Raw genomic sequence first — 450,364 nt, 5'->3', positions numbered from 1 at the left:
GCCAGGAGCCGGAGGGCCGTGGCCTGGCCGATTCCGGAGGCGCCGCCGGTGAGCAGGACGCGCTTGCCGGTGAATCGCTCCATTGGTCCGGGTTCCTTTCGTGGAGTCAGTTCTTGCTGAGTTCGATCAGTTCGGCGAGGGCGTCGTCCGGCAGGTGCGTGCCGACGGAGGTCAGGAAGTGGGTGAACTGTTTCATGGGCAGCGAGGCGATCATGCGCATCGAGTCCGGCATTTCCTCGGCTTGTTTCGCCTGACCCGAGGTCATCGATTCGGTGATCTTGCTGGTGATCAGCGGGCCGACGACGGGGTGGCCGAACCAGTGCTGCACCGGTGAGTCGAGGCTCAGCACCCGCTTGACGACCTCGCCGGCGAGAGTGATCGGCGCCTCGGCGACGATGTCCGCGGCACTGTGTCCGATTTGGACGGTATAGTCGCCGGGGGCGACCAGCCACCGTGCGAATTCGACGTCGTAGTAGGCGAAGGCGCGGTGGCCAAGGGCGAGGTCGACCGTCCGGGATTCGCCGGGTTCGAGGGCGACCTTGGTGAAGGCGCGCAGTTCGCGGGTGGGCCGCCGGACCGGTCCGGCGCCGGTGGCGACGTAGACCTGGACGACGTGTTTCCCGGCGACGGGCCCGGTGTTGGTCACGGTGGCCGAGACGGTCGCGGTGTCGTCGCCGGTGACGCTCACGGAGAGGTCGTTCGTCTCGAAGGTGGTGTAGGACAGGCCGTGGCCGAAGGGGTACCGGACGCCGACCTCGGCGGTTGCGTAGTAGCGGTAGCCGACCATCACGCCTTCGCCGTAGCGGACGTGGCCTTGTTCGCCGGGGAAGTTGAGGTAGCTGGGGTTGTCCTGGAGCCGGAGCGGGATCGTCTCGGCCAGGTGCCCGGAGGGGTTGGCGATGCCGTAGAGCAGGTCGGCGAGGGCGCTGCCACTGGCTTGGCCGAGCAGCCAGCCGTCGAGGATCGCGTCGACGTCGTCGTGCCAGCCTTCGAGGGAGACGACTCCGCCGTGGGACAGCACCACGACGGTGCGGGAGCTGACCGCGGCGACGCGGCGGATGAGGTCGATCTGCCCGTCCGGCAGGGCGATGGTGTCGCGGTCGTAGCCCTCGGACTCGTCGATCTCCTTCAGCCCGGCGAACACTACGGTGACATCGGCTTCGCGGGCGATCTCGACGGCGTTGTCGTCGAGCCCGCGCGCGTGGCTGACGGAGGTGCCCAGGGCGCGGATGGCGTCGAGGGCGGTGTCGACGCGGGTCGGGTTGACGTGCGAGCTGCCGCCGCCCTGGAACCGTGCCTCCACGGCGAACCCGCCGATGACGGCGACCCGGGCTTCGGGGGCGAGGGGCAGCGTGTTCCGCTCGTTCTTCAGCAGGACCGCGCACTCGGTGGCGAGTCGTCTCGCCAGGGCGTGGTGGGCCTCGACGTCGAGGGTGCCGGTCGCGGGCGTGACCCGTTCGGTGAGGGCGAGCACCCGCTGCACGCTGCGATCCACCACCGCTTCGTCGAGTTCACCGCGCTGCACCGCCGCCACGATCTCGGCGTCGGTGACCCCACCGCTGCCCGGCATTTCGAGGTCGAGACCGGCTTCAAGCGCGGCGACCCGGTCGTTGACGGCGCCCCAGTCGGAGACGACGACGCCGTCGAAGCCCCACTCGTCGCGCAGGACGTCGGTGAGCAGCCACCGGTTCTGGGAGGCGTAGACGCCGTTGAGCCGGTTGTAGGAGCACATCACGGTGGCCGGGTACGCCTCGGTCACGACCTTCTCGAAGGCCGGGAAGTAGATCTCGCGCAGGGTGCGTTCGTCGACGTCCGCGCTGATCCGCATGCGGTCGGTTTCCTGGTTGTTGGCGGCGAAGTGCTTGACCGACGCGCCCACGCCTTCGCCTTGCAGACCTCGGACGTGTGCCGCGCCGAGCGTGCCGCTGAGCAGCGGGTCTTCGGAGTAGTACTCGAAGTTGCGGCCGCACAGCGGTGACCGCTTGATGTTCACCCCGGGACCGAGGTTGACGGTCACCCCGGCGACCCGCGCCTCACGGCCGATGGCCGCGCCGAGCTCGGCGGCGACGCCGGGATCCCAGCTGGAGCCGACCGCGGCGGCGGTCGGGAAGCACGTGGCGGGCCGGCTGTCGTGGAGTCCGAGGTGGTCGGCTTCGGCGTCTTGCCGGCGCAGGCCGTGCGGTCCGTCGACCAGGAACATCGACGGGATGCCGGCCTCGTCGATCGCCTTGGTGGACCAGAAGTCCTTTCCGGACAACAGGGAGGCTTTCTGTTCCAAGGTGAGGTCGGGGCGGGGCATCAGAGATTTCCTTCCTGACCGCCGACGGCGGCCACCAGATCGTTCTTCAGTTCGGTCGAGGCACCGGGGACGTGGTCCAGGACGATGTTGAGGGAGATGCCCGCGGCTTCGGGTGCGGAACCGTCGAGGGGAATCCCGGGGAAGTGCTTCGCGAAGACATCCGTGACCGCACGCCACACCTTCGGGTCTTCGGAAAGCGTTCGAAGTGGGGTGTCCATGGTGTACTGCTTCGAAGCCGCGCTGTCGTCGACTTCGTACTGCCAGGAATGTTCTCCTGCGGTCACCTGGACGACGAGCTCGTCCGGGTGCTGCGGCAGGACCACGGTCGCTTCGGCGCCCTCGGGGATGGTGACGTCGAGCTGCATCCGGCCGTCGTCGATGCACCAGGCGACGGTGGCGCGGCCGTGGACGGTGTCGTGAGTGACGGTGGCGTGGGTGAGGTCCCCGCCCGGACGTGGGGCGATGCGCATGGTGCGGTAGCCGGGCTCGGCGGGGGAGAGGCCGCCCACGACCCGGTGCAGCCAGTCGGCGATCGCGCCGAGGGCGTAGTGGTTGAGGGAGGTCATCCCGGACGGGTTGATCGTTCCGTCCGGCCGGATCGAGTCCCAGCGCTCCCAGATCGTCGTCGCGCCCATGGTGACCGGGTAGAGGAACGACGGGCACCCGGTTTCCAGCAGCAGGAGGTAGGCCTCGTCGAGGTGGCCGGTGCGGCTGAGGGCCTCGGTGACGAACGGGGTGCCCGCAAAACCGGTGGAGATCCGGTAACCGGCCCTGGCCACCACTGCGGCCAGCTGGTCGCCTGCCTTGGTTTCCTGGGCCGGGTCCAGGATGTCGAAGCAGATCGCGAGCGCCAGTGCGGTCGCGGATTCATTCGCCAGTCGGCCGGACGGGGTGACGTATTCGTGCCGGAACGCCTCGCGCACGCGGCCGGCCAACGTCCCGAAACGCTCGGCGTCTTCGGCCTTGCCGAGCAGCGCCGCGGTCTTCGCCAGCTGTGTGGTGGTGCGGCACAGGAACGCCGACGCGACGAGGTGGCGGTCGGTCTTGCCGCCCGCCGGGTTGTCCATCGGGGCGTCCGGATCGAGCCAGTCACCGAACTGGTAGCCGGAGTTCCACAGACCGGCGTCGTCCAACCGGGACTCGACGTCCCGGATGAACGCCGCCATCGAGTCGTAGTTCTGCCGGAGGAGGTCCGGGTCGCCGTACTCGGTGTAGAGCGTCCACGGGAGACTGACCGCGACGTCGCTCCACAGCGCGGTCGGAGACGACGGGGTGGGCAGCACATCCGGGACGACCCAGGGCACGTACCCCTTTTCGCAGTGCTCGGCGCCGAGGTCGGCCAGCCAGGAGCCGAGGACGCCGCGCACGTCGTAGAGGAACGCCGCGGTGGGGGCGAACGCGTTGATGTCCCCGGTCCAGCCGAGGCGTTCGTCCCGCTGCGGGCAGTCGGTGGGTACGCCGACGAAGTTGTCCCGCATGGACCAGACGATGTTGGCGTGCAGCTGGTTCAGCAGCGGGTTCGAGCACTCGAACCACCCCGTACGGGTCATGTCGCTGTGCACCACGACCGCGGTGAGGTCGTCGGCGGTGACGGTGCCCGGGTAGCCGTCCACTTCGGCGTAGCGGAAGCCGTGGAAGGTGAACTTCGGCTCCCACGTCTCGCGGTCGCCGCCGCGGAGGGTGTACCGGTCGGTGGCCGCGGCGGTGCGCAGGGTTTCGGTGTCCAGCTCGCCGTCGGTGAGGACCTCGGCGTGGCGGAGGGTCACCGTCCGCCCTCGCTCGCCGTGCACGCTCAACCGGACCCAGCCGGAGATGTTCTGTCCGAAGTCGACGATCGTCTTCCCGCTCGGGCTCCGCGTGATCGAGACGGGCTTCAGTTCTTCGATCCGGCGGATCGGGGGAGCGGCGGGCGTCACGAGGGTCGACAGGTCCCAGTCGTACAGCTCCACCGGCTCCCACGAGTCGCCGAAGTCCGGCTGGGCCCAGCCGGCCGGTTCCAGCCGGGCGTCGTGCTCCTCTCCGTCGTACAGGCTGTTCGCCAGAACTGCGCCGGTGCCGGTGGTGAACGATGTGTCCGTGCCGATGGCCTCGGTACGGCCTTGGTACTCGAGTTCGAGTTGGAGGAACAATGCGGGCCGGTCGGCGTAGTGGTGGCGCTTGCCCTCCCAGCCGAGCCGCCCGAGAGCCCACCCTTCGCCGACGATGGCACCGACGGCGTTCGCGCCGGGAACGATCCGGTCGGTCACGTCGTAGGAGCTGACCGCGAGGCGATGACGATAGGAGGTCCAGCCGGGGGCCAGCACCTCGTCGCCGACACGCTCGCCGTTCAGGTGGGGCTCGACCAGCCCGATCGCGGTGACGTGCAGGGTCGCGCGGCGGGGCGTGCCGTCGACGGTGAACTCGCGCCGGAAATACGAGGCCGGCGCTCCGGCCTCGGTCCGGCTTCCGTACGCGGGCGAGATGAACCTGGCCTGCCAGGTGGGTGACACGGTAGATCTCCTCTATCGGACGGACTTGACGCGCTGCACTGCTAGTCCACTGAGGACGGTGCAGGCGGCGGCGACGATGAACAGCAGGGTGTAGTTCTTCCCGGTGGCTGTCGCCCCGATGGTCAGGAACACCGGCGCGATCAGCGGAGCGACGGACTGCGGGATCGAGGTGGCGAAGCCCATGATGCCCATGAAGCGGCCGGCCTCCGTCTCGCGTTCCGGGAGGACGTCGAGGGCGAGCGCCTGGTCGACGGCGGAGAACATGCCCAGCCCGACCGAGGTCGTCAGCGAACCGGCGAACAGCAGGGGCACGCTGGACGCGAAGGCCATGACCACCGCGCCGAGTGCGAAAACCGCGCCCGCGACGAGGACGAACACGCGGCGCCGGCGGAGCTTGTCGGAGAGGAACCCGCCGCCCAGCGCGCCCGCGGACGTGGCCAGCACGCCGAGTCCGGCCAGCGCGGCGACGGTGCCGGCCACCTCCGCCACGCTGACCCCCAGGCGTGCGGCGAGGAAGAACGCGACGAACGTCGTGTTGAGCGTCAGTCCGAAATAGAACAGGAAGCGGCTGAGCCAGTTCCACGAGTAGTCGGGGTACCGGCGCGGCTTGAACGTGTACTTGGCGGCCAGGCTGCGCGCGGTGAGGGGGGCGCCGTGGGGCAGCGTGCGGCTGTCCTGCTCGTGGATCAGGCAGACGAAGAGCGTCACCAGCACGACCCCGACCGAGCCGGGGACCAGGAACAGCAGCAGAGCGTCGCCGACGAACTGGCTGGCGAGCACGACCCCGCCCACCGGGGCGATGAGGGTGGCGAAGCCGACGAGCCCGGCGACCTTGCCGCGCTGTTCCTCGGGCAGCCGATCGGCCTGCGAGTTCGTCAGCGCGCCCAGGACCTGCCCCCAGCCCAGCTGGGCCAGCACCCAGCCGAATCCGAGCACGAACACGCTCGGGGCGGTCGCCATGACCACCAGCGACACCACGCCGAGCAGCATCCCGCCGATCATGAACGGGCGGCGGCGGCCCAGCTTGCTCCTCGTCCGGTCGCTGAGCACGCCCAGAAGCGGCCCGAACAGGAGCACCGTGCCGGCGCCCGCGCCGGTGATGTAGCCGAGGTACTCCTCGTGACCGGGGGCGAGCTGGGCGACCTTCACCGAGAGCGAAATCCCGAGCGGGGTGATGAAGGCCAGGAACACGCCGAACTGGGCCAGGGCCATCAGCCAGATGTAGCGAGCGGACACCTTGGGCAGGGCCGGAGCGGGCGTGGGGGCCGCCGCCGGAGGCGATGGCGGGACAGCAGATTGTTGACTGTCGATCATGGAAGACTCCGTTGTCCGTAAGCTCAGGTCAGACGTGGTATCACGTGCTAGCAAGCGCTGACCGGTGATGCTAATCTCCGCGAGCTAGCACGTGCAAGCTTTCTGAGGTGAAACGTTGCAACAAAAGCTCGAAGTGCTTCGTCAGGGTTTTGCCGATCGGTGTCCTGACCGCCTGGAGAAAGGGAGATGATGCTGAACATCGAGGACGCCGAAGTCCGAGGACGGCACGGCGTGGTTCCAGTGCGCATCTACACGCCACCCGGTGGGGCGGCGGAAAACGCCGCTCCGTTCGTGTGGGCGCATGGTGGCGCCTTCGCCTGGGGTGACTTGGACATGCCCGAGGCGCACGCGGTCGCGATGGCCGTCGCGCGGACCGGTCGCGAAGTGGTGAGTGTCGACTACCGCCGCGTCCCGCCGTTCAGCTGGGTGCGCCGGCCGCCGTCCGGCAAGCTGTCCGGGATCCGGTTTCCGATCCCGCTCGACGACGTCGCCGACGTGTTCACCTGGGTCCAGGCGCGGTCGGCGGGTGCCCGGACCGTTCTGGGCGGTGCGAGCGCCGGTGCGTGTTTGGCGGCGGCAGCGACACTTCGCCTGCGGGATCAAGGGCAGCCGGGACCGGCCGGGCTTGTGCTGGCCTATGGGACGTTCCACGCGTCGCTCCCGGCTCCGTCGGCACGCCTGGCGTCCCGGATCCGCGGGTGGCACCGGCTGGGGCAGTTCACGCCGGGCGTCGTCGACAAGGTGAACCGGAACTACGCCGGCACTGCGGAAGCGTTGCGGGACAGGCATGCTTTCCCCGGTGGCGGCGAGTTGGGCGGGTTTCCGCCGACTCTCGTTCTCGACGCCGACCGTGACGCACTGGGCGCGTCCGGGGAGGCCTTCGCGGCCGAGCTTGCCGCCGCGGGTGTCGATGTCGTCCACGCGAGGGTTCCCGAAGCTCGTCACGGCTTTCTGAGCCGGCCGAAGCAGCCTCACTTCGGGCTCGGCGTCCGTGTCGTCACCGACTGGCTGTTGAATCGTTCCAAGACGGTCGGCGCTGACGATTGACCGGACCGGTCGGCTATTCGCGCAGGCGGTCGACGATCGCGGCCGCGACGGCACGCATGCCGTTCGCCTTCGGGTGGAACGGAGCGCACCCGGCCAAGTCCCGCAGGCGGGCGGGCATGCCGGTCACCCAGGGATCCGCCGAGCCGAGGGCGTGGCTCGCGCTGAGCTCCCGCATCGGGACGAGGGTCGCGCTGGTTCGGCCCGCGGCCAGCGTGAAGACTTCGGAGACCGTGTCGCCCAGGCGGCGAAGCATGTCGAGCGTCGATGCGGGGAATGGGGTTTCGCCGGAAGTGGTGGTGTGCTCGCCGATCACGGTCAGGTAGTCGACCAAGACGACGCGGGCACCTGCGGCACGCTTGGTCACGGCCTCGACGATGCGCACGAGGTTCGCCGCCGCCAGCTCGACTTCGTCGGGGGAGGGCGTCGGTACGCCGACTCGGGACAGCAGCGAGGAAAGCGGTCTGGTGAGGGCGTTCCCGGCCAGCCGGGCCGCGAAGGCGAGCCGTGTCATCGCGCCGATGTAGTTCAGGTCGTTGCCACCGGCGGTGATCGTCACCAGGTCTGCGATGCCGGGCAGCCCGTCGAGCTGGGGCGGGAACTTCCGCAGCAGGCTCCGCTGTGGCGTGTCGATGATGGTGGCTGTCGTCGCGCCGGCGACCGTCAGGTCGGTGAGTGCCGCCCCCAGGGTTTCCGCGAGCAGGTGCGGGTAGTTGCGAGCGGATCGGCGAGCCGCACGGTCCTCGATCGGTTCGATTCCCGGGCCCGAGGCGAACGAGCTGCCCAGCGCGGCGACGTGGCGGTATTCCGGATCGCTCACCGCCCCCGCCCGCTTGGTTCGGTGGATTCCCGGGCCACCACGGTCGCCGCGGCATCGACGTCGCCGGCCGGCAGGGGTTGCCCGGCGGCTTCGTGCAGGGCGAGGGCGGCCAGGTGCCGTCCGAGGCCCGCGTAGTCGATCCGGATACTCGAGATCGACGGGACGAACAGCTCGGTGTAAGGGTTGTCGTCGTGCCCGATGACGGCGAGGTCGGCCGGAACCCGGTGGCCCGCGCGCACGGCAGCCCGGATCACCCGGGCGGCGCTTTCGTCGTTGTAGGCGACGACGCCGGTCACGCCCGCGTCCAGCCAGTCGTGCACTGCTTGCCCGGCCGCGTCGGCATGGTCGTCGACGTGCCGGACCACCAGCGGCGGCAGGTCGGCGGCCGTTTCCTGGGCCGTTCGCAGCCGTGACTCGACCAGGCCGGCCAGGCGAGGATCGGCCGTCGCGGCGAAGCCGAGGCGCGTGTGACCGCGTCCGCGCAGGTGCTCGACCTGCAGGCGCGGCCCGTCCTGAAGACCGAGCGGATCGGGCTGCTGAGGGATCAACGAGGACCCGGGGATGATCTTGGTGATGCCGCAACCGCGCATCGCGGTCAGCTCGTCCGGTGTGAACGGTGTGAACCCGACGACCACCTCCGGGTCGAGCAGTTCCCAGAGCGGGCGCGCGGTGCCCGCGGGGTGCCGGGTCTGGGTGACGAGCGAGTACCCCGCCTCCTCCAGCGCGTGGGAGGCTTCTTCGACGCACTTGCTGATGCTGAATTCCACCGGCCAGTCAGGGACGACCAGCAGGACCAGCTTGCTGCTGCCGCGGCGCAGGGCCTGGGCCGCGGTGTGGGGCCGATAGCCCAGGCGAGCCGCCTCGGCCAGGACACGTTCCTTGGTCGCTTCGGAGATGCGCTGCTCGGACGTCCCGTTGAGCACGAAGCCCACGGTCGCCCGGGACAGCCCGAGTGACCGCGCGACGTCGGCGGCGGTCACCCGTTTGCCCGCCTTCGTCCCCACCCGTACCTCGTTTCGCCGGAACTGGCAGCTTGCACGTGCTAGTCCGGACTTTAGCATTCACATGTGCTGGCATGATCTGCGGATGCTTGTCCTGCTGGTGGAAGACGACCAGCCGATCGCCGATTCGCTGCGGCGCGGTCTGGTGCGGGACGGCTACTGGGTCCGGACCGGCGCGGAGGCGCTGACCGAGTCCGCTGACATCGTGTTGCTCCCATGATCTGCTCCCTGGTCATCGTCGCTCCGGAAGCCTCGGCAAGGAATGAGAGGAGGTCGTACTCCTTGGGTGAGAGCGCGAGCTCGGCTCCGTCCAAGCCTCCGCTGGTGGCTGATCGCCATCGGGTTTGGTGTGGCGCTGCCGCTGGATTACCTCCTGTCGGAGACCGGTGTGTTCCCAGCCGAATTCAGCGGCTTCGCCCGCTACGGCACCGCGGCCGTGGTGGCTCTGGGCATCCTCGCGTCGGTGGGTGAGTTCTACCGCAGGCGCAGGAAGGTCGGTCTTCGCGGCTGGCTGCTGTCTTACGTCGGGCGGATGGCGTTGAGCTGCTATCTGCTGGAGAACGTTCTCGGCGTGCTGGCCCAGTACACGGTGGTCAGGCTGCAGTGGACACGGGGTGCCGTCGTCCTCTTAGACGGGACCGACGGCGGGGTCGAAGGCGCGCGCGTTGAGCATGCCGCCGTCGACGGCGAGCAAGTGCCCGGTGATCCAGCCGGCATGGTCGGAGAGCAGGAATGAGGTCGCGGCCGCGATATCGGCCGGGAGCCCGAGCCGGCCCATCGGGATCTGGCGCAACAGCGCGGCGCGCTGTTCCGGGGGCATATGCCGCGCCATATCGGTGTCGATGAACCCCGGAGCCACGGCGTTGACGCGGACTCTCGGGGCGAGCTCGGCACTCAGTTGCTTGGTGAGGAACGCCAAGCCGACCTTGACGGAGTTGTAGTAGCCGGTGTTCGGCGATGGTGAGAGCCCGCCAACCGAGGCGATGTTCACGACAGAGCCGCCGTTGGCTCCCATCCAGACCTGGTGGGTGAGCTTGGTCCACAGCAGCGGCGCCCACAGATCCACCTCCGCGAGCTTGGCGGCCATCCCCGCGTCGACTCCGATGGTCGGCCCCCATTGCGGATTCGCGGCCGCGTTGTTGACGAGGTAGTCGACACGCCCGTGGGAAGTGATCAAGTCCTCGATGACCTCGGTGGCGCGCTTCTCGTCGGCCGTGTGGCACAGGCGGGCGACGCACCGGGGACCAAGCGACGCTGCCGCGGAATCCAGCCCCTCCTGCTTGCGTCCGATGATGAGCACCGTCGCGCCTTGGTCGAGCAGCTCACGGGCGATGGCGAACCGATCCCCCGGGATCCGCCGGTGACGATCGCGACTCGACCCTCGTGGCTCACCTGCACGCCGGGCACCCTCTTCCTCTCGTGGTCACTTCGTTGCGGTGTCAGCCGGCCGAGATGCCCCCGTTGACGCTGATCACCTGACCGGTCACCTTGGCCGCGGCCTGGCTGGCCAGCCAGAGCACGGTCTCAGCGACGTCGTCGGCGTTCGGCACGCCGAGTTGGGCCTTGGCTTTGGCCTTCTCGAAGATATTGGCGCCGAAGTCCTCCGAGAGGAGGCGCTCGGCGGTGGGCGTCCCGGCGATGAGGCTGGGCGTCACGGTGTGGACGCGGATGCGGTGACGCTTCACCTCGAGGGCAAGGGTTCGGGAGAACATCGCGATGGCTGCCATCGCCCCGCCGGCCACGGACTCGCCGGGTGTCGGGACCTTCGCCGCGTCGGAGGCGATGTTGATGATGGTTCCGCCGGCGTCCTGCATGTACGCGAGGACCGCGCGGTTCATCTGCATGACCGGCAGGACCAGCCCCATGAGGACGCGCTCCAGCTCGTGAGGATCTTGGCTTTGCAGGGGCCCCAAGTGTCCCCTGGGTGCGACTGCCGAGACGAAGGTGTCGATACGCCCTCCGAGGAACTCTGCCGCCTCTGCCGCCAGCCGCGTCGAGTCGTGGGGGTCGCCCGCGTTGCCGGCTACGAAACGGACCTCCGCCCCTGCTGTGGCGACGCTGCGTTCGGCCTGGATGCCTCGCTCGGCGTTGCGACCCACCACGACGATTCGCTCCGCGCCGGCGGCGGCAAACCGGGTGGCTGCAGTGAGACCGACGCCGGAGGTGCCGCCACTGACGAGGACCCGGCACCCCTGGAACACACGCGAGGATGATCCTGGCGGCTTGGTGGACATCAGTCTCCTCAGGTTGACGATAAGGCGATGCGGAGATCTCGTCGGACTACGTGATCGGGGCGAACTGTGCGACGACGGCACCGTCGGCGCGGTCCTCGAAGACCAGGCGCACCCGCCGCCCGATCCACGCGTCCTCGGGGCCGGGGTTCAGGATGTTGGCCATCAGCTGGGGGCCGGCGTCCAGGCCGATGGTTGCCAGCACGTAGGGCAGTTCGGTGGCGTAGCCCTCGCTGGGCTGGAGGTGGACCCAGGAGAAGGACACGATCTCGCCTTCGCGGGGCGCCGGCGACCAGTCGAACGGTCCGGGCCGGATCGCGTGGATGGGCAGGAAAAACTCGCCGGTCTCGGCGTCGCGGGGCAGCAGGAATTCAACGTATCCTCGCCGACCATCTGCTACCGGGCCGCGACGCGTTCTGGGGCCAGATCGATCTCGACCTCACAAACGCGAACCTGGTCGACTTCAACCTGGGCAACTGCCGGATGCGCAATGTCCGCTTCGGTGGTGCGACGTTCATCGGGGACGCTGCGTTCGGCGGTGCGACATTCACTGGAGACGCACGGTTCGGCGGCGCGACGTTCACCGGAAACGCTCGGTTCGGCGTGGCAACGTTCGCGGGCACTGCCCAGTTCGGCGGAGCGAGCTTCATCGGAGATGCTCGGTTCGGTGTTGCGAAATTCTTGCGTGCCGCCTCATTCGGTTCGGCGACGTTCGCTGGAAGTGCTCAGTTCGGTGATGCGGCCTTCGCCGAAAACGCGCAGTTCGGTGGTGCCGTCTTCGCGGGCGATGCACAGTTCAAGAGCGCGACGTTCGATAGCAACGCCGGATTCGCTGACGTTACCTTCAATCTTCGGGCCGGGTTCCGTGCGGCTCTGTTTGGTGGTGAGGCCAGGTTCCGCGACAGCATCTTCGGGGGAGATGCTGCGTTCATCGGGGCGGCCTTCGCCGGCGACGCTTGTTTCAGACACGCGACGTTCAGCGGCGGATCCGCATTCGATGAGGTGACTTTCGCGCATCGGGCCAGGTTCGGCGGTGCGGCGTTCGCCGGTGGCGCGGGGTTCGACCGGACGACTTTCACGGCCTACGCGGGGTTCGGTCGCGCGACGTTCGTGGGCGACGCTCGGTTCGGCGGAGCGGCGTTCGGTCGCGGCGCCGGGTTCGGCAGCGCGACGTTCGCTGGGGACGCGTGGTTCGATCGGACGGGCTTCACGGGCCGAGCGGAGTTCGGCAACGTGACGTTCGCGGGTGACGCCCGATTCGATAGTGCGGCGTTCAACGACGGCGCCCTGTTCGACGCCGCGACGTTCGACGGCGAGGCCCGCTTCGAGGGCACGAAGCTGAGTGGTGGTGACCTCACGTTCGACCCGTGGCGGAGACGGAAGAACTCTGACCTGCAGGACAACGCCCGCCCAGCAGGTGACGGTTCCCATCCGTAGCGGCTGACCGTCGTCGTTATTGCGGTCGTCCGACCATTACGCCGCTTTGATGCCGCCGGCGCACACGTTGTGCCCGCGGGATCAGCCGTACGGCACCGAAACCGTCAAAATGGTACCGAGCTTGGCGATGCGTTCGAGACGGCTCGCTGGCTCATGCCGAGCCGGCCCGTTGCCGCCGAAGCGCCCGTTCCTCGGCGCCGTCTACGAAGGCGCGAACCGCGTCGAGGTCCAGTTCCATCTGCCTCCTTCCACAATCCGGCATCGGCGGCCCCGCCCTCAGCGGTGGGCACGCTCTCGGTGCTCACGTGCGCTACCGGGCGTCATACCCCGTACTGCTCCGCGCCGGAGGTGGCTGCCTGCACGGCTCGGCGCGTCCAGCGACGGCGCAGTCGAAGCCCTCCATAGGAGAGCCCGCAGCCGCCGAGCACGCTGACGGCCAGTGCACGGGCAATGGCGTTGTCCGCTGCCTCCCGCACAGGCGGGCCCAGCGCGCCGGTGATCGCGCAGACGATCGTCACCACGGCGATCAGTACCATAGCCAGCGCAATCAGCGTGTCCCGGCGGATCTTGTCGTTGTGAACCCAGCCGTCGACGACGTTGCTCCACGGCGCCACCGGAGCCGCGCGCGCCCGAGGGCGCGCCGGCTCACTGCCGGTGGCCGACGACCCCAGAATGGGGGGCTGGGCCCTGGCGATGTCGAGCCGGCGGCGAACCCGCTCCTCGCTGTTGTCCATGTTCTGGGATGTAGGCGCGAAATGCCTGGTCAGCCCACGAAAGACTTTCCGCGAAAAGTCGTGGGGTTGTCGGAAGCGGGGGGCCTAAAAGGTCGTTTACGTGGTCCGCACGATCCGACGGAGGAGCGATCGGGGTGGTGGCCTCGTAGACGAGCCCTGATCGGGGTCGTCTCTACAACGAGGAGATGCAGGTGCCGGAGGCCGGGCAGTCCGCAGGCGGTCAGCCGCCGCGGCGCTCGAGCGCACGCCTACAACCCAAGGTACATCCAACCGACCTGTTCGCCTTCATGGGAGAGGTTCTGGAGCAGTTCGACGCCGACGCTGAGACCACTAACGAGGAGACGCGGGAGGCCGACCGTGCGAAAGCCCGCCTGGCGCGCCTCGGCGATGACGCCGAGCTCTACCAACGCCTCGCCAAGCAGAACTTCACCGGGATCGAGTACGAGCTGTTCCGCGCCGAGTTGGCTGCCTACGCGCTGCCGGTTCTGCGTTCCTTTATCCGGCGCAAGATGATCTACCCGATGTGTCAGCGAGCTCGGCGCCCGGCGAGCGCGACCGACATGGTCCGCGAGCACCTGGCCCGCGATGTCGATGATCGGCTGGAGCTGGCGTGCGAGACCGTCGCCCGCGGCCTACGGCTGTTCGAGCGCTACGCCCTGCACGGCGGGAGCTGGTCACCGGAGCGCGGCGCGTCTTTGAAGACGTTCTTCGTCGGCGCGTGCGTGCGTAGCTTCTCCGTCGCCTTCAAGTGCTGGGCCGCTGAGCACGACCATCCCGACGTCCGCGCGGTGACATTGGACGCTGCCGACGACCACGGCACCGGCCACGACCCGGCCGACGAGGTCGTGGGCATGGAGCTGGTCAAGGATCACCTCGACGGGATGAAGCCTGTAGCCCGCGACCTGGCCGCGCGGGTGACGCTATTCGGCGAGACCTTCGAGGAGGCTGGCCAGCCGCATGGTCTTTCCGCACGTGCGGTCGAAGGCCACTTCTACCGGCATCGCAGGGAAGCCCAGCGCCGTGCCGAGAAGAAGCGAGGTGGAATATGAGCGACGAGCCTGACCAGGGCGACGACGTCGACGAGCGGCGCCGTCTCCAAGCGACCGTGCTCCACCTCGTCCCGGTGGTCGAACTACTGGCCGAACAGGGTGCCGGCTCCTGGATCGGCGCGCTCGAGGTGGAGGCCGTGCGCGCGCTGCGCGACCAGCTCGTCCACGGAGGAGCTGAGCGGCCACGGCCGTTCGACCTCGCACAGGCCGTAGAGTCGGTGACCGGGCTCCTCAAGCTGATCGAGCGGTCGTCACTTGGCACCCCGGCCTCACATCGGATCCGCCGTCTCAGCTCGGCCCGCGATGTCGCCGCGATCCTCGCCCGGGCCGAGGAACTTGACGACCGCGATAGTGCGAATACGCAGCCTGCGGCGGTCCCGGTGCCGTCGACCGAACTCGACACCGTCGAGCAGATCGCGATCTCCGTCGGTGCGGAACGAGGTGCCGTGCCCGTCGCTGACGAACTTGCGGTGGAGATGAGCTGGCTCAACACGGTGGTCGGAAGTAAGCGTATGGCCACTATCGGTGCGCCTTTGCCTTCGCATTCTTCAGTCCGGGTCGCCACCACAGACCTCTGGTTGGACAGTGCCCACGTCCAAGATCCCGAGGCCCACGAAGACGGTTTGCTCCGCGACCTCGCCACGCTGCGCCGTGACGCGGGCATGGGCACACCACAGCTGCGCGGCAAGCTCGGGCCGCTCCTGTATGGCTGGTGCGGCATCCACCGGACCGCGGACGACCGTGAAGCACGCCGCGAGGTGCGTAACGCAATTTCCGCCGCCATCGCGAAGTTTCCGGCCGACGAGCGTCTGGCGGTCACCGTCGCGTTGGGCATCGCCCCCGGAACGCAGCACGTATTGCTCAACGAGCGTATCGGCGTCCTCGCAGACCAGTTGCGCATCTCCGAACGTACTGCCCGGCGCCGGATCGACCGGTCTTTCGCTCGCCTGGCCGCCGAGATCGAAGCCGGAACGCGACGCAGCGGCGATGCGCCTGATCCGGGCCGCGGCTGGTCCGTCCAGCGGCTCAAGGTGCTTGTGCGGCTGGATGTCCCCCAGCCGGAGCTGATCGAAGAACGGCAGATCGTCGCGACCCGCGACGGCCTGCGCCGGATCTCCGCGATGTTCACTGTTCCTCGCGCCGAAGACGGCCGTGATGTCGAGCGGCAAGTGGTCGCTGACGCGCTGCACGGCGCCCGGATCACCGACATCGAGCTGGAAGGGAATCGACACTTCCGCTGGCTGCTTGACCTGCCGCGGCCCCTCGCGTGCGGAGAATCTCACACCTTCTCGATGGCCTACCGGATCCGTGACGATCTGCCTATCCGCCCGACGTACACGTTCGTTCCGTTGGTGCCGTGCGAGTCGTTCAGCGTGCGAATCCGCTTCGATCGCCGGAACCCGCCGTCGGTGGTGTGGCGGGTCGACGGGGTGTCGCCCTCGGTGCTTAGCGAGCCCCCACAGCCAGGAACGCCGCTAGCGGTCGATAGTGCGGGCGAGGTGGCGGAGGACTTCTCCGGGCTGCGGCTGGGCAACGCCTACGGACTGCGATGGCTGCTCTGACGTGGGCTGACATAAGTCCGGTTATCGGCAGTTCGCTCGGGCTTATGCGTCAACCAGTTGAGGGGGAGCGCTGGCCGTCTACGGCCAGGTGCGGACATCTTGCCTGAAGCTGGACTGGGCCGATTCACTCGGCGATGTCCGTGGCTGGGCTGTTGTCTTCATCCACGTTTTGCCGCTCTAGCCTGCGTCTTTCATGCGATGTGATGTAGATCAGGGTCTGAAAATGGAGGGAGTGCCTGTCCTGTAAGGGAAACTTGGGCTTGCGACGGTCCAAGATTCACCAGGCAGGAAGGCACTCCCTTGGTGCAGAGTAGCAAGGCGTCATCGGTGCGGGTCAGCGCGGACGGTGAGGGGCTGGTGTCGCGGGCGGGGGTGGCGTTGCTGCGGGAGCTGACGATCAGCACGGGCCTGGGAACCGGCTGGTCGGAGGCACTTCTGGACACCTATGACGGGACGCCGGTCCACCTGCCCGGCCGCGTCCTGGCCGACCTGGCGGTGATGATCGCTGACGGTGGTGACGCGCTGGCGCACCTGGCGACACTGCGGGACCAGGACAAACTCTTCGGCGCGGTGGCCAGCGACGCCACCGCGTGGCGGGTGCTGGACCGGGTCGACGACGAGCACCTGGTCCGCCTGCAGACGGTCCGCACGTCAGCCCGGGAACAGGCCTGGGCCGCCGGAGCAGGTCCCGACCTGGCGGCTGGGTTGACGATCGACATCGACGCGACGATCAGCATCGCGCACAGCGAGAAAGAGAACGCGGCGAAAACATGGAAGAAGACCTTCGGGTTCCATCCGCTGCTGGCCTACCTCGACCGGCCGGATATCTCCGGCGGGGAAGCACTCGCCGGGATCCTGCGACCCGGCAAAGCCGGGTCCAACACTGCCGCCGACCACGTCAAGGTCCTCACGATGGCACTGGCCGCGCTCCCCGCCTGCGCCCGGCCCGACCCCGATGATCCCGACGCGCCGCGGGTGCAGGTCCGGACCGACGCCGCCGGCGCGACCCACGCCTTCGCCGCGGCGGTGCGAGCGGCGGGATGCGGGTTCTCGATGGGGTTCCCGATCAGCACCGAGGTCCAGGCCGCGGTCCTCGCCGTCCCTGACCATGCGTGGGTCCCGGCCTACGACATCGATGGCGGGCCCCGGGAGGGGGCGTGGGTCGCGGAGATCACCGGCATGCTCGAGTTGACGAAGTGGCCGGACGGTTCGCGGGTGTTCCTGCGCCGGGAACGCCCCCATCCTGGTGCGCAGTTGCGGTTCACCGACGCCGACGGGCACCGGTTCACCGCGTTCATCACCGACACCGCAGGCGGGCAACTCGCCGACCTCGAAGTCCACCACCGCTGCCACGCCCGGGTCGAAGATCGGATCCGTTGCGGCAAAACCACCGGGCTACGGAACTTTCCCTGCCGCGGCTACCCGGAGAACAAAGCCTGGCTGGAACTCGCCCTCACCGCCGCCGACCTGCTCACCTGGACCCAGGCGTTGTGTTTCACCGGTGACCTCACCCGAGCCGAACCGGCGACCTTCCGCTACCGCATCTGCGCCATCGCCGCCAAACTGACCCGCACCGCGCGGGTCACCACCCTGCACCTGGACCAGGACTGGCCCTGGGCACAGCACCTCGCCACCGCCTTCACCCGGCTCCGCGCAGCTCGCTGGCCCGGCTGAAACCCTGCTCCTGCCCCTACAACCAAGGACCTCGGACCCGCCCGCCGACGCGACAGCCGGCCCACAACCCTGCCCCCACCACGGTTTCCAGCCAAAACCCCGGCTACGACACGAACCCCCACCGAACGCCACAGCCCCATGCAAGATCGAGGCTAGCAGGCGTTCACCGCCGAGCCTCGGTAAGGGAAGCTCAGAGCTTGACCAGCAGGCGGGGGCGGTTCGGTCGAGTTCTGCCCGCCAGTTTGAATGCGGCGAAGAAGACGAGTTCGATCAACCAAAACACGCCCAGCCACACCAGAATCACCACGGCTGGAACGAAGACGAAGGCTGCGGCGGGAAGGGCAATCAGCAGCCAGATGACTCTTTCGCGCCGCGTTGCGCCGCTGAGTCCGGAGCCGGCCCGGACTCCCGCCCACATGAGCCATCTCCGCAGGAACGCCACATCGAGGTCCGCCATCGACTCCCTGAAAATTCGATCTGCCTCGACCCGCTTCACCTCATGGCTCCGGTGTCAACGGTCATTGGGAACTCCGGGCGGGCGGACAGCTGGTCTGCGGGCTGGCGGACAGTACTTGTCCGGGCTGATGGACAGCGGTTCTCCGGATCTTGGTTAGGTCAAGGGGACCACCCCCTTGCCCGCGATGGCTTCGGCGAGGCGGTGGCTGTCGCCTTTGGTGGTGACCAGGTGGGCGTGGTGCAGTAGCCGGTCGACGGTGGCCGTGGCGAGGGTTTTCGGCATGATCGAGTCGAACCCGCTGGGATGGATGTTGCTGGTCACCGCGATCGAGCGGCGTTCGTAGGCGGCGTCGATGATCCGGTAGAACGCCTCGGCGGCGTCCTGCCCGGCGGGCAGCATCCCGATGTCGACGACGATGAGGTCGCAGCCGCAGATCCGGGAGATCGTGCGGGCCACCGAGCCGTCGACCTTGGCTTTGCCGACCGCGGCGGTCAAGGTTTCCAGGGTGAACCAGGACACCCGCATGTCGTTCTCGATCGCCGAGTGCGCGAGGGCTTCCACGAAGTGCGACTTCCCGGTGCCCGACGGCCCCGCGACGGCCAGGTTCTCTTGTCTTCCAATCCATTCCAATGTGGACAGTGAGTTCTGGGTAGCCTCGGAGATCGAGGATTCCTCGGCGCGCCAGGAGGAGAACGTCTTGCCGGTGGGGAAGTTCGCGGTCTTGCGCCGCATCCGCCGGGTCGCGGCGCCGCGGCCGGTGACCTCCTCGCCGAGCAGGACGCGCAGCACCTCGGCGGGATCCCAGCGTTGCGCCCGCGCGGTGGCCAGGACGTCGGGTGCGGCTTTGCGCAGGTAGGGCAGCCGCATCCGGCGCAGCACCAGGTCCAGTTCCTCAGGCAGGGCGGGGGCTTTGGGGCTGCTCACTGGCCGAACACCTCCCAGCCGCTGGTGCCCGGTTGCGCGGAGTGGGCCTCATCGGCCACCACCACGTCACTCGGCGGCCCGGAGGAGGTCAGGTGGTCCAGGATCGAGGCGAGGTCGTCCTCGGCGAACCGGCCCGCGATCGCCGCCAGCCCCAGCGCGTCGTCGACCCGGCCGGCATCCAGGATCGCCGCCAGTTCCACCGCGCGGGCCATCTTGACCCGGATCCGGGTCACCCCGGTCGCAGCGGCTTCGACCAGCCACCGGCGAGCACCCTCGCCGAGGGCGAGGAACGCGACCTCCTCCGGAGTGCGTGCCCTGACCTTCGGCGGGCGAGGCAGATTCCCGCCCGGATGGTGCGGGTAGTGCGCGTCGTCGATGCGCGGAGAACCCGGAGTGGACAGCACATGCCGGGCGATCTCGGTCAGCCCGGCGGTGGTGTCGCCGACGATGACCAGCTCGTCGCCGGTGACGCGGGCCCAGACCTTGCTGCCCTGGTGCCCGTCGGGGGTGGAGTAGCGCACCGACCCGAACCGGATCGTCTGGTCATCGTCGACCAGGCGCTCCTCGCCGAGGGCGATCGCGTGCGGTTCGGCGGGCAGGACGTGCAGATGCTGCAGTTCGGTGGCCAGCCGGACATCCGGAGCGGCCCCGGTCTCGCGGTGGGTGCGGGCGTTGACCCGCTCGCACCACTCGACACACGCGTCCGCCAGGTCGGCGAACGTCGAGTAGGCGGGCAGCAGGTTCGCCGTGGTGGGCACCAGGTCCGCCTTGGCGATCTTGACGGTGTGCTCGGCGCCGCCCTTGGACTCGGGGTCGAACGGCTCACACGTTTCGACTTTGCAGCCGTAATACCGGCCCGCGGCGACGATCTCAGGGTGACGTACCGGCACCCCGGCGACCCGGTCCATCGTCACCGTCCGGGGGTTGTCGGTCAGCAGATATGTTGGTGCGCCACCGATCCGACGCAACGTGGCATCCACACAGGACACCAGAGTGCCCAAGGTCTGGTCCCATGCGGGCAGCACCACGCGGAAGCGCGACCACGACAGCCACGCGCAGAACAACTGCGTGCGCCGCCCGCCGACTCGAGGGCCCTCACCCCAGTCGAACTGCATCCACATCCCCGGCTCCGGGGTCCACGGCCGGTACTTGCGGCGGTGGCCGGCCTTCCACGCTGCTTTCGCCTCGGCGACCGCGCGTCGGGTTGTGCGGTCGGTGCCGGTGAACCCCATCGCGACCAGCCGCTGATGCACCACATCGGCGCGGACCCGGCCCTGGGAGTTCGCCACCAGTTCCTCGATCTTGCCCAGGAACGGGTCGATCCCACGAGCCCGCCGCGCCGGGGTGAACGGGTCACCACCCGCGTCGCGGATCGCGACATAACGGGCGACGGTCTTCTCATCCACCCCCGCCAGCTCCGCTGCCGAGTGCGCACAGCGTGTCAAATCGAACGCTTCCAAGATGTCCATGATTTCCCTGTCAGACTTGGTCAAGGGACTCCTCCGGCCGCACGGGCGGGCAACTGATCAGCAACCAGAGCCAACCCCGCCGGAGGGGTCCCTACCTGCATTGATGTCAGGCGTGTCCCGGAGATCTCATGTCCATCGACCCGGAGATTTCATGTCCGCCCACCCGGACCGAACTGTCCGCCCACCCGGATTTTTTCATGTCCGCTGGCATCCGGCAGAGGTGGTCATGGAGGACGGCAGACTTCGTGTATCTCCCGTAGCGGGGGATGAGCCAGACCAGAAATCTCGGCACGGATGCGAAGTCTGACCGGGAGCCGTCCGGCACCGTAAAGTTCTTGTACTTCATCGCCTTCGTGACGATCCACTCTTCGCCGACGGCGTTTGCCTGGCGCACCGCCAGGGTCGCGTCGACGAAGGCTGTGTACTGCGCTGGTGACGACAGTCCCGCAGGATCCGGAGATATCGACATGGCAACCTCCTTCAATGAAGAGTCGGTCGCCTCCTAACCGGCATTATCGGATCTGCCTTTTGGTTAGCGATCCGTGACTAAAATGGCGCTTCAAGCGCTACCTGACCACGCCGGGGCATGCCTGGCGATTGGCGCCATGTCAACAGCTCTGTGGCGAGCCTTTTTCTGCAACGATCGAAGTCGGTGCGTAACGATGGGCTTGCTGCAACGACTAGGGGTGACGGATGTCGGGAGGTGATGATGCCCAGCCGGTTGCGGCGCGAAGAAGCGCGTCTTCTTGCGGCGGATCGAGCTGCCCTCGCCTCTGCGCGCTCAGGCGTTCGCGCGGTCGGCAAGTCGCTGCGCAACTACGACACCTCGAGGAGTGGCGTGCCAACCCTTCAGGCGTCCGTGACGGTTTTTGACCAGCAATCCCTGCTCGGTCAGGGCTTTACCGCTGCGGCTTATTTGAGCTTCATGCGTCTCGAGCGTGGTGACGATCTCGGCGCTCGTGATGTGCGGCTGGTCGTGCACGAGGATCAGCATGCGCGCAGCCCACGAATTCGGGTCGAGAGCGTCGACGACTTCGTTCTGGCGGGCGCGGTCAAGGCCGGCGCGAGCTACTTCCGCCAACGTGACGACTGCAGCTTCGAGCCGGGCGGTGGGGCCCTCGGGATCGAGTCGCAGGACGGCCTCGCGCAGGATCTCGACCGCGGCGTGCAGGTTCGGCGTGTCGGCCAGAAGTGCTGCATCCACGATCCACCGGCTTACCGCCGAAGCCCAGCGGTCTACCGTCGCCTGCTCGCCGAGAACTTTGCCGTCCCCGGTCTCCTCTTTGAGCCGGGATGCCCAGACATCGAGTCCGCGCTCAAGGCCGGTCGTAGCCCGCTCGCCAACGGCCCTCACGGCCGCTTGCGAGCGACTCGTGGCCGCCTGGACCTGCGTCGCTCTCGTCCAAGTCACCATGTTCCCCGCCTCCATAATCAAGGAAGTGTTAAGTATGGATCCCGCTGATGCATTCGTCAACCTCTATGACTCACTGTGCTGGGTTGACGCCGATCTGCTAACCGCGTGGTCCGAGACCGAGGAAGTACAAGAGATCGCCGGCCGTGTGCGCCTGGAGGTCGAAGTGACCAACGTGCTCGGATCGTGGTGGATGCCGCCCAATCTGAGCGACAAATCACAGCTCTTCGGCGTGCTCCTCGGCCTCGATCTGGCTCTGCTGCACGCGAGCAAGCAGCTCGGTTACCTCGGGTCCGGGGTGCTCGATGATCTCATGGTCCGTCTGACCCAGACCGGACGGCTGAACGATCAGACAAGTGGGTTGCTATTGTTCAGGAGGACTTCATGGTTGCGTCCCAACGAGGACCGCGAATACCTCGACGGTTTCCTCAATCTGCTGCGGGTGCCACCGCCGCTCAGCACTGACGTGCACATCGAGTTCGTGCCCGAAGCCTACGATTTGCCCGATCGAGAAGCCCTTCACAAACCGGGCGATCTCGACCCGCCTCCTCCCGTCACCGTGGCGCAGTTGCCCTTCCTCGCCGAGCGGGACGATGTGGAATGGACGCTGACGGAGACTGGTCGCCAAGGGTTCTACACCGTGGGGCCAGCTAGCGAGCGGCTTCGGCCTCGCGTTCGCGACGCGTTGGACGCCTTGGATAGCAGTGGTGCGGCGATCGGCTTTCTCCCGGAAGCCAGCCTGGATGACGAGCTGCTCATGGTGTGGCGTGAGCTGCTGAAGAACACTCCGCGTCCGGACAAGAGCTCCCTCACGTGGTTGCTGCTCGGTTCGGGGCCGGTACTGAGTGTGGGATCACAGCCGCACACTGACCGGTTGACGAACCGCGCGGTAGTACTGCATCGCAACGGCCGGGATCGCCCGCTTCTGATCCAGGACAAGGCATCAGGGTTTTGTTTTACGACCCAGAAGCAGGAGGACTTCAAGCTCGACCTGGGGTGCAAACGAGACGAGCGGATCCCGCACAGTCGAGCGGTCGCGTTGCTGGAGTCGCGATCCGGACGTTTTGGTGTCCAGATCTGCGAAGATTTGAATCGGCTGGAGCATCAGCAGTACGTCGTCGCCGCCGGCGTCACCCATCTCCTGGTGCCAGTTCTCGCCGGCGCCATGTGGCCGGGTGGATGGCAAGCGAATGCCGGGCAACAGCTGGCGCTCGCCACCGGTTCAAAGATCGCGGTGGGGAACAGTTTGGTGCTCGAACGGTTCTTCGAGGACAAGTCGGCTCCGACGTTGCTGACCATCGGAGGGCCGGCGAGTCCGCCGTCGGAGTACTTGTCCACCGACGACCTGGTGCGTGGCTACCCGAATCCCGTCGCGACAGTAAGTGAGGCGAGTGAGGCGATTGATGACGCACTGACAGCAAGGGTTGCCGATTGGTGACCGCGCCGCAGAAGGGGTGACGGGGCCGGTGATTTAGAGGACCTTGAGCCTGCTCGCCGCTCTCACACTTCCCGCGACATGCGCGATCAGCGCCGAAATCGGAGGCTTGGAGCGGGGTTTGGCCGATACGATGTTCCGCTGACCGGCACCGCGCTGAAGACGGGACCGACTATGCGCTATCACGAGCCAGTCCACAAAGCACTCAAAGCTGCCGACGACCTGACGGCCCTGATCCAGGCCGACTTCGACCTCACGCGAGGGGGCTGCGCGTGGTGGCACGGCTACGGCCTCGACATCGACGCGGTCACCGGAATCATGGACTACCTCTACGGTCTAGTCTCTGGCGTCAGAGAGAACCTCCGCATCGGAGCGATTCACCTCTATGACCTGCGTCAATGTCGGTTCAGTGACGACCGCTGGACCATTGAGCAGTTCAAGAACGGCGCTGGTCGGAGCCGAAGCCTCGTCCGGGGCGATCAAGAAGCACGCCGCGAAGCACGGATCGATGCGCACACCGCTGGCGTTCTGCGAGCAGCCGGATCCGCGCTGGACAACCTGGCTGGCATCGTCGTCGCGGTCGGCGGGTTCGACACGGAGCTCGTGAAGGCCGACCTCGGCAAGCTGCTCCCGTTAACCGACGGGCCGGACTACCCCGGCCCGGACGTCCGAGGGCAGCTCAAGCTGCAGAAGCGGAAGGTTCTTGACCCGACCGACAAACAGGGAGTCCTCCTCCGCGCTGTCAGGTCCTCGCTTCAGCACGCCGGCCCCGAAGGATGGCTTGACTGGACGCGATGGAGCCGCAACGACCGCGTTCATCGCGGCGCTCGCATCACGGTCAACTACATCCACAAAGACAAGATCGCTCGCCCCTTGCCAAGGCAGCCGGACTACCCCGAGGCGCACGCCTACCGGACAGCTCGCGACCCCCACAAGCTATTCCTGGAAGAAGACGCACTCGACACGCTCGCCGGTATCGTCGATTCCCTGAACAGCGCGATCGTCGGCAGCTTCCTTGCCTGCGAAGCGCTTTGGACCTATCGGCGGGACCACCCGGACCAGATCGTTCAACCAGCTGGCCAGTGGTCGAACAAACCTCCACGTGACGTGGCGTTCAACGGCTACCAGCCCGGCTCGGCGACCTTGCCCAAGGACTCCGTTGCGCTAGTTTCGCCGGAGACGGGCGCCCGCTTCCAGGCGAGCCGGTTACTGGACGGTCAAAGCCCAACCAGGTGACGTCCCGAATGGTGTTGGTTCGTTCCCGTGGCTGTTCCTGACCGGTAAATGGTACGGGGGCAGGTCACGTACTCTACTGTGCGGAATTCGACGAAACCCCATCGCTCCTGCACTCCTCAATATCTCACGAGCCGAACGTCTGGGTCCTCTGGCGATCGTGAGGCCCGAACCGGTGAGCAGCTGCAGCGCCACGAAGCCGTTGCCTCATGAGACATACGGAATCTGGAGAACACCAGCGGCGCGGTCAGACTCCGGCGTGGGCTGCCAGCGCAGGGAGCGTGGCCGGGGTCCGGCCCGGGGCGTCGAGCATGGTGGTGATCAGGTCCCGGACCGAGGGCCGTTGAAGTTCCTGCGGCGCGCAGGTGAGGGCCCGGTTCAGCGCGCTGGTGGCCTGGTCGGGGTTGCCGTGGGCGTTCCACGCGCGTGCGCCGTCGACGTAGGCGCGTGCCCGGCGTTCGGCGGTGGGCAATTGGCGGGGCTCCACGGAGTCGAAGTAGCTCAGGGCCTTCGCGGCGTCGCCAAGCGCGGTGTGTACGCCGATGCGGTAGACCGCGACGGTCGTCTCGCTGAACTGCGCGCTGCCGGCCACGGCGGTGGCGGTTCCGGGCAGCCGGTGGGCGGCGTGCTCGGCTTCCTTGATGAGCCCGACGGCCTGAGCGGTGTTGCCGTTCTGGGCGGCGGCGTAGCTGGCCGTGCACAACAGCGATCCGTAGGTCGCCAGCAGCAGGACCTGCGGGTCGCCGTGGTCGGCTTCGAGGTCGAGCGCAGTCTTGGTGAGCATGGTGATCGCGCCGTTCAGCCCGGCCTCCCGGTCCATCCGCTCCGGCGCGTCGAGAGCGTGGCGGCGCATCGAGATGGCGATCGCGCGCGAGCTGGCCGCGATCGTCAGCGGGTCGCCGCTGGCTTCGGCGGCGGCGTGGGACCGATCGGCGGCGACCCGGGCGACGGTGTCGCGGTTGCGCTTGGTGGCCAGTTCCGAGCCGAGGAGGTAAGCGCGGGCCAGGGCGGCGGACATGCGTTCCCGCAGCTGGCCGGCGGCCGCGTCGCGGCTGGCGTGGGCAACCGCGATCAGCCGGGGCAGCGCGCTGGTGAGTTCGCTGTACTCGCACCGCTCGAAGGCGTGCTGCGCCTGGCCCAGCGCGTGGTGAAGGGTCACCAGAGGCACGGGCGCCGCGGGCAGCTGTGACTTCGCGAGCAGCAGCGCTTCCAGCGACTCCTCGCCGGATGCTGCGCGAGCCGTGCCAGGCAGAACGCCGGCGATCGTGAAGCCAGCCAGCCCCGCGAGAACCTGTCGTCGCCGCATCGCCTCGTCACCGCCCTGTCCGCTGCCGGAGCTCGTTGCGCCGACAGTAACCGTCCGGGCACGGTCTTGCTCTTCTGCCGCGCCGGTCACGACTGGGGCCAGTCCGAAGAGGTGCGGCGGGATCGCGAGGACGTCGGACAGGGCGCGCAGGTAGTGGACGTCGCTGAGTGTGCGCTGACCGGTTTCCATCCGGGAGAGGGTGCTCACCGACAGATGGCATTGGGCGGCGACCTGCGCCAACGTCCAGTGCCGGGCCTCCCGCACGGCTCGGGTCAGCATGCCGTAGCGGCCGTCGGCGGCGGCGCGTAAGACCTCGGGCGACGTCCAGAACGGGTGCTGAGCGTCCATCGGAACCTCCTCACCGATCGTCCCTCATCAGACACCCTGAGCGACAGCCTGAGGTTGCGTGTTGCCGTTTGACAGTTCCGCAAATCCGTTGCCGATCGCGCACGTACCTCTGCCGCCGGTACCGGTCGCGCGCGTTTCATGAAGGTCCCAGCCCCGATCGAGCATGTTCAAGGGAGAGCGTCGTGACACACCCTCGGTACCGCGTCCCCGTCGCCCCGAGTCTGGCCACCGTCCTGGCTGAGAACGATCTGGCCATGGACGGCCACAGCTGGGCCGTGTCCTGCGTCGACTCCGCCCAGGCCAGCCTGCGGACGGCCGGTGCCGCGGTGGTGCACGGCCTCGCCGACCGGCTCGCGCTGGACGGCTGGGCGATCGCGGCGCTCCCGGCGGAGCTGCCCGACGAGCTTCTTCGCCGCGTGGCCGCCGGGGTGCTGGCCGCGGTCGGGACGCCGTTCTTCTCCATCGACGGCGGCCGCGGGCTGTGGCTGGACGGGTTGTCCGGGCCCGAGCGGGCCCCGCACAGCTTCGGCGGGTTGGCCGCGCAGGCCCTGCACATTGACGCGCCGAACGTGACCGCGCCGCCGGACTACACCAGCCTGCTAATGCTGCGCCCCGATCCGGCCGGCGGCGGGCACTCTGTCCTCGCCGATCTGCGGGCGGCCGCGGTGCTGATCGCCGACGACGACCGCGAGCTCTTGCGGCGGCCGGTGTTCTTCGAAGGCCGCGCCGAGCGGCTGCACGGCGTCGGCGAGCCGCTGCTGCCGTTCCCCGTCCTCGAGGACGGGCCACCCGGGAACGCGTGGATCCGCTGGGCCGGAAAGCTGCTGACCGACGAGCGCAACATGGCCCATCGCCTGGTGCTCGAACACTTCGCGTCGCTGCTGGGGGACACCGCGCAGCGGGTGCGGATGCGCCGCGGCGACCTGCTGATCGCCGATCAGCGCCGGGTCGCGCACGGCCGCACCGCCCTGGGCCGCCAGGATGGCGTCGCGCCGTCGGCGCGGCGGTTGCTGTGCCAGGCCAAGGCCCGGTTCGACGCGGCCGCGCCGGCGCACCAGGTGTTGCGGCTGCGGAGCGCGGCATGACCGTCCAGGCGGTCGACGTTGCCGTGATCGGCACCGGGGTGATCGGGCTTGCGGCCGCGCATGCCCTGCTCGCCCGCGGCCTCACCGTCACCGTGTTCGGGTTGCGCCCCGCCGCGGCGCCGGGCCAGGCCAGCGCGGCGGCGGGCGCGATGCTGTCACTGTTCTCCGAGGTCGACGCCGACCAGTCCGCAGAGCGGGTGGAGCTGGAGGTCGGCCAGCGGCTGAAGAGCTTCGCGCGGTACCCGACATGGCTGGACGGGCTCGCTGCCGCGTCCGGCCAGCCGCCGGTTCGGCTGGTGGACGGGACCTGGGTCGTGGCCACCGACGCCGAACGCGCCGACGTCGCCGCGATCGCGCGGGCCGCGCACGCGGCAAGCCATCCGGCCGAGTTCCACCAGGGCGCCGCCGTCGACGGCCTGCAGCCCGAGCTCACCCCGGCGACCGCGTTGTGGCTGCCGACCGAGCCGAGCCTCGACATCACCAAGCTCCTGGTGGCACTCGCCGCGGCCGTGGCCAGCCATCGCAACGCCCGCTGGTCCGAGCCAGCAGTGACCAGCGTGACGCCGGGCCACGCAGCGCTCGGGCTCCAATGCGTGGACGGCACGGTGGTGACCTGCGCGCAGGTCGTGCTGTCCGCCGGTGTCGGAATTCCCGCGCTGCTCGGCGACCGCGCCGGAGAACTCGGGGTGCCGCCAGTGCTGGCTGGGCGCGGCGTCAGCATGGTGCTGGGCACCCCGGTGGCTGTCGAGCACACCGTCCGCACGCCGAACGCGGCGTTCGCGTGCGGCACCCACCTCGTGCCCCGCGCCGGGGGAGCGGTCTACCTCGGCGCGACCAACCGGCTCACCCTCGCCCCGAAGCTGGACGGCGCGGCGACGCTGGACGAGGTCGCCACGCTGATCGGTGACGCCACCCGCATCATCGACCACCGGCTCGCCGGGGCCGAGTTGCTGCGTACGCAGGTCGGGTACCGGCCTTACACACTGGACCACCTGCCGTTGGTCGGGCCGACCGCCGACCCGCGTGTTCTGCTGGCCACTGCGACCTATCGCTGCGGGGTGCTGCTCGCTCCGCTGCTGGCCGACCTCGTCGCCGACGAGGTCACCGAACCCGGCTCGCTGGCCTGCCATCCCTACCGCGCCGATCGTCCGATGCCGGTCCCCAAGCTGCCTGACCTGCTGACTCCGGCGATATTGCGCGGGCTCGCCGACCATCTCGCCGGGCCCGGCGCCCGCCCCGGTGGCGCCGGGTCACGGCAGCTGCCGGCGTTGCTGGCCGCCGCGTTACCCGCCGCCCTGGCCGAGCCGGACCCGACCGGGGCTGCGATGGCCCGGCTGTTCGCACGCGCCCCGGTCCCCGAGATACTCCCGTCCCTGCTCGCCTTAGCCGAACGCCTGGAGGCCCGCCCATGTCACATCCCGCCACCGCGGTCTTCCTCGCCGCAGCCAGTGTCCGCAGCCTCTACCCCGGCGACCTGACCCGCGAGCACCGCCTTGACGGGCTCGGTTTCGACTCGCTAGATCGCATCACGCTCGCTGTCGCCATCGAGCGCGCCACCGGCCGGGTCGTCCCGGACCTGGTGCTGGCCACCGCCGGGACGCTCGGCCACCTGATCGACCAACTCACCACCGATCTGGAGGGCACGCCATGATCACCGGCACCGAGCGGTTCGTCGAAGCGTCCGCCGACGTCGCCCCCGGAGCACGGATCGGGGTCGGCACCCGCGTGTGGCACCAGGCGCAAGTCGCCGACGATGTCGAGATCGGCGCCGGCTGCACGCTGGGCAAGAGCTGCTACATCGGCTCAGGCTCGCGGATCGGCGCTAACGTCAAGATCGGTAACCACGCCGACGTTTTCGGCGCGCAGCTCGACGATGACGTCATGATCAGCCCGCAGGCCGTGCTCACTGAAGACCGCACGCCCCGGGCCACCCGCCTCGACGGCCAGCGCCAGGGTCCCGGTGACTGGGCCTCGACGCCGGTCATCGTGCGCCGCGGCGCGACCGTCGGCGCCGGTGCCCGCGTCGCACCCGGCATCGAGATCGGACCGTACGCCCTGGTCGGCATCGGCGCCGTAGTCCTGCGCGACGTTCCCGCGCACGCCCTGGTTCTGGGCAATCCGGCCCGCGCGGTCGGCTGGGTCTGCCGCTGCGCGGGCACCTTGGACGACCGGCTGCGGTGCCCGCGATGCGACCGGACTTACGAATTGGCCGCTGACCTGCTGACCGAGATTCAGACCGGCCGGTAACCCGACGCCGGTCACCGTCGACCTCGGCGGGGTGGGTAGCGTCGCCGCGCATGACCCAGGGATGGTTACCGCCCGCCGAGTACTACGCCACGCTGCCCAAGCAGATCGCCAGCGCCGGCGTGATCTTCCGCGACGCCGAGGGCCGTGTTCTGCTGGTCGAGCCCAGCTACGGCGCCGAGACCTGGGAGATCCCCGGTGGCGGACTGGACGAAGGCGAGTCCCCGTGGGCGGGCGCGCGCCGCGAGATCAAGGAAGAACTCGGGGTCGACTTGCTGCCCGGCCGGCTGCTGGTCGTGGACTGGGTTCCGCCGCAGCCGGACGGCCGCCCCGCCCTGACGAACAACCTGTTCGACGGGGGCATCCTGGGCGAGGACCAGATCGCTTCCCTGTGGCTGGCCGACGGCGAGCTGAAGCGCTCAAAGTTCGCCACCCGCGCCGAGGCTGCGGGAATGCTCCGGCCGCACATGGCGCGCCGCGTCGCGGTGTGCCTCGACGTCGTGGACACCGGCCGGACCGCTTACCTCGAGAACGGGTTTGATCCGCTCGGGCCGGGCGACGTCTCCTAGGCACCGGCGCTCAGGGCGGGGCCGGGCAGCCGGGTCTGGCACCAAGCGCAGCTCGCCGACGGAGTAGGGGTCGGTTCCAGCTGCGTCCTCGGCAAAGGCGTCTACCTCGAGCACGGCTTCGAGCCGACGACCTCCTGCTCAGGACGACGGCGAAGGAGGACGACGAGTTCGGCGGGTTGGAGGTCGCACAGTTCGGCCATGTGACACAGCGCTGCCAGATCCAGCTGGACGTCGTGACCCGCGCCGGGCTGAGGGAGCCGCTCCTCGGCCCAGTGACGCAGCGGCGCAAGGTGCGGCTCGACAAGGGCCGCAAGCGAGCGCACGTTCACCCTGATGTCGCCGCGTTCTTCGACGGCGACACGCTGATGCACTCTCGCGATCAGATGCTGCGGGAGTTCGTCCATCGCAAGACACAGCTCGACCAGGCGCACCACCGAGCACTGCCGGGAACCCAGCTCGTACGTGGCCAAGGTCTGCACGGAAATGCCGCTCGGCAACTGCTGTTGCAGTTCCTTCCGCGTCCAGCCGCGCCGGCGTCGCAGCCTCCGGAGCTCGTCGCCGAGGGCTCGCTGATATACGTCCGCATCAACCCCGCTGGCCTTCGATCCCAGCATCAGAGCGGTCGGTACGCCACCACTACCCGCAACTGTGTCCCGAGATGTCGCCTCGTTCGACAAGCTGAGTTCCGTCGTCGCGGGCGCGGGCGGTAGCGGGGCAGGGTGCACAAGCTCTCTGGATGCGTGCAGGTTCTCGGTGCCGAGAGCAGCGAAGCCGCGCAGTTCGTTCATGGCACCGGAAGCTCGACACCCTGGGCCTTCAGGACTTCCCAGACCTGCTGCTCGGACATACCGTGACGCTGTACGAGCGTCGAGACGCTGACGCCCGAGCGGAATTCGGCGGCCACGACCTCAGCCGATACGGACTCCCGCGTGACATCAACGAGTTCCCGCACCCACCTATCGACATCGGACGGCGATGGTGTTTTCGTGGACGTAGCTGTGAGCGCGCCGCGATGGCGGAGAATGCGGTTCCCAACGGCGGAAAAGCTCATTCCTGCCACTGGCCCGATTTGCCTCAATGTCCACTCGTCGTTCTGCGCGGCTATGAACGTTTGGGCCACTTCCGCGGTGACCATCTTGTTCATGGCCGCAACCCAGCGACGCCACCCCTTCTCAAGCTCCACCACGCCCAGGATCCGCGCCCGATGCGGCAGCTCAGCCAAGGCGGCACTCTGCTCTCGCACGACCGCGACCATCAGCTCTGCACCTCGAGCCACACGCGCCAGCGCCTGCAGTACCTCAGGGTCAACCCGGACGGACTGTCGTCGTCGAGGTTCCCATACCGTTTCCTCTGGCACGACTATGTGGTCGTGTTCTTGCGGTGCCACAAGCGATGCCTTCCACTGGATGTGTTGACTAGAAGAATTTGATGCCGCGTAGAACGCGCTCCATGACGTCGACCTCCGGGCCGCTGGCGGCTGGACGTCGCGGATACGGCACTGTCGGCCAGCGCGGTCGCACTGGGCTGACTTCCTCCACTGCCGAATAGGGCCGAGATCGCGCCCGACACCCCGTTCCCGATCAACGTCGGGATGAAGAGAATCACGGCGATCACGATGGCGCCGACTTTCAGAATCATCGGGTACTCACCGCCTGCCTGTGCTCGGCCCGCGTGAGATTGCGGCCGGGGGCATCGGCGCGGGCGCCGGGGCCATCAGCGCGAGCGTCGAGTCCGGCGCGAGAGCCGACTCGCTGTCCGTGCTGGTGCTGGGTGGCGCGACGTGCGGCCAGGCGTCGAGCAGCCGGTGCAACTCGCGCCGGGTGCTCACCGCGTTGCCGCTGGTGGTGTCCAGGGGGAGCCAGACCTCGTCGGCGGGGCTGGGGTGCGCAGCCTCGGGGTTGAGCAGTTCGGCCGAGGCGGTGGCGACGGGGACCGAGCGCGGGTCGTCGAGCTCGCGCCAGGCCCGCGCCAGCAGCCGACGGGCGGTGGCCTCGCGCCGCGCGGTCGGCAGCCACACCAGCAGCAGAGTGGTGATCCCCGTGGCCTCGGCGAGCGCGGCGTAGCCGGCCAGTTTCCCGGCGACTTTGGCCAGCACCTCGGTGCCGAAGTCGTACTCGAGGAAGAACTCGATCTCCCCACCGGCGCTGGCCCACCGGCCGTAGGCGTCAGGCTTGATCAGGTCCCCGAAGTGCCGCGCGCAGCTGGCCTCCGACCACCACGCGCCGAGCGTGCTGTGCTCGTCGGCGTCGCTGTGGCGGGCGCGGTCGACCAGGGCGGTGAACCACTCGGCGACACCGACGGTGTGCGCGAGCCGCAGCGAGTGGGCTACCCCGAAGGCGCGGTCGTGGCGGTAGCCGAGTTCCTTGATGTCCAGGCCGTCCTCGGTGGCCAGCACCGCGGCCCCGGCAGGTGCGAGGACGTAGTGCATCGGCGCGGTGCCGACGGTGATGAACGGCTGGAACCGGTCCACCACGCCCCACTGGAACAGTTCCCGCAACCGCATCCGGCCCGAGCGGAACGATGGGAACGCGAGCGCGGTGATCTGGTGGGCGGTGAGCACGCGGTGCTCGTGCAGCATCCGGATGATCCACCGATCACGCGGGGTCAGCCGCCACGCCAGCACCGCCTGGTGATCGGCGTTGTTCGCCGCGCGCGGGGTGGGCCGGGTTGCCTTGTGGCCTCGAAGAGTGCGCTGCCTGGTGGGATTGGTGATCATGACGCGAACCTCCGAAAAGTTGTTGAACGGAAAGGACTTCCACCCGTCTTTGCGAGTGCGGCCGAGTCGGGTCAGGACTGCTGACGGCGCGGGTCGGCGCTCCGCGCCCGGACGCCGGACTGGCCCCGGCGATCGCCGCTGGTCGGCCGCGTCTGCCCTGACGTCCCGGCGGGCCGCTGCGTAGGACGGGTTGGTGCCTGCGCACCGGACGCGGTGGCACCGGGAACTCGGCTGCGCAAGGCGCGGCGGGCGATGCCGCGAATCTCCCGTGCGCGGCCGGGAATCGCGCGAGGAAGCGGCTGGGTGCGCATGGTGAACGGCTGCGCCTCTTCCCCGTTCAGCACGAGCCGTACGGCGGCGTGGTAGACGCCCAGGTGGGCCAAGTCGTGGTCGGACAGCCGGGGCGCGGTGTGCCGCGACAGCTCGCGAGAGTCTTCCGGGGAGGCGTTGAAGAAGATCTTGCTGCGAGCGTTGGTGGACATGCCTTCCCGCAACTCACGGGGAAGCTGGCCAAGATGCTGATGCGCCAACGTCATCGCGACCCGGAAGCCCCGTGCCTCGGCCAGCATGTCCTCGATCGGGTACGGCAAATTCAAGAAGTTGTGACACTCGTCGATCACCATCGACGCGTCCCGGCGCTGGCGTTGCGGCGTGCGGGCACGGGCGGTGGTGGCCTGCCAGGTCCGGGCGACCACCAGCGACCCGACCAGCCGGGTGGTTTCCTCACCGAGCGAGCCTTTAGGGATGCGCACCAGGCAGATCCCGCCGTCGAGCACCTCCGCCATGTCCACTGTGGAATGACCGCCCGCGATGGCGTCGCGCACGAACGGCCGCAGCAGGAACGCCCGCAGCTTGTTCATCAGCGGGCTGATCACCTGGCTTCGGGAGGAGTCGGTGAGTTCCTCGTACCAGGACCAGAACCCGCGCAGCACCGGGTCGGTGACCCCGGCGGTGACCCGTGATCGGAAGGCAGGATCGGCCAGCAGCTTCGGCAGGTCGGCGAGGGTGGCGACGCCTTCCTGGGTGCGCAGGGTCAAGCAGGCGGCGCGCATCACGTCGTCGGTACGCGGCCCCCAGAACGCGGAGTACACCCGCCGGAACACCGAGACGAGGTTGTCGACGGTCAAGTCGGTTTCGCCGCCGTCCAAAGGGTTCAGGCAAGGCGGCCGGGTCTTCGAGTCGGCGTCGAAGATCACGACACGATCCGCTACCGAGCGAGGCAGACGGGAGAGCATGTCGGTGACGAGGTCGCCCTTGGGGTCGATCAGCACGATCCCGCGTCCGGCTTCGGCGTCGGCCAGGATCATGTTGCCCAGCAAGGTGGACTTGCCGGAGCCGGTCGCGCCGATGACGTGCAGGTGGTGCCGCGCGTCCGGGACGCGCAGTGCCACGGGACGTTCGTGTCCAGTGTCGGTGACGCCGATCGGCTTGGCCTCCGGGCCGGGCGTGGCGATGCCGGGTGGCGGGGAGATCGCGCGGGCGCCGGCACGCTGCACGCCGGGGATCGCCTCGTCGGTCGGCAAGTGCGCCAGCGCCGCCAGCTCGGCCACGGACAGCAGGTCGCCCTTGCCGAGCCGCCGGTCGGCCAGCACGGGGCCGGGATGGCGGACGCGGTGGCGGGTGTAGTGGTTGTGCTCGGTGTAGGAAGCGAAGCTCGCGGCCAGCGCGTGTGCCCGTCCGCGGGCGACATCCCGCGCCTGGCGGACCTCGCTCTCGGCGGCGTCGGCGGGCAGGAGGGTGGCGACGGCGTAGCGGATGATCGTCTCGTACTGCGAGCCGCGCTGTTTGGCGACGATGGCGCGGTTCTGCGCCGCGTACTCGATCGAGGTCTGCGGATCGCTGTGCAGCGCCCCGGACTTCGCGGTGTTCCGCGTGGACCTGGATTTCATGCCGGGAGTGACCATGTCGAGCAGGCGGCCGACCACTCGGGTGGAGCCGCCGGTGTGCACTCGCCGCGCGGAGCGGCGGGCTTTGGCGACCCGGCGGCCGGTGACCGGGCGGGCGAGGATCTGGACGCAGGCGTACTCGTCGCGGCCGAGGCCGACCGGGGCGCCGATCAGGGCGCGGAGTGGGTCGGCGTCGAAGTCGGTGCGGATCGGCAGTGCCTCGGAGCGGGCGAGGCGGAGTTCACCGCCGACGACCAGCCGCCGCTGTTCGGCTTCTGGCGGTGGCAAGGGTGGGTCGGCGGTGCCGACCCGTGTGTGTGAGCCGGGCCAGGCGGCCTCGATGGCGCGTTCGACCAGGCCGGGTGGGATCACACCGGGTACCCACAGGCGGATGCCGACCCCTGCCTCGGAGAACATGTACTCGCAGGCCACATGGGGCTGCCCGGTGAACCACCGGCGCCAGGCCGGGCGCAGCAGCCCGACAAGGTTGGACCACAAGGCCGCGCCGCTCGCGGGATCCACGGTGGGCGGCGCGAGCACGGTGACCTGGCGGGCGTCGGCGACCAGCCTCGCGTGACAGCGCCGCACCCACCGGCGCCGGCCGATCACGAAGCCCGCGATGCCGACTGCGAGCACCGGGGCGACGATCGGCCCCCAGGTGATCGCCCAGTCCCGCAAGTGACCCAGCAGGTGGGTCAGCTCGCGGGTTTCGCCGTCGACGTCGTCGAGCAGGCGGGCCCGCGATTCGGGGGTGAGCTCGGCGAACCGGCGCAGGACGCTGGCGTTGGTGCGGAGGCTGGTCAGGGGCGTCCGCAGCTCGTGGGCGGCGTCCTGGACCAGGCGGTCCTGGTCGGCGCGGGCGTCGGCGAGCCGGCCCAGCATCCGGTCGAACGACGTGGCGAGCCTGCCCACCTCGTCACGGCCGCCGGTGGGCACGGCGACGTCGTCGAGGCGGCCGTCGCTGACCTGTTCGGTGACGTCGGTCAGCCGGACCAGCCGCCGGGTGATCTGCCGGGCCAGCAGCCAGCCGGCCAGGGCCGCGACGGCCAGTACCAGCGCGCTGACGCCGGTGATCCGGGCGGCCAGTCCCTTCAGGACGTACCGGGACTCGTCGACGTCGACGGCGAGCTGGACGGCGCCGCGGCCGGGCCCGAGGGCCACGGTGATGACCCGGTAGTCGTCGCGCCCGGCGGTGAAGTTCGTGTAGCGGTGGTCGGCGAGAACGCCGGTCGCGGCCAGCGTCCGGTCGTCGCCGCCGACGGGGAGGGGCACCGGGCGGCCGCCGAGCGGGCGGACGGTCCCGTCCGGCGCGATCGCCTGCGCCACCATCGGTTGGGCCTCGTCGTGGTCGTCATCATCGGGGCCGCGGGTGACCGGGCTCGGCGCGAGCACCTGCGTCGCCCCGGCCGCGATTTCCGCCGAGGTCGTGAGCAGCGACCGGTCGAGTTCGGCGTTGATGCGCTGGGAGGCGGCCTGGTAGCTGAAGACCCCGACGAGGATCGCCGCCGCCGCACCGACGCCGGCGAAGGCGATGGCGAGCTTGCTGCGCAGGTTCACGCCGGCCGCGCCTGCCGCACGGAATAGCCCACCCCGCGCACGGTGTGGATCAGCTCCGCGGCGCCGGCCTGGTCGAGCTTGCGGCGCAGGTAGCCGATGTAGACGGCGAGGTTCTTGGAGTCCGCGCCGAACTCGTAGCCCCAGATCCGCTGGTAGATCGTCGTGCGGTCGAGCACGATCCCGGCGTTGCGGACGAGCAGTTCCAGCAGGTCGAACTCGGTTTTCGACAGCGTGATCTCGGTGCCCTGCCACCACACCCGCCGGGCCGCCGGGTCGACCGCGAGCTCACCCAGCCGCAGCGTGCGCCGCGCTTCGGGCTCGGGTGACGTGCGGCGCAGCAGGGCTCGCAGCCGTGCGAGGAGTTCGTCGAGTTCGAAGGGCTTGGGCAGGTAGTCGTCGGCGCCGGCGTCCAGCCCGGCCACCCGGTCGGGGGTTTCGACGCGGGCGGTGAGCATGAGGATCGGGGTGGGGTCGCCTTCGGCGCGCAGTACGCGGCACACACCGAGACCGTCGACGCCGGGCATCATCACGTCGAGGATCAGCACGTCGAAGGGGGTCGCGGCGCGCTGTGGCGAGGGCGCTGACGCCGTCGGTGACCTCGGTGACGTGGTATCCCTCGAGGTCGAGGGCGCGGAAGAGGGACTCGCGGATGGCGCGGTCGTCGTCGGCGAGCAGGACGCGGTGCGGCATGGCCGCCATGATGCCCGTGCGTGGGCTTCGCGTCCTGCCGGGTTTTCGGGACGCCGGCGGCAGGTTAGCAGTCGGTAAAGCACGGCTTCCGCGCCGTCATGGAAGCCCTGATTCCGTCATGTCGTCCGCGCCGGGCCGGAGGGCGAGCAAGCGGCCCTCGATCCGGTCGACGCCGATCCGCAGCAGCCGGTCGCGCGGTGGGGGAGCCCACGAGCGCAGTTCGGCGCCGAGCTGGGCGGCCACGGTTTCGACGTCCGTGATGAGGGCAGCTGTCCCGGTGACGATCACGCTCCAGCCGGTGTGGCCGCCGGGGTCGTGTGCGTCGGCTTCGAAGGTGACCGGCTGCCCGTTTAGCCGGTCGGCCCAGGAGTTGCGGCCTGACCGCAGCCAGATCGCGTCGGCCGCCACGGTGAAGTTGACCGGCCGGATCACCGGCCGTCCGCCGTGGACGAAGCCCAGGCGGCCGAGTGGGACGGAGGCAAGCAACGCGTGGCAGCGGGCCGGGTCCAGCGGACGCAGATCAGGGACGCTCATCGGTCTCGGCGCCGTACTTGAGCTTGGCCAGCCGTGTCGCGGCGAAGATCGCCGCGACGGCGATCGCGCCGAGCGTCGCCACGAGGCGGTTCACGTCGACGGCCGGCTCCCAGCGGAGCTTGCCGTCCTTGATGACGTACACCCCGACCGGTTTGGCCGACAGGCCGAACCCGGCGCCTTCCCCGGAACGGCCTTTCTCGTCGCGGCTGTCGCCGCCACCTCCGCCGGTGCCGACGGTCGACGCCACGATCACCGTGACCCCGTCGACTTCGTACGGCTCGCCGTAGACCAGCTTGGTCTCCAGCCCGTCCTTCGCCTTCGTGAGCAGTTCGTCGACCTTCATGCCACGAAGTCTCGGCGCGGCGGCGCGGCTGTGGGAGAGCCGATGGTCCCTTCCGCCGGTGACCGACGGCCCCGGGCACCGATGGCGTTCGCCAGCGGCGGGGGGTGAACTCGTCCCGATTTGCTGGATACACCACGAATCAGCGACTCCGGAGGCCGCATGGCTCACGCCCCGCACAGGCCGAGCTCGGGCTGAAGACCGGCGAGAAGGCGCGGCTGCACCGCATCCTGCACGGGCACGGCCGCGGTGACTTGTGGCGAAGACCAGGAACGGAAGGCCGCGCAGTGAAGACCACCACCCATTCCGAGGCGCTCCACGCCCGGCCGGCGACCGAGGTCGCCGAGCAGCTCGGCGTGGACCCGCAGCGGGGGCTGAGCACCGGAGAAGCCAAAGCTCGCTTCGAGCGCTCCGGCCCCAACGAGGTTCCGGCGGAAGCCGGGCCGGGGCCGCTGCTCCGGCTGCTGCGCCAGTTCCACGACCCCCTCATCTACGTCCTGCTGCTCGCCGGCGTGGTGACCGGGCTGTTCGGCGGCTACGTCGACGCCGGGGTCATCGGCGGGGTCGTGGCGCTGAACGCCCTCGTCGGGTTCGTCCAGGAGTCGCGGGCCCAGCGGGCTCTCGACGCGCTGTCGAAGATACTTCCGGCCGACGCGACCGTTCTCCGCGACGGCGTCGCCCGGCGAACCCCCGCGGTGCGGCTCGTGCCGGGTGACGTCGTCGAGCTCGTGGCGGGGGATCGCGTGCCCGCCGACGTGCGCCTCCTCGAGGTTCGCCTGATGGAGGTCGACGAGTCGGCGCTGACCGGGGAGTCGGTGCCGGTCCGCAAGTCCGCCGACGCCGTCGACGGGAACGCCGTGGTCGCCGACCGGGCCGGCTGCGCCTACTCCGGGACGCTGGTGACGCGCGGCTGGGCGCGCGCCGTGGTCACGGCGACCGGCGGCACGACCGAGCTGGGCGGTATCCAGCACCTGGTGGCCACCGCAAAGGTCGGCGCCACCCCGCTCACGCGCAAGCTCGCCCGGTTCTCCCGGCAGCTGAGCGTCGCGATCGTCGCGGTCGCGGCCGGGGCGTTCGTGCTCGGCGTGGTCCGGGGCACCCCGGTGCCCGAGATGTTCACCGCGGTCGTCGCGCTCGCCGTCGGGGCGATTCCCGAAGGCCTCCCGGCCGCGGTGGCGATCGTCCTGGCCATCGGCGTGGTGCGGATGTCGCGGCGCGGCGCGATCGTGCGGAACCTGCCCGCGGTCGAGACCCTCGGCGGTACCACGGTGATCTGCACCGACAAGACCGGCACGCTCACGCGGAACCGGATGACCGTGACGACGCTGGCCGTTGCCGGCCGGGCGGTTTCCCCGGAAGAGGCGCGCGAGTGCCTCGTCGCGGGCGTTCTCTGCAACGACGCCCAGCTCGACGAGGGCGACCCGACGGAGATCGCGCTCCTCGAATCTGCTCTGGCGGCCGGGCTGGACCCCGAGGCGATCCGCGCCGCCGCGCCGCGCACGGACACCGTGCCGTTCGAGTCGGAAACCCGCACGATGACGACCGTCCACGGTGACGTCGGCTACCTCAAGGGCGCGGTCGAAGAGGTAGTGGCGCGGTGTGAGGACGAGCTGGTGACCGACGGCGTCCGTCCGCTCGACGCGGCGGCGCTGGACCGGGTGCACCGCGAGCTGACTGCGCAGGGGCTGCGGGTGCTCGCGTTTGCGCGGTTCACGCCGGGATCCGCGCCGGTTTTCCTGGGCCTGCAGGCGATGCAGGACCCGCCGCGGCCGGAGGCGGTCGCCGCGGTGGGGGCGTGCTGGAGTGCGGGCATCGAGGTCAAGATGATCACCGGCGACCACGCCGGGACGGCCCGGTCGATCGCTGCCCAAGTCGGGCTGGTCGACGAAGCCGCGTCGGCGCGGGTCCTCACCGGAGCCGAGCTGGCCGCGCTGCCCGAAGCGGCCTTCGACGAGACGGTGGCGGCCACGCAGGTGTTCGCCCGGGTGTCGCCGGGGCAGAAGCTCGAGCTGGTGCGGGCGTTGCAGCGGCGCGGGCACGTGGTCGCGATGACCGGCGACGGCGTCAACGACGCACCCGCGTTGCGTCGCGCGGACATCGGTGTCGCGATGGGACGCAACGGCACCGACGCCGCCCGGCAGGCGGCCGACATGGTGCTGACCGACGACGACTTCGCCTCGATCGAGGCGGCGGTGCGGGAAGGCCGGAGCGTCTTCGACAACCTGCGCAAGTTCATCGCCTGGACGCTGCCGGCCAACATCGGTGAAGGCATGGTGGTGCTGGTGGCGATCCTGCTCGGCGTGACGCTGCCGATCGTGCCGGTGCAGATCCTCTGGATCAACATGACCACGGCGGTTTTCCTCGGCCTGACGATGGCGTTCGAGCCGACGGAAGCGGGCATCATGCAGCGGCCACCACGCCCGCCGAAACGTCCGCTCTTCACCGGCGCCTTACTGCGCCGGGTCGTGCTCGTGTCGCTTCTGCTCATCATGGCGGCTTTCGCCGCCTACCAGGCTCAGCTGGCGGCGGGGGTGTCGCTGGCAGCGGCGCGTACGAGCGCGATCAACGTGTTCGTCGGGGTCCAGGCCGCGTACCTGCTGAGCTGCCGGTCGCTGGACCGGCCGGTACTGCTCGCGTGGCCCGGCCGCAGCCGGATGTTCGCCCTCGGCGTCGGGCTCACCGCCGGGCTGCAGCTGGTGCTGACCTACGTCCCGGTCATGAACACGTGGTTCCACACGGCGCCGGTGGGCGCCGGCTCCTGGCTGTGGGTGCTGGGTGCCGCCGTCGTGGCGTTCCTCGTGGTGGAAGCGGACAAGTTGGTCTGGCATCGGCTGGCGGCGCGGCTGCAGGTCAGCCCAGGCCCGGCAGCCGCCGGACGGCGAGTGCGGTGACCGCCGACGTGGTGGCCGCCATCAGGAAGCCGCCGAGGACGCCGATCGCGATCGTGACGGGCAGGTTCTGGCCGGGCTGCCACAGTGGCATGGTCACGCCCAGGAAGACCCGAGGCCGAGCAGCCAAGCGCCGGCTGTCGTGGCGATCCAGCGCGCTGAACGGCGGATGTGGTGGCGCAAGACCAGCCACTGGGCGAAACCGATCGAGCACAGGAGCGCCAGGCCGAGGAGTCCCGCGGCCGGCCAGAGGACCAGGGGCGGCCAGCTGCCCAGCTGGGTGGCCCACGTGCTCGGCGCGAGGCCGGCGAGGTAGGCGAACGACGCTGCCGCCGCCGTGGCCATGGCTCAACGGCGGGCATTCAGCGAGGGAATGGCGCGCGCCGGAGGAGGAGTGCCTGGCCGGCGCCCAGCACGGCTCCTTCGACCGCGCTGGCGACGAGCAGGACGGGCAGGGCGACCGCGGAGTCCACGGTGAGCGCGCCGGCCACGGCGGGGACGGTGAATCCCAGGAATTCGGCCGGTGTGACGGTCACGAACCAGGCCCGGGCGAGCCGTCTGCCCCGGAGCGGGAGCGCCCGGCTCACAGCCAGTCCCGCCGTTTGAACAGGACGTACAGGGTCGCCGAGATGACGAGGATGGCGAGCGTCGAGACCCACACCCCGGACGCCTGGGCGAACCCGGGGTAGGGGATGTTCTGGCCGTAGAAGCCGGTGATCGCGGTCGGCACGGCGATGATCGCGGCCCAGCTGGTCACCTTCTTCATGATCGTGTTGAGCCGGTTGCCCTGGATGCTCAGCTGCGTTTCGCGGATCGTCGCGAGCAGGTCGCGCAGCGACTCGGTCCACTCCGTGACGCGCAGGACGTGGTCGTAGACGTCCTGGAAGTAGGGCAGCAGGGTGTCGTCGACGGACCGGACCTCGCGGCGCATCAGCGAGCTGACGATCTCCCGCATCGGCAGAGCCAGGTGCCGCAGCCGGCTGAGGCTCTTGCGCAGCCGCAGGGAGCGGCGCTGCAGATCCGTCGTGTCGGCTTGGTCGGCGAAGACCAGGTCCTCGAGTTCCTCGACCTGGTCGTCGAGGGCCTGGAGTGCGTCGAAGTGCCCGTCGACGAGCAGGTCGAGCAGGCCGTGCAGCAGGAAGCCGGCGCCGCTCTTGGCGAGCTCGGGGGTGCTGTCCCAGCGCGCGGTGAGGGCGTCGATGTCCGCGGTGTTGTTGCGGTGCAAGGTGACCAGTATGCGGTCGGTGACGAACGCGTCGAGCTCCGAAGCCCGGAGCACGCCGTCGCCGGGGTCCAGCCGGACGGCATAGGCGGCGAGGAACGAGTGGCGGTCGTAGTGGACGAGCTTCGGCCGCTGGTGGTCCTCGTCGAGGACCGACGCGACGGCGAGGGGGTGCAGCCCGAGTTCGGTGGTGAGCGCGGCCAGGTCCGCCGCGGTGGGGGCGTCGAGGTTCAGCCAGAGCGTGACGGCCGGGTCGGCGAGGTGCCGCGTGGCTTCGGCGACGGAAAGGTTCTCCTGCTCCAGGACACCACTGCGGTACAGGCGGCTCCGGCTCGCGGACATCAGCGGTCGGCCGCGGTGGCCAGGCTGGCGCGGCACGCGCGGACGAGCTGGCGGGTCGCGCGGGTGGCCGGGGTCTCGCCACAGGACGGGCAGTGCACCGCGACGTCGCCGGCCAGTTGGTCGATCGCGACGTTCAGCGCGCATTCGCAGTTCCGGCACCAGCGCGTGCCGGTGACGATGACGACGTGCAGCGGTGACGACACGCAGTCGTGCAGCCAGCGGCGGTGCGTCCGGCACGTGACGCGCTCCAGCGGGTCCAGACCGTCCTCTTCGGACCGGTCCTCGGCCGTCAGCGTCCGCGCCAGGCGGTGGTCGGAGACGTCGGTGTAGCGGGGGGCGACGAAGCCGGCCGGCTGCAGCGCCAGGCGGTCCCGGCGGTTGCGGCGGGTGGTCTCAGACGTCGGCTCGGCCGTCGTCGCCGGGGCGAATCCGCGGGGGGAGTCCTGGCTTTCCATGATGTGCCTCACTTTCGTCTGGATCCAGACTCCGCCGCGGGGGGGCGACGAGGGCCGGACCGCCCCGGTTCGCGGGGCCTCCAGGCCCCGGAGCCGGAAGGGCGAAGGCCGGTCGAGGTGAGGACTTTCGGCCGTCTCAGGCGCCGCGGACCAGGTAGACCGGACAGGCCGAGTTGTGCAGCAGGGCCTGGCCGGTGGACCCCAGCAGGAGCCCGGGGAACCCGCCGCGGCCCGGGTGCCGAGCACGACCAGCTGGGCGGTCGCGCTGCGCTCGATCAGCTCGCGGCGCGGGTGCGCCTGGACCACGGCCTCTTCGACCGTGACGCCTTCGACGTCGCGGTCGGCCAGCAGCCGGTGGTCGGCATCGGCGAGCGCCGCGCGGTCCTGTTCGCGGGCTGGGGGTTCGTCCGCGGCCGCGTGGACCACGATCAGCGGGGCGTGGCGCGTGCGCGCTTCGGCGAGCGCGGTCGTGAGGATCCGTGTGCCGGCTTCGCCACCGTCGACGCCGGCGACCACCGGCCGCTCCGCCGCGCCTGGCTCGTCCCAGGTGTCGCCGCGCACGACGACGGTGTCGCAAGCGGCGTGCGCTCCCACGGCCGAGGCGACCGAGCCGGCCAGGAAGCCGGTCAGCTTGCCGAGTCCGCTCGAGCCCACCACGAGCAGCGACGCCGTGCGGGAGGCGTCGATGAGCGCCTGGGCGGCGCGGTTGGAATCGAGCCGGGTGGCGGCGTCCGGCACGCCTTGTGCCGCGGCGAGCTCCGCCGCGGCACGCAGGTACCGGCGGCCGCGGACACGCAGCACTTCCTTCATCTCTTCCGGCGGCGGGATGACACCGCCGGCGAGCAGAGCGGAGAAGTCGAGGGCGTACCAGATCTCCAGCGGCGCGCTGTGCAGGTGAGCGGTGCGCGCGGCCCAGCGGACGGCGTCGAGCGACTCGACGGATCCGTCCACTCCGGTGACGATCGGCGGGATGGCTGCTGCGGCGCTCATGGGCGGCTCCTGACGCGGTCGGGTGTTCCGACCGTAGGCTCGCGGCACGGCCGGTCGCCGCGGCCGGAAGTCACCGGCGAGAAGGACTTCCGGCCGCAGGTGAGCACCCGAGCCGACGCGCGGGGATTCCTGCTGGACCGAGCCGGACGGTCATGGACGTCCGGCCGGGGCCCGCAGGTGCCGAACGGTCGAGATCACCCACAACGTCGTGACCAGCGCGATCAGCACAGCGAGCGTGACACTGTTGCCGGTCACGAGCGTGAAGACGGCAATTAGCAGTGCGGCCGCACCGAGCGGGGCACTGAGCCATCGCGCCACGCCGGTCCACAGCCACGAGCCGAGCACGCAGGCGGCCAGGCCCAGTACCAGTGCGGTGGCCGCCATCGCGCGGGGCCCATGCACCCACAGGGTGCTCCCGTCGGCCAGGTATTCGATGTACAGGGCGATGGTGAACAGGACCGGTACGGTCGCCACCGCGTCTCGCCATTCGCGTTGCATCGCACGACACCTCCTCCCGCTCACCATGCGCCCGCGGCCTGGTCGCCGGGAGCTGTCGAAAGTCCCCGGACGCGGGGACGAACGACCGCATCCGCCGGCCGCCGCCGCGTCCTACCTTCGGATCGGATGCGTGGTCCGCGCACCGGAACCCGGAGGAAACACGTCATGAGCGCAACCGGAAACCCGCCGATCGTCGTCGCCGTGGACGGTTCGGAGACCGCCGCGGCGGCCGCGTTGTGGGCGGCCGGGGAAGCAGCCCGCCGGCACGCGTCCCTGCTCGTCTACACCGCCTACGGCTTGGAGGACGTGGCGTTCGGCGGCAAGGTCTATCCGCCGTCGGACTGGCTGGCGGTCAAGGAGGCCGAAGCAGACCGGCTGCTGCGGCAGACCTGGGCCACGCTCGAAGCCGCCGTGCCGGGGCTGGCCATTGCGACCGAGGCGAGTGACCGCGGCCCGGTTCCCGGCCTGCTCGAAGTTTCGGAGCGAGCCCGGATCCTCGTCACCGGCGAACCGGTCGGGGCGATCGCGGGCCTGTTCAGCGGCTCGCCCGATGTCGACCTCGCCGCGCGGGCGCACTGCCCGGTCGTGGTCGTCCGCGGTACGGAGAAGCCCGGCGGCCCGGTCGTCGTGGGTGCCGACGGCAGCCCTTTGAGCGAAGCGGCGATCGCCTGGGCCTTCGAGGAGGCCTCGATCCGCAACGCCCCGCTCGTCGCCCTCTACACCTGGCACGACGGCGACACCGCCGGCCTGTTCAGCGACGGCAATGTCGCCTTCCAGGGTGAATCCCTTCAGGACTCGGGCCGTCGCCTGCTCGCGCAGCGGCTCGCGGGTTGGCAGGAGAAGTACCCGGACGTCCAGGTCGAGCGCCGCGTCGAGCACGACAAGCCCCGCGCCCGCCTGCACGAGGTGAGCCGTGACGCGCAGCTGATCGTCGTCGGCAGCCGTGGCCGAGGCGGCTTCACCGGGCTGGTGCTCGGCTCCACGAGCCAGGCTCTCCTGCACCACGCGGCCTGCCCGGTCATGGTCGTCCGTACCGAGAAAGAGGTTTGATGATGAACGCCGGCAAGGTGTCCGCGGTGATGACCGCCAACCCGATTACCGTTTCCCCGCAGACGCCTTTCAAGGACATCGCCCAGCTGCTCACCGGCAACGGGATCAGCGCGGTCGGCGTGGTCGACAAGACCGGCGCTTTGGTCGGCGTCGTCTCCGAGGCGGACTTGCTCCCGCACCTGTGGGAGGAGCGCAAGCCCCGGTGGCGCGACCGCCGGCTGGCCCGCAAGGCCACCGCGTGCGTCGCGAAGGACCTGATGACGAGCCCGGCCGTCACGATCGACGTCGAGGCGACACTCGCCGCCGCCGCCGCGCAGTTCGCGCACAGCGGCATGCGCCGGTTGTTCGTGCTGCGCAACGGGAAGGTGGCGGGTGTGGTGTCCCGCCGTGACCTGGTGGCGGTCTTCACTCGCGGCGACAGCGATCTCGAGCGCGAGGTCAGCGAACGGGTGCTGCGGGATCAGCTCGGCCTCGGGCCGGACCGGGTCCGCATCGAGGTGCGGGCCGGGATCGTCACGGTCGTCGGACGGGTGGAGCGCCGCAGCGACATCGACCCGGTGACCCGGCTGATCCAGGAACTGTCCGGGGTGGTCGAGGTGCGCAATCGCCTGGACTACGTGTGGAACGACGTCGCCTGAGCCGTGTACGACGAAGGGCCGCCGTCCACCCAGGACGACGGCCCTCGTCGTAGTGCAACTCGTTCAGTGCTTGTCGCGCGGCGGATTCGGGTCGTGTCCCTTCGGAGAAGTGTCCTTCTGCCGGATCTGGCCGTCTCGGCCGTGGACCACGGTTTCCCCGCCGGTGTTCGCGGTGATGCCGCGAGCCCGTGTCGTAGCCTCCGCCTGGGTCCGAGTGTGAGCACTTGCCCGGCTCGCGCCCGGCTTCTTCACATCCCAACCGCCTTCGGGGTTGGGTACGACGTGACGGTCTTTGTCACTCATGCCGATTCTGCTCCTTCCGCAGACGTTCCCCGCACTGTCGCGGGTAGGTCGTTGGTCAGAGCAGATCACTCGGAACCCGTTGATCACAACGTGTTTCTGTGGGAGGCACCTCCGGCGCGGTCGGCGGTCGGGTGCCGTGCTTAAGAGGTACGAGGGAATCTCTCCGCATCACCGGCCGCGCAGCTCGGCCGGCACCGGAAGCCCCACGCCGTACGGGTGGGCGAGCGGCCGCAAGACCTCACCGATCGGTCGCCTCGGGGTCGCCGGGAGCGGAGCCGCGCCTTCGGGGAGATACCCGACGCGTACGACGAGCTGGGGTTCTAGGGCGCCGCCGAGGACGCAGTCGCGGATCAGGCCGCGGGTGCTGGTCAGCTCCAGCGGCTCGCTGATCAGGCAGCTCGCGAGGTTCAGCCGGGTCGCCGTAAGCACCACCGCGCTGGCCGCCTCGCCCGCGCGGAGCCGGTCGGCCGGTTCGTCACCCGTCGTGGCCAGCACGGTCAGGACGGCGCCGTCCTGACCGGCGGCGTCGGTGAGCTGCGCGTCGGCGAAGTCGCGGACCCGCGGTGCGGAGGCGACCGCCCGGACCGCGTTTTGTGCGGGCACCCCGTCGGGGCTGTAGCGCTTGCCGCTCCAGGCCGCGAGTTCGATGCCATAGTCCGCGTCGGCCCGGTGGAGTTCTTGGGCCGCTGCGGCTGCGCGGGTCAACGCCGACAGCTGCGGAGCGTCGTCCAGGAAACGCAACAGCGCGCCGTGGTCGGTGGCGCTCTTCGCGAGGAGCACCTCGTCGCGCGCCGGCAGCGGGCGCCCGGCGAACCGGCGGCGGTCCGAGCGGCGCCGGGGGATCGCCGCGGCCAGTGCGATGGCCGCCCTCACCGTGTATGCGCGGGGCAGGTGCTGGTCCATCGCTCCTCCTCGGGTCGGGTTGCCTCCATGCTCGTCCGGGTCGGTTGCAGGCCCCAGAGCCGAATTGCTTCCACCACAGGCCGGGGTTGAGGCCCTTGGACTCTTTCCCGCTCGTGGTCGGCGGCCGACCCTGGACGTCCGATCCGTCCGCCAGGAGGTAGCCGTGCCGCACCCGACCGATCCGTTGACTCACCCGGGGAACGCCACGCGCTCGACGAGCTCTGCTCACCGGGACAGCTCGGCCCCGTCGCGGCTCCGGGAGTTCGCGCTGCTGGCGACGGTGCTGGCGCTCGTCGCGGGCGGGGGTGCCGCGTGGTGGGCGGGTGCGGGTACCGCCGCGAACATCGTGTGGGCGGCCGCGGACGCTGTCACGCTGGTGCCGGCGGTCGTGTGGGTCGCCGCCGATCTGCGCGCCCGTCGCTGGGGTGCCGACCTGCTCGCCGTCCTCGCCCTCGCGGCCACCGTGGCGGTCGGCGAGTACCTCGCCGGCGCGATCGTTGCCGCGATGGTGGCCACCGGCCGGGTGCTCGAGGCCGGTGCGCAACGGCGGGCGAGCCGGAACCTCACGGCGCTGCTGGACCGCGCGCCGCGCGTGGCCCACCTGCGCACCGCGGCCGCGGACCAGGCTGCCCGCACGGCGACCCGGCTGCTGACCGAAGAGCTGCTGCCGCACGAACAGGCCGAGGAAACCGAGCTGTACCCGGCGTTGGCGCGAGCGCTGGGCGGCCCCGAGGGCACGGTCACGATGAGCCGCGAGCACGCCGAGATCGGCCGGCTGGCCCGGCGGCTGCAGCGGCACCTCACCGAGGCGCCGGACGGGATCCAGGCCGACCAGGTCGACGACCTCCGGGCCACGCTCTACGGGCTGGATGCCGTGTTGACGTTGCACTTCGCGCAGGAGGAAGAGGCGTACTTCACACTGCCGTCCTCATGAGTCCAGTTTACGGGTGTTTGGTTCCTTGCAGTGGCATGTGGCGACCAGGGCAACCCGCGCCGACACGACACTGCCACGGTGAACTATCGCCTGTCGACTCTGTGTGGCTCGGTCGGGCCGGCTCGGCCGCCCACCACGAAGAGGCGTTGGCCGTGACCTTCTTGCGGAGCTGCTCGAAGCTCACCAGCTGCTCGGTTCCTCAACTGGCCTCCGTCCAGACTCGCCGACCAGTCGTTCCGAAGTACCTACCGTTCATGCTACTAAAGGATTTGCAGGTTCGTTACGGCAGCATTGATTTGGCGGAGGGCATCGGCCATCTCCGGAGCGATCTCACCGACTCGGTGGGCTGACGCGAGTGAACGAGATGAAACGGACTTCTTTCCTTGGGTCTGCAGCCAGTCGTTGAGGCGAGCGATAACCTGCTTTGCAGGGCAATGGTAGAGGCGAAAGGTTAGATCGGTCCATTCTTCATCGAATTCTGTTTTAAATTTTGCCGTCACATCCACGGCATGTCGGGAGCCGCTCTTTTCTTCCTGAATTCGGTCGCCTAGAAGGCGGCTGAAGACATCGTTCTCCATCGCGAGCGTGGCGTTTGACAGCGCCTCTGTCGCCTCTGCCTCGGTGAGGCCGGAAAGGCGCGCAATCACAGACGGTGTTAATAGGTAACTTTCCAACTCCTTGCGTCGCCAGATGTGTGCAGATATACCGGCTTCATCGAAGTCTTGCTCGATACCCGAGATTGCTGCATTACTTCGGTAGTCTCGGTCCGGTAGAATGTGTACCTTGATTGCCTCTGGTAGCAGCTCGTCGCGCAGCCACGTGAAGGGTGCTACGTGGTTGAATCTTGAGAAGCCCTCGAGCTTGATTACGGTTATGCCTTTTTCCAGCTCGATATTGGCTAGCCGAAGGGTTTTTGAGAATCGACGAATGACTGCCATGTCCTGCCCTTCGACAAAAAGGACTACTCGTGATCGCAGGGCGCGTGCGAGTCTTAGGTTGAAGGCTGTTCCTAGTGTTGAGGAAAGCTGTTCGAGAGTGGCCTCGTCGCGAGCTCTTCGAGCGTTCTTTCTTCCTTTTTCGACAAGCGTGACCAAGCGGGGTTCGGCTTCGGCGGCGATCTCCGATGAGTGTGTTGCGACGATTATCTGCCTGCCTGTTGCTTCCAGTAGATGGACAAGTCTTCGTTGAAGATCGGGGTGAAGGTAGACCTCGGGTTCGTCCAGGATTATTGTGTCGAAATCGCGGACGCGGTAGATGTGGTAAAGCAGTTGAAGCCAGACCTGGATCCCATCTCCGGCCCAAACAAGCTCTTTTTCGGCACGACTGCCCGGCTCGGTGTGGTAGACGTCGAGGACTACGCCTTCCGAACCTGATCCGAGATGCTGACCGAAATTCGTAAACTGGATTCCATCAATCCATGGTTCAGCGAATTCCAAGAATGAATCAAGTTTGTTGGATTTATTGAGCAATCGCAACTGATTGCGAAAGTGACGGCTACTAAGGCGACCGGAAATGTTTCGCTCGACATAGCCGTCTTGCAGTTGACTTTCCGTATGGTCAATCGGGTTTAGAATGGGAATCACACCCAATTCAGGGAATGCCTCTCGGGCCTGCTTGACATCCCTGACCGGTAGTCCAGGCTTCCGCTCTAGGTAGAAGAAGGGTTCGCTAGTCTCGTCGTCTTCCTTTGGCCACACTGCGACCAGTCTGGCGCCGCTTTTCCAGGTCAGTTCAAGCCGTGCTTCATGGCCACGGAACTCATATCTCACGCTTTCACGCAAAGCCGGAAATTCCGTCAGGGGAATTGGCCATATTGGATATTTCCGATCACCATCCACTCTGGCGTCGTCGGGCTTCCGTCGTCGGGCAAGGCGGATCAGTACATCGGCGACACGGAGGGCGGTGAGTATCGTGGACTTTCCGGCATTGTTCGGGCCGATGAGGTAAGCGCCGCTGCCAAAAGTCAGTCGAAAATCTTGGAAGGCGCGAAAATTACGGAGTCTCAGGTCTTTCAGTATTTCCACGTCGTCAAACCCGCAGATCGATTGGTCGAGCTGGTCATCGTGTGTGCTCCGTAAGTCTGCTCTGTTCATTCCTGGAGGTGGATGGTACACCCGCGGTAATCGTCGGTGGGTTCTATTGGTACTGAATTAGCCAACGTATTCTCAATGATGTTGGTGTTCTGCCAACCAGTGATCGTTGTGGTCGGCGGCCAAAGTGGATCACGACGAGGTGTCCTACCTGGAAGGACGTGAGGTGCGTCAGGTGGCAGCAGGTGTGAAAAGGGTCGATGAGTTGCTGATATTCACTCGACTGGGTGAACATTGATCAAGTGTCCGTTGTTGGCTGTCCGCGGTCGAAGATCGTTTGACCATGTTGAACGTGGACCGGCGACGGCGACCGTGAACACAGTCCTGGGATCCGGCGGTTCGCCGGGCATTGCGGTGCTGCCGCCGAGCAGGCACAGCGTGATGTGGTCGACGATGAGCCCACGGTTACGCGCCACGAGTGCGTCGCTGAGTTCGTACGCCAGCAACGACGCGAGGAACACCGCGGACCCGGTTAGGCCGGTCGCCCAGTAGACGAGGAGGGACGACCCGGCGCGGCTTCCGGACTGCGTCAGCACCTGGGCAGCAGGCCCATTATCAGGAGCGTGGACCAGTGCGCGCCGTTGCGGATACCGGCCAGGCGCCCGAGCGGGAACGTGACATGCGAGCCCACACGATGCTCCCCGCGGGCGCGGGTGGAGAGAGCCGCACCGCCTCGATGTGAAGGACTAAAGGCCCCCGCAGCGCCGACGTCGGACCGCAGACCGCTGCTCGGTGGCTTCGTAGCGTCAAGAGCATGGCGGGTAGGAAGAAGACGCGGATTCCGCGCGAAGTCTACGAGCGGGAGCTGCTGCGCCTGCAGGCCGAGCTGGTGAAGCTCCAGGAGTGGGTGCGGGCCCAGGGGGCGCGGCTGGTCGTGGTGTTCGAAGGACGGGACGCGGCCGGCAAGGGCAGCACGATCAAACGCGTCACCGAGCACCTCAACCCGCGGGTGGTGCAGATCGCCGCGCTGCCGAGCCCGACCGAGCGTGAGCGCACGCAGTGGTACTTCCAGCGCTACATCGAGCACCTGCCCGCGGCCGGGGAGATCGTGCTGTTCGACCGCAGCTGGTACAACCGCGCCGGCGTCGAACGGGTGATGGGCTTCTGCACGCCCGAGGAACACCGCCGATTCCTGCAACAGTGCCCGATCTTGGAACGCCTGCTCATCGACGACGGCATCCTGCTGCGCAAGTACTGGTTCTCGGTCAGCCTCGACGAGCAGGAGCGCCGGTTCCGCGCCCGGATCGACGACCCGATGCGCCGCTGGAAGCTCTCGACCATCGACCTGCAGTCGGTGACGCACTGGGAGGACTACTCGCGGGCGAAGGACGACATGTTCGTCCACACCGACACCGCCGAGTCGCCTTGGCACGTGGTGGAAAGCGAGGAGAAGCGGCGGGGCCGGCTGAACATGATCGCGCACCTGCTCTCGACCGTGCCGTACTACGAGGTGTCCCGCCAGGCGGTCTCGCTGCCGCCACGGCCCGAACCGACCGGCTACTTTCGGCCGGACCGGCGGCTGCAGACCTACGTTCCCGACCACGCGGCGAGCCTGTTACCGCGCTGAACCGAGGAGGAAAACCATGGATGCCAAGGAGAAAGCGGTCATCGAAGCCGAGGCACGCCGGGACGTCGCCGAACGCGGCCGGCACGGTCCGAAAGTGTCCCGGTACCTGCACGTGGTGGAGCACCACGCGGTCAAGGAGAACGAGGAGGACGTCGTCCCGGCCGCCGAGGACGAGCCTCGGCAGCCGGTGGGGGAGCGTCAGCCCTGATCGGTGCGCGCGTAGGCCGCGAGTGCCCGCGCTGCCGGGCGCTCGCGGCGACTGTGCGGACCAAGGCTGTGTGCACGGCACCGATCGCCGGTCGGGCGACGCGCCAGTAGCGGCGGAACTTCAGCCAGCTCTCCGGGTCGGTCATCGCGACCCTCGTGTGCACGGTCAGCAGCGTGCGGTGCGGGCCGTACGGGACAACCACCACGGCCAGGACGATCTTGCCGTAGCCGGGTCCCTCGAACTCGGCGAAGTCATCGGCCTCGACACGCCGCCACGGGCTCACCGGCTTCCCGGACTTGCCCGCGACGCCGAGGGCGAACTCGCTTCCCGGCCGGTCGCCGAGCAGGACCCACGGCAGCGTGCGCACCCAGCCGGCGACGGACACGATCCTGCCTCGGACATCGGTGAAGTCGAGCTCGCGTGCGGCGGCGTAGATCTCCGCCACCGGCGCTTCCACGATGGCGGTGCGCGCCAGCTCGAAGTGCGGGTGCGGGAGGAAGTGATCGATCAGGAGGCCAGGTCCGGTCATCGTCCCAGCGTCGGTGAACGGCGGCCGGGAGGCAGGCGGATTTGGTCCCCGGTGAAAGGGACTTCGTGCTCTGACCGGTGAGTACGTCCGCGCGCGATGCTGGCCGCAGGAAATCGCGACGACAGGAGGACACCGATGAGCGCAACCACGACCCGGCCGGTGGTCGCCGGGGTGGACGCCTCGGCGGCGTCGCTCGCCGCGATCCGGTGGGCCGCCGGCGAAGCGGCGTATCGCGCCACGACGTTGCAGTTGCTGCACGCCTGCATCTTCGAGGGCGCGCCGGCCCGGGCGCACGACGAGTCGGAACTCTTGCTCGAACACGTCCACCGCGCGCTCCGCCGCGGCGCCGAGATCGCCCGCGAAGCGGCTCCGGGACTCCAGGTGGAAACCCAGGTCCAGGTCGGCCTCGCGGTCGACCTGCTGGTGGCCGGGTCGGCCGGCGCGGGCCTCGTCGTGGTGGGCTCCCACGGCCTGGGTGGTCTGCGCGGCGCCCTGATCGGCTCAGTTGCCCTGCGGGTCGCCGCGGAAGCGGCGTGCCCCGTGGTGGTCGCGCGGGGGCATTCCCGTCCGGGTGGCCCCGTGGTCGTCGGGCTGGATGCGACCGACTCGAGCGAGCATGCGCTTCAGTTCGCTCTCGACGAGGCCTCGGCGCGCCGCGCGCCCGTGCTCGTCGTGCACGCCTTTCCGGACGGCACCGACGACATCGAACAGCGCGGCCTGGAAGCGCGTGTCGCGACCTGGGCCCGCAAGTACCCGGCGCTGGAGATCACCGCACGGGCCGTGCGGGATCGGATCCCGTCGCGTGCCTTGTTGCACGCCGCCGAAGACGCCCTGCTGGTCGTCGTCGGCACCCGTGGCCGCGGTCCGGTCGCCGGCGGGGTACTGGGTTCGACCGGGAACGCTCTGCTCGCGCACGCGGCCTGCCCGGTCGCGGTCGTGCACTGAACCGAAGTGAGGAACCGCCATGAAGGCACGCGACATCATGACGAGGCCGGTCGTGCGGGTCGGCCCGGGAACCCCGGTCCGCGAAGCCATCGTGATGCTCACCGAACACTGCGTCGCCGCGTTGCCGGTGGTGGGCGAAGACGACGCGGTGCTGGGCGTGTTCACCGAAGCCGACGCGCTGCGCAGCGGCGTTGCCGGAAAGGGGCCGTCTCCGGACGTGCTGGTGGCCGCAGTCATGACCACGCCCGCGGAGACGGTCGGCCTCGACACCGACGTCACCGAGATCGCCCGGCGCATGCTGGGCGACCGGCGGCGGAGCATCCCGGTGGTCGACGACGGCGTGCTCGTCGGCATCGTCAGCCGCCGCGACATGCTCAGCCCGCTGGTGCGCCAGGACGATGCGATCGCTGCGCACCTCAATGCGCTGCTGTCCGACTACGCCGGTCATCGCGACCGGTGGGCGGTCTCCGTCACCGGCGGGATGGTGACGATCCGCGGCACCTTCACCGACGAAGCCGAACGCCGCGTCGTGACCGCGTTGGCGAAGACGGTCTACGGTGTCGTCGGCGTCGGGCTCCGGGAAGAGACCTCGGTGACTTTCGGCGAGTCCCGCGGGGCCGTTGGCCCCTAAGCCGAGTGGCCCGGCCGCGCGAGGCTTGAAGCATGAGAATCCTCGTCGCGGTGGCCACCCGGCATGGCGCCACCAGGGAAATCGCTGAAAACATCGCCACCGCGGCCACCTCCGCGCTGACCGACGCCGGGGTCTGGTCAGAGGTCGAAGTCCGTGACGCGAGCTTGGTGACCTCGACCGACGGCTTCGACGCCGTGGTCGTCGGCTCCGCCGTCTACATGGGACACTGGCTCGACCCGGCCACGAAGTTCGCGGAAGCGTTCGAGGTCGAACTGCGCCGCGTCCCGGTCTGGGTGTTCTCCAGCGGACCCGTCGGCGATCGGGACCACCCGACAGACGAACCGGCCGGCGCCGCCGACATGGTGATGCGGCTCGGCGCCCGGGGGCACCGGCTCTTCGGTGGAAAGATCGACCGTCACGCCCTGCGCCTCCCGGAACGTGCCATGGTCGCGGCCCTGCGGGTCAAGGACGGCGACTACCGTGACTGGCCGTCGATCCGGGCGTGGGGACGCGAGATCGGCATGAGCCTGGCGAAGGCCGAAGTGGCGGGGAGCGCGTCATGACCACTCCTCGCAGTTATCCGGTCCGGGTCGAAGCGACCCTGGACGAACCTCTTTCGCGCGGGTTGTGGCTGGTGAAGTGGCTGCTGGCCGTCCCGCACTACTTCGTCCTGGCGTTCCTGTGGTTCGCCTACCCGTTCGTCACGATCGCGGCCTTCTTCGCGATCCTCGTCACCGGCCGGTATCCGCGGCCGCTGTTCGACTTCACCTCCGGGGTGCTGCGCTGGAGCTGGCGGGTGCAGTACTACTCCTACGCCGCGCTCGGGACCGACCGGTACCCGCCGTTCACCTTCGCCGACGTCCCGGATTACCCGGCCCGGCTGGAAATCGTGTATCCCGAGCGGCTTTCGCGCGGGCTGGTGCTGGTCAAGTGGTGGCTGCTGGCCATCCCGCACTTCATCGTCGTCGGCTTGTTCGCCGGCGGTGGCAGCTGGCTGGCCTTCCGTTCGGGTGACGACAACGGCTTCGACTGGGCTGCCGGTGGGCTCGTCGGCGTGCTGGTCCTGGTCGCGGGCGTGGTGCTGCTGTTCACCGGCCGCTACCCGCGGCCGATCTTCGACTTCGTTCTCGGTATGGACCGCTGGGTGCTGCGGGTGGCGGCGTACGTGTCGCTGATGACCGACGAGTACCCGCCGTTCCGGCTCGACATGGGCGGCGCCGAGACCGGCCACGAGCCGCCCCACCCGCAGCCCCACCCGGTCCGGCCGGGAAGCTGGACCGCCGGGCGGATCGCCGCCCTGGTGTCCGGGGCCGTGCTGGTGCTCGGCGCGATGGGCCTGCTGACCGGCGGCGGCACGCTGCTGTGGGCCGACCGCACCCAGCGGGACGCCGACGGCTACCTCGCCGGCGCTACGACGCTGGTGGCGAGCGGCTACGCGGTCACGACCGATCCAGTGCAGCTGTCCGGCGCGCCGGACGCCGTGGCGGTCATCGGCGACGTCCGGATCCGCGCCACCGCCACCGACGGCCGCCCGGTCTTCGTGGGCATCGGCCGCTCCGCCGACGTCGCCGGCTACCTGGCCACAACCGAATACGCGACGGTGAGCGGCGTGACCGGCAACCGCGCGAGCGACCGGGTGCACCCCGGCGGCTCGCCGGCCACTCCGCCCGGCGACGCCGGGGTGTGGACCGCGGCCGCGTCCGGCCCGGGCACGCAGAGCGTGTCCTGGCCGGTGGGTGCCGGGCAGTGGACCGCCGTCGTGATGAACGCCGACGGCTCGCGTGGGATCTCCGTGCGCGCCGAAGCCGGGACGACCGCACCAGGGCTGGGTTGGATCGCCCTCGGCCTGCTGCTCGCCGGCGCCGTGGTGCTGGCCGCCGGTGCCCTCCTGATCGGGATCGCCGTGCACCGCGCCTCGCGGCGACCGGGCACTCCCACCACGCCCGAGCAGTCCACTGTGGATATTTGAGGAAGGAACACCATGCACGCACAGCCGGGCGACTGGCTCGTCATCAAAGGGCCGCGGGTCGACGCGTCCGACCGGCGGGGCCGGATCCTCGAGGTCCACTCGGCCGACGGCACGCCCCCGTACGTCGTCCGCTGGACCGCCGACGACCACGTGTCGACGGTCTTCCCCGGGCCCGACGCGGTCGTGTTGACCGCCGCCGAGGAGCAGGCTGCCGAAGAGCGGGCCCGCACCCGCCTCGACCGGGTTCAGCAGCTCATCCACGAGGAGGACAGCGATGTCCGGATTCGTTGACGGCGCGATCGTCGCCGGGATCGACGGCTCGAGCTCCGCGGTGCAGGCTGCCGTGTGGGCCGGTGCGGAAGCGGTCCGCCGCGGGCGTCCGCTGCGGCTGGTGCAGGTCTACGCGCTGCCGCAGGTGAAGGCGCCCGTCGCGTTCGGGACGCACGAGCAGGTCCGGGCCGGGCTGGCCGAGCGAGCCGAAGGCTGGCTGGCCGAAGCGCGGAACGCGGTCTTGGCCGGGTACGTCGGCCTCGACGTCACCACGGCGGCCCGGGAGTGGAGCCCGGTCACCGCTCTCGTCCAGGAGTCGCAGCACGCCGAACTGGTCGTGCTCGGCTCACGCGGGCTGGGTGGCTTCACAGGCCTGCTCGTCGGCTCGACCGCCGTCGCCGTGGCGGCGCACGCGCACTGCCCGATCGTGGTGGTCCGAGGCCGGACCCTGCACGACGCGCCGCCGGACGCCGGGCCAGTGCTCGTCGGCACCGACGGTTCGGCCGACAGCGAGGCCGCGATCGCGTTCGCGTGCGAGGAAGCGCGGCTGCGCGACACCAGGCTCATCGCGGTGCACACCTGGAGCGACATCCTCGCCGACGGCATGCTCCGGGCACACCCGCTGCAGGAGGATCCGGCGGAGATCGCGGCAGCCGAGCGCGTCAAGCTGGCCGAGCAGGTCGTTGGCTGGCAGCGCAAGTACCCGGAGGTGGCGATCGAGCTCGAGGTCGTCCGTGGACGACCGGTGCGCACGCTGCTGGAGCGCGGCGAGAACGCGCAGCTGATCGTGGTCGGCTGCCGCGGCCGCGGCGGGTTCACCGGGATGCTGCTCGGCTCGACGAGCCAGGCGCTGATCGCGCACTCGCCGTGCCCGGTGGCGGTCGTGCGGCCGCAGCGGACCGGGAGCGGGACATGACCACGCTGCGGACCCGGGCTACGATGCGCCTGCTGGCCGTGTTCGAGACGCTGTTCGCAGCGAGCGCGGTGTACGGCGGGATAGCGCTGATCGCCGGCGCGCCGGGCTTCACGATGCCGGTGGAGTGGCTGGCGCCGCTGGGGCTGACCAGCTGGGTACTGCCCGGGATCGCACTGGCGCTCGTCGTCGGCGGGACATTCGCCGGGGCCTCGGTGTTCGCCTGGCGGGGCGATTCCCGCGCGCCGGGCACCGCGCTGGCCGCCTGCGCGGTGCTCACCGCTTGGCTGGCGATCCAGTTCGGCGTGATCGGCGTGCGTGCTCCGGTGCAGTGGATGACCGCGGGGCTGGTGGTCGTGCTGCTCGGGCTCGCGCTGCTCGCCCGACGCCGGTTGGCGCCATCATGACCGCGACGGTCACCGACACCGCGTTCTTCGACACCGATTTCCTGCGCCTGCTGCGCGGCGGCCTGGCACTGAGCGTGCACGCCGGTGACTGGCGGCTCGACACGCCGGACGGCCCCGTACGGTTCGCCGGCTCGGACCTCGGTGTCCCGCCGGCCCTTTTCCGGTTGCTGCGGGCCTACACCCGCGACGACGAGCTGGTGCCGGTGGCGCACCTCTCCGGAGGCGGGATCAGCCGGCTGCGCGAGGCGGTGGGGGATCGGATCGTTGCGCCCGCTCGTCCGCCGGACGGTGCCGCCCGCGGTGTGGTCCTCCGGCACTTCCGCACGCAGCTGGCCGCGCTCGCCGCCGCGGATCTCGCCGTCCGGCAGGGCCGCCCCGACGCGGTGCACCGGATGCGGGTGGCCGCGCGACGGCTGCGAGGCGTCCTCTCGGCGTACTCGGAAGTGCTGGGCGGGCGGAAACTCGTGCGGGAGGTCAGCCGCTCGTTGCGCTGGCTCGGCGGCGAACTCGCTCCCGCCCGCGACACCGAGGTCCAGTGGGCGCGTTCGTGCCCTTGGGCGGACGAGCGTTCGGACGCCTACTCCGTGGCTCTCGCCGAGCAAGCCGGCGCCTGGACCCGGTGCGCCCTGGACAGCCGTCGCTACGTGCAGCTGATGAACGCACTGGACGTGCTCGAAGTGGTGCTGGCCGAAGAGCCGCGGCGCAAGTGGCGGAAGGCGGCCCGCCGCCCGGCCGCGAAGGTGCTGCCCGGCTTGCTCCACATCGCGGCCACGGACGTCGACGAGCGGGTAGCCCGGGTGTCTGCGCTCCCCGCGGGGCCGGAGCGCGACCACGCCGTCCACGACGTCCGGAAGGCCGCCAAAAAGGCCCCGCTACGCGCTGGAGGCCGCCGGTGCGAAGCCCGCTCTGCCCGGGTTCCAGGACCTGCTCGGCGAGTTCCAGGACGCCGTCGTCGCGCGGGAGCACTTGCACGCGCTGGGGGTCCGGGAAGGCCCGGTTCACGATGGCGAGGTTGCCGCGGCCGCCCGCTGTGTCCAAGCATTGCCTGCGGCGTGGCACGCGCTACGCGGGGGCCTTCGTCCTTTGTGGACGTGATCCCGCGAAGGGACGTAAGTCCTCACGACCGGTGACCGACGCCAGCGGTGACCCGGGCTCCGCCTTCCTACGTTGGGAGGTGACACGAAAGGCAGGAACCCCCGATGCGAGCACGCGACCTGATGACCGCGCCGGTGATCACCGTGCACCCGTGGACGTCCGCGAAGGAAGCGGCCGAACTGCTGGCCGCACACGGCTTCACCGCCCTTCCCGTGGTCGACGACGACGATCGGCTGATCGGCATCGTCACCGAAGCCGACCTGATCCGCGGCCGGATCCCGGTGGATCCGCGGCACGCCCACGAGCACCACGAAGCCGCGCCCGCGGGCAAGACCGTGGGGGACCTGATGACCAGTCCCGTCACCGCGATGAGCACCGGGACCGACGTCGTCGACCTGTGCCAGGCGCTGGTGGACGCCCGGATCCGCGCGATGCCGATCGTTGACGGCTCGGCCGTGGTCGGCATCGTGACGCGTGGCGACATCGTGCGCGTGCTCGCCCGGGAGGACGTCGAGATCGCTCGCGACGTCAAGCACCGCTTGGAGATCTACGGCGGCAGCGGCCGCTGGCAGGTCGACGTCCACGACGGGCTCGTACACATCACCGACCAGTTCGACGACGACACCGACCGGCACGTCGCCCAGTTGCTGGCGCTCGCCGTACCCGGGGTCGTCGCCGCAGAGACCGCTTACGCGGGTGAGGAGCAGACACGATGAGCGCCACCGAACCGAGGATCACCGTGGGCGTGGACGGCTCGGCGGGTTCGACCGCCGCCGTCGCCTGGGCGGCGAACATCGCTTCCCGGCGTCACCTCCAGCTGAAGATCGTGCACGGGCTGCAGATCGCCGGCCTCTACTACGGCGGCGGGATGACCGGCATCGGCGCGGCGACGCTGTTCGAGGCGGTCCAAGCCGACGGGGAACGCGCCATCGCCGATGCCCGCGCCCTGGCCGCGTCGGTCGACAAGGACTTGGTCATCGTCACCGACCTGCCCAACGACCCGCCGGTGCCGATGCTGATCGACGAGTCGCGGAACGCCCGGATGCTCGTCGTCGGCCGGACCGGCACCGGTGGGTTCGCGGACATGCTCGTCGGTGGCACCGCGGCTTCGGTCGCCGCGCACGCGCACTGCCCGGTCGCCGTCGTCCGCGGGCGCCACGACTCGACGGATGTCCCGGAGTCGGGCCCGGTCGTGGTCGGCGTCGACGGCAGCCCGAACAGCGAGCAGGCCTTGGCCGTCGCGTTCGAGGAAGCTTCGCTGCGCGGCGTGCCGCTGGTCGCGGTGCACGCCTGGAGCGACATCACCTACGAGGACACCCGCGCCACCGCCCGCATCCTCACCCAGCCGGAAACCCTGGAAGAGGGTGAGCAGCGGCTGCTGACCGAGCGGCTGGCGGGCTGGCAGGAGAAGTACCCCGACGTGGAGATCGGCCGGAATCTGGTCCGTGACCGGCCGCGGCACGTCTTACTCGAGGAGAGCGAGACCGCCCAGCTGATTGTCGTCGGCAGCCGGGGCCGGGGTGGGTTCACCGGAATGCTGCTGGGGTCGACCAGCCAGGCGTTGGTGCAGCACGCCGGGTGCCCCGTGCTCGTCGTCCGCCCGGAGCCGACGAAGTGACCGCGCTCGCCGCCCGCCCCGCGGTGCTCGGCAGCACCGAACTCGCCCAGGTGGACGCCCTCTGGCGGGCCGCGAACTACCTCTCGGCCGGCCAGATCTACCTGATGGCCAACCCGCTGCTGCGCGAGGAACTGCGGCCCGAGCACGTCAAGCCGAGGCTGCTCGGGCACTGGGGCACGTCACCCGGCCTCAACTTCGTCTACGCGCACCTGAACCGGGCGATTCTGACTCATGACCTGGACGCGATGCTGGTCACCGGCCCGGGCCACGGTGGTCCGGCGCTGCTCGCCAACACGTGGCTGGAGGGCAGCTACACCGAGGCGTGGCCCGAGGTGACGCGGGACGCCGAGGGCATGCGGGAGTTGTTCAAGCAGTTCTCCTTCCCCGGCGGCGTGCCGAGCCACGTCGCCCCGCAGGTGCCCGGGTCGATCCACGAAGGCGGGGAGCTGGGCTATTCGCTGGCGCACGCCTTCGGCGCGGCGTTCGACAATCCGGATCTGCTCGTCGCCTGCGTGGTCGGTGACGGCGAGGCCGAGACCGGTCCGCTGGCGACGTCGTGGCACGCGAACAAGTTCCTCGACCCCGTCCGCGACGGGGCCGTGCTGCCGATCCTGCACCTCAACGGCTACAAGATCGCCAACCCGACCGTCCTGTCGCGGATCCCACCTGCCGAGCTGGACGCACTGCTGCGTGGCTACGGCTACGCCCCGATCTACGTCGAAGGCTCCGATCCGGAGTCGATGCACCAGGCGATGGCCGCGGCGCTGGACTCGGCGGTCGCCACTCTCGCCGAACGGCGCGGTGTGTGGCCGATGATCGTGCTGCGCAGCCCCAAGGGCTGGACCGGTCCGTCCGTTGTGGACGGAAAACCGGTGGAGGGCACCTGGCGTGCCCACCAGGTGCCGCTGGCCGAAGTCCGCACGAACCCGGAGCACCTGAAGCAGCTGGAGGAGTGGCTGCGGTCGTACCGCCCGGAAGAGCTGTTCGACTCCCGCGGGCGGCCCGTCGCCGAAGTCATGGCGACGGTCCCGGCGGGGGAGCGGCGAATGGGCGCCAATCCGAACGCCAACGGCGGCATCCTCCTGCGGCCGCTCACCCTGCCGGACACCTCGGCCCACACCGTCGCGGTCCCGAGTCCGGGGGTGACGGTGGCCGAGCCGACCCGGGTACTGGGCCGGTTCCTGCGGGACGTCTTCGCGCTCAACGCCGACCGGGCGAACTTCCGCCTGTTCGGCCCGGACGAGACGGCGTCCAACCGGCTCGACGCGGTCTACGACGTCACCGGCAAGCAGTGGCAGGCCGCCGTCGAACCGGTCGACGAACACCTCACGCGGGACGGCCGGGTGCTGGAGGTGCTCTCGGAGCACCTGTGCCAGGGCTGGCTCGAGGGCTACCTGCTGTCGGGGCGCCACGGGCTCTTCTCGTGCTATGAGGCGTTCGTGCACATCGTCGACTCGATGGTGAATCAGCACATCAAGTGGCTGCGGGTGCACCGGCAGATCCGGTGGCGGCGGCCGGTGGCGTCGCTGAACTACCTGCTGACCTCGCACGTCTGGCGGCAGGACCACAACGGCTTCTCCCACCAGGACCCCGGGTTCGTCGACCATGTCGCGAATAAGACCTCCGAGGTCGTGCGGGTGTACTTCCCGCCGGACACCAACACCCTCCTGGAGGTGTCGGCACACTGCCTGCGCAGCCGCGACTACGTCAACGTCGTCGTCGCGGGGAAGAACGACACGCCGAACTGGCTGGACGCCGAGCAGGCGGCGCTGCACTGCGCCCGCGGGGCGAGCATCTGGGAGTGGGCGAGCACGCACACCGACCGCGAACCGGACGTCGTCCTCGGCTGTGCGGGCGACGCCCCGACGCTGGAGGTCCTGGCGGCAGCGAAGATCCTGCGACAGGAACTGCCGGAGCTGGCGGTACGGGTGGTGAACGTCGTCGACCTGATGCGCCTGCAGCCCGAGGCCGAGCACCCGCACGGGCTCGGTGACCGGGAGTTCGACGCGCTGTTCACCCCGGACCGCCCGGTGATCTTCGCCTACCACGGCTACCCGTGGCTGATCCACCGGCTGGCCTACCGGCGCACCAACCACGCGGGCATGCACGTGCGCGGCTACACCGAGCACGGGACGACGACCACGCCGTTCGACATGCTGGTGCTCAACCACATGGACCGCTTCCAGCTGGTGATCGACGTGATCGATCGGGTCCTGGGGCTGGTGGCGACGGCCGGCCTGCTTCGGCAGAAGATGACCGAGGCTCAGGGCCGGCATCGCCAGTGGATCCTCGCCAATGGGGAGGATCTCCCGGAAGTGCGCGACTGGACCTGGGAGGGCTGAGGCGTGACGACCGCGGCCGTCCTGGCCGCGGCGCACGGTTCGGTCAAGCCGGCCGCGCCCGGGTCTGTGCCACGATCGAGGCCAACGGCAGCAGGGTGAACTCGGGGACCCTTGTCCACCCCGGATTCGTCCGTTCCAGCCAGTCGTCGGCGACGAGCACGCGGCAGCCGAGGTCGAGCAGTGCCTGCGTCTCCTCCTGCACGTCGATTCGATAGCGGCACTCCCGGACCGGGTGCGCCGGGGCGTCCGTCAGGACGAGGACCGTTCGGGGCCCGATCTCGGTGACGAGTTCGCGGCAACGTCGCATCGCGTCTTCGAGAGCTTCTTCGATGTCCCAGCCGTTCCCCAGAGGGAGGTCCTCCGCAGCGCTGAGGGCATCGGCGAGGGTGGGAAACGGCCCGAGCGAACGGAGGAGGAAGGGTTCGTCACGGCGGTGGTCGGTGTAGGCGATGACACGGAACTCGTCGTAGGCGGCGTCGAGGACGCCGTCGAGCAGTGATTCCCGTGCCCGGAGCAGTCGGCCGTCCATGCTCGCCGTCCGGTCCACCACCAGGACGAGGCCGGTGAACGGCGATTGCCTCGTGCGGCCCGGCGGGGTGACCACTTCCTGAACGGTCTTCAAGAAGGCCTCGGGAATGTTGCCCGGCCGGAACTGCTCGGCAAGCCGGACTCGCGCCCACGCGCTGCCGTACTCGGCATCGGGATCACTGCCCTGGCGGTAGTCGCAGTGGTTGACCACCCAGGTCACCTCCGGCCGGAGGTTTACCGCGTAGCGGTCGGCGACGCCAAGGGCGGTCGAGGGGCGGGTCTCACCGGAGTGGCTGCCGCGTGGCATCTTGATGCGGTCCTTGGCCTCGACGACGACCAATTCCCGGCGGTACGGCGGCGGGGTCGACACGGTGACGTCCGGTGTCAGCTCGCCGTCCGCGGTCCGGCACCGAGGCTCGTGCCACACGTGCAAGGTCAGGTTCGGCTCCTTGCCGTGTTCCAGCCGGCAGGCCGGCTCGTCCGCGGCTCCCCGCGACAGCACCCACACCCCGTCCGGCCCGGGCGCACCCACCAGGTGCGGCACCCAGCCGCCTTGTTCGCAGACGTCGATGGTGGTGCAGAGCACCCATACCTCGTAGAGCAATTCCCGCTGTCGCCAGAGCGGGAGGTTGAGGAATTCTTCGAAGGATTCCAGGACTTCGGTGGCGTCGGCGGACCCGGTCGGGTGGAAGACCGCGGAAGCCAGCCAGTCGGCCGCTTCGCGGCTCGCGTCGGCCAGCGTGGTCAGCCAGACCGTGAGGGCACCCGGATCGGCGAGGAATTCACGTTCGAGCTCCGGACGGGATCGCGGTCTCCACTGACCGCGGCGCCATTCCGCGACGAAGCCCGCTAGGCCACCGACAGCCGTCCCATAGCTTCCCGCTGCCTCCACGATGACCGGCCGCAGGTCGTTATCGAGGCCGACATCCATGCGACCTTCGATGTCCGTGACCGACATCGACTCCGCCGCGGTGGTGACCACCCGGGAAATCCGGTAGCGCTCGACCTCTGCTTCGACCCGTCGGGCAATGTCGTGCGGCGATTCGGTGATGAACAGCTCACCGGTGAGGTCGGAGGTGTCCGTCGGCAGGGAATCGAGGTGCGCCAGGTGGATTCCGACGAGCCACCGGGCGACCGAGACCAGCTGCTCACCGGCCGCTGTGGCGGCTGCCAGGGCGTCGACCGCACTTTCCCAGTCCCCGGAGGGGAAAGTTTGTTCCGTGCGGGCGCCTCCGGCCACGCGAGAAGCGACCTCGGACCGGATCCAGGCGAGGGCCAGCAGACCGTCCAGAAGCTGGATTCCGTTCCTCGAACGAACCGGCCAGCTTCCGTAGAAGGCACCGTTGTCGACCACGATGAACGACCGGAGCGCATCGTGGTCGATCCGGCCGATCTCGAAAGTCGTGAGGCGTCGCTCGAGCGTTCGGATCCGTTCGATGAACTGCGGGCTGATCTCCAGCTGTTCCTCGTCCACGTCGGCTCGTCGGAGCCGGAAAGTTTCGCTCGTTCCGCTGGTTGTCGCGGAATAGCGGGCCAGGTGCTGGTAGATCTCGTCGACCATGTCGACGAAACGACCGCCGCATCGCACGACCTCGCTGAGCAGAGCACCCGCGGTGGGCGCGGCGCCGGCCAGCCGCTCGGCGGCAGCTTCCCGGAGAACCGTGGCACGGTCGGTCGTTTGCCGAGGTACCCCGCGGTCCAGGGCGGCGAACTCCATTCCGAACGCCGAGAACAGGTCGTCAATAACGTCCCGCTCATTCTTCCCGGTGCCCAATTCCAGTGCCTCGACGACCAAGGTGGCCAAATCTCTTCGGATTTGTTCGTCGCTCATGGCGGGATGATAGCCTTTATTGCTGGTGTCCCGCACCGGTGAGCACGGATGGAGGGCCGCATGGTGGCGGAAGAGGGAGCGTGCGTCGCGCGCCGTAAACTCGCTGTCCCGGCGGATGCGGCGTGGCAGGTCCTGAGCACCCGGGCGGGAATGCGGCGGTGGCTCGCTGAACCGTCCCATCCGGGGATGGTGGTCGGCGCGCCTTTTCCCCGCAACGGGAGCATGCCGGGACAAATCGAGGAAGTCGGGCCGGGCGCGGTCTTCCAGGTGAGTTTCCCCAGAGGGGAACGCGCCTCTTTGGCAATCCGGGCCGACGGGGAACGCAGCGAACTCGTCGTGACCGCCCGGGGTGGCGATGCCGCCGCGGCGGAGGGGTGGTCCGCGGTCCTTACCGGAGCTCAGTATCTCATCGACGAGGTACGGAAAAGGCGCCACGCGAGGCAGGCCGTGGTGGTTGTTCACGGAATCGGGAACCAGCGGCCGATGGCGACCCTCAGGCGGTTCACGGCTGCGCTGGCCGGCCCCGGTGAGATGTGGAGCAAACCGGACCGGGTATCCCGCTCGTATGAGCTGCGGCGACATCAGCTGCGAGGCACGCACGACCGGCCCAGCACGGACATCTTCGAGCTCTACTGGGCGGACAAGGTGCCCGGGACGAAGCTGAAGCAGATCACCGCGTGGCTCCGTTCGCTGATGCTGCGCCGCCCGGCCGACGTCAGCCGGCGGCTGCGTCCGGTCTTCTACCTCTCCTACGGTGTGCTCCTCACCTTGGTGATCGCGAGCGTGCTGCTGGCCGTCGCCGTAGGTGTCGACGGGGTGAGCCGGCTTTTCTCCGGTGTCGCGGGTCTCGCGAAGATCGGGTGGGTCAGCTTTCTGCTGTCGGTTGCCGGCGCAGCGGTGAACACGGTGATCATCTCGACTCTGGGGGACGCGGCTCGATACTTCGACGACGTACCGGACAACATCGCCGTCCGCCAGTCCATCCGCGACAGTGGGATGTCGCTGCTGCGCAGGCTGCACACGGAAGGAAAGTACGATCGGATCGTCGTCGTGGGCCATTCACTGGGCAGTGTGATCGGCTATGACCTGATTTGCAGGTACTGGCTGGAGGTTCATCGATCACACGGCCGGCCGCCGATCGTCCAGCAAGCAGCTCGGCAGGAGTTCACCGGCTGGCTCGGCAAGTCGATCGACACGCAGGCGGATTCGAACGGCTACCGCGAGGCGCAACGAGACCTGTGGCGCGAATACCGCCGACTGGGCCAGCCTTGGCTCATCACGGATCTGATCACCCTGGGCAGCCCGCTGACCTTCGCGGATACGTTGCTGGCCCGGTCGCCGGACGACCTGCAAACCCGAGTCGCCCAGTTCGAACTGCCGGTGTGCCCGCCGCGATACGACGCCGGCGAGCTCACCGTGAACGAAAAGTACCTCGTGGACGGGCACATGCGGTCGATCAAGATGCTCAATCACGGAGCGCCGTTCGCGGTGGTGCGCTGGACGAACCTGCACTTTCCGGCGCGGTGGCTGCTCTTCGGAGATCCGATCGGCGGGCCGCTGGCGCCGGTTCTGGGCTGTGGGATCAAGGACGTCCCGGTGACCACGTCACCCTGGATCCGCCGGCGGACACCGTTGGCACACACAGCCTATTGGCGTCGGCCGCCGGACGACAAGAGTCGGTCGGCGGACGACAAGAAGCCCGAGGCCACGCGAGCGCTGCTCGACGCGATAGAACTGGATTCGGGCCGATGGCTCGACAAGCACATGGCCCAGATGCCATGGCAATACTTCATCGCCGAGGAGGCCGGCGTGTGACGTGAGCCGTGACGAGGTCTCCTATCACTATAGTCACGATCCGGAGAGCGACAATCCGGGCGGAGTGAGGTCCACGGCGGGCAGGGCCGCGAACTCCGGCGGCCGGTGCGTCACGACCAGCGCCGAACGTCCTTCGGTGGCCGCCAGCACGTCGGCCGCCAACGCCGCCGCCGTGGGCGCGTCCAGGTGCGCCGTCGGTTCGTCGAGCAGCAAGATCGACCGGTCCGACAGCAGGGCCCGGGCCACGCCGATACGCTGGCGTTCGCCGCCCGAGATCGGGGTGCCGTGGACTCCCAACGCCGTGTCGAGGCCGTCCGGCAGCCCGCCGAGCCACGGCCCCAGCTGGGCCAGCTCCAGTGCGGCCTGCAGGTCGGAGTCGTCGGCAGACGGCCGGGCCAGACGGAGGTTCTCGCGCAACGTGCTGTCGAACAGGTGGGTCTCCGGCCCGCACCAGGCGATCCGCTCCCGCACCGAGTCGCCGTCGCACGTCAACGTGTCGGTGTCGTCCAGCAGGACCTGGCCCGCCGAGGGGTCCAGGTAGCGCATCAGCGCCGCGATCACCGTACTTTTGCCCGCGCCCGAGCGGCCCGTCAAAGCGAGCCGGCGCCCGTGGCCGATGTGGAGGTCCACGTCCTGGACCGCGTCGGCGGTGGCCTGCGGCCAGCGCACCGAGAGGCGTTCGGTGGCCAGCTCCACGGCAGCCGGGGCAGGATCCGCGGAGACGGTGTGGGGTGCGGGAAGGGCGTCCAGGCCGGCGAGACGACGTGCGGAAGCGGAGCCTCCGAGCAGCCGCTGCGCCGCCTCCGGCAGCCCGGCCACCAGCTCCGCCGTCGCCAGCGGAACCAGGGCCAGCACGGCGAGCGCGGGGCCGGGGATCGTCCCCGCGTGCACCGCCAGGATGCCCAGGGCCAGGCACACCACGGACGTCAGCCCCACGCCGAGGCTCGCGATTCCGCCGCCCAGTCCCCGCCACGCGGCGGACCGGCGCTGGAGCGACGTCACCGCGAAGTCGAGTTCGCGCAGCCGCGCGTGACGGCGGGCCGCCGCGTCGTGGGTGATCAGGTCCGCCGACGCCCGGAGGAGTTCCGCCGTGCCCGCCGTGAGGTCAGCGCGCAGCCGGGCCGTCTCCCGCTGGGCTCGGCAGCCCGCTGTCGCCGCGATGACGGGAGCCAGCACGCCCGCGACCGCGAGACCCACCACTGCCGCGAGACCGGCACCCGGGAGGATCACACCGAGGGTGACCGCGGTTGCCGACAACACCAAGAACGTTGCCACACCCGGGACCAGGCCGCGCACGAGCACGTCCTGCTGGTTGTCCACATCGGACACGAGCCGGTGCAGCAGATCACCCCAGCGCAACCGCGCAGTGCCCGCCGGGCCGATCCGGACCAGCTGCGCCCACACCCGCACCCGCAGCTCCGCCAGTGCGCGCAGGGCGACGTCGTGGGACAGCAGCCGCTCGATGTAGCGGAAGATGCCCTTGGCCAGGCCGAACGTTCGCACCGCGACGATCGCCACCATCAGGCTCAGCACGGGTGGGTGCAGCGCCGCGCTTGCGATCAGCCAGGACGACGTCGCTGTGAGCGCGACCCCGCAGCCCAGCGCGGCGGTCGCGGCGAGGCAGGCCAGGGCCAGCCGCAGCCGGTGCGGCCGGATCGCGTCGAGCAACGGCCGCCACTTCGGGCCGGCCGAGTCGATCGTGGCTGGTGTCGCCGCAACCGGCGAGGCGGCACGCACGGCCGGCCGGGAGACCGCGGACGGCGAATCCGCGGAGACCGGCACCGTGCCGCCGAGGGTGATGACACGGTCGCAGCGGGCCAGAACGGCCGAGTGGTGGCTGACGAGCACCGCGGTCCAGCCGGCAAGGACCTTCGGCAGCCGTTCCAGGATGGCTGCCTCGGTCTCCGCGTCGACGCCTTCGGTGGGTTCGTCCAGCAGGATCAGCGGCCGGTCGAGCAGCACCGCGCGGGCCAGCGCGACGCGGCGGCGCTGCCCGGTGGAGAGCCCGGCGCCCAGCTCACCGACCACGGCGGACAGCGGCACGTCGAGCGCTGCGGTGTCGGCGGCCGCGAGCACGGCGTCGTCGCCGGCGTCGGGGGAGCCCAGGCGGATGTTCTCGGCCACGGTTCCGGCGACCAGGTGCGGCTGCTGCGGTACCCAGGCGATGCGGCGGTGCCAGGTGGCGCGGCCGATGTCGGCCAGGTCGGTGTCGCCGATCAGGATCCGGCCGCCGTCGGGCCGCCGCCAGCCCAGTAGGAGGTCGATCAGGGTCGACTTGCCCGCGCCGCTCGGCCCGGTCACCCCGACCACCTCACCGGGCGACACCCGGAGGCCGAATCCGTTCAGGATCGGCCCGGAGCGGCCCTCGACCGTGACGTCTTCGCAGCGCAGCGCCACCCGGGTGAGGTCGGGAACCGCGCGGGTACCGGTGTCGCCGGTGGGCGTGTCGGCGAGGGCGATGATCTCCTCGGCCGCGGCGAGGCCTTCGGCACTGTCGTGGAACCGCGCGCCGACGGCCCGCAGCGGCAGGTAGACCTCCGGCGCGAGGATCAGCACCACGAGCGCCGTCTGCAGGTCGAGTTCGCCGGCCTGCAGCCGGAGCCCGATCGACACGGCGACGACCGCGACCGACAGCGTCGCCAGCAGCTCCAGGGCCAGTGCGGACAGGAACGCGACGCGCAGCGTCCGCATGGTGTGCGCGCGGTACTTCTCGGTGATCTCCCGCAACGATCGGATCTGCGCGCGAGCCCGGCCGAACGCGGTCAGCTCGGCGAGCCCGGCGACGAGGTCGAGGAAGTGGTTCCCCAGTACGGAAAGGGTCTTCCACTGCCGCCGGACGTCGCGCTGAGTGTAGAGGCCGATGAGGATCATGAAGATCGGGATGAGCGGCACCGTGAAGCCGACGATCACCGCGGCGACCCAGTCGGCGAGCAGGATTCGCACCCCGACGACCAAGGGCACGACCGAGGCGATCAGCAGCTGCGGTAGATAGCGCGCGAAGTAGGCTTCCAGCCGGTCGACGCCGTGGGTGGCCAGCGCCGCGATCTCGGCGGGGGACCGGTCCGTTTGCCGCGGTCCGATGCGCAGCGCTGACGCGATCACGGTCTCCCGCAGCTGCGAGAGAGCGCGGGCGGCGGCGCGGTGCGCGGTCGTCTCGGACAGCCAGGTGATCCCGGCCCTGGCGAGCACGACGAGCAGGAGCATGCCGACCGGCACCAGCAGGTCCCCCAGTGCGAAGCCGTCGAGGAACGCCCAGGTGATCGTCTTCGCCAGCAGTTCCGCCTGGGCGAGCACCAGCATCGCGGTGAGGACGCCCAGGGCGGCGCAGGCGAGGACGAACGGCCGGACCGCGCGCGCGTGGCGCAGCAGCCGCGGGTCGAGGGGCTTCACCGGCTGGCCGCGGGCAGGCCGCCGCCGGCGGGGATCGAGTCGCGGCTGATCCGCTTGCGGAACACCCAGTACGTCCAGGCCTGGTAGGCCAGCACGATCGGGGTGAAGGCCACCGCGACCCAGGTCATGATCTGCAGCGTGTACGGCGTCGACGAGGCGTTCGTCGTGGTCAGGCTGAACGCCGGGTCGGTCGTCGAGGGCAGCACGTTCGGGTAGAGCGACCAGAACAGCGTGAAGGTGACGGCGATGATCGCGCCGGCGGTGCTCGCGAAGGCGAACCCGTCCCGTTCACCCGCGGTGAACAGCACCCCCGCGACGAGCAGCAGCGCGGCCAGCGCCGACGTCAGCCACGCCCAGCCGCCGTGCTCGACCGCGGTGTAGCCGAGAAAGACCCCGCCGAACACGATCGCCGTGCCGCCGAGCGCGCGGGCCAGTGTCCGGGCCCGGCCGCGGATCTCACCGGTGGTCTTGAGGGTGAGGAACACGGCGCCGTGGAAGGTGAAGAGGCTGAGCGTGGCCAGTCCGCCGAGCAGGGCGTAGGGGGTGAGCAGGGTGAAGAACGTGCCGGTGAAGTGGTGCTGGGCGTCGAGCGGGACGCCGTGGACGATGTTGCCGAACGCCACGCCCCACAGCAGGGCGGGCGCGGCGGAGCCGAAGACGATGATCCAGTCCCAGGTGTTGCGCCAGCGGGGGCTGTCGAGCTTGCCGCGGAACTCGAACGCCACCCCGCGAAGGATCAGCGCGACCAGCACGAGCAGCAGCGCCAGGTAGAAGCCGGAGAACAGGCTCGAATACCAGAGCGGGAAGGCGGCGAAGGTGGCGCCGCCGGCGACGAGCAGCCAGACTTCGTTGCCGTCCCAGACCGGGCCGATCGTGTTGATCAGCACGCGGCGGTCGGTGTCGTCGCGGCCGAGGACGCGCAGCAGGGTGCCGACGCCGAAGTCGAAGCCTTCGAGGACGAAGTAGCCGGTCCAGAGGACCGCGATGAGCAGGAACCAGATGTCGGTGAGGGCCATGGCGGTGCTCCGTCAGTAGGCGAAGGCCGCAGGGCGCGGCTCGTCGGTCTCGGTGTCTTCGCTGGGTGCTTCGGGTGGCGGTGGTCCGGCTTTGGCGTAGCGGACCATCAGGACGCCGTCGACGACCGCGAGGACGCCATAGAGCAGGGTGAAGACGATCAGGGACGTCAGGACGCTGCTCGCGGGGACCGTGGGGGAGACCGAGCTGGCGGTCTTGAGCACGCCGAACACCGACCAGGGCTGGCGGCCCATTTCGGTGAAGATCCAGCCGACGCTGTTGGCCAGGAACGGCAGCGCGAGGCCGGCGGTGGCGACGGGGAAGAACCAGCGGGCGCGCGGGATGCGGCCGCGGCGGAACAGCCAGAGGCCGACGAGCGAGATGAGCAGGCAGAGGAAGCCGAAGCCGATCATCAGGCGGAACGTCCAGTACGTGACCGGGACGTCCGGCCGGTACTCGCCGGGGCCGTAGGCCTGCTGTTCTTGGGCCTGGAGGTTGTTGATGCCTTCGACGCGGCCGTCGAACTTGCCGGTGGCCATGAAGGACAGCACCCCCGGCACGCGGATGCTGAACTTCTCCTGCGAGCCGTCGAGCGAGCCGATGGTGAACAGCGAGAACGACGCAGGCGCGACGGTGTCGTAGAGCGCTTCGGCGGCGGCCATCTTCATCGGCTGCTGCTCGGTCATCAGCCGGGCCTGCAGGTCACCGGTGACGATGACGCCGAGGCTCGCGATCAGCACGGTGACCAGGGCTAGCTTCATCGACGGGCGGAAGACGTCGGCGTTCCTCTGGCGGCGCAGCTGCCAGGCGCTGATACCGACGACGAACATGCCGGCGGTGAGGAAGCACGCGGTGATGGTGTGGGCGAAGGCGCCGACGGCGGTGGAGTTGGTGAGGACGGCGCCGAAGTCCTTGAGCTCCGCGCGGCCGGTGGCGGGGTTGACGATCGAGCCGACCGGGTGCTGCATCCAGGAGTTGGCGGCGAGGATGAAGTAGGCGGAGAGGACCGTGCCGATGGCGGCGAGCCAGATGGTGGCCAGGTGCAGCTTCTTCGGCAGCTTGTCCCAGCCGAAGATCCACAGGCCGAGGAACGTCGACTCGAGGAAGAACGCCAGCAGGCCCTCGATGGCCAGCGGCGCGCCGAAGATGTCGCCGACGAAGGTGCTGTAGTCCGACCAGTTCATCCCGAACTGGAACTCCTGCACGATGCCGGTCGCCACGCCCATGGCGAAGTTGATGAGGAACAGCTTGCCCCAGAACTTCGTCATCCGGCGGTAGCGGTCGTTGCCCGTGCGCACCCAGGCCGCCTGCATCCCGGCGACCAGGAAGGACAGTCCGATGGTCAGCGGGACGAAGATGAAGTGGTAGACGGTGGTGATCCCGAACTGCCATCGGGCGAGGTCCAGGGCGCTCATCCGGTTCTCCTGCTCGCGCGGACGCTGTTGACCACGGAAGCATCCGGTGCGGAGGCCGTCCCGGCTTAGGGTCCTTGGTCACTTCCCGGATGGTCCCGGGTCCCTGCCGTCGAGGGTCTTGCGGTCGTACCCTGATCTCCGTCAGGGTCGTGACCAGGGAGGTCGGAATGCTCCGCGTGTTTCTCGTCGACGACCACGAGGTCGTCCGTCGTGGTGTGGCCGACCTGCTGGACGAGGACGAGAACCTCACCGTGATCGGGCAGGCCGGCAGCGTGTCGCAGGCGCTGGCCCGCATCCCGGCGCTGAACCCGGATGTCGCGGTGCTGGACGTGCGCCTGCCGGACGGTAACGGCATCGAGCTGGCCCGCGAACTGCGGTCCAAGCTGCCCGAGCTCAAGTGCCTGATGCTGACGTCCTACACCGACGAGCAGGCGATGCTCGACGCGGTGATGGCCGGCGCCAGCGGGTTCGTCATCAAGGACATCAAGGGCATGGACCTGGTCTCGGCGGTGCGGGAGGTCGGCGCGGGGAAATCCCTGCTCGACGCCCACGCGGCCGCGGCGTTGATGGCCAAGCTGCGCGACAGCCAGGCCAAGAAGGGACCGCTGGCCGACCTCTCGGACCAGGAGAAGAAGCTGCTGCAGCTGATCGGCGAAGGTCTGACCAACCGCCAGATCTCCGAGCGCATGTTCCTGGCCGAGAAGACGGTCAAGAACTACGTCTCCCGGCTGCTGACCAAACTCGGCATGGAACGTCGCACCCAAGCGGCCGTTCTCGCCACCGAGCTGCGCAAAGAGAACGGCTGACGCGGTCGTACGGTTTCGGAGCTGGATAGCCGTAACGCGATGCCTCGAAAGTCCGATCTTGAGTAGGTGGATGGCAAGATCTGAATGATTGTCGGCGCCGGAAGCGCGAAACGCCGATTCGGGTGCCTTGCTCGATGAGATTGGCCTTATCCGTACGGCTGGCGAAACGTTCGCGAGGTGGAGCACGTGGCATCGCGACCTCGATTCATGCACATGGTCGACGCTTCCCGGGACGAAGCCCAGCTGGCTGTGCGGCTGTACAACGACCCGGCGGAGGCCCGGTCGTTCGAGGGTTTCGTGGTCCACATGCATTTGGCCTGGCTCTACCTTCTGCACGGCGAGTTCACTCGAGACGGCGTCGACTTCCGGTACTGGCGCTTCCAGCGGCGGGCTCGACGCGTCGAGCGGATCGACGGCGAGCCGAAGCGCTGGGACCTGGCCACCTGTGTACGGCATCGGTGGTCGGACGAGAAGGAACCCGTCCGAGCCAATCTCGCCTTCTTTATCGGGCTGCGCAACAAGATCGAGCACCGGTACGCCCGCCAGCAGGAAGCTCTCACGGCGGCCGTCGGAGGTCAGAGCCAAGCGCTTCTGCTGAACTACGAAGAGGAGCTCACCGGCAAGTTCGGGGTCGGAGCTTCGCTCGCTACCCGCCTGCGTTTTCCCGTGTCATCGGGAGCTTCACCGATCAGGGGGAGCGAACGCTGCGCCGGCTGCGCTCGGAGCTGCCCGCTGCGCTGAGGACCTTCATCGCCGAATACGACGCCGGCCTCGACGAGTCGACTGCCAGGGACCCGAGGTACGACTTCCGGCTGCGCGTCGTCCAGGAACTCGCGGCCAAGGACCCCGACGCTCTCGCCGTGCAGTTCACTCGCTACGACGACCTGAGCGACGAACAGCGCGCGGCCGTCGAGGCGATCGGGAAGAAGGGCTACGTCGTGGTCCGCGAACGCAAGCGACCGGTCGTCGGCCATGGACTGGTGAAGCCGCGCGAAGCTGCCAAGCAGGTGCAGGAGCAAATCCCCTTCTGCTTCAACACCAATCTTTTCGCCAAGGCTTGGAAGAAGCTGGGAGGACGCCCGGCGACCGGCGACGCGCATCCGGAGAAGACTGACGAGAAGTACTGTCTGTATAACGAACTGCACAACGATTATGGTTATACGCCTGCCTACGTGGCGAAGCTTGTCCGGGAGTGCGCCACCGAGGCTGGTTTCCGGACGCTCGTCGGGACGGCACCCAAGGACAAACTGACGGGCAATTGGGTGGGCCCGCCGCCCGCCGGCGTCACCCCACCGTGGCGGCAAGCAGGCTCACTGCCCTTGGAGATGGTGAAAGACGTGAGTGCGTGAACGCCCGGGCCACCGTCAGCACTAGGCATTGAGCTGGTGCTGCTCCAGCAAGACATCGGCCATGGAGCGCCGCGGCGTCCAAGGTACGGGCGCACCCCGTCCGAGGCGCAGCACAATCTGCGGCCACAGCCCACCGCCGAGGAGACTGCGCAGCTCCGTCCGTATTGCGGGCACCTCGACCGGCTGCGAGATGAACGACGCATCGAGCCCGGCCACGGTGGCGGTGAGCAGGACCCGCTGCATAGCCTGACCGGCCCGGATCCGGTCCATCCGGGTGTCGTCGAACGAGCCGATCACCACGACCAGCGGCTCGGAGTCGTCGGTTCGGCGGCGTCGATGCGAGCCGAAGTCCCGCAGAACCCAGCCGCCGTTGTCCGAAGGCATTGCGCCGGCCGCGTACTCCGGGACGCCGTCGCGGCTGTCCCGGTCGCGGGCAGTCCAGTAGCGCCACTCGGCGAGGAAGGCGGGATCGGCCACCTGGGCGTGATGCCCCTTGTGCACGAGCTCGCGCAGCTGTTCCAGCTGGTGTGCGTTCAGCCGGGGCAGCCAGGCCTGTTCGACCTCGGCGGCGTGGCGCAGGGCGGCCACGATGGAGGCCGGGATGGCGACCGCTTCGAACGGGGTGCGGTTGGTGTGCCGGCGGGGGATCGCGTCGGCCAGCTCGACCAGGCGGGGATCGGGCCGGCGGGCCGCGAACGGCCGCACCACCGCGAGCAGCGTCGGGTCGTCGCGCCGGGGGAGCAGGGTCGTGGCCGGGTGGGCGCCCAGTGCGTGGATGGCGGTGCGCAGATTGAACAGCGCGGCACCACACGAGAGGAGCAGTTCTCGCTGGTCGGCGTCGGCCGCGGGCAGGGCGCGATCGGGATCGGCATGCACCTCGAGGCCCTCGGGCGTGCAGCGGAAACGCCAAGGTTGCGTGTTGTGCGTCGACGGAGCGAGTACCGCGGCGCCGATGACGGACTTCACCTGATCGGAGTCCAGCAGGCCGATCGAGGTGATCGGTAGTGTCATGGTTTCCCCTCGGGCACCGCCACGCGGCACACTGTGTGTTTCCTTGAGCTTCTCCCGAGAGTCTCCCGCCGAGGAGGCCTGCGAAAAGGGGAAAAGGTCACCAGCGGCGACGGCCGGGAGCGGACGACGCGGGAGGTTGTGGGCGAGGTGGCGGTGAACGAGTCCGGCCGGCAGCCGGAGTACGCGTCCCGGCGGATGGCGGGGACACTGTCCGGCCTTCGGCTGCGCGAGGTGCTGCGCGACCTCCAGGACCGGATCGAGCTGCTGATCGGCACCCGGGACAAGATGGACGGCCTGCTCGACGCGGTGCTGGCCGTGGCGTCCGGGCTGGAGCTGGACACCACGCTCCGGCGGATCGTGCAGGCCGCGATAGAACTCGGCGAGGCGACGTACGGCGCCCTCGGAGTCCTCGCCGACGATGGTTCCATGTCGGAGTTCATCTACATCGGCATCGACGACGAGACCCGCCGGCTGATCGGTGACCTGCCGACCGGCCACGGGGTGCTGGGCGTGGTGATCGACGAGGCGAAGCCGTTGCGGCTGGAGGAGATCTCGTCCCATCCGGCGTCGGTGGGCTTCCCGGCGCACCATCCGCCGATGCACTCGTTCCTCGGGGTGCCGGTCCGCGTCCGCGACGAGGTGTTCGGACGGCTCTACCTGACCGAGAAGAAGAACGGTGAACCGTTCACCGACGACGACGAGGTCGTCGTCCAGGCCTTGGCCGCGGCGGCCGGCATCGCGATCGAGAACGCGCACCTGTACGAGCAAGCGCGGGTGCGCCAGCAGTGGCTGGCCGCCACGAGCGAGGTGACCACCGAGCTGCTCGGTGGCACCGATCCGGCCGAGGCGTTGAACCTGATCGCCAGCCGGGCGCTGGAGCTGACCGGCTCGGACGTCACCATGCTGGCACTGCCGAACTCCGGGCGCCTGGACGTCGACGAGGACTGGGGTGACGACGTCGACGACCTCACCGTCACCGTCAGCGCCGGCACCTGGGCCGCGGAGCTGTCGGGGATGCACATCGGTCTCGACGAGAGTGTGCCCGGTGCGGTGTACCGGGACCGGACGCCCCGCAATGTCGGGGAACTCCAGCTGCCTGACTACAGGTTCGGCCCCGCGCTGGTCGTCCCGCTGCGGGCAGGGGACAGGACGACCGGCGTGCTGATCGCGGCCCGGGAGACCGGGGCCGGGTCGTTCGAGTCGGCTCAGCTGTCGGTCGTGGCGTCCTTCGCCGACCAGGCGGCACTCGCGCTGCAGCTGGCGGCCCAGCAGCGGGCGGCCCGGGAGCTGGACGTGCTCGGCGACCGCGACCGGATCGCCCGTGACCTGCACGACCACGTGATCCAGCGGTTGTTCGCCGTCGGGCTGTCGATGCAGAGCACCCAGCGGCGGACGAAGTCCCCGGAGCTGCAGAAGCGGCTCGGGGACAGCATCGAGCAGATGCACGAGATCGTCCAGGAGATCCGCACGGCCATCTTCGACCTGCACGGCGGCGCCGCGGGGGAGACCGGCCTGCGGCTGCGGCACCGGTTGCACGACGCGATCGCCGAGCTGACCGACGACGCGCCGGTGCACCCGACGGTCAGCATGTCCGGCTCGATCGACACCGTGCCGGCCCAGCTCGCTGAGCACGTCGAAGCAGTCGTGCGCGAGGCGGTCAGCAACGCCGTGCGGCACGCGGAGGCATCGACGCTGTCGGTGTCGGTCGCGGTCAAGGACGACGTGCTGCGGATCGTGGTCGTCGACGACGGCCGCGGGCTGCCCGAGGACGTCTCGCCGAGTGGGCTGGGCAACCTGGGTGACCGCGCCGAAGCAGTCGGCGGCGCGTTCACCCTCGGCCGCGGCCCCGATGGAGGCGTGAAGGTGGAGTGGTCGGCGCCGGTCGGTTGACCGTGGCCTTCGCGGTCGGTGCGCTCCATCCCCCTCGGCCAGCCCGCCGCCCGTCGCAAAGCCTCGGCCGGTTGAACCGTCACGTGTGCTGTGTGCGCCCGGCCTCGGCGTCCAATTCCGCGGTCGCGGCCTCCACCAGTTCCTCCGTCAGGTCCGACAGCGCGCGACCCAGGGCCAGATAGCTCGCGACTTGCTCGGGTGCCGTCCGGAGTGCCAAGCCCACTCCGGAGAACTCCTGCCCGTCCGGGGCGCGCAGCACGATCTGGGCCCGAGTCCGGTTCGGCCCGTGCTCGATGGCGGCGTCGAGACTCCACTTCCTCGTCGGCAGGTCCATCTCCATCTCCTTCTCCGTTCTCCCGTGCCGCGACGGTGACAGCGGAGCCGGCCGGAGTACAGGGCCGTTGGTCCCCGGGTGGACTTCGGTGACCAAGGTCCTCGCGGTTCGGGTAGTCCGGCCGCGTCGCGGGCGCCGGTCCCCGAGGTCTCCTTGTGGTGCGGCGCCCGTCGCCGCGAGGAAGGAGCGAAAGGATGACTGCCTTGGTGCCGGGTTCGCGCCTGGCGTTGCCGAGCATCGCGGCGTGGCTGGAGAACCCGTGGCCGTTCGCCGAGCACAACCCCGTGCGGATCGAGGAGTCCACCGAGGACGGCAGGTACCTCGTCCGCGCGGAGCTGCCCGGCTTCGACCCGGAGAAGCGCATCTCCGTGACCACGCACAACGGGCTGCTGACCATCTCCGCCGAGCGTGAGGCGAAGGAGAGCGCGGAAGGCCGTAGCGAGTTCTTCTACGGCACGTTCAGCCGCACGGTCAGCCTGCCGGCCGGGGCCGACCCGGCGAAGGTCAAGGCGGCGTACACCGACGGCATCCTCGAAATTTCGATGCCGGTTTCGGAGCACCCGCGCGACAAGCACGTCAAGATCCAGGTCACCAAGAACTAGGTGACCGCCCCTGCGGTGGGCGCGGCGCGTTGTCGGCCGCGCCCACCCTCATGCGGACGGAGAAGCGATGGGCGTGGAGGTGGGCTCCCGGGCCCTGCTCGCCGGCGGTGACGTGGTGCTGGTGCGCCCGTTGCGCCCGGCCGACACCGCCGAGGTGCTCGCCCTGCACACCCGGCTCACGGAGCGGGACACCTATTTCCGGTTTTTCGGCGCCCGTCCATCCACTTTGGACAAGCTGGCGGCGGAGATCGCCGCCGACCCCGGGCCGGGACACTACGCGGTGGGTTGCTACCGGCACGGTGAACTCGCCGGGGTGGCGAACTACGAAGTACTGAAGGACTCCACCGATGCCGAGGTCGCCCTCGTCGTGGACGCGGCCCTGCGCACGCAGGGCGTCGCGACGCTGCTGATGGAACACCTCGTCTCGCACGCCCGGAAGTCGGGGCTGAAGCGGTTCCTCGCCGAGGTGCTGGCCGAGAACGCCAAAGTGCTGCACGTCTTCGCCGACCTCGGACTGCGGTTCGAAGCCAGCATCGGCGGCCCCGAACGGGACGTCGTGATGATCCTCGGCGAAGACGCCGCCTACTTGGACGCCGTGCTGGAGCGCGACTTGGTCGCCGACGCGGCCAGTCTGACCCACCTGTTCAAGCCGTCCTCGATCGCTGTCGTCGGCGCGGGACGGCGCCCGGGCTCGGTGGGCCACGCCGTTTTGGCCAACCTCGTCGCGTCCGGCTACCCGGGGCCTGTCGAAGTGGTGAACCCGCACGCCGGGGAAATCCTCGGCGTGCCGAGCGTTCCGTCGGTGGCGGCGCTGAGCCGCACGCCCGAACTGGCCGTGGTGTGCCTGCCCGCCCCGGCCGCCGCGGAGGCGGTCGAAGAGTGCGGGAAACACGGCGTGCGCGCGGTCGTGATCATCTCCTCGGGCCTGACCGGCACTGTGCACGGCGAGCGGGTCCACGCCGCGGCTCGTGAGTACGGCCTACGGCTGGTCGGCCCAAACTGCCTCGGCGTCCTCTCCACGGACCCGGCCTGTCCCTACGATCTGACCTTCCTGGGCAGCCGCGTGCAGCCCGGCAACATCGGCGTCGTCACCCAGTCCGGCGGAGTCGGCATCGCGCTCGCGGAATCCCTCGGCGACCTCGGCCTCGGCATGTCCACCCTGGTCTCCACCGGGGACAAGTACGACGTCAGCGGCAACGACCTGCTGATGTGGTGGACCGCCGACCGCCGCACCGAACTGGCTGTCCTGTATCTCGAATCCTTCGGCAACCCCCGCAAGTTCAGCCGGCTGGCCCGCCGACTCGCCCGGACTCGGCCGGTCCTGGCCGTCCGGTCCGGCAGCGGCGACACCGCCCAACGTGCGGCGGCCTCGCACACCGCCGCCGCGGCGACCCCCGCGGTCACCCGGGATGCGTTGTTCGAGCAGGCCGGGGTGATTGCCGTCGACACCGTCGCCGAGCTGGTCGACGTCATCGCCGGGTTGTCCTGGCAGCTCCTGCCGGGCGGCCCCAGAGTGGCCGTGCTCAGCAACGCCGGTGGTGCCGGGGTGCTGGCCGCCGACGCCTGCGAGCGCGAAGGCCTGGTGATGGCCGAGCTGTCCGAGGACACCCGTGAGCGGCTCGCAAAGGTGCTTCCGGCGGAGGCGGCGGTGCGCAATCCTGTCGACACGACCGCGGCCGTCTCCGCGGAGGTGTTCGCCGAGGCGCTGCGTACCGTGCTGGCCGATGACGGCGTGGACGCGGTCATCGCGGCGACCGTGCCCACCGCGGTCGGTGATCCCGGCACGTCGCTGGCGGCGGTGCTCCCGCCGGAGTACAAGACCGTCTTCGCGGTCCGGCCGGGCCAGCGGGCCCGGGTCGCGCCGCTGGTGCCCGGCACTGGAGTCACGGCCTGCTACGACGACCCGGCCGCGGCCGCCGCGGTGCTGGCCCGGCTCGTCCGCTACGAGCAGTGGCTGAACCGCCCCGAACCCGAAAATTCCCTGACTCCGCTGGAAAATCCTGAGGCTCTGCAGGAATTCGCCGCCGGACGCGCAGGCTGGCTGCCGCCCGCCGAGGCCGTCGAGCTGCTGCGGCTGGCCGACATCCCGATGGTGGAGACGCACTACGTCGAAGCCGGTGACTCGATGGACGCCGCGGCCGCGAACCTCGATGCGCCGGTCGTGCTGAAGGCCGACGCCGACGGCCTACTGCACAAGACCGCCGGCGGCGGTGTCCTGCTGAACGTGCACGGCGCGGACCGGATCATGGAGGCTTTCCGCACCCTGCGGTCCCGTTTCGGGTCGGCCCTGCGCGGGGTCACGGTGCAGCCGATGGCCGAACCCGGCCGCGAACTGCTGGTCGGGGTGCGGTCGGACCCGGTCTTCGGGCCCTTGATCGTGTTCGGCCTCGGCGGCGTCGACACCGACCTGATCGCCGACCACGCCGCCCGGCTCGCGCCGCTCACCGGCGCCGACGCGGACCTGCTGCTCGACGGCCTGCGCGCATCGAAAGCGCTGTGGGCCGGGCAGCTCGACCGGGCCGCAGTGCGGGAGCTGCTGCTGAAGGTCGGCCGGCTCGCCGAGCTGGTGCCCGAACTGGCCGAGCTGGACCTCAACCCCGTGCGTGTGCGGGCGGACGGGTGTGTCGCGCTCGACGTCCGCGCCCGGTTCGAGCCTGACTCGTCCGCCGACCCGTTCCTGCGCCGATTGCGGGACTGACTTCCCCAGGAGGAAAGCCGTGCGTGTCCTGACCCTGAACCCGGGCTCGTCGAGCATGAAGGTCTCGCTCGTCGCCGACGGCACCGCCGTCGGCTGGACGGCGTGGGATCTGGCCGACCCTGGTGCGGTCGCTCAGGCGATCCGCCGCTGGTCCGACGTGGACGCCGTCGCCGTCCGGTTCGTGCACGGCGGGTCGCAGAAGGCACCCGCGAGGGTGGACGACGCCCTGCTGGTGAATCTCGACCGGCTCACGTCGCTGGCGCCGAACCACCAGCCGCTGTCGCTGGAGGTGACCCGGGAGGTCCGTCGGCTGCTGCCGGAGGCCCCGGTGGTGGCCTGCTTCGACACGGCGTTCCACGCGCGGATGCCCGAAGCCGCGGCCCGGTACCCGCTGCCGCGGTCGTGGACGGCCCAGAACCGACTGCGCCGCTACGGTTTCCACGGCCTGTCGTGCCAGTACGCCCTGCGCCGCACCGGCGAGCTGCTGGGCCGGGCGCCGGAAGAGCTGCAGCTGGTGTGCGCCCACGTCGGGGCCGGGGTGTCGGTGACGGCGATCCGCGACGGCCACGGCGTCGATACCAGCATGGGCTTCACCCCGCTCGAAGGCGCCATGATGGCCACTCGGTCGGGCTCGGTCGACCCAGGTCTGCTGTTGCACGTGATGCAGACCGTGCCGATGAGCCCGGCGGAGATGGCCGATGCGCTGTTCCACCGGTCGGGGCTGGCCGGGATGACCGGCACCAACGGCGACCTGCGCCGGGTGCTGGCGGCGGCGAACCGCGGCGAGCGGGACGCTTCGGTGGCTCTCGATGTCTACCGGCACCGGCTGCAGCGGGAGATCGGTGCGGCGGCGATGAGCCTGGCGGAGCTGGACGCGGTGGTGTTCACCGGCGGCGTCGCCGAACACCAGCCGGAGCTGATCACCTCGGTCATCGACGGGCTGGGCGTGCTCGGCCTGCGGGCGGGCGAGGTGCCGCACACCGACGTCGACCGGATCGTCACCCTGCCCGCTTCGCCGGTGCCCGCGTTGATCGTCCTGCCCCGGGAAGACCTGGAGCTGGCCCGTGGCGCCGAAGCGGCGCTCGCCCGAGTTTCCGTGAGGTGAAGCCATGCACGTCCTGTTGACCGAGTCTTCCTTCGGGGACGCCGACTTCCTGCTCCAGCCCCTGCGGGACGCCGGCTGCCTGGTCAGCCGCTGCCACAGCCGCGCGGGGCTCTGCCGCGCGCTCGCGGTGGGCGGCCGCTGCCCGCTCGACGAACCGTTCGCCCAGCCCGACCTGCTCGTCGACGTCCGCGGCCAGGAGCCGGAGCTGACCGCGCGGGAGTTCGGCGTCGTGTGTGCGATCCGCGACCACGTGCCGGTCGCGCTGGTTTCCCCGGACCCGGATGTGCAGGCGGAAGTCCCACCGGGCCTGGAGCACCGCGTCACCGTGATCGACGTCGAAGGGCTCCTGGCCACCTGCCGGGCGGCCGCGAGACACCTCGGCGGATGACCACGCCAGGGTTCCGCTGGGACCAATCGACCCGGGCCGTGCTCGCCGACGCGCTGGTACGGCTTGGCCCGAACCGGTGCGTCGCCGAAGTCCGGCCGGACGAGGTCGTGCTGACCGAGCCACCCGCCCGGCGTGACCGGGCGGGCACCGCCGCTCTGCTCGAGTGCGGTGCGGTCCTGTCCACGATCTGGACGGTCGTCCGGGTGCTGGGCCGCGAACCCGAGCTCGCCTTCCCGGACGATCCGGACCGCCCCGACGTCGCGGCCGTCGTCCGGGCCGGGGGAGTGCGACCGCCGTCCAGCAGCGAGTGGGCGCGGTACGCGGCGCTGCGCAAGCTCGGCACCGACGGGCAGCTGCGGCCGGTCAGCCTGGCCGTCCTGGGCGCGCTGGCCTCGGATGGCTTCTGGCCGGACACGGCCGTCCGGATCGTCCGCCCGGAGTGGGCGCCGATCCTCTCGCACCTCGGCACCGACGTCACCGGGCAGTCGTCGTTGCTGATCACCACCCCCGGTGACCGGCGTAGCCACCACGTCCTGGCCGGCGCCGCGCTGCACTCGACCCGGCTCGCCGCGGCCGTCCGTGGGTTCTCATCGCGGCCCCTGCCGGTCCGACAGCCCGGGCAACGCGATGTCGTGGAGTCGCTGTTGCCCGGTGTCCCGCAAGCCGTTCTCCTGGTCGGCCTCGCCACCCCGAAGCGAAGGAACTCCTGACGATGACCATGCACCTGAGGGCGAAACCCGTCGCGGACGCCGCTCCCGAAGTCGACGCGCGCGAGCCCGTTTCCCGCCTGCTGCGAGATCTGCGCACCGACGTCACCGGCCTGACCGCCCGCGAAGCCGCCCGCCGGCTCCAGGTGAGTGGCCCGAACGCGCTGCCGTCCCACAGCGGGGCGAAGTGGCCGCTGGCGCTGCTGCGGCAGCTGATCCACCCGCTCGCCCTGCTGCTGTGGGTCGCGGCGGGACTCGCCTGGTTCGCCGGGACGACGAACCTCGCGATCGCGATCGTCGGGGTCATCGTGCTCAACGGCCTGCTGGCGTTCGTCCAGGAGCAGCAGGCGGAGAAGGCCGTGGAAGCGCTCGGCCGGTACCTGCCCGACCGTGCGGCGGTCCTGCGCGACGGCAGCGTCTGGCACGTGCCGGCGACCGAGATCGTGCCCGGGGACGTGCTGGTGCTCGCCGAGGGCGACCGCGTCCCGGCGGATGCCCGGCTGGTGGAAGGCACCCTCGACGTCGACGCGTCGATGCTGACGGGAGAGTCGGCACCGGTAACGCGGATGGCCGACGTTCATGACGACGCGACGCGGCCGTTGGAGTCGCCGGTGCTCGTGTTCAGCGGCACGGTGTGCGTCGCCGGCGCCGCCCACGCGGTCGTGCACGCCACCGGGCGGCACACCGAGATCGGCCGGATCGCCTCGCTCTCGGCCCGGGTGGGGCGCGAGGAAAGCCCCCTCGAACGGCAGGTGCGCCGGGTCGCCTGGCTGATCGCCGGCGTCGCCGTCGTGGTCGGCATCGGGTTCCTGCCGCTGGGCTGGCTGGCCGGGCTGTCGTGGTCGGCGGCGTTCGTGTTCGCGATCGGTCTGCTCGTCGCCAACGTTCCCGAAGGCCTCCTGCCGACGATCACGTTAGCGCTGGCCGCCGGGGTGCGGTCGATGGCCAAGGAGGGCGCGCTGGTCAAACGGCTTTCCGCGGTGGAGACCCTGGGTTCCACGACGGTCATCTGCACCGACAAGACCGGAACCCTGACCCGCAACGCGATGCACGTCGAAGAGGTCCAGGACGGGGTGGGCGAGCCGCTGGACGACTCCGGCGTGCTGGCTTCGTCGCTCGCGCGCTGCAGCACCGCCGACCTCGCCTCGGAGAGCGGCGATCCGACGGAACTGGCCCTGCTGGGCTACGCGGCCGACCACGGGACCGCGCTCGACCCGGCGACCCGGGAGGCCGCGCGGAAGACGCTGTACTCGTTCGACCCCCGGCTCAAACGGATGTCCACTGTGGACCTGATGGGTGGGGTGCTGTTCGTGGCCACCAAGGGTGCGCCCGAACAGGTGGTGCCGCGGTGCACCTCGGCGCTCGACGCGACCGGCGCGGAGGTGCCCCTGACGGACTCGCTGCGCGAGCGGATCATCGAGCGCGTCGACGAAATGGCGGGCCGGGCGCTGCGTGTGCTGGCCGTGGCCCGGCGCGAGGTGCCGTCGGTCCCGGGGAGCCGTGACGAAGCGGAATCGGATCTGTGCCTGCTCGGGCTCGTTGGCTTGGTCGACCCGCCGCGACCGGAGGTGGCCGCCGCGGTTGCGGACTGTCATTCGGCGGGGATCACCGTCCACGTGGTGACGGGGGACAACGGCTTGACGGCCGCGGAGATCGCCCGCCGCGTCGGGATCGGCGCCGACCGGGTGATCAGCGGCGACGAGCTCTCCCGGATGCCGGAACCGGCCCTCGACGAAGCGCTCACCGCCGGCGGCGAGATCGTGTTCTCCCGTGCCGCGCCGGAGGACAAGCTGCGCATCGCCGACGCGTTGCGCGACTGCGGCGAAGTCGTGGCGATGACGGGCGACGGTGTCAACGACGCCCCGGCATTGCGTCGTGCGGACATCGGCGTGGCGATGGGCGTCGGCGGCACGGACGTGGCCAAAGAAGCGGCGACGGTCGTGCTCACCGATGACAACTTCGCGACGATCGTCGCGGGTGTCCGGGAAGGGCGCCGGGTGTTCGACAACGTCCGGAAGTTCGTGTTGTACATCTTCGCGCACGCGGTGCCGGAAGTGCTGCCGTTCCTGTTGTTCGCGGTGTCGGGCGGGATGATCCCGCTGCCGCTGACGGTGCTGCAGATCCTCGCCATCGACCTGGGCACGGAGACCCTGCCGGCGCTGGCTTTGGGCCGCGAGCCCGCGGAGCCGGGCCTGATGTCCCGCCGGCCACGACGCCGGTCCGAAGGCGTGGTCACCGGCCGGATGCTCCTGCGGGCATGGGGAATCATGGGCCTGCTGTCGGGTGTTCTGGTGCTGGGAGCGTTCTTCGCGTTGCTGTACGCGGCGGGCTGGCACCCGGGCGCGGACGTCTCGGCCGGCGCCCCGCTGCACCACGCGTACCTCCAGGCGACCACGGCCAGCTTCGCGGCGATCGTGTTCTGCCAGATCGGCACGGCGTTCGCGTCCCGCATGGAGCGCGTCTCCCTGCGGGCCGTCGGGTTGACGACGAACCGGCTCCTGCTGGGCGGGATCGCGTTCGAGCTCCTCTTCGCGGCGGCGTTGATCTACCTGCCGCCGCTGCAGTCGCTCTTCGGGACGGCGGCGTTGCCGGCGTGGATGATCGCGCTGATGCTGCCGATGCCGGTCCTGGTGTGGGGCGCGGACGAGCTGTTCCGCTGGGCCACCCGTCGGCACCTGCGGAAGGGGTAAATTGCCAGCCAACCCAGGAGGTCACTTGGCGGCCAGTGGATCCGATGCTGAGACAGCGCGGCTGATCTCTTTCCCTGCACCTGCGTTGTGCCAGGGTGCCGACGAGGACTTGCTGATAGAAATCTGTGCGATTCTCTTCCCGAGCTGTGTGATGCGGCAGGCCGGTGAGAACGGCCTGCGAGTGTGGGTCGTGGGAGTGCCCACCGACCCAAGGCGCGAGGGAGCAGGCGCGAGCGCGATTCCAAACCGGCCTGGGAGTTCTCCGTGCATGGCGTGCCGGTGCTGGAGAGTTGAAGGACGAACGCTTGTCCGGTCTCGGCGAGGGAAGCGTCCGCGACGGTGCCGGTAATGTCTGGGTGATGGCCGGTATCGCCATCGGGTACGGCATCGTGGGCAACGACGTCGCCGACTTCGCCGAACTAGCCAAGCGCGGTGTGCAGGCCAGCGACAGTCTCAAGAACGCTCTTTGGCTGAACGGGAGGTTCGGGCGCACCGCAGCGGACTTCTACATGATCTACGAATACTCGTCCGAGGAGTTCGGCGGTAGTAAAGGGATCGCTGCCGCTCTGGGCCTGTCGGTGTCCTCGCAGAAGCGCTTGACGCAGTCGGCAAACAATCTCTCACCGCTGGAGGGTGGCCGACACGTGCAGCAGGAGGTTCCAGCGGCGATGAGCCTGGACGAGCAACAGAAGTATGTAGCCGACCTGCTGCGACGGTGGATCGCAACATACCGGTAGTCCAGGCGTCGAGTGCAGAACCCCATCGTCGATCAACCAGCTGCTGGGCACGCCCCGAAGGTCGATGCCCAGCAGCCAGTTCGACAATCAGTCAGGCCGAGATCAGGTGGCGGGCCGCCTCCGGGGTTATGACCACAACCGGGCAGCGGGAGAACCGGACGCACTCGCGCCCGACGCTGCCCAGCACCAGGTCCGACACCGCGCCGCCGCGGTGGGTGCCCAGCACCAGCAGGTCCGCGTCGGCCGATGCGGTCACCAGTTCCGTCGCGGGGTCGCCGTGGACCGTGCGGGTTTCCACCGACGCTGCCGTGTCGACGCCCAAGCCGGCGATGTGGTCGTCCAGCGAGTAGCCTGCCTCCGGCACTCGGCCGTGCGGCTGGATCGCGAAGGACGTGCCCGGCAGCAGCGAATCCCGCGGCCGGACCAGGATCGCGCGGACGACGTCTCCGGCGTGCGCGCCCACGTCGAGCGCCCACCTCAACGCCGCGTCGCCGCGGGGAGTGCCGTCCGTCCCGACGACGATTACGCGGCCCGTGTGCGGTTTCGGCGAAGTCATGGCAGGTCTCACTTTCTCTTTGGTGTCACGGCGATCGTGCGCCACCCCCGCGAAGGCCGGTAGGGGCCGAATTCCGCCGGAGCCGGGGACTTTGTGCTCCGGTGGCCGCGCACCGCGACGTCCCACCATGACGAGAGCGGAGCGCCCGACTCCGCGTCCGGGAGTGACCGCGATGACCGCCGCAGCACCGGCAGCCTTGACCCACGAGCAAATCGGCGTGCTCGCCCGCGCGGTGAGCCGCGCGCCCTCGGTGCACAACAGCCAGCCGTGGCAGCTGCGGGTACGCGGGACCGAGGTGGACCTGCTCCAGCGGCGGGCCGTCGAGTTGCGCCGGCACGACCCGTTCGGCCGTGACCGGCTGATGTCCTGCGGTGCCGCGCTCACCAACCTCGAACTCGCGATCCGCACCCTCGGCCGGGACTGCCACGCCGAGTTCCAGGACGGCGACGACGTCGTCGCCACGGTGACGATCGGCCGTCCGAAAGCCGCTTCCACCCAGGACTACACGCTGTTCCAAGCCATCGCGCGCCGCCGCAGTCACCGGCGTGCGTTCTACCACGGCCGCGTACCACCGGGCGTCCGCGCCGCGCTGGTCGTGGCAGGGGAGACGACGGGAGTGCACGTGGCGGCCCCTGCACACTTGGACAAGCTGGCGGAGCTGCTGGGCTTCGCCACGCGCGTACTTCGCGACGACCGTGGCTACCAGCGCGAGCTGGCGATGTGGACAGCGCACACGACGGTGACCGGGGACGGCGTCCCCGAGGAAGCCCTGAGTTCCGAGGCCCTGCCGGTGGCGGGGCTAGTGCGAACCGATACTCCGGTGCCTGACGACGTCGTGCTGGCCGACCGGCTGGCCGCGGAGAACCTGCTGGTCGTCTGCACCGACGGCGATACGAGGGCCGAGCACCTGGCCGCCGGGGCCGCCTTGCAGCGCATCTGGCTGACCGCGACGGCGAAGGCGCTCGCCGGGTCGGTCATCACCCAGCCCCTGCACCTGACGGGATTCCGGGCCCGGCTGGTGTCGGAAGTGGTCCTGCCGGGAGTGCCGCAGGCGATCTTCCGGTTCGGCTATCCCGCGGTCCCGGCCGCCCCTTCCCCGCGGCTCCCGCTCGGCGAACTGTTCCGCAACGAATCCTCAGGAGGACTCCGATGACGTACGTACGCGACCTGGCCGAAATCCGGCTCGTCGACGATGAAACCGTGGGCGGGAAGGGCGCCAACCTCGGCGAGCTGATTTCCGCCGGCTTCCCCGTTCCCGGCGGATTCGTGATCTCCCGTGACGGCTACTGGGCCGCGCTGGAGCACGCGGGGGTCCGTACGGAGCTGGCCGACCTGCACGCCAAGGCACTGGTCAACGTGGACGACACCGCGGCACTGGCCGAGGCGTGCGACGAGATGCGCGACCTCGTCCGGCGCGCCGGGCTGACCGGCGAGCTGCACACCGAGATCACCGAGGCGTACCGCGGGCTGGGTGGGTCGACGCCGGTGGCGATCCGGTCGTCGGCCACCGGGGAGGACGGCGCGGAAGCGTCCTTCGCCGGGATGAACGCCACCTACACCAACATCTGGGGTGACCACGCGGTCGCCGAGCACGTCGTCGACTGCTGGACGTCGCTCTTCAGCCCGCGTGTCGTGAGCTACCGGGCAAGCCGTGGGTTCACCGGCGAGCCCGCGATCGCCGTCGTCGTCCAGCGCATGATCCAGTCGGAACGGTCCGGCGTGATCTTCACCGCCGATCCGCGGACCGGCGACCGCGATCGCATCGTCGTCGAAGCCGTCTTCGGCCAGGGGGAGGCAATCGTCAGCGGGGCCGTCGAGCCCGACACCTACGTCATCGGCAAGAAGGACCTGCTCATCCACTCGGTCCGGATCGGCAGGCAGACCCACAAGATCGTGGCCGACGCCAGTGGCGGCGACGTCACCATCGAGCTCCCCGAGCCCGCCGGCGGCCGCCGGGTCTTGAGCGAAACCGCGGTGCTCGAGCTGGCCCGGATGGCCTCTCGGGTCGAGGAGCACTACGGCGTGCCGCAGGACATCGAGTTCGCGATCGCCGACAACGAGATCTCCCTGGTGCAGTCCCGGCCGATCACGACGCTGCCGCCGGTCACGCCGGTGACGACCGAGGCACTGGTGAACGGGCTCGGAGCGTCGCCGGGTGAGGGCAGCGGCGCGGTCCGCGTGCTGCACGACCCCGTCGAGGCGAAGCACCTCCGCGACGGCGAGGTCCTGGTCGCGCCGATGACCAACCCGGACTGGGTGCCGGCGATGCGCCGGGCGTCCGCGGTCGTCACCGACGGTGGCGGGATGACCTGCCACGCGGCCGTGGTCGCCCGCGAGCTGGGCGTGCCGGCCGTGGTCGGCACCGGCGACGCCACCCGCGTCCTGGCCGACCGCAGCCTGGTCACCGTCGACGGCACCAAGGGCGAGGTCCGGCCGGGCGTGGTCAAGAAGGCGCCGGCCCGCACCGAGGCGGTCGCTGCGCCCGTGGCGCCGGAAGCCATCGGCACCAAGCTGTACGTCAACCTCGCCATGCCTGAGCACGCCGAAGAGGTCGCCGCGCAGGCGGTGGACGGCGTCGGCCTGCTTCGTGCGGAGTTCCTGCTCACCGAGGCCCTCGACGGCCGCCACCCACGCGACCTGCTCGCCAAGGGCGAAGAACGGTCCTTCGTGGACAAGATGACCGAGTCGCTCCTCAAGATCACGCGTCCGTTCGGTACTCGTCCGGTCGTCTACCGCGCGACCGACCTGCGGACGAACGAGTTCCGCGGCCTGGCCGGCGGGGAAGAGTTCGAGCCGGTCGAGAGCAACCCGATGATCGGCTACCGGGGCTGCTACCGGTACGTGCGCGAGCGCGACCTGTTCGCCCTCGAGCTGGAGACACTGGCGCGAGTGCGGGAGCAGACGCCGAACCTGCACCTGATGATCCCGTTCGTGCGGACGAAGTGGGAGCTGGAGGAGTGCCTGGAGCTGGTCGACGCGAGCCCGCTCGGCCGGCAGCGCGGCCTGCGCCGCTGGGTGATGGCCGAAGTGCCCTCGGTCGTGCACTGGCTGCCCGAATACGCGGGCATGGGGATCGACGGCGTGTCCATCGGCAGCAACGACCTCACCCAGCTGGTCCTGGGCGTCGACCGCGACTCGGCCGTGTGCGCCGAGCTGTTCGACGAAGCCGACCCCGCCGTGCTCGACGCGATCGAGAAGATCGTCCGCATCGCCCGGCACCGCAATATCACCTCTTCGCTGTGCGGCCAGGCGCCCTCGACCAAGCCCGGCTTCGCTGAGCACCTGGTGCGCTTCGGCATCACGTCGATCTCGGTCAACCCCGACGTCCTCGTCCCGGCCCGTGCGGCCATCGCCTCGGCAGAGCGCCGGATCCTCTTGGAGAGCACGCGATGAGCGCCGCGATCGAGATCCGGGACCTCCGGAAGACCTTCGGGCACACCAAGGCGCTTGACGGGCTCGACCTGACCGTCCGCACCGGTGAGGTGCACGGTTTCCTCGGGCCGAACGGCGCCGGTAAGACGACCACCCTGCGACTGCTGCTGGGCCTGCTGCGCGCCGACTCCGGCGAGCTGGGGCTGCTCGGCGGCGACCCGTGGCGCGACGCGGTGTCGCTGCACCGGCGGCTGGCCTATGTCCCCGGTGAGGTCTCGCTGTGGCCGAACCTCACCGGCGGCGAGGTCATCGACCTGCTCGGCCGCCTGCGCGGTGGCCTGGATCCGAAGCGCCGCAAGCGGTACCTCGACCTGTTCGAGCTGGACCCACGCACTAAGGGCCGGGCGTACTCGAAGGGCAACCGGCAGAAGGTCGCCGTGGTCGCCGCACTGGCCTCGGACGTAGAACTGCTGCTGCTCGACGAGCCCACCAGCGGGCTCGACCCGTTGATGGAGCAGATCTTCCGCGAGTGCGTCCGCGAGGAACGCGAGCGGGGCCGCACCATCCTGCTGTCCAGCCACATCCTGTCCGAGGCCGAGGCCCTCTGCGACCGGGTCAGCATCATCCGAGCCGGCCGCCTGGTCGACTCCGGCAGCCTCGACGAGCTGCGCCACCTCGGCCGGACCACGATCACCGCACGGCTGTCCGGCACTGTGGACGGCCTCGCCCGCTTACCGGGGGTGCACGACTGCACGACCGAAGGCGACCGCGTGCGGCTGACCGTCGACAACGCCGAACTGGCCACGGTGCTGGGCCTGCTGAGCCGGCACGGGGTCCGGAGCCTGACCAGCAACCCGCCGACGCTGGAGGAGCTGTTCCTGTGGCACTACCGCACCGAAGACGTCCGGACGGCGGTGCCGGCATGAGCTCCCTCACCGGCACCGGCGCGCTGGTCCGGCTGGCTTTGCGTCGGGACCGGATCCGGCTGCCGGTGTGGACCGCGGTGTTCACCGCCGTGGCAGCGTCGTCGGCCGCGGCGACGGCGGCGATCTACCCGGCCGCCGGGGACCAGCGGGGCGCGGCCGGCAGCATCAACTCGGTTCCGGCCCTGGTGGCGCTCTACGGCCCGGTGTACGAACCAACCCTCGGCGCGACGTCCGTCTTCAAGCTGACCGCGTTCGGCGCAGCCCTGATCGCGCTGCTGATGATCTTCACCGCGGTCCGGCACACCCGGGCGGAGGAGGAAGCCGGGCGGCGGGAACTGCTCGGGTCCGCCGTGGTCGGACGCTTCGCCGGGTTGGCGGCGGCAGTGGTCGTGACGACCGTGTCGAGCCTGGTCATCGGACTCTTCAGCGGCGCCGGGCTCGCGGCGGCGGGGTTGCCGGTGGCCGGATCGCTGGCCTTCGGCCTCGGCTGGGCGGGCTCCGGGCTCGTCTTCGGCGGGCTCGCCGCGGTGACCGCCCAGCTGACCAAGAGCGCGCGAGCGGCGTCGGGGCTCGCCGTCGTCGCGCTGCTCGGCGCATACTTCCTGCGTGCGGTGGGCGACTCCGCCGGCCCGCGCTGGTTGTCCTGGGTGTCGCCGATCGGGTGGACCCAGCAGGTCCGGCCCTTCGCCGGCGACGTCTGGTGGGTCTTGGCCCTCCCGTTGCTCGTCGCGGTCGCGCTGGTCGTGGTGGCCGTCGCGGCGGTCAGGGCCCGCGACCTCGACGCCGGGCTGCTGCTGGACCGGGCGGGCCCGGCTCACGCCGGTCGCTCGCTGACCGGCGCGTGGGGCCTGGTGTGGCGCCTCAACCGGGCGAACCTCGGTGCCTGGCTCGCCGGGTACGTCCTGCTGGGACTGGTCCTGGGCGGCCTCGCGGGCAACGTCGGGAAGATGCTCGACAGCGCGGGTGCCCGGGCGCTGATCGCCGCTCTCGGCGGCGAGCAGGCCATGGAGGACGCTTTCCTCGCGGCCGAGTTCTCGATGGCGGCCGTCATCACCTCGGCGTACGCGATCACCGTCCTGGTCCGCTTCCGGAGCGAAGAGCGGGCGCTGCGCGTCGAACCGCTGCTGGCCACCGCGCTCGACCGCCGCCGCCTGATGGCGGGATATCTGCTGCTCGCTGCGGGGGCACCCGTCGTGCTGTTGACGTCCTTGGGCCTCACGGCCGGGCTGGCGTACGGGGTCCGCCTCGGCACGCCCGGCACCGAAGTCGCCCGGTTGGCCGGCGCGGGACTGGCCCAGCTGCCCGCCGTCTGGGTGCTCGCCGGGATCGCGGCGGCACTGTTCGGCTTCCTGGCGCGGGCGGTCGCGTTCGCCTGGGTCGCGCTGACGACGTTCCTGCTGCTCGGCGAGTTCGGCACGTTGCTGAAACTGGACCGGTGGGTGCTGGACCTCTCGCCGTTCACCCACTCGCCGAAGTTGCCGGGCGCAGCCGTCCAGGCCGCCCCGCTGCTCTGGCTCACCGCACTGGGCGCGGTGCTGGGCGCGGCGGGCGTGGCGAGGTTCCGGCGGCGTGACGTCGCCGGCTGAGGGGGAAGGGAAGGACACGATGTCCGAGGATCCCGGGCGTCCGTGCGCTACCGCACCAGCCCGTGGCCGGGGACGCCGCACGTGGCCGGTCACCGGCCGACGTCCGGCCCCGATCCGGTCCTAACCTTCCTCGGCGGCCCCACCGGCGCCCGCAACCTCCTCGAGTTGCCCGGCACGCGCATCCTGGTCGGCTGCGGCCTGTTCGCCGGCCCGGACGCGTTGTGGCGGCGCAACTTCTCGCCCGTACCGGACGAACTGCACGCGGTCGGCGCGGTGCTCCTGCCGAGCGCCGACCTCGGCAGGAGCACCGCGGGCTTCCTGCCGCAGCTGGTCGCCGAAGGCTGGCACGGCCGGTGTTCGCAACGCCGGGAACCGCCGCATTGCTTCCGCTGGCGTTGTCCGACGCCGCGACGCAGTTCACCGAAGACGCGCTCGCCGCCGAGGCGGGCGGATGGGCCGGACCCGGCCCGGCCGTTCCGCCGTTCCGCGCGGAAGACGTCTCCCGAGCGGTCGCTCTGGTGCGGCCGGTCGAGTACGGCACGCTGCAGGAATTCGGCGGCGCGGAGTTCGAGTTCGGCCGCGCCGGCGGCCGGCTCGGGGCGGCCTGGGTGCGGATCCGGGCCGGCGGCCGTTCGGTCGTGTTCGCCGGCCCGCTCGGCGCGGCGGAGCATGCCCTGCTGTGCCCGCCGGATCCGCGGCCGCGGTCGGACGCCCTTGTGCTAGCCGCTCCGTCCCCGGCCGGCGACGGGCACCTGGCCGGCCGGTTCGCCGCGCGGTGAACCGGGGCGGCAGTGTCCTCGTCCCGGCGGCCGCGGTCGGTGCCGAAGGGCTGCTGACGATGGTGGACGAGCTGATGGCCGCGGGGGAGATCCCGAAGCTGCCGGTGGTGCTGGACAGTCCCGCCGGGCTCTCGGCCGTCGAAGTCCACCAGCGCGCCGAGCGAGAGCGCCGGCCCGAGCTGCATCGTGGCGGGCGCGTCGGCGTTCCCGCCGGGCTGGTCGAGCAGGTGTCCGATCGGCCGTCGATCGTCGTGGCCGGCTTGGCGACGGCGGACTCCGGCCGCGTGCTGCGGCACCTAGCCGAGATGCTGCCGGACCCCCGCAACGGGGTGGTCCTGCTAGGGCCGCCGGCCCCGGGAACCCGCGCCGCACAGCTCGCGAGCGGAACCCGCCAGCTGAAGGTTCGTGGCCGGTACGTGCCGGTCCGGGCGGAGGTGACGGCGCTGGGCAGCACCGGCGAATTCGCGGGACCGGCGGAGACGCTCGATTGGGCGACGGCGACACGGCCACCCGAGACGGCTTTCGTCATCGAAGGGGAGGCGGTCGCTTCAGAAGCGTTCGCGAAGACCTTGCACGCCGAAGCCGGTTGGTGCGCGGTGGTCCCGGAGGACGGGGAGCGTGCTGTGCTGAGCGCTACCGGTCGAGGGTGAGCTGCTGCCGGTGGAACGCGAAGTGGAGGCTCGGGTAGCGGTAGACGTCGGCCATCGTCATGGTGGGCCGGAAGAAGGGATCCCACCGCGTCGGGTAGTGCATTCCGCGGGCGAGGTCGGCCTCGGTGGCCCGGTCCAGGCTGCGGTGCAATGACGCGATGATGTGGTCCAGCCAGGCGGCCGCGCGCTCGGGGCCGAGCAGTCCGCCACCGCAGGACCCGAGGTAGTTGATGACGTGGAAGGGGGGAGTGGCCGCGTTCAGCGCGGCGGCGAACCGGCGGCTGACGGAGTCGGGTAACCGGCCGAAGAGGCGGACCAGCACCAGCAGGGCACGCACGATCTGGTAGCCGAACACGAGGTGGAACACCAGCTGCCCGTTGGTCCACCGGGTGCCGGCCGACCGCCGGCGGAGATCGGCGGCCGTCACGGCGGCCACCAGTTCGTGGAGGGTGGCGCGGTCGCGTTCCCACTGCTCATGTACTGCTCGCCGGTCCATGGGGCGGCCCTCCGATGGCGTCGGCCGAGCATCCCACCAGCCGGCTGAAGCCGGTCTCAGCGAAGGGCGCCGAGAGGTCTTTAGTCCCTCCGGGTCGTGACGCGCGACCGTCGCCGCCGGGCGGGGCCACCGGTGAAGCTGGGTGTTCGCCCCCGAGTGACCCGGAGCCCTTGATGAGCCGACCACTGCCCACTGTGTTCGACCAAGCCCTCGCCTCGGCCGTGCGCGCGCCCTCACCGCACAACACCCAGCCCTGGCGGTTCGTCGTCGAGCACGAGGTGATCGAGGTCTGGCTGGACCGCGATCGCGTCCTGGACATCGCCGACCCGCTCGGGCGCGAAGCCCGGCTCGCCTGCGGTGCGGCCGCGTTCAACCTCGTCATCTGCCTGCGGGCCAACGGGCTCGCCGCGATCGTCCGGATGCTGCCGGACCCGGCCGAGCCGGACCTGGTCGCGGTGATCCGGCTCGACGGCAACCAGAAGGCCACCGCGGCGGAGCGCAAGCTCGCCGAAGCCGTCTTCCGCCGGCACACCAACCGCCGTCCGATGCTGGACAAGGAGGTGCCGTCCGCGGCGCGGACCGCGCTGAAGTCCGCGGCGCTGCAGGAAGGTGGGCAGATCGAGTACCTCAACGTGTCCGGCCGGTACAGCACGGTGGCGTCGCTGGTCCGGCAGGCAGAGACGCTGCAGTCCGACGATCCGGCCTTCCGGGCGGAAGCGGCGTTCTGGACCCACCGGGAGCCCGGCAGCCCCGACGGTGTGCCGCGGGTCGCGGCCGGGCCGCCCCCGTACGGGCCGGGAGTCGTGACGTTGCGCGCGTCGCACGAAAACGAGAACCTGCCGCCGCGCGAATACGAGCAGGAACCCCTGCTCGGCGTGGTCCTGACCCGGGACCGGGGGCCGCACGCGGAGGTCCGGGCCGGGATGGCGATGCAGCGGGTGCTGCTGACCGCGACCGTCGAAGGCCTGGCGACGTCCTTCCTGTCCCAGCCGTTCGAAACCCCGCGGACGCGGGAGGCGCTCGGCCGGATCTTCGCCGGGCTGGGTCAGCCGCACACGCTGCTGCGCATCGGCTACGGCTCGCCGACCCGGCTCACGGCCCGCCGCCCGATCGAGGACGTGCTGACCCACCGCGCCGGACGGGACGTGCCGGCGAGCTGAGCGTCAGCTCCGCCGGCTGCCGGTGAGCGCGCGCAGCACGTCCTGGAAGGTCACCATGCCGACGACGTGCCCGCCGTCGACGACCGGCGCCGAGCGCACGTCGGCGTCGGTCATCAGGCTGGCCACCTCACGTACGTCGAGGTCGCCCGGCACGGCCAAGCCGTGCTCGCGCATCACCGAACCGGCCGTGCGCGGCCCACCGCCGAGCATCACGCCGGTGTCGGGATCGCCGGCCGGGACCGGGGCCCGCAGGATGTCCGCTTCGGACAGCAGGCCGAGCAGCCGCCCGTCGCCGTCGATCACCGGCATCGTCGTGAAACCGTGGCCGGTCATCATCTCAGCTGCTTCTTCGAGCGTCGCGGACGGTGTCAACGCGAAGGTCGGGATGGTCATGATTTCGCGGGCGCGCATGGTCGATGCTCCCTTCCGTGGGGTCTCCGACCATCCCGTCGGTGCCCGGCTGCGGTACAGGGTCCTAAGTCCTCGGTGCGTCGTCGGAGGGCCTCGCGAGGAGTGTGGGCCGGTCCCCACACGCCGGGGTCCAATTCCTCTTCGGGCGGCGCCGGAAATCGATGATTCTGTTCGTAGCCAAGACTTCCGACCGGAGAGGACCGGACCCATGAGCACGTCGTCGAATTCGATCGCGCGGATGTGGCGCACCGTGCTGTCCCGCCGCGGGTCGGTGGCGCGGGCCTCGGACCGGTTCCAAGCGGGCCTGCTGATCTTCGTGGCGCTGCTCGCGCTCGCCGCGCTGCCGGTCTCCGCCGCCCTCGGTTCGGAAACCTTCGTGCGGCAGCAAGGAGAGTCGGCGCAGCAGGTCAGCGAGCGCATGCAGGTGACCGCCACCCTGCTCGCCGACGGGCCGGACATCACGGTCAACTCGCGCGCCGGTGTCGTCGGAAACGGCCGGCCCACCGACGCAACCTGGACGCTCCCCGACGGGACGCGCCGGGTCGGCAAGATCGTGGCCGACGAGGGCAAGCTCAAGGGCGAAACGCTGACCGTCTGGGTGGATCGCACCGGCAGCCCGGTGGATCCCCCGCTCAGCGGCGCGGGTGTCGTCATCGACGCCGTGGTCCTCGGGCTCGGTCTCTGGCTGGGCGCACTGGCGCTGCTCGCCCTCGCCTACCGGCTGGCCGTGTTCTCCCTCGACCGCTTCCGGTTCGCCCAGTGGCAGCACGAGTGGTTCCGCGAGCTGGACCCGAACACCCATTCTTGAGAACAGGAGAAGGTGAATTCCCATGACAACGGCAAACCAAGGCGACATCGTCGTCGGCGTGGACCATTCGGCGGTCAGCGTGGCCGCGCTGCGCTGGGCGGTGTTCGAGGCCGCGCAGAGCGGTCGTCAGGTCGTCGCGCTGCGTGCGTGGTCGTTCGAGCCGGTCGCCGACCTCGGTGCGGCGGTCGCCGGATCGCCGGAGACGGTCGCCGACCGGGAGCGGCGACAGCTCGAAGACGTCGTCGGCGAAGTGCGGGCGGAGCACCCGGGTGTGGCCGTCCGGGCCGAGCTGGCCGAGCACTCGGCCGCGGTGGCACTGGAGGAGGCGTCGAAGACCGCGGCGATGCTGGTGCTCGGCAGCCACGGCCGCGGCCGGCTGCTGAAGCTGCTGGTCGGTTCGGTCGCCGAGCACTGCCTGCGCGAGGCGAGCTGCCCGGTGGTGGTCATCCCGGCGCGGACGGTCCCGGAACCGGAGAAGGAACCGGCGGCGGCGTCGGAACCCGTGGGCAGCTACTACCCCGGACCGCTGCTGTGAAGGAGGTCAAGATGCCCAGCCGCCGCAAAGTGGGTTCGGTCATGACGACCGAAGTCACCACTGTCGGGCCGGACACGCCGTTCAAGGCGGTCGCGCTCCTGCTGGCCACGTGGAACATCAGCGGCGCACCCGTGGTCGACGAGGACGACCTGGTGCTCGGGGTCGTCTCGCAGGGCGATCTGCTCGAGCGCGAGGCCCCGCACGGCCTGCTCAAGCCCGGTTCCCGGCAGGCGAAACGGAAGGCCGGCGCGGCGTTCGTCGCCGACCTGATGACGACGCCGGCGGTCACCGTCCACGCGGGCGACGACGTCACAGTGGCCGCGAAACTGCTGGAGGAGCACCATTTCCACCGCTTGCCGGTGGTCGACGACGAGGGCAAATTGGTCGGCGTGGTGTCCCGTTCGGACCTGCTGCGGGTGTTCCTGCGCACGGACCACGTGATCCGGGACGAGGTCCGGGAGGAGGTGCTGCTGCGGGAGATGGCCATGGATCCCGCGTCTCTGTACGTTTCGGTGCACAACGGCATCGTGACCCTCAACGGCACCGTCGAGCGGACGAGCATGATCCCGGTCATCGTGGCGCTGGTCCGCCGGGTGGATGGAGTCGTTGAGGTGCGGCAGACGCTGCAGGGCCGTTTCGACGATCGAGGTGTGTCCCCGGTTCCGCCGGGGCCGGTCGGGATTCTGAGCTCGCACAAGCCGCGCAGCTGAATCCGCGGTCAACGGGGAAGCGGCCACCATCCGATCCGGATGGTGGCCGCTTCTTGCTCGGTCAGCTGCGGAACAGTGCGACCTTCAGCGCGTTGCTGTCCTGGGGCTGGGCGAAGACGTCGTAGGCTTCGTCCATCTCATCGAGCCCGAACCGGTGCGTGATGAACCGGCTCGTGTCCAGCCGGCCCGCGGCGAGCATGCGCAGGAGCATCGGGGTGCTGGAGGTGTCGACCAGGCCGGTCGTGATGGTGACGTTCTTGATCCACAGTTCCTCGAGGTGCAGGGTCGCGGGTGCGCCGTGGACGCCGACGTTCGCCACGTGCCCGCCCGGCTTGACCAGCCGCGTGCACAGCTCGAACGTCTCCGGGACGCCGACCGCCTCGATCGCGACGTCTGCGCCCAACCCGCCACTGGCCTCGGCCACCGCGGCCGCCGCCTCGCCAGGCCTGACCAGCACATCCGCACCGAACGACTTCGCCGCGTCGAGGCGGGCCGGTTCCTTGTCCACCACGATGATCGTGCTCGGGGCGAACAGCTGGGCGTTGGTGATCGCGGCCAGCCCGATCGGCCCGGCCCCGACGATCACCACCGTGTCGCCCGGCTTGACGCCGCCGTTGCGGACGCCGACTTCGTAGGACGTCGGGACGATGTCGGCGAGCATCAGCGCCGACTCGTCGCTCACCCCGGACGGCAGCACGTACGTCGAGGTGTCGGCGAACGGGACGCGCGCGTACTCGGCCTGGACGCCGTCGGTCGTGTGCCCGAGTATCCAGCCCCCACCGCCGAGGCACTGGCCGTAGGCGGCCTGCCGGCAGTACTCGCAGCGCCCGCACGCGGAGATGCAGGAGACCAGCACCTTGTCGCCGGCCTGGACGGTGGTCACCGCGGAGCCGGTCTCGGTGATCGTGCCGACCGCTTCGTGACCCAGGATCCGGCCGCGCTCGACCTCGGGCACGTCGCCCTTGAGGATGTGCAGGTCGGTGCCGCAGATGGTGACCGCGTCGATCCGGACGATGGCGTCCGTCGGTGCGGTGAGCTCGGGGTCGGCGTGCTCGGTCCAGCTGCGCCGGCCGGGGCCGTCGTACACGAGTGCCTTCATCGTTCTTCCTTTCGGGCAGGGGAAAGGGCGCCCGCCGGTCGGCGGGCGCCCTGGGGCGATGTGGTCAGCGCAGCCACGTGCGGTCGCCGACGAGGGCGGCCCAACGCCGGCCGAGTCCCCACGTGTTCCCGGCCGCCGCGGCGGCCAGCACGATCAGGACGAGCGCGTAGATGATGTGGTAGTCGATGATCGGGTTGGTCGAGTGGGTGGCTTCGCCGGTGCTGGTGCTGAGGGCGAAGGGCCATTCGGCGGCCCACATCATGAGCATCATCAGCGCACCGGCGGCGGCGGACAGCCGCAGTCCGATGCCGGCGATGACGGTGATGCCGACGCCGGCCAGGCCGAGCATGAACAGCGTGTCGGCCCACCAGGTGCCGGCCCAGGCGTGGAACATCGACTCGAAGGGGCCGACGTGCACGCTGCTGAGGAAGCCCTTGGTCGGCGAGCCGCCACTGATCCAGGCGCCCTTCGCCGGGGTCGCGTAGCCCAGGCCGAATAGCTTGTCCACGAACGCCCAGAGGAACACGAACCCGGTGGCGACGCGCAGGACGGCCAGGGACTTCCCGGCGACGGTGGGGCCGGCGACGAAATCGGGGATCGGCGCCGGTTCGGTACCCCGGTGAACCGAGGTGGTCTTCTTCTCATCCGGTCGGATGGACATGGGGAAACCTCCAATCTTTTCGGTGCTGCGGTCAGTTTCGGCCGGTGCCGCCGGAAGTTCTGGGGTCGAAGGTCCCCGGCCGGGAGGCCCTTGGACGCCGGTTCCCGGGGACCACGCGGAACTGACCAAAGTCCCTCCGAACCAGGGCGGAAGCCTCGCGCCGGGAGCGGCTTCGGCCGCTTGACTTCCGGATGGCGATGAGCCGGCCGGTCGTACCGGCAGGCCCTGAGACGTCGTTCAAGGAGTTGGTTGCCCTTCTGGCCGAGCACGCCATTGCCGCGAGCACGGTGGTCGACGAGCACCGTCACCCGATCGGCGTCGTCGATGAGGCCGATCTGCTGGCCCGCCACGGCCGCGACGCCCGGCAGGAGCGCGGGGCCAGGTGGCTCCGGGTGTGGAGCAAGGCGCAGGGCCTGACCGCCCGGGAGCTGATGACCCGTCGCGTGCCGACCGTCGCCAAGGACGAACCCCTGGTGGCCGCGGCGAGGCGGCTGGTGGAGACGAACCTGCGCTGCCTGTACGTCGTGAACGGTGCGGGTCACCTGGTGGGTGTCCTGGCGCGCAGGGACGCCCGCGGTCGTTCCTGCGTCCGGACGAGGAGGTCAAGGAGACCGTCGAACGCGAGATCCTGCAGCGGCCGATCGGGACGGGTGCCCGCCGAGGTCGCGTCACCGGCGGGCACCCGCGGCAGCGGAGGCTACAGCGAGCGTCCAATGAGCTCCACGAGCTCGACCGTGCGGGTCGCGTAGCCCCATTCGTTGTCGTACCAGCCGAACACCTTCGCCAGGTGCGAGTCGGCCTTCGTCAGCTGGGCGTCGAACACGCACGACGCCGGGTCGCCGATGATGTCGCGGGACACGATGGGTGCCTCGGTGTAGCGCAGGATGCCTTTGAGGTCACCGTCGGCGGCTTCGGCGAACGCGTGGTTGACCTGCTCCGCCGTCACCGGGCGCTCGAGCTCGACCGTCAGGTCGGTCAGCGAGCCGTCTTCGACCGGGACGCGGACCGCGACGCCGTCGAGCTTGCCGGCCAGTTCCGGGAGCACCAGGCCGATCGCCTTGGCGGCGCCGGTGCTGGTGGGCACCACGTTGACCGCCGCGGAGCGGGCACGGCGAGGGTCCTTGTGCGGGCGGTCCAGCAGAGCCTGGTCGCCGGTGTAGCTGTGGATCGTGGTGAGCAGGCCGCGGCGGATGCCGAACGCCGAGTGCAAGACCTTCACCATGGGTGCGACGCAGTTGGTCGTGCAGGAGGCGTTCGAGACGATGTGGTGGTTCGCGGGGTCGTAGTCGTCTTCGTTGACGCCGAGGACGATCGTCGCGTCGACGTCCTTGCCGGGCGCGGAGATCACGACCTTCTTCGCGCCGGCGGCCAGGTGCACGCCGGCGGCTTGGCGGGTGCGGAACTTGCCGGTCGATTCGACGACGACGTCCACGCCGTATTCGCGCCAGGGCAGCTGCGCGGGGTCCGCGGTCGAGGTCGCTTGGATGAGGTGGTCGCCGACACGGAGGGCTTCGCCGTCGACGACCTCGACCGGGATGCGCAACCGCCCGTAGGTGGAGTCGTGGGCGAGCAGGTGCGCCAGCATCTCCGGGGACGTGATGTCGTTGACCGCCACCACTTCGATCGGGCTGTCCGGCGTTTCCAGCACGCACCGGAGGATGTCGCGGCCGATCCGGCCGAAGCCGTTGATGCCGAGCCGTACCGTCATGGCTTTCTCCCTGTCGTAGTCACTTCCCGTCGATGGTTCTCCGGCGACGCGGACGGCTCGTAGAGCCCAAGGTCCCCGCAGCTCGGGAAGAACGGCCGCTTCGCTTGGCGCGCCGAAAGAATCCGCTGAAGACGACAGGGTCCTCGGCCGCGCGGGCCGGGGACTTCCGGCCCTTTGCGCGGGCTTCGGTGCCACCGCACAGTGGAACGGTGCCGAACACGAGAAAACCGGCCGGACCACACCGCCGGATGCCGGCGCAGGACAGCCTGTGGCTGCACCTGGACCGGCCCGAGAACCTGATGGTCGTCACCTCGGTGCTCTGGACGCGGACACCGGTGGACCCGGCGCAGCTGCGGTCGCTCGTGTCCGATCGCCTGCTCGCGCGGTACCCGGTGTACTTCCAGCGACCCGTGCGGCACGGCCGCGCCCTCTACTGGGAAACCGATCCCGGCTTCGACCTCGCCGACCACCTGGTCGTGCGGGACCTCCCGGCGCCCGCGGACCAGGCGGCGCTGGAGAAGTTCGTCGCCGCGCGACGCAGCGAGCCGCTCCACCCGAAACGTCCACTGTGGACCATCGATCTGCTGCAGGGCTATCACGGTGGCAGCGTGCTCGTCTGCCGTACCCACCACGCGATGGCCGACGGGATCCGGCTGACGCAGGTGCTGTTCAGCCTTCTGAACCCGGTCGAGGGCGCGACGGTCCCGCACGCGAAGGTCGGCGGGGCCGGACCCCACCGCGAACCCGTGGCCCAGCCCGTGGCCCGGCTCGGCGCCACCGTGTTGCGTGCCCTCGGTGACACCGGTGCCAAGGTTCAGCTGCAGGCCGCGCGCGTGCACCCGGTGCTGGAGTCCGCGGTCGCCCTGCCGTTGCTCGGTGCGACCGCGGCCGTAGGTGCCACCGGTGCGGTCGCCGGCTTCCTGTCGTCGACCCTCGACGGCGGTCCCCGGCGCGCGGCCGACACGGTCGCGAGCACGGCGACGACGCTCTGGCACAGCCTGACCGGGACCGGCGACCTGCTCGGCCCGTCGACCGCCACCGGCCTGTGGGACGGTGAACCGGGTGTCGAGAAGACCGCGGCGTGGGGTGACCCGGTCCCGCTGATCACCCTCGGCCGGATCGGCCACGACACCGGGACGACGATCAACGACGTCTGCACCGCACTCGTCGCCGGGGCGCTCGACCGGTACTTCGCCGCGCACGGCACCGCCCGCACCGAACCGTCGGACCTCGGCTGGCTGATCCCGGTGAGCCTGTCGGCCTTCGACGACGAGCTACCCGCGACTCTCGGCAACCACTTCTCGCTCGTGCTCGCCCAGTTGCCGCTCGGACGCCGGACGTTCGCCGAGCGCCTCGCCGAGGTGCACCGGCGGGTGGCCCGGATCCGCGACTCGTTCGAACCCGTGCTGACCTTCGGGATGCAGTACGCGATCGCCCAGAGCCCGGCCCCGGTCGGCCTGCCGCTGAGCCGGTTCTTCGCCGGCAAGGCCGTCGGCGTGCTCACGAACGTGCCGGGCCCGCGGACACTGATGACGCTGGCCGGCGCCGAGGTCGACGGGATCGTCGGCTGGGCGCCGTGCAGCGGCCGCCAGGCGATCACCATCTGCATCTTCAGCTACGCCGGTCAGGTGCGCTTCGGGTTGGGCAGCGACCGCAAGCTGATCCCGGACCCCAGGCTCCTGGTGGACGCGCTGGCCGAAGAATTCGCCGAACTGGCTCAGCGAGCCTGACCCGGCGCGGTGGTGATGCGCCGGACGTGGGCGCGCGCGTACGTGGCCGCGTCGTCGAAGCTGGTGAAGAGGTGGCCGCCGGTACGGAGGGCGCCGGTGGTGGTCAGCAGGTGCTGGTGGTGGGCCTGGACTCCCTTCAGCAGCACCGCGATGCCCCGGCCTTCGAGCTCCTCGATGGTCTCGCCCAGCGCCTTCGCGCCGGTCGCGTCGAGCAGGTGCAGGCGGGACAACCGCAGGATGACGACGAGGACGTCGTCGGCCGCGGCCGCGATTTCGGTGACGACGCGTTCGGAGGCGCCCCAGAACATGGCGCCTTCGAAGCGGAAGACGGCGATGTGCTCGTCGCCGTCGGTGGCCGGGCCGGGGAGGGTGTCGAGCCGGGCGCGGGCGGCGTGGGCGAGGTGGCGCAGCGCGAAGAACGCGGCGGCGAGCAAGCCGATCTCGACCGCGAGGATGAGGTCGGCCGCGACGGTGACGATCGCGGTCACGGCGAAGGTGACCGCGCTGGAGCGGCTCGCCCGGACGACTTCGCGGACCGTGGCGAGCGGCACCATGCGGAGGCTGGTGACCAGCAGGACGCCGGCGAGGGCGGATAGGGGGATCCGGGAGACGAGCCCGGTGGCGGCGTAGATGACCGCGAGGATCACCAGGGCGTGCGCGATGGCGGCGAGCCGGGTGCGGGCCCCGGAGCGGACGTTGACGGCGGTACGGGCGATCGCGCCGGTGGCGGGCATTCCGCCGAACAGGCCACTGGCGATGGAGGCCAGGCCCTGGCCGACGAGTTCGCGGTCCGGGCGGGTGGGCCCGATCGGCGGGCCGCCTCGGGTCATCGTCGCGGCGACCCGGGCGGACAGCAGGGATTCGATGGCCGCCAGCGCGGCCACGGCGACGATCGCGCCGGCGAGGTCGTGGACGACGCCGAAGCTGAAGTGCGGCAGCGAGGGGGTCAGGTTGTTCGGCAGGTTCCCGATGCGCGGCACCGGGGCGTGCGTTATCTCGGCGGCGACGGTCGCCACGGCCACCGCCACCAGCGAGGCCGGAATCCGGCGGTGCAGCTTCGGCAGGAGGAGCATGGTGGCCACCACGACGGCGACCGTCGCCGCCGTCCAGCCCGCCACGCCGCCGCTGGCACTCGCGAGCGCGGCTCCCGCGCCCAGCAGCGGGTTCCGGCCCGCCGGCGCGGTGGTCCCGACGGCCGCGGGGATCTGCTGGAGGAAGATGATGCAGGCGATGCCGAGCGTGAAGCCCTCGACGACCGGCCAGGGCAGGTAGCCCACCAGCCGGCCCAGCCGCGCTGCGCCCGCGACGAGCACGACCACGCCGCCGAGGATCGAGACCAGTGCCACCGACGCCGTCCCGTGGGTGGCCACGATCGGCGCCAGGACGACGGCCATGGCGCCCGTCGGGCCGGACACCTGGACCGGTGAGCCGCCGAAGACCGCGGCCACGATCCCGGCGACCACGGCGGTGATGAGCCCGGCCGCGGCGCCGGCGCCCGAGCTGATGCCGAAGGCCAGCGCCAGGGGCAGGGCGATGACTCCGACGGTGAGACCGGCGAGCAGGTCCGCGCGCAGCACCGGCGCGCGCAGGTCGTAGTCGCCTCGCCCGGGGAGCAGCTCCCGGGTGCTCGCGAGGCGGCTCACGCTTTGGCCGCGATCGCGTCGAGGATGGCCTGCGGGCTGGCCCCGGGCAGTGGGGGCAGTTCCTCGGCGGTCCGGAGCCGGTCGGTGTCCGGAGTCAGGCTCGACAGGAGGAAAGCCCTGGCCACCACGAGGAGTTCCGCGACGAGCGGCTGGGCGAGCCAGTACTCGACGGCGTTGCCGGTGCGGGCCGAGGTGACGACTCCGCTGCGGCGCAGCACGGCGAGGTGCTGGGACAGGTGCGACGCTTCGCAGTCGGTCACTTCGAGCAGCCGGGTGACCGGCGTGCCCTCCTCACCGGCCGCGGCCAGCACCTCCAGGACCTGGATCCGGATCGGGTGGGCGAGGCACTTGAACAGATCGGCTTTGATCCGGTACAGCGGCTCGGTAGTGCGGGATCGGGCGGGCATCGGCACCTCCTGGATTGATGATTCTATCAATCCATCAATCCAGGAGGCCGGCGGGTGGTCAGCGGGCCGCGGCGAGCAGCGCCGGGAAGTCCCGCTCGATCGCCTTCGCGAGCACATCGGTGTCCGGGACCGTGTCCGCGTCGGCCGTGATCCCGAACGTCACCTCGCCGGCGTAGCTGAGCATCGCCACGCCGATCCGCACCCGAAGCGCGATAGGGACGTACGGGTGGATCCGGACGATGCGGCGGCCGAGCGCGGACATCGGTTCGGCCGGGCCGCGCACGTTCGTCGTCACCGTGACGATGTTGCGCTGCGGCAGGTGCGCGGCCGCCCGGATCGCCCACGCGACCGGGGCGAACGGCTCGTGCGCCGCGGTCGCGGTGAGCAGTGCGCCGGCGTCGGCTTCCTTGGCCGCCTTCAGCGTGCCCAGCCGCCGGTGCACCCGGACGAGGCGCTGGGCCGGGTCGGCGAGCTCGACCGGTAGCAGGGGCAGCAGGAGGGACACCTCGTTGTCGAGTGCGGTTCCGGTTCGCACGGACACCGGTACCAGCGACCGCACGCTGTCGGCGGCGGGCGTCTCCCCGCGCTGCAGCAGCAGTTCCCGGAACCCGCCGGTGACGGCGGCCAGCAGGACGTCGTTCACCGTGACGCCGAAGGTCCGGGCGACGGTTTGGACGTCGGCCAGCGGAACCGAGGCGGTCGAGTAGCGCCGGTCGCGCCCGAGCGGCCCGGTGAGCGGGGTGGGCGACACCGGAAGCAGCGCGGACGTCATCGCCGCGAGACCGCGTGCGGCGTCGTTGACGCGGCGGGCGAGCCGGTTCGGGTGCAGCATCTCGCGCGCGACGAGGCGCGCCTGGTGCCAGGGACTGCTCAGCAGTGAGCCGACGGCTTCCAGCACTAGCCCGGCAGCACCGGGATCGGCCGCCGCCGCGACGGGACGGGTGTCGGCCGGAGCGTCGCCGAAGAGGACGGTCTGCAGCCGGGTCGCGGCGAGGCCGTCGGCGAGCGCGTGGTGCACCTTCGTCAGGATCGCCCAGCGCCCGTCCGGCAGTCCTTCGATCACCCAGAACTCCCACAGCGGCCGGTCGCGCTCGAGCCGCTCGCTCATCAGCAGGGCCACCAGGTCGTTCAGCGCCGACTCGTCGTGCGGCGTCGGGAGCGCGACCCGCCCGAAGTGCGCGGGCGGGTCGAACGCCGGATCGTCGACCCAGGCCGGCGGACCGAGGTCGAACGGCACCGTGCGTACTTTCTGCCGGGAGCGCGGGATCCCGGCCAGCCGCGCGAGCACGGCGGCGATGAACTCGTCCTGGCCCGGGGCCGGCCCCTCGGCGATCGCGACCGAGGCGATGGCCAGCGACGAGCTGGGGTCCTCGTCCTCGATCTCGAGGAAGGCCGCGTCGAGCGGGCTGAGCCGGTCCATGACGTCCTCTCAGTGGGCGATGCCGACGACCACGCGCCGGACCTGGTCCTGGGGCCCGAGCTGGGTGAACACGCGGAACGGCAGCTGCGCGCGGATGCCGACGGCGAACGTGCTGAGCCCTTCGAACGAGCCGGCGAAGCGCACGGCCCGCAGGGAGGGCCAATCCGGGGTGCTGACGAGGGTGTCCCCGATCGCGGCCAGTACCCGGCCGGGCTGGTGCCCGGAGTCGTCGGTGCCGAGTGCGGGCGCCCGGACGACGACCTCCAGGGCCGCGGCACCCGGTACCGGCAGCGGATCGCCCTTCGGGTCGGCCGTGACGACCGCGACGTAGTGGACCGCGTACCCGGCTTCCGCCGGCCCGTTGACATCGAAGACCACGCGATCGAAGCAGCCGTGGCGGCCGGCCCGGACCAGGTACAGCGCGTCCCGGCTCATCGGGTGGGAGCCCCGCGGTCCGGTGCTCCAGCCCGAGTTCGCCGCGCAGGAGGGCGTGGCCTTCGGCAGCGTCGTCGATGCGGTCGGTCGCGGAGGAGCCGTTGTCGTACCCGGAGTGGGAGCGGCCGACGTCGCGGTGCCCGGCGGCGTGGCGGTCGCCGGTGTCGCACCTTGGTCGCTCCCGCACCCGGCGAGGGCTCCACCCGCAGACCAGGACCGCGAGGATCGTCCTGGCACGCAGGGTCATTTCGCCCGCGTCAGCGCGTCGCGGCGGCGTTCGTATTCTTCCTGGTCGATCTCGCCGCGGGCGAACCGCTCGTCGAGGATCCGCCGGGCGGTGTCACTCTGCCCCGGCAGCTGTGGTGCCCGGCGCGCGAGGACGACGACAAGGGCGACCAGCGCGGCGAGCACGAGCGCCATCAGCACGAACATGCCGACGCCGCCGAACCAGCCCATGTTTCCGGAGTGGTACCAGTACGGCATGACCGGCTCCTTTCTAGTGCGCTTGGAAGTGCTTCGGGGGAGCTTCGAGCGGCTGCAGGACGTCGGCGAGGGCGCGGCGCGGCGTCGCGGTCAAAGGGTCGGCGTTGGCGGGCGCCCAGCCGATTCGCAGGACCATCTGCGGGAACGACCCGCCGGTGACCCGTTCGGTGACGGTGTCGCGGACCTCGGGGAGTTCGAGCGGCTCGGTGAGCGGGCACGCAGACAGACCGAACGCGGTGGCGGTCAGCAGGGCAGCGCTGGTCGCCTCGCCCGCGCGCAGCCGCGACATCCGGTCGTCGGAGGCGGTGCTCAGCACCAGCAGCACGGTCTCGTCGTCCTCGGCCTTGGCGTCGGGCGGCTGGGTCAGCAGCGGGTCGGTGAACGGCCGGGTCCGCAAGGCACCCGGGGTGTCGTCCGGTGCCGGGGTGTTGCGGGCCGGGACGCCGTCGGGCGAGATGTGGCGTCCGCTCCAGGCCGCCAGTTCCGTGCGGTAGGCCGGGTCTGTTTCGTGCCGCCGCGAAGCCTCTTCGACGGCGGTTGCCAGGTGGTAGCGCGCCGAGTTCTCGGCGACCTGCAGCACGGTGCCTTCCAGCGCCGCCGCCTTGGCCATGGCTTCGACGTGTCCGCGCGGCACGTTCCACGAGCTGTGCCGGCGCCGGTCCGTGCGGCGCCGGGGGATCGCGGCGGCCATCGCGACCTCGTCCTGTGACGGCTCGTGCTGCTGCAGCGTGATCGCCGCGAGGTGGTCGGGCTCGTCCGGGTTCGGCAGCCGGTGGACCTCGGCGGCCCAGCCGAGTGCGGCGAAAGCGATCCGGAGGTGGTGCAAGGCTGCGCCGCAGCTGAGGATCAGGTCCCGGCCGTCCGGGTCGGTTTCGCGCAGCTGCCGGTCCGGGTCGGCGTAGAGGTGCAGGGAACTGTGTCCGATCCGCCAGTTCCATGGCTGGGAGTTGTGCACGGACGGCGCGCGGACCGCCATGGCCACCGCGGTCTTGACGGTGTAGTCGTCCGGGAATCCTCGCTCCATCATCGGCCTGCCTCGGGTTCGGGGTGTTCTGCCGGTATGACCCTGGCACCGCCCGGCAGGCCCGCGGGAGGGCCGGAATGCCTCTGGGCCGGGGACTTTCGGTGCTCGGGCAGCAGGGACGCCACCGCCCGCAGGATCGACTCCCGCGGCGTCCCGGTCGTGAGGAGGGGGTGCGCCTCCGGCCACGGGTCGGCGTCGGCGGCCATCCGGTGCGCGATCTGGGGAGTGGCGTCGGAGAGTTCGGGCGTCCGGGCGGTGATCCGCTGCGCCGCAACAGTCTCCGGCACCTCGCACCGCACGGCGATGACCGGGCTGCTCGCCCGCTCGGCGGCGTTCGCGGCGAGCCTGCGGTGCCGGGTGGCCGACCAGGACGCGTCCAGCACGACGGTTTCCCCGAGCGACAGCAGGACCTCCGCGCGCCGAGCCAGCTCGGCGTAGGTCGTGTCGGTGTGGTGGCTGTCGTAGAGACCCTGCCGGTAATCCTCGGGGGCCCGCGGGGCGGGCGTCAGCCCCGCGAGCTCCTTGCGCAGCCGATCGGACTGCAGGAGGGTGCCGTCGAGCCAGTCCGCGAGCCCCCCGGCGACCGTGGACTTGCCGGTGCCCGGGGCGCCGCCGACGAGGATCAGCCGGACGCGGCCGAGCCGCAGGTGGCGCAGCGCGATGCCGGTGTAGTCACGGGCCAGTTCCGCGGCCGCGGTGTCGCCTTGCGCGAAGCGCAGGCATGCGACTTTGGCCCGGACGAAGGCGCGGTAGGCGAGGTAGTGGTGCAACAGCGCCGGGGGAGCGGGGTCGCCCGAGAACTCGCGGTAGGCGGTGATGAGCTGCTCGGCCGGTTCCGGTGCGCCGAGCCGTTCGAGGTCCATCGCGAGGAAGGCGACGTCGTCGAGCACGTCGACGTGCCGGAGGCGATGGGTCTCGAACAGCGTCCAGGCGTCGTCGATTAGACCGATATGGCCTCGAAGCTGTCATCCGATCACCGACCGCCCTCTTTGCCCGGTGAGGCGACGGGCGGGTGTCACACTTGTCGGCCGGTAGCAGTCATGGAATCGTCACACCATCGTCCTGGCTCGAGCACGAGTTGTCCGCCACGTCGCGCCGCTTGACGTGCACCGAATGGACCAAGCGTAAGCCGTCGTTGTCGAGCGTGGCCTGGCTATGTGCCGTCTCCCTGAACGATTTCTCGTCATAGTGAGCAAGTTTCCTCTCGGGAACCTCGTAAACACGAATATAAAACTCGGCGCCGAAGTCTTCATCGGCGCCGACGTATAACGCCCATGCATACCAGTCGTAACCCGTAGCCCTGGCCGCTTTGGTCTGCCGCGTGACCCAGATTCTTCCGTCGATCGTGGAAGCGGCGATCCTGAATTCGTACCCCGAGGTAGGATGTCCAACTCCCTCGACCCGTACGCATTTGCTCACGAGCGCGCTTTCGACCGGCCTCGAGATACGGCCACTGCCTAAGCGAGGCGTTGTTGTCAAAGGCCAAGATGGAGAATGAGTCGGCGGTTGCGGTTGTGTCGAGCTTGGCCATCCGGCCGAATTGACCGAATTCCCGGCGGTCGAGATTACCATCGCGATGACCAACGCGGCGACCGCGGCGCCGGTCGCGACGATCGCTGTCCTGACCTGTTTTGACCAGGTCGACGGCGGCTCAGGGGCGGGCATCGAACGGCCAGGAACCATGATCCAGGCGACCCGCTCGTACGACGGCTTTTCGGCGTCGGTCACGATCGCGCGGCGGTACGCACGAGCGTCGAGATGGCGAACGCCACGCCGAACGACGTCCTGGTATACGGGGTCGTCGACGATCACGACCATGGGGTGTCCCTGTGCATTGGCCAGCTCGTTACGGCCGACGCGCGAGTTGACCAACCGTGCAGCGTGCACCGGAGCTGCCCCGACCAGCCCGTAGTCACCTTCCTCGGAGATACCTGCTGTGATCGCCAGCCGTAGCCGAATCTGCCGGTCGGCTGCCAGGTTCCGGTTCAGGTTCAGTAGTTCCCGGTACACGGCCGGGACGTAGTCGGCCAGAACGTCCGGGGAGGTCACGGTCTCGGGCCATCGCGTCAGATCGCCGTCTCCGGCGGGCTGCAGGATGGCGTTCTCCCGGTCGACGCGGGCAGCCCTGGCCGCGCGGGCGAGGACCGTGTTGAGCTGTGACTGGACGAAGTGCTGGTCTTCGTGAAGAAATGTGCTGTACTTCTCGACGTCGCAGGAAGTATGGACCCGATGGACGGGGCCGGGGGCGGTACTGTCAGGCAACGATGGTCTCCTTGATCCGCGGATGCGGTAGCTTCCTCGACCCGTCCGTTATCCGTGCTATCGGCCGTCAGGTGACGGCGACCCCGTCTCCGCGCGTGATGGCCGTTAGGCCGTCAAGATTTTTGACGATGAGCCGTCGCCCACTGACTTCGACGAGCCCGTGTTCCCGGAGGACGCGCATCGCGCGATACACCGTCGCTTCGCTGCTGCCGATCAGCTGCCCCATTTCCTGCTGGGTCAGGTCCAGGGCGATCATCCAGGCCGTCGGGGCGATATTTCGCCCGTAGTCACCGGACAGATCCACGATCAGCCGGGCCAGCCGCGCGAGTGGGGCGACACCGACTGTCCGGCGGCGCCGGGTCGCCGTCCTCAGCTTAGCGGTGACCGATGCCGTCACGATGCGCGCGGCGACGCCGTCCCGGTCGAGCACGGTGAGGAAGTCCGCACGGTCGAGTTGGCACGCCGTGATTGACGAGCGCCGGCTCACGACGACCGTCGCTGAACGAGGTCCCGCGTCGAGGGCGGCAATTTCGCCGACGAGGTCACCGCCGATCCGGACGGCCAGCAGGGTCTTCTCCCCGGAAGCAGCGATGACCTTCACACAACCGGAGAGCAGGAGGAACACCGAGGTATCGGCTTGTCCCTCGTGGATTAGAGTTTCACCGCCGCGGAAAGTTCGAAACCCCCCAGCTTGCAACCAGCTTTCGAGGGCGGCTTCGGACACCTGCGCGAGAACACTTTTCGCCGGCCACTCCGCCCGTAGCCGTGATAGGCGCTTCTCGTACACCCGCTCATCGCCGCCCTTCCGCCCTGGTACGCCTGCACAATCGTCAACCGTGACGTCCAGCATGACGTTTGCGGTAACAGTTCACTCGTTCGGACTGTCGGGTGACGCTTGCGGCACCGTTCTGAAGGCGTGGTTTCGACGTGAATTGGCGACACAGAGAGCAGATTGGGGGAAACATACTGAGCGCTCGTGAAGGCTGGGGGCCTCCGCCTCCCGCATCGTCGTCGTCACCGACCGCGACCGCGACCGCGATGGCCGACGAGGTATGTTCTCCTCCACCGTGCGCCCGCCGCGACCCGGCGCTACCGGATGGCGGGCCTCTGCTGTACCCGCAGATGTGCATGGTCGGTCAAGCCGACCAGTCCATGCTTCCCGCCGTCACCGATCTACGGGAGGAAGAGCCGACGATGTGGCCAGCTACCGCCATCCCCGCCTCGCTTAACAACACTCTAAATGAATGCAACTGCTCATGGGGCCGCCGGTCATCGGGAGGACAATGTGGCGAAGCCTGAGGTTCACCCCGGGTAGTGGACACCGAGTTAGCCTCGATCTTGCATGGGGCTGTGGCGTTCGGTGGGGGTTCGTGTCGTAGCCGGGGTTTTGGCTGGAAACCGTGGTGGGGGCAGGGTTGTGGGCCGGCTGTCGCGTCGGCGGGCGGGTCCGAGGTCCTTGGTTGTAGGGGCAGGAGCAGGGTTTCAGCCGGGCCAGCGAGCTGCGCGGAGCCGGGTGAAGGCGGTGGCGAGGTGCTGTGCCCAGGGCCAGTCCTGGTCCAGGTGCAGGGTGGTGACCCGCGCGGTGCGGGTCAGTTTGGCGGCGATGGCGCAGATGCGGTAGCGGAAGGTCGCCGGTTCGGCTCGGGTGAGGTCACCGGTGAAACACAACGCCTGGGTCCAGGTGAGCAGGTCGGCGGCGGTGAGGGCGAGTTCCAGCCAGGCTTTGTTCTCCGGGTAGCCGCGGCAGGGAAAGTTCCGTAGCCCGGTGGTTTTGCCGCAACGGATCCGATCTTCGACCCGGGCGTGGCAGCGGTGGTGGACTTCGAGGTCGGCGAGTTGCCCGCCTGCGGTGTCGGTGATGAACGCGGTGAACCGGTGCCCGTCGGCGTCGGTGAACCGCAACTGCGCACCAGGATGGGGGCGTTCCCGGCGCAGGAACACCCGCGAACCGTCCGGCCACTTCGTCAACTCGAGCATGCCGGTGATCTCCGCGACCCACGCCCCCTCCCGGGGCCCGCCATCGATGTCGTAGGCCGGGACCCACGCATGGTCAGGGACGGCGAGGACCGCGGCCTGGACCTCGGTGCTGATCGGGAACCCCATCGAGAACCCGCATCCCGCCGCTCGCACCGCCGCGGCGAAGGCGTGGGTCGCGCCGGCGGCGTCGGTCCGGACCTGCACCCGCGGCGCGTCGGGATCATCGGGGTCGGGCCGGGCGCAGGCGGGGAGCGCGGCCAGTGCCATCGTGAGGACCTTGACGTGGTCGGCGGCAGTGTTGGACCCGGCTTTGCCGGGTCGCAGGATCCCGGCGAGTGCTTCCCCGCCGGAGATATCCGGCCGGTCGAGGTAGGCCAGCAGCGGATGGAACCCGAAGGTCTTCTTCCATGTTTTCGCCGCGTTCTCTTTCTCGCTGTGCGCGATGCTGATCGTCGCGTCGATGTCGATCGTCAACCCAGCCGCCAGGTCGGGACCTGCTCCGGCGGCCCAGGCCTGTTCCCGGGCTGACGTGCGGACCGTCTGCAGGCGGACCAGGTGCTCGTCGTCGACCCGGTCCAGCACCCGCCACGCGGTGGCGTCGCTGGCCACCGCGCCGAAGAGTTTGTCCTGGTCCCGCAGTGTCGCCAGGTGCGCCAGCGCGTCACCACCGTCAGCGATCATCACCGCCAGGTCGGCCAGGACGCGGCCGGGCAGGTGGACCGGCGTCCCGTCATAGGTGTCCAGAAGTGCCTCCGACCAGCCGGTTCCCAGGCCCGTGCTGATCGTCAGCTCCCGCAGCAACGCCACCCCCGCCCGCGACACCAGCCCCTCACCGTCCGCGCTGACCCGCACCGATGACGCCTTGCTACTCTGCACCAAGGGAGTGCCTTCCTGCCTGGTGAATCTTGGACCGTCGCAAGCCCAAGTTTCCCTTACAGGACAGGCACTCCCTCCATTTTCAGACCCTGATCTACATCACATCGCATGAAAGACGCAGGCTAACTTCACGGCCTTGCATCTAGTCCGCGGCGCTCCCGACGCACGCGTTTTCCGCAGCTCCGGAGGTGAGGGTGGGTCGTCGTCTCACAGACTCGCCGCCAGCCAGTGACAGTGAGCACTCATGTCGTAACTCAGCTCGGGACGACGTCGTCCCACGTCTCCACTTGCTCCGAACGAGTGAACTTGAAGTTTCAAGTTTATTACCCTAGGTAACGGTGGTGAGTCAGTCGCTCACTGCGGTCACCAGCGGAAATGATCGTGAACATCGTCGGCTGAGTCCTTTTCGTGACCGGAAGCGGCTTTCGGGCACTGTTACGCGCGGGATGCGGATGTCGACGAATGCCACAGAGCGTGACGCGTTCCGTTGCGTCGCCGCTGGACTGAAAGAGGCAGCCCCGTGTCTTACGCCCCCATGCCGCCGTCGGTGCCGATGCCGGTGGCGAACCAGCCCAAGAACGGCCTCGGCACGGCCGGGTTCGTGCTCGGCCTGATCGGCCTGATCTTCGCGTTCATCCCGATCATCGGCATCGTCGCGTGGCCGCTGACGATCCTCGGGCTGATCTTCGGCATCGTCGGGACGCTGCGCGCCAACCGGGGCCAGGCGAGCAACAAGGGGCTGGCCATCACCGCCGTCGTGCTGTCGGCGATTGGGCTGGTCATCTGCGTGCTCTGGACCGCGGCCTTCGGCAAGGCGGTCAACGACGCCGCCAACGGGATGCCCGCCGCTGCCCTGACCAGCTCGGTCGCCGCGCCCGACCACATTCAGACCACCAGCCCCAACCTGAACGACGCCGCCGCTTCGGCCGCGGCCACTGCTCCGGTCGAGCCGCCGGCACCCACCACGAGCGAAGCACCCAAGTTCCCGCCGCAGGTCGAGCAGGCCCGCGCCTCCGCCCAGAACTACCTGAGCTTCACCGCGTTCTCGCGCAACGGCCTGATCCGGCAGCTGTCCTCGTCGGCCGGCGACGGGTTCCCGAAGGATGTGGCGACCCAGGCCGTCGACAGCCTGTCGGTGGACTGGAACGCGCAGGCGGTCAAGTCGGCGGAGAACTACTTGAGCTTCACGTCGTTCTCTTGCTCGGGGTTGAAGCAGCAGCTGTCATCGTCGGCGGGTGACGGCTTCACGAAGGCCCAGGCCGCCTATGGGGCTGGCCAGACTGCAGCCTGCAAGTAGATCCGCCGCAACCAACGGGAGTAACGGATGTCCTCACCCATACGACCTGTCGCGGAATTGGTCGCCGATCGTCGCCGAGCACGGGAAGTCGAGCGTCTCGCGCCGGGAAGCGGGTAAGGCGTTCCAGCAACGCAGCCGGCGTCTTCCATGGGGGCGCGTCGCGTTGACCATCGCCTGATGCGTAGCCGGAAGTAGCGGGCGGGGTCCTCGCGGAGGCCTCAGATAACGGCGACGATAGTCATACTCTGTGACGCATGGCTGGCCGTCTCAGGGGCACCTGGATGTGCCCGGTCGTCAGTGGTCGGGCGGTTGAGTGTGCACCCCGAGCCGAACCCGGACCGACTGGCGCAGGACCGGCGTTCGTTCTACGTCGGGCTCATCCGGGCCAAGCGAGCGCTTGTGCTGGTCTACGGTTCGTTCTGGGAGACGGATTGGGGTTCGAAGAACGAATACGGGGTTTCCCGGTTCGCTCGAGACGTTCTTCGGCACCTGGGCGTGGAATGAATCGGCGGCCGGGCTGCGGTGGCCACCGAGTGGGAGAGCTCATTCGCATCATCTGTGACCTGCCCGGCCCGCGGAGGCCTCTCGGACGGTGCAGTCCGCTTGCGGGCGACAGCCCCGGAAGTGCGGGTTACGGTCGAAGCCGCTCACACTGCGCGTACGGCGACCAAGGCCGCCCCAACGGAGGGGGAACCATGCGCGGGTGACCGGTGATCACTCGCAAGAGTTCATCGGTACCGCCCGGCTTGAACGAAACCGGGTACCTGGTTGCCGCGTGGGGCTGCAGGAACCGTGGGATCTCGTCGATCCCATGCCCGGGCAGCAGGACGGGCAGGATGCGGGAGTGCCAGTGTGCCCGCCGGCCCGTGAGCAGATCACGCAACATGGCGGCCTCGTACTGCGAACCACAGCCCTCGTCGTCCGTCAGCTCCTCGGATGCCCGGCGGAGGTACTCCAGTGAGGCGATGACCAGGACGTAGTCGGCGGCGGGCAGGTTCCGGTCCACCCACAACGACCAATCGATCCGTCCCCGATCGGCCCACTGGTCGAGCCGGACGTCGATACCGGAGCGACGGAGGTGACCCGCGAGCCGCACAACGTGCCGCACGTGAATATCGGTGTCATGCGCGTAGGACACGAAGACGACGGGCGGACGCTTTTCTGGTTGCATGCGGTCGAGCGTGAGGGCTTCCGGGGGTGTCCCGTAACGAGTGGGACAACACCGGCGACATCCGGGGGACACGTCCGGGAGGAGTGCGTGACTGACTCGAACGGCGGACCGAACGTCCCGTCGGACCAGGAGCGGTTGTTCGCTGTCGAGGTGTCCCGGGCCCGCGCGACGGCGAAGGTCAGCCAGGACTGGCTGGGGCGCCGGATCAACCTCTCCCGCGGCAAGGTTTCGGAAGTGTGCGGCGGCTGGTATCTGCCTTCACGCGAGACAGTCGCGCTGCTGATCGAAGCGCTGGGCATGGAGCGCGAACGCACACTGCGACTCTGGCAGGACGCGCGGGATGCCGCGGAGCAACGCCGGAAACTCGAACGGTTCCGGCGGCGGGCAGGCACGCCGGTCGGCTGGGATCGGCGTCCGGTCCTGCCGGCCGAGGTGTTGTCCCTGGTCCGGGCGCAGGTGCAGGTGGGCGAGGAGTTCCCGTACCGGCTGCCCGGCGCCCGGCAGCCGTCACTGGCGACTGTCTACGTCCGGCAGGAACTCGGCAGCGAACCGGAAGAGCCGCAGCCGGTCAGGAGGAGCACCTCGGCGTGGCCGGCACCCACCGAGGGGGGCGACCACGATCGGCTCACCGAACCCAGGCCGGGCGGGGACACCCGGCCTGGGCCCCTGGCGCGACGAAGGGCGATGCGGGCGCCGTCCCTGGCGGTGCGCGAGGCGCTCGATGGGAGCGAACACCTGCTCGTGACCGGCGGACCCGGACAAGGCAAGTCCACGCTGACCCTGCGCTTGGCCGCGGACATCGCCCGGATCTGGGCCCAGCGGGACGAGGACGTCGAGACGGTGACCGCCGGCGAATCGCCTCTCGATGAGCCCGTGATCCCGCTGCGCGTGCCGGCAACGGGCGGCGCGTGACGGTGAACCGCGCCACGTTGTTTCTGGTAGCGCTGACGCTGGTTGATTTTCACAGACGGTGGGACCCGTCGGATCGCGTCCAGCAGAGGGCTCGCGGGCCCCGTTGCTCTGGAGCGGGCAGGATGTGGTGCAGGGGAGTCGTGCTTGTCGGACGCGCGACCCGAGGATTGGACGCGTGATGGGACGCTTGTCGGTGTTCACCTTCCAGTACATCGCCATCGACACGGAGGCTGGTGTTACGCCGGAGGAGTTCGAGACCTTCGTGCGTGGTGAAGGCGTTCACCTGCCCTTGTACCCGGCGTGGCGGTGGACTCTGCTGCGCGGGTTGCGTGGAGAGCGGACCGGGCAGTACCTGATGTTGTACGAGATCGAGAGCGCCGAGCAGCGTGATCGCTACGTCACGGCCCGGGGTGAGCAGACCGAGCTGGCCCGGCTGTTCTGGGCGCGGCACCCGGAGGCGGAGGCGGTGCTGGCGCGGTGGCGGCGGCTGGGCACGTTCGGTGAGCTGCCGACGTTGTTCACCGACTACCGGCTGCTGGCCGACAATCCGCGGAGCACGGTCACGCCCGGCCCCCGCTACCGCGACCGCCCGGGGGAGGAGCCCGTCGCCCGGGTCGTCGGGATCCACAACCTGGCGTTGCGCGCCGGTGTGACCGAGGAGGTGTTCGACCGCTTCATCGCCGAGAACCACCACCGGATCGACGACTACCCGGACTGGCGGTTCCACGTGCTCAAGGGCGAGCGGGGCAACCGCCTCGACCAGTACGTGATGATGATGGAGATCGCGAGCTTGGAGGCGTTGGACGTCTTCTACCCCGAGCCCGACATCGCCACCGGCGAGGCTGCGGAGTTCGCGGCTGCCCACCGTGACACCAAGCAGATGTACGAGGAGTGGAAGCAGCTGGCTTCGTTCTCGGGCTCGCCGCAGATCTACACGGACTACCTCGCCGTCGCGGAGAACCCGGCGTAGTCCCGCAGGACTGGGACGGGCCCGGGATCAGGTGGTGGTGGGTGCGGAGCCGGTCGAGCATGGCGGTGGTGATTTCGGCGCGGGTGGTTTCGTTGAGGATCTCGTGGCGGGCGTCCGGGTAGGTGACGACGGTGAGGTCGGTCAGATGGTTCCGGCGCCCCGGCACCCCCATCTGACGCACACCCGCTTCACCTACTGATCTCACGAACGGCCCTTTCAGGCCGCGTGGGAAAGGCAGAACCTCATGCGCGCAGTCCGCTATCGCGAGTACGGCGGTGTGGAGACCCTCGTGGTCGAGCAGGTGCCGGAGCCCCGTCCCGGGCCTGGCGAGATCCGTATCCGTGTCGCAGCGGCCGGCGTCAATCCCATCGACTGGAAGTTGCGTTCCGGTGCCGGGCGCGAGGTGCTCCCCGTCGACCTGCCCGCGATTCCTGGGCGTGAGGCCGTCGGTGTCGTTGACCAGATGGGTGAGGGTGTGCAGGGGGTGAGCATCGGTGACCGTGTCTTCGGGCTGGGCGGCCTCACCGGCGCGACGGCGGAGTTGGCCGTGCTCTCGGCCTGGGCCCACGCGCCCGCCACGTGGACCGACGAGGAGGCCGCCGGCGCCGCTCTGGCATCCGTGACCGCGATGGGCGGGTTGAAGGCCCTCGGTCCCCTGCGGGGCCGCACTCTTCTCATCGAGGGCGCCGCCGGAGGCGTGGGCAGTGCCGCCGTCGAGATAGCGGTGGCTCAGGTCGCCTCCGTGATCGGGACGGCCAGTGAGCGCAACCACGCGTTCCTCGTCTCGCTCGGAGCCGTTCCCACCACCTACGGCACCGGCCTCGCGCAGCGCCTCGCCACCCTGGCTCCGGGCGGAGTCGACATCGCGCTCGACACCGCGGCCTCCGGTTCCCTGGCCGATCTCGTCGCGATCGTGGGCGACCCCGCCCGCGTGTCGACGATCGCCGACTACGCCAACGCGCATCGCCTGGGCGTGCACCTGGCCAACGTGCGGAACGACTCCACGCTCCTCGCCGAAGCGGGCGAACTCGGCCGACAGGGCCGCTACACCCCGCGCATCGAGCGGACGTACCCGCTCGAACAGATCGCGGAAGCGCACGCATACGCCGAACGCGGACACACACGGGGAAAGATCGTGGTCCGCGTGTGAGCAGCTGAGCCTGCCCCACCGCTCGGGGTCCTGCGGCTCGGGGTCCTGCGGCTTCGGCCGCGGGCAGCTGGTCGCCCGGGTCACTCCGGATGGGCAAGCGTCACGCGAAACGGTCCGACCACGGTAATAACCGGCTTCCTGTAACAAACCCGTTGGCCGCTCATGGCCTGAAAGTCGACAGGCTGTAGCGACAATTCACAAAGAGCCTCGCCAGCGATCCGCTGTAGCTCAGATTCAATCTCGCAAAGGGCTGTGACGAAGTCCCACGAAGTGGACATGAAACTGCCGACACCAAGGTCGTAATCCTCCCGCCAAGGCAGCGATCCTCTTCCGGCGCCGTGGTCGGCCGGCCGGCGCGCGGCAAGATCATCCCCCTGCGGACTTTACGTTGATGCATACCGGGCACCCCGGATCGAGAAGACGGCATGTGACGGCGTCGACTCTCCCTGAGATCGTCAGCTGAAGTGTCCCAGATGTGTGGGACCTCAGATCGTGCCGCGTGGGAGCAGTCCCCCCAGCACGAGGTTGGCCAGGCCTTCAAGTCGCCGGGTGAGGTCGAACGGGTGCTCGTCGCCGGCCCAGCGCAGGACGGTGGCGAAGTAGCCGGCGGCGAGGACCTGGCCGGCGAGGGCCGGGTCGGCGTCGGGACACAGTTCGCCGCGGTCCTGGCCGCGCCGGATCACGTCGGTCAGCTCGACTTCGAGTGCCGGGCCGCGAAGGGGACTGCCGAAGCGCAGGGACGCGTCCATCAGGGCGGCGGTCTCGCGGCGGGCGCCGGTGTTCAGCTCGGCCATCTCGCGCAGGTAGTGCCGGAGCTGCTCGGGGCCGGGCAGGTCCTGGACGTGGTCGCCGACGAGGATCTCGGCGACCCGGGCCCGGCGCCGTCGACCCCATTCCTCGAGGAAGGCCGCCTTCTGCGGATAGTGGTTGAACACCGTTGCGCGGGCGACGTCGGCGCGTTCGGCGATCTCGTCCATCGTCGTGGCATCGAAGCCCTTGTCCACGAACAGCGCGAGCGCGGCCTCGTAGAGCTGGTCGCCGACGTTCTTGCGCTTGCGCTCCCGCCGGGTAGGTGTCGCTGGCATGCCCCCCAGTAAACACGTCCCTTGACACGCGACCATCCTCGGATCCACTCTTATATCCAAGTCCAAAGTTGCACTTGAGTCTAGGAACGGATCGCCATGGCTCCCACCTTCACCGCCGGACACGCCGACCTGGCCGGCGGCTGCCATGCGTGGCTGCAGCCGGATGGTGGCTGGGGTTTGAGCAATGCCGGGCTGGTCTCGGGTCGCGGCGAGTCGCTGCTGGTGGACACCCTGTTCGACCTGCGCCTGACCGGCCGCATGCTGGCCGGGCTGGCGCCGGTGACCGCCGACGCGCCGATCACCACCGTGGTCAACACGCACGGCAACGGGGACCATTGGTTCGGCAACCAGCTGCTGGCCGGCAGCCGGCTCATCGCATCGGCGGCGACCGTCGAGGACATGCGGGCGGTCGGGCCCGCGGAGGTGCGTGCCCTGCTTGCCCATCCCGGCTCGGCCGGTGTCGTCGCTCGCCGGATCTTCGGTGCCTTCCACTTCGGCGAGGTGACCCCCGCCCTTCCCGGGACCACGTTCGAGCGGGAGCTGAACCTGCGCGTCGGTGGAGTCGAAGTGCAGTTGACCGACGTGGGGCCGGCGCACACGGCGGGTGACACGATCGTTCACGTGCCCGCCGCCGGCGTCGTCTACACCGGGGACATCGTGTTCGCCGGTGGCACCCCGATCGTGTGGCACGGCCCGATCGCCAACTGGCTGCGGGCGTGCGACCTGATCGCCGCGCTCGGCGCGACCACGATCGTTCCCGGCCACGGCCCGGTCACCACGACCGCGGCCGTGCGCGCGCAGTCGGCCTACCTGCGGTTCGTGCAGGAGGAGGCCGCACTGCGGCACGCGAAAGGCATGACCTTCACCGAGGCGGCGCACGACATCGACCTCGGCGGCTACGCCGCCCTACCGGAGCGGGAACGCCTGATCGTCAACGTGCACGCGGTCTACCGCGAGCTCGATCCCGAGACCCCGGCGCTCGACGGCCCCGCCGTGTTCGCGTGTCTGGGCGAATTCCTGGAGGACCTGCTGTGATCCCCGATGTCGTGGAGAAAACCCCCAGCCGCCTGTCCGCCGGTACCCTGATCGCCGGCTGCGTCGCCGTGTTCCTGGCACAGACCGGACTCGTGCTGCCTGCCGCCGTCAACGGCGTCATCCAGCAGACACTGCATCTGTCCGGCTCGCAGCTGACCTGGGTCAGCGACGCGTTCCTGGTGCCGATCGCGATGTTCAGCCTCACCTTCGGCGTGTTCGGCGACCGCTATGGCCGCAAGAAAATGCTGGTCATCGGATCGCTGCTGATGCTGGCCGGCTACCTCGTCTCGGCGGCGGGCGGCCCGGTCCAGCAGTTGTGGACCGGGCAAGCGCTCTGCGGGATCGGTGCCGCGGCGCTGTTCCCGTCCTCGTTGGCGATCATCATCGCGTCCACGCCCCGGCCCGCTGATCGCGCGAAGGGGCTGGCGGCGTGGACCACCGCGCTGTCCGGCGGCGCGCTGGTCGCGCCGCCGCTGGCCGGTGGCGCCGTCGAGTTCGGCTCGTTCTACTGGGCGTTCGGCGCGGTCGCGGTGCTCGCCGCGGCCAGCGCGCTGCTCACCGTGCTGCTGACAACCGACTCGAGCGCGCCCGAGGGCCGATCGCTGGACTGGCCCGGCCAGATCACCATCGCCGGAGCGCTGCTGGCGCTGCTGTTCGGCGTGATCGAGGGGCCGGGACGCGGCTGGGGCTCGACGGTTGTGGTCACGGCGTTCGTGCTGGCCGCCGCGCTACTGGCCGCGTTCATCGTCGTCGAGAACCGTACCGAGCGACCGATGCTCAGGCTGGACCTGTTCCGCATACCGGCGTTCGCGGGGGCGGCGGTGGTCGCCGTGGTCGGGATGTTCGGCTTCCTCGGTGGCGCCTATGCGCTGAGCATCCGGCTCGGCGTCATCGCCCACCAGACGCCGCTGCAGGCGGCCGTGCCATTCCTGGTGATCCAGGGCGTCACCCCGTTCGTCTGGCCGCTGCTGGTGCGGCTGCTGCGCCGGGTCGGCCCACGGATCATGCTGGTCGCCGGCCTGCTCGCGATCGCCGCCGGTTGGGTGTGGCTGGACGCGCTGCCGGTGGCCTCCTCGACCCTGCTCGCGATGCTGCCCGCCCTGCTGTTGCTCGGGTTCGGTTTCGGACTGCTGGTCTCGGCCATCACCGCGGCGGCGGTCAACGTCGTGCCGATCGAGCTGGCCGGGATGGCCAGCGGAACGACCAGCGTGGTGCGCGACCTCGGCCAAACCCTCGGGCCGGCCCTGATCGGCAGCATCGCGCTCAGCCAGTCGGCGAGCATGCTCGCCCCCGAACTGGCCACGCTGCCGCTGCCGGACGCCGCGCAGCACGCCGTCGACGCGGTGTTCGCGGCGGGCGGGCCACTGGCAGTGGCCACCGCGCCGCTCGGCCAGGCGTCCACTGTGGTCGGTCCGATCGCCAGGCAGGCGCTGGAACACGGCTACGGCATCGGGTTCCAGGTCTCCGCCGCCGCATGCGTGTTCGCCGCGATCGTGGCCGCGGTCTTCATCCGAAAAGGACAAACCGTGGAGACACGCTGATGCGACTGGCCACTTTCTCCCAGAACGGCACGCCCAGGGCGGCCGTAGTGGTGGGCGATGAGCTGCACCCGCTGCCTGACGGCGTCACCGTGCTCGACCTGATCGAGCAGGACAGGCTCCCGGAAGCAGGCGCCCGGCACGAACGTCCGATCCCGCTGGACTCGGTGCGCCTGCTACCCCCCTTGCAGCCGATGGCGATCCGCGACTTCATCACCTTCGAGGAACACGTCGAAGGCATCGCCGGCGGCTTCGGCGACGAGGTGGCCCCGGAGTGGTACCAGGCACCGGCGTTCTACTTCACCAATCCCCACGCGCTGCTCGGCGCACACGACGACGTGCCGATCCCACCCGGCTGCCAGGCCTTCGACTTCGAACTCGAGGTCGCCGCCGTCGTCGGCCGCGCGGGCCACGACCTCACCCCGGACCAGGCCCGCGACCACATCATCGGGTACACCATCCTCAACGACTGGTCCGCCCGCGATCTGCAAGCCCGCGAGATGCGGGTCAAGCTGGGTCCCGCCAAGGGAAAGGACAGCGCCACCACCCTCGGCCCCTGGCTGGTCACCACCGACGAGCTCGAGGACCGCCGCAACGCCGACGGCTTCCTGGACCTGAGCATGACCGTGACACGCAACGGCGGGCAGATCGGCCAGGACACCCTCGCCAACATGGCCTGGACCTTCGAGGAAATGCTGGCCTACGCCTCTCGCGGCACCTGGGTGCGACCCGGCGACGTCCTCGGGTCAGGCACCTGCGGCTCCGGTTGCCTCGCCGAGCTCTGGGGTCGTCGCGGCAGGCAGGATCCACCGCCTCTGCAGCCCGGTGACGTCATCACGATGACCGTCGACGGGCTCGGCGCCATCACCAACACTGTGGTGCCCGGCCCGCCCCCCACGGCGATACCACGAGCCCGCTCTCGACGCCACTCAGGAGCCAGCTGCAGTATCCATCGTGGTTGACCGGTTGTATCGTTCGACTCTCCATTCGTCGGGTCAGTGTGAAACCACTATCAGCACGCGACCGTGACCTCCGGCGTCGACGCGGTCGTGAGCGTTGGCGATGCCATCGAGCGGGTAGCGGTCACCGCGAGGGCGCCGACGGCGGCTGCTGCGGTGAGATCCCGCGCGGCCTGTCTCTTGACGTCGGCGGGGAAGTCGTCGCTTCCGCACAACCGCAGGGTGACGTTTGCGAACAGCAGAGGCCAGAAGGGAAACTCTGTCCGGTCAGCACTCGTGCCGTAGGCGGCGATGATCGCGTCGCTGGCGACCACCGCGGTGTCCAGGTCGGCGTTGTCGGACAGGGCGACCTCGATGATCCGGTCGACGCCGCGTGGCGCGAACTTCCGGATTGCCGACGCTGGGTCGTCCTGGTCGAGAGCGACGGCGTGGGCCACTGCGGCACCGTCGATTCGCTTCAGGTCTTCGCTACGCCGGACGGTGCCGAGGACGGTCGCCCCAGCCCAGCCGGCGAGTTGTGCGGCGATCGAGCCGACTCCGCCGAGCACGCCATGCACCAGCACGACCTTGCTGTCGACCGGCCCGTCGGAGCAGTGGCCGGGCACTGCTTATCCGTGGCCGACACTCGCGGCTCCGCCGTCCCGCACCGGATTCGTCGGCTTCTGCGCGGGGCGTTGCTCGTCATGCTGCTGCCCGGTGTCGGATTCGTTGCTCTCGGGACCGGGCTGGCGGAAGAAGATGGTCCAGATGATCGTGGTGACGACGGCGACTCCGATGGGCACCAGCCAGAGAATCGTCCAGCTGCCGGCGCCCGCATCGGGGTGGCTGACCACTGTGTTGTTGTAGATCTCGCCGCCGAGCAGCGAACCGAGGAAGATGCCGGCTCCGGAGGAGATGAACACGAAGACGCTCTGTGCCTGAACCTGGAGTTCCTTGGGCGCGGCTCGGTCGAGGTACATGGCGCCGAGGATGAGGAAGAAGTCGTTCGAGATGCCGTGCAGTGCGATGCCGACGATGGCCGGCCAGGCCTGGCCGCCGGTGGCGACGGCGAAGAGGGCGAATCGGATGCCTCACATCGCCATACCGGCCAGCAGCGCGTACTTCATGCCGATCTTGGCCAGCACGAACGGGATCGTGACGATGAAGACGACCTCCGACACCTGGCCGATGGTGAGCACTCCGGCGACGTTCTCGATGCCGACAGCCGAGAGGAACGAGGAGGCGTACGAGTTATACATCGGCAAGCGCGACGGCACCCTGTCCGGGGTGCACGCGGCCGACCCGTCGGCGCACGTGCTCACCGCACTGGTGAAGCGCACCGGCATCGATCCCGGAACTGTGGACGACGTGCTCTGGGGCTGCGTGACGCAGATCGGCGACCAGTCGAGCAACATCGGCCGGTTCGCCGTGCTCGCCGCGGGCTGGCCCGAGCACGTGCCGGGCGTGACGATCAACCGTGCCTGCGGCTCCAGCCAGCAGGCGGTGGATTCGGCCGCGCACGCGGCCATGGCGGGGCAGTACGATCTCGTGGTCGCCGGCGGCGTGGAGACGATGAGCCGGGTGCCGCTCGGCTCGCGCCGGACCACGGGGCAGCCGTACGGCCCCGCGGTGCTGGCCCGCTACGACAACTTCGAGTTCAACCAGGGCGTCGGGGCGGAGCTGATCGCCGAGCGCTGGGGGTTCACCCGCGAGCGGGTCGACGAGATCGCCGCCGGTTCACACGCGAAGGCCGCCGCGGCGATCGACGCGGGCGTGTTCGACGACCACGTCGTGCCGGTCGAGGTCGATGGCACAGACTTCACCACGGACGAGGGGCTACGCCGTGGCACGTCGGTGGAGACCCTCGCGCGGCTGAAGCCGTCGTTCAAGCCCGGCGGCGTCATCCACGCGGGCAATGCGTCCCAGATCTCCGACGGCGCGGCCGCGCTGCTCATCACGACTTCCGAGCGGGCCGCCGAACTCGGCCTCACGCCGATCGCGCGCTACCACGGCGGGGCGGTCTCCGGCGCGGACCCGATCACCATGCTGCTCGGCCCGATCCCGGCCACGGAGAAGGTCCTGCGCAAGGCCGGGCTGTCCATTGCGGACATCGGCGTGTTCGAGGTGAACGAGGCGCTCGCGCCGGTACCGCTGGCCTGGCTCGAGGAGACCGGCGCGGACCCGGACCGGCTCAACCCGCTGGGCGGCGCGATCGCGGTCGGCCACCCGCTGGGCGGCTCGGGCGCGATCCTGATGACGTGCCTGCTGGCCCGGATGCGCGGCGAGAATCTGCGCTACGGCCTCCAGGCGATGTGCGAAGGCGGCGGCACGGCCAACGCGACGATCCTCGAGCTGCTCACCTGACTCGGTCGTGAGTGGCAGTTCGGGTTCCAGCGTGATGCCGTGTTTCAGGACTTAGTGGTTGGTTTCGGAAGTTCTTCGGGGGTCGTGACGCCCTCCGGTCAGTAGGGGTTGTCGAGGTAGAGGCGGCAGGCGCAGTCGAGGGCTTCTTCGGGGCTGCCGCTGGGGAATCCGGAGGGCAGGGTCTGGTTTTCGTAGCGGTTGCTGCTGGCCAGGTAGAGCCCGAAGCCCCAGTGCCGGGCTGAGCCGCCGTAGCGGAGCCGGATCAGGGGTTGCACTGTCCCGTCGGGCAGGTGCGCCTCGACGTAGACGAACGCGCCCCGGTAGCGGAACTGCAGCTCACCGGCCTGGGGCCAGTGGGTCGCGGCGTGGGCACGCAACCGTTGCCCGACAGAGATCTTCGTGGACTCCGGTGGGGTGGCCATGACCGACATCGTGCCCCACCGCCATCCTGGGCGCCCGTCTTGACTCCTCGATCTTGAAACGAGCCGTGTTGCGATGCCCGTGGTCCAGGCCTGTCCAGTGACGGTGACCGGCGCGATACGGCGGGTGCTGACCCGTCGTTCCCGGGGGCAGAAGACGCCGTATCGGGACAAGGTTAGGGCGCAGATCGTGCTGCTGGCCGCCCGCCGGTGGTCCAACACGGCGATCGCAGCAGCGGTGGGGGTCAGCGTGGACACGGTCCGGACCTGGCGTGGCCGGTTCGCGGAACTGGGGTTGGCGGGGCTGGTGGATCTTCCCCGGTCGGGGCGGCCGTCGCGGTTCACGCCGGTGCAGGTCGCTCAGGTCAAGGCACTGGCGTGTCAGTTGCCGGCCCGTGTGGGGGTGGCGTTGTCGCGGTGGTCGTGTCCGGAACTGGCCCGGGAGGCGGTGGGTCAGGGCATCGCGGAGGCGATGTCGGTCTCGACGGTGTGGCGGTGGCTGGCTCGGGAGGCGATCAAACCCTGGCAGTACCGGTCCTGGCTGTTTCCGCGTGATCCGGACTTCACGGCGAAGGCCGGGCGGGTGCTGGACCTCTACGAACGCCGCTGGACGGCCGGAGGCTGGGGCCGGATGAGTTCGTGATCTCCAGTGATGAGAAGACCTCGATCCAGGCCCGCTGCCGCTGCCATCCCACCCTGGCGCCGGGGCGGGCGCGGATGATGCGGGTCAACCACGAGTACGAGCGGGGTGGCGCGGTGGCGTATCTGGCCGCCTACGACGTGCACCAGGCGCGGGTGTTCGGGCGGTGCGCGCCCTCGACCGGGATCGTGCCGTTCATGGCGCTGGTCGAGCAGGTCATGACCGTCGAGCCGTATGCCTCGGCGAAGCGGGTGTTCTGGGTGGTCGACAACGGGTCCTCCCACCGCGGCCAGGCCGCGATCGATCGGCTGACCGCACGGTTCCCCAACGCGGTCATGGTGCACACCCCCATCCACGCATCCTGGCTAAATCAGGTGGAGATCTTCTTCTCGGTGGTGCAACGCAAGGTCGTGTCTCCCAACGACTTCACGAACCTGGACGAGGTCAAGCAACGACTCGCCGAGTTCGAGCAGCGCTACAACGCGACCGCCAAACCCTTCCGGTGGAAGTTCACCCGCCGGGACCTTCGCGACCTGCTGACCAGGATCAGCGACCACGAACGCCAAGACATCCCCACCGAACTCCCACACGCAGCATGACCACCCACGAAGAACTTCCGAAACCGACCACTTAGTTTGACGGCCGCCGCCTCGGCGAGCCCCAGCGTCTCATCGACGATTTCCTGCGAAAACCTTCCCGTTACATCTTGACGCGGCCGATGTCATCGTTCAGAGTCCAATGGTGCGTTCAGTCACACCGCCGTTGGCTACCTGACACCTATACCCCTCAAATTTTCTGCCCGGATCGTCCTCGAAAATGTTAACGCTAACATTCCGCTTGTCGACGGTGCCGTTGATGAAAGGGAAGATGCTCTATGCCGGTTGGGTTTGCGCGGACCGCGAGGTGGCGTCGTCGGTGGCGGTCGGGGTTGGCTGCTGCGGTAGCTGTCGTGATTGCGGGCGGGCTGCTCATGGGGGTCCCCACGTCGGCGTTGGCCGCCACTGTGGACACCGCTGCCTGGTATGTGCTGGTGAACCGCAACAGTGGCAAGGCCCTCGACGTCTACAACTTTTCCACCGCCGACGGCGCCGACGTCGTCCAGTGGAGCCGCACCAACGCCGACAACCAGCAGTTCCAGTTCGTGGATTCCGGCGGCGGCTACTACCGGATCAAGGCGCGGCACTCGGGCAAGGTGATCGACGTGTCCAGCTGGTCGACAGCCGACGGTGCTGCCATCCACCAGTGGACCGACCACGGTGGCGCCAACCAGCAGTTCCGGTTGGCCGACTCCGACAGCGGCTACGTCCGGCTGATCAACCGCAACAGCAACAAGGCGGTCGAGGTCCAGAACGCGGCGACCAACGACGGCGGCAACGTCGTGCAGTACAGCGACTGGGGCGGCAGCAACCAGCAGTGGCAACTCGTCCGCGTCGACGGGGGCTCCGGCCCGTGTGACATCTACGGCGCAGGTGGTACGCCCTGCGTGGCGGCGCACAGCACAACGCGCGCCCTCTACAGCGCCTACAACGGAGACCTGTATCAGGTCAGACGCTCAGACAACACAACCCGCAACATCGGCGTACTGACCCCTGGCGGCGTCGCCGACGCGGCGGCCCAGGACTCTTTCTGCGCAAACACCACGTGTGTCATCACGGTCCTGTTCGATCAGTCCGGGCGTGGCAACGACCTGTGGTACCAGGGTTCCAGCGTGGTCCCAGGCTCACCACAGAGCCGCCCTGCCGCAGCGACCACAGAATCGCTGACGGTCGGTGGCAGCAAGGCCTACTCGCTGTACATCAACCCCGGGACCAGCTACTGGCGCGACGGCCACCTGACGGGTGTCCCGACAGGCAGCGAACCCGAGGGCATGTACATGGTCACCAGCGGTACGCACGTCAACAGCGGCTGCTGCTTCGACTACGGCAACAGCGAAACCACCCGCAAGGCCGACGGGCCAGGTGCCATGGACGCCATCTACTTCGGGACGAGCTGCTGGTTCGGCGGCTGCTCCGGAACCGGACCCTGGGTGCAGGCCGACCTCGAATGGGGCCTGTTCCCCGGTGGCAGCAGCACGTGGAACCCGAACCAGCAGGCGTTCCCCAGCAAGTTCGTCACGGCGACACTCAAGAACAACGGGACGTCGCGATTCGCGATCAAGGGCAGCAATGCCCAGGCCGGAAGCCTGAACACCCTATGGGACGGCGCGCTTCCCGACGAGCCCAACGTATACAGCCCGATGAAGAAGCAAGGCGCCATCGTCTTGGGCAGTGGCGGCGACTGCTGCTCACCCGAAGTAGGCAATATCAACGATAGCGCGGGCACGTTCTACGAGGGTGCCATCGTCTCGGGCTACCCGTCGGATGCGACCGAAAACGCGGTCCAGGCGAGCATCGCCGCCGCCGGCTACCGATGAACCGGACCCGGCCGCCGGCCTGACGGGTACAAGTGGTGCCGCCGCTCCAAGGCGGCGGCACCGCTTCGCCCAGATGTGCCGATGAACCCTGCGCAGGTTGAACCACGCGGAAGGGGGCGGGCGCGGACGTGCCTGACCCCTTCCGCGCAGTTGTCCGTGCGCGGGTGTCGTCGGCATGCGCCGATGCGGCCCGTCTCATGTCGGCGATCCCCATTGATGAAAGGGAAGATGCTATGTCGGTTGGGTTTGCGCGCGCCGCGAGGTGGCGTCGTCGGTGGCGGTCGGGGTTGGCCGCTGCGGCCGTCGTGGCGTTCGTGGGCGGGTTGCTCACGGTGGCCACGACGCCGGCGGCGGCTGCCACTGTGGACACCGCTGCCTGGTATGTGCTGGTGAATCGCAACAGTGGCAAGGTCCTCGACGTCTACAACTTTTCCACCGCCGACGGCGCCGACGTCGTCCAGTGGAGCCGCACCAACGCCGACAACCAGCAGTTCCAGTTCGTGGATTCCGGCGGCGGCTACTACCGGATCAAGGCGCGGCACTCGGGCAAGGTGATCGACGTGTCCAGCTGGTCGACAGCCGACGGTGCTGCCATCCACCAGTGGACCGACCACGGTGGCGCCAACCAGCAGTTCCGGTTGGCCGGCTCCGACAGCGGCTACGTCCGGCTGATCAACCGCAACAGCAACAAGGCGGTCGAGGTCCAGAACGCGGCGACCAACGACGGCGGCAACGTCGTGCAGTACAGCGACTGGGGCGGCAGCAACCAGCAGTGGCAGCTCGTCAAGGTCGGCGAGGGCAGCACCGACACCTGCACGCTGCCGTCGACGTACCACTGGACATCGACCGGCCCGCTGGCAACCCCGAAGGCGGAGTGGGTCTCGCTCAAGGACTTCACCAACGTCGTCTACAACGGACAGCACATCGTCTACGCCACAACGCACAACACCCTCACCGGTGATCAGGGGCGCTGGGGATTGACGACCTTCAGCCCCTTCGCGAACTGGTCCGACATGGCCACCGCCACCCAGAACACGATTCCCTTCGATGGCATCGCGCCGACGCTGTTCTACTTCGCCCCGAAGAACACCTGGGTGCTCGCCTACAATGGGGGTTGGCCATACACCTTCTCCTACCGCACCTCGAGCGACCCCACCAACCCCAACGGCTGGTCCGCGCAGCAGGAGCTGTTCACGGGCACCCTCCCGATTGGGGGCCCCCTCGACGTGACCCTCATCGGGGACAACACGAACATGTACCAGTTCTTCGCCGACGACAACGGCGGCATCTACCGCGCCAGCATGCCCATCGGGAACTTCCCGGGCAGCTTCGGCTCGTCGTACACGAAGATCATGAGCGACACGGCGGCCAATCTGTTCGAGGCGCCGGAGGTCTACAAGGTGCAGGGCCAGAACCAGTACCTCATGATCGTCGAGGCACAGGACTGGCGCGGCCGCTTCTTCCGCTCGTTCACCGCCACCAGCCTGGACGGCACGTGGACACCGCAGGCCGACACCCAGAGCAACCCCTTCGCCGGCAAGGCCAACAGCGGCGCCACCTGGACCAACGACATCAGCCACGGCGATCTGGTCCGCACCAACCCCGACCAGACCAAGACCATCGACCCCTGCAACCTCCAGTTCCTCTACCAGGGGCGCGACCCCAGCACCGACGGCATGGACTACGGCATCCTGCCCTACCGGCCGGGCGTGCTGACACTGCAGCGCTAAAGGTCCGGCTTCTGGCGGCCCGCCGACGCCACCCTTCATATCCCAGCAGAATAAGGGACTCGAACAGTGAGATTCACACTTCAGCGGTCGTCGAAACGCGTCCTCGCCTTGACGTTGAGCCTTCTATGTCTGACGACATTTCTTCCGAATGCAAGATCTTTTAGCCTCGATCTTGCGCGCGACCAGCAAACTGGAGGTGGCTTGGTGTAGGTGATCTTTGGTTGTCAGCTCGTCGTCGCTTGCCGGTGTGAGTCCGGTCCGGGTAGCTGTCAGGAGGCCCGGTAGCAGACTGGCGGTTTTGTGGGGAAACCTGCGGGGTCGAAGCCCAGTGTCGAATGCCCTTGTTGGGGGAGCAACTGAGGGGTCCATAGCATCACGCGAAGCCTGCGGCGTCGTTAGAGGTCCCGCCCTTCGGGTGGGGTGTAGGGAGTGCCGAGCCCCCGTTAACAGGGTGAAGGCCATGGAAGACGCTGAAGACCTGGATGTGCAGGCGTCGAAGGACTCCCCGGCGTATGGGGCGCGGAACGTTCAGATAGTGACGGCGGGAACTGGTGAGGCCCTCCCCGGCCCGGTGACCTGCGGATGGTGTTGCCGGAGCGTGGCGCTCTATAACCGATCAACTCGGGAAATGAGTTGCTGGCCGGAAGTATCGCTGTACTGGCGATTGTCGACCTGGTTGAGGTAGTAGCTCGTCGGGCCGGAGAAGCCACTAGCCGAGAGCGAGTCGACGAGCTGGCGGTAGAGGTCATCGGGGAGGACATCGCTGTCGCGCGGCACGTCGGGCACGTTCTCACCGCCGCCGAACCATCCGCCCGCGACGGTGATGAACGCGGTGAAGGCCGGCTGGCCGACCTCGGCGGCGTCGCCTCGGCGGAACAGTAGCCGAACCACCTGCTCGGTGTGTCGGTCGAACAGCGACGTCACACCCGCGGCGTTCTGCTCGTAGTAAGCCATGTAGTCGAACTGCGCGTGCGGCATCGTGGCTTCGGGGTACAGGTCACGGTCGACCAGGTTCAGCATCTCGGTGTAGCCGCGCTCCAGCGAGCGATAGGGAACGCAGGCCGCTACGACACCTTGGCAGAGCTCTGGATGGTGCGCGGCGAGCCCCCACACTGTCGCGGCACCCCAATCGTGACCGACCCAGATTGCCGACTCATGACCCAAATATTCGATGAGCGAACGCATATCCGCGACCAAGTGCCGTTGAGCGTATGCGTCCGCGTTATCCGGCTTGGAGGAGCTGCCGTACCCGCGCATGTCCGGGGCCGCCACCCGATAGCCCGCGGCGGATAGCGCGTCGATCTGTGGTCCCCATGTCAGGGCCGGGGCCGGCCACCCGTGAACCAGCACGACTAGCGGACCGGAATCGGGACCAGCTATCAGATATGAGAGGTGGCCCGCCGCCGTTGACACGCTCTCGCGCGTGACGCCAGTGTTCGGGCTGTAGTCGGGGTGGCGCTCGGCCGACTCGCTCAGTCGGCCCGCCAGGTTGCGGGTGCGGTCTTCGGGCATGGGCTTCTCCTGGATCGTGGTGGCGCCCCTAGACGAGTGATTCCGTGAAGATCGCGTGAAGGGGGCTGCCGTGAAGGCCGTGTCGCCCACGGTGACCTTGCGGGCCGGGGCTTGGGCGTACGACGTGATGACGAGTTCGTTGTTGTCATTCATGGCTAGCTCCTCGGCTGGCGCCGGTGACCAGCGCTGACGGCCTCTGGTTGTTCACTGCCTTCATGGGGCGGTGGCCAGGGTCACGGCGTTGGCATACGCCGCTTCGAGGATGCGGTCGGAAAGCTCGGGGTCGGTGACGGCGCGAGCGGCCTGGAGCGAGCCGACGAGCAGAGTGAAGAGCCCGATGGCGCGCTCGTTGGTTCGTTGCGGATCGCCGTCGTCTTCGAGGTGGCGCGCGATCGCCTGGATCATCGCGCTGGCACCGTCGGTGTAGGCCTCTCGGACTGCCACGTCGCACCGGCCGATCTCGTCTAGCAGGGCAGCTGAGGGGCAGCCTCCGGCGAGGCGTCGCGGTGCGCGGGGGACAGGTAATCACGGAGGTACGGCTCGATCGATGTGAGGCCCATGGGAAGAGAGTTGACGACGCCGACCTGGTCCGCGAGCTGCTGGGTCACCACCGAGGCGACCAGGTCGTCCTTCGAGGCGAAGTGACCGTAGAAGGCACCGTTGGTCAGGCCGGCATCTGCGACCAGGGTCGCGATGCCAGAGCCGTCGATGCCGTCACTCTTGAACCGGCGACCAGCAGTCTCGATCATCCGGCGCCGTGTCGCTTCCTTGTGTTCCGGGCCGTATCTCGCCATGGCGTAGATCTCCTAATCGGGGGCTTGCCTTCATCGTAGCATTATGCTCATACTATTACGACTGTACGGCAAATATGAACTGGAGCATCTCATGGCCTCGCTCGCTGACCCGCTCGACCTGCCGTCCGGCGTACGCCTGCCCAACCGCATCGCCAAGGCGGGCGTTGAGCGAGGCCCTGGGCGACGCCGACAACTCGCCTGACGACAGGATCGTCACTCTCTACCAGCGGTGGCCGCCGGGCGGCTACGGCTTGCTGATCACCGGCAACATCACGGTTGACCGTGCCCACCTCGGCGAGCCCGGCAACATCGTGATCGAGGACGATCGCGCGCTCCCTCAGCTCACCGCTTGGACGAAGGCGGCTCACGACGGCGGAGCGGCAATCTTCGCCCAGCTCAAACACCCCGCCGGCAGTCGAACCTGCTGAACATCGGCCACGAGCCGGTTGCTCCCAGCGCCGTACCGCTGGCCCTCCCGGGTGCTGCTACCCCGCGGGCACTCACGAGCCCCGAGATCGAGGAGATCATCGAACGGTTCGCGACCGCTGCAAAGGTCTGTGAGGACGCTGGTTTCGACGGCGTCCAGCTCCACGCGGCCCACGGCTACCTGGTCACCCAGTTCCTCTCGCCGCTGACCAACCTGCGCGACGACGCGTGGGGCGGCGACGCGACGCGGCGGATGCGATTCCTGCTTGAGGTCGTACGCCGCGTCCGTGACCGGGTCAGCCCCAGGTTCGCGGTCGCGGTCAAGCTCAACTCTGCCGACTTCCAGCGCGGTGGTTTCACCGAGGAGGACTCCCGTGCGGTGGTCGCGGCCCTGGCCCATGAGGCCATAGACCTGATCGAGGTCAGCGGTGGCAACTACGAGGCGCCGGCGATGTCGGGCTCCGAGTCGCCCTCGACCTGGGCGCGCGAGGCCTACTTCCTCGACTACGCCCGGTCGGTCCGCGACGCGGCCGGCGCAGTACCTCTGGCCGTGACGGGCGGGTTCCGCACCCGGGCCGGCATGGACGATGCGCTCGCCGCAGGTGACTGCGAGGTCGTCGGGATCGCCCGACCGACTGTCACCACCACCGACGCGGCCTCAGCGATCCTCGGCGGTCGCACAGACTTCCTGGCCACCCACGAGATCCAGGTCGGCATGCGACGGGTCATCGGCCGGTTCGCGGACCTGAAAACCCTCGACGGACTCCTGAACCTGACGTGGAACACCGACCAAATGCACCGTCTAGCCCGAGGTCTGGAACCCGACCTGGACCGCGGCGCGTTGGCCTCGGCGCTGTCGATGATCCGACGCAACGGACGGATCTCCCTCAAGCCGCGGCGCGGTGTCGCATGAGCAGGACCTCCTTCGACCTCGACGGGAAAGTCGTCCTGATCACCGGAGGCAACGGCGGCATCGGCAGCGCCACGGCGCGCGAGCTGCTCAACCGCGGAGCCAGGGTGGTCATCGCGGACCTCGACCTCTCTACGCCGCAGCGCGCCACCGAACTAAATATCCAACGCGCGCTCGGCTGCGTCGCCGATGTCCGAGACCGGGGGTTCGCTGGACGAGGCGGTCGCTCAGGCCATCGAGCGGTTCGGGCGCCTCGACGTGGTGATCGCCAACGCCGGCCTCCTCGCCAAGGCGGCGACCCTGCGCAACACCCCGATCGGTGACCTCGAATCGACTCTCGCGGTCAATGTCACCGGAGTTGTCAACACGGTGGCGGCCGGACTTGAGGCGGTGATCGCGAGCCGTGGTCAGATCGTGCTGATCAGCTCGGTCTTCGCCTTCGTCAACGGTATGGGGACGATCCCGTACGCCATGAGCAAGGCGGCCGTCGAGCAGCTGGGGCGCGGATTGCTCGTGGAGCTCGCCGGGCACGAGGTGTCTGTCCTCACGGCGTACTTCTCGTTAGTGCAGACCGACATGATCGCCCACGGCGTGGACGAGGATCCGATGGTGCTGGAGCTGCTCGGCACCCTCCCGGCGCCGTTGCTCGCCCGGATCACCCCGACCGCCGCAGCGACCGCGATCGCCGACGGGCTCGAACGCCGATCCAGCCGCGTGATCCGCCCGGCGCTGTGGCGTCCGGTCTCGGCGTTGCGCGGCCTGCTCGGCCCTGCCCTCGATGCCCGGTTCGCCGCCGATCGCCGGATCCTCGACGTCCTTTCGCGGCTCGATGCCCGCGGTGCCTCGTCGCGCAACCTCACCTCCACGAAGCCATCCACCCGAAAGAAGGAACGCGCATGACCACCTGGAAGACCACGCCCACCAAGACGATCGACGTCGACGGCACGTCGTTCGCCTACCGCGAGCTGGGCACGCCCGGTGGCGTGCCGGTGGTGTTCCTGCACCACCTGACGGCCGTCCTCGACGACTGGGACCCGCGTGTCCTCGACGGTGTGGCTGCGCAGCACCATGTGATCGCGTTCGACAACCGGGGTGTCGGGTCGACCGGGGGCCGCGTGCCTACCGACGTCGCACAGATGGGCGCGGACGCGATCGCGTTCATCCGGGCGTTGGGGTACGAGCAGGTCGATCTGATCGGCTTCTCCCTCGGTGGTGGCGTGGCGCAGATGGTCGCACTCCAGGCTCCTGACCTCGTCCGCCGGATGGTGCTCGCTGGTACCGGACCGCGCGGCGGCGGTGGAATCTGGAAGATGCCGTTCATCGTCGGTGGCGCCTACACCAAGGCGTTCCTGGCTCGGAAGGACCCGCGCCACTTCTTGTTCTGCCCGCGCAACGCCGAGGGCAAGGAGGCGGCAAACGCCTACTTCGACCGGCTCGCGGAGCGCACCTCGGACTTGAGCAAGCCGATCTCCCGGCAGGCCGGCCTGGCGCAGGTGCGTGCGATTACCAGCGCTGGCCTGCATCCCGCCGACGACCTGTCGAAGGTCAAGATTCCGGTGTTCGTCGCGAACGGTGGCAACGACCTGATGGTCGCCAGTGAGCACTCGAAGGACATGGCAGCCCGTCTGCCGGACTCCCGCCTCCGGATCTACCCCAACTCCGGCCACGGCGGTGTCTTCCAGTACCACCACGAGTTCGTGCCCGAGGTCCTCGACTTCTTGGGTGCGAAGTGATGGGTGGACCCGACTTCCTCACCGTCGACGCCTTCGATCGACCGCCAGGCGGTCGGATCAGGTCGAGCCGAGATGTCGCTCGAGCGATCGACAATGGCATCGAGGGGCTGCGCGGGGCAACGGTGAACTACGCCAACAACGGCACCCACGCCGTGCTGCCGAACGTCGTCCCGGGCGGTCGAGCGCTCGTCGCTGCCTGGGAGCCAGCCGACGCGGCCGAGGCGGCGTTCGCCGGCCCGCTGCGCCGCGCACTCGACGGTCCCGGACGGTTCAGCATGGACAGCGAGATCGTCCGGGTGCGGATCGACTCGGAGTCCGAGCGGGAAACCTGGCACGGCTGGAAGCCCAGTGCTGAGGGAACCGAGCCCCTGGTGAAGGAAGAACCCATGGTCGCGATCGTGCACGGCATCCTCCGGCGCGGACGCCTCGTGGAGTTCGTGCGTAACAACGTGCACGCGGCGAGCCGAGCCGCTCACCACCCCGGCCACCGCGGCAGCATCGACATCTCCAGCCAGCTGCCGTACGAGCACACCTCGATCAGCCTGTGGAAGACCTACGACCTCGCCCAGGACTTCGCCTACAAGAAGGGCGGCCACGCCAGCGCCATGAAACACTCGGTGAAGGAGAAGACCCACCGCGTCGGCGTATTCCTGCAAGCTCGACCGTTGGTCTGCACCGGAACCCTTGGAATCGGGCAGACGCCGTTCCCTCAGCTCCCCGAAGCGCGGCGCGCAGGCCTGTAGGCGGAGGTGCAGGCCTTGAGCATCCTCAAGCGCTCGTGGGATCTGGAGATCGTCGCATGCGGGGCTCTCGGCGTCTGCAGGTTTGATGACCTCCAGAAGCATCTGGGGATATCCCGCAAGGTCCTCTCGGAGCGTCTGAAGGTACCCCAGGGCGAGTGCGAGCGCTTCCTCGCGTTTCAGGGGTTTGCACGTCTTCGAGGTCGGAGTGGGTGACCTTGGTGTAGTGCTCGGCCATGCGGTCGCTGACCTGGCCCAGGTAGCGGCGGATGTGGGCGAGGCTGGCGCCGGCGCGCAGGAGGTTCGTCGCCAGCGTATGCCGGGCCTGGTGCGGGACGGCGGATCCGAGTGCCAGTCCGGTCACCCAGAGCTTGTCGTGGTCCGCGAGAAGTTGCAGGTTCTCTTCATCAGCCAGGGCGCGGGCGATCTCGTCGCTGAAGGGGCTGCGTGATCGCTTCGGGTCTGTGCCGCCGGGTGGAAGCGCGTTGACGAACGCCGCGTCGAGCTCGATCCGGTCGGCCTGGCCGTGAGTAGCCCCCGGTGACAAAGCTTGCGAACATAGCTGAACGTCATTCGAACGGTACTGTCAGTGACGGTGGTCGGCGTTCGATCCCGACCAAGCTGGCCGAGCGAGGGAAGGCCGTGCCGCCCTCGGTGACGTTGGTCTGCGACGAACCGCTGGGCATGTTCCTCGCCCAGCAGGCTGGGGACGTGCCCTCTTTGCTGGGCATCGACCTCGAGGAAAGCGCTCAACTCGTGTGTCGATCGACGAAGTTGCTCGAAGGTGCTCCGTCGGCGTGGGCAACGCGGGGAGCGCAAGATCTCGGCCAAGTGGTCCCAGAGCATGTCCCGCAGCCACCGCTGAGAGACGCCCGTGATGTCGAAGTGGCTCACCGCGTCGATAAAGCGGCGACCGAAGTGATCGGTTTCGGTGAAGCCAGCGTCGCAGGTGTCCAGGGGGCTGTAGTAGACGCAGCGGAGGCCGTCGACGACCTCGCGGGAAATCATCCGCAGCATGTGCTGGCTGTGGTGCGACGCCGGCCAGTTCGCCGCGGCGGAGCTCAGCCTGAGCTCCCTCTTCGCCGACTGCGAGACACCGGCCGGTCCGGAGCACCCGGGCACCCTCGCCGTCCTCGGCCTCCTGGGCTCCACCCAGTTCCGGCGCGAGCGGCTGCCCGAGTCCGCGCGCAGCCACCGGGAAGCCCGCCGCCGGGCGGTCTCGGCGCTGGGGCCGGATCACCCGAAAACCCTGAAGTACGGCCACAACCTCGGCTGCACCCTCTCCCTGCTGCGGGCGTGGGGCGAAGGCCTGCCGGTCCTGCGGGACGTGCTGAGCCGTCGCACGCGGAAGCTGGGGAAGAAAGCACCCCGACACGATCGACACCGCCAAGACGCTCGGTGCCGCGCAGTACATGACCGGGGACAAGCAGGCTGCCGCGGTGACCCTCCGGGCGGCGTACCAGGCGGCGCTGAAGGCGTTCGGAGCCGCAGACCCGCTGACGGAGGAAGTGGCGCGCAACCTGGAGATCGTGCTGCGCAACCAGTGACCGGCCGTCTTCGAACCGATTCGACGGCCTGCTCGGTTGCGGCGTAAATTTCACGTCCCGCGCGGTCCCGCCGTCGGGGAGTGGCTGCCGGATCCGTTCGGGCACACTCGCCGATATCGAGACGGCAGAAGGGATCCATGGCGATCCCCGGGCTGCGGCGACGTCCGGCGGATGATCACTTGCCGCCGTCGGGCGCAAGACGTCGTTGACCTGCCGCCGACCGGGTTTGTACCATCCTGGCGAACCCATCGAGCGAACCGGTTCGACGCCGACTGCTCCCGTGGAGAGGGCACCGATGTCCAGCTCACCGCACCAGGTTCCGAGGTGCCAGGCGAACCGGCCGCTCGCCCTGCTCGTCGTCCTGGCCGGCGTTCTCGTGCCCGCCGAACGGGCGCACGCGGCGACGAGCACGTTCACCCTCGGCGTCACCCGCACCGACACCGCCGGCCGTGCGCTGCAGTTGCACGGCCTCGGCATCGTCCAGGTCGGCACCACCTGGTACGGCTTCGGCGAGGACAAAACGGGCCAGACCACGGCGAACACCGCCTTCCAGGGCATCCCCTGCTACACCTCGACCGACCTGGCGAACTGGACCCACCAGGGGATCGCACTGGCGAAACAGGGCAGTGGCGACCTCGGGCCGAACCCGCATCGTCGAACGGCCCAAGGTCATCTACAACGCCACCACCCGGACGTACGTGATGTACCTGCACATCGACAACATGAGCTACTCCGATCAGCGGGTCGGGGTTCCCGACCGTTGAAGAGCCCGCGCCCCAGCCGGATGTCGCGCGGTCGGCCACCTCGAACCCACCCCGCACCGACGATCCCGGTGCCGCTGGTGGTGCCCGCGTTGGGCGATGTCGGAGCACAGCCCGGACTGAACCGGCAGCGGAAGCTGCGGACCTGACGCCGCCATCACAGTTCCACGCACTCACGGGAGACGATGATGATCGACCCGCAGGACCAAGGACGATCCATCCGCCGGCGCACGGTTCTCGGCGGGGGGCTCGCCGCTTTGGGGGGCGTGGCCCTGCCGGGCGGGATCGCGTCGGGCGCGCCCGGCGCGGCACCCGGAGTCGCGGCGGCGTGGGTGGACCCGCCCAACGGTTACCCCGAGTGGAACAACAACATCGGGATCTTCGAGGTCAACTCGGAGCCGCCGCACGCGACCTCCATGCCGTACGCCGACCTCCAGCAGGCGCTGGACGCCGACCGCACCACGTCGCCGTACCGGCTCGACCTCACCGGGACGTGGCGGTTCAAGCACGTCGCCAAGCCCGCCGACCGTGACCTGAACTTCCACCGCACCGACGTCGACGACACCGCCTGGCCGACCATCCCGGTGCCCGCCAACTGGCAGCAGCACGGCTACGACTTCCCGATCTACACCAACTTCACCTACCCCTGGTGGGGTGTCAACGGGCAGAACGAGAACGCCCAGCCGCCGTTCGCGCCGACGCGGTTCAACCCGGTCGGCCAGTACCGCCGGCGGTTCGACCTCCCGGCCGCCTGGCAGGGGCGGCGGGTCCACCTGCACTTCGAGGGCGTCAAGTCCGGGTTCTACCTGTGGGTCAACGGAACGAAGGTCGGGTACCGCGAGGGCTCGTACACGCCGGCCGAGTTCGACGTCACCGACTACGTCCGGGCCGGCTCCAACCTGGTCGCGGTCGAGGTCTACCGGTTCCCGGACGGGGACTGGATGGAGGACCAGGACATGATCCGGCTGTCCGGGATCTTCCGGCCGGTCTTCCTGTACTCGATGCCCGCGGTGCACCTGCGCGACTTCACGCTCACCACCCCGTTGCGGGACAACTACACCAACGCCGACCTGGCGGTGAAGGTCGCGGTGCGCAACCGCGGCGCGCAGCAGTCGGGGACGTACTCGGTGGAGGTCCAGCTCTACGACGCCAACCGGCAGGCCGTCTGGCCGTCGCCCCTGCGGGTACCGGTGAACGTGGGCGCGGTGCCGGTCGGGCAGGACGCGACGGCGCAGGGTTTCCAGGCCGTCCAGGGCCCGAAGCTCTGGTCGGCCGAGCACCCGAACCTCTACACCGCCGTGCTGCAACTGCGCGACCCGTCCGGCGCGGTCACCCAGACCGCGTCGGCACGGGTCGGCTTCCGCGAGTTCACGCTCTCGGGCGGCCTGATGCGGATCAACGGTCAGCCCGTGTCGTTGCGCGGCACCAACCGGCACGAGACCAACCCCGACCGCGGGCAGGCGTTGACCCGCGAGGACATGGTCACCGACATCAAGCTGATGAAGCGGCTCAACATCAACGCCGTCCGGACCTCGCACTACCCCAACAACGCGGTGTGGTACGACCTCGCCGACGAGTACGGCATCTACGTCATGGACGAGGCCAACCTGGAGACCCACGGCGTGCGGGACAACTACCCCGGCTCCAACTCCGCCTGGACCGCGGCCGTCGTGGACCGGGCCGTCCAGATGGTGCACCGCGACAAGAACCACCCGTCGGTCGTCATCTGGTCGCTCGGCAACGAGGCGGGCGGCGGCAGCAACTTCGTGACGATGCGCAACGCGATCCGCTCGGCCGACCCGACCCGGATCGTCCACTACGAGGGCGACAACCGGCGCGAGGTCAGCGACATCCGGTCCCGGATGTACGAGAGCCCGTCCACGGTCGAGGGCCGAGCCAGGGACACCTCCGACACCCGCCCGTACGTGATGATCGAGTACTCGCACTCGATGGGCAACTCCACCGGCAACTTCAAGGAGTACTGGGACATCGTCCGGCGCTATCCGGTCCTGCAAGGCGGGTACATCTGGGACTTCGTCGACCAGGGCCTGCGCCGGCCGATCCCGTCGGGCGGCAGCGGGACCTACCTCGCGTACGGCGGCGACTGGGGCGACAACCCCAACGACGGCAACTTCTGTGCCAACGGCATCGTCACCGCGGACCGGCGGCCGGCCGGCAAGGCGGCCGAGGTCAAGCGGGTCTACCAGGCGATCACCGTCTCGGCGGGCGCGGACGTCACCAGCGGGGTCGTCAAGATCACCAACGAGAACCTGTTCACCAACGTCAACGAGTTCACCGGCCGGTGGGCGCTGGTCGCCGACGGCACAGCCATCCAAAGTGGAGCGCTCACCGCCGCGCAGCTCGACATCGCGCCGTTGACGAGCAAGACCGTGCAGCTGCCCGTGCAGCGGCCGACCGCCCCGGCGCCGGGGGAGGAGCACTTCCTCGAACTGTCGTTCACCCTGACGACCACCACGGCCTGGGCCGACGCGGGGTACGAGGTGGCGCGGCAACAGCTCCCGGTGAACTTCTCCAGCCCGCCCGTCGTGCCGACGCCGGTGGCGGACGTGCCGGCGTTGACGGTCACCGAGGCCAGTGACCGCGTCACCGTCGCGGGCACGGACTTCACCGTCGTCTTCGCCAAGGCGACCGGCACGATCAGCTCGTTCGACGCGATGGGCGTGCGGCTGGTCAACTCCGGCCCGGTGCCGAACTTCTGGCGCGCGCCCACGGACAACGACCGGGGCAACGGCCAGCCCAGCCGCAACGGCACCTGGCGGCGTGCCGGCCTGGACCGGACCGTGACCGGGTTCTCCGTCAGCAAGCCGTCGGACCGCGCCGTCCGGATCGCGGTCACCGGCACCCTGCCGACCAGCACCACGTCGACGTACACCACGACGTACACGGTGTACGGCAACGGGGAGATCAAGGTGGACAACACCCTGCACCCCGGGGCGACCAGCCTGCCGTACATCCCGGAGGTGGGCACGATCCTGTTCCTGCCCGCGGACCTGGAGCAGGTGCGCTACTACGGCCGTGGGCCGGAGGAGAACCACTGGGACCGCAACAGCGGGTCCGACGTCGGTGTGTACTCCTCGACCGTCTCGGGGCAGTGGACCGGTTACATCCGGCCGCAGGAGAACGGCAACAAGACCGACGTGCGGTGGGTAGCGTTGGTCAACGGCAGCGGCCGTGGCCTGCTCGCGTTCGGCGAACCGCTGCTGGAGGTGAACGCGTCGCACTTCACCCCGGAGGACCTGTCGACCGGTGCCCGGCACGACTACCAGTTGACGCGGCGTTCGGAGGTCGTGCTGCGGCTCAACCACTGCCAGATGGGTGTCGGCGGCAACGACAGCTGGGGCGCGCAGACTCTGGACCAGTACAAGCTGTTCGCCAACCGGGACTACTCCTACACCTACCGGCTGCGGCCCCTGCCGGATGTCGGCCAGGCCCTGGCGCTGTCCCGGCGACCGGTGGAGACGGCGGGCGGCGGCAGCGGTCCGCAGACCGGCGTGTACTACCGGCTGGTGGCCCAGCACAGCGGCAAGGCCGCGGACATCAACGGCGCGTCCACCGCGGCCGGCGCGCTGATGATCCAGTGGTCGGTGTCCAGCGGGCTCAACCAGCAGTTCGACTTCGTCGACTCGGGTAGCGGCTACTACCGGATTCGGGCGCGGCACAGCGGCCTGGTGTTGCAGGCCGCGAGTTCGAGCACCGGCGCCGACATCAGCCAGCAACCCGATTCCAACGCCGCGAGCCAGCAGTGGCGCGTGGTGGACCAGGGCGGCGGCACGGTGAGCCTGGTCAACCGCCAGAGCGGCCTGGCGATGGACGTGTTCAACGCGTCGACCGCCGACGGCGCCCGCATCTCGCAGTGGACCCCGGGCGGCGGTGCCAACCAGCGCTTCGCCCTCCAGCGCGTGTGAGCCGGTAGTCCGGGTGCGGACCGACCTGGCGCAGGTACCGAGGTACCTGCGCCAGGTCGGTCCCCGTTGACCCACCACCCTGTTCCGAACAATCGCTCAACCCGCGTCGTCAGGTGAGGGCTTGAAGCCCTTGGCGATCAGCCACACGCCCAGTGGGAGCTCCCACAGTGCGATCGGAAGTGCCGCGAGCCTGCGGGTCGGATCAGCCTCCCAACACATCGAATCCGTGTCGTCGTGTGGAGGGGGGTCATACCGCGATGCGTGAACTGCTGCCGGTGAATCGGAGCAGCTCCCCAAGCCCGGACGCTTTGCGCAGAGCACCTTTGAAGGTCGCGTTCGCGTGCGGAGAACGGGAGAACACTACGTGCGGTGTGACGACGACGCCGCAGATCTCGCCGAAGGAGCTGAAGTCGTAGTTGTCGCCGATCGGATGGCGTCGAAGCGTCGCGATGACCCCATTGAGGTCTTCAGTGACGAGCACGCACCCTTGCGTCAGGCTCGTCGAGCCTTCATGACCTGGCTCGGCGACGCGCGAACGAGCAAGCAACGGGCAAAGCACCGCATCCAGTGGCTACAACATGCACGCCCCCTTCAGCGTTCGTGACACACGACCTGGACAAACATCAAACCCATGTACTCCATTGCACGGCTCTTACAGACACCCAGCACGGGGGGCTCCCACGGCGAGCAGCGGGTGGGCAGCACTTGCCACCACCCCGTCCGGGCATGTATATATTACAGTCGTAAGACGAACGGTCGTAATGTCACTGCGCGGAGCCACGGTCCTCGCGCCGTAGCCGATGGGGTCTCAGATGAAGACGACGAAGAGCATGACGTGGGTCGACGTGCCCACCCGCACGATCGACGTCGGCGGGGTGCCGTTCGCGTACCGGGAGCTCGGTCCGGCTGGGGGCGTTCCGGTGGTGTTCCTGCACCACCTGATGGCTGTCCTTGATGACTGGGACCCCAGGGTCATCGACGGCATCGCCGGCCATCGCCGGGTGATCGCGTTCGACAACCGCGGGGTCGGCGCGTCCGGAGGATCCGTGCCGGACACCGTCGAGGAGATGGGCCGCGATGCCATCGCCTTCATCCGGGCGATGGGACTCCAGCAGGTCGACCTCCTCGGGTTCTCCCTCGGCGGCGGAGTCGCCCAGATGGTGGTCCTGCAGGCACCCGAACTCATACGCCGGATGGTCCTGGCCGGCACCGGCCCCCGCGGAGGCGGCGGCATCAAAGAGATCAACAAGGTCGTGGTCAAGGCCTATGCCAAGTCCGCGCTCACCCTGAAAGACGCCAAGACATTCCTGTTCTTCCCGCGCGACGCCGAGGGCAAGCGGGCCGCGAAGGACTACCTCGCCCGGCTCAAGGAACGCACCCACAATCGCGACAAAAAGATCTCCCTGCAGGCTCGACGCGCGCAGGTGAAGGCCATCCGCGTGGCCGGACTGGACCAACCCGACGACCTCTCAGTGATCACCCAGCCGGTCTTCGTCGCCAATGGCGATCACGACCTCATGGTCGCGAGCAGCAACTCCACCGACATGGCCCGCCGGATCCCCAACGCCCGGCTGAGGATTTACCCCAACTCCGGGCACGGCGGCGTCTTCCAGCACCACCGGCAGTTCGTCTCCGAGGTTGTGGGGTTCCTCGATGCCTGAGAGGTCCGACAGGTCGGTCGCCGGGAAGGTCGCCCTCGTCACCGGCGGCGGCCGGGCCTGGGGGCGGCGACCGCGCGGTCGCTGACCGCCGCTGGTGCTCGAGTGTTCGTGGTCGATCTGCATCGCCCGGCCGCGGGCGAGGTGATCGACGAGGGGGTCACCTTCCTGGTCGGTGATGTGACCGACCTCGGCGACGTGACCCGGGCGGTCGAGACCGTGGTCAGGAACGCCGGCCGTCTGGACATCGTGATCGCGAATGCTGGTGTGGTCGCGCGGGGCGTGACCCTTCGGGCGTCATCGGCTCCGGTGGTCGATCGGCTCTTCGACGTGAACGTCGGGGGTGTGCTCAACACGGTACGTGCTGCCCTTCCGTGCCTCATTGAGAACCGTGGTCGGCTCGTACTGATCTCGTCCGTATTCGCGTTCGTCAACGGTGTCGGCACGATCCCGTACGCGATGAGCAAGGCAGCCGTCGAGCAGCTTGGCCGTGGACTGCGGGTCGAGCTCGCCGCTCATGGCGTCAGCGTCACGACCGCCTACTTCGCGATGATCAACACAGACATGATCAGGCAGAGCATCGACGAGGATCCAGCAGCCCAGGCGCTGCTCGACACCCAACCGAGGTTCCTGCGTAAGCGCATCAGCCCCGAACAGGCTGCGGAGGCCATCGTCGAGGGTCTGTGCCGCCGGGATGCGCGGGTGTTTCGTCCGCGTAGGTGGACAGTGATCTCGAGGGTCCGCGGCATCGTCGCACCCGCCCTGGACTCCAACCTGACGCGGGATCGCACGGTCCAGAACATTCTCGGACGCCTCGACGCGCGCGCAGGCGAGGACTTCCTGACCAGCTGAGGTCAGGAACAACACGGTGCCCGACCACGCACAGACCAGGAGCCATTGATGACGAGTTCGACATCGATGATCAACATCACTATCTACAACAGACTTCGGTTATTTCACGGGCTCTTAGATTATGACCGCCATCACAGTGGTTGACTTTTTAGATTACGACCATAATCGTATTGCTCACCCACTACAGAGAGGTCAGGCCATGAGTGACACGCACCTGACTGCGCCGACTCGTTTCATCGAGGTCGACGGCGACCGATTCGCCTACCGACGCTGGGGCAAGGCCTCCGGTGTCCCGCTCTTCTTCGTCCCGCACTTCCGCGCCGGATTGGACCACTGGGACCCCCTGCTCACCGACGGCCTGGCCGAAGGCCGTGAGGTCATCCTGTTCGACGGGCGCGGCATCGCCTTGTCATCCGGCAAGCCGCGTAACCGGATCGAGGACATGGCCGACGACATCGCCGCGGTCATCCAGGCGCTGGGGCTGGAGCAGGTCGATCTGCTCGGCTTCTCGATGGGCGGTTTCCAGGTACAGGAGGTCACGCTGCGCCACCCCCAGCTGGTGCGCAAGCTCCTCCTGCTCGGCACCGGCCTGCGCGGCGGGGACCAGACGATGGACCCCAAGGTGCCTGAGGTCGCAACGCATCCGGATCTGGACCTGGAGGACTTCCTCTTCCTGTTCTTCGGCCGCTCGCAAGCCGCGCGGGAAGCGGGCCGGGCCTTCTGGGAGCGACGTCATCAGCGGGCCGACCAGGACTCGCCGAGCTCGCTCGAAGTCGCACAGGCACAGCTTGAAGCGTTCGCGACCTACACGGAACCGCTGCCGGGCGAGAATCCCTACGCCTACCTGAACGCGATCACCCAGCCGACGCTGGTCCTCAACGGCGAGAACGACGTGATGATCGCCTCGATCAACTCCTGGCACCTCGCCCAGAACATCCCCAACGCTCAACTGCTGATCTACCCCGACGCCGGGCATGGAGCGCAGTTCCAGTATCCCGAGCGGTTCCTGAAGCACGCCCTTCAGTTCCTCGACGAGTAACACCTGCGGGGCTTCGGTGTAGTCGCTACTCGACTACACCGAAGCCAAGCCTGGACGCGGCGACAGTCGAGTTCGACCCGGAACGTCTCAGGTTTGCTGACCAGCACCGCGTCGCGATACCCGGCGCGCACGGCGATCGTCTTCGGTGGCGATCAGATCTCCTACGCGGAACTCGATGCGGCATCCAACCGGGTGGCGAACCTGCTGATCGAGCACGGCGTTCGCGTGGGCGACAATGTGGCCCTGTCCTGTCCGAACATCCCGCAATTCACGCCGATCTACTTCGGGATCCTCAAGGCCGGCGCGGTTGTCGTGCCGTTGAACGTGCTCCTCAAGGCACGTGAGATCGCCTACCACCTCAACGACTCCGACGCAACGGCGTACTTCGCCTTCGAAGGCAGCTCGGAGCTCCCGATCGGGCGCGAGGCCTGGTCGGGCTTTCAGGCCGCCGACCGGGCCACACAGTTCTTCCTCATCGGCAGCGGCGCATCTGTGGACGGCCTCATCCCGGACCAGATCTATGCCGCCGCTGTCGCCGGGCAGCCAGAGACGTTCGAGACGGTCGAGCGTGCCGACGACGACACCGCGGTCATCCTCTACACCTCCGGCACCGCCGGACAGCCCAAGGGCGCAGAACTCAGACACCGCAACGTGTACGACAACGTCCAAGCCGGTGTCCGGCTCTTCGAGCCCGACCCCGCGGCACTCGACGTCTACCTGTGCGTCCTTCCGCTCTTCCATTCCTTCGGCCAGGTGGTCATCCAGAACGGCGCCATCGCCTTCGGCGGAACCCTCGTCCTGCAACCGAGGTTCTCCGCCCGCGAAGCCCTCCAGCTCATGCTCGAGCATGGCGTAGCCTTTTTCGGCGGCGTACCGACCATGTACTGGGGACTGCTCGAGGCACTCGACGACAGCGTTGACGTTGCCCGGCTCGTCGCCAAGCTCCGCATCGCCGTGTCCGGTGGGTCGGCGCTCCCGGCCAAGATCCACCAAGAGTTCAGGAAACGTTTCGGCGTGACGATCCTCGAGGGCTACGGGCTCTCGGAAACCTCGCCGGTCGCATCATTCGCCAAGTACGGCGAGGAGCCCCGGGTCGGATCGATCGGCCGGCCCATCGCCGGGGTCCGGATGGAGCTCATCAACGATGACTGGTCCGATCTGGACGACACTCCCGGCGCGGTCGGGGAGATCGCGATCAAGGGCCATAACGTCATGCAGGGCTACTACAAGCGCCCCGAGGCGACGTCGGAGGCCATCAACCAAGGATGGTTCCGCACCGGAGATCTGGCTCGCAAGGACGCGGACGGCTTCTACTTCATCGTCGATCGATCCAAGGACATGATCATTCGCGGCGGTTTCACCGTCTACCCGCGCGAGCTCGAGGAGGTGCTCATGGAGCACCCCGCAGTCTCCCTGGTCGCCGTCATCGGAGTTCCACACCTGAGTCACGGGGAAGAGATCAAGGCCGTCGTCGTCAAGAAGGCCGGCGACTGTACGACTGAGGCCGAGCTGACAGCCTGGGGAAAGGAGCAGTTCGCCGGCTACAAGTACCCGCGCATCGTCGAGTTCGTCGACGCCCTGCCCATGACCTCCACCGGGAAGATCCTCAAACGCAAACTGTCCTAGAAAGCACGGCCCTCGGTCTACCGCGCCTGGCCGAGACGGACGCCGCCGTGAAGATGCTCGCCGACCAAGATGGGGTCCGGGTCTATCCCGTGATCGGTGTTTCCGGCGTTGTTGATCAGTAGGTTTCGGCTCCCGGCCAGCGGTCACCGAAGGTGATGGCGAACGCGTTGATCACTGGCTTCCACCGCATCGTCCATCGAGCGCGGCCTGTCCCGGTCGGGTCCAGGCTGCGAGTCACAAGATACAGGCACTTCATCGCGGCCTGCTCAGTCGGGAAATGCCCCCGCGCGCGGATCGCCCGCCGATAACGGGCATTCAGCGATTCGATCGCGTTCGTGGAGCAGATCATCGTCCGGATCTCGACGTCGTAGGCGAGGAACGGCGTGAACTCATCCCAAGCGTTGCGCCATAAACGAATCACCGCTGAATGCTTCGCGCCCCATTTCTCTTCAAATTCGTCGAGAGCAGCCACCGCAGCGTCCGGACTGGATGCGGTGTAGATGGGTTTGATGTCGCGTTTCACCGCGTCCCAGTCCCGGCGGGACACAAGCCGGAACGTATTCCGGATCAAGTGCACGATGCAGGTTTGCACAACAGTTTTCGGCCAGACGTTCGTTACGGCATCGGGCAGCCCTTTGAGGCCGTCGCAGACGAGGAAGAACACGTCGGTCACGCCGCGGTTCTTCAGGTCGATCAGCACGCTCATCCAGAACTTCGCGCCCTCGCCGCCGGTGCCCATCCACAGCCCCAGGACGTCCTTGTGACCGTCCACGGTGACGCCGATGGCGGCGTAGACGGGCCGGTTGGCGACCTGCCCATCACGGACCTTGACGTGGATAGCGTCGATGAACACGGCCACGTACACCGGGTCGAGCGGGCGGCTGGCCCAGTCATTCATCTCGGCGACGACCTTGTCGGTGATCCGTGAGATCGTTTCCTTGCTGACCGAGGACCCGTAGATCTCGGCGAAATGCGCCGAGATATCCCCCGTCGTCATCCCTTTCGCATACAACGACAGCACGATCTCATCCACTTCGGTGAGTCGACGCTGCCGCTTCTTCACGATCTGCGGCTCGAACGTGCCCTCCCGGTCTCGCGGCACGTTGATCCCAACCTCGCCCGCGGCGTCCGAGATCACCGTTTTCGGCCGGGTGCCGTTGCGCACGTTCGCCGACTCGCGATCCGGGTCGGCCTGGTTCTTCTCGTGCCCGAGGTGCTCGGTCATTTCCTCGTTGAGCGCGGTTTCCAGCACGTTCTTGGTGAACAGCTTCAGCAACCCGCCCGGGCCGGTCAACGCCAGCCCGCGGGCCTTCGCCTCGGCCACCATCGCCGCCGCGGCGGCCTGCTCCGGCGACAGCTCCCGCGCCGGCTTCGACTCACTCTTGCGTGGACTCACAAGCTCCGATGTCATCACTCACAGTGCCCATCTCGCCGGACCTCAGCCCGGCGTGTCGGGCCGGAAACACCGATCTTGGGACAGTCCCTGGGGTCCCGGTAACAACGGCCGTGAATCCCACGATATTGCTGCTGACCTACGCAGACTCTTCGATGAACAGGGTCACGCAGGCGGCGGGGCACGCTGTATTCCTGCAGGTCAAAGGTAGGTCTGTTGGATTTTCGGCCGTGCTACCGAGGCCCCTCGAAGGCGGCCAACCATGGTATTATGTACGTCAGTCAACAGGCTGGGCTTGGGCGCGAGGCAATGGCCCTACGGAGCGAATGGAGGAAGCTCGTGGTGCGCTACGCCAAGGAGCACAAGCAGGTGACGCGGCAGCGGATCATCGAGAAGGCCGGGCATCGGTTCAAAGCCGACGGCATCGATGGCTCGGGCGTTGCCACGCTGATGTCGGATGCCGGGCTGACCAACGGAGCCTTTTACGCCCACTTCGCCTCCAAGGACGACCTTGTCGCCACCGTTGTCGCGGAGGAACTGCGTATGCAACTAGCGCCGTTCGACACTCTGCGGCCCGGCCGCCCGGGACTCGAGGATCTCCTTCACGCCTATCTGTCGGTCGAGCACCGGGACAACCCCAGCCTTGGATGCCCCTCCGCCGCTCTCCTCGACGAGATCGGCCGCTGCGGGGAGGCGACCAAACAGGCATACGCCGACGGCGTGAAGTCCATCGTGGAGGAGATCGCCGCCCGCCTGGAACCTGCGGATCCGCAGTCCGCTCGCGGCAAGGCCATCGGGCTGTTCACCATGATGGTGGGGACGTTGCAGCTGTCCCGCGCCCTGTCCGACCGTAAGTTCTCCGATGAAGTCCTTGAGCACGGGATCGAGAACGGCCTCACCTTTATGAGCTGAGGGAAGACTCAGCCCAAAGGACGTCACTGCCCTGGGCTCAGCCGACGACCGTGTTCGGCGCCTGCTTCCGTTCGAGCTCACCGAGGCGGGTCTTCTCGTGCGGACCGAAGGCGTCGCTGAAGGGGTCCCGCCCTGAACCGGCGTCCGGCCGTCTCGATGATCCACCGACGGGTCACAACCTTGTGCTCCTTGTCGTACCGCACAAAGCCCCTCGTTCAGGACGAGCCAGCGGCCTGTCCGCCGGCCTGCACTCACTCTTTGACAGTACGACCGAATCTAATTCCGGCGAGACCCTTGCTCTCTGCTTGCGTCTCAGGTTATGGTCGTATGATCATAATCCAATAGATTCAGGAGCCTGTGATGGCAACAACTCGGCAGGTAGCGCTCGTGACGGGCGCCTCCTCGGGCATCGGCAAGGCGGCCGCGCTCGCGCTCGTGGCGGCGGGCTTCACCGTGGTCGGCACGAGCCGAGACACCTCTCGGGTCGCCCCGAGCGGCGGCGTGACGTTCCTCGACCTCGACGTGACCAGCACCGAGTCAGTCACCACCGTGGTCCAACAGGTGATCGAGCAGTCCGGACGAATCGACGTCCTGGTCAACAACGCCGGTCTCGGCGCAGCGGGAGCCGCCGAGGAAAGTTCCCTGGCTCAGGACCAGAGGCTGTTCGACGTCAACGTCTTCGGACTCATCCGCATGACCAAGGCCGTCCTGCCACGCATGCGGGCGCAGGGAGGAGGCCGCATCATCAATATCTCCTCCGTGCTCGGGTTCCTCCCCGCTCCTTACATGGCCAGCTACGCCGCGTCCAAGCACGCGATCGAGGGCTACTCCGAGTCCCTGGACCACGAGGTCCGCGAGCACGACGTCCGGGTCCTGCTCGTCCAGCCCGCCTACACCAACACCGAGTTCGAGGCGAACAGCCTGCGGGCCGACAGCCCTCTGCCGGTCTACGCGCAGCAACGGCACATCTTCGACGACATGATGGCGGCGGCGATCAAAGACGGTGACGATCCCGCCATCGTGGCCAAGGCAGTCGTCTCGGCCGCCACCGACCCGAAACCGAAGCTGCGCTACACCGCCGGCCCGACCGCCGGACGCGTGAGCACACTACGCCGCATCATTCCCGCCCGGAGCTTCGACAAGCAGATCCGCAAACTCAACCGGCTGGCCGGCTGACGCACCGGAACTGACCAGTTCGGTCCAGCGCGCGGCTCGGGGTAGCAGGTCGGCGATGAGCGCCCAACGCGCATCGGTCAGGTCGGACGGGTAACCACGGCGAGGCGACGACACCGGACCTGAGTTCCCCCCGCTTTGGCGGAGCGGTGGTTACCTGCCTCCGGTCGGAGCAGGGGTGAGGTTATCTGGCTCGGTGCAGGCGTGCCAGGTGGTCTCGAATTCGTCCGGGCTGAGGTAGCCGAGTTCTTTCTGGATGCGGCGGGTGTTGTACCAAGCGTCGATGTATTCGAAGATCGCGTTCTCGGCTTCGTCGCGGGTCCGCCAGCTCGTGCGGTAGACCAGCTCGATCTTCAGCGTGGACCAGAAGTTCTCCATCAACGCGTTGTCGTAGGAATCGCCAATCGACCCCATGGACGGCCGGATTCCGTTGTCTTGCAAGCATTGCGAGAAGCGGAAGCTCGTATAGTTCCGGACACCGAAATCGGTGTCGGCCGCCTTGACGAACACCGTGCCATTCGTCCCGGTGACGGTTGCAGCTATCTCCGCGTGGTCACCAGTCACGGCGCGGTACTCACCCCCGAGACCCGTCACATCGGCCTCCAAGACTCAGCCGCGGCGCTCCACGACTCGCAGGGCGCGCTGGAGCCGGCCCCCGGCCAGTAACAGCGGCTCTACGGGCGATATTGATCATCGTGCACCTCGGTGCTTGAGGCGAGTTCGGGTCGAGGGCAGAACGCAGTCGCCCGGCACCGGTGACGAGTTTGAGGCTGATCTGCACTCGAATGGCCGCATTGCCGCTCGTACCACCCGTGTTGCACTGTAAGTGGTCGACCTTTGTCCGTGGGTAGCCATCGGGGAGGCGTCGGATGTCGACCTTGGTGCTGTACACGCCGCAGAATCGGCTGCTCGACCTGACCAAGCTCACCGAGCGTGACTTCGCGCTGATCAGCTCGCTGCAATACACAATCAAGCGCGGCCACCGGACCTTGCTCTGTCAGCGGGCTTCGCTTGAGGACGAGGGAGCCGAGATGTTCGTCCGGCTCAAGAACGGCCGCTACGCTGCGGTGCATTTCCGAGGGAGCGAGTGCACGCAAACCCACGAAATCGCCGTGGAGTCGCCAGAGCGCCGACGCCAGAAGGACTATTGGCAGCGGGCTGCCGAGGATGCCGGTTACCGAACGTCACAGGAGGTGCGGACTGGGGCCGGCACGATCCTAGACGTGGCGATCGACGGTCCTCGCCGAACGGGTATCGAGGTCCAGCATTCGCAGCTGCAGTCGCAGCTGGCCAAGTCGCGGACTACGAAGTCTTTCCGGGCCGGCTGGCTACCTGTCTGGTTCCTGGACTCCGACCGGACACCACCGTGGTTTCACGAAGTTCCGGCACTCGGCTCGAGACGGGCATGGTGGGTCTCAACCGCGGCTACGTGTCCGACCCGAGCGCGCCCTTCGGGGGCATGAAGCAGTCCGGCATCGGCCGGGAGGGTGGCAACACCGGGATCGACGAATACCTGGAGCAGAAGTACATCGCCATCCACATGGGTACTCCTCAGTCCGGGGAGAGCGGCCGATGACCGGCAGCACCGTTTTCGACTCTTCTTGTTCCGGGACTTGTTCGGGACAGCCGAGATGCGGGCGGTCTTCGAAGATCGGTCCTATGTGGACCAAGTTGTCCGCGTCGAAGTCGCCTTGGCGCAGGCCGAGGAACGTCCGGGAGACGCCGGCGTCGCGGGCAACGGCCGCGAAGGTGACCTTCCTGTGGTCGCGGACCGTACGGCCTGACGTCGTGCGGATCCGGTCGAGCATCGCCTGGACCGTGCTGTGCCGAGCATGGTTGGCGGCCGCGGTCTGCGTCCTGGTGGTCGAGGCGCTCATGCCTGTTCGTCCTCGATCGGATCGGTGCAGTCGAGGTCGGCCAGGTCGTTGGCGCGGAAGTTGGTGCTCCAGATGCGGTGGAAGTAGTCCTGCGGCCGGCGCAGGTCAAGGGCGAGGGCCTCGTCGAGGAGCCCGAGACTGGCCAGCGCCTTCTCCAGGCCCTCGATCGCGCGGGCGGTCGGCTCGAAGACCTGGTGCAGATAGTTCGCGGTGGCGTCGTCGGGCGCTCGTTCGGCGATCGAGCGCCATTGCTCCTGTTTGCGGCGCCAGTAGAGCAGGTCTGCGCCGGAGAGGACGAACTTGTCGCAGTTTTCGCAGTCGAGTTTCCAGGGGCAGGCGGCCCCGTTGACGACGGGCTGGAAGGTGCAGAAGCCGCCGTCGGCCGGGGTGCTGCGGCGGGAGAGGTCCAGGGCGAGCGCGAGCGCTTCCTCGCGTTTCAGGGGCTTGGAAGCACCGGCAAGGAGTTCGCCGGGGTTTGTGGAGCCGGGCCCGGCGACCCAGACGGCGTTCAGCACGTCTTCGAGGTCGGAGTGGGCGACCTTGGTGTAATGCTCGGCCATGCGGTCGCTGACCTGGCCCAGGTATCGGCGGATGTGGGCGAGGCTGGCGCCGGCGCGCAGGAGGTTCGTCGCCAGCGTATGCCGGGCCTGGTGCGGGACGGCGGATCCGAGTGCCAGCCCGATCACCCAGAGCTTGAAATGGCCGTTGAAGAACGTGTAGGAGACCGACCGAGCCCCGTCCCTGTTGCGGGCCTTGGTCGGGAACAGTGCCATCGCCTCTCGCTGCTCAGGGCTCGGCTGGTAGCCGTTGTTGTTTTCGAACAAGCGCAACGACTTGGTCCGTCGTTTGTCGAGCCGGGCGTAGAGGACTTCCGGGATGCGGATCGCCTCGTTGTAGTTGCCGACCTTGGTCTGGTCGTGCCAGAGCATCGGCAGGCCGTGGTAGCGGCCGATGCAGTCCAGGCGCAGCTTGAGTACTTCGCCGCAGCGCTGAGCCCCGACCAGCTGGCCGACCTCGACACGATCCGTGTCCACGGGGCGCGCTCCGAAGAAATGGGGGCGATCCCGAACTGGTACGACGGCGTCACCCCGCCGCGGGTCGCCTGACCTCGCTCAGCCGCGGCAGCCCGCACCGCTGACGAAGCTCGCATCCGCAGACGCGGGGAAGGCCGCCGCGGTGCCTCATCCACGGGCGGCTTGCAGCGCGCTGCTGTGCATGAGGGGGAGCACGCGCGCGGTGGGCGAATCGGGCTCGACCGTGTAGATCACCAGTTGCTGGTCGGAGCTCTGGGGGAGGGTCACCGCTTCGACGCCGAACTCGAGCGGCCCGCCGGTCGGGTGGGCGATGCGCTTGGTGACCGAGGTGCGGTCGGTGACCCCCTGGTCGTGCCACCAGCGATCGACGTCGGGGTCCCGGGCGCGCAGGTCCTTGATCAGCGCGGCGAGCGCCCGGTCGTGCGGGTACCTGCCGAGCTCGTAGCGCAGCGCGCCCACGGCGGCACGCGCGTAGTCGGTCCAGTTGACGATGCGCGCGCGGGCGGCTTCGTCGAGCAGGAGCCACCGCACGAAGGACGTTCCCGCTTCGAACGTCACCCCCAGAGTCTCCGCGAGCAGTGCGTTGGTGGCCAGGACGTCGGAGCGCCGTCCCAGCAGGAGTGCCGGCAGGTGGTCCAGTGCGGTCATCACGCGCAGCAGCCCCGGTTCCGGCTGCTGCGGGCGGTCCCAGCTGCCGCGACGGGATCCGGGGTCGGCCAGGGACCGCAGGTGCTTGCGCTCGACGTCGGTGAGGTTCAGCGCCAGCGCGAGCGCCTCGCACAGGTCGTCGCTCAACGTGCGCTGGCGCCCCTGTTCCAGCCGGCTGTAGTGATCCGGGCTGATCCCCGCCAGGCCGGCGACCTCCTCCTTGCGCAGCCCCGGCACACGCCGGAGGCCGGGCACGGGGTGGAGCCCGGCCTGGGCGGGGGTGAGCCGATCCCGGCGGGAGCGGAGAAAGGCACCCAGAGCCACGTTGGGCCTGCTGCGTCGGTCTGTCGTCGGGCGCGGGTCGTGCATCACTCCATTCGAGCAGACCGCCGCGCGTCGTGCCTGGTCAAGCGAAGACCAGGCACCGGTCGGCCTGGTTGCGCCGCAGGGACGGAAATAGCGTGACCAGGCATGAACACCTCGAGTCCGGCGCTGGTCACCACCAGGAGGTCCCATGACCGGCACTGTCGCTCGTCCCCCTTTCGATCCCGAGCTCCAGGTCGTGCTCGGCCTCATCGAGGGTCAGCTGCCGGTCGGGCTGACGGCCGAGATGATCCCGTTCGCCCGGCAGGCCGCGGGGGCCGACGCCTCCGTCGACGACGTTCTCGCGGAAGCGGGCGTCACGTGACGCGATGTCACGATCCCCGGGCACGAGGGGGCCGACATCGTCGTGTCGGTCCTCGCGCGGGCCGACCACGCGGGCCGCGGACCGGGGATCTTCCACACGCACGGCGGCGGCATGATCATCGGCGACCGGTTCCTCGGGCTGCCGCAGATCCTGCCGTGGATCGTGGATCGTGGAGCACGACGCCGTGGCGGTGACCGTCGAGTACCGGCTCGCCCCCGAGTACCCCGACCCGTGTCCGGTGGAGGACTGCTACGCCGGGCTTCGCTGGACCGCCGAGCACGACGAGGAACTCGGGATCGACCCCGGACGGCTCATCATCGCGGGCGCGAGCGCCGGCGGAGGCCTCGCGGCCGGGACCGCGCTGCTCGCGCGCGACCGACAGGGGCCGTGCCTCGCGGGACGGGTCCTGATCTACCCGATGCTCGACGACCGCGGCCAGTCCGTCTCGATGGCGCAGTTCGACGGCATCGGCGCCTGGGACCGGGTGAGCAACCGGACCGGCTGGACCGCCCTGCTCGGCGACCGCCGCGGCACCACGGACGTATCCGGCTACGCCGCCCCCGCCCGGGCAACCGACCTGTCCGGCTTGCCGCCCGCCTTCATCGACTGCGGGTCCGCCGAGGTGTTCCGCGACGAAGACGTCGCTTACGCGTCGGCTCTCTGGGCGGCCGGCGTGCAGGCGGAGCTGCACGTCTGGCCCGGCGGCTTCCACGGATTCGACGTGCTGGCCGCCGGAACGGAGCTCGCGCGGGCCATGACCGCTACCCGGAACGCGTGGGTGGCGCGCCACATCGGCACGTGACCGCCGCGGGCCGATCCCGCTCGGAACACCCCACCGCCGTCGCCGGACGGCCGACCCCATCAGGAGGTTCTCCCATGTCCCCCACTGAGTTGCGCGTAGGAATCATCGGGGCGAACGCCCGAACAAGCTGGGCGCAGGTTTCGCACGTCCCGGCGATCCGGGCCCTCGACGGCATCACGCTGGCCGCGGTCGCCACCCGGCGGGAGGAGAGCGCACGCGAGGCCGCGGCGGCCTTCGACGCACCGACGTGGCACACCGACCCGCTCGCCATGATCCGGGACCCCTCGATCGACATCGTCACCGTGGCGGTCAAGGTCCCCGACCACCGCGACCTCGTGCTCGCGGCACTCGACGCCGGGAAGGCCGTCTACTGCGAGGCGCCACTGGGAAGCTCTCCCGCCGAGACGCAGAAGCTCGCGGAGGCAGCGCGGTCCGGGCTCGGCGTCATCGGTCTGCAGGGCCGCGCCAACCCGGCGGTGCGGCGCGCGGCCCGGATCATCGCCGAGGGCGGTATCGGACGACCGCTCAACGCGCGGGTCGTGTCGACCTCGTCCGGCTTCGGCGCGGTGACCACCTCGGCGTACGAGTACTTCGAGAAGGAGGAGTCAGGCGCCGCGCTGCTGACGATCACCGCCGGCCACACCCTCGACCTCGTCGAGGCGCTGCTCGGTGAAATCACCGAGGTGGACGCCCGCGCCGAGACCCTGTGGCCACACCCCGAACTCCTCGACACCGGCGGACAAGCACATCGGGAAGTACCCGACCACGTCGACGTCTTGGCCCGGACGGCTACCGGCGCGGTCGTGACCGTCGACGTGGTCGGCGGTGTGCCGCCCGAGGACGCGGACTTCCGGTTCGAACTGCGCGGCACCGACGGATGGCTTTCGCTCACCGGCGGTTCCCTCTACGGAGTGCAAGGAGGGGACCTCAACCTGGCGTCCAGCGTCTCCTTCGACGCTCCCGACAAGCCCGCGGCCCCTGCCACCGCGGAAAGCCCCGCGCTGAACGTCGCCGAGGTGTACGCCTGCCTGGCTCGCGACCTACGGACCGGCACCCGGTCCGCACCCGACTTCGCCCTCGCGCGGCACAACACCGACCTCATGGCGGCCGTGTCCCAGGCTGCGAAGTCCGGACGCCGGTGGAGGTCGGCGAACAGCTGAGGATCGGTGAACGCCGAGCCCGCCTTCGAAGTCGCGGGCGCCGGCATCGCGGCAGGCGGCCCGGTCAAGGGAGGAGCGGGCAGTGGATCGTCACAGCCGACGGCACCGCCTACTTCCAGCCTGCCGACGGCGCCCTTCGCCCATCCCTGATCGCCGCGCACACTCTGCGCGAACGCCCGACCTGGGCCCAAGTCACCCCTGGGCTAGAGCCTCCGCGGGCCGCAAATGAGAGCTGACGGACCACAGCGGCTCGCGCGAAAAGGCCAGATAGTTTGACGCCGGCGCCTGCCGGGGCGTCAGGTTACCTGTCGCGCTGCTGGTCGGCGCCCTGTCCTTGGCCAGCACAGCTGTCGCTTGACAGGCGACGGTGTACGAGGTCGCAGACCGGCCGTCGATCGGCGGTGGACGCTGGTACGCGTGGCCTGCCGACACGACCTATTTCCGGCCGACGTAACGCGCTGAATTGCATCGAACGCAACATTGCGCCGATCGGCGTGGTGGTGAAGCTGCTGGTCAGGGCGCCGACCGGAGAATCTCGACGACGACGAGACGCGTCAACTCGCCGACATCCGGTCCCGCTGCCCACACCTGGACCGCCTCGCGGAGCACGTCAAGGCATTCGCCACGATGATGGTCCAGCGGGAAGGTGAAAACCTTGATAGCTGGCTGTCCACAGTGGAATCAGACGAGCAGCCCGAACTGCACTCATTCGCCATCGGCATCCGCCGCGACCACGCCGCCGTCACCGCCGGACTGACCCTGCCCTCCAGCTCCGGCAAGGTCGAGGGAAACGTCAACCGGATCAAGGCCATCAAGCGCCAGATGTACGGCCGAGCGAAGCTCGACCTCCTCCGCAAACGAGTCATTCTGGCCTGACCACCGCGAAACTCACACCCGGTAACGGGACCACGGAATCCGCGCCAGAGCCCATCTCGCAGAGCGCCGTCACCAAGGTCTGCATCGCCCAGACCATCATCCGCAAACTCGTCGACAACAACGGAAATGCGGCGACACGTCAGGTTCCAATACGGTAGGAAGCCGGGAGCTCGAACCCGAACCGTGCACTCATCGCCTGAACATCAAGCCGATCCTTCGCCGCAGGCGGATAGGCAGTCTTGAACTGGAACATCCGTTCCGGGTTGATACACCGCACCTGCTCACCGCCGATCACGCCGACGCCGGAGAATGAGTCGTTCGGGTACTCGATCCCATAGATGCAGTTGCCGTCCTCGTCGAACTCGAAAACATGGACATCAACCGACCCACCGCCATCAGACCTTGCCATCACGAAGTTCCACTCCGTCGCACCGTCTCGGTTCTCAGCCGCGTAACCGAGCATCGCAAGACATTCCCGCAGCCGGGAGACCTCCTGGCGGCTGACCGCAACATCAAGATCGTTGTGATCCCTCGTCCGTCGACCGAGTAGCGCATCGACGCACCACCCGCCATCGATCCAAATCTCGATACCCGCAGCTTGGCACTCCCGCACGACCTCGAGGACCTCTGCCGTCTCCACGCCGACAGCCTAACCACCAGAGTCACGCAGCACTGGCGGATCGCGCGAATGCGGCGCAGTGTCCGTGCGACCCATACGTTGCGAGCGTTCGTTGCCGCCTGCGCGAGGCTAGTGTGCGGCGCGACCAGGTCGAAGACGTGGAAGCCGCCGGGCCACACGTGCCGTTCCGTCGGCACGCCGGCCTGCCGCAAGGTGGTGGCGTAGGCCATGTCTTCCGCGCGGAATGCCGTGGCGCGCGACATTATCGCCGCGCCGCACCAGGAACGCGGGCAGGCGCAGTTCATCGACCGGCCACCAGTGGTGGCAGCCCGCGCCGGGATCGGCGAGACCCTGGAATGGGCCCTGCAGCACCTGAGCGAACCGCCGACGTCACCGACCTCGCCGCGCACGCCCGGATGTCGGCCCGCAGTTTCGCCCGCACCTTCACCCTCGAAACCGGGACCAGCCCCATGAAGTGGCTCAATGCTGCCCGCGTCGACCACGCCCGCGAACTCCTCGAAACCACCGGCACGAGCATCGACGACATCGCCGTCCGCTGCGGCACCCCGGCCAACTTCCGGCAGCACTTCCGCCGGGCCACCGTCGAGTGAGTATCGCCGGATGTTCGCCGCTGCTTGCGCCGGTCGAGGTGCTGATCAGGGCAGCCTTTCGTGAAAGTGGTCCCCGAGGTCGGGTACCAAGGGAGATGGGACGGACCGGCGGCGGCTGCCCGGTAGCCTCAGGAGTGGAACCCCCGGTAGCACCGCCGGCCCTGGACGCGGGACCGGTCCGCGGCCCCGGCCGCGGTGGTGAGCCCCCGCGTTCCAGTGGCCGGCCCGGTGCAAGGGAAAGTTCCCACGGACATCCGCGGGAACTCCCCGGGAAGGTAGCCCGACTTCTCCGGCATGGACTGTCAGCGGTGCCGGGAAGCGGTGTCGGCGATGGTGGATGCACAGGCTTCGCCCGCCGAGGAAGCCGCCGCGGAAATCCATTTGTCGTGGTGCCCGGCGTGCCGAGAGACAGCGGAACGGCTGGTCGTTCTGACGCGCCTGATGCGGGTTCGGCCCGCCGGACCCTGTCCGGACTTCGCGACTTCGCTGCTCACAGCGTATGACGCGCACATGGGTAGTGGCCGGACGTCAGAGCCGGATCGGCCGAACTGCGTCCCGGAACACCTGGTGGTCTGGATCGTGGGAACGGGGCGCTGTGACTGCGCCGCAGGATGTTCGTGCGGTTGCCAGAAAGGGCAATCGTGCCGATGCCACGCGATCATCACTTGAATGGTCCACTGTGGAGGAACGGGGAAAGGGCTGTGGGCGCGACGCTCGGCCGGCTCCGGCGGGCGTTGAGCAGGCCGAGCGTCGCGGGCTTCACTCGTGGCTCAACCGGCCGACGGCGTCAGGACCTTGTCCAGCACGCCGGCCTTGACGTCGGCAACGAGTACCTCGAGCTGCTCGAGGCTCATCTCGATCCGCTGGCCGAAGTCGTCGGTGATGACGATCGCGCGCTCCGGCGGAGCGCCTTCGGCCACGTAGAGTTCAGGGCAGCCGCAGTTGCATTGGCCGCAGAAGGTCGCGATGTGGCGCAGGTCGGCGGGGTGTGAGGTCATCGTCGGCTCCTCGGGGGTTGAGTGGCTCCCTCGGTAGTCGTCCGGCGGACCCGGTTGGTTCCCCGCGATCATCAGGCCGCGCGGCGGCGGCTGGCCGGCAGGTGCGGGAACCGGCGGCGCGGACGGCGGCCGTCGCCCTTGGCGGCCGGTGGCTCCCAGCCGAGCGCGACTTCGTCGTGCGCGGTGGGCTCGGCGCGCGTGCTCGGGCTTGGTGTCGACGTGCGGCGGTGCTGGCGGCGGACGCCGTAGAGGAGCCCGACCCCGGCCACGAGCAAGCCGTGCGACAGCACGCGGGACACGGTGACCTGGCCGTCGGAGAGATCGATGCCCGACATGAGGCCGAGGACAGTCACGAAACCGGCCAGGGCGGGCAGCAGCCCCGAGGCCGTCGCCGGGCGCAGCGCCGCCCAGAGCAGGCCGAAGCCCACCGCGAGGTTCCAGGCCGCGCTCTCGTTGCCCAGGTGCGTCGCCATCTCCATCATTCCGCCGTGCTCGGCGTGGCGCTGCGGTGACCGGGGAGCCGGTCCCGGCGGAAGTGGCCGTCGGCAGCCGGGTGATCGGCGGCAGCGTCAACCGCAGCGGCCGCCTCGTCGTGCGGGCCACCGAGGTCGGGGCGCACACGCAGCTGGCGCAGATGAGCGCGCTCGCCGAGCGGGCGCAGGAGCGCAAGGCCGACGTGCAGCGCTTGGTGGACCGGATTTGCGCGGTGTTCGTGCCGGTCGTGCTGGGGATCGCCGCCGTGACGCTCGCGGGGTGGCTGCTGGCTGGGGAGCCGGTGCGGGCCGGCTTCGGGGCGGCGGTGTCGGTGCTGATCATCGCCTGCCCGTGCGCGCTCGGGCTGGCCACGCCGACGGCGTTGATGGTCGGCGTCGGCCGCGGCGCACAGCTGGGCATCCTCGTCAAGGGCCCGGACGCCCTCGAAGCCAGCCGCCGCGTCGACACCGTGGTCCTGGACAAAACCGGCACCGTGACCAGCGGGCGGATGACCGTGACCGGCGTCCGGCCCGTGGCCGGCCGGACCGCCGAGGAGGTCCTGCGAGCCGCCGCGGCGGTCGAGGCGGCGTCCGAGCACCCGATCGCCGCCGCCGTGGTCGCCCGGACCTCCGGCGAACTGCCCGAGGTGACGGACTTCCGGGCCCTGCCAGGGCTCGGCGCAGCCGGTCTCGTCGACGGCGTGCCGGTGCTCGTCGGCCGGGCGCGGCTGCTCGCCGAGGAGGGCGTCGTCGTCCCGGCCGAGGTCGAAGCGGACGTCGCCGCGGTCGAGAGCGAGGGCGCCACGGTCGTGCTCGTCGCTTGTAACGGCGAGGTGGCCGGGCTGCTGCTGGTTCGGGACGAGGTCAAGCCGTCGGCCGCCGAGGCGGTCCGCGCGCTGCACGCGATGGGCCTGAAGACGGTTCTGTTGACCGGCGACAACGAGGTGACCGCGCGGGCGGTGGCCGCCGAGGTCGGCATCTCCGACGTCCGTGCCGGCGTGCTGCCCACGGAGAAGGCCGAGGTCATCGAGCAGCTGCGGGCCGGAGGCCGCCGGGTGGCGATGGTCGGCGACGGCATCAACGACGCCCCGGCCCTGGCCACCGCCGACCTCGGCCTCGGGATCGCCACGGGCACCGACATCGCGCTGCGTGCCGCCGACCTGATCCTCGTCCGCGACGACCTGCGCGTGGTGCCCGACGCGCTGCGCTCGAGCGCAGCGCGCCGATGCTGCGCGCCGGCCGGCGCCCGTCGCGGGCGGTGGCCGTGTCCGACGTGCGTCTGCATGGAGCGCAGGGGCTGCTGGAGGCGACGCTGTATGTCCCGGTGTCCGGTCGTGATCGCTCGGGTGCTCTGGTGTTCTTCCACGGTGGCGGCTGGGTGATCGGCAGCCGGGCCGGCTACGACCACGTGGGCCGGTTCCTGGCCGAGCGCACCGGCCATCGGGTGCTGTCCGTGGACTACCGGCTCGCGCCGGAGGACCCGTTCCCGGCGGCGGTGGACGACGCGCTCGCGGCTTTCGACGACACGGTCGCGCGTGCTCGCGAGTTCGGCGTCGACCCGGACCGGATCGTCGTCGGCGGGGACAGCGCGGGCGCCACCCTCGCCGCGGTGACCGCCCGTCGCGCCGCCGACCGCGGTGACGGCCCTGTCCCGGCGGGACAGTGGCTGCTGTATCCGGCCACCGACCTGGCGGCTCGGCATCCCTCACGGGACCGGTTCGGCCAAGGGTTCCTGTTGACCGATGAGGACATCGTCTGGTTCCAGGACCACTACGTGCCTTCCGGAGCCGACCGGACCGATCCGCTCGTGTCGGTGCTCTACGGGACGGTCGCGGCAGCGACCCCGCCGGCTCATCTGGTCACCGCCGGGTTCGACCCGCTGCGTGACGAAGGTGAGCGGTACGCGGAGAAGCTGCGGGCGGCAGGCGTGCCGGTCGAGGCGGTGCGCGAAGCCGACCTGCCGCACGGTTTCCTGCCGTTCGTCCATCTGGGTCCCCGCTTCGGCGAAGCCGTGTCCGAGAGTGCCAAGGCCCTCCAAAGGATGCTGGACTGACCTGTTTCCGCTTTTGGTCCTTTGAGGACATTGCTTTTTCCGGGAAAGATGAGGAGTTGTGCCATGCACGTGCAGATCGCGCTCTACGACGGATTCGACCCCCTCGACGTCCTCGGTCCCTTCGAGGTCTTCCACTCCGCCGGCCTGTTCTCCGGCGGGCAGGTGACCACCGAGTTCGTCACCGCCGAAGGGGCGCGGGAGGTGCCCAGCGGGTTCGCGTCGATCACGCTGACTGCCACAGCGGTCCTGGATCCGGGGAAGGAGAGTGTGATCGTGGTTCCTGGGGCAGCCGGCGGCCTGTCCATGGATCCGGCCGTGGAGGGCGGCATCGGCCGGCTGCTCGCGGCGGCGGGACGCAGCGAGCTGCCGAACCGGCTGCGCGAGGCCCTGGCCGGGCCGGACGCGGCCGTGGCGACCGTCTGCGGGGGATCGATCCTGCTCGCTCACGCGGGTCTGGCCGACGGGCGTCCGCTGGTGACCCACGAACGCGGCCGCGACCTCGCGGGGACGAAGGCGGTTCCGGTCGAGGCCCGGATGGTCGACGACGGCAACCTGCTCAGCTCCGGCAATGTCACGTCCGGCATCGACCTGGCCCTGCATCTGGTCGAGCGCGAAGTCGGGCCGCGAGTGGCCCACGCGGTCGGCGAGCTGATCCGGCACGAGCGCCGGGGCACGGTCTGGAGCACCACCGGCGCTCCCGTGGTGGCCGCCTGAGCAGGTACCGGGCGACGCTCGGCGTACGTGGCCGGCCCAGGCGGGAACACCGCTGGGCCGGCCACAGCCGACGAGGAAACGGCAGGCTGTCTTTCTGGGCCAGCCTCAGCGCTGGGGTGCGGTCTGGGCCCAGGTATTGCTGCTGAGGGACGACCAATAGTTGTCGAGCAGCCGGCCGAATGCCTCCGGGTTGGGTAGCTCGAGATCCTTCGGCGGCAGCTCGCGGCGCTCGGCCGGTGTCGCGATGCCGGCGATGATCTGCTCGACGCCACCAGGTGCGTAGCCGTTGAGCACGTGTGTCTCCTCGGTGGTCGTGAACCCGTGATCGGTGCCGCGGGGGATCCAGATGGAGTCCCCCGCCGTGGCGGTGAGCTCGCGCGGACCGACCTGCATGTCCATCGAGCCACTGAACACGAAGAACCACTCGTCGACGTTGTGGACGTGCAGCGGCGGCCCGACGCCGGCCCGCTCCACTGTTCGATGACCGAGAACGAGCCGCCGGTCTGGTGGACGTCGGCCAAGATCACCCACAGCGTGTCGTAGAACCAGTAGGCGGGCGCGTCGTCCTTGCCGGCGACGAAGGCGTCCCGGGTCGGGAACGTGGTGGCGGGGTGGGGTGACGACATCGCAGCTCCTGTCGGTTGCGGTGGGAAGTCAGTGGATTGTGGTGCGCTGTGTGGCCGTGCGCACGACCTCGGCGAGAGGCGTCGCAGGACGGCCCAGCAGCCGCGCGAGGTCTTGGCTGTCAGTCGCCAAGTCACCGTGGGCGATGGAAACATCCAGCGCCGCGACGAACTCGGCGCTCCCTTGGTCGAGGCCGGCTTGCCGCAGGGAGGACTTGTACTCCCCGACCGACAGGTCGCGGTAGACCACCGCGGTGCTGGTGACCTCGCTGATGACCCGGGCCAGCTCGGAGAGGTCGAAGGCCGGTCCGCCGAGTTCGTAGCTCCGGTTGCCCGGTTCGTCCTGCAGCAACGCCGTCACCGCGGCGCGGGCGTAGTCCCGGCGTGTCGCTGCTGAGATCCGGCCGCTGCCGGCGGCGCCGAGGATCTCGCCGCGCCGCAGGTATTCGTCGAGTTGACCGGTGTAGTTCTCGGTGTACCAGCCATTGCGCAAGAGCGTGAACGGGATACCGGCCCCGCGCAACGCGCGCTCGGTGTCCTGATGCTCTTCGGCCAGCGGGTTTGTCGTGGCATCGGCGTTGAGCATGCTCGTGTAAACGATGCGCGACGTGCCCGTCGACCTGGCGCCCTCGATGACGTTGGTGTGGTGGATGACCCGCCGGTCCGGCTCGCTGCTGGAGACCAGCAGCAGCCGGTCGACGTCGGCCAGCGCGACGACCAGGGACGACGGGCGGGAGTAGTCCGCCTCGCGCACCTGCACTCCACGCCCGGCGAGATCGGCGGCCTTGCCCGGCGTGCGCACGACAGCAACGACGTCAGAGCCCGGAACTCCACGGCTCAACAGTTCCAGGACGGCCAAGCGTCCCAACTGGCCTGATGCTCCGGTAACCGCGTAGATGGGCATGGTCTCCTCCTGGACGGGCTGTCTGACGGGTGTTTCGGCTCCGCTACGGGGCTTCACGAGAACGTCGAGATGTGGTCGGTGACGAACTGTTCGAAGTCGCGGGCCGGCCGGCCGAGGATCGAGGGCACGTCGTCGGTGACGTAGTCGCAGTCGCCCTCGGCGAACAAGCCCACCGCTTGGGCGTTCATCGCGGCCAGGTCCGCCGGTAGGCCGGCGTCGATCATGGCCTGCGTTTGTTCTTCGACCGTCAGCGGTTCGAACGCGATCGGCCGGCCGAGCAGCTTCGAGAGCACCACCGCGGCGTCCGCGAATGAGAGCGACTCGGGGCCGGTCGGCCAGTAGGTCTTCGCCGCGTGCGAAGCCGGGGCGAGGGCGATTTCCGCGGCGACGGCGGCGACGTCCCGCGTGTCGATCATGCCGAGACGGCCGTCACCGGCGGCCGAGCCGAAGCTGCTCTCCTTGGCGATCGACGGGGCCGACATGAAGAAGTTCTGCATGTAGGCGTTGTTGCGCAGCAACGTGTAGCCCAGCCCGGAGGCGATCAGCCCGTTCTCGATCTCGGCCTGGCCGCGCCGCCGGGCGATCGGTGAGTCCGCCGATGCCTTGCTGGTGACCTTCACGACGTGCCGGACGCCGGCCCGGACCGCGCTATCGACCACGTTCAGCTCCTGGGTGGGGATCGCCGGGCTCACCAGCACCACCGACGAGACCCCTTGCATCGCCGCGTCGACGGTCGCCGGAACCCCCAGGTCACCGGCAACCACCTCCACTCCCGACCGCGCTAGAGCGGCGGCTTTCTCGAGGTTGCGTACCAGGACCCGAACTCTTTCTCCTCGATCGGCGAGCAGCCGAGCCGCCTCCGCACCCACCTTGCCCGCGGTCGTAATCAAGATCATCACGGTGCTCCTTCAAAAACTTGTAGTTGACTCTAAAAATAGTACACGCACGAAACTTGGAGCGTTGCTGGTAGTCTGCGGAGGTGCCGAGTCCGGGACTTCGCGAGCGCAAGAAGGCGCGCACCCGCCGGCTCATCGCGGACACGGCGGCCCGCCTGTTCGCCGAGCACGGCTACGAACACGTGTCCGTCAGCGACGTGGCGCGCGAGGCCGAAGTCGCCGAACAGACGGTCTACAACTACTTCCGGACCAAGGAACAGCTGGTCACCGACCGCGAGGAGCAGATCCGGCAACGGCTGTGCGACCTGGTCCGAGACCGGCCCGCCGGCACGAGCCCGGCGGCCGCCGTCCGCGCCTTCGTCCTCGATTCCGTCGCCGGGATCCGCCGGATTCCGCCGAAGCTCTGGCGGGGCGAGCTCGGGCACCTGGCGGCCGTCAGCCCGGCCGTCCACCGGCTCGCGCTGGAGCTGACCGACCGCCAGGCCGAGGCCATCGCCGAGGCCATCGCCGACACGACCACCGTCCCGCCGGAGATCGCCAAACTGCAGGGGATCGCGCTGGCCGGCGTGTTCCGGATCATCATCGGCGAGGCCGGTCGGCGCACCGTCGAGGGCGAAACCCAGGACGCGATCGCCGACAGCCTGTACCCGATCATCGAAAGCATCCTCGACGAACTCGACCGCTGGCTCACTGCGCCGCGACCGCCGACATCACTGTGACGGCAGCAGCCGGAAACGCTAAAACCGGAAGCAGGTCGGCCGAGTGGCGCTGTGGTGGCGGCCGGCGGGAACGCGAACGCCGTGCCCACGCCGCACCCGGCCGCTGCATCGACGAATCCGGGCCAGACCTCCCAGTACTCCGGACGCAGACCGACGGTCAGGTCGGTGACGGTGACCGGTTCGCCGGTGGCGAACGCGGCGACCGATGGTCCCTCGCCGGCGGTGTACTGCAGTTCCTCGACCTGGTGTCCCCACCGGTCGGTGGCCGCGAGTTCCTGCTGGGTCAGCCCGTGCGTGAGGGCCAGGACAAGGGAAGCGTGGGTGGCCAGCGGCAACAGGGTGTCGCGGTCGGCGTCGTCCAGGAGGTTCGCGGTGCGTGAATATCCGTTCAGGGTGCCGACGGATCGCCCCGTCGCCGGGCGGCGCAAGCGCGGTGACGGACGGCGTCGAGGCCTGCTAGTAGCGGGGCGGTGCCCTCGAAGGGCGGGTTGCCGACGCTTTCCGCGGTGGGCTGGTCGGTGACGGCGGGCCACAGACGGGTCTGCTCGCCGGTGGCGAAGTCGAGCACGATGTCGCGGATCCGCGTGTCACGCTCGGCTTGGTCGGGGCTGCGGTCCGGTTGTTCCTGGCCGACCAGGGCGTACATCTCGGTGCCGTGCACGGCGGGCGCGCCCTCGGCGGGCCCGATCGTCAGGAGATGAGCGGTGCCGGCCGCGGCGGCGTGAGCCAAGGCGCCACGAGCTGCGGGGAGCCCGAAGAGGTAGTCCGCCATGACCGCGGCGCGGACCTCGGCCGGGGTGCGGCCGTCCTGGTCGTAGGCCTCGACGAGCTTCTTCGCGCGGGAGCGGGGGATGCGCCACCCCGCGACTTCGTCGGTGATGCGGTCGACGGTGTGCGGGTCGAACCGGGCGAGGTCGTTGGTCACCCACCAGTCCATGTCGTCGCTGGCCATGCTCAGGAGTACGTCGATGTCCCGGTGCGAACCCGAGGCCAGGACGTCCTTGGGATGGGCGTGCACCGCCGCGCCGGGCTGTCCGGCGTCCAGGACGACGCCTGTGGCCTGGTTGTCCACCCCGCCGCGGACGCCGAGATCCGTCGGGCAGACCGTGCGCAGGGCAGCCACCAGGGAGGCCGGGTCGAGGTCGATCAGCTTGTCGGGGTTGTCGGCGACGTCGAGTTCGGTGACGAACCGGTGTGCGAGTTCCTCGGCCCACCAGGCCGGGACGATCCGTGCCGGCCCGCCGGAGAACCCGGCCAGCCGCCGGTACAGGTTGTCGGCGGAGGAGGCGCCGAGTAGTCCGAAGGTGGAGTAGGCGCCGGCGCTGTGGCCGAAGACGGTGACGTTGCCGGGGTCGCCGCCGAAGTGGGCGATGTTCTGCTTGATCCAGGTGAGGGCGGCGATGACGTCCTGCAGGCCGAGGTTGCTGGCTTCGGCGAGCCGGCCGCCCCGGCGATCTCGATCATGGTCGGGCCGAGCGGACGTGTTTGAGCGCCGTGGTTACGCTCGGCTCACCACCGATCTTGACTGCAGGGGAGCAGACTGTGCGTACCGCCACTGTGACGGCCGACGGTGACCAGATCCGCTGGGTGGAGCTGCCGGGCCGGGAGCCGTCCCGTGTCTACGTGCATGGTCTGGGTGCGACTTCGCCCGCCTACTTCGCCGAGGTTGCGGTCCACCCTCTGCTGGCGGGCCACCGTTCATTGCTCATCGACTTGCTCGGGCACGGCATCAGCGACCGGCCGACGACCTTCGACTACACCTTGGAATCACACGCCGATGCCCTCGCCGCGGCCCTTGGTTCCGCGGGCGTCACCGGCGCCGAGCTGATCGCGCACAGCATGGGCGGCTCCGTGGCCATCGTCCTTGCCGCCCGCCATCCGCACCTCGTCTCCCGTCTGGTCCTGGTCGACGCCAACCTCGACCCGATCCCGCGCACACCCGGTTCCAGCGGCAGCAGCGGCATCGCCGCGTACTCCGAGCAGGAGTTCCTGGCAGGCGGCTGGGAAGAAGTCCGCGACCGGATCGGCCCTCACTGGTGGTCGACCATGCGCCTGGCCGGCCGGGAAGCCCTGCACCGCAGCGCCACCCATCTCAGTCGCGGCACCGTCCCCACCATGCGCGAACTCCTGCTGGACCTGAAAATCCCCCGGACCTATCTGCTGCCCGAGGCCGACGGTCCGCTCCCGGGCACCGATGCACTCACCGAAGCCGGGGTGGCCGTGGTCCCCATCCCGGACTGCGGGCACAACATCATGCTGGACAATCCGCAAGTCTTCGCACACGCCACCGCGGCGGCCCTCGGGGACCACGGCCGGGCATAGCAACCTGCCTGCGAGCAACAACGGGGCGTGCCGCGGAGACGGCCGCACGGGTTCTTCGTGCGTGACGACGAAGGAATGGTCACCGGCACGCACCTGGTGGCCACCGTCGCCCGGGACGCCGCCGAGCTGCTGACCGGCCCCCTTCGCACACCGCAGCCACACCTGCGCCGCCGAGGACTGTCACCTCACCTACGTCGACGCCTCACGCCCCGGCCGCCGCCGCTGGTGCTCCATGGAGCACTGCGGCAACCGCCGCGAGGTCAGGGCGCTGCACGCCCGCAGCACCCGCGCACACGACTCCCTCTTCCACTCGACGTATTCTTTGTATACATTGCATGCAATGGACGTTTACGACGAGGTCCGCGGCCTGATCGTGCTCGGCAGGTATCCCGCCGGGCAGCCGGTCACCGAGCTGGAGCTGTGCGAACGGCTCGGCGTCAGCCGCACGCCGGTTCGGGAAGCGTTGCGGCGGCTGGAGAGCGACGGTCTGGTGCGGCCCGCGCGGCGTGGTGTGACGGTGGTCGAGCTGGACGCCAAGGCGCTGCGGGATGTCTACCTCGTGCGCGCCTGCCTGGAGGCGTTGACCGCGGAGCTGGCCGCCGGCCGGCAGCGGGACGGTGAGCTGTCCCCGGCGAGCCTCGCCCGGCTCGTCGAGCACGCCGATCTGGCTGATCAGGCCACGCGGCAAGGAGATCTGGTCGCGGGTGTCCGGCACAACCGGGCGTTCCACCGGTATGTCGCCGTGCTTGCGGACAACCCGGCGGCGTTGGCGGTGCTGGACCGGATCTGGGACCAGATCACCGTCTCCACCCGGGCCTCGCTGACCGCGTCGCCCCGGCCGGTCCGGGTGGACGACGAGCACCGGCGGCTGATCGAAGCCATCACGGACGGCGATCCGCGGAAGGCCGCCGCCCACGCACGTGAACACGTCCTGGCCACGATGTCCGTTCTCACCGAGCAAGGAGAAGAAACGTGAGCAAGCAGCACGACTACCGGGTCACGGTGCGCTGGAGCGGCGACACCGGGGCCGGATATCGCGGCTACGTGCGGGACCACGACGTGCTCGTCGAGGGCAAGCCGGTGCTGAAGGGCAGCGCCGACCCCGCGTTCCGCGGCACGCCCGAGCGGTGGAACCCGGAGGAGCTCCTGGTCGCCTCCCTGTCGGAGTGCCACATGCTCACCTTCCTGTCGCTGTGCGCGCGGGACGGCGTCGTGGTGACCGGCTATCTGGACGCCGCCAGCGGTGTCATGCGGGAAGAGCCGGGCAACAGCGGCCGGTTCACCGAGGTCGTGCTGCGACCCGAGGTGACCGTCGCCGACCCGGCCATGGCCGAGCGGGCCGAGGCCCTGCACAAGCAGGCGCACGACACGTGCTTCATCGCCAACTCGGTGAACTTCCCCGTTCGGCACGAGCCGGTCACGACCGGTTCGTGAGCACGGCGTGTCCGTGTCCGGGGGTGGCACACCCGGCGCAGGCGGACGAGCACGCTCGTGTGCTCGCCGGGCGGACAGTCCAGGTTCAGCCCGCAGGCGAGCAGCACGGCTCCGGAGTGGACGGTCCCGGAGCCTCGTCGCGGTAACGGGCATCCCGGCGGATGGCGGCGTAGAACTCGCCCTTCGACACGGCCTGCATGAGGAGCTCCTCCCGACCATATCGATGCTCCCACCGCAAGCACCCCAGGTCTTCACGCTGGTCGACCGGTCCTGGGCGCACCGGGTGTCCGAAGTGGACCCGGTGACCATGGACCCGGCGGCCCGGATCGGCCTGGACCGGCTGCTCGACCTGTACCACTGGATCGAGATGTACTCCCCGGAGCTGCAGCCGGCTGAGGCTACGGCGTGCGCGTGGCCGTCCGGACGAAGGCGGCCACGCGCGGCGACCGGGACGTCGCCGGCCAGGCGACCTGCAACCGGACGTCGCTCAGCCCGTCGATCTCGCGGTAGGCCACGCCTTCGCGGGGGTAGCGGCGGGCGACGGACACCGGCAGGAACGTCACCGCCTGGCCGAGTTCGACCAGGCGCAGCGCCTCGGCCAGGTCCTTCGCCGGGGGCCCGAGCCGTTCGGGCGGCGGATCGGCCGGCCGGGTGCGGGGATCGCGTGCGCGGTAGTACGCGTCGAGCCGGGCGTCGACGCCGGGCCACGTCACCGCCGGGCGGGCGAGCACTTCGCGCAGCGTCCTCGCTTCCCGCCCGCTGGGCTGCGCGGCGACGCGCGACTCGGTGGCGACCTGCTCGACGTCCAGGCCCGCGCGGTCGAACGGCGCCGCGACGAGCGCGACGTCGCCGCGGCCGTCGCGGAGCATGCTCGCCGCTTCGTCGCCGGTGGCCGCGAAGAGCAGTTCGGCGGGCTCGCCGAGCGCGTCGAGAATGCCGGGCAAGAGCCCGAGATCACCATCCGGTTTGGACACGACGACCAAGCCGCCGGCCCGCCGCGCCCGGCGGGCCGCGGCCCGGGCGGCCTCGACGGCGGCGCGGGCGTCGGGCAGCATCGCCTCGCCGGCGGGCGTGAGCGCGACCCGGCGCGTGGTGCGGTCGAACAGCGCCACGGCCAGCTCGCGTTCGAGCGCGCCGACGGCCCGGGACAGGGACGGCTGGGTGAGCCCGAGCCGGTCCGCGGCCCGCCCGAAGTTCAGCTCTTCGGCCACCGCGACGAACGCTTCGAGCCGGCGCAGATCATTCATACGCGATCAGCATAAGAGGCGGTGTCCAGCGCATTTCCGCTCCGGCCCGGCCGCTGGTTGCCTGGGGACATGACCAACATCGACGTCGTCCGCCGCTACCTGGACGCCTTCAACCGCGGCGACCTCGCCGCGTTCGACGAGCTGATCGACCCCGCGTACGTCAACCACAGCCCGAGCCTGCCGGACCTGCCGCGCGGGCCCGAGGGGCTCAAGCCGATCGTCGCGGACCTGCGGCGGCAGGCACCGGACCTGCGCTTCGAGGAGGTCCATCTGCTCGCCGACGGCGACCTCGTCGCGGCGCACCTGCTTGTGCACGGGTTCGGGCCCCAGCCGGCGCGTCAGATGCAGATTGAGCGCCTGCGGAACGGCCGGATCGTGGAACACTGGCGCGTCACGGCCTGAGCGGCGACGCCGTCCGCTCAGCGGCGGACCTCCCGGACGGCGGCATGACGCAGGTGGGCCGCCGGGTGGCCGACGCCGTCGCACCCGGCGGCCATCTCCTCATCGTCGGCCATGGGCCGGCTGCGGAGTTCACCGAGCTGACTGCTGGCCGGCGCGCGGCGATGTTCCGCGCCGAGGATCTGCTGCCGGTCTTCCGGACGGCTTTGACGTCCTCGGCGTCGAGCAGAGGTCACCGAAACGGACGCCAGGACCGGCGTCCGTGGCACCACGACGATCCGGTATGCCCCTGCTGCCCGACGACCAGTCTCGGTCCGTTCGGGCGGGCGCGCGTCACCACCTGGGTGGAACCGGCGTCGAGCGCGCCTTTGTCGAGGAAAGACTGGCGGCCGGTGACCACACGATCTACAACCACTGCCAAGAGCGCACGTCGTTCGCCGCCGATTGGTTCAGTGGACGAGCCTTTCGAGTGTTTGGCGTGTTCGGCGTGATCGGTGGCTGACCCAGACGTTCTTGTCCTGCGGGGGCCATGCGTAGGCCGGGTGCCCGTCGTGGATCAGGTCGAGCAGTGCGGGTTGGTCGAGGTCGTGGGCGGCGTGTTCGTACAGACTGCGGGCGCGCGGCAGGATCACGCCGTAGTCGACCAGGTGGCCGAGGTAGTTCTCGGCCTTGAGCACGTCGGCGGGCTCGATGTCGTCGAGTGGGTAGCGGGCCGGCAGGATGGTGCGCAGGGACAGGAACGCGCCGGTAGCAGGGTTTCGGGGATCTGCCAGCCAGGGGCCGGCCGCGGCGAAGCGGCCCAGGGCGAGCCCGGGGTCGGAGAGCAGGCAGTCGGTGTAGAGAATCCGCAGCAGGGTGACGTCCATGAAGAACCGTTCGACGGGCAATTCCCGGTCGGCCAGATCGCGGTGGGCGAGGTAGCCGGCGACGATGCTGGAGTTGTGGGCCCGGTACCAGGTCCGGGGTGCCGGGTTGCGGAGGAAGGTCATCCATCGGCCGACCTCGACGGAAGGGGTGGAGAGGTCTTCCTCGCGCAGCCGGTACTGAGCTTCCAGCGCGTCGCGCAGGAGGCTTTCGTTGACCGCTCGCCACCATGGGCTGCCGCCAGGTGCCGCCTCGGGTGGGTTGAGGACGCCGCGGCGGATTTGCCAGCGCATGAACGCCAGTTCCGCCCGCCGGTATGGCCGGATGGCGCGGTTGCTGTCGTAGAACCGGGTAGCCAGCGCCAGCCGGGCCGCGGGATCGTCGCGGACCGCGGCGACGATGCCTGCTGCGGTGCGCGCCGTGGGACTCGCTCCGGTCATGGCTCGGCGGTGGTGTCCCGGCAAGTCGTCGACCGTCGTTCGTGTCGTGGTCATCATTCGCCGACCTGCGAGCGCTGGGTGATTCTCACCTTGCGGATGATGTCGTCGGCGAACTTCTGGGTTTCTTCCCGGGTGTGGGCGCGGATCGCGAAATTCAGGGCGGACAAGGAGCCCAGCGTGCGCAGGAGCGGCGTCATGGTCAGTTCGACGGTGCAGTGGAAGTCCGTGGTTTCGGCGGTGCGGGCAGTCAGCTACGCGACGAGATCGTCGAGGCCGCCACCCGCCTCGTCGAGGACCGCGCCGATCCGGCCGAGATCACGCTGCGGGGCGTGGCAGCGAAGCCGGCATCACGGCACCCTCGATCTACGCTCACCTCGACAACCTTGACGCCGTCATGAACACGGTCGTGTGAATCGAGGGCCTGGGCCGGTGCGGGGATGCCGGCGTGCTGAGAGCCGGTCTGTGTGGTGACCGGGAGCGACGACTGGGCCGGTTCGGCGTTGGCGGAGGCCGACGAGAACAGCAGCAGAGCGAGTACAGTGGCAGCAGCCGCACCGGCGACCAATGCTCTGCCCGAAGCCGATAGCTTGTTCCGCGCTCAGATCAAGCTTCTTTTCGTTGGCTTGTAAGGTCCCCGCGGCTTTGTCGCATCCGCCGGGACCCGATTCAACCGCCGACGCAGGCCGGGGCACGCGCCAGGACTGCGGACATGGCTGTTTGATTCGACGTGTCGGCACGTTTGGGCAGAACCCGTTGTGCCCCTTGCGGCACGGTATCTCAGGTGGTGATGGTGGCCAGCGGGTCGAGGCCGTAGTTGCGGGCCTAGCCGTTCTCGGTACCGACGAGCAGGTCGACGACCTCGAAGTAGCGGTCCCAGAATGGCGTCTCCCGCAGCGCTTCGACGAGGAGCTGGTAGGAGTGGTGGTCGTCGGCCTCCCAGACCCAGACGTCGGTGACGCGTGCCGAGTAGAACTCGGTGTCGTAGAAGCGCGACCGGACCTTGGTGGTCTTGGCCTCGATCGTGGGAAGGACTTCGGAGGTGAACGCGTCCACCCGTTCCTGAACGGACATGGCGAGCCATTCAGGCGTGGTCTTGACGAGCATGAAAGCGGTCACGGTCGCTTCGGTTTCTTCGGCGGGCATGGCTGGTCTCCTTACCCCAGTTGGTTTCGACGTGCTCGGCATCACGGATTCCGTGGCGTCAGGGCAGGACGGCGGGCTTGAGGATGTCGGCGCACCACTGCTCGAAGGTGGTGGGAGAAGCGGTGTCCGCGGTACGGGTGACGCCCGCGTCGAGGCCGTTGTCCTTGGCCTGCTTCATGTCGGCGATGCCCTGGACGAACGTCTCGTCGAGGCCGTAGCCGACGAGAGCGATGCGCATCTCCTCGAGCGGCTGACGCTCGTAGCGGACGGGGCGGCCCAGCTGTTCGGTCATGATTCGAGCCAGGTCGTGGGGGGACAGGTCCTGGGGCCCGAGAACCGGGACGTCGGCAACGCCGGTCCAGGAGCGGTCCAGCAGGAGGCGGGCTGCCGCGGCGGCGATGTCGGCGACGGCAACGAGAGGAGCTTTGCGGTCGGCGTCGACGACATCGGTGAAGACGCCGTTCTCGCGGATCGAGTCGGCCTCCTCCAGGAGGTTCTCGAAGAAGGACGGGTTGGCCAGAGCCCGGTAGGCGACGCCGGTCTCCGCGATGAGGTCGTCCATGGCAAGAGAAGCGGTGACGAGTCCGGCACGGTCGGCGAACGGAGTGCCGCGGCCGAGCGCGGAGACGCCGACGACGTGCCCGACGCCGTGGGTGGCGAGCGCCTTTGTCGCGGGACGGGTGAAACCGCTCCAGCGGTCCGCCGGAGTCAGGGACGAGTCCGGCGGGACGAGCCAGAAGACGGCGTCCGCGCCTTCGAAGGCCCGATCGACGACCTCGGGGTCGCCGTGCGAGCCGACGATCACCTCGATGTGGTCGCGCACCGCCTCGGGGAGCCGGGCGGGGTCGCGGACGATGACCCTCAACTCCTCGTCGTGCGCGGGCGCGGCCTCCAGCAGCAGGGGCAGCAGGTGGCGGCCGATGTTACCGGTGGGGGCAGTGATGACGATCATTGAAACCTCGCGGGTCGTGCCGGTGGGGATGCCTCCATCCTGCGAGAGGCCGGGAAGTGCCACAATGGGAACTTCGGCACACAATCATTGCTGGAAATGGAATTAACCAGGTGAACAGCTCTGATCCGGTCATCGACGCCAACCTCGCCGTCGCGCTCGACGCCCTGCTGACTGAGCAGAGCGTCACGCGGGCCGCGCTCCGCCTGCACACGTCTCCCGCGGCCATGAGCCGCACCCTCGCTCGCCTGCGCCGCATCCTCCAGGATCCCCTCCTGGTCAGGGCGGGACAGAGCATGGTCCCCACGCCGCGCGCCCAGGCGATGCGTGACGAGGCGGCCGCGGTGGTGCGCAGCCTGAGTTCGTTGCTCAGTCCCGGGACGGTGGTCGAACCTGCCACCTTGCGTGCCACCTTCACCCTCCAGGCTGCCGACCTCGTCGGAGCGGCGATGGCGTCGGGCCTGCTGCACCTGGCCCGGCGAGAGGCTCCGGGGATTTCGTTGCGGTTCCGGGCAGAGGAGCTGGAGGCGGGGACAGCGCTCCGCGACGGCCGGATCGACCTCGAGATCGGATCCATCGACCACGTCGATCCCGAAACCCGGGTCGAGGAACTGCTCACCCTGCGGATGATGGCCGCCGTCCGGCCCGGTCATTCCCTGACCCAGCAGCCGCTGACTCCGGCGCTGCTCGCTGCCGCGGACCACGTCGCGGTCAGCCGCCGCGGCCGGTTCACCGGTCCGCTCGACACCGCCCTCGCCGAACACGATCTTCGCCGGCGGGTGGCCGTTGTCCTCCCCAGTCACCTGGCCGCGATGGCACTCGCCGCCCGCAGTGACGTCGTGTGTCTGGTGCCGGCGGCGCTGTCCGGTGCGAGCGTCTCACTCCTCACCACTGACGCCGTCGCACTCGGACTGTGCCTGCTCGACATCCCGCTGTCCTTGCCGCCGCTGACCATCGGCATGGCCTGGCATCCCCGCCAGTCCGCCGACGGAGCCCACCGCTGGCTCCGCGACGCCGTCCGCCGGACATTTCGCGCACCGGCGGGACCGACCGCCTGACGGGCATCGCGAAACTGTGCCTCCAGTGCGTCCCGGAGGAGGCTCTCGTTGACTGCCCGCCACCACGGGCTGCCGCCGGGTGCCGCGTCCGGCGGGTTGAGGACGCCGCGGCGGATCTGCCAGCGCATGAAGGCCAGCTCCGCGCGGCGGTATCGGCCGATGGCGCGGTCGCCGTCGTAGAACCGGGCGGCCATAGCCAGCCGGCCCGGCGGATCGTCGCGGACCGCGGCCACGGCGTCCGCGGCCTTGCGCGCTGCGGGGCACGTGCCGGGCACGGCACGGCGCCGACTTTCCGATTCGGCGACGGCAGCGGCCTGGGTCGTGGTCGTCATTCGCCGGCCCGCGAATTCTGGTCGATTCTCGCCTTCCGGAGGATGTCGTCGGCGAAAAGCTGGGTTTCTTCGCGGGTGTGCGCGCGGATCGCGAAGCTGAGCGCGGACAGGCCGCCGAGGACGCGCAGCAGTGGGGGCAGCGTCAGTTCGACGGCGCACCGGAAGTCCGTGGTGTCCGCAGTTCTGGCGGTCGCGGACATCGTCCAGCGGACCTGGATGGTCGCGGGGACGAGGTGGAACAGGTAGACCCGGCTGCGCTCGGAGAGCATTTCCACGTGGTGCGGCGTGGCGGTGACCTCGCGGTAGTGCAGGACGATCAGGTGTCCGCCCATGGCCTCGACGTTGACCATGCCGCGGACGCCGTCTTGAACGAAGACGCCGGCGGCGCGGTGGCCCCGTGAGCAGGCCTGATAGTCGGTGTCGGAGAGGGCGAAGAGCCAGTTGGCCAGGTCGATCCGTTCGATCGGGGCGGTCAGCGTCGTGTGTCCGGTGTGCTTCATGGTGTAAGCGCCTTTCCAGGTTCGAGTGGTTATCGTTAAACGACTGTAAGGTGAACTGTGCTGCGAGAAGAAACAGTTGTAAAGTGCCGGCATGACACCGACTGCGGAATCTCAGCGCAAGCCCAACCCGCGCGGTGCCGGCGCGCGGCTGCGTGACGAGATCGTCGAGGCGGCCACCCGGCTCGTCGAGAACCGTGCCGATCCGTCCGGCATCACGCTGCGGGGCGTGGCTCGCGAGGCCGGGATCACGGCACCGTCGATTTACGGCCACTTCGGCAACCTCGATGCGGTCATGGACGCGGTCGTCGACGAGTGTTTTGGCAGGTTGTCGGCCGGACTGGAGGACACGCTGCCCTTGTATGACGATCCGGTGCGGCGGTTGCGTGCGCTGTGTCGTAGTTACGTGTCGTTCGGGGTGGGCAATCCCCGGCTCTACCGTTTGTTGTTCAGTCGGGACCGGCCGGTGGAAGCCGGCCCCGTGGCCCCGAAGCCGGTGGAGACGATGCCGGGCGCGCGCGCCTTCGGTCTGCTCGTGCAGGCCATCGACGCGTGTGTCGCGGCCGGCCGGTCGATCAGCATCGACCCGCAGGGTGACGCGACGCTCCTGTGGACTGCGCTGCACGGCTACGTCAGCCTGCTGCACTCCGTGCCCGACTTCCCGTGGCCGGTAAGCGAGAACTTGCTCGATCAGTGCGCCGGGCGCCTCGCCTGCATCACACCTTGACGAGCAACCAGGGCGTGTCAGGGGCGACGCCCCGCCGTGTCCGCGCGGTTCCTCAGCGGTGTGTGCGGAGGATGCGGTGCGTCAAGCCGTCCAGGATCAGCGCCAGTCCGTCCTCGAACGCCGAGTCGGGATCCAGTACCGGGAGTCCCGAGCCGGGGTCCGGGCCGTCGCCTCGGTGGGACTCCGCCTGTTGCTCCAGGACGCTGCCGATGGTGAAGTGGTTGCACGACATCATCGCCACCTGGGCGTCGCGCTCAGGCACGCCGGATGCGACGAGGAACGCCATTTTGTGGTGGATCCGGGAGAGGTCCGGTTCTCCCGGGAAGCTGCCGGCGTGCAGCCGCGCGCCGTCGCGGTGCATCAGCAGCGTTCGCCGGAAGCTGCGCGTGTTTTCGAGGAACCACTCGCGCCAGTCGTCCGACGCCGTCGGTAGCGGGGCCGTCGCGTGCGGAGCCATCGCGGCGTGGGCCATGGCGCCGAGCAGTTCTTCCTTCTTGCGGAAGTGCCAGTACGGCGACGGCTGCTCGACACCCAGCCGCTTCGCCAGCCCCCTTGTGCTGACCGCGTCCAGGCCGACCTCGTCCAGCAGGTCGAGCGCTTCGGCGATCACGAGCTTCACGACCCGAACGGTGGCCGTGTCGCTGATCTCCACCGTGGTGCTCTCGTCCGGGACGCCGACGGCAGCCGCGACCGCGCGCACGTAGTCGCCCAGGCCACGTTCGAGAATCCGGGTGTCGGGTTCGGGGTGTTCCGTGCCCGCCACGCTAGAGGGCCACCGATCGGCGTGTCTGACGCCCGGCCGATCGGCGCAGGAAGAGCCGGTGATCGTTCGGACAGCACTGTTTGAAGCGCCATCGACGGGCTACTCCCCCTGGCGCTACGGCACGTCCGCGACCGCGCTCGCCAAAGGTTTCCGGCACGCCCACATGGATTGGCTGTTCGGCAGGGCGGAAGCAGCGAAGGGCCAGGCCGGCGTTGGGTTGGCAGTGTCGCCGATGGGCCGTGGCCGCCGCCTGCCGCCACGGCCCGAGAGTTTGTCTATCGAGTCAGCCGACCTGGGGGTGGATCTGCTCGACGCGGTCGCGTTCGGTGTACATGTCCCAGTAGTGCGCGGCGAGGTCGTCCGGGTCGACGAGCGGGCCAGCCGTGTCGGGCATCGCTGCGGCGGCCAGCTCGCCCATCTCGCTGCCCGCGATGAAGGCCGCGATGGAGAGGGTGCCGGCGTAGGCGCCGATCGCGACGAGTTCGCCGTTGAGGGAGTACAGCCAGTTGCGGGCGGCCGCCATGAGCGGGCCCACGCCGCTCATGTAGGGCCGCGGTTGCACGGCCGTGTGGCCGGTGGTCATCAGGAAGGCGCCGTCGCCGCGCTCGGTCCACTCCGGCAGCACGGCGCGGACCACTTCGACGGGGGTGAGCAGCAGCAGCGGGCTGTCCTTCTCCAGGGTGGCGGCGTCCAGCTTCGTGGCGGGGGAGAAGCTCTGCTCGCCGCTGATCGGGCCGTACTCGATCACGTCGATGCGGCCGAAGCGGTCGCGGATGGCCGCGATCAGGTCGGGGACCTCGGTGGGCCGGGACAGGTCGGCGGGGAAGCCGGCGGTCTCGATGCCTTCGGCGGTGAGCTGCTCGACGAGCGCGTCCAGGCGGCCCTTGCCTCGTGCGACCAGGGCGACACGGAAGCCCTCGCGGGCGAACCGGCGAGCGACGGCGGCGCCGAGGCCGGGGCCGGCTCCGAAGATGGCGATCACTTGGGACACGGGAGCTCCTTCTGATTCCTACGCTTTGTGCGTTGCCCCGTGATGGGGCAGTATGGGAGACGATTGGCGGAGAGCTCTCCACTGGTCCAGACCTATCGCGCGCCGACCGCGACGCGGGACCAGTCACTGGATTCGGTCGAGCCCGAGCAGCTTGTCGGCGTTGCCGTGGGCGATCTTGTCCTTGTCTTCGCCGGACAGGTACGAATCGGCCAGGAACGGCACGGCACCCTCGTTGCCGATCATCGGGAAGTCCACGGCGTGGATGATCCGATCCACGCCCACGGTGTCGACGCAGTAGCGCAGCTGAGCTTGGCTGAACATCCCGCTGGGCGTGATGAACACGTTGTCCCGGAAGTACTCCCGGAAGGTCCGGTCAAGCCTGGTCAACCGCTGGGGCAGGGCCTCGTCCAGCCGGTCGAGGTAGAACGGGATGGACTCGCCCCAGTGGCCGAGGACGAACTGCAGATCCGGGTAGCGGTCGAGCACTCCAGCCAGGATCAGGTGCAGGAAGTGCACGGCCGTCTCCTGATGCCACCCCCACGCGGGCAGCCGGAAGAACGTGGACACCGCGGGTGAGAGCCGGCCGGCGTAGTTGGCCTCGCTGACCGCCAGTGGTGGCGGGGCCGGGTGCAGGTAGATCGGCACGTTCAGCTCGCTCGCGGCGCGCAGAATCGGGTCGAACCGGGGCTCGTCCAGGAACTCGCCGTCGGTGCGGCCCATGATCATGGTGCCCACGAAACCCAGTTCGCGGACGCAGCGGCGCAGCTCGTCGGCCGCCGCGCCGGGCACGGCCGTGGGCAGGGTGGCGAACGCGGCGAACCGGCCCGGGTAGGCCTTGACCGCCTGGGCCGCGGTGTCGTTGGCCGCCTTGGTCAGCTCTGGCGCCACGTCGGCCGGCAGGAACGTGTTCTGGCAGGAGAGCACCTGCGTGGTGATGCCGTTGCGGTCCATGTCGGCGATCCGGGCGGCGCCGATGTCCGGCAGCAGGTGCCTCAGCTCGGTGTAGGGCACCCCGGCGCTCGGGTCGAACGCGGTCGCGTAGCCGGGGACGAGTTCGGTCATGCCCGGCGCGCTGGCGGCGGACACCGCCGGGTCGGACCAGTGTTCTTCGAGCGTGACGATCCGCATTGCTCTCCCTGCTCATCAACGATCTTCGGTGGGCACCTCCACGATGGCCCCGGCAGTCGATAAGCTCAAACACTTGTTTCTGATGCTACGATCAGTACGGCTGATAGGAGCTGGGATGGAGCTGCGGCACCTGAGGTACTTCGTCGCCGTGGCCGAGGAGGGCGGGTTCAGCCGGGCAGCGCGCCGGCTGCACGTGGTCCAGCCCACGCTGAGCATGCAGATCCGCGACCTGGAAAACGAACTCGGCGGACCGCTGTTCGACCGCGGCTCCCGGCAGACCCGGCTCACCCCGGCCGGTCAGGCGTTCCTGATCGAGGCCCGGCGGGTGCTGGCCCAGGCCGAGCGGGCACAGGTCGCAGCACGGCTCGCGCTGCGCGGTGAGACCGGTGCGGTGCGGATCGGCGTGGCCGGTGCCGTGGTGTTCGGCGGCATCCTGACTGCCCGGATTCGCGCGTTCCACGAGGCCAGGCCGCTGGTACGGATCGAACTGCGGGAAGCCGGGCCGGAGACGCAGCGGGCCGCGATCCTCGCCGGCGAGCTGGACGTCGGCTTCAGCGCACTCCCGGCACCGCTCAGCGAACCTCTGCTCACCTCCGCCCCGGCCAGTTCGGTGTCGTTTCTCGTTGCGCTGCCCGCCGGACATGTTCTGGCCGGGCACGAGACGCTGACCGCGGAGCAGATCTCCGGAGTGGAATTGGTCGAGTACACCTTCGACGACGGCCGGGGCGACCTGGTGTCGGACTTGTCGCGGCTGGCCCGGCTGAAGCTGTGGCCGGCGTCGAGCCGCTTTCGGGCGGACAGCACCCTGGGTGTGCTCGCGCTGGTCGCCGCCGGGGTGGGCGTCACGGTGGTCCCGGCCGGTGTGCACCGCGCCGCCGTGCCCAACGTGGTGTACCGCCCGCTCGCCGAACCCGGCCTCACCACCGGCTTCCACCTGTTGCACCGGACCACGGAAACCGCCCCGGCCGTGGCCGCCTTCCTGGACACCGGTGAGGGTTGACGAAGTCCTTGGCCACTTCAGGCGGACAGCACAGCATCGCTCGACGCGGGCGAGTTCGCCAACGCCTGGCGCGCCGGCTACGTCCCCGCCCTGCGGCGGGTGATCGACGGCGAGCTCGGCTGGACCAGCTCGACGACCTGCACCGGATGATCCTCGACGACGTCCTCGCCGAGTTCGGCCTGCCCGACGTGCCCGACGAGGAGCGCCACCGGCTTACCCTGGTGGCACCGGCTGGACCCGTGGCCCGACGCCGTGGACGCCCTCACCCGGCTCAAGGCCGAGTACGTCGTCTGCTCGCTGTCCAACGGCAACGTCGCCCTGCTCACGCACGCCGGGCTGCCGTGGGACTGCATCCTCTCCGCGGAGACCTTCCGGCGATACAAGCCCGAGCCCGAGGCTTACCACGGCGCCGCGTCCGTCTTCGACGTGCTGGAGGCCGACGTGATGCTGGTCGCCGCCCATCACGACGACCTCGCGGCCGCACGCTCCTGCGGGCTGCATACCGCCTACGTGGAGCGGCCGCACGAGTTCGGCCGGGACGCCCTGAAGGACGTCTCACCTAGCCTGGGCAACACACTGCACGCCCGCGACCTCGGCGAGCTGGCCACGCTGCTCGGCTGCTGACCGGGATTCAGGGCAGCTCGGGGTAGATCGCCGCGACACCGCCGGCCAATGCGGCCTGGGCCTGGCGGGAGGCGTTGCCGCCCAGGATTTCGTAGGCGCCGGCAGCGATCCCGTCGATGGCGATGTCGGCGGGGTCGGACTTTTCCGAGTCGACGTCGCTGACCATGTCGGTGTCCATGTAGCCGACGTGCAGCGCGGTCACCCGGATGCCCTGGCCGGCCGGCTGCAGGCGCACGGGTCGCTGGTGAGCAGGTCGGCGCGGGGTGGCGAGCCGGCGTTGTTGATCAGGACGGTGACGTCGCCGGTGGTCTGGGCGGCGGCCTCGACCGAGGCCGGGTCGGTGATGTCGATGGCGATCGGCTTGACGCCCGGCAGGTCGATTCGGGCGGGGTCGCGGGCGCCGGCGTAGACGGTGGCGCCGCGGCCGAGCAGCTCGGCGGCGAGCGCCCGGCCGAACCCCCGGTTGGCGCCGGTGACGAGGACGGTGCTGGCGGAGAGATCCATGAAGACTCCAAAGGGGGTGAAAGCGTCAGAGACGGACGATCATCTTGCCGAGGTTTTCGCCGCGCTTCAGGCGGAGGAACGCGTCCGGGGTGTGCTCGAGGCCGTCCACCACGGTCTCGTGGTAGCGCAGCCTGCCGTCGCCGATCCAGCCGCCGGCCTCTCGGACGAAGTCCGGCTGCAGGTCCAGCTCCTCGGTCACCATGAACGCCAGCAGCCGGGACCGCGTGACCGATCGCGGCTTCCAGGTGCTCGCCGCCGACGTTGTCGAAGAAGACGTCGATGCCCTCCGGTGCCGCCTGGGCGAGCTGCTCGGCGACCGGGCCGTTCTTGTAGTTGAACGCAGCGTCAAAGCCGTACTCCCCGACCAGCAGCTTGGCCTTACCGTGTCGCCTCCTCGATCTCAGCGAACCGCTTCAGCCCCACGTAGGCGGTGAGGCCGGGGACGCCGAGCACGCCCAGGTAGGCGGACAGCGGCGCCAGGTCCGGGTCGGCTTTCTGCGCGGCCGCCGCGTCCAGCACCGCGTGGTCACGCCAGCCGAGGACGTGCACCACGTGGTCGCCGGGCGCGAACCTCTCGGCGTTGGACGCCAGTACCCGGCCGACCGCGGGCCCATCCATCGGCTTGCCGAACTCGTACGGCTCGATATAGGACTTCTTGTCGCTCATCCGGCCCCGCATGTACGGGTCGACCGACAAGTACTCGTTCGTGACCAGGAGCTGCCCCGGACCGGGGGCGGGCAACGCCACCTCGCGCAGCGCGAAGTCCGACGGCACCGGCCGCCCCGGCGGGCGCGCCTGCAGGTGCCACGCACGGGCGGTCGTGGGCAGGGATTGCTCGGACATGAAATCGAATCCTCTCGGCTCGGACGTTATTGCTGGGGAACAGGTGCTATCGCGCGAGGAATTCGAGGGCCTTGGCGACGAACTGGGCGTGGAACTGGAAGATGCCGCCGTGGCCGGCGTCGGGGTAGATCACCAGTTCGCTGTCGGGCAGGCGCCGCGCCAGGTCGTGGGAGTTCTTCGTCGGCACCATCCGGTCGTGGTCGCCGTTGGCGACCAGCACCGGCTGGCGGATGACCGAGAGGTCGGACGGCTTTTCCAAACCCCACCGGTGGATGGCCTTGAGCTGGGCGACGTAAGCCCTCAGCGCGATCGTCTTGTCCCGGTCGTTCTTGCGTTCCTTCAACCGCGCCAGGAACTCCTTGCCCGCCCGCTTGCCGTTCGAGGTCCGGGTGAAGAAGAGGAACTGCTTCGGGTCCTGCAGCGTCAGCAGCGCCCTGACGGTGTCGAGGTTCGAAATCCTGGTGACGTTCTTGATGCCCTCGCCCCCGGCGGGGCCCGTGCCGGCGATGACCAGCTTGCGGACGAGGTCCGGCTCGGTCTGGGCGATCACTTGGGCGATCATGCCGCCCATCGAGAAGCCGAGGAGGTCGACGTTCGTCAGGCCGAGCGCGCGGATGAAGGTGACCGCGTCGGCCGCCATCCCCTGGATCGACTTCGGGGTGGTGCCGGTGGTCGCGCCGACGCCGCGGTTGTCGAAGGTGATGACCCGGTGGTGCGCGGCGATGCCGTCGACGACGCGGGGGTCCCAGTTGTCCAGGACCGCGGCCAGGTGGGTCAGGAAGACGACCGGGACCCCGGTCTTCGGGCCGAGCTCGCGGTAGGCGAAGTCGACGCCGCCGGCGGAGACGGCGCGGGTCGGCGCGTCCTGATAGGACGAGACGACGTCTTGGTTGTTGTTCATGGTTTCGTCCTTGTCTTTCAGTGGGCCAGGAAAAGGTCGACCTGGGCGGCGAACTCGTGGATGTGTTGGAAGAGGAAGGCGTGGCCGGCGTCGCTGTAGAGGATCAGTGTGGAGTCGGGGACCTGTTCGACCGCCTTGTAGGAGCCGAGGGCGGAGATCATCACGTCGTGGATCCCGTTGGCGTACAGGACCGGCTGGCTGATCGCCTGCAGCTGAGCCTTCAGCTGGTCCCAGTCCACGGCCAGGAGGCGTCCGACAGCGGCGAGCTGCCCCTGGGCGGCTTCCTCGGTGACCGGGGGGCCGCCCGCTTCGAGGCGCTTGGCGACCTTCTCCAGGTGCTCGAGCCCCGCGGCGCGGGCCGGTCCGGTTTCCGGGTAGAAGAGGTAGAGCAGGTCTTCGGCGTCGGCGTCCGGCTTGGCCATGATGGACAGCACGCGTTCGTCCATCCCGGGAGTGCCGGGCGCGAGGCCCGGTCCGCTGCTGCCGGCGACGACGACCTTGCGCACGAGACCGGGCCGGCGGAGCGCGACCAGCTGCGCCACGATGCCGCCGAGTGACCAGCCGAGCAGGTCGGCCTGCGTCAGCCCGAGGGCCTCGATGAACTCGATCGCGCCGTCGGCGAAGCCTTCCGCGGTGTCACGTGGCTCGCCGCCGGTGTACCCGATGCCGACGTTGTCGAAGATGATCACGTCGCGGTCCGCGGCGAGGTGGTCGACGAACTCCGGGTCCCACCAGTCGATGGTGCCGCGGAACCGCATGAGCAGGACCAGGGGCACACCTCCGCGCGGACCGGTGCGGCGGTAGGTGAATACCGCGGAGGGACCCGCGACGGTGTGGTTCTCGAGAGTGTCAGCCGTGTACGTCGTCATGTTTATATTATGACCATACTTCAATGCGGGGTGCAAGCGCCCATCGGCCCCGGTGGGTGATGCTCGCCTGCGGCTCGAGGTGGAGCAGGACTACGGGGCGGCGGTATGACGTGCCCGCAACTTGGGTTTGTCGATCTTGCCCACCGCGTTCTTCGGGACGACGTCGAGCACGATCAGTGACGTCGGCCGCTTGTGGCCGCGGAGGCTGCTCGCGCAGCGGGCCTGCAGCGCAGCGGGATCAATGGTGCTGCCGGGGCGTGGTTGCACGTAGGCGACGACGACCTCTCCCCACTCGGCGTCGGTCACGCCGATCACGACGGCCTCGAGGATGGCCGGATCGCCGGTGAGGACGTAACTTCGTTACAATTTGGGGGCAACCTTCGCCTCTTCGCGGCCCGGCCGCACGTCAGCCCTCGGAAGCGTCCAGCACGGTCAGCGCGTTGCGGATCCCCTGCTTCAGGATGTCGTCCGAGAGTTGGCGGTCGGCCAGGGCGCGGGCGAGCTGCAGGGTCCCGACCATCAGGGCGTAGATGCTGAGGGTCTTGTTCCGCGCCGACGGCGGGTCCTGCGGCGCCAGGCGGGCGGCGATGTCGTCGATGACGGCCAGCACGCTGCCGGTGTAGGTCTCCTTCGTCGGATCCGTGCAGCGGCTGATCTCGTCCAGCAGTGCGGCGGACGGGCAGCCCTCCTCGGGTGTGTCGCGGTGCTCGGGCGAGAGGTAGGTGCGCACCATCCGCTCGACGCCGTCGCGGCCGGGCGGGAAGGAGGTGAGCCACTCGCGCTGGCCGCGCAGCTGCTCGGAGACCACGGTGGCGACCAGGTCCTCTTTGGATTCGAAGTGGGCGTAGAACGCGCCATTCGTCAGACCTGCGTCCTTCATGAGCGTGGCGACGCCGGAGCCGTCGATCCCGTCGCGCTTGAGCCGGCGTCCGGCCGTATCGATGATCCGCTGCCGCGTCGCCTGCTTGTGCTCCTTCGCGTATCGCACCACGCGCGCCTCCACTCATCGGACTGATACCCCATGTTAGTACGATCATAATCTAAGTTCGGCCAGCACCTTGCACGCATGCTCGCCAGACCATATTGTAGTATGGTCATAATCTCAAGGTGGGTGGCTGACATGAAGGCGTTTATCGTCGATCGCTACGGCAAGAACGGCAACACACTGCGGGCCGGCGACGTGCCGGAGCCCGCCGTCGGCGAGCACGACGTGCTGATCCAGGTGCACGCCGCCGGCGTCAACGCCCTGGACTCGAAGATCAGGGACGGGGAATTCAAGCTCTTCCTGCCCTACCGGCCACCGTTCGTCCTCGGCAACGACGTCGCCGGCGTCGTGGTCCGCACCGGGGACCGCGTGCGCGAGTTCAAGCCCGGCGACGAGGTCTACGCCCGGCCCGACAAGGACCGGATCGGGACCTTCGCGGAGTTCATCGCCGTCCACGTAGACGACCTCGCTCTGAAGCCGAAGCGGCTCACGATGGAGGAAGCTGCTTCCCTGCCGCTGGTCGGCCTGACTGCCTGGCAGGCACTGATCGAACTCGCCCACCTGCGCAAGGGACAGAAGGTCTTCATCCAGGCGGGTTCCGGCGGTGTGGGGACGTTCGCGATCCAGCTGGCGAAGCACCTCGGCGCCACCGTCGCCACGACCACGAGCACCGCGAACACCGGCCTGGTCGAACGCCTCGGGGCGGACATCGTGATCGATTACCGCAAGGACGACTTCGAAAACGTCCTGCACGACTACGACGTGGTCTTGCACAGCCTCGACAAGGAGGCGCTCAACAAGTCCCTGCGGATCCTGAAACCCGGCGGCAAGCTGATCTCCCTCTCCGGCCCGCCCGACCCGGACTTCGCCCGGGAAATGGGAAAGCCGTGGATCCTGCGCCCGGCAACGCGCGCGCTGAGCCACGGAATCCGGACCGCGGCCGAGCGCCGACAGGTGGACTACTCGTTCCTCTTCATGCGTGCCAGCGGGGCCCAGCTCCGGGAGATCACCTCCCTCGTCGACGCCGGCATCATCGAGCCGGTCGTCGACCGCGTCTTCCCCTTCGATGCCACCAATGACGCCATGGCGTTCGTCGACAGGGGACGTGCCAAAGGCAAGGTCGTCGTCACTGTCCGTCCAATGAAGACGGACCTTTCATGACAATGCTGTCTGACTAAAGGAGCCAGACCATGGCGATCAGCCCGGAAGCAAAGTGGTCCCTTCGGCGCGTCGAGCGGCACGGGGATGGTGGTGCCGCTCGCATCGCGCCGTTCCAATGGGACGAGGGCAGCGGTCATGGTTTCCCTCCTCTCGGTTGATCAGTGCTGGCAGTAGGTGCTCAGCGGGGCCTTGGCTTTCCGGTAGAGGGTGACCAGGGGCATGCAGGTGCCGCAGCTGCCGTGCAGCTGGCAGCCGGTGCAGCCGCCCTGGCGCAGCAGCAGCCGGTCCGCGATCCCGCCGAGCCCCGTTAGGCCTTCCTCGAGCAGCGGGACCTGAGGGTCGCGGCCGACTTTGCAGATGCTGGCCATGCCGTGCGGGTCGACGTGGAAGAACGTGTGTCCGGCGTTGCAGCCGGTGAACGGCTTCCGCTTGCGCAGGTACTCCTGCGACTGCGCTGGGAGGCTTTCCGTGCCGCCGTAGATGGTGGGCGAGACCGCCGTGAACAGCTTGTCGATCAGTGGTTCGCCGCCGGTGAGTTGCAGCCATAGCACCCCGGCGTCCGCGAGCAGCTGCAGGAGACGTTCCCGATCCGGCCAGCGGCGGCGCGCCGCGTCGACCAACCAGCCCGGACAGAGCTGCCCGGACGCGGTGGATGCCAGCTGCTCCCATGATCTCACCGGCAGCCGGATTCCTGACTCGCTGCCGGGACGGAGGAGGAGGTAGTCGTCGAGGAAGGGGCTGGTGATGAGCTCGAACACGGGTGGCTCCTTCTCATGGGTCAGCCGGTCGGACGCTCGACGGATCGGCTGTACTCGACGGCGGCGATCGAGGCGTGGATTTGTTCGGCGGCCGGGACGGGCAGGGCGGCGTTGACGACGACGGTGAGGCTGCGACGGCGGATGTCGATGAAGAGAAGATCGATGTCGGTGGCCTTGCACAGTTCGTGCAAGGCGCCTTGCCAGTACACCTGGTCCGGTCCGTTTGGGTGGTGAATTGATAGCCAGCGCAAACTCTGGAGACGCGTCGTCGACACCGCGCCGCCAAAGGACACTCCTCATCGGCCTGGACGCAGCGGCGCGTGACGGTGAACCGCGCCACGTTGTTTCTGGTAGCGCTGACGCTGGTTGATTTTCACAGACGGTGGGACCCGTCGGATCGCGTCCAGCAGAGGGCTCGCGGGCCCCGTTGCTCTGGAGCGGGCAGGATGTGGTGCAGGGGAGTCGTGCTTGTCGGACGCGCGACCCGAGGATTGGACGCGTGATGGGACGCTTGTCGGTGTTCACCTTCCAGTACATCGCCATCGACACGGAGGCTGGTGTTACGCCGGAGGAGTTCGAGACCTTCGTGCGTGGTGAAGGCGTTCACCTGCCCTTGTACCCGGCGTGGCGGTGGACTCTGCTGCGCGGGTTGCGTGGAGAGCGGACCGGGCAGTACCTGATGTTGTACGAGATCGAGAGCGCCGAGCAGCGTGATCGCTACGTCACGGCCCGGGGTGAGCAGACCGAGCTGGCCCGGCTGTTCTGGGCGCGGCACCCGGAGGCGGAGGCGGTGCTGGCGCGGTGGCGGCGGCTGGGCACGTTCGGTGAGCTGCCGACGTTGTTCACCGACTACCGGCTGCTGGCCGACAATCCGCGGAGCACGGTCACGCCCGGCCCCCGCTACCGCGACCGCCCGGGGGAGGAGCCCGTCGCCCGGGTCGTCGGGATCCACAACCTGGCGTTGCGCGCCGGTGTGACCGAGGAGGTGTTCGACCGCTTCATCGCCGAGAACCACCACCGGATCGACGACTACCCGGACTGGCGGTTCCACGTGCTCAAGGGCGAGCGGGGCAACCGCCTCGACCAGTACGTGATGATGATGGAGATCGCGAGCTTGGAGGCGTTGGACGTCTTCTACCCCGAGCCCGACATCGCCACCGGCGAGGCTGCGGAGTTCGCGGCTGCCCACCGTGACACCAAGCAGATGTACGAGGAGTGGAAGCAGCTGGCTTCGTTCTCGGGCTCGCCGCAGATCTACACGGACTACCTCGCCGTCGCGGAGAACCCGGCGTAGTCCCGCAGGACTGGGACGGGCCCGGGATCAGGTGGTGGTGAGGTGGTGGGTGCGGAGCCGGTCGAGCATGGCGGTGGTGATTTCGGCGCGGGTGGTTTCGTTGAGGATCTCGTGGCGGGCGTCCGGCCCGGCGACGCCCCAGGGGGCACCGTGGTGGCGGTGATGACCACGGCGACGCCCCTGAACCAGGTCATCGCCCAGGTGAGCGCGGCCAGCGCAGCGGCGCGCCGCGTCGGCTCTGCTCACGCAGATCGAGCCGGTGCCTCAGGCTCGGCCCGACATCACCGACATGGTGGTGAAGACCGTCCGGGAGGTGGTCGAGACCGAATCTGATGCCGCATCGAGGCTCCCGGCCGTCGCCGCCGCGCGTGCTGGCCGCGCATGGGTTCGTGGACTCCACTTTGTTGACGACGACCTTGATCAACTCGTTGACGAAGACCGTCCGCGCCGACATCGCAGTGGATGACCGCCGGGAAGCTCTGCGGTCCTCTGCACGGCCTCGAACCGCTGGGCTACGCAACAAAATCGGCCAGCCTCCTGGGTTCTCGCCGAGTGATCGACTTCGGCAAGCGTCGTTGACGTAGCCGGACCGCCGACGACGAACCCGGCCGGCGGTCCGATGTACATCGCCAATCCCGCTGGCGAGCGCCGCTGCCAGGCGTCGATCGGCTGGTTCACGAATACCCACCTCCGGGGTTCGGAGACGTGGCGTCCTCCACCACCGTCACCGCGTCGAGAAGACCATGCAGGCCGATTTCGTAGCGTTCTTCGTCCACCGGATCGGACAGCCACTCGGTGGGCGGCGTGTCGGAGACCTTCTCGCGACCCGACTCCGCGATGGCCAGCTCCACCTTGATCTCGACTTCGAGTCCGTGCAAGGAATCGTCCGGGTTGCTCATCGCTGCTCCCTGGTGTCCCGGTCAGGCCGGCCGAGGGGCGCGGCGGTCGCGGCGCCGGGCCAGTTCGTCTTCGTCCACGAGCGTGATCATCGATCCGCCGGGTGGGCACAGCATCGTCACGACGAAGCGGACCGGGATGTCGTCGCGGTTGTTGCCGTCCTGGTAGTGGATGACGTCGCCGCCCGGCTCCCAGAACGCCTCGCCGGCGCGCACGATCCGCTCAGGCTCGCCTTCGAGCTCGAACCGCATCTCGCCTTCCACCACGTAGCCGAATGCCGGGCCGGAGTGCCGGTGCGGCGGTGCGCCGCGGTCGCCCGGCGGGTACTCGATGACCACGGTCATCGCGTGCGCGCCGGCCGGGATGGACGGTGGTTCCACTTCCTGCAGCATCGTGAGTGCGTTCTGCCAGGTGGTGCTGGTCATGGCGAATCCTTCCGTGACGACTGGTTCGTCGGCTAGGACCGGGCAGCCCCCGCTGGCGTGACAGCCACGGCGGAATTCCCCGCGTGTCACGGATCGGGACCGTGCCCGGTCCTGGGGGCAAGACCGACCGAAGGAGCGAACCGGTGCCGGCAGAGAGCAGGATCCGGATCCGGGTCCGGATGAGCGCGCGTCCGATCGACGAGCCGTACCGCAGTTCGAGTCAGCTCGAGTTGCTGTTCGACCTGATCTTCGTGGTCGCCGTCGCGGCGGCTACCGACGAGCTCGCGCACGGCATCGCCGACGGGCACGGCTGGGCCGCGCTCGGCGGCTTCCTCCAGGTCTTCTTCGCGATCTGGTGGGCGTGGATGAACTTCACCTGGTTCGCGTCCTCGTACGACACCGACGACGTCGCGTACCGGTTGCTGACCATGGTGCAGATGACCGGGGTGCTGGTCCTCGCCGCGGGCGTGCCGGCCGCCGCCGGTTCCGACTACCGTGCCGTCACGGCCGGCTACGTCCTCATGCGGATCGGGCTGGTCGCGCAATGGCTGCGGGCGGGTGTCGAGGACACGGCGGGCCGGCGGACCGCGTTGCGTTACGCCGCGGGCATTTCGTTCCTGCAGGTGTGCTGGGTGGCACGCCTCGTGCTCGCCGAGACGGGGGTTGTGCCGCCCGCCCTCCTGCCCGCGCTGTTCGCCGTCCTGGTCGTCCTGGAACTTGCGGTGCCGCGGTGGGCCGAACGGACCGGGTCCACGAACTGGCATCCGCACCACATCGCCGAGCGCTACGGGCTGTTCACGATCATCCTGCTGGGCGAGGGCGTCCTCGCGGCGAGCAGAGGTGTCCGAGGGGCGCTCGAGAGTGCCGAGCTCAGCGGTCCGCTGATCACCATCGCGGTCGCGGGCCTCGTCCTGCTCTTCGCCCTCTGGTGGTTGTACTTCCTGGAACCGGCCGGTGCGGGGCTCGACGATCGCCGCGACCGGTCCTACCTGTGGGGCTACGGCCACTACGGGATCTTCACGGCGCTCGCGGCACTCGGTGCCGGTCTCGAGGTCGCCGTCGAGGACACCGGACACGGCATTTCGGCGTCACCGCTCGCGATCAGCTACGCCGTCGCGGGCTCGGCCGCCCTGTTCCTCGTCATGCTCGGGCTGGTCCACTCGCCCATCGTGGCGGAGCCCGTGGTCCGTCCCGTCGCGATTCTGGCCTGCGTCACCGTCGTCCTGCTGCTGCCCCTCGCCGCGCCGCGATTCGGCGTGGCCGTCGTGGTCGCGGGCATCGCGCTCGGCTGTGCCCTGCTGACCGCTTTCGCCGTCACACCGAAGTCGAAACCGAACTGAAGAATCGAGGTTCCATGTCGGACACGCACGCCATCGGCACGATCGACGATCTCCGGCGCCATCTGCAGTGGGCGATCGAGCTCGAGCACGCGACCATTCCCCCGTACATGTGTGCGCTGTACTCCTTGGACCCGGCCCGCAATCCCGAGGCCGTGCACGTGCTCGGCACCGTGCTCACCGAAGAGATGCTGCACCTGGCACTGGCCGCGAACCTGCTGAACGCGGTGGGCGGCTCGCCCAGGCTCGACACCCCCGAGCTCCTGCCGCCGTATCCGCATCCGCTGCCCCACGGCGACCGGTCGGTGGAAGTCCACCTCGCCCCGTTCGGTGCCGAGGCCCTGGAGCTGTTCCTGAGCATCGAGCGGCCCGCCTCGGCGGACGCGCCGCCCCAACCGGACGAATACCGGACGATCGGGCAGTTCTACGCCGCCATCGAGGCGGGTTTTCACGTGCTCTGCGAAGAAATCGGCGAAGCCGAGGTCTTCTGCGGCGCCCCGGAGCGGCAGCTCGGCGAGGGCCACTTCAGCGGTGGCGGCGGCACCATCATCCCCGTCCACGACTTGAAGTCCGCGTTGGCGGCGCTGGCGGAAATCGTCGAACAGGGTGAAGGCGCCGCGCGCACCGAGGTGTGGGACGGCGACCGCGACGTCTACCACCCCGATCACGACGAGGTCGCGCACTTCTACCGCGTCCAGGAGCTCCGCGCCGGCCGCCGCTTCCAGCCCGGCGATACCCCGCAGACCGGGCCGACCGGCGAGGAGATCGCCGTCGACCGGGACGGGGTGCTGCCGATGCGGCCCAACCCCCGGACGAGCGACTACCCGGAAGGCAGCCCGGTCCGCGTCGCCCAGGAGGAGTTCAACCAGACCTACAGTCTCCTGCTCTACCTGCTGGAGCAGTCCTTCAACGGCGAACCGGGCCAGGTGAAGCAGGCGGTCGGCGTGATGTTCACGCTGCGAGCGCAGGCGGTGGCGCTCATGAAGCTGCCCAGCGGTGACGGGCGGACGACGGCGGGCCCGGCCTTCGAGTACGTGCCACCCGAAGACCGGACCTGAAGCCGCACCGGTCATCCCGCGGCCGCGAGAGGGGAGCGCGCGGAGCCGGTGATGACGTCGTCGCGCAGGACGTGCTCGAGGCGGGCCACGGCGCCGTCCTGCGCGGCGTCGAGGAAGACCCGGACCAGGCGGTCGCACTCCACCGCCTGGACCGGTTCGCTTCGTCGGCCGGCGAGGTGTGCGCGAGCTCGCCGGGCCAGCTGGCGCGCATTGGCGTTGCTGATCGCGAGCGTCTCGGCGATCTCGCCGAACCGGTAGCCGAACGCCTCCCGCAGCACGAAGACGGCGCGTTCGGCCGGAGACAGCCATTGCACCAGCAACTGGACGGCGTACTGGAGGTCTTCGAGCCGTTCGCTCGCCTGCGTCGGGTCTTCGGTGCCGGGAATTCGTTCCGGCAGCTGATCCCCGACGGCGATCTCGCGGCGGAACCGGGCAGAGACAGCGACGTTGAGCGCGACGTTCGTCGTGACCTTCACGAGGTACGCGACCCGGTCGTGCACCCGCGCCCGGTCTGTGCCCTGCCAACGGATCCAGACCTCCTGGACCACGTCCTCGGCATCGGCCGCCCGGCCCAGCACCCGGTAGGCGATGCCGAACAGGCGGGGCCGGACGCTCTGAAAATCCTCCGCTGCATCGACCGTCGCGGAAACGACGTTGACGTCGGACATGCCCATCACGGCCTTCCTGTTCTGTGGGGCGATCGGCGGCCGCACGCGAAGGCGCGGACGAGCGCGATGACGGTGGTGGCGGTGCGGTCGAGATGGCTGCGGCCGTCGGGCAGCAGAGCGGTCGGGCTGAGGTAGCTGCGTGGCCCGACGTGCGTGGCCGGGTCGAGCCGGCACACGGTGATCTTCCCGGCGCGGCGGGCCCGGTTCCAAGCGCTGCCACGCACCAGCGGCCAGCGCTGGGGGAAGATCCACGTGCCGGTTCGCTCGATCCGGTCACTCGCACTGGTGAGCCGGTAGAGGTGCTGGGCCCGGGTGAGATCGCCGGTGCCGTTGTGAAACCCGCCGAGCGTGATCAGCAGCAGCGGGGCACGCAGCCGGGTGTGCAGTTCGCCGGCCGCGCCGGTGGCGACCTGGGCCCCGCCGCTGTAGCTGAGCAGGACCACCGGGACGCCGGTGCCGCGCCGGTAGCCGGCGTGCCGGAGCTGGGCGGCGATCTGGGCGCCGATGGCCCGGTTGTAGAGCGGACGGTAGCGGTGGTCGGCGGCGACGAAGGTCTGCATGACGTTGTGCAGGAACAGCATCAGCCCGGCGTGACGGCGCAGCCATACCCACACCGGCCGGTCGGCGAGCGGCTCGCCCAGCGGCGAGTAGGGCTGCACCTGACCCAGCACCCGCAGTTCCGGCGCGCCGGCGAGCAGGGCCTCGACCAGCCGCCCGCCGTCCCGGGTGTCGCGGGCGCGGCGTTTCCCGATGCCGTCCAGGTAGACCAGATAGGCGGCCGGGGGACGGTCGAGGGCCGCGCCCCGGGCGAGGGGCACGTCCTCGGGGAGTTCGGTCGTGGGGGCGCGCCAGCCGGCGCCGTAGGTCAGGACCTCGTAGCGGGCCAGCAGGCCTTCGGCGAGCAGGACCAGCCCGAATCCGCCCGCCCAGAGCAGGAAGCCGTTCATACGGCCACCTCGGTCGCGGGGATCCGCATGACGAGCCGCCGGACGGCCGCCACCGTGACCGCGAGCCCGGTCCCGGCGACCGCCAGGCACCCGGTGGCGGGCCACCAGCCCAGTCCGATGGCCGCGGCGAGCGGTCCGGCCAGCCCGGCGCCGACGCCTGCGAAGAGCAGCAGGTGGAGCAGGGGTCCGAGCATGGGGAAGGCGAGGACGGCCGTGAGCGTCAGCGGGGCGAGCAGGCCCGGTGTCCACAGGAACGCACCTGACGACGACGGCGCCGCCCCGGCCAGCGTCCACGCGGTCAGCGGCCACAACGCGAACACGGCACCTTCGACGAGGCCACCGGCCAGCAGCCACCCGGCGACGGCGGTCCGGGACAGCCCGGGCCGGCGCACCACGAGCGGCAGGATGCGCCCGGCGGCCTCCGAGCACCCGGCGAGCAGCAGCAGGACGACGATCGCGGGGGACATCACGCAGCCCTGCGCTGGGCCGCGTGCAGGAACGGCTCGAGCTCGTCGGCAGCACGCCGGTAGCCGCCGGCTTCGTGCTGGGCCGCCTGCAAGGTGGTCGCGGCGGCCCGGAACCGGGGTTCGCCGACCAGGCGTCGCGCGAGGGCACGCACGGCGTCCTCGGTGACGTCCTCGGTGCGGATCGACAGGCCGGCCCCGAGTTCCGTCACCCGAGCGGCGACCACCGGCTGGTCGGCGCCCTGCGGGACTACCAGCATCGGCACTCCGGCGTACATGGCTTCGTTGACGCTGTTCATCCCGCCGTGGGTGACGAGCAGCGCTGCGCGGTCCAGTACCTCCGGTTGCGGCACGAACCGGCGGGCGATCACGGTGGCGGGCAACGGGCCCAGCGCGGCCGGATCGGTCTGGCCGGTGGAGACGACGACCGTGCCGCCCAACGGGGCGAGGGCGGTGGCGAAGGCGCGCAGCAACCGGGGCGCGGTGCTGAAGATGGTGCCCAGGGAGGCATACAGCACCGGCTCCCGCAGCCGGTCGAGCGGGAACGCCGGGTCCGCCGGGCGGGCACCGATGCTCGCACCGACGAACCGGTAGGACTCGTCGAATTCTTCGGCGGCGGGCTGGAAGGCCCGCGAGGTGAAGACCAGGTTGCGGCGCTGGCGGATGTTGCCCAGGTCGACCGGCGGCAGCCCACGCGTGTCGTACCGGTGGTGCAGTTCGCCACGCGCCCGCAGGTAGCCCACGAGGTCGTGGGGCCGCGACGCCGCCAGCAGGCCCCATGACCCGCGGGTGGGGCTGGGCACCTGTCGGTTGAACGCGAACGTGGTGAACGACGACACCGCCGGCACGCCGAGTTCGCGGGCGGCGACGGCACCCCACGGGCAGGCGCTGTCGTGGACGATTAGCCGGGGCTGGCCAGCTCGCAGGTCGGCGAGCACGGCGGGCAGCAGCTCGACGGCGGCGCCGGCGAGCGCCGCCACCAGCCTCGCCGGCGTCGGTGGGTCGGGAAGTGGACGGTCACCTCCCGGGTAGAGGCACACGGTCGCGCCGGTGGCCTCGACCTCCGCGCGGAACGAGGGTGAAGTGTGATAGCTGACGGCGTGGCCGCGCCGGACGAGCTCGGCCACGACCGGCAGGGTCGGGTTGATCCGCCCGTGCATCCCAATGGAGAGGAACGCGATCGTCCTCTTCGGACTGTGCTGGTCTCGTGGGGGCATGGATCCACCGTCGTCCCGTGCGGCCCCTGGTCGCGCCCGGGTGAGTCCCGGGGGAAGCACGACCAGGGACCGTGTCACGAATCCGGCGGCCGGCCGGTCCTCCGAGTGACCGCGGGCACCGGAACCATGGCCGGTGCCCCTTCCACCGCCAAGGATCGGAGTCGTCATGAGCACGCACACCGGGCTCCAGACCGTGGGGCAAGTCATGAGGCAGCCGACGATGATCGAACCGGGCGCCCACCTCGCCGCGGCCGCCTACGTGATCGAACACCGGCACGATCCCGCGCTCGTGGTGGTGACGGACGACACCCACGTGCCCGTCGCCATGATCACCGACGCCGAGATCACCAGGGCGGTCGCGCACCGCCGGAACCTGGAGAACACCCGGGTCAGCGAGGTCGCCAGGACGAACCTGGTGCCCGTGCGAGCCGATGCCACCGCCGAGGACGCGGCCCGGCTGATGGTGTCCCAGGGTGTCCACCACCTGCCGGTCGTCGACGATCACGGGCTGGTCGGGATGGTCGACCTCCGCGATCTCTACCGGGTGAGCTTCCCGGCCCCCTGAGCGAGACCCATGAGGGTGCCCCTCATGGCATTACAGTTCGCTTGGTGATCTCGAGCAGCGATTCCCGGCGCGGGCTGCGTGGCCGGCGTGACGAGTGTGCGGCGCTGGATCGGCTGCTGGCGGACGCCAGGTCGGGCCGGAGCCAGGTGCTCGTCCTGCGCGGCGAGGCGGGCATCGGCAAGTCCGCGCTGGTGGAACACCTCGTGGCGAACGCGGCCGGCTGCCGGATCGCGCGCGCCGCCGGCGTCGAGTCGCAGATGGAGCTGGCCTTCGCCGGGGTGCACCAGCTGTGCGTGCCGATGCTGGGGGAGCTCGATCGGCTTCCGGACGCGCAGCGGGCCGCGCTGTCCGTCGCGTTCGGGCTGAGCACGGGGAGCGCGCCGGACCGGTTCATGGTCGGGTTGGCAGTGCTCAGCCTGCTGGCCGAGGTCGCGGAGGACGAGCCACTCGTCTGCGTGGTGGACGACGCCCAATGGCTTGACCGGGTGTCCGCGCAGACGCTCGCCTTCGTCGCGCGCCGGCTGCTGGCCGAACGGGTGACGCTGGTGTTCGCGGTGCGGGCACAGACGCTCGGCCCGGGCGAGGATCCGCTGGTCGGGCTGCGGGAGCTGGTGGTCGGGGGCCTGCGTGACGGCGATGCGCGGGCGCTGCTGGATTCGGTGCTGCTCGGCCGCGTCGACGAGCGGGTGCGGGACCGGATCGTCGCCGAGGCCAGAGGCAATCCGCTGGCGCTGCTGGAGTTGCCGAAGGGGCTGACGGCGGGGGAGCTGGCCGGCGGCTTCGGACGTCCGGACGCGCGGCCGCTGGCGAGCCAGATCGAGCAGAGCTTCCTGCGTCGCTTCGCGTCGCTTCCGGCCGCGACGCGACGGCTTCTGCTGGCGGCGGCCGCCGAGCCGGTGGGCGATTTGTCGCTGCTGAGGCGAGCGGCCGAGCGGCTCGCCGTCGGTGCGGATGCCGCGGCGGCGGCCGAGGCGACCGGGCTGATCGAGCTCGGTACGCAGGTGCGGTTCCGGCATCCGCTGGTGCGCTCGGCGGTGTACCGCGCGGCGGACCCGTTCGAACGCCGGGAGGTGCACCGGGCACTCGCCGAGGCGACCGATCCCGCATCCGACGCGGAACGCCGGGCCTGGCATCGCGCCCAGGCGGCGGCCGAACCGGACGAGGACGTGGCGGGGGAGCTGGAGCGGTGCGCCGGCCAGGCCCAGGCTCGCGGCGGGGTCGCGGCCGCGGCCGCGTTCCTGCGGCGGGCGACCGGACTGACGCCCGATCCGGCCAGGCGCGGTGCGAGAGCGGTGGCCGCGGCCCAGGCGACCTTCGAGGCCGGGGATCCCGACGCGGCGCTGGAACTCATCGCCGCCGCGGAGATCGGCCCACTTGACGAGGTCCAGCACGGCTTGCTGGCCTGGCTCCGCGGCCGGATCGCGTTCGCGCGCCGACGCGGTGGCGAAGCGATGCCGTTGCTGCTCGACGCGGCCGGGCAGCTGGCGGGGGCCGGCGACGGACGAGCGCGTGAGGCGTACCTCGAAACCATCGGATCAGCGGTTTCGGCCGGCCGGCTGGGCGAACCCGGCGCACTGCGGAAGGTTGCCGAGGCCGCCCGGGCCAGCCCGCCGGGACCGCAGCCACCCCGGCTGGTGGACACCCTGCTCGACGGCCTGGCAGCGCGGCTCGCCGACGGCTACGTCCAGGGTGCGCCGTCCTTGCACCGTGCCCTGGTGACGTTCCGGAAGGAGGCCGGGGACAAACCGGACGAGACCATGCGCTGGCACTGGTTGGCCTGGCTGGCGGCCGCAGACATGTGGGACGACGAAACGTGGCACGAACTGGCCACCCACGCCGTCCGCGGGGCACGCGAGAACGGCGCGCTCAATTTCCTGCCCCTGGCCCTCAACTACCGCGGGGTTGTGCATGTGCATGCCGGAGAGTTCGAGGCAGCCGCGGCTCTGGTCGAGGAGAACAACGCGATCTTGAAGGTGACCGGCAACTCGCACCTCGCCTACGCCCGGCTGATGCTCCGGGCGTGGCGTGGCGATGCCACGACGCACGCGGTGCTCGAGGCCGGCGCCGAATGGGCGAGCACCTGGAAAGAGGGCCGTGCGAGCGCTGCGCGTCACTACTTCAACGCGTTGCTGTACAACAGTTTCGGTCAGTACCGGGCCGCGCTGTCCAGTGCGCAACAGGCGTGCGAGCACGAAGACCTGGGGATCTTCGGGTTCTCCCTCGCCGAACTGGTCGAGGCGGGCACTCGCGCCGATGCCCCCGAAGCGGCCGCGGCCGCGCTGCGCCGGCTCGAGGAGCGCGCCACCGCCAGCGGAACGGACTGGGCCCTCGGGGTGCTGGCCCGGTCGACGGCCCTGCTCAGCGACGGAGCAACCGCGGATCGCCTGTACCGCGAGTCCGTCGAGCGGCTCGCCCACAGCCGGGTCGCCGTCGATCTCGCGCGCACCCACCTGGTGTACGGCGAATGGCTCCGACGCGAGAACCGGCGCCGCGACGCGCGGGAACACCTGCACACCGCGCACGAGATGCTGCGCAGCTTCGGCGCGGACGCCTTCGCCGAACGGGCCCGCCGCGAACTCCTGGCCACCGGTGAGTCGGTACGCCGGCGCACGGCCGGGGCACGGGACGTCCTCACGGCACAGGAAACCCAGATCGCCCGCCTCGCCGGCGAGGGGAAGACGAACTCGGAGATCGGCGCCGAGCTGTTCATCAGCCCCCGCACCGTCGAATGGCATCTGCGCAAGGTGTTCACGAAGCTCGGTGTCGACTCGCGCAAGCAGCTCCGCGAGGCGTCTGCCGCCCACTGATGTCACAAACACGGTCCTCGGTCCGGTCCTGGCTGTCGACTTGGGACAGGAGCGTGAGATGGGACATCGGCCAGAAGGAAACCTGCCTGTCGTCGTCGGCATCGACGGGTCGTCATCGGCCGCCGACGCCGCCCGATGGGCCGCACGCGAAGCCGCGCGCCGCGGGGCTCCGCTGGAGGTGGTGACCCGCGCTCAGGACGCGATACCGCTGCTGATCGCCAAATCGCGTCGCGCGGCGCTGCTCGTCGTCGGTGACCGGGGCCTCGGCAGAGTCGCCGGACTGACCGCGCACGCGGACTGCCCGGTCGTCGTCGTGCGCGGGGAACAGCCGTCCGAAAGCGATGGTCCGGTGGTCGTCGGCGTCGACGGCTCCCAGTCCGGCGAGGCGGCACTGGAGTTCGCCTTCCGGACGGCGGATCTGCGCGAAGCGCTGTTGATCGCGGTGCACGCCTGGACCGACAGCGCGCTCGACGCCGGCCTGGTGCCGTTGCTGAGCTGGGACGACGTCGAGACCGCCGAACATCCGCTGCTCGCCGAGTGGCTGGCGGGCTGGAGCGAGAAGTACCCCGATGTCGTGGTGCAGCGCGTCGTCGTGCGGGACCGGCCCGCCCACGCGGTGATCGAGCAGGCCACCGCCGCCGCGGCCCGGCTGGTGGTCGTCGGGTCCCACGGCCGGACCGGCGTGACCGCGCGTGGCTCGGTCAGCCACGCGGTGCTGCACCACGCACCCTGCCCGGTCGCCGTCGTCCGTCCTGAGAGGACACCGCGATGAGCGCGCTGAACCGCCAGGAGCACCGCGCTCTGCGGGCCATCGAGAAAAGCATGAAGGCCGAAGATCCCGAACTGGCCGAACAGCTTCGTTCCTTCGGCGGCGACGCGGTGAGACGGCTGCACCGGTACGCCGGGTGGGCGGCGGGGCCACTGGTCCTCCTCGGCATCGCCGTGGGCGACGCGGTGCCGCTGCTGACCGGCGTGCTCCTGGCGACCTGGGCCGTGCTCGGCTGGACCGCGCGGCCCGTCAGCTGACTTCGCCGGCCGGCGAAGTGCGCAACTGCCGGCGTGACGTGATGCCCAGCTTGGCGAACACGGTGCTCAGGTGCCATTCGACGGTGCGGGGGCTGATGAACAACCGCGCACCGATCTCCGGGTTGGTCAGCCCCTCGCCGGCCAGGCGGGCGATCTGTGCTTCCTGCGGGGTGAGGGTCGCCGGCGCCGGGACGGCCGGACGGCGAACGGTCGCTCCGGTCGCCTCGTACTCGCGCCGCGCGCGCTCGGCGAGCGCCTCGGCCCCGATGTCGGTCAGCAGCTCGTGGGCGATGCCGAGCTGTTCCCGCGCGTCGTCGCGGCGGTCCGCGCGCCGCAGCCACTCGCCGTGGAGCAGCCGGAACCGGGCGGCTTCCATCCGCACACCGGCCCGGTCGAGCCGTTCGACCGCCTCGCGGTACAGCTCGTCGGCCGCACGCCTGTCGCTCACCTGCGCGGCCACTCCCGCCGCGGTGCCCAGCGCCCAGTCGGTACCGCTTGCCTGGGCCAGCCCGCTGATCCTGGCGGCCGCCTCGGTCGCGTCCGCAGTCCGGCCGGTCCGGATCGCGGCCTCGACCAGCTCGACCGTCGACCCGATGGACAGCCCCAGCTCCTGCGGGTACGCCGAACCGCGCCCGGCGGCGGCATACGCCTCTTCGTAGCGCCCCAGGCTGTTGTTCAGCACCGCGGCCGCCCAGCCGGTCGCGGTCAGCACCTTTCCCTCGCCGCGCAGGAGCATGTCGTGGGTGATGACGTCGATCACCCGGCGCGTCTCGGCCTCGCCGCCGCGCCACGGTTCGAGCACCAGCACGCCGTAGTGGGCGAAGAAACCGCTGCCGGTGGCCTCGCCGATCGCCGTGGCTTCGGCCACGAGCGCGGCCGCCTCGGTGAGGTCCCCGGCGTAGGCCCGGTTCGACAGCCGTAGCAGCAGCGCCGACGGCAGCACGGACAACGCCCTGGTGCCACGGGCCAGCTCGACCAGCCTGGCCGAGAGAACGGACCAGGTGTCGAACTCCCAGGCGGCGTGCGCCATGCGGCAGGCGAGGGGGAGCCAGCCCAGCGCCTCCTCGTCGGCGAGCTCCGCGTCCCGGAAAGCGGTCAGTGCCTCCTGGACCAGCGGCACGCCGGCCGGGTAGCTCTCGACGGTCATCCGTGCCAGGCCTTCGAGGAGCAGGCCGGTTCGCGTCGCGTCCGGCGCGGGGGCCATGGTGAGCGTGGCTCTGGCGACCTTTTCGATGGCTTCGTCGCCCGGCATCCGGCCCGCGGTGAGCGCGGCGTAGATCGCGTCGCGGTAGGTCTCCCTGGCCAGGCCGGCGTCGAGCGGTTCGAGCTGTTTCGCCGCGTCGAGCAGCACCGGCAGGCCGGCGCTGGCGCTGCGGGAGGCGAACATGACCTGGCCGCGCAGCAGGGTCGACTGGGCACGGGCGAGTTCGTCGAGCGGGTTGAGGTCGGCCGCGTCCAGCAGCGTGAGCGCCTCGCCGAAGGCGCCGGCCTGGTGTTTGGCGTGGGCCGCCGCCAGCGATCGGGCACCGCGGCGGGCCGGGTCGGGGGTGAGCTGGGCGGCTCGGGCGAGGAAGGCCGCCGCGGCCGCGACGCCGCCGCGTGCCCGCGCCTGGTCCGCCGACCGTTCCAGCCCGGCGGCGACGGACTCGTCGAGCCCCGCGGTGGCGCAGGCCAGGTGCCAGGCCCGCCGATCCGGGTCGGCCTGGGCGTCGGTCGCCTCCGACAGCGCCCGGTGCACGGCCTGGCGGTCACGGGTCGGTGCCGCGCGGTAGGCCGCCGACCGGACCAGCGGGTGCCGGAACCGGACCCAGGTGTCCAAAGTGAGGAGCCCGGCCGCCTCCGCGGGGGCCGCCGCGTCGTCCGCCGCGATGTCCAGGTGCCGCGCGGCCCGCCGCACCAACGCGACGTCGCCGCCCGGCTCGGCGGCGGCGATGAGCAGCACGCGCTGGGTCTCCGCCGGCAACGACCGGACGCGGCGGAGGAACCCCTCTTCCAGCTGGCCGGCGAGGGGACGGGCGTCGGGACTGGCGAACCCGCCGGCCAGCTCCGCCGCGGTCAGGGTCCGTGGCAGTTCCAGGAGGGCAAGGGGGTTCCCGCGCGCCTCGGCCAGGATCCGGCCCCGGATCCGTTCGTCGAGCGGTCCCCGGGACGCCGAGTCCAGCAGCACACCCGCGTCATAGCCGCTCAGTGCCGCCACCTCGAGCCGCGGCAGGGTCGTGAGCGCGTGGCCGGCGCTCGGGTCCCGCATCGCGAACACCAGCGCCACCTGCTCGGCGAGGAGGCGGCGCGCCACGAAGACGAGGATCTGGGCCGAGACCTGGTCCAGCCACTGGGCGTCGTCGACGAGACAGACGAGCGGCCGGTCCGCGGCCGCCTCGGCGAGCAGGCTCAACACCGCCAGCCCGACCAGGAAACGGTCCGGCGGCGGCGCCGCGGTCATGCCGAACACCGTGGCGAGCGCCTCGCGCTGAGGGGCGGGCAGCCGGTCGGCGTGCTCCAGGAACGGTGCACACAGCTGGTGCAGTCCGCCGAAGGCGAGCTCCATTTCGGACTCGACGCCGGTGGCCCGCCCGACCTGACAGCCGGTCGCGTTCCGCCGTAGGTACTCCAGCAGCGCCGTCTTGCCGATGCCGGCCTCACCGTGCACCAGGACGGCCGCGCTTCGACCGCCCCGGACACCCGCCAGCAGGTCGTTGAGGGCTTCGCACTCGGCTCGCCGCCCGACGAGGGCTTCCGGCGATCGGCTGTTTTTCATCATGTCTCCGCGAGGAGACTACCGGGGCCGGCGCCGGGTCACCGGCAAGTGATCATTCGACGAGCTTGCCCGCCGTCGAGACTTCCCGGACGAAGGCCGCGATCTCCGTGGGCACCGGTGCCACCGCCTCGCGGGTCACCTGCCCCGGCCCCGACCAGACCAGATTGACCTGCAGCGCCGGGTCCGGCTCCGGGAAGTCGGAGCGGTTGTGGCAGCCACGGGTCTCCCGGCGCTCGATCGCGGCCTCCACGGTCGCGCGGGCGGCGACCAGTGACGACCGCAGGTCGAACGCGTGGGCCAGATCCTGGAAGCCGGCCCGGTCGGGGTGCACACCTACGTCCTTCGCGGTCGCTTCGATGTCGTCGAGCCGGCCCAGTGCCGTCGCGAGGCCCGCTTCGTCGCGCACGACGCCGGCGTGCTCGGTCATCGTGTCGCGGATCGCCCGCTGCAGGGAGCGGACGTTCTCGGGCCCGTTCGCCGCGAGCAGCCGGTCCACCTCGTCGCGTGCCTCGGCGACCGCGGCCGCGTCACGCTGCTGGGCATCGAGGCCGGCCGAGTAGTCCGCGGCGGCGTCGCCGGCGATCCGGCCGTAGACGAGCAGCTCGATCAGCGAGTTGCCGCCGAGCCGGTTGGCTCCGTGCAGCCCGCTGGCGGCCTCGCCGATGGCGTACAGGCCCGGCACCCCGGTGCCGTGGTCGTCCGGCCGCACCCACACCCCGCCCATCGAGTAGTGAGCCGTCGGGGCGACCTCGATCGGCGTGGTGGTGATGTCGAGCATCTGCAGTTCGATCAGGGTCTGGTAGACGCGGGGGAGCCGCTGCATGATCGTTTCCCGGGGCAGGTGCGAGACGTCGAGCCACACTCCGCCGTTCCGGCTGCCGCGGCCTTCCTTGATCTCGGTGTAGGCGGCGAGGGCGACCCGGTCGCGGGTGGACAGCTCCATCCGGGCCGGGTCGTAGCGGGCCATGAACCGCTCGCCGAGCTGGTTGCGCAGGATGCCGCCCTCGCCGCGGGCCGCCTCGGACACGAGCGTGCCGGCCGCGTCCTCGGGGGCGATCAGCCCGGAGGGGTGGAACTGGACGAGCTCGGGGTCGCGGATGCGCGCGCCCGCCGTGACGGCGAGCTGGAACGAGTCGCCGGTGTTCTCGTCACGCCGTGACGAGGTCCGCCGCCAGATCCGGGTGTGCCCGCCGGCCGCCAGGATCACGGCGTCGGCGTGGATCAGGTACCGGGTCCCGTCGCCCAGGTCGAACCCGTAGGCGCCGAAGACGACGCCGTCGCGCGTGAGGATCCGGGTCACGTACATCGTGTCGATGATCGGCACGGAAAGCTGCCGGGCCCGGTTCACCAGGGTCCGCTGGATCTCCAGGCCGGTGTAGTCGCCGGCGAACGCGGTCCGCCGGAAGGTGTGCGCGCCGAAGAACCGCTGGGAGACCCGCCCGTCGGCCTCGCGGGCGAACGGCATGCCCCAGCTTTCCAGCTCCGCGATGCCCCGGGCGGCGCCCTCGGCGACGATCCGGACGGTGCGCGGGTCCGCGAGGAAGTAGCTTTCCTGCAGCGTGTCCGCGGCGTGCTGCTGCCAGGTGTCCTCGGGGTCCATGGTGCCGAGTGCCGCGTTGATCCCGCCCGCGGCGAGGTTGGTGTGGGCGTCGGCGCTGGGCCGCTTGCCCACCAGGAGCACCTCGGTGCCGCGTTCGGCCAGCCGGATCGCGGCGCGCAGGCCGGAGCCGCCGGTGCCGATCACCAGTGCGGAGGTCGCGATCCTGCGCTCGGTCGGGTTCATGCGTGGTCCTCTCCTCGTCCGGTGAAGGCGCCCGGCGGCGGGTGGGACCAGCCACGCTCTGCTTGACGCGTACTCCGGAGAGCCGTCTGAAACCCGGTGTTCTCGCTCTTACCTCGCGGCTCGGCCGGGCACCTTTCACCACCAGGACAGTGCGGCCCGCACAGATGTGACTGCCTCCTGCGTCACACATCCCCGCGCCGGCTTGTCCTTGCTGCGGAAGCTGTTCGCCGGACGAAGGGAAATGTCGTGAAGGTCGTCGTAATCGGGGGAACCGGGCTGATCGGCTCGAAGCTGGTCGGCAAACTGGGCGAGCACGGTCACGAGGCGGTGGCCGCCGCCCCGAACACCGGGGTGAACACCCTGACCGGAGAAGGGCTGGCCGAGGTGCTCGACGGCGCCGCGGTCGTGGTGGACGTGTCGAACTCGCCGTCGTTCGCCGACGATCCGGTGCTGGAGTTCTTCCGGACCTCCACCACCAACCTGCTCGAGTGTGCGGCGAAGGCCGGTGTCGGGCACTACGTGGCGCTGTCGGTGGTCGGCACGGACCGGATGCTGGAGTCGGGCTACTTCCGCGCCAAAAGCGTTCAGGAGCGGCTGATCCGCGAGTCCGGCCAGGCGTACTCGATCGTGCACGCCACCCAGTTCTTCGAGTTCGTCAAGACCATCGCGGACATCAGCACGGTCGACGGCGTGGTCCGCCTGCCGCCGGGGCTGATCCAGCCGATGGCCGCCGAGGATGTCGCCGCCGGCCTCGGCCACGTCGCCATCGGGCAGCCGGTGAACGGGCTCCGCGAGATCGGCGGCCCGGAGCAGTTCCAGCTGCCCGAGCTGGTGCGCAAGGGCCTTGCGGCCAAGGGTGACCCCCGTGACGTCGTCGTCGACGAGCAGGCCACCTACTACGGGGTGCGGCTGGGGGAGCGGACGCTGCTGCCCGGCCCGGACGCCCGGCTCGGGGAGATCACGTTCGACAAGTGGCTCGCGCAGCAATGACCACGGCAGCGAAGATTTCGATTCCCGGCTACATCGCGGGGATCTGGGACGTCGACCCCGTCCACTCCGATGTGTCCTTCACCGTGCCGCACATGATGGTGAGCAAGGTGCACGGCCGGTTCGGGCGGTTCACGGGCCGGATCGTGACCGGGGAAGACGTGACCGGCTCGTCGGTCACGGCCACGGTCGAGGCCGCGTCGGTGGACACGGGCAACGAGTGGCGGGACAAGGACGTGCGTTCGGCCTCGTTCCTCGACGTGGAGAACCACCCGCTCTGGACCTTCCGCTCGACCGGCGTGCGGGTTGACGGCGACGGCCTCGTCGCCGACGGGGACCTGACCATCAAGGGCATCACCCGGCCGGTGTCGCTGGCGCTGGAGGTGAACGGCATCGTGCCGGACACCGCCGGGGGCACCCGGGCCGGCATCTCGGCTTCCACGACCATCGACCGCAACGACTTCGGCGTCACGGTCAAGCTGCCGCTCGACGGCGGTGGGGTCGTGGTCGGCGAGAAGGTGCAGATCACCCTCGAGATCGAGGCGGTGCTGCGCCAGGCGTGATCCGCCGGGCGTGTCACGCGAGTCCGGCGTCGCGAATGACTCATCGGGGACCTCTGGCGTCCCGAATGAGTCATTCGCGACGCCACAACCTCCGGGGCCGCTCGGACCAGGGAACGGTCATTCGTTGTGCGGCAAGGCGTCGCGGATCTGCCGCCGGGAGGTGATCGACAGCTTGGTGAAGATCTTGCGGAGGTGCCACTCGACCGTCCTCGGGCTGAGGAAGAGCCGGGCACCCACTTCGGGATTGGAGAAGCCCTCCCGGACGAGCAGGGCGATCTGCCGTTCCTGCGGGGTCAGCTCGTCACTCGGCGAGGCCCCGGCAGTGCCCTTCCGCGCCAGTTCTCCGACGGCGAGCAGCTCGCCGCGGGCCCGCTCGGCGAACGCTGTCATGCCGATCGAGACGAACATGTCGTGCGCCGTGCGAAGGTGGTGCCGGGCATCGGCGCGCCGGGTCCGGCGGCGCAGCCACTCGCCGTACAGCAGGTGCGCCCGGGCCAAATCGGGCCGCAACAACGTCCGGCCCAACCGCTCGATGGCCTCGTGGTAGAGGTCGTCGGAGGTGTCGTTCCCGGCGAGCAGGGCCCGTGACCGAGCCAGGATCCCCCGCGCCCAGTCCGTGTCGCACCCGACCGCCGCGTCCGCCAGGTGATCTAGCGCGCGGCGGGCGATCTTGTCGTCGCCCACCCGCACCGCCGCTTCGACGAGCTCGGGCAGCACCCACACCGAGACGATCAGCTGGGCGACCTCCGCGCCGGCCCGGGCCGCCGACAGCGCTTCCTCGTAGCGGCCGAGTCCGTTGTAGAGGACCGCGGCCGTCCAATGGGCGATCGGCCCGCCGGCCGGTGCGGCCGCGGCAGGCTCCTTGCCCTGCAATGCTTTCAGGATGAGGGGGTGCGGCGGAGCGGGCAAGCCGGTGGCGGTGGCGACGGCCTCGGCTTCGGCGAAGGTCGCCGCGGCGGCGGCGAAGTCCCCGGTCACCGACTTCGCCGATCCCAAGCAGGCGAGGTAGACGGGCAGCTCGGTCAGGCTGCCCGTGGTGCGCGCCACCTCGGCGGCCCTCGCGTACGTCTCGCACATGACCTGCTCGTCCCAGGCCGCGGGGCTCACCCCGCAGGCCACCCAGCCCCACTTCAGCAAGTCCGGGGTGGGCACGTCCGCGAGCGCGGCCATCGCCGTGCGCAACGGGCCGATCGCGGCGGCCCGGCCCTCGGTGACGAGCAGCGCGCAGCCCGTGAGCACCAGGTCGAGCGGCCGCGGAGCGCCTTCCGGTGGGGGAAGTTCCCGGATCGCCCGGGAGATCGCCACGAGATTCTCGTCGTCCGCGGCCCCCGACGCGGCGGTACCCCAGGCGAGCAGGTAGGTCTCCCGCGCGAGAGCCGGATCGAAGGGCTCCAGCCGCCGCGCGGCGGCCAGCAGCAAGCGTGGGGCGTCGTCGTCGCCCGCCGCGTGGGCGATACGCCCCCGCACCAGGTGGGCTCGCCCGCGGAGGAACTCGCTGGGCGCCTCGGTTTCGGCGATGTCGGCGAGCCGGCGTGCGCCCGCGAGGTCGCCTGCCCGGACGCTGGCGTCCGCGGCCGCCACGGCACGCTCGGCGCGGCGGGTGGCGTCGACGGTGAGCGCCACGGATCGCTGAAGAAAGGCGGCGGCCGCGGCCAGGCCGCCGCGGGCCCGCGCCCGGCCGGCGGACCGCTCGAGCTCTGCGGCAACGTGCTCGTCCGGTTCGGCGGCGGCGGAGGCCAGGTGCCAGGCACGCCGGTCCTCGCCGGACTCCGGGTCGGTGACTTCGGCCAAAGCCAGGTGCACTGCCCGGCGGTCTGTGTCCCCTGCGGCCCGGTACACGGCCGATCGTGCGAGCGGATGGCGGAAGGTCACGCGGACGTCGAACGACAGCAGCCCGTCCGTCTCGCCGAGGGCCGCCGCCGGCGTGACGCCCAGCCGTTCGACGGCGCGCCACACCACGGTGGGGTCGCCGACCGGCTCGGCGGCGGCGACCAGGAGCAGCAGCCGAGCCTGCTCGGGGAGCTCCTCGACCCGCTTCAGGAAGCTCCGCTCGACCCGGTTGGGCAGCGTGCCGGTGTCCGGCAGGCCGAACCCGCCCGCCGCCCGGCCGGCGGTCAGCTCGCGAGGCAGTTCCAGCAGGGCGAGCGGGTTGCCCTTGGCCTCGGCCACGATCCGGTCGCGGATGTGCTGGTCGAGGCCGGCGTGGGCCGCCGAGTCGAGGAGGGCGTGGGCGTCGGCTTCGCCGAGCCCGGTTACCGCCAGCTCCGGCAGCCCGAGCAGGTCCCCGCCCCGGTGGCGGGTGGCGAGGACGAGGGCGACCGGCTCCGCCAGCAGCCGGCGGGCGACGAAGCCGATGACCTGCGCCGAGGCGCTGTCCATCGACTGCGCGTTGTCGATCACGCACAGCACCGGGCCGTCGGCCGAGACGTCCGACAGGAGGCTGAGGATCGCCAGGCCGACCAGGAACCGGTTCGGCGGGGTGCCGGCTCGGATCTCGAACACCGTCTCGAGCGCTTCGCGTTGCGGCGTGGGCAGGTCAGGCAGCCGGTTCAGCAGTGGCTTGCACAGGTGGTGGAGGGTGGCGTAGGCCACCTCCAGTTCGGACTCGAGGTCGGCCGTACGCAGGACCCGGACGCCGGTCGCCGCGCTCTCCAGGTACTCCAGCAGGGCGGTCTTGCCGGCTCCTGGTGCGCCGTGCATGACGAGCACGCGGCTTTCGCCGGCTCGAACGGCCGCGGCCAGCTGATCGAGGACTCGGCACTCCGATCCCCGCCCCACCAGTCCGGAATGCCCTCGAAACGCCATCGTGGTCCGCTTTCGCCGCGGTGGTTCTGCGCTGGTCAGCCACGATTATGGCAGCCCGCGATGATCCATCCGCGACGTTCCCACGACCTAGGCAGCGGCGTGCCGCGCGGCGGCCTTCCCCTTGATCACGGCCTCTTCGAGGGCCTTCGCCCGGGATGCTTCGGCTTTCGGGACCAGCGCGGCCATGGCCGGGTGGAGGTGGGCCCTGGTGAGTTCGGGGACGATGAAGTCGACCTTCATCCCCATGGTGCCGCCGAGGACGGCCGTCAGGTAGTTCCGGACGTAGTCCGTGCCCTCGCGAGGCGTGCCCGGTTCATAGGAGCCGCCCCGACTGGCGACGACGTGGACCGGGGTGCCGGCGACCGACGAGCCGGGACCGGCAGTCCGTCCCGCGATGACTATGTGGTCGAGCCATGCCTTCAGGGTCGACGGGATCGTGAGGTTGTACATCGGGGCGGCGATGAGGACGACGTCGGCGCGCTCCAGCTCCTCGGCCAGTTCGACGCGCCGGGAGAAGGCGGCGGCCTGCTCCGGGGTGTGGGTGGCCGGGTCGGCGAACCCGGCCTCGGCGCCGGCCGTGCCGAGGTGGGGGACCGGCTCGGCGGCGAGGTCGCGGTAGACGACGGTGCCGTCCGGGTGCTGCTCTTCCCAGGCCTTGCGGAAGGCGGCGGTGACCGGCCGGGAGGCGGAGACGGACTCCGGCCAGACGGACGTGTCCAGGTGCAGCAAGGTGGCCATGATCTACTCCGGATTTTCTTGAAGGGGAAGAAAAGGTGGTCAGGCGTCGACGAACGTGACTGTCTGGTCGAGCGGGGCCCGGGGCGTGCGGTACGTGTCGGCTGCGGTGTCTTCGAACCCGATCGACAGGCCGCAGAAGAGGAGAAGTTCCTTCGGCGGCAACAAGATCTCCGAGACGGTCTCGTGGAACTTCGCCCACGCCATCTGCGGGCAGCTGTGCAGTCCTTCGGCGCGCAGCAGCAGCATGATGGTCTGCAGGTACATCCCGGCGTCGGACCACTGGGGCCGGCACAGGTCGCGGTCGAGGTAGCAGAACAGGGCCGCCGGGGCGCCGAAACAGTCCCAGTTCGCGGAAGCGGCGCGCTGGCGCGCTTCCACGTCCTCCCGGGGAATGCCGAGCGAACCGTACCGCTGCTCGCCGAAAGCGGCCCGGCGCTCGCGGTACGGAGTTTTCAGCGTGGCCGGGTACTGCTCGTACTCCGGCTCGTCCCAGGGGTCGCCGGCAGCCAGGCGCTCGCCGGTCCGCTTCTTGAGCTCGGCCAGCGGCGCGCCGGTCAGCAGGTAGCTCCGCCAAGGCTGCAGGTTCGAACCGGAAGGAGCCTGAGCGGCGGCGGACAGGACCCGCCGCAGCGTCTCCTCCGGCACGGGCCGGTCGGTGAACCCGCGCACCGCCCGCCGGCTCTCGACTGCCTCGTAGACGTCCATCGTCCGCCTCCACCTAGTTGGTTACTAGTGAGACAGTATCATTCGATACTTTCGTGGTCGATACTAACATCCCGCATGGTGACGGACGCGACTTTTCGGCGGCTTAAGCTTTGGGGTTCTCGGGATGAGCGAACCGGGTCAGCAGCTCCGCCAGCCGCTCGGGCTCGCCGGGCTCCAGATCGCCGGCCAGGCGTTCGGCCAGCGGTTCCGCGGCGACGTGGGCAGCGTCGAACAGCTCCAGGCCCGCGGGCGTGATCTCGACGGCCCGTGCCCGCCGGTCCCCGGGGACGGCCTTGCGCACGGCCAGGCCCTTGCGCTCCAGGTCGTCGACGACGCGCATGATCCCCGCCTTGTCGGACCCGGTCTCCGCTCCGAGGTCCCGCTGCAGGGTGGGCCCACGATCGGCGAGCACGATCAGCACGGCAAAATGCCGCAGCTCGATGCCGAGCGGCCGCAGCGCCTCGGTCATCACCGCGGCGGCGCGCCAGTGCGCCCGCCGCAGCAACAGCCCGAGCGCGAAGGGTGAACCATCCCCAGGGCGGTCGGTCGCCCGACGTGGAGCATCAGCGGTCATGAAGGCACGCTAGCAGCAACGAATCACACGATACGGTATCGACCGATACCATGTTCGGCTTCCCGTGTGAAGCGAATCCGGCCGTCCGGAGCGCCCGAACTCGAACGCGCTGCCCCGTGAACCTGGAAAGGGCCAGATGGTCTGTCGCAACGCCTGGAAGTACGCGACAACGAACATGTCCCAGTCAGCATCGGGGCGGCACCGCGTCGGTGTTGGAATCGACATCGCTGGTCTTGGCGTTGCCCGACCTGGTCGTCCTGCGGCCGGTCATGATGCCCGGGGTATTGGACCGGATGGTCCAGCCACTGCCGGGCTTCGGTTTCGTCGGCCAGGGCGGTGGCCAGCCACCGGCGCAGCCTTGGATCGCGGTGAGCTTCGACCAGCGCCGGTAGGTCGTCCAGCCGCCATGGGCGCAGCCCCAAGGTGGCTGCGACTCGATCTGCGGTAGGGGCAGGGTGATCGTCACGTCGGCCATTGTGCGCGATCGGCTCGGTTGGCTCGGATGACGATCGGTCAGACGCGCTCAACGCCGCCTCATCGGTATTGGGGCGTGCGGCGTGATCATTCGTGTCCGTCGCGGGCGGTGACCCCGGTGGCAACGCGATCAGTGGCATGAACGCGTTTTTCCCACTGCAGTCGCCGCTGTGTTTCGATGTGAAACTCGGTATAACGGTGCAGATATCACCGGGGGACTGGATGCCGGCGCCCGGGTCGCAGTTTGCCGGCGGGACCAGTGCCCCATATCGAAAGTGCCAGGTTGGAGCTTGACATGTATGACCCGGTAGGGGGTGTCGCCGAGTGCGACGGGTGCCGTCGGCAGATGCTCGTCGAGCTGCGCATGATCCGCAATCTGGAGGCCGAGCCCCAGGTTCTCGACGAAATTCGCGAGGGGATCATCTTCGACTTCGTCTGCCGCTACTGCCACAGCACCACGCGCCTTCCGCATCCCCTGCTCGTCTACCACCAGCGACACCTGCCCACGATGTTGTACATCGCGGTGCCGGGGATGAGCCGCCACGACAGCCAGTGGACCGGGACGGATCTGGCGCAGGTGGTCCGCGCGGCCGAAAACCTGACCGAGGCACCGCACGTCGGCTGGGGCGAACTCGAGGCGATAACCCCGGTCATCGAGAACTGGATGACGGAGCCGACGCCGGCGAACCAGGAGGCTGCGCCACCGGAGGAGCCCCTTCCGGACGATCTGGAAGCTCTGCTCGCCCGGATTCGGGAGCGCCTCGATCCGTCAGCCGCTGTCGTGGACCAACTGACGCAGGTCGACACCTCGCTCGCGGAACTGAGCCTCGCCCGACGGCGCTTCGGCGAGGCAGCCGACCAGCGCATCGCAGAAGTGACCCCGGTCTTGGAAAAGCTCCGAATCGCCGTGGAGCTGACCCAGATCGAAGAGCTCATCGATCCGGTGCGCGGCGCGACGCCGCAGGGGTTCGAGCGGGCGCTGATCCAGTCGACAGCGTTGGAGGAGCGGGCCGAAGGCAGTCAGCGGGCGCACGCGAGCGTCTACCGCGCCCTGGCCCGCTTCAAGCTGGACGAGCACAGCGGTGTCGAGGACCACACTGAGGCGATTGCCATCCTGGAGCCGGTCTTGCCCGTGCTGCGCGCGGAAGCGGAGCGCACCTGGCTGGCCGCCGCACTGAGCAACCTCGGCATGATGTACTACGAACAGAGGCGAACCGGCGCTGTGGATACCTGGATCGAACGGTCCATCAGGGTCGGTGAGGAAGCCCTCGGACTCCCGGAGCTGAGCCGGGTCGACAGCCTCCGCGACCGGGCTCGCCGCGCCGCCGTTCTGGGCAATCTGCACAACGCGTACGGTGCCCGCCTCACCGGCGACCCGGCTGAGAACGAGGCACGTAGCTTCCGGCTGGGCGAAGAAGCGCTGGCGCTGCTCGACCCGGCGGAGAGTGCCTTCACCGTTGCGCTGATCCGCAACAACCTGGGTATGCAGTACCTGCGCTCGCAGCGCGGTGATCGGTCGGCCAACATCGAGAAGGCCCGTGAAGAACTGGAATTCGCCGCGACCGGACTACGGCGCGAACACGCTCCGATGGAGTGGGCGATGGTCCAGAACAACCTCGGGATCTGCTATCAGGAGCGCTACGCCGGTGACCGGGCCGGTAACATCGAGATGGCGTTCACCTGCTTCAGCAATGCGACGGCCGCGACCCGCCGGGAGAACAATCTCGGCGAATGGTCCCGCGCCCGGCTCGGACTGGCGATGACCATGCTCGAGCGCGATCTGGAGCCGGTCGAGCGGTTCGAGCAGCAGTCCGTCGACTTGATCGAAGAGGTTCTCGCGGCCGTCGAGCCCGACACTCCCGTCGCCGGCGAATGCCATCAGCAGCTCGCCACCCTCTTCGGCCGACGGGTGAACAGCGGGGCCGTCGAGTACGCCGGCCGCGCCCTGGAACACGGTGCCCGGGCGATCCTCCTCCACGACCGAGACCGCCAACCACGGGCGTGGGGTCTGACGATGTCCGGGCTCAGCCTGGTCAAGGCGCAAATGGCCGATCCGGATCTGCCTGGATCCTTGAAGTGCGCAGAGGATGCGATCAAGGCACTACCGCGTGACAGCCTTCCGTTCGAGTGGGGAATCGCCCAGCTCAACAAGGCGGTCGTGCACCAGATCCACGGGAACCTGGGCGCGGCGGTCGTGCATGGTGAGCTCGCGTTGCAGGAGCTGACTCCGGCGCGGGCGCCGGTCATCGCCGCCCGGGCCGCCGACGTCGTCGGCGAATGCCACGCCGAGGCCGCGCGGTGGCCGGAAGCGGCCGAGGCCTTCCAGTCCGCGGTCACCGCATTCCGGTACGCATATCAAGACGCGGCGCGGGCGTCCGCCCGAACGGCGCTGTTCCGGCAGGCCGGCGTAGCGCACACTTCCGCGGCGTACGCGACGGCCCGCGCCGGCGATCTCGCACAGGCGGCGATGCTCGCCGAGGCGGGCCGGGCGTTCGCGTTGCGGGAGGCCCTCGAACTCGACCCGGACACAGTGGACCTGTCGGCCGACCACGACTCGGACGAGTATCGGGAGTACCTCAGTGCCCTCGCGTCGATGCGGGCCGCCGAGGCCGCTGTCCGCGTGCCGTGGCTCGCCCACCCGCGTACCACGGCCCAGCAGGCACGCTCCGAGGACCGGCAACGACAGTCCGAGCTGGAGTCGGCCCGGCGAGCGGCGGCGCAGGCGCGCGCCCGGCTGACCACCCCGGCGCCGACCGACGTCGCCGCGATCCGCCGGTACGCCGCCGGGCTGGACGCAGTCGTCTACATCCTGTCGTCGGCGTGGGGCACGGTCATGCTCACCCTTCGGCCGGAAACCGGCCTGATCGAGAAGCGGGAGCACGCATTCACGCACGAGCACCTGGCCGCGCTGCTGCTCCACCGCGACGGGCCCCGCGGCGGGCTGCTCGTGGGCGCGGTTCTCGGTGGCGAGCTGATGCGCCAGGCGATCGAGGACTTGCAACGGTCGCCGGTGGCGGGATGGTTGCGGGACGGCCTGCAGGGTCTCGGGACGACCATGATCGTCCCGATGGGCCCGTGGAGCGCCGTGCCCTTCGCTCTGTTCACCGAAGACGGCTCGGTCCTGGTCCACGCCGTCTCCGCCGAAGTCCGGCACCACTGCCGCACGAGGCTGGCACGGAAGAGCGGACGGCGACCCGGCGTGCTCGGCTACGCCCATCGATCCCTCCCGCTCGCGAGCCGCGAAGTCGAAGCCGTCGCCGCGATGTTCGGTGACGGGCTCACGGTGCCGGCGGGGCCGTCGGCCAAGGACGACTTGCTGGCCGCGCTGGCGCGATTCGATCACCTGCATCTCGCGACGCATGGGATCTACCAGCTCGACGAGCCTGCCGAATCAGCCATCTACGTCGACGAGGAACCGTTACCGCTGCGCGAACTCATCCAGCACCAGTTGCTCAACGGCGTGCGGCTCGCGTTCCTCTCCGCCTGTCAGACCGGGATCAGCGACGTCTTGTCCGCGCGTGACGAAGTCGTCGGCCTGCCGTCCGCGTGCATCCACAGCGGCGCAATCGGCGTCATCGGAACGCTGTGGCAGGTGGACGACGCGGCGACCCTCTTGCTCGTGCAGACGTTCTACCGCGAGTACCGCAGTTCGGAGCCGCCGGTGGCGCTGGCCCGTGCCCGCAAGTGGTTGCGCACCGTGTCCGCGGGCGAGATTCTCCGAGAATGCGCAGACTTGCCGCCGGCGCTCGAGTTCCTGCGACTGCGGCCGTCGACCGACCGCCCGTTCAGTGAGCCATACTTCTGGGCGCCGTTCATCTACGTAGGTGCATGAGGAGCTCCGAGTGTCCAACGAAGAATCGTCGATCCGCGGTGCCGCGGCAGCAGTGCGGCCTCACCTGCCCGAACTGATCGGGACGGAGTCGGCGGGCACGTTCACGGCCGAGCTCGCGGCTGCACCCGACGACGAGAGCCTGATATCGGTGATCAGCCGGCAAGACCGGGTGCGCGAGTGGATGTCCGACTACCTGGAGGCGGTCTCGGCGAGCGAGCGGGACTACACCCGCTTGAGCGGTGATCCCGGGTTCGTGCGGCCGTCCGCGACGTTCACCTGCCCCGAGGGCACTTTGGTCTGGTACCGGCGCTTCGTCGGGGAGCGACCGCCGAAGTGCCCGGTGCACGACGTCGACTTGGTCCGCACCGAGGAACAACCGTGATCGACTCGATCTTCCGGACGGTCAGCGGGCGGGCCTCGCAACGCGTGTTCGGCGCGGCGCTCCTGGCGACAGCTTTCCTGGGCGCGGCCGTCGCTGCCTGGTCCAGCCACGACGGCGGGGCCCTCATCGCCCGAACGACGCGATGGCTGACGGGACGCTCCGGTTTCGAACAGGGCCTGGCAACGGCGGCCGTTCTGGTCGGCGTGACACTGGTCGCCGTCGTCGTTCTCGCGATGACTCCGCAGGTCCTCAGATGGCTGCAAGGATACTGGCCGACCTGGCTGGACCCCGTTCGAGCGCGTCTGGTGCGCCGCATCACGAGCGCCGCCGACCGCGACGCCGGAGCGATGCAAGAGCTCGAACGAGAACAACGCACCGACGCCCGGCTGGATCGGCGGCTTCGGCAGTTGCCCAGCGAGTCCGACCGGTACCTGCCCACCACGCTCGGCAACTTGGTGCGTGCCGCCCAGACCCGGCCGATCGACAAGTACGGCCTCGACCCGGTCGCGATCTGGCCGCACCTGTTCCTCGTCATGCCGGAACCCACCCAGAAGGAGATCACCGCCGCCGTGAACGCGCTGGAGCGGGCGGTCATGGCGGTATTCTGGTGCCTTTTGCTCGTCGTTCTCGGCCCGTGGGTGTGGTGGGTGGCCCCGCTGGGCATCGCCGCCGCGGTGCTGCTGCAACGCACCGTCGTCCACGGGGCGGCGCGAACCCACGCCGAACTGATCGAGGCCGCGGTCGATCTTCACCGGCTGGATCTCTACCGGAAACTGCGCTGGCCCCTGCCCGCGAACCCAGCTGAGGAACGTGAGCTGGGGGAGCAGCTTGTGTCCTACCTCAGGTACGGCTCGGACAGCGCGAAGCCGACCTTCACCGTAGCCGAGTAGGCAACGACTGACCGATTCCGGGATGCGGGTGCTTTCCCGAGTCTCGTAGCGCTGTGGCGACGCGTGTGCTTCGTGCTCGGTCAGGTTCGAGCTTGGTGACGCCTGGTCTGGCGCCGCCAAGCCGCACGCTCCTTCGCCGAGCTCAGCGACGACCTGGCTGTCGGCAACTGGCCTCAACCCCCGCTGCTTCCCCGGAAAATCGTCGTGTTGCTACGCTTCGTGTTGCATTCGAGGATGTGTCGCTGGTCGTGGTTCGGTTGGGTGTGGCGCTGGACTACGACCGCCGATGTCGCGCTGATGACTTCAGGTTTCTCATCCGCGACCGGGCTGGACAGTTTATGATCTCGTGTGACGCGGGCCTGGCTGACGTGGGCATCGAGACGGTAAAGATTCAGGCCGCTGCTGCGGTGGTGGAGATGGCCTCAAACTCGACCGGGGTGAGCTTGCCCAGGGGTGCGTTGGCGGCGTTTGCGTGATACTTCGTCTCGACCCGGCACAATCGCCGACTGGAGTGCCTCCCGGGTGCGCCACCGCCGGGTATCGAGGACGTTCTTCTGCAGCAACGAGAAGAACGATTCCATCGCGGCGTTGTCACCGCACGCCCGCCCCGACCCGGCCCATCGACCCGCTCGGCCCATGGCCGCGCAGCAGACGTCGGCAGGCCGCCGACCGGAATTGGATCCGCGGTCGGAGTGGACCACGACACCGTGCGGGTCGCGCAGTGCGATCGCGTTACGCAGCGCGCTGACGGCGAGTGAGGCCCGCATGTGCGTGGCGATGGAGCAGCCGACGATCTTGTTGGAATAGCAGTCTTGACCGCACAGATACAGCTCGCCCTCACCGGCCTCAGGGTCGACGGTGAACGTCACAACGGTCCTGCTTTCCAGAGATTCGTACAGACCGGATCGACGGCGATCGGGGCCGGAACACGCGATCTGCTGTCAATGACGCCGGCGGAGCACCGGCCTGCAATGATCGGTGCCGTGAGCGGGAAACGGGACGAGCCCGGCAGGCGGCGGGAGCTGCGGCGCGATGCGGTCGACAACCGCGACCGGGTCCTGGAAGCCGCTGCAGTCGCGGTCCGCCGGGAAGGGACCGCGGTTCCGATGGCCACCATCGCGGCGGACGCCGGGGTCGGCGTCGGGACCGTGTACCGCCACTTCCCGTCGCGGGACGCGCTGCTCAGCGCGTTGACGCACCGGTCCTTCCAGCTCGTGCTGGAGACCGCCCGGCGAGCCGCGGCCCTCGACGGGCCGCCGATCGAGGGGATTCGCTTCTTTCTCGAGCGGACCATCGCGCACGGAACGGACCTTGTGCTCCCGATGCACGGCGGGCCGGTCATCAACGACCAGGCCACGGTCGCACTGCGAGACGAGGCCCATCGGACGCTGGGCTCGATCCTCGAACGGGGCAAAGGTGACGGCTCGATCCGGATCGAGGTCACCCGAGCGGACATCGTCACGTTCGGCGCGTTGCTGGCACAAGGCCTGCCCCACGTGCCGGACTGGAAATCCACCGCTCGCCGCCATGCCGACATCTACCTCGCCGGCCTTCTGAACCGGACCGGCCAGCCGGATCAGACTGCTGAACCGGCGACGGATTAGGATCCCGATCGCCGCGGCCGGGGCAGCACGATCGCGCCCGAGGAACAAGCCGACGGAATCGCTCAGCGTGGTTCGCCGAACCACGTGGTCAGGGCTTCGTGAAGCGAAGCCACGTCCGGGGCGCCGTCCGCGGCCCAGGCGACGTAGCCGTCCGGGCGGAGCAGCAACGCGGTCACGCCAGGCACCGCGGGTAGGCGACGCAGGTCGACCCGGTCACTCCATCCTTCGACGACAGCACCCAACCCCGCCGAGTCACTCAGCTCGGCCAGCACCGGCCGGGGCAGCCGCATGGCGTCTGCCAGGCCGGGGAGGTCGGGCAGGTAACGCCCGGTCAACGGGTGAGTCCGAGGGCCCGCGTCGTAGCGGACGTCGAGGCCTTGCAGCCGGGCTCCCAGCAAGTCGGTCAGAGTCACGTCGGCTTCGAGGAGCTGCGCGAACAGAGCTCGCATCGCGCGGCTGTGCGGGTCCGGTCGCATGAGCGCGATCTGGGCGCGGGTGTTCTCCAGTACCTGTCCGGCTACCGCGTGACGTTCGGTGGTGTAGCTGTCCAGCAACCCGCTCGGTGCCCACCCCCGCACGGTCGCGGCCAGCTTCCACCCGAGGTTGGCGGCGTCCTGCAGGCCGATGTTCAGGCCTTGGCCACCGAACGGCGGATGCACGTGTGCGGCGTCGCCGGCCAGCAGAACGCGACCCCTTTGGTAGGTCGCCGCTTGGCGGGTGTTGTCGGTGAACCTGGCCGCCGATTCGACTTCGGTGACGATCACGTCCGTGTCGCTGATGCGGCGCAGTGCTTCCTGCAACTCGGCCTGAGTGACCGGGGCATCGCGGTCGGCGGGCGGGCCGGTGAATTCCACGGCGAGGATCCGGCCGGGTTTCGGTCCGTAGGCGTACAGCCCGCGGTCGGTGGCGTGCCAGCCGGTGGGCAGGGGCACGGCGGGGTCCAGGGTGAGCGCCGCCTGGTAACCGGTGGTCAACGGGTCAGTACCGGGAAAGGGGAACCCCGCGAGCTTGCGAACGGTGCTGCGGCCGCCGTCACAGCCGACGAGATAGGCGCACCGGATGGCTTTCGTGCCCTCGCTCGTGCGCACGCGCACCGTCACTTCGTCCGTGTTCTGGCTGAGGCCGGTGACCTCGTGGCCGGTCAGCACCGGTACGCCGAGCTCGGCCACCCACGCGCCGAGCAGCCGCTCCAGCGCTTGCTGCGGCAGGGCGGTGGCGGGCGGGACCTCGAGGGCCGATTCGGTGTTCAGGAGCAGCCCCGCGAAGTGCCCGCCGAGCCGGGCTCGCGGCCGGCTGTTGGCGCCGGGGGCGGTGCGCTCGCGAGTGAACGCGGCGAATCCATCACCGTACTTCGCGGCTTCCGCGGCGATCCGGGCGCCGAGCCCGCGGCGGGCGAGCAGCTGGTTGCTGCGCCCGTTGATCCCGCCTGCCTTGAGGGCCTGGTTCTGCTCGGTCAGGCGTTCCAGCACGGTCACGGAAACGCCGGCGAGGCTCAGCTCGGCCGCGAGCAGGAGCCCGACCGGGCCGGCGCCGGCCACCACCACATCATCATCCATAAAACTATGATGATACTAAAATTATGATCGTGTCAAGTTTGGTCCTGGTATGGTTTTCGACCATGCGCGAGGGACTGAGAGAACGCAAGAAGCGGGAGGCCCGGCAGCACATCTCCGATGTCGCGACACGTCTGTTCGCTCAGCGCGGGTTCGAGGCCGTGACGGTCGTGGAGATCGCCGAGGCGGCCGGCGTCGCCAAGGCCACGGTGACCAACTACTTCCCGCGCAAGGAGGACCTGCTCCTGGATCTGCAGGCAGAGGCCGAAAAACTGCTCGTCGACGCCCTCCGGCACCGTCCGCCTGGTCAGTCCGTCGTCGAGGCGGTCCGGGGGCTGATGCACCGGCTGCTGGCCCAGCGACACGTGCTGTCCACCGCCGCGCCCGGCATGGCGAAGTTCGGTCACCTGATCGCGGCCAGTCCCGCGCTGCTCTCGCGAGCCCGGGAACAACGCGAGTACCTGGAATCGGCCGTAGCCCGCGAGTTGAGCGAGGAAACCGGCGATCCGGTCCGCGCCGACCTGGTCGCCCGCCTGCTCCTGGCCGCGGCGACCACCGTCGTGGTCACCCCCGTTCGCCGGCTCATCGCCGGCGAACCGGCCTCGGCCGTCGTCATGGACCAGGGACGGGTGATCGACGAGGCATTCGACCTGCTGACCGAGGGGATCGGCACCTTCGGCGGCACCCTCGAAGGTGCTCCCGCCCAGGATGACTGATCGCGATGGAGAAACCCGGATATCCAGCGTCCACCTGGCTCGGACACCGCTGTCAGCAGGCCGGCAACAGCTATCCGGTCTGCGGACTGCGGGTCCGCTCCACGATCATCCGCAGCGCCTCGACGTGCGCGAGGAACCGCTGCCGGCCCCCGTCGCTGGCCTGGACCGACGTCTTGGGCACCCGCCCGGCATACGTCCGCCGCTGCTCGACGTACCCGTCCTTCTTCAGCGTCGTCAGCTGTTTGGACAGCGCGGAGTCCGACAGGGACACCGCGTCCCGCAGAAAAGCGAAATCGCACCACTGTGCCGCGCACAGCACCGACATGATCGCCAGCCGCGTCGGATCCGACAGCAGGCGGTCCAGTCCGGACGGTGGTGGAGCTGTCATGCGGGCTGCCGCCGCTGGGCCACCGTGAGCAGCAGCTGCGAAAGGGCGAACAGCGCGGTGAACGCGGCGCCGTAGAGCACCCCGGCAACAGTGTTGGGATACCCGGGCAGGCCGACGGCGTCGGCGAGGTCGTGGGTGACCTCGCTGCCGTAGCGGGAGATCAGCCACGCGCCGAGACCCGCGATGAAGGCCACGACACCGAAGACCCACGGGACGAAAGGCTGACGGCGCTGCACGCCGCGCACCCTACCCAGCGGCGCCGGACCGTTCACGCGACTGGTCGCGAACACCACGGCCAGCACCACCAGGACCAGAACGGCGACGAGTTTCGCGCCACTGAGACTGATCACGTCGTTGAGCGCCATTCCCCCGGCGGCCAGCACGAAGACCGCGGCATAGACCCACCACGGCAGGCGTGCCGCCCGTCGGGTCCGGTCCTCGTGTGCCCGAACCGTGGCCAGGGCTTCCGCTGCTTGCTGCTCGTCCATGACTACCTCCTTCGACTACTTGCCTACTTGGAAAGTACTCACTTCTTTCCGGATAGGCAAGTAGTCGAAGGAGCGCTTTCGCGGGCATCTCACGCCGTGCCCTGCGACCTACGCCGCCGGCACTGCCGGGAACCCCGGTCGCTCCGGGCCATGCGGGATGCCGATGCGTCCCTCACCGGTACGCGGCGCCCGCAAGATCACGCGGGCAACGTGGCCGGGATCGTGAGCGAGAGACGAAGTTTGGACGGGCCGTCCAGGTTGATCAACGCCGTCCCATCGGTGTGCGGTGCCCGAGTCGAATGAGACAAGCAGCTTCCAGGCAACGCGACGACGTGCCCACTGACACGGGCAGATGGGGCCCGGATACCAGCCGGCGCATGCCCGACGCACCTGTAACCCTGCCCGGCTGGCAGAAGATGGACGCACTTCGCGATCTGGGAACTGCGCACGACCGAGGAAGCCGGCTGGCTCGCGGGGTTCGACATGTTCGTGCCGTCACTCGCACACAGCAGCTGTCCGCGCCACCGATCGGCTCCGGTGCGTCGGCAAGCAGAGCGCACAGGACAGCCAGTGGCTTCACGCCGGCACGACGGAGAACCGCTGCCGCACCGCCAGCCGGCACCTCATTCCTATCGCCTGTAGCTGTACAGCTTTCGGTGGGCGATGACCTCATCGAGGTTCTTGTTGGGTTCGGCGTCGAACAGGCCTCCGTGATAGGTGATGATGGCGGCGATGTCGTACTCCGTGAGCTTCTCGAGAGCAGAAACGGCGTCTTCCGCCACAACGCCGTCCTCGGCCATCGGATCCTCGTTTGGACCGACCAGCTCTCCGTGCAGGATGTTCAGCGCGTCACCGGCGACGAGGGTCCTGCTTGCATGGTGGTAGAGGCAGATGTGACCGGCCGTGTGGCCCGGGGTGTGGATCACTGTCACTCCGCCGCAGAACGGAAGTCGGTCACCATCGCGCAGGACTCGGTCCACCGGCGTGGCGGCGTTGTCGAATACTCGCAGGATCCTGGCCTGTTCCTCCTCGGAGCGGTCGGAAATGCGCTCCATGAACGCGTCCGTCAGCCGGCTCAGCTTTTTGTCACCCCGGATGTGGGGCGCATCTTTCTCATGGGCGTGCACAGCCACGCCGGGATGCCCGGCAAGAAGCTCTGCCGCACCCGAGATGTGATCGATGTCCTGCTGCGTGAACACGATGTGGTTCAACCTGGCATACGGAGCACCGGCGGCCTCGGCCTGGTTCCTGATTTCTTCCAGGCTGCCCGGTACTCCGGTGTCGATGAGGACGACATTCTCTTTGTCCCACATCAGGGTTGGGTGGAACACACGCGGAACGCCCATCACCTGCGTGTGCACAGCCAACATCTCGAGATTTTCTGCTACTCGCATCGCGATGCTCCTCTTGGTTGCAGCGGTTTGGATTCCGCCGTTGATGGTTCCTCGTTCTGCGGTGAGACCTGCCGCCTTCGCCCGTCCCAGTGGCGTGCCGGGCGTCACCCGGCCTGCACGCCTCATGCACCGGTCTGGAACCATTTCCGTAACGCGCCTGTCATCTCTTCGCCAGGAGCGGTCCAGCACACGTATCCGTCCGGCCTGATCAGAACTGCCTGAACATCGTCCCAGGGCAACGTGTCCGTCACCGTGGCGGCGATCCGATCCCGGTATGGCGCAGCGGGGGCGAGGAATTTCTCGTCGTGGGCCAGCAGGACACCCTGGCCTTTGTGGAACAGCCGGCTCGCCCAGCCTTTGTCCACTTTGAAGTCGGGAAGTCGACCTCCGACGTGGCCGGCGCCGCCGTAGTCGATGTCCAGACCGCTCATCATGTCGGCGGCCACCCGATTGGCGTCGGGAACGTTGAGCAGCATGGCCAGGATCTCGCGCAGCGTCTTGCGCTCGAGGTCCGGGCCTTGCAAGGCGGACTGTGCCCGGATGGTGGCCAGCACGCGGGCGCCCACGGGGTGTCGTTCACTCTCGTAGGTGTTGAGCAGATCCTCGGATGTCCGGCCGGAAAGGACAGCTGCCAGTTTCCAGCCCAGGTTGAACGCGTCCTGAACGCTGAGGTTCATTCCCTGGGCCCCGACCGGCGGATGAACGTGTGCGGCGTCGCCGGCCAGGAACACGCGGCCGACGCGGTACTTGGCCACTTGGCGAACGGCGTCGCTGAAGCTGGACGCATACCGGACATCGATGAGCTCGTACTCGTCGCCGTAGAAAAGTCGGAACCGGTCGGCGACGTCATCGGCCGTGATATCTCCTTCTGGCGCATCGGAATAGACGAACCGATACAGCCCTGGTTCCCCGAGAGGCACCATGCGGGCGAAGGTCCCGTCCGCCCGGCGACGAGGTTTCATGCCCGCCAGTGACCAGCCGACCGGTGGCTGTGCCGTACCTGGGCCGCATACGACGTCGGCTACGGCGGTCCATCGAGTGGCGTCGGTGCCGGCGAACTCGACGCCGAGCAGCTCGCGTACCGTGCTGCGGCCGCCGTCGCATCCGATCAGGTACCGTGCTCGCAGTTGTTCGGGGCCATGGACGGTGACACCGTCGTCATCCTGATCGAATCCGGTCAGCTGCCAGTTCCGGCGAACCTCCCGCCCGAGTTCGGCCAGCCGATCCTCGAGGATTTCCTCGACGCGTGCCTGCGGAACGCCCATCTGGTACGGATACCGGCTGTCGAGTGCGGCGTAGTCGAGTGTGTTTCCGGCGAACTCCCCGCCCTCAACTCTCCCGATCGACCGTTCGTCGACACCCGTCAACAGGCCCCGCATTTCCAAGATCTCAGCGGTTCGGGGTTGCAGGTTCGTCGCCTTGCTTTGCCCTGAGCGTGCCTTGAGCGTCTCGACCACGATGGCCCCCACTCCCGCGAGGGCCAGTTCGGTCGCGAGCATCAATCCAGCAGGCCCAGCGCCCGCGATGACGACGTCCGTGTCCATGGAAGCTCCTTCCGCAAGAGTCCGAAACTGGTACAATACCAATATTGGTACCATACCACGTTTTGCCGGCATCTCACCAGTAAGCTCGGATCGTGGATGCTGAACTGGCCCAGACAGGACGCCGGGAGCGCAAGAAAGCGGCGACCCGTGCCCACATCTCAGCCGTTGCGCTCGAGTTGTTTCTGGCGCGGGGGTACGAGAACGTGACCGTGCGGGACGTCGCGTCCGCTGCTGACGTGTCCCCCACGACGCTGCTCAACCACTTCGCGACGAAGGAAGCGCTGGTCGTTGACCGCGGGAGCGAAATTTCGGCGGAGCTCGTCCGAACGGTGGCCGACCGCGGTCCTGGCGTTGGCATTCTCGATGCTCTGCGTGCCTACGCCCACACCCGGATAGAGCGGGCTGTAGCCGCCACCGACCCGAACACCAAGAGCTTCATCGCCCTTGTCGCCGGTAACCGCGATCTGTCGGAGTACTGGCGCAGGACGTGGATGGGCCACGAGGACGTCCTCGCCGAGGCGATTCGCGAACAGGCCGGCATCTCACCGGAGGATCCACGACCCGTGATCATCGCCCATCTGGTGCTCGACGCGATCGACTTCGCCTTGCGCTCGGCCGATCCCCGAAGGATCCTCGATGCGGCATTCGACGTCATCATCAGTGGTGGATCGATTGAGTGAAGGAGCATGTCGCCGCCGAACTCTGCCGCAAGGTCGCGGACGTCGGCGGCGAGCTCACCGCGGGCGTGGAGCCGGACGGCCGGTTCCGGCTGCGCGCGGTCGGAACCGGCCTGAACCCCGGCCGATCCCGGCTCGTGAGCGACTGCTGGCAGCGCAGCCCCGGAAGACCAGTCACTACCCGGATTTGCGCGGCGAGACGCACCAGATCACCTACAAGAGCTGATCAACCGGATGCTGACCGGGCTCTACAACCCGGACGTCGCCGCAGTACGGGGTCCATTCGCCGCCGGGCCCATTCACCGGCGGTATTTGCTCGTTCCTCGCGGTCGGCGTCGTCGAGCGCAGACGGAGGTGCGGCCGTGGAAGACAAAGTACGGCGACCGACGGGTCGGTTCCCGGATTTTCCACGGTCACGTCGCCGAGGTCGCTCAGCTTGGCCGAGACGTCCTCGCGCAGCGGTGCGGCGGAGATCATCTCGTGGACGATCACGCTCTGCTCGACGAGGGCGCCGACGTCGAGCGAGTCGTGGCATGGGAGTTCGTCGAGGGCCAGGCACTGGGGCGTGGTGGCCTTCGGGCTGACGGCGAACGGCGGAGGTCAGCGCGGCGGGCCCAGCACGATGTTGCCGTACTTGCCGGCGATCGCCGGGTCGGGCGTCACCTCGAAGCCGGGCGGCCTCGGGGTGGACTTGTCCCGGCCGGTCTCGCGGAACATGCCCTCGATGCCGGCCGGCGTGTTGATCATCAGCAGGTCGGCCTTCTTCGAGGTGATGCGGTACCCGTGCGGAACTCGCTTGGGCAGGAACACGACACCGCCTTCGGCAAGCTCGTACTCCTGGTCGTCGCACCACACCAGCGCGGTGCCCTTGATCAGCAGGAAGATCTCGTCCTCATGCAGGTGCTGGTGATAGGGCGGAGCCTCGCCCTCGCTGACGTCGAACCGGCCCATCATCAGCTGGCCGTCGGTGGCCGCCGCGTCCAGCAGGATCGCCAGCGTACTACCGTTGAGCCAGTCGAGTTGTTGCTGCTGCTCGGGTTGTGCGAGGTAGGCCATACTCATTAACCGGACGATATCGTCCGGCTGACTGGACTGTCAACGCTCCGAGGCGCCAGCGGTTTCCGATGTCCCCGACTGGCCTGGGGATGTCATGAAGGCGGTGCTCTTCTGCCAGTACGGCTGTCCCGAGGTGCCGCGCCATGAGGAGGCCGCCCGGCCCCGCCCGGTAGCCGGGCACGTGCTCGCAGACCGGCCAAGCAGACCTGTGCCACAGTGCTCGCGACAGCCCGCTCGCGGAAATCGCCATGGTGCACCAGCTGAGCGCAGCCGGCCGGATCTGGGGCAAGATCGTCCTGACGACCACCGCGTGATCCGCAACCGCGACACCCGCCACGACCGTGGCCACCCTGACCACAAGTCCGGTTCCCTTGCCCCGCAACCACAAAGGACATCACCATGACGCATGACCAACGCCAGGCTCTGCTGGACATCCTGCGGCACGCCCCGCTTGACATCGGTGGCGATATCGGCGAGCAGCGCGTGATCTTCCACGACATGATCGCGTCAGTGCCGCTACCCGAGGACGTCTCGACGAACCCCGGCGAGCTCGGCGGCGTCCCGGTCCTCACCGTGGAGACGCCCCACATCGACCCGTCGACAGTGATCCTTTACTTCCATGGCGGCGCCTACGCCCTCGGTTCCGCCGCCGACGGCGCGGGGCTGGCCGCTGATGTGGGCCGCCGCGCCGGTGCGCGCGTCATCTCGGTGGATTACCGGCTCGCGCCGGAGAGTCCGTACCCGGCCGCCCTCAACGACGCGGTGGCCGCCTACCGGGCGCTGCTCGACCAGGGCACGCCCAGCGCCGCGATCGCGTTCGTGGGCGAGTCCGCCGGCGGTGGTCTGGTCGCCGCGACACTCGTCGCGATCAAGGCCGCCGGTCTGCCTCAGCCGTCGTCGGCCACGGTCTTCTCGCCGTGGGCTGATTTGACCGTGTCCGGCGGCTCCGCGGCGGGCAAGGCCGCTGTGGACCCCGCGCTGACCGCGGACGGCCTCGGTCGACGTGCCTTGGACTACCTCGGCGACACTGACCCGGCGACGCCGCTGGCCAGTCCCGTTTTCGCCGACCTGACCGGGGTGGCGCCGCTGCTCGTACAGGTCGGGTCCTACGAGATCCTGCTCGACGACGCCGTGCGGCTGGCCGCCCGCGCCGCCGAGCACGACATCGAGGTCCAGTTGCAGGTGTGGCCCGGCCTGCCGCACGTCTTCCAGGGTTTCGCCGCGATGGTCGACGAGGCCGATGTCGCTCTCGACGCGGCGGCCGCGTTCGTCAAGGCGCACTTGGGGGTCGAGGCCGCGCCGGCGCCGGCGGAGCGAGTCTAGGTGATGGCAGCGCGCCAGGTCTTGAGCTGAGCGTTGGCGCGTCGACCTGGGCCGCGCAGGTGATCGTCGGTCTGCGTACTGGACTCGGGTTTGTCGCGACCCTTCGCGCTCGGCTTGGCCGCTCGCGCGCTGGAAGGGTTCAGCGCTCGCCGTAAAGGGTTCCGACGGCCGTCTCGCGGATCGCGGCTTCGGCGGCCGCGACGCGGTCGAATGTGACGCGGGTCAGCGCCACCGTGGCCGGCCGGTTCGGCGTGATGGTGGCAGCGCCGTTGCAGCGGTCAGCGCAGCCACCACCACGCCGAACCCGGATGCAGGACCGCGGCCACCGCGGCGCCGAGCACCATGCCGGGATTGCGGTACCGGGCCGCCAGGGCGGCATCACCGGCCTGTGCGGCTCCCGCCACGGTGGTCGGCCGGAACGACCTGCTGAACACTTTCGAGGCCGGTTGGCAAGCAGGGGGTGGAAGGGCAAGGCGGACCGAGGAGCTGCATGGCGTCAGACGCGGAACTCATCAGCAACTCGCTGAACGGCGACGGGAACGCCTTGATGGAGGTGATCTGCCGCCACGAGGTCGCGCCCGGTGCTTACCCGGCCCGGCGATTGGGGCCTCGCTGGTCATCAGGAGCACGACCGCGACCGACGGAAAACCCTACGTCACGTACAACCTGTACACCGACAAGGGCGAGATCTTCTTCGCGGAGGCGCCGAGTGCTCTTACCAGGGCGGTTGCCGGTGGCGACAACCTCTCCAGCTCCTCCGATTCCTCGGTGATCGCGGCCGCGCGTTGTGGGTGCGGCCAATCCCGAGGTCCGGGCGGGCGTGCTGCGCCTGACGTCCGCCATTCCGGAGGTCAGTGTCACGAAGGCGACCGTCGACGGACAGCCCGTGCTGAACCTGACGGCCGGATCAGCACTGTTCGCCGGGCACTCCGAATATGTGCTGACGATCAATGCGCGGACCGGTCTGCCGATCCGCTCCGAGAACAGCAAGACCGCCCCAGGCGAGAAGCCTTCGCCCGCAGCGGCCTACGAGTCGTCACGGGTGAAGGTCGCCGACATCGCGGCGGGCAAGTTCTGACCGAAACCCGGCTTTGACCGTGCGGGCGTGCAAACCTTCGTCGCCAAGGAGAGAAATGCGGAAGAAACACCACCTCTATGCGATGCTGGGGTGCCTCATCACCACGGTCGTCAGCCTTCCTGGGGCGAGCGCCGCTCGAGCGGACCAGCCGGATCGGTTGCCCGTGGAACATCCGACCGACACCGTGGCCGACCAAATGGTTCGTGAGGGCATTCGAATCGGACCGACCGATCCAGCCACGCAGCTCACCGCCCGGGTGTTCCTCAAAGGCGACGCCAACGGCTTGGCGGGCTACGCGCGCGCGATATCCGACCCGGCCGACCCCCGCTACGGCCATTTCCTGACACCCGCTCAGACCCGTGGCCGCTTCGGTCCCACACAGCAACGGATCGACGCGGTCACCACCTGGCTGCGCGGCACCGGGCTGTCGATCGACTTGGCCGGCTCCCGGGGCGTCGTCGTGCACGGAACGGTGGCCCAGGCGGCCTCCGCCTTCGGCACGCGGTTCGCGAACTACACCTCCGGGGAACGACAATTCCGCGCGGCGGTGGATCCGATCACCGTGCCCGCCGCGGTGGCAGCCGACGTACTCGCCGTCACCGGGCTCACCGCCGGCGACAAACCCACCAAGCCCCCCGCCGACGATCCTCCGCCGGAGCCGGGGGCACAGGCACCGGAGAAAGTCGCCGGCCGAGCCGATACGCCGTCCAGCCCTTGCCCCGCCTACTTCGGTGACACTCCCGCCACCACACTCCCGCCTGCCTACGGGCATCCCGTCCAGTGGGCCCCGTGTGGCTATACGCCGAAGCAGGTACGCGACGCCTACGGGATCACCGGCACCGGGCTCACCGGCAAGGGCGTGACCATCGGTATCGTCGGCTCCACCTACGCGGTCAACGCCCTCGCCGACGCGAACCGCTTCGCCGCGGAACACGGCGAGCCTCCCTTCGCGCCAGGTCAGTTCGCCGCGTATGTCGCGCCCGGTGCCGGTACGAGCGAAGCCAGCGGCGAGTTCGGTATGGACATCCAGGCCGCGCACGCGATGGCCCCGGAAGCGAACATCGCCTACGTGGTCGGTTCCGCGGCCACGTGGGGAGACCGGGTGCTGGACGGGATCGGGACCATCGTGGAGCAGCGCCTGGCAGATGTCGTTTCAGGCTCGATCACAGTCGGCCGCACCCCCGGCTGGGCGCCCGACGCGATCGCCGCGTACGAGCGCTTGTTCCAGGAGGCGGCCGTCGAAGGCATCACGGTCACCTTCGCCAGCGGCGACTCGGGCGGTGGCCTCGTCGACGGGGCGAGGTCCGTCGAGTATCCGGCGTCCAGCCCCTGGGTCACCGGGGTGGGCGGCACCACCCTGGCCATCGGCCCGCGGAACAGGTACCAGGGGGAAGTCGTCTGGGCGACCGACAGCACGGACCTGGCGGCGGACGGCACCCGCTGGGAATACGAACCACCCGGCTACCAGGGAGGTGCGACCGGTGGCGGCACCAGCACCGTGTTCGGGCAGCCCTTCTACCAACACGACGTCGTACCCGCGACCTTCGCCGGCACCCCGCCGATGCGCACCGTCCCGGACGTCTCCGCCCTCGCCGACCCGGACCTCGGCCTGCTCATCGGGACGACCGGGTACGACCTGAGCGGCACCCTGGGCTACACCGAGGACAACGGCGGCGGCACCAGCCTGGCGTCCCCGTTGTTCGCCGGCATCGAAGCCCTTCTCGTGCAGGTCCACGGTCCGCTCGGTTTCGCCAACCCGGCTCTCTACGCCCGCCACCACATGTTCCACGGCATCCACGACAACCCGGCGGGCACCCCGAACACCATCGCCTTCGCCGTCAGCCGCCGCGGCGCCGTGACCCTGGTGACTCCCGGGCAGTACGCGAACGCCAACCTCGAGTTCGCACCCGGCTACACCACGGCAACCGGGCTCGGCTCCCCAACCCGGGAACTGATCGACTCCTTCCGGCCAAGGCCGTGGCGCTACGGCATCTCCGTATCCCAGTGCGTCGAGTCGTGCGGACGGGTCGGAACAGTCTCGGGGTCGCTTATCGATGGCGGGGTCGGTCAGTGAGGATGCCGGGCCGAGCCCGGACGGCCAGACGCGTGGCTGTAGTCCTTGTCATCAGGGCAAGGCTGATGAGTCCACCGGACGGACGACGCGATCTCGCATTCTTCTCGCCCGGTGATCATGTGCGACACCGCCTGCCGCGGTGTCAGCGGCGGCTCAGCACCGCTACCCACGCGTCGTCAACGCTGACGTGGCGCTTGACCGCGGCAACGATGGGGACGGTCTCGACGTCGATCACGCCTTGGAGCGCGGCCACCTTGCCGGTGAGGTAGGCGTACAGGGCGGCGTCGTCGGGGCAGCTGATCGAGGCGATCAGGTTGGCCGCGCCCGTGCTCGCTGCGGCGAACGATACTTCGGCGTGGTCGGCGAGAGCGCGTCCCACGGTGTCGAGTCGATCCGGTGAGATCGACAACCAGAGCATCGCCCTGGTCGCGATGCCCAGTACTGCCGTGTCGATGTCGAGGTCGAAGCCAAGCAGTCCGGCGTCGAGGAGTTCGCCGATGCGGTCCCGCACGGTCGACTCGTGCCAGTGTGTCCGCTCGGCCAGTTGCCGGTACGTCGCCCGCCCGTCGTCGGCCAATGCCTCGACCAGGGGCCAGTCCAGCTCGCGCAAAGCGGTGTCGCCGGCCGGCACCGTGGCTCGGTGACGCAGCTGCCCGATCTGTCGAGGTGACAAAGCGGTGGCGACGGTCGTCGGTGGCCTGGCACCGTCGAAGAAGACATGCAGTACCCGGTAGGCGTGGGTGGCGGTGACACCCCAGTGGGACGGCAGATCTCCCAGGAAGGTCTGATTCTGTGGCGTCGCTCCGCAATCGCGGAAAGCGCACACTACCTCGGCACCCATCGTCGCCAGTGACACCCAGGCTGTGTCGGGTCGCCGGGCCAGCGCCGCCGCGACCGCAGGTGCGGTGTGCGGGACCCGGAGCCGGATCATCCAGTCCGACCGGCCGACGCGATCACCTGCGGGCTGGCCGACGACCCGGACCACGCCGCGCTCGCGCAGCAGCCGATAGCGACGGGCGACGGTCTGTTCCGACCGGCCGACCACCTGTGCGAGCCGGCTGAACGTAGTGCGGCCGTCAATGTACAACCCATGGATGATCTGGCGGTCGAGATCATCAAGACCGTGGGAAACCACACCATCACTCTATTAGGTCGGTGGAAAAAGCTACAACACGGAGAAACAGTGGAAGTCGAACGAGTGCGTGAGCCACGCTGGCCGGGTGGTCGGAGAACGTATGAAGGAGATCGTCCGATGAAGGCAGCTGTGGTCCGCGAGGTGGGGCAGGATCCCGTCTACGGCGAGTTCGAGGAGCCGGTGCTGCGCGAGGGCGAAGTCCGGGTGGCGGTGACGGCGTCCGCGCTCACGAACTTCACGAAGGTACGTGCCACCGGGCGGCACTTCAGCGTTGCGCCGCGGCCGCCGTTCGTCGTGGGCATCGACGGGATCGGGCGGATGGACGACGGGTGTCGTGTCTACTTCCTGTTCCCGCGTGCACCGTTCGGCGGGATGGCGGAGCGGACCGTGGTCGCTTCGGCGCAGTGCATACCCGTGCCCGACACCGTCGACGACGTGACGCTGGCCGCGCTTGCCGACCCCGGCATGTCCTCGTGGGTCGCGCTGGAAACGCGTGCGGAGCTGGTACCGGGCGAGACTGTGCTGGTGAACGGCGCCACCGGTACTGCCGGCCGCGTCGCGCTGCAGGTGGCGCGCCATCTGGGCGCGGAACGCGTGATCGCCACGGGACGCGACCGGGCTGTTCTCGATTCACTGATCGCTCAGGGCGCCGACGCGATCATCCCGCTGACCGACGACCCGGGACGCCTGACGGCTGCCCTGCGGGAGGAGTTCGAGCGCGGAGTCGATGTCGTGCTCGACTACCTGTGGGGACCGCCCGCGCAGAGCCTGCTCGCTGCCACGAACGCCCGGAAATCACGCTCGCCGCTGCGGTTCGTGCAAATCGGCTCCGCTGCGGGCGCGGAACTGGCGCTGCCCGGGTCGGTGCTGAAAGCGACGGATCTGCGCATCCTGGGCAGCGGGATCGGAAATGTTGCGGTCGGCGACATCATGCGGATCATCGGCAAGCTGATGCAGGCCGCCGCCACGACCGAGTTCTTTCTCGACGTGCAGACGCACCCGCTGTCGCGTATCGGTGAGCTGTGGCCGGCGGCGAGCGTCACACCGCGCACCGTGTTCACGGTCGAGGCTCCCGCCTGACGTGCACCCTGCGGTACGAAGAAGCAAGGCGCGGAGGGGGGGCAGGTTCCCCGGTGCCGGGATTCTGCCGGGGCGACGGAGCGTGACGGGCGAGGGGGACGGTCATGGACGAGGTGAACGAGCAGTCGTCGGCGTTCGGCAAGCTTCTGCTGAGCCATCGCCGGGCGGCCGGCCTCAGCCAGGCGGCGCTGGCCCGGCTCGCCGGGGTGAGCATCCGCGCGCTGCGGGACCTGGAGCGCGGCCGCGCCCAGGGAGCCAAGCAACGCTCGGCCGAGGTGCTCGCCGCTGCCTTGACGCTGGCGGGTACGCAGCGTGAGCTTTTCCTGGCGGCCGCGAAGGAAGGCCGGCGTCGCGTTCCGAACCTCTCCGCGGCGGCACTGTGTGCGCTTCCGCCGCGAGTGCAGTCCCTTGTCGGGCGGGTGCGTGATCTCGCCCGGTTGCGCGCGGAAGCGACCGCCGGCGGCGTCGTCGCCGTCATCGGACCTCCGGGCGTGGGAAAGACGTCGCTGGCCGTCGCCGCGGCCTACGAACTGAGTCACCGATTCCCGGACGGTTGCTTTTTCGTCGACATGCGCGGCATGGATGACCAGCCGCTTGCCGTACGCGGCGCACTCGATCGGCTGCTCCGTGCGCTCGGCGTGACGCCGGCCCAGATCCCCGCTTCGGAGCCGGAGCAGGCAAGCCTGCTCCGCGTCCTGCTGGACAGCCGCCGCGTACTGGTGGTATTGGACAACGCCACCGACGAAGCGCACGTTCGCCCGCTGCTGGCGACCGGCCGCGGTTGCCTGACCTTGATCACCTGCCGTCGGGCGCTCGGCGGGCTGGAGCACGTCCGGCGGCTGTGGCTGGACCCGCTCAGCCGGGCGGCGGCCGTCGAACTGCTTTCGGTGACCGTCGGCTCCGCTCGGGTCGAAGCCGAGCCCGAGGTGGCGGCCGAGCTGGTCCGGCTGTGCGGACACCTGCCGCTGGCGGTCCGGATCGCGGCCAACCGGCTGGCGAACCGCCCGCACTGGTCGTTCGCCTACCTCGTCAACGAGTTGCGCGACGCGCGGCTCAGGTTGAGCTCCTTGTCCTCGGGTGACCTGCAGGTCCGCTCCGCCTTCGAGATTTCCTACCGCCGGCTGTCGGCCGCGGCGCGGGTCCTGTTCCGCCGGTTGGCGGCCGTGCCCGGACCGGACTTCGGGATCGAGCTGGCCGAGGTCGTCTCGGCGGCGACCGAGCCACAGGTGCGCCTGCACCTCGAAGAGCTCGCCGAGGCCAACCTCGTCCAGGCCACGCAGACCACGGGTCGCTTCCAGTTCCACGACCTGATCCGGATCTACGCCGCGGAGCGCCTGGAGGCCGACGAGCAGGTGGCCGCGCGCGAGCGGCTGACCGGCGCCGTGCTCGACCATCTCCTCGGCACGGCGATCGCCGCCGGCCGGGAGTTCTTTCCCGACGCCCGGGAGAACCACCAGTTCGCTTCGAAGGACGAGGCGGCCGGATGGCTGGATCTGGAGGCCGGGAACTGGCAGGCCGCGCAGGAGCTGGCGATGCGGCTGGGCCGGGAGCACGATGTGCTCGAGCTGGCCAAGGCGATGCACTGGTACTCCGACACCCGGTTCATGCGGCACCCTTGGGACCGCATCTTCGGTCTCGGCGTTGCCGCCGCGCGGACGCTCGGGAGCCGGCGCGACCTGGCCACCTTGCTGAACTTCCTCGGCTGGGCCCGGCGAGACCGGGGGGACGACGAACCGGTTCTGCGCACGCACCAGGAGGCGCTCGCGGTGGCGCAGGAGGTGGACGACCGGCAGGAGCAGGCGTGGGCACATGCTTACCTGGGCACGACGCTGATGCGGCTGGGGCGGTTCGAGGAGGCGCGGGAGCAGGCGCTGGAGTCCACCCGGCTGGCCGAGGAGTTCGGATGGTGGTCCATGCAGGCCCCTCTGCGCTACCGGCTGGGCCGGGTGCTGCGGGCGACGGGCTGCTGTGACGAGGCGCTTGCGGTGCTTCAGCAGCTGATCGAGGACGCGGAGAGACACCGCGATGGAGCCTCGCCCGAATCCCGCCGGTGGATGATCGGGTTCGTCGTGGAAGAAATCGCCCACACGTTGAAGGAGCTGAAGCAGTGGCGACGAGCCGCGGAAAGCTACCGGGAGGCCCGGACGGCGTATACGTCCTACACCGCGGGGGATCGCGCTCACCTGGCCGCCACCATCGCTTTTCACGAAGGCACGGCGTGGCGTGAGGCCGGCGAGTACCCGAAAGCCCGCGAATGCCTGAACCTCGCCCTGGACGCGCTGACGGAGCAGAACGTGTCTCTGCGTCGTGAAGAAGTTTTGGCCGAACTGGAGCGCATACCGTCTTCGCCGGGCCGATGAACCGAGCGGCGCCGTCACCCGATGCGCATGTCTTGCATGCTGACTCGCGTGAGGCACTCGGACGCCTTCGCCGCGTGGCGGACGGCGGACGCGCCGTCACCGGAGTGCCGGGCGCGCAGGGACTCGGCGGTCAGGGTCAACCCCATCAGCAGATCGACGTACATGGTCTGCGTGTACGGCGTCGGCTGCTCGGCCACCCCGGCCACGAGCCGATCCACGCACCGATCCAGCTCGGCGGCGATCCCGGGGACGCGCTCGTCGCAGCCGCCGGGTGCCAGCATGGCGCCGGCCGCGGTTCCCTCGAGTTCCAGCGCCCTGAGCAGTTCCTCGGCCGGCATCTCGTTCACCTCCGGGCTTTCTTCCGATGTCGGTCGCCAGCATGGGCCGCTGCCCCGCGGCACGGCGACCGTCCTGGCACAGTTCGCCGTTCGGGCGGTGAATCGTGCCCGGGATGACCGCCGGACGAGTGGCAACGTCCCGCCGGCAGGGGCATCCGGGAAGCACGAACAACGCACCGTGCCGCTACCGGCAGGTTTCCCGCGCGGGAAACCTGCCCCCCGTCCGGTCTTGCGATCGCCACCCCGAACCGCTTTGTTGATCTCATGTCCGCCCAAGCTGCCCCGACGACCGGGCGCACCCATGCGCCGGAGGTACGGCGTGCCCTGATCGGCGTGACCGTGCTGGCTCCCGATCCGCTCCTGCGCACCGGGCTTCTCAGCGAGCTCCGGAACCGGCCGGGCATCGAAGTGCTCGATGACGCCGGCCGAGCCGACGTCGTCGTCGCCGCCGCGAGATCCGGCCTGCGAGACGTGCTGACCTCGTCCCGGCGGCTTGTGCTGATCGCCGACGACGTCCGGCAGGACGACCTGTGGGCCGCGATCGAAAACGGGCTCACGATCCTGTTGCCGCTGGCCGAGGCGACCCCTGCCCGGTTGCTGCGGGCGATCAGTGAGGCCCATCGCGGCCACGCACGCCTTCCGCCCGCCCACCTCGAACGCCTGCTGCGCTCGTTGTCCCAGCTGCACAAGAACGTGCTCGCTCCGCGGGACCTCACGTTGAGTGGTCTCACGCGCCGGGAGACCGACGTGCTGCGGCTCCTCGCGGACGGACTGGACACCGCGGAAATCGCCCTGATGCTGGCGTTCTCCGAACGCACGGTGAAGAACGTCCTGCACTCGATGCTCACCCGGCTCGGGCTGCGCAACCGCGTGCACGCGGTCGCTCACGGAATCCGCAACGGGATCATCTGAGCGAGGTCAGATGATCCCGGCTCGAATCGCGTAGGCCACTGTGTGGGAACGGTTGCGGAGGCGCAGCCGGCTGGTGACCGTGTAGACGATGTTCTTCACGGTGCGATCGGAATAGTTCAGCCGGCGCGCGATCTCGTGGGTGGCGAGCCCGTCCGCCATCATCCGGAGCACGTCGATCTCCCGCTGGTCGAGCACACTCGCACGTGCCGCGGGCGGACCGAGCAACTCTCGCTGGAGCCGGTCCGTCTGCACGAGCAGTTGACCGGCCAGGTCCGCCTGGGTATCCGAAGTCCCCTCCGCGACGGCGTGGATCCGGGACACCAGCCGGTCGTCGGACGCCGCTGCCCTCGGCAGGATCGCGACCACGCGAAATCCCGCCCCGGCCAGCGAAACCGGCGTTTCGGCCGCGTCCACCAGCAGGATGACCGGCTTGGCGGAGCCGGCGGTCACGGTCCGCAGTTCGACGACGGCTTCCGGGGTGAAATCGTCGAACGCCGCGACGACGACCGTGGTCCGTTCCCCGTCCAGCCCGTCGTTCACGACCACCCCGGACCGCGCCTGCAGGCAGTTCACCAGGCCCGCCCGGGTGATCGGATCCTGAGCACAGACGGTCACGCGAACGTCGTCCACCAGCTCCTCCAAGCGTCGCGGCAGCACGAGATCCGGCCGGAGCCGACCCACCGGCTCCCCACCACTTTCCCATCGTATCGGGAAATTTCCGGCCGTGATGCGCACCTCGTCTCGGCAACAGCGCCCGGATCGGGATCGCGCCGGCGAACCCGGTGGCACCGGAATTCCCGTTACGGCAGGGGATCCGCAGGTTCGTCCCGCACGGCCAGAACGCCTTTGCGGTAGTTTCCGCGCAGTCCGCCGAGTTTTTCGAAACCCGCGTTCATGTCGTCCAGTGAGAGGCAGTGGGTGAACAGATCGCCGTGCCCCACGGAAGAATGCGCGAGCAGCTTCGCGGCCCAGCGCATGGCGGCGAGCACGCGCTTCGGGTCGCGGAAGTGCCCGTTCACGATGCGGATCGCCTCGTAGTTCCACCCGCCGAGGTCCACACTCCTCCGGCCGTCCTGGTGATAGCCGCCGATGACGAGCGTCCCCTCTCGCCGCACGAGGCTGCCGGCGAGATCGAGACCCGACTGGGTTCCGGTCAGTTCCACCACGACGTCCGCTCCCCGGCCCCCGGTTGCCTGCCCGACCACCTCCCGGGCGCTCTCTTCGCCCACGGTCCCGGTCCCGGTTCGAGCGCCGGCCGGGTGCCGGCGCTCCGACGGTCCGCGCCCGACCTGAACGACCTGGGTGAACCAGCTCATGTCCAGGAGCCTGGTCATGAGTTCCCCCATGAACCCGGCCCCGACCACCACGGCGGTCTCCCCACCGGCCGCGGGCAGGCAGGACCAGGCGTTCAGACAGCACGCCAACGGCTCGACCAGGACGCCGTCGACCCCGGGCACCAAGGGAACGACGTGCTCCGACTCCGCGGACACGTATTGCGCGTAGCCGCCACCGGGGACCCAGGCCGTCACCCGGCGCCCCAGGAGATCCCGGGGCGCGTCCTCGCCCAGTGCGCAGACCACCCCTTCGACTTCGTGCCCGAGGCGGACCGGGACCGGCGGTGCTCCGAGTCGCCACCGGTCGAGGTCACCCGAGCAAATGCCGGTCCGCGTCACGCGCAGGAGGACGGAGGTGCGGTCCGGCGGCCCGACACGTTCCCGGACGATCTCGAACTGCCGCGGTCCGGTCAGGATGACCGATTTCGCAAGCTCGTCTTCGCCTGGGGGGTTCACCACGAGATCAGTTCTCCGTCCTTGTCCGCCGACTGGTAGGCGGCGGTGATCAGCCGGGTGCTCGCCACCGCGTCCTGCGCACGCGCACCGGGGGGCACGTAGGCCGCCACGCCGGCGTCGGCGGCCTCGACAAGGGTGATCAGCTGCCGGATGTAGCACTCCCGCGCCGGTGTCTCCCATGTCCCCGCCACCCCCGTGGCCCGCGCTGACCGCGCGTCGACCCGCACGCGGACCACAGCGTCGCCGCACCCCTCGTCCAGGTGCATGGCGAAGGTGGCCTCGGTGCCCCGCAGCAGGATCGTCAGTTCGGCTCCGGTTCCCCGGCCGGACCACGCGACGGACAGGGTGCCCGCCCCTTCGAGACCGCCGGGCCGGGACCGGAACATCGCTATTTCCGCCGAGGAGTCGCGACGGATGGGCCCACCTTCGAGAAGCGGTGTCGCCAGGGCTGAAACCATCTTCGAAGTGACGGCGCAGATGGGTGATCGACGCCCGAGAACGGGCAACATCACCCCGAGCAGGTGCGGGCCCAGATCGAAGGTGGCGCCCGGGCAGTGGCCGGTGCGGAAATGTCCCCAGTCCGGATCACCGTCCACCCGGAGCCACGTCCCGGCTACGTCCACCAGCCGGCCCAGGCCCCCGGCAGCCAGCCAGGACAGGACAGCGGGCGGGATGGCCGACAGGAGGTGCAGACCGAACTGCAGGTGCACTCCGGAGTTCTTCGCCAGGCTGACCAGCTGCGTGACGTCCCCAAGAGACCAGGCCGCCGGTTTCTCGCAGAGCACGGCTCTCGGCCGGGCCGGCAGCCGCAGGAGTTCGGCGAAGTTCGTCAGGTGCGCGTTCGGAGGCGTGGCGATGATCCACACGTCGGCATCGGACCGATGGCAGTCGCCGATCCTCGTGCGGGCCGCGGAGCTCGGCAGGTGGCACTCCGCGGCGACGAGCTGCGCCGAGCCGATCTGCGGATCCACGACCGCGACGAGCTGGGCGCCGGCCACCTCCATGAGGGCGTGGCCGAGGGTCCTTCCCTGCTGTCCCGCGCCCACGAGTCCGACCCGCACCGGGCCGCCGCCCCGGCCCTTCGCGCGGCTGGCCGCGTTCGGGCCGCGTCGCCGGCGCCCGGTCACGGTGTCACCGCTTCGCGCAGGGGTCGGTGCGGGTTGTCGATGACCCGGTTCAGCAGCCGCAGCAGGCGTTCCTCCTGCGCCGGCACGAGGTCACGGTCGCCGGGGGCCACCCGCATCACGAGACTGATCCGCAGCCCGGAGGCGTCCGGGCTGCCGGACGCGAAGAGATCGAAGCCGGTGGCGCCCATGCGCCGGTGCTGGTGCATCGTGGTGGCGCAGCCGGGCAGGGCGAGCTCGGCGTGGAACGGGGTGATGTTCACGCTCGGATCACCCCGGCCGAAGGACTCGCCCCGGTCACCGAGGTCGGCCAGCACCTGTTCACACGGCAGGCGCTGGTGCGTGACGTCCGCCCGGTTGTGCTCGGCCGTCCGGCGCAGCAGCTCGTGGAAAGTCATGGTGGGGGACACCGCCACGGTCAGCAAGTACCGGTTGGCCAGGTACGTCGGGACGCTGCGGGACAGCGCGGTCAACCGGTTGGACACCGGTACGGTCAAAGTCACGACCGGGACGTCCCGCTCGAGCGCGATCTGGGCCGCGACCACCGCCAGGACGAGGTCTGGCCAAGCCGTACCGGCGGCCTGCGCGGTGGCCTGGATATGGTGTGCGGCCGGTGGTTCCAGGCCGGCACCGCCCAACGCCCGGGCGTCGGGGCCGGCGGCCCCCAGGCGCACCGGTGCCGGCACGCCGGCAAGACGGCGGCGCCAGTACTCCCGGTCGTCGTCGTACCTGGCGGACTTCCAGTACTCGTCCAGTTCCGCGTGCAGAGCCCGGAGCGAACGGAACGGGCTGGGCCCGGGCTCGGTTCCCGCGCGGATGGCCGCGTACACCTCGGCCACCCGGTGCAGGAGCAGGCCCGCGCTGAAGGCGTCCATCACCATCGGGAGGAACCGCAGGTACCAGCGGAAGTGGTCGGGCCCCAGCCGGAGCAGCGCGGTGGAGAACAGCGGGGAGTCGCCGGGCGAGACGGGTACGCGGTGCTCCGCCGCGGCCCATTCGTCCGCGGCGGTGGCGGGGTCGGCGGAGCCGGACAGGTCCACCATCGGCAGCCGCCACCGCACCGCAGGCAGGATCTCCTGCTTGAGGACGCCGTCCCGCTCGACGAACCGGGCCCGCAGTGCCTCGGTCTGCGCGATCACGCACTGGGCGGCGGTCTCCAGGGCCCGCGCGTCCACCGGGCCGTGGATTTCGACGTACTGGCCCACGGTGTTGGCCTGCCGCTCGGCCGCGAGCTGCTTGCTCGCTGCCCACAGCGAGCGCTGTGGGACGGTGACGTCCAGCAAGTCCGGCGGTGCCGTCGGGGCCGTCACACCGCACCGCCGAGGGGCGGCGTGCCGGAAAACCGGCGTCCGGTGCCGGCGACGTCGCCGGGGCTCCCGGCGGGTCCGGGCCACCGGGCTCCCGGCGCAAGCGCGGTGGTCACCGGGCGCCGCCCAGGATCGTGCAGAGCAGTTTCTCGCTCTCGCCGAGACCGAGCGCGGCTTTGGCGTCACGGAAGTCGACCAGGCCGATCTGACAGGTGTCGATACCCAGGCCCGGCGCCGTGGTGGTCAGCAACTGGGCCATCGCGCCCGCCTCGAGCAGGCAGAACGGCTCGGCCCGGTCGCCGTAGAGCCGTTCGAAGGCGGCGGTGTCGGCGACCAGGAACAGGGAGAACCCCGCGGTCTCGTACGCCTCCCGGTTGTCGCTGGTGCGGTGGTGCCCCGCCAGCACCAGCGGGTCGTCACTGACCGGTACCAGCTGGTGCCCTTCGGCGTCGTAGCGGTAAAAGCCCTCGGCGAGCGCGCTCACGCCGGCGCTGTGCACCTGGACGTAGACGTCGACGGGGTAGACGCCCGAGGCCGATCCCCAAGCGCGGCGGGCGGTGCCGTCCTCGGTCCACTGCCGCAGCTGGGTGAGCAGGCCGCCGAACGCCTCCAGCCGCACCTTGGAGCCGCTGAACTTGCGGACGCTGCGCCGGCGACGGTCCGGTTCGGCACCGGCCGGAAGGCCGATGCCGGCCGGCGATCCGGGATGCCGGTGCCGGGCCTGTTCCTTGACCTCCTCCCGGGCGTCCACGTCGAGCAGCACCGGCGGCGGCCCGGGCTCCGCGCCCGGGGCAGCGGCCGGGGGAGCCGCCGGAGTGCCGCCGGTGTAGAAACGCACCAGTTCGTCGGCCGAGCGGATCTCGTACAGCAGCTCGAGACTGGGGTGGTGGCCGAACTCCGACGACAGGCCGTTCGCGATGCGGATCAGGTCCATCGAAGTCAGCCCGGCCGTGCCGAAGTCGATCTCGGAGAGGTCGGTGCCGGCCGACCCGGACCCGGCGAGGATCTCGGTCAGCACCGAAGTCACCCTGGCGGCGACGTCTTCTTCGTCAGTCACGGGTTCTGGCGCTTCGCCGCCGAACAGGGCACCCCGGTCGACCTTGCCGTTCGCGGTGAGCGGGTAGTCGTCGACCATCCGGATCAGGTCCGGCACCAGGTAACGGGGTAGTTTGCGGGCCAGCTCCGCGCGCACCCGGGCCGGATCGAGCACCGAGCCGGGGTGGGACCGGACCGCGGCGACGAGCCGCCGGTCCTGGTCGCGGGCGCCTTCGGCGCCGACCACCGCGTCCCGCACCCCGTCGAGGCGCGCCAGCGCACTTTCGATCTCACCGGGTTCGATCCGGTGTCCCTGGATCTTCATCTGGTCGTCCTCCCGGCCCAGTAGTTCGAGTACCCCGTCCGGGCCGACCCGGGCGAGGTCGCCGGTGCGGTAGAGCCGTTCCCCCGTGGCGGGCCGCACCGGGAAGCTGCGCCGGGTCCGCTCGTCGTCACCCCAGTAGCCCCGGGCCAGCCCGGCACCGGAGAGGAACAACGGGCCGGGGGTGCCGGCCGGCACCGGTTCGAGCCGCTCGTCCAGGACCGAAGCGCCCTGGGCCCGCATCGCCGTGCCGTACGGAATGCTGCGCCACGCCGGGTCGACGGCGCCGACCTCGTAGAGCACCGACCAGATCGAGGCCTCGGTCGCCCCGCCCAGGCTGATCAGTCGGGTGTGCGGGAGCCGTTCACGGAGCCGCCGGGCCAGGTCCACCGGGATCCAGTCGCCGCTCACCATGATCAGGCTGAGCCGGGCGGCCCAGTCCAGGTCGTCGCCCGTGGTCTCGGCGAGCAGCCGCAGCAGGGCAGGCACCGAGTTCCACATCGTCACCCCGTGCCGGACCATGAGGTCCGCCCAGTGCTTCGGGTCGGAGCGGTGTTCCGCCGCCGGCACGACCAGGCTCGCGCCGGCCGACAGGGTGCCGAAGATGTCGTACACCGACAGGTCGAAGGTGAGCGGCGTGAGCGCGAGCAACCGGTCGGCGGGCCCGACGGTGAACCGCTCGTTGACGTCGGTGATCGTGTTGAGCGCGGCGCCGTGTTCGATCGCGACGCCCTTGGGCCGCCCGGTCGAACCCGAGGTGTAGATCAGGTACGCCAGGTCGCCGCTCGTGGTGCCCGGGTCGTCGAGGTCGGCGGGCCGGTCGTTCCACACGTCTTCGAGCACGAGCAGCCGGGTGCCGGCGGGCCAGTTCCCCGCGGCGGCCCGGGTGGTGAGCGCGAACCGGGCGGTGCTGTCCCGCAGCAGCAGCTCGAGCCGCCCGGTCGGTACGGCGGGATCGACCGGGACGTAGGCTCCGCCTGCCTGCACCACACCCAGCACCGCAGGGGCCTGTTCCCAGCCGGGGGGCACCCCGACCGCGACGAGGTCGCCGGGGAGCAGACCGGCCCCCTTCAGTGCCGCGGCCACCTTTCCGGCCGCACCCACGACGTCCTGGTAGGACACCGAGCGCTCGTCGGTGCGGATCGCGATCGCGTCCGGGCTCGCGGCGGCCCGGGCCAGCACCGGGTCGTGCAGCCGGGGCGACTCGGCGACGCGGACGGGTGCCGTTCGCGGCTCGGGCCGGCTCAGCGTCGCCGGGCCGGCGGTCCAGTCGCGGTGGCGGGCCAGGCCGCGCAGCAGCGAAAGGTACGCGTCGAACATCTCGTCCAGCAGCCCAGGCGGGAACAGCACGTCGACCGAGTCCCAGGTCAGCACCGCGTCGTCGCCCCAGCGCATGGCCTGGTGGTCGAGCCACACCTGCGGGGTCTGGGACAGCCCGTACAGGCGGCGGCCCAGCCAGTCCATCTTGCCGATGTCCTTGTCCAGCATGCTGGTGAACACCACGGGAGCCACCGACTCGGGCTTCTTCGCCCGGTCCTGCGACTTCGACCGTTCCCGGCGCACGGTCACACTTCCCAGCTCACGGTGTTCGAGCGCGACCAGCATCGAGCTCTGGAACTCCCGGAGGTAGTCCTCGAACGAGCCCGGGCCCGGCCGGGCCGCGACCAGCAGCACGCTGGTGAACTCACCGATGGCCGGGGCGGACAGGCCCAGCTGTGGCCCGTCGAAGGCGGGGACCCCGAGGGTGAACGGGGTGTGCCCGCTGAACCGGCCGAGCACACTGGTGAACGCCGCGCCGAACAGCGACGACACCGTGATCCCGCGCGCCGCCGCGGCGTCGCGCAGCCGCTTCCAGTCGGACTGGTCGAGCACGGCGCTGCGCCGCGTGAACTCGGGCCGCCGCACGGTGTCGGGGTCGGTCGCCAGCGGCAGTGCCGGCGGTGGGGGCAGTTCGCCGGCCAAGCGGGTCAGCAGCTCCTGGTCCGCGCCGCTGCCGATTTCCTCGAGCCGACGGCGCCGATCGCGCGCGAAGGCCCGGAACGCCCCGGCGGGCCCGGCCGGCGGCAGGGGAAGGCCCCGGTACCGCACGCCCCACTCGTGGATCACCACGAAGATGCTCTGCGCGTCCAGCATGAGCAGGTCGAAGCTGACGTGGATGCGCACTTCCCCGGGGAGCAGGGTGAGCCGCAACTCGAACAACGGCCCCCGGTAGGCGTCCAGTACCTGGCACGACATCCGGGCACGGGTGGCCGCGACCTTGTCCGCCGCCCCGGGATCGGCACGCAGGTCGTCCACCTGCACCTGCCAGGCCTCGGTGGGCGTGGTCTCCCGCTGCCGGCCGTCCAGGGTGGCGACCATCCGCAGCGCCGCGTGCCGCCGCACGATCTCGTCCCAGGCCGCGATCGCCCTGTCCGGGTCGAGCTCGGGCATGGAGTACTCGCCGTAGGCGTGACTGGACACCCCGCCCAGCCCCAGCCCGTCGAACCGGCCGACCAGGTACGCCTCCTGCAGTTCGGTGAGCGGGATCGATTCGTCCTCGTTCCGCGGTGCCGCCGGTTGCGGTACCGGTTCGGGCCGAGGCGGCGCCGGCGGCGTCCGCGGCGCCGGCTCGGTACCGCCCTCGGGCACCGGCCCGAGGTCCAGGCCGTCCAGCACGAGGGTGGTCAGGTCGGCCACGCTCGGCCCGCGCATCATCGTCATCGTGGTGACGGTGACGCCCAGCTCCCGCTCGATCCAGGAGCTGACTTCGACCGCCAGCAACGAGTCCATGTGCATCGTGGTGAGGGGCGCGTCCGGCGGGAACTCCTGGTCGGGCACGCCGAGCAGGGCGGCGCACCGGGCCTTGATCCGCGTCCGGAGCAGCTCGACGCGGGCCTCACCGTCCAGCGTCCGCAGCCGCTGCACGATCGAGCGCCCGTCCGCATCGGCCGGTCCGCCCGGCGCGCCACCGGTCAGCACCTCGGCGTACCGGGGTTCGTGATCGGCGTCGATGCCGAAGTGCCGGATGATCCGGGCGAAGTCGACCCTCGTGACACCGACCCGGGGTGCGGATCCCCGCCAGAGCAGCCGCAGTGCTTCGAACACGTCCTCGGTGCCGAGGTGGCCGACCCCAGAGGCGGCCAGCGCGCGGGCCGCGTGTTCGTTGCGGGTCAGGTAGCCGGCCCCGTGGATCGCGCCCCAGTTGACGGTCAGCACCGGCCGGCCGAGCGCCGCGCGGTAGTCGGCGAACTGGTCGAGGAAAGCGTTTGCCGCCGCGTAGTTGGCCTGGCCCGCGTTGCCGAGCAGCGAGGTGGTGGAGGAGAACAGCACGAACGCGTCCAGGTCGTGCCCGGCGGTGGCCCGGTCGAGGTTCCAGGTGCCGCGCACCTTGGGTTCGAGCACTTCGCGGAACCGGCGCTCGTCGAGTTCGGTGAACGGGTCGTCGTCGATGACCATCGCGCAGTGCAGGACGCCGCGCAGCGGCGGCAGCTCCCGGTCGATCCGGGCCACGAGCGCGTCCACCTGGGACGCCGAGGTCACGTCGACCGCTTCGGCCAGCACCTGCACGCCGTCCGCCCGCAGCCGGTCGAGTGCTTCGGCGGTCTCCGGCCCGGTCACTCCGGAGCGGCTGACCAGCACCAGCTGCCGGACCCCCGCCCCGGCGAGCCGGGCGGCGAGGTCGAGGCCGATGCCGGCGAGCCCGCCGGTGACCAGCCAGGTGCCGTCGAACCGCTCCGGGCCCGCCGCGGGAAGCGGGGTCACCGGCACGTCGCGCTCGCTCATCGCCAGCACCAGCTTGCCGATGTGCTCGCCCGCCGCGAGGTGCCGGAACGCGGCCCTGGTCTGGGACGGGTGGTAGACACGGTGGGGCAGCGGGCGCAGCGCCCCGGACGCGAACCTGGCCAGCAGCGCCCGGAGTTCCCCGGCCACCAGAGCCGGCCGCTGGGCGATCATCTGCTGGAGGTCGAAGCTCGAGTAGGACAGGTTGCGCGTGAACGGCCGCAAACCCAGCCGCCGGTCCGCGCGCAGATCGCGTTGCCCGATTTCGACGAACCGGCCGTACGGGGCGAGGCAGGCGATGCTGCGTGCGGTGGCCTCGGTGCCGACCGCGCTGAGCACGACGTCCACCCCGGCCCCGCCGGTGACCGCCCGCACTTCGTCGGCGAACGCGAGCGAGCGGGAGTCGAAGACGTGCGCGACGCCGAGCGAGCGCAGCAGTTCCCGCTTCTCGGGAGTGCCGGCGGTGGCCAGCACCTCGGCTCCGAGCTCGTGGGCGAGCTGGATCGCGGCCAGCCCGACCCCGCCCGCACCGGAGTGGATGAGCACCCGCTCGCCGGAGCGCAGTGCGGCGAGGCGGCCCAGTCCGATCGCGGCGGTGAGGAAGACCAGCGGCACGGTGGCCGCCTCGGCCGCGGACAGGTTGGCCGGCTTGGGAGCGACACAGGTCGCGTTCACCGTGACGTGCGAGGCGAGCGTGCTCATCGTCGAGTCGACCGCGACCACCTCGTCGCCGACCTCGAGCCCGGTGACGTCCGGGCCGATCCGGGTGACGCGGCCGGCGCACTCGGCGCCCATCCGCAGCCCCCGGCCGCTGGCTGTGGAGGGCATCCGGCCGAGCGCGACCAGCACGTCACGGAAGTTGAGACCGACCGCGCCGACCTCGATCTCCACCTCGCCCACGTCGGGTGCCCGCCGCGGCTCGGCCGCCCACCGCAGCTCGTCCAGCTGCCCCGGGTGGTCGGTGACCAGTGCGTACGCGTGCTCCTCGGGCAACGCACGGGCGTCCACGCTGCCGAGCACCGCCGTGGCCGGATGCGCAACGATGCGGCGTACGTAGCGTTCGCCCCCGCGCAGCGCGATCTCGTATTCGTCGTCGTCGCGGCACAGCTGGGCCCAGAGCTGGTCGAGATCGTCGACGGCGGCCGCGTCCAGGTCGACCATCAGGCAGCGGGTGTGCGGCAGCTCGAGCCGGGCCGCCAGGCCGATGCCCCACGCCGAGGTGCCGCCGAGCCGCACCGCCTCGCCGTGCAGGCTGTGCGCGCCCTTGGACACCAGCACGAGCCGGGGGCTCTGCTCGACCGGGAAGTCGCGGAACACCCGGACCGCGTCGGCGAGCTCGACGCAGCGATCCTGGATCGCCGTAGCGGGGTCGGCGGCGTCTTCGGCGCCCGTGTTCCACAGCTGCACGATCCGGTCCGGCCGGAGGTCGCCGAAGTGCACCGGATCGCTGGGCGGGACGATCAGGGCGCGGCCACCGTACTCGCGGACCCGGGCGGCCAGGCCGGCGGCGAGCGCCGGGTCGTCGCCGAGGATCACCCAATCGGCGGCCGCAGGCGCCGGTGGCGCGGCGGACGCGGTGATCTCCGGGCCGGTGGCGAACAGCACGGTGTGCGGGGCGGTGTCGTTGCCGGTTTCGTCCTCGACCGCGGCGACGTCGGAGAACCCGCCCTCGCGGAGCAACCCGACCCACCGATCGGCGGCCAGCAGCGGGCCGGTGGTGCGCACGTCCCGGTCGGTGAAGGACCACCAGCCCTTGGTGAGGCCGAACGTCAGGTCCGCCCAGATCCGGCCCGGCAGCACCTCGGCCAGCACCAGCAGGCCCCCCGGGGCGAGCAGGTCACGCAACGAAGTCAGCGTGCGGCGCAGCTCGGGGGTGGCGTGCACGACGTCGGACGCGAGGACGACGTCGAACGAGTGCAGGTCGACGCCCTGCCCGGCCGGGTCGCGGTCCAGGTCCAGCACCCGGTATTCCACGAAGGGGAAGTCGCGGAAGCGTTCCCTGGCCCGTTCGGTGAACGCGGCCGAGACGTCCGTGAAAACGTACTCGGTGCGGTCCGCCGGCAGGACGGGAAGGACGGCCGCGGTCAGGCCACCGGTGCCCGCGCCGACTTCGAGGACGCGCAACGTGCGCCCTCGCGCGGCGGTGGCGGCAACGCGCTCGAGGACCTGCCGGACGACGTCGTTGTGGAACCGGACGGCCTTGGCGGTCTGGAAGAAGCGCTCGGCCTCGCCGTGGTCGCCGTCCGGGAACAGCAGATCCAGCGGGTCGGTCGTGCCGGTCAGCACGGCGTACAGGTGGGCCGCGGTCTTGCGAAGCAGGCGCAGTTCGCCCAGCGCGTCCGGATAGGCGGTCAGCATCCGGGCCCAGCGGGCGCGGTGGTCGCCGTCGACGTCGCGCAGCACCCGGAACGAGCCGTCGTCGTGGGCGGCCAGGATCCCCGCGCCGGTCAGGAACCGCAGAAAGCCGTCGAAGGCCGGCCGGTAGAGCGGGAGCAGCCCGGCGAGGCCGTCGACGCTGATCGTGCGCCCGGCGGTGAGTCCGGCGCCGAAACGCGCGAAACAGTCGGCCAGATACGCGGCGCAGAGGTCGCTCAAGTCCGCCCGGTACTGCGGGCTGTCGCCGGCCAGCGCCGGATCGAGCAGGCTCAAATCCGCTACCGCCTCCTGGGCGCCGAGAGTGACCGCGCCGGCCGCCGGGCGGACCGAGGAGCGCCACCGCATCCGGTAGAAGTGGTCCGAGACCGCCCCCTCCGGGCTTTGCGGCCGGGGAACCGGGGCGCCGCGCATGCCGACCAGCTCGGCGAGCACGGCACCTTCGGCGTCCAGCACGGCGATGTCCGCGTGCAGGGCGAGCGAGTCACGGGTGTGCACCCGGAGGTGGGCATAGGCCGGCGGCCTGCCGTTCCGGTGTACGCGAACGGCATCCACGCCGGACGGCACGTAGTTGACGGGGATCAGCCCGTCCGGCCGCCGCGCGGCGCCGTCCAGTACCGCGGCCTGGATGCAGACGTCGAGCAACGCCGGGTGCAGCACGTACTGCTCGAGCGTGCCCGCGAGCTCGGCCGGGACGGCGAGCCGGACCAGGGTCTCGCCGTCGCCGGTGTGCAGCTCGGCCATACCGCGGAACGCCGGGCCGTAGACGTAGCCCCGCGCGGTGAACGCTTCGTAGACGTCGTCGTGGGAGTGCCGGGTGGGGCAGCGTCGCCGGACGGCCGCGAGGTCGACATCGCGGCCGCACCCCGGCTCGGGGTGGTACCGGCCCCGCGCCGTGCGCGCCCACACTTCCCCCGCGAAGGAGCGGTGGTGCAGCTCGAACGTGCCGTCCTCGGGGTTCAGCTCGATCCGGCCGATCTGCACGTCGTCCGGCTCGAGCGCGCACGACCGCTCGAAGTCGACGAACTCGAGTGCGGCCGGGCCGCCCAGTTGCTCGCGGACGGCGGCCAGCGCCGCCTCGACGTAGGCGGCGCCGGGCACGATGACCGTGCCGAACAGCTCGTGCTGGCGTACCCAGGCGAGCCGGTGGTCGTCCCAGCGGATCTCCCAGGTCGGCCTGGCCGCGTCGACCCGCTTGAGCATCGGGTGCGGCTGCCCGCCGGTGCGCCTGGCCTTGGCGGCCGATGTCTCGTTCCAGTGCGTCTCGTGCTGCCAGACCGGTCCGGGCAGCGGGGCCGCCGGGACCGGGCCGGGGTAGCGGCGCGCCCAGTCGATCTTCCGGCCGGCCGCGTAGAGCGCCCCCAGCGACTCGAGCATTCCGGCCCGGTCGTCACCGCCGCGGGAGAGCGAGGCCACGGTCACGGCCGGGCGGCCGGTGTCGTCGAGGATTTCGCGGACCGAGCCGAGCAGCACCGGGTGTGGGCTGAGCTCGACGAACGCGTCGTAGCCGTCGTCGAGCATCGCCCGCAGCGCGCCCTCGAAGAGCACGGGCTGCCGGAAGTTGCGCCACCAGTAGTCCGTGTCGAGTTCACCGTCCTCGATCCGGCGAGCGAGCACGCTGGAGTACATCGGGATCGTGGCCGGCGCGCTGTCGACACCGGCGAGTTCACGAACCAGTTCGTCGCGGAGCGGGTCCATCTGCGGGCTGTGGCAGGGACAGGCGACCCGAAGCTTGCGAGCGAAGACGCCCCGCTGCTCCAGGAGGGCGGCGACCCGGTCGAGTTCCTCGTGCGGGCCGGACAGCGTCGAGCCGCGTGGGCTGTTTTCGGCGGCCAGGCACACCGCGCCCGCCGCTTCGGCGCACACCTTGCCGGCCGCGTCGGCCCCGAGCGCGACGAACATCATCCCGCCGGTGCCGTCGGCCCGGGAGTGCACGCGGGCCCGCTTGCAGACGAGGCGCACGGCCGACTCGAGGTCGAGAGCGCCGCTCAGGTGGGCGGCGGCGTACTCGCCGACGCTGTGGCCGAGCACTCCGTCCGGGCTGACGCCCCACGAGCGCCACAGCTCGGCCAGCGCGACCTGGACCACGAAGATGGCCGGCTGGAGGCAGAAGGTCTCGTTGACCCGGCTGTCCGCCTCGTCGGCCGCGAGCGCGTCGAAGATCGACCAGCCCAGGTGCGGGCGGGCCAGCTCGTCGCAGCGCAACGCGGTCGACCGGAACACCCCCTCGGTCTCCAGCAGGGAACGGGCCATCGCCCACCACTGCGGCCCCTGTCCGTTGAAGAGAAAGGCGAGCTTGCCCGCCGGGTGCCCGCTGGGGGCTCCGGCGAAGACGCCGGGCCCGCTTTCGCCGTCGGTGTAAGCGCGAAGCTTGGCCACGGCCTCAGCGGCGTCGTTGGCCACGAAGGCCAGCCGATGGCCATGGTGGCTGCGCCGGCGAGCCAGCAGAGCGGCGATGCGCTCCAGGCCGCCATCGGGCGCATCGAGGCCCGCCAGCCACTCCGCGTACCCGGCTGCCAGCCGCCGCAACGCCGTCTCGCTGCGGGCGCTGAACGTGAGCAGCACAGGCCCGGCCCCCGCCGCCGCGGGGCTCGGCCCGGCGACCGGCGGCGCCTCGGCCAAGACCACGTTGGCGTTGGTGCCACCGAAGCCGAACGAGTTGACGCTGGCCACCGCGGTCGGCAGGTGTGCCGGCCACGGGGTCAAGGCGGTCGGCACGCGCAGGCCGAGACCGGTGAAGTCGATCTCGGGGTTCGGCTCGTCGAAGTGCAGGTTGGCCGGGACCTGGTGGTGGCGGACCGCGAGCACCGCCTTGATGAGGCCGGCCACCCCCGCCGCCGCTTCGAGGTGACCGATGTTCGTCTTGACCGAGCCGACCAGCAGCGGCCGGTCCGCCGCCCGGTCGGCGCCGAGCACTCCGGCCAGCGCGGCGGCTTCGATCGGGTCACCGACCGGAGTACCGGTGCCGTGCGCCTCGACGTATCCGACTTCGCCGGGTGCGGCTCCGGCCACGCGCAGCGCCGCATGCAGGTTGGCCTGCTGGGCAGAACCGCTCGGCACTGATATACCGGGGGTGTGCCCATCCTGGTTGACCGCGGTACCGCGGATGACGGCGTAGACGCGGTCCTCGTCGCGCAGGGCGTCCGCGAGCGGCCGGAGCAGGACCAGTCCGCCGCCTTCGCCGCGGCCGAAGCCGTCGGCCGCGGCCGAGAACGCCTTGCACCGGCCGTCGGCGGCGAGCATGCCCGCCTGGCTCAACGCAATCCCGAAGCCGGGCGTGAGGATGAGGTTGACCCCGCCGGTCAGCGCGGCGTCGACTTCGCCCGTCCAGATGCTCTGGCAGGCCGCGTGCACTGCGACCAGGGCGGAGGAACAGGCCGTGTCGATCACCATGCTGGGGCCACGCAGGTCGAAGGCGTGGGACACCCGGTTGGCGAGCAGGCTGGTCGACATGCCGGTCGCGGCGTGCGCGCCCATGGCCTCGCCCTCGCCCGGCGCGGTCTGGATCTGGGCGTAGTCCTGGCTGCTCGCGCCGACGAACACACCGGTGCGGCCGCCGGCGAGCTGCTCCATCGGGACGCCGGCGTCTTCGCAGGTCTCCAGAGCGATCTCGAGCAGCAGCCGCTGCTGCGGGTCGAGCTGATCGGCGATCCGGCGGGAGAAGCCGAAGAAGCCGGCGTCGAAAGCGTCCACCCGCTCGAGGAACCCGCCCTCGCGCAGAGTGGTCCGGCCCGGCACCCGATGATCGGCGGTGAACAGCCGCTCGACGTCCCACCGGCCCGGTGGCATCGGCCCGACCGCGTCCACCCCGCCGGTCAGTAGTTCCCAGAAGCTGTCAGGACCGGTGACGCCGCCGGGGAATCGGCAGCCGATACCGACCACCGCGATCGGCTGATGCCGGATAGCCGTGCTCATCTGCGCTCCAGTCCGTTTGACATTTTGATCGCAATTCTCTGCCGCGCAGCGACCATGTCGAAGGTGGCAGGCACTCGACCGAGCCTCCCCGACCCGGGTCCGCGGGGAAACCCCGCCGAGTGATATGGGCAAGAAACTTTGACCAAAGCTCCCCGGCCGCCCGAAGCGGAGAGCGTGGACGTACGGCGGCCGATAGTCTGGCACGCGAACCGGACCGGTCCACCGTCGATTTCCCGTCTTGTCAAAATGGAATAATTCGGCGTTCTCGCCACGCATCGGCTGCCGGAACCCGCCGGGCGGCGGCGTTTTCGCGGATCGACGCCGGCTCGGGGCCGGCGAATCGCCGATGGCGAACCGTGGCCCGTCGGTGGTAGGACTGTCTTGTTGCGTCGAGCGGCGCGCACGTGAAAGCGCTTCATATTCAGCGCTTTGCCGCCTCCGCGGTCGGGTCATCCGAGCCGTATTCCCGCCGAATCCGGAGAAGGTCGGACGTGATGTGGCGACATCGAGTCGAGCGGCAGAATCCTGCTTCAAGCCGCCATTCCGGCCCAGGCCGTCGAAATCGACGGCGTGGCCTGGCACCGCTGCGCCATCGCGGCTTCCGGTACCTGTTGTCCGGGCAACTCGCCTCGAACATCGGCGATGCCTGCTATGCCGTCGCGCTGCCGTGGTACGTGCTGGCCGAGTCCGGCGGGACCCTGCTGCTCGGAACGACGTTGGTCGCCTATGGCCTGCCCCGTACCGCGCTGATGGCGTTCGGCGGCCTGGCGAGTGACCGATGGCGCCCGTGGACCGTGATGATGGTGTCGGACATCGTCCGCACGGTCGCTGCGGCGGCGCTCGCCGTCGCGGCCCTGCTCGGCCCGGCGCGGGCCGAGTTCCTGGTGCCCGTCGCGGTGGTGCTCGGCGCCGGCGAAGGCCTGTTCCTCCCCGGTTCGTTCGTGATCGCGCCGAAGCTGTTGCCGGACACGGAACTGCAGGCCGGAAACGCGCTCAGCTACAGCGGCACCCAGCTCTCCTTGCTGATCGGGCCGGCCCTCGGCAGTGTCGTCGTCCCATGGCTCGGCGTAGGAGCCGCGTTCGCGGTCGACGCGGTGACGTTCGCGCTCTCGGCACTCTCGCTGGCCGGCATCCGGTCTGCTTCGACGCCGGCTGTGCCTCGCCGGCACACCGTCGCGGGGAAGCCGACGTTGCGCCGGCTGTTGCTCGGGGAGCCGACGCTGCTGGTGGTCCTGGCGATTACGCTGGCCGGCTCCCTGGGCTCCGGTGGGCTCAGCGAGGTAGCCGTACCGGCGCTGGCGCACGGCCCCCTGCACACCGGCGCGGGCGGCTACGGTGCGCTGCTCGCGGCGCTGGGAGCGGGCGCCCTGCTGGGCACCGTGGTCGCAGCCCGGCTGAGCCGGCCTCGCCGGCCTGCTGTGCTCTGCTCCGCCGCGTGCCTGATGCAGGCGCTCATGATCGGCCTCGCACCATACCTGGGCGGCGCGGTCACGGCGGGTCTCGCACTGTTCGGTTACGGCCTGTGCAACGCCCTCGCCAACATCATCATGATCACCGCGTTGCAGCGCTGGGCTCCGCCGAACCTCCTCGGTCGCGTCATGGGCCTCCTGTTGCTGGCCGGGTTCGGCATCTTCCCGATTTCGGCCGCGTTCGGCGCCCTGCTGGTCGACAGGCTCGGGCCGGCGCCCTTCTTCCCGGTGGCCGGAGCCATCCTCGTGGCAGCAGTGCTGGGCTCGATGACCCAGCGCCGATGGCGCGACTTGGGAAGGGTGCCGTCGCACGGCCGTGACGGTGCTTCGGAAACCTGAGTGAAACGCCCCGAAGATCAGGGCGTGGTGGCCCGGACAGGAGGGACCACACGGTGAACTCGGCGTTCGGTCTCCGGTCGGCCGGGAGGGTGCCCGCGGCGACGAGTTCGGTGAGGACTCCGCTGAGCACCAGCAGCGGTGTCCTGTCTTCCGTGGTGCCGTCGGGATGGCCGTCGCCGAACCGGACCTGACCGGGGACGGCGAAGACGGTGTCGAGCAGCCCTGGTTCGGACGCCGCGAAGCGAGGTAGGCAGTGCCGACGGTGCCGAGCCGGGCAACCGCGCCGTCCTTGCTTCCCGGGCGGACGACCACCAGACCCGAGTAGCAGCATCAGTGCCCGGTGCACGGGGTCGACGGCATGCGCCCGCCGAGGGTGCGCGACCGGTCGTCGGGAGGACCTGCCCTGATGCGCGATATCCAGGTCAGCGCAGAGGTGGCCGCCTTGATCGGCACTGAGAATCTGGACCGACTGCGGCGCAGCCCTCAGTACAGTACGTTCACGTGCTGGCACTGCGGCCTGCGTGCCGATACCAACACCGAGCCCGCCACGGTGATCGCCGAACTCGGTCCTGTCGACGAGCTCACTCGGGCCACCACCGTGATAGCCGGAGCGCAGGAGGGCGCCGCCCGGCGCGATCGGCCTCTATCCCGAATCCGGTGAACGCCCCTTCACCTGGCTCACCGCGCTGCTGAAGCAGACCGCAGACGCCGGTGAACTGGTCGGCGGCCTGGTAGAGGCCGGCTGGACTGGCAACTCGGACGGCAGATCATCGAGTTGACCCCGATGCAACCCTTCGGATGGCATCTGCTCGCGGCGTGGCGGGGGCATGGGCAGTCATGGTCTTTTCCTTATGTCGCGCTCTCGGGGAGGGGGGCGGCGCGGGCGACCGGTCCGCCTGAGGCCGCCTTGCAGGCAGTAGGGAGCGGGCCCCATCCACCGTGACATCGAAACGATGTACGCATCGATTCGATGTTATGATCCTGGGGTCATGCTCGAACTCGCGATCCTTGGCTTCCTCGCCGAAGGCCCCCTGCCTGGTCACGAGCTGCGCCGCCGCATCACGCACCTGGCCGGCTACAGCCGTCCGGTCAGCGACGGCACCCTCTACCCGGCGATCAACCGGCTGACGAAGGCCGGGCTGATCGAACGGCGCCCTGCCCCCGGGGCGGGCGGTGGGCGGTATGTGCTGAACCTGACCGCGGCAGGACGCGAGGACATGCTGCGGAGGCTGCGGGAACCGGCCGAGCACGAGATCACCGACTTCCCCCGCTGGTTCACGATCCTGGCGTTCCTGTCGCTGCTGCCCGACAGCGCCGAGCAGCACGCCGTGCTGCGACGCCGCCTGGACTTCCTGGAGGCCCCCGCCAGCTTCTTCTACGACGGAGACACGCCGCTGCGCGCTGAGCAGGTCAGTGATCCCTACCGGCGCGGCATGTTGCTCACCGCCCGCACTATCAGCCGCGCCGAGCGCGCTTGGCTCCACGAGGCCCTGGACGGCGACGGCGTCCGCGGGGCGGACGAGCAGCCCGGGCCCCAGACCCACACCCGTGATCGGAAGGACTGAACATGCTTGCGTCCTGGTACGACCAGCAGGGCCCGGCCGCCGAGGTGCTCCAGCTCGGTGAGGTACCCGACCCCACCCCCGGCCCCGGTGAGGTCCGTGTCCGCGTCACCGTCTCCGGCGCCAACCCCGGCGACACCAAGAAGCGGCGCGGCTGGACCGGCTCGGCCATGCCCTATCCTCGGGTGATCCCGCACAGCGACGCCGCCGGCATCATCGACTCCGTCGGCGACGGCGTCGACGCGCGCCGCGTCGGGCAGCGCGTGTGGGTGTACGGCGCCCAGTCCTACCGCCCCTTCGGTACTGCCGCCCAGTACACCGTCGTCCCCGGCGACCTCGCCGTCCCGCTGCCCGGCCACCTGCCCGACGACCTCGGCGCGAGCCTGGGTATCCCCGGCATCACTGCACACCGCACCGTCTTCGCCGACGGCCCCGTCGACGGCAAACTGGTGCTCGTCAACGGCGTGCTCGGCGGAGTCGGCTCGCTGGCCGCCCAGCTCGCCCGCTGGGGCGGGGCCACGGTCATCGGCACTGTCCGACGCGGCACCGAACTGGACCGGATCGATCCTGCGGTGGTCTCCCACGCCGTCGCCCTCGACTCGGGCGACCCGGCCGCCGCGATCCGCTCCCACGCACCCGGCGGCGTGGACCGGATTGTCGAGGTCGCCCTGTCCGACAACGCCGACCTGGACGACGCCGTCGCCGCGAACGGCGCGGTCATCGCCGCGTACGCCACCCGCTCCGACCGCACCGAGATCCCGTTCTGGACCCTGCTGTTCAACAACGTCACCCTGCGCCTGCTCGGTAGCGACGACTTCCCCGCCGAGGCCAAACGCCAGGCCGCCCGCGACCTCACCGCCGCGGCCGCCGTTGGCGCCCTCACCGTCGATGTCGGCGCCCGCTTCCCGCTCGCCGGCATCGCCCAGGCCCACGATCGCATCGATGCCGGCGGCCGCGGCCGCGTCCTGATCGACATCCCCCAGTAGATCGAACGTCTGCTAATGGCAGCCGCGACATTCGACAAGGCGACGCAGCGAGACGACCCCGGAACCATCAGCGTCAGTTACGTGGTCGACGGAGAACTCCTCCACCAAAGCCCGATCGACGCGATTCGCGCCGGTCTCGGCCACCGAGTACCGCTGCTCATCGGCACGTGCCGCGACGTACGGCCGAGGCTGCGCGGCGGAACACCCTCGGATCGGCGGCGACGCGGCATTCTGGTACCCGTCGGTGGCGATCGCCGAGGCGCACTCCGCGGTGGCACAACCAGTGCCGTTGGCTGCCGTTCAGCGCCGTTGCGTGCCATTCCGCTCTACATCGCGCTCCAGTTATGCTCCACTTAGTACAGTGTGAAACAGATCGATCACACGCGAGTGCGAAACAACAGAATCTGATGCATCAGGTATTGCTGGCTTTGATCCGATCTGGTCCGGGTCATGCGAGTCAGCGGAGGCGGGGCACCGCGTCCCGTGCCGCGTGGCTCAGGATCCGCAGGTCGTCCATGAAGCGTTGGCGGTGGGAGGCGGGTAGGGGCGCGAGGAAGTATTGCTCGATGTTCGCCACGTGCACCCGTGCCGCCTGTACCGCCTTCTCCTCGCCCAGCGTGGTCAGGCGCACCAACCGGCCCCGCCGGTCGTCAGGATCGTCAGCCCGCTCCACCAGTCCGGCGGCGGCCATCCGATCGACCAGGCGGGTCACGCCACCCGAGGTGAGCACCTGCTCGCGGCTGATCGCCCCCATCGGCAGCCCAGGGCCGCCGGCCCGGCCGAGGATCAACAGCACCTCGAACATCAGGTGGCTGATCCCGCACTCCTGCTCGATCGCCCGCCCCAGCACGTACTCCAACCGGTTGGCCGCCCCCTGCAGCCGTCCGAAAGCGACGACCAGTTCATGGTCCGCGGCGTCCTTCGCCGTCGAGATCCCGGCCCGCCCGGCCTCACTTCTGGCATCCATCCCTCGATCATGCACCGGGCGGCGCCGGGTCCGGTTGTGCGGGGTGGGGACGGTGACGGCGAGAGTGGCTGTCGCGGAGGGTCATGCTCCGGGGTGCAGGCCGGGCCAGCCGGGTGTCGGGTCGCCCTTGACCTCGCCGAAGTACAGGGCGTAGGTCTGCTTGAGCTGCTCGACTTTGGCGCGGTCCTCCATGAACCGGGGGAAACCGTCCACGTTGGCGTTCGGGTACTCCCAGATCGGCTTGAGGCCGGCGGGCGGGGCGATGTCGGTGCGTACCGACCAGCTGTTGGAGGTCTGGCGTTCGGCGGACAGCTGCCAGTTCAGGTACAGCTTGGCCGCGGTCGGGTTGGCTGCCTTCCTGAGGATCGCGATCCGCTGGCCCCACGCCATGAACGGGTGCCCGTCGGGCATTCCCATGCGGACCGGGCCGGTGCTGGTGGGGTTGCCGCCCGTGCCGATGCCGATGACCGCGGACTTGTTGGTGATCGCGGTGCTCGGTGAGAAGGAGCCGCGGGCGAATTGCGGGTTCTGGGCGGCGAGGCGCGCGATCCAGTCCCAGCCGTAGGTCTCGGTGTAGAGGGAGTAGAGGTAGAGCACCGCGTCGTCGTCGTGCGGGTAGGACGAGGCGACGGCGCCTTTCCAGCGCGGGTCGACCAGGTCCAGCGGCGTCAGTGGCGGGTTGGCCCCGGCCGCCGCCACGTCGTACAGGTAGCTGAAGGCGATGACCATGCCGGCGATCCAGGCGCCGTCCGGATCCCGGAACTTGCTGTACAGCTTGCCGAAGCCGGCCGGCTTGTAGTGCAGCAGCCGACCCTCGCGCTTCCACCGGGTGAAGTCCTGCAACGTCTGCAGCTGCACGACGTCAGGGACCAAGGTGTTGGTCGCCAGCTGGTTGTCCACGCGGACGTCGTGGTACTTGCTGTAGTCCACGATCAGCCGGAGGTCGATCTCCGGGAACCGCTGGCGGAAGGCTGTTCGCGCGCCCGCGCCGCTCCCCGAGTCGGCGAGGTCTCCACCCGCGTAGACCACGAGTTTGCCGCCCTCGGCGAGAGCGTCCCGATACAGCTCATCGAGGGTCCTGGTCTCCTCGCGGCCGGAGCCGCGCGACGAGCCGGCGAGAGCGGCTGCGGCCGTGGAGGGGGTGGCACCGAGCGCGCTGAGGCCGAGTGCGGCACCTGCTCCGGCGGCGAGGAAGCGCCGCCGGTTGGGAAGGCTGGTCACTGACAACCCTTTCTGAGCGCTGGGAAGAGAAGGGAACGTCGGCCCACCGGAACGACGACGGCAAGCCTTCACCTGACAAGACAGTATCTGCCGCATCAGATATCGGCAAGCGCAACGAACTTGAGGTGGTTCTCGTGTCGTTCGCGTCAAGGCGACGAACGGCCCCGTCATGAGGGGGACTCGTCAGGACGGGCGCGTCGCATCACTTCGGAAGATCACTCGTGACCGGTTGTGGTCGCGGGGATGGCGTTCCTCGTGGTGCTACCAGGCGACCGGTAGTTCGTGGACGCCGTAAACGGTCATGTCATGCCGGAAGTTCACCTGTTCCATCGGCACCGCCAGCCGGAGCCCTGGCAGCCTGCGCAGCAGTGTGGACAGTGCGATCTGCAGTTCCACGCGCGCGAGTGACTGCCCGATGCATTGGTGGACGCCGTAGCCGAAGGCGAGGTGGCTGCGGGAGTTGCCGTCGATGTCGAGGGTGTCGGGCTGCTCGAAGATGCCCGCGTCGCGGTTGCCTGCGGGCAGGTTCATCATCAGGCCTTCGCCCGCGCGGATGAGCTGTCCGCCGATGGTGAGGTCTTCGGTGGCGACGCGCATGACCACGTCCTGGGCGATCGTGAGGTAGCGCAGCAGTTCCTCGACCACGTTGGCGAGCACGGCGGGATCGTCGGTGTCGCGGATGCGGGTGAGCTGGCCGGGGTGCCGCAGCAGGGTCAGGGTGCCCAAGGCGATCATGTTGGCCGTGGTCTCGTGTCCGGCGACCAGGAGGCCCATGGCGTTCACCACTGCTGTCTCGCGGCTGAGTTCGCCGGTAGCGACCCTTTCGTGGACTTGCCCTGCTGCAGGAAGCCCGCGAGAAACCCGAGGCGTACCTTGACCGGCCGTCGAGAATCGACGTATCGCTGCGACTGCCAACATTGCGGTGGCACGTGGGAAACACGGCTGTGCCCGTCCTGCGGCGACCGGTATCCCGTCCTCACCGCACCCGAAGCTCGCCACCTGACCGGAGGCCCCGCCCACGTCGTGGAGAAGCAGCTCTCCCACAACGTCTTCGCCGAACCGTGCTGGGCGCGAGCTCGCGTTTACATCTGTTTCGGACTGCGCTCGATGTGGCTGAGGTTGATGGCCGGCTTCGTGGGTGCGCGATGCCGGGACAAGTCGCTGGTGTGTGCTGCTGTGATCCGGGTCTTGATCGTCCGCGGGCGGGAAAGTAGTGCCGGGTACCGGAGTCAGCCCGGCACTGTCGGGCTACACCCGCCACCTGCGTCATGAGTACGAGTTGCCGAGCGATCGTCCGCTGCGGGCGTGGCGCCATCCGGCATCTCGTATCGCTCGGGTGGCACGTAGAACCACTCGAGCGGCACGTAGAACCAATAGCCCATCAGGCCGGCCAGGAGCCTGTTCAGTATCGGCTGGGCGGCAGGTGACTGCTTGCCCGTGGCGCTCCCGTCCGCGTGGGCGATCACGTCGGGCTCACCCATTCGCCGGCTGCCATGATCAGCCGGTCGGGCATTTCGGACAGCTCACGCCAAGCGAGGATTCGCTGGGGACGCAGCCGCAGGAGCACCACGCCCGGGACCCGGGCCGGGTTCAAGGGGAGCTGAGCGAACGTCGAGGCCACCGCCGGCGGGGCGTCGGCGGGAGTCGAGATGGTAACGGTGGCGTCGATCAGCACCACGTCCGTCGCGCTGCCCACGGCTACCCGCGCGATGCCGGAATCCGCGACGTTGCGCACCGAACGGCTGGCTTCCTTGGTGGCGCAAAACAGTTCCGTGCCGTCCCAGACGTAGGCCAACGGCACCAGATGGGGTATCCCGTCCGCAGCCGTGGCCAGCCAGAGATGTTTCCCGGTGCTCAGGGTGCCCCGCAGGTCGGCGATTCGGCGCTCGACGGGTCGAGGTGCTGGGTGGACTTTGTTCGGCACCGCCGAACCTCACTTTCGTCGTCCTCAGATGGGTAAGGGGTCGCATCGGAAGATGGTTTCCGCGCCACGTAACGAGTTCCGTGCCGCAGCGGCGCCGTAGTCACGCATCTCGGCCTGGTACGTGGTCAACGCGTCGACCAGCCCGTCTGCCGAGTCGAGATGGTGGCGGAGCAGCGCGGCATCTCGCAGCGCGGTGTTCGCGCCGGTGCCACCGACCGGTGTGGTGGCGTGGATGGCGTCACCGATCAGCGTCACCGGAACCGCGGGCAGTTCGGGTAGCTGCGCCGCCGCGCGGATGGCCAGCGGGAAAGTCACCGCGGGGTCGCTGCGGTGCACCAGGTCCACCAGGGCCGGATGCCAGTCCGCGACGCACCGCAACGCCTCGGTGAGCAATCGTTCCGGTGCGGCCGACCAGAACTCCGGTTCGGTCATCGAGTATGTGGCCATCGGTGCCACCAGCGTCCACTTCATGTAGTCCGGGACCGGAGTGAGATCGAACTCCGCCGGCGAACGCACCGGCTGGTACGAACCCAGGGCCAGGGTTCGCCGCTCGGGCCCCTGCACCGGACAGGAACCACCGAACAGTGCGGGCGGCAGGGCGGCGAGCAGCGCGTCGTCCAACGGAGTCATTCCATAGATGGCCCGCAGGCCCGTGTCGAGCACCTCGGCCTCGGGGACGAGACCGCGGCGCACAGCCGAGCCGAGTCCGTCCGCGCCGACCAGCAGGTCCGCGCTGTCGGTACCACCGCCGTCGAGACGCACTCGCACGCCGCCGGGGCGCAGGTCGAAACCGGTGACCCTGGCGTCGAACCGGACGACATCGGCAAGTCCGCCGAGCAGCACCTCTCGAAGAGTCAACCGGTTCACGCCTCGGGCCGCGTTGGCCGGATCCCAGGTCGTCGACCGCTGCGCGTGCTGGTAGCGCACCTCCAGGTGGTGGTCGTACACCGCGCCGATCGATTCGTACGGAGGGTTGGCAGTCTGTTCGTACCGGGCGAACGAGTCCGGGGGCAGGCAGTCGCGCAGCGCCGCGGTGCCGTGCCGGTCGATCCGCAGCCGGTAGCCCTGACCGCGGGCGAACGCCGCGGGGTCCTGTTCGTACACCGTCACCTCGATGCCGGCCTGCCGCAGGCCCTGGGCCAGGCACAGTCCGCCGATGCCGGCGCCGGCGACGATCACTCGCAGTGCCATTCGCTTCAGCCCTCCGGTCCGCCGTACATGGGCTCGTGCGCGAACTCCTTCATCCCGGACTCGAAGTCCATCGCGGGCCGCCACGTGGTTTCCCGCATCAGCCGCGCCGGGGCGGCCACGATGTGCCGCACGTCCCCGATCCGGAACTTCCCGGTCACCACGGGCGCCGGCCCGCCCCGGGCCGCGACCAGTGCGCGAGCCACGTCGCCGATGCTGTGCGGGGTTCCGGAGGCGACGTTGTAGGCACGGAACCCGGTCGGCTCCAGGCCCATCACCGCGGTCGTCGCCGTGGCCACGTCGGACACGTGCACGAAGTCGCGGGTGGGATTGCCGTCCTCGTACAGCTGCGGTGCCTCGCCGCGGGCAACCGCGCTCCGGAACACCGCCGCCACACCGGAGTACGGGCTCTGGTAGGGGATGTCCGGCCCGTAGACGTTGTGGTACCGCAACACGGTCGCCTGCGCACCGGTCTCCCTCGCCCACGCCTCGCTCAGGTACTCCTGGGTCAGCTTGGTGATGGCGTAGATGTTCCGTGGCGGATCCAGGGCGTCTTCCTCGGTGACCGGGAAGTCGCGCAACTCGGTGCCACACCGGTCGCAGCGTGGCTGGAACCGGCCCGCCTCCAGGTCGGCCAGGCTGCGCCGCGGCGGGCGCATCCGGCCGTGCTCCGGGCAGCTGTAGTTGCTGTCGCCGTAGATCGCCACGGTTCCGGCCAGGATGAGCCGCCCGACGTCCTGGCGGGCCATCTCCGCGAGCAGGTTGGCGGTGCCCAGGTCGTTGCACGACACGTGGTGCGGGGCGTCCAGCATCTCCTTGCCCCGGCCGACGACCGCGGCGTGGTGGCTGACCAGGTCGATGCCCCGCAACGCGCGCGCCGTGGTGTCCGCGGACCGCAGGTCGCCGCGGACGAACTCGACGCCGTCCGGGAACCGGGGTGGCTGTTCTTCGCTGTGCGTGTCCGGGAGCAGCGCGTCCAGGACCCGGATCCGGTGTCCGGCGGCGGCAAGCGCCCGCACGACCTGCCGGCCGATGAACCCGGCGCCGCCGGTGACGAGGACGTGCACCGCGTCAGGCCCGGGCCACGAACGCGGTGAAGTACGGGTCCCGGCTGACCTCGAGCACTTCGTCGAACACGTCCCGGACGAGCTGTTCGCCGGCCGCTGTCGGCAGCAGCTGGGTGCGGTGCGACCCGGTGTACAGCCGGCCGCCGGAGACCTTGATCGCCAGTGCGGTGCCGAAGAACAGCGTGGTCCGCCAGAGGTGCTCCAAGGAGCCGTAGCGCTTGCGCTCGAACTCGTGGAAGTTGTCGCCGGTGAACAGGTTGCCGATGAAGATCCCGCCCGGCTCGACCCACCGGCGGATGTGCCGGAGGACGTCGCCGATGTTGCCCAGATGGTGGATGGCGTCGATGCACAGCACCAGCTCGGCCGGCTCGAAGTCGTGGTCGGCCCAGAAGTCGCCCTGCTGGAAGGTGATGTTGTCGTGGCGGACCCGGCTCCGGGCGATCTGCAGACCCTGGGCGGAGATGTCGAGCGCTCGCATCTGCCTGACGCCGGTGTGCTCGGCGGTCAGCCTGGTGAACTCGCCGGTGCCGCAGGCGAACTCGATCGAGCGTTCGGCGTCACGGCCGTACTTGTCGAGATAGCCGGCGATGGTTTGCTTCTGCTTGAGGAACTCACCGGCCAGGACCGGGTGCCGTTCGGCGCTGTCCCGATCCCAGAACCGGCCCGCCCAGTATGCCTTGCCGTTCGGGGCCGTGTTGCTGATCAGTGCCTGACCGGCACGGGCCATTGCTTCGCTCAGTACCACTGGTGGGCTCCATCTGTACGGTTGACGGACTGTCGTTGCCGCTGGTCTCTGGTCCAGCGCCACATCGCGGCGACGCCGTCGACCAGCGATGTGGTCGGGCGCCAGCCGAGCGTCTGGTAAGCCTGGCCGACGTCGAGCCAGACATGTCTGCGGTCCAGCTCGCGGCCGGTGGTGTACTGCACCGGGATGTCCCGGCCCAGCACGGTCCGGACTATGCCGACGAGCTCGGTCAGCGAGGTGCCCACGCCGGAACCCACGTTGAGCACCAGGGGTTCGCGCTCGCCGAGCAGGCCGTCGCGCACCATGTTGTCGATCCGCCACATGCAGTCCACGACGTCGTCGATGTACACGTAGTCGCGAGTGCTGCCCGGATCACTGATCACCTGCAGCGGCCGGCCGTCCAGGGCCGCGCGCAGCCAGTAGCCGAGCACGCCCTGCCCCTTCCCCGGCCGCTGGCCTGGTCCGTACGCATTGGACAGTCGCAGGATGACCCCGGCGATCCGTCCCGAGTACGCGTGCAGTTCCTCCTCGAGAGCGAGCTTGGCGGCGCCGTAGCGCCCCACCGCACGCACCGGGGACCGTTCGTCGTACGGCGGCAAGACGTCCTGTTCGTAGACAGTTCCCCCTGAGCTGGTGAGCACCACGGTCGGCGGTTCGTCGCGGCAGGCCAGCCGGGCGAGCAGCTTGGCGAACGTCCGGTGGTCCTCCCTCGCCCGTTCGGGGTACTGCTCGCCCAGCGTGGGGTTGATGCTGCTGGCCAGGTAATAGATCACCGGGACGCGGTGCAGGACGTAACTCAACTCATCGGAGTCGTCGAGCGCGCGGGTCACCCGGGTGAAGCACGCGGTGTCCACGTGCTCGTTGGTCAGCGCCACGGAAAGCCGCGTACCGATGAACCCACCGGCACCGATCACCGCGGCCCGGTGGATCGTCCGGCTCGTCGAGCCGGCTTCTGCTGCTGAAATGGGCATCGGTACTCCGCATCGCTTCGGCTGGTCGTGACATTCGACCGCGCGGTTCTAGAGAACGTCTCAGGCTGCCGCCGCGCTCTTCGAGGGAACTTCGAGTGCCGTGGGGAGGATGGGCCCAGTGCTGGGACAGCGGAAGACAGCGCCGAATGTGCTCGTCGTCGGGGCAAGTGTGCCCGGACTGAGCCTCGCGCACGGACTGCGCAAACGCGGCGTTCCCGTGACCGTTTACGAAAAACGTGAGCACATCGCGGTCGAGGAGAGAAAGACCTTGCTGCGGGTGGACAAATGGGCGCTCGCGGGACTCGCCTCGTGCCTGTCCGCCGACTTGTACGACCGATGCCTCGAGCTGCGGAACGCGCTCGACGACGCCCTGCTGACACACTACGACACCCACCTGTGCGAGGTGCACAGCGTCGAGGCCGCCAAAATGAGCTCCGCGCCGGCCCACACGGTCATGGACCATGAACGGCTGCGCACGATTCTGCTCGCCGGGATGCCCGACATCGTGCGGTTCGGCCACACCGTGACCGGGTACCGGGAACTACGCGATCGAGTCGGGATCCGGTTCGCCGACGGCGGCGAGGCGCACGGGGATCTGCTCGTCCTCGCCGACGGGCGGCATTCCGCCGCGCGAGACGCGCACCTCGGCAAGCTCGAGCTGCTGGACACCGGGCTGGTCGCGATCCACGGGCATGCCCCGATCGAACGGGAGCTGTTCACCCAGCTGCCCAGAGGTTTCCTGCTGCACGACCGGCCGATTCTGGGGCCGCGGCGGACCGCGATGACGGTCTGTGCGTACCTGCCGCAGGCGCTGAGCCGGTCCGCCCAGCTGGGCGCCGCCGGGCTCGCGGGGCTGCGCGGGTACGTCAAGTGGACGTCCGTGCTGCCCGCGCGGTCCGAGCTTGCCGGCTACGGGCAGGCGATGGTGCACGAGATCGTGATGGAGCAGGTCGCTTCCTGGCATCCGGCGGTGGTGCAGCTGGTCACGCAGTCGGTCGAACGCGGCCTGTTCACCGCGCCGATCCAGGCATCGGTGCCGTTGCAGCCACGCCGGTCGGGCCTGGCGACGACGCTGGGGTCGGCGGCGCGGGTGGTGCCGTCCGTGGGCGTGCTGACGGACGGCCTTGCCCTGCATGACGCCGGGCGCCTCGCGGTCGGCATCCACCAGGACGAAAGAGCGGGCATCGCCGGCCACGATCAGCGCATGCTCGACGAAGGCAACTCCGTGGTCGGCCAGGCGCTCGAACAGATCGAACGGACGTTCAATTTCTGACACCAGCGGCCCTCTACCGGCCGGACCGGGTGACTCCAGCTGGGCACCACCCGGACCGGCAAGTATCGGGACCGCTGCTGGCCGGCGAAAAGTGTTGGAGGATCAATGATTGCCACCAAAGAGCTGCCCGAACAGTATGGTGAGTGGAACTGGCGCTGGGGTGCACCGTTCGGGTTCTCCGTGGAAAACTCGGTGGACGTCCGGCATCGGTTCGACGACGAGGACCCGAAGCGGTACGGGCCGTTCGGTTTTCAGCGCAACAGCTTGACGCGATTTTACGAGTACCCGTGGGCGTTTTTCACCGCCGATCTGCAGCCCGGCATGCGCGTTATCGACGTGGGCGGATGGCTGAGCGGGTTCCAGGTGACACTCGCCGACGCCGGCTGCGAAGTGTTCAATGTGGACCCGTCGGTGCCGGAGGACACCCGGTGGACCACCTCGCTCAAGGAGAACCAGCCGAACACGGCGCGGGACCAGCACGCGACGTTCCTGTCCTACTTCGATGCGGACGTCACCCTGATCGAGCGGCCGCTGCAGGCCGTCGACCTCCCGGAAGGCACGTTCGACCGGATCTTCGCGATCTCCGTGCTCGAGCACGTCGACCAGGGGGAGGCCGGTGAGATCGTCGACGCGATGCGCCGGCTGCTCAAGCCGGGTGGCCGGGCCGTGCTCACCATCGACCTGTTCTTCGACCTTCCCCCATTCGGTATGCTGCCGCGCAACTTCTGGGGCATCAACATCGACGTCGGCGCCCTGGTCAAGAACTCCGGCATGGACATGGTCCACGGCAACCCGGCCGAGCTGCTCGGCTTCCCCGAGTTCGACCCGGAACGGGTGGTGGCCAACATCGACTCGTACAACCTGAGTGCGCTGTACCCGGTGGCCAGCCAGCTGGTGGTGCTGGAGAAGCGAGCCGGCTAGTGCAGCGTGATCCGCTGCTCGGCGGAGTGGGCGAGGCCGATCCGGCCGCGCCCACTCCGCCGAAGCCGGAGGCGGGAAAAGTTTTCGTCCGCGACGCTACTTGTAGCCGATCACCAGGGTGTTGTCGGCGCCGATCGGGTGCGATCCGGTCGTGCGGAAACCGGCGTCGGCCAAGTAGCCGAGGCACTCGCCGACGGGGTACTCGGAGCCACCCTCGGTGACCAGCAACATGTTGAGACTGACCAGGAGCTTGCTGATGCTCCCCGGTTCGTCGTCCAGCATGGCGTCGTACACGAGCAGCGCGCCGCCGGGCTCCAGCGCCGCGTAGCACAGCTCCACCAGTTGCTTGCGTTGCTCGGGCGACCAGTTGTGCAGCACGTGCCCGAGGATCAGCACGTCCGCGGTGGGCAGCTCGTCGGCGAAGAAGTCACCAGGCTGGAACGTCACGCGGTCGGCGACACCCAGGCCGGCCAGGTGCGCGTTGGCCGCCTCGTTCAGCGCCGGCAGGTCGAACACCGTGCCACGCAACGTGTCGTGGTTCCGGGCGAGCAGTCCGGCCAGGTTGCCGCGGGCACCGCCGATGTCCGCCACGGTGCGCACCTCCGCCCACGGGAACGCCCGGTCGATGTCCGGTACCAGGAGGCCGTTCACCGAGTCCATCATGGACAGGAACGCCGTCAGCTTCGCCGGGTTCGCGGCCACCGCGCTGTAGGGCGCTTGGGCCTGCGGGGCGCCCGTACGCAGTGCCTCGGTGAGGTTTCCCCACGCGGGGTACAGCATCCGGTTCGCGCGCTCGAGGAACCCGCCGGCATAGCTTTCCTTGTCACGAACGAGGAACTGTCCCGCGGCCGGGCCGTTGCGATACCTGCCGTCCGTTCTCTCGAGCAGGCCGAGAGCCACCAGCGCGTCCAGGAAGTCACGCACCCCGCGTTCACCGAGCTTCAGCGCGGCCCGGACCTCCTCGGCGGTGGCCGGGCCCGCGTCCAGCACGGTGAACAGGCCCAGCTCGGTCGCGGTCAGCAGGAGCTTGGCTTCGCAGAAGGCATTGCCGAGCCGCTTGAGCGCGACGGGGTCGGCGGCCACTGCTCGGGTCATGGGTGTGGTCACTGACGTCACGGTCGGGGTCCTTTCTGTTTTCCTAGCCGGACAGTGCGCCACCACGCTGGGGAAACTCTGTAAGAGCGGCCCGAGCGGTGCCCCAGCCGGATGCGGTGTGTTACGCGGGTGGACGGACGTATCGACGTACATCAGCATGCCATCACCCCGGCGATAGCCCGGCTGCTGCGCGAGGCGAACGCACCGTTCGTACTGCCGTGGTCGCTGACCGAAACCTGGGATGTGTTCGAGGCCAACGGCATCGCACGCGGGATGCTCTCGAATCCGATTCCCGGCGGCTTCTTCACCGGCGCGGCGCAGGCCGCCGATCTCGTCAGCACGGCCGACGAGTCGATCGCCGCACTCCGGGACGAGCACCCGGACGAGTTCGGTTTCCTGGCCGCACTGCCGATGCCCTACGTCGACGAATCGCTGGCGCAGCTCGACTACGCCTACGACGTCCTCGGTGCGGACGGTGTGGTCCTGATCCCGCAGTCCGGCGGCGACTACCTGGGTTGCGAGCGGTACCTGCCGCTGTTCGAGGAGCTCAACCGGCGATCCGCGGTGGTGCTGGTGCATCCGATGATGCTGCCCGGTGGGCAGGTCACCGCGCCGCCGGTCGTACTGGCCGACTTCCTGCTGGACACGACCCGGGCGGCGGTCAACCTGATGCTGACCCGGACGCTCGACCGGTTCCCCCGGATCCGGTGGATCCTGGCGCACGCCGGCGGGTTCCTGCCCTACGCCGCGTCCCGGGTACGACTGCTCGGTGCCCGGTTCTTCGGCGTCGACGCGGCCACGTTCGACGACTACCTCGGCCGGTTCTGGTACGACACGGCACTGTCGGCGCCGTCCGCGTTGCCCAGTCTGGTGGCCGGTGTCGGGGTCACGCAGGTGCTGTTCGGCACCGACTGGTCGGCCGCGCCCGCCGGAGTGGTCTCGTCGTGTACCCAGGCGCTTGACGCCGAGCTGACCGATGAGGCCAGGGAACTCGTGAACCGCGGCAACGCGCTGCGGCTGTTCGACCGGGCAGGCGCACCGGTCGTGACCGGTGCGCCCGGGCCTCACCCGGCCAGCTCCACCAGCTGAGGGATCGCGGCCGCCGGCGTGGGCTGCGCGAGTATTTCGGTCCGCAACGCGGTCGCGGATTCCCCGCCGGTCACCAGCTTCGCCAGCTCTACGTGCACCGCGTCCGGACCGACCTCGCCACCGACCAGCACCCGGCCGGCGTTCGCGGCGGCGAGCTGCCCGGCATGGAACGTCTGGTCCGGCAGCTGAGGCAGGACCAGCTGGGGGACACCGCAGTACCCGGCGGTGAGCATGGTGCCGTTGCCGCCCTGGTGGACGACGGCCGCGCAACTGGGCAGCACGAGGTGCAGCGGCAGCGATTCGGCGATCCGCACGTCGTCCGGCAACGGGCCGAGCGTCGCGGCGTCGGCGGCACCGACGCAGGCGATCACCTCGTAGCCCAGTTCGTGGGTCCATTCGATCAGCTCCCGCAGGGGCACGGGCATGTCGCCGGCCAGCCGGCTGGTCGACGTACCCCACGTCACGCACACCCGGGGGCGCTCGCCCGCCGCACCCCACAACCACGCGGGCAACACCGCGGGTCCGTTGTACGGCAAATACCGGATGGTTGCCCGGCGCACCGGGCTGTCGAACTGGAGGCTCGGCGGGCAGGGGTCGACGGTGAGCGCGCCGACGAGGTCCACATCGGACACTCCGATCCGGTCCGCGAGCGGCGCGACCAGCCCGGTCACGACGTCGCGCGCCTGGTACGTCACGTCCACGCCGTGCGTGTGCCGCACCGCGGGAACGCCAAGGGCGGCGGCGACCAGCGGCCCGGCGTAGGTCGTGGGGTCGTACAGGACGAGGTCCGGCCGCCACCAGCGGGCGTAGTCGAGAAGGTCGGCCAGCATCGCTTCGCTGTAGGCGGTGAACACGCCGAACACCCGGGCGACCCGGGCGAGGTGGTCGGCCGGCCAGCCCGTCATCGACTCTCCGGCCGCGGGTACGGCCGGCACCGCGCGCAACGACAGGTCCCCCATCGCCCGCGCGCGTACCTCGTCGTGGTCCAGGTCGGGGCCCACCGGCACGGCGACGCCACCGGACTCGGTGATCACGGGAGCCAGTCGCGGCTGGCTCGCCACCCGGACCTCGTGCCCGGCCGCGCGCAACGCCCACATCGTCGGGACCAGCGGTAGGTAATGCGAGTTCCATGCCCAAGTCGTCACCAACACGCGCATCGCGGGACGTTCCTCTCCGCAGGACGGCACGCCGGCCGGGCCGGCGTCGAACGCACTCACGACTACGCGACCGTGATTGAGTCCCGCTGGTGTCCACTTGCTGGAGAACGGCTCGACCGACGTCGGCGACCGAGAATCTACCGCCGCGCCGGATACTGGAACTCCCATGCGGACGAGGAGTTCCACCGATGCGCGTGTTGTTCGCCACCTGGGCGCAGAAGGGCCACTACCAGCCGCTGGTTCCGCTGGGCTGGGCCCTGCGGGCCGCCGGTCACGAGGTCGCGGTCCTCACCCATCCGCCGTTCGCGCCCGTCGTCACGGAGTCCGGGTTGCCCGCCGTGCCGGTCGGCCCGGACATCGACGTCACCCGGCAGCTTCGCGAACGGTACGCCCCGCTGCTGCACACCGACGCCATCGCCGGCGCCGCGGAGTTCGAGAAACGCGGCGGCTTCAAAGGCGACTCCGAAGCGGGACGGCGGCGGGACCAGGCACAGAACCGGCTCGGCCGGGAGATGCTGCGGATCGTGCTGGACGGCTGTACGGCGATGCTGGACGACGCGTATGCGTTCGCCCGGGCCTGGCGTCCCGACCTCGTGGTGTACGAGCCGACCGGCTTTCTCGGCGGGATCCTGGCCACCGTGCTGGAAGTGCCGGGCGTGCGGGTGTTGTGGGCGCCGGACTTCAGCCTGCCGATGCAGACTCTGTCCCGGCGGTTGTTCGGGCCGGTCATCGACCGCTTCGGTCTGTCCGATGTGGACATAACAGGGACGGTCACGCTGGATCCGTGCCCCCCGGACCTGCAGGTGCGCGATGATCTGCCCCGCCGGCCGATGCGCTATGTCGGCTACCCCGGCCCGCTGCCGGTCGCGCCGCCCGAGCTCACCGTACGGGGCGATCGCCCTCGGGTGTGCGTGACCTGGGGCACCACCATCCACGGGCTGCGCATCGAGGGCACGTTCCTGGCTCCGGAGGTGGTTCGCACACTGTCGACCTGGGACGTCGATGTGGTGCTCGCGGTGCCGGAGTCGCAGCTGCCGGCGTTCGGCGAGCTGCCGCCGAACGTGATCCACGCCGGGCCCGTCCCGCTGATCTCGGTGCTGCCCGCCTGTGCCGCGGTCGTCCACCAGGGCGGCGGTGGCACCACCATGTCCTCATTGGTCTCCGGGGTACCGCAGCTGGCCGTGCCGACGCTGCCGGACACGGAGTTCAACGCCAAGCACATGGCCGGCACCGGTGCCGGAATCCACCTGCCCATGGCCGGCGCCGCGGTGATCGGGAAGTGCGTGCGGCGACTGCTCGACGAGCCGGAATATCGGGCCGCGGCAGCCCGGATGCGCGACGAAGCGGTGACCATGCCGACGCCCGCGGCGGTCGTCGACGGGCTCGTGGACCTGACGAGCACGCGGCTCTAGCGGTTTCACAGCGTCCGCGCGCAGAGTGTGTCCCGGGTCAACCGCCAGCACTATCCCAGGGAGGACCGCCGTGCGAGTCCTGTTCGTGACATGGGCGTGGGGTTCGCATTTCAACCCTCTCGTGCCCTTCGGTTGGGCGCTGCGCGCCGCGGGCCACGAGGTGATGGTGGCCAGCCACCCGTCCTTCGCGCCGACGATCACCGCCGCCGGGCTGCCCGCCCTGCCCGCCGGTCGGCACGTGGATCTGGTGGAGGTGCTTCGCGACACCCTCGCCAAGGCGGGGTGGTACGACAAGCACCGGCAGGAACAACGCAAGGCCAAGGCGGACAAGAACTGGTCCGACGCCCAGCGGCTGGGCAGCGGCGCGGGGATGCGCCGCGGCCTCAACGTACTCCGCGTCGCCGCGGACAGCGCCGCCGCGATGGCGGACGACACCGTGCGGTTCATCGACCGTTGGCGGCCGGATGCGGTGGTGTACGAGCCGTTCGGGTTTCTCGGGCCGCTGATCGCAGCCAGGCTGGACGTACCTGCTCTGCGTCTGTTGTGGACAGTCGATTTCCTCCACTCCGTCGGTGACGTGGAAGAGGAGCTGCTCGGCGAGCTCGCGGCCCGGATCGGCGCGCCGCGGATCAACGCCGTCGGCGACCTCACCCTGGACCCGTGCCCACCGCGCCTGCAGGTCGTCGACGACCTGGAGCGCCAGCCGATGCGGTACGTGCCCTACAACGGGCCGGCGGTGGAACCGGCCTGGCTGCGCCGGCCGAAACGGCGCCGGCGGATCTGCGTCACCTGGGGCACCTCGATCGACGGGCTGGCGCTCAACGACGGCCTGCTCGCTCCCGCCGTGGTCCGCGAGCTGGGCAAGCACGACGTGGAGACGGTGGTCGCGGTCGTGGAGTCGCAGCGCGAACTGTTCGGTGAGCTGCCGGAAAACGTGGTCAACCTCGGCCGGGTCCCGCTGGACCAGGCGCTGGCGGACTGCGACGCGATCATCCACCAGGGCGGCGGTGGAACCACCATGACCGCGGTGAAGAACGGCGTGCCGCAGTTCGTGCTGCCGATCCTGCCGGACACCATGTTCAACGCCCAGCACGTCGCGGCCAGCAAGGCGGGAACGTACCTGTGGGGTGGCGATGCCTGGGGTGAGCGGCTGACCCACGAGCTGGGCCAGTATCTCGCCGACCTCGACCGCTACCAGGAGGAAGCGGCCCAGATGCGCGCCGAGCACCTGGCCATGCCCAGCCCCGCGGACGTGGTTTCGTTGCTGGAGAAGCGGGTTCGATGAAGCTCGCGGTGTTCCTCGCCTACCACAGCGCCGTCGAGGTCGCGGTCGGGGCGGAGCGGCTGGGCGTGGACTTCGCGCTGGTGCCCGAGGGGTTCAGGTCCGACGCGGTCAGCGTGCTCGGCGCGGTGGCGGCGCGCACGTCGGCCATCGCGCTGGCGCCCGGGGTGATGCAGATCCCGGCGCGTACCCCCGTGCTGACCGCGTTGACCGCGGCCGGCCTGGACGCGTTGTCCGGCGGCCGCTTCCGGCTTGCCCTCGGGCTGTCCAACCCGGACGTCTCGCTCGGCTGGTACGGCGTCCCGTTCGACCGGCCGCTGGGCCGCATCCGGGAGTACGTGGACGTGGTCCGGCTGGCGCTGAGCGGCGAGCCCGTTCGCTACCGGGGGAAGCACTTTCGCCTACCGCCGGACGAAAGCGCCGAACCCGCCTGGTTGCATGCCGCCCCGGTCCGCGGCGACCTGCCGATCTACCTCGCCGCGGTCGGCCCGCGCAACCTGGAGCTGACCGGTGAGATCGCCGACGGCTGGATCGGCGTGTTCAACTCGCCCGACGGCATCGCCGAGGCCCTGACGCACGTCGCCGCCGGCCGGGCCCGTGCGGGCAAGAGCATGGCGGGCTTCGAGGTGCTGCCGTCGGTCCCGATCGCCGTGGACGAGGACCCACGGGTGGCCGCGCGGAGCCTGCGGCCGTACTTCGCCAACTTCATCGGGCTGGGCAGCAAGGAACGCAGCGTCTACTTCGCGCTCGCGGTCCGGCTCGGGTACGCCGCCGCGGCCGAGCGGATCCACGAGGCGATCCGGGCCGGGGACCGGGCCGCGGCCGCCGCCGCGGTGCCGTTCGAGCTGATCGACCGGTTGTCCCTGCTCGGCGATGAGCGGCGGATACGGGCGCGGATGGCCGAGTACGCGCGGGCGGGGGTCACCACCCTGGGGCTGACCCTGCTCGCTCCCACCGCGGCGGCCCAGCTCGCCGCGGTTCGCGTCGCCGTGGCCGCCGTCGCCCCGGCGGCCGAGCCTGTGAGCCGTTGACGTGGTGGTCACCATCACCCAGGAGGAATGAGACGATGAACCGCACACTGATCGTGGCGAAGGCCGATCCGAAGGACCTGGACCGGATCACCGAGCTGTGGACCGAGTCCGATGCGACCGCACTGCCGCATCTGGTCGGCGTGGGCCGGCGGACCCTGTTCTCCTTCCACGGCCTGTATTTCCACCTGATCGAGTCCGAGCGGGAACCGGACATCGCCCGGGTTCGGGACCACCCGTTGTGGCACGACATCAATGCCAAGCTCAAGCCGCTGGTCGCGCCGTATCACCCGTCCTGGCAGGGGCCCGCGGACGCGATGGCCAAGCCGTTCTACACATGGCCGTTGTGATGCCGGGGGTCGCGAGGGAGGTGGTCATCACCGGGGTCGGTGTGGTGGCCCCCGGAGGCGTCGGCGCGAAGCAATTCTGGCAGCTGCTCGCGGCCGGCCGTACCGCGACCCGCACGATCTCGCTGTTCGACGCCACCGGGTTCCGCTCCCGGGTGGCCGCCGAGGTGGACTTCGACCCGCTGCCGGCCGGGCTCACCGCGCAGGAGCGTGACCGGCACGACCGGGTGGTGCAGTTCGCTCTGGTCAGTGCGCGGGAAGCGATCGTGGACAGCGGGCTCGAGTTCGACACCATGCCACCGGACCGGCTCGGCGTCGCGCTGGGCAGCGCGGTCGGCAACACCATGCGCCTGGAACAGAACTACTGCACGGTCAGCGACCGGGGCCGGAATTGGCTGGTGGACAACGACAAGGCGTCGCCGTACCTGTACGAGTACCTGGTGCCGAGCTCCATCCCGAAGGAGGTCGCGCTCGACTGCGGTGCGGAAGGCCCGGTGTCGCTGGTCTCCAACGGGTGTACCGCGGGCATCGACGCGGTCGGTTACGCGGCCCAGCTGATCGCCGAGGGCAGCGCGGACGTGATGATCGCCGGTGCGGCGGACGCCCCGATCTCGCCGATCACCACGGCGTGCTTCGACGCGATCAACGCCACCACGCCGGACAACGACGACCCGGAGCACGCCTCCCGCCCGTTCGACCTGCGGCGTAACGGGTTCGTGCTCGGTGAGGGAGCCGCCGCACTGGTGCTGGAGGAGGCGACCGCCGCCCGGCGGCGTGGCGCGCAGGTGTACGCCCGGATCGGCGGATTCTCGTCCCGCTCCAACGCGTTCCACATGACCGGGCTGAAACCGGACGGCCGGGAGATGACCGAGGCGATCCGGCGTGCCCTGGGTCACGCCCGGCTCGATCCGTCCGAAGTGGACTATGTGAACGCGCACGGCTCCGGCACCCCGCAGAACGACCGGCACGAGACCGGCGCGTTCAAGGCCAGCCTCGGCGCGCACGCCTACGACGTGCCGATCAGCTCCCTGAAGTCGATGGTCGGCCACTCGCTGGGCGCGATCGGCTCGATCGAGCTGGTTGCCTGCGTACTGGCGATGACGAACGACGTCGTACCGCCGACGGCCAACCTCGACGTGCCGGATCCGGATTGTGACCTGGACTACGTTCCCCACGTGGCCCGGGCACGCAAGATCGACGCGGTGCTCAAGGTGGGCAGCGGGTTCGGCGGGTTCCAGAGCGCGATTGTCCTGACCAGACACGGAGGGCGGTGATGATGCCCGCGGTCGTCACCGGGATCGGGGTGATCGCGCCGAACGGGGTGGGCACCGAGGCGTACTGGTCGGCGACGCTGGCCGGCCGCGGCGGGATCGCGCCCATCGACCGGTTCGACGCCACCGGGTACCCGACGAAGCTGGCGGGCACGGTGCCGGACTTCGACGCCGGCGCGTACCTGCCCGGACGGCTGCGGTCCCAGACCGACCGGTACACCCAGTTCGCGCTCGCCGCATCGGCGATGGCACTGGCCGACGCGGGCGTGGATCCGGGCGCGCTGCCCGAGTACGAGTTCGGTGTGGTGACCGCGAGTTCCTCCGGCGGCAACGAGTTCGGCCAGCACGAGATGGAAAAGCTCTGGGGCGATGAATCGGCGCGGGTGAGCGCCTACCAATCCATCGCCTGGTTCTACGCGGCCACCACGGGCCAGGTGTCCATTCGCATGGGTGCGCGTGGCCCGTGCGACGTGCTGGTGGCCGAGCAGGCGGGCGGGCTGGACGCGCTCGCGCAGGCCCGGCGGGCCTTGCGCGCCGATGCGACGGTCATGCTGGCCGGCGGTGCGGAGGCGCCGCTGTCGCCGTACGCTTTGGTGTGCCAGATGGCCGGTGGCCGGCTGAGTCACAGCGACGATCCGCGGCGGTGCTACCTGCCCTTCAGCGCTGACGCGGCCGGCCACGTACCCGGCGAGGGGGGCGCGATGCTCGTGGTGGAGCGGAAATCCGCGGGATCGGGCTACGGCACGATCGCCGGGTGGGCGTCCACTTTCGACCCCGCCGCGCACACCGGCCGGCCACCCGCGTTGCGCCGGGCCGTCGAGCTGGCGCTCGCCGATGCCGGGCTGACCCCGGCGGACATCGGTGTCGTGTTCGCCGATGCCGCCGCGGTTCCCGGCCTGGACCTGATCGAGGTGGCTGCGCTGACCGCGGTGTTCGGCGTCCGTGGGGTGCCCGTGACGGCACCGAAGACGATGGTGGGCCGGCTGAATTCCGGCGCCGGTGCGCTGGACGTGGCCACCGCGTTGCTGGCGATGCGGGACGGCGTGATCCCGCCGACGACCGGCGTCGATGCCCCGGCCGCGTTGGATCTGGTGGTCGACAGGCCCCGGGAAGCGGCACCGCGGCACGCGCTGGTGGTGGCCCGCGGTGCGGGCGGGTTCAACTCGGCGGTGGTGCTGAGCCGGTGACTCACTCCAGAGCCGCCCGAGCCGGCCGTGCTTCGCTGGGGCCCATGCTGACCGGACCGAGCATCGGCTACCCGCTGGGTGGACGAGTAGACGCGCTGATCGCCCGCTGGGCCCGGGACACGCCGGAGGCCACCGCGTTGACCTGGCGGGGCCGGAGAATCGGCTACCTCGAGCTATGCCGTACCGCCGAAGCGGAACGGCGAAGCCTTGCCGCGCAAGGGGTCGGCCGGGGCGACGTCGTGGCTGTACGGCTGCCGAGGGGGCCACATCTGGTCGCCGTGCTGCTCGGGGTGCTGGCGACCGGCGCCGCGTACGCCGGCAGTGCCATGGACTGGCCGCAGAGCAGGTTCGACGACATCGTCGCCCGGTGCGGCGCCAAACTGGTGATCGACGAACACACGTCACCGGCGATCCCCGCCGACCGTCCACTGCGCGGTGTCACCGGGGGGCCGGCCGATCCGTGCTGTGTGTTCTCCACCTCGGGCAGTTCCGGACGTGCCCGTGCGGTGCTCACCCCGCATTCCGGTACCACCCGGATCGCGCTGGACCCGTTGCTGGGCATGGACTCCGGCACGCATCTGCTGCAGATCTCCCCGCTCGGCTGGGACGCCCACTCGCTGGAGCTGTGGGGACCGCTGATCAACGGTGGCACCAGCGCGTTGTACGACGGCGACCATCCCGGCGCGCAGGAACTGCGCCGGGTCATCGCCGGCGGAGTCGACACGGTGTGGCTGACCACGAGCCTGTTCAACGCGCTCGTCGAAGCGGACGTGCGGTGCCTGGACGGCCTGCGGTGCGTGCTGACCGGTGGGGAGAAGATCTCGCCGCCGCACGTGGCCCTGCTCCGCGCCGCCGCGCCGGAACTGCGGATCATCAACGGCTACGGTCCGGTGGAGAGCACGATCTTCGCCACGGCGTACGAGATCCCGGAAACCGTCGGCGAGGGGGAGATCCCCATCGGCGTACCGATCGCGAACACCCGGGTATTCCTCGAAAACGACGAGATCGTCCTCGCCGGCGACGGGCTGGGCACGGGCTACCTCGGCGAGCCGGAGGTCACCGCCGAGCGGTTCCGCGCCGAGGGCTACCACACCGGTGACCTCGGGCGGGTGGACGAGCGCGGCTTGCTCCATTTCACCGGCCGTACCGACCGGCAGCTGAAGATCCGCGGCGCCCGGATCGTGCCGGAAGAGGTCGAAGCGGCCATGAACGAGGTGCCCGGTGTGCACCGCAGCGTCCTGCTGGCCGCGCCGAACGGCACCGAGACGCTGGCCTGCTACGTCGGCGCGGCCGACCCCGCCGTCATCCGGGCGCGGCTGGCCGGGCGGTTCCCCGCCGCCTTCGTGCCCCGCATCGTGCACCGCGTCGACGCCATGCCCACCACCGCGAACGGCAAGACGGACACCGGCGCGTTGCTCGCGCTGGCCGTCCCCGCGCGGGCCTCGGTGTCGGCCGGCCCCGCCACGGCCCCGGCCGGCACCGAGGCCCCGGTCGCCACCGTGGTCCGGATCGCCGCCCACCTGCTCGGCACCCGCGTCGGCGAGGACACCGATCTGATCGACGCGGGCGCCGACTCCATCACGGTCATCCGTCTCGCCGGCCGCCTGCGCCTGCGCGCGGACACGGTGCTCGCCCACCGCACCCCGGCGGCGATCGCCGCCGCGATACCCGGTGAGCCCGGCGGCCCCCGGTCGGCCGAACCGGATCCGACCCGGTGGGTGGCCGGCCTGCCGATCACCCAGTACCGCATGTGGTGGGCGGAGGAGCACCGGCCCGGTGCCGCGGAGCTGATCCACCCGCTGCTGTTCGAGATCACCGGCCCGCTCGACACCGCGGCCTGCCTGCGCGCCGTGCGCGCTGTCGCCGTCCGGCACGAAGCACTGCATTCGGTGCTGCGCAGGCATTCGCACCGGTTTGTCGAAGCCGTGCCCACCGACCGTCCGCCGGAGTGCGCGAACGGCGAGTTCACCGAGGATGCGGTGAACTCGTTCTGCGCCAAGCCGTTCGACCTGGCCGCCGGCCCGCCGCTCAGGGCAGCGATCTTCCGCCGCGGCGAGAACGACCACCTGCTCGCCGTCGCCATTCACCGGGTGGCGATCGACGGCGCGTCGGAGTCGGTCTTCTGCCGGGACCTGTCCACCGCCTACACCGGTGCCGAACTGCGTCCGGCCCCGGGCTTCCGGGCCGTGGCCCGCGAAGAGGTCACTACGGCACCGGCCCCGGACCCGTTCTGGCACGAGCACCTCCGAGGCGTCCCGGATCTTCCCCTCGACCCCGCGGCCGAGGGGGCCAATCCGGTCACCGATCACCCTCTCGCGCTGATCCCGGCGAGCACCGCCGAGTGGCTGGCCGCGTGGGTCCAGGCATTGCGCGCGGAGACCGGCGCCGCGGATTTCGCGCTGCGCATGCCGCTCTTCGGCCGTACGCTGCCCGCCGCCGATGACGTGATCGGCTGCTTCGCCACCTCGGCCTTCCTCCGTTTCCCCGGCGAAGCCGCGACGTTCGACGACTGCGTCGAGCACGCCACGACCCTGCTGGCGAGACTGCTCACCAATCAGCACGTACCCATCGAGCAGCTCGCCGCCCAGCGCGCACCGAACGGCAGGGCACCGGTGTGCCAGGCGGTTTTTTCGCTGCAGAACACCGAACCCGCGTCCCTGACGCTGCCAGGCGCCACCGCCCGCCGGATCCGGTTGCCCTCGCCCTGCTCGGCGATGGAAGTGGCGTTGGAGATCCACCCGGGCGAGAACCGTGCGCTGCTGTGGCACCGGCCGGACGCCCTCCCGGCGGAGCGGGCGGTTCGCCTCGCGGACCGCTGGCGGGAGATTCTGCGTTCCCGGCGAGGAGCCGCGGTATGAACACTGTGCTCAGCACTGTCGCGGCGGCGGGCAGCGGGCTCACCGCGGGCGTCCTGCTCGCGGTGGCGGTCAGCCTGGTACCGGTGTTCCTGTCGTTGCCGCCCGCTCACTACGTCCGCGCGCACAAGGTCGCCGGCCGGTACTTCGACCGGTTCATGCCGCCCACGGTAGTGGTCACGGCGCTCGTGGACGTCGTGCTCGCGGTGCGCACGGGCGGTGTGCTGTTCGCGGCCGCCGCGGCCGCGCTCGTGGGTGTGTCGGTGGTTTCGCAGTTCGGGAACGTGCCGGTCAACCGGGCAGTCAGGGCACTGCCGGACGGCAGCGTGCCCGTCGGCTGGCCGGACCCGCGGCAACGCTGGCAGCGGCTGCACTGGTGCCGTACGACGTTCGCGCTCATCGCGCTGGTGCTGAACCTCGTCGCACCAGCGAGCTTCTAACTCCGGTCACGACGATGGGCACCACAGTCGTCGAGCCACCCTTTGGAGGAAACATGGCGCAGGACCGGCCACCCAAGGTGAGGTTGTCGGACATCGAGCCGAACCGGCGCCGCGGTGGGGACCTGCGGGTGCTGCTCAGCCCCCGGACGGTCGGCTCCACCACCGGGTTCATGGGCGCGCTCACCCTGCTGCCCGGTGAGTTCGTCGCCGAGCACTACCACCCCTATTCCGAGGAGTTCCTGTACGTGGTGCGCGGCCGGATGGACGTCCGCGTCGACGGCGAGTACCGGCAGCTGGCCGAGAACGAGGGTCTGCTGGTACCGATCGGCGTGCGGCACCGGGTGGAGAACAACGGCACCGAGACGAGCTTCGCGGTGTTCAGTCTCGGCCCGTTGGCGTCCGAGCCGCACCTCGGGCACGTGGACACCGAGGAAGTGCCCCATCCGGAGATCGCACACCAGCCGATCTCCGGCCGCGGGGAGACCGGAAAGTGAGCGCGCGCAGCGAAAACACCATCTGGGTGGACGCGGGCATGGAGCAGGTCTGGAACGTCACCAACGACGTCGCCCGATGGCCGGATCTGTTCAGCGAGTACGCGTCGGTGGAAGTGCTGGCGCGCACCGCGAACACGGTCCGGTTCCGGCTGACCATGCACCCGGACGAGAACGGTACCGAGTGGAGCTGGGTGTCCGAACGCACCGCCGACCCGGCCACCCGCACGGTCCGGTCCCGTCGCGTGGAGACCGGGCCGTTCGAGTACATGCGCATCTTCTGGGAGTACCGGACGGAAAACGGCGGGGTGCGGATGATCTGGAAACAGGAGTTCCGGATGCGCCCGGACGCGCCGGTCACCGACGAGCAGATGCTCGAGCGGATCAATACCAACACGCCGATCCAGATGAAACTGATCAAGGACAAGCTGGAAGCGCGATGAGCGGCTGGCAACCGGTGCTGGGGGCGGTGGTGACCGTGGTGAACGGGGCAGCCGCCGGGATCATGCTGTCGACGGTGATCGGCATCGGGCCGATGATGTGCGCGCTGCCCTATCCGGGCTACGTGCGGATGGTGCAGTTCATGCGGCCCCGCTACGACCCGATCATGCCGATCGCCAACGGCAGCGCGCTGGTCATGGACCTGGTGCTCGTCTTCGGCAGCGATACCGCCCGGCCGCTGCGCGTCGCCGCGGCCCTGCTGCTCGCTGCGGTGATCGCCATCTCGGCCGCCAGAAACGTGCCGGTGAACCGCTACATCATGTCGCTCGACCCGGACCACCGCCCCGCCGACTGGCCGGCTCGCGACCCGCGTTCCCGTTGGCGGGCCTGGAACAACATCCGCACCGCGCTCGCCACCGCCGCGTTCGTGCTCAACACCGCCGCGGTGGTGTGGTGAATCCGAGAAGAGGCGAACAGTGACGATTTCTCTCGAAGGCAAGAAGGTTCTGGTCACCGGCGGCTGCCGGGGCATCGGCGCGGCGATCACGCTGGCCATGGCGCGGGCCGGTGCCGATGTGATCGCCTGCTACCGCAGCGGTGGCGACCATGTCGACGCGCTCGCGACCCGGCTCGATGAGACGCCGGGCAAGTACCACCTGACCCGGGCCGACGTGACCAGTTCCGCGGACATCGCGGCGCTCGTCCAAGAGTGCCGGGACCGGCTCGGTTCACTGGACGTGCTGGTGAACAACGCCGGCGTGATCAGCCACATCCCATTCGCGGAGCTGAAGCTCGAGGAGTGGCAACGGGTCGTGGACACCAACCTCACCTCGGTGTTCGCGATGGTGCAGGCGGCGCTGCCGTTGCTGTCCGGGAACTCCTCGGTGATCAGCATCGGCTCGGGTTCGGCGTTCGTCGGGCTGGCGTTGCGGGCGCACTACACCGCCACCAAGGCCGGGCTGGTCGGGCTGTCCCGCTCGATGAGCCGCGAGCTCGGCCCGCGCGGGATCCGGGTGAACGTGATCTCCCCGGGCGTGATCCAGACGGAGAAGGAGCTGTCCGACGAGATCGTCGCGAAGTACACGGCGATGACCTCGGCGGGCCGGCTCGGCCGGCCGGACGAGATCGCCAACGTGGCCGTGTTCCTCGCGAGCGATCTGTCCAGCTACATCAGCGGGGCCGACATCGACGCCAACGGCGGGATCTGATGACGGTCTTCCGGGTGCTGCTGCGGATGCGGGTCCGGCCCGGCAGCGGGCCGGCGTTCGAACGGGACTGGCGGGCCGGCGCCACGCGGATCGCCACCCGGCCGGCCAGCGTCGGTCAGTGGCTGGCCCGCGGTACCGACGAGGAGGAGGTGTACTACGTGGTGAGCGACTGGACCGACGAAGCGAGCTTCCGCGAGTACGAACGGAGCGAGGCGCACCAGCAGCACCTGCGCCGGCTGCGGCCGTACCGGATGGACGGTTCGATGTCCACCATGGACATAGTGGTCGCGGTGACGGCGTAGTGGCCGGCGGGACAGTGCGCGTGCTGATCTACGCGGTCGCCGACGAGGACGGTGTGGGGCGGGCGTACCACGAGATCAGTGCCGCCCTGCGGGGCACGCCGGGACTGCTCGGCAACGAGCTGCTGCGCGAGTTCGGCAACGACGACGGCGGGTTCGCGGTGATGAGCGAATGGGTGGACCGGGACGCGTTCCAGGCATGGGAACAGGGCCCCGGCCACCGCGACGTGACCGCGCCGCTGCGGCCCTACCAGGACACCGGCCGGGGCCGGCCGTTCGGGCTGTACGAGGTCGTGGCCCGGTATTGAGCGAAGGGAGGGGAGCCGTGCGGACTGTCGAAGGCGCCACGCTGAAGCTCGCCGGGGACGCGCAGGACCTGCTGTTCCGGGAAGCGCGCTCGGCCACCGAGTTCACCGACGACCCGGTCACCGACGAGCAGGTGGCGGCCATCTACGACCTGGTGAAGTACGGCCCCACGTCGTTGAATCAGCAGCCGCTGCGGATGGTGCTGGTGCGCAGCCCGGCCGCCCGGGCCCGGTTGCTGCCGTTCCTGGACGCGCGCAACCGGACCCGGACCGAGGCCGCGCCGCTGCCGATCATCCTGGCCGCGGACGTCAACTTCCACGAGAAGCTCCCGGTGGTGTTCCCGCACGCGGCCGGCCTCCGGGACGCGCTGCACGGCGACCCGCGGCGGCGGGCCGAGGGGGCCCGGTACAACGCCCTGCTCCAGATCGGATACCTGATCGTGGGTGTCCGGGCGGCCGGCCTGGGTGCCGGGCCGATGATCGGCTACGACCCGGCCGGCCTGGACCGCGAGTTCTTCCCGGACGGCGGGCTGCGTTCGCTGCTGGTGATGAACATCGGTGTTCCCCGGCCCAAACGCCACGAACGGTTGCCCCGCCTGTCCTACGACGAGGTCGTCACTGTCCTTTAAGGAATGTCCATGCTCGCCGTGTACGCACGTCAGCCCCACCCGTCCGACCCGCTCGCCGCGCTGACGGTCGGCGAGCGTGACTCGCCGGCCGCGCCGGAGGGCTGGGTCTCGGTGACCCCGCGTGCGATGTCCCTGAACATGCACGACATCAACACGCTTCGCGGTGTCCACATGGATCCGTCGCGGTACCCGATGACCCTGGGCTGCGACGGAGCGGGCCTGCTCGCCGACGAAACCCCGGTGCTGATCCACAGCAGCGTCGCCGCTCCGGGCTGGGTAGGCCCGGAACAGCTCGACCCGGGGCGCACCGTGCTCAGCGAGTACCACCAGGGTACGTTCGCCGACACGGTGGTGATACCGAGGCGAAACGCGGTGCCGATGCCGGACGCGCTGACCTTCGCCGAGGCGGCCTGCCTGCCGACCGCATGGCTGACCGCGTACCGCATGCTCTTCGTCACCGCGGGAATCACACCGGGGCAACGAATCCTGATGGACTGCACGCAGCGGATCGGGAGCATTCCGGCCGCGGTGATCCGGCTCGCCGTCGCGGCCGGCTGCACGGTGTCGGTGGTGGCACGGGACCGGCATGCCGCGCAGGCCCGGGAACTCGGCGCCCACGAGATCAGCACCCCGGCGGACACCGTCGCCGGGCCGGTGGACGCGGTGTTCGACGCCGGGACCGAGCAGTTCGGGTGGATGCGGCACCTTTACGTCCTGCGTGCGGGTGGTGCGGTGGTGTGCGCGGGTGGCCGGGCCGGTTCCGGCGCCGCCCTGGCGGCTCCCGTGCTGAACGACATCATCACGGGCGAGCTGCGCCTGCTCGGGTCCACCATGGGCACCGCCGAGGACCTCCGGGCGTTGCTGGCGTTCCTCGTCCGCACCGGGCTGCGCCCGCGGATTGCGCGGGAACTGCCGCTGGCACGGGCGGCGGAAGGCGTCGAAGCGATGCTGACCGGCCAGGTGCCCGGGAAGATCGTGTTCACCCGGGAGCCGTAGCCGTCGCGGGTTCACCGGCGCGCAGCACCGCTTCCAGCGGCCGCCACAGCAGCCGGGTGAGCAGCATCAGGCCACCGACCATGACGACGGTCGGTGCCAGCCCGGCCAGGACCGCGACGTCCAGCGGCAGGCGGTACACGAGCACGATCCTGGCCGTGCCGCCGAGCACGAACCCGACGCCCCACAGGATGTTCAGCTGCCTGATCCGCCGGGCGAACCGGCGGTCGGTGTCCCACGCGGACTCCCACCGGGCCAGCAGTGCGGGATCTCCCTTGGTCGCGAACGGCGTCAGCACGTCGTAGAACACTGTACGCCCGAACAGATTCGTCACCAGCCCGTACAGCCCGCCCACGATCGGTGTCACCGCGGACTTGGCCAGCACCAGCCGAGCGTCGCCGGTGAGGAACACCAGCAGCACGGACACCGCGAGCAGCACCGTCATCATCAGCGGCAAGGCATCGATCCGCCGTTCGGTCACCGCCCGGTAGGCGCCGCGCAGGCCGGCCACCACCGCCCCGGCAGTCAACGCCGGCGCCGGCGGTACGCCGAACAGGTAGTGCAGCAGGGAAAAGCTCACCACCGGGGCGAGCAGGTCGAGCAGCAGAGGTCCGAGCGCCGCGAACCGGCGGTTTATCAGGAGAGCCACCCGCTCATGGTGCGCAGGCACGCTCGTGTGTCCCTAGGACGTCCCGCTCGATCCCCAGGGCGACCTCTACCGGGCTGGGCATGGCGAGATGCTCGCGGTGGAGCAGGTCCGCGCCGGCCTGCAAACCGGGAAGGCCGGCCAGAAAACGGGAGACGGCCTGGCGCAGAGCGGCATCGCCGAGATCCATGGGCATCGAGAACTGGGCCGCGCCCGCGTCGCGGAGGTAGCGCGCATTGACGATCGCGTCGGCGGCCCAGGGAAAGACGAGCTGCGGGACACCGGCGCTCAGGGCCGTCATCGTGGTGCCGGCGCCGCCCTGGTGGATGACGGCGGCACAGTCCCGCAGCACCAGGTTCAACGCGACGGGTCCGAGGTGGACGACGTTGTCCGGCACCGGACCGAACTCCGGGATCTGCTCCTCCAGCACGGCCACGACCACTTCGACGTCCTGCTCCGCAAGGATTTGCGTGATGCGAGGGGCCAGAAAGGCGTTCTTCCACCCCAGGTAGTGCAGGGAGCCGCCCCAGGTCACCACGACTCGCGGTCGCGCGGGCGGGATACGCAGCCAGGCCGGCAGCACCGCCGGGCCGTTGTAGGGTACGTACCGCAGGGACCGGCGGACCAGGTCGTCGGCCGGCCGGAGGCTCGGCGGGCACGGGTCGAGCGTCACGTCTCCGAACGACGCGGTCAGTGCCTCGCGGGTGCCGAGCCCACCGAGGATCCCGTCCTCGGCCTCCGGCACATCCGCGATCGAGGCGACGAAGTCCGTGGCCCACAACAGCCGGTACGACGGTACGCCCAGATCCGCGGCCAAGCCGGGACCGAGGAATGCCATGGGTTCGTAGACCACGAAGTCCGGCCGCCAGTCCCGGGCGAACCGGTACGTGTCCTTCGCCATCGCGACCGCGCTTTTCGTCGCGGTCGCGACGGCCATCCGGCCGCGGTGCTCGATCTCCGACCGGTCCAGGGACCACCTGCGGTGGGCGTCGGTCATCAGCGCCCGCACATGGACGTCGTCGCCCACCGGAAGCGCGGTCAGCCCGGCCCTGGTGATCGTGGGGGCGAAGAAGGGGTGGCTGGCGACCAGCACCTCGTGCCCGGCGGCGCGCAGCGCCCACCCGAACGGGACCATCGGCTGCAGATGGGATCCCCATGCCCAGCTCAAGAACAGCACACGCACCGTCGACCTCCCAGCCTCGCGATCACCTTGGGGCGCCCGGCTCGAGGACCACTGGAGCCGTCGACGCCGCGGGAGAAAACTCCTGCCGAGTTCGGTACTTGCCGCCCTACTCCGGCCGGTGGCCGGACTGGGACAGTCGGCTCAACCGGGAAGAGGGGAGAAGCGGACCATGCCACCCGCAACGCAGGACAAGCCCAAGCCGAAGGCCGGTGGGCTGCTGTCGACCTTGATGGAACTGGCCCTGTCCTTCGGCGGCTACTACCTGTTGCGTGCTTTCGGCGTCAGCGTCTTCTGGGCGTTGACGATCCCGGCCATCGCGGTGGCCGCGGTCGCCGTGACCGTCACGGTCCGCCGCCGGCGGGTCGACCTGATCGGGTCGCTGGTCCTCTTCGAGATCATCGCGACGATCGTGCTGTCGCTGGTCACCCAGAGTCCCAAGATCGCCGCCGTGCGCGAGCCGGTCTACATCCTCATCGGCGGTTTGTTCTGCCTCGCCACACTGTTCTACCGGACACCGTTGACGCATCTGAGCACGTCGTCGGTCGCGGCCTTCGGCGACCCGAAGCGGGAACGGGCGTTCGCGCGGGCGTGGGAGGACGTGCCCCGGTACCGCATGTGGCAGCGGCTGCTCACCGGCGCCTTCAGCACGATCATGATCCTCTTTTCGCTGGTCCGGATGTACCTGCTCGTCACTGCCACCGACGCGGGGATCGCGCACGCCGTCGACGTCTCCAACCTGCTCAGCCTCGTGATGATCGGGGCGCTGGTCGTGGTGAGCGGTGTGCTGATCCAGCCGCCCAGGAAGATCATCGAACAGCTGGTCAAGCAGATGGACGCCTCCGCGGCGTGACTCCTCAGCGGCCCCACGGCCCGGTCCCGTGATCCCGGTGACGCTCGAACTCGGTGACCACCTGGGCAGGCGTGGGCTGCGAGTCGTGTTCCTCCTTCAGCTGGGTGGCACCATGCCGGTACGACGCGAGATTGTCGAGAAACGCCGTCAGCGCCTCGTCCAGGCTGGTTGTGTCGAGGTCACCCGGCGAGATCAAGTGCCCGGCGCCGGCTTCGCGGATCTGCTCAGCGTTGATCACGGCGTCGGGTGCCCACGGGATGATCAGCTGGGGGACACCGGCGCTCATCGCGGTCATGGTGGTCCCGGCGCCGCCCTGGTGGATGATCGCATCACAGCTCGGCAGGGCCAGGTGCAGGGCGATCGGTCCGATATGGACGACATTGCCGGGGAGGTCGGAGTAGAGCCGTTTCTGCTGATCGGTGGTGGCGACCACGACGTCGTACCGCGGCTGCCGGCCGAGGACGTCGACGATGCCGGGGCCGAGGATCCCGTCGTGCCAGCCGAGATCGTGCAGCGAACCGCCCCAGGTCACCAGGATGCGCGGCCGGGCCGGCGGGGTCCGCAGGTGCTGCGGAAGGACGGCAGGCCCGTTGTAGGGGATGTACCGGATGAGTTGCCGGTACAGGTCGTAGCCGATCTGCATGCTGGGCGGGCACGGGTCCAGCGTCACGTCGCCGAATGCCGCGTCCAGGTCGACCGACCGCTCCCGGGCCAGGTCCGTGAGCAACCCGCCACGCCGCCGCATGATCGAGGCGAGGTAATCAATGCCCCAGGGCATCCGCACGGACGGCACGCCCAAATGGCCGGCCAGACCAGGCGCGATCACAGCCATGGGCTCGTAGACCACGAAATCCGGCGACCAGGAGCGGGCGAACGCGTAGAGGTCCTTGCCCATCGCGACGGCGCTGTCCGTCGCCAGCCGCGAGTACGTTCCGGCCCGCTGCCGGACTGCCCCCGGATCCTCGGTTTCGTCATGGCGACGCGGATTCCAGCCGGCGTACGCCGCCGCCGCGTCCGACCGGACGTCGACGTCCTCGCCGACCTGCACGGCGGGGAGGCCGGCGTCGGTGATGGTGCCGGCGAACCCGGGCCCGGCGGCCACCAGCACCTCGTGACCGCCGGCGCGCAGCGCCGACGCGAACGGGACCATCGGGTACAGATGCGACTTCCAGGCAAAAGTCACGAACAGCGCACGCATCGAAGCGGATCTCCTCAGGGGAGCAGCGAACGCACCAGTTCGATGGTGGCCCGCGGCGTGGTGTTTTCGTCGACGGTGTGGTCGACTATCTCGGCGGCGTACGTACCTCGGATCTGGTTGACGATCTCCAGAATTCCGAGCGAGTCGATGCCCAGCTCGCACAGTGCGGTGTCCAGTGTGTCCGGTCCAACGGCGGCCGCTTCCTCGGGCCCCAGTGCGTTCTGGACGATCTTCTTGAAATCCGCAACCGTGAACTCAGTCATGACTTGTTCCTCCACACGACAGCGGGTACGAGCTTCCAGCGTCGTGCCGTCCAGTAGAGACTCGCTAGGAACGCAGGCTTCGACCGCGTCCCGAGCGCCGGCGCCGAAGGTCGGGACGCGCGGCTTTCACGACGTCACCGGGGGAGGAACCCATGGCCGGTTGCCCGATGCCGAAATACCCGTTCAGCTGGCCGTCGCCGATCGAGCAGCCCAAGGAGTTCGAGCACCTGCACGAACAACGGGTGATCGAAGTGGAACTGCCGAGCGGGGACAACGCGTTGCTGCTGACCCGATACGAGGACATCCGCGCTGTCCTGCTGAACCCGACGGTGAGCAAGAACCGCAATCGCCCGGACATCGCGCGGATGACGGTGCACAAGACCAAGGCGTTCCAGAGCCAGGTGGACATGGACCCGCCGGCCCACACCCGCATGCGCCGGCTGGTCGCCAAGGCGTTCGTGCCGTCCCGGGTGACCGCGCTGCGTCCCCGGATCCGGACGATCGTCGGCGAGCAGCTGGACGAACTGGCCGCGGCCGGGCCCCCCGCGGACATCAACACCCACCTGGGATTCCCGGTGGCCATCCGGGTGGCATGCGAGCTGCTCGGGGTGCCGCAAGAGGATCGTGGCCGCTTCCAGGGCGCCAAGACACCGCCGTGGGACTACATGCGCGAGCTGATCGAGCGCAAGCGCGCGGCACCCGGCGACGACCTGATCAGCGAGTTGATCACGGTACACGACGAGGACGACGGCCGGCTCAGCGCCACCGAGCTGGTCTGGTGGTCCACGATCCTGTTGCTGGCCGGCTACGAGACCACGGCCAACCAGGTGGCCAGCGCGGTCGTGCTGCTGCTCACTCGTCCCGACCGGCTCGCCTGGTTGCGGGCCAACCCGGACCGGATGCCGGACGCGGTGGAGGAACTGCTGCGCGGCCAGGTAGTCGGGACGTCGCTGTCCATGCTGCGCTACCTCACCGAGGACGTCGATCTGGACGGGGTCGTGCTGCCCAGGGGGCGCAGCGTGGTGCCGGCGCTGGAGTCGGCCAACCACGATCCCGCGGTGTTCGCCGACCGCGACCTGGACCTCTCCCGGCAGGGGCCGCAACAGCTCACGTTCAGCGTGGGCCAGCATTTCTGTGTCGGCGCGGCGCTCGCCCGCGCGGAACTGGAGATCGTCCTGAGCGAGTTGCTCACCAGATTTCCGGGACTGGCTCTCGCGGTGCCGGTTGGCCGGCTGCGTCGCTCCACCGACGCGTTCACCCAGGGATTCCTCGAAGTGCCGGTGCGCTGGTAAGCGGCCGTGTATTTCGCCGAGCCGGAAATTGTCTCGTCAATCGCGAGGAACACTGTCGTGGTATGCTCGCGAAACGCTCCGGCTTCGCATCGGCAACCCCGGCGACAATAACGTGGAGACAATGATGTCAACGAATGGTGACCCGTTGGTGAAAAAGCCGTCGAGGTGGACGATGCCGGCATTCTTCGTCGGGTTCGGCGTCGTGTCGCTGGTCGCTTCGCTCGTCGGCGGCCGGCTCGTCCTGGGCCTGTGGACGGCCGGGGCGATGGTGGTGTGCGCCGTGACCGTGGCCACGCTGCCTGCGCCGCGTCCGCCCGCTGGCCGATCCGGCTCGGCCTCCGGGGTCCGGACCACCCTGGGTGTGCTCGCCGCGGTCGTGGTCGTGGTGGTCCTCGCGACCTTCGTCGGCAGCCTCGCCGCCGGCGGCACCGGCTACCTGTACTTCGCGCTGGTCATGGCCCTTGCCGTCTTGTACGTCGGCTACGCCGCTGTCGCCCGGAGGCGTTAGAGCCAGCCATTTTCCCGCGCGATCCGGATTGCCTGAATCCGGTTGCGCGAATCGGTCTTGGCGATGGCTTCGGAGATGTAGTTGCTCACCGTGCTCGTCGACAGGTGGAGTTCGGCCGCGATTTCCGCGATCGTGTCGTACCTCTGCGACGTGCGCAGCACATCACGCTCTCGTTTGCTGAGCGGGTTGGCGCCGGTAGCCATCGCGAGCTTCACCTGGTCGCCGGTGATCAGCATCTCCCCGGCAGCCACCCGGCGAATCGCCGCGGCGATGTCGCTGACCGGCGCGTCCTTGGTCAGGTACGCCCGCGCGCCGGCTTCGAGTGCCCGGCGAATGTAGCCGGGCCGCTTGAAGGTGGTCAGCATGACGACCATGGGCGGGTTGTCCTGCTGCTGAAGGAACTCCGCGACGTCCAGTCCGCTGCGTCCGGACATCTCGATGTCCAGCAGCAGCACATCCGGCTCGGCGGCCAGCACCGTGGCGAGGTCCTCGCCGCCGCCACGCTCGGCGACGACCGTGAGGTCGGGCTCCAGCTCCAGCAGGGCGACGATGGCCGACCGCAGCATCGCCTGGTCCTCGATGATGGCGATCCGCATCATGCGCGCTCCTCGATCGGCAGCTCCATGGTGAACCGGTAGCCGCCACCCTGACGCGGCCCGGCCGTCAGCCGCCCGCCCAGTTCCGCGGCTCGTTCTCGCAGGCCGACCAGTCCGTGCCCGCCGGAACTGCCGATGTCGACCAGGGTTCCACCACTGTCGTCGTTGACCACGTCGAGCCGGATCGACCGGCGTTCGACAGTGACGGTGATCGCGCACCGGTTCGCGTTGGAGTGCCGCAGCACGTTGGCCACGGCCTCCCGGACTCCCCAGGCCAGCACGGTGTCGATCCCGGTCTGCCACGTCCGGTCCGGTATCGACACCGTGATTTCGACTTGCAGTGGCTCGAGGCTGCGCCGTGCGTGTTCGATCTCCTCGGCCAACGAGGTGGACCGGTAGCCGGTCACCACCCGCTGGACCTCTGTCACCGCGGTTCGGCCGACTTCCCGCACGTCCCGCGCCGCGGCCGCGGCCCGGGCCGGGTCCACCGCGGCCAGCCGCTCGGCCAGTTCGGCCTTGGCCATCATGGTGACCAGGCTGTGCCCGAGCAGGTCGTGCAGGTCCCGCGCGAACCGCAGCCGCTCGTTCTCGACCGCGGCCGTGGCGTAGGCCTGGCGGTTGGCACGCGACCGGCCGATCTCCACAAGCAGCCGGCCGCGAAGGAGGGCGATAGCGCCACCCGCCACCACCATCACCACGTCGATCAGCTTGCCATCGGTCACCGCGGTCAGCCCGGCCGTCGCGGCGACGCCGAGTATCGCGCCGAACATCAGCGGCAACAGGTTCGCGCAGGCGACCGCGGTCAGCACCGCGGCCGCCAGCCAGGCACGGTTCAACGCCCACATGCCCGACGCGGCCACGCCCGCGAGTGCCGCGGCCAGTCCCAGCCGCAGGGCAAGCGGGTGCGCCGGAGTGAGCCACTGGCTGACCGTGAAGAGCGCGGCGAAGACGCCGAGCGCGATGACATCGAGGGGAACATCGCCGGCAGGGCTGTCCGTCGCGGCGTACGCCGGCAGAAGCAGTACGGGTAACAGGATGAACAGTCCACCCGGATGAGGATTGCCCGACCGCGCCATCGGCCTGAGCCGAGCCGGCCATCGGCCGGACGAACCGGCGTCGCGCCGGCGCTTTCCGCTACGCACCGGGCCACTCTACCCACAGTGCACCGGTATCGCCGCACGTCAAGGACGTCAAGGACGTCAAGTGGTCACGGGGATCACTCGTCCGGAGGATCCGTCCACCGTCACCAGCTGGCCGTCGTGCAATTCCGTGGTGGCCGTTCCGGTGGCCACCACCGCGGGCACGCCGTACTCCCGGGCGATGATCGCCGGGTGCGACAGCAGGCTGCCCTGGTCGGTCACCAGGGCGCCGACCATGACGAAGAGGATCGACCATTGCGCGGTCGTCTCCTTGCACACCAGCACATCCCCGTCGCGCAGCTTGCCGAACTCGCCGATGCCGTTGATCACGCGCACCGGGCCGGTGTAGCGCCCAGCCGAGGCGGCCAGGCCGGCCAGGCCCTCGCCGTCCTTCGCCGCCGCCGGGGGCGCCTGCAGCGTCATCGACCAGCTGCTCAGTGCACGGACATGCTGTGCCGCAGCAGAAAGCGTAATTCCTTCGATGCTCGGTGGCATGCCATACTGGCCGTGGAACTTCGGGCCGGGATTGGCCAGCGCCCAGTTGTGGCGCCCGCGTCCCAGCCGGACAGCCTCCCGCAGGTCCGTGCTCTCGTGCAGCGCGGCCAGTCCTTCGTCCAGGCCGACGTAGAACCCGTCGTCGTCGCGGTCGACCAGGCCGGCCGCGTGCAACCGACGGCCGATTTCCTGCGTGGCGTAGCGGAACAGGGCCCACGCGGACACCGCGTAGAACACCTTCTCGTCGCGCAACGCGGAACCTTCCTCGGCTTGACCGAGGGCGCGCTCGAACCGCTCGCGGTCGGCCTGGCCGGCGAGCCGCGCCCGGGCCTTGGCGAGGACGGCTTCCCGGGCAGCTGCGAGGTCCTGCTTGCGCTTGGCCACCTCGTCCGGGCGGTCCAGCTGCGCGGTGACCAGGTTCAGCAGCGTCCCGGGATACTCGGCCAGGGTGGGCTCGGTGATGTCGAACCCGATCGTCCGGTGCCCGTACGCGCTGACGTACCGGGCGAACGCGTCGGCGAACTCACCGTCCACTTCGGCCAACCGGGCTTCGTCGACCGTCCCGTCCGCCAGCCGGGTGCGCAGTTCCGGGTTGGCGGCGGCGATCCTGGCCAGGTCACTGAGCCCGGTGGTGGCCGGAACGTGGTCGCCGTCAGGCCCGCCGACCATGGCGAAGGTCTGGTCCGGACCGAAGCCGAGAAGCTCCTGGCCGGCCAGCCCCAGCTCGCCCATGGCCACGATTCCGGCGCAGGCCAGGGTGAAGTACACGTCGTGCAACTCGGCGAACATCGCCACCAGGTCACGGAAGTACCGGTCGAAGCCGTCGTCGTCCAACGATCGGAGATCGGTCGAGCGGAACGCGCGGATCCGGTCCCCGAAGGAACCCTTCAACTCGTTGTTCCACCGGCGGATCACGGCCAGCGGCTCGCCCGCGGCGACCCGGGCACCGGCCTGCTCCAGTCCACGGACCTGCTCGTCCGGCGAGTCGACGAGGGTGGACAGGTACACGCGCCCGTTGATCATCCGCGCCGCCGCCCGGCCCCCGGTGGTGTACCGGAAGATGTTGCTGATCGACGCGTCGAACACGGGCAGGAACACCGACTGCTGCATGGGTACCGACGGCGCGTTCGCGTTCGGTGCCTGCACCCAGAACCCTTCGGGCACCTCGTCGTCGACGGGGATCTGTTCCGCCGCCGACAAGCCGGTGATCGGCCGCGCCTGCAGTACGTTGATCTCGCCGTCCGCGATCGCCCACTCCATGTCCTGCGGGCCGCCCGCGTGTTCGGCGACTTGCGCGACGACGTCCGCCACCCTCAGCACGTCGGACGCGTCGAGCACCGTGCCGTCACCGGAAATCCGGGTCACCGCGCCGGAGCGCACGGTCCATTCGTCCGCGGTGGCTTCCCCGGACATCAGCCGGTCGCCAAGGCCGGTGACTGCGCTGACCGAGATCTCGTCGCGCTGCCCGGTGACCGGGTTGACGCTGAAGGCGACGCCTGCCGCGGTGGCGGGCACCATGACCTGGACGAGCACCGCCACCCGCGCCGGGTGGTCGGTGAAATCCTGGTGGTACCGGGTGATCCGCTCGGACGACCCGGAGGCCCAGCAATCGCGCACCGCGGCGAGTACATCCGCCGCGCCGAAGACATTCAGGTACGACTCGTACATTCCGGCGAAGGAACGTCCGGCGAGATCCTCGGACACTCCGGAAGAGCGCACCGCGACCGGGACATCTCCGAGTTTCTCCAACGCGGCGGCGACCTGTTCGGGGAGTCCCGCCGGGAATGGCAGCTCGGTGACCGCCGTTCCCGGTTCCGCCGCACCGAGCGCGTCGTGCAGTGCCGCTGTGGTCACCGCGAACCCGTCCGGTACGCGGAAACCGCCACGGCGCAGGTCGCCCAGCACCGCGGCTTTCATTCCGACCTCCGGCACGTCATCCAGGGCGATGTCGGACAGTGGCAATACGTAATCCATCCGGATCCGTCCTTCTGATTGCTCGCGATATGCCCCCACGTACGGAACGCCGATTCTACCACGCACAACGACTCTCGTCCGGCGCCGATATCCGCGGCGGCCACCGGCTAGAGGCTCGCTCGATCCCGGCGCCACAGTGATTCCACAGTGCCCGGCGGGAAGCTGCTCCGGTATCCCGAACCAGCCGGGAGGGCTTGTTCATGACCAGTTCGAGTTTCACGGAAGTCGCCGATCTGGCCGATCCGCAGCTGAGTGACGAGATGCGCGCGATATGCGAGCGAATCGGCAGGCGGGACCAGTTTTCCGCAATCGACCCGGAGCGCCTGCTCACCGCGGCCGTCGAACAGACCGGACTCACCGACTTCGGCTCGGACTGGTTCCGCACTCCGCTCGAGGTGCTTTGCCGCGCACTGCACGCGGAGGGCGACCTCAGCCCGCTCGGTGCGGTGACCCTGCGGCTCCAGCTCCACCGCCTGCTGTGCGGACGGCTGCGGGTCGAGCAGCTGATCAAGGAGCACCCGGAGATCGAGCACCGGCCCCTGGACCCGCCCATCGTGATCGCCGGCCTGCCGCGTTCCGGAACGACGTTCCTGCACAACCTGCTCGGCTCGGATGCCCGGCTGCGCAGGCTCGCCAAGGGCGAGGCGGAAGGTCCGCCGGAACCGGCCGCGGCGTCCGTCGCCGACGATCCGGCCCAGGCGGAACAGCAGCGGATACTGGACGAGAACCTGCCGTTGCTGAAGAAGATGATCGATGTCGACGAGGGTGCGTCGATCGAGGAACTCGCGTTGCTGGGGTTGAGCTTTTCGTCGATCCTCTTCCAGATCCAGGGCGCACCGCTGCCGAGCTACGGCGAATGGTTCCTGGCCACCGACCAGACACCGGCCTACGAGTACCTGGCACGAGTCCTGCGTGCGCTGCACTGGCGGCGCGGCGGCGGCCCGTGGGTGCTGAAGACCATCCAGCACATGGCTCAGCTGCGGCCGCTGGCCACCGCTTTCCCCGGTGCCACAGTGGTGTGCACGCATCGCGACCCCGCCGTGGTGATCCCGTCGATGAGCACGCTGCTGGCCTACGGTCAGCGGCTGATCACGAACAAGGTGGATCCGGTGCGCACCGCCGGCTACTGGACCGAACGCGTTCTCGGGATGGTCGAATGTTGTGCGCGGGATCGCGCGTACGTCGACGAGGAGCGCATCGTCGACGTCCAGTTCTCCCGTATCCGCGACGACACCGACGGCGTGGTCGGTGAAATATACGCGAAGGCCGGAATACCGCTGACCGCCGAGACAAGGGAAGCGATGAACGCCATCCGGGCACGACGGCATCCGCACCGGCACGGCCGGGTCCGCTACGACGCGGCCGGCCTCGGGCTCGACCAGGCCCGGATCCAGGAGCGGTCAGCGGACTACCGGGAACGCTTCGGCGTCCCCGCCGAGGCGTGAGGACGACCGTGGAGGCACTACATCTCGGCGACGGTCTGCGGACCAGCCCGATCGCCCTCGGGACCACCATGTCCGTTTACCGCACCAGTGAAGCGCAGGTGGACGCGAAGGCCGCACTGGCAACCCTGCACGCCGCGGTCGATGCGGGTGTCACCTTCTTGGACACGGCCGACGTCTACGGCCACGGCGGCAACGAGCAGCTGGTCGGCCGGCTGCTGGCGGACCGGCGCGGCGAGGTCACGGTGGCGACCAAGTTCGGCATCACCGGCGACCTGATGGCCCGGCGGCGGCAGGCCCGGGGTGACCGGGCCTACGTTCTCGAATGTGCCGACGCCAGCCTCACCAGGCTGGCGACGGACCGGATCGACCTGTACTACTTGCACCGGCCCGATCCGGCCGTGCCGATCGAGGAAACCGTCGGCGCGATGGCGGAACTGGTCCGGGCGGGCAAGGTGGCCCATCTCGGTTTGTGCGAGGTGACCGCGGCAGAACTCCGGCGCGCGTGCGCGGTGCACCCGATTGCCGCGGTGCAGTCGGAATGGAGTGTCTGGAGCCGGGACGTCGAGGCCAACGTCGTGCCCGCCGCGGCGGAACTCGGGATCGGCTTCGTGCCGTATTCACCGCTCGGCCGGGGGTTTCTGGCAGGTACGGTCACCGCCTCTTCCCTGGACCAGGACGACCTTCGCCGGACGCTGATGCCGCGATACCACGACCACAATCTGCCGGCCAACCTCGCCGCCGTGGCGGGTATCGCCGCGGTGGCCGCGGCGGCCGGCGCCACCCAGGCCCAGGTGAGTCTCGCGTGGCTGATCGGGAAGGGAGCCGAGTTCGGGCTCCCCGTGGTACCGGTGGTGAGCACCAGGTTCCCGGCTCGGGTGGCCGAAAACCTCGCATCGGTGGCGGTCCGGTTGTCGCCGGAGCAGCTCGGCGCGCTCGACCGGATCGCGGACGCGGTCTCCGGCTCGCGTTCTCGTGACCTCCAATGGGTTTCGGCCGGTCGTGAGTGACGACGACCGCGCGGCCCTGCGCCGCGCCATGTCGGCCCTGGTCGTGGCCGGAGCCGCCGGCGTGCAGGTCCGGGTGCACGACGGACTCGGCGACTGGACCGGCAGTGCGGGGCTCGCCCGGCTCGGCCGGCCGGAGGGTGTGCCCGGCGAGGGCCGGTTCAGGATCGGCAGCGTCACCAAGCCGTTCGTCGCGGCCGTCGCACTCATGCTGGCCGCCGAGGGCGAGCTGGGCCTGGACGCCCCGGTCGGCCGTTACCTGCCCGATTTCGATCTCGACGGGGCGATCACCGTCCGGTACGCCCTCATGCATCTGAGCGGGCTGGCCGACTACTCCGGGGACCACCGGCCCGACGGCGCCGGTGATCCCGGCATCTTCCCGCCGATCGGCCCGGAGTACATCCGGAAGCTCACGACCGGCTACGAACCGGCAGAGCTGATCCGCTTCGCCCTGGCCCGCGGGCCGCGGTTCGAGCCCGGCCGGGGGTTCTTCTACAGCAACACCAACTACCTGCTGGCACAGCTGGTCATCGAGAAGATCACCGGAACGTCGTACGCGGACCAGATCCGCCGGCGGATCACGCGACCACTCGGGATGGCGAGCACGCTGGTCCCGTCCGGCCCGCGCATTCCCGGTCCCCATGCCCATGGCTACGTCGCCTATCGTGACCACGGAGACCTGACGGTCGCCGACGTCACCGAGGCCCACCCGTCCTGGTACGGGGCGGCAGGCTCGATCGTCTCCACTACCGCGGACCTGGACACCTTCGTCTCCGCGCTGCTGACCGGCCGGCTGCTGGCGCCGCCGCAGCTGGCCGAGATGCTCGCCTTCGTCCCACCCGACGGCGACGGCGTCGGCATCGGCCTGTTCCGCAAGGAATTCGGTCCGGGCCGGTTCGGCATCGGCCATTTCGGCAGTGTCCCGGGGTTCCTGTGTTTCACCTACGGTGTGCCGGACGGCTCGGCCCGGATGGTGCTCTCGGCGAACCGGGGCGCGGTGGACCGCTCCGACCCGGCCGCGGTCGCCGCCTTCCTCGCCGCCGTGGACAAAGCGGTGACAACCTGCTTCGCCGCCTTGCACGTGCCGGACGGGAAGCTGTCGGAATTCCGGTGAAGAAGTTCTCACGAAAGGGGTGCCGGCACGTGCCGATACCGCCGTCCCTCGCCGGAATCGCCCGCGGCTATGTCCGATTCGTGCCGGGAAGACTGGGAAAGGCATGGATTGTCGACAGCTACCTGAATCGGGCGTTGCGTACTAATCCGGTCATTCGCGTCGCGACCGTGGGCAATGGCGTGCGGATGATGCTGGACACCCGGGACATCGTGCAGCGATATTTGTATCAGTTCGGCGTCTGGGAACCCAGCCTGACCGCCTGGCTGACCGGAGTCCTCCGGCCCGGGGACGTTTTCGTCGACGTCGGTGCGAACATCGGCTATTTCAGCCTGCTCGCCGCCCGGATCGTCGGGCACACGGGGTCGGTCGTGGCCATCGAGTGCTCCCCGGCCGCGGGTTCGGAACTGCGCGGCAATCTGGCCGCCAACCAGGTCGGGAACGTACGGCAGGTGACCAGCGCGGTCGCGGCGAGCGAGTGCGTGCTGACCTTTTACGAGCCGAAAAAAGGGATCCACAGCGTGACCACCAGCGTCCCCGCGGGGGACCCGGTGTTCCAGGCGGCCGCGAAACCGCTGTCCGCTCTGCTCACCGCCGCCGAGCTGGGCGCGGCCCGCGTGATCAAGGTCGACATCGAGGGCGGCGAGTACGACGCGCTGAGCGGGCTCGTGCCGGTGCTGGACCGGACCCGTCCCGATCTGGCGATCGTGGTCGAGGTGAACGAGGCCATGCTGGCCCGTCAGGGCCGGACGGTCGCGGCGACCACCGGGCTGCTGACCGATCTCGGGTTTCACCCGTACCGGCTGGTGAACAGCTACCGGCCGTCGTCGTACCTGGTCCCGGGACGCCCGCCGCAGCGGGTCCGCGAGCCGGTCACCGGCCAGGCGGACCTGGTGTTCTCACGGATCGACGCCGACACGCTGTGACCCCGCAGGTGGCCGCCGGCTGCGCCCGGCGGCCACCCGCGGTCACTGCCCTGGGTAACCGTTGCGGGCCAGCAGCTCGAAATCCCATGCTTCGTCGTTGATCGTCGTGCCCTCCGGCGGCTGCCGTGGCGCCACGGTCTGCTCGTGCGGAAGCTGGAGCACGAACGACCTGATCACCGGCGGGATGACGAATCCGCCCGCGCCGTATCCGTCCAGGTCGACCGTACGCAGGAAACGCGTCCGGACCAGCTCCTCGAGCAGCAGTTCGGTGGTGAACAGTTCGAGGTCGGCCAGAGCGGCGGCCTTGCCGGGGTCGACGTACGGATCGGTGCTCCGGCGGGCGATGGATTCCAGCAGCCGGGCGGCCTGCGGCGAGAGCCGGGCGCGCTCCCGGGCCAGCCGGGTTTCCAGTGTCCACTCGTGCGTCCGCAGCTCGCGCAGCAGCCGTCGTTCGTCGGACAGGCGCCGGACGACCTTACGCAGCGGGTAGTTGGGCGCGGCGGCGAGCTTGGTGCCGATCGCCCGGATCGCGAGGGGGAGCCGGCCGCAGAGCGCGGCGATGCTGCGCGCCATGTCCTCTTCCTCCTCGACGCGGCGCCAGCCGAGCATGGCGGCGAGCATCTCGACGCAGGACTCCACCTCCAGCGGGTCGAGCTCGATCACCTTGGCGCCGTCCAATCCGGGCAGCCACCCACAGCTGGTGACCAGGACGGTGCACCGGCTGCCGCCGGGCAGCAGCGGCCGGATCTGTGCCCCGGAGGCAACGTCGTCGAACACCACGAGCACCGTGCGATCCGCTGTCCAGCTGCGGAACATCTGGGCACGTTCGTCCAGGTCCTGCGGCAGTTCGGCATCGGTGAGACCGGTGGCGTGCAGGAAGTGGCCGAGCACGGCGGACGGGTCGGCCGGCTGGTCGGTGCTGCCGCGCAGGTCGGCGTGGAACTGCCCGTCGGCGAACCGGTCCCGGACGCGGTGCGCGACGTGCAGGGCCAGCGCGCTCTTGCCGATCCCGATCATCCCGTTGACGTGCAGCAACCGGGCCGACGTCGTGCGATCGGTACCCAAGGACAGCTCGCACAGGGTGTCCACAGTGTCCGCACGCCCGACGAAGTCGGGTAGGTCGGCAGGCAGCTGCGCGGGCCGGGGGAACCGGGGAGTGACGACGGCGATCGGCGCGTTGTCCGCGGTCGAGTCGCGGTGGGGGTCTTCGTATGCGGCCAGCAGCTGGGCCTGGAACTGGTGGGTTCGGGCGGATGGTTCGATGCCCAGCTCGTTCACCAGGGTTCTGCGCAACTGGTGGTAGACGTCCAGGGCCTCGGCCCGGCGGCCGGAGCGCTCCAGGCTGAGCATGAGCTTGGTGTAGAAAACCTCGTGGAACGGGTGCTCGGCGATCAGCGTCTTCAGCTCGACGACCAGGTCCCTGGCCCGGCCGAGCATCAGATCCGCCTCGATGCGCAACTCGAGGGCCTGCAGCTTGTTCTCCGCCAGCTCGTTGACGTGGGCGGCCAGCACCTGTCCGGCATCCACGTCGCCCAGCGGGTTCCCGCTTGACAGCGCCAGCGCACGACTGAGCGCCATTGACGCGGCCTCCGCGCCACCCCGGTCCAGTGCGGCCCGGCCGTCCTTGACGTGGTCCTGGAACACGTTCCAGTCCAGCTCGTCCCGATCGAGGCTGATCACGTAGCCGAGCGGCTTGGTCTGGAGGATCTGCCTGCCCGGACTGCACTCGGCCAGCACCCGGCGCAGCTGATAGATGTAGGTCTGAAGAGTGGCGAGCGCGGACACCGGCGGGTTATTCCCCCACAGCTCTTCCATCAGCGTTCCCGTGCTCACGACGTAGTTGCTGCGCAAGGCGAGTAGGGCCAGCAGGCTTCGCAACTTGGGTGCGCTCGGCGTCAACACGCGCTCACCGTTTCGCAGCACGAGTGAACCCATTACTGACACGAAAACGCCATCACTCATACTGTCCCCCCCAAGAGGCAATATTCGGACAACCACGACAGGCAACGATCTTCAGTATAGGCCTGGTCCGTCCTCGGAAAGATCAGTCTACCGTGGTTCGACGGTAAACAACCACCCATATGCACCAAGGTGAACCAGTGTCGAAGATGCCGGTGCGCGAAGACGTGGGCATCGGGTGTCCGGCCGCGGATCCCCCGCCGCGGAATGGCCGAACCCATTAGATGCAGATCTCCGGATTCCGTCTCGATCGGCCCGGGAGAATGCGTTTCCTGTCGAGATCCTTGCCGTCGCCGGATCGATTGTCTTCCGCTGAGGCGGTCGGGCGGACCGAACTTTCCTGACCCTTGTGTTCCTCGGGTCACGCCGGCATGTCAGCCGGCGTGACATGCCGCGTCGCCCGTGTCACGCGGTTGCTCACGCCGCCCCTCCCGCGGCCACGGCCACTTCCCGCACGTAATCGCCGTAGGCCGACTTGGCGAGCTTCTCGCCGAGTGCGTGACATTCCCCGGCGCTGATGAAGCCCATCCGCAGCGCGATCTCCTCGAGACAGGCGATCCGCACGCCGGTCCGGTTCTCCAGCACCCGTACGAACTGGCTCGCTTCCAACAGGGAGTCGTGGGTGCCGGTGTCCAGCCACGCGAAACCCCGGCCGAGGTCGATCACCTGCGCGCGGCCCTGGCGGAGGTACTCCCGGTTCACGTCGGTGATCTCCAGTTCGCCCCGCACCGACGGGGTGAGCTCGGCCGCGATGTCGAGAACGTCGTTGCCGTACAGGTAGAGCCCGGTGATCGCCTTGTCGGACCTGGGTTTCACGGGCTTCTCCATCAGCGAAACGAGCCGGCCCGCCGCATCGAACTCGCCGACGCCGTAGTGCTCGGGGTTCTTCACGGCGTAGCCGAATAGCACGCAGCCGTCAAGCTGTGCCATCGCGCGCCGCAGTGTCACGGAGAAGCCGGGCCCGTAGAAGATGTTGTCGCCCAGTACCAGCGCTACGCGGTCGTCGCCGACGAAGTCACGCCCGATCACGAACGCCTCGGCAAGCCCGTTGGGCTGCGGCTGGGTGGCGAACGTGAGCTCCAGGCCCCACTGGGAGCCGCTGCCCAGCAGACGCCGGAAATTCGGCTGGTCCGCCGGCGTCGAGATGAGCAGGATCTCGGTGATCCCGGCCAGCATCAGCACCGACAGCGGGTAGTAGACCATCGGTTTGTCGTACACGGGCAGCAGTTGCTTGGACGTGGCCTGGGTGATCGGGTACAACCGGGTCCCGTTTCCACCGGCCAGGACGATGCCTTTCACGGCCGTCTCCACTCTGTGCAGCTCAGATCGAACCGGGCAAGTCTCACCTGCACCGCTCGCAGCCTGCTGAACCGGCTCGTGGTGCGCTTCAGCCGGTTCCCAGCGCGTGCGGTCACGCTGTGCCGACCGCGTTGGTGCGGATCCGGAGGTGAGGGAAATGAAAACCACGGCGGACTCCCGGTCGATCGTCGTCGTCGGAGCCGGAGCGGCCGGGGTGCTGACGGTGCAGCGGCTGTCGGCCGTGTCCCACGGGCACGAGATCGTGGTCGTGGACCCGGCCGCGGACACCGGCCGTGGGGTCGCCTACGCGACGTCCGAGCCCGCCCACCTCCTGAACGCCCCGGCCGGTCGGCTGAGCACCGATGCCACGGATCCCGACGACTTCGTGCGCTGGGCTGCGGCAACCCTCGGCCGCGCCGTCGACCCGGGCGAGTTCCTGCCGCGCGGCTGCTATGGGGACTATCTCGCCGAGCGGTTCACCACGGCCGTGGCCCGGAGCCGGGTCCCAGTACGCCGGGTGCACGAGCGCGTCGCCGCCATCGACCGGGCGCCCGGCGGGCTGCTCCTACGGCTCGGTTCAGGCGCGGAACTGCGGGCCGCGGTCGTCGTGCTCGCGACCGGCTTCGCCGCGCCAGGACGAAACTGGGTACCGGAGTCCTTGCGCACGTCGCCGGCCTTCGTCGCCGATCCTTGGGCTGACGGCTTCCAGGCCACCGAGGGCGTGGACGGCGATGTTCTCCTCGTCGGCACCGGCCTCACGGCGGTGGACGTCGCGCTGCAGCTCGACCGTCCACATCAGACAATCCACGCGGTTTCGCGCACCGGCCTGCTGCCCCGGGCACACGACCGGCGGGTCGAGCCGCCCGACCTGACCGGGCTCGACCCGGCGGACGGCCTCGACGAGTTGTGGCGAGCCGCGTCCGCCGGGCGCGACCGCCGGGCGGCCGTCGACGGCTTGCGCGGCGTGGCCGGCCGGCTCTGGCAGGGGCTGTCCCACGCCGACCGCGAACGGTTCCTCGGAGACTACGCCCGGTTCTGGAACATCTACCGTCATCGCATGGCCCCCGCCGCGGCCGAGCGGATCCGCGAGCTGCGCCGCGCGGGCCGGCTGCACCTGCACCGGGGCGAAGTCACCGGCGTCTCCCCGGACGGCGACGCCGTGTGTGCCGAGTTGTCGACGGGCGCCTGCCTGCGCGTCGGCACGGTCGTGAACTGCACCGGCCCGCAGCTGGATCTGCGTGCGGCCGGTGACCCGCTGGTCGCCGCGCTGCTGAGCGCCGGCCTGGCGACCCCCGGGCCGCACGGGCTCGGACTCGGCACCGATCGCGAAGGCCGGGTGCTGGGCCGCGACGGAGATTTGAGTCCGTTGTGGACACTCGGCGCGTCCCGCGTCGGCACGCTGTGGGAGTCCACCGCGGTGCCGGAAATCCGGGATCAGGCCGGGGGCGTGGCCGACGCTGTGGGGAAGTTCCTCGCCGCGCGGACCGCGACCCGGCATCGGCCCCGCGACCGCTACGGCCTCACGCTGAGCACCACCCGCGAGGCAGCGGCGGCGTTCACCGACGGCGTCGAACGAGTCCTGCGTGGACAGCACCACGCGCTCGAGCGTTTCGTGGCCGCGACCGAGGCCGATCCGGGTTTCGCGCTGGGACACGCCGCACTCGGACTGCTCGGGCTCGAAGGAGGTGGCCAGGTGGATGTCGGCAGGCACCTTCGCGCCGCCCGCGAAGCGGTGCGTGGCGCGGACGCCCGCGAACGCAGTTTCGTCGCCGCCGTCGCGGCCCGCGCGCACGACCTGCGTTCGGGGGCACGCGCACTGCTGCGGCACATCGCCGCGTATCCGCGCGATGCGTTCGCGGTGAACGCTGCCGTGCCGACCATCGCCTTCGGCGGTCTCACCAGCGACCGCGAGACCTGGTCGCTGGTCGAGAGCCTGGCCGGGGACTACGGTGACGACTGGTGGTACCACGGCCAGCTCGCCTTCGTCCGCCAGGAGCAGGAGCGCTGGGCCGAGGCCGAGCAGCTGGCGGCCCGTGCGCTCGCGGCCGAACCCGCGTCCGCGCACGCTGTCCACGCGCGCACGCACGTGTTCTACGAGACCGGTGAGCACACCGAGGGTCTCGAATGGCTCGACAGCTGGATCGCCGACTGGGGCGAGGACAGCCAGGGCCGTGCGCATTTCTCCTGGCATGCCGCACTCCACGAGCTGATGCTGGGTGACGACGCCGCCGTCGCGTTGCGGTATGAACGGGACCTCGCACCGCCCACCGTGCGCGGGCCGCGGGCACTGGTCGACTCGGCGTCGCTGCTGTGGCGCTGCGAGATGACGCGTGGCCGGGACGAGCGCCGGGGCGCGGCGGCCGCGCTCGCCGCGTCACCGGAAGAGTGGCTCACGCGCCCGCCCACTCCGTTCGCCGCCATGCACGCGGCGATCGCCCTGGCCGCCGCGAAGGACACCGAACGGCTGCAGGCGCTGCACACCTTCGCCGCCCGCCACGGATCGGAGGTGTTCGAGCGGGTGGTCGCGCCGTTGTGCGCGGGCCTGGCCGCGGTCGTCGAGCAGCGCTGGGACGACGCGGTGGCCCAGCTCGGCTCCGCCCGTCCGCTGGCCGCCCGGCTCGGCGGCAGCGCGGCGCAGCGCGAGATCATCGAGGACACGTTCGTCCGGGCGCTCGCCGCCGCCGGGCGCAACCGGGACGCGGCGGCCGTACTCACCGCCCGGCTCGATCGGCGCCCGCCGTCGCCCTTGGACCGGACGCGGCTCGCGGGCCTCGGCGTGCCGGTGGCGGCCGGGCTGCGGTGGCAGCACACGACCGTCGGAAAGGCCGCGCGGACCGCGCTCAACCGGCACCGGCCCGGTGTCGTGTGGTTCACCGGTCTGTCCGGTGCGGGGAAGTCGACCATCGCCGACCTGCTCGAGACCCGCCTGCACGCGCACGGAGTACGCACCTACCTGCTCGACGGCGACAACGTCCGCCACGGCCTCAACCGTGACCTCGGCTTCGGCGACGCCGACCGGCAGGAGAACATCCGCCGGGTCGCCGAGGTCGCCGCACTGATGGCCGACGCGGGGCTGGTCGTGCTGGTGTCGTTCATCTCGCCGTTCGCCGCCGAGCGCGAGCTGGCCCGCGGTCTCGTCGCCGAGGACGAGTTCTGTGAGGTCTTCGTCGACACCCCGCTGGCCGTCGCCGAGGCCCGCGACCCGAAAGGCCTCTACCGCAAGGCGCGCCGAGGCGAGATCAAGGAGTTCACCGGCATCGATTCGCCCTACGAGCCACCAGCTGCTCCTGCGATCAGGATAGACACGTCGGTGCAGTCGGCCGCCGAGGCGGCGGACACGATCTTCCGGTATCTCGTGGCGACCAAGGTATTGGACGGAGAGCCGAGTTGACTGTTTCGCTGCGGTGACGGACGCGTCCCGGGTGGCCCGATCCTGCTCGACCACAGGTCCGTAGCCGTGTCGCCTTGGCTCGGCGGGGCGTGTTCCGAGCGGTCGGGGGGGGGTCAAGAAGCCCCAAAGCTTCCGCCGCCTGCGCATCCGCACCGAACGACGAGCCGACGTCCACCAAACCATCCTCAGCCTGGCCTGCTCCGTGATCTGCCTCCGCAAACTCATCTGAACTGACCCCTAAGACTGTGGAGCGGGTGCCCAGGCGTGCGTGGCGAAATCCCAGTCGAAGTACTTTCCGGTACTGGTGATACCCAGCCGGGGTCCGTTGCCTGGTGCGTCGTCGCTCTCGAACGCGAGCAGAAGCGGTTGCTGACGGCTACCGAATTGAACTGTTTCCTGCTCACCGTTCTCGACGACCTTGAACTCCACCGAGTACGCGTAGACCAGCCCTGGGGTTCCCGCCAGTTAGGTGCCGACGTTCCAGTAGGCGGGTGCGCCGGCGGGCGCCAGGGTGAAGGGCGTAGCCCTGGCTGATGGTGTGAAGCTCATGGGAACTCCGCTGCGGATGGAATGGAGGGTGCGGCCGCTACGCGCGGGGCGCGTGGGCGATGGAATCCACCGCGATGGTGAGCAGCAACCGGGTCTCGGGTTTGCCGCTGAAGTTGGGGTGGGGTGTGCCGAGGTACTTGTGGGAGAGCTTCTCGATGTTCTCGGCCGCGCCGTCGGTGGTGGAGTCGATGACGTGCCCGCGGAGCGCGTAGTAGCGGGAAACGTCGGCGGGGTCGGTCACGCTGATGGCCACACGGGGGTCGCGGGCGATGTTCTTGGCCTTGCGGTAGCCCACCACGGTGTTGATCAGGATGTGGTGGCCGTCGGTATCGACCCAGGTCTGGGTCATCTGGGGTGATCCGTCGGGCATCACGGTGGAGATGAAGCACGGGCTGGGCCGGCGGAGCAGGCCGATCAGGTCGTCGGGGAGCAGGACGGTGGGGGTGCCGGACACGGGAGGACTCCTGGGGATGAGGGCGGTGGGGTTCAGCGCAGGGTGGCGAAGGTCGCGCGGATGCTGTCGATGAGCGCCTCGGGGTTCTCGAGCGCAGCGAAGTGGCCGCCGGGGCCCTCGGCGAAATGGACGAGGTCGGTGTAGCGGCGCTCGATCCAGCGCCGGGTCTTGCGGACGTGTTCGCCGGCGAGCTGGATGAACCCGGTCGGCACGGCGATCGGCGAGGCGGCCGTGACAGGGGCGGGTGCGCCGCCGTTGAGCATGTCCCAGTAGATCCGCGCGGATGACACGCCGGCGTTGGGCAGCCAATACATCATGATCGCGTCGAGCAGTTCGTCGTAGGTGAACGACGCCGGCGCGTCGCCGGGGGTGGCGCAGGTGTCCTGGAACATCGCGTAGATCCAGGCGGCGAGACCGACGGGTGAGTCGGCGAGGGAATAGCCGATGGTCTGCGGGCGGGTGCCCTGTTCCTTCGCGTAGCCCGAGAGCTTGTCCCAGAAGTGGCCGGCACTCGCGAGCATGGCCTGCTCCTCGGGGGTCGCGTCGGCGATCTCGTCGGGATCGGGGCCGAACATGCCCATGCTGAGGTGGATTCCGGCCAGCTGCGGGATGCCCTTCGCGGCGATGGTGTTGGTCACCGCGGTGCCCAGGTCACCGCCGTGCGCGCCCCAGCGGTCGTAGCCGAGCCGGTCCATCAGGGTGATCCAGGCGTCGGCGATCCGGGGGAAGCCCCAGCCGGTGGTGTCGGGCTGGGCGGAGAACCCGAAGCCCGGCAGGGACGGGATCACCAGGTGGAACGCCTGCCGGGGGTCGCTTCGGTGAGCGGCGGGGTCGGTGAGCGGCCCGACCGTCTTGGCGAAGTCGAGCACGGAGCTGGGCCAGCCGTGGGTCATCAGCAGCGGCAGCGCGTCGGCCTCGGGTGAACGCACGTGCAGGAAGTGGATGTCCAGGCCGTCGATGGTGGTGTGGGAGGAGCCCATGCTGTTGAGCAGGGCCTCTGCTCGGCGCCAGTTGTAGGTCTCGGCCCAGTAGCCGGTCAAAGCCCGGATCGCCCCGGTGGTGGGGCCCTGGCTGGTGTCGGTGACGGTCTCGATGCCCGGCCACCGGGTGAGGGCGAGCCGGGTGCGCAGGTCGTCGAGGTCGCCCTGCGGGACGTGGATCGGGAACTGCTCGATGTCGGTGGTGAGGGTGCTGTGCATGACGATTCTCTTTCAGCTGCCGGCGTCGGGTTCAGTGCGTGGGGCCGAGGAGCGGGAGGAGGACCTCGTCGACGAGGTCCAGCTGCGCGGCCTCGTCGAGCGGCACGCCGCGCAGCAGGGTGAGCAGGAGGACCCTGGCGATGGCCACGTCCAACGCCAGGGCGACCCGCTCGGTCGCGACAGCCTCGCCACGAGCGCGCGCGTGGGTGGCGATCATCTCGGCATCGACGCGGCCGCGCCGGGCGATCTGGTCGGCGATGAGCTCGCGCAGGGCCGGGTCGGAGCGGATGCCTTCGACCAGTCCCAGCAGCGCCGGCCCGCCCGTACCGGTCACGGCCCGGGTGATGCCGGCCACGGCGTCGAGGAGATCGCCACGCACCGTTCCGGTGTCCGGCGGCGCCGTGCCGGCGCCCTCGGCCGACCGTCGCAACGCCTCGGCGACCAGCTCGGCCTTGCCCACCCAGCGCCGGTACATCGTGGCCTTCGACGACTTGGCCCGGGCCGCGATCGCATCGACGGTCACGCGCGCGTAGCCGATCTCGGTGACCAGCTCCGCCGCCGCCGCCAGAATGGCGTCCTCTCGCCCGGCTCCTCGAGACGATGGTGCAGGCCGCTCGGCGTCCATGGGCCCTCACTCCCGTTGATATGAACGAAACGGTACCGTACACATGTGGGGGGCGACTTGTGACCTCGACCACTTGGTCGCACGGCCGGCCACCGGTCGTCCGCGCGCGTACTGCTCGCGGGCCCGCCGGCAACGTGCTTACCGCCAGCGGCGCACCTGTGAACGCCGGTCAGCCATATCCGCCCGATTTTCCCGAGTACTACGGCGATCCCGGCCGGGCCGGTCGAGGTGGACTGGCGCGAGGCGCCGTTCTGACCCCGTATGGTCAGCTGGCCCGGCTGGTGCGGCGGCGTTTGGTGGTGCGCAGCCGGAACGACTCGGTGCCGGTCTCGATGATGGACGCGTCGGACGTCAAGCGATCGACAATCGCGGCGCAGAGCCGAGGGCCGGTGAAGGGGCGTTCTCCGCAGGAGGTCACCAGCGCGCGATCGCGGTGACTACCCAGCGCGGCGAACAGCTCGTTGAAGCTGGCCTGACCCGTCTGCGCCTTCTACGCGCCGGCGTGGAGGTAGGCCGCCCACAGTGAGGGGGTTATCGGGTAGTTGTCGCGTACCGCCCGGATGGTGCGGTGCAGGGCGGTAGCGGCCTGCTCGGGGTCCGGCGTTCCAGGCGGGCCAGTGGTCAGGTGGGTGTAGAAGGACTCGGCGATCTTGACGGCAACTTGGTCGTCGATCGGCCAGAGGGTGCCGATGACGTGGGGGAATCCCGCGAGCTGGAAGGCGCTGGCGAGGTGGATGGACTCGTCGAGCAGGTCGGACCTGGCGGGATCCGCGGTGCTGCAGGCGGAGAGGTAGGCCAGCTGGGCGCGCTCGAGGTTGATCTGCGCGAGGGCGGAGACGGTCAACGGTGTTGTTGCGTGGTCGTGCAGGAGCAACCGGCTCTGGGAAGGGTTGGTGCGGTCGGCCTCGCCATGGCAGGCGAAGTGGGAGATGGCGCACTGCGGGAGGCGAGCGAGAACGGTGGCTGTGGTCGGGGTGTCGGCGCCCGCGAACGGAGTGCTGCCGTCGCCGGCGGGGAAGGGTTCGGTGAGCTGGTACGGGTGGGGAAGGAGCGGTCGGATCCGGCGAGTCTCGTCGACGACGTGCCGGAGCGGGCTGCAACCGGGAGTGGTCGGCATGGCGACGATCAGGGACTGCCCGGCGGGCGATGGGCGGCGCTCACGGGCGTGGCGCAGGGCGCGAATGGTTGGGGTGTAGGAGGAGATCACCCGGTCCATGACAGTAGGACGGTGCGAGCCTTGCCTGGGGTCGCGGTGAAAACCTGCAGCGTGCAGAGGCAGCTGTCCGAGGAGTCCGCCGGGGGCCAACCACACCCGCGGGAGTGGTTGGCCGTCCTGGGCAGGGGGGATCGCCTCGCCCAAGTCCTGCAGGGCGGAAAGAACCGGCTTGGCGGCGGTATTCCAGAGCCATTCCAGGACCTCGCGCAGCGTCCGCTGCGCCGCGATGGGGTCGCCGTCGTGCGCTGTTGCCTCCGACAGTGCGCGATAGAAGGCGTTGACTCGGTCCCGTACGGCGTCCTGAGTGAGTTCCGGCAGCGGACAGGAGGTGATGCCAGCGCGTGTGAGCAGGAGGGCGTCGCTGCGATACACGCTGATGTTGAATGTCACTATAGGGCCGTGTGCGGCCTCGGCCAGGAGAGTGTCGGGAGTTGGGGGCAGGCCGAAGGCGGTGAACCCGTCAAAGGCTCGGATGCGTTCCAGCAACTCTTCCAACTCCGCTGCGAGCTGGTGGCGCTCGCGTCCGATGCCCGCAACATCGCCGGTGTCCCCCATGGTTTCGGCCGAGGGGCGATCCCGGTCGAGGAGTTCGCGAAGCTGGGTGAGACGCCCGGCCAGATCAGGATGCTTCTTGCGTAGATCGGTCAGGTCACTGCGGGTCTCCAAAGCCTGGGACAGCAGCACTGCTCGCCCGGCTTCCGCCAGGCGCAGCGCTCGGATGGCTCGTTCCTGCGCGGTGCCTGTGCTGTCGGCCAGGGCCAGAGCGGCCGCGTCGGCGGCGAGACCGTCAGCGTTGCGGGCGAGAGCGTGCTGCTGGTCACCGCGCTGCAGTCGTCGCTGGACCACCTGCGGCAGGATCAGCACGGCCCGTTCCAGGAGTCCGGCAGCGCGGCCGGGATCCGAGGAGGCGAGCAACCCTGCTGCCATACGCGCCGCGTCGACACGAAGCCATGGTGGGGCTGTTGTCGCTTCGACAGCCTGCTCCAACACGGAATGTGCCTCGGCCCGGGCGGTCGGGTCGCCGACACACAGGTCCCAACTCACCAGGTGGATGCCCAGGTTGAACAGGGCCGTGGCGTGGCCGGGGTCATCGACCTGGGTAGCTCGGATTGCGGCGCGGCCCACTTCCACGGCCTCTGCCAGCTCGCTGTTGTCCCTCGCGCGAAGGGACCGCGCCGCCAGCACGCCGCTGAGATTGGACAGGCGAACAGCCTGCGCGGGGTGGCCGTCAGGGAGAGACCGGACAGCAGCCCGGCTGGCGTCGATCGCCCTGTCCAGATCCGCTTGATCCCGTGTGCTGTTGAACCGCGCCAGCAGGGCGTTGCCGAGCTCCGACAGGAAGGCTGCACGGTCGGGGTGGTCGTCAGGGGCTGCCTGGACGGCGGCCTCACCCACCTGCACGGCCTCGTCCAAGTCCGCCGGACTCCCCAACCGTCCAAATCGGAGCTGAAGTAAGCCGCTGAGGCTGGCCAGTTGGTGTGAATACCAAAGATGGTCGTCGGGGGTGGCGTGGATCGCGGCGCGACACACGTCCACCGCCCTGTTCAAATCGCCGAGATCCCCAGTGTGCTCGAACCGCACGGCCAGGGTCTTGCCGAGGTCTCCCAGGGACGCCACAAGGCCGGGGTGTTTGTCGGGGGTGATCTGGACGGCGGCCCGGCCCACCTCCTCGGCCTCGTCCAAATCCGCCAGGCTCCCCGAGCGCAAAAATCGGAATCGCAAGGCATTGGCGACGTTGGTCAGGAAGACGGCACGGTCGGGATGATCGTCGGGCGCTGCTCGGACGGCGGCTCTGCTCATCTCCACGGCGTCGTCCAAGTCTCCAGGGAGCTTCCTGTACCTGAACCGGCGCAGCAGGGCGTTGGCGAGGTTGGTCAGGGACGATACGCGGTCGGGATCGTTGTCGGTGGCCTGGACGGCCGTCCTGGCCATTTCCACGGCCTCGTCCAAGTCCGCGAGATTCCCTGCGCGCTCGAATCGGCGCAGCAGCGCGTTGGCCAGGAGATTCAGGGGTGCGCCCCGGTCGGGGTGGTAGTCGGGGGTGATTCGCAGGGCGGCCCGAGCCACTTCCACCGCTTCGGCGAGGTGCACCGAACGCCCCGTACGCTCGCCGAGCATCTCCAGGCCGTTGCCGAGGTTGGTCAGTGCGATGATGAGATTGGGGTGGCCGTCGGGGACATTGTGCGCAATGCGCCTCCACAAATCCACCGCCCCCTCGAGAAGATCCCTGTCCATGGTTTTCGAGGCAAGCTGGAGCAGATTCATCGCACCGGGCACGGCCCGGTCGGTGAGAGTGGGCAGCAGCGACTGGGGTAGGTGTTCTATACCCGCGATAAAGCATCCCTTGAAGAAGGCCGTCGCCTTTTCCCAATCGGATTCGGACGCCAGAGCTTGCGCACGGTAGAAATGCAGCCAGCCCAGGGAGTGCGCTGCTTCCAGGTCAGCCATCGGTGTGCTGGCACACCTTGTCAGGAGCTGTGCCTCGACGAGCGCGGTCGGCTCCAGTACCGCAGCCTCGTCTCGTGTGGCGGCCACCCGAGCCAATCGGGCCCGGACTGCTTCCAGCAACACGTCCCGTTCGTTCATGATTCTTTCCCCTCGTGACTGTCGTCTCCCAGTCAGCCAGCGTAGAGGTCACGTGCTGTACGAGGTCAAGTTCGGACAGTATGGTTGCATCGGATTGTCGGCCGGCGCCGTGCTCGGCAGGGCCTCGGCAAGAAACAGGGGGATTGTGTGATCGATCAGCCCGACGGGCGAGGCGTGGAGTCGCGCGAGCGTGTCGCCTATGTATGTGTCCAGTCAGACCGCATCCGCGCGGTGCTGGAAACTCACGGTCCTGATGGTGCGGCTCCGCTGGAACGCACGTTGGCGGCGCTGCGTGACGGTGAAGAGACCACCGCACCGTTGGACGCGCTCCACGATGCTCTTTTGGTCGCGGGGGACGCCGCAGGCATCAACGGTCGCGCCCGCGGTCTGACTCCGCACGGCGTCAGCCCCGCGATGCCCGACGAGTGGGTGTTGCTGTGCCCGATGCACCATTGCTCTCGCTACACCTGGCCCAGCGGCCCCGAACTACCGCGCTGCACGATTAGCGGACAGCCCTTGCGCAGAGAACGGGTGTAGAGGGGATGGGTGGGTTTCTTCAAACTCTCGGACAGAAGCTCGCCGAGCGTTGGCTGACTCTGCTGGTGCTACCCGGGGCGCTCTTCGTGGCCACCGCTATCACCGCCCAGACTCTTGGCCAGGCTCATGCTCTGGACCATCACCGCCTCATCGAGCAGGTCGCCCGCTGGGTTCACACTCCGGCTGCGGCCGGTATCGGCGGCCAGGTCGTGATTCTTGGCTCGATCCTGGCATCCGCCGCGGCGGCCGGGCTGGCCGCGCAAGGGCTGGCGACGCTGGTTCAGCGCGCCGTGCTGGCCGTCGGGTGGAATACGTGGCCCCGTCAGCTGCGCCGGGGGGCTCGCGCCCTTGTTGTCCGCCGGCGCAGCCGCTGGACTGCCGCTGCACGCCGCTATCAGCAGCAACTCGACGCCGATGCCCGCGCCTTGGCCCGCACCGGAGGCCGAGCCGACCTCGCTCCGCGCCGGGCCGCCTATCACGCGATGCTCCGCATCGCCACCGAGGAACCGGACCGACCTACCTGGAGCGGTGACCGCATTCACGCCGTGACTGTCCGTCTGGAGCGCGACCATCACCTAGACCTGCCTGCACTGTGGCCGTACCTGTGGCTCACCGTGCCCGAGACCACCCGCGCCGAGATCACCACCGCTGAACAGGCCCTCGCCCGTGCCGCCGCCCTAGGAGGCTGGGCCCTGATGTACACCCTGCTGACCGCATGGTGGTGGCCTGCCGCGCTACTCGCCGCCGCCATCGGCCTGACCGCCAGATACCGCATCCGCTGCGCCGCCGACACCTACGCCCAGCTCTTGGAAGCCGCCGCCCGGCTTCACGCTACCGGCCTGGCTACTCAGCTCGGCATCGACCACACCGGGCACGCAGACCCCGCCCTCGGCGACGCACTAACTCACCAATTACGAGCTCAGAATCCGGCATTGTCACCGCCCAGTTCTGGGGGCGCCCCGCTCTACTGACTCGAAGCGTCTCGACGTTCGTCATGAGGAGGCTGTTGGCGCGTCGTCAACGGAACCACTGGCCATGTCCGTCACTACCACCGTCGTCGCTCCTTGTCTGCATCTGCCGTAGCGCAACGATGTCACTAACGCCGTCGGCGCCTTCGCATCTTGAAGGCCATCACGCCCACCACGGCGAGGACAGCCACGGTCAGCCAGACCGCGATGGGCACACCGGACAACAGGCCGGCGGCAGTCAGCAGGGATCCGATCAACATGGGTGGTGCTCCTTCGATGGTCACTATCGCGACGGCATAACCGTTGATGACGACGCTACGAACACCGCCCCGGGTGTGTCGTCGGTTCGCGGTAGGAACCGCGGTGGAGATTTCCAGGCAGATATCCACCCCGATCTCCACCTCCAGCACGAGGACACCCGGCCCGGAAACCGGCTAGCGTCACCGCCGGTCGCCTCAGTGACCGCACGGGATCAGGGAGGGTGTGATGGCGAGCATGCATGCCGCATCGGCGCCGGTCAGGGCGGTGCGGACCCCGGCGGGGGATCCGGCCTGGTTGGTCAGCGGCCACGACGAGGTGCGGGCGCTGATCGCTGACTCGCGTCTGTCGTGGACCACGAGCGCGGCGGGTGCCTCCCGTTACTCGCAGGCGGCGATGATGGGCCACCCCGATGCGCCCGGGCTCGGCGATCTCACCGCCGGCCTGGTCAGCCAGGGGCTGCGGATCTTCGACTCGGTGCGGCAGAACCTCGGCAACGACGCGCCTGGTAAGGCGCCGGCAATGCGCCAGGACGGGGACCGGTGACCGACGTCCTGATCGCGGGCGCCGGACCCACCGGGCTCACGCTGGCCATCGAGCTGGCCCGCCGGGGCGTCGACGTGCGCATCGTCGACCGAGCTGCCGAGCACTTCCCCGGTTCGCGCGGCAAGGGGCTCACCGCACGCACCCAGGAGGTGCTGGACGACCTCGGTGTCGCCGACGAGGTGCTGCACTACGGGTTCCGGCACCTGCCACACCGGCGGTACCTCGACGGCGACCTGGTTGCCGAGGCCGACCCGCACGCCCAGCGGGCACCCACACCGGATCGGCCCTACGACGGCGGGCTGCTGATCCCGCAGTGGCGGATCGAGCGGATCCTGCGCGCGCGGCTCGCCGAGCACGGCGTGCGGGTGGAACTGGCCGCAGGCCTCGCCGAGTTCAGCCAGTCCGCGAACGGTGTGCATGCGGTGCTGGATACCGGCGAGCGGGTGGCTGCGCGCTACCTGGTCGGCTGCGACGGCGGTCGCAGCACCGTGCGCAAGGCACTCGGCGTGCGCTTCGAGGGCGAGAGCGGGGAGCAGGCCATGCTGCTCGGGGACGTCGAACTCGACGGGCTCGAACCGGACGCCTGGTACCAGTGGACCGTCCGCCGGCACGGGTTCCTGGCTCTGTGCCCGTTCCGCCACGAGCGGTCCTGGCAACTGCAGGCCGTACCGTTCGGCGACTTCGGCGCGGAGGGCAGCCTCCCCGAACCCTCGCTGCCGTACTTCCGGCGGATCGTGGACGATCTCGCCGACGGGCACGGCATCCGGCTCTCGAAGGCGAGCTGGCTGTCCACGTACCGGGTGAACGTGCGGATGGCCGACCGGTTCAGGGTGGGCCGGGTGTTGCTGGCCGGCGACGCGGCGCACGTGCATCCGCCGGCCGGCGGCCTCGGCATGAACACCGGCATCCAGGACGCGTACAACCTCGGCTGGAAGCTCGCCATGGTGTGTTCCGGCGCGTGGCAGTCGCTGCTGGACAGCTACCAGGAGGAGCGGCTCCCGGTCGCCTCGTGGACGCTCGGCGTGAGTGCCGAGGGGCTGCGCAGGGTCGCGGGGCGGTTCGTCAACGGTGGCAGCACGGACATCGCGGACGGCGCGCCCCCGGACGGCCAGCAGCTCGGGCTCGGCTACCCGGCCAGCTCGCTGTCCGTCGACGGCGACGCCGGGAATGGACCGCGTGCCGGTGATCGTGCGCCCGACGCGCCCTGCGTGGACAGCTCCGGCACGCCACGGCGGCTGTTCGACGCCTTCCGCGGCCCGCATTTCACCCTGCTCGGCTTCGGCGAGTCCTGCGCCGGTCCACTGCGGGACGTCGGCACCGCCCACCGTGGACTCGTCAAGCCGGTGGCGGTCGGCGCGCCGGGCAGCGGTGCCGAGCTGGTGGACGTCGAGGGGCACGCGCGGACCGCGTACGGCGTCACCGGGGACACCCTCGTCCTGGTGCGGCCTGATGGCTACCTCGCGCTGCGCGCACCCGGCGCGAGCAGGACTGCCGTGCGGGACTACCTGGACCGGGTCGGCGTCAGCCGGAGCGCTTGACCGCCGAGACGTCGATGTCCAGGGTGACCTTGTCGCCGACCAGCACGCCGCCGGCCTCCAGTGACGCGTTCCAAGTCGAGTACCAGGACAAGCCCGTCCGTCATGAGTACCGGCTCACCGACAAGGGACGAGACGCCTTCCCTGTGCTGATGTCGATGGCGGCCTGGGCCGACCGCCACACGGTGACGGTCTGCTCGGCCCGCGCGGGCTTCCCGGAGATGGGATCGACAGTCAGCGGAAGAGGCGGAAGAACCCGCGCACCTGCTGGACCAGCGACTCCGGCTGTTCCAGCGCGGCGAAGTGGCCCCCTCGGGGCATTTCCTCGAACCAGCGCAGGTCGGTGAACCGCAGCTCGGCCTCCCGACGCGACGGCCGAGTTATGTCGCGGGGGTAGATCGACAGCCCGGTCGGTGCGGTGACCTTGTCCCGGAAGCGGGCGAAGCTTTCCCAGTACAGGCGCGCCGACGACGTGGCCGACGCGGTGAACCAGTAGACCGAGATCTCGTCGAGGATCGCCTGCCGCGACACCGCGTCCTCGGGATGGCCGTCGTTGTCCGTCCACGCCTGGAACTTCTCGGCGATCCAGGCCGCCTGGCCCGCCGGGGAGTCGGTGAGGCCATAGCCGAGCGTCTGCGGCCGGGACGCCTGAAGCGCCGAGTACCCCCGGCCGGTCCGCCGGAACTCCTGCTCGGCCTCGAGGTTCGCCAGCTCCGACGGCGTCGGGTCGTCGAACGTGCCCGCCGCCACGGACCCCAGGTTCAGGTGCACACCGGCGACCCGCTCGGGCGCCACCTCGCCCAGCGCGCCGGACACCGCCGAACCCCAGTCACCGCCCTGCGCGCCGTAGCGCTCGTAACCCAGCGAAACCATCAAGGCGTCCCAGGCGCGCGCGATGCGGGTGACGCCCCATCCGGTCGTCGACGGCTTGTCACTCCAGCCGTACCCGGGCAACGACGGCGCGACCACGTGGAACGCGTCCGCCGGGTCCCCGCCGTGCGCGCGAGGATCGGTCAGCGGGCCGATGACGTCCAGGAACTCGAGCACCGAGCCGGGCCAGCCGTGCGTGAGCACGAGCGGGAACGCGTCCGGTTCCGGTGAGCGGACGTGCAGGAAGTGGATGCCCAGCCCGTCGATAGTGTCGCGGTATTGCGGGAAGACGTTCAGCCGCTCGGCGAACCCGAAGTCGTAGTCCTCGGCCCAGCTGCGGCAGAGCTCCTGCGTGTAAGCCAGCGGGATTCCCTGTGACCAGTCGTCCACCGGCTCGGGCTCGGGCCACCGCGTCCGGCGCAACCGGTCACGCAGGTCCGCGATCTCGGCTTCGGTGACGCTGACCTCGAATGGCTCGGCGGTCATGGTGGGTCTCCCTTCTCGGTAAGGCAATCGGAAAGCAGTCAGGCGCCGGGGCGCCGGGTCAAGCTGACGACGAGTCCGGCCAGGGGGAGTGCCGCGAGCACGGCGAGGGCCACCGGTACCGACGCGATGCCGGACAGGCCCGCGACGGTGGCCGGGCCGATCCCGCCGCCCAGGGCGTTCATGAAGTTGAGCAGGCTCTGGGCGGTGTCGCGGTCGCTCGTGGCGACCAGGTCCGTCGCGAGGCCCACCAGCACGGCCTGGGCGCCGGCGAACCCGCACACGGTCAGCGCCGTGCCGACGATGACCGGGACCGGGCCGCTGAAGACCGCGACCACGAGCACACCGGTGACGGTGACCGCCGCGAGTCCGGCCGACACCTGCCAGCCGGTGAACCGGCCGGTCAAGGTGCCGACCAGCCGCCCGGCCAGTACCGAGCAGGCGGCCGCCGGGACGAGGAGCACGCCGGCTTCGAGGGCGCCGCCGTCCGTGGCCTGCTCGATCAGGGACGGGGCGAGGAACAGCACGCCGTAGTAGCCGGCGAAGACCGTCCCGCCGATGAGCCCGGCCGGCAGGAAGCCGCGGGCCGTAATCACCCGCCGGGGCACGAATCCGTCGGGCGTGCGCCGCACGCGCCACCACAGCGCCCCGGCGGCGAGCGCCCCGGCGGCGGCCACGACGAGCGTGACCACTACGGGCAGGCCGACCGAGTGGGCCTGCAGCACCGTGATCACCGAGCCGGCGAGTACCGACAGCACGGCCGCGCCGACGACGTCGAATCGCCCGGTCGGGTCGGGGCGCTCGCCTCCACCGTTCCGCGCCAACGCGTGCCTGCTCGGCAAGGCAGCCAGCAGGAGGGGCAGCGCGAGGACCGGGATCGCGAGCACGGCACGCCAGCCCAGCCAGGTGGTCACCGCCCCGCCCAGCAGCGTCCCGCACCCCGACGCGGTCGCGCCGGCGGCGGCGACGATGCCCAGCGCGCGGATCCGTTCCCGCCCGGGAAGGGCGGTGGCGGCGGCGAAGACGGCGATCACGGTCGCGCCCGCCCCGGCGCCACCGATCAGCCGGCCGGCGATCACGACCGCCAGCGTCGGGCCGGCTCCGGCGAGCACGGAGCCCGCGGCGAGTGTCACGACCCCGACGACGAGAACCTGGAAGGGGCTCCACCGGGCGATCAGCCGGCCTGCGACCGGCATCGCGAGCGCGGAGGTCAGCGACCACGCGGCGAGGATCCACGCGGTGGCCCCGAACGGCACCGCGAGCGCCCGGCCGATGGCCGGCAGCGCCACCGACGGAGCGCCCAGCGCCACGTACATCGGCAGCACCAGCATCCCCAGGAGCAGCCCCAGCCGGCGCCCGTCCGGGGCTGGGTCCGCTCCCCGGCCGGGGAGCGGACCCAGAGGATCGTCTGCGGCATCGTCGTCTCCTCTCACGTATGGTGGTGACATGTGACAGCCAGTATGAGTGTCACATTAAGGAGCGCGAGGAGACACGTCAAATGCTGGATGCGTGTTACAGCACGTCGGCGGTCCAGACGGCCGTCGACCTTGCCAACACCCTGAAGCCGATCAAGGGAGAGGACGAGCTCGAGACCGTGGAGCAGCTCGGGGGCTTCCTCGACGGCCATTCTCCGGCCGGAACAGCCCAGCCGCAGCGGCGTCTCACCCCCGCCGACCTGGCGGAGGTCCGCGAGGTGCGCGAGACGGTGCGTTCCGTGCTCGAACGAGCGGGCACCGACCCAGTGGGGGCCGCGGCCCTGATCAATGACGGTCTGCGGCGCGGCCGCGCCACCCCGGCGCTGCGCCATGAACACGACCGCTGGTGGACCGAGGTGACTTCCGACACCGACCGCTGCTCGGCGCACCTCGCAGCGACCACGCTCAGCGCGCTGGCCTCGGTGATCGCCACGCTCGGTCCGGCTCGCCTCGGTGTATGTGCCGGGCCGAAATGCCGGTCCACTTTCGTGGACCTCTCGCGCAACGGCTCGAAGCAGTACTGCACCCGAGCCTGCGCGCACCGGGCCAGCGTCGCGGCCTACCGGAGCCGGCGCACCTCGTCGTAAGCGTCGGCTCCCGGCCCGGCCCGGCCCCCGGGCGCCGTCCGGGCCGCTGGTCGGAGGCCGGGCGCAGCGTTCTCACGCCGGACATCAGCCCGGTCATCAGGTGCATTTCCAAGATCGGGAGTTGAGAAACGCGCTGTTGTGCCACGTAGCAGCCTCATTGAACCATCTCCATCTGTCGTGTTTCCCTGTTTGCAGATGCGGCATGAATCGCCATCACTCGACCGTCAGGCAAGAGCAGCCCTCGCGCGTTCAGGCCGGCCCCGGACAAGGTGATGTTTCCTCCGGGGTGGGGAGTGCCCACCAGTGTGATGTCGCGGGGCCGGTAGCCGTCGAAGTAGGGCAGCGGCAGGTGGGTGAGAACCAGCAGGACCGCGGCCAGTGCGCCGAACCGCTGCAGGTCGGGTTCGCGTCTGCCCTGCCAGAGCCACAGCACGAGCACGAAGTTGGTGACGAGCAGGAACCCCCAGCGTGCCTCGTCCCATCCGCCGAAAGCGAGCAGCACCGGAGTCGCCACCGCGGCGAGCGGCAGCAGGGTCGCCGCCGAAGGCCGGTGCAGCACCAGGAAACCGGCCACCACCACCAGCAGGATCGGCAGCAGATAGAGCAGGACGTCGGTGATCGAGTAGAGCTGCCAGCTCTGCGCCTGGGTACGGTTGAAAAGCCCGAGTGCGTCGTCGCGGTACGGGAAACCCGCGCCTGCCAATACCTGCTGGAACCTCTGCACCGCACCCGCCTCGGCCGGTGGCACCGTCAGCACCACCAGTCCGGCGGCCGCGGACGGTGCGAGCAGCGCGCAGGCCTTCCGGAACGGGAGTTTCCGCAGGAGTACGACCCCGAAAACCGGAATCACCGTGAGCAACGCGATTTCGTGCGTCAGTACGGAAGCCGCCATCAACGCGGCGGCGGATACCGGCCGGTTGCGGCGCAGTGCCCACAAAGCGGCGAACAGCAACAGGTACAGCACCTGGTCGAGGTAGCCGACTTCGTGGAACAGGTAGCCGCCGGTCGGCAGCAGCAGCCAGCCGATGATGAGGAATCGCCTGCTCACCGAAGATGTCCGGAAGAACGCGACCACCACTACCGTCAGCACCATCCCGAGCACGGCGAAGGCGGCGACGGCGTACACCGCGTAGTGGTACCCGAACAGTGCTGCGAACGGCCGCAGCACGGTGCCGACGAGAAACCGGCGGTGAAAGCCGTCGGTCAGCGATACGGATTCGAGCGTGACAGCCCAGCCCGACGGTGACCGGAATCCGAGGTACCCCGCGATCGGCAGCACAACCAGGAGCAGCGCCGTGGCCGGCGACAACAGGCCATTCCAGCGGATTCTCGCCCGTGGCGGGGGCGCGTCGAGCGGCGGTAAAAGGGCGCGCGAGGGCGCGACAGAAATGGTGTCCATAAAGCCGGAATCCTTTTCTGGAGAGGAAAATGCCGAGAAAGGTCAGCTGTTCACGACGGTCCGGCGGTAGTCACGGATTCCCACGACGGTCAGTGTCACGACGATTGCGCCGGCACAGCAGACCTGCGCGATCACCACCACGCCGAACGGCTTGATTCCGTTTTTCAGCACCAGATTCTGGATCACCGCCAAGGCGATGCACAGGGCCAGCGCCAGCGTCCGTGCCGGGCGTGGTCCGGTGCGGCGCCGGAGCAGCAGATATCCGGCTCCGGCGATCGCGCACAGCCAGACGAGCGGGGACAAACCGGTGATCCGGTTCAGTGCGCTCGGGAAGCCGAACTCGAGCGCGAGGGCGGGGGCAAGGACCAGGCTTGCGCCGATGGCCCACCACCACGGCCGCGCCGGTGGCAACGGGGCGTCGACGTGGAAGGCCGCAAGCACCAGCACCAGCGGAAGCCACTGTGGAGCGAAGTACACGACCGGCCCTGGCCCGAGATCGGACCAGTGCTTGGTCAGGAACAAGATCGCGCCCGCGGCCAGGATTGCCCCGGCGGCGATCCTGGCCATGCGGCGCCACCCGTCCACCAGAAGTACGAGCGGGATCAGCGCGACGGCCAGCGGGACGAGGTCCGTGATCAGGTCGGACGTCAACGCTGCACGGAGGAAATCGTGGTCGTGGTCGGAGAATGTGAAGAGCGACCAGAGGGTCATGCCGGCGTTGCTGGCGGATCTGAGCACGCCCCAGAGCAGGCCGAGGAGCGCGATCTGCCGCACCAGATCGCCGAGGGCGACCGCGCGGGCGGGCGCCGCGCCCTGGCCGCCAGGCGGGTGCGCACACCCAGCGCCAGCAACGCCCACAGTTCGCTCCACAGTGCCGCGCGGGCCCGCTCGCCGTGCAGGTCGAGCAGGGTGCCGACCATCTCGTCGCCGCGTTCGGCGCGGTACCACGCCGGGAGCACCCGTACCAGCGTGCGGTACTGAGCTTCGGCGCTGATCATGCCCGCCCTTCCGTCGCACGGGGCCACTGGCCGCGGGCTCGCAACACCGTGCTGGCGGCATCGACGTTGGCAGCCAGCCGCCGGGTCTGCTCGACCAGCGCCGCGCTGCCCGCCCCGGTCAACCGGTAGTAGCGACGGAGCCTGCCCTGGTGAATCTCCTCCCGGTCGTGCTCGGCCCAGCCGTCGGCGACCAGCCGGTCCAGCACGCCGTAGAGGGTGCCGACCCGCAGCCGCACCCGGCCCTCGGACATCTCCAGCACCCGCTGCACGACTCCGTACCCGTGCCGCGGCTCCTCCTCCAACGCGACCAGCATCAGGAAGGTCTGCTCGGACATGTTTCGCTCTACCATGAGTCCACATATATCATAAGACGATATATAGCGGTGTCCGTTGCCTCGTCGTCCGCGAAATTTTCCGCGGTAGCGGCGCACGAGGGGTCGACGCACGTGGTGGCCCGAAGAAAGGCCGCCCGGTCGCGGGCACCGGCCCGCCGGGTTCGGCCCCGCTGGCGAGTTGGTCATCGCGAGCGGCTGGGATCTCGTTGTACTGGAACGGAGACCGCCGCCGGCCAGCTGAGGAAAGCCCCACTGCGCCGCTGCCTTCGTGCGTCTGGTGAACACTGCCACGCCGGCCGGGATCGCCGACATCGGCGCAACTCGATGTACCTGGCGCGAAATCAGGAGCTGGTTTCGTCGCGAAGCTCAAGGTGCGGCCGGTCACCTCCCAGTGCGGCCAGCACGGTCCGGTAGGTCAGGTCGGCCCGCGCGCCCACGTCACCCGCCGCGATGCCCAGTGCCGGTGAGTCCGCCGGCAGCCGTGCTGCTTCGTGAACGACGGCCAGGTAGAGGGCGCAGCACCACGCCGTATCGGTGGCCGTGATCTCGCCGGCTTCGCGCAACCGCCTGAACAGCAGCTCGAGCCCGGCCGTGACCTCCGGGCTCATCGGTGTCATCTTGGTGGCCGGGTCCGCGGTGAGTTCCATGATCGCCCGGCTGTCGACCTTGAGCTCGAAGAGCAGCTCGGTCAGCCGGTACAGCGCCGCGACGGGCGGCGCGGTCGCCACGCGTGCCTGCTCGAGCCCGTGCAGGTAGCGCTCGTTGAGCAGGCAGGTCAGCGCCTCCAGCAGGGCCTTCCGGGACGAGAACCGGCGGTGGACGGTGGCGCGCGCGAGTCCCGCGGCGTCGGCGATCCGTTCCAGCGTGGCGGCCGGATCGACCGCGAGCAGCTCCTCGGCGGCCGCCAGGATCCGCGCCGTGCTGCGCTCCGCGTCCGCCCGCAAGCGCCTCGGTTCGGCGTCTGCGCTCACCCGGAACCCCTCCTTCTCGCTCGGCTCAACCGAGACGTCCCGCATCAGCTTACATCCGAAGCATCGACGTCTCGAATCACCGGCTAACTGAGGCTTCGGTGTAGCATTTGTAGAGTCAACTCAGACGCGAACGGAGAACCATCATGGATCTGGATCTTGCGGGCAAGCGTGTCCTCGTGACGGGGGCGAGCCGGGGCATCGGGCTGGCGACGGTCGAGGCGTTCGTCGCCGAAGGCGCCGAAGTCGTCGCCGTGTCGCGGAAGAACACCCCTGAGCTCGAAGCCACCGGCGCGACGTTCGTGTCCGCCGACCTCCTCGACCCCGGCGCGCCGCGGCGGGTGCTCGACACCGTGCTCGCGAGCGACCCGCGCCTCGACGTGCTCGTCAACAACGCGGGCGGCGGGGATGCGTTCGACGCGGACCTCCTCGATCCCATCGGCGGTTCCGGCGCGGCGTGGGACGACGTGCTCGCGCTGAACCTGCGCGCCGCCGTGGAGATGACGCGGGCCGCGCTGCCGGCGTTGTCGCGGGCGCGGGGAGCGATCGTGAACATCAGCTCGAGTTCCGCGCGCGACCCGCGTGGGGTGCCGCTGTCCTATGCCGCGGCCAAGGCCGGGCTGAGCGCGTTCTCCCGTGGGTTGGCGGAGAAACTGGGGGAGACGGGCGTCCGGGTCAACGTCGTCACCCCCGGCGCCACCCGGACCGCGATCCAGACGAGCCCGGACGGCTACGTGGGACGGCTGTCGGCGAGCATGGGCGTGGACCACGAGTCGTTTCTCGCGGCCATGCCGGAGCAGTCGGGAATGGTGACCGGCAAGCTGATCGAACCCGCTGAGATCGCCCGGGCGGTGCTGTTGCTGGCGTCGCCGGCGATGCCCAGCGCGGTCGGCTCCAACTGGATCGTCGACGGGGGCGCCCTCAAGACTCCGTGAAAGTCTTGCCCAGGTGAAGCGTGTAGCTCGAGTAGCTCGGCCGGCGCAGCTCGAGCTCCACGCTCACGGGGCGACCGCGCTCAATGTCGAGGCGCTGGCCCGAACTACCACGATCCGTGCTTTCGGCGCCCAAGCCCTCACCGACACCGAGCACCCGGCTCATCGGGGGTTCGACCTCTGCCACGCTTGCCGAGGCCGTCACCGGCCGGTTGGCGAGGGATCGGTGTCGTCGTGGCGTTGAACGGCACATCGGTCAAGCCATCGCGCGCACACCAGGCACACGCCTGCTTCCGGATGCTGACTCAGGCGGATCAGTTCCGTATCCGGGTACTGGTTACCGCAACACCAGCATCGAGTCCCCGAGGCCCTGTGCTGCTCAGGTTGGACGCTCGGGTGTTCACCTTCAGCCAGTCGGTGACTCGAGAAGGTAACTGAGATGCCGTCGATCAGCCAGCCTTGAGCCGCTGCTCGGCAGGTGCGTGCACAGATCAGGTGTGCTTCGAGGTGGGCCCTTGACTGTGACGACGAGGCAGCGGGCGGGGGGTTGTGGGCCATCGCGAGTCATACCTGTTTCGTGGTAACGGTTTTCGCTGATGCACGACGTGTCACGAGATCGTGCAGGAACGCCGCGGCCAGGCCACCCACGACGGGTGCGACGAGGTATGCGGCCAGTTGAGCCCAGGGCACGCTCCGGCCGGTCAGAGACAGCACGACGTCTGGGCCGAGGGTGCGGGCCAGGTTCACCGATGCGCCGGTGAGCGGTCCGAACACCATGATCTGGGTCGCCAACGCCAAGCCGATGCCGAACCCGTGCACGCCTCGTGGTGCGTCCGGCGAGACGGCCAACGCGAACACGGCGATGACCAGGATGAAGGCGCCCACGGCTTCGGCGAGCATGGCCTGTGCAAAGGAGACGCTCGGCCCGAAGGATGTCGCGCCGAGGCCGGCGTCGAGTGCGGTGCTCGTGTACGCCGCGTAGACCAGTACCGCGGCGAGGAATCCGCCAAGAAGCTGAGCCACCAGGTAAGCAGGAACCTCGCGCCAGGCGAACTTGCCGCGCGCGGCCAGGGCGAGGGTGACAGTGGGATTGAAATGGCCGCCGGATGTCGCGCCGAAGGCGTAGATGGCCACGGCGAGCGCGAGACCGTGCGCCAGCGCGACGATCAGCAGGCCTCCGCCGCCGGCCGAGGCGGCAGTGACCGCCACGGCTGCGCCTATACCGAATGTGCACAAGATCGCGGTGCCGGCCAGCTCCGCGAACAGACGGCGAACCAGTGCGACATGCACAGTGAGGAGTCCTCCCTTACCGGGGCCGCAACGTGGCCCAATGGACGTGCTTGCGTCTCCAACCTGCCGCGAGCCGATATCGCGGCATACCGCCGAACCTCGTGAAAAGTCTTACGGATCCCTTACGCGGCAACGCTGCTCACTGACCGGGAACCGTCCGCCGGCTCGACGACTTGGGTTTGGGCGCGCGGTTCGCGGCGTTGCCGCGCTCTGAGGTCACTGAGCTGGCTTTGTTCGGGGAGGACGCCGGGTTGCGGCGAATGGGCGATTTTGTTTTGTTGAGCAGGTTTGGTGTCCGTCATCCGTCCATGGCGATCGTTCCTCAAGGGGATTTGCTCGATCTGCTCGCTGCCGCTGGGCGGGAGGAGCCGGCGTTCCGGTTGCGGATGGGTGCCGAGGCGACATCGGTCGTCCGGGCGCATGGTCGTCGTCGGCGTCCGGTGTCGGTACCCAGGTCGAGGTCGAGGTCCGGGCCGATCTCACGGTCGCCTGCGATGGCCGTCGTTCTGTTCTGCGTGCGGCGTCGGGTCTGCCGGTGAGGGAGTTCGAAGTTCCGTTCGACCTGACCCGCGCCCAGTCTGCGCGGCGGCAACCGCGTGCAGGCAACGATCGCCTGCTGCTGACCGGTCCTACGAGTCGCGGGACAAATATTCGGTCCAGCCGCGCGCGGCCCGCAGCAACCCTTCGTGGGAAGCATCGTCAAAGGCGCGCAGCTTCAGGAAGTGCTGCGTGATCGTCAGGCCGAGGATGCCGCTCACGGTGATCAGGGCGCGCAGGTGGGCGTCATCGCCCTCCAGTGACCGGGCGAGGTTGTCGACGCGTTCGTCGAGATAGGACCGCATCGTGTCAGCGGCTTCCGGCACCGTGAGCATCGACCTGACGAGTGCGCTCGTCTCCGGGGGCAGTTCGCGCAGCCGCTTGGCGAGGACCTCCAGCAGGTGCTCGGCGGCGCTCTCGGCATCGTCGCTGGGCAGCTGAACGGCGGCGGTGAACAGAGCCGCCTTCGAGCCGTAGTGCTGCATCACCAGCGAGGCGTCCACGCCCGCCGCGCCGGCGATGCCCCGGATCGTCGCGCCCTCGAAGCCACGGGTCGCGAATTCCTGCCGCGCGGCGTCGAGGATCCGCTGGGCGGTACGGGCGCGTTTGGCGTCGCGGGAGGTCTCGGTCATGGCTTCACTCTACAGTCGTTGAGCGATTCGTGTACCGTCTCACTCAACGGCGGTTGAGTGGGCTGCCCGCAGCGGATCGGGGACCTGGCGTGGCACTGATCGCGATCGAAGAACATTGGAACCTGCCCGAGCTCACCTCGGCGGTGAAGGCACTCCCGGAAGACCGCGGTGACCCGAGCGTCGTGTTCGACGAGCTGGACGGCAACCTCGAGCGCCTCCACGACATCGGCGATGCCCGGATCGCCGCGATGGACGCCCAGGGCGTCGACCTGCAGATCCTCTCGCTGGCGCCACCCGGGACACAGCCGCTGGAGCCGGCGGACGCACGTACCCTGAGCAGGCGGGCCAATGACATCGCGGCCGAGGCCGTCGGCCGGTACCCGGCGCGGCTGCGGGCCTTCGCCACCCTGCCGATGGCGGACCCGGAGGCCGCCGCCGCGGAGCTCGGACGCGCGGCCGGTCTAGGGTTCGTCGGGGCGATGGTCTACGGGCGGACGGCCGGGACGCCGCTGGACGACTCGCGTTACGACGACCTGTTCGCCGCCGCCGCGGCCCTGCGGCAGCCGATCTTCCTCCACCCGCAGATTCCCTCGCGCACGGTCCGCGACGCCGTTTACAGCGGCTTCGACCCGATGACCGATCTGGCCTTGGCGACGTTCGGCTGGGGGTGGCACGTAGAGGCAGCGGTCGCCGCTTTGCGCCTGATCGTCCGCGGCACCTTCGATCGCCACCCGGACCTGCAGCTCGTGCTCGGCCACTGGGGCGAACGGTGGACATCGAGAAGTTCCTCATCGAGTTCCCGACCGACGAAGACCGCGGCAAGTTCACCGCAGGCAACGCCTGCTCCCTTTTCGGGATCGACATCACATCACGGAAGGAACAGCAATGACTCTTCAAGAAAATGGCTCACCCACCCGCGCGGTCGTTCTCGGCGGCGGCGGCACCGTTGGCGTCGCTTGGCAGACGGGTCTGCTCGCCGGACTGCGTGAAGCCGGCGTCGACTTGGCGGAAGCACCGGCGATCGTGGGAACGTCGGCGGGATCCCTGGTCGGTGCGCTGCTGGCCGGCGGTCGTGACGTCACCGACGCGCTCGCCATCTTGGCGGAGGTGGGGAAGAAGCTCGACTTCGACAGCTTGGGGGCGGGCTCGCAAAGCTTCCTGGACGCGTCGCGCCAAGCCGTCTTCGCTGCCGACCCGCGGCAAGCGCTGCGGGCGATCGGCTCGGCAGCACAGGAAGCGTCGACCGCACTCACCGAAGACGACTACCTCGGCCTGCTCGGAACACTCGACGGTGTCGCCTGGCCCGCCGGGTTCCGCTGCACGGCGATCGACACCGGCACCGGCGAGCTTGTCGTGTGGGGCGAAGAATCCGGTGTTCCGCTGCTGCACGCGGTCGCGGCCAGTTGCGTCGTACCGATGTTGTTCCCCGCCGTCACCATCAACGGAAACCACTACATGGACGGCGGAATCGTGAACCACCTGAACGCCGCGGCGGCGCCACCGAGCGACGTTCTCGTGGCCGTGTCCTGCCTGCCGCTCGAGGCCCCGAGTGGCGCACCCGGCAGCGATCGATCCCCTTCGACGATCAAGGCGGACGCCGAAGTGGCCCAGCTGCGCGAAAACACCCGGGTGGTGGCCGTCGACCCCGACTTCGGCGACCTCGAAGCGCCGGTGAAGATGATGGACCAGGAGACCGCCGGCCGGGCGTTCCACATCGGCAGGCGCCAGGCCGAACGCGAGGCGGCAGCGATCCGGGCCGTCTGGGACTTCTGAATAGTCAGCGGGATCCTGATATTGGCGGGTTGCCTCCGGAGGTAGATCTCGTCGCCGCTTACTGGGGTGCCGGCGCTCAGCTCCGCTTCACTGGTGAACCCGGCTGCTCGACGCGGACATTCTGGCCGGCGTCCGTGTCCAGTTTGTCGATCTCTTCCTGCGTCGCGTGCCACACCGGGCGGCCGCCGAGAGACCGGATGGCATCCCGGCGGAAGAGCAGTGCCCACGGCGCCCAGCCCTTCTGCTGGACCAGCCAAACGACGTGTTCGAGCTGTTCCGGGTCATGACGTCGGCGTCGGCTGCTTGCTGATGCTCGTCGAGAACTTGAGGGAGCGGTCGGCTTCGGCGCGGAAGGTCGAGCCGTCGTCGTTGCTGTAGGCCTCTCCGCCGCCGGGGTACGGGCTGGAGTCGTTGTACGCCAGGCCATAGCAGCCCGTGGTGGTCGCCGAGCGGACCAGCAGGCCGTACCGTTGCCCGGCCACGACGGAGATGCCCGGCGCCACCGTGACGTCGCGCGGTGACCAGCCGATCTGCGCGGCCGGCACCAGCGTCGAGCTCAGCGCGTCACCGGTCGGCTGGAACGCGTCGTTCGCCCGGTAGACGCTGATTTCGAGGCCCGCGTCGGGGTTGCCGGCCTGGAAGCTCGTGTATGAGACGGCGGACAGCGTGCCGGTCCGGCCGGGCACGAACGTCTGGAACCGGGCCACGCCGGAGCCGATGTCGCAGTACCAGCGGAAGCCGCTCACCCCGTCCGCCTGATCGACGTCCCGCGGCGGGATCTGGTGTCCGGGTGCGCCGGTCGCCAGGGTGAGGGAGAACGAGCTCTGACAACTGATCGGCTCGATCGCCCCGGCGGCGGTGAAGGTCAGGGGAGCCCAGTAGTAGTTCGCCAGAGCTTCGTTGCGTTGCCTGTCGTTCCAGAGGTCGCTGGCGTAGAGGTAGGTCGTGCCCGAGGTCGTCGGGATCGCCGAAACGAACGCCGGTTGCCCGCCGCACGAGTCCGCGCTGATTTTGGCCGGCGCCGACCACGGGCCGAGCGGGTTCGCGGCGGTCCGGTACGACGTCCCGGTGCCCGCGCAGTAACCGCAGTTCGGGTCGGAGTAGGTCAGGTAGTAGACGGTGCCGCGCTTGAACAGCGCCGGCGCCTCGGTCTGCTGCTGGCCGAGCCGGGTGTAGTGGCCCGTTCCGGTGCGGTAGTCGCCCGAGAGCCGCTCCACGACGAGGTCGCCGTTCGTGCGCCAGTCGGTGTAGGCGAGGTATCCGGTGCCGTCGGTGTCGACGAAGACGTCGTGGTCTCCGTTGTTCACCCCGCCCACCGGGGCGTTGTTGTTCACCGCGAGCGTCGGCACCGGTGCTTCGGTGAACGGTCCGGCCGGTGACGGGCTGGTGAGCACGCGGAAGCCGACCTGGTTGTCGTAGACGTTCACCCAGAGCACGTACTGGCGGGTCCGCGCGTTGTAGCCGACGTGCGGCCGGAAGCACCCGTACGTGGCCCCGTTGCAGCGGGTCTGCCAGACGCCGGTGGGCTCGAAGAGCCGTCCCCGGTCGGTCCAGTGGACCAGGTCGGGGGAGGTGTAGACCTTGAACCCGCAGAACGGCGAAGTCGTGGCCTGCCAAGCGAATCCGCAGTCGTAGCTGGTGCCGTAGAGGTAGTAGGTCCCGTTGAAGAAGGCGATCTCGCCGTCGTGAGCATCCACCGAGTCGCCGTGCGTGTCGAACCGGATGACCTGGTGGCCCTGCGCGTCGAAGTTGGTCACGGTCGTGGTGAACGGTGCCGCGCTCGCGGGGAGCGCCAAGGCAAGCATCGCCACGAGCGTGAAGACGAGTGGGCGAAGAATCTTCATGGTGGTCTCCAGCCTCGCTCATCTTCGTTTCCTGAAACGATTCAAGCGTGCAAGGTACGTGCCCTGGATCGCGGACGTCAAGGTGCGCTGAGCTGATCGAGTGTCTTATTGCGCGTCAGCCGGACAGGATCGACGCCGTTCCTTGTTTCCCTGCGACTGAGGCTGTAAGAAGTCTCTCGGCTGATTGAAACGTTTTATGGCGTCAGGAGACGTTCATGCGCCGGTCGGGAACCTCGATGAAGAGGCGAACCGTTGTCGTCGCGCTCGCGCTCGTCGCGGCGGTCACACCCACTACCGCGTCGGCGGAGCCCGCGCACGGCGGCCCGCTGCCGCCGACGTCGCTGCGAGCCGACGGCCAGGTGTCGAACGTCCTGACCGCCAGTCCACAGCCGACGTTCGCCTGGACGGTTAACGACACCGGACGTGCGGAAACCCAGACGGCGTACGAGATCCGCGTCGACGGACCGCGTTCTCACTGGGACTCCGGGCGCGTGCCGTCGGCGAACTCGGTCGACGTCACCTACAGCGGGCCGGCATTGGACAGCGACCGCACCTACCAGTGGTCGGTGCGGACCTGGAACAGCCAGGGCCGCCCGTCGCCGTGGTCGGCGCCCGCGAAGTTCGACACCGGCCTGCTCCGGCCCGCCGACTGGTCTGCGTGGTGGCTGCAGGTCGACGACGGCGCGCTCGTCCGGGGCAGCTTCGACGTCACCAAGCCCGTCGCCCGCGCCCGGCTGTACCTCGGCGCCCAGGGCGTCGCGGAGCCGCATCTCAACGGCGCCCGCGTCCAGTCCGACCGGGTGCTCGACTCCGCGGTGACCGACTACGCCGCGCGCGTGCTCTACCGCGATCTCGACGTCACGAACCTGGTCAAGCCCGGCCGCAACGCGCTCGCGTTCATGGCCGGGAAGGGCCAGTACACCGGCCGTCCGGCGCTCGTCGCACAGCTGAACGTCACCTACGCCGACGGTTCGACCGCGCGCTTCGGCACCGGCCCGGACTGGAAGGCCCACGCGGGCCCGGTGACCGGCGACGACTTCTACTACGGCGAAACCTACGACGCCCGCAAGGAGATCGCGGGCTGGGACACCGCCGGGTTCGATGCCGGCGCCTGGCCCGCCGCCGTCGCGGTGGCCCCGGCGGCCCACCGCCAGAGCCTGGCGCAGGGGAAGCCGGTCACCGCACTCGACACGACGACCTGCTGCGGCTGGTCTCCGGCGGCGGCGACCGACGGGATCGACGGCTCGAGCGACGCGTCGGAGGGCTACCACTCCGCCATCGAGTCGAACGCCGACAGCACGAAGTGGGTGCAGGTCGACCTCGGCTCGGCGCAGAAGCTCGGCTCGGTGGCGCTGTTCCCGGCCCGGCCGACCAACGACCCCGCCGGAGACTTCACCGGCGCCGGCTTCCCGGTGCGCTACCGGGTCCAGGTCAGCGACGACCCGGCGTTCACCACCGCGACCACCGTCGCCGACCGCACGGACGCCGACCAGGCCAACCCGGGCACCGCGGCCGTCACCCTGCCCGCGAACGTCACCGGCCGGTACGTCCGGGTGACCGCGACGAAACTCGCCTGCGTCGGCACCAGCTGTACCTTCCGGCTGGCGGAGGTCGGCGTGTACGGGCCGAATCCGGCGGTGGTCGACAGCGGAGTCACGCAGCTGCAGCCCGACACCACCCCGCCGGCCCGTATCGTCGCGAACTTCAAGCCGGTGAAGGAAACCCGGCCCGCGCCGGGAGTGCGCGTCTACGACTTCGGCCAGAACCGCACCGGCCAGGCGACCCTGCGCGCCGCGCAGCCGGCCGGGACGACGGCGTCGCTGAAGAAGGGGGAGATCCTCGATGCGAACGGCCGCGTCACGACCGCGAACATCAGCTTCACCGGCTCCGAACCGCCGCGGCAGACCGACCACTACACGTTCAGCGGCACCGGGACCGAGACGTACCTGCCGCACTTCAACTACGCCGGCTTCCGCTACGCCGAGCTGACCGGTGTTCCGGACGACGCCGCCGTCACCGTGACCGCGCAGGAGATCCACACCGATGTCGCCTCGACGGGCGGGTTCGACACGTCGGACCCGGGGCTCGACCAGATCCAGGCCGCCGTCACACAGACGCAGCTGAACAACCTCGAGTCGATCCAGATGGACTGCCCGACCCGGGAACGCCACGGCTGGCTCGGTGACGCCGCCGACTCCGACCAGGAGGCGATGGCCAACTTCGACATGCAGGCGTTCTACACGAAGTGGCTCGGCGACATGGTGACCAGCCGCAACGCCGACGGCAGCCTGCCGTCGGTCGCGCCGGTCAACGGCCGCACCGACTGGGCCACCGACCCCGCGTGGGGCACCGCGTACCCGCAGATCATCTGGGACTCCTACACCCAGTACGGCAACGCGCGGCTGCTCGCGACCCACTACGACCACGTCAAGGCGTGGGTCGACTACCTCGGCACGATCAGCGACGCCGACCACGTCGTCGTCAACCCGCCGACGTCCTGGGGCGACGACTGGCTCTCGACGGTCAGCACCCCGCACGGCTACTTCCAGACCGGCTTCTCCTACTTCGACACGACGCTGCTCGCGAAGATGGCCGGAGTCCTGGGAAAGCAGGCCGACGCCACGAAGTACAACGCCCTGGCCGGGCAGATCGCGACGGGCTTCCTGAAGCGCTTCTACTCCGCCGAGACCGGTGTCTTCGGCACCGGGACGCAGCTGTCCTACGCGCTGCCGCTCGTGTTCGGGCTCGTTCCGGCCGGACGTGAGCAGTCCACAGTAGACCGTCTGGTCGCCGACGTCGCGTCGCACCAGAACCACGTCACGACCGGGTTCGTCGGTACCACGCTGGTGTTCCAGGCTCTGGGCAGGTACCAGCGCAACGACGTCGCGCTCGCGATCGCGCAGCGCACCGACTACCCGAGCTTCGGGTACATGGTGAACCAGGGCCCGGGGACCATCTGGGAGAAGTGGGACAACTCGTCGGCGCCGGACGGCACGTCGTCGAAGGATCACATCGGGCTCGGCGGCGCGATCGGGCAGTGGTTCCAGCAGCAGCTGGCCGGGATCCAGCCCGGCACCCCGGGCTGGCGCGAGTTCACGCTCTCGCCCGCCGTCGCCGGCAACCTCACCCACGTGACGGCGTCGCAGCAGACCGTGCGGGGAACCGTGGTGAGTTCGTGGCGGCGCGACGGCAGCACCCTCACCTACCACGCGACGGTTCCGGTCGGCGCGAAGGCGACGATCCGGCTGCCGCTGCTCGGCGGCAAGCAGTCGTCGGTACGGGAGAACGGGCGAACGATCTTCGCCGACGGCCACGCCGCTCAACCCGACCCCGGCCTGACGGTCGGCAAGGCCGACGACGAAACACTCACCCTGACCGCCGGTTCGGGGGACTACACGTTCACCGTGACACCGCCGCGCACGCCGTACACCCGGCTCGCGCTCACCACGGGCACGCCTGTCCCGATCACCGCGGGCGCCGGCGGGGAAATCCCGGTGGTCGTCGAAGGCCGGTCCACTGTGGCCGGTCAAGCGACGCTCGGAGCGCAGGCCCCGGCGGGCTGGACCGTGACGGCGACCCCGGCCGGGATCCCGTTGACTCCGGCCACTTCCGAGACGCCGGCGAGTGTGCGGATCAGCGTGCCCGCCGGCGCCGAGAGTGGTGTCTACCCGGTGACGCTGACCGTGAAGGTGCCTCGTGGGGAGGAGGCGAAGACGACGGTGAACGTGCCGGTGTTCGGCAGCTGGGCGAGCGGGACGACGGCGTCGGCGTCGAGCGAGCACGCGCCGAACGTGGTGGGCAGCGCGACCCGCACCTATCTCGCGGCGAACGCGATCGACCACGACCTGGCGACGTTCTGGAACGACGACACCGACAGCCGGTACCCGGACACCCTGACCGTGACGGCGCCGGCCGCGACCGCGCTGGCCGGCGTCGGTTTCGCGTCCCATCCGGACGGTGTGCCGACCGAATTCACCGTGCAGACCTGGGACGGTGCGCAGTGGGCCGACCAGGTCCACGTCGCCGGCAACACCGCGGTGTACCGGTGGATCCCGTTCCCGGCCCCGGTGACCACGACCCAGGTGCGGATCGTCGTCGTGGCCGCGCAGAACAGCTTTTCACGGATCGCGGAGGTGTCGCCCTGACGCGGCGTCGACCAGCCTTGGGCCGTGTCCGTCAGGCGTGTCGTGCTCGTGAGCCGGCGAGCAGTTCGAGCAGGTGCGCGTTCTGGGCCAGGTAGTGACGGTCGGCGGGGTGTGCGGTAGCCGCGGACCAGGCTGCGAAGTAGGCGTCGGAGGCGGTGTCCGGTGCGTAGGTGCCGCCGGCCGCAGCGACAGCCGCGGCATGCGCGACAGCGCCGGATGCTGCGGCTGTGCGCGCGGCGGTGGCGGCCTGCTCCGCGATGTTCGCGGCGGCGAAGCCTTTCGCGACATTGTGGATCCCGGCGTACGCGGTCGTGAGTGCGGCGGCCGCGTCGATGGCGTCCGCGGCGACGTTGGCCGCGTGTGCGGCCCCCGCCGCGGCGGCCGTCCACGGCGCCGCGTCCCCGTCGGCGGCCCGGGACGCCGCCATTGCCGCAGCCGTGAGGCGACCGGTGTCGGGACCGGTGGCCGGATCGGCGACGACCGCGCCGGCGGCCCGGCGGCCTTCCAGGAGGTCGTCTGTCCCGAGCACGCCGTCGAGAAAGCCTTGCGTGGCCTCGATGCACTGGAGGATCCGAGCGTCCACCGGGTGTCGTTCCTCGAGGTAGCCGAAACTGCGTTTCGCGCAGCCGGCGGCGAAGTGCCGCAGTACGTCCGGCGGGATCTCTTCGACGAGCCTCATCTCGCTCGCGGCGAACTTGGTTCCCTGATGGGAGGTTTCGCCTCTGGCTTCCGCCGCGAACCAGCGCTGTCCGTAGACGTTCCGGACGGAGTCCCGTGGTGTCGGCGATGCGTGCAGTCCGTGGGCGCAGCAGACGATGGTCCCGCTCACCTCGTTCCATTCTCCGACGCGCCAGGACAGGCTGCCGCTCGCTGAGGTCAAATCGTCGCTGACGAACCGGTAGCACTCGGTGATCGACATTGTTTCCTCCGGCGGGTACGCGGCGGGCCGCACTCTCACCGTACAGCGTATCGTGAATTCGTACACCGTATCGCCAGACCGTCGTGACTCCGCTAGACTCACCCCGTGCCCGCATCGCGTCGCCCTGCCCAGCCTCGAAGCGAGCCACTCTGGGTTCGCGAGTCCACGCACGCGTCGAAGCCTCGGCCGCTGACCCGCGAGCGGATCGTCCGGGCGGCGATGGCCGTCGCCGATGACGAAGGCCTCGACGCCGTCTCCATCCGCCGGATCGCCGGTGAACTGCAGGCCCGCCCGATGAGCCTCTACTCCCACATCGGCGGCAAGGACGACCTGCTCGACCTGATGCACGACGCCGCGGTCGAGGAAACGCTCGTGGGCGATGTCCCCGCCGACTGGCGCGAGGCCCTGCGGATGCTCGCCCGGTACAACCGGGCTGCCGCCCTGCGCCATCCCTGGCTGCTGGCCACGCGGGACACCGGATGCCCCGTCGGCCCGGCCTCGCTCAAGCGCCTGGACGAATCCGCGGCCGCGGTCCGCGGGCTCGACGCCGACGGCGCCGTGCGCCGGGCGCTCGTTCTCGCGGTCGACACCTTCACGTTCGGCCATGTGCAGGCCCAGCTGTCCGGGGGGATCCGCCGCCGGGCCGCGGACGAGGTGAACGCCGCACGCCGCAAGGTCACCACGGAGTACGTCCAGACCCGGATCGAGGCAGGCGAGCTTCCCCATCTCGCCGGCACCGGTGTCTCCGAGCTGCTGTACGACGACGATCCCGAGGCGAGCTTCGAGCTCGGCCTCGACTGGCTGCTGGCCGGGGCAGCCGCGTCGCTGTCCTGACCGGCCCGGAACTCGTAGCTTCCGGAGCCGGCCCTGGTACCTCGCGTAGCCGTTCCGCGACGTTCACGAGCTGGCCGCGGCGGGCTACCTGAACGGGCTGTTCGGCGGCCCGGCCGGAGGCAGTCCGCTCGCCCTTTCCCTCGCCGCGTCCGTGCCCGTAGGTACATGGCGGTTCTCAGCCGCTTGGCGCTCCGCTTCAGATCCGGCCGTGCAGCATTCGCAGCAGGCGGTCGAGGACGCGTCCACTACTGACGCGAAGCCCGTCGTGCTCGTGTTCGTCGGTCGCCCACAGCCGTAGGTCCCTGATCGCCACCGGCAGCTGCGTGGGGGTTACCGCGCAGTCCGTCGTTGACCAATATCCCAGGCCCGGCATCGTCTACCGGCCGGTACGCGATGCCGAACCGATCGCCGTACGACTGGTCTGGTGGCTCGACGACCCCCACCCGGCCACCCGCACCGTGCTCGAGCTGCTAACTGATCTTTATTTGATGGCTCGCTTGGGGTTTCTTCCCCTGTGACGTATGGCTTTGGCGATGGTGGCGGGGTGCTCACGTTGCGCATACAGCGCATCGGCGGGGACGACGAGATCGGTCACCTCGGCGATCTCGACCTGATCCAACGCGACCCAGCTGCCGTGGCCCAGACACGCCATCACCATCCGCGCCCGCTGCCCACCGTCGCGGGTACCCCGCACCGGCTTCCGTCGACCGCGCCCGCACACCCGCCTTGGCTCTGGCCGCGGCCAGGTGACCGGCGAGGAAACCGCCGATCGCGGCGTCGAACCCGTCGCCGGTGAACGCCGAGAGCGCACGCCGGACCGCGGACGCGTTCGGCGCGAACCCCCGAGCACTTCGCCTGCACGGCGAACGGTGCCCGGTGCCCGCAATGGAAGATCTGACGTCTCAATCGAGCACACATGGACGGATCTCGGGTATCCAGGGTACAAGTTGGCGGATATCCCGTAGTTGAGTTGATCTTTGCGGCGAGGGGCGGTCACGGAGCCGATGATGAGGCCACGGCGATCGTTTCGACGCCCACAGACCATCGATCCAGGAGTCCGTGATGTCCATGCCACCACCGTTCACCCGGCGGTTGGTACAGCCGGAAGAAGGGGAACTCCTGCACGCCGCAGGCGGTGTCGTGAACCGCGTGCTCGAGGACGGCAGCGTCGTCGGCCGGCGCCTGGGGGTACTCGAGTGCCGGCTGCCCGCCGACTGGGCGGGACCGCCACAACACGTCCACCGCGCTCACGATGAGACGTTCTACGTCGTGCAAGGAACAGTCCGGTTCGCCAGCGCCGACCTCGTGGCCGACGTCTCGGCAGGCGGATTCTTCAGCGCGCCGATCGGCACTCCGCACGGATTCGGCAACCCGGCCGGCGAACCATCGCTCATGCTGTGCACCGTTTCCCCGCAAAAGTACATCGACTACTTCCGTGAGCTGCAAGCGCTCACCCGCGGCTCAGCTCGGCTCGACCGCGATGTCCTCGCAGAGCTGATGGAACGCTTTGCCACGGAGCTCTACCCGGGAGCCGGGCGTGCCGCACGATACTGTGCCGATCGTTACTAATCCGACCACAGTCACGGCCGAATGGCTTCGTAGCAACGGTTACGTGCCGGACAGGGGTCGGCCTACTTTTGGCCGGATTAGTAACCCGACCACGCCGACAGTCACCGTCGTCGGCGCCGGACCGGTCGGCATGGCCACGGCCGCGCTACTCGACGCGGCCGGTATCGCGGTCGACGTGCTCGAGCAGACCGAGCGGCCGAGCGACCGGTCCAAGGCCACCACGGTCCACCCCCGCACGCTCGAAGTGCTGCGCTCCGTACGGTCCGGCTCCATCAGCTTGGCGGATCGGATGGTCGCGGCCGGGACGCCGTTGCCTGCCACACATTTCGGGCTCTTGCCCGAGCTGCTGGACTACCGGAATCTCGATACGCCGTTTCCGTTCGTTCTCATGCTCCCGCAGGCCGACACCGAAGCCATGCTCGCCGCCCATCTCGCCGCGCGCGGAGTGCCGGTGAGCCGTGGCGTGCGTGTCGACCACATCGCTGGGGAAGGCGACGCGGTCCGGCTCAGCTGCGGCGGCCCCGGCGGCGCGCACGCCCGCACCGCGCAATGGGTGGTGGGTGCCGATGGAGCGCGGAGCACGGTCCGGCGCGCACTGGGCATCGGGTTCCCCGGCACCGAGCCCACGTTGTGCGGCTTCATCGCCGATGTCGAACTCGACGCTCCGCCGGCTCACCCCCACCTCTGGAACGCGGCAACGGGGTCGCTCAATGCACTTCCCCTACCCAGCGGCGGCTTCCGCGTCTTCGGTTGCGCGGCCCGAGACACCGGACTCGACCCGGTCGCCGTGCGCGAGCGCCGCGCCCGGCCGTTGGCAAGGGGCGAGCTGCGCGAGCTGATGACGGCTATCGCGGGGACCGACTGGGGCTTGCGGAAGGTAATTTGGTCGTCCCGCAACACCGACGTCACCCGGCATGTCGAGCGGAACCGCCTGGGGCGGGTACTTCTCGTGGGCGATGCGGCACACATCCACCTGCCGGCCGGGGGACAGGGTATGAACGTCGGCATCCAGGACGCCGCGAACCTCGCGTGGAAGCTCGCTGCCGAGATTCACGGCTGGGCGCCGACACGCGTGGTCACCGGAGCGCAGAGCTATCAGGCCGAACGGCTGCCGATTGCCCGCCGGCTCGCTGACAACACGCTCGCGCAGGCCGCGATCTCGATGACGTTCAGCCCTGCCGGTGCCGCCTTGCGGCGTCTGCTGGGCGACCTGATCGCCCAAGGTGGCGACGCAGCCGGCGGAATCGCGGGGTGGCTCTCCGGGCTGGACGTCCACTATCCACCGCCCGGAGGTGCTCACCCGCTCGCCGGGCACCGCGTCCCCGACCTGTCCACAGAGCACTCTTCACTGCACGCCCTGCTTGCTCCGGATCGATTCGTCCTCGCCGCCTTCGGCGGCCCCGTGCCGGAAGTCCCGGTCTCCACAGCGCCCGCTGCCACGGTCGTCCCGGCAGCCACCGCGAAGAAGTGGGCAGGACTGACGCTCGGCCTGGTCCGGCCCGACGGCCATCTGGCCGACGGTTGGCCCCGCCATCCCACTCCGGAAACCCTGCGATCAGCCGTTGCGTGCTGGACCCAAGCGACGTCAAACCGACAGACAAGGAACCCATCGTGAACACCCTCAAAGTCCTCATCGCCGGCGCAGGACTCGGCGGGCTGACGCTCGCACAGTCGCTCCGCGGCCACAGCATCGACGTCTCGCTGTTCGAGCGCGACTCGAGCCCATGGGACCGTCCACAAGGCTACCGGCTACACCTCGACGCCGACGCGCTGAACACTGTCGCCGAAGTACTCCCGCCGGCGCACCGGGCCGTGTTTGACGCCACAGCGCAACGCACCGAGCCCTTCACGACGATCCTCGACACCGACCTCTCCGTCATCAAGCGCCTCCCCACTGTCGACGAGCACGATCCGGCGACGTGGCCCCACCACCCGGTCCCGGTCGGACACGCCAACGTCGACCGCGCGACGCTCCGGCAAATCCTTCTCCACGATGTCGAGGACGCCGTGCACTACGACAAGGCGCTCACGCATTACGAAAACGACGGAAAGGGAGTCACCGCGTACTTCGCCGACGGCACGTCCGCTCGCGGGGACGTCCTTGTGGGCGCCGACGGGATCCGCTCCGCCGTCCGCCGCCAACGCGCGCCCGGCCACGACGCGGTCGACGCCGGCATCACCGCGATCTACGGGCGCTTGCCGTTGAAGGCCGCAGAGCCGCTCGTTCCGGACCCGGTGTTGACCGATATCTTCACCATTGCCGCCGACTCGCGGAAGGTCTTCCTCGGCCTGGGCCCGGTCCGCTTCCCCCAACCGCCCGGCCAGGCCGCGGCCGAGCTCACCCCCGGGATGGCGATGATCCCGCGCGAGGACTACCTCGTGTGCATCGTCGGCGGCCGACATGAACACTTCCCTCGGCTCGCCGAGGCAGCGACTGCTCGTTCCCGCCACGACCTCCGTGGTCTCGCCGCCTACACCGTCCGCGACTGGCCCCAGACCGTCACGGAGCTCTTCGATGTGGCTGATCCCGAGTCGTTCTTTTCGGTCCGGATGTCCACCAGCGTTCCGCACGGGCTGGACGAGCCCACCAACGTCACACTCCTGGGGGACGCCATCCACGCCATGACCCCTACGCTCGGTCGTGGCGCCAACGTCGCCATGCGCGACGGAGCACTGCTGGGGCGAGCCCTCACAGCAGTCGCCGCCGGGCACCGCGAGCTGCCGAGCGCGCTCGCCGGCTACGAGCAGTCCATGCTCTCCTATGGATTCGACGTCGTGCGGTCCGCGGCACGCATCGGCGAACAACGCATGGCCCAGAACCCACTCGCGCAATGACCGATCGCCCTTGTACGGCACAATCGTTCCGTGATCGACCGGATAGATCGCCAGGTAATCCACGCCCTGCAGTGTTCACCTCGTGCGCCGTTCTCGGTGGTGGCGCAGGTAGTGGGCGTCTCTGAACAGACCGTCGGCCGCCGTTACCGAAAGCTACGCGAAAACGGCGTGATCCGGGTGATCGGCCGAACGCCGGCGGTCGACGGAGGAAGCCGGGCATTCTTCGCGCGGATCCGGTGCCTGCCCAGCCGGATCGTGTCCGTCGCCGAATCCATCGCCCGTTACCCCGAAGCCCAGTTCGTGCATCTTTCGGCAGGGGGCGCGGAGATTGTGTGCCTCATCCACTCGCCTGCGTCAGGGTCCGGCAACGATCTGCTGCTCGAGCGACTGCCGCGAGCGACTGCCGTCCTCGACGTCTCGGTGCACCTGGCGTTCCACCGGTACGGCACTCCCGGCGCATCCGACGACTGGACCGGTTTCCCCGACGGCCTCGACGAGGAGCAACGCAGCGCGCTGGAGGCCACCCGGCGTCCGCGCACCGGAGCGGTGATCTTTCCAGGGCCGGAAGACGCGCCGCTGCTGGCGGCGCTGGCTGAGGATGGCCGGGCGGGCTACGCGACGCTGGCGGCGGCGACCGGGTGGAGCCAGGACCGGGTCGTCCACCGCATCGGTGTCCTCGAACGAGCAGGGACCCTGGTGTTCGACGTCGACGTACTCCCGGAGCAGCTCGGGTTCACCACGCAGGCTGTGCTGTGGCTGTCGGTCACGCCCGCGTACATCGACGAATTGGGGACGGCACTGGCCGCCGACCCGCAGGTGGTGTTCACGGCCGCGACGACCGGTCGGCACAACGTCGTCGCCGTCCTCGTCTGCCGCGACGATCACGACCTCTATCGCCACTTGACCACGACGATCGCCGCACTGCCCGGGGTCGCCGGTTACGAGATCAGCCTTACCACCCGCAAGCTCAAGCAGGCCGCATCACTGGTCGTCGCCGGAGCGCTGCGCACCAGCGGCCCAGTCAAGCCATGACGTCACGTCGGGGTGGACGGTCCGCCGCCGGTTCAGCGGAGTTCTGCGCCGGAATCCGGTTCGCCGGACGCGGCGGCGCGAAGCGTGGCGAGCGCGACGCCGAGAGAGTCGAGGGCGTCAACCGACAGTGGCACGCGTAGGAACTTCTCGAGTTCCCGGTCGAAGACCGTCCCGGCCCTCTTCAGCACCTCCTGCCCCGCGGCGGTGAGCTCGATGACGGAGGACCGGCGGTCGGCGGGGTTCGGGCGGCGGACGCAGTGGCCGAGCTTTTCGAGGCGGTCCACTGCCTGACTGGTCCCGCCGACCGTGATCTCCAGCGCGGCGGCGATGTCCTGAACCCGGCACCCGGGTGTGGCCGCGATGGTCATCATCACGTTGAGGTTGCCCAGCGGCACCCCGCACTCCTGCTTGAGCCGGACGTCCACGGTGTTCCACAGGACCGTCTCGAAGCGGACCAGGTCGTCGAACACCCGCCGCAGCCCCATCGCTTCCCTTCCCTCGCCGACGATCACCACGGACTCGATACCCGAGGCTGACTCAGCAGCAAGTAGATTAACATAATTTAGATTAGCGGTAACATAGGTGGGCGGCCGTGGCGCGGCGGTTGGTACGGTCGATTCATGGCCAGGCTCAAGGCACCGTTGCTCGGCACGCGGCTGCGTGAGACGAGGAGGCGCACCTTCTCGGGCCGCGCCGGCGAAATCGAGCTGTTCCGCTCCGCCGTGCTGGCGCCGGACGGTCCGGCCAGTGTGCTCTTCCTGCACGGACCGGGCGGAGTCGGCAAGAGCTCGGTGCTGGACGTTCTGACGGACGTGGCGGCGGCGGACGGCGCGACGCCGATCCGGGTCGACGGCCGTGACGTGCCACCCGACTCCAGCGCGCTGCTCGGTGCGCTGGCGGCTGTCCTCAGTGAGAGCAGCGACGATCCGCTGGCCTCACTGGCCGATGTGTCCCGGCCGGTCGTGCTGCTCGACACCTACGAGTTGCTCGCTCCCCTCGACAATTGGGTGCGGGAAGAGTTTCTTCCCGCGCTGCCCGGCGACGCGGTGGTGGTGATCGCCGGTCGCCAACCCCCTGCGCCGTCGTGGCTGGCCGACCCGGCATGGCGCGAGCTGTTGCGGGTGGTGTCCCTGCGCAACCTCCCACCGCAGGACGGGCGGGCGTACCTCGCGGCGCAGGACATCCCGGAGGCGCTGCACGAGCAGCTCCTCTCGATCAGCTACGGACACCCGCTGACGCTGTCGATGCTCGTCGACTCCGCCCGCCGGCGTGCGGCTGCCGGCGGCGACCCGGCGACCGCCGTGCCGCGCAGCCTGAGCGACGTACCCGACCTCGTGCGAGTGCTGCTCACGCACGCGATCGAGGAAGCACCCGGGCCCCGGCACCGCATGGCGCTGGAAGTGTGTGCACACGCCCACATCACCGAGGACCTGCTGCGGGCGGTGCTCGGCGGTTCAGCGGCCGAGGCCGGCGAACTCTTCGCCTGGTTGCGCACGCAGTCCTTCGTCGAGGAAGGGCCCTATGGACTGTTCCCGCACGACCTGGCCCGCGATGCCCTGGACGCCGATCTGCGCTGGCGCGATCCGGATCGTTACGCCGAGTTGCACCATACGGTGCGGGCACATGTACACACACGCATCCGCTCGGCCGGTGACGAGCGAGAGAAACAGCGGCTGATGACGGACGCGATCTTTCTGGCGTGCCCCCGGATAAGGCTCGCCGTCCATGTGGCCACCGCGCGGCCGGTCAAGGAGCACATCGACCAACTGCGGGACGGCGACCGGGCGGCGGTGATCGAGATGACCGCTGCGTTGCAGGGCCGCGAACAGGCGGAGCTGGTGGCGTACTGGATGCGACGGCAGCCGTCCGCGTTCCGGGTCTTCCGCGGGGCTCGGGGTGAGCCGCAGGGTTATGGTGCGTGTCTGGAACTGCACGACGCCACCGAGGCCGACCTCGCCGAAGATCCCGGGGCCGCCGCGATGTGGCGGTACGCGCAGCGGCACGGGCCGTCGCGGGCGGGCGAGCAGGTGCTGGCGTGGCGGTTCTTCCTCGACGGCGCCCACCACCACGACTCATCACCGTCCTTGACGCTTTTCGCGGCCTGGCAGGCGCTGGACATCCTCGGCCGCGACCGCGTGGCGTGGTCGTTGGTGGGCACGTACACCGACGCTGAGTTGTGGAGCCCGACGCTGGAATATCTGGACTTCTGGCGGGCGGGCGACGCCGACTACGACATCGGCGGCACGCGTTATGTGGTGTTCGCCCACGACTGGCGCCGGACCGGGGTGCCGGAGTGGCTGGAACTCACCGCGGCTCGTGAGGTCGGTGCTCCCGCCCGTTCAGCCGGAGAACACACGCTTGAGCTCGTACTGTCGCAGCCCGAGTTCGCCGACGCCGTCCGAGCCGCCCTGCGCGACCTGCATGTCCCCGACCAGTTGCGGCGCAACCCACTGCTGCGTTCCCAGGTGGTTCGGCGGCACACCCGCGACGGGCAACCGGCTGCCGACGCGCTCCATGAGCTGCTGGGCATGGCCGCCGAGACGCTCCGCGCGGACCAGCGCCACGGCGACCTGCACGCGGTCGCCGACCGCACGTTCTTGCGGCCGGCCGCCACTCAGGAGCGAATCGCCGAAGCGCTCCACCTGTCGTTCAGCACCTACCGGCGCCACCGCGACCGGGCGGTGGCGCGCATCGTCGAATGGATGTGGGAGCACGAGATCTATGGTCCCGACCACGAACGCGGACACCGGATGAACACCGGATGACCTGGCGCGTGGCCACCGCACCGACCGATCATCGGCCTCGTCGGAAACGGTCCGAGGAGGAACGAAATGGTGCGCAGCGGACACGCTGTCGTCTTGGGTGGAGGGTTTGCCGGCCTGGTCACGGCGGGCGTCCTCACGTCGTACTACGAGCAGGTCACGGTCGTCGACCGTGACCCGGCACCCGGGCCGGCCGCCGATCGGCGTGGGGCACCGCAGGGCAAGCACGCCCACAACCTGCTGCCGAAGGGCGCCCAGCTGATCGAGGAGATCTTTCCCGGGATACTGGGCGAGATGGCCGCCGACGGTGCTGTCCTGGCCGATCTGCTGACGGGGTACCGATTCCACGTCGCCGGGAAGGAACTGCCCCAGGTGTCGATCGGAGCGAAGTCGGTCCACGCGACCCGGCCGTTCTATGAGCATCACCTGCGCCGGCGCCTGCGTGCGCACGATGGTGTGCGCCTCCTCCTGGGCGCCGACGTCGTCGGAGTGGTGGCCGACGACGCCCGAGCCCGGATCGCCGGCGTGCGGATCATGCGGAAGGAACCCAGCAGCAGCGAGGAAACACTGGCCGCCGATCTCGTCGTCGACGCGATGGGCCGCAGCGGACGCAGCCCGACCTGGCTGGAGGAACTCGGATACGAGCGGCCGCAGGAGGATCGGGTACCGGTCGACGTGACGTATGCCAGCCGGATGGTCCGGCTCACCCCGGCAGGTGCCGAACGTGCCGGGCATTTGGTCGGCGGTGACAACGGCACGCCACGAGGCATCCTGCTCCTTGCCGTGGACGGCGGACGGCACATGGTGACCTTGACCGGGTCAGGGCCGGAGAACAGGCCGCCGACCGACGAGCCCGGCTTCACCGATTTCCTCGCCACCGCGGCCCCGCCGGATGTGCTCGACGCGGTACTGGCCGGTGAGTCGCTGGGAGAGACCGCGGCCTACCGGTTTCCGGCCGCGGTGTGGCGGCACTATGAGCGCCTGCGGCGGTTTCCGGAGGGCCTGCTCGTGATCGGAGACGCCCTGTGCAGCTTGAACCCGGTGTATGCGCAGGGAATGACTGCGGCGGGGATGGAGGCATCCGCGCTGCGGCGTTGCCTCGAAGAGGGTCGCGACGACCTGCCCCGGCGGTTCTTCCGGGCAGCAGCCCGCCTGGTGGCGGTCCCTTGGCAGCTGGCCGCCGGAGCCGATTCGCCGGAAGCATCCGGCAACGCCGTCAGGCAGCTGCAAGCGACGTTCATGAACAGGATGTTCACTGCCGCCACCCGCGACGGCACGGTGGCGGCGCAACTCGTGCGGGTACTGGTTCTGCTCGATCCGCCGACGTCGCTCATGCGCCCCACGATGCTGTGGCGTGTCATGACCAAAGGCGGGCCGGTTCGAACCGGCTCGACCAGTGACGAGGCAGTCCATACCCGGTAGCTCCGGTCAGGCCGGCTACGTTGACCCAGGTTCCCGACATCGCCTTGGCTTGCAGCCAAGCCGGTGAAAGCAGCAGGTTGCTCCCTGGATTCACGCGGCCGGTGTCGCCCACCGGGCCGCGTGTTCTTGGACGAACTGTGTGAAAGTGCGGGGCGGCCGGCCGGTCAGGGCGAGCACCGCGGTGCTGAGCTCGTCTTCCCGGCCGGCCAGGACGCCGGCGTCGGCGGCGGCGAGGATCGTGGCGAACTCCGCGGGTATGCCCGCGGCCCGCAAGTCGGCTGCCTGCTCGTCCGCGCCGGCGTGGACTACCCGGACCGGCCGTCCGGTCACGGCGGTGATGATCGCTGCCGCCTCCGGGTAGCTCAGTGCCTGCGGGCCGGTGAGCAGGTAGTCGTGCTGATCGCCGGGGATGGCGTCGAGATCGGACAGCAGGGCGGCGGCGGTTGCCGCGATGTCGCGCGCATCGATCCACGCCACCCGGCCGTCACCGGCGGCGGTGCGGATCTCACCGTCTCGCCGGATCCGCCGGCCCAGCGGGTGCGGGGGCACGAAGTTCTGCATGAACCCGGACGCGCGCAGCACGACCCCGCCGGGCTGGGCCTCGACCTGGCCGGCCAGGTCCAGTGCTTTGGGGGCGAGGGGGATGGCGGAGCCGAGGAGTACCACCTTGCGGACGCCGAGCCGCTGCGCCTCGGTCAGGAACGGTCCCACCAAAGGCATGGGGTCCACGCTCTGCACCGGCGGCACCAGGAAGACCCGGTCGTGTCCGTTCAGCGCGGCCGGATGGGTGGCCGGATCATTCCAGTCGAACCGGATCGCATCGGGGTCGCCGGCGGCCGGGTTGCGGCTGGCCACTCGAACCGGAACGCCGCTGTCGCGCAGCAGGTTCACCAGCTCGCGGCCGGTTTTTCCGGTGCCGCCGGTCACGAGTACGCCGGTCATCGGGTCGGCTCCCCGGAAGTACTCGGCACGGTGTCTCCTTCGATCAGGACGGATCCGAACGTTCCGACGGTGAGTGGCCACACTGCCGACATATCGTTTGATGCTTGTCGAATTATCACAAGTTGTCACGGTAAGCGATGCTTCGATGGACGTCAAATAATCGAACAAGGAGCTGAATGTCGCGCGCGTTAGCCCGCGCCCTCGATCGGCTCCTTCGACCTCACGGTCATCAACGCTCGCCGAACCGGGCAGGCGAGCGTTGATGACCGAGCTGCACCGCAGTCCGGAGCGTCAGGCGGTCGGCGGGGTCCAGGTGGCGGGCAGGCCGGACTGGGCCAGCAGGGTGGCGAGGCTGTAGTAGTCCCGGTCGCTGACGATCAGGCCCTGCCGCAGTTCGAGGATCGTCGTGGCGGGCACCGCGAACGGTGCCGGCGCGCCGTGGATCTGTCCTGAGTAGACTGTCTCGATCGCGATGTGGTCGCCGCCGCGGAACGACTCCTTGACCGTGACGTGCACGTTCGCGATCAACAGGTCGGTGCGCTGCTTCCAGGAGGCGACCCCGTCCCGGCCCGTCGAGACCACGTTGACGCCGAAGTCGGTGTAGGTGGCGTCGGCGGTGAACAGCTTCGCCAGCGCCTGCGGGTCGGTGCCGCTCCACGCCGACGCCCAGGCCGCCACGATGCCGGGACGCCCGTGCCCGGGTTGGCGGTGGTCGGCGGACGCGCTGCCGCTCAGGGCGGTGACACCGGCAACGGCGGCGGCGAGAACGGCCAGGACACGCTTCACTGCGGAGATCTTCATGGTGGTTTCCTCACTGTGGTGAAAGGGATTGTGGTGAAAGGGAGTGGTGAAAGGACTGGCACGACGGTTAGCGCCGCGGCGCGCCGGAAGAGCGTTCGAGCAGCAGGCGCACCGGCTGCGTGACGTGCAGGAGGAAGCCGCCGAGGAGCAGCTGCCACAGCACGAAGGTGTAGATGGCAGTGCGTTCGAGGATGCCGGGCGGCAGGAGCGTGAAGGTCGCGAGCCAGGTCACCGCGGCGACGAGTCCGGCTCCGCCCAGGACGACCCCGGCGCGACCCACTGCCGCGGGGATCCGGAGCCGTTGCCACTGCCGGCCGAGGAGGACGGCCAAGGTGTTGGTGCCCAGGATGGCCGACGTGGCGCCGAGGTAATGCAGCCACAGCGTGCCGTCCGCCGAAGTCGCCGTCGAACTGTGCACGATGCCGATCAGCGCGAACCCCGCGGCGGTGGCCACGCCGAGGCCGCGCACCAGAACCCGGGACCGGTCGCGCAGGACCCGCCCGAGCAGCCAGGAGGCGGCTCCGACGAGGAGCCCCTGGACGACGAACGCCGTGTTCATCAGGGTGTGGGAGGGGGAACAAACCACCCGGCCGCCGTACGGGCCGCATTGCGGGTTGCCCAGGTCGCTCACGAAGTTGGCGCTGTAGCTGTAGCTCGGCGCGGTCCACGCGCCGGCGGCGACGGTTTCGCTGATGAGGAACACCAGCGCGCCCAGTATCAGCGCGATCGCGGCGGCGGCGAGCGCGACCGAGGTGCGGCGGGTGGCAGGTCTGTCGTGCATCGACGTTTTCCTTGCTGGAAGAGGGAAGAACGGATGCTCAGGGCACCAGGATGATCTTGCCGACGGCGGTCCGGCCGGAGCTTTCGGACATCTCCAGGGCCGCGGCCGCCTCGGCCAGCGGGAAGCGGGCGGCGATCTTCGCGGTGAGCACGCCGTCGCGCAGCAGGCCGAAGACGTGCAGGAGGTCGGTGCGGATCCGGGCCCGGAACTCGGTGCGCTTGGCCGAGTCCGGCTTGCCCGCGCCGGTCCAGACGTTGAAGAAGCTCGCGTGCTTGCCGTTGGGCAGGTAGTTCCAGGCCGTCAGCTTCGCCACCAGCTTGAGGAAGACCGGCAGCACGGGCCCGGTCTCGTCGATCTTGCTCGCGATGCTGTAGGAGACCAGCGTTCCGGTGCGGTTGAGCAGCCGGTACGAGGTGTCGATGCTCGCGCCGCCGAGGTGGTCGAACACGGCGTCCACCCCGTCCGGGGCCAGCGTCCGCACCCTCTTGGCCAGCTCGGGATCGCGGTAGTCGACCGGCTCGACGCCCATCGCGCGCAGTGCCTCGTGGTGGCGCGGGTTGGCGGTGCCGATCACCCGGGCGCCGGCGTGGCGGGCGAGTTGCACCAGGATCGTGCCCACACCGCCGCCCGCGCCCAGCACGAGCACGGTCTGCCCTGCTTGCACCTTCGCGACGCGGTGCAGCATCTGGTAGGCGGTCAGCCCGTTGACGATCAGCGTCTCGGCGTCGTCCGCGTCGATCCCGTCGGGCACCTCGACCAGGTCGGCGGCGGTCAGGAGGACCGCCGTGGCCCAGCCGCCGGTCTTGGTCAACGCGGCGACCCGGCGACCGAGGAGGGCGCGGTCCACGCCGGGGCCGACGGCCTCGACGACGCCGACGAGGTCGTAGCCGGGCACGAACGGGAACGGGGGCTGCGGCACGTAGCGGCCCCGCCGCATGCCGGTCTCGGCGGCGGACACGGCGGTCGACTCGACGCGGACCAGGGCCTGGCCGGCCGCGGGGGCGGGCAGCGTGCGCTGGACCAGTCGCAGGCCGGCCGGCTCGACTTTGCCCGGCAGGACCACCTCGGTGACGGTGGTGGCGTTGTTCTCGGTCACGGCTGACTCCTCGACTTCGGCGACGGTTTGTCGCTCTGTTAATGACCGTAACTATGCATCGACATGTCATACTGAGTCAACCCATAACGCGAAATGAGGTTCCCGTGATGCCCGAACAGCAGCTGACTCGACGTGACCGGTACCGGCGCCGGACCGTCGCCGAGATCAAGGAAGCGGCCATGGCCCAGGTGCGGGCGGGCGGACCGGAGGCGCTGTCGCTGGCCGCGATCGCGCGCACCATGGCGATGTCGGCCCCCGCGCTGTACCGCTACTTCGCCGGCCGGGACGAACTGCTCACCGAACTGGCCGTCGACACGTACTTGGCGCTGGCCCGCACCCTCGAAGCCGCCGCGGCGGGCGCCACCACTCCCGCGTCGCGGCTGCGGGCGGTCGCCGTCGCGTACCGGGAGTGGGCGCTGGCCCAGCCGCACGCCTATCGCCTGGCCTGCGAGTCTCCCCACGGCTGCGTCGCCTCGGCCGCGCAGCAGAGCATGAACGTGCTCCTCGACGTCGTGGCCGAAGCCGGTGCTCCCCCCGATGCGGCGATCCCGGCCCCGCTGCGCGCGCAGCTGCACCGCTGGAACGACGGCCCGGCGCAGCGCGGCCACCCGGCCGGCGTGCTGCACTTCGGCCTGGTGTGGTGGAGCAGGCTGCACGGACTGATCAGCCTGGAACTGGGCCGGCACACGGTGGGCACCGGGATCGATCCCGGCTTGCTCTACCGCAGCGAGGTCGAAATCATGGTGGACAGCCTGCGCGGCGGTCCTCCGGATCCGGCCTGCGAGACAGCAGGCCGGACTTCTCAAGCCGATCGACAGCCTGACTGACGCCATGACTTCAGGTTAGCTTAGTCCTAACTAGTTTACCATCAATCTAGTTAGCGCTATCGTAGCGTGGCAGCGGCCCGTAGGCGTCGCCATCACCCCCTGCTGACAGGAACGATCATGAGCAAACAGCAGCGCACAGCGATCCACCAACTCCTCCGGAACGCAGACTTCGATCTCGGCGGTGACGTCGACACCCAGCGATCCCTGCTGGAGCAAATGCTCACTGCCCACCCCTTGCCGGACGATGTCCGCACCTCCACCGGCGATCTCGGTGGCGTGCCCGTCGTGTTCGCAAACCTGACCGGCGTGGACGCCTCCGGAGTGCTCTTCCACCTGCACGGCGGCGGGTTCGCTCTCGGCTCGGCCACCGGGTCGGTCGGCCTGGCCATGAGCCTGGCCCGCCTGGCCGGACTGAGCATCGTTACGGTCGACTACCGCCTGGCTCCGGAGAACCCCTATCCCGCCGCCGTCGAGGACGCGGTCAACGCTTACCGCGCCCTCCTCGAACGCGAAGGAGGCGCGGCGAACATCGTCGTGACCGGTGAGTCGGCCGGCGGGAACCTCGCGGTCGAGCTACTCCTGGCCATCCGATCGGCAGGGCTCGCGCAGCCGGCTGCAGCCGTGCTGTTCTCTCCGATGACCGACCTGACGGTAAGCGGGGAGAGCTTCCGCACCAAAGCCACCGCTGATCCGAACATCACCGCGGCGGCCATCCGCACCAGGGTCGCTGATTACCTGATCGGCACCGGCGTCGATCCGGCCGACCCGAGGGTCAGCCCCGTCTTCGCTGACCTGGCCGGCCTGCCCCCGCTTCTTGTCCAAGCGGGATCGAACGAGGTCCTGCTGGACGACGCCACTCGCCTGGCGGTCCGGGCCGCAGCCGACAACGTGCCGGTGATCCTGGACGTCGTCCCCGACGTGCCGCATGTCTTCCAGGCGTTCGCTGCCGTGCTGGAGGAAGGTACCGCGGCTCTCGACCGAGCCGGCCGGTTCATCCGCGGTCACTTACGTAGCTAGTATTTTGAGTCTGTGATCTGTCTGCGGTACGCAGCACGATGTCGTCGGCGGTTCGGTCCGGACGCAAGGGCCTGAGTCGTTGGTTCAGCTGACCCCGGTCGTCACCGACGAGATGTTCGCGGCCGGGAGTCGTCCCCCGCGAGCTGGATTCGGACGTCCTCGGGCACGTGTACGCCGCGGGTTCGCACGTCCTCGATGAACCGGTCGGTGAGCGGTTCCGACTTGGTGGGCCGCAGCGCGACCAATTGCCTGAACCAGCGCGGCGAGAACGATCTGACGGCACCCGGAAATCCGGGGCTGACCGCGCTGATCGGTGATACGGCAACGCCGATGCCGGCGGCCGCGAGCTGCGGCGCCGCGGTGGTCACCGACGTTCTCATCACCGGCTCCGGGCGCACTCCGGCCTCGGCCAGCGATCGGTCGAGCCACGCACTGAGACCGTTGTCCGGTGCGAAGTGCACGAGCGGGGCGCCGTCGAGATCCGCCACCCGCACGGTCGGCTGGCCGGCCAGGCGGTGACCGGTCGGCGCCGTCAGCACGATCTCTTCCTCGGCCACCGTGACGGCAGTGGCCGCCATGCGGTCGGGCACGGGAGCCGGTGCCAGGACCAGGTCTGCTTCTCCGAAGTCGAGTAATCCGACCAGCTCGGCCATCTTGGCGGATTCCCGCAGGGTGATCAGCACCTCCGGATGACGTTGGTGCCACCGTCGGACGATCGGTGCCACCAGTGGCACGCACAGGCTCTGCGCGCATGCCAGCCGCAGCGTCCCGCCGGCCGCCTCTCCGGTCGCGCGGGCCGACCTGACCGCGGCCGCAGCGGCCGTGACCGCTCGTCTGGCGTCCTCGACAGCGGCCCGCCCCGCAGGCGTCAATATGACGCCGCGACGCTCGCGACGCACCAGGAGCGTCCGGGTCTCCCGTTCCAGCGTGGCGAGCTGATGGGAGACGGCGGGCTGCGACGAGTGCAGCAGCCGCGCGGCCTGCGTGATCGACCCGGTATCCGCAACCGCGACGAGACACTCCAACGCCCTCAGAGAAGCCATCCAATAATCATATACCTGGCATCGGAAACATGAATCTCATTGAGGGAAGATGCGGGCGCCGCCCGTTGCTCTACTGACTGGCACCGTTCGCGCGAGAGGCGGGCGGGAGATCGGCAAAGGGGAGACAACCGTGGACCAGGTATTCGTCACAGGCGGTTCTGGGTTCATCGGCCGGGCACTGGTGCGTCGGCTGGTCAAGGAAGACAATGCGGTCCGGGTGCTGGTACGCAGCGAGGCGTCGGCAGCTGTGGTCGCCTCACTCGGCGCCACGCCGGTGCGGGGCCGGCTGAACGATCCGGCCGCATGGCGGCACGAGGTGGAAGGTAGTGCGGTGGTCTTCCACCTCGCTGCCGAGACGGACATCGCCGCAGATCGCGCCCGTCACGAGTACGTGACGGTGCAAGGCACCCAGGCGGTCGTCGACGCGGCACGCGCGGGGCGTGTTGCCCGCTTCGTCCACTGCGGGACCGAAGCCGCACTGCTTGCCGGTGATCCGCTGGTCGACATCGACGAGACCGCACCACTGCGGCCGGACTCGGCGGCCGCCTACTGCGCGACCAAGGCCATCGCCGAGAAGATCGTGCTGGACGCGAATTCATCCGGCTTCGCCACGGTGTCGATCCGGCCGAGGTTCGTCTGGGGGCCGGAAAGCTTCCTCATCGACGGCTTGGCCGAAGCGGCTCGAGCAGGGCAATTCGCCTGGATCGACGGCGGTCGGCAGACGACCGATGTCACCTACGTCGACAACGTCGTCGAAGGCCTGATGCTCGGATGGCGGCTGGGTCGCCCAGGCCAGGCCTACTTCATCACCGACCAGCATCGCGTCGTCTTCCGCGAATTCATGGAGACCATGTTCGACATCTACGGCGTCCCTACGTCGCCGGCCGACATGGACACCGAGACCGCCGCCCGCGAAGTGCCCGTACCGGCCCGGTGGTTCCTGGGGCAACCGTGCATCTTGCGGACCGGCAAGGCTGTTGCCGAACTCGGATACGAACCGATCGTGTCGCACGTCGCCGGCCTGGCCGCCACCAAGGACTGGGTGACCGGTGCCAGGGCAGCGTCCGTGACGCACCCATGACAAGATCAGGCGAGATCCCGGAGCTGCGAGCAAAGTTGTGCGTCGAGCCGCCGCGACAGAAACAACGAGAGACCTTCGGCATCGGCTGGTGCGAGGGCAGCAGTGGTCGTTCGGCGCGCGGAACCATCGCCTGCGTTCGACCTCGTGCTCGCCGCCGGGCCGCTCCCAGAGGCCGATGGCGCCCCGCCTCGGTTCAGCGATAGGACACCGGTCGACAGCAGCTCGTGCTGCGCGACCTCGCACAAGACCCTTGGAGGTTCACGTGTATTCGATGGTCAAACCCCAGTTCTCCGGCGACGTGACCGCGATCCGCAATGCGGTCACGGCGCGATGAAGATCGGGATCATCGGAGCCGGGCAGATCGGCGGCACGCTCGCCGCGCTGTTGGTGAAGGCCGGGCACGAAGTGTGGCTGGCGAACACCCGCGGCCCGGAGAGCCTGACGGGCCTGGTTGCCCCGCTCGGTGAGCACGCACACGCCGCTACGGTCGCCGAAGCCGCCCGGGCAGCGGACCTGGTCGTGGTCAGCGTCCCCGTCCGCGCTTATCAGGATCTCCCCGCCGACCTGCTGGCCGGCAAGGTGGTCATCGACACCGGCAACTACGACCCGGAACGCGACGGGCCCATTCGCCCGCTCGACGACGGGCTGACCACCGACACCGAGATGCTCGCCGCCAAGCTCTCGCAGAGCCAAGTGGTCAAGATGTTCAACACCATCTACTACGAGCACCTCCGTGACCACGGTCAACCGACAGGTTCGCCGGGGCGGCGGGCACTCCCCATGGCCGGGGACGACACCGAGGCGAAAGCCACCGTGGCGGCCGTGGTCGACCAGATCGGCTTCGACACGGTCGACATCGGTCCGCTCGACGCCGGCCATCGCATCGGCCGGCGCAGTCCCGCGTTCGACGTCCGGCTCGACGCCGGCCAGGTCCGCGCTGTTCTCGACGTGTAGCGCCGCGCGCCGCGGTTCTGGGTAAGGGTATCGAGATACCTTGGGGTAGCGCGGTGACTGCCCGCGCGACATCGGAAGTGTCCGATGTCGACACCCGCGCGGAAGCTGGGTGGCAGAAGGAGCCGGTGGAGATGACGTGTCCGGCTCCCGCCGCCTTCGACCCGGCTTGCGGCGCCTCGGCGTTTGCCGATCTAGTGTGACAGTCGCCCAGGTTGGGTGCGCCACCGCTCGCGCGACCCGCTGGACTCCGGCTTCACGAACGAGCCTCTGGCTCTGGGCAGATTCCCGTTGGCTTAGCATCACGGCATGCGTCTGCTGGTACTCGAGGACGATCCGCAGCTCGGTACCGAGATCGCTGGAGGCCTGCGCTCGGCCGGGTACGCCGTTGACCTGGTGGCGACGATCGCCGACGCCGACCTCTCGGTCACCGTTAACCGCTACGACTGTCTCGTGGTGGACCGGAGCCTGCCGGACGGAGATGGACTCGAGCTGGTTCGCCGGCTTCGTGCAAGCGCGTCCCGCGTACCGGTGCTGGTGCTGACCGCGATGGACGCGGTGGTCGACCGCGTCACCGGGTTCGCCGAAGGTGCCGACGACTACCTCGTCAAGCCCTTCGCCTTCGCCGAACTCGCCGCCCGGGTCGGCGCGCTGTGCCGACGCGCCGACCAGCCGCGGCCGCCGGTCCTGCGTGCCGGCGGCCTGGAGGTGGACACCGCGCGCAAGCGGGTCCGCCGCGACGGCGTCCTCCTTTCCGTCGGCGCCAAGGAGTTCGCGGTACTCGAGCTCCTGATGATCCGGGCCGGCCAGGTCGTCTCCCGCACCGACCTGATCGAGCACTGCTGGGACGAACAGGCGGATCCGATGTCGAACGTCGTCGACGCCGTAATCGCGCAGCTGCGCCGCAAGCTCGGGCCGACGGTGATCAGCACGGTCCGCGGCGCCGGCTACCTGGTCGACGGCCCGGCCGCATGAGCACCCCGGCCCGGACGCGGCTGCATCGGCTGCGGTGGCGGCTCACCGCGTCGTACGCCGCCGGTACCGCGGTGTGCCTCGTGGTGCTCGCGGGGATCGCCGCGGGCATCGACGCGAACTCGCGATCGTCCGCATTGGACCAGGACGTCGACCGGACCGCCACGGCTCTGTCCCGTGCGCTCTGGTACGACGACCGCGGTGTCCTGCACCTCGAGCCCCTGCGGGAGGACGTCCTGGCGGCGGGCGCGGCACCGGTCTCGGTGCTCGAATGGTCCATGGCCGGCAAGATGGTCGAACGCTACCCCGGCGGCGGAAAAGTGCCGACGGACGTCGCGGCTGTCGCGGTGAACGCGCGTGACAGCGAGGGAACTGCGTTGGGCGACGTCGCCGTGGACGGGCAGGCCAGGCGGCTGGCCGCGTCGGGGGTGTGGAACGGCGACCGGATCGGTGCCGTGGTCGTCGTGTACGGCGACCCGGCGGCCGGGCAGCGCGAGCACGGCGTGCTGGTCCGGTGGCTGGCCTTCGGCTGCGCGGGTCTGGTGCTGCTGGCCGCGGCGGCGGGGCACCTGCTCTCCGGCCGGAGCATGCGGCCCGCCGTGCGCGCCCTCGACCAGCAGGAACAGTTCCTGGCCGAGGCCGCCCACGAACTGCGCACGCCGCTGGCCACGCTCCAGCTGGTCACCGAAAGCGGCCTCCGCGACCCCGGCCGCAGTGCCGACGCACTGCATCGGTCGGCCCGGCTGGCCGTGGAGCTGGGCCGGCTGGTCACCGGGCTGCTGGTGCGCGCGCGGCTGGCGGCGGGCACCGCCACGGCCGAGCGGGAACCGCTGCGGCTGGACCTGCTGGTCGAGCAGATCATCGAGGACCACGACGTCGACCTCGTCGCGGAGCCGTGCGTGGTGCTCGGCGATCCGGACCTGCTCGGGCAGGCTGTGCGCAACCTCGTTGACAACGCCCTGCGCCACGGTGGCGGGACCACGGTGGTGGTCACGGTCGCCGACGGGCGGGTCGGGGTCCGGGACCACGGCCCCGGGGTGGCCGCCGCGGACCGGGAGCGGATGTTCGAGCGCACCGTCACCGGCGACGGCGGGGGTACCGGTATCGGGCTCGCCATCGTGCGCTGGGTGGCCGAGCTGCACGGCGGTTCGGCACGGCTGCTCGCGGCCGACGGCGGCGGAACGCTGGCGGAGCTGGTCCTGCCCGTGCACACCGTCTCATGATCTTCTCATCGAGGTTCTGCCACCCTCCGGTCATGTCCAAGCTCGCGCTGTCCGTCACCGCGTCCTGCTCGTCGCCTGCGCCACGGCGTGCGAGGCGGGCACCGCCGCGCCCCCACCGCCGACCGGGTTCGTCCGCGTCGACCAGATCGGCTACCGCACCGGCGAAGCCAAGCAGGCCTTCTTGATGAGTCCCTCCGGGGACACGTCGTTCCGCGTGGTCGACGAGTCCGGGAGAACCGTTCTGACCGGCGTCGCCGGTCCACCGACCGGCTCCTGGAACACCGAGTTCGCCACCATCCGGGCCATGGACTTCTCGGCTGTGAAGACTCCGGGCACCTACCGGATCCTGAGCGGCGCCGCGGCGCCGTCGCCGGTCTTCCGGATCGGCTCGGCCGCCGCGTACCGCGATCCGTTCCGGGCCGGCGCCGACTACCTCGGGTTCGACGCCGTACCTCACACCTTCGGCCTGGCCACGACGGCACTGCTGCACCAGCAGACCACCAAGGCGGACACCTACGCCGCGTTCGGCACCCGGCAGCGGAACTGGGCTCTGGGTGCCAACGCGTGGGGTGCGTCCTTCGTCATCGGCGCCGGCAGCGTGTCACCGCGCTGCCCGGAGCACCAGGTCGCGAACCTCACGGGGGGACAGCTGACCGGCGCGGCGGTGAACGGGCCGAACAGCGCGGACCGCTTCGCCGAGCTGAACCGGTTTCCGACCATGCGTCCCTGCGTGACCGAGGGGTTCACCCGCTTCGACGGCCACGGCGCGCGTTTCGTCGACGACGTCGGCGCGTGGCAGAGCGTCGAGCCCGCCGACGACTTCACCGCGACGGCGTTGCTGACGTTCGCGCTCGCGAGCCGCTGAGAACGCCTTCGGTAGGGCAGTTGTAGCTCCGATCGAAAACGCCAACGTTGATTACCTGGCCCGAAGGGATACGAAGCTCATGAAAAGAGTGTGCGGAGTTGCCGGAGTGACGGCAGTGCTGGTGGCGTTCAGTGTTGCCTGCTCCAGCGTCGAGGCTGCGCCGTCGAAGCCGTTGCCGGGTTCCATGTCGTCGGTGCCAGGGCGGCAAGGTGTGGCCCTGGTACCCGCAGGAGGTGTGTTGCTGGGGCACTACTACGGTGCCGGAAGTATCGAGGAAACCGACACCCGGATCGGGCGAAAGCCGGCGATGCACCTCTCGTACTACGGGTGGTCCGACGACTGGACCTCGGCGTCGGCGACACGCCGCGACCTGGCCGACGGCCGGATCCCCTTGGTCAACTGGGAGCCGGCCGGTATCTCGTTCGACGACATCATCAGCGGCGCGCTCGACCAGACGATTGAAGCGCGAGCAGACGGCGTGAAGTCACTCGGTTCCCAGGTGATTCTCGATTTCGCGGCGGAGATGAACGAGGAAGAGGGTTGGGGCGGACATGTGCCGGACAGGTACATAGCCGCATATCGTCACATTCATGACGTCTTCAGTGCGCGTGGCGTAACAAACGTCGTGTGGGCCTGGTGTCCCAACAATACCGACAGTGCGGAAAGTCCTTCGGCGCTGGCTTACTACCCGGGTGACGCTTATGTTGACTGGACTGGAGTCGACGGGTACAACTGGGGAACATCGACGGAGGACTTCCGTTGGCAGAGCTTCGAGAATGTGTTCTCCGATATCTATGTCAAACTTGCCACTCTCGGAAAACCGATTCTCATTGGCGAGATGGCGTCCGATGAGGTCGGCGGAGACAAGGCCGAGTGGATCGACGGCATAGTCCCCACCCTGCAGAGTAAGTTCCCCTTGATCAAGGCGCTGGTGTGGTTCGACGTCGATAAGGAGCGGCATTGGCAAATCAACTCATCACCGGAGGCGCTCGCCGCATATCAGCGTATGGCGAAAAACCCGTACATGAACCCGTGACTCGGGCGGGCATCCCTGTCGGGCAGTAGGTTTCCCGAGGTCGGGTGCGTCGATCAGGCTGTCGTCGCCGATTCAGAGTTGGCGTGGTCGAAACCGCGATGACACACCGGGTGCTGGACGCCGACGACCTCGGCCGCGCGCTGAACGACCTGCTGCCCTGGCCGCTCAGCGTCCGGATCACCCCGCGGCGGGCGGCCCGCGCGATCGCCGACGGCATCGCCCGCCGCGCCGCGCGGACGATCGCCCCGCGGAGCTGGGCGCCGTACTCGATGCTCCGCGGCGCCGTCAACGTCGTGGCCGACCGGAGGCTCGCCGACGACGGGAGGGTGCGCGACCTGATCCGCCGGCTCGAGGAGCGGTGACGCTCCACAGTGTCCGGACACAGTGGATCACCGCTGGCGCAGCAGGTACCGCTGGACCTTGGAGTACTCGTCGCGCACGAGCCGCTGGAGATCCGCGGCGAGGCCGTTGTTCGCTTCGGCCTCGTCGGTGAGGACGACGAAGGCTTCGACCACCTCGCCGCGGACGCCTTCGGGTCCGGACGGCCGACGACGGCGGATCGACATCGACGGCGTCGAGTACCCCTACTTCGACCAGCTCGTCCGGACCGGCCCGGCCTGCCCGCCACCGCCATACCCGCGGGCCGGCCCCGCTGCAGCAGGCTCTTGACCGCGGCCACCGACACGTTCAGGATTTCGGCTGTCGCGACCGCGGGCAGGTCGAGCGCCTCGGCGAGGACCCGGCGGCCCGCTGGCGCGGCGGCAGCAATGCACCATCGCGACCAGGGCGAGGCGGACGCGACGGCGGGCGGCCACGACCTCGGCGGGATCGGACAGGTCGTCGACGACCAGGCGGTCCGGGACCGGCTCCAGCCAGCTCACCCCGGCCGGTGCCGGCGCGGTCGCCGCGTCGAACTGGTCGGTCTTCGCGCCACGCATGGCCACACCGCATGCTGACTCGCCCTCCCGCCGAAAAGAAATCGCGGTCCGGCCGACTCTTCGGTGGCGGCGGCCGAGTCAACATGTGTATGACCGATAACACCTTCTTCGACCCTTTGCTGAGCGGCCGTCCACGCGCGGCGGCGCGACAGGTCGCCACCCGGATTCTCTCCGGGCCCCACCTGGCGGTTCTCTCGACCACCAACCCGGACGGCTCACCCCAGGCCTCGGTGATCTTCGTGAAGCCCGACGGCGACGACGTGCTGTTCAGCACGATCGCGGGCCGCCGCAAGACCCTCAACATGCAGCGGGATCCGCGGGTAAGCCTGCTGGTCCACGGCTTGGTCGCGGACGGAGTGGAGTTCACCTACGCCGCCATCTCCGGCGTCGTCGAACTGACCGACGACCCGGACGGCGCCTTCCACCAGGAGATGTTCGACTTGTACATGGGCGGCGCGACCCCGCCGCCCGAACCCGGCGCGCACAGACTGATCGTCCGGCTGCGGCCCACGCGCATCTACGCCCCACCAGCCGACGATGCGGCGCCCGAACAGCCTTGAGCGTTGTTGAAGGGCCCTTTTGTCACCACGTGCGATGAAGGCGCCCTTCAGCGCACGTGACCTGCCGGGTGCCGAGGACGGCGGCGGGAGCCAGGCGGTCGGCGTCCTCGGTGCCGGGCTCGGCGGTGTGATCCGCTGATGGAGCTCGCGGCCATCCCGTGGGGTACGCCGTCGACGAGGGCGCACACCGCGGTGACGCCTGAGGGGAAGCAGCCGAAGGCTTCGCGCAGGTGGCTCCCGGACGTCACGGACTGGAGGTCGATCATCAGCGCCCTTTCCGAAGCGGGGGATGCAGTGCCCGCACGCGCGGGGTGGGGCCGGTGAAGCGTTCGACGTCGACGGCGGCGTGCTGGCCGGCGCAGCCCTGCGACAGTCGTGACGACGGGATGTCGGCGGTCAGGACGTTCGGGTTGCCGTGTGCGCACAGCGGGCCCGTGGGGTGGTCATCGACCGGGTCGAACCACGGGCCGGTCGGCAGCTGGACCACGCCGGGGCGCACCGCGTCGTCGAGGACCGCGCCCGCCAGGCAGGCGCCGCGGGCGTTGAACACCCGGACCACATCGCCGGTCGTGATGCCGCGGGCTGCCGCGTCGACCGGGTTGAGCCGGATCGCTTCGCGGCCGGCCACCTTGCCCGCCTGGCTGACCTCGCCGGCGTCGAGCTGGCTGTGCAGGCGGGTGTGCGGCTGGTTCGCGATCAGCCACAGCGGCCCGGTTTCGCTGGGAGGCAGCCAGACCGGGTGGCCGGGGCAGTCCGGGTAGCCGAACCCGGCGACGGTTGCCGACGTGATTTCGATGCGGCCGCTGGGTGTTTTCAGCGGGTGGGCGGCCGGGTCTTCGCGGAAGGCTTCGAACAACGTGTGGTGTTCGGGGCCGGGTGGGAGCCGGAGTTCCCCGTCCGCCCAGAATTCGGCGAACGCCGGTTCCGAGCGCCAGCCGGCGTAGAGGTGTTCCAGCCACTGCCGGTCCGTGCGCCCTTCGGTGAACGCGTCCGCGACACCGAGCCTATGCGCCAGCGCCGCGAAGATCGCGTAGTCGTCACGTGCTTCGCCTGCGGGGTCGGCGATCCGGTGCATCGCGATCACGTGCGTGTCGCGGCGGCCGGAGCCGATGTCCTCGCGTTCCAGCGCGGTCGTGGCGGGCAGGATGATGTCGGCGTGCCGGGCGGTGGCCGTCCAGTGGGGTTCGTGGACGACCACGGTGTCCGGGCGGGTGAACGCGCGGCGCAGGCGGTTGAGGTCCTGGTGGTGGTGGAACGGGTTGCCGCCGGCCCAGTAGACGAGCCGGGTGTCGGGGTATCTGCGGACTTCGCCGTCGTAGTCGTAGGTCTCGCCGGGGTGCAGCAGCAGGTCGGCGATCCGCGCCACCGGGATGAACTCGCCCACCGGGTTCACGCCCTGCGGCAGGTACGGCACCCGCAGCTCGGGGCCGGTGTCGCCGACGTCGCCCATCGAGCCGTAGCCGTGCCCGAACCCGCCACCCGGCAACCCGATCTGACCCAGCATCGCGGCCAGCGCGATGCCCGCCCAGACCGGCTGTTCGCCGTGTTCGGTGCGCTGCAACGACCACGTGACCGTGATCAACGTCCGGTGCGCGGCCATCTGCCGCGCGAGCGCGACGATGTCGGCGGCCGGGATGCCGGTGATCCCGGCCGCCCACTCCGGGTCCTTGCCGAGCAAGGAGCGCTCGAACTCCGGGTAGCCGACGCAGTAGCGGTCGAGGAAGTCGCGATCGTGCAGGCCTTCCACGACGAGTGTGTGGGCCAGCGCGAGCATCAGCGCGGTGTCGGAGGCGGGCCGGATGGCGTACCAGCGTGCGTCCACTGTGGATGGCAGGTCGTCGCGCAGCGGGCTGACGAGCGCGACGCGGGCCCGCAGCCGCGCGAGGTGGCCGGGGGTTCCGTGCACGGTGACGCCGCCCGGCGTGACGAACACGTTCTTCTCCGGCACCCCGCCGAACGCGACGATCAGCTCGGTGTGCTCGGCGATCGTCGGCCAGGTCGATGCTTGCCGCAGTACGGCGTGCGTGTCGCCGATGACGTGCGGCAGCAGCACCGACGACGTCCCGTTGCTGTAGGTGTTCCGCGACGCCGTGAAGCCGCCGATCGTGTTCAGGAACCGGTGCAGCTGGCTTTGCGCGTGGTGGAACCGACCGGCGCTCGCCCAGCCGTAGGAGCCGCCGAAGATCGCCTGGTTGCCGTGCTCGGTCCGGACCCGGTCGAGTTCGGCGGCCAGCCGGTCGAGCACCTCGTCCCAGGGCACCTCGACGAACTCGTCGCGGCCGCGGCGGTCGTCCGGGCCGGGGCCGTCTTCGAGCCAGCCGCGCCGAACCGCCGGCCGGGCCACCCGGCTCGGGTGGTCCAGCGCGGCGGCCAGGTTCCCCAGCAGCGGCGACGGCGCCGGGTCGGCCGGGTGCGGCTCGACGCGCAGCCGGCCTTCGGAGTCGACTTCGGCCGAAAAGGCGCCCCAGTGCGATGTGCTCGGCTTCATGCCACGACGGTAACTGCGTCGGCTTTTCCCTGACCAGGCGAATGAGCGTGCCGTAGTCGCGGGCATCGAGGATGCGCGTCACCGTGCTCCAGGCCGCGGCGACCTTGATCTTGGAGCCGCCGGCGATCGCGGTGACGGTCGGGGAGTCGTTGGCGCCGCCGATGTCCGCTGACGCCGTCGATGAACTGCGCGTACCAGCCGGACCCGGCGCCACCGGGCGTCCGGCAGTTCCGCTCGCAGCCGGCGGAACTTCGGCTCCGAACCCCACACCCATGGGCAGGCGGGGTCGGTGTACTCGACGACTTCGAGCGGCACGGTCAGTCCTCGGGCACGTCGACCGGGGACCACAGGCTGGGCAGGTTGACCACGATGCCTTCCTGGCTGCTGCGGGCGATGATCACGACCGCTTCTTCGTCGGTCGGGTTCTCTTCGCGGTGCGGGACGTACGGCGGCACGAAGATGTAGTCGCCGGGCCCGGCTTCGATCCGGACCTCCTCCTCGCCGTCGGCGAAGACGAACACCGGATGGCCGGACTTGACGTAGATCGCGGTCTCGGCCTCGCCGTGGTGGTGGTCGCCGGAGTTGGTGACCGGGGCGACGTGCGTCTCGCCCATCCACACCTTCGACGAGCCCTCCTGCCGGTTTTCGTGATCTGGGATCGGCTTCGTCGGGCAAGTGGAGCCGTGGACGGGTTCCTGGCCGACGAGGCTCCACGAGTGAGTCCAGACGGTAGACGGCGGTGCCGGCAGCGTGCGCGCTCGCGAACAGACCTCGATCACCCGAGCAGGGTAGGTCGAGCTGTCGACAACACTCAGCTCCGCGGTCCCTCGATGCGGTGGAGTCGAGGGTGTTTGGCTGTGCGCTGGTCCCCGGAAGACTGGCCGCGCAGGCGCCTGCCGAGCCAAGGGCGGAGAAAGGTGGCTGCCCAGCGCAGTTCAGTGGTGGCGCGCCATTGCGTTGACGGTGGGCTGGGCAACGGTGGTGGAGGTTCGTTCCAGGAATCGTCGCTGCCCGGCACCTGCAGGGCGTGCGCGACCGCGGCGGCGATCAGTTGATGACCCAGGGGGCTGCAGTGCAACCGGTCCTCGCTCCAGAACCGGCGGTCGGCGACGGAGGGGTGTCGAGCGATCTCCGCGACGGCGACTCCGTGCCGGGCGGCTGCGGCCCGGATCCGATCGTTGATGTCGAGGATGCGGGAGCGAACCGGTCGGGCGAGGGGGATGATCCTGGTGAGGTCGGGAAAGGTCACGGTCGCCACGCGGGCTCCGGAGCCGGTGAGCGCGGCGAACATCGCTTCCAGGTGATCGGCCACCGTGGAGGTCTCGACTCGCAGCCGGAGCAGGTCGTTGACTCCGGCGACGACGGTGGCCACGTCGGGACGCAGTGCAAGAGCCGGCCCCAGTTGCTCGGACCGGACTTCGCCCGCGCGGCGGCCACGGACGGCGAGGTTGGCGTACTGGAGATCGGGGTTGTCGATGGTGAGGTGTTCGGCGAGCCGGTCAGCCCATCCCCGAAGGCCCACGATGTCGTCACCGTCACCGACGCCTTCGGTTTGGCTGTCACCCAGGGCGACGTAGCGCAGGTACTTGCCGCTCCGAACGGGTTCAGTGACTGTCACGCCATCCTCCTAGTCATAATGTTGACTAATCATAACCATGTCTATGATGGGCTTGCCCCCATGTCGACGACGAGGAGATGCGCCGGTGAGTCTGCGGCATGCTGTGCTCGCGGCGTTGCTGTCCGGTGAGTACAGCGGCTACCAGCTGGCCAAGGCGTTCGACGTGGGCGTCGCCAACTTCTGGTACGCCCGGCCGCAACAGCTCTACCTGGAGCTGTCCAAGCTCGAGAACGACGGGTTGATCAGCGGCCGGGAGGTGGTCCAGCGAACCCGTCCCACCAAGCGGCTGTTCATGGTCACCGATGCCGGCCTCGCCGAACTGGCGCACTTCGCCGCCGCTGTGAGCAAGCCGTCGTTCATCCGCGACGACCTGCTGGTCAAGGTCCAAGCCGTCGACCACGTCGACGCGGCACCGGTGATCGCGCAACTGGATCAACGAGCCGCGGCGGCCGCGGCCAAGGTGGAGATCCTCGACAAGATCCTGCGGCGTTTCCGCGGGGATCTCGACGAGGAGACCTACCTGCGCCACGGATCTCCGATCGGGCCCTACCTGACGTGCTTGCGCGGTCGGCGGTTCGAGCAGGAACACCACGACTGGTCTGTGCGGGCCGCCGCACTCCTGCGTGATCGGGCGACTCGGGACGGTCATCCGGCGCCTACCTCGGATCAATCCCGGTAGCGCTGTCGACCGGCATCCGCTTCGAACTGCGGTGGTTGGGTCAGCCCACACCGCTGTGCCGGACGTCCGCTCATCGGCGGTAGCGGACGTTCGTGATCGCCCGGCGGTGGATCCGCCAAGGGGATCCCGGTCGGGGGGTGCTGGGCAGGCAACTTCGTCCGTTCGAGGGTGCACGTCCGGGTGGTCCGCGCATTAGGCTCCGCCTTCATGATCGAGGACGACGCACCAGCCGATCCGGTCGCCTCGCGCCGCCCGGCCTACCTGGCGGACCTGGCCGGCGGTGTGGATCGGTTCTTCGAGCCTCGCCGGACCGGCTGTCCGTGGTGTGGTTCCGCTGCACTTCGTGGCCGGGTGCGCACGACCGACCTGCTGCAGCACAAGCCGGGCCGGTTCGCGCTCGACGAATGCCGGGACTGCGGGCACGTCTTCCAGAACCCCCGGCTGAACCCGGCCGGGCTCGAGTTCTACTACCGGGACTGCTACGACGGGCTCGGCGAAAAGAACATGACCGGGATGTTCGAAAGCAACCGGGCGGGTTATCGCTCCCGGGCCGAGCTCGCCCGGGACAGCGGCGCATCGGGCGAGTGGCTCGACGTCGGCATGGGACACGGGCATTTCTGCCAGGAAGCCGCCGCGGTGCTGCCCGGTGTCGAGTTCGACGGTCTCGATCTCGGCGACGGGGTCGAGCTGGCACGTCGGCAGGGCCGGATCCGTACCGGCTACCGGGGCTTGTTCGTGGACCTGGCCGAAGATCTCGCCGAGCGCTACGACGTCGTCAGCATGTACCACTACCTGGAACACACCGCGGAACCCCGGCGAGAGCTGGCGGCAGCGATGACGGTGCTGCGGCCCGGCGGGCTGCTGGCGATCGAGCTGCCCGATCCGGAATGCCGCTGGGCGAAACTGCTCGGCCGGTGGTGGATGCCCTGGCTGCAACCCCAGCATCTGAACCTGATGCCGATCGGCAACCTCCGTGCGGAGCTGGCCGGCCACGGATTCACCGTGGTCGCCGAGCAGCGTGCCGAGCCGCATGACGCGATCGACGTGCTGGCCGCCTCCCTCATGGCGGTCAATGCCCTGACCATCGCGGGGGAGGATCTTCCGTGGCGGGACGCCCCGCCGAGGTGGTGGCGGCGAGTCCTGCGCAAGGCCACGTTCATCGCGTGCGTGCCGTTGTTCGTGCTGGCCTCGGCGGCGGACCGGATCAGCGCACCGTTCGGCCGGCGGCGCGGGTGGTCCAACGCGTATCGGGTGGTGGCTCGCCGGGATGCCGCATAGCACGCACACTCTGCCGGGACCTGCGCCTCCGTCCAGGAAACGCCCGTTGTGCGAACCGTGGATTCGCCCGGCGCGGTGATTCAGGGTCGTGTCATGCTGCCGGTCGAAAAGGTCGCCCTGATCACCGGAGCGAGCACCGGGGCCGGCGGCCGTCGCCGCTCAGGGAATGAAGGTCACCTCCGGGTATCGACGGGATGGACCGTCCAGCAGATGGCCTTGGTGCCGAAGGTGCAGATCGAAAAACGCCGGCGGATAGGCGCGCTGCACCGCCTCGACGCGTTCCGGCCGGAGCGTGCCGATCTGTTTGTCCATCTCCTCCTGGGACCAGTTGAGCAGCGGCGCGATCTGCGGCACGAGCAGTTCCTCGTCCCCGTAGGAAACGTGGGCCGCACCGGGAAGCCCGGTGTTGAGCCGCCAACCACGCAGGTTCGACCAGAACGTCTGCTGGTCGGGCAGCAGCTTCCGGCTGGTTCGGTTGGCGTCCATCAACAGGAACGGCCGATCGAGCCCACCGGTGACCACCGGACCGAACATCGGACCGTCCATGCTGAGACCGGCGCTGATCCGGCGATCTTCGAACATGGTGTTGGCGGTGGCGCTGCCGCCGGCGGACACGCCGAACATGCCGACGCGGCACAGATCCAGCGAACCACGCAGGCCGTCGGGCAGCCGCCGGCGTTCGGCGTCGGGGTTGCCTCCGTTGTCGAGCAGCCGCAGTTGGTCGAGCACGAACCGGGTGTCGGCCACCCGCGTCCGCGCCGGGTCGGCCACCATGCCGTCGGGTAATCCCCGCACCACGTGGCCGTCGGGGAACTCCACCACCTCCGCGTCGTAGGTGTGGTCGATGGTGACCACCAGATATCCCCGACTCGCCAGTTCCTCGACCACCACCGTGTTCGCCGACCGGACGGAGCCGTGGCCGGGCGAGTACACCACGATCGGTAGCCGGCCCTCGTGCCGATCGACTGGAGCGCCCTCGTGGCCGTGGGTCAGCGGAACCCGGACCTGACCGGGGGTGAGGTCGTTGTCGGCGAGAAACCGGGTGGCCGCCCCTGCCGGAAGCCAGGGTGCCACCGGATACCCGCTGGTGTGGCCGGTCGGGTACCACAGGCTGATCATCAGTTCCCTCGGCGCGTTCGGGGTGGCCGTCGGGTCGTGCCGAGACGGGTCGACGAGGTGCAGGGACACCGTGCCGACTGCATGGGATCCGGTCGGTGGTGGCAGGGTGAGCCGGAGTGGCTCCGCGGCTGGGGTGGCGTCGGCGGTGTGGATGGATCCCGCCACGCACAGCGCGCCGATGCCCAGGGCCGCGAGGCGTCTCATGCGGCTTGCTTTCATGTGCTCTCCTCGGGTTGTGATCGTCGCCGTTGAGCTTGGGCTCAGACGTCGCGGTGGGTCAGGCGCCAGGCCGCCGCCGTGACGCTGACGGTGAGGTAGGTCAGGCAGACGACCAGGGCGAATCCCGCGGTCGGCCAGTCCGGGTCGTGAAATGTCGTCCAGGTCAGGCCTTCTGCTGCCGCGGCCGGTGCCCAGTGGATCAGGGCCGTGGAGCCGCTGGGGGAGATCGCCTTGAAGATCATGGTGGACAGGAACAGCAGCCCGGTGGTGAGTGCGGTCGCGCCCGCGGTGTGCCGGAGCAGGGTGCCGATCGCGGCACCGAGGATCGTGACCGTGCCCAGGTAGAAACCCTGGCCCAGCACCGCGCGCAGGACGTTCGGGTCGCCGAGGGTGACGTCCAGGTGCTTGCCCGCCAGCACGAACTGCCCTGCGGAGAAGGTGGCGAACGCCAGCGCCTGCCCGGTCACCAGAGCCACCGTGCCGAGGACGAGCAGCTTCGCCGCGAGCACCCGGCCGCGCCGGGGCGTCGCGGCGAACGTCGCGCGGATCGTGCCCGTGCCGTATTCCGCGGTGACGGCCAGGACGCCGAGCAGCCCGAAAGCCAGCTGTGCCACCTGGAATCCGGTGAATGTCGTGAACACGGGATCGAATTCGGCGCGGGCGCGCGCTCCCCAGCCGTCCCATGCGCCGACTGCCGAGCGGGCCTGCAGCACCGCGATCGCGATGGTCGCGACCGTGGCAACGGCGAGGATCAACGGGGTCGACCGGACCGAGCGCAGTTTCGTCCACTCGGCGGCGAGCAGGCTGGTCGGGAACAGGGTCATCGGGCGTCCTCCCGGTGTGGCTCGGCCCGGTACTGGAGTTCGGGATCGGTGATGCGGCGGAAGACTTCCTCGAGCGAGGGCGCGCGCGGAGTCAGTTCGACAAGCGCGATGCCGTGCGTGGCGGCTATCGCGGCGATCTCGCCCGGGTCGAGACCTGTCACCGCCAGGCCCTGGCCGGGTTCCGGCGCCACCGTGGCCCCGCGAGCGGTGAGCAGCGCGGCGAGCGGTGTTTCACCGGCGGTACGGACCAGCACGTCGCCGCCGCCCGAGCGGACCAGCTCCGCCATGCCGGAGTCCGACAGCAGCCGGCCGCGGGCGAGGATCAGCACGTGGTCGGCGGCCAGCTGCATCTCGCTCATCAGGTGACTGGAGATCAGCACCGTGCGACCCTCGGCGGCCAGCGACCGGATCAGCCCGCGGATCCAATGCACGCCGTCGGGGTCGAGGCCGTTCACCGGCTCGTCGAAGATCAAGATCTCCGGGTCGCCGAGCAGGGCCGCGGCGATCCCGAGCCGCTGCTTCATCCCGAGCGAGAACCCGCCGACACGCCGGTGTCCCACCTCGGCCAGGCCGGTCAGGCGCAGCACCTCGGCGACCCGGCCGCGCGGGATGTCGCTGGTCTGCGCGAGCCAGCGCAGGTGATCGCGGGCGCGGCGGCCGCCGTGGACGGCGTTCGCGTCCAGCAGCGTGCCGACCTGCCGCAACGGCCGGTCCAGCCCGCGGTAAGGCCGCCCATCGATCAGCACGCGGCCGTGTGTCGGCGAGTCCAGGCCGAGGATCAGCCGGATGGTGGTGGATTTGCCCGCACCATTGGGTCCGAGGAACCCGGTCACCCGCCCGGGCCGGATGCGGAAGGTCAGCCGGTCCACCGCGCGGCGGCGGCCATAGGTCTTGGTCAGCTCGTCGGCTTCGATCATCGGCACTCCCTTTCTGGTCGCTCCACCGTGCCGGGACGGCGGCGGCGCCGTCATCGCCGCACGGGCAGGCACCCTGCGGCGTATGCCCGCGGGCATACGTCCGGAGAGTGATGCGCGCAGCGGTGCGGCCCGGCTACGGTCGGGCGATGGCGATCGACGTGCGCCCACCGCTGCTGCGGCGGCTGCGGCCGGGACACTGGTTCGCGCTCGACTGCGTCGCGGCCGTGATGGTCGCGTTCGTGTGGGCAGGCCCGCTCGTCTACGGGCACAGCGAGGCGGCGCCCGCGTCACGGGGGGTCGGTCTGCTCGGCGCCACTGTCCTTGCCGTGCCGCTCGTGCTGCGCCGCCGCCGACCGTGGGTGGCGTTCGGGCTGGGTATCCCGGCGTTCGGCATGTCGCTGGCGACGTCGGTGGTACCGGTGGTGCCGTTCGCGTCCGTGCCGATGGCACTGGTCGCGTATTCGGTCGCGGCGCGGGGTTCCCGCCGCGCGTACGCGGCGCTCGCGGCGATCCTGGTTGTGGTCGCCGCCGCCGCGGCCGTCTGGAACGGACGGTGGATGACGGTGCTGCTCCCCGGCGCCGTCGTGGTGATCGGGTGGGGTGCGGGGTTGTTGCGGGCGCAGTATCGCGTGTACGCGGAAGCCCTAGCGACGCACCGGGAACGCGAAGCCGAAGCGCTGGTCGCCGACGAGCGCCTGCGCATCGCGCGGGAACTGCACGACGTCGTCGCGCACAGCATGAGCGTGATCACCGTCCAAGCCGACATGGGCAGGCTGGTGCTCGACCGCAAGCCCGCCGCCGCGGCCGCCGCACTCGGAGTCATCGAGACCACCGGCCGCGATGCGCTGACGGAGCTGCGCCGGATGCTCGGCGTGCTGCGGGACACCGACTCGCGCGACATGCTCGAACCGGCGCCGGGCTTGGCCCGGCTGGACGGCCTGGTCGCGCGCACGGCGGCCGCCGGAGTGAACGTCGACGTCGTGGTGTGCGGCACGCCACGGCCGCTGCCCGCGGGGGTCGACGTCTCGGCCTACCGGATCGTGCAGGAGGCCCTGACGAACGTGGTCAAGCACGCCGGAACCCCGACGTGCCGCGTCACGATCGGCTATGGGGAGGACGCTGTGCTGCTGACGGTCACGGACGAGGGCCGTGGCGGCCCGCCACAGCCTGGCGGGCATGGGCTGGTCGGGATGCGCGAGCGGGCCGCGCTCTGCCGTGGCGAGCTACGCGCCGGCCCGGTGCCCGGCGGGTTCGAGGTCGCCACGCGGCTGCCGGACGGGGACCGCCGGTGATCCGGGTGCTCATCGTCGACGACCAGGCCCTCGTCCGGGCCGGGTTCCGCGAGATCGTCGGCTCGGCCGCCGACCTCGACGTCGTCGGGGAGGCCGCGAACGGCGCGGATGCGGTCCGGCTGGCGGCGGCCCATCGGCCCGACGTCGTCGTGATGGACATCCGGATGCCGGAACTGGACGGCATCGAGGCGACCCGGCGGATCACCGCGGAGCTGACCGGGGTGCGGGTGCTCGTGCTGACCACGTTCGACCTGGACGAGTACGTGTTCGCGGCCCTGCGCGCCGGCGCGAGCGGCTTTCTGCTCAAGGACACCCCGTCGGCCGAGCTGCTGGCGGCGATCCGGGTGGTCGCGGCCGGGGACGCCCTGCTGGCCCCTGGCGTGACGCGCCGGCTCATCGCGGAATTCGCGGCCCAGCCCGCCCGGCCGTCCCCGCGCGCGGACCTGCGCACCGCGATCACCGCGCGAGAACAGGAAGTCCTCGCCCTGGTCGCGGCCGGGCTGTCCAACGCCGAGATCGGGCTTCGCCTGCACATCACCGCCGGGACCGCGAAAACCCACGTCGGGCATCTCATGCTCAAACTGGCCGCGCGCGACCGCGTGCACCTGGTGATCCTCGCTTACCAGGCTGGGCTCGCCGCGATGTGAGCGACGAACGGACATGAATCCCACGGCTTGGCGGTTACCAGGGTTCCGCGCCGGCGATCTTCGGTCGCGCGCTCTCATCTGTGTTGAGTTTCAGGCGGCCGCCTTCACCCAGACCTGCTCGATAGTGCCGGCGAGGCACTGGCGTGTCGGTGGCATCGCTCCCAACCCCAGCATCCGCGCTCCGGCCGGGATGCGGGTGCCGGACAGAGTCGTGTCCGACTCGACGATCCGGCCGAAGGCGCGCAGCGGCGATTCGAGGCGGACGACTTCGTTGACCGCGTTCGGCACCAGCGACGGAGTGTCCCGCAGCAACGTCCGCTGCTCGGGGTGGGACGGTCAACGGCAGGCACACGTTCACCGTCGTCAGCGGCGGCACGGCGTTGGTCACCCACAACGCCAGCTGCAGCCTCCCGGGGAAGGCGGCGTCGGCGCCGCGAGCCAGAGGGGTCTACGTGGTCAAGTACCGTTCGGGTGAGGTCTGCGCCGGCAAGTCCCGGAACATCCACCGCCGGACGCACCAGCACGCCAAGGCGGGCAAGCTGAACAACGTCCGCGGCGTGCACCACAACCTGCGGAGCAAGGGCAGCTTGCGGAAGCTCGAACAGGGCACGCTCAACCGTTACCACGCGGCCGGGGCGCGCCTCACGAACAAGATCCGGGCATCCCGGAAGTACGCGCGGTGTTAGGGAGGCGAAGCGTGGGTGTGAAGGTCCGTACGGTCAACGGCGCGAAGGAACTGCAAGTCCAGGACGTCCCCTGGACCCCGGACCTGAGCGAGCGCTTCGCGGCCGACGGCTGCACGGGCCTGCTCGTCGGCTCGCCGGGAGGACCGGCCGTCCCGGACCTCGGGTTCGTCAGGGACCTGCCCGGGCTGACCCGGGTCCGGCTGCTGCGCGGCGTGACGGACTGCTCGGCGGTGGCCGACGTGCCCGGTCTGGAGGAGCTGACCCTGGCCTCCGACTACCGCGGACCGCTCGCGCTCGCCGGCCTGAGGCAGCTGCGGGTACTCGGGATGCCGTTCCTCCCGGCGGTCGGGGGTCTGGCGAAGCTGGCTGAGCTGCGGGAGCTGACAGTGTGGGACTGGCCCAAAACCGAGCCGTCCTTGCAGATGCTCGGGGACAAGCCGTCGCTGGAGTTCCTGCGCTTGGAGCTCAAGCGCACCACGACGCTGACCCTGGCCGGGCTTGCCGCACCGAAGCTGCGGACGCTCTGGCTCCACGACGGCAAGGTGACATTCGCGAGCGAGTTCCCGGAGCTGGAGACCGTGCGTCTGAACAGCACGAAGGTGGCGTCCCTCGACTTCGTCCGCGCGCTGCCGCGGCTGCGGGAGCTCGTACTCGAGAACGCGGGGGAGGTCGAGAGCGTGGCACCACTGCGAGGCCATCCGGCGCTGCGCACGGTCGCGTTCGCTGGGCGGACGACATTCCGCGACGGTGACCTCGGCGCGCTGCGAGAGCTGCCCGCGGTCGACAACGTCGCGTTGGAGCGAGGGGCGCCACACTACAACCTCAAGCCCGCCGAAGTCCGAAAGTAGCCCCGCCCACTGCCGTTCTTCCCCTGCCTCAGCTCACCAACCGTGCGGTGGGGTCCTTGATGCCGGGCCTGGCGCGGATGATCGCGTCGGTCACGGCAAAGATGACGGATGTCAGCCGGCGTCGGATGACGCCGTGCAGCTGTAGTCTGTCGCATTCGGACACTCAATGACCCCATAGAGCCGTAGCCGGGGCGGCCGTTGACCCAGTGCGAGTCCAGCCGGCGGCCGACAGCTGACAGTGCGCGAGTTTACTATGTGGCGGTGCACCGGGGGCAGATGGCGTTGGCCGAGATGCTGGCAGGGCTGCGGAGCAGCCGCGGTCTCTCGCAGGAGCAGTTGGCGGAGCTGAGCGGGATCAGCGTCCGCGCGATCGGGGAGATCGAGCGGGGCGCCACCCGGCGTCCGCAGCGCGAAACACTGCGTGCGCTCATCGGGGCGCTGGGCCTGACGCCGGAGGAGCAGGAGGCGTTCGCCCGGACCGCCCGGACGGCGCCGCCGCCGGACACCCGCCGCCGGCGGACGGCGGCCCGACCGGCGTTGCCCGCACCGGTCACCTCGATCGTCGGCCGGTCCGATGATCTTGCCGCGGTGCTCCGGCTGGTCCAGGATCCGCCGGTGCGGCTGGTCACGATCACCGGCACCGGCGGGGTCGGCAAGACCCGCCTCGCGCTCGAGGTCGGCTGGCGGGCGGCGAGCCGGTTCGAATCCGTGCACGGTCTCGACCTGAGCGCGCTGCGGGACGCCGACGACGTCCCGCAGGCGCTGGCCGAGTCCCTGCGGACGCCCGACCCGGCCACGCTGATCGGCGACGGGCGATGGTTGCTGGTGCTCGACAGCTTCGAGCACGTGGCCGCGGCGGCCACCACGGTGGCCACGCTGCTGGCCGGGTGCCCGGGGCTGACCGTGCTGGTGACCAGCCGGTCGCCGGTGCGACTGCGGGGGGAACACCTCTGGCCACTGGCCCCGCTGTCCACTCCGGACAGTGACGACCCGGCGGGCCTGGCCGGCAACGCGGCCGTCCGGCTGCTGGTCGAACGCACCGCCGCGGTCCGGCCCGGGTTCGCGCTCACCGGGGACAACGCCGTCGCGGTCGCGGCGCTGTGCCGCCGTCTCGACGGCCTGCCGCTCGCACTGGAGCTGGCCGCCGCGCGGCTGCGCACCCAGGCGCCGGCCCAGGTGCTCGCCCAGGTCCGCGACCTGCACGGCGACACGGTGGACCTGGCCGACCGGCACGTGAGCCTGCGCCGCACGGTCGAATGGAGCACGCGCGGGCTGACCGATCCCGACCGGCGGTTGTTCGGCCTGCTGGGCGCGTTCTCCGGCGGCGCCGACCCGGTCGACGTCGAGGCCGTGCTGGGCGCACCGCCGCTTTCGCTGGCGACGCTGGCCGCGCACAGCCTGGTCACCGTCACCGAACGGGCCGGCTACCCCCGGATCGGCATGCTGGACACCATCCGCGAGGTCGTCGAGGACCAGCTCACCGGAGCAGGCGATCGCGACGCGCACGCCGGGCACTTCCTGCGCCTGGTCCGCGATGGCGATCCCCGGCTGGGCGATGAGCAGGACAACGTGCGGGCCGCGATCCAGCAAGCCGTCGACGCCGCGCCGGCCCTGTTGTGCGGGGAAACCGTGCGCGCACTGACCAAGCACTATGTGGCCCGGGGGCGGTTCGCCGAGGGACGGCGGATGCTCACGGGGGCGGCCGGTGCCGCGCTCACCGAGCAGGCCCGGGCGTGGGCATGGCATGGCGCCGCGGTCACCGCCAACGAGAGCGGCGACCCGGAGGTGGCGCTGGCTCTGGCCGCATCCGCCGCCGAGGCGTTCGGCGCCGACCCGGACGGCCGGGCCGCGACGCTGACCCTGATCGGCAACGCCCACAAGTTCGCCGGCCGGTACGACGACGCCGCGGCCGCGTACACCGGCGTGCTGGACCAGGCGAGGACCATGGGCGACGCGCGCCGCGAGACGATCGCGCTGAACAACCTGGGTGCGCTTGCGCACGACCGCGGCGCGTACGCCGAAGCGATCGAATATCACGCCGCCGCGCTGCGCCGTAAGCGCGAGCTGGGCGACCGGCGCGGCGTCGCGGTGGCTCAGCTCAACCTCGGCGCCGTGCGGAACGACACCGGCGACCACGCCGGCGCGGCCACCCTGCTGACCGAGGCCGCCGCCACGTTCGCCGCTCTCGGCGAACCGGGCTCGGAGGCGTTCGCGCTGGCCCTGCTGGCCCAATCCCAGGCAGGCCTGGCCCGCTGGGACGACGCCACCACCACTGGCCGGCGGGCGCTGGAGCTGGCCCGGCGGGCCGAACATGCCCAGGCGACCGGGCTCGCGCTGCTCGCCCTCGGCGAGACGGCCGCCGCCGACGGCGACCCGGACAGCGCCGCCCGGCTGTTCCGCGAGGCGCTGACGTTCCCCATCGGCCTGCCGGACCAGGCCCGCGTCCGCGCGCACCCGGTGATGGCCGCGGACCGCTGATCGGCGGGAAACCGTCAGTTCTGCCGACTTTTCCGCCGGTTCGGCCTGGAGCCGGACGCGCGGTGATCCCTAGGGTTCGCGCATGCTTCAGCTACCTCGCGTGATCCGCACCGCCGTGCTCGTTCCGCTCGCGACCGCCGCACTCGTGCTGACCGGTGCCGTGCCCGCTCATGCCGACCAGACCATCTACCCGCCGGTGAGCGGCGACGTGGTGGCCTGGCAGACCAACGAAGGCAGCTGGATCGGCGGCCCCAAGTGCCTGCAGGTCGACAAGGGACGTCTCGACGACTTCGCGCCGGTCGACCAGCTTTCGTGCGCGTACGGCAACAACCAGCGATGGCGGATGGGGCAGGCCACGGACGACCCGGCCGTGTTCTGGCTGCAGAACGTGCGCACCGGCAAGTGCCTGGACGACTACGCCTACGGAACGAACCAGGGAAACCCCATCATCCAGTACACCTGCCTCGTCGGCACGAACCAGCAGTGGCGGATGCTCTGGGACTACTACTACGGCGTCGCGGAGTTCCAGAACGTGAACAGCGGCCTGTGCCTTTCGGTGGACGGCATCAACACCGACAACTATCGCCGGTTGGTGCAGAACCCCTGCTACGGCTTCATCAACGAACGGTTCCGGCCGGTCGAGCCGACTCGGTGAATCTTTTTGAACAAAGAAAGGCAATGATGAGAAGTCACAGAACCGGCCGCGGCACAGCCGGGCTCGCCCTGTGCGCGGCGACCATCGCGGCGCTGGTACCGGGTGGTACTGCGGGCGCCGCCACCGTGGCCTCCACCACGTTGATCAGCGTCACCGTCGACGGAAAGCCGGGCGCCGGGGCGAGCGGGGAGCCGTCGGTGTCCGCCGACGGACGGTATGTGGCCTTGCCCGGAACCTCGTCGCCGGCGACACCAACGGGGTCGACGACGTGTTCGTGCGGGACCGGGTGGCCGGGGTGACCACCCGCGTCAGTGTCGACCGCAACGGTGCCGAGGGGAACGGCGCCAGCTGGGCACCGTCCATTTCGGCCGATGGCCGTTACGTCGCGTTCGTGTCGGACTCGGCGAACCTGGTTCCGGGCGACACCAACCTGTTCCGGGACGTGTTCGTCCGCGACCGTGACACCGCGACCACGACCCGGGCCAGCGTCGCCGGGAACGGCACGGAGGGCAACGGAAACTCCGCGACGCCGTCGATCTCGGCCGATGGCAAGCACGTCGCGTTCCAGTCCGTCGCCACCAACTTCGCGACCGGCACCGACATGTGGATCCCCAACGTGTACCTGCGCGACCTCGGCTGATCCTCCGCGCCCGCTTCGGCGGCGGTTTCGCCGAGGGCTACCCGGTACGGGGAAGCCGTACGGCTTGGCCGCCGTCGGGTCAGGTGCGGAGGCTCCATTGCTGGTTCGGGCCGCCGTTGCACGACCAGAGGATGATTTTCGTGCCGTTCGCGGTCGCGGCGCCGTTGGCGTCCAGGCACAGTCCGGACTGGGCGCCGGTGATGGTGCCGTCCGGGGTGAGGTTCCATTGCTGGTTGGACTGACCGTGGCAGTCCCAGATGATCACCTGGGTGCCGTTGCCGGTGGCTTGGCCATTGGCGTCCAGGCACTTGTTGCCGTACACCTGCAGTTGCTTGCCGGTGGTGTAGCTCCAGCGCTGGTTGCTGCCGCCGGCGCAGTCCCCCAACTGCACCTGCGTCCCGTTCGCGGTGCCCGAGTTCGGCACCTCCACGCACCGGCCGGACTGACCGCCGACCAGCTGCGAGCCGGTCCCGGTGGGCGGCTGCTGCCAGAGGGCCGAGTTGCCGAAGCCGGCGGGTTCAGGTTCGCCGACCGCGCCGACGGTGTCGATGGTCGTGATGGTGATGGTGGCGTCGGGCAGGCCCGCCGACTTGGCCGTGACGGTCGTCGTGCCGGCGTAGTAGGAGCGGAACTCGATGGCTGCCTTCCCGTCGAACGCCTGGGTGCCGGGGGTGAAGGTGGAGGACTTGCCGCCGGGGAACACGCCCGGACCGCTGGTGACGGTCAAGGTCACGGTGCGGGTGTCGTTGACCCACATACCGGAGGCGTTGCGCATCGTCACCACCAGCTGGGTGTCGGTGGTGCCGTCGTCGGTGATCGTTGCCGAGGAGTACCTGCCGGTCTCCAGCGTCATCGCGGTCGCGGTGGCCCGTGTGGACTGTTCGCGGGCCACCGGTGCGGGGTCGGCGATGTTCGTGGTGCCCGACCACTTCGCCTTGTTGGCCCGGTACCAGTACCACTGGTTCTTGGGTAGCCGGTAGTAGTCGATCATGCCCATGCGTGCGAAGCTCGGGTCCATGATCGTGCCGTGGTCGAAGCCGGCCCAGATGGCCAGCCCGGCGCTGCCGGTGGTGAGCCTGAACCTGGTTCCGTCGCTCGGGTCCTTGACGTCACCGTAGGTGGGATCGTAGGTGCCGGGCCGGTCGGAGGTGTACGACCCGTACTCGGAGACCATGTTCGGCATCCACGTGTTGGTCATCTTTCCGCCGTCTCCGTTGTAGCCGGCGACATCGCACACCGAGAGCTGGTCGAGCGAGTTGCGTTGCACGCCACCCAGCGCCGCCTTGCGGGTCGGGTCGAGCTGGTGGGAGTAGTCGCGGAGCTTGCTCGCCAGCGCCTTGGCCTTGCCGAGCGTGGCGGAGGAGGTGAAGAACACCTCGTTGCCCATGGACCAGTTGATGATCGAGGGGTGGTTGCGGTTGACCCTGATCATGTCGCGCAGGGCGTCCATGGCGCTCTGTTCGAAGCCTGCCTGATCGGCGGCCTTCTGCGGGTAGCCGTCGGCCTGGTAGTCGTTGGCGGTGCCGGTCGGAGTGGGCTCCCGGCCGGCCGTCGCGGTTGCCCAGAAGGGGGCTTCCGACCAGAACATGACGCCGAGCTTGTCCGTGGCGTCGGCGAAGGACGGGTCGTGGGGGTAGTGCGAGCCGCGGATGAAGTTCATGCCGGCTTCGCGGATGTACCGCACGTCGCGCTCGAAACCCGAGTCGGTGACGGCGTTGCTCCAACCACCGTGGTCCTGGTGGACGTCGGCCCCGACAAGGAGGGTCCTGACGCCGTTGAGGGAGAAGCCGTCCACCTTCCACTGGGCGCTGCGGAAGCCGAACGTCGTGGTGTAGGCGTCGACGACGTTCCCGCCGACCACGAGGGTCGTGGTCGCCGTGTACAGCGCGGGGTTGTCCGGGGCCCAGAGGTCCAACCCCTGCACCATGTTCGCGGTGTCGGAGGGGGATCCGCTGAGCGCGTCGAGAGTGCTCGTGCTCGCCGCGCCGATCGTCTGCGCGGGGGAGCTGAACGTGGCCAGGACGGTGTCCGATCCCTGCTTGCGTATCTCCTGCCGGGCGTAGACGTCGACCGCCGCGGAGCTGTCGTTGTGTACCTCCGTCTGCACTCGCACGTTCGAACGGCGGGCCGCGAGGTTCGCGCGCAGGTCACTCTCGCTCGGGTACTGCGACAGGTCGATGTTCCGGTAGTACGCGGGATTGCTCGTGTCCCAGCTCGGATTGGTGAGCGCGGGGGTTGTGACGAACGTGCCGTACCAGGCGACGTGGACGTTGTTCGTGATGTTCAGGAAGACGTCCCGGTAGATGCCCCCGCTGAACTGGTGGTCACCGGTCCGCGGGGCGAGATCGGGCCGCCACCGGTTGTCCACGCGCACCGCGATCACGTTGTCACCGGTCCGGACGGCGTTGGTGATGTCGAAGACGAACCCGGTGTACCCGCCGCGGTGCGTGCCGATCGTGGTGCCGTTGACCCACACGTCGGTGACCGAGAACGCTCCCTCGAATTCCAGTTCCACGCGCTGGCCGCTCCAGGACGTGGGAACCGTGAAGTGCTTGCGGTACCAGCCCAGACCCACGGAGAAGGACTGCCCGCCCGTGGCGCCACCCACGTCGTAGGGAGCGTCGAAGTCGTGGGGCAGGGCCACCGGCCCCCACTTCGAGTCGTCGAAACCGGGGTTCTGGGCTCCCGCCACGTCGGAACGGACGAACCTCCACCCCCGGTTGAAGCTGATCTTCTGCCGGGAGCCGGCTTCGGCCGGCCGGCTGATCGACGCCGCGGTGCCGGTATGGGCCGCCGCCGACGGCACCACCAGCCCGGCGATACTCACCAGCACAACGCTGAGGACGAAAGCGCATCTCTTCACGGTGTCTCCACGGCCAGGCGGGCGGGTGAGGACTGACTGCGTACGCGGGGTGTGGCGCGGAACCTTCGGCGGCACATGTGTTCACCTGCGGCCGACCGGGGCGGGCAGCGCGGCGGGATGAAAGCGCTTGCCACTCACCCGCGGACCCTGATCGCGATCCCGCCGACTGCGAGACACATGGTTCGACATCGGCGTACCGAGCGGGGCTGACCTCGGTCGAACCGGTTCGACCGGAACGTAGCCACCGGTTGGCACCCCAGTCAAGCAGCAGCCGCCGGAAGATCCGGCCGGCGCAGGTCGGTCCCCGCATTGGCGTGAAACTTACTCGCCTGCTCCGGCCGCGTCAGGTCCGCTGCCGGGCTGTTGGCATTCTTGCTACTGCTCAGGCAAGTCAAGGCTGATCGAGTTCATCGCCCGGTCGAGTAGCCGGCCCAGTTGTTGCGTTCCCTTGCCGGCAATCCAAGCCGCAACGGCGGCTTCCAGGCAACCCAGGGCGCTCGCAATGAGGGCCCGTGGTCGCGGATCGGTCGAGTTGTCCGGGTCCGCTCCCAGCCGTCGTGCGAGCTCGGGTGCGATCAGGGCCTGGAACCTCGCCTGCTTTTCCTGGTGGAGCGTCGCGAGGGCGGGGGTCGCCACGGCGAGCGCGGCCAGTCGATGTGCGCGTTACCGAACTCGACCGCGAACAGTACGCACGGCTGCTGCTGGGACTCCAGCGACAGTAGCCGCCCACGGGACGGGCAAACCTGCTCGCGCTGTGCCGCCGCCGGGATCGTGCCGGGAACCCACCGGCGCAGGCTCACGCCGTGCTCGGAGAACCGGTACTCCCAGCCGAGGTGCGGCTGGCCGGTGAACCGGCGTCGCCGGCTCGGGCGTAGCAAGCCGACGAGGTTGGACCACAGCAGGACGCCGCCGGCGGGATCGACGGTGGGCGGCGCGAGCACGGTCCGAATGCGTATCCGAGAAGCACGAGCTGACCTCCGCCTGAGCGCGATAGGGCGAGGACGGCAGCACCTTGGATTAGTGACGTCGTGGGTTGGCCGGCCCTTCGGCGGCTCTTGTGAACCGGCACTCCATTGATCGGCGTCGGTCTCTCCGCAAGGGCCCCAGATTGTCGGTGGTCGCCGGTAGGGTCCGCGACCGTGACTTCCACCGCAGCTCCTACCGACAACGGCCGCGAGATCCCCGGTATCGCGGAACTCGCTCGTACCGCCACGCGCCTGCACCCGCGACCCGGCGCGCCCACCGGTCGCGACAGCCACATCGGAGGTCCACTGTGGTGGCCCGCCGACGAGCCGTGGCCGCATTGCGACGGACGAATGCCCACGTCCAGCGGAAGACCCCAGGAGGGCTGGACAGCCGAGCACGAGGTCGAAGGGTCGATCGCGCTGGTCGGCGCGGTCCAGCTTTTCCGCCGCGACTTCCCCGGTCTGCCCTTTCCCGAGGGCACCGACCTGCTGCAGGTGCTGCTTTGCCCCAACGAGCACGAGGGCAGCGGTTCGGACTACTACTACGGTCCGGCGGCCCACCTTGTCTGGCGCGCGTCCGCCGAGGTGACCGAGGTGGTCGGGCAACCGCCGCAGCCGGCGAGCGTCGGCGGCGAATTCGTGCCCCGTCCGTGTGTGTTCGCTCCCTGTCAGGTCGTCGAATATCCGGTGCTCGACGAGCTCCCGGACGAGATCAAGCTGACCTTGTCCTTTGTGCAGCCGGGTGGGTTCGTCGACGACGACTACGAGGACTGGCCTCCGGTCGGCCAGGGCAGCAAGGTCGGTGGCTGGGCTTTCTGGTGGCAGAGCAGTCCGTCGAAACTCGACTGCCAGGACTGCGGCGCCGGGCTTCGTCTTCTACTCTCGCTGCACACCTACGAGCACAAGGACGAGCTGTGCTCCTGCGAGCAAGACCAGCTGGACCCCGTCGGGTGGGAATTCGGCCGGCAGGGCGCCTTGAACATCTTCGCCTGTCCGAACGACGTCACCCACGCCTTCAAACTGCACATCGACTAAGGCATCCGGTCGTCCACAATGGACAGAAACGAAGATCGCCCGCCGAACCTGTTTTCGCAGGTCAGCGGACGATCTTCATGAGCCGGGTATTGCCGGCTTTGGCAGTTCCACACGAGTGACTGCCCGATGCATTGGTGGACGCCGTAGCCGAAGGCGAGGTGGCCGCGGGAGCTGCCGTCGATGTCGAGGGGGGTCGGGCTGGTCGAAGATGCCCGCGTCGCATCATCGCCGGCTCAGGGCCGATGGGGGCGTCCAGAGTGAACCCCAGAGTGATCGGCGGTTTGACGCGACCCGTTGTTCGGCCCCCTTCGCCACCGAACGCCGGCCTGGCCTGTCATCATCTGCCCATGGCTGATGGTTCGGCACTGTTCGGGGTGCTCGGTGCAGCTCTGGGGGCGAGCGCGAGCACCGTCGCCACGTGGTTGACGCTGCGAGGTCAGCTTCGCAGGGAGGTGGCGCAGCGCGAGTACACCGAGCTCACCCGGTGGACCGCTGACAAGCGAGCACTCTTCCGCGACATCCATGTCACCGCCAACGACTGGGCCCATCTGTTGCGTCGGGTCGCCCGTCAGTACACCGAGCCCGACCTGGCAGCGGTTTCCGACGACGAGCTGCGCCGAGCGGAGCGGGCCTTCCACTCGGCGCTCTACGAAGCCGCGCTGCTCTGTGGCGCCGAGGTCTGCGACCTGGTTGACGAGACCGAAGACGAGCTGCTGCGGCTGACGGCCGCACTGGGCAGGTCCACCGACTACCTGCCGGCAGCGCCTCCCGAACAAGCCACCCAGGCCGCAGCCGCCGCACTCGTCAACGATTTTCCTATCTTGCGGGACATCCGGGTTCGCCTCATGTCCGCGATGCGCTCTGAGCTGGCCGACCGTTCAACGCCCAGGCAATAGCCCGCGCAACTGTGGCCGGCGGTCTTGTCGTCACGAATTTCGGCCCCGCCCGGGAGGTGATCTTCACGTCTTCCGCACCAGCAAGATCAGCGCGCGGCGCAGCCGCCAAAAGTGAGTACCGACTGGCACGCTGACCGGGTGCCCGCACATCACGAGCTGATTCGTCCAGCCCAGCCTGAGGACGCCGAGCGTGTCTGGCCCCTTGTCCGAGAATTCGCCACGTCATTCACCCCAGAGCGGACGGCGTTCGACCCGGCTTGGCAACAGGCGGTGGTCGCTGCCCACACGCTGGTGCTCGTCGCGGAGACCGGCGACGGCGACATCATCGGCTACCTCCTCGGCAACAGCCACCAAACGTTCTTCGCGAACGGATCCGTGGCCTGGGTCGAGGAACTGATGGTCGAACGCGGCCACCGACGCTCGGGCGTCGGCCGTCGGCTCATGGAACACGCCGAGGACTGGGCGCGGTCGATTGACGCCGCCTATCTCGCTCTCGCCAGTCGACGAGCAGGACACTTCTATCTCGCCCTCGGCTACGAAGACTCCGCGGTCTTCTACAAGAACACCCTGCGCTCGCGCTGAACGGACCCGTCGTTGCGCCCAAGTCCTCTATGGACTGTGTCGGGGCGACGCCTCACGCCGGCATGCGCAGCTCCGCGGCCCGTGGATCGCCGAGCGTCTCGAAGATTCCGGCGGCGCTCTCCCGGAAGCCGCGGGCCGCTTCGGTGTTGCCGAGAGCGTCGTGGACGTCGGCCAGTCGCACGAGCGTGACCGCTTCGCTTTGGCGGTCACCGGATTCGCGGCCGAGCTCCAGTGCCCGCGTGAGATTGCCGAGCGCCTCGCCGTGACGGCCCAGTCCGGCGCAGGCCGCGCCGAGATGGCTCAGCGTGAGACCCTCGCCGTGCCGATGGTCGATCTCCCGGCACAGGCTCAGCACGCGCAGGAAGTACGCCCTCGCCGTGTCGTAGGCGTGCAGCCCCAGATAGGCCTCACCAAGGTTGCCGAGCGCGACGCCCTCGATGTACGGGTTGCTGTACTCACGGACGACGGCCAACGCCCGCGCTGAGTGGTCGGCCGACTCCGTGAACCGGCCCAGCCCAAGGTAGGTGTCGCCGAGATTCGCCAGCGTGCTGCCCTCGCCCCAGCGATCCCCCGCCGCCCGGAACAGTTCACCCGCCCGGTGGAAGTGACCGATCGCCTCGTCGAAACGTCGCTGGGCCGCGAATGCGACGGCCAGCCCGTTCAGCATCCGAGCTCGCGCGCCGTCCGACCGCGCCGCGTCGAGACCCACCTGATGTGCGGCGGTGCCATCGGCCCAGTGCTTACGCATGAAGTAGAAACTCCACAGGTTGTTGGGCAGCTGCCACGCGGCGTCGAGCCCGAGTTCCGCGGCAAGCTCGGCGATCGCCGTCAGGCACGGACGCTCGGCTTCGCACCACGCCAGCGCGGCGTCGAAGCTGTCGAAGACGAGCGGGTGCTCGGGTCCGGCCGCTCCGTCGACGAGGGCACGCCCACGGCCGGGGTGGAGGAGGTGATCGGCCGCGGCGGCCGTGTGCAGGTAGAACCCGACGAGCCGGCGCCGCGCCGCGGGTCCTTCGGGATCGGTGGCCGCCTGCTCGCGCGCGTACGCCTTGAGGAGGTCGTGGGACGCGAAGCGATCGCGGCCGACGTGCTCGATCAGATGCGCGTCAACGAGACCGTCGAGCAGGCCGGCCGCCGCCGTGGGGCTGGTGCCGGCCAGCGCGGCCGCGGCGTGCGTGCCGATGTCCGGGCCGGGGTGCACGCCGAGCAGTCGGAACATCCTCGCCTGCGCGGCGGGAAGGGCGTCACAGGACCAGGAAAACACGGTTCGAACATTCGTGCACCGGTCCCCGTTCGAGCTGAGCGGCGTCAGTCGCGACGCCTGCCCGGCCAGTTCCGCCGCCACCTCGGCCAGCCGCAGCCGCGGCCGCGAGGCGGCCCGCTGACCGGCCAGCCGCAACGCCAGCGGCAGCCGCGCGCACAGCCTCGCCATTTCCACGACGGCCTCGGGCTCGGCGTCCGCCCGCTCAGTGCCGACGATCGCCCGCAGGAACGCCACGGCCTCGTCGAGGGGCAGCAGGTCCACGCTCACCTTCGCCGCGGCGAGCCCGGTCAACGCGGTCCGGCTGGTGACGATGACCGAGCAGGTCAGCGCGCCCGGCAACAGCGGCCGGACCTGCTCCGCGCTGGACGCGTTGTCCAGCAGCACCAGCATCCGCTTGCCGTCGGTGAGCGACCGGAACAGCGCGGCCCGGTCGTCGCGCTTCGGCGGGATCTTCGCCGCGGGCACGTCCAGCGCGCGCAGGAAGCCGTCCAGCACGTCGCCGGAGTCCGCGGGCTTGCCGGGATCGTAGCCACGCAAGTTGGCGTACAGCTGGCCATCCGGGAACCGCTCCCGCAGCTCGCGTGCCCAGACAAGCGCCAGCGTGGTCTTCCCGACGCCCGCCGTCCCGTCGATCGCGATGAGGTTCTGCGTCAGGTTCCGCAGCCGGGCGAGGTCGCCGATCCTGCCGGTGAAGTCGCCGGGCACCGCGGTCAGCTGGCGGGGCACCGGCAATCCCGGCGCCGAGGAGGCGGCCGGCACGTCCGACGCTGCCGGCGCCTTCGCGGCCCGCCGCGGTACGAGCGCGCGCAACGCCTCTTGCTGGACGGGATCCAGGCCCAGCGCCGCGGCGAGCGCGTTGACCGTGTGCGGATACGGCCGCATGCGCTCCCCGCGCTCCAGCGCGCTGATCGCGTTGGTGCTCAGGCCCGCCTTTTCCGCCAGTTGCTCCTGGGTCAGCCGCGCGGTCTCCCGCAGGCCGCGCAGCACGGAGCCGAACCGTTCCACCACAGAGGCCTCCCCCCGGTTGCCAGTCCACCCATTGCACCGCACACGGTCCGAAATGTGTAGGTGCCTGTGTGTGGTCTCTTCCCACAGAGCACCCGATGCTTTCGGTGATACATCCACCATCGAAGGGGAGCGATATATGGGCAGGATCGTCAAGGGAGCGCTCGCGGTGGCGGCGGTGACCGCCGGACTGGCCGTCGGCGTCCCCTCCACGGCGTCCGCGACACAGGAATTCGTCACGCCGATGTACGGGATGAGCTGTTCGACCGGCGTCTCCGGCTCGCTGGGGAGCTACTGGGGCTCCGCGACCTGCACCACTCCGGCGTTCGCCAAGTGGAAGGTCCGCGTGAGCTGTTCGTTCGGGTTTACCACGGACAGCGTGTACATCATCACCGACTGGACCGACGGCGCGAAGACGCTCTACCCGCCGTCCAGCTGCTACTGGGGTGTGAACTCGGTCCAGGTCGTCGAAAGCGCGTAGCACGAAGCGGCCGCGTTTCCTTCAAATCCGCGGCCTCAACGGCAATTCCCGCACCAGCGGGACCTGAATGGAGAGGAATCCCCATGAAAAGAGTTGTGTTGCGGCCCGCACTCGCGGCCAGTGCGGTACTGCTCGGGCTGGCCGTCGCCGCGGCCCCGGCATCGGCGAGCGAAGTCACCCCAGCGGCCGAAAAGGCGACCGTGAGCCAGCCGGCGACCGTCAACGCCGTCTGGCGAGCCGCCTACTGGAACTACTACGACTGTGACGTGGCCGGGTTCACCGGCGTCTACTACGGCTGGTGGCAAGGCTATTTCTGCAACTACCGGCCCGGCAGCTCACCCGCCATCTGGGATCTCTACGCGTAAGAGGTGTGCCTCCCCGGCGCAGCAGAACCGCGTCGAAGTCCGTACGGGATGTGGACGAACGGCCCGTCAGTCATCCCGTACGGACAGGGAGCCTGTGCTTGTGGGACGCGAGTGACTGGTGGTGCGTCGCGTAGTACTCGGCGGCCGAGAGCTGACAGCGGGTGTCGAGCATGCAGGTGAGCAGCCGCTGCGCTGCAACCGTCACCGCAGATCCGGCACCTCGGCCTGGCCGGTCGCGACCAAGTGCCCATTCAGCGGCGGCGGGCAGCGGGAGCTCGGGAACTGCTCGCGGCCGGGCTGCCGAGTGCTGCTGCCCGTCGTAGGCTGGGTTGCGTGACTGATTCGCATCGCAGCCAGTTGCAGGTGACCCGGTTGCCGGGTCAGGCCGGGCTGCGGGTGATCGGCGACGTTGACCTGAGCACCCGCGACACCTGGCGGTCCGCGCTGGACTCCGCGCTCCCGAGCGTTGCACCTGCCCTGCTGGATTTGTCCGATTTGTCGTTCATCGATGCCCGTGGCACCGCCATGCTGGTCGCCGCAGCCCAACACCGGACGGCCGAGGCGCCTCTCACACTCCTCCGCCCACCGGCGGTCTTGCGTAGGATGTTGACATTGCTGTACCCCGCCGAACCGGTGAAGTTCGTGATCGAAGAACTGGAAGCCTCGTGAGCGCGCCCGTCCAGGCGCGCGTTGCCGAACCGTTCGTCCATCCCGCCCTCTTCTACCGGGATGCCGAGGAGTATCTCGCCGGCACCGTCCCGTTCGTCCGGTCCGGCCTCGCCGCGGGCGAGCCGGTCGCCGTCGCGGTCCCCGAGGCCAATCTCGCGCTGCTGCGCGCCGAACTCGGCGCCGACGCCGACCGGGTTCAGCTGATGGACATGGGTACGGCCGGGCGAAACCCCGGACGGATCATCCCCGGCGTGCTGCGCGCGTTCGCCGACACCTGCCCCGACCGGCCGGTCCGGATCATCGGCGAACCGATCTGGCCGGACCGCAGCGCCCACGAATACCCCGCCTGCGTTCAGCACGAAGCGCTGATCAATCTGGCCTTCACCGGCCGGGACGTCACCATCCTCTGCCCGTACGACATGAACCTGTCCTCGGCGGTGCTGGCCGACGCCGAGGCGACCCATCCGCTGCTCATCGACAGCACCGGCCGGCGAGCCAGCACCGCCTACGACCCCGAGACGATCATCGCCGGCTACAACCTGTCACTGCCCGCACCGGCCGACGCCGCCGAACTCACCGTCGAGGCCACCAATCTCGCCCAAGCCCGCAACTTCGCCCGCACCCACGCGCGTCACGCGGGCTTGTCCGAGGACCAGGTCGTCGATGCGGAACTGGTCGTCACCGAACTGGTCACCAACAGCATCGACCACGGTGGCGGCTCCGGGCAGCTGCGGATCTGGACTGCCGACGGGCATCTGGTGTGCCAGGTTGACGACCACGGCACCCTGACCGACCCCCTGGCCGGACGGCACCCGGTGGCACCGGAGCAACACCGCAACCGCGGCCTGTTGCTGGTCAATCACATGTCCGACCTGGTCCGCCTGCACACCAGCACCGCGGGCACGACCATCCGCGTCCACTTCCGGCTATGACCACCGCCTGGCCGGCCGCGGCCGGGGAGCCGTTTGTGGAGCGGCCCACCGGGTACGCGGACCTGGTGGGCAACGTCTTCACGGAGAATCCGGCCGGTGCGTGGTAGCCACGCGGGCGGGGCTGCCGCGCCGTGGGTCATCGACCTGCGCGGCACCGACCCCTCCGCCCTGGCCGGGGTCCGCCGGTGGGCAGCCCGCACCGTGCCGCATCTCGGTGCCGACCACCTGAATGACGTGCAGATCGTGATCGGCGAACTGGTCGCCAACGCCTACCTCCACGGCGGCGGACCGGTCCGGGCCCGGCTGACCGCCCTGACCACGCCGTGCCGCGTGGTCATCGAAGTCGAAGACCACTGGGCGGCCCACCCGCTGCAGCGCACACCGCGACCGGGTCTGTACGACGCGCGCGGGCATGGCATGTTCCTGGTCCACGAGCTCGCCGACACGTGGGGCGTGCACGAGATCCCAGATTCCGGCGGGAAAACCGTGTGGGCGCGGCTCTCCTGCGGCAACCATGCCCGAGCGCCCTGCCCCTGACAACGAGAGGCTCGACCATCCCGTCGAAACGACTACCGACTCATCCCGGGCCACGGGTTTGCGGAGAATCTTCGGCCACATAGTCCCCGTGAGCTCACCCACGACGTAGCCGGCGGCGGCGCCCCGCATTCGAGGGCCACTCGCCGGCCGAGGTATCCGGTCAGGAGTCAGACATAGCGTCGGCGACCGCCGAGTACACGTTCAGGGCGTCGTCGAGGCCGGTGATGCTGATTGCTCGTCGGGGCGTCCCGGTCGCCACGACCCGCAGAGCGGTTCCGCGGTCGGCGTCACGCCGGGCCTTGACCAGGACCGTCAAGCCTACCGAGGCGAGAAAGTCCACCGCGGTGAAGTCGATGACCAGCAGGCTCGGCCGGGCCGTCAGAGCCTCGGCCAGCGCGCCTCGAGCCGAGGCGCGGTGACCAGGTCCACCGCGCCTGCGGCGCGACCACGATAGCCCCGTCGACCTGCCGGACCGTCACCGGCAACGGCCCCTGGGCCGCGGGAAGGTCCGTCGGCTGGGAATCAGGAGGAGTCACGGGCCCATTCTGCCTCGCTTCGAGCATGTGCACAGGTCAACGGCGAAGGCCGCCGCTACTGCGTCAGTGGGCGACCGCGCCGGCCGCGGGCTGAGACGTCGGAGTGCCTGTCAGATAATAGAAATGGGCTTGCGACGGTATGGCTCCTCGAGCCTTGAAGATACTTTCAAGGTCACGCATTCCCAGCGTGTGGTTGCCGGGTCTTGTGGGTACTCCTACGCCGAGGAGGCTCCCATGACGGTCCGGCCGCGAGACGTGGTCGTCGTCGGCGCGTCGGCCGGCGGTGTCGAAGCCCTGCGAGCGACGGCCGCCCAGCTGCCCGCCGACCTGCCGGCCGCCGTTCTCGTGGCGCTCCACATGCCCGCCGGGGGCACCAGCGCCCTGCCCGCGATCCTCGACCGAGCGGGGCCCCTGCCGGCCCAAGCCGCGCGCAATGGCGAACCGATGGAACACGGGCGCGTTTACGTCGCCCCACCGGACCACCACCTGCTGGTGTCCGACGGCACCGTCGCCCTGTCCCACGGGCCCACCGAGAACGGCCACCGCCCCGCGATCAACGCCTTGTTCCGCTCGGCGGCGGTCGCGCGGGGCGCCTCGGTGACCGGAGTGCTGCTGAGCGGGGTGCTGGACGACGGGGTGGCGGGACTGCAGGCGATCGCCGGACAGGGCGGCCGGGTGGTGGTCCAGGATCCGCGGGACGCGCTGTACCCCGCCATGCCGGAGAAGGCGCTGCGGGCGCTCACCCCCGACCACGTGGTGGCGGCGTCCGAGATCGGCGAAGTGCTCGCCAAAGTCACCCTCGAGCTGGTCGAGGCGGATTCCGGGCCCGCGCCGGAGCCGCTGCGGTGGGAGAACGAAATCGCGAGCGCGGGACGCGTCGGAGTGGGAGTGGGTGCCATGGGGAAACCCTCGGAGTTCGCGTGCCCGGACTGTCACGGCGTGCTGGCCGACATCGACCACGGCGTCCGCTACCGCTGCCGGGTCGGGCACGCCTGGACCGCCGAAGCGCTGGTCGCTGCCCAGGGGGACACTGTCGAGCGCGCTCTGTGGACTGGCATGCGTGCCCTCGAGGAGAAGGCTTCGCTGTGCCGCCGGCTGGCGGCGCTGGCCCGCGAACGCCGCAACGACCTGATCGCGGGGCGGTACGAAGCCCAGGCGCGGGAGACGATCGAGGCCGCGGAGGTGCTGCGCCGCCAGATGGTCGGTCGCGGCTGAGGGCACCGCGTCCGGCCGGAAGTGCTCCGGCGGCCGCGGTGCGCGCGGCGAATGCCTCGATTCCTGCTCGAAGCACACCGCAATTTCGCCTCCGTCGCGTGAATCGGCTTCGGTGTGGTTTCCTTGGACAGGAATCGAGCCGGTTCCGCGGTGCTCGCCCGGCACCGGTATCCGGCCCGGGACAGGATGGCGCGGCATGGCCTCGCGCGAAAGCTTCCGGCAGGCGGCGGCGAAGATTCTGTCGGTCAAGCGGGCCGAGGTGCGGCCGGATCTGCTGGTCATCAGCGCCGCAGGCGAGATCGATGCCTTGTCGGTGCGGTTGCTGCAGCATGCCACGTGGCAAGATCTGGCCCCGGTCACCGTGCTGGACCTGTCCCGGGTGACCTTCCTCGGCGCGGTCGGCATGCGGGCGCTGGGACAGGTGGCGCAGCGCGCCCACGTCGAGGGACGGCGGCTCTGCTTCGTCATCCCGGCTCATCCGGTGTCGGTGGTGCTGCTGACGTTCTGGACCGACGCCCGCGTCTTCCTCTACCCGACACTGGCCGAAGCGCTGGAGGCGAACCCGGCCCGACCGGACTGAGCGCGGGAGAATGGTTCCATGTCCTCCGAATCGGGCGCGTCGTCCGCGTTCACGATCGAGCGCGGGACGCCGCCGCCGTTCGGCGCGTTGCGGAGGTGGATTGCCCGCGTGCTGCCGCCGCTCGGCGCCAACCACCTCTGGGCGGTGCAGCTGGTGGTCACCGAGCTCGCCACGAACGCCTACGAGCACGGCGCCGGCCCGGTCAGGGTCACCTGGTCCGTCACGGACCGGCCGTGCTCGGTCCTGCTGGAAGTCCAGGACGACGGCGAAGACCGCCCGGTGGCCGGGCCGCCGGCTTCGGTTCGTCCCCGGGGCCGGGGACTGGTGCTGGTCGGGGACCTCTCGCGGGAATGGGGCGTCCGGCCCGAGGAACGCGGGAAGACGGTGTGGGCCAGGATCGATTGCGGAGCCCCGATGATCGACGCCTGCTCGGCGCGCGCTGAGCCGATCATCATGGATCCGGAACCGTGCTGAACCCGCTCAGCCGGTGGGCTGCTCCGGGCTGAGGACGGCCCAGACGACCTTGCCGCTCCTTCGAGGCTTCCCCGGACACGCGCGAAGACCGTCCGGCCGGGTCTCACGGCTGCCGCGGTGCGCGGGCGGGGCGCGGCGAGTGGCCGACGACTGGCCGGGCCCGCCGCCCGGAGCGCAGCGACGGACCTGTGGCGAGGTCGCTGTGGCCCTCAGGGGGTCTGCGGCGTTTCCTCCATCAGCAGGAGGGCGCCCTCGCTCTGGCCGTTCATGCCGCGCAGGGAGCTGCACATGAGCCGGACCACCGCGGGCCGGCCCCGGCGGTTGATCGCGTTGAGGACCAGTTCGGTGTGGAAGGCCGGGTCGGCGAGCGCGTCCCGCACCACCGGGCGCAGCTCGGCGAGCGGCAGCCCGATGTCGAGGTTGAGCAGGTGGGCGCCTTCGGCCTCCTCGCGCCGCACACCCCACAGGTCCTCCGCGCCGCGGTTCCAGGCCTTGATCCGCATCTCGGCGTCGACGACGACGATTCCGGCCTGGATCGACGTCAGCATGGACTCGAGGAAGTCGTTCAGCTCGTCGAGCTCGAGACTGCGGTCGCGCAGCGCGTCGTTGATGGTCTGGAGCTCGTCATTGGTCGACTGGAGCTCTTCGTTCATCGTCTCGAGCTCTTCGTTGGTGGACTGGAGCTCTTCGTTGGTCGTCTCCAGCTCCTCCACAGTGGACTGGAGCTCCTCGTTCGTGGTCTCGAGCTCTTCGTTGGTCGACTGCAGCTCCTCGTAGGCCGACTCGAGCTGGCGGTTGCTGTGCTCGAGCTCGGTCAGCAGCTGCCGCGCCCAGCTCACGTCGTGGAACACCACGGAGACCCCGAGGAGGCTCTTGTCCCGGTTCACCAGCGGATTGACGTGGACTTCGTACCACACGGTCTCGCCGGCGCGGCGCCATTCGACGTCCTTGATCCGCAGCGAGCGCCGTTCGAGCCGCGCCTGCTCGACGTACGCGCGCAGGGCGACCGGGCGGTAGGAGACGTCGAGATCCCACAGGGTGCGGCCGACGTCCCGGTCGGAGAGGGTGAACGCGATCTCGGCCTGCTGGTTGACCAGGGCGACCACCTCGTCGGCGGTGACCACCACCTGGGCGACCGGGCTCGCCGAGAACGCACTGTCCCGCAGTTCCTCCAACCCCGACATGTCGGTGGGCCGCCGGCTGGGCAGCCCGGTGGACACGAAGTGGTTGTACCCGGCCGTCGTGCCGGCGACCTTGCGGAACACCCGCCGCTTGAGGTCCAGCGGTTCGAAGATGCGGGTGTGGCTGAGCAGCATCTCGGCCTTGCCCAGGAAAAGCAGGCCGCGGGGCGCCAGCGCGAAGTGGAACCGTTCGAGGATCTTCGTCTGCGTCTCGGCGTTGAAGTACATCAGCGTGTTGCGGCAGACGAGCAGGTCGATCCGCGAGATCGGGGCGTCCTGCACCAGATCGTTGCGGCCGAAGATGACCGACCGGCGCAGGTCCTTCCGGAAGCAGTACCGGCTGCCCTGCAGCTCGAAGTACTCCTCGAGTTTCGCCTCGGGCAGGCCCTCGACTTCGGCGGGGGTGTACGCGGCGTGCCGCGCCTGGCCGAGGGCCTCCTCGTCGACGTCGGTGGCGTAAATCTTGACGCGCTGCCGGAACGCGTCGACGCCGATCGCGTCGGCGAACGCGATGGCGAGGCTGTAGGCCTCCTGGCCTCCCGCGCAGCCGGCACTCCACACCCGGATGGGCTCCTCGGGGCTGCGCTCGGCCAGCAGCGCCGGGATGACGTGCTCGCGCAGGAACTCCCACGCGTCGGGGTCGCGGAAGAAGCCGGTGACGTTGATCAGGATGGTGTTGAACAGGGCGGCGAACTCGTCCGAGTTGACCTGCAGCTGGTCGATGTAGTCGGCGTGGTTGTCGACGCCGACCTGGGTCATCCGGCGCTGGACCCGCCGGCGCAGGCTGCTGCGCTTGTAGCCGGTGAAGTCGAAACCCCGTGACTCCTTCAGGTAGGCGAGCACCGACTCGAACTCGTCATCTTCCAGACCGGGCTCCGTCACGCTCGGACACGTTACCCGCCGCCGCGCCCCCCGGCGTGCCGGGCCAACACGGCCCACACGACTTTACCGCCACCCCATGACCGGCTGCAGCCCCAGATCCGCGCCGTCTGGGCGACCAGCCGGAGGCCGAGGCCCGGTTCGAGTGCCCCGAGGCGTTCGCGCAGCACGGCGGGTCGCGGGTCGTCGTCGCTCACCGCCACGCTGAACACGCCGCGGCGCAGCTCCAGCCGCAGCAGCGGGGACGACTCCGTGTGCTGGACGGCGTTCTCGACCAGTTCGGTCGCGATCAGCTTGGCGTCCGCGGCGTACCCGGGCACCGCCCACTCCGCGCAGACCTCGCCGACGAACCGCCGTGCCGCCCTCGAGGCGGCCACCGAGGGAGCCAGCTGCCGCACGGCCCGGCGGCGCGGCACCCGGTCGCGAGCCGCTTCGGCGGTGGCCACGCCGGGGTGCACGGCGACGAACCGGTCGACCGCCTGCTCCTTCAGCCCGGCCCGGTGGCCGGCACGGTCGGAAACCAGGGCGAAGGAGACACCCGGCCAGTCGCTGATCCGCGTGGCGATCGCGGAGAACACGCTCAGCAGCTTGGCGTCCGTGACGTCGAGACCGCGGATGTCGGCGATCAGGCATCCGGGGGCATCCGTGGCGAACTTCAGGACGCCGTCCCGCAGCCGGGGATAGGTCGCCAGCGTCAACACGCCGGTCACGGTCACCACCGTCGACGTGGTCCGGAACTCCGGGACGAGCCGCACGCCGGTCATCGCTCCGCTCCCGTATCGGGACGGAGCGACTGCAGGAACCGGCGAAGAGTCCCAGCGGCGGCTGAGCATTCCCGCGCGGTGCCGGTGTAGCGGCGGACGATGTGGGCGTGCCCGCGGGCTTCGGCGTCCAGCTTCATCCGCTCGGCGATCTCGCCCCTTTCCTCGAGCGAGCGCACTGCCGTCCACAGGGCTCGTTCGAACTCGGCGCCGCGCGCCGCGAGCAGGGCTTCGGCCGTCCAGGCGTGGCCGATACGGCAGCGGTAGTGCCCCGGCTCGTCGCCGTTTTCGAGAAGCGCTCCGTGGCAGTCCGGGCAGGTGTATCCCGAAGCGGGCGCGTGCTCCGACAGCGGGCTCCGCCCGACTCCGTCCCGCGCGATCCGGTCATCGAGGAGCAAGGCCGGCGAGGGCGGTGGTACCGCGACCGGTTCCACCCGCTGCCGCACGAGCTGGTCGAGGACCTTGCCGAGCATCTCGGCCGGGTACACGTGCTCGGTCCGGACGCGGGCCAGCGCGCTTTCCGGCATGCCCGGATAGAGCGCGTCCGCCGGGTCCTGGACGACGGCGAGGCCACCGCGTTCGACGACCGTGCACAGGCCGCCGGCCCCGTCGTGCAGGGTCCCCGAAAGCACCACGCCGACCACCCGCGGGCCGGCCGCGAGCGCGGCCGAACGGAAGGTGGCGTTGACCGCCGGGCGGTGTCCGTTCTCGGTCGGGCCGCGCGTCAAGGTCACTGTGCCGTCATCGAGCAGCAGGTGGCGGTCGGGTGGCGCCACGTAGATGGTGCCAGGGGCCAGCGGCGCGCCGTCCGCGGCCGCCACCGCGCGCAGGCGGCCTGCCCGGCCGAGAATCTCCGGCAGGGCGGTGGGCGCGCCCGGGGCCAGGTGCAGCACCACGAGAACGGCGGCGGGAAAGTCGGCGGGCAGCTGCCGGACGACCCTGCCCAGGGCTTCCACCCCGCCCGCTGAGGCGCCGATCACCACCACGTCACGCTGGACGGCCACGGCTCACCTCCTGGTGCCTTTTCCACGGTAGTCTTGTCCTTCCGGTTCCGGTAACGCCGTGGCGAGTTGTGTCGGCCGCCAGGTCGTGCTGCCGGGCCGCGCGGTCATGGGCCGCCGCCGCCCGCAGCAATCCCGCTCGAAGCCGGATACGCGCGACATCCGCGCGTCGCCGGGCGTCCGCAAGCGCCGCCTCGCCGTGATCAGCCGCGTCCGGGCCCGGGGTCCCGGAGTCATCAACGGATCCCGCGGCAGCCGCGGGAGTGGCAGCCAGTAGCTGTCGTCGTCGCGCGCTCGCGGCACGGTCGGCGGCCTGCCGGGCCGCCCGCCGCGGCCGGACCGCCGTCGTTGCGAGCGCTCACCCGGCCGATCCCACAGCCGGTTCCAGGATCCGCCGGATCGGACCGCGCTGCTGCCGGCACCCACGCCTCCCTCGTGCTCGCCCATGCGCAGGCCGCCGAGCTGGCCGAATCTGCCGGCGGCGGACGCCCGCACCGCGCACGCCGGCAGCGCACGCCGGACTTGCCACGCGGTGGCGCGCGCATCGCGCCGCGACCCGATCGTCGCTGCCGGACGCGTTTACCGGGCGGCACGGTGGGTAGCACGTCTTGGCTGCACGCTGATGCGGGTGTTGCCCGCGGAGAGGCTCCACCTGGTGGACGAAAGCCGCGTCGACATGGCGTACGAGGACCGCGACGGCTGTGTGGTCGTCCACCCGGATGGAGTCCTCGACGCGCTGACGTACCGGGAGCTGCGCGACCGGCTGGTGAAGCTGGCTGTGGGCGTCCCTCGCGCGGTCATCGCGGACATCGGTGACCTGCAGATCCCGTCCGAATCGGGTCACCGGCACCGCAGCCGGCGCCTGAACCGCGCCCCGGCCACCGCGGGAAAGTGGGAAAGTGGGAAAGTGCAGCGGGGCCGGATGAACCACGACGGCGCGCGGCGGTGGTGTCCCCGGACAGCACCATGGGTCTCGGCCGGTGAGCTTTGAAACCTCCGGCCTTGGCCGGAGGTGATCCGGTGGACTAGCGTCGGTTCAGTAGGGGGCCCGTTGGTGCCGGCCAGCGCGGACATCCGCCCCTTTTCGTCCCGTCGGGCGGGCCCGCGGCGAGACGGAGGCGGAATGGAGATCGGGGTCGCGCTCGAGGTGAGCAAGCGGCCGGAGAGCGCCTTGGTGACGGTGTCCGGTGCCCTCGATCTGGCCGGCTACGGCTTTCTCCGCGACGGGTTGCTCAAGGTCGCGGCGGACGGCCCGCCGCGGCTGGTCGCCGACCTCGAGGACTTGGCGATCGGTGAGCTGTCGCCCTCGACGGTGTTCCCGTTCGTCGCGAAGCGGATCGCGGAGTGGCCGGGCATCCCGTTCGCCGTGGTCACCCGGCAGCCGCAGCACCTCGTCGCCTTTCACCGCCACGGGATCGAGCGGTTCGTCCCGGTTCACCCGAGCGTCGCCGCGGCGGAGACCGCTCAGGCCACTCCGATCCGGCGCACCGCGCGCAGGGTACTGCCGCGCATCGACGACGCGACGACGCTGGCACGGACGTTCGTGCGGGACCACGCCCTGCAGTGGCAGGTTCCGGAATTCATCGACGACAGCATGCTGGTGGCCGGCGAGCTGGTCCGCAACGTCCTCGAGCACACCGCGTCCGAACCCGATGTCCGGCTGGACCTGCGCCGGCAGTTGTTGTCGGTGTCCGTGGCCGATGGCAGCGACCGGCCCGCGGTGCTGCTGGAGCGGGCCGACGTCCGGGACCCGGGATTGGGGCTGCGGATCGTGGCCGACGCCGCGCGGACGTGGGGGAGCAGCCGCCGCTGGTCCGGGGGAAAGATCGTGTGGGCGGTGTTGAAGTCTGAGCGCACGCCATCATGACCGCGCGGTGCCGGCCGGCACCGCAACCCCGCCGCGGAATTGCCTCCCGCCGGGCGTGGGGAGTTCGCATGGCTGAAGACGGCGGCGGTGTACTGATCGAAGTCGTGCCGACGTCGGCCGGCGACGCGCTGATCCTGCGGCTGGCCGGCGTCGTCGACCCTTCCGCCCGGGACCGGGTGGAGTACCTGATGCTGGCCGCGACGGAGGCATTTTCGCCGCTGTCCTTGGCGGTGCTGGATCTGTCCGCGCTCGAGCTGCTGGGAGCTGCCGGCGCGCGGGCCCTGGCCTGCTGGGTGATCGCCTGTGCCGAGCGTGGAGTCACGGTTCGCCTGGTCGTCGCGCCCAGGAGCAGTGCGCACCGGGTTCTCGTCGTCGCCGGGCTCGACCAGCGGGTGACCGTCTTCGACGATCTCGAGCCGGCGCTGCACCGGGACTGAGCGCCGCCGGCCGCGCTGGGTGTCAGTCGTGGAGTTCGCGCAGATGACGGGACACGACATCCGCGCCGTGGCCGTCAGCGGCCGGCCGGCGAACGCGGTAGCTGGCAACCGGGTCAAAGCGCCGTCCGTGCCGAGAGCGCGCCGGTGTTGGAATTGCACAGGAAATCCCGCGCCGCACCTGCGCTTTCCCGTGAGGAGAACGCCCAGCGCCTCGGCCACGTCGTCGTAGGCGCCCGCCGTGGCGGCGTGGAGCAGGTCGTCGGTGAACTGCCGGACGGACACGCCCGGCGTGGGTGCGGGATCTCGGTTGTCGGTCGGGCCGAGATACCCGGGGCGCCGACGCTCAACCGGGAACCGGGAACCGGGAACCGGGACGTCGGATCGGCGGCGTCACTCGCCTTCGGCGGTTGTCAGCGCGGTGTGGTTGCGGACGAGGGTGGCCGCGATGTCGGCCAGTTTGACGTTGAGGTCCTGGGAGGTGCGGCGCAGCAGGCGGAAGGCGGCGTCGGCGTCGATGCCCTGACGCGCCATCAGGATCCCTTTGGCTTGCCCGATCACGTCGCGGGAGGCGATCGCGCGGCGGAGGTGGGTGCGTTCGAGATCGGCGATCTCGGCGCCGCGGACGTGCTGGAGGGCCAGTGAGGCGTGGGTGGCCAGGAGCAGGGCGCGATGGCGGTCGGTTTCGGTGATGCCGCCGCGGTGGGCGTAGACGTTGAGGGCGCCGCTGAGCCCGGCGCGCCGGGCTGGCAACAGGGCGGTGGAGAGGACGGCGCCGAGGCCGTGGGCGGTGGCGACGGCGGCGAATTGGGGCCAGGCGGAGGTCTGGGCGAGGTCCTGGTCGAGGGAGTAGGCGGGGCCGTCGGGGTGGGCGGCGTCCAGGCAGGGCCCCGATCCGGTGCGGTACTGGACGTCGTCGAGGTCGGCGGCGATGTCGGGGACTTCGACCGGGGTGAAGTAGCGGCCGCCGGGGTCGCGCAGGGTGATGCTGACCAGCCGGGCGTGCGGGACGACGACCGTCGTCGCGGCGACCACGTGCTGCAGGGCCCGGCTGACGCTGGTGGCGTCGAGCAGGATCCGGGTGAGCTCCGCCAGCTGGTCACCGAGGTGCCGTTCACCGCCCGGCGCCGGGGCGTCGGCGAGCGCCTCCTCCACGCTGGCGTGCACCGGCAGGGTGCCGGCGGGCAGGCTGCTGTGCAGGATCCGGGCGTTGAGCGCGTCCGGGTCGAGCAGGACCGCCGCGTGGACGCCGTCCTGTGCGCGGCGCACCGCGAATTCGCCGAGCGCCCGGACTCCGGCGGCGGAGAGGTGGTCGACGTCGCGCAGGTCGAGCACCACGAGGTGCGGGGGTGGGAGGGTGACGGTCGCGTCGAGCAGTTTGGTCAGTGTCGCTTGTGCCGTTTCAGCTTCGAGCGTCCCGCTCACCCGCAGGATGAGGGCCTGCTCGGCGTCCACCGCCACGACGTCGGCTCCGGCACTCATGTCCCACCTCCCGTCCATTTCGGAGCCGGAATACCCTGCGCGGCCCGTTCGCAATCCGGTGACTGTGGGTGAGTCGGCGATCACGCGCGAGGCTCGGAATCGGAGTCGAGGTCCGCCGGTCAGGGGGTGACGTCGGAGGGGCGTGTCCAGCGGGCGAGCAGGACGGTGGCGTCGTCCTGCAGCGTGCCGTTCTGGTGGTGGAGGACGGCTTTCGTGAGCCGTCGGGCGGTTTCGGGTGGCGGGTTGCCCGAGGCGGCTTCACGCCGCAGGAAGTCCAGGAGCCGCGGTTCGCCGAAGAATTCGCCGGTGTGGTCGCGGGCTTCGGTGATGCCGTCGGTGTAGAGCACCAGCCAGTCCTCCGGTTCGAGGGTCTCCTCGCCGACTTGCAGGTCGCCCAGACCGAGGCCGAGCGGAAGGCATCGGCCGGCGGTGAGGGGCTTGACGATCTTCCCGGCGCGCATGACCAACGGACGGGGGTGGCCGGCGTTGATGTAGCGCAAGCGCCCCGTGGTGAGGTCGAGTTCGACGAGCACGGCGGTCGCGAACGTGGCGTCGCCGAAGTGGCCGCTGATCGTTTCGCCGATCATCCGGGCTTGTTCGGACAGGCCGTGGCCGGCGTGGCGTGCACTGCGATAAGCGGACAATGCTGCGGCGGCGATCAGGCCGCTGCGCAGGTCGTGACCGATCGCGTCCAGCACCATCAGGCTCGCGGTGGTCTCGGACAGCGCGTAGTCGAAGGCGTCGCCGCTGACGCTGTCCCGCGGTTCGACGACACCCGTCACGACGAAGCTGTCCACCCCGGCGGTCAACGGTGGCAACAACGACCACACCAGTTCGGCGGCGACCGTCCGGCGGGTTCGCAGCCGGACGCGGTCCAGCTCGTCCCCGTACTGCGACAGCAGGGTCACCATGTGCCCGAGCAGCATGGACAGCCACCGGCACTGAACCCGCAGCCCCGGGTCGTAGAGGTCGTCCACCTCGGCCACCTCGACGTCGAGGACGCCGAGACGTTCCGCCCCGTCCAGCAGCGGCACCCACAAGCGAGGCCGGCCAGGTGCCTCCGACGGGAGGATCTGGATCTGGCGGAACGCCCGTCCCGCAAGTGTGGTGTCGACCTCCAGCGTGGCCCGTCGCGACGCCGGCAGACCGGGCGGAGCTTCCGGGACGAGGTGGAGGCACCGTTGGCCGTAGTCGACGAGGTAGACGCCGATCCGCACGCCGAGCGCGGTGGCGGCGGCGGCCACGGCCGCCGGCAGCCGGTCCGGTGGGGCCAGCTCGGTATCTTCCAACAGCCGCACCAGGGCGGCGAACGGCGCGCTTCTCGGGACGCTGTCGCGGATCTGCCGGCTGAACCCGGCCCGGTGTGCCCAAGTCAGCTCGTCCAGCCGTTCGTTGACGGCCAGGGCCAGGGTGTCGCGTTCCAGCGGCGGCAGGTCGGCCAGTCCGTGCAGGTACGCGTCGATGTCGATGAACCCGGATTCACCGCCGACTCCGAAGTAGCGCAGCCACAGGTCCTCGACGGACAGCTCGGCACGCTTGAACGCCAGCGCCAGAGTGCGCTGCTGCTCGACCGCGCGGTCCTGGGAATGATCATTCTTCACGGTGTTCACCGGTCATCGCAGCCGCCGCACGGTGGACTGGGCCAGCCGCTCGGCGGTGTGGCGGAGGGTGGTGCGCTCTCGTTCGGCCAGCTGCGCCAGCGTCAGCAACGCTGCCCGTTCGTCGACGCGTTCACGAGCCATGATGATGCCCTTGGCCAGCTTGACCACCTCGCGGCCGCGCAGCGCCTCGGCGACCTGGGAGCTGGCGCGCTCGGCGTCCTGCGCGGTCCGCGTGTTGCTGATCAGCATGGCCGCTTGGGCTGCGAACATGGTGAGGAGGTGTTCCTCCCGCTCGCCATAGGAATGCGGCGGAACGGCGTAGACCTTCAGCGCGCCGAGCGGTTCGGGCCCGGCCACCAGCGGCGCGCTCAACGCCGACCGCAGCCCCAGCTCGGCGGCCGGCCGTGACCAGGCCGGCCACCGCTCGTCCTGCGCGAGATCGTCGACTCTGACGACCGCCCGTTCCGCCCAGGCGGTCAGGCACGGGCCGTGGCCCAGCTGGTACTGCAACCGGTCGGCCCGCTCGACCACCTCGTCCGTGGCCGCCGCGGTCACCCGCCGCCCGTGGCGGTCCATCAGGCTGATCCCCGCTCCGGTCGTTCCCGGCACCATCTCGACCGCCAGCGCGGTGATCAGTTTCAGAGCCGTGTCCACCTTCTCGGACGACAGCAGCAAGCCGGACATGCGCGCGAAGACAGCCGCCAGCTGCTGCGCGGTCAGCTCTTCGATCATCAGCGCGTCGCCCGGCGGCTCACCCGCCTGCGGAAAGTTCGAGGTCATCTCCGGCGTACCCCCTCCGCGCTCCGTCCGCTGGCCCGGTCAGACGCGATTACCCGGTTCACCGGCGTTCAACCGAGGATCTCTGTCAGCCGGGTGGTGGAGTGCCGGCCTGCGGCAGGTCGATTTCGGTGTGGCGGGTCACCAGCGTTTCGGCCAGCCGGACGAGTTTGACGTTGAGCTCCTGCGAGGTTCGCCGGAGCAGGTCGAACGCTTCTTCCGGGCTGAGGCCGCGGCGGCTCATGAGGATGCCTTTGGCTTGTCCGATGACGTCGCGGGAGTCGATCGCCCGGTGCAGCTGCTCGGAGGTCAGCTGTTCTTGGCCGACGGCCGTCGCGTGCGCGAGGGCCAGGGAGGCGTGGGTGGCCAACAGCAGCGCGATCGCCCGGTCGGCCTCGCCCAGCCCGCCGGGCTGCCGGGAGTAGATGTTGAGCGCTCCGGACAGCCGGGGTGGTCGCGCGTCGGGCAGCAGCGCGGTGGAGAGCACGGCATGGAACCCCCGTTCGGCGGCAGCGGCGCCGAATCGAGGCCAGCGACCTTCGACGGCCAGGTCGGCGCTGGCCGCGAACGCCGGGCCGCTCGGCTCGGACGCGTCCAGGCATGGTCCTTCGCGCAGTTCGTATTGCACCTGGTCGAGGTCGGCGGCGGCCGGATCGGTCTGGACGGGCGTGTGGAAAGCGCCATCCGGGAACCGCAGGGTGACGCTGACCAGGTCGGCGCCGGGAACGACCTGCAGTGTCGTGTCGGCGACCTGTTGCAGCACGTCGCCCGTGGTCGTGGCGTCGAGGAGCGAATAGGTGAGGGTGGCGAACTGCTGCGCCAGGGGTCCCAGCCGGAACCCGTGGTCCCGTACCGGCTTTCCGCCGGTGACGGTCGCGTGCTGCGCGTCGGCGGTGAAGCGTTCTCTGTCCTCATCCCAGTCTTCTTCACTGGGCGGTATTTGCGGCACTTCGCTCTTCCCTTGCTTCAGATCAGGCAGTCGCTGGTTACGGCGAGCGGCACCGATACTGCGCTGTTGAAGACCGGGCACGCGGCAGCTTGACCGAATGAACTCCATCGAACAAGTGGCTTCACTGCCTGGTTTCACTGTGCCAGACCTGTGCCGCGGCGACTACGCGTCTCCATGCCTTCGAATACTAGATCGATCAGGCAAGGCGGCAAGTTCACCTGAAAGGTCGCTCACGACCACCGGCACGACCGTGGTTCATAGCCACGCCGGCTGGGCCGGAGCGCCTGATCCAGCTGACGCGCAGCTATCCTGGCGCGGATACGGTGATTGGGATTAGGCCCAATGGGAAATCCTGAGTTCGTGAGTGCGGCGACGAAGGGCGCGGAGCGTGCCCGTGCGCGGGGCGAGACGGCGGGTGAGCGTGTCCGCGAGCTGGCTGCCCGTCGAGCTGCCTTGGCGGCCCGTGCTCGTGCGGGAGTGGATCGGGCCGCTGCGGCTCGGGCCGCCGAACACGCAAAGGCCGCTCTCGTGCGCGCGGCCGGCGCCAGGGAGAGCCTCCGGCAGAGTTTCCTGCGCTCGGCCGAAGCGCACGAGCGCGCGGCACGGGCACTCGAGCGGCGGGCGCCCGAACGCGGCACTGCGGCCGGGCTCACGGACCGGCGTCACGCTGCCGAACACCGCGCCGCTGCCGAGGCGGACCGGCGGCAAGCCGCAGAATGCGCGACACCGCCGCAACCGTCGGACGCAGCGACCGGCCTACGATCGGCTCGGCGCGAGGTGCTGTCGCACCGCCTCGACCACGCCGCGCGCCATGCCGACCCGTCGATGGGCTACGCGTCGGCAATGGCGGTAACGGTGACGCGGATACTGCGCGGCGTCGACGCGGTGGTGATCACCGTCCGGGGCGGCGGGCTGGCCCAGCACGAACTCGCGGCCACCGACCGCTGGGGACACCAAGTCGAGGAGCTGCAGTACACCACGGGCGAAGGACCGTCGGTCACCGCGTTCACCACTGGTGAGCCGGTCGCCGTCACCGACCTGACCGAGCACGGCGAGGACTGGCCCGGATTCGTCGACGCCGCGGCCGGCTATGGCCTCGGTGCGGCGTTCGCGTTCCCGCTGGCCGCAAGCACCGCCACGCTCGGCACGCTGACTCTCTACCGGCGCGAGCCCGGAACGCCCTCGACCAGCTTCGCCGACATCCGCGACCTGGCCGAGCTGCTCGCGGCCGCGTTGCTGGCCGACGGTGAGCTGGCGGATCGGATCAGCAGCTCCCTGGCTTACGAGGACGTCAACATGGCAGCCGGTCTCCTGTCGGTTCAACAGGCGATCAGTATCGAGGAGGCCATGGCCCGATTGCGGGCGATGGCGTTCGCGGACGGCCGGCCGCTGACCGAGACCGCCCGCGAGGTCGTGACCCGCCACCTGAATCGGCACCATGATCGACCCGGTGAGTGACTCTGACTGCGTCGCGTCGACGTCCTGGTCGAACCTGCGGCCGCCGGAAGTCAGCCGGCCTCGAAGACCGGATGCGGGCGTCTTTCCCATTCCTCCGGGTCGCGGTCGAGCCTGCTGATCTCTTCCCGCTTGCGCGGCGGCCGGTCGTTGGCGATCAGCACCGCCATCCACGGGAGAGGCACGGAGACGGCCAGCACCGCCAGCGCAAGCCACCAGGTGCCGTGGAAGATCCCGGCGAGCACCAGGCACGGGATCCGGCACGACATCATCAGGAGGTATTTCCGCTTTCGTGCGGCAAGCTGGTCGTCGTACGAGCGTGCGGCTCCGGTGATCAGTACCGGCGCACGGGTCGTGGTCATGGCGGGTTCCTTCCGGCCGCTGGGGAACACTGCTTACCGCGTCGCCGGCCGCACAAACGCCGGACGCGGTCCCGCTTCCGCCCAGCGGAGATCGAGGCGGGTGAGCTGCGAGCGGAAACGGGAGATCGAGGCCGGTACGGGGGCGCGTCGCGGCGAGTGGCACGACACGGCTCCAGCCGGACTGGCTTCTTTGAAAGGCAGAGCAGTGAAGGCAAGGGGTGAGGCCCGGGGCCACCGCCGTACCGACACCCAGTACAACGCTTCGCCGTCACCGGTGTTCCGGTCCGCGCCGCGTAAATCATGGGTGCGTTCGCGCGTGGTTCTGCTCGAGGCTGTCCCGCCACAGCTCGGGCGCGGCCGCCGGCGCCTGAACGTCGTCTCGGTACGCCGATGCCGGAACAACCGGCCGTGTCAACGTTTGCCGCTCATGTCCGCGGGGTACCTACGCCGGAACGACTGGTCGGGGAGCCGTGAGCCTCGTCCCTCCGCGGGCTCGAGCGAGACTGCCGCGGCCAGGATGACGCCACCCCTGCGGGCTCGGCGCCGGCCGCCGAACACGCGCCCAGCTCGACGGGCAGCCAGCCGCGGTGACGAGTTGAAGGGTGACGGCCATGAGCACCTCGTCCGGTCCGGAACGCCTCAGGTTGGTGCGTACGCGCGGCGAGTCCGGGGTCGTGGAACTCGTATTGTCCGGTGAACTGGACTCGGGCACGGCGTCGAAGGTCGTACGCGCCGTTGCGCAGATCCTCGCCACCGAACCCGAGGCACTGATCCTTGACGTGTCCGACCTGTCCTTTCTCTCCGTCGCCGGTGTCAGGGCAATCGGCACCGCGCACGCTGCCGCCGGCGCGGCGCGTCTGCGCGTGGTGACGGGCGAGCGCCCCGTCGTGCGTGAGTTCTTGCACGCCACCCGCTTCGACGCGGTACTGGACTGCTACCGCACTCGCAGCAGCGCCGTAGCCGCCGGCAGCCGCGCCGAGTTCGTGAGCCATGCGAGAGCCGCTTGGGACGCCAGTTGACGACTGTCTCCGCGATGTAGGCGATCCGAGCAACTCGCGCTCGAGCGTCGGGCTGCAAATACGGCACCCACGGCATTGCCGTCCGGTTCAGCGCCGTCGCCGCGGGGAAGGCATTGCCCGGGGATTCCCCACAGCCCGTTCCCGGCTGGTCGGGCCTTCGACCCGTGATCGCTCAATCTTCCGGCGTGCTGCGAGGAAGCCGATGACCCGTAACGACAAAGCCGAGGCGTCCCGAATCGGCGACAAGATCGTGGCACCCAGATGGACCGCATTCGCGCTGCTGCCGGTCGTCTTCGTGGACCAGGTGACCAAGTGGTGGGCCTGGCGCGAAGTTCCCCGGGCGCACATCAACTTCGGCGGCAACCCGCTGGTCGGTCCGGTCGTCGGCGGATGGTACGCAGACCCGGTGACAGGAGCGGTACTCGACCTCGTCAGCAGCGCGAGCCTCGTCGCGGCAGTGCTGCTTCTTCTGCGCCGCAGGCATCCAAAGCTGTTGCTGGCTCCCGCAGCTCTCGCGATCGGCGGCTGGACCAGCAACCTCCTCGACCGCCTCGGGCTGCACCACCTCACTGCGCCGGGCAGCGTCCGCGGCGCCATCGATTTCATCCCGGTCGGCAAGTACTGCTTCAACGTGGCGGACTTCTTCATCATCGCGGCCACCTTGGCGTTCACGCTGGCCCACGCCTACCGGTGGGCGGTTCGCGCCACGACGGAAGTTCCCCGCCCGCCGCTTCGGCTGCGAACCCCGGCGCGCATCGCGACAGCGACTGCCGCGGCCGGGCTGGTGGCCACGGTTACGCTGGGCGCCACTCACTACGGCGGAGCGACTCACCCCCCTCCCGTCCACCGGACAACCGCGATCCGATGACGCGGCCACGCAGGAGCACCGGGTTTCTTGCCGTTCATCCACTGCGCGAGCAGGTCGGCCGTGCCGGCAGGTGGTGCGGCCACGTGACGCGGGGGTGGTGAGCTTCGCCCTGACGTAGCTATTCAGTGCATCAATGGCCGCCCCGTGCCGCGCCGGAACCGGCCCCGCCGGCGCTGTGGACAACGCCGAGCACGAACACGTGCGGCACCGGCGAGCCACGGGGTGAACTCCGCCTCCGGCCGGCGGGCGAGCCGCGGTCGATCGCCGATGAACCTGTGCGCCTTGTCGTGCGCGACGCCGTCCTCGAGCTCTGACGGGTCAGGCGGCCGCCTTCGCCTGGATGACGTCCTTGTCCTTCAGTACAACGGGATCGGGGATGGCGTCGGGCAGTTCGTCCTCCAGCAGCCGCAGGCGCCGGTACCGCCACGCGCCCACCGCCAAGACCAGCGACGCGATGCCCGCCCCCATCGCCAGCCAGGCCATACCGCGCCCGGGCATCCCCGTGGCGGCGGCGAGCGGCTCGAACACCCCGTCGGTCAGCGGCCCGGCCAGCGCGAACCCGGCGGGCACCATCAGCCAGCTGACCATCAGGTTGGCGGCGAACACCCGGCCCTGCAGTTCCAGGCCCACCTTCGCCTGCACGATCGACCCCCAGTGCGCGTTGAGCACCGCGGACGCGAGGCCGATGCCGAAGAGACCCACGGCCGGGAACACCGGGTTCGGCACCAGGCCCAGCACGACCATGAACACGCCGATCAGCGCGAACGACCCGAGGATGCCGGTGGTGCGCCGCCGGAACCCGCCCCACAGGCTGGTCAGCACGCTGCCGCCGAGCAGTCCGATGCCACCGGCGGACATCACCAGGCCCAGGGTCGGCACGGCGCCCATCGACAGGGTCAGCGGCGTGGCGATCACCTCGACCATCGCCAGGGTGAAGTTGAGCGCGGACGTGGCGAGGATGATCGCGAGCAGCCCCGGCCGCCGCACGAGGTAGCGCCACCCACCGGTCAGCTCCTGGGTGAACGGCTCCTCGAGCCGGTTGAACATCCGGTCCGGGAACCGCACGAGCAGCAGCGTCAGCAACGCGAACCCGAACGTCACCACGTCGATCACCACGACGCCGTTCAGGCCGACCAGCACCGCGAGCCCGCCGCCGAGCAGCGGCGCGAGCACCGTGCCCGCCGCGCTGCCGAGCTGCGCCAGCCCGTTCGCCCGGCCGTAGTAGCGCTTGGGCACCAGCTGCGTCACCGCCGCGCGGTACGCGGGTTGCTGGAACGCGACCGCGATCGCACCCAGCGCCACCAACGGGTACACCTGCCACAGCTGCAGCGATCCGAGCCACAGCAACATGACCAGGCCGATCGAGCTGACCGCGGACAACACGTCCGCGCCGATCATGATCTTGCGCCGGTCCCACCGGTCGGCGATCGCGCCGGTGACCGGGGCGAGCGCCACCGCGGGCAGCAACGTGAGCACGCTGATCAACCCGAAGAGCGACACCGACCCGGTGCGCTGGTACACGAACACGCCGAGGGTGAACGTCGTGAGCCCCGACCCGATCAGCGACACCAGCTGCCCGAGCGCGACCAGCAGGAACGCGCGCATGTCCGCGGGCGGTGGCGGTGTCACCGGCGCGCCTTCCCCGGCGACGACGAACGACGCGAGCCGGTCGGCCTGGTGCTTGTGGAAGTAGTGCCCGGCCCGCGGGATCACGTGCAGGGAGACCGCATCGGAGAAGTGCGTCCACTCGGCCACCCGCTCCTGGTACAGCTCGGTGACCCGGTCACCGTCGCCGACCACGCACACGACCGGCGCGGCCAGCTTGCGGAACCCGCCGCCGTGGAAGGCGTCGGTGTAGAAGTCCTCGCCCTGCTGGGTGTCGTCGAGGAAGATCCGCATCAGGAAGTCCTGCTCGGCGGCGTCCGTCACCTCGTTGAACAACCCGGTGGCGCGCAGGAACTCCAGCGCACGGCGCTTGGACGTGGTGCGCCGCAACGGCATCATCGCGCGCAGCGCCCGGGAGAAGCGGCCGGGCATCCGCGGCGCGGGGAAGTGCCCGCCGATCACGACCCGCAGCAGGTCGGCCCCGTCGTCCTCGAGCTTGCGGGCGAGCGCGACGGTCTGCGCCCCGCCCATGCAGTGTCCATACAGGACGACGGGACCGGCCAGCGCCTCGACCTCGGCGGCGCACCGTTCGACGAGCTCGTCGAAGCCGAGCGCGGGCTCGTCGGGGTTGCTGATGTCGTGGCCCGGCGGCTGGATGGCGTAGAGCGCGATGTGGTCCGGGACCGCGGCGGCCAGCTCCCGGTAGGTGAGGGCACCGCCCGCGGCCAGTGGCACGCAGACCAGGTTCACCGTGGTGGGCCGCGCCGGGGTGAGCCGCAGCAGCAGCTTCTGCTCGGTGGTGGTGCCGGTGCCGGGCCCGGCGACGTGCTCGGCGAACTGCCGGATGGTCGGGTGGGTGAAGAGGTCCATCACGGTCGCGGGCACGCCGAGGTCCCGCACCGCGCGCACCGCCTTGAACGAGTCGCCGCCCATGGCGAAGAAGTCGTCGTCGATGCCGATCCCCGGCAACCCGAGCAGCTCGCACCAGCGCGTGGCAAGGTCCCCCTCGAATGCGGTGCGCGGTGCCGTCCCGGTTTCGGCCACCGTGCGTTGCGGCGCGGGCAGCGCGGTGCGGTCGACCTTCCCGTTGGGGGTCAACGGGAACGCCTCGAGCACGACGAACGCCGACGGCAGCATGTAGTCGGGGAGCACGGTGCGCAGGTGCGCTCGCCAGTCGGTGGTGCTGGGCGCCGCGGCGCCGTCGTGCAGCGTCACGTAGCCCACGATCGCCTTGTCGCCGCCGTCCTCGCGGACCACGGCGACGGCGTCGCGGACCGCGTCGTGCCTGCCGAGCACGGTCTCGATCTCCCCGAGTTCTATGCGGTGACCGCGAACCTTCACCTGGGTGTCGTTGCGGCCGAGGAACTCGATGGTCCCGTCCGCGCGGTGGCGGGCGAGGTCGCCGGTCTTGTACAGGCGCGCAGCCGGGCCGGCGGCGAACGGGTCGGGCACGAACCGCTCGGCCGTGATCTCGGGGCGGCCCAGGTAGTCGCGGGCGAGACAGACGCCGCCGAGGTGCAGTTCGCCGGGCACGCCGACCGGCACGGGCTGCCCGCCCGGGTCGAGCAGGTGCGCGGTGACGCCCGGCAACGGCTTGCCGATGGTGATCGGCGCGCCGGGCACCACCTCGGCGGCGGTGGCCCAGATGGTCGCCTCGGTCGGGCCGTACATGTTGTGCAGCACCCGGACCCGCTCGGTCAGCTGCCCGGCGAGGGCGACCGGCAGCGCTTCACCACCGCACAACGCGGTCAGGCCGGGCCGGCCGGTCCAGCCGTCGGTCACCAGCAGCTGCCACGTGGCCGGGGTCGCCTGCATGACCGTGGCGTTCTCCCGCTCCAGCAACGCGGCGAGGTCGGCCGGGTCGTGCGCGACGTCCCGGCTCGCGAGCACCACGCGCCCGCCGCTGATCAGCGGCAGGAAGAGCTCCAGCACCGAGATGTCGAAGGCATAGGTGGTGACCGCGACCAGCGTGTCGGCCGGGCCGGTGCCGAGCCGCTCGCGCATGCCCCGCAGGAAGTTGACCACCGAGCCGTGCTCGACCCGCACGCCCTTGGGCCGCCCGGTGGATCCGGACGTGTACAGGACGTAGGCCAGGTCGTGTGGCGAGGCCGGGGTGCCGCCCGCGGCCGCGGGCTGGTGCCCGGCCGGCTCGTCGGCGAGCAGCACGGTCAGGTTTTGTTCGGCGTAGCGGTCGGCGAGGGCGCGTTCGGTGAGCAGCACCGCGGCGCCGGAGTCGTCGAGGATGAACTGCCGGCGCTGTCGCGGGTAGGCCGCGTCGAGCGGCACGTACGCACCGCCCGCCCGCAACACCGCGAGGAGCGCCACCGGCAGCAGCTCGGAGCGTTCCACGGCGACGGCGACCAGGGTGTCCGGCCCGACGCCCTGGTCACGCAAGCGGGCCGCGAGGGCGTCGGCGCGGGTGAGGAGTTCTCGGTAGGTCAGCGAAGTGTCGCCGAACGTGACCGCGGGAGCGTCCGGGGTGCGGGCTGCCTGCGCCGCGACGAGGTCGTGGATGCAGCCGGCCGGCGGTGCCACGGGGGTGCCGATGCCGGACCAGCCGGCGAGCTGGGCCTGCTCGGCCGCCGTGAGCAGCGGCGCGGCGCCGATGGCGGTGCCGGGGTCGGCGGTGACCGCGTGCACCAGCTGTTCGAAGTGCCCGAGGGTTCGCTCGGCGGTGGCCGCGTCGAACAGGTCGGTGTTGTACTCCAGTTCGCAGACCAGTTCGCCGTCGCGCTGGTGCACGGTGAGCCCGAGGTCGACCTGCGCGCCGCCGGGGTGCACGGGGTGCTCGGTCACGGTGAGCCCGCTGAGCGCCAGGTCGGCGCCCCTGGTGTTGAGCAGGTTGAACATCACCTGGAACAGCGGGTTGCGGCTGGGGTCCTTCGGCAGCTTCAGCGCCTCGACCACCTGCTGGAACGGTGCGCCCTGGTGGGCGAACGCACCCAGCGCGGTGCTCCGCACCCGGGTCAGCAGGTCGGCGAACGACAGCTCGCGGTCCAGCGAGGTGCGCAGCACCACCGTGTTGAGCAGGCAGCCGACCACCCGTTCCTGTTCGGCCGTGGTGCGCCCCGCGACCGGCGAGCCGACGCAGATGTCCTGCTGGCCGCTGTAGCGGTGCAGCAACGCCTGCAACGCGGCGAGCAACATCATGTAGAGCGTCGCGTCGTGGGCGCGGGCCACGGCGTTGACGCGTCCGGTCAGGTCGGCGCCGAGTACGCGGCGGGCCAGCCAGCCGTCGAAGGTCTGCACGGGCGGGCGTGGCCCGGTGGTCGGCAAGTCGATGGTGCCGGGCGCCCCGGCGAGGTTTTCCCGCCAGTACGTGAGGTCGGCCTCGGCAGCCACGTCGGTGACCACATCGGCGTACTGCACCGCGGGGCCGGTCAGCGGCGACGGTTCTCCCGCGCGCAGCGCGCGGTAACACGCGCCGAGCTCGTCGAACAGCACGCCGAACGACCAGCTGTCGGCGACGATGTGGTGCACGCAGACGCCCAGCACGTGGTGCTCGGCGGCGAGCCGGACCAGGGAGAACCGGAAGAGCGGGCCTTCGGCCAGATCGAACGGCGTGCGTGCCGCGGCCTGGAGGAGGTCGTCGAGGTCGGCCGGGTGCGCCTCGGTCACCGGCAGCGCCACCGGGAACCCGGCCCGGATCACCTGCAGCGGGCGGCCTTCGGGCGCGTGGAAGACCGTGCGCAAGGACTCGTGCCGGGCGACGACCTCGGCGAGCGCGGTGCGCAGGGCATCCACGTCCAGCGGTCCGTGCAGGTCCACCGCGGTCGCGATGACGTACGCGGCCGGGTGGTCGTGTGCGTGGTCGAGGAACCACATGCGCCGCTGCACGGCCGTGGCGGGCAGCTCCGACGGCCGCACGGGCACGGCTTCCGCGGCGGGGCCGGGCGTGGTCGGAGTCGCCGCGTCGGTCAGGCCGCGCAGGGTGGGCGTGGCGAACACGGCGCCGAGCGGGACCGTGAGCCCGAACCGGCTGCTCAGCCGGGCGACGAGCTGGGTCGCGAGCAGGGAATCGCCACCGAGGTCGAAGAAGTCGTCGCCGGGGTCGATGTCGTCGACGCCCAGCAGCTCTGCCCAGACCGCCGCGATGCGCGCCTGGTCGTCGGTGAGCGTCTCCTCGGCCGCCGGCTTGCTGTCCACTGTGGAGTGGGAGCGGCCGGCTTCGATCCAGTAGCGCTGCCGCTGGAACGGGTAGCCGGGCAGGGACACCATCGGGTGCCGATCACTGCCGGTGAACCGGGCGAGGTCCACCCGCCCGCCCTGCGCCCACACCTGGCCGACGCCGGAAAGCAGCGTCGGCAGGTCGCCGGTCGTGTCGGCGGCTCGCCGCATCAAGGGCACGGCCGTGCCCTCGCCGCGCCGCACCAACGTCGTCAGCGTGCGCCCCGGCCCGGCCTCGGCCACCACCAGCCCGGCGCGCGCGAGCTCGGCCGCGGAGTCGGCGAACCGCACCGGTTCGCGCAGGTGCCTTGCCCAGTAGTGCGGGTCGGTGGCCTGCTTCGCGGTCACCCAGGTGCCGGTGACGTTGGACAGGTAGCGCAGGCCCGGTTCGGCGAGCGGGACCGCCGCGACCGCCTCGGTGAACTCGGCGAGCACCGGGTCGAGCATCCCCGAGTGGAACGCGTGCGAGGTGCGCAGCGCGCGGCAGGCGACGTCCCGCGCGCGCAGGTCCGCCTCGATCTCCCGCACGGCCGCTGCCGGGCCGGAGAGCACGCAGGACCGCGGCCCGTTGACCGCGGCGATCGACACGTCGGGCCGGAGCAGCTCGATGGCGTCCTTTTCCTCGAGTTCGACCGCGAGCATCGCGCCGGACGGGAGCGACTGCACGAGCCGGCCGCGCGTCGCGACCAGGCCGAGCGCGTCCGGCAGCGTGAACACCCCGGCCAGGCACGCGGCCACGTACTCGCCGATGCTGTGCCCGGCCATGGCAACCGGGGTGAGGCCGCGGTCCATCAGCGTGCGGGCGAGCGCGTACTCGGTGACGAACAACGCCGGCTGGGTCAGCGCGGTCCGGTCGAGCGCGCCGCCGTCCGAGCTGCCCGGGCCGTACAGCACGTCCCGCAGGTCGAGCCCGAGGTGCGGGCGCAGCGCGGCCGCGCACTCGTCCACCACGTCCCGGAACACCGGTTCGCCGCGGTACAGCCCGGCGCCCATCCCGGCGTACTGGCTGCCCTGACCCGGGAACACGAACGCGACCGGCCGGTCGGTGCCCTCGACCGGCGGTGCGGGTTCGCGCAGCGCGGCCACGAGTTCCGCGTGGCCGGCGCCGGTCACGACCCGCCGGTGGGTGAGCCGGGCGCGGCCGCGGTGCAGGGTCGCCTCGACCCCGGCGAGGTCACCCGGGTGCCGCTCCAGGTGGATCGCCAGCGACTCCGCCAGGTCGGTCAGCGCGCGGGGCGTCGCGGCGGACAAGGCCAGCAGCGCGGGCCCGGTCCGGTCCGCGGCCGGCGGCCGTGGCGGCGCTTCTTCCAGGACCACGTGGGCGTTGGTGCCGCCCATGCCGAACGAGCTGACGCCCGCGCGGCGCGGGCTGCCGTCCGCCGTCCAGTCCACTGTGGAGGTAGTGAGCCGGAACGGGCTCTTCGCCAGGCGGATCCGGGGGTTGGGCTCGTCCAGGTTCGGACTGGCAGGCAGCATCCCGTGCTCCAACGCGAGCACGGCCTTGATCAACCCGGCGACCCCGGCCGCCGCGTCGGCGTGGCCGAAGGTGCCCTTGACCGAGCCGAGTACGCAGAACCCGGTGTCCTCGGTGCCGGTGCGGAACGCCTTGGTCAGCGCGGACACCTCGATCGGGTCGCCGAGCGGGGTGCCGGTGCCGTGCGCCTCGACGTAGCCGACGGACCGGGGCGGCACGCGAGCGTCGGCCAGCGCCCGGGTGATCACGTCGACCTGCCCGTCCACGCCCGGCGCGGTGAACCCGACCTTGGCGGCGCCGTCGTTGTTGATCGCCGAACCCCGGATCACGGCGCGCACCGGGTCGCCGTCGCGCAGCGCGTCGGCCAGCCGCTTGAGCACCACGACGCCGACCCCGCCGGCCGCGATCGTGCCCCGGGCGTTCCGGTCGAACGGGCGGCAGTGCCCGTCCGGCGACAACGTGCCGCCCTCGACGTACGGGTAGCCGCGCCGCTGCGCGGGCTCGATCGCGGCCCCACCGGCCAGCGCCACGTCGCATTCGCCGAGTACCAGGCTCTGCTTCGCCATGTGCACCGCCACCAGCGAGCTCGAGCACGCCGTGTTCACGGAGACGGCGGGCCCGCGCAGGTCCAGCTTGTACGCGACCCGCGCGGCCAGGTAGTCCTTGTCGGTCGACAACGCCACCTGGTAGTCGCCGACGGCGCGCAGCAGCTCCGGCGCGGACGACAGGTTCTCCGTCAGGTAGACGCTGGAGCGTGCCCCGGCGAACACCCCGGCCCGGCGGCCCGCGGAACCGGGTGCCTGCCCGGCGTCTTCCAGTGCGTGCCAGCAGCATTCGAGGAACAGCCGGTGCTGGGGGTCGAGCACCTCGGCCTCGCGGCGGGACATGCCGAAGAACTCCGCGTCGAACTCGGCGATCCCGTCGAGCACGACGCCCGACCGGACGTAGCCGGGGTCGGCGATGCTCGCCGGGTCGGCGCCGTCTTCCAGGAGTTCGTCGTCGGTGAACGACCGGACCACGTCGGTGCCGGAGGTGACCGTGGCCCAGAACTGCTCGGGGCCGTCCGCCGCCGGGTAGCGGCAGGCGATGCCGATGACGGCGATGTCGCGATCGCTTCGCTGCATGGTTTCCTTTGTCGAGTCAGCCTTTGTCGGGTCAGTGACCACCAGGGGGCACTTTCACGTGAAAGTGCCGCCTCGGCGTCGAAGTCAGCGGGCCGCGGCGGCGGCCATGGCACGCAGCCGGGGCCGGTCGGCCTTGCCGTTGGCGTTGAGCGGAATGCTCGGCAGTGGCGTCAGCCGGCGCGGCACCATGTACACGGGCAGCGTGCGGCGCAGTTCCCGCCGCACCCGCGCCGCGGGCAGGTCACCGGTGTAGAAGGCGGCGAGCTCGGTCCGCCCGCCGTGCGCGGTGGCGATCACCACGGCGGCGCCGATCCCGTCCGTGCGCCGCAAAGCGGCCTCCACCTCACCGAGCTCGACCCGGTACCCGTTGACCTGCACCTGCTGGTCGAGCCGCCCGACGTGCACCCACTGCCCGCCCTCGCGGCGCACCACGTCGCCGGTGCGGTAGTGCCGCCCCTCGGTGAACCGGCCCCCGTCGTCGGCCGGGTCGAGGTAGCCGTCGAAGCGCTGCGGGCCACGCACGCACAGCTCGCCCTCGGCCGCGGGGCGGCCGTCGGCGTCGAGCACGACGGCGTCCAGGTGTGGGTACGGAGCTCCGATGGGGACGGTGTCGTTGCCGGTGCTCGGCCAGTCCGCCGGGTCGGCGGGCAGCTGGTAGTCCGCGCACGCGATCGTGAGCTCGGTCGGGCCGTACGCGTTGACGATCGCCGACCGGGGCGCGACCGCGTGCCAGGCCTGCGCCTGGCGGAGGGTGAACTGCTCACCGCAGAAGATGCTGTAGCGCAGCGCCGCCGAACCGGGCACGCCCGTGGTCAGCGTGCCCAGTCCGGCGGCGACGGTGATCGCGGCGGGCACGGAGAACCAGTGGGTGAGCTCGCGCTCGGCGAGGTAGCGCACCGGCTGGGTCAGCTCCGTGCGGCCCGGGCACACCAGGGTCGCCCCGCCCGCCCAGCTGACGAACAAGTCGAACACCGCGAGGTCGAAGGTCAGGTCGAAGGTGTGCGACAGCCGGCAGCCGGGTTCGACCGCGAACCGGGACACGGTGTGCGCGAGGAACGCGTCGACATTGCGGTGGCGCACCGGCACCCCCTTCGGCCTGCCGGTGGAGCCGGAGGTGAAGAGGATGTAGGCGACCGCGTCCGGGTCGGGGCGCGCGTCCGGCGGCCGGGCCGCCGGAAGGTCTGCAAGAGACGGTTCGACGATGGCGTTCGGCACCAGCCCGGCCAGCTCACCCGTCTGCGCGGCGCCACCCGCGTCGGCGAGCAGCAGGTCCGGCCGCGCCGCACGGCAAACGGCCCGGTTGCGTTCGACGGGATGCCCGGCGTTCAGCGGCACCACCGTCGCGCCGAGCCGGGTCGCCGCCAGGTAGCCGGCGAACGCGAGCAGGCTGCGGGAGGCGAGCAGGCCGACCCGCCGGGGGAGTGCGCCGCACTCGGCGGCGATGCGTGCGGCCAGCCGCGCGGACAGGTCGTCGAGTTCGCGGTAGGTCACGGCGGCGCCGTCCACCTCGACCGCGACCGCGTCGGGCCCGCGCGCCACCGACGCCGCGAACCACTGGTACAACGTCCGCGCGTCGGGCCGGATCGGGTCAGGCATGCGGTCGGGCACCCACCTCGGCCAGCAGCCCGGCCTGCGCACGCACCGTGCTGTGCTGGAACAACTCCACGAGGTCCAGCGGGGTGCCCGCGGTGTCGCCGAGCACGTCGCCGAGCAGCACCAGGAGCATGGAGTTGCCGCCCGCCTCGAAGAAGCCGGTCTCCAGTGGCACGGCGTCCTCGTCGGTGTCGAGGACCTCGGCCCACGCCTGGCGCACCAGCGCCACCAGTTCGGGCCGGGGAGCAGGGTCCGGGTGGTTCATCGTGTCTCCTCGGCCAGTGGCGATCGGGGGTCGTCGGCCAGCGCGGTGGCGCAGGCCAGCAGGGTGTCGGCTACAGCGCCGGCGGTGGCCGCGTCGAACAGACCGGTCAGGTAGGCCAGGTCGAACTCGAGCCCGTCGCCGCTGTCGACGGCGGTGAACTCCATCTCGTACTTGGCTTTCAGCGCGGGCAGCGGCCACAGCCGGGCAGCGGCGCCGAGGTCCGGCGGGCGGGGCGTGGTGTCGGTGGCGTCCACGTACACCGGGGTGACCGGTGGCCTGCCGAGGTCGCGTGCCGGGTGCAGTGCCGCCGCGACCTCGTCGAACGGCACGTCGGCACCCCGGTAACCGATGGCACCCGCGGCCGCCGCCCGCTCCAGCGCGTCCCGCCAGGTGCGCGCGCCGGTCAGGTCCACCCGGATCGGCACGGTGTTGACGAACATCCCGACGACGTCCGTGGCCGCGCCCGGCCGCTGCGACCACGGGAACACGAACACGAAGTCGCGTTGCGCGGTGTGCCGGGCGAGCGTGCCGGCGACCAGCGCGGTCGTGGCGAGGAACAGGCTGCACCCGGCGTCGGCGGCGGCCTTGCGCAGCTGCGCGGTGCGGGCCGGGCCGAGGCGGCGCCGGACCGAGCCCGCCTCGATCGACTGCCGGGCGCCGCGCGGCCGGTCGTGCGGCAGCGCGATGTCGGTGGGCGCCCCGGCGAGCGCGGTGATCAGCTCCGCCGCGTCGGCCGGTGGTGGGGGTGGCGCGGGCGCATCCGCGGCGGCCAGGGGGTCACCGCGGTAGGCGGCGCCGATCTGGTCGAACACGACCTGGCGAGACGCGCCGTCGAGCACCAGGTGGTGCGCGCAGAACACCAGCACGCACCGGTCGTCGTCCACGAGGAGTTCAGCCCGTGCGGGCGCCTCGTCGGCCAGCGCGAACGGCGTCCAGCTCCCCGTCGTGACGTGGTCGGCGAGCTTGTCGCGTGGCCAACCGGTGACGTCGGTGACGGTGGTGCGGGCCGCGGAGCCCTCGGCGCGGACCACGCGCTTGGCCGCCCGGTCGAGGCGGAACCGCGACCGCAGCGCCGGGTGGTGGGCGAGGACCCGGTCGACCGCGGCGGCGAGCCTGCCGGTGTCGACGCCCGGGCCGAACTCGACGATCGACGGCACCAGGTAGGCCGCGCGCAGGTGCGGCATCCGGTCCTGCAACCACATTCGTTCCTGCGCCGAAGTGAGCGGCCGGTCAGCGGGGGGCTCGGCCACGGCAGCGGGCGCCGGTTCTCGCGTGAGAAGCCGGGCGAGCCCGGTCACGGTGGGGTCGGCGAGGAACTCGCGGGGCGCCACCCGGGCGTCGCCGAGCATGGCGATCGCGAGCAGGGAGTTGCCACCCAGCGCGAAGAAGTTGTCGTCGTCGCCGATCCGCCCCACGGCCAGGCCGTCCACTGTGGACAACGCGGTGCGGAACAGGTTCGCGGCCGTGCGCCGCACGTCGGCGGGCGGCGGCGCGCCGCGGCCCGCGAGCACCGGCTCGGCCGGAGGTCGCGGTGCGGCCAGCGGTCCGTTCGGCACCCGGACGTCCGCCAACGGCCGGTCGGGGTCGGCGAGCACCGCGTCGAGCACCGCGAGGTAGTCGGCGACGAAGCGGGGGCCGAGCTGCTCCGGGTACCGGTCGGTGGCGAACTCGAGCGTGCCGCGGGCGCAATTCGTGCCGCGGGCGCCGTCGGTGGTCATCTCGACGATCAGCAGCAGGTCGGCTTTCGCGGTGCCGGTCGGCAGCAGCTCGGTCGTCCACAGCGGCTCGTCGATGCCGGGCGCGGGGAAGTTCTGGTAGGCGAACACGATGTCGGCGAGGCCGCGCCGGCTCGTGCCGCGCGCCGCGACCTCGGCCACCAGCTGATCGAACGGCAGCCGCTGGTGGCGAAGCGACGCGAACGCCTCTGTCCGGTTCGCGGCGACGAGATCACGGAACGTGCCGCCGTCCGGGCAGCGCAAGATCATCGGCACGGTGTTGACGAAGAAGCCGGCCATGCGCTCCAGCGCCGGGTGCGGCCGGTTGACCGTGGACGTCCCGATGACGAACTCGGTGCGATCGGCCCAGCGCCGCAGGGTTTCCAGGTACGCGGCCAGGAACACCACGAACGGCGTGCTCCGGGTCTGCTTCGCCACCCGTTCGGCGGCGGCCACCAGCTCCGCGTCGAGGTCGAAGCCGGCCTGGCCGCCCGGCCGGGCGCCTTCCGGTGTCGCGGCGACCGGCCGGGCACCGCCGAGGCGGGCCGGTCCGGGTGCCGCGACCAGCGCGTCGGCTCGGCGCCGCAGTTCCTCGCGGACCACGGGATCGGCGGAGACCTGCCGGTCCCATTGCGCATAGTCGACGTACCGCAGTTCGTCCACCGGCGCCGCGGCGCGCCCGGTGCGGTACAGCTCCGCCAGGTCCTCGAAGAGCGGCACGAGCGACCAGCCGTCCACCGCGATGTGGTGGATCAGCAGCAGGACCGCGCCGGTCGCGCGCCACACGACGCACCGGGCGGGTGGCGTCCGGGCGAGGTCGAACCCGATCCGGCAGCGGCGGACCGCGTCCTGGCGGACCTCGTGGGGCGACAGCGGGTCGTCGACGACCTCCACCGGCATCGGGTGCTGCCCCGCGACGACCTGCACCACCTGGTCGCCGCGGCGTTCGTAGGTGGTGCGCAGCACGTCGTGCCGCGCGACCAGCCCGTCGAGCGCCACGCGCAATGCCGCCACGTCGACCGGTTCGGTCCACCGCAGGAACAACGGCACCGAATACATGGGTGAGCCGGGCGCCGACTGCTCGATCAGCCACAGCCGTTCCTGGGCGCTCGACAACGTCGCGACCCGCACGCCGGTCGGTAGGAGCTCAGCGGTCATGCGGTGCGCACCGCCGTGCCCGGCAAGGTGGCGGCGAACTCCGCCATTGTCTCGGCCAGCAGCAGCTCGGCGGGGTCGACCGTCGCGGCGAGCCGCGCCCCGAGCCGCGAGGCCACCTGCACCGCCAAGATCGAATTGCCGCCGAGGTCGAGGAAGTTGTCGGTGGCGGCGACCTCGACGCCGCCGAGCACTTCGGCGACGACCGCGCCGACCAGATCCAGCCCGGCGGGGTTCCCGGCCGTCCGCTGTGGACTGATCGCGGCCAGCATCGCGGTGCGGTCGGCCTTGCCGGTCGGCCCGAGCGGCACCACGTCGAGCACCACCCACCGGCCCGGGATCATATAGCCGGGCAGCCGTTCGGTGAGCCGGTCGCGCAGCAGGCCGGGCAGGTCCGCCGGGACGACGCCCGGCGCCGGAAGCGCGAACCCGACCAGGGTGGCCTGCGCGCCGTCGCCGACCTTCTCGACGAACACGTGCCCGGCGAGCCGGGTGGCGACCGCCGCGTGCTCGATCTCCTCCAGCTCGATGCGGAAGCCCCGCAGCTTGACCTGCCGGTCCCGCCTGCCGAGCAGTTCCAGCGCGCCGTCCGCCGTCTCCCGCACGATGTCCCCGGTGCGGTAGAGGGTCTGGCCGGTGCGCGGGTCGGCGACGAACTTGCTCGCGGTCAGCTCGGGCCGGCCGAGGTAGCCGAGGGCCACCCCGGGCCCGCCGACGCACAGTTCGCCCTGCTCGCCCGGCGCCACCGGGCTGAGGTCGTCGTCCAGGACGTGCAGTTCGGTGCGCTGCAACGCGAAGCCGATCGGAACCTTGGCCCGGTCCCGCAGGCTCTCCCGGGTGCAGTGGTAGGCGGTGGCGAAGGTGGTGGTCTCGGTCGGGCCGTAGCCGTTGACCAGCCGGCCCGGGGGACCGGCGTCCAGGACGCGCCGGGTGAGCTCGAGATCCAGCTGTTCGCCGCCGACCACGAGCGTGCCCAGCCCCGCGAACGCGTCCGGCCGCTCGCGGGCGATGGTGTGGAACATCGACGTCGTCAGGAACATCGTGTCGACACCCGTGTCGGCGACCAGGCCGAGCCACTGCTCGACGGGCAGTTCCGCCGGGGTCGGCAGCACTACGACGGTGGCGCCCGCAGTGAGCGCGCCCCAGAGCTCGAACGTGGTCGCGTCGAACGCCGGGTTCGCCATGCCGGCCACCCGGTCGCCGGGTGCCACCGTGCAGTAGTTCGGCGAGACCACGAGGCGGGCGATCGCCCGGTGCGGAACCAGCACACCCTTGGGCTTGCCTGTCGATCCGGAGGTGAACGACACGTAGGCCACGGCTTCGTCGTCGTCGGCCGGTGGGAGGTCGAGGTCGTCCGCTGCCGGGCCGTCGGGGACCGGGAGCACGGGGTGCCCGGCGGGCAGGCGGCCGGCCGCGCCGCCTCCCACGACCACCGGCGGATCGCCGCAGTCACGCAGGATCGTGGCCACCCGGGCGGCCGGCGCGTGCGGGTCCAGCGGTACGTAGGCGGCGCCCGCCCGCAGCACGCCGGTCAGCGCCACGACCAGGTCGATCGACGGCCCGGCGGCCACCGCGACCAGGGAGCCCGGCCGGACACCGCGATCGGCGAGGTCCGCCGCCAGCGCCCCGGCGCGCTGCCACAGCTCGCCATAGGTCAGGCTGCCGCCGGTCCGGCGGTCGAGCACAGCGCAGGCAGAAGGTGAGCGCCGAACGTGGTGCCCGAGCAATTCGGGCACGGTCGGTTGCTGGTGCGACAACATCAACCCCCATGGTTCGCCGCGTGGATGATGTTCCGGCCCCAGAACCCACTCGGTGAAGAGAGTTAAGCAACGAACGTGGACGGCACGTATCGCCCATTCGGCGGCTCCCCAGGTCTGATCAGCCCAAGCCGGTACTCCGAGCGAGCAATCGATCACCAAGGCGGACCTCGATGTCACGTGCTGCAACGGCCCGGACCGTCAGGGTGAGCGCCGAACTATCCACTGTGGAGCGTCAGGATGGGGTTGCCGGGCCGGGGAGGTCCCAGCGGTTGCCCGGTAGAGGTGGTACCACGCGCTGGACGACGGAACCGGCAACATCGACCAGTCACGCTGATCAAGATCTCGAACACGCACTCAGGCCGAGGGTGCGGGAACGGCACCCTCGGCCTGATCGAGAAGGTCACGGCTCACTGATCGACGCCTAGCATGCGTAGTTGCTGCCCCGGCCGGAAAGGTAGTAGTCGGAAACCCAGCCGAAATACCCGCCATAATGCACGGCGGACCACGTTGAGACACCATTGACCGTGTCACCGAAGCGGTAGCAGTTGAGAGAGACCCAATTGTACCAGGGCACCCGGGTGAGGAGCTGGCAATTGGTGCCGGGCCCGGTCCGCATCGCCGGCCCGCTGTAGCCCGACACCGGGTTGACTGCTTGGGCGGTACCACCGTCGTAGTCCGGCGCGGACGGCCCGCAGGTCACCGCGGCGACGGCGGGCGAGGCGGCAGCGGCGGCGGCGGGTGAGGCGGTAGCGACGGTGAAGCCGGCGACGGCCAGTATGGCGGCCGCGATACCAAGACCAAATTTGCGCAAACCTGTACGCATTAATTTCCCCTGATTCAGATCAATTGATGATGTCGTGTAGCAATGCCAACCGACCGCACTGCTGTAGCTTTTCACGGCCTTCCCTCGGCCATGGCCACGATTCCCTCTTTCTGATTCATCGACGTGATGCAGGCGACCCGGTCCGGTGGTCGGCCCCGCTGCAGTGCAGACGGTGGGCTCCCGGTTCGTCATGACCACACCGCGTTCTGGCAATCGCCTGGTCAGCGGTGGCCAGACGGGGGGAGGCGGAGTAGTAAGGGGTACGGGGGAGGTGGGCATCGTGGCGGTAGAGCTGCGGGTGCTCGGGCCGGTCGAGTTGCGGGTCGACGATCGGTTGGTGGAGGTTGGTCACGCGCGGCAGCGGTGTGTGCTGGCGGTGCTGCTGGTGGAGGCGAACCGGGTCGTCACGGTGGAGCAACTGCTGGACCGGGTGTGGGCGGAGCGGTTGCCCCACAAGGCACGGCAGGTGGCGAGCAACTACGTGTCCCGGCTGCGGCGTGTGCTGGCGGGCGAAGCCGCCATCGTGCGGCAGGGCGGCGGATACGTCCTGCAGGTGGATCCGGAGACAGTGGACCTGCATCGGTTCCGCCTGTTGGTGAAGCGGGCACGCGGGCGGAGCGGGGCGCGGGCGCTGGTGTTGCTGGAGGAGGCAGCCAGGCTGTGGCAGGGCGAGGTTTTCGACGGGCTGGACACGCCATGGATCGCCGCTGTCCGTGAAAGCCTGACACGGGAGCGGTTCGCCGCCGACCTCGACCGCGTGGACCTGGCGTTCGCGCAGGGTAGCCATGCGGCCTTGTGCGCCGAGCTGGCCGAGCGAGCAGATGCGCATCCGCTGGACGAACGGGTCGCCAGGCAGTTGATGCTCGCCTTGTACCGCAACGGCCGCCAAGCCGAGGCACTCCTGCGATTCGACGGCATCCGCGCACGCTTGGCCGACGAGGTGGGTGCCGATCCGAGTCGGGAACTGCGCGACCTGCACCGGCGAATCCTGAACACGGACCCTGCGCTTGCTCACCTCGCCGCGCCTGACGTGCCGCGGCAACTGCCTGCGCCCCCAGTGTTCACGGGCCGCACCGCCGAACTGACGCTGCTGGACGAGACACTGGCCGAAACGTCCGGCACAGTGCTGATCGCGGCGATCGGCGGGGCCGGCGGGATCGGCAAGACCTGGCTGGCCCTGGCGTGGGCGCACCGCCATTTGGACCGGTTCGCGGACGGGCAGCTGTTCGTGGACCTGCACGGGTTCGATCCCACTGAACGGCCCGTCGCGCCCGGCACGGCGCTGTTCGGCTTCCTCACCGCACTGGGTGTCGCCCCGGACCGCATTCCTGCCGACCTGGACGCCAGAGCAGCGCTGTACCGGAGCCTGGTCGCGGGGCGGGGGGTGCTGGTGGTGCTGGACAACGCCGCCACCGCCGACCAGGTGATCCCGCTGCTGCCTGGTGGTCCGACGTGCACCGTGCTGGTCACCGGCCGCACCAGGCTCGCCTCCTTGATCGACCGGCACGGCGCCCGCCACCTGCAGCTGGACGTCCTGTCCCGCGCCGAGGCCTGCGCCCTGCTGTCCGCACGCTTGGGCGCCGACCGGGTGGCTGCCGAGCCCGATGCGGTCGACGAGCTGGTCGAGTTGTGCGGCGGCTACCCGCCGGCCTTGTCGATTGCCGCCCGCCATGCCGCGACCCGCCCCGGCAGCTCGCTGGCCGAGGTTGCCGCCGATGTCTATGCGCGGGTCCTTGCCGCAACCCCGCCAACACCACCGACCGTTGAGTACCCTGCCCTGCGAAACGCGCGAGACCTGGTCGTGCAGCGCTCGATCGACGGGGAAGTGGCCGACGGCAGGGTGTCGCCGCCGTCCCCTGTCGAGCAGGACTGGGTCGGTCTGCGCCCGCACCTCACCCGGCTGGTCGGGCGCGGCGGCGACTCGGCCCGGTTGGCCGCACTTCTCGACCGCGAACGTCTGGTCACGGTGACCGGGGCCGGTGGTTGTGGCAAGACGGCGCTGGCGGTGAATGTCGCGTACGAATCAGCATGCCGGAGGCAGCTGGCCGGCCTCGCGTTGGCCCTTGCCACGGTCAGGTCGGTCGAACAGGTCGTGCACGCCCTGGCCGCACTGCTCCGCGCCGGCGATGGTGGGGACGACCTCGACGGCGCGTACGCGGCTGTCGAGCGGGCGCTCGCGGCCGGACCGCGGCTGCTGGTGCTCGACAGCTGTGAGCACCTCGTCGGCGACGTCGCGGACTTGGTGACCTGGATGTTGAGTACTTGCCCCGATCTGGTCGTGCTGACGACTTCCCGGCAGCCGCTCGGCGTACCGGGCGAGGCCGTGTTCGCTCTGGAGCCGCTGCCCGTTCCGGTACCCGGTGCACCGGACGGGGTTGTGCTGGGCGTCCCGTCGGTCGAGCTTTTCGCCGAACGTGTCCACCGCGCCGCGCCATCGATCACCATCACCGGCGCGGACGTCGACCACGTTGCGGAACTGTGCCGCAGGCTCGATGGGCTGCCGCTGGCGCTCGAACTCGTTGCGGCCCGGGCTCGCACCTTCCCGTTGCCCGAACTCGTCGAGCGAGTCGGCCGCGACTTGACGCTGCTGTTTCGCACATCGTCGAGTGGTGACTCGCGGCACACGACCCTGGACGCGACCCTCGACTGGTCCTTCCGGCTGCTGCCGCCCGATCAGCAGCGCCTCTTCGCCCGGATGTCGGTGTTCGCAGCCGGGTTCACCGCCGCGGACGCCGGAGAGGTGTGTGGGTTCGCGCCGCTGCGGTCCGGCACGGTCGCGGCGAAACTCGCCGCGCTTGTCGATCGCTCGCTCGTGCAGCCGTACGACGTGGCCGGGATCCGACGGTACCGGCTGCTCAACGTGATTCGGACGTTCGCCGGATCCCGGCTCGCCGGCCTTGGGGAGTTCGAAACCACGATGCGCCGCCACCTCGATCGGTGGCTCGCGCTCACCAGGGAGATCGACCGGCTGCCCCGCTACTCCGATCGCGAGCTGAGGTGGGAGGCCATGGAGCCGGACGCGGCGAACCTGCGCCAATGCCTGCAGTTCGGCCTCGATACCGGCCATGGGCTCGACGCGGCCGAGATCGTCGCCAAGTCATTCGATTTCTGGTTGGTGAACAAGGGTTATCTCACCGAGGGACGCGCGTGGCTGCAGCGGATGCTGGCCCTGCCCGGCCTGGCCGCCCGCCCCGAGATCCGCGCGCTGCTGCGGTTCCACCGCGGGCTCGTCGTCAAGATGTTCGGCAACATTCCCGGCAGCCTGACGCTGTTGTGCCCGGTGGTCGACGAGCTGGCCACCCACCGGCGTCGCGAACATCTCGAGGCGCGGGCGGGCGTGCTCAACGCCAAGATGCTCGCGCTCGACCCCTCTGTGCTGGACGACGTGGAGCCCGCGGTCGCTGCCGCGCTGGATTGGCCGAACAGCGACGACGCCCGGATGGTGTTCAATTCCGCCGGCAGCACGATGAACACCTGGGGCCGCTACCCGCGAACGTTGGAAATCGGTGCGGCCTACGACCGGTGCGAGCTCGAACTCAGCAGCTCCTCGATGGCCGCGAAGCTCACCGTGATGGTCGAGGCCCTGCTCGGCCTCGGTGACCTCACCTATGCGACGGCGCTGATCGATGACCTCATCGGCCTGGCCGGCAGCGTCACCCACGCCGCGGAGCAAGCCGCTCCACGCCGGGTGATCGCCTCCCACTACCTGGTAAGCCAGGAACCCGACCGGGCACGACGCTTCCTCGACGAGGCGTTGACCACGCTGAACACTGCGCAACCGCTGCTGACCTCGCGGTTCGTACCGCTGCAGATCCTGCTGGCCGAGGCGCAACGACAATGCGGCGACCCCACGACCGCCCGCCACACCCTGCACGGCATCCTGCTGAGTGCCCGCGGCCGGTCGGACTTCAAGCACACCTTCGCCGCCCCGCTGTGCGCGGCCCTCATCGCGGCCGACCTCGGTGACATCGAGGCCAGCCGACGTCTGATCATCCGCTGGAACCAGACCCGGCGCACGCACGGGCTGCCCGTGCCGGTCGGCTTCGTCGCGCCGGCCACCACGGTGAACCTCGATCCCGCACCGGCCAACCGGCCGGCCAAGGTGTGGCACCCCACGGCCTTCACCGCGTGCCTCGACGCGGCAGGCACCTGGTGCGCGCAGCCGGGTCCCGCTCACGTGCCAGGTTGAGGATCACGACCCTGATCGGCGGGCGGCGTCAAGGGAGCCGGGCAGCGGACCGATGCCGGGACTGTCGCCTCGGATACGCGGGCGAAGAAGATTCATAGGCTGCGTTCGAACTTGTGCACGCTGTGACTCTGTTGGGGATTCGTGGGGGTGTCGCCGCTGTGGTGCTTGGCGCGCTGGATCTGTTCGTAGACGTGCGCGCGCAGTTCGGCGAAGCGGGCGCTGGAGCGGGTGTGCAACTGGTCGCGCTCGTCGGGCAGGTCGATGGTCAGGTCCTCCTGCACCACGGTCGGCGACTTCGACAGGATGATCGTGCGCTGGCCGAGGTAGACCGCCTCGTCGATGTCGTGGGTGACGAACAGGACGGTGACGCCCAGCTCGTGCCACAACCGCCGGATGAGGTCCTCCAGATCGGCGCGGGTCTGCGCGTCGACCGCCGCGAAGGGCTCGTCCATGAGCAGCACTTTCGGCTCGTAGGCGACGGCGCGGGCGATGGCGACGCGCTGCTGCATACCGCCGGAAAGCTGCCAGGGGTAGGCGCGATGGGCCTCCGCCAGGCCGACCACCTCCAGAGCGTGGTCGACGAGTTCCTTCTCGCGTGCCTTGCCGAGCTTCTTGCGGCGCAGCGGGAGGGCGACGTTGTCGCGCACGTTCATCCAGGCGAACAGGGAGCGGCCGTACTCCTGGAAGACCACTGCCATGCCGGGCGGCGGCCCGCTGACCGGGCAGCCGTCCAGCAGCACCTCGCCGCCGGTGGGGGTCAGCAGTCCGGCCATGCACTTGAGCAGGGTGGTCTTGCCGCAGCCGGACGGGCCGACCAGGCACACCAGTTCACCGGCGCCGATGTGGAAGCTGAGACTGCGCAGCGCCTCGACGGTGCGGTTGCGTCCGGTGTAGATCTTGTTCAGGTAGCGTACGTCGAGCATCGACGTCTCCTTCTCAGACATTGCGCTGGGCACGGCGCAGGCCGTGGTACCAAGCCAGGGCCCGGTTCTCGGCGAACCGGAAGACCAGCGACAGGACGAAACCGAGCAGACCGAGCAGCAGGACGCCGCTCCACATCTCGGGGATGGCGAACGTGCGCTGGAACTGCACGATGGTGAAGCCCAGTCCGTTGCTGGCGGCGAACATCTCGCTGATGACCATCAGGATGATCCCGATCGACAGCGACTGCCGCATGCCCGTGATGATCTGCGGGCTGGCCGAGCGCAGCACGAGGTGGCCCAGGCGGGACGGGCCGGTGATGCCGTACGAGCGGCAGGTGTCGTCGAGTACCTCGTCGACGGCGCGGACGCCCTCCACCGTGTTGAGCAGGATCGGCCAGACGCAGCCGCTGACGATGACCAGGATCTTCATGGTGTCGCCGATGCCCGCGAACAGCATGATCACGGGGACGAGCACGGGTGGCGGGATGGCCCGGAAGAGCTCCAGCATGGGCTCCAGGACGTCCCGTACGACGCGGCTCATCCCGACCAGGAGGCCGAGTCCGACGCCGATGACGATGGCAAGGACGTAGCCCGCCGTCAGCCGCAGGAGGCTGGGCAGGATGTCGGACGTCAGCCGGTCGCCCGTCCAGACCTCGGCGAACTTCTGGAGAATGGCGGACAGCGGCGGGAAGTAGAAGTCATCGCTGCCGGCGGTGGCGAACCACCACACGGCGAAGAGAACGGCGGGCAGACCCAGCAGAAGCAGGATCCGCCGGCCCGCTGACAGGACGGTCATCGAGTCATCCCTCCCTGCGCTGGGACTGGTGCCAGTGCAGCGCCCGCCGCTCGACGGCCCGCACGACCAGGTTGATCACGACTCCGAGCAGCCCGGTGACCAGCACCAGGGCGTACACCCGTGATACGGCACCGGAGTTCTGGGCGACGGCGATCTCGTGGCCCAGGCCGGGCGAGCCGATGACGAGTTCCGCGGTGATCGCCAGGACGAGCGCCACGGCGGCCGCCAGCCGGACGCCCGTCATCACGTACGGCAGCGCGGTCGGCCACAGGACGTACCGCACCCGCCCCCAGCGGCCGAGCAGGTAGCTGCGGGCGGTGTCGTCCGCGACCGGGTCGACGTCGTGTGTGCCGGCCAGCACCTGGACGAGCACCGGCCAGAGGGAGGCATACACCACCAGCAGCAGCGTCGACTCCACGTCGGTGCCGTAGAGCAGCACCGCCACCGGGATCAGGGCCACCGACGGGATCGGGCGCAGGAACTCGATGGTGGAGGCGGTCACCGCCCGCAGCACGGGGATCGAGCCGATCACCACACCCGCCACGACCCCGCCCACGACCGCGATGGCCAGGCCCAGTCCCCACCCGGTCAGCGTGTCCCCGAGCGCCGTCCAGAACGCGTTCTCGGCGAGCAGCTGCCCCAGCGTGCGCACGATCTCCGACGCGGGCGGAAAGTAGTCGGCCGAGACCACGCCGGTGTGGGGCAGCACCTCCAGGACCGCCAGCAGACCGGCCAGGCCGGCCAGCCCGCGCAGCGCGGTGACGGTGCCCGGGCCACGGTTCCTCGTGCCGGTCGCCTCCGGGTGCGTCATGAGAACAGGGCGTTCAGGTCGGGCTTCTTGCCGCCGAAAATACCGTCCTTCTCCCCGAGAGCGGCCAGCTTCTCCAGGGAGGCTCGGTCGATCTTCGCCGGCCACTTGGGCAGCGTCAGGTCCGTGAGCACGTCACCGCTGATCTTGGTGTACTTGGTGAGGATCTGCCGTGCCTCGTCCGGGTGCCCGGAGGCGTAGCCGAGCGATGCGGTCATCGCCTCGGTGAACCTCTTGACCAGGTCGGGGTTCTCCTTGACGAGCTTCGTGGCGGCGAAGTACGTGGCAACGGTGAGGTTCGGGTCCGTCCCGGTGAACGGTGCGGCGACGACGCGGGCGCCCTGCTTCTTCGTGATCGTCAGTGCGGGTTCCACTTCCCACGCGGCGTCGACCTGCCCGCCGGCCACGGCCGCCGGCATCTGATCGAACGCCATTTCCACGAACTTGACCTGGGCAGGGTCCCCGCCGTCCTTGCGGACCACCTCGCGGACCGTGGTGTCGCCGATGTTCTGCAGGGTGTTCACCGCCACCGTCTTGCCGACGAGGTCCTTGGCGGACTTGATCGCACTGTCCTTCTTGACGACCACCCCGCTGCTGTCGGCCTTCTCGTCGCCGGTGGTGGCCACGCCGTTGGCCACCGACTTGATCGGCAGCCCCTTGCTCTGCGCGATCATCAGCGAGGTGACGTTGCTGAACCCGATCTGGAACTGGCCGCTCACCACACCCGGGATGATCGCGGCGCCGCCCTGGGCGCTTTCCATCTTGAGATCGATGCCGCGGTCGCGGAAGAACCCCTTCTCCTGCCCCAGGTAGAGCGGCGCCACATCGACGATCGGGATGACGCCGACTTTGACCTGTGTCTTGCCCCCGGACTCCTGTGGCGAACCGCCGCCCGCGGCGCATCCGGCCGCACCGACGACGGTCACCACGGCTACCGCAAGCCCCACAATGCACCGTTGCATGGGCGTCTCCTGACAAAGAACGAGTTGGTGTGCAGTGCGCACACGGTGCGCCGCGGAGGCTTCTCGGGAACAGCAGATTCTGCTTGACAGAACAGTGGGCGCGTGCGCACAGTCGCCCGTGGCCAAAACCATGAAGCAGCCGCCGGCCTACGGCGTGACGAGCGTGGACCATGCGTTGCAGCTGGCGGTGACCCTCCAGGTCGAGGGCCCGCTCACGGTGTCCGAGGCGGCTCGGCGGCTCGGGGTGGCCCGCTCCAGCGCCCATCGGCTGCTCTCCACCCTCGTCTACCGGGACTTCGCGGTCCAGAACGAGGACCGCAGCTACCGCGCCGGCCCCGTCCTGGAGATCGCCGCCAAGACGCAGTCGAACGTCGCGGTCGTCCGGGCCGCCGCCCTCGGCCCGTTGCAGACCCTGGTCGACGCTCTGGACGAGACCGCGACTCTGCAGATCCGGACCGGCCGGACCGTGCGCTTCATCGCCTCGGTCGAGTGTTCCCAGACGCTGCGGGTCGGCAGCCGCGAGGGCATGGTCTTCCCCGCACACCAGGTGACCGGCGGTCTGGTCATGCTGGCCGCACTCACGGATGAGGAACTGGCGGCGCTCTACGAGCCTCTCCCCGCCGACCCGGCCGAGGAGCGGCCCGACCTGCCGCAGCTACGCGGCGAACTGCGTTCGGTACGGCACAGCGGCGTGGCCCTCAACCTGGAGCGATCCGAACGCGGGGTCGTCGCCGTCGGGCGCGGGGTGACCGGCCCCGAGGGCGACACGGTTGCCGCCGTGTCGGTGGCCATGCCGAGTGTGCGCTACACACCGCACCGGATGACGGAGATCGTCAGGTCTCTCACCATCGCGACGGAGGCCATCTCCGCTCGGCTGTGAGCAGGAACCCGGGCACACGTTCTGCCAGTCAGAATCTCCTGTTCCAGACAGCGGCAGGCGGCGCACGGTCGGGTCATGACCGAACCGGACGACGTCGTCTCTCCCGTCACCCTGACCGCCGAGGACCGGCCTGGCCAGCCGCCGGTCACCCCCGAGCTGGAGGACCTCTACCGGGGCTTCGAGAAGGCGCTGCTGGTGCCGCTGTGGACGCGCATCGGCGACCTGATGCCCGGCCACCCCCAGTCGAAGGCGCAGCCCCACCGCTGGGAGTGGCAGACGCTGCTCGACCTGGCGGGCCGGTCCGGCGACCTGGTCCCCGTCGGCCGCGGCGGCGAGCGGCGCGCCATCGCACTGGCGAACCCGAGCCTGGCGGGCCGGCCGTACGCCACGCCGACGCTGTGGGCCGCGATCCAGTACCTGATGCCCGGCGAGGACGCGCCCGAGCACCGGCACACGCAGAACGCCTTCCGGTTCGTCGTCGAGGGCGAGGGCGTGTGGACCGTCGTGGAGCGCGACCCGGTGCCCATGCGCCGCGGTGACTTCCTGCCGCAAGCGGGCCTGCACTGGCACGCCCACCACAACGCGGCCGCGGAGCCGATGGCCTGGATCGACGGCCTGGACATTCCCTTCCAGTACGACGTCGAGGCGCAGTTCTTCGACTTCGGCCGGGAGGAGCTGTCGGAGGAGGAGCACGCGACGCCCGACCGCTCGCGCGCCGAGCGGCTGTGGGGCCACCCGGGACTGGTGCCGGTGTCGCAGGTCGGCCTCCGTGAGGGCAGTCCGCTGCTCCGCTACCGCTGGGAGGACACCGATGCCGCCCTGACCGACCAGCTTCAGCTGGAACGCGAGGGCCACCCCGCCACCGTCGAGCCCGGGCATGCGCTGGTGCGCTACACCAACCCCACCACCGCGAGCGACGTGCTGCCGACCATCCGGGCGCAGTTCCACCGCATCCGCAGCGGGGCGGAGACCGCGCCGCGCCGCGAGACGGGGTCGTCGGTGTACCAGGTGTTCGACGGCGCGGGCCGGGTGACCGTGGGCGACTTCTCCTGGTCGGTCACGCGAGGCGACCTCTTCGTCGTCCCGTCCTGGGTGCCGCTGTCGATCCGGTCGGAGGCGTCGCCCTCCGACTCCGACTCCGGGGCGCTGGACCTGTTCCAGTTCAGTGACGCGCCCCTGTTCACCAAGCTCAACCTGTTCCGCGCCCACACCGAGGAGAAGCACGCGTCATGAAGCTCGCCACCATCCGTCTCGACGGCCGTACCGCCGCCGTCCGCCTCGAGGGCGATGCGCTGGTCGACCTCGGCTTTCCCGATGTGGGGGCCGTCCTGGCGTCGCCCGGGGGCCTGGCGGCCGCGAAGACCGCCGACGGCCCGAGTCACTCCGCCGCCGACGCGGAGTTCGCCCCACTCGTCCCCCGCCCCGGCAAGGTGGTCTGCGTCGGCCTGAACTACGTCCAGCACATCAAGGAGATGGGCCGCGACCTGCCCGAACACCCCACCCTCTTCAGCAAGTTCGCCGACACCCTCATCGGCGCCCACGACCCCATCCGGCGCCCGGCCGAAACCGGGCAGTTCGACTGGGAGGCCGAACTCGCGGTCGTCATCGGACGGCAGGTCCGGCGGGCCGGCGACGCCGAGGCCGCGGCGGCCATCGCGGGATTCACCGTCCTCAACGACATCACCTGCCGCGACTGGCAGTTCCGCACCCGTGAGTGGCTGCAGGGCAAGAACTGGGACTCCACCACACCGGTCGGCCCGTACCTCGTCACCTCCGACGAAACCGGCCCGCGCCCCGCACTCGGCATCCGCTGCGAGGTCAACGGCCAGGTCATGCAGCAGGACAACACCGGCGACCTGCTCTTCGACCCGGTCGACCTGGTCCGCTACGTCTCCACGATGATCCGCCTCAACCCCGGCGACATCATCGCCACCGGCACCCCCGGCGGCGTCGGCCACGCCCGCAAGCCGCAGGTCTTCCTGCAAGAGGGCGACACGGTCGTCACGGAGATCGAGGGCTTGGGCAGGCTGGAGAACCGCGTCGTGGCGGAGGGCGAGCGATGAGAACCCTCGAGACGACGCTGGCCTGGGTGGCCGAGGGCACCGAACTCGTCCGGAAAGCCCTCGCCGGCCTCGACGAGACGTCGTACGACGCCCCCTCGCTGCTCCCCGGCTGGACCCGCAAGCACGTCGCGGCCCACCTGGCCGGCAACGCCGAGGCCATCGGCAACCTCGTCCACTGGGCTCGCACCGGCGAGCCGACCCCGATGTACAGCTCACCGGAGCAGCGCACCGCCGTCATCGCGTCGGGGGCCAGGCTGCCCGGCGACCGGCTCACCGCGTGGTTCGAGGAGTCCGCGCAGACCCTCGCCACCGCGCTGGCCGGACTGACCGAGCAGCAGTGGCGGGCCGAGGTGGTCACGGCACAGGGACGGGCCGTGCCGGCGAGCGAGACTCCGTGGATGCGCGGCAGGGAGGTCATGGTGCACGCCGTCGACCTCGGTACCGGAGTGCGGTTCGCCGACCTTCCGGAGCGGTTCCTCGCCGAGCTCCGCGAAGACATCCTCGCCAAGCGCGGGCGAGACAACGTCCCCACGGTCCATGGCAGCCCGGCCGAGGTCACCGCCTACCTCGCCGGCCGCCCGCACACGGGCGTGACCACCCCCGAAGGCCTCCCCGCCGCGCCCCTGCCCGCGTGGCTGTGACCACCCTTCAGTCACCGAGGAGACCGACATGAGCTCAGCCACGCACCGGCCCGACGTCCTCGTGATCGGCGGCGGAATCGGCGGCCTCTCCGCCGCGCTGGCCCTCACCCGCAAGGGCCTCCGGGTGCGCCTCTACGAGAAGGCGGCGGAGTTCGGCGAGGTCGGCGCCGGCCTGCAGATCGCGCCCAACTGCACCCGCATCCTCGACGACTACGGGCTCCTCCGGGAGACCGTCGCGCTGGGCGTGCTGCCCGAACACATGGTCATGAAGGACGCGGTCGACGCCGAAGAGCTGACCCGCCTGAACCTGAAGGACCTTCAGCGCCGCTACGGCTTCCCGTACATGGTGATCCACCGCAGCGACCTGCTCGGCATCTTCCTGCGCGCCTGCGAGCGCGCGGGCGTCGAACTCGTCACGGACGCGCACTGCGTGTCGTACGGCAACACCCCCGGCGGCGCGCGCGTCACCTTCGCCGGCGGCCGCACCGACGAAGCCGAGACCGTCATCGCCGCCGACGGCCTCCACTCGGTCGCCCGCACCCTGCTGGTCCACGACGAACCCGTCAACTCCGCCTACGTCGCCTACCGCGGCGCGGTCCCGTTCGACCAGGTGCGCACCAACGACGTGCACGAGAAGGACGTCGTCGTCTACATCGGACCGCGCTGCCACTTCGTGCAGTACCCCCTGCGCGGCGGCCGGATGTTCAACCAGGTCGCCGTCTTCGAGTCACCGAAGGCACTGGCCGGCGAAGAGCATTGGGGCACCCCCGACGAACTCGACCGGGCCTTCGACGGCATGTGCCCCCAGATCCGGAAGGGCCTGCCGCTGATGTGGCGCGACCGCTGGTGGCGCATGTTCGACCGCGACCCGATCATGAACTGGGTCAGCGGCCGGATCGCCCTGCTCGGCGACGCCGCCCACCCACCGCTGCAGTACATGGCCCAGGGTGCCGTCATGGCCATCGAGGACGGCTGGGTCCTGGCCGAACACGTCGGCGCCCAGCAGGCCCGCCGGTCCGGGCAGTCCTCCGGCGTCGACTGGGACAAGGCCCTCGGGGCCTACGAAGCCGTCCGCCCCGAACACTGCCGCCGGGTCGTCCTCGCCGCGCGCGCCTGGGGCGAACTCTGGCACCTCGAAGGGCTCAAACGGCTGCAGCGCAACACATTGCTGCGCTCCCGCGACACTTACGACTACTCCTTCACCGACTGGGTCTACGGCCCCACGGCACTGACACCCGACCAGGAACCGGAGCTCTACCCGACGATCCCGCTGGACTCGGTGAACGACTGAAAGAGCCTGTTGCCTTTTCCGGACTTATCAGGGAACCTGATATCCAACTTCGAAGAAGTGGACCACGTCATGGCGTTCAGCTCGAGAGTCCAGGCCCGAGGCATCCAGCTGCTGCTCGGCCGCATGATGACCCGCGTGCACCAGGACCTGCGCTTCACCGACGTCCCGAAGCGCACCGACATCCTCCGGGTGGAGACCGGTGCCGGACCGGTGACCTGCACCGTCTACCACCCGACCGCCACGACCGGATCCCTCGCTCCCGTGTACGTCAACTTCCACGGCGGCGGGTTCGTGGTCGCCCGCCCGGAGCAGGACGACCACCTCTGCCGCTCCATCGCCGCCACGGCCGGCTGCATCGTGATCAACGTGGACTACGCCGTCGCCCCGCAGCGGACGTTCCCCGTACCCGTCACCCAGGCGTACGACGTCACCGCGTGGGTCGCCGGGAACGGGTCCGCGGGCGGCTGGGACGGTTCGCGCCTCGCGGTGGGCGGACACAGTGCCGGAGCCAACCTGACCGCTGCGGTCTGCCGCCTGGCCCGGGACCGCGGCACTTTCTCGCCCCGCCTGCAGATCATCGACTCCGCACCGCTCGACCAGCTCGCCGACCCGGCCACCAAGCAGTCCCTCATCGCCAAGCCGCTGCTCAGCCCTCAGCTCATGCGGATCTTCACCGACGCCTACGTTCCGGACCCCGCCGATCGCGCAAATCCCCTCGTCTCCCCAGGGCTGGCCGACGACCTCGCCGGACTTCCGCCCGCCCTGGTCATCACCGCGGAGAACGACCGCCTGCGCGAGGAGGGCGACGCCTACGCCAAGGCGCTGGAGGCCGCCGGCGTCCCGGTCACCCACCGCGTCTTCGAGGGTGCCGACCACTACTTCACCCACACCGGCCCGGTGCCGGCCGCGAAGCAGGCCATCGATCTGATGGCCACCACCTTGCGCACCGCGCTCGGCGACTGACGATCTGCGGCTCGAACGTGCTCTCCCGATCCCGCGGAACCTCGATCCGAACTTCACCGGCGGCAGCGGGAACCAGCAGCAGCGACATGGTTGATCACTGCGACACCCGGCTGGCGAGTTTCTTGCAGCAGGTGATGGTGGCGGCGAGTGGCTTGCGCTCGGGCCGGTCGATCCGCCCCCCTTTTGGTCCTGACGGATGCTCCGTCGAGGACCGCACGTGACCGGTCGATCAATCCACAAGATCATCGCAGACTCACCGGAAAACCTCACCGAGATACGCTCTTAACCTGCGTTTTTCCTCGCGCCCATTTCGCACCGAAAGACCTGGGCCGAACGTGTAGTGCTTCGTGCTGAACCGATCCCGTCCCGCCTAGAGTCGATCGCGATCCTGACAACCGAGCTAGGGAGGAATCCGGTGAAGCTCGTCCGCCTGGTCAAGAAAACGCTTCCCAAGAAGAGCCTGAAGGCCTACGCCTGGTACGGCTGGATCTGATCAGCGCGGCCGGTCCCGGTCACCGGGACCGGCCTGTTCCTTCGAGGAGTGCCGAACGTGGTCATCGTCCCCGCCCACCGCACGGTCGTCTTCGCGCCCCGCCTGGAAGCGCTGCTGCGCGACCACCGCGACGGCAGGCTCTTCCGGCTCGAACCGGACACCATCGGCATCGCCGACCCGGAGCTGATGGACGCCGTGCTGCGCGCCCGCCCGGCCGGCGCCGAGGAGCGGCCGACGTTCAAGCCGGTGCTGGGCCGCGAAGTCACTCGCGCCGAGTCCGCGAGCCTCATGCAGGCCCTGGGCGCCGACGTGCGAGCCGCGCTGAAGCGGCCCGCCGACCGTCCCGACCTCACCGGCGCCTGGCCGGCCGTGCCGCACGACTACCTGCGCCGGTTCGTCTTCGGGCCGGAGACCCGCCGGTTCCGCGTGCTCGTCGACCGCCGCCTGGAGCTGACGCCGAAGCTGACGTGGTCGGCCGTCACCGCCAGCGCCGCGCTGGTCCGCCCACCGGCTCCGGGTGTGGAGCTGTCCACCCTCGCCCGGCAGGTCCTGGCCGCCGAAACTCTCGCCGAGCGGCGGTTCCGGATGTACCTCTACCGCCGGGTCGCCGCGCCGATCTGCTTCACCGTCGCGGCCCTGGTGACCAACGCCGTGTGGCTGGGCGCGCCGTTCGACGACGACGTCCCGAACGAGCACATCATCGACGAAGCGCTCCGGCTGCTGCCGCCGTCGTGGAACATCCTGCGCGTGCGCTCGCCGGAATTCACCGAGGTCGACGCCCGCATCACGCCCGGCGACGACGTCCTGCTGCTGCCGCTGCTGAGCCACCGCTCACCGAAGCTCTGGGAGGCGCCCGACGAGTTCCGGCCGCGGCGCTGGGCCGAGCTCGACGCCGACCGCCACCCCGGCTACCTGCCGTTCGGGCACGGCAGCGAGCGGTGCTGGGGCCGGCACCTGGTGCTGCCGCTGGCCAGCCGCCTGCTCGACGTCGTCCGCGCCGAAGGTCTGGTACCCGACCCGCGCCGCACCCGCGCGCGAGTCGAGCTTGACGGCCTGCTGGAGCTGGCCGACGTGAAGGTCGTCAGCCCGCGGCACAGCGGGAGCCAGTGCTGACGGTCGCGCCCCGGCCGAGGTCGCCGATGCGGTGGCTCACGGAATTGGTTCGTGTAGGCGCCAAAGTGACTCGTACGCCGCAAAAGGTCGTGCGCGTGGCGCATTCGGTGGAGCGCCGTGGTGCACATTGTTTCTGTCTCGTTGACAAGGTTGTGACCGACATTGCCGGAGTGTTAAGTAGGTAGGTCACCTCGCTCGAGCCGAGGAGGACCTCGTGAAGCGGATCCTGCCGATCGCCCTGCTGGCTGCCGTGGCGGTCCTCATACCCGGCGGCCCGGCGAGCGCCGGAACCGCGTGGGACTACCCGGAATTCCCCTACCCGGCCACCACCTATTCGGAGCCGTTCCGGGGGCAGTTCCACTTCAGCTCGCAGTCGGGCTGGATGAACGACCCCACCGGGCTCGTCTACGCGAACGGGCACTACCACTTCTTCTACCAGCACAACCCGCACGGCCTGGAGTGGGACACGATGCACTGGGGCCACGCGACGAGCCCCGATCTGGTGCACTGGACGCAGAAACCGATCGCCCTCGAACCGGGCGTGCACCCGGGCACGCTGTTCTCCGGCGGGGGAGTGGTCGACAAGGAGAACACTTCGGGGCTCAAGACCGGCTCACTCGACCCGATCGTGGTGTTCTCCAACACCGACGGCGTCAGCATCTTCTCCAGCAACGACGACGGCCGCAGCTTCCAGGCCTACGACCAGGGGCGCAAGCAGATCGACATCCCGGCGGACAGCCGCGACCCGAAGGTGGTGTGGGACGCCGCCCGGCGCCAGTGGGTGATGGTGGTCTGGTCGAACCAGGGCGGGAACGGCGTCGACGTCTACACCTCACCGAACCTGCTGAAGTGGACGTTCGCCAGCCGGTACGCGGCGGACTGGCTCTTCGAATGTCCCGACCTGTTCCCGCTTCCGGACCCGGCGGGCGGGGATTCGCACTGGGTGCTCACTTCGGCGTCGAGCGACTACGTCGTCGGCACGTTCGACGGCCGCACCTTCCACACCGACCGGCCCCAGCCGAGGAAGATGAACCTCGGCACGACCTACGCGGGCGGCACCTTCTACGCCGCCGAGACGTTCACCGGCACACCGGACGGCCGCGTCGTCCAGATGGCGTGGCAGGGCGGCAACCGCGGAAGCACCTGGACCGGCAACGCCACGTTCCCGGCGACACTCGCCCTCGTGGGCTCGCCCGACGGCCTTCAAGTGACGCGCACCCCGGTCGCCGAGCTGGATTCGCTGCGCGCCGACAGCCGGGCGTGGCGCAACGAGATCGTGCGGGACGGGCGCGACCCCTTCGCCGGGATCCGCGCCGACACCTACGAAATCACGGCCACGTTCGACCTGACCGGAGTGACCGCCCGCCAGTTCGGGTTCGCACTGCACAGCCGTACCGACGCCACCGCGGACCGCACGGTCGTGTACGACCGTGACGCGGGCACCCTCTACGGGAAACCGCTGGCCCCCGACCGGAACAAGGTCAGCGTGCGGCTCCTGGTCGACCGCGGCCAGCTCGAGATCTTCGCCGACGGCGGGAAGTTCTCCCTCGCCGACAACGTCGGCTTCGACTCCGCGGCCGTCAGCCAGGGCATCCGCCTTTTCGCCACCGGCGGTCAGGTGCGCCTCGACAGCGCGACCTTCACCCGGCTGAGCACGAGCTGGGGAACCGACCAGTCCACTTTGGAGAGTTCCCTCGCGGGTCCGTGGCACGCGGCCGGTGGCGCGTGGACCGACACGAGCGGCGGCAAGCGGGCGCAGACCACCGGAGACGGCTTCTACCTGAGCGCGAGCAGTGCGTCGGATGCCGGCTACCAGGGCGATATCCGGCTCGACACAGCTCAGGCGGCGGGCTTGACGTTCCGGGCGACGCCCGAGGGGGCCGGCTACACGGCGAACGTCGATCGCAGCGGCGTGGTCAAGCTCTGGCGGCCGGGGCGTGACATCGCGACGTACGCGGCGCCGATCGCCCAGGGGCAGACCCACCACCTGCGGGTGCGGGCGGACGGCTCGCGTATCCGGGTCTGGCTCGACCACGGCAGCGACCCGGTCATCGACGCCACGGATACCGCCTACGTGTCCGGGCGGTTCGGCGCGAACGCGTACGGGGGCGTGGCGGCCGTCCAGAACCTGAACACCGGCCCCGGTGGTTTCACCACGTTCCCCTCCGGGCCGTGGACGGCGGCGGCCGGCACGTGGACCACGACTCCGGCCGGCCTGCGCGGGAGCTCGGCCGGCGATGGCTTCTTCCTCAGCGACCGCACCGGAAGGGACTTCACCTACGAAGGTGATCTGTCGGTCACCAACGGGACCGCGGCGGGCCTGACCTTCCGGGCGACGCCCGAGGGGGCCGGCTACACCGCGTCCATCGACACCACGGGCCTGGTCAAGCTCTGGCGACCGGGCCAGGACATCGCGACCCGCGCGACGCCGATCGTCGAGGGCCGCACCTACCACGTGCGGGTGCAGACCGCCGGCGCGCGGATTCGGGTGTGGCTGGGCGACGGCGCCGACCCGCTCATCGATGCCGTGGACACGGCCTACGCGTCCGGGTTGTTCGGGGTGAACGCCTACGCAGGCAACGTGTTCACGCAGAACCTCAAGATCGGCTGAGGCCGCGGGGTGGCGAGTGGAGGGCAAGGAATGCGGTTGAGGCTGCCGAGCCCGCGGCTGTAGGCGCAACGGCGGTGGACGGTGCCGACTTCACCCTGCGGCAACCAGCTTTACGGATGCGATTACCGAATGGTGGCGGAGGTCGAAATCCTGAACGGTGGAGCTCCGGCCACTACTTCACGCCGTATGTCGGTGGTTTGTCCTGCAGAATCACCGTCCGCGGCGTGAAGAACCGGCTCCTTGCGAGGTTCGTCCCGAAAGAAAGCAAGGTGATCGAGGCGGTCAACGTGATCAGGAACAGGGCGATCAGTCCGAACACGCCGATCGAATCGGCCAGTTCATCGGCCTGCGACAGCAGCAAAGCCGCCGGCCCGGCGCCGACAAGGGGTGCGATGAGCCAGCAGTACAGGTAAGTCCGGACCACTTCGGCGCCGACGAGGCGAGAGCGGCCGATGATGTGGTAACGCGTGGTCGTGCGCACCCCGGTGGACAGCGAGCTCACTTCTTGCAGGTAATAACGCCCGATCGGGATGAGTGGCAGCAAAATGCTGATCCAAGCTGTTTTGAAATGCGCCCCCGACTCGTCGCGCGTCGTGGGGCTCAGCAGGACCCGGCCGATCCCGTTCACCGATTGAAAACTTCGAGCGCGAGCCTGTTCGGCAGGGCTCAGCGACCGCACGATATCCGTCACGGGCGAACGTTATCCCGCACTCGTGGCGAACACAAGAGAATCGCCCGGTGTCAGCGATCATGTGCGAATTGTTGCGGGCGGGTATCGGCATATTTCGAGGGTGCTGTCAAGACGGCAATTCTTCCCTTTCGGTCCGCTGCCGTCGGCCTTCCACAGTCGGAGGGTGCCGGTCACCACTCGCCTTTCGGACTGAGCGCCACCGCGTCCCCATCCCGTCGCGGCCGGCGAAGCGGGCCACGCAATCGCCGGCCGGCGTGGTGAGCCGATGGCGTCAGCCGGCTGCCCGGCCTTGCTGCTCGCGGCCGGGGTTGCCGTCAGGATGCTGGTTGATCCAGGCCAAGCCTCCGAGGTCGAGGCGGTGCCGGGCACGCGTGACAGCGACGTAGGCGAGCCGGGCTTCGCCAGGCTCGATCTTGCCCGGGACCGGCTCCCCGTTGAGGTCCGTGTTCTCCGGGTCGACGGGCTCGGGGAAGTCGTCGGCGATGCGGACGCTCGACCATTCGCGGCCTTTCGCGGCGTGGGCGGTCGAGACCACGACTTCGGCGTGGGTTTCGGCGGCCAGCCGGGAGAGGGTGTCGAGCACGACGTCCGCGCCGTGTTCGTCGATGACCTCCACGAAGGACAGCAGGTCGCGGCCGTCCGGGTCCCACTCCGCGTAGTCCTGGACTTCACCCCAGGAGGCGAACAGCAGCAGTTCGGGGTGGGTGGTCCGGCGGCCGGCCTGCAGGTCGCGCGCGGCCTCGGCCAGACTCTGGAGAACGGCGGCGCGCCCGGCGAGCGCGACCCGGCGGCCCTTGCCGAGCAGGGTGAGGATTTCGGCCATCGCGCCTCCGTTGGTGCGGCACAGGATCGCGTGCGGCTGCTCGACGGTTTCCACCCTGCTGGTCACCGCGGGAGAGCCGGTGAGGCGGATCGGCGCGCCGGCGATGGCCAGCCACCGGTTCGCCTCGGCGGCCACGCCGTCCCCGAACCGGAACGAGTGCGACAACGCCAATTGACGGCCCGCGAAGCCGGTCATGACGTCGCGGGCGCCGCGCCAGCCGTAGATGGCCTGCGCGGAGTCTCCCACCATGACCAGCTGGGCGTGCTCGCCCTGAGCCAGGAACACTTGCTCGACGACCGGGTTCGTGTCCTGCGCCTCGTCCAGCAGGAAGAAGTCGCCGTAGAGCCGCGGCCGGGTCAGGGCCCACATCTTCAGGTAGTGGTCGTGCTTGAACGGCACCCGCCCGCGCCCGGGATTCTGCAGGTCCGCCCACATCCGCTGGGCGTAGGGCAGCACCAGCTGCGTGAGCTGGTCGTGCAGGTGTTCCTCGCCGATGCCCTTGAGCCAGGGCACGTGCTGCCGGGCGAGGGTCTCGTCGGCGGAGTAGCAGTAGAGGATCACCGTGCGCTGCGCCGCGTAGCACAGCGCGGCGGTGGTCAGCTTCCGCTCGCCGATCGTCACTTCCATGGTGATGCCCAGCGACTGCGCTAGCTTCGCCGTGGCCATCCGCGGGTGGTTGAGCCGGTCGTGGTAGCGGTGCCCGACCGCCTTGAACGCCAGGCTGTGCGCGGTCGAGGACGCCACGTTCGGGCCGAACAGGCGGCGGGCCTCGGTCGCGATGGCCTTGTTGAACGCCAGGTACCGGCCGCGGCGGCGGGTGCTCGCTCCCAGCATCGTCAGGGTGGTCGTCTTCCCGGTGCCCGCGCCGGCCTGCAGCACCAGGTGCGCACCGGCGCGGAACGCGTCGACCGCGGCCCGTTGTTCGGACGTCGGCGGGCGTGCGGGCATCGGGTCTCCTCCCGGGGGAAGCGGCAGGGCGTGATCGAACGATTACATGCAGATCCGAGGGATTCGTACCGCCATCCCGGCCGTACGTATGTTCGCGCTGCTCCCTTCGGCGGATGGCCGGGAGCCCGGGCGTGCGTGGCGAGTCCGGTCAGCTCTCGGTGGGTTCGAGCAGGATCAGCGGCACCTCGCGGTTGCCGGCCTCGACGGCCTGGGCGCGAAGGCCTGCGAAGAACGGGTAGAGCTCGTCTGCGTAGGCGAGCCAGTTCTCCCGCTCCGTGCCGTGGGCCACCCGGGCGGTCATCAGCCGGCGATCGGGACCGTCCTGCAGCTGCACCGTGGGGTGCGCCACGAGGTTGTGGAACCAGCTCGGATGGCGAGCCTGGCCGCCGGCCGCCGCGCCGATGGCGTAGACGCCGTCACGCTCGATGCGCATCAGGGCGACCTTGCGCAGTTTGCCCGAACGGGCGCCGCGCATGGTCACCACGACCACGGGGCCACCCGCCGTCGTCGCGCCTTCGCGGCCGTCGGTGCGCTCGTAGAGCTCGACCTGACCGCGGGTCATCGCGTCGGCACTGGGAGCGTACTCACCGTCGAGCAGATCTGTTGTCATGTCGGGGAATTCCTTTCGTTGGGGATGGCTTTTACGCGCTGCCGGTCACCTGGATCACGGTCTTCCCGATGGTCCGGCCGCTCTCGACGAGGGCGTGCGCCGTCTTCATGGTCTCGGCGGTCAGGCCCTCGAGCGTGGTGGTGACGATCGGGCGCAGCCGCCCCGCCGCGACGTCGTCCGCCGCCCGGGCGAGGATCCGGCCCTGGCTGCCGACGTCGCCGCCGGCCACGATCTTGCTGAAAACCATCTCGCTGTGCAGCGACAGCGACTTGCCGGTGAAGGCTCCCGGGTCGAAGGGGCCGGTGAGGTCGATGGCGGCCAGGTGACCGAAGGGGCGCAGTACCTCGACGATCGCTCCCAGCCGGCCGCTGGTGCCCGAGGTCGAAAACACCAGGTCGACGTGGCCGACATCGGCGGCGCGAAGCTGTCCGGCCAGGTCGCCGTGGTGATCGACGACCAGGTCGGCGCCCATCGCCGTCGCCCACTCCCGCGACTCGGGCCGCGAGGCCGTGCTGATCACGAATGCCGGCGTCGTGGCCTTGAGCAGTTGCGTGGCCATGGACCCGACGCCGCCGGCTCCGCCGATGACGAGCACGCGGCCGACACCGGGCAGCAGCGCGTCCTGGTCGCGGAACAGCGATTCCCAGGCCGTGAGGACCCCGATGGGCAGCGATGCGGCGTCGGTGAACGCGAGCCGGTCCGGGATCTTGGCGACCACCCGGTGGTCGACCGCGACGCGCTCGGCCCAGCTGCCGTCGCGGGTGATGTCGCCGGTGCCCATCACCCGGTCCCCGGCCGCGAACCCGGTGGCCGCGGGCCCGGCCGCGGCGACGACCCCGGCGAACTCCCAGCCGAGGACGACCCGCCCGCCGGGCTCGGCGCTGCGCGTCCGCCGGATCGCGGCTTCACCCGGGTTGATACCGATCGCACGGACTTCGACCAGCAGGTCACCGTCGCGGAGCCGAGGTTCGGTGACCTCGACCAGGTCGACGGCGAACGCGTCGAGCGCGTGCGCTTTCTCGTAGGTAAGTGCCTTCACGACGGTCCTTCCCCGTATTGATGACGATCGCCATCAATACTTATGATTGCCATCGTCCTCATTGACTGTCAAGTGCGACTCCGTCGTGGACTCCGACTTTGATGATGAGTATCATCGGAAGAGGCGGCGAGCCTGCCAGGGAAAGGTGGTCGACGTGCCTCGCATCACGCACGAGCAGAAGCAGCTCAACCGCGAGAAGATCGTCAACGCGGCCGGCGCGGGATTCCGGCTGCGCGGCTTCGACGGCATCGGCATCGAGGAGCTGATGAAGTCGGCCGGCATGACGCACGGCGGGTTCTACAACCACTTCGCCTCGAAGGACGACCTCGCCCTCGAAGTCCTCCACCAGGGCTTCACCGACTCACTCGACGCGCTCGACGCCATCCGCGAAGCGCATCCCCGCTCGGCGCGCGCGGCCCTGCACGACATGGTCGACGAGTACGTCAACGCCGAGCACCGCGACCACCCCGAGATCGGCTGCGCCTCGGCCGCCCTCGTCTCCGACGCCGGCCGCCACGGCTCCGCCGCCCAGGCCGAATACCGGCGCGGGCTTGACGGTTACTTCGCCGGCATCACCGACATGCTGCTCGAACGCGCACGCCAGTCCGGCACCGGGCTCACTCCCGCCGAAGCCCGCGAGGGCGCGGTAGCGCTGTTCAGTCAGATGGTCGGCGCACTGATCCTCTCCCGGGCGATCGCCGACGCCGCCCCGGACCTGTCGGACGAGGTGCTGACGGTCAACCGGCGGCGGCTCAAGAAGCTGTGACGGCCACCCCGGCCGAACGCTCCCGCTAATCCGGCGTGACCGGCCTGACCCCGGACGCCGGCCCCTCGGGCAAGCCACAACCAGAATCTGCCACTATTCGGCTTGGTCGTCGACGCGGGCCAGCACGCGCCCGGCGCCCAGGCTACTCGACCGCGCCGATCAGCGACGCCGACCGGGCGCGGATCGCCCACGAGAACTGGGAAAACCTGATCGCGGGCATCCGGCGTCAGTAAGTTCGCATTGTGGATCCGCACTGCGGAGCCCGTTCTGAAATCCTTCGCGACCTGCTTCAACGGGGCCTCGCCGCGGCGGGCCACCGCGATCAATTTCCGAGTCCTGTCTGGCCGACTGGTTGCGCGCCGCCGAGGTCGAGGACGGCACTCGGCATGGGGTGACCCGGGACGAGTCCGTTGAACTGCGGAAACTGCGCGGGTACGAGGTCATCATGACCCCGTACGGTCCACCTGCTTCGACTACCCGCAGAGCGTCGGGCCCGGTGAGCCGGCCGGGCAGCCTGACGCCGTGGTGAGGCTGGAGGACCGGCGGCGGCCGCCTACGTCTCATCGCTGCCCGGTTTTCGCGCCCCGTTATGGTCACCCGGGCTCAGCGCTGTCCATCGACGGCATTTCGCCGCTCAGGCCCACACACCACAATGGACTGCGGAGAAGGGAGCGTCGAGTGAGCGTTTCAGGACTGGCGGCCCGCCTGGCTGCGGCACGAGCCGGCGCGCTGGTGGGCCGGGAACCGGAGCGAGCGGTGCTCGACCGGATGCTCTCCGGAGCAGCGGACGCTCCGGTCGTGGTGTACCTGCACGGCCCTGGCGGCATCGGCAAGTCCTCGCTGGTGCGCTACGCCGCCGGACAGGCGGAACTCACCGGCCGCCGGGTGGTGCACGTCGACGCCCGGTTGCTCGACGCGGATCCGCGCCGGCTCGAACAGGCCGCGGCCCTCGCGTGCGCCGAGCCCGGCGCGGTGCTGCTGATCGACACCTTCGAGCACTGCCAGGGGCTGGAGTCGTGGCTGCGCGACACCTTCCTGCTGCGGCTGGCCGATGGTGCGCTCGTCGTCCTCGCCAGCAGAGTCGCGCCTGACGTCGAATGGTCGCTGGACCCCGGCTGGGCGCAGCTGTTCATCGCGCTGCCCGTGCGGGCGCTCGACGCCGGGCAGGCCGACGCCCTGCTCGCCGCCCGTGGCGTTCCCGCCGAGCAGCGCGGTGCCTTCGTCGCCTTCGCCGGCGGCAGCCCGCTCGCCCTTTCCCTCGCCGCCTCCGTGCCTGCCGCCGCGCCGGGCACGCCGTGGGAGCCCACCGGCGACGTGCTGACGACGTTGGTCGACCGGCTGGTGGGCGAGTTGCCCGGCGCCGCTCACCGGCGCGTGCTCGAGGTCGTCGCGCAGGCCTACGTCACCCGCGAGCCGCTGCTGCGGGCGGTGCTCGGTGAGGAGGACACCGCGGCGGTGTTCTCGTGGCTGCGGCAGCAGCCCTACATCGAGGCCACGCCCGAAGGCCTGCATCCGCACGACGCGGTGCGGGCCACGCTCGAGGCCGACCTGCGCTGGCGGGATCCCGAGCGCTACGACGACGTCCGCGTCCGCATCTCCGTCGCGTGTTTGCAGGCGGTGCGCTCGGCGTCCGAGGACGACGCGCTGATGCGCGTCGCGGAGTGGATGTTCCTCTCCCGGGACCAGGGCGGTTCGGACACCGCCTACGAGTGGCGAGCACATCCGCAGGTCGAGGACACCCCGCTCCGGCCAGGTGACGCGCCCGAGGTGCTGCGTATGGCCGAGGAGGCCGAGGGCCCGGCCTCGGCGGCCGCGGCCGCGCACTGGGTGCGCCGCCAGCCAGGGGCCTTCCGTGTCTACCGCTACGCGGGCTCCACCGCACCGGTGGCGTTCATGGCCATGCTGCGGCTGGACGCGCCGCTGCCCGAAGACCAGGCCGAGGACCCGGTGATCGCGGCCGTCTGGGAGCACGTGGAGGCGACCGCTCCCGTGGGGTGGGGTGAGCACCTGGGCATCCGGCGGTTCGCGGTGCAACCGGGCTGGCACCAGCGGCCCTCGCCCCTGATGGATCTGGTCAGCCGGCGCACCATCGCCGAGGAGATGCGGACCCGGGGACGGGCGGTGACCTTCACCGTCTTCGAGGACGGCGAGCGGTGGCGGCGCTACCTCGCCCTCGCCGGGCTGCTGGAGGTCGCGGCGGTGGATGTCGGCGGACGGCGGCAGCACGTCTTCGGCCGGGATTGGCGACGGCAACCGGTGGAGCGGTGGGTGGAAGACCGGGTTCGTGCCGGGGTCGTGCCCGAAGCGGGGTGGACCGCGGCTCCGTCCCCGGATGGCTCGGGAGACGAGGTGCCGCGGGCCGCGTTCGAGGCGGCCCTGCTCGAGGCGCTGCGCACGTGGCACGCGCCGCGGGAGTTCGCGACCAGCGTCCTGCTGCGCTCGCATCTCGTGCCGGCGAGTTCGGCCGATCCCGTGGCGGACCTGCGCGGCGCGATCACCGCCGCGCTCGACGCGCTGCAGGTCGACTCGGTCGGCGTCAAGGCCTACGAGGCACTCACCGCCAGGTACATCGCGGTCTCCCGGACACACAAGGGCGCCGCCCGGCGGCTGGGCGTGCCCTACGGCACCTACCGGCGCCACCTCGCGCTGGCCAAGGAACGCCTCGTCGAGCAGCTGAGGCAATAGCCGGCCACGGGTTCGTGCCGTCTGCCGCCCCGGCTGTGAATCTTCTCCGCGCGTTCGGCGTGGGCAGTGCTGGGCCCGGTTGAGCAGTGCCGGACGTGGAGACCGGGCAGGGGTGCGGGGCAGGCTCGGGGGAGCAGGGTGGCGCCGCCGCCCGCGGACATCGGGGACCGTCATGAGCATCCCGTATTGCTCGCTGGCCGTCCTGTGTGCCGGTGCCGGCTACGCGCGTCCCACCCGCCTGCTGGCGGACCGGATCACGGAGTCCGTCTGCGCGGTGCTCGCGGCCGGTGGTGTGCGGGCCGAGGTGGAGGTGCTGGAGCTGGGCCGGCTGGCGCCCGACCTCGCTCAGTGCGCCGCCGGGGGCCAGGCCAGCCTCGACCTGCGCGAGGCGATCGCGGTGGTCGTGACGGCCGACGGGCTCGTGGTGGCGACACCGGTGGTCGCCACTTCTCCCAGCGATGTCTTCACCTCGTTCTTCGGCATCCTGCGGGGTGGGGTGCTGTCCGGCATGCCGGTGCTGCTCGCAGCCAACAGTGGCTCGCGCCGGCAGCCACCCGACATCGGGCCGGTGCTGCGCGGGCGTCTCAGCTGCTTGCACGCCGAACCGGTGCCCACCGTTGTCGTCGCCGGCCCGCAGGACTGGCAGGAACCGGCTGACGGCGGTTCGGGGCGGCTGCGCGAACGCATCGACCAGGCCACCGCCGAGCTCGCCGCGGTACTGGTGTCCCGGGGCCGGTGAGCGACGTCACTTG

424 protein-coding genes and 16 pseudogenes (1 of these 440 running past the window's edge) are annotated in these 450,364 nt (G+C 70.0%); 230 read left to right on the top strand and 210 right to left on the bottom strand.

The genetic code is table 11. The annotated features are described in order from the left end of the window. The 4 genes in view from A3CE_RS0109390 to A3CE_RS0109375 are tightly spaced (at most 23 nt apart) and all read right to left on the bottom strand, a layout consistent with a single transcriptional unit that may run on beyond the window. On the bottom strand, positions 1-83 hold the 5' portion of the coding sequence (locus A3CE_RS0109390; protein WP_020639822.1) for an SDR family NAD(P)-dependent oxidoreductase. Its footprint begins 676 nt before the window's first position; 83 of the gene's 759 nt are visible here — the first part of the coding sequence; its start codon is at positions 81-83; the stop codon falls past the left edge of the window. Between the two features lie 23 nt (positions 84-106). Beyond that, a complete protein-coding gene (locus A3CE_RS0109385; protein WP_020639821.1) occupies positions 107-2,299 on the bottom strand; it encodes a glycoside hydrolase family 3 C-terminal domain-containing protein in 2,193 nt (730 codons plus the stop codon). After that, on the bottom strand, positions 2,299-4,788 hold the full coding sequence (locus A3CE_RS0109380) for a glycoside hydrolase family 78 protein (protein ID WP_020639820.1): 2,490 nt from the start codon (positions 4,786-4,788) through the stop codon (positions 2,299-2,301). The genes A3CE_RS0109385 and A3CE_RS0109380 overlap by 1 nt, the downstream gene beginning before the upstream one ends. A gap of 12 nt (positions 4,789-4,800) precedes the next feature. Continuing rightward, positions 4,801-6,102, bottom strand: a complete 1,302-nt coding sequence (locus tag A3CE_RS0109375) for an MFS transporter (protein WP_125591766.1) — start codon at positions 6,100-6,102, stop codon at positions 4,801-4,803. Between the two features lie 189 nt (positions 6,103-6,291). Here A3CE_RS0109375 and A3CE_RS0109370 point away from each other — a divergent pair, with 189 nt between their 5' ends. After that, positions 6,292-7,149 carry an alpha/beta hydrolase fold domain-containing protein gene (locus tag A3CE_RS0109370; RefSeq protein ID WP_051183886.1) on the top strand — a complete coding sequence of 286 codons (858 nt, stop codon included), beginning with the start codon at positions 6,292-6,294 and terminating at the stop codon, positions 7,147-7,149. 13 nt (positions 7,150-7,162) lie between these two features. Here A3CE_RS0109370 and A3CE_RS50670 read toward each other — a convergent pair whose 3' ends face one another. Both A3CE_RS50670 and A3CE_RS0109360 read right to left on the bottom strand, forming a co-directional pair. Beyond that, entirely contained in the window at positions 7,163-7,966 is an 804-nt protein-coding gene (locus tag A3CE_RS50670) for an SGNH/GDSL hydrolase family protein (RefSeq protein WP_020639817.1), read from the bottom strand. Then, entirely contained in the window at positions 7,963-8,970 is a 1,008-nt protein-coding gene (locus A3CE_RS0109360) for a LacI family DNA-binding transcriptional regulator (RefSeq protein WP_020639816.1), read from the bottom strand. The genes A3CE_RS50670 and A3CE_RS0109360 overlap by 4 nt, the downstream gene beginning before the upstream one ends. Positions 8,971-9,052: 82 nt before the next feature. Between A3CE_RS0109360 and A3CE_RS59245 the strand changes: the two genes are divergently transcribed. Beyond that, entirely contained in the window at positions 9,053-9,187 is a 135-nt protein-coding gene (locus A3CE_RS59245) for a response regulator (protein ID WP_020639815.1), read from the top strand. Between the two features lie 37 nt (positions 9,188-9,224). Here A3CE_RS59245 and A3CE_RS60050 read toward each other — a convergent pair. Further along, positions 9,225-9,281 (bottom strand): annotated as a pseudogene (locus A3CE_RS60050) (hypothetical protein); the annotation flags it as partial. Between the two features lie 14 nt (positions 9,282-9,295). Here A3CE_RS60050 and A3CE_RS54965 point away from each other — a divergent pair. Beyond that, positions 9,296-9,703 carry a DUF418 domain-containing protein gene (locus A3CE_RS54965; protein ID WP_483756908.1) on the top strand — a complete coding sequence of 136 codons (408 nt, stop codon included), beginning with the start codon at positions 9,296-9,298 and terminating at the stop codon, positions 9,701-9,703. Here the strand turns inward: A3CE_RS54965 and A3CE_RS50665 are convergent. The 3 genes from A3CE_RS50665 to A3CE_RS50660 all read right to left on the bottom strand — a co-directional run bounded on the left by A3CE_RS50665 (position 9,596) and on the right by A3CE_RS50660 (position 11,514). Next, positions 9,596-10,300, bottom strand: a complete 705-nt coding sequence (locus A3CE_RS50665) for an SDR family oxidoreductase (RefSeq protein ID WP_260473763.1) — start codon at positions 10,298-10,300, stop codon at positions 9,596-9,598. The two genes, A3CE_RS54965 and A3CE_RS50665, sit on opposite strands and share 108 nt — an antisense overlap. Positions 10,301-10,406: 106 nt before the next feature. Then, a complete protein-coding gene (locus tag A3CE_RS0109345; protein ID WP_026468313.1) occupies positions 10,407-11,201 on the bottom strand; it encodes an SDR family NAD(P)-dependent oxidoreductase in 795 nt (264 codons plus the stop codon). A 46-nt stretch (positions 11,202-11,247) separates the two neighbouring features. Then, positions 11,248-11,514, bottom strand: coding sequence for a Zn-ribbon domain-containing OB-fold protein (locus A3CE_RS50660; protein WP_260473764.1), 267 nt, complete (start codon positions 11,512-11,514; stop codon positions 11,248-11,250). 167 nt (positions 11,515-11,681) lie between these two features. Here A3CE_RS50660 and A3CE_RS53410 point away from each other — a divergent pair, with 167 nt between their 5' ends. Further along, positions 11,682-12,635 carry a pentapeptide repeat-containing protein gene (locus A3CE_RS53410; RefSeq protein ID WP_020639811.1) on the top strand — a complete coding sequence of 318 codons (954 nt, stop codon included), beginning with the start codon at positions 11,682-11,684 and terminating at the stop codon, positions 12,633-12,635. A 320-nt stretch (positions 12,636-12,955) separates the two neighbouring features. On the opposite strand, the gene A3CE_RS0109330 is transcribed toward A3CE_RS53410, so the two are convergent. Further along, on the bottom strand, positions 12,956-13,369 hold the full coding sequence (locus A3CE_RS0109330) for a hypothetical protein (protein ID WP_020639810.1): 414 nt from the start codon (positions 13,367-13,369) through the stop codon (positions 12,956-12,958). 185 nt (positions 13,370-13,554) lie between these two features. Here A3CE_RS0109330 and A3CE_RS0109325 point away from each other — a divergent pair, with 185 nt between their 5' ends. The 3 genes from A3CE_RS0109325 to A3CE_RS0109315 all read left to right on the top strand — a co-directional run bounded on the left by A3CE_RS0109325 (position 13,555) and on the right by A3CE_RS0109315 (position 17,654). Beyond that, positions 13,555-14,418 carry a hypothetical protein gene (locus A3CE_RS0109325; protein WP_125591769.1) on the top strand — a complete coding sequence of 288 codons (864 nt, stop codon included), beginning with the start codon at positions 13,555-13,557 and terminating at the stop codon, positions 14,416-14,418. Continuing rightward, entirely contained in the window at positions 14,415-15,980 is a 1,566-nt protein-coding gene (locus tag A3CE_RS58480; protein WP_020639808.1) for a hypothetical protein, read from the top strand. The genes A3CE_RS0109325 and A3CE_RS58480 overlap by 4 nt, the downstream gene beginning before the upstream one ends. Positions 15,981-16,280: 300 nt before the next feature. Beyond that, positions 16,281-17,654 carry an IS1380 family transposase gene (locus A3CE_RS0109315; protein ID WP_020639723.1) on the top strand — a complete coding sequence of 458 codons (1,374 nt, stop codon included), beginning with the start codon at positions 16,281-16,283 and terminating at the stop codon, positions 17,652-17,654. A gap of 190 nt (positions 17,655-17,844) precedes the next feature. Here the strand turns inward: A3CE_RS0109315 and A3CE_RS50650 are convergent, their stop codons facing one another. From A3CE_RS50650 to A3CE_RS0109290, 5 genes are all read right to left on the bottom strand, one after another. After that, entirely contained in the window at positions 17,845-18,150 is a 306-nt protein-coding gene (locus A3CE_RS50650) for a DUF1353 domain-containing protein (protein WP_020639807.1), read from the bottom strand. Between the two features lie 114 nt (positions 18,151-18,264). Continuing rightward, complete coding sequence (istB, locus tag A3CE_RS0109305; protein ID WP_020638425.1) at positions 18,265-19,035, bottom strand: IS21-like element helper ATPase IstB; 771 nt, start codon at positions 19,033-19,035, stop codon at positions 18,265-18,267. Then, a complete protein-coding gene (gene istA / locus A3CE_RS0109300) occupies positions 19,032-20,504 on the bottom strand; it encodes an IS21 family transposase (RefSeq protein ID WP_020638426.1) in 1,473 nt (490 codons plus the stop codon). The genes istB and istA overlap by 4 nt, the downstream gene beginning before the upstream one ends. Positions 20,505-20,610: 106 nt before the next feature. Continuing rightward, entirely contained in the window at positions 20,611-20,973 is a 363-nt protein-coding gene (locus A3CE_RS54960) for a DUF1353 domain-containing protein (RefSeq protein ID WP_084641430.1), read from the bottom strand. Between the two features lie 312 nt (positions 20,974-21,285). Further along, entirely contained in the window at positions 21,286-21,918 is a 633-nt protein-coding gene (locus A3CE_RS0109290; protein ID WP_245589472.1) for a MarR family transcriptional regulator, read from the bottom strand. Between the two features lie 34 nt (positions 21,919-21,952). On the opposite strand from A3CE_RS0109290, the gene A3CE_RS0109285 reads away from it, so the two are divergent. Together A3CE_RS0109285 and A3CE_RS0109280 are read left to right on the top strand one after the other, a co-directional pair. Then, positions 21,953-23,353, top strand: coding sequence for a hypothetical protein (locus A3CE_RS0109285; protein ID WP_020639804.1), 1,401 nt, complete (start codon positions 21,953-21,955; stop codon positions 23,351-23,353). A 78-nt stretch (positions 23,354-23,431) separates the two neighbouring features. Next, positions 23,432-24,586, top strand: coding sequence for a hypothetical protein (locus A3CE_RS0109280; RefSeq protein ID WP_125592549.1), 1,155 nt, complete (start codon positions 23,432-23,434; stop codon positions 24,584-24,586). 244 nt (positions 24,587-24,830) lie between these two features. Here A3CE_RS0109280 and A3CE_RS53405 read toward each other — a convergent pair whose 3' ends face one another. Next, positions 24,831-26,237 (bottom strand): helix-turn-helix domain-containing protein, encoded by a 1,407-nt coding sequence (locus tag A3CE_RS53405; protein WP_020639802.1) that lies wholly within the window; start codon positions 26,235-26,237, stop codon positions 24,831-24,833. A gap of 182 nt (positions 26,238-26,419) precedes the next feature. Between A3CE_RS53405 and A3CE_RS0109270 the strand changes: the two genes are divergently transcribed. The 5 genes from A3CE_RS0109270 to A3CE_RS0109250 are packed head-to-tail and all read left to right on the top strand — an operon-like array spanning position 26,420 to position 30,135. Continuing rightward, on the top strand, positions 26,420-27,322 hold the full coding sequence (locus tag A3CE_RS0109270) for a TauD/TfdA family dioxygenase (protein WP_043790763.1): 903 nt from the start codon (positions 26,420-26,422) through the stop codon (positions 27,320-27,322). Next, positions 27,319-28,800, top strand: a complete 1,482-nt coding sequence (locus tag A3CE_RS0109265; RefSeq protein WP_020639800.1) for an FAD-dependent oxidoreductase — start codon at positions 27,319-27,321, stop codon at positions 28,798-28,800. Before A3CE_RS0109270 ends, A3CE_RS0109265 begins: the two co-directional genes overlap by 4 nt. Further along, positions 28,731-28,973, top strand: a complete 243-nt coding sequence (locus A3CE_RS0109260; protein ID WP_020639799.1) for an acyl carrier protein — start codon at positions 28,731-28,733, stop codon at positions 28,971-28,973. Before A3CE_RS0109265 ends, A3CE_RS0109260 begins: the two co-directional genes overlap by 70 nt. Continuing rightward, a complete protein-coding gene (locus A3CE_RS0109255; protein WP_020639798.1) occupies positions 28,970-29,569 on the top strand; it encodes an acyltransferase in 600 nt (199 codons plus the stop codon). The genes A3CE_RS0109260 and A3CE_RS0109255 overlap by 4 nt, the downstream gene beginning before the upstream one ends. Before the next feature lie 50 nt (positions 29,570-29,619). Then, positions 29,620-30,135 carry an NUDIX domain-containing protein gene (locus A3CE_RS0109250; protein WP_020639797.1) on the top strand — a complete coding sequence of 172 codons (516 nt, stop codon included), beginning with the start codon at positions 29,620-29,622 and terminating at the stop codon, positions 30,133-30,135. A gap of 101 nt (positions 30,136-30,236) precedes the next feature. Here A3CE_RS0109250 and A3CE_RS0109245 read toward each other — a convergent pair whose 3' ends face one another. From A3CE_RS0109245 to A3CE_RS0109215, 8 genes and pseudogenes are all read right to left on the bottom strand, one after another. Next, on the bottom strand, positions 30,237-30,749 hold the full coding sequence (locus A3CE_RS0109245) for a helix-turn-helix domain-containing protein (protein WP_020639796.1): 513 nt from the start codon (positions 30,747-30,749) through the stop codon (positions 30,237-30,239). A 170-nt stretch (positions 30,750-30,919) separates the two neighbouring features. Further along, positions 30,920-31,390 (bottom strand): hypothetical protein, encoded by a 471-nt coding sequence (locus A3CE_RS0109240; RefSeq protein ID WP_020639795.1) that lies wholly within the window; start codon positions 31,388-31,390, stop codon positions 30,920-30,922. 390 nt (positions 31,391-31,780) lie between these two features. Further along, entirely contained in the window at positions 31,781-32,851 is a 1,071-nt protein-coding gene (locus A3CE_RS0109235; protein WP_020639794.1) for a replication-relaxation family protein, read from the bottom strand. Between the two features lie 71 nt (positions 32,852-32,922). Next, on the bottom strand, positions 32,923-35,553 hold the full coding sequence (locus A3CE_RS50640; RefSeq protein WP_125592551.1) for a DUF8128 domain-containing protein: 2,631 nt from the start codon (positions 35,551-35,553) through the stop codon (positions 32,923-32,925). Positions 35,554-35,613: 60 nt separating this feature from the next. Then, a pseudogene (locus tag A3CE_RS58475) lies at positions 35,614-36,066 on the bottom strand (HAMP domain-containing protein); the annotation flags it as partial. Positions 36,067-36,290: 224 nt separating this feature from the next. Next, positions 36,291-36,993: pseudogene (locus tag A3CE_RS50635) on the bottom strand (response regulator transcription factor). A gap of 87 nt (positions 36,994-37,080) precedes the next feature. Further along, positions 37,081-37,518 (bottom strand): pyridoxamine 5'-phosphate oxidase family protein, encoded by a 438-nt coding sequence (locus A3CE_RS0109220; protein ID WP_020639791.1) that lies wholly within the window; start codon positions 37,516-37,518, stop codon positions 37,081-37,083. Beyond that, a complete protein-coding gene (locus A3CE_RS0109215) occupies positions 37,505-37,861 on the bottom strand; it encodes a spore germination protein GerW family protein (RefSeq protein WP_020639790.1) in 357 nt (118 codons plus the stop codon). The genes A3CE_RS0109220 and A3CE_RS0109215 overlap by 14 nt, the downstream gene beginning before the upstream one ends. 284 nt (positions 37,862-38,145) lie before the next feature. On the opposite strand from A3CE_RS0109215, the gene A3CE_RS0109210 reads away from it, so the two are divergent. Next, positions 38,146-40,749 (top strand): cation-translocating P-type ATPase, encoded by a 2,604-nt coding sequence (locus A3CE_RS0109210; RefSeq protein ID WP_020639789.1) that lies wholly within the window; start codon positions 38,146-38,148, stop codon positions 40,747-40,749. Here the strand turns inward: A3CE_RS0109210 and A3CE_RS56365 are convergent. The 6 genes from A3CE_RS56365 to A3CE_RS0109185 all read right to left on the bottom strand — a co-directional run bounded on the left by A3CE_RS56365 (position 40,709) and on the right by A3CE_RS0109185 (position 44,253). Continuing rightward, positions 40,709-40,846: a hypothetical protein gene (locus A3CE_RS56365; RefSeq protein WP_020639788.1), complete on the bottom strand. Its 138-nt coding sequence runs from the start codon at positions 40,844-40,846 to the stop codon at positions 40,709-40,711. The two genes, A3CE_RS0109210 and A3CE_RS56365, sit on opposite strands and share 41 nt — an antisense overlap. Beyond that, positions 40,843-41,091: a hypothetical protein gene (locus A3CE_RS56360; RefSeq protein ID WP_020639787.1), complete on the bottom strand. Its 249-nt coding sequence runs from the start codon at positions 41,089-41,091 to the stop codon at positions 40,843-40,845. Before A3CE_RS56360 ends, A3CE_RS56365 begins: the two co-directional genes overlap by 4 nt. A gap of 17 nt (positions 41,092-41,108) precedes the next feature. Beyond that, positions 41,109-41,333 (bottom strand): hypothetical protein, encoded by a 225-nt coding sequence (locus A3CE_RS56355; RefSeq protein ID WP_020639786.1) that lies wholly within the window; start codon positions 41,331-41,333, stop codon positions 41,109-41,111. After that, the gene (locus A3CE_RS0109200) at positions 41,330-42,310 is read right to left on the bottom strand and encodes a magnesium transporter CorA family protein (RefSeq protein ID WP_245589471.1); all 981 of its coding nucleotides are present in this window, start codon (positions 42,308-42,310) and stop codon (positions 41,330-41,332) included. Before A3CE_RS0109200 ends, A3CE_RS56355 begins: the two co-directional genes overlap by 4 nt. Beyond that, positions 42,310-43,755, bottom strand: coding sequence for a universal stress protein (locus tag A3CE_RS58470; RefSeq protein WP_245589470.1), 1,446 nt, complete (start codon positions 43,753-43,755; stop codon positions 42,310-42,312). Before A3CE_RS58470 ends, A3CE_RS0109200 begins: the two co-directional genes overlap by 1 nt. 150 nt (positions 43,756-43,905) lie before the next feature. Then, complete coding sequence (locus A3CE_RS0109185; RefSeq protein ID WP_020639784.1) at positions 43,906-44,253, bottom strand: hypothetical protein; 348 nt, start codon at positions 44,251-44,253, stop codon at positions 43,906-43,908. Positions 44,254-44,418: 165 nt separating this feature from the next. On the opposite strand from A3CE_RS0109185, the gene A3CE_RS0109180 reads away from it, so the two are divergent. Both A3CE_RS0109180 and A3CE_RS0109175 read left to right on the top strand, forming a co-directional pair. Next, positions 44,419-45,303 carry a universal stress protein gene (locus tag A3CE_RS0109180; protein ID WP_020639783.1) on the top strand — a complete coding sequence of 295 codons (885 nt, stop codon included), beginning with the start codon at positions 44,419-44,421 and terminating at the stop codon, positions 45,301-45,303. A gap of 2 nt (positions 45,304-45,305) precedes the next feature. Next, positions 45,306-45,941, top strand: a complete 636-nt coding sequence (locus A3CE_RS0109175) for a CBS domain-containing protein (protein ID WP_026468309.1) — start codon at positions 45,306-45,308, stop codon at positions 45,939-45,941. 63 nt (positions 45,942-46,004) lie between these two features. Here A3CE_RS0109175 and A3CE_RS54955 read toward each other — a convergent pair whose 3' ends face one another. Both A3CE_RS54955 and A3CE_RS50620 read right to left on the bottom strand, forming a co-directional pair. Next, a complete protein-coding gene (locus A3CE_RS54955; RefSeq protein WP_084641427.1) occupies positions 46,005-46,244 on the bottom strand; it encodes a DUF2188 domain-containing protein in 240 nt (79 codons plus the stop codon). A 168-nt stretch (positions 46,245-46,412) separates the two neighbouring features. Continuing rightward, the gene (locus A3CE_RS50620) at positions 46,413-47,147 is read right to left on the bottom strand and encodes a hypothetical protein (protein WP_020639781.1); all 735 of its coding nucleotides are present in this window, start codon (positions 47,145-47,147) and stop codon (positions 46,413-46,415) included. A 163-nt stretch (positions 47,148-47,310) separates the two neighbouring features. On the opposite strand from A3CE_RS50620, the gene A3CE_RS59555 reads away from it, so the two are divergent. Continuing rightward, entirely contained in the window at positions 47,311-48,081 is a 771-nt protein-coding gene (locus tag A3CE_RS59555) for a hemerythrin domain-containing protein (RefSeq protein ID WP_026468308.1), read from the top strand. 260 nt (positions 48,082-48,341) lie between these two features. On the opposite strand, the gene A3CE_RS54950 is transcribed toward A3CE_RS59555, so the two are convergent. Together A3CE_RS54950 and A3CE_RS56350 are read right to left on the bottom strand one after the other, a co-directional pair. Further along, positions 48,342-50,174: an ATP-dependent nuclease gene (locus A3CE_RS54950; protein ID WP_084641425.1), complete on the bottom strand. Its 1,833-nt coding sequence runs from the start codon at positions 50,172-50,174 to the stop codon at positions 48,342-48,344. Between the two features lie 212 nt (positions 50,175-50,386). Further along, positions 50,387-50,707, bottom strand: coding sequence for a zinc metalloprotease (locus tag A3CE_RS56350; protein WP_125592162.1), 321 nt, complete (start codon positions 50,705-50,707; stop codon positions 50,387-50,389). Between the two features lie 218 nt (positions 50,708-50,925). Here A3CE_RS56350 and ppk2 point away from each other — a divergent pair, with 218 nt between their 5' ends. Continuing rightward, on the top strand, positions 50,926-51,738 hold the full coding sequence (gene ppk2, locus A3CE_RS0109150) for a polyphosphate kinase 2 (protein WP_020639778.1): 813 nt from the start codon (positions 50,926-50,928) through the stop codon (positions 51,736-51,738). 16 nt (positions 51,739-51,754) lie between these two features. Next, the gene (locus A3CE_RS56345) at positions 51,755-51,946 is read left to right on the top strand and encodes a hypothetical protein (RefSeq protein WP_125592160.1); all 192 of its coding nucleotides are present in this window, start codon (positions 51,755-51,757) and stop codon (positions 51,944-51,946) included. Here the strand turns inward: A3CE_RS56345 and A3CE_RS0109145 are convergent. Further along, complete coding sequence (locus A3CE_RS0109145) at positions 51,870-52,475, bottom strand: hypothetical protein (RefSeq protein ID WP_020639777.1); 606 nt, start codon at positions 52,473-52,475, stop codon at positions 51,870-51,872. The genes A3CE_RS56345 and A3CE_RS0109145 overlap by 77 nt on opposite strands. 135 nt (positions 52,476-52,610) lie before the next feature. On the opposite strand from A3CE_RS0109145, the gene A3CE_RS0109140 reads away from it, so the two are divergent. The 11 genes from A3CE_RS0109140 to A3CE_RS0109090 all read left to right on the top strand — a co-directional run bounded on the left by A3CE_RS0109140 (position 52,611) and on the right by A3CE_RS0109090 (position 62,665). After that, entirely contained in the window at positions 52,611-53,420 is an 810-nt protein-coding gene (locus A3CE_RS0109140; protein WP_020639776.1) for a universal stress protein, read from the top strand. A gap of 19 nt (positions 53,421-53,439) precedes the next feature. Continuing rightward, entirely contained in the window at positions 53,440-54,051 is a 612-nt protein-coding gene (locus A3CE_RS0109135) for a CBS domain-containing protein (RefSeq protein ID WP_020639775.1), read from the top strand. A 32-nt stretch (positions 54,052-54,083) separates the two neighbouring features. After that, positions 54,084-54,614, top strand: coding sequence for a flavodoxin domain-containing protein (locus tag A3CE_RS0109130; RefSeq protein WP_020639774.1), 531 nt, complete (start codon positions 54,084-54,086; stop codon positions 54,612-54,614). Next, positions 54,611-56,020 carry a DUF4389 domain-containing protein gene (locus A3CE_RS0109125; protein ID WP_020639773.1) on the top strand — a complete coding sequence of 470 codons (1,410 nt, stop codon included), beginning with the start codon at positions 54,611-54,613 and terminating at the stop codon, positions 56,018-56,020. Before A3CE_RS0109130 ends, A3CE_RS0109125 begins: the two co-directional genes overlap by 4 nt. 12 nt (positions 56,021-56,032) lie before the next feature. Further along, complete coding sequence (locus A3CE_RS0109120) at positions 56,033-56,311, top strand: DUF1918 domain-containing protein (protein ID WP_020639772.1); 279 nt, start codon at positions 56,033-56,035, stop codon at positions 56,309-56,311. Further along, positions 56,295-57,206, top strand: coding sequence for a universal stress protein (locus A3CE_RS0109115; protein ID WP_020639771.1), 912 nt, complete (start codon positions 56,295-56,297; stop codon positions 57,204-57,206). The genes A3CE_RS0109120 and A3CE_RS0109115 overlap by 17 nt, the downstream gene beginning before the upstream one ends. Beyond that, the gene (locus A3CE_RS0109110) at positions 57,203-57,610 is read left to right on the top strand and encodes a hypothetical protein (protein WP_020639770.1); all 408 of its coding nucleotides are present in this window, start codon (positions 57,203-57,205) and stop codon (positions 57,608-57,610) included. Before A3CE_RS0109115 ends, A3CE_RS0109110 begins: the two co-directional genes overlap by 4 nt. Continuing rightward, positions 57,607-58,740, top strand: a complete 1,134-nt coding sequence (locus tag A3CE_RS50615) for a CHAD domain-containing protein (RefSeq protein WP_026468307.1) — start codon at positions 57,607-57,609, stop codon at positions 58,738-58,740. The genes A3CE_RS0109110 and A3CE_RS50615 overlap by 4 nt, the downstream gene beginning before the upstream one ends. Before the next feature lie 69 nt (positions 58,741-58,809). Beyond that, the gene (locus tag A3CE_RS0109100) at positions 58,810-59,421 is read left to right on the top strand and encodes a CBS domain-containing protein (protein WP_020639769.1); all 612 of its coding nucleotides are present in this window, start codon (positions 58,810-58,812) and stop codon (positions 59,419-59,421) included. After that, positions 59,418-60,323, top strand: a complete 906-nt coding sequence (locus tag A3CE_RS0109095; RefSeq protein ID WP_020639768.1) for a universal stress protein — start codon at positions 59,418-59,420, stop codon at positions 60,321-60,323. Before A3CE_RS0109100 ends, A3CE_RS0109095 begins: the two co-directional genes overlap by 4 nt. Then, positions 60,320-62,665, top strand: a complete 2,346-nt coding sequence (locus A3CE_RS0109090) for a phosphoketolase family protein (RefSeq protein WP_020639767.1) — start codon at positions 60,320-60,322, stop codon at positions 62,663-62,665. Before A3CE_RS0109095 ends, A3CE_RS0109090 begins: the two co-directional genes overlap by 4 nt. A 43-nt stretch (positions 62,666-62,708) precedes the next feature. On the opposite strand, the gene A3CE_RS0109085 is transcribed toward A3CE_RS0109090, so the two are convergent. Next, a complete protein-coding gene (locus tag A3CE_RS0109085) occupies positions 62,709-65,204 on the bottom strand; it encodes a vWA domain-containing protein (RefSeq protein WP_125592158.1) in 2,496 nt (831 codons plus the stop codon). Positions 65,205-65,210: 6 nt separating this feature from the next. Between A3CE_RS0109085 and A3CE_RS50610 the strand changes: the two genes are divergently transcribed. Next, positions 65,211-66,839: a lipase family protein gene (locus tag A3CE_RS50610; RefSeq protein ID WP_125592156.1), complete on the top strand. Its 1,629-nt coding sequence runs from the start codon at positions 65,211-65,213 to the stop codon at positions 66,837-66,839. Between the two features lie 33 nt (positions 66,840-66,872). Here A3CE_RS50610 and cydD read toward each other — a convergent pair whose 3' ends face one another. The 3 genes from cydD to A3CE_RS0109065 are packed head-to-tail and all read right to left on the bottom strand — an operon-like array spanning position 66,873 to position 72,658. Next, entirely contained in the window at positions 66,873-70,229 is a 3,357-nt protein-coding gene (cydD, locus tag A3CE_RS0109075; protein ID WP_020639764.1) for a thiol reductant ABC exporter subunit CydD, read from the bottom strand. Then, positions 70,226-71,245 carry a cytochrome d ubiquinol oxidase subunit II gene (cydB, locus tag A3CE_RS0109070; protein ID WP_020639763.1) on the bottom strand — a complete coding sequence of 340 codons (1,020 nt, stop codon included), beginning with the start codon at positions 71,243-71,245 and terminating at the stop codon, positions 70,226-70,228. Before cydB ends, cydD begins: the two co-directional genes overlap by 4 nt. Before the next feature lie 12 nt (positions 71,246-71,257). Beyond that, the gene (locus A3CE_RS0109065) at positions 71,258-72,658 is read right to left on the bottom strand and encodes a cytochrome ubiquinol oxidase subunit I (protein ID WP_020639762.1); all 1,401 of its coding nucleotides are present in this window, start codon (positions 72,656-72,658) and stop codon (positions 71,258-71,260) included. Between the two features lie 167 nt (positions 72,659-72,825). Here A3CE_RS0109065 and A3CE_RS0109060 point away from each other — a divergent pair, with 167 nt between their 5' ends. The 3 genes from A3CE_RS0109060 (at position 72,826) to A3CE_RS57945 (ending at position 74,813) form a co-directional block, all read left to right on the top strand. After that, a complete protein-coding gene (locus A3CE_RS0109060; RefSeq protein WP_020639761.1) occupies positions 72,826-73,464 on the top strand; it encodes a response regulator transcription factor in 639 nt (212 codons plus the stop codon). 213 nt (positions 73,465-73,677) lie between these two features. After that, the gene (locus tag A3CE_RS57950; RefSeq protein WP_211231831.1) at positions 73,678-74,205 is read left to right on the top strand and encodes a DUF3644 domain-containing protein; all 528 of its coding nucleotides are present in this window, start codon (positions 73,678-73,680) and stop codon (positions 74,203-74,205) included. 119 nt (positions 74,206-74,324) lie between these two features. Beyond that, positions 74,325-74,813: a hypothetical protein gene (locus A3CE_RS57945; protein WP_063714199.1), complete on the top strand. Its 489-nt coding sequence runs from the start codon at positions 74,325-74,327 to the stop codon at positions 74,811-74,813. Positions 74,814-74,834: 21 nt separating this feature from the next. Here the strand turns inward: A3CE_RS57945 and A3CE_RS0109050 are convergent, their stop codons facing one another. Continuing rightward, positions 74,835-75,824, bottom strand: a complete 990-nt coding sequence (locus A3CE_RS0109050) for an Acg family FMN-binding oxidoreductase (RefSeq protein WP_020639760.1) — start codon at positions 75,822-75,824, stop codon at positions 74,835-74,837. 138 nt (positions 75,825-75,962) lie between these two features. Here A3CE_RS0109050 and A3CE_RS0109045 point away from each other — a divergent pair, with 138 nt between their 5' ends. Beyond that, on the top strand, positions 75,963-77,714 hold the full coding sequence (locus A3CE_RS0109045; protein WP_020639759.1) for a sensor histidine kinase: 1,752 nt from the start codon (positions 75,963-75,965) through the stop codon (positions 77,712-77,714). Between the two features lie 79 nt (positions 77,715-77,793). On the opposite strand, the gene A3CE_RS0109040 is transcribed toward A3CE_RS0109045, so the two are convergent. Beyond that, positions 77,794-78,048: a dsRBD fold-containing protein gene (locus A3CE_RS0109040; RefSeq protein WP_026468306.1), complete on the bottom strand. Its 255-nt coding sequence runs from the start codon at positions 78,046-78,048 to the stop codon at positions 77,794-77,796. A gap of 194 nt (positions 78,049-78,242) precedes the next feature. On the opposite strand from A3CE_RS0109040, the gene A3CE_RS0109035 reads away from it, so the two are divergent. From A3CE_RS0109035 to A3CE_RS0109005, 7 genes are all read left to right on the top strand, one after another. Beyond that, the gene (locus A3CE_RS0109035; RefSeq protein ID WP_020639757.1) at positions 78,243-78,650 is read left to right on the top strand and encodes an Hsp20/alpha crystallin family protein; all 408 of its coding nucleotides are present in this window, start codon (positions 78,243-78,245) and stop codon (positions 78,648-78,650) included. Between the two features lie 67 nt (positions 78,651-78,717). Next, positions 78,718-81,348, top strand: a complete 2,631-nt coding sequence (locus A3CE_RS0109030) for a GNAT family N-acetyltransferase (RefSeq protein WP_020639756.1) — start codon at positions 78,718-78,720, stop codon at positions 81,346-81,348. A gap of 19 nt (positions 81,349-81,367) precedes the next feature. Next, the gene (locus tag A3CE_RS0109025) at positions 81,368-82,453 is read left to right on the top strand and encodes an acetate/propionate family kinase (RefSeq protein WP_020639755.1); all 1,086 of its coding nucleotides are present in this window, start codon (positions 81,368-81,370) and stop codon (positions 82,451-82,453) included. 4 nt (positions 82,454-82,457) lie between these two features. Next, the gene (locus tag A3CE_RS0109020; RefSeq protein WP_020639754.1) at positions 82,458-82,841 is read left to right on the top strand and encodes a hypothetical protein; all 384 of its coding nucleotides are present in this window, start codon (positions 82,458-82,460) and stop codon (positions 82,839-82,841) included. Further along, complete coding sequence (locus A3CE_RS0109015) at positions 82,838-83,551, top strand: hypothetical protein (RefSeq protein ID WP_020639753.1); 714 nt, start codon at positions 82,838-82,840, stop codon at positions 83,549-83,551. The genes A3CE_RS0109020 and A3CE_RS0109015 overlap by 4 nt, the downstream gene beginning before the upstream one ends. Positions 83,552-83,553: 2 nt before the next feature. Then, a complete protein-coding gene (locus A3CE_RS0109010) occupies positions 83,554-86,238 on the top strand; it encodes a cation-translocating P-type ATPase (RefSeq protein ID WP_020639752.1) in 2,685 nt (894 codons plus the stop codon). A 290-nt stretch (positions 86,239-86,528) separates the two neighbouring features. Continuing rightward, entirely contained in the window at positions 86,529-86,975 is a 447-nt protein-coding gene (locus A3CE_RS0109005) for a hypothetical protein (protein WP_125592154.1), read from the top strand. Between the two features lie 91 nt (positions 86,976-87,066). On the opposite strand, the gene A3CE_RS0109000 is transcribed toward A3CE_RS0109005, so the two are convergent. Beyond that, complete coding sequence (locus tag A3CE_RS0109000; RefSeq protein WP_020639750.1) at positions 87,067-87,531, bottom strand: universal stress protein; 465 nt, start codon at positions 87,529-87,531, stop codon at positions 87,067-87,069. A 172-nt stretch (positions 87,532-87,703) separates the two neighbouring features. Here A3CE_RS0109000 and A3CE_RS0108995 point away from each other — a divergent pair, with 172 nt between their 5' ends. The 6 genes from A3CE_RS0108995 to A3CE_RS53985 all read left to right on the top strand — a co-directional run bounded on the left by A3CE_RS0108995 (position 87,704) and on the right by A3CE_RS53985 (position 94,844). Then, positions 87,704-88,684 carry an Acg family FMN-binding oxidoreductase gene (locus tag A3CE_RS0108995; protein ID WP_051183883.1) on the top strand — a complete coding sequence of 327 codons (981 nt, stop codon included), beginning with the start codon at positions 87,704-87,706 and terminating at the stop codon, positions 88,682-88,684. Next, a complete protein-coding gene (gene ppsA, locus A3CE_RS0108990; RefSeq protein WP_020639748.1) occupies positions 88,681-90,924 on the top strand; it encodes a phosphoenolpyruvate synthase in 2,244 nt (747 codons plus the stop codon). Before A3CE_RS0108995 ends, ppsA begins: the two co-directional genes overlap by 4 nt. After that, on the top strand, positions 90,921-91,829 hold the full coding sequence (locus A3CE_RS0108985; protein ID WP_020639747.1) for an ABC transporter ATP-binding protein: 909 nt from the start codon (positions 90,921-90,923) through the stop codon (positions 91,827-91,829). Before ppsA ends, A3CE_RS0108985 begins: the two co-directional genes overlap by 4 nt. Then, positions 91,826-93,415, top strand: a complete 1,590-nt coding sequence (locus tag A3CE_RS0108980; protein ID WP_020639746.1) for an ABC transporter permease — start codon at positions 91,826-91,828, stop codon at positions 93,413-93,415. Before A3CE_RS0108985 ends, A3CE_RS0108980 begins: the two co-directional genes overlap by 4 nt. A 353-nt stretch (positions 93,416-93,768) precedes the next feature. Next, the gene (locus A3CE_RS57375; protein ID WP_169523964.1) at positions 93,769-94,194 is read left to right on the top strand and encodes an MBL fold metallo-hydrolase; all 426 of its coding nucleotides are present in this window, start codon (positions 93,769-93,771) and stop codon (positions 94,192-94,194) included. Continuing rightward, complete coding sequence (locus A3CE_RS53985; RefSeq protein ID WP_020639743.1) at positions 94,191-94,844, top strand: MBL fold metallo-hydrolase RNA specificity domain-containing protein; 654 nt, start codon at positions 94,191-94,193, stop codon at positions 94,842-94,844. The genes A3CE_RS57375 and A3CE_RS53985 overlap by 4 nt, the downstream gene beginning before the upstream one ends. Here A3CE_RS53985 and A3CE_RS0108970 read toward each other — a convergent pair. After that, a complete protein-coding gene (locus tag A3CE_RS0108970) occupies positions 94,828-95,340 on the bottom strand; it encodes a DinB family protein (RefSeq protein ID WP_026468305.1) in 513 nt (170 codons plus the stop codon). The two genes, A3CE_RS53985 and A3CE_RS0108970, sit on opposite strands and share 17 nt — an antisense overlap. Before the next feature lie 173 nt (positions 95,341-95,513). Here A3CE_RS0108970 and A3CE_RS0108965 point away from each other — a divergent pair, with 173 nt between their 5' ends. Further along, positions 95,514-96,500 carry an Acg family FMN-binding oxidoreductase gene (locus A3CE_RS0108965; RefSeq protein ID WP_026468304.1) on the top strand — a complete coding sequence of 329 codons (987 nt, stop codon included), beginning with the start codon at positions 95,514-95,516 and terminating at the stop codon, positions 96,498-96,500. A gap of 3 nt (positions 96,501-96,503) precedes the next feature. Here the strand turns inward: A3CE_RS0108965 and A3CE_RS0108960 are convergent, their stop codons facing one another. Next, positions 96,504-96,911, bottom strand: a complete 408-nt coding sequence (locus A3CE_RS0108960) for a CBS domain-containing protein (RefSeq protein WP_020639740.1) — start codon at positions 96,909-96,911, stop codon at positions 96,504-96,506. 208 nt (positions 96,912-97,119) lie between these two features. Here A3CE_RS0108960 and A3CE_RS58460 point away from each other — a divergent pair, with 208 nt between their 5' ends. From A3CE_RS58460 to A3CE_RS0108945, 3 genes are read left to right on the top strand one after another with little or no spacing between them, the layout of a single operon-like run. Further along, positions 97,120-97,719: an Rv1733c family protein gene (locus tag A3CE_RS58460; RefSeq protein ID WP_020639739.1), complete on the top strand. Its 600-nt coding sequence runs from the start codon at positions 97,120-97,122 to the stop codon at positions 97,717-97,719. Between the two features lie 22 nt (positions 97,720-97,741). After that, entirely contained in the window at positions 97,742-98,254 is a 513-nt protein-coding gene (locus A3CE_RS0108950) for a universal stress protein (protein WP_020639738.1), read from the top strand. Positions 98,255-98,265: 11 nt separating this feature from the next. After that, on the top strand, positions 98,266-98,964 hold the full coding sequence (locus A3CE_RS0108945; protein WP_043792040.1) for a CBS domain-containing protein: 699 nt from the start codon (positions 98,266-98,268) through the stop codon (positions 98,962-98,964). 61 nt (positions 98,965-99,025) lie between these two features. Here A3CE_RS0108945 and A3CE_RS0108940 read toward each other — a convergent pair whose 3' ends face one another. Continuing rightward, the gene (locus A3CE_RS0108940; RefSeq protein WP_020639736.1) at positions 99,026-100,063 is read right to left on the bottom strand and encodes a zinc-dependent alcohol dehydrogenase family protein; all 1,038 of its coding nucleotides are present in this window, start codon (positions 100,061-100,063) and stop codon (positions 99,026-99,028) included. Between the two features lie 64 nt (positions 100,064-100,127). Next, positions 100,128-100,724 (bottom strand): DoxX family membrane protein, encoded by a 597-nt coding sequence (locus A3CE_RS0108935; protein WP_020639735.1) that lies wholly within the window; start codon positions 100,722-100,724, stop codon positions 100,128-100,130. Between the two features lie 191 nt (positions 100,725-100,915). Here A3CE_RS0108935 and A3CE_RS50595 point away from each other — a divergent pair, with 191 nt between their 5' ends. Further along, complete coding sequence (locus tag A3CE_RS50595) at positions 100,916-101,473, top strand: CBS domain-containing protein (RefSeq protein WP_051183755.1); 558 nt, start codon at positions 100,916-100,918, stop codon at positions 101,471-101,473. Here A3CE_RS50595 and gap read toward each other — a convergent pair. Then, positions 101,422-102,432, bottom strand: a complete 1,011-nt coding sequence (gene gap, locus A3CE_RS0108925; RefSeq protein ID WP_020639734.1) for a type I glyceraldehyde-3-phosphate dehydrogenase — start codon at positions 102,430-102,432, stop codon at positions 101,422-101,424. The two genes, A3CE_RS50595 and gap, sit on opposite strands and share 52 nt — an antisense overlap. Positions 102,433-102,641: 209 nt before the next feature. Here gap and A3CE_RS0108920 point away from each other — a divergent pair, with 209 nt between their 5' ends. Continuing rightward, complete coding sequence (locus tag A3CE_RS0108920) at positions 102,642-104,162, top strand: WS/DGAT domain-containing protein (RefSeq protein WP_169523959.1); 1,521 nt, start codon at positions 102,642-102,644, stop codon at positions 104,160-104,162. On the opposite strand, the gene A3CE_RS0108915 is transcribed toward A3CE_RS0108920, so the two are convergent. From A3CE_RS0108915 to A3CE_RS0108870, 10 genes are all read right to left on the bottom strand, one after another. Beyond that, positions 104,150-105,805: a SulP family inorganic anion transporter gene (locus tag A3CE_RS0108915; protein ID WP_020639732.1), complete on the bottom strand. Its 1,656-nt coding sequence runs from the start codon at positions 105,803-105,805 to the stop codon at positions 104,150-104,152. The genes A3CE_RS0108920 and A3CE_RS0108915 overlap by 13 nt on opposite strands. Further along, a complete protein-coding gene (locus A3CE_RS0108910) occupies positions 105,802-106,212 on the bottom strand; it encodes an ArsR/SmtB family transcription factor (protein ID WP_020639731.1) in 411 nt (136 codons plus the stop codon). Before A3CE_RS0108910 ends, A3CE_RS0108915 begins: the two co-directional genes overlap by 4 nt. A 58-nt stretch (positions 106,213-106,270) precedes the next feature. Further along, positions 106,271-107,632, bottom strand: a complete 1,362-nt coding sequence (locus tag A3CE_RS0108905) for a wax ester/triacylglycerol synthase family O-acyltransferase (RefSeq protein WP_020639730.1) — start codon at positions 107,630-107,632, stop codon at positions 106,271-106,273. Positions 107,633-107,641: 9 nt separating this feature from the next. Next, positions 107,642-108,067, bottom strand: a complete 426-nt coding sequence (locus A3CE_RS50590) for an AMIN-like domain-containing (lipo)protein (protein ID WP_020639729.1) — start codon at positions 108,065-108,067, stop codon at positions 107,642-107,644. A 243-nt stretch (positions 108,068-108,310) separates the two neighbouring features. After that, the gene (locus tag A3CE_RS0108895) at positions 108,311-108,550 is read right to left on the bottom strand and encodes an SHOCT domain-containing protein (RefSeq protein WP_020639728.1); all 240 of its coding nucleotides are present in this window, start codon (positions 108,548-108,550) and stop codon (positions 108,311-108,313) included. A gap of 13 nt (positions 108,551-108,563) precedes the next feature. Continuing rightward, complete coding sequence (locus tag A3CE_RS0108890; protein WP_020639727.1) at positions 108,564-109,574, bottom strand: Acg family FMN-binding oxidoreductase; 1,011 nt, start codon at positions 109,572-109,574, stop codon at positions 108,564-108,566. Further along, a complete protein-coding gene (locus A3CE_RS50585; RefSeq protein ID WP_020639726.1) occupies positions 109,574-110,464 on the bottom strand; it encodes a bifunctional aminoglycoside phosphotransferase/ATP-binding protein in 891 nt (296 codons plus the stop codon). Before A3CE_RS50585 ends, A3CE_RS0108890 begins: the two co-directional genes overlap by 1 nt. Before the next feature lie 148 nt (positions 110,465-110,612). Beyond that, a complete protein-coding gene (locus tag A3CE_RS0108880) occupies positions 110,613-111,836 on the bottom strand; it encodes a hypothetical protein (RefSeq protein ID WP_020639725.1) in 1,224 nt (407 codons plus the stop codon). Positions 111,837-111,903: 67 nt separating this feature from the next. Continuing rightward, positions 111,904-112,686, bottom strand: coding sequence for a Crp/Fnr family transcriptional regulator (locus A3CE_RS50580; protein WP_084641412.1), 783 nt, complete (start codon positions 112,684-112,686; stop codon positions 111,904-111,906). Positions 112,687-113,318: 632 nt separating this feature from the next. Continuing rightward, the gene (locus tag A3CE_RS0108870; RefSeq protein WP_020639723.1) at positions 113,319-114,692 is read right to left on the bottom strand and encodes an IS1380 family transposase; all 1,374 of its coding nucleotides are present in this window, start codon (positions 114,690-114,692) and stop codon (positions 113,319-113,321) included. Positions 114,693-115,209: 517 nt separating this feature from the next. Between A3CE_RS0108870 and A3CE_RS57940 the strand changes: the two genes are divergently transcribed. Beyond that, on the top strand, positions 115,210-115,986 hold the full coding sequence (locus tag A3CE_RS57940; RefSeq protein WP_203612708.1) for an Ltp family lipoprotein: 777 nt from the start codon (positions 115,210-115,212) through the stop codon (positions 115,984-115,986). A 631-nt stretch (positions 115,987-116,617) separates the two neighbouring features. Here the strand turns inward: A3CE_RS57940 and A3CE_RS50565 are convergent. Continuing rightward, positions 116,618-117,157, bottom strand: a complete 540-nt coding sequence (locus tag A3CE_RS50565; RefSeq protein ID WP_020639720.1) for a toll/interleukin-1 receptor domain-containing protein — start codon at positions 117,155-117,157, stop codon at positions 116,618-116,620. A gap of 87 nt (positions 117,158-117,244) precedes the next feature. Here A3CE_RS50565 and A3CE_RS0108845 point away from each other — a divergent pair, with 87 nt between their 5' ends. The 3 genes from A3CE_RS0108845 (at position 117,245) to A3CE_RS0108830 (ending at position 120,189) form a co-directional block, all read left to right on the top strand. Continuing rightward, positions 117,245-118,069: a helix-turn-helix domain-containing protein gene (locus A3CE_RS0108845; RefSeq protein WP_020639719.1), complete on the top strand. Its 825-nt coding sequence runs from the start codon at positions 117,245-117,247 to the stop codon at positions 118,067-118,069. Positions 118,070-118,247: 178 nt separating this feature from the next. Continuing rightward, on the top strand, positions 118,248-119,039 hold the full coding sequence (locus A3CE_RS0108840) for a hypothetical protein (RefSeq protein WP_020639633.1): 792 nt from the start codon (positions 118,248-118,250) through the stop codon (positions 119,037-119,039). A 244-nt stretch (positions 119,040-119,283) separates the two neighbouring features. Beyond that, positions 119,284-120,189 (top strand): NADP-dependent oxidoreductase, encoded by a 906-nt coding sequence (locus A3CE_RS0108830; RefSeq protein ID WP_020639717.1) that lies wholly within the window; start codon positions 119,284-119,286, stop codon positions 120,187-120,189. A gap of 485 nt (positions 120,190-120,674) precedes the next feature. Here A3CE_RS0108830 and A3CE_RS0108825 read toward each other — a convergent pair whose 3' ends face one another. Beyond that, positions 120,675-121,274 carry a TetR/AcrR family transcriptional regulator gene (locus tag A3CE_RS0108825; RefSeq protein ID WP_020639716.1) on the bottom strand — a complete coding sequence of 200 codons (600 nt, stop codon included), beginning with the start codon at positions 121,272-121,274 and terminating at the stop codon, positions 120,675-120,677. A 96-nt stretch (positions 121,275-121,370) separates the two neighbouring features. Here A3CE_RS0108825 and A3CE_RS0108820 point away from each other — a divergent pair, with 96 nt between their 5' ends. The 3 genes from A3CE_RS0108820 to A3CE_RS0108810 are packed head-to-tail and all read left to right on the top strand — an operon-like array spanning position 121,371 to position 124,809. Further along, positions 121,371-122,309, top strand: coding sequence for an MBL fold metallo-hydrolase (locus A3CE_RS0108820; protein ID WP_020639715.1), 939 nt, complete (start codon positions 121,371-121,373; stop codon positions 122,307-122,309). Next, entirely contained in the window at positions 122,306-123,850 is a 1,545-nt protein-coding gene (locus A3CE_RS0108815; protein WP_020639714.1) for an MFS transporter, read from the top strand. The genes A3CE_RS0108820 and A3CE_RS0108815 overlap by 4 nt, the downstream gene beginning before the upstream one ends. Then, on the top strand, positions 123,850-124,809 hold the full coding sequence (locus A3CE_RS0108810) for a fumarylacetoacetate hydrolase family protein (RefSeq protein WP_020639713.1): 960 nt from the start codon (positions 123,850-123,852) through the stop codon (positions 124,807-124,809). The genes A3CE_RS0108815 and A3CE_RS0108810 overlap by 1 nt, the downstream gene beginning before the upstream one ends. A 50-nt stretch (positions 124,810-124,859) precedes the next feature. Here the strand turns inward: A3CE_RS0108810 and A3CE_RS50560 are convergent, their stop codons facing one another. Together A3CE_RS50560 and A3CE_RS53370 are read right to left on the bottom strand one after the other, a co-directional pair. Then, positions 124,860-125,411, bottom strand: a complete 552-nt coding sequence (locus A3CE_RS50560; RefSeq protein ID WP_211231830.1) for a zinc-binding dehydrogenase — start codon at positions 125,409-125,411, stop codon at positions 124,860-124,862. Between the two features lie 3 nt (positions 125,412-125,414). Further along, positions 125,415-126,044 (bottom strand): annotated as a pseudogene (locus tag A3CE_RS53370) (MFS transporter). Between A3CE_RS53370 and A3CE_RS0108790 the strand changes: the two are divergent. After that, positions 126,001-127,149, top strand: a complete 1,149-nt coding sequence (locus A3CE_RS0108790; protein ID WP_043790757.1) for a thiolase family protein — start codon at positions 126,001-126,003, stop codon at positions 127,147-127,149. The pseudogene A3CE_RS53370 and the gene A3CE_RS0108790 sit on opposite strands and share 44 nt — an antisense overlap. 98 nt (positions 127,150-127,247) lie before the next feature. Here the strand turns inward: A3CE_RS0108790 and A3CE_RS0108785 are convergent, their stop codons facing one another. Continuing rightward, positions 127,248-127,571 (bottom strand): hypothetical protein, encoded by a 324-nt coding sequence (locus A3CE_RS0108785; RefSeq protein ID WP_043792022.1) that lies wholly within the window; start codon positions 127,569-127,571, stop codon positions 127,248-127,250. A gap of 73 nt (positions 127,572-127,644) precedes the next feature. On the opposite strand from A3CE_RS0108785, the gene A3CE_RS57935 reads away from it, so the two are divergent. The 4 genes from A3CE_RS57935 to A3CE_RS0108770 all read left to right on the top strand — a co-directional run bounded on the left by A3CE_RS57935 (position 127,645) and on the right by A3CE_RS0108770 (position 132,351). After that, positions 127,645-128,211 carry a helix-turn-helix domain-containing protein gene (locus A3CE_RS57935; protein WP_211231829.1) on the top strand — a complete coding sequence of 189 codons (567 nt, stop codon included), beginning with the start codon at positions 127,645-127,647 and terminating at the stop codon, positions 128,209-128,211. Further along, positions 128,208-128,807 carry a transposase gene (locus A3CE_RS57930; RefSeq protein WP_211231828.1) on the top strand — a complete coding sequence of 200 codons (600 nt, stop codon included), beginning with the start codon at positions 128,208-128,210 and terminating at the stop codon, positions 128,805-128,807. The genes A3CE_RS57935 and A3CE_RS57930 overlap by 4 nt, the downstream gene beginning before the upstream one ends. A 275-nt stretch (positions 128,808-129,082) precedes the next feature. Next, positions 129,083-130,621 (top strand): arabinofuranosidase catalytic domain-containing protein, encoded by a 1,539-nt coding sequence (locus tag A3CE_RS0108775; protein WP_169523957.1) that lies wholly within the window; start codon positions 129,083-129,085, stop codon positions 130,619-130,621. Positions 130,622-130,854: 233 nt separating this feature from the next. Next, positions 130,855-132,351 (top strand): non-reducing end alpha-L-arabinofuranosidase family hydrolase, encoded by a 1,497-nt coding sequence (locus tag A3CE_RS0108770; RefSeq protein WP_026468302.1) that lies wholly within the window; start codon positions 130,855-130,857, stop codon positions 132,349-132,351. Positions 132,352-132,957: 606 nt separating this feature from the next. Here A3CE_RS0108770 and A3CE_RS50545 read toward each other — a convergent pair. The 3 genes from A3CE_RS50545 to A3CE_RS58450 are packed head-to-tail and all read right to left on the bottom strand — an operon-like array spanning position 132,958 to position 134,657. After that, positions 132,958-134,016 (bottom strand): alpha/beta fold hydrolase, encoded by a 1,059-nt coding sequence (locus A3CE_RS50545; protein WP_020639706.1) that lies wholly within the window; start codon positions 134,014-134,016, stop codon positions 132,958-132,960. Positions 134,017-134,076: 60 nt separating this feature from the next. Next, positions 134,077-134,307 carry a hypothetical protein gene (locus A3CE_RS58455; protein ID WP_245589468.1) on the bottom strand — a complete coding sequence of 77 codons (231 nt, stop codon included), beginning with the start codon at positions 134,305-134,307 and terminating at the stop codon, positions 134,077-134,079. Between the two features lie 20 nt (positions 134,308-134,327). Then, positions 134,328-134,657 carry a TetR/AcrR family transcriptional regulator gene (locus A3CE_RS58450; RefSeq protein WP_245589467.1) on the bottom strand — a complete coding sequence of 110 codons (330 nt, stop codon included), beginning with the start codon at positions 134,655-134,657 and terminating at the stop codon, positions 134,328-134,330. Between the two features lie 164 nt (positions 134,658-134,821). Here A3CE_RS58450 and A3CE_RS57925 point away from each other — a divergent pair, with 164 nt between their 5' ends. The 6 genes from A3CE_RS57925 to A3CE_RS0108740 all read left to right on the top strand — a co-directional run bounded on the left by A3CE_RS57925 (position 134,822) and on the right by A3CE_RS0108740 (position 138,469). Next, entirely contained in the window at positions 134,822-135,085 is a 264-nt protein-coding gene (locus A3CE_RS57925) for a beta/alpha barrel domain-containing protein (protein WP_211231827.1), read from the top strand. After that, complete coding sequence (locus tag A3CE_RS50535; RefSeq protein WP_211231826.1) at positions 135,007-135,996, top strand: oxidoreductase; 990 nt, start codon at positions 135,007-135,009, stop codon at positions 135,994-135,996. Before A3CE_RS57925 ends, A3CE_RS50535 begins: the two co-directional genes overlap by 79 nt. Then, positions 135,993-136,316, top strand: a complete 324-nt coding sequence (locus A3CE_RS59820) for an SDR family NAD(P)-dependent oxidoreductase (protein WP_084641406.1) — start codon at positions 135,993-135,995, stop codon at positions 136,314-136,316. The genes A3CE_RS50535 and A3CE_RS59820 overlap by 4 nt, the downstream gene beginning before the upstream one ends. Next, entirely contained in the window at positions 136,204-136,893 is a 690-nt protein-coding gene (locus tag A3CE_RS58445) for an SDR family NAD(P)-dependent oxidoreductase (protein ID WP_376741703.1), read from the top strand. Before A3CE_RS59820 ends, A3CE_RS58445 begins: the two co-directional genes overlap by 113 nt. Next, positions 136,890-137,726 carry an alpha/beta fold hydrolase gene (locus A3CE_RS0108745; protein ID WP_020639703.1) on the top strand — a complete coding sequence of 279 codons (837 nt, stop codon included), beginning with the start codon at positions 136,890-136,892 and terminating at the stop codon, positions 137,724-137,726. Before A3CE_RS58445 ends, A3CE_RS0108745 begins: the two co-directional genes overlap by 4 nt. Before the next feature lie 122 nt (positions 137,727-137,848). Then, complete coding sequence (locus tag A3CE_RS0108740; RefSeq protein ID WP_020639702.1) at positions 137,849-138,469, top strand: hypothetical protein; 621 nt, start codon at positions 137,849-137,851, stop codon at positions 138,467-138,469. Between the two features lie 25 nt (positions 138,470-138,494). Here the strand turns inward: A3CE_RS0108740 and A3CE_RS58440 are convergent, their stop codons facing one another. Beyond that, positions 138,495-138,764 carry a hypothetical protein gene (locus A3CE_RS58440; RefSeq protein WP_245589783.1) on the bottom strand — a complete coding sequence of 90 codons (270 nt, stop codon included), beginning with the start codon at positions 138,762-138,764 and terminating at the stop codon, positions 138,495-138,497. On the opposite strand from A3CE_RS58440, the gene A3CE_RS58435 reads away from it, so the two are divergent. The 5 genes and pseudogenes from A3CE_RS58435 (at position 138,693) to lacZ (ending at position 144,700) form a co-directional block, all read left to right on the top strand. Further along, positions 138,693-138,917: a hypothetical protein gene (locus A3CE_RS58435; RefSeq protein WP_245589853.1), complete on the top strand. Its 225-nt coding sequence runs from the start codon at positions 138,693-138,695 to the stop codon at positions 138,915-138,917. The genes A3CE_RS58440 and A3CE_RS58435 overlap by 72 nt on opposite strands. A gap of 564 nt (positions 138,918-139,481) precedes the next feature. Further along, positions 139,482-139,823 (top strand): annotated as a pseudogene (locus A3CE_RS59815) (tetratricopeptide repeat protein); the annotation flags it as partial. 55 nt (positions 139,824-139,878) lie between these two features. Further along, the gene (locus A3CE_RS59235; protein WP_020639699.1) at positions 139,879-140,013 is read left to right on the top strand and encodes a hypothetical protein; all 135 of its coding nucleotides are present in this window, start codon (positions 139,879-139,881) and stop codon (positions 140,011-140,013) included. A gap of 295 nt (positions 140,014-140,308) precedes the next feature. Continuing rightward, on the top strand, positions 140,309-140,923 hold the full coding sequence (locus A3CE_RS56320; RefSeq protein WP_245589466.1) for a glycoside hydrolase family protein: 615 nt from the start codon (positions 140,309-140,311) through the stop codon (positions 140,921-140,923). Positions 140,924-140,962: 39 nt separating this feature from the next. Continuing rightward, a complete protein-coding gene (gene lacZ / locus A3CE_RS0108710; protein ID WP_125592452.1) occupies positions 140,963-144,700 on the top strand; it encodes a beta-galactosidase, LacZ type in 3,738 nt (1,245 codons plus the stop codon). A 247-nt stretch (positions 144,701-144,947) separates the two neighbouring features. Here the strand turns inward: lacZ and A3CE_RS0108705 are convergent, their stop codons facing one another. Then, a complete protein-coding gene (locus A3CE_RS0108705) occupies positions 144,948-145,181 on the bottom strand; it encodes a hypothetical protein (RefSeq protein ID WP_020639695.1) in 234 nt (77 codons plus the stop codon). Between the two features lie 394 nt (positions 145,182-145,575). Between A3CE_RS0108705 and A3CE_RS0108700 the strand changes: the two genes are divergently transcribed. The 4 genes from A3CE_RS0108700 (at position 145,576) to A3CE_RS0108685 (ending at position 149,875) form a co-directional block, all read left to right on the top strand. Next, positions 145,576-146,361 carry an alpha/beta fold hydrolase gene (locus A3CE_RS0108700; RefSeq protein WP_245589465.1) on the top strand — a complete coding sequence of 262 codons (786 nt, stop codon included), beginning with the start codon at positions 145,576-145,578 and terminating at the stop codon, positions 146,359-146,361. 57 nt (positions 146,362-146,418) lie between these two features. Further along, entirely contained in the window at positions 146,419-147,210 is a 792-nt protein-coding gene (locus A3CE_RS0108695) for an SDR family NAD(P)-dependent oxidoreductase (RefSeq protein WP_084641400.1), read from the top strand. A 121-nt stretch (positions 147,211-147,331) separates the two neighbouring features. Continuing rightward, a complete protein-coding gene (locus tag A3CE_RS0108690; protein ID WP_245589464.1) occupies positions 147,332-148,249 on the top strand; it encodes an alpha/beta fold hydrolase in 918 nt (305 codons plus the stop codon). A gap of 93 nt (positions 148,250-148,342) precedes the next feature. Beyond that, entirely contained in the window at positions 148,343-149,875 is a 1,533-nt protein-coding gene (locus A3CE_RS0108685) for a long-chain-fatty-acid--CoA ligase (protein WP_020639691.1), read from the top strand. Between the two features lie 115 nt (positions 149,876-149,990). Here A3CE_RS0108685 and A3CE_RS0108680 read toward each other — a convergent pair whose 3' ends face one another. Beyond that, positions 149,991-151,286: an IS256 family transposase gene (locus A3CE_RS0108680; RefSeq protein ID WP_084641397.1), complete on the bottom strand. Its 1,296-nt coding sequence runs from the start codon at positions 151,284-151,286 to the stop codon at positions 149,991-149,993. A 321-nt stretch (positions 151,287-151,607) separates the two neighbouring features. On the opposite strand from A3CE_RS0108680, the gene A3CE_RS0108675 reads away from it, so the two are divergent. Then, on the top strand, positions 151,608-152,180 hold the full coding sequence (locus A3CE_RS0108675) for a TetR/AcrR family transcriptional regulator (protein WP_026468300.1): 573 nt from the start codon (positions 151,608-151,610) through the stop codon (positions 152,178-152,180). Positions 152,181-152,540: 360 nt separating this feature from the next. Beyond that, the gene (locus tag A3CE_RS0108670; RefSeq protein ID WP_026468299.1) at positions 152,541-153,356 is read left to right on the top strand and encodes an oxidoreductase; all 816 of its coding nucleotides are present in this window, start codon (positions 152,541-152,543) and stop codon (positions 153,354-153,356) included. Positions 153,357-153,506: 150 nt separating this feature from the next. Here A3CE_RS0108670 and A3CE_RS58430 read toward each other — a convergent pair whose 3' ends face one another. Then, entirely contained in the window at positions 153,507-153,947 is a 441-nt protein-coding gene (locus tag A3CE_RS58430) for an IS3 family transposase (RefSeq protein WP_125592401.1), read from the bottom strand. 275 nt (positions 153,948-154,222) lie between these two features. On the opposite strand from A3CE_RS58430, the gene A3CE_RS57370 reads away from it, so the two are divergent. Further along, complete coding sequence (locus A3CE_RS57370) at positions 154,223-154,816, top strand: competence protein CoiA family protein (protein ID WP_020639685.1); 594 nt, start codon at positions 154,223-154,225, stop codon at positions 154,814-154,816. Continuing rightward, a pseudogene (locus tag A3CE_RS54915) lies at positions 154,744-154,929 on the top strand (aldehyde dehydrogenase family protein); the annotation flags it as partial. The gene A3CE_RS57370 and the pseudogene A3CE_RS54915, both read left to right, overlap by 73 nt. Before the next feature lie 297 nt (positions 154,930-155,226). Here A3CE_RS54915 and A3CE_RS53975 read toward each other — a convergent pair. Next, positions 155,227-156,234 carry a site-specific integrase gene (locus A3CE_RS53975; RefSeq protein WP_084642054.1) on the bottom strand — a complete coding sequence of 336 codons (1,008 nt, stop codon included), beginning with the start codon at positions 156,232-156,234 and terminating at the stop codon, positions 155,227-155,229. Here A3CE_RS53975 and A3CE_RS58425 point away from each other — a divergent pair. Then, on the top strand, positions 156,169-156,336 hold the full coding sequence (locus A3CE_RS58425; RefSeq protein WP_245589852.1) for a hypothetical protein: 168 nt from the start codon (positions 156,169-156,171) through the stop codon (positions 156,334-156,336). The two genes, A3CE_RS53975 and A3CE_RS58425, sit on opposite strands and share 66 nt — an antisense overlap. A 75-nt stretch (positions 156,337-156,411) precedes the next feature. Here the strand turns inward: A3CE_RS58425 and A3CE_RS0108635 are convergent, their stop codons facing one another. After that, positions 156,412-157,236: a helix-turn-helix transcriptional regulator gene (locus A3CE_RS0108635; RefSeq protein WP_026468298.1), complete on the bottom strand. Its 825-nt coding sequence runs from the start codon at positions 157,234-157,236 to the stop codon at positions 156,412-156,414. 190 nt (positions 157,237-157,426) lie between these two features. Between A3CE_RS0108635 and A3CE_RS58420 the strand changes: the two genes are divergently transcribed. From A3CE_RS58420 to A3CE_RS57910, 4 genes and pseudogenes are all read left to right on the top strand, one after another. Beyond that, positions 157,427-157,600: a hypothetical protein gene (locus A3CE_RS58420; RefSeq protein ID WP_020639680.1), complete on the top strand. Its 174-nt coding sequence runs from the start codon at positions 157,427-157,429 to the stop codon at positions 157,598-157,600. 169 nt (positions 157,601-157,769) lie between these two features. Beyond that, positions 157,770-158,402, top strand: a complete 633-nt coding sequence (locus A3CE_RS58415; protein ID WP_020639679.1) for an alpha/beta hydrolase fold domain-containing protein — start codon at positions 157,770-157,772, stop codon at positions 158,400-158,402. Positions 158,403-158,476: 74 nt separating this feature from the next. Continuing rightward, the gene (locus A3CE_RS0108625; protein ID WP_026468297.1) at positions 158,477-159,562 is read left to right on the top strand and encodes a Gfo/Idh/MocA family protein; all 1,086 of its coding nucleotides are present in this window, start codon (positions 158,477-158,479) and stop codon (positions 159,560-159,562) included. A gap of 531 nt (positions 159,563-160,093) precedes the next feature. Then, a pseudogene (locus A3CE_RS57910) lies at positions 160,094-160,438 on the top strand (transposase); the annotation flags it as partial. Between the two features lie 139 nt (positions 160,439-160,577). Here the strand turns inward: A3CE_RS57910 and A3CE_RS0108610 are convergent. Next, positions 160,578-161,078, bottom strand: a complete 501-nt coding sequence (locus A3CE_RS0108610) for a nucleotidyltransferase domain-containing protein (protein ID WP_020639675.1) — start codon at positions 161,076-161,078, stop codon at positions 160,578-160,580. 335 nt (positions 161,079-161,413) lie between these two features. Between A3CE_RS0108610 and A3CE_RS50515 the strand changes: the two genes are divergently transcribed. After that, a complete protein-coding gene (locus tag A3CE_RS50515; RefSeq protein ID WP_026468295.1) occupies positions 161,414-161,668 on the top strand; it encodes a helix-turn-helix domain-containing protein in 255 nt (84 codons plus the stop codon). 294 nt (positions 161,669-161,962) lie between these two features. Further along, positions 161,963-162,337: a zf-HC2 domain-containing protein gene (locus A3CE_RS59810; RefSeq protein WP_084641395.1), complete on the top strand. Its 375-nt coding sequence runs from the start codon at positions 161,963-161,965 to the stop codon at positions 162,335-162,337. Positions 162,338-162,438: 101 nt separating this feature from the next. On the opposite strand, the gene A3CE_RS0108600 is transcribed toward A3CE_RS59810, so the two are convergent. Beyond that, entirely contained in the window at positions 162,439-162,666 is a 228-nt protein-coding gene (locus tag A3CE_RS0108600) for a hypothetical protein (RefSeq protein ID WP_020639674.1), read from the bottom strand. A 71-nt stretch (positions 162,667-162,737) separates the two neighbouring features. Next, a complete protein-coding gene (locus tag A3CE_RS50510) occupies positions 162,738-163,139 on the bottom strand; it encodes a hypothetical protein (RefSeq protein WP_245589463.1) in 402 nt (133 codons plus the stop codon). Positions 163,140-163,168: 29 nt separating this feature from the next. Between A3CE_RS50510 and A3CE_RS0108590 the strand changes: the two are divergent. From A3CE_RS0108590 to A3CE_RS0108580, 3 genes and pseudogenes are all read left to right on the top strand, one after another. Beyond that, a pseudogene (locus tag A3CE_RS0108590) lies at positions 163,169-164,347 on the top strand (heavy metal translocating P-type ATPase); the annotation flags it as partial. A gap of 146 nt (positions 164,348-164,493) precedes the next feature. After that, on the top strand, positions 164,494-165,192 hold the full coding sequence (locus A3CE_RS50505; protein ID WP_020639671.1) for an alpha/beta hydrolase: 699 nt from the start codon (positions 164,494-164,496) through the stop codon (positions 165,190-165,192). 63 nt (positions 165,193-165,255) lie between these two features. Continuing rightward, positions 165,256-165,906: a DJ-1/PfpI family protein gene (locus tag A3CE_RS0108580; protein ID WP_020639670.1), complete on the top strand. Its 651-nt coding sequence runs from the start codon at positions 165,256-165,258 to the stop codon at positions 165,904-165,906. A gap of 105 nt (positions 165,907-166,011) precedes the next feature. On the opposite strand, the gene A3CE_RS50500 is transcribed toward A3CE_RS0108580, so the two are convergent. The 3 genes from A3CE_RS50500 to A3CE_RS0108565 all read right to left on the bottom strand — a co-directional run bounded on the left by A3CE_RS50500 (position 166,012) and on the right by A3CE_RS0108565 (position 168,329). Beyond that, complete coding sequence (locus A3CE_RS50500) at positions 166,012-166,380, bottom strand: cupin domain-containing protein (protein WP_020639669.1); 369 nt, start codon at positions 166,378-166,380, stop codon at positions 166,012-166,014. A 180-nt stretch (positions 166,381-166,560) separates the two neighbouring features. Beyond that, the gene (locus A3CE_RS0108570; protein ID WP_026468294.1) at positions 166,561-167,433 is read right to left on the bottom strand and encodes an SDR family oxidoreductase; all 873 of its coding nucleotides are present in this window, start codon (positions 167,431-167,433) and stop codon (positions 166,561-166,563) included. A gap of 53 nt (positions 167,434-167,486) precedes the next feature. Continuing rightward, entirely contained in the window at positions 167,487-168,329 is an 843-nt protein-coding gene (locus A3CE_RS0108565) for an SDR family oxidoreductase (protein WP_245589462.1), read from the bottom strand. Between the two features lie 83 nt (positions 168,330-168,412). On the opposite strand from A3CE_RS0108565, the gene A3CE_RS0108560 reads away from it, so the two are divergent. Together A3CE_RS0108560 and A3CE_RS59230 are read left to right on the top strand one after the other, a co-directional pair. Continuing rightward, positions 168,413-169,048 carry a TetR/AcrR family transcriptional regulator gene (locus A3CE_RS0108560; RefSeq protein ID WP_020639665.1) on the top strand — a complete coding sequence of 212 codons (636 nt, stop codon included), beginning with the start codon at positions 168,413-168,415 and terminating at the stop codon, positions 169,046-169,048. 245 nt (positions 169,049-169,293) lie between these two features. Further along, positions 169,294-169,428 (top strand): hypothetical protein, encoded by a 135-nt coding sequence (locus tag A3CE_RS59230; protein WP_260473813.1) that lies wholly within the window; start codon positions 169,294-169,296, stop codon positions 169,426-169,428. A gap of 8 nt (positions 169,429-169,436) precedes the next feature. Here A3CE_RS59230 and A3CE_RS50495 read toward each other — a convergent pair whose 3' ends face one another. Then, positions 169,437-170,420: a carboxylesterase family protein gene (locus A3CE_RS50495; RefSeq protein ID WP_245589780.1), complete on the bottom strand. Its 984-nt coding sequence runs from the start codon at positions 170,418-170,420 to the stop codon at positions 169,437-169,439. Between A3CE_RS50495 and A3CE_RS58410 the strand changes: the two genes are divergently transcribed. From A3CE_RS58410 to A3CE_RS0108530, 5 genes and pseudogenes are all read left to right on the top strand, one after another. Then, positions 170,373-170,537, top strand: coding sequence for a hypothetical protein (locus tag A3CE_RS58410; RefSeq protein ID WP_020639662.1), 165 nt, complete (start codon positions 170,373-170,375; stop codon positions 170,535-170,537). The genes A3CE_RS50495 and A3CE_RS58410 overlap by 48 nt on opposite strands. Positions 170,538-170,590: 53 nt before the next feature. Beyond that, positions 170,591-171,370, top strand: a complete 780-nt coding sequence (locus tag A3CE_RS0108540; protein WP_043790753.1) for an alpha/beta fold hydrolase — start codon at positions 170,591-170,593, stop codon at positions 171,368-171,370. A 166-nt stretch (positions 171,371-171,536) separates the two neighbouring features. Then, positions 171,537-171,638 (top strand): annotated as a pseudogene (locus tag A3CE_RS59805) (CGNR zinc finger domain-containing protein); the annotation flags it as partial. A 72-nt stretch (positions 171,639-171,710) separates the two neighbouring features. Further along, positions 171,711-172,346: a GntR family transcriptional regulator gene (locus A3CE_RS0108535; RefSeq protein ID WP_020639660.1), complete on the top strand. Its 636-nt coding sequence runs from the start codon at positions 171,711-171,713 to the stop codon at positions 172,344-172,346. Further along, positions 172,343-172,804, top strand: a complete 462-nt coding sequence (locus A3CE_RS0108530) for an OsmC family protein (protein ID WP_020639659.1) — start codon at positions 172,343-172,345, stop codon at positions 172,802-172,804. The genes A3CE_RS0108535 and A3CE_RS0108530 overlap by 4 nt, the downstream gene beginning before the upstream one ends. A 398-nt stretch (positions 172,805-173,202) precedes the next feature. Here A3CE_RS0108530 and A3CE_RS0108525 read toward each other — a convergent pair whose 3' ends face one another. Then, positions 173,203-174,051, bottom strand: coding sequence for a LysR family transcriptional regulator (locus tag A3CE_RS0108525; protein WP_020639658.1), 849 nt, complete (start codon positions 174,049-174,051; stop codon positions 173,203-173,205). 69 nt (positions 174,052-174,120) lie between these two features. On the opposite strand from A3CE_RS0108525, the gene A3CE_RS0108520 reads away from it, so the two are divergent. Together A3CE_RS0108520 and A3CE_RS56310 are read left to right on the top strand one after the other, a co-directional pair. Beyond that, on the top strand, positions 174,121-174,453 hold the full coding sequence (locus A3CE_RS0108520) for an ester cyclase (RefSeq protein WP_020639657.1): 333 nt from the start codon (positions 174,121-174,123) through the stop codon (positions 174,451-174,453). A gap of 280 nt (positions 174,454-174,733) precedes the next feature. Continuing rightward, entirely contained in the window at positions 174,734-174,952 is a 219-nt protein-coding gene (locus A3CE_RS56310) for a hypothetical protein (protein WP_125592399.1), read from the top strand. Here A3CE_RS56310 and A3CE_RS0108510 read toward each other — a convergent pair. The 4 genes from A3CE_RS0108510 to A3CE_RS0108495 form a co-directional block, all read right to left on the bottom strand. Beyond that, positions 174,900-175,808 carry a hypothetical protein gene (locus A3CE_RS0108510; RefSeq protein WP_211231824.1) on the bottom strand — a complete coding sequence of 303 codons (909 nt, stop codon included), beginning with the start codon at positions 175,806-175,808 and terminating at the stop codon, positions 174,900-174,902. The genes A3CE_RS56310 and A3CE_RS0108510 overlap by 53 nt on opposite strands. After that, a complete protein-coding gene (locus A3CE_RS56305) occupies positions 175,808-175,951 on the bottom strand; it encodes a hypothetical protein (RefSeq protein ID WP_020639654.1) in 144 nt (47 codons plus the stop codon). The genes A3CE_RS0108510 and A3CE_RS56305 overlap by 1 nt, the downstream gene beginning before the upstream one ends. A 625-nt stretch (positions 175,952-176,576) precedes the next feature. Further along, complete coding sequence (locus tag A3CE_RS50490) at positions 176,577-176,897, bottom strand: darcynin family protein (RefSeq protein ID WP_020639653.1); 321 nt, start codon at positions 176,895-176,897, stop codon at positions 176,577-176,579. Positions 176,898-176,955: 58 nt separating this feature from the next. Continuing rightward, positions 176,956-177,849 (bottom strand): NAD(P)H-binding protein, encoded by an 894-nt coding sequence (locus A3CE_RS0108495; protein WP_020639652.1) that lies wholly within the window; start codon positions 177,847-177,849, stop codon positions 176,956-176,958. 110 nt (positions 177,850-177,959) lie between these two features. Between A3CE_RS0108495 and A3CE_RS0108490 the strand changes: the two genes are divergently transcribed. Next, positions 177,960-178,904 carry a LysR family transcriptional regulator gene (locus A3CE_RS0108490; RefSeq protein WP_020639651.1) on the top strand — a complete coding sequence of 315 codons (945 nt, stop codon included), beginning with the start codon at positions 177,960-177,962 and terminating at the stop codon, positions 178,902-178,904. Between the two features lie 328 nt (positions 178,905-179,232). On the opposite strand, the gene A3CE_RS53360 is transcribed toward A3CE_RS0108490, so the two are convergent. Next, the gene (locus A3CE_RS53360; protein WP_020639650.1) at positions 179,233-179,736 is read right to left on the bottom strand and encodes a hypothetical protein; all 504 of its coding nucleotides are present in this window, start codon (positions 179,734-179,736) and stop codon (positions 179,233-179,235) included. Positions 179,737-179,827: 91 nt separating this feature from the next. Between A3CE_RS53360 and A3CE_RS0108480 the strand changes: the two genes are divergently transcribed. Next, entirely contained in the window at positions 179,828-180,460 is a 633-nt protein-coding gene (locus A3CE_RS0108480; protein ID WP_020639649.1) for a TetR/AcrR family transcriptional regulator, read from the top strand. Positions 180,461-180,512: 52 nt separating this feature from the next. On the opposite strand, the gene A3CE_RS0108475 is transcribed toward A3CE_RS0108480, so the two are convergent. From A3CE_RS0108475 to A3CE_RS0108465, 3 genes are all read right to left on the bottom strand, one after another. Next, complete coding sequence (locus A3CE_RS0108475; protein WP_020639648.1) at positions 180,513-181,223, bottom strand: TetR/AcrR family transcriptional regulator C-terminal domain-containing protein; 711 nt, start codon at positions 181,221-181,223, stop codon at positions 180,513-180,515. 283 nt (positions 181,224-181,506) lie between these two features. Next, on the bottom strand, positions 181,507-182,214 hold the full coding sequence (locus A3CE_RS0108470) for an SDR family NAD(P)-dependent oxidoreductase (protein WP_026468291.1): 708 nt from the start codon (positions 182,212-182,214) through the stop codon (positions 181,507-181,509). 123 nt (positions 182,215-182,337) lie between these two features. Continuing rightward, positions 182,338-183,342, bottom strand: a complete 1,005-nt coding sequence (locus tag A3CE_RS0108465; RefSeq protein ID WP_020639646.1) for an amidohydrolase family protein — start codon at positions 183,340-183,342, stop codon at positions 182,338-182,340. A 115-nt stretch (positions 183,343-183,457) separates the two neighbouring features. Here A3CE_RS0108465 and A3CE_RS0108460 point away from each other — a divergent pair, with 115 nt between their 5' ends. Further along, positions 183,458-184,342 carry a LysR family transcriptional regulator gene (locus A3CE_RS0108460; RefSeq protein ID WP_020639645.1) on the top strand — a complete coding sequence of 295 codons (885 nt, stop codon included), beginning with the start codon at positions 183,458-183,460 and terminating at the stop codon, positions 184,340-184,342. 77 nt (positions 184,343-184,419) lie between these two features. Here A3CE_RS0108460 and A3CE_RS59225 read toward each other — a convergent pair whose 3' ends face one another. After that, positions 184,420-184,551, bottom strand: coding sequence for a hypothetical protein (locus A3CE_RS59225; protein ID WP_020639644.1), 132 nt, complete (start codon positions 184,549-184,551; stop codon positions 184,420-184,422). Between the two features lie 22 nt (positions 184,552-184,573). Here A3CE_RS59225 and A3CE_RS53355 point away from each other — a divergent pair, with 22 nt between their 5' ends. Next, positions 184,574-184,966 (top strand): HAD family hydrolase, encoded by a 393-nt coding sequence (locus A3CE_RS53355; protein ID WP_260473814.1) that lies wholly within the window; start codon positions 184,574-184,576, stop codon positions 184,964-184,966. A gap of 7 nt (positions 184,967-184,973) precedes the next feature. On the opposite strand, the gene A3CE_RS58405 is transcribed toward A3CE_RS53355, so the two are convergent. The 8 genes and pseudogenes from A3CE_RS58405 to A3CE_RS0108425 all read right to left on the bottom strand — a co-directional run bounded on the left by A3CE_RS58405 (position 184,974) and on the right by A3CE_RS0108425 (position 189,074). Next, positions 184,974-185,201, bottom strand: a complete 228-nt coding sequence (locus A3CE_RS58405; RefSeq protein WP_245589461.1) for a Rossmann-fold NAD(P)-binding domain-containing protein — start codon at positions 185,199-185,201, stop codon at positions 184,974-184,976. Further along, the gene (locus A3CE_RS58400) at positions 185,165-185,470 is read right to left on the bottom strand and encodes an SDR family NAD(P)-dependent oxidoreductase (RefSeq protein WP_245589460.1); all 306 of its coding nucleotides are present in this window, start codon (positions 185,468-185,470) and stop codon (positions 185,165-185,167) included. The genes A3CE_RS58405 and A3CE_RS58400 overlap by 37 nt, the downstream gene beginning before the upstream one ends. Positions 185,471-185,495: 25 nt before the next feature. Further along, positions 185,496-185,672 (bottom strand): hypothetical protein, encoded by a 177-nt coding sequence (locus A3CE_RS59800; protein ID WP_020639642.1) that lies wholly within the window; start codon positions 185,670-185,672, stop codon positions 185,496-185,498. 176 nt (positions 185,673-185,848) lie between these two features. Further along, positions 185,849-186,313: a hypothetical protein gene (locus A3CE_RS59795; RefSeq protein WP_020639641.1), complete on the bottom strand. Its 465-nt coding sequence runs from the start codon at positions 186,311-186,313 to the stop codon at positions 185,849-185,851. A gap of 46 nt (positions 186,314-186,359) precedes the next feature. After that, the gene (locus tag A3CE_RS0108440) at positions 186,360-187,214 is read right to left on the bottom strand and encodes an alpha/beta fold hydrolase (protein WP_020639640.1); all 855 of its coding nucleotides are present in this window, start codon (positions 187,212-187,214) and stop codon (positions 186,360-186,362) included. Positions 187,215-187,231: 17 nt separating this feature from the next. Further along, positions 187,232-188,083: an alpha/beta fold hydrolase gene (locus A3CE_RS0108435; RefSeq protein ID WP_020639639.1), complete on the bottom strand. Its 852-nt coding sequence runs from the start codon at positions 188,081-188,083 to the stop codon at positions 187,232-187,234. Positions 188,084-188,173: 90 nt separating this feature from the next. Next, positions 188,174-188,422, bottom strand: a pseudogene (locus tag A3CE_RS0108430) (AMP-binding enzyme); the annotation flags it as partial. 67 nt (positions 188,423-188,489) lie between these two features. Then, the gene (locus A3CE_RS0108425; RefSeq protein WP_020639637.1) at positions 188,490-189,074 is read right to left on the bottom strand and encodes a TetR/AcrR family transcriptional regulator; all 585 of its coding nucleotides are present in this window, start codon (positions 189,072-189,074) and stop codon (positions 188,490-188,492) included. Between the two features lie 75 nt (positions 189,075-189,149). Between A3CE_RS0108425 and A3CE_RS0108420 the strand changes: the two genes are divergently transcribed. Next, positions 189,150-190,229 (top strand): NADP-dependent oxidoreductase, encoded by a 1,080-nt coding sequence (locus A3CE_RS0108420; RefSeq protein ID WP_245589459.1) that lies wholly within the window; start codon positions 189,150-189,152, stop codon positions 190,227-190,229. A gap of 158 nt (positions 190,230-190,387) precedes the next feature. Here the strand turns inward: A3CE_RS0108420 and A3CE_RS0108415 are convergent, their stop codons facing one another. Then, positions 190,388-190,987, bottom strand: a complete 600-nt coding sequence (locus A3CE_RS0108415) for a hypothetical protein (protein WP_020639635.1) — start codon at positions 190,985-190,987, stop codon at positions 190,388-190,390. A gap of 20 nt (positions 190,988-191,007) precedes the next feature. Further along, positions 191,008-191,280 (bottom strand): hypothetical protein, encoded by a 273-nt coding sequence (locus A3CE_RS0108410; protein WP_026468290.1) that lies wholly within the window; start codon positions 191,278-191,280, stop codon positions 191,008-191,010. 209 nt (positions 191,281-191,489) lie between these two features. On the opposite strand from A3CE_RS0108410, the gene A3CE_RS0108405 reads away from it, so the two are divergent. Beyond that, positions 191,490-192,281 (top strand): hypothetical protein, encoded by a 792-nt coding sequence (locus A3CE_RS0108405; RefSeq protein ID WP_020639633.1) that lies wholly within the window; start codon positions 191,490-191,492, stop codon positions 192,279-192,281. Positions 192,282-192,308: 27 nt separating this feature from the next. Here the strand turns inward: A3CE_RS0108405 and A3CE_RS0108400 are convergent, their stop codons facing one another. From A3CE_RS0108400 to A3CE_RS0108390, 3 genes are all read right to left on the bottom strand, one after another. Further along, entirely contained in the window at positions 192,309-192,527 is a 219-nt protein-coding gene (locus tag A3CE_RS0108400; RefSeq protein ID WP_020639632.1) for a hypothetical protein, read from the bottom strand. Between the two features lie 428 nt (positions 192,528-192,955). Then, the gene (locus tag A3CE_RS0108395) at positions 192,956-193,180 is read right to left on the bottom strand and encodes a hypothetical protein (protein ID WP_020639631.1); all 225 of its coding nucleotides are present in this window, start codon (positions 193,178-193,180) and stop codon (positions 192,956-192,958) included. Positions 193,181-193,201: 21 nt separating this feature from the next. Continuing rightward, the gene (locus A3CE_RS0108390) at positions 193,202-193,603 is read right to left on the bottom strand and encodes a cupin domain-containing protein (protein WP_020639630.1); all 402 of its coding nucleotides are present in this window, start codon (positions 193,601-193,603) and stop codon (positions 193,202-193,204) included. Between the two features lie 143 nt (positions 193,604-193,746). On the opposite strand from A3CE_RS0108390, the gene A3CE_RS0108385 reads away from it, so the two are divergent. Together A3CE_RS0108385 and A3CE_RS0108380 are read left to right on the top strand one after the other, a co-directional pair. After that, complete coding sequence (locus A3CE_RS0108385) at positions 193,747-194,943, top strand: low temperature requirement protein A (RefSeq protein WP_043790751.1); 1,197 nt, start codon at positions 193,747-193,749, stop codon at positions 194,941-194,943. Positions 194,944-194,957: 14 nt separating this feature from the next. Next, entirely contained in the window at positions 194,958-195,998 is a 1,041-nt protein-coding gene (locus A3CE_RS0108380; RefSeq protein ID WP_020639628.1) for a ferritin-like domain-containing protein, read from the top strand. Between the two features lie 11 nt (positions 195,999-196,009). Here the strand turns inward: A3CE_RS0108380 and A3CE_RS50465 are convergent, their stop codons facing one another. The 4 genes from A3CE_RS50465 to A3CE_RS0108360 are packed head-to-tail and all read right to left on the bottom strand — an operon-like array spanning position 196,010 to position 199,294. Continuing rightward, complete coding sequence (locus A3CE_RS50465) at positions 196,010-196,672, bottom strand: sigma-70 family RNA polymerase sigma factor (RefSeq protein ID WP_020639627.1); 663 nt, start codon at positions 196,670-196,672, stop codon at positions 196,010-196,012. Beyond that, positions 196,672-197,613: a hypothetical protein gene (locus A3CE_RS0108370; RefSeq protein WP_020639626.1), complete on the bottom strand. Its 942-nt coding sequence runs from the start codon at positions 197,611-197,613 to the stop codon at positions 196,672-196,674. Before A3CE_RS0108370 ends, A3CE_RS50465 begins: the two co-directional genes overlap by 1 nt. After that, complete coding sequence (locus tag A3CE_RS0108365) at positions 197,610-198,080, bottom strand: hypothetical protein (protein ID WP_026468289.1); 471 nt, start codon at positions 198,078-198,080, stop codon at positions 197,610-197,612. Before A3CE_RS0108365 ends, A3CE_RS0108370 begins: the two co-directional genes overlap by 4 nt. Further along, positions 198,080-199,294, bottom strand: coding sequence for a macrolide family glycosyltransferase (locus tag A3CE_RS0108360; protein ID WP_125591688.1), 1,215 nt, complete (start codon positions 199,292-199,294; stop codon positions 198,080-198,082). The genes A3CE_RS0108365 and A3CE_RS0108360 overlap by 1 nt, the downstream gene beginning before the upstream one ends. A gap of 166 nt (positions 199,295-199,460) precedes the next feature. Between A3CE_RS0108360 and A3CE_RS0108355 the strand changes: the two genes are divergently transcribed. The 4 genes from A3CE_RS0108355 to A3CE_RS0108340 are packed head-to-tail and all read left to right on the top strand — an operon-like array spanning position 199,461 to position 203,692. After that, the gene (locus A3CE_RS0108355) at positions 199,461-199,859 is read left to right on the top strand and encodes a CBS domain-containing protein (protein WP_020639623.1); all 399 of its coding nucleotides are present in this window, start codon (positions 199,461-199,463) and stop codon (positions 199,857-199,859) included. A gap of 44 nt (positions 199,860-199,903) precedes the next feature. Next, the gene (locus tag A3CE_RS0108350; protein WP_020639622.1) at positions 199,904-202,666 is read left to right on the top strand and encodes a helix-turn-helix transcriptional regulator; all 2,763 of its coding nucleotides are present in this window, start codon (positions 199,904-199,906) and stop codon (positions 202,664-202,666) included. A 58-nt stretch (positions 202,667-202,724) separates the two neighbouring features. Then, complete coding sequence (locus A3CE_RS0108345; RefSeq protein WP_020639621.1) at positions 202,725-203,438, top strand: universal stress protein; 714 nt, start codon at positions 202,725-202,727, stop codon at positions 203,436-203,438. After that, positions 203,435-203,692: a DUF3040 domain-containing protein gene (locus A3CE_RS0108340; RefSeq protein ID WP_020639620.1), complete on the top strand. Its 258-nt coding sequence runs from the start codon at positions 203,435-203,437 to the stop codon at positions 203,690-203,692. The genes A3CE_RS0108345 and A3CE_RS0108340 overlap by 4 nt, the downstream gene beginning before the upstream one ends. Here the strand turns inward: A3CE_RS0108340 and A3CE_RS0108335 are convergent. Both A3CE_RS0108335 and A3CE_RS0108330 read right to left on the bottom strand, forming a co-directional pair. Next, positions 203,685-206,447, bottom strand: a complete 2,763-nt coding sequence (locus tag A3CE_RS0108335; protein ID WP_211231823.1) for a helix-turn-helix transcriptional regulator — start codon at positions 206,445-206,447, stop codon at positions 203,685-203,687. The genes A3CE_RS0108340 and A3CE_RS0108335 overlap by 8 nt on opposite strands. Positions 206,448-206,499: 52 nt before the next feature. After that, positions 206,500-208,230 carry an L-aspartate oxidase gene (locus A3CE_RS0108330; protein ID WP_020639618.1) on the bottom strand — a complete coding sequence of 577 codons (1,731 nt, stop codon included), beginning with the start codon at positions 208,228-208,230 and terminating at the stop codon, positions 206,500-206,502. Positions 208,231-208,476: 246 nt separating this feature from the next. Between A3CE_RS0108330 and A3CE_RS0108325 the strand changes: the two genes are divergently transcribed. Beyond that, positions 208,477-209,220 carry an SDR family oxidoreductase gene (locus tag A3CE_RS0108325; protein WP_020639617.1) on the top strand — a complete coding sequence of 248 codons (744 nt, stop codon included), beginning with the start codon at positions 208,477-208,479 and terminating at the stop codon, positions 209,218-209,220. Then, positions 209,217-209,780, top strand: coding sequence for a YceI family protein (locus A3CE_RS0108320; protein WP_020639616.1), 564 nt, complete (start codon positions 209,217-209,219; stop codon positions 209,778-209,780). The genes A3CE_RS0108325 and A3CE_RS0108320 overlap by 4 nt, the downstream gene beginning before the upstream one ends. Positions 209,781-209,897: 117 nt before the next feature. Here A3CE_RS0108320 and A3CE_RS0108315 read toward each other — a convergent pair whose 3' ends face one another. The 5 genes from A3CE_RS0108315 to A3CE_RS56290 form a co-directional block, all read right to left on the bottom strand. Continuing rightward, positions 209,898-212,585: a helix-turn-helix transcriptional regulator gene (locus A3CE_RS0108315; RefSeq protein WP_043790749.1), complete on the bottom strand. Its 2,688-nt coding sequence runs from the start codon at positions 212,583-212,585 to the stop codon at positions 209,898-209,900. 87 nt (positions 212,586-212,672) lie between these two features. Further along, positions 212,673-213,323 carry an FMN-dependent NADH-azoreductase gene (locus A3CE_RS0108310; protein ID WP_020639614.1) on the bottom strand — a complete coding sequence of 217 codons (651 nt, stop codon included), beginning with the start codon at positions 213,321-213,323 and terminating at the stop codon, positions 212,673-212,675. 39 nt (positions 213,324-213,362) lie between these two features. Further along, on the bottom strand, positions 213,363-214,028 hold the full coding sequence (locus tag A3CE_RS0108305) for a nitroreductase (protein ID WP_020639613.1): 666 nt from the start codon (positions 214,026-214,028) through the stop codon (positions 213,363-213,365). 103 nt (positions 214,029-214,131) lie between these two features. Further along, positions 214,132-214,602 (bottom strand): MarR family winged helix-turn-helix transcriptional regulator, encoded by a 471-nt coding sequence (locus A3CE_RS0108300; RefSeq protein WP_026468286.1) that lies wholly within the window; start codon positions 214,600-214,602, stop codon positions 214,132-214,134. Between the two features lie 184 nt (positions 214,603-214,786). Beyond that, positions 214,787-215,068 carry a hypothetical protein gene (locus A3CE_RS56290; protein WP_125591690.1) on the bottom strand — a complete coding sequence of 94 codons (282 nt, stop codon included), beginning with the start codon at positions 215,066-215,068 and terminating at the stop codon, positions 214,787-214,789. A 303-nt stretch (positions 215,069-215,371) separates the two neighbouring features. Here A3CE_RS56290 and A3CE_RS0108290 point away from each other — a divergent pair, with 303 nt between their 5' ends. The 3 genes from A3CE_RS0108290 to A3CE_RS50460 are packed head-to-tail and all read left to right on the top strand — an operon-like array spanning position 215,372 to position 220,180. Then, positions 215,372-218,908: a CHAT domain-containing protein gene (locus A3CE_RS0108290; protein WP_084641384.1), complete on the top strand. Its 3,537-nt coding sequence runs from the start codon at positions 215,372-215,374 to the stop codon at positions 218,906-218,908. A 10-nt stretch (positions 218,909-218,918) separates the two neighbouring features. Further along, complete coding sequence (locus A3CE_RS0108285; RefSeq protein WP_020639609.1) at positions 218,919-219,290, top strand: hypothetical protein; 372 nt, start codon at positions 218,919-218,921, stop codon at positions 219,288-219,290. Further along, on the top strand, positions 219,287-220,180 hold the full coding sequence (locus A3CE_RS50460) for a hypothetical protein (protein WP_020639608.1): 894 nt from the start codon (positions 219,287-219,289) through the stop codon (positions 220,178-220,180). The genes A3CE_RS0108285 and A3CE_RS50460 overlap by 4 nt, the downstream gene beginning before the upstream one ends. 422 nt (positions 220,181-220,602) lie before the next feature. On the opposite strand, the gene A3CE_RS54900 is transcribed toward A3CE_RS50460, so the two are convergent. Continuing rightward, positions 220,603-221,049, bottom strand: a complete 447-nt coding sequence (locus A3CE_RS54900; protein ID WP_169523951.1) for a DDE-type integrase/transposase/recombinase — start codon at positions 221,047-221,049, stop codon at positions 220,603-220,605. A 114-nt stretch (positions 221,050-221,163) separates the two neighbouring features. On the opposite strand from A3CE_RS54900, the gene A3CE_RS0108265 reads away from it, so the two are divergent. Continuing rightward, positions 221,164-221,784, top strand: a complete 621-nt coding sequence (locus A3CE_RS0108265; RefSeq protein WP_245589458.1) for a TetR/AcrR family transcriptional regulator — start codon at positions 221,164-221,166, stop codon at positions 221,782-221,784. A 62-nt stretch (positions 221,785-221,846) separates the two neighbouring features. Here the strand turns inward: A3CE_RS0108265 and A3CE_RS0108260 are convergent, their stop codons facing one another. Next, on the bottom strand, positions 221,847-223,340 hold the full coding sequence (locus A3CE_RS0108260) for an FAD-dependent monooxygenase (RefSeq protein ID WP_026468285.1): 1,494 nt from the start codon (positions 223,338-223,340) through the stop codon (positions 221,847-221,849). 62 nt (positions 223,341-223,402) lie between these two features. On the opposite strand from A3CE_RS0108260, the gene A3CE_RS0108255 reads away from it, so the two are divergent. Beyond that, the gene (locus A3CE_RS0108255; RefSeq protein WP_020639603.1) at positions 223,403-224,053 is read left to right on the top strand and encodes a TetR/AcrR family transcriptional regulator; all 651 of its coding nucleotides are present in this window, start codon (positions 223,403-223,405) and stop codon (positions 224,051-224,053) included. Positions 224,054-224,123: 70 nt separating this feature from the next. Here A3CE_RS0108255 and A3CE_RS0108250 read toward each other — a convergent pair whose 3' ends face one another. The 4 genes from A3CE_RS0108250 to A3CE_RS50455 form a co-directional block, all read right to left on the bottom strand. Beyond that, positions 224,124-224,441 (bottom strand): winged helix-turn-helix domain-containing protein, encoded by a 318-nt coding sequence (locus tag A3CE_RS0108250; RefSeq protein WP_020639602.1) that lies wholly within the window; start codon positions 224,439-224,441, stop codon positions 224,124-224,126. Beyond that, positions 224,438-224,929 carry a hypothetical protein gene (locus A3CE_RS0108245; protein ID WP_020639601.1) on the bottom strand — a complete coding sequence of 164 codons (492 nt, stop codon included), beginning with the start codon at positions 224,927-224,929 and terminating at the stop codon, positions 224,438-224,440. The genes A3CE_RS0108250 and A3CE_RS0108245 overlap by 4 nt, the downstream gene beginning before the upstream one ends. A gap of 629 nt (positions 224,930-225,558) precedes the next feature. Beyond that, the gene (locus A3CE_RS0108240; RefSeq protein ID WP_211231822.1) at positions 225,559-226,431 is read right to left on the bottom strand and encodes an MBL fold metallo-hydrolase; all 873 of its coding nucleotides are present in this window, start codon (positions 226,429-226,431) and stop codon (positions 225,559-225,561) included. Between the two features lie 14 nt (positions 226,432-226,445). Further along, entirely contained in the window at positions 226,446-227,867 is a 1,422-nt protein-coding gene (locus tag A3CE_RS50455) for an FAD-dependent monooxygenase (protein ID WP_020639599.1), read from the bottom strand. Positions 227,868-227,959: 92 nt separating this feature from the next. Here A3CE_RS50455 and A3CE_RS0108230 point away from each other — a divergent pair, with 92 nt between their 5' ends. Then, positions 227,960-228,547 carry a TetR/AcrR family transcriptional regulator gene (locus A3CE_RS0108230; protein ID WP_020639598.1) on the top strand — a complete coding sequence of 196 codons (588 nt, stop codon included), beginning with the start codon at positions 227,960-227,962 and terminating at the stop codon, positions 228,545-228,547. A 210-nt stretch (positions 228,548-228,757) separates the two neighbouring features. On the opposite strand, the gene A3CE_RS56280 is transcribed toward A3CE_RS0108230, so the two are convergent. Both A3CE_RS56280 and A3CE_RS0108225 read right to left on the bottom strand, forming a co-directional pair. Further along, positions 228,758-229,036 (bottom strand): hypothetical protein, encoded by a 279-nt coding sequence (locus tag A3CE_RS56280; RefSeq protein ID WP_125591692.1) that lies wholly within the window; start codon positions 229,034-229,036, stop codon positions 228,758-228,760. A 108-nt stretch (positions 229,037-229,144) separates the two neighbouring features. Continuing rightward, positions 229,145-229,606, bottom strand: a complete 462-nt coding sequence (locus A3CE_RS0108225; RefSeq protein WP_026468281.1) for a cupin domain-containing protein — start codon at positions 229,604-229,606, stop codon at positions 229,145-229,147. 393 nt (positions 229,607-229,999) lie between these two features. Here A3CE_RS0108225 and A3CE_RS0108220 point away from each other — a divergent pair, with 393 nt between their 5' ends. Further along, positions 230,000-230,923: an alpha/beta hydrolase gene (locus A3CE_RS0108220; RefSeq protein ID WP_020639596.1), complete on the top strand. Its 924-nt coding sequence runs from the start codon at positions 230,000-230,002 to the stop codon at positions 230,921-230,923. Positions 230,924-231,201: 278 nt separating this feature from the next. On the opposite strand, the gene A3CE_RS56270 is transcribed toward A3CE_RS0108220, so the two are convergent. Next, positions 231,202-231,357, bottom strand: coding sequence for a hypothetical protein (locus A3CE_RS56270; protein WP_020639594.1), 156 nt, complete (start codon positions 231,355-231,357; stop codon positions 231,202-231,204). A 386-nt stretch (positions 231,358-231,743) separates the two neighbouring features. Between A3CE_RS56270 and A3CE_RS0108205 the strand changes: the two genes are divergently transcribed. Both A3CE_RS0108205 and A3CE_RS0108200 read left to right on the top strand, forming a co-directional pair. After that, on the top strand, positions 231,744-232,001 hold the full coding sequence (locus A3CE_RS0108205) for a hypothetical protein (RefSeq protein WP_125591694.1): 258 nt from the start codon (positions 231,744-231,746) through the stop codon (positions 231,999-232,001). Between the two features lie 55 nt (positions 232,002-232,056). Next, on the top strand, positions 232,057-234,075 hold the full coding sequence (locus A3CE_RS0108200; protein WP_020639592.1) for a S53 family peptidase: 2,019 nt from the start codon (positions 232,057-232,059) through the stop codon (positions 234,073-234,075). Between the two features lie 142 nt (positions 234,076-234,217). Here A3CE_RS0108200 and A3CE_RS50450 read toward each other — a convergent pair whose 3' ends face one another. Continuing rightward, a complete protein-coding gene (locus A3CE_RS50450; RefSeq protein ID WP_063714197.1) occupies positions 234,218-235,210 on the bottom strand; it encodes an Lrp/AsnC family transcriptional regulator in 993 nt (330 codons plus the stop codon). Between A3CE_RS50450 and A3CE_RS0108190 the strand changes: the two genes are divergently transcribed. Together A3CE_RS0108190 and A3CE_RS0108185 are read left to right on the top strand one after the other, a co-directional pair. Continuing rightward, positions 235,166-236,290: a quinone oxidoreductase family protein gene (locus A3CE_RS0108190; RefSeq protein ID WP_211231821.1), complete on the top strand. Its 1,125-nt coding sequence runs from the start codon at positions 235,166-235,168 to the stop codon at positions 236,288-236,290. The genes A3CE_RS50450 and A3CE_RS0108190 overlap by 45 nt on opposite strands. 104 nt (positions 236,291-236,394) lie before the next feature. Then, complete coding sequence (locus A3CE_RS0108185; RefSeq protein WP_020639589.1) at positions 236,395-238,650, top strand: ATP-binding protein; 2,256 nt, start codon at positions 236,395-236,397, stop codon at positions 238,648-238,650. A 14-nt stretch (positions 238,651-238,664) separates the two neighbouring features. Here the strand turns inward: A3CE_RS0108185 and A3CE_RS50445 are convergent, their stop codons facing one another. After that, positions 238,665-238,988, bottom strand: coding sequence for a hypothetical protein (locus A3CE_RS50445; RefSeq protein ID WP_125591696.1), 324 nt, complete (start codon positions 238,986-238,988; stop codon positions 238,665-238,667). Positions 238,989-239,252: 264 nt separating this feature from the next. Between A3CE_RS50445 and A3CE_RS0108175 the strand changes: the two genes are divergently transcribed. Further along, complete coding sequence (locus A3CE_RS0108175; RefSeq protein ID WP_084641378.1) at positions 239,253-239,900, top strand: response regulator transcription factor; 648 nt, start codon at positions 239,253-239,255, stop codon at positions 239,898-239,900. A 6-nt stretch (positions 239,901-239,906) separates the two neighbouring features. Here A3CE_RS0108175 and A3CE_RS0108170 read toward each other — a convergent pair whose 3' ends face one another. The 5 genes from A3CE_RS0108170 to A3CE_RS0108150 form a co-directional block, all read right to left on the bottom strand. After that, a complete protein-coding gene (locus A3CE_RS0108170) occupies positions 239,907-240,530 on the bottom strand; it encodes a helix-turn-helix transcriptional regulator (RefSeq protein WP_026468279.1) in 624 nt (207 codons plus the stop codon). A gap of 170 nt (positions 240,531-240,700) precedes the next feature. Beyond that, on the bottom strand, positions 240,701-241,693 hold the full coding sequence (locus tag A3CE_RS0108165; protein ID WP_020639585.1) for an alcohol dehydrogenase catalytic domain-containing protein: 993 nt from the start codon (positions 241,691-241,693) through the stop codon (positions 240,701-240,703). Next, complete coding sequence (locus A3CE_RS0108160) at positions 241,687-242,817, bottom strand: Gfo/Idh/MocA family protein (RefSeq protein ID WP_084641373.1); 1,131 nt, start codon at positions 242,815-242,817, stop codon at positions 241,687-241,689. Before A3CE_RS0108160 ends, A3CE_RS0108165 begins: the two co-directional genes overlap by 7 nt. After that, on the bottom strand, positions 242,814-244,124 hold the full coding sequence (locus A3CE_RS0108155) for a condensation domain-containing protein (protein WP_020639583.1): 1,311 nt from the start codon (positions 244,122-244,124) through the stop codon (positions 242,814-242,816). The genes A3CE_RS0108160 and A3CE_RS0108155 overlap by 4 nt, the downstream gene beginning before the upstream one ends. Positions 244,125-244,233: 109 nt before the next feature. Beyond that, complete coding sequence (locus A3CE_RS0108150) at positions 244,234-255,525, bottom strand: hybrid non-ribosomal peptide synthetase/type I polyketide synthase (protein ID WP_020639582.1); 11,292 nt, start codon at positions 255,523-255,525, stop codon at positions 244,234-244,236. A 494-nt stretch (positions 255,526-256,019) separates the two neighbouring features. Between A3CE_RS0108150 and A3CE_RS50440 the strand changes: the two genes are divergently transcribed. From A3CE_RS50440 to A3CE_RS0108125, 4 genes are all read left to right on the top strand, one after another. Beyond that, positions 256,020-257,333, top strand: coding sequence for an MFS transporter (locus A3CE_RS50440; protein ID WP_084641365.1), 1,314 nt, complete (start codon positions 256,020-256,022; stop codon positions 257,331-257,333). Positions 257,334-257,739: 406 nt separating this feature from the next. Beyond that, the gene (locus A3CE_RS0108135) at positions 257,740-257,994 is read left to right on the top strand and encodes a hypothetical protein (protein WP_020639580.1); all 255 of its coding nucleotides are present in this window, start codon (positions 257,740-257,742) and stop codon (positions 257,992-257,994) included. 328 nt (positions 257,995-258,322) lie between these two features. Beyond that, positions 258,323-258,898 (top strand): PadR family transcriptional regulator, encoded by a 576-nt coding sequence (locus tag A3CE_RS0108130; RefSeq protein ID WP_020639579.1) that lies wholly within the window; start codon positions 258,323-258,325, stop codon positions 258,896-258,898. A 2-nt stretch (positions 258,899-258,900) separates the two neighbouring features. After that, positions 258,901-259,881 (top strand): NADPH:quinone reductase, encoded by a 981-nt coding sequence (locus A3CE_RS0108125; RefSeq protein WP_020639578.1) that lies wholly within the window; start codon positions 258,901-258,903, stop codon positions 259,879-259,881. Positions 259,882-260,338: 457 nt separating this feature from the next. On the opposite strand, the gene A3CE_RS0108120 is transcribed toward A3CE_RS0108125, so the two are convergent. From A3CE_RS0108120 to A3CE_RS0108085, 8 genes are all read right to left on the bottom strand, one after another. Beyond that, entirely contained in the window at positions 260,339-260,848 is a 510-nt protein-coding gene (locus A3CE_RS0108120) for a MarR family winged helix-turn-helix transcriptional regulator (protein WP_020639577.1), read from the bottom strand. A gap of 81 nt (positions 260,849-260,929) precedes the next feature. Then, the gene (locus tag A3CE_RS0108115) at positions 260,930-262,069 is read right to left on the bottom strand and encodes an ABC transporter substrate-binding protein (RefSeq protein WP_020639576.1); all 1,140 of its coding nucleotides are present in this window, start codon (positions 262,067-262,069) and stop codon (positions 260,930-260,932) included. A gap of 261 nt (positions 262,070-262,330) precedes the next feature. Beyond that, positions 262,331-262,987, bottom strand: a complete 657-nt coding sequence (locus A3CE_RS50430; RefSeq protein WP_084641363.1) for a cytochrome P450 — start codon at positions 262,985-262,987, stop codon at positions 262,331-262,333. A gap of 544 nt (positions 262,988-263,531) precedes the next feature. Beyond that, positions 263,532-263,993: a pyridoxamine 5'-phosphate oxidase family protein gene (locus A3CE_RS0108105; RefSeq protein WP_026468278.1), complete on the bottom strand. Its 462-nt coding sequence runs from the start codon at positions 263,991-263,993 to the stop codon at positions 263,532-263,534. 24 nt (positions 263,994-264,017) lie between these two features. Beyond that, positions 264,018-265,184: an FAD-dependent oxidoreductase gene (locus A3CE_RS0108100; RefSeq protein WP_020639573.1), complete on the bottom strand. Its 1,167-nt coding sequence runs from the start codon at positions 265,182-265,184 to the stop codon at positions 264,018-264,020. Between the two features lie 5 nt (positions 265,185-265,189). Then, positions 265,190-266,248 carry an NAD-dependent epimerase/dehydratase family protein gene (locus tag A3CE_RS0108095; protein WP_020639572.1) on the bottom strand — a complete coding sequence of 353 codons (1,059 nt, stop codon included), beginning with the start codon at positions 266,246-266,248 and terminating at the stop codon, positions 265,190-265,192. Positions 266,249-266,252: 4 nt separating this feature from the next. Continuing rightward, positions 266,253-266,975, bottom strand: a complete 723-nt coding sequence (locus A3CE_RS0108090) for a class I SAM-dependent methyltransferase (protein ID WP_020639571.1) — start codon at positions 266,973-266,975, stop codon at positions 266,253-266,255. Positions 266,976-266,983: 8 nt separating this feature from the next. Then, positions 266,984-267,964, bottom strand: a complete 981-nt coding sequence (locus A3CE_RS0108085) for an NAD-dependent epimerase/dehydratase family protein (protein ID WP_020639570.1) — start codon at positions 267,962-267,964, stop codon at positions 266,984-266,986. Between the two features lie 109 nt (positions 267,965-268,073). On the opposite strand from A3CE_RS0108085, the gene A3CE_RS0108080 reads away from it, so the two are divergent. Beyond that, the gene (locus tag A3CE_RS0108080) at positions 268,074-269,237 is read left to right on the top strand and encodes an FAD-dependent oxidoreductase (protein WP_125591698.1); all 1,164 of its coding nucleotides are present in this window, start codon (positions 268,074-268,076) and stop codon (positions 269,235-269,237) included. Positions 269,238-269,342: 105 nt separating this feature from the next. Beyond that, a complete protein-coding gene (locus tag A3CE_RS0108075) occupies positions 269,343-270,158 on the top strand; it encodes a class I SAM-dependent methyltransferase (protein ID WP_020639568.1) in 816 nt (271 codons plus the stop codon). Between the two features lie 96 nt (positions 270,159-270,254). On the opposite strand, the gene A3CE_RS0108070 is transcribed toward A3CE_RS0108075, so the two are convergent. Further along, positions 270,255-271,265, bottom strand: coding sequence for an acetylserotonin O-methyltransferase (locus tag A3CE_RS0108070; RefSeq protein ID WP_245589456.1), 1,011 nt, complete (start codon positions 271,263-271,265; stop codon positions 270,255-270,257). Positions 271,266-271,382: 117 nt separating this feature from the next. On the opposite strand from A3CE_RS0108070, the gene A3CE_RS0108065 reads away from it, so the two are divergent. Further along, entirely contained in the window at positions 271,383-272,342 is a 960-nt protein-coding gene (locus A3CE_RS0108065; protein WP_020639566.1) for an amidohydrolase family protein, read from the top strand. On the opposite strand, the gene A3CE_RS0108060 is transcribed toward A3CE_RS0108065, so the two are convergent. Next, positions 272,318-273,559 (bottom strand): nucleotide disphospho-sugar-binding domain-containing protein, encoded by a 1,242-nt coding sequence (locus A3CE_RS0108060; protein ID WP_211231819.1) that lies wholly within the window; start codon positions 273,557-273,559, stop codon positions 272,318-272,320. The two genes, A3CE_RS0108065 and A3CE_RS0108060, sit on opposite strands and share 25 nt — an antisense overlap. A 128-nt stretch (positions 273,560-273,687) precedes the next feature. On the opposite strand from A3CE_RS0108060, the gene A3CE_RS0108055 reads away from it, so the two are divergent. The 16 genes from A3CE_RS0108055 (at position 273,688) to A3CE_RS0107980 (ending at position 287,690) form a co-directional block, all read left to right on the top strand. Further along, positions 273,688-274,911, top strand: a complete 1,224-nt coding sequence (locus tag A3CE_RS0108055; RefSeq protein WP_020639564.1) for a nucleotide disphospho-sugar-binding domain-containing protein — start codon at positions 273,688-273,690, stop codon at positions 274,909-274,911. Positions 274,912-275,032: 121 nt separating this feature from the next. After that, the gene (locus tag A3CE_RS0108050) at positions 275,033-276,196 is read left to right on the top strand and encodes a nucleotide disphospho-sugar-binding domain-containing protein (RefSeq protein ID WP_211231818.1); all 1,164 of its coding nucleotides are present in this window, start codon (positions 275,033-275,035) and stop codon (positions 276,194-276,196) included. Further along, positions 276,193-277,224: an LLM class flavin-dependent oxidoreductase gene (locus A3CE_RS0108045; RefSeq protein WP_020639562.1), complete on the top strand. Its 1,032-nt coding sequence runs from the start codon at positions 276,193-276,195 to the stop codon at positions 277,222-277,224. Before A3CE_RS0108050 ends, A3CE_RS0108045 begins: the two co-directional genes overlap by 4 nt. Positions 277,225-277,259: 35 nt before the next feature. Next, positions 277,260-277,571: a TcmI family type II polyketide cyclase gene (locus A3CE_RS0108040; protein WP_020639561.1), complete on the top strand. Its 312-nt coding sequence runs from the start codon at positions 277,260-277,262 to the stop codon at positions 277,569-277,571. After that, on the top strand, positions 277,559-278,842 hold the full coding sequence (locus A3CE_RS0108035; protein WP_281170589.1) for a beta-ketoacyl-[acyl-carrier-protein] synthase family protein: 1,284 nt from the start codon (positions 277,559-277,561) through the stop codon (positions 278,840-278,842). The genes A3CE_RS0108040 and A3CE_RS0108035 overlap by 13 nt, the downstream gene beginning before the upstream one ends. Beyond that, complete coding sequence (locus tag A3CE_RS0108030) at positions 278,842-280,026, top strand: ketosynthase chain-length factor (protein ID WP_020639559.1); 1,185 nt, start codon at positions 278,842-278,844, stop codon at positions 280,024-280,026. Before A3CE_RS0108035 ends, A3CE_RS0108030 begins: the two co-directional genes overlap by 1 nt. A 44-nt stretch (positions 280,027-280,070) precedes the next feature. Further along, positions 280,071-282,884, top strand: a complete 2,814-nt coding sequence (locus A3CE_RS0108025; protein WP_084641360.1) for an AMP-binding protein — start codon at positions 280,071-280,073, stop codon at positions 282,882-282,884. Next, a complete protein-coding gene (locus tag A3CE_RS0108020; RefSeq protein WP_020639557.1) occupies positions 282,881-283,321 on the top strand; it encodes an anthrone oxygenase family protein in 441 nt (146 codons plus the stop codon). Before A3CE_RS0108025 ends, A3CE_RS0108020 begins: the two co-directional genes overlap by 4 nt. A gap of 53 nt (positions 283,322-283,374) precedes the next feature. Continuing rightward, positions 283,375-283,815 carry a cupin domain-containing protein gene (locus A3CE_RS0108015; protein ID WP_020639556.1) on the top strand — a complete coding sequence of 147 codons (441 nt, stop codon included), beginning with the start codon at positions 283,375-283,377 and terminating at the stop codon, positions 283,813-283,815. Continuing rightward, entirely contained in the window at positions 283,812-284,255 is a 444-nt protein-coding gene (locus A3CE_RS0108010; RefSeq protein WP_020639555.1) for an SRPBCC family protein, read from the top strand. Before A3CE_RS0108015 ends, A3CE_RS0108010 begins: the two co-directional genes overlap by 4 nt. After that, a complete protein-coding gene (locus A3CE_RS0108005) occupies positions 284,252-284,710 on the top strand; it encodes an anthrone oxygenase family protein (RefSeq protein ID WP_020639554.1) in 459 nt (152 codons plus the stop codon). Before A3CE_RS0108010 ends, A3CE_RS0108005 begins: the two co-directional genes overlap by 4 nt. 19 nt (positions 284,711-284,729) lie before the next feature. Then, positions 284,730-285,461, top strand: a complete 732-nt coding sequence (locus A3CE_RS0108000) for an SDR family NAD(P)-dependent oxidoreductase (RefSeq protein ID WP_020639553.1) — start codon at positions 284,730-284,732, stop codon at positions 285,459-285,461. Continuing rightward, entirely contained in the window at positions 285,461-285,763 is a 303-nt protein-coding gene (locus A3CE_RS0107995) for an antibiotic biosynthesis monooxygenase family protein (RefSeq protein ID WP_020639552.1), read from the top strand. Before A3CE_RS0108000 ends, A3CE_RS0107995 begins: the two co-directional genes overlap by 1 nt. After that, entirely contained in the window at positions 285,763-286,068 is a 306-nt protein-coding gene (locus A3CE_RS0107990; RefSeq protein WP_020639551.1) for an antibiotic biosynthesis monooxygenase family protein, read from the top strand. The genes A3CE_RS0107995 and A3CE_RS0107990 overlap by 1 nt, the downstream gene beginning before the upstream one ends. A 17-nt stretch (positions 286,069-286,085) precedes the next feature. Next, positions 286,086-286,694 (top strand): malonic semialdehyde reductase, encoded by a 609-nt coding sequence (locus tag A3CE_RS0107985; protein WP_020639550.1) that lies wholly within the window; start codon positions 286,086-286,088, stop codon positions 286,692-286,694. A 9-nt stretch (positions 286,695-286,703) separates the two neighbouring features. Continuing rightward, positions 286,704-287,690: a quinone oxidoreductase family protein gene (locus A3CE_RS0107980; RefSeq protein WP_020639549.1), complete on the top strand. Its 987-nt coding sequence runs from the start codon at positions 286,704-286,706 to the stop codon at positions 287,688-287,690. Here A3CE_RS0107980 and A3CE_RS0107975 read toward each other — a convergent pair. Together A3CE_RS0107975 and A3CE_RS0107970 are read right to left on the bottom strand one after the other, a co-directional pair. Then, positions 287,674-288,336 (bottom strand): VC0807 family protein, encoded by a 663-nt coding sequence (locus A3CE_RS0107975; RefSeq protein ID WP_020639548.1) that lies wholly within the window; start codon positions 288,334-288,336, stop codon positions 287,674-287,676. The two genes, A3CE_RS0107980 and A3CE_RS0107975, sit on opposite strands and share 17 nt — an antisense overlap. Before the next feature lie 4 nt (positions 288,337-288,340). Continuing rightward, positions 288,341-289,516, bottom strand: coding sequence for a nucleotide disphospho-sugar-binding domain-containing protein (locus A3CE_RS0107970; protein WP_026468273.1), 1,176 nt, complete (start codon positions 289,514-289,516; stop codon positions 288,341-288,343). A gap of 169 nt (positions 289,517-289,685) precedes the next feature. Here A3CE_RS0107970 and A3CE_RS0107965 point away from each other — a divergent pair, with 169 nt between their 5' ends. Beyond that, positions 289,686-290,366, top strand: coding sequence for a VC0807 family protein (locus A3CE_RS0107965; protein ID WP_020639546.1), 681 nt, complete (start codon positions 289,686-289,688; stop codon positions 290,364-290,366). 4 nt (positions 290,367-290,370) lie between these two features. Here the strand turns inward: A3CE_RS0107965 and A3CE_RS0107960 are convergent, their stop codons facing one another. Then, the gene (locus A3CE_RS0107960) at positions 290,371-291,564 is read right to left on the bottom strand and encodes a glycosyltransferase (RefSeq protein WP_020639545.1); all 1,194 of its coding nucleotides are present in this window, start codon (positions 291,562-291,564) and stop codon (positions 290,371-290,373) included. Between the two features lie 14 nt (positions 291,565-291,578). Continuing rightward, complete coding sequence (locus tag A3CE_RS0107955; protein WP_020639544.1) at positions 291,579-291,827, bottom strand: acyl carrier protein; 249 nt, start codon at positions 291,825-291,827, stop codon at positions 291,579-291,581. A gap of 152 nt (positions 291,828-291,979) precedes the next feature. On the opposite strand from A3CE_RS0107955, the gene A3CE_RS0107950 reads away from it, so the two are divergent. Both A3CE_RS0107950 and A3CE_RS0107945 read left to right on the top strand, forming a co-directional pair. Continuing rightward, on the top strand, positions 291,980-293,119 hold the full coding sequence (locus A3CE_RS0107950; protein WP_026468271.1) for a cytochrome P450: 1,140 nt from the start codon (positions 291,980-291,982) through the stop codon (positions 293,117-293,119). 172 nt (positions 293,120-293,291) lie between these two features. Next, positions 293,292-293,627, top strand: coding sequence for a hypothetical protein (locus tag A3CE_RS0107945; RefSeq protein ID WP_020639542.1), 336 nt, complete (start codon positions 293,292-293,294; stop codon positions 293,625-293,627). On the opposite strand, the gene A3CE_RS0107940 is transcribed toward A3CE_RS0107945, so the two are convergent. The 3 genes from A3CE_RS0107940 to A3CE_RS0107930 all read right to left on the bottom strand — a co-directional run bounded on the left by A3CE_RS0107940 (position 293,624) and on the right by A3CE_RS0107930 (position 297,831). Beyond that, entirely contained in the window at positions 293,624-294,226 is a 603-nt protein-coding gene (locus A3CE_RS0107940; RefSeq protein WP_020639541.1) for a response regulator transcription factor, read from the bottom strand. The two genes, A3CE_RS0107945 and A3CE_RS0107940, sit on opposite strands and share 4 nt — an antisense overlap. Continuing rightward, a complete protein-coding gene (locus A3CE_RS0107935) occupies positions 294,223-295,299 on the bottom strand; it encodes a sensor histidine kinase (RefSeq protein ID WP_020639540.1) in 1,077 nt (358 codons plus the stop codon). Before A3CE_RS0107935 ends, A3CE_RS0107940 begins: the two co-directional genes overlap by 4 nt. A 123-nt stretch (positions 295,300-295,422) precedes the next feature. Continuing rightward, positions 295,423-297,831 carry a PEP/pyruvate-binding domain-containing protein gene (locus A3CE_RS0107930; RefSeq protein ID WP_026468270.1) on the bottom strand — a complete coding sequence of 803 codons (2,409 nt, stop codon included), beginning with the start codon at positions 297,829-297,831 and terminating at the stop codon, positions 295,423-295,425. A gap of 200 nt (positions 297,832-298,031) precedes the next feature. Between A3CE_RS0107930 and A3CE_RS50425 the strand changes: the two genes are divergently transcribed. The 4 genes from A3CE_RS50425 to A3CE_RS0107910 all read left to right on the top strand — a co-directional run bounded on the left by A3CE_RS50425 (position 298,032) and on the right by A3CE_RS0107910 (position 302,317). Continuing rightward, positions 298,032-299,276: a sulfotransferase family protein gene (locus A3CE_RS50425; RefSeq protein ID WP_020639538.1), complete on the top strand. Its 1,245-nt coding sequence runs from the start codon at positions 298,032-298,034 to the stop codon at positions 299,274-299,276. 8 nt (positions 299,277-299,284) lie between these two features. Then, positions 299,285-300,283: an aldo/keto reductase gene (locus A3CE_RS0107920; protein WP_020639537.1), complete on the top strand. Its 999-nt coding sequence runs from the start codon at positions 299,285-299,287 to the stop codon at positions 300,281-300,283. Then, positions 300,276-301,394, top strand: coding sequence for a serine hydrolase domain-containing protein (locus A3CE_RS0107915; RefSeq protein WP_020639536.1), 1,119 nt, complete (start codon positions 300,276-300,278; stop codon positions 301,392-301,394). The genes A3CE_RS0107920 and A3CE_RS0107915 overlap by 8 nt, the downstream gene beginning before the upstream one ends. Before the next feature lie 167 nt (positions 301,395-301,561). Further along, positions 301,562-302,317: an FkbM family methyltransferase gene (locus A3CE_RS0107910; RefSeq protein WP_125591702.1), complete on the top strand. Its 756-nt coding sequence runs from the start codon at positions 301,562-301,564 to the stop codon at positions 302,315-302,317. A 42-nt stretch (positions 302,318-302,359) separates the two neighbouring features. Here A3CE_RS0107910 and A3CE_RS50420 read toward each other — a convergent pair whose 3' ends face one another. Both A3CE_RS50420 and rfbA read right to left on the bottom strand, forming a co-directional pair. Continuing rightward, positions 302,360-304,219 carry an AfsR/SARP family transcriptional regulator gene (locus A3CE_RS50420; protein WP_169523949.1) on the bottom strand — a complete coding sequence of 620 codons (1,860 nt, stop codon included), beginning with the start codon at positions 304,217-304,219 and terminating at the stop codon, positions 302,360-302,362. Between the two features lie 474 nt (positions 304,220-304,693). Beyond that, positions 304,694-305,575, bottom strand: coding sequence for a glucose-1-phosphate thymidylyltransferase RfbA (gene rfbA / locus A3CE_RS0107900; protein WP_026468268.1), 882 nt, complete (start codon positions 305,573-305,575; stop codon positions 304,694-304,696). A 157-nt stretch (positions 305,576-305,732) separates the two neighbouring features. On the opposite strand from rfbA, the gene cysC reads away from it, so the two are divergent. Next, positions 305,733-308,966, top strand: a complete 3,234-nt coding sequence (gene cysC / locus A3CE_RS59550) for an adenylyl-sulfate kinase (protein ID WP_020639532.1) — start codon at positions 305,733-305,735, stop codon at positions 308,964-308,966. Between the two features lie 130 nt (positions 308,967-309,096). Next, a pseudogene (locus A3CE_RS59790) lies at positions 309,097-309,195 on the top strand (IS5/IS1182 family transposase); the annotation flags it as partial. An 8-nt stretch (positions 309,196-309,203) separates the two neighbouring features. Here the strand turns inward: A3CE_RS59790 and A3CE_RS56265 are convergent. The 5 genes from A3CE_RS56265 to A3CE_RS50410 form a co-directional block, all read right to left on the bottom strand. Then, the gene (locus A3CE_RS56265) at positions 309,204-309,395 is read right to left on the bottom strand and encodes a hypothetical protein (RefSeq protein WP_125591704.1); all 192 of its coding nucleotides are present in this window, start codon (positions 309,393-309,395) and stop codon (positions 309,204-309,206) included. 157 nt (positions 309,396-309,552) lie between these two features. Beyond that, entirely contained in the window at positions 309,553-309,969 is a 417-nt protein-coding gene (locus A3CE_RS0107890; RefSeq protein ID WP_020639531.1) for a TIGR03618 family F420-dependent PPOX class oxidoreductase, read from the bottom strand. A 32-nt stretch (positions 309,970-310,001) separates the two neighbouring features. Beyond that, entirely contained in the window at positions 310,002-311,168 is a 1,167-nt protein-coding gene (locus tag A3CE_RS0107885) for an epoxide hydrolase family protein (protein ID WP_020639530.1), read from the bottom strand. A gap of 31 nt (positions 311,169-311,199) precedes the next feature. After that, complete coding sequence (locus A3CE_RS57355; RefSeq protein WP_020639529.1) at positions 311,200-311,793, bottom strand: TetR/AcrR family transcriptional regulator; 594 nt, start codon at positions 311,791-311,793, stop codon at positions 311,200-311,202. Between the two features lie 490 nt (positions 311,794-312,283). Continuing rightward, positions 312,284-315,595, bottom strand: coding sequence for a CHAT domain-containing tetratricopeptide repeat protein (locus tag A3CE_RS50410; protein WP_084641350.1), 3,312 nt, complete (start codon positions 315,593-315,595; stop codon positions 312,284-312,286). 147 nt (positions 315,596-315,742) lie between these two features. Between A3CE_RS50410 and A3CE_RS56250 the strand changes: the two genes are divergently transcribed. Then, a complete protein-coding gene (locus A3CE_RS56250) occupies positions 315,743-316,132 on the top strand; it encodes a hypothetical protein (protein ID WP_125591706.1) in 390 nt (129 codons plus the stop codon). A 5-nt stretch (positions 316,133-316,137) separates the two neighbouring features. Next, positions 316,138-317,103, top strand: a complete 966-nt coding sequence (locus A3CE_RS50405; protein ID WP_020639525.1) for a hypothetical protein — start codon at positions 316,138-316,140, stop codon at positions 317,101-317,103. A gap of 125 nt (positions 317,104-317,228) precedes the next feature. On the opposite strand, the gene A3CE_RS56245 is transcribed toward A3CE_RS50405, so the two are convergent. Further along, positions 317,229-317,510, bottom strand: coding sequence for a hypothetical protein (locus tag A3CE_RS56245; protein WP_125591708.1), 282 nt, complete (start codon positions 317,508-317,510; stop codon positions 317,229-317,231). A gap of 76 nt (positions 317,511-317,586) precedes the next feature. Here A3CE_RS56245 and A3CE_RS50400 point away from each other — a divergent pair, with 76 nt between their 5' ends. Together A3CE_RS50400 and A3CE_RS0107845 are read left to right on the top strand one after the other, a co-directional pair. After that, a complete protein-coding gene (locus tag A3CE_RS50400) occupies positions 317,587-317,904 on the top strand; it encodes a hypothetical protein (protein WP_020639523.1) in 318 nt (105 codons plus the stop codon). After that, positions 317,901-319,442 (top strand): FAD-dependent oxidoreductase, encoded by a 1,542-nt coding sequence (locus tag A3CE_RS0107845; RefSeq protein WP_020639522.1) that lies wholly within the window; start codon positions 317,901-317,903, stop codon positions 319,440-319,442. The genes A3CE_RS50400 and A3CE_RS0107845 overlap by 4 nt, the downstream gene beginning before the upstream one ends. A 231-nt stretch (positions 319,443-319,673) precedes the next feature. Here the strand turns inward: A3CE_RS0107845 and A3CE_RS0107835 are convergent, their stop codons facing one another. Beyond that, positions 319,674-320,795 (bottom strand): epoxide hydrolase family protein, encoded by a 1,122-nt coding sequence (locus A3CE_RS0107835; RefSeq protein ID WP_020639520.1) that lies wholly within the window; start codon positions 320,793-320,795, stop codon positions 319,674-319,676. Positions 320,796-320,833: 38 nt separating this feature from the next. Then, the gene (locus tag A3CE_RS0107830) at positions 320,834-322,123 is read right to left on the bottom strand and encodes an MFS transporter (protein ID WP_020639519.1); all 1,290 of its coding nucleotides are present in this window, start codon (positions 322,121-322,123) and stop codon (positions 320,834-320,836) included. A 167-nt stretch (positions 322,124-322,290) separates the two neighbouring features. Here A3CE_RS0107830 and A3CE_RS0107825 point away from each other — a divergent pair, with 167 nt between their 5' ends. Then, positions 322,291-322,854, top strand: coding sequence for a CGNR zinc finger domain-containing protein (locus tag A3CE_RS0107825; protein WP_020639518.1), 564 nt, complete (start codon positions 322,291-322,293; stop codon positions 322,852-322,854). A 154-nt stretch (positions 322,855-323,008) separates the two neighbouring features. On the opposite strand, the gene A3CE_RS0107820 is transcribed toward A3CE_RS0107825, so the two are convergent. From A3CE_RS0107820 to A3CE_RS50395, 5 genes are all read right to left on the bottom strand, one after another. Next, entirely contained in the window at positions 323,009-324,163 is a 1,155-nt protein-coding gene (locus A3CE_RS0107820) for a hypothetical protein (RefSeq protein WP_020639517.1), read from the bottom strand. 132 nt (positions 324,164-324,295) lie between these two features. Then, the gene (locus tag A3CE_RS0107815; RefSeq protein ID WP_020639516.1) at positions 324,296-325,027 is read right to left on the bottom strand and encodes a hypothetical protein; all 732 of its coding nucleotides are present in this window, start codon (positions 325,025-325,027) and stop codon (positions 324,296-324,298) included. Continuing rightward, positions 324,961-325,251 (bottom strand): hypothetical protein, encoded by a 291-nt coding sequence (locus A3CE_RS56240; RefSeq protein WP_125591712.1) that lies wholly within the window; start codon positions 325,249-325,251, stop codon positions 324,961-324,963. Before A3CE_RS56240 ends, A3CE_RS0107815 begins: the two co-directional genes overlap by 67 nt. Continuing rightward, positions 325,248-325,586: a PadR family transcriptional regulator gene (locus tag A3CE_RS0107810; protein ID WP_020639515.1), complete on the bottom strand. Its 339-nt coding sequence runs from the start codon at positions 325,584-325,586 to the stop codon at positions 325,248-325,250. Before A3CE_RS0107810 ends, A3CE_RS56240 begins: the two co-directional genes overlap by 4 nt. A 341-nt stretch (positions 325,587-325,927) precedes the next feature. After that, entirely contained in the window at positions 325,928-326,557 is a 630-nt protein-coding gene (locus A3CE_RS50395) for a TetR/AcrR family transcriptional regulator (RefSeq protein WP_125591714.1), read from the bottom strand. 143 nt (positions 326,558-326,700) lie between these two features. On the opposite strand from A3CE_RS50395, the gene A3CE_RS0107800 reads away from it, so the two are divergent. Further along, a complete protein-coding gene (locus A3CE_RS0107800; RefSeq protein ID WP_020639513.1) occupies positions 326,701-327,489 on the top strand; it encodes an SDR family NAD(P)-dependent oxidoreductase in 789 nt (262 codons plus the stop codon). Between the two features lie 561 nt (positions 327,490-328,050). Here the strand turns inward: A3CE_RS0107800 and A3CE_RS0107790 are convergent. Next, complete coding sequence (locus tag A3CE_RS0107790) at positions 328,051-328,776, bottom strand: MIP/aquaporin family protein (RefSeq protein ID WP_026468265.1); 726 nt, start codon at positions 328,774-328,776, stop codon at positions 328,051-328,053. 403 nt (positions 328,777-329,179) lie between these two features. Here A3CE_RS0107790 and A3CE_RS59785 point away from each other — a divergent pair, with 403 nt between their 5' ends. Then, complete coding sequence (locus A3CE_RS59785) at positions 329,180-329,509, top strand: FAD-dependent monooxygenase (RefSeq protein WP_125591728.1); 330 nt, start codon at positions 329,180-329,182, stop codon at positions 329,507-329,509. Here A3CE_RS59785 and A3CE_RS0107785 read toward each other — a convergent pair. Further along, positions 329,406-329,945 carry a TetR/AcrR family transcriptional regulator gene (locus A3CE_RS0107785; RefSeq protein WP_020639510.1) on the bottom strand — a complete coding sequence of 180 codons (540 nt, stop codon included), beginning with the start codon at positions 329,943-329,945 and terminating at the stop codon, positions 329,406-329,408. The genes A3CE_RS59785 and A3CE_RS0107785 overlap by 104 nt on opposite strands. 89 nt (positions 329,946-330,034) lie before the next feature. On the opposite strand from A3CE_RS0107785, the gene A3CE_RS54890 reads away from it, so the two are divergent. Beyond that, on the top strand, positions 330,035-330,934 hold the full coding sequence (locus A3CE_RS54890) for an amidohydrolase family protein (RefSeq protein ID WP_245589455.1): 900 nt from the start codon (positions 330,035-330,037) through the stop codon (positions 330,932-330,934). Then, the gene (locus A3CE_RS0107775) at positions 330,831-331,718 is read left to right on the top strand and encodes a patatin-like phospholipase family protein (protein WP_026468264.1); all 888 of its coding nucleotides are present in this window, start codon (positions 330,831-330,833) and stop codon (positions 331,716-331,718) included. The genes A3CE_RS54890 and A3CE_RS0107775 overlap by 104 nt, the downstream gene beginning before the upstream one ends. 281 nt (positions 331,719-331,999) lie before the next feature. Here A3CE_RS0107775 and A3CE_RS0107765 read toward each other — a convergent pair whose 3' ends face one another. Continuing rightward, entirely contained in the window at positions 332,000-333,562 is a 1,563-nt protein-coding gene (locus A3CE_RS0107765) for a family 43 glycosylhydrolase (RefSeq protein WP_020639507.1), read from the bottom strand. 236 nt (positions 333,563-333,798) lie between these two features. Here A3CE_RS0107765 and A3CE_RS0107760 point away from each other — a divergent pair, with 236 nt between their 5' ends. Next, positions 333,799-337,707 carry a family 78 glycoside hydrolase catalytic domain gene (locus A3CE_RS0107760; RefSeq protein WP_169523947.1) on the top strand — a complete coding sequence of 1,303 codons (3,909 nt, stop codon included), beginning with the start codon at positions 333,799-333,801 and terminating at the stop codon, positions 337,705-337,707. Positions 337,708-337,738: 31 nt separating this feature from the next. Here the strand turns inward: A3CE_RS0107760 and A3CE_RS50385 are convergent, their stop codons facing one another. Then, complete coding sequence (locus A3CE_RS50385) at positions 337,739-338,626, bottom strand: DUF7666 domain-containing protein (RefSeq protein WP_043790737.1); 888 nt, start codon at positions 338,624-338,626, stop codon at positions 337,739-337,741. A gap of 105 nt (positions 338,627-338,731) precedes the next feature. Between A3CE_RS50385 and A3CE_RS0107750 the strand changes: the two genes are divergently transcribed. Further along, on the top strand, positions 338,732-339,460 hold the full coding sequence (locus A3CE_RS0107750) for a TetR/AcrR family transcriptional regulator (protein WP_125591716.1): 729 nt from the start codon (positions 338,732-338,734) through the stop codon (positions 339,458-339,460). A gap of 481 nt (positions 339,461-339,941) precedes the next feature. Here A3CE_RS0107750 and A3CE_RS56230 read toward each other — a convergent pair whose 3' ends face one another. Then, positions 339,942-340,154 carry a hypothetical protein gene (locus A3CE_RS56230; protein ID WP_020639503.1) on the bottom strand — a complete coding sequence of 71 codons (213 nt, stop codon included), beginning with the start codon at positions 340,152-340,154 and terminating at the stop codon, positions 339,942-339,944. Between the two features lie 368 nt (positions 340,155-340,522). Here A3CE_RS56230 and A3CE_RS50380 point away from each other — a divergent pair, with 368 nt between their 5' ends. The 4 genes from A3CE_RS50380 to A3CE_RS0107720 are packed head-to-tail and all read left to right on the top strand — an operon-like array spanning position 340,523 to position 344,896. Next, a complete protein-coding gene (locus tag A3CE_RS50380; protein ID WP_020639502.1) occupies positions 340,523-341,029 on the top strand; it encodes a cupin domain-containing protein in 507 nt (168 codons plus the stop codon). Then, positions 340,998-342,644 (top strand): FAD-dependent monooxygenase, encoded by a 1,647-nt coding sequence (locus A3CE_RS0107730; RefSeq protein ID WP_245589454.1) that lies wholly within the window; start codon positions 340,998-341,000, stop codon positions 342,642-342,644. The genes A3CE_RS50380 and A3CE_RS0107730 overlap by 32 nt, the downstream gene beginning before the upstream one ends. Then, a complete protein-coding gene (locus A3CE_RS0107725) occupies positions 342,641-343,864 on the top strand; it encodes an FAD-dependent oxidoreductase (protein WP_020639500.1) in 1,224 nt (407 codons plus the stop codon). Before A3CE_RS0107730 ends, A3CE_RS0107725 begins: the two co-directional genes overlap by 4 nt. A 30-nt stretch (positions 343,865-343,894) precedes the next feature. Next, positions 343,895-344,896, top strand: coding sequence for an Lrp/AsnC family transcriptional regulator (locus tag A3CE_RS0107720; protein ID WP_026468261.1), 1,002 nt, complete (start codon positions 343,895-343,897; stop codon positions 344,894-344,896). Between the two features lie 32 nt (positions 344,897-344,928). Here A3CE_RS0107720 and A3CE_RS0107715 read toward each other — a convergent pair whose 3' ends face one another. Continuing rightward, positions 344,929-345,408 carry a MarR family winged helix-turn-helix transcriptional regulator gene (locus A3CE_RS0107715; RefSeq protein ID WP_020639498.1) on the bottom strand — a complete coding sequence of 160 codons (480 nt, stop codon included), beginning with the start codon at positions 345,406-345,408 and terminating at the stop codon, positions 344,929-344,931. 108 nt (positions 345,409-345,516) lie between these two features. On the opposite strand from A3CE_RS0107715, the gene A3CE_RS0107710 reads away from it, so the two are divergent. Next, positions 345,517-347,661 (top strand): P-loop NTPase family protein, encoded by a 2,145-nt coding sequence (locus A3CE_RS0107710; protein WP_020639497.1) that lies wholly within the window; start codon positions 345,517-345,519, stop codon positions 347,659-347,661. A 66-nt stretch (positions 347,662-347,727) separates the two neighbouring features. Beyond that, the gene (locus A3CE_RS50375; RefSeq protein WP_020639496.1) at positions 347,728-349,080 is read left to right on the top strand and encodes an FAD-dependent oxidoreductase; all 1,353 of its coding nucleotides are present in this window, start codon (positions 347,728-347,730) and stop codon (positions 349,078-349,080) included. 90 nt (positions 349,081-349,170) lie between these two features. On the opposite strand, the gene A3CE_RS0107700 is transcribed toward A3CE_RS50375, so the two are convergent. The 4 genes from A3CE_RS0107700 to A3CE_RS0107685 form a co-directional block, all read right to left on the bottom strand. Continuing rightward, complete coding sequence (locus A3CE_RS0107700; RefSeq protein ID WP_020639495.1) at positions 349,171-350,022, bottom strand: NAD(P)H-binding protein; 852 nt, start codon at positions 350,020-350,022, stop codon at positions 349,171-349,173. 291 nt (positions 350,023-350,313) lie between these two features. Beyond that, on the bottom strand, positions 350,314-350,823 hold the full coding sequence (locus A3CE_RS0107695; protein ID WP_020639494.1) for a nuclear transport factor 2 family protein: 510 nt from the start codon (positions 350,821-350,823) through the stop codon (positions 350,314-350,316). Positions 350,824-350,890: 67 nt separating this feature from the next. Next, on the bottom strand, positions 350,891-351,604 hold the full coding sequence (locus A3CE_RS0107690; RefSeq protein ID WP_020639493.1) for a DUF998 domain-containing protein: 714 nt from the start codon (positions 351,602-351,604) through the stop codon (positions 350,891-350,893). A 37-nt stretch (positions 351,605-351,641) separates the two neighbouring features. After that, positions 351,642-352,700: a zinc-binding dehydrogenase gene (locus tag A3CE_RS0107685; RefSeq protein ID WP_020639492.1), complete on the bottom strand. Its 1,059-nt coding sequence runs from the start codon at positions 352,698-352,700 to the stop codon at positions 351,642-351,644. 41 nt (positions 352,701-352,741) lie between these two features. On the opposite strand from A3CE_RS0107685, the pseudogene A3CE_RS0107680 reads away from it, so the two are divergent. Further along, positions 352,742-353,425, top strand: a pseudogene (locus A3CE_RS0107680) (TetR/AcrR family transcriptional regulator); the annotation flags it as partial. Between the two features lie 13 nt (positions 353,426-353,438). Here the strand turns inward: A3CE_RS0107680 and A3CE_RS59780 are convergent. Next, positions 353,439-353,498: pseudogene (locus A3CE_RS59780) on the bottom strand (hypothetical protein); the annotation flags it as partial. A gap of 95 nt (positions 353,499-353,593) precedes the next feature. On the opposite strand from A3CE_RS59780, the gene A3CE_RS0107675 reads away from it, so the two are divergent. Beyond that, positions 353,594-354,544: an alpha/beta hydrolase gene (locus A3CE_RS0107675; RefSeq protein WP_245589453.1), complete on the top strand. Its 951-nt coding sequence runs from the start codon at positions 353,594-353,596 to the stop codon at positions 354,542-354,544. Between the two features lie 101 nt (positions 354,545-354,645). On the opposite strand, the gene A3CE_RS0107670 is transcribed toward A3CE_RS0107675, so the two are convergent. After that, positions 354,646-355,587 carry a LysR family transcriptional regulator gene (locus tag A3CE_RS0107670; RefSeq protein ID WP_026468259.1) on the bottom strand — a complete coding sequence of 314 codons (942 nt, stop codon included), beginning with the start codon at positions 355,585-355,587 and terminating at the stop codon, positions 354,646-354,648. 49 nt (positions 355,588-355,636) lie between these two features. Between A3CE_RS0107670 and A3CE_RS0107665 the strand changes: the two genes are divergently transcribed. The 7 genes from A3CE_RS0107665 to A3CE_RS0107635 all read left to right on the top strand — a co-directional run bounded on the left by A3CE_RS0107665 (position 355,637) and on the right by A3CE_RS0107635 (position 362,077). After that, complete coding sequence (locus A3CE_RS0107665; RefSeq protein WP_211231817.1) at positions 355,637-356,668, top strand: NAD-dependent epimerase/dehydratase family protein; 1,032 nt, start codon at positions 355,637-355,639, stop codon at positions 356,666-356,668. 330 nt (positions 356,669-356,998) lie between these two features. After that, on the top strand, positions 356,999-357,622 hold the full coding sequence (locus A3CE_RS0107660) for an NADPH-dependent F420 reductase (protein ID WP_020639487.1): 624 nt from the start codon (positions 356,999-357,001) through the stop codon (positions 357,620-357,622). Positions 357,623-357,928: 306 nt separating this feature from the next. Then, positions 357,929-358,594 carry a response regulator transcription factor gene (locus tag A3CE_RS0107655; RefSeq protein WP_020639486.1) on the top strand — a complete coding sequence of 222 codons (666 nt, stop codon included), beginning with the start codon at positions 357,929-357,931 and terminating at the stop codon, positions 358,592-358,594. Further along, on the top strand, positions 358,591-359,814 hold the full coding sequence (locus A3CE_RS50370) for a sensor histidine kinase (RefSeq protein WP_020639485.1): 1,224 nt from the start codon (positions 358,591-358,593) through the stop codon (positions 359,812-359,814). The genes A3CE_RS0107655 and A3CE_RS50370 overlap by 4 nt, the downstream gene beginning before the upstream one ends. A gap of 7 nt (positions 359,815-359,821) precedes the next feature. Continuing rightward, positions 359,822-360,679, top strand: a complete 858-nt coding sequence (locus tag A3CE_RS57340) for a glycoside hydrolase family 9 protein (RefSeq protein ID WP_281170649.1) — start codon at positions 359,822-359,824, stop codon at positions 360,677-360,679. 106 nt (positions 360,680-360,785) lie between these two features. Then, positions 360,786-361,715 carry a glycoside hydrolase family 26 protein gene (locus A3CE_RS0107640; RefSeq protein ID WP_211231815.1) on the top strand — a complete coding sequence of 310 codons (930 nt, stop codon included), beginning with the start codon at positions 360,786-360,788 and terminating at the stop codon, positions 361,713-361,715. A gap of 83 nt (positions 361,716-361,798) precedes the next feature. Then, entirely contained in the window at positions 361,799-362,077 is a 279-nt protein-coding gene (locus A3CE_RS0107635) for an SDR family oxidoreductase (RefSeq protein WP_020639482.1), read from the top strand. 27 nt (positions 362,078-362,104) lie between these two features. Here A3CE_RS0107635 and A3CE_RS56225 read toward each other — a convergent pair whose 3' ends face one another. After that, complete coding sequence (locus A3CE_RS56225) at positions 362,105-362,281, bottom strand: hypothetical protein (RefSeq protein WP_157376774.1); 177 nt, start codon at positions 362,279-362,281, stop codon at positions 362,105-362,107. An 18-nt stretch (positions 362,282-362,299) separates the two neighbouring features. Next, positions 362,300-362,653 (bottom strand): hypothetical protein, encoded by a 354-nt coding sequence (locus A3CE_RS54865; protein ID WP_245589452.1) that lies wholly within the window; start codon positions 362,651-362,653, stop codon positions 362,300-362,302. Positions 362,654-362,742: 89 nt separating this feature from the next. Between A3CE_RS54865 and A3CE_RS0107620 the strand changes: the two genes are divergently transcribed. Further along, positions 362,743-363,213, top strand: coding sequence for a PPOX class F420-dependent oxidoreductase (locus A3CE_RS0107620; protein WP_020639480.1), 471 nt, complete (start codon positions 362,743-362,745; stop codon positions 363,211-363,213). A gap of 134 nt (positions 363,214-363,347) precedes the next feature. Here A3CE_RS0107620 and A3CE_RS58385 read toward each other — a convergent pair. The 4 genes and pseudogenes from A3CE_RS58385 to A3CE_RS0107600 all read right to left on the bottom strand — a co-directional run. Continuing rightward, positions 363,348-363,479: pseudogene (locus tag A3CE_RS58385) on the bottom strand (flavin reductase); the annotation flags it as partial. After that, on the bottom strand, positions 363,479-365,701 hold the full coding sequence (locus tag A3CE_RS0107610) for a molybdopterin-dependent oxidoreductase (RefSeq protein ID WP_020639478.1): 2,223 nt from the start codon (positions 365,699-365,701) through the stop codon (positions 363,479-363,481). The gene A3CE_RS0107610 and the pseudogene A3CE_RS58385, both read right to left, overlap by 1 nt. A gap of 317 nt (positions 365,702-366,018) precedes the next feature. Next, positions 366,019-366,333 (bottom strand): annotated as a pseudogene (locus A3CE_RS50365) (cupin domain-containing protein); the annotation flags it as partial. Between the two features lie 179 nt (positions 366,334-366,512). Continuing rightward, entirely contained in the window at positions 366,513-367,319 is an 807-nt protein-coding gene (locus A3CE_RS0107600) for an SGNH/GDSL hydrolase family protein (protein WP_020639476.1), read from the bottom strand. Between the two features lie 85 nt (positions 367,320-367,404). On the opposite strand from A3CE_RS0107600, the gene A3CE_RS0107595 reads away from it, so the two are divergent. Together A3CE_RS0107595 and A3CE_RS0107590 are read left to right on the top strand one after the other, a co-directional pair. Further along, positions 367,405-367,998, top strand: a complete 594-nt coding sequence (locus A3CE_RS0107595; protein ID WP_043790728.1) for a PadR family transcriptional regulator — start codon at positions 367,405-367,407, stop codon at positions 367,996-367,998. A gap of 207 nt (positions 367,999-368,205) precedes the next feature. Then, on the top strand, positions 368,206-369,276 hold the full coding sequence (locus A3CE_RS0107590; RefSeq protein ID WP_020639474.1) for a class I SAM-dependent methyltransferase: 1,071 nt from the start codon (positions 368,206-368,208) through the stop codon (positions 369,274-369,276). 159 nt (positions 369,277-369,435) lie between these two features. Here A3CE_RS0107590 and A3CE_RS0107585 read toward each other — a convergent pair whose 3' ends face one another. The 3 genes from A3CE_RS0107585 to A3CE_RS0107575 are packed head-to-tail and all read right to left on the bottom strand — an operon-like array spanning position 369,436 to position 372,355. Continuing rightward, positions 369,436-370,599, bottom strand: coding sequence for an alpha/beta hydrolase family protein (locus tag A3CE_RS0107585; RefSeq protein ID WP_020639473.1), 1,164 nt, complete (start codon positions 370,597-370,599; stop codon positions 369,436-369,438). A gap of 56 nt (positions 370,600-370,655) precedes the next feature. After that, positions 370,656-371,438, bottom strand: a complete 783-nt coding sequence (locus A3CE_RS0107580; RefSeq protein WP_020639472.1) for an ABC-2 transporter permease — start codon at positions 371,436-371,438, stop codon at positions 370,656-370,658. Beyond that, on the bottom strand, positions 371,435-372,355 hold the full coding sequence (locus A3CE_RS0107575) for an ATP-binding cassette domain-containing protein (RefSeq protein WP_020639471.1): 921 nt from the start codon (positions 372,353-372,355) through the stop codon (positions 371,435-371,437). Before A3CE_RS0107575 ends, A3CE_RS0107580 begins: the two co-directional genes overlap by 4 nt. A gap of 146 nt (positions 372,356-372,501) precedes the next feature. Here A3CE_RS0107575 and A3CE_RS0107570 point away from each other — a divergent pair, with 146 nt between their 5' ends. Next, positions 372,502-373,647, top strand: coding sequence for a sensor histidine kinase (locus A3CE_RS0107570; RefSeq protein WP_026468257.1), 1,146 nt, complete (start codon positions 372,502-372,504; stop codon positions 373,645-373,647). Continuing rightward, on the top strand, positions 373,644-374,294 hold the full coding sequence (locus tag A3CE_RS0107565; RefSeq protein ID WP_020639469.1) for a response regulator: 651 nt from the start codon (positions 373,644-373,646) through the stop codon (positions 374,292-374,294). Before A3CE_RS0107570 ends, A3CE_RS0107565 begins: the two co-directional genes overlap by 4 nt. A gap of 90 nt (positions 374,295-374,384) precedes the next feature. On the opposite strand, the gene A3CE_RS0107560 is transcribed toward A3CE_RS0107565, so the two are convergent. Continuing rightward, positions 374,385-374,606 carry a hypothetical protein gene (locus A3CE_RS0107560; RefSeq protein WP_020639468.1) on the bottom strand — a complete coding sequence of 74 codons (222 nt, stop codon included), beginning with the start codon at positions 374,604-374,606 and terminating at the stop codon, positions 374,385-374,387. A 140-nt stretch (positions 374,607-374,746) separates the two neighbouring features. On the opposite strand from A3CE_RS0107560, the gene A3CE_RS0107555 reads away from it, so the two are divergent. From A3CE_RS0107555 to A3CE_RS50360, 5 genes are all read left to right on the top strand, one after another. Beyond that, on the top strand, positions 374,747-374,980 hold the full coding sequence (locus A3CE_RS0107555; protein ID WP_020639467.1) for a hypothetical protein: 234 nt from the start codon (positions 374,747-374,749) through the stop codon (positions 374,978-374,980). 11 nt (positions 374,981-374,991) lie between these two features. Next, positions 374,992-375,828 carry a leucine-rich repeat domain-containing protein gene (locus tag A3CE_RS0107550; RefSeq protein ID WP_020639466.1) on the top strand — a complete coding sequence of 279 codons (837 nt, stop codon included), beginning with the start codon at positions 374,992-374,994 and terminating at the stop codon, positions 375,826-375,828. 261 nt (positions 375,829-376,089) lie between these two features. Beyond that, the gene (locus A3CE_RS0107545; protein ID WP_245589451.1) at positions 376,090-378,306 is read left to right on the top strand and encodes an ATP-binding protein; all 2,217 of its coding nucleotides are present in this window, start codon (positions 376,090-376,092) and stop codon (positions 378,304-378,306) included. Positions 378,307-378,388: 82 nt separating this feature from the next. Beyond that, complete coding sequence (locus tag A3CE_RS0107540) at positions 378,389-378,961, top strand: RICIN domain-containing protein (RefSeq protein WP_245589450.1); 573 nt, start codon at positions 378,389-378,391, stop codon at positions 378,959-378,961. 268 nt (positions 378,962-379,229) lie between these two features. Beyond that, positions 379,230-379,601, top strand: coding sequence for a TolB family protein (locus tag A3CE_RS50360; protein WP_020639463.1), 372 nt, complete (start codon positions 379,230-379,232; stop codon positions 379,599-379,601). A gap of 79 nt (positions 379,602-379,680) precedes the next feature. On the opposite strand, the gene A3CE_RS50355 is transcribed toward A3CE_RS50360, so the two are convergent. The 3 genes and pseudogenes from A3CE_RS50355 to A3CE_RS59775 all read right to left on the bottom strand — a co-directional run. Next, complete coding sequence (locus A3CE_RS50355) at positions 379,681-382,428, bottom strand: RICIN domain-containing protein (RefSeq protein ID WP_169523943.1); 2,748 nt, start codon at positions 382,426-382,428, stop codon at positions 379,681-379,683. A 411-nt stretch (positions 382,429-382,839) separates the two neighbouring features. Then, positions 382,840-383,100 carry an acyl-CoA-like ligand-binding transcription factor gene (locus A3CE_RS50350; RefSeq protein ID WP_020639462.1) on the bottom strand — a complete coding sequence of 87 codons (261 nt, stop codon included), beginning with the start codon at positions 383,098-383,100 and terminating at the stop codon, positions 382,840-382,842. A gap of 128 nt (positions 383,101-383,228) precedes the next feature. Beyond that, positions 383,229-383,447: pseudogene (locus tag A3CE_RS59775) on the bottom strand (hypothetical protein); the annotation flags it as partial. Positions 383,448-383,780: 333 nt separating this feature from the next. On the opposite strand from A3CE_RS59775, the gene A3CE_RS0107520 reads away from it, so the two are divergent. From A3CE_RS0107520 to A3CE_RS0107510, 3 genes are all read left to right on the top strand, one after another. Continuing rightward, positions 383,781-384,464 carry a hypothetical protein gene (locus A3CE_RS0107520; RefSeq protein WP_020639461.1) on the top strand — a complete coding sequence of 228 codons (684 nt, stop codon included), beginning with the start codon at positions 383,781-383,783 and terminating at the stop codon, positions 384,462-384,464. A gap of 347 nt (positions 384,465-384,811) precedes the next feature. Beyond that, positions 384,812-385,360, top strand: coding sequence for a hypothetical protein (locus tag A3CE_RS0107515; protein ID WP_020639460.1), 549 nt, complete (start codon positions 384,812-384,814; stop codon positions 385,358-385,360). Positions 385,361-385,471: 111 nt separating this feature from the next. After that, entirely contained in the window at positions 385,472-385,942 is a 471-nt protein-coding gene (locus A3CE_RS0107510) for a GNAT family N-acetyltransferase (protein ID WP_211231814.1), read from the top strand. A 52-nt stretch (positions 385,943-385,994) separates the two neighbouring features. Here A3CE_RS0107510 and A3CE_RS0107505 read toward each other — a convergent pair whose 3' ends face one another. Beyond that, a complete protein-coding gene (locus A3CE_RS0107505) occupies positions 385,995-388,214 on the bottom strand; it encodes an ATP-binding protein (RefSeq protein WP_020639458.1) in 2,220 nt (739 codons plus the stop codon). A gap of 136 nt (positions 388,215-388,350) precedes the next feature. Between A3CE_RS0107505 and A3CE_RS0107495 the strand changes: the two genes are divergently transcribed. The 5 genes from A3CE_RS0107495 (at position 388,351) to A3CE_RS0107465 (ending at position 391,195) form a co-directional block, all read left to right on the top strand. After that, on the top strand, positions 388,351-388,692 hold the full coding sequence (locus A3CE_RS0107495) for a hypothetical protein (RefSeq protein WP_020639457.1): 342 nt from the start codon (positions 388,351-388,353) through the stop codon (positions 388,690-388,692). A gap of 83 nt (positions 388,693-388,775) precedes the next feature. Next, entirely contained in the window at positions 388,776-389,057 is a 282-nt protein-coding gene (locus A3CE_RS0107490; protein WP_125592237.1) for a hypothetical protein, read from the top strand. A 333-nt stretch (positions 389,058-389,390) separates the two neighbouring features. Then, positions 389,391-389,726, top strand: a complete 336-nt coding sequence (locus A3CE_RS0107480) for an STAS domain-containing protein (protein ID WP_020639454.1) — start codon at positions 389,391-389,393, stop codon at positions 389,724-389,726. After that, positions 389,723-390,658 (top strand): sensor histidine kinase, encoded by a 936-nt coding sequence (locus A3CE_RS0107475; protein WP_020639453.1) that lies wholly within the window; start codon positions 389,723-389,725, stop codon positions 390,656-390,658. The genes A3CE_RS0107480 and A3CE_RS0107475 overlap by 4 nt, the downstream gene beginning before the upstream one ends. A gap of 96 nt (positions 390,659-390,754) precedes the next feature. After that, entirely contained in the window at positions 390,755-391,195 is a 441-nt protein-coding gene (locus A3CE_RS0107465) for an ATP-binding protein (protein ID WP_020639451.1), read from the top strand. 160 nt (positions 391,196-391,355) lie between these two features. On the opposite strand, the gene A3CE_RS59770 is transcribed toward A3CE_RS0107465, so the two are convergent. Continuing rightward, positions 391,356-391,577 carry an STAS domain-containing protein gene (locus A3CE_RS59770; RefSeq protein WP_376741652.1) on the bottom strand — a complete coding sequence of 74 codons (222 nt, stop codon included), beginning with the start codon at positions 391,575-391,577 and terminating at the stop codon, positions 391,356-391,358. Between the two features lie 388 nt (positions 391,578-391,965). Between A3CE_RS59770 and A3CE_RS0107455 the strand changes: the two genes are divergently transcribed. The 3 genes from A3CE_RS0107455 to A3CE_RS50340 all read left to right on the top strand — a co-directional run bounded on the left by A3CE_RS0107455 (position 391,966) and on the right by A3CE_RS50340 (position 394,000). Continuing rightward, the gene (locus A3CE_RS0107455) at positions 391,966-392,946 is read left to right on the top strand and encodes a chemotaxis protein CheB (RefSeq protein WP_020639449.1); all 981 of its coding nucleotides are present in this window, start codon (positions 391,966-391,968) and stop codon (positions 392,944-392,946) included. A 196-nt stretch (positions 392,947-393,142) separates the two neighbouring features. Then, positions 393,143-393,526 carry an STAS domain-containing protein gene (locus tag A3CE_RS0107450; RefSeq protein ID WP_020639448.1) on the top strand — a complete coding sequence of 128 codons (384 nt, stop codon included), beginning with the start codon at positions 393,143-393,145 and terminating at the stop codon, positions 393,524-393,526. A gap of 18 nt (positions 393,527-393,544) precedes the next feature. After that, positions 393,545-394,000 carry an ATP-binding protein gene (locus A3CE_RS50340; RefSeq protein WP_020639447.1) on the top strand — a complete coding sequence of 152 codons (456 nt, stop codon included), beginning with the start codon at positions 393,545-393,547 and terminating at the stop codon, positions 393,998-394,000. Positions 394,001-394,209: 209 nt separating this feature from the next. Here A3CE_RS50340 and A3CE_RS0107440 read toward each other — a convergent pair whose 3' ends face one another. The 3 genes from A3CE_RS0107440 to A3CE_RS0107430 are packed head-to-tail and all read right to left on the bottom strand — an operon-like array spanning position 394,210 to position 397,825. Continuing rightward, positions 394,210-396,063, bottom strand: coding sequence for a CheR family methyltransferase (locus A3CE_RS0107440; RefSeq protein ID WP_020639446.1), 1,854 nt, complete (start codon positions 396,061-396,063; stop codon positions 394,210-394,212). An 11-nt stretch (positions 396,064-396,074) separates the two neighbouring features. Further along, positions 396,075-396,824 carry an ATP-binding protein gene (locus A3CE_RS0107435; protein WP_020639445.1) on the bottom strand — a complete coding sequence of 250 codons (750 nt, stop codon included), beginning with the start codon at positions 396,822-396,824 and terminating at the stop codon, positions 396,075-396,077. Continuing rightward, the gene (locus A3CE_RS0107430; protein WP_020639444.1) at positions 396,821-397,825 is read right to left on the bottom strand and encodes a chemotaxis protein CheB; all 1,005 of its coding nucleotides are present in this window, start codon (positions 397,823-397,825) and stop codon (positions 396,821-396,823) included. Before A3CE_RS0107430 ends, A3CE_RS0107435 begins: the two co-directional genes overlap by 4 nt. Before the next feature lie 58 nt (positions 397,826-397,883). Here A3CE_RS0107430 and A3CE_RS56215 point away from each other — a divergent pair, with 58 nt between their 5' ends. The 4 genes from A3CE_RS56215 to A3CE_RS50335 all read left to right on the top strand — a co-directional run bounded on the left by A3CE_RS56215 (position 397,884) and on the right by A3CE_RS50335 (position 400,126). Continuing rightward, a complete protein-coding gene (locus A3CE_RS56215; RefSeq protein ID WP_125592235.1) occupies positions 397,884-398,099 on the top strand; it encodes a hypothetical protein in 216 nt (71 codons plus the stop codon). 378 nt (positions 398,100-398,477) lie between these two features. Next, a complete protein-coding gene (locus A3CE_RS0107425) occupies positions 398,478-398,813 on the top strand; it encodes an STAS domain-containing protein (protein WP_125592233.1) in 336 nt (111 codons plus the stop codon). Positions 398,814-398,945: 132 nt separating this feature from the next. Beyond that, positions 398,946-399,689 (top strand): hypothetical protein, encoded by a 744-nt coding sequence (locus A3CE_RS0107420; protein ID WP_020639442.1) that lies wholly within the window; start codon positions 398,946-398,948, stop codon positions 399,687-399,689. Positions 399,690-399,757: 68 nt separating this feature from the next. Continuing rightward, positions 399,758-400,126: an STAS domain-containing protein gene (locus A3CE_RS50335; RefSeq protein ID WP_020639441.1), complete on the top strand. Its 369-nt coding sequence runs from the start codon at positions 399,758-399,760 to the stop codon at positions 400,124-400,126. 390 nt (positions 400,127-400,516) lie between these two features. Here the strand turns inward: A3CE_RS50335 and A3CE_RS0107410 are convergent, their stop codons facing one another. From A3CE_RS0107410 to A3CE_RS0107395, 4 genes are all read right to left on the bottom strand, one after another. After that, positions 400,517-401,605 (bottom strand): ANTAR domain-containing protein, encoded by a 1,089-nt coding sequence (locus tag A3CE_RS0107410; protein ID WP_020639440.1) that lies wholly within the window; start codon positions 401,603-401,605, stop codon positions 400,517-400,519. A gap of 119 nt (positions 401,606-401,724) precedes the next feature. Next, entirely contained in the window at positions 401,725-403,206 is a 1,482-nt protein-coding gene (locus tag A3CE_RS0107405) for a PP2C family protein-serine/threonine phosphatase (RefSeq protein WP_043791926.1), read from the bottom strand. 12 nt (positions 403,207-403,218) lie between these two features. Next, positions 403,219-403,986: a GAF domain-containing protein gene (locus A3CE_RS0107400; RefSeq protein WP_020639438.1), complete on the bottom strand. Its 768-nt coding sequence runs from the start codon at positions 403,984-403,986 to the stop codon at positions 403,219-403,221. A gap of 85 nt (positions 403,987-404,071) precedes the next feature. Then, positions 404,072-404,932 (bottom strand): GAF and ANTAR domain-containing protein, encoded by an 861-nt coding sequence (locus tag A3CE_RS0107395; protein WP_020639437.1) that lies wholly within the window; start codon positions 404,930-404,932, stop codon positions 404,072-404,074. Between the two features lie 360 nt (positions 404,933-405,292). Between A3CE_RS0107395 and A3CE_RS56210 the strand changes: the two genes are divergently transcribed. Continuing rightward, positions 405,293-406,390, top strand: a complete 1,098-nt coding sequence (locus A3CE_RS56210) for an ANTAR domain-containing protein (RefSeq protein WP_169523942.1) — start codon at positions 405,293-405,295, stop codon at positions 406,388-406,390. Between the two features lie 50 nt (positions 406,391-406,440). On the opposite strand, the gene A3CE_RS0107380 is transcribed toward A3CE_RS56210, so the two are convergent. Further along, positions 406,441-406,749, bottom strand: a complete 309-nt coding sequence (locus A3CE_RS0107380) for a DUF3099 domain-containing protein (protein WP_020639434.1) — start codon at positions 406,747-406,749, stop codon at positions 406,441-406,443. A gap of 611 nt (positions 406,750-407,360) precedes the next feature. Here A3CE_RS0107380 and A3CE_RS0107375 point away from each other — a divergent pair. Both A3CE_RS0107375 and A3CE_RS0107370 read left to right on the top strand, forming a co-directional pair. Beyond that, entirely contained in the window at positions 407,361-407,768 is a 408-nt protein-coding gene (locus A3CE_RS0107375) for an STAS domain-containing protein (protein WP_125592227.1), read from the top strand. A 202-nt stretch (positions 407,769-407,970) separates the two neighbouring features. Continuing rightward, a complete protein-coding gene (locus A3CE_RS0107370; protein WP_020639432.1) occupies positions 407,971-408,636 on the top strand; it encodes a signal peptidase II in 666 nt (221 codons plus the stop codon). Positions 408,637-408,954: 318 nt separating this feature from the next. Here the strand turns inward: A3CE_RS0107370 and A3CE_RS0107365 are convergent, their stop codons facing one another. From A3CE_RS0107365 to A3CE_RS56205, 6 genes are all read right to left on the bottom strand, one after another. Continuing rightward, positions 408,955-417,006, bottom strand: a complete 8,052-nt coding sequence (locus A3CE_RS0107365; protein ID WP_026468251.1) for a hybrid non-ribosomal peptide synthetase/type I polyketide synthase — start codon at positions 417,004-417,006, stop codon at positions 408,955-408,957. A gap of 84 nt (positions 417,007-417,090) precedes the next feature. After that, the gene (locus A3CE_RS0107360) at positions 417,091-418,602 is read right to left on the bottom strand and encodes a D-alanine--poly(phosphoribitol) ligase (protein ID WP_026468250.1); all 1,512 of its coding nucleotides are present in this window, start codon (positions 418,600-418,602) and stop codon (positions 417,091-417,093) included. Continuing rightward, positions 418,595-418,864, bottom strand: coding sequence for an acyl carrier protein (locus tag A3CE_RS0107355; protein ID WP_020639430.1), 270 nt, complete (start codon positions 418,862-418,864; stop codon positions 418,595-418,597). Before A3CE_RS0107355 ends, A3CE_RS0107360 begins: the two co-directional genes overlap by 8 nt. Next, positions 418,861-421,737 (bottom strand): condensation domain-containing protein, encoded by a 2,877-nt coding sequence (locus A3CE_RS0107350; RefSeq protein ID WP_020639429.1) that lies wholly within the window; start codon positions 421,735-421,737, stop codon positions 418,861-418,863. The genes A3CE_RS0107355 and A3CE_RS0107350 overlap by 4 nt, the downstream gene beginning before the upstream one ends. Then, positions 421,734-423,494 (bottom strand): non-ribosomal peptide synthetase, encoded by a 1,761-nt coding sequence (locus A3CE_RS0107345; protein ID WP_260473799.1) that lies wholly within the window; start codon positions 423,492-423,494, stop codon positions 421,734-421,736. The genes A3CE_RS0107350 and A3CE_RS0107345 overlap by 4 nt, the downstream gene beginning before the upstream one ends. A gap of 421 nt (positions 423,495-423,915) precedes the next feature. Beyond that, positions 423,916-424,392, bottom strand: coding sequence for an SH3 domain-containing protein (locus A3CE_RS56205; RefSeq protein WP_125592225.1), 477 nt, complete (start codon positions 424,390-424,392; stop codon positions 423,916-423,918). A 196-nt stretch (positions 424,393-424,588) separates the two neighbouring features. Here A3CE_RS56205 and A3CE_RS57900 point away from each other — a divergent pair, with 196 nt between their 5' ends. Next, positions 424,589-428,506: a BTAD domain-containing putative transcriptional regulator gene (locus A3CE_RS57900; protein WP_051183748.1), complete on the top strand. Its 3,918-nt coding sequence runs from the start codon at positions 424,589-424,591 to the stop codon at positions 428,504-428,506. A 92-nt stretch (positions 428,507-428,598) separates the two neighbouring features. Here the strand turns inward: A3CE_RS57900 and A3CE_RS0107335 are convergent, their stop codons facing one another. From A3CE_RS0107335 to A3CE_RS0107320, 4 genes are read right to left on the bottom strand one after another with little or no spacing between them, the layout of a single operon-like run. Beyond that, positions 428,599-429,429 (bottom strand): ABC transporter ATP-binding protein, encoded by an 831-nt coding sequence (locus tag A3CE_RS0107335; protein WP_020639427.1) that lies wholly within the window; start codon positions 429,427-429,429, stop codon positions 428,599-428,601. A 13-nt stretch (positions 429,430-429,442) separates the two neighbouring features. Next, complete coding sequence (locus A3CE_RS0107330) at positions 429,443-430,225, bottom strand: ABC transporter permease (RefSeq protein WP_020639426.1); 783 nt, start codon at positions 430,223-430,225, stop codon at positions 429,443-429,445. Positions 430,226-430,229: 4 nt separating this feature from the next. Further along, entirely contained in the window at positions 430,230-431,036 is an 807-nt protein-coding gene (locus tag A3CE_RS0107325) for an ABC transporter permease (protein ID WP_020639425.1), read from the bottom strand. Further along, on the bottom strand, positions 431,033-431,959 hold the full coding sequence (locus tag A3CE_RS0107320; RefSeq protein ID WP_020639424.1) for an ABC transporter substrate-binding protein: 927 nt from the start codon (positions 431,957-431,959) through the stop codon (positions 431,033-431,035). Before A3CE_RS0107320 ends, A3CE_RS0107325 begins: the two co-directional genes overlap by 4 nt. A gap of 166 nt (positions 431,960-432,125) precedes the next feature. Here A3CE_RS0107320 and A3CE_RS0107315 point away from each other — a divergent pair, with 166 nt between their 5' ends. The 9 genes from A3CE_RS0107315 to A3CE_RS0107280 all read left to right on the top strand — a co-directional run bounded on the left by A3CE_RS0107315 (position 432,126) and on the right by A3CE_RS0107280 (position 442,050). Further along, complete coding sequence (locus A3CE_RS0107315) at positions 432,126-432,875, top strand: IclR family transcriptional regulator (protein ID WP_020639423.1); 750 nt, start codon at positions 432,126-432,128, stop codon at positions 432,873-432,875. Between the two features lie 75 nt (positions 432,876-432,950). After that, entirely contained in the window at positions 432,951-434,108 is a 1,158-nt protein-coding gene (locus A3CE_RS0107310) for a cupin domain-containing protein (protein ID WP_020639422.1), read from the top strand. Next, entirely contained in the window at positions 434,105-434,938 is an 834-nt protein-coding gene (locus tag A3CE_RS0107305; RefSeq protein ID WP_020639421.1) for a fumarylacetoacetate hydrolase family protein, read from the top strand. The genes A3CE_RS0107310 and A3CE_RS0107305 overlap by 4 nt, the downstream gene beginning before the upstream one ends. Beyond that, positions 434,935-435,579: a maleylpyruvate isomerase family mycothiol-dependent enzyme gene (locus A3CE_RS0107300; RefSeq protein ID WP_020639420.1), complete on the top strand. Its 645-nt coding sequence runs from the start codon at positions 434,935-434,937 to the stop codon at positions 435,577-435,579. The genes A3CE_RS0107305 and A3CE_RS0107300 overlap by 4 nt, the downstream gene beginning before the upstream one ends. Positions 435,580-435,607: 28 nt before the next feature. Beyond that, positions 435,608-436,870 (top strand): FAD-dependent oxidoreductase, encoded by a 1,263-nt coding sequence (locus tag A3CE_RS0107295; protein WP_020639419.1) that lies wholly within the window; start codon positions 435,608-435,610, stop codon positions 436,868-436,870. Positions 436,871-436,939: 69 nt separating this feature from the next. Continuing rightward, positions 436,940-437,833, top strand: coding sequence for an alpha/beta hydrolase (locus tag A3CE_RS0107290; protein WP_026468246.1), 894 nt, complete (start codon positions 436,940-436,942; stop codon positions 437,831-437,833). A 340-nt stretch (positions 437,834-438,173) separates the two neighbouring features. Continuing rightward, complete coding sequence (locus A3CE_RS59765; protein WP_221761439.1) at positions 438,174-438,326, top strand: tryptorubin family RiPP precursor; 153 nt, start codon at positions 438,174-438,176, stop codon at positions 438,324-438,326. Positions 438,327-438,383: 57 nt separating this feature from the next. After that, positions 438,384-439,439 carry a cytochrome P450 gene (locus A3CE_RS0107285; RefSeq protein ID WP_020639417.1) on the top strand — a complete coding sequence of 352 codons (1,056 nt, stop codon included), beginning with the start codon at positions 438,384-438,386 and terminating at the stop codon, positions 439,437-439,439. 214 nt (positions 439,440-439,653) lie between these two features. Next, positions 439,654-442,050: a glycoside hydrolase family 32 protein gene (locus A3CE_RS0107280; RefSeq protein WP_020639416.1), complete on the top strand. Its 2,397-nt coding sequence runs from the start codon at positions 439,654-439,656 to the stop codon at positions 442,048-442,050. 172 nt (positions 442,051-442,222) lie between these two features. Here the strand turns inward: A3CE_RS0107280 and A3CE_RS0107275 are convergent, their stop codons facing one another. The 4 genes from A3CE_RS0107275 to A3CE_RS0107260 all read right to left on the bottom strand — a co-directional run bounded on the left by A3CE_RS0107275 (position 442,223) and on the right by A3CE_RS0107260 (position 446,161). Continuing rightward, positions 442,223-442,741 carry a hypothetical protein gene (locus tag A3CE_RS0107275; protein ID WP_245589448.1) on the bottom strand — a complete coding sequence of 173 codons (519 nt, stop codon included), beginning with the start codon at positions 442,739-442,741 and terminating at the stop codon, positions 442,223-442,225. Positions 442,742-443,012: 271 nt separating this feature from the next. After that, positions 443,013-444,512 carry a UvrD-helicase domain-containing protein gene (locus A3CE_RS0107270; protein WP_020639414.1) on the bottom strand — a complete coding sequence of 500 codons (1,500 nt, stop codon included), beginning with the start codon at positions 444,510-444,512 and terminating at the stop codon, positions 443,013-443,015. A 148-nt stretch (positions 444,513-444,660) separates the two neighbouring features. Then, positions 444,661-445,122: a nitroreductase/quinone reductase family protein gene (locus A3CE_RS0107265; protein WP_020639413.1), complete on the bottom strand. Its 462-nt coding sequence runs from the start codon at positions 445,120-445,122 to the stop codon at positions 444,661-444,663. Positions 445,123-445,153: 31 nt separating this feature from the next. Beyond that, the gene (locus tag A3CE_RS0107260; protein WP_020639412.1) at positions 445,154-446,161 is read right to left on the bottom strand and encodes a zinc-binding alcohol dehydrogenase family protein; all 1,008 of its coding nucleotides are present in this window, start codon (positions 446,159-446,161) and stop codon (positions 445,154-445,156) included. A gap of 154 nt (positions 446,162-446,315) precedes the next feature. Between A3CE_RS0107260 and A3CE_RS0107255 the strand changes: the two genes are divergently transcribed. The 3 genes from A3CE_RS0107255 (at position 446,316) to A3CE_RS50320 (ending at position 450,351) form a co-directional block, all read left to right on the top strand. After that, a complete protein-coding gene (locus A3CE_RS0107255) occupies positions 446,316-446,927 on the top strand; it encodes a TetR/AcrR family transcriptional regulator (protein ID WP_245589447.1) in 612 nt (203 codons plus the stop codon). Positions 446,928-447,605: 678 nt separating this feature from the next. Then, positions 447,606-449,612, top strand: coding sequence for a P-loop NTPase family protein (locus A3CE_RS0107250; protein WP_125592135.1), 2,007 nt, complete (start codon positions 447,606-447,608; stop codon positions 449,610-449,612). Positions 449,613-449,784: 172 nt separating this feature from the next. After that, the gene (locus A3CE_RS50320; RefSeq protein WP_020639409.1) at positions 449,785-450,351 is read left to right on the top strand and encodes an NAD(P)H-dependent oxidoreductase; all 567 of its coding nucleotides are present in this window, start codon (positions 449,785-449,787) and stop codon (positions 450,349-450,351) included. Positions 450,352-450,364: the final 13 nt, after the last annotated feature.

This window comes from Amycolatopsis balhimycina FH 1894, from assembly GCF_000384295.1.
Lineage (GTDB): Bacteria > Actinomycetota > Actinomycetes > Mycobacteriales > Pseudonocardiaceae > Amycolatopsis > Amycolatopsis balhimycina.
Note: the sequence above shows the minus strand (reverse complement) of the source record. Positions and strands in the feature narration are given on the sequence as shown.

Excerpts from the sequence above, each read along its gene's own strand:
- A3CE_RS0107950 (WP_026468271.1), top strand. The coding sequence starts at position 291,980 with ATGGCCGGTTGCCCGATGCCGAAATACCCGTTCAGCTGGCCGTCGCCG.
- A3CE_RS0108420 (WP_245589459.1), top strand. The coding sequence starts at position 189,150 with ATGCTCGCCAGACCATATTGTAGTATGGTCATAATCTCAAGGTGGGTG.
- A3CE_RS50425 (WP_020639538.1), top strand. The coding sequence starts at position 298,032 with ATGACCAGTTCGAGTTTCACGGAAGTCGCCGATCTGGCCGATCCGCAG.
- A3CE_RS0108190 (WP_211231821.1), top strand. The coding sequence starts at position 235,166 with ATGGATGATCTGGCGGTCGAGATCATCAAGACCGTGGGAAACCACACC.
- A3CE_RS0108040 (WP_020639561.1), top strand. The coding sequence starts at position 277,260 with ATGAACCGCACACTGATCGTGGCGAAGGCCGATCCGAAGGACCTGGAC.
- A3CE_RS0109180 (WP_020639783.1), top strand. The coding sequence starts at position 44,419 with ATGAGCGCAACCGGAAACCCGCCGATCGTCGTCGCCGTGGACGGTTCG.
- A3CE_RS0107495 (WP_020639457.1), top strand. The coding sequence starts at position 388,351 with ATGGGCAGGATCGTCAAGGGAGCGCTCGCGGTGGCGGCGGTGACCGCC.
- A3CE_RS0107825 (WP_020639518.1), top strand. The coding sequence starts at position 322,291 with ATGCTGGATGCGTGTTACAGCACGTCGGCGGTCCAGACGGCCGTCGAC.
- A3CE_RS0108380 (WP_020639628.1), top strand. The coding sequence starts at position 194,958 with ATGTCGGACACGCACGCCATCGGCACGATCGACGATCTCCGGCGCCAT.
- A3CE_RS0107835 (WP_020639520.1), bottom strand. The coding sequence starts at position 320,795 with ATGACCGCCGAGCCATTCGAGGTCAGCGTCACCGAAGCCGAGATCGCG.
- A3CE_RS0108825 (WP_020639716.1), bottom strand. The coding sequence starts at position 121,274 with ATGCCAGCGACACCTACCCGGCGGGAGCGCAAGCGCAAGAACGTCGGC.
- A3CE_RS0108345 (WP_020639621.1), top strand. The coding sequence starts at position 202,725 with ATGGGACATCGGCCAGAAGGAAACCTGCCTGTCGTCGTCGGCATCGAC.
- A3CE_RS0108340 (WP_020639620.1), top strand. The coding sequence starts at position 203,435 with ATGAGCGCGCTGAACCGCCAGGAGCACCGCGCTCTGCGGGCCATCGAG.
- cydB (WP_020639763.1), bottom strand. The coding sequence starts at position 71,245 with ATGGCCCTCACCGACATCTGGTTCCTGCTCATCGCGGTCCTCTGGACC.
- A3CE_RS0107980 (WP_020639549.1), top strand. The coding sequence starts at position 286,704 with ATGCTCGCCGTGTACGCACGTCAGCCCCACCCGTCCGACCCGCTCGCC.
- A3CE_RS58470 (WP_245589470.1), bottom strand. The coding sequence starts at position 43,755 with ATGAGCGCCGCAGCAGCCATCCCGCCGATCGTCACCGGAGTGGACGGA.
- A3CE_RS50590 (WP_020639729.1), bottom strand. The coding sequence starts at position 108,067 with ATGAGCCGGGACGCGCTGTACCTGGTCCGGGCCGGCCGCCACGGCTGC.
- A3CE_RS0108465 (WP_020639646.1), bottom strand. The coding sequence starts at position 183,342 with ATGCGGATCGTCACGCTCGAAGAACACTGGTCCGACCCGGCGGTGTCC.
- A3CE_RS0108810 (WP_020639713.1), top strand. The coding sequence starts at position 123,850 with ATGCGACTGGCCACTTTCTCCCAGAACGGCACGCCCAGGGCGGCCGTA.
- A3CE_RS0107380 (WP_020639434.1), bottom strand. The coding sequence starts at position 406,749 with ATGACCACGACCCGTGCGCCGGTACTGATCACCGGAGCCGCACGCTCG.
- A3CE_RS0107315 (WP_020639423.1), top strand. The coding sequence starts at position 432,126 with ATGAAGCAGCCGCCGGCCTACGGCGTGACGAGCGTGGACCATGCGTTG.
- A3CE_RS56345 (WP_125592160.1), top strand. The coding sequence starts at position 51,755 with ATGGATGCCAAGGAGAAAGCGGTCATCGAAGCCGAGGCACGCCGGGAC.
- A3CE_RS0108255 (WP_020639603.1), top strand. The coding sequence starts at position 223,403 with ATGCGCGAGGGACTGAGAGAACGCAAGAAGCGGGAGGCCCGGCAGCAC.
- A3CE_RS50440 (WP_084641365.1), top strand. The coding sequence starts at position 256,020 with ATGTGGCGACATCGAGTCGAGCGGCAGAATCCTGCTTCAAGCCGCCAT.
- A3CE_RS0109065 (WP_020639762.1), bottom strand. The coding sequence starts at position 72,658 with ATGAGCGCCCTGGACCTCGCCCGATGGCAGTTCGGGATCACCACCGTC.
- A3CE_RS54955 (WP_084641427.1), bottom strand. The coding sequence starts at position 46,244 with ATGAGTGACAAAGACCGTCACGTCGTACCCAACCCCGAAGGCGGTTGG.
- A3CE_RS0108045 (WP_020639562.1), top strand. The coding sequence starts at position 276,193 with ATGAAGCTCGCGGTGTTCCTCGCCTACCACAGCGCCGTCGAGGTCGCG.
- A3CE_RS50385 (WP_043790737.1), bottom strand. The coding sequence starts at position 338,626 with ATGTCGATCACCGAGTGCTACCGGTTCGTCAGCGACGATTTGACCTCA.
- A3CE_RS0108440 (WP_020639640.1), bottom strand. The coding sequence starts at position 187,214 with ATGAACAACAACCAAGACGTCGTCTCGTCCTATCAGGACGCGCCGACC.
- A3CE_RS0108510 (WP_211231824.1), bottom strand. The coding sequence starts at position 175,808 with ATGACCACGACACGAACGACGGTCGACGACTTGCCGGGACACCACCGC.
- A3CE_RS0108830 (WP_020639717.1), top strand. The coding sequence starts at position 119,284 with ATGCGCGCAGTCCGCTATCGCGAGTACGGCGGTGTGGAGACCCTCGTG.
- A3CE_RS0108980 (WP_020639746.1), top strand. The coding sequence starts at position 91,826 with ATGAGCTCCCTCACCGGCACCGGCGCGCTGGTCCGGCTGGCTTTGCGT.
- A3CE_RS58420 (WP_020639680.1), top strand. The coding sequence starts at position 157,427 with ATGACCGGCACTGTCGCTCGTCCCCCTTTCGATCCCGAGCTCCAGGTC.
- A3CE_RS0108480 (WP_020639649.1), top strand. The coding sequence starts at position 179,828 with ATGACACCGACTGCGGAATCTCAGCGCAAGCCCAACCCGCGCGGTGCC.
- A3CE_RS53360 (WP_020639650.1), bottom strand. The coding sequence starts at position 179,736 with ATGAAGCACACCGGACACACGACGCTGACCGCCCCGATCGAACGGATC.
- A3CE_RS0108535 (WP_020639660.1), top strand. The coding sequence starts at position 171,711 with ATGGACGTTTACGACGAGGTCCGCGGCCTGATCGTGCTCGGCAGGTAT.
- A3CE_RS0109120 (WP_020639772.1), top strand. The coding sequence starts at position 56,033 with ATGCACGCACAGCCGGGCGACTGGCTCGTCATCAAAGGGCCGCGGGTC.
- A3CE_RS0108950 (WP_020639738.1), top strand. The coding sequence starts at position 97,742 with ATGACAACGGCAAACCAAGGCGACATCGTCGTCGGCGTGGACCATTCG.
- A3CE_RS0108360 (WP_125591688.1), bottom strand. The coding sequence starts at position 199,294 with ATGCCCCCACGAGACCAGCACAGTCCGAAGAGGACGATCGCGTTCCTC.
- A3CE_RS0109000 (WP_020639750.1), bottom strand. The coding sequence starts at position 87,531 with ATGACTTCGCCGAAACCGCACACGGGCCGCGTAATCGTCGTCGGGACG.
- A3CE_RS0109250 (WP_020639797.1), top strand. The coding sequence starts at position 29,620 with ATGACCCAGGGATGGTTACCGCCCGCCGAGTACTACGCCACGCTGCCC.
- A3CE_RS0108625 (WP_026468297.1), top strand. The coding sequence starts at position 158,477 with ATGTCCCCCACTGAGTTGCGCGTAGGAATCATCGGGGCGAACGCCCGA.
- A3CE_RS0108790 (WP_043790757.1), top strand. The coding sequence starts at position 126,001 with ATGCCGACAGCCGAGAGGAACGAGGAGGCGTACGAGTTATACATCGGC.
- ppk2 (WP_020639778.1), top strand. The coding sequence starts at position 50,926 with ATGGCGGGTAGGAAGAAGACGCGGATTCCGCGCGAAGTCTACGAGCGG.
- A3CE_RS0108820 (WP_020639715.1), top strand. The coding sequence starts at position 121,371 with ATGGCTCCCACCTTCACCGCCGGACACGCCGACCTGGCCGGCGGCTGC.
- A3CE_RS0109265 (WP_020639800.1), top strand. The coding sequence starts at position 27,319 with ATGACCGTCCAGGCGGTCGACGTTGCCGTGATCGGCACCGGGGTGATC.
- A3CE_RS0109140 (WP_020639776.1), top strand. The coding sequence starts at position 52,611 with ATGAGCGCAACCACGACCCGGCCGGTGGTCGCCGGGGTGGACGCCTCG.
- A3CE_RS0107435 (WP_020639445.1), bottom strand. The coding sequence starts at position 396,824 with ATGACCGGCGTGCGGCTCGTCCCGGAGTTCCGGACCACGTCGACGGTG.
- A3CE_RS56225 (WP_157376774.1), bottom strand. The coding sequence starts at position 362,281 with ATGTCGATCCGCCGTCGTCGGCCGTCCGGACCCGAAGGCGTCCGCGGC.
- A3CE_RS50445 (WP_125591696.1), bottom strand. The coding sequence starts at position 238,988 with ATGCCGGCCGAGGAACTGCTCAGGGCGCTGGAACTCGAGGGAACCGCG.
- istA (WP_020638426.1), bottom strand. The coding sequence starts at position 20,504 with ATGGACATCTTGGAAGCGTTCGATTTGACACGCTGTGCGCACTCGGCA.
- A3CE_RS0109185 (WP_020639784.1), bottom strand. The coding sequence starts at position 44,253 with ATGCAACGCGAATGGCGAGACGCGGTGGCGACCGTACCGGTCCTGTTC.
- A3CE_RS0108840 (WP_020639633.1), top strand. The coding sequence starts at position 118,248 with ATGGGACGCTTGTCGGTGTTCACCTTCCAGTACATCGCCATCGACACG.
- A3CE_RS0108960 (WP_020639740.1), bottom strand. The coding sequence starts at position 96,911 with ATGCGCGCCCGCGAAATCATGACCATCCCGACCTTCGCGTTGACACCG.
- A3CE_RS0107760 (WP_169523947.1), top strand. The coding sequence starts at position 333,799 with ATGAAGAGGCGAACCGTTGTCGTCGCGCTCGCGCTCGTCGCGGCGGTC.
- A3CE_RS0108895 (WP_020639728.1), bottom strand. The coding sequence starts at position 108,550 with ATGCCGTACTGGTACCACTCCGGAAACATGGGCTGGTTCGGCGGCGTC.
- A3CE_RS0108365 (WP_026468289.1), bottom strand. The coding sequence starts at position 198,080 with ATGTCCCCCGCGATCGTCGTCCTGCTGCTGCTCGCCGGGTGCTCGGAG.
- A3CE_RS0107270 (WP_020639414.1), bottom strand. The coding sequence starts at position 444,512 with ATGCCCGCACGCCCGCCGACGTCCGAACAACGGGCCGCGGTCGACGCG.
- A3CE_RS0108315 (WP_043790749.1), bottom strand. The coding sequence starts at position 212,585 with ATGGCGTTTCGAGGGCATTCCGGACTGGTGGGGCGGGGATCGGAGTGC.
- A3CE_RS0108945 (WP_043792040.1), top strand. The coding sequence starts at position 98,266 with ATGCCCAGCCGCCGCAAAGTGGGTTCGGTCATGACGACCGAAGTCACC.
- A3CE_RS54950 (WP_084641425.1), bottom strand. The coding sequence starts at position 50,174 with ATGAACAGAGCAGACTTACGGAGCACACACGATGACCAGCTCGACCAA.
- A3CE_RS50490 (WP_020639653.1), bottom strand. The coding sequence starts at position 176,897 with ATGCCCGCCGAAGAAACCGAAGCGACCGTGACCGCTTTCATGCTCGTC.
- A3CE_RS0107295 (WP_020639419.1), top strand. The coding sequence starts at position 435,608 with ATGAGCTCAGCCACGCACCGGCCCGACGTCCTCGTGATCGGCGGCGGA.
- A3CE_RS50595 (WP_051183755.1), top strand. The coding sequence starts at position 100,916 with ATGGCGATGAGCCGGCCGGTCGTACCGGCAGGCCCTGAGACGTCGTTC.
- A3CE_RS0108120 (WP_020639577.1), bottom strand. The coding sequence starts at position 260,848 with ATGGATGCCAGAAGTGAGGCCGGGCGGGCCGGGATCTCGACGGCGAAG.
- A3CE_RS0107690 (WP_020639493.1), bottom strand. The coding sequence starts at position 351,604 with ATGCACGACAGACCTGCCACCCGCCGCACCTCGGTCGCGCTCGCCGCC.
- A3CE_RS56305 (WP_020639654.1), bottom strand. The coding sequence starts at position 175,951 with ATGACGCCGCTCCTGCGCACGCTGGGCTCCTTGTCCGCCCTGAATTTC.
- A3CE_RS50465 (WP_020639627.1), bottom strand. The coding sequence starts at position 196,672 with ATGGGCATGTCCGACGTCAACGTCGTTTCCGCGACGGTCGATGCAGCG.
- A3CE_RS0107610 (WP_020639478.1), bottom strand. The coding sequence starts at position 365,701 with ATGAAGCCGAGCACATCGCACTGGGGCGCCTTTTCGGCCGAAGTCGAC.
- A3CE_RS0108175 (WP_084641378.1), top strand. The coding sequence starts at position 239,253 with ATGTCCGCCCAAGCTGCCCCGACGACCGGGCGCACCCATGCGCCGGAG.
- A3CE_RS0109130 (WP_020639774.1), top strand. The coding sequence starts at position 54,084 with ATGAGAATCCTCGTCGCGGTGGCCACCCGGCATGGCGCCACCAGGGAA.
- A3CE_RS0107350 (WP_020639429.1), bottom strand. The coding sequence starts at position 421,737 with ATGACCGCTGAGCTCCTACCGACCGGCGTGCGGGTCGCGACGTTGTCG.
- A3CE_RS0108075 (WP_020639568.1), top strand. The coding sequence starts at position 269,343 with ATGATTGCCACCAAAGAGCTGCCCGAACAGTATGGTGAGTGGAACTGG.
- A3CE_RS50455 (WP_020639599.1), bottom strand. The coding sequence starts at position 227,867 with ATGGACACGGACGTCGTCATCGCGGGCGCTGGGCCTGCTGGATTGATG.
- A3CE_RS57950 (WP_211231831.1), top strand. The coding sequence starts at position 73,678 with ATGGTCGACGCTTCCCGGGACGAAGCCCAGCTGGCTGTGCGGCTGTAC.
- A3CE_RS0108005 (WP_020639554.1), top strand. The coding sequence starts at position 284,252 with ATGAGCGGCTGGCAACCGGTGCTGGGGGCGGTGGTGACCGTGGTGAAC.
- A3CE_RS0108785 (WP_043792022.1), bottom strand. The coding sequence starts at position 127,571 with ATGGCCACCCCACCGGAGTCCACGAAGATCTCTGTCGGGCAACGGTTG.
- A3CE_RS0108935 (WP_020639735.1), bottom strand. The coding sequence starts at position 100,724 with ATGTCCATCCGACCGGATGAGAAGAAGACCACCTCGGTTCACCGGGGT.
- A3CE_RS58450 (WP_245589467.1), bottom strand. The coding sequence starts at position 134,657 with ATGGCGAGATACGGCCCGGAACACAAGGAAGCGACACGGCGCCGGATG.
- A3CE_RS0107670 (WP_026468259.1), bottom strand. The coding sequence starts at position 355,587 with ATGGCTTCTCTGAGGGCGTTGGAGTGTCTCGTCGCGGTTGCGGATACC.
- A3CE_RS0107370 (WP_020639432.1), top strand. The coding sequence starts at position 407,971 with ATGACCCGTAACGACAAAGCCGAGGCGTCCCGAATCGGCGACAAGATC.
- A3CE_RS0109110 (WP_020639770.1), top strand. The coding sequence starts at position 57,203 with ATGACCACGCTGCGGACCCGGGCTACGATGCGCCTGCTGGCCGTGTTC.
- A3CE_RS0107330 (WP_020639426.1), bottom strand. The coding sequence starts at position 430,225 with ATGACCGTCCTGTCAGCGGGCCGGCGGATCCTGCTTCTGCTGGGTCTG.
- A3CE_RS0107455 (WP_020639449.1), top strand. The coding sequence starts at position 391,966 with ATGACGGTCCGGCCGCGAGACGTGGTCGTCGTCGGCGCGTCGGCCGGC.
- A3CE_RS53410 (WP_020639811.1), top strand. The coding sequence starts at position 11,682 with ATGCGCAATGTCCGCTTCGGTGGTGCGACGTTCATCGGGGACGCTGCG.
- A3CE_RS0109255 (WP_020639798.1), top strand. The coding sequence starts at position 28,970 with ATGATCACCGGCACCGAGCGGTTCGTCGAAGCGTCCGCCGACGTCGCC.
- A3CE_RS0107300 (WP_020639420.1), top strand. The coding sequence starts at position 434,935 with ATGAGAACCCTCGAGACGACGCTGGCCTGGGTGGCCGAGGGCACCGAA.
- A3CE_RS58460 (WP_020639739.1), top strand. The coding sequence starts at position 97,120 with ATGAGCACGTCGTCGAATTCGATCGCGCGGATGTGGCGCACCGTGCTG.
- A3CE_RS0108600 (WP_020639674.1), bottom strand. The coding sequence starts at position 162,666 with ATGACCTCACACCCCGCCGACCTGCGCCACATCGCGACCTTCTGCGGC.
- A3CE_RS0109220 (WP_020639791.1), bottom strand. The coding sequence starts at position 37,518 with ATGAGCGTCCCTGATCTGCGTCCGCTGGACCCGGCCCGCTGCCACGCG.
- A3CE_RS50510 (WP_245589463.1), bottom strand. The coding sequence starts at position 163,139 with ATGGCGACGCACCTGGGCAACGAGAGCGCGGCCTGGAACCTCGCGGTG.
- A3CE_RS0108905 (WP_020639730.1), bottom strand. The coding sequence starts at position 107,632 with ATGGACCGGCTCAGCCCGCTCGACGCGGCCTTCCTCGAGATCGAGGAC.
- A3CE_RS0109260 (WP_020639799.1), top strand. The coding sequence starts at position 28,731 with ATGTCACATCCCGCCACCGCGGTCTTCCTCGCCGCAGCCAGTGTCCGC.
- A3CE_RS57935 (WP_211231829.1), top strand. The coding sequence starts at position 127,645 with ATGCCCGTGGTCCAGGCCTGTCCAGTGACGGTGACCGGCGCGATACGG.
- A3CE_RS0107570 (WP_026468257.1), top strand. The coding sequence starts at position 372,502 with ATGGCGATCGACGTGCGCCCACCGCTGCTGCGGCGGCTGCGGCCGGGA.
- A3CE_RS50615 (WP_026468307.1), top strand. The coding sequence starts at position 57,607 with ATGACCGCGACGGTCACCGACACCGCGTTCTTCGACACCGATTTCCTG.
- A3CE_RS50400 (WP_020639523.1), top strand. The coding sequence starts at position 317,587 with ATGGCGAGCATGCATGCCGCATCGGCGCCGGTCAGGGCGGTGCGGACC.
- A3CE_RS0108250 (WP_020639602.1), bottom strand. The coding sequence starts at position 224,441 with ATGACAGCTCCACCACCGTCCGGACTGGACCGCCTGCTGTCGGATCCG.
- A3CE_RS0107940 (WP_020639541.1), bottom strand. The coding sequence starts at position 294,226 with ATGATGCGGATCGCCATCATCGAGGACCAGGCGATGCTGCGGTCGGCC.
- A3CE_RS0107660 (WP_020639487.1), top strand. The coding sequence starts at position 356,999 with ATGAAGATCGGGATCATCGGAGCCGGGCAGATCGGCGGCACGCTCGCC.
- A3CE_RS0108965 (WP_026468304.1), top strand. The coding sequence starts at position 95,514 with ATGAGCCGACCACTGCCCACTGTGTTCGACCAAGCCCTCGCCTCGGCC.
- A3CE_RS0107810 (WP_020639515.1), bottom strand. The coding sequence starts at position 325,586 with ATGTCCGAGCAGACCTTCCTGATGCTGGTCGCGTTGGAGGAGGAGCCG.
- A3CE_RS0108030 (WP_020639559.1), top strand. The coding sequence starts at position 278,842 with ATGATGCCCGCGGTCGTCACCGGGATCGGGGTGATCGCGCCGAACGGG.
- A3CE_RS0109135 (WP_020639775.1), top strand. The coding sequence starts at position 53,440 with ATGAAGGCACGCGACATCATGACGAGGCCGGTCGTGCGGGTCGGCCCG.
- A3CE_RS0109095 (WP_020639768.1), top strand. The coding sequence starts at position 59,418 with ATGAGCGCCACCGAACCGAGGATCACCGTGGGCGTGGACGGCTCGGCG.
- A3CE_RS0109370 (WP_051183886.1), top strand. The coding sequence starts at position 6,292 with ATGCTGAACATCGAGGACGCCGAAGTCCGAGGACGGCACGGCGTGGTT.
- A3CE_RS0109085 (WP_125592158.1), bottom strand. The coding sequence starts at position 65,204 with ATGGGACGGTTCAGCGAGCCACCGCCGCATTCCCGCCCGGGTGCTCAG.
- A3CE_RS50375 (WP_020639496.1), top strand. The coding sequence starts at position 347,728 with ATGGTGCGCAGCGGACACGCTGTCGTCTTGGGTGGAGGGTTTGCCGGC.
- A3CE_RS0108305 (WP_020639613.1), bottom strand. The coding sequence starts at position 214,028 with ATGGACGTCTACGAGGCAGTCGAGAGCCGGCGGGCGGTGCGCGGGTTC.
- A3CE_RS0107830 (WP_020639519.1), bottom strand. The coding sequence starts at position 322,123 with ATGCTGGTGCTGCCGATGTACGTGGCGCTGGGCGCTCCGTCGGTGGCG.
- A3CE_RS0108520 (WP_020639657.1), top strand. The coding sequence starts at position 174,121 with ATGACCAACATCGACGTCGTCCGCCGCTACCTGGACGCCTTCAACCGC.
- A3CE_RS0108985 (WP_020639747.1), top strand. The coding sequence starts at position 90,921 with ATGAGCGCCGCGATCGAGATCCGGGACCTCCGGAAGACCTTCGGGCAC.
- A3CE_RS0108245 (WP_020639601.1), bottom strand. The coding sequence starts at position 224,929 with ATGGACGAGCAGCAAGCAGCGGAAGCCCTGGCCACGGTTCGGGCACAC.
- A3CE_RS0107420 (WP_020639442.1), top strand. The coding sequence starts at position 398,946 with ATGGAGATCGGGGTCGCGCTCGAGGTGAGCAAGCGGCCGGAGAGCGCC.
- A3CE_RS50340 (WP_020639447.1), top strand. The coding sequence starts at position 393,545 with ATGTCCTCCGAATCGGGCGCGTCGTCCGCGTTCACGATCGAGCGCGGG.
- A3CE_RS0108970 (WP_026468305.1), bottom strand. The coding sequence starts at position 95,340 with ATGGACCGGCGAGCAGTACATGAGCAGTGGGAACGCGACCGCGCCACC.
- A3CE_RS0109285 (WP_020639804.1), top strand. The coding sequence starts at position 21,953 with ATGGATCCCGCTGATGCATTCGTCAACCTCTATGACTCACTGTGCTGG.
- A3CE_RS0107590 (WP_020639474.1), top strand. The coding sequence starts at position 368,206 with ATGATCGAGGACGACGCACCAGCCGATCCGGTCGCCTCGCGCCGCCCG.
- A3CE_RS0109010 (WP_020639752.1), top strand. The coding sequence starts at position 83,554 with ATGACCATGCACCTGAGGGCGAAACCCGTCGCGGACGCCGCTCCCGAA.
- A3CE_RS50335 (WP_020639441.1), top strand. The coding sequence starts at position 399,758 with ATGGCTGAAGACGGCGGCGGTGTACTGATCGAAGTCGTGCCGACGTCG.
- A3CE_RS0109145 (WP_020639777.1), bottom strand. The coding sequence starts at position 52,475 with ATGACCGGACCTGGCCTCCTGATCGATCACTTCCTCCCGCACCCGCAC.
- A3CE_RS0107360 (WP_026468250.1), bottom strand. The coding sequence starts at position 418,602 with ATGCCTGACCCGATCCGGCCCGACGCGCGGACGTTGTACCAGTGGTTC.
- A3CE_RS50320 (WP_020639409.1), top strand. The coding sequence starts at position 449,785 with ATGAGCATCCCGTATTGCTCGCTGGCCGTCCTGTGTGCCGGTGCCGGC.
- A3CE_RS0108220 (WP_020639596.1), top strand. The coding sequence starts at position 230,000 with ATGACGCATGACCAACGCCAGGCTCTGCTGGACATCCTGCGGCACGCC.
- A3CE_RS59810 (WP_084641395.1), top strand. The coding sequence starts at position 161,963 with ATGGACTGTCAGCGGTGCCGGGAAGCGGTGTCGGCGATGGTGGATGCA.
- A3CE_RS0109060 (WP_020639761.1), top strand. The coding sequence starts at position 72,826 with ATGCTCCGCGTGTTTCTCGTCGACGACCACGAGGTCGTCCGTCGTGGT.
- A3CE_RS0107700 (WP_020639495.1), bottom strand. The coding sequence starts at position 350,022 with ATGACCGGCGTACTCGTGACCGGCGGCACCGGAAAAACCGGCCGCGAG.
- A3CE_RS0109175 (WP_026468309.1), top strand. The coding sequence starts at position 45,306 with ATGAACGCCGGCAAGGTGTCCGCGGTGATGACCGCCAACCCGATTACC.
- A3CE_RS59235 (WP_020639699.1), top strand. The coding sequence starts at position 139,879 with ATGACCGGGGACAAGCAGGCTGCCGCGGTGACCCTCCGGGCGGCGTAC.
- A3CE_RS0107935 (WP_020639540.1), bottom strand. The coding sequence starts at position 295,299 with ATGGCGCGGTCGGGCAATCCTCATCCGGGTGGACTGTTCATCCTGTTA.
- A3CE_RS0109385 (WP_020639821.1), bottom strand. The coding sequence starts at position 2,299 with ATGCCCCGCCCCGACCTCACCTTGGAACAGAAAGCCTCCCTGTTGTCC.
- A3CE_RS54865 (WP_245589452.1), bottom strand. The coding sequence starts at position 362,653 with ATGCGTGGCGCGAAGACCGACCAGTTCGACGCGGCGACCGCGCCGGCA.
- A3CE_RS0109330 (WP_020639810.1), bottom strand. The coding sequence starts at position 13,369 with ATGGACAACAGCGAGGAGCGGGTTCGCCGCCGGCTCGACATCGCCAGG.
- A3CE_RS59245 (WP_020639815.1), top strand. The coding sequence starts at position 9,053 with ATGCTTGTCCTGCTGGTGGAAGACGACCAGCCGATCGCCGATTCGCTG.
- A3CE_RS0108525 (WP_020639658.1), bottom strand. The coding sequence starts at position 174,051 with ATGAATGATCTGCGCCGGCTCGAAGCGTTCGTCGCGGTGGCCGAAGAG.
- A3CE_RS0107620 (WP_020639480.1), top strand. The coding sequence starts at position 362,743 with ATGACCGATAACACCTTCTTCGACCCTTTGCTGAGCGGCCGTCCACGC.
- A3CE_RS0109035 (WP_020639757.1), top strand. The coding sequence starts at position 78,243 with ATGACTGCCTTGGTGCCGGGTTCGCGCCTGGCGTTGCCGAGCATCGCG.
- A3CE_RS56320 (WP_245589466.1), top strand. The coding sequence starts at position 140,309 with ATGTCCAGCTCACCGCACCAGGTTCCGAGGTGCCAGGCGAACCGGCCG.
- A3CE_RS0108260 (WP_026468285.1), bottom strand. The coding sequence starts at position 223,340 with ATGGATGATGATGTGGTGGTGGCCGGCGCCGGCCCGGTCGGGCTCCTG.
- A3CE_RS58480 (WP_020639808.1), top strand. The coding sequence starts at position 14,415 with ATGAGCGACGAGCCTGACCAGGGCGACGACGTCGACGAGCGGCGCCGT.
- A3CE_RS0107665 (WP_211231817.1), top strand. The coding sequence starts at position 355,637 with ATGCGGGCGCCGCCCGTTGCTCTACTGACTGGCACCGTTCGCGCGAGA.
- A3CE_RS57355 (WP_020639529.1), bottom strand. The coding sequence starts at position 311,793 with ATGGACGCCGAGCGGCCTGCACCATCGTCTCGAGGAGCCGGGCGAGAG.
- A3CE_RS0107520 (WP_020639461.1), top strand. The coding sequence starts at position 383,781 with ATGCCCACGTCCAGCGGAAGACCCCAGGAGGGCTGGACAGCCGAGCAC.
- gap (WP_020639734.1), bottom strand. The coding sequence starts at position 102,432 with ATGACGGTACGGCTCGGCATCAACGGCTTCGGCCGGATCGGCCGCGAC.
- A3CE_RS0107995 (WP_020639552.1), top strand. The coding sequence starts at position 285,461 with ATGACGGTCTTCCGGGTGCTGCTGCGGATGCGGGTCCGGCCCGGCAGC.
- A3CE_RS0109215 (WP_020639790.1), bottom strand. The coding sequence starts at position 37,861 with ATGAAGGTCGACGAACTGCTCACGAAGGCGAAGGACGGGCTGGAGACC.
- A3CE_RS50430 (WP_084641363.1), bottom strand. The coding sequence starts at position 262,987 with ATGTTGGCAGTCGCAGCGATACGTCGATTCTCGACGGCCGGTCAAGGT.
- A3CE_RS0108405 (WP_020639633.1), top strand. The coding sequence starts at position 191,490 with ATGGGACGCTTGTCGGTGTTCACCTTCCAGTACATCGCCATCGACACG.
- A3CE_RS56240 (WP_125591712.1), bottom strand. The coding sequence starts at position 325,251 with ATGATCAGCGCCGAAGCTCAGTACCGCACGCTGGTACGGGTGCTCCCG.
- A3CE_RS0107325 (WP_020639425.1), bottom strand. The coding sequence starts at position 431,036 with ATGACGCACCCGGAGGCGACCGGCACGAGGAACCGTGGCCCGGGCACC.
- A3CE_RS0108355 (WP_020639623.1), top strand. The coding sequence starts at position 199,461 with ATGAGCACGCACACCGGGCTCCAGACCGTGGGGCAAGTCATGAGGCAG.
- A3CE_RS0107775 (WP_026468264.1), top strand. The coding sequence starts at position 330,831 with ATGACTCTTCAAGAAAATGGCTCACCCACCCGCGCGGTCGTTCTCGGC.
- A3CE_RS50405 (WP_020639525.1), top strand. The coding sequence starts at position 316,138 with ATGGGTGGGTTTCTTCAAACTCTCGGACAGAAGCTCGCCGAGCGTTGG.
- A3CE_RS0107965 (WP_020639546.1), top strand. The coding sequence starts at position 289,686 with ATGCCACCCGCAACGCAGGACAAGCCCAAGCCGAAGGCCGGTGGGCTG.
- A3CE_RS0107955 (WP_020639544.1), bottom strand. The coding sequence starts at position 291,827 with ATGACTGAGTTCACGGTTGCGGATTTCAAGAAGATCGTCCAGAACGCA.
- A3CE_RS0109240 (WP_020639795.1), bottom strand. The coding sequence starts at position 31,390 with ATGGTCGCGGTCGTGCGAGAGCAGAGTGCCGCCTTGGCTGAGCTGCCG.
- A3CE_RS0108090 (WP_020639571.1), bottom strand. The coding sequence starts at position 266,975 with ATGGCCCGTGCCGGTCAGGCACTGATCAGCAACACGGCCCCGAACGGC.
- A3CE_RS0108185 (WP_020639589.1), top strand. The coding sequence starts at position 236,395 with ATGGACGAGGTGAACGAGCAGTCGTCGGCGTTCGGCAAGCTTCTGCTG.
- A3CE_RS0109115 (WP_020639771.1), top strand. The coding sequence starts at position 56,295 with ATGTCCGGATTCGTTGACGGCGCGATCGTCGCCGGGATCGACGGCTCG.
- A3CE_RS0109030 (WP_020639756.1), top strand. The coding sequence starts at position 78,718 with ATGGGCGTGGAGGTGGGCTCCCGGGCCCTGCTCGCCGGCGGTGACGTG.
- ppsA (WP_020639748.1), top strand. The coding sequence starts at position 88,681 with ATGACGTACGTACGCGACCTGGCCGAAATCCGGCTCGTCGACGATGAA.
- A3CE_RS0108015 (WP_020639556.1), top strand. The coding sequence starts at position 283,375 with ATGGCGCAGGACCGGCCACCCAAGGTGAGGTTGTCGGACATCGAGCCG.
- A3CE_RS0109020 (WP_020639754.1), top strand. The coding sequence starts at position 82,458 with ATGCACGTCCTGTTGACCGAGTCTTCCTTCGGGGACGCCGACTTCCTG.
- A3CE_RS0108080 (WP_125591698.1), top strand. The coding sequence starts at position 268,074 with ATGGGCCCAGTGCTGGGACAGCGGAAGACAGCGCCGAATGTGCTCGTC.
- A3CE_RS0108320 (WP_020639616.1), top strand. The coding sequence starts at position 209,217 with ATGACCACGGCAGCGAAGATTTCGATTCCCGGCTACATCGCGGGGATC.
- A3CE_RS0108085 (WP_020639570.1), bottom strand. The coding sequence starts at position 267,964 with ATGCCCATTTCAGCAGCAGAAGCCGGCTCGACGAGCCGGACGATCCAC.
- A3CE_RS0107695 (WP_020639494.1), bottom strand. The coding sequence starts at position 350,823 with ATGAAGATCTCCGCAGTGAAGCGTGTCCTGGCCGTTCTCGCCGCCGCC.
- A3CE_RS0108330 (WP_020639618.1), bottom strand. The coding sequence starts at position 208,230 with ATGAACCCGACCGAGCGCAGGATCGCGACCTCCGCACTGGTGATCGGC.
- A3CE_RS0109280 (WP_125592549.1), top strand. The coding sequence starts at position 23,432 with ATGCGCGATCAGCGCCGAAATCGGAGGCTTGGAGCGGGGTTTGGCCGA.
- A3CE_RS0107575 (WP_020639471.1), bottom strand. The coding sequence starts at position 372,355 with ATGATCGAAGCCGACGAGCTGACCAAGACCTATGGCCGCCGCCGCGCG.
- A3CE_RS0109200 (WP_245589471.1), bottom strand. The coding sequence starts at position 42,310 with ATGTCCGCGAGCCGGAGCCGCCTGTACCGCAGTGGTGTCCTGGAGCAG.
- A3CE_RS0107265 (WP_020639413.1), bottom strand. The coding sequence starts at position 445,122 with ATGACAACAGATCTGCTCGACGGTGAGTACGCTCCCAGTGCCGACGCG.
- A3CE_RS0107450 (WP_020639448.1), top strand. The coding sequence starts at position 393,143 with ATGGCCTCGCGCGAAAGCTTCCGGCAGGCGGCGGCGAAGATTCTGTCG.
- A3CE_RS0108100 (WP_020639573.1), bottom strand. The coding sequence starts at position 265,184 with ATGGCACTGCGAGTGATCGTCGCCGGCGCCGGCATCGGCGGACTGTGC.
- A3CE_RS50370 (WP_020639485.1), top strand. The coding sequence starts at position 358,591 with ATGAGCACCCCGGCCCGGACGCGGCTGCATCGGCTGCGGTGGCGGCTC.
- A3CE_RS50610 (WP_125592156.1), top strand. The coding sequence starts at position 65,211 with ATGGTGGTCGGCGCGCCTTTTCCCCGCAACGGGAGCATGCCGGGACAA.
- A3CE_RS0109125 (WP_020639773.1), top strand. The coding sequence starts at position 54,611 with ATGACCACTCCTCGCAGTTATCCGGTCCGGGTCGAAGCGACCCTGGAC.
- A3CE_RS0107345 (WP_260473799.1), bottom strand. The coding sequence starts at position 423,494 with ATGTTGTCGCACCAGCAACCGACCGTGCCCGAATTGCTCGGGCACCAC.
- A3CE_RS0107355 (WP_020639430.1), bottom strand. The coding sequence starts at position 418,864 with ATGAACCACCCGGACCCTGCTCCCCGGCCCGAACTGGTGGCGCTGGTG.
- A3CE_RS58400 (WP_245589460.1), bottom strand. The coding sequence starts at position 185,470 with ATGGATCTCTCCGCCAGCACCGTCCTCGTCACCGGCGCCAACCGGGGG.
- A3CE_RS0107580 (WP_020639472.1), bottom strand. The coding sequence starts at position 371,438 with ATGACCCTGTTCCCGACCAGCCTGCTCGCCGCCGAGTGGACGAAACTG.
- A3CE_RS50580 (WP_084641412.1), bottom strand. The coding sequence starts at position 112,686 with ATGCTGGACGTCACGGTTGACGATTGTGCAGGCGTACCAGGGCGGAAG.
- A3CE_RS0108565 (WP_245589462.1), bottom strand. The coding sequence starts at position 168,329 with ATGATCTTGATTACGACCGCGGGCAAGGTGGGTGCGGAGGCGGCTCGG.
- A3CE_RS56360 (WP_020639787.1), bottom strand. The coding sequence starts at position 41,091 with ATGGCCACGGCGGCGGCAGCGTCGTTCGCCTACCTCGCCGGCCTCGCG.
- A3CE_RS0107290 (WP_026468246.1), top strand. The coding sequence starts at position 436,940 with ATGGCGTTCAGCTCGAGAGTCCAGGCCCGAGGCATCCAGCTGCTGCTC.
- A3CE_RS0108745 (WP_020639703.1), top strand. The coding sequence starts at position 136,890 with ATGACCACCTGGAAGACCACGCCCACCAAGACGATCGACGTCGACGGC.
- A3CE_RS0108130 (WP_020639579.1), top strand. The coding sequence starts at position 258,323 with ATGCTCGAACTCGCGATCCTTGGCTTCCTCGCCGAAGGCCCCCTGCCT.
- A3CE_RS0108670 (WP_026468299.1), top strand. The coding sequence starts at position 152,541 with ATGGCAACAACTCGGCAGGTAGCGCTCGTGACGGGCGCCTCCTCGGGC.
- A3CE_RS0108770 (WP_026468302.1), top strand. The coding sequence starts at position 130,855 with ATGTCGGTTGGGTTTGCGCGCGCCGCGAGGTGGCGTCGTCGGTGGCGG.
- A3CE_RS0107655 (WP_020639486.1), top strand. The coding sequence starts at position 357,929 with ATGCGTCTGCTGGTACTCGAGGACGATCCGCAGCTCGGTACCGAGATC.
- A3CE_RS0108940 (WP_020639736.1), bottom strand. The coding sequence starts at position 100,063 with ATGAAGGCACTCGTGTACGACGGCCCCGGCCGGCGCAGCTGGACCGAG.
- A3CE_RS0109345 (WP_026468313.1), bottom strand. The coding sequence starts at position 11,201 with ATGTCCACCAAGCCGCCAGGATCATCCTCGCGTGTGTTCCAGGGGTGC.
- A3CE_RS0107945 (WP_020639542.1), top strand. The coding sequence starts at position 293,292 with ATGCCGGCATTCTTCGTCGGGTTCGGCGTCGTGTCGCTGGTCGCTTCG.
- A3CE_RS0108125 (WP_020639578.1), top strand. The coding sequence starts at position 258,901 with ATGCTTGCGTCCTGGTACGACCAGCAGGGCCCGGCCGCCGAGGTGCTC.
- A3CE_RS0109325 (WP_125591769.1), top strand. The coding sequence starts at position 13,555 with ATGCAGGTGCCGGAGGCCGGGCAGTCCGCAGGCGGTCAGCCGCCGCGG.
- A3CE_RS0109015 (WP_020639753.1), top strand. The coding sequence starts at position 82,838 with ATGACCACGCCAGGGTTCCGCTGGGACCAATCGACCCGGGCCGTGCTC.
- A3CE_RS0108435 (WP_020639639.1), bottom strand. The coding sequence starts at position 188,083 with ATGACGACGTACACGGCTGACACTCTCGAGAACCACACCGTCGCGGGT.
- A3CE_RS0107515 (WP_020639460.1), top strand. The coding sequence starts at position 384,812 with ATGGCTGATGGTTCGGCACTGTTCGGGGTGCTCGGTGCAGCTCTGGGG.
- A3CE_RS0108570 (WP_026468294.1), bottom strand. The coding sequence starts at position 167,433 with ATGCCCATCTACGCGGTTACCGGAGCATCAGGCCAGTTGGGACGCTTG.
- A3CE_RS0109375 (WP_125591766.1), bottom strand. The coding sequence starts at position 6,102 with ATGATCGACAGTCAACAATCTGCTGTCCCGCCATCGCCTCCGGCGGCG.
- A3CE_RS0108135 (WP_020639580.1), top strand. The coding sequence starts at position 257,740 with ATGCGCGATATCCAGGTCAGCGCAGAGGTGGCCGCCTTGATCGGCACT.
- A3CE_RS57370 (WP_020639685.1), top strand. The coding sequence starts at position 154,223 with ATGTCGACCTTGGTGCTGTACACGCCGCAGAATCGGCTGCTCGACCTG.
- A3CE_RS0108055 (WP_020639564.1), top strand. The coding sequence starts at position 273,688 with ATGCGCGTGTTGTTCGCCACCTGGGCGCAGAAGGGCCACTACCAGCCG.
- A3CE_RS0109245 (WP_020639796.1), bottom strand. The coding sequence starts at position 30,749 with ATGCTGGGATCGAAGGCCAGCGGGGTTGATGCGGACGTATATCAGCGA.
- A3CE_RS0108395 (WP_020639631.1), bottom strand. The coding sequence starts at position 193,180 with ATGAGCAACCCGGACGATTCCTTGCACGGACTCGAAGTCGAGATCAAG.
- A3CE_RS0108310 (WP_020639614.1), bottom strand. The coding sequence starts at position 213,323 with ATGGCCACCTTGCTGCACCTGGACACGTCCGTCTGGCCGGAGTCCGTC.
- A3CE_RS0109050 (WP_020639760.1), bottom strand. The coding sequence starts at position 75,824 with ATGACACTACCGATCACCTCGATCGGCCTGCTGGACTCCGATCAGGTG.
- lacZ (WP_125592452.1), top strand. The coding sequence starts at position 140,963 with ATGATCGACCCGCAGGACCAAGGACGATCCATCCGCCGGCGCACGGTT.
- A3CE_RS0108225 (WP_026468281.1), bottom strand. The coding sequence starts at position 229,606 with ATGAGTATGGCCTACCTCGCACAACCCGAGCAGCAGCAACAACTCGAC.
- A3CE_RS0107410 (WP_020639440.1), bottom strand. The coding sequence starts at position 401,605 with ATGAGTGCCGGAGCCGACGTCGTGGCGGTGGACGCCGAGCAGGCCCTC.
- A3CE_RS0108200 (WP_020639592.1), top strand. The coding sequence starts at position 232,057 with ATGCGGAAGAAACACCACCTCTATGCGATGCTGGGGTGCCTCATCACC.
- cysC (WP_020639532.1), top strand. The coding sequence starts at position 305,733 with ATGAAAACCACGGCGGACTCCCGGTCGATCGTCGTCGTCGGAGCCGGA.
- A3CE_RS59820 (WP_084641406.1), top strand. The coding sequence starts at position 135,993 with ATGAGCAGGACCTCCTTCGACCTCGACGGGAAAGTCGTCCTGATCACC.
- A3CE_RS0109290 (WP_245589472.1), bottom strand. The coding sequence starts at position 21,918 with ATGGTGACTTGGACGAGAGCGACGCAGGTCCAGGCGGCCACGAGTCGC.
- A3CE_RS50380 (WP_020639502.1), top strand. The coding sequence starts at position 340,523 with ATGTCCATGCCACCACCGTTCACCCGGCGGTTGGTACAGCCGGAAGAA.
- A3CE_RS54960 (WP_084641430.1), bottom strand. The coding sequence starts at position 20,973 with ATGTCGATATCTCCGGATCCTGCGGGACTGTCGTCACCAGCGCAGTAC.
- A3CE_RS50515 (WP_026468295.1), top strand. The coding sequence starts at position 161,414 with ATGGGCCCTGCAGCACCTGAGCGAACCGCCGACGTCACCGACCTCGCC.
- A3CE_RS0108025 (WP_084641360.1), top strand. The coding sequence starts at position 280,071 with ATGCTGACCGGACCGAGCATCGGCTACCCGCTGGGTGGACGAGTAGAC.
- A3CE_RS0108580 (WP_020639670.1), top strand. The coding sequence starts at position 165,256 with ATGCACGTGCAGATCGCGCTCTACGACGGATTCGACCCCCTCGACGTC.
- A3CE_RS0107335 (WP_020639427.1), bottom strand. The coding sequence starts at position 429,429 with ATGCTCGACGTACGCTACCTGAACAAGATCTACACCGGACGCAACCGC.
- A3CE_RS0108460 (WP_020639645.1), top strand. The coding sequence starts at position 183,458 with ATGGAGCTGCGGCACCTGAGGTACTTCGTCGCCGTGGCCGAGGAGGGC.
- A3CE_RS0109100 (WP_020639769.1), top strand. The coding sequence starts at position 58,810 with ATGCGAGCACGCGACCTGATGACCGCGCCGGTGATCACCGTGCACCCG.
- A3CE_RS0107785 (WP_020639510.1), bottom strand. The coding sequence starts at position 329,945 with ATGACCGAGACCTCCCGCGACGCCAAACGCGCCCGTACCGCCCAGCGG.
- A3CE_RS0107375 (WP_125592227.1), top strand. The coding sequence starts at position 407,361 with ATGAGCACCTCGTCCGGTCCGGAACGCCTCAGGTTGGTGCGTACGCGC.
- A3CE_RS50565 (WP_020639720.1), bottom strand. The coding sequence starts at position 117,157 with ATGCAACCAGAAAAGCGTCCGCCCGTCGTCTTCGTGTCCTACGCGCAT.
- A3CE_RS53405 (WP_020639802.1), bottom strand. The coding sequence starts at position 26,237 with ATGGACGCTCAGCACCCGTTCTGGACGTCGCCCGAGGTCTTACGCGCC.
- A3CE_RS0107930 (WP_026468270.1), bottom strand. The coding sequence starts at position 297,831 with ATGGATTACGTATTGCCACTGTCCGACATCGCCCTGGATGACGTGCCG.
- A3CE_RS0107540 (WP_245589450.1), top strand. The coding sequence starts at position 378,389 with ATGCTTCAGCTACCTCGCGTGATCCGCACCGCCGTGCTCGTTCCGCTC.
- A3CE_RS0108370 (WP_020639626.1), bottom strand. The coding sequence starts at position 197,613 with ATGAACGGCTTCCTGCTCTGGGCGGGCGGATTCGGGCTGGTCCTGCTC.
- A3CE_RS0107365 (WP_026468251.1), bottom strand. The coding sequence starts at position 417,006 with ATGCAGCGAAGCGATCGCGACATCGCCGTCATCGGCATCGCCTGCCGC.
- A3CE_RS0107400 (WP_020639438.1), bottom strand. The coding sequence starts at position 403,986 with ATGACCTCGAACTTTCCGCAGGCGGGTGAGCCGCCGGGCGACGCGCTG.
- A3CE_RS0108495 (WP_020639652.1), bottom strand. The coding sequence starts at position 177,849 with ATGATCGTCATCACTGCCCCCACCGGTAACATCGGCCGCCACCTGCTG.
- A3CE_RS56310 (WP_125592399.1), top strand. The coding sequence starts at position 174,734 with ATGCCCCTGCTGCCCGACGACCAGTCTCGGTCCGTTCGGGCGGGCGCG.
- A3CE_RS0107710 (WP_020639497.1), top strand. The coding sequence starts at position 345,517 with ATGGCCAGGCTCAAGGCACCGTTGCTCGGCACGCGGCTGCGTGAGACG.
- A3CE_RS50410 (WP_084641350.1), bottom strand. The coding sequence starts at position 315,595 with ATGAACGAACGGGACGTGTTGCTGGAAGCAGTCCGGGCCCGATTGGCT.
- A3CE_RS0108775 (WP_169523957.1), top strand. The coding sequence starts at position 129,083 with ATGCCGGTTGGGTTTGCGCGGACCGCGAGGTGGCGTCGTCGGTGGCGG.
- A3CE_RS0107490 (WP_125592237.1), top strand. The coding sequence starts at position 388,776 with ATGAAAAGAGTTGTGTTGCGGCCCGCACTCGCGGCCAGTGCGGTACTG.
- A3CE_RS0108680 (WP_084641397.1), bottom strand. The coding sequence starts at position 151,286 with ATGACATCGGAGCTTGTGAGTCCACGCAAGAGTGAGTCGAAGCCGGCG.
- A3CE_RS0108890 (WP_020639727.1), bottom strand. The coding sequence starts at position 109,574 with ATGGAGCGAGGATTCCCGGACGACTACACCGTCAAGACCGCGGTGGCC.
- A3CE_RS0107800 (WP_020639513.1), top strand. The coding sequence starts at position 326,701 with ATGGATCTGGATCTTGCGGGCAAGCGTGTCCTCGTGACGGGGGCGAGC.
- A3CE_RS0108150 (WP_020639582.1), bottom strand. The coding sequence starts at position 255,525 with ATGAGCACGGCTATCCGGCATCAGCCGATCGCGGTGGTCGGTATCGGC.
- A3CE_RS0107885 (WP_020639530.1), bottom strand. The coding sequence starts at position 311,168 with ATGCACAGCACCCTCACCACCGACATCGAGCAGTTCCCGATCCACGTC.
- A3CE_RS59800 (WP_020639642.1), bottom strand. The coding sequence starts at position 185,672 with ATGGTGACCGAGGAGCTGGACCTGCAGCCGGACTTCGTCCGAGAGGCC.
- A3CE_RS0107305 (WP_020639421.1), top strand. The coding sequence starts at position 434,105 with ATGAAGCTCGCCACCATCCGTCTCGACGGCCGTACCGCCGCCGTCCGC.
- A3CE_RS0108995 (WP_051183883.1), top strand. The coding sequence starts at position 87,704 with ATGACCGCCGCAGCACCGGCAGCCTTGACCCACGAGCAAATCGGCGTG.
- A3CE_RS0108690 (WP_245589464.1), top strand. The coding sequence starts at position 147,332 with ATGACCGCCATCACAGTGGTTGACTTTTTAGATTACGACCATAATCGT.
- A3CE_RS0107310 (WP_020639422.1), top strand. The coding sequence starts at position 432,951 with ATGACCGAACCGGACGACGTCGTCTCTCCCGTCACCCTGACCGCCGAG.
- A3CE_RS0108390 (WP_020639630.1), bottom strand. The coding sequence starts at position 193,603 with ATGACCAGCACCACCTGGCAGAACGCACTCACGATGCTGCAGGAAGTG.
- A3CE_RS0108300 (WP_026468286.1), bottom strand. The coding sequence starts at position 214,602 with ATGACCGCTGATGCTCCACGTCGGGCGACCGACCGCCCTGGGGATGGT.
- A3CE_RS0107960 (WP_020639545.1), bottom strand. The coding sequence starts at position 291,564 with ATGCGTGCGCTGTTCGTGACTTTTGCCTGGAAGTCGCATCTGTACCCG.
- A3CE_RS50620 (WP_020639781.1), bottom strand. The coding sequence starts at position 47,147 with ATGGACCAGCACCTGCCCCGCGCATACACGGTGAGGGCGGCCATCGCA.
- A3CE_RS59795 (WP_020639641.1), bottom strand. The coding sequence starts at position 186,313 with ATGTCCGAGCAATCCCTGCCCACGACCGCCCGTGCGTGGCACCTGCAG.
- A3CE_RS0108020 (WP_020639557.1), top strand. The coding sequence starts at position 282,881 with ATGAACACTGTGCTCAGCACTGTCGCGGCGGCGGGCAGCGGGCTCACC.
- A3CE_RS0109235 (WP_020639794.1), bottom strand. The coding sequence starts at position 32,851 with ATGATCACCAATCCCACCAGGCAGCGCACTCTTCGAGGCCACAAGGCA.
- A3CE_RS0108910 (WP_020639731.1), bottom strand. The coding sequence starts at position 106,212 with ATGCCCGCCCGATCCCGCACTACCGAGCCGCTGTACCGGATCAAAGCC.
- A3CE_RS0108035 (WP_281170589.1), top strand. The coding sequence starts at position 277,559 with ATGGCCGTTGTGATGCCGGGGGTCGCGAGGGAGGTGGTCATCACCGGG.
- A3CE_RS0107585 (WP_020639473.1), bottom strand. The coding sequence starts at position 370,599 with ATGAGACGCCTCGCGGCCCTGGGCATCGGCGCGCTGTGCGTGGCGGGA.
- A3CE_RS0109040 (WP_026468306.1), bottom strand. The coding sequence starts at position 78,048 with ATGGACCTGCCGACGAGGAAGTGGAGTCTCGACGCCGCCATCGAGCAC.
- A3CE_RS0108335 (WP_211231823.1), bottom strand. The coding sequence starts at position 206,447 with ATGAAAAACAGCCGATCGCCGGAAGCCCTCGTCGGGCGGCGAGCCGAG.
- A3CE_RS0108290 (WP_084641384.1), top strand. The coding sequence starts at position 215,372 with ATGTATGACCCGGTAGGGGGTGTCGCCGAGTGCGACGGGTGCCGTCGG.
- A3CE_RS0107765 (WP_020639507.1), bottom strand. The coding sequence starts at position 333,562 with ATGAAGATTCTTCGCCCACTCGTCTTCACGCTCGTGGCGATGCTTGCC.
- A3CE_RS50545 (WP_020639706.1), bottom strand. The coding sequence starts at position 134,016 with ATGAATGACAACAACGAACTCGTCATCACGTCGTACGCCCAAGCCCCG.